Consider the following 461,373-nt stretch of genomic DNA (forward strand, 5'->3'; position numbering starts at 1 on the left):
GTGAGTTGCCTGTCTGTAAGAAGTATCATGTAACTACTCACCCAAGGAAATATTGGAAAGCACAGATAGGTGGTCCAATATCTCTTGATAAGAAAGTAGATGACTGCTTATAATTCAAGTCAGCTTGTAGATGATACGCATGAGCTCGTCGTAGTGTTTTTCTGGATTGTCGCCTTTTATACCAGCTGTGACACAGCTTTCTAGGTGGCGGCGAACGACAACTTCTCCGACTCCACGTAGGGAGGCTTGGAGTGCGGCGACCTGAGTGAGGATATCGACACAATATTTTTCATCATCAATCATTTTTTGCAATCCTGAGACCTGACCTTGAATAATCTTGAGTCGGCGCTGAGCTGATTTTTTTGTTTTTTCGTCTATCACTTGCTTTCTCCAGTTGGGTTTAATATCAATTGGAATATAGTTCATTAATGGAAAATATCATACCCCCTAGGGGTATAGGCTTGACAATGAGCTGGTGACGGACTAGCTTTACTTATAAGACAACAGGAATCAAAATGAAAAGAACACTCGGCATATTTATGGTAGGCTTATTAGCGATAGTATTCGCTTTAGGTGATATGCCCTTGTATGCCTGTGTAAAGCAGGGTTCACTGCACATTTTAAAATCCTGCTGTGACCAAAAAGTCGAGGTTGTAGTAAAAAAAGATTGTTGCGGTTCTGAAAAAGCAACAGAGAAAACTAAAGGTCCGGTACTCAAAGAAATTTGTTGTAACTCAATTGATCATCAGCTTACTATGCCTTATACGGCAAACGGTGATTTAAAACTTATAATCTCACAGGAAACAGATTCTGGCAGCTATATCGCTTTTTATGAATCCGCTCTGGTCAACCTGATTTCACCCGAACTTGGCGGCAATAAGAGTCCGCCTGGTTGGGCATGGACAAAGCGTCCTTCCACTACACCACTATTCATTCTACATAACAGCTACCTCTGTTAATAACTTCATGACGGCATGAAGCTCGCGGCGCTTAGACGCACCGAGCCTTCATGTCTTTTTTCGTGCCGTTAAGTCGGCTCTCTATTCATCAAATGAATTTGGAGAAGAATCATGAAGCTATTCTTTATCATTATCATACTTATGGTATTTTCGGCCTATTCTGCCGAAGTATCTAATGAGATTTGTCCAGTCATGACTGACGAACGGGTGGAATCTCATATCACAATGCAATATCAGGGAAAACCTGTAGCCTTTTGCTGTAAAGACTGTCGTCGCGATTTTGCTGAAAACCCCGAGAAGTTCAGCGAAAACCTGCGCTCTTACGCTCAGAGTTTCTTTACCCGTCAAATGGCTGAGAACGAAGCCGTGAATACTAGCGCTGAAACTCACGGTCATGAAACCAACGAGGATCATGATCACAAAGCAGATCACGGGAAGCCGCAGAAATCACTTCCGGAGTTTCTGGGCCGCTTTCATCCGATCGCGGTGCATCTACCCATAGGTTTACTGCTCGGAGCGTTCCTAGCTGAGCTTTGCTTTCTAATTTTCAAAAGACAATTTTTTGAGCACGCCTCAAGCTTTATGCTGATCACAGGCTCCATCGCCGCGCTTGGAGCTGCAGCACTGGGTTGGTTATCTGCAATGCAGGCAAATTATCCAGGTGAGTTGGCCGAAGTACTCGACTCGCATCGCTGGCTAGGAATCAGCACCACAGTCTTTGCATTGGCAGCAAGTATCTGCCGCATTTTCAATCTCAAAAAGGGCTCACGTAAACTTCGAATTTGCACTCGTGTCCTACTTATTCTAACGGTGTTGCTTTTGGCAGTCACTGGCCATTTTGGCGGAACTCTAATTTACGGAAAGGATTATTTCTCATGGTAAAAATATTATACACTCTGGCAAGGGCCACTTTTATCGCGACGTGTCTACCCCTAGCTGCACAGGAGCAAAGTACCTCAGTGGCTCTGCAAGCCGCGAGCAACAATGAACAGAAACCAGTCTTTGAGCGCGATGAGCAGCTACTGAAATTAAAAAAGGAAGCTCTAGCCAACAACTCGCAGATCCAAGCTGCTTATAACAACTGGCAGTCAGAGATTTTACAGGTTGATACTGCTGGTGATTTACCCGACCCATTCGTTAGTTTCACCCATTATTTTGAAGAAGTAGAAACTCGTACAGGTCCTCAAAAACAGGCTGTAAGTCTCATACAAAAACTGCCTTGGTTTGGCAGGCTTGATCTACAGTATTCAGCTCAATCTAAAAAAGCCCGTGCAGCACAAGCGGAGCTACAAGCCAAGACTTTAAAAGTTATTAAAGAATTGGAGCAGCTTTATTATGATTTTTATTACCTTCAAGAAGCCTTGCGTATTGCGAAGGATAACAAACGTTTATTACTGTCTTTTGAACCTATTGCCAGAAATATAATAAAGACAGGAAAGAGCTCTAAAGATTTGATTAAACTACAGGTTGAATTGGGCCGGATAGAAGACCGTATAGCTCATTTAAAGCTTCGTTTCACACCACTCAAATCCCGCATAAATGAATTACTCAACCTTGATCCTGGGACTGCGATTAATTTTACCGCAAAACCCGCTATTGTCAGCTCTTTGAAATCTAAAGATCAATTGCTTCATGATATCTATACGAATAATCCACAATTAAAAAGTTTTGAATTTAAACTTAGAGCTGCAGCCGACAAAATACGGCTCGCTCAAAAAGATCATTACCCTGATTTTTCAGTGGGCGTGAAATATATTCGCACCAGCGGAGGAGATACGACTCACCCTGATGATGGGAAAGACCCCATAATGCTAACTGTTGGCTTAACGCTTCCCCTCAACCAAAAAAGGTATAATGCTTTAGAGAAATCAGCGGTCAGTAGCCGGGAAAACCTCAAGAACTCTCGTGTCGGCAAGCAGCGAGAATTAGAGCGGCAGCTTACTACGACACTATTTGAACTGCAAGATAGTGAACGTAGTTACCGACTCTATACAGACACACTACTCCCCAAAAATGCTCAGTCATTACAAATAACTCTACAAGCTTACCGCAACGGTAAGTCAAGCTTTTTGGAGTTGATCGACATTCAGCGTCAACAGCTGGATTTTGAGCATATGCAAAAAAAAGCTGAAACACGAATTTACAAACAATATGCAACGCTGAAAGAACTCGCTGCAAATGAAAATATTTATGGAGATAAACAATGAATCGCAAACAAAATATCATCGTAGGGGTCGCTTGTGGGGCCATACTACTTAGCTCAGGAGTGTCATTTTTTGTCGGTCGTGCCACTCACAAAACAGTGATTAATAACTCTTCTGTCAAGGCTACCGGAACGAATAATTCAGCCACGAAAGAGGACATCACCTGGACCTGTTCAATGCACCCGCAGATAAAGCTCAAAGATAAAGTTCCATGCCCCATCTGCGGCATGGAACTTATTCCCCTGAAAAAGGGTGGCGAACAGTTAGGTGAGCGTGAGTTGCGTTTAAGCCCCTATGCGGAAAAACTAGCAGCAGTGACAGTTAGCCCAGTAGAAAAACGTAGAGTTTCTATGACGGTTAATATGCTTGGAAAAGTAAGCTTCGACGAAACTCGACTTAAGCAAGTTAGTGCCCGTTTTGGGGGGCGTTTGGATCGTCTCTTTGTTGATTATACTGGTGTTCAGGTTAAAAAGGGAGACCACCTCTTTGAAGTTTATTCGCCAGAACTTATTACCGCTCAGGAGGAATTACTACAGGCTCTCAAATCAGCTGAAGAAATGAAAGGGTCGGACATCGCAGTGGTGCGGGAAAGCTCAGAGATGGCTATTCAAGCTTCGCGCGACAAGCTTCGCTTATGGGGGCTCACTGCTACGCAAATTCAGCAAATTGAATCCAGTGGACGCACCTTTGAGCACTTGAGTAAATACTCCCCCATGGCAGGTATCGTCATTAAAAAACACCTGAAGGAAGGGGCTTATGTTAAAGAAGGCGTACCGGTGTATTCGATCGCCGACCTCAGTAAGCTTTGGATTGAACTGGAAGCCTATGAAAGTGATTTACCCTGGTTACATTTTGCTCAATCCGTCAGTTTTGAAACACAAGCCTACCCCGGAGAGTTATTTCAGGGACAGATCAGCTTTATTCATCCTGTCCTCAATCCAAAAACACGTACGATTAAAGTACGTTTAAATGTGGATAACCGTAACGGGCGTCTAAAGCCGGACATGTTTGTTAATGCCAGCGTACGAGTACAACTTGGCCAAAGTGGTCAAATGGTGGATAGTTCACTTGCAGGAAAATGGATCAGTCCCATGCATCCAGAAGTAATCAGTGACGAGCCAGGGCCCTGTACGGTCTGTGGCATGGATCTTGTACCTGCGGAGGAATTGGGCTTTACTCAAAAAGGCGACTCGAAAATCCCTCTTGTTATCCCGGCTTCATCAGTATTAATTACGGGTAAACGCGCTGTTGTTTATGTAAAAACTAAGAAGGGGATCTATCAGGGACGAGTAATTACTCTAGGCCCTCGTGCAGGTGAAGACTATATCGTCAAGCAAGGTTTAAGTGAAGGTGAATTAGTTGTCACGAATGGAGCCTTTAAAATTGATTCAGCTTTACAAATCATGGCTAAGCCCAGCATGATGAGTCAAGAAGATCTAGCGGAATTGAAATCCATTAAATTACCACAAGATATATTAGAACAGCTTTATCCTATACAAGAAGCTTACTTATCTCTGAGTCGGGATCTTAGTCAGGATAAGTTTACCCAGGTTAAAGAATATCGAATTGAGCTAACGCAAGCCATAGAAACTTTGCAAGTCTCAAATTTAAGTCCGGATGTAGCCACCTTATTAACAAAACGTCTGCATCAGATACAGCTAAAAATGAATCATATAAGCAATAGCGAAAGCCTGAAAATTGCGCGCTTACGTTTTGAGCCCTTATCAAAACAGATGATTCTTTTAACAAAGCAGTTTGGCAGTACTCAAGCCATTAGAATCGCTTTTTGTTCCATGGCATTGAACGATCAAGGTGCTCAATGGTTACAGCTAGCTCACAAAATCGAAAACCCCTACTTCGGGAGTGGTATGTATCGCTGTGGTGAGATTCAGCAGGTCATCGGAGAAGATGATAAGTCAAATTCCTTAAATGATGATCCGCAAATCAACTCAAACAGTGAAAAAACTGAAATGAAAACGGGGCACGAAGATCATACAGAAGCACTTCCCAAAAAGGATAGTGTTTCTTCTAAGATGACTCCAGCAGATCTCGTTTTACAATCCTACTTAAGTATACAGAAAGCCCTGAGTAAAGATTCGCTACCCGCAGGCCCAGATGTCGAGGCTATTATTGATAATTTACCAAAGTTGGGCGTACCATCGTCTGAGCTTAAGACTCTAGCTCATATGCACCATAAAAAACTGGCTGCTGCTCGTGCAGATTTTGCTCAGCTTTCGAAAATACTTATTGGCCTTGCTGAAAAAAATAGCTTCTCAAGCCCTGTAAAGCAGGCTTACTGTTCCATGGCTTTTGATGATCAGGGCGCCAGCTGGCTACAAACAGCCGAGCGCATTGAGAACCCTTATTTTGGAAGCGGCATGTACCGCTGCGGGAGTATAAAAAAGAACTATACGCCAAAGCTAAAAGAGAATGTTTCCTCTAAGTCTAGTGAAGAAAAGATGGAGCATAAACACCACCAGGTTGAAGAGAAACAAGCCGCAGAACAAAAGCCTAAAAGCACCACGGGAGCACCCGAAACATTACAGGCTTACCTGAATATCCAAAAATCACTGAGTAAAGATCAGCTGCCGTCTGCAAATGACGTCGAGACTCAAATAAAAACTCTGCGAGTCCTTTTGCCTAGCGAAGATAAAATTGATTCTTTGGCCCACATGCACCACAAAGACCTTCAAGCCGCCCGTGCGGATTTCCAGGTTTTGTCTGAAATCATGATACAGCTTGCGGAAAAAGGCCATTTCAAATCCACTGTGCGCAAAGCCTACTGCTCCATGGCTTTTAATGATCAGGGAGCCAGTTGGCTACAAACTGCGGAGCGCGTTGAAAACCCTTATTGGGGTTCACAGATGTACCGTTGCGGTAGCATTAAAAAAGTTTATCAGGAGAATGAAAAATGAGTGATCCAGATAAATTAGGCCTGATTGATCGGCTGATTCGTTTCTGCCTGCTCAATAAGTTGTTGGTTTTCCTGCTGGTTGTCGCCAGTCTAATTTGGGGTGTCATGGTGGCTCCTTTCGATTGGGAGATTGAGGCTTTACCTCGCGATCCGGTTCCAGTGGATGCGATTCCCGACATCGGCGAGAATCAGCAGATCGTCTTCACCCGTTGGCCAGGCCGCAGTCCACAGGATATGGAAGACCAAGTGACGTATCCGCTCACCACGGCACTTCTAGGAGTACCCGAAGTCAAAACCGTGCGTAGCTTCTCCATGTTCGGTTTCAGTTCGGTGTACGTTATTTTCAATGAAGACGCTGAGTTTTATTGGTCGCGAACCCGTGTACTCGAAAAGCTCAATGCTCTTCCAGCGGGTACGCTGCCCGACGGTGTTAAACCTATGCTCGGACCCGATGCCACCGCACTTGGCCAAGTTTATTGGTACACACTAGAAGGTTTAGACAAAGAAGGGAATCCTACTGGTGGTTGGGATCTACATGAACTACGATCCATTCAGGATTGGTATGTACGCTACGGTCTGCTCGGTGCTGAAGGTATTAGTGAAGTAGCTTCAGTGGGTGGTCATGTTCAAGAGTATCAAATTGATGTCAACCCTGACGCGCTACGGGCTCATGGTGTGACTCTGGATCAGATATTTAAGTCCGTCAAAATGTCCAATATTGATGTCGGAGCCCGGACGATAGAGATCAATAAGGCGGAATATGTCATTCGCGGCCTGGGTTTTATAAAAAGCCTGAGCGATATCGAAAAAACCGTCGTCAAAGTCAATGAAAACATCCCCATTCTGATCAAAGATGTAGCAACGGTAAGTCTGGGTCCTGCCCTCCGCCGCGGCATACTCGATAAAGAAGGCGCCGAAGCTGTCGGCGGCGTGGCTGTGGTGCGCTACGGCGATAATCCACTCGCCGCGATTAAAGCCATTAAGGCAAAAGTTAAAGAGATCTCACCCGGACTGCCTTCCAAGGCGGTTATTGACTTCACTAAAACTGACAGTAAAACTGTTAGAACCTTTGCGGCTGAAAATGGCTTCGATGCCTATGGTGAAGACGGGAAGCTCAATCAGGACTCCTGGAAAAACTTTCTTAGCAGCGGCCAGGATCCTCCGGAGTGGCTCAAACTCAGCCAGGTTAATATTGTACCTTTTTATGACCGTTCCGGACTTATTTATGAGACCCTAGGAACACTTGAAACCGCGCTTACCGAGGAAATTCTGATCACTATTATCGTCATTTTGGTGATGATGATGCATCTACGTAGCTCTGGTATTATCTCCATCACGCTGCCATTTGCAGTGGTGCTTTGCTTCATTGCCATGAAAGTTTTCGGTGTTGATGCTAACATCGTGGCGCTCTCAGGTATCGCTATCGCCATCGGAACGATTGTGGACATGGGAGTTATCATCTGCGAAAATATTTTGAGCAACCTCGAAAAGGGTGAGAGAAAACGATCCATGTATGAAGTCGTTTTTGAGTCTACGAGTGAAGTCGGGGGAGCGGTACTAACCGCTGTGTTGACCACTGTAGTCAGTTTCTTACCAGTCTTTACCATGGAGGGTGCAGAAGGAAAGCTCTTTAAGCCGCTAGCCTACACCAAAACCTTCGCACTTATCGCCGCAGTGATTGTCGCTCTGACCATCACACCAGTGCTGGCTCAATTACTTTATCGAGCTCCATTGAAGGTCAAAAACATCCTACTCGGACGTGCTTGGAAGTGTAGCACCTGGATCCTCAACCTCTCTATTGCTGTAGGCGTTTGTTGGATCCTTTCACAGCACTGGCTGCCATTAGGACCTTCCGCAGGTGAAATGAAAAACTTTGCAGCGGTCGGCCTGCCCATTGCGGCTTTGCTTAGCTTTTTCCTGCTATGGCAATATTGCTATAAATGGACTCTACGTTTTGTTCTAACCTTCAAGACCTTCTTCCTGATATTGATCGGAATTATTCTGATTAGCGGTTACTCCGCCTGGCTCGGCTTCGACACGACTTTCGGCTGGATGCCCGAAAACTGGAAAAAATCCGAACTGTACGTCGACTTGAAACACCAAGTTCCCGGATTGCAAAAAGAGTTTATGCCCCCGCTTGATGAAGGATCTTACCTCTACATGCCAACCACTATGGTGCATGCTTCTATAGGTGAAGCACTCGATGCCATGAGCAAACAGGATATTGGTTTTAAAGCTATCCCTGAGATTGACCAAGTCGTCGGTAAATTAGGTCGTGCTGAAACTCCACTTGATCCTGCCCCCATCTCCATGTTCGAAACAGTAATCAATTACAAAGGCGAATATCTGGTCGATGACGGAGGTCATAGACTGCGCTTTAAATTCGATGCCTCCGAAAGCGACTTCATGCGCGATATCGACGGTAACGCCGTGCCCGCCGTCGACGGCAAAAAATATGTCGTTCAGGGAAAATTCATGCGGGATGAAAAGGGTAAGCTCATTCCTGATGAAGATGGTATGCCCTTCCGCAACTGGCGTCTGCCGCTCGATCCCACCCTTGACGGTAATGAAGAACGTGAAGCCTGGGGCGGTATTAACTCGCCCGAAGATATCTGGGATGAAATTATCAAAGCAGGCGAAATCCCCGGTACTACCTCTGCGCCTAAGCTTCAGCCCATTGCCGCCCGTATCGTTATGCTGCAAAGCGGTATGCGTGCCCCCATGGGCATAAAAGTCAACGGCCCGGACCTGGAGACCATCGAAGCCTTCGGAATCGAACTGGAAAAACACATGAAAAATGTGCACGGGGTCAACCCCGCAGCAGTGATTGCCGACCGAATAGTAGGCAAGCCTTATCTGGAAATCGAAATTGACCGCGATGCCATTGCACGTTACGGCCTGCATATCAGCTCTGTTCAGCAGGTGATCGAAGTTGCCATCGGCGGCAAGCCCTTAACGCGTACAGTAGAAGGCCGCGAACGCTACCCAGTTAGAGTTCGTTATCAGCGTGAACTTCGCGATAGCATAGAAGAAATTGATAATATTTTAGTTGCCGGAGCCGGTGGTCAGCAGATCCCGCTTAAGCAGCTCGCTAAAATGAATTACGTGCGCGGTCCGCAGGTGATCAAAAACGAAGATACCTTCCTTACCGGCTATGTACTCTTCGACAAGCTCAAGGGATATGCCGAAGTGGATGTGGTTGAGAATGCTAATGAGTATCTCAACAGTCTCATAAGCTCGGGTGAGCTGACTCTTCCCGACGGAGTGAAGTATCACTTCGCCGGCTCCTATGAAAATCAGATACGCGCCGAAAAGAAACTGCGTGTTGTGTTGCCATTGGCGATGTTTGTCATCTTCATCCTGCTCTTCCTGCACTTCAAAAATATTCCTAATACCATGATGGTCTTCAGCGGTATCGCGGTAGCCTGGGCCGGGGGCTTTATCCTTATCTGGCTCTATGGTCAAAACTGGTTTTTGGATGGAGAGCTCTGGGGTATTAACTTCCGCGACCTCTTCAGTATCAAGTCGATTAATCTTTCCGTCGCCGTCTGGGTCGGCTTTTTGGCTCTCTTCGGTATCGCGACTGATGATGGCGTAGTCATGGGAACCTACCTCAAGGATCAGTTTAGCAAAGAAAAACACGACGATATTCACTCCTTGCGCACTGCGGTCATTCACGGGGCTCAGCGCCGTATTCGTCCTTGCCTGATGACGACAGCCACAACGCTGCTAGCCTTGCTGCCGGTACTCAGTTCCACCGGTCGCGGCTCGGACGTTATGGTGCCCATGGCTATCCCCAGCTTTGGCGGCATGCTGGTGGTACAGCTCTCGGTATTCCTTGTTCCCTGTCTGTTCTCCATGGTGAAAGAAGTGCAGCATTATACCAAATTATCCGATGCGGCAATGGATAGGATTTTTATAGGATTTTTAGCTCTGGGTCTCGGCGGCGGCCTCTACGCTGCAGGTACTATGGATTTAACTGCAGATCCCATGTTTATCGTCATTGCCGGTCTTCTTGCATCCCTTGCAATACTCTGTTCGCTGATCGCCCTCATCGTGCTGCCCATGGACTTCGTCTACGCCGGACGACGCCTGCGTGACTGGCTGCGCGAAGATGATCCTCAGGACCCTGACGGCGGTAATGACAGTACGGAAAGCTCTTCAGATCCCGCACAAACATTGCCGTACCCGGCAGATCACCCCAACCGCGAATTGCCAACCAAGACACAGGTTATTCCCGAATTGGCAGACCAGGTAGTTCCTGATCGCCCCAGTGATTTTTCAGGCAAAATAGATAAGACTCCGACAGAAGAGGATAAAAAGGAAGTATAAAATGAAACAGAAGATTTTCAGCCTCCTGATGCAAAGCCCCGGTTACCGGCGCTTTTCCTCCCTGATGATTCTCATCTACGTCACCGGGCTGATACTCTTTTCCATTCCCGCAATTCGGGAGCAGATGCAGTGGATCAAGTCCCTGCTGCTCACCGGAATCGGTATATTCTTCACCATCGAATATATGCTCAGGGTGTATTCCTGTAATGCCGATGGAAGCCAAACCCGTCGTCAATGGATGAAAAAACCTTATTCTATCATTGACCTGCTGGCAATCGGCTCCTTCCTGCTCGGATCTTTTATGCACTTCGACCTTCTATTTTTACGTACACTGCATCTGGTGAGCGCCATGCCAGTCAAAGGAAGTAACTCCTCGACAACGGCCCTTGATAACCTGCTGGCTGCACTGCGAAGTAAAATTCATGATCTTTTCGCCTGCCTGGGACTGCTCATCAACCTGATGATTATAGCCTCTTGCGCACTCTACTGCTTTGAACACGAAGTTCAGCCGGACAAATTCAGCTCCATCCCGGCTTCACTGTGGTGGGCGGTCTCGACTGTCTCGACTGTGGGTTATGGAGACATCTACCCCGTAACCATTGGCGGTAAAATTGTTGCCGGCATTTTCGCCATTATCGGCTTTGGCTTTATTGCGCTGCCTGCAGGGATCATGACCGCCGCTTACATCGAAGCTGCGAAAAAAAGTCCACCAAGCTGTCCTCACTGTGGTCACGACCTAAAAAAATAAACACTGGAGATCCATCTACTCAAATTATTCATCAACAAAATCATGATTCACATAAACCAATTGAATGTGAATTAACTAACCAAACTAATGAAACCAAAAGGAATTAAAATATGAAAAAACTTCTACTAATTAGCTCTCTCGCCATGAGCGCATTTTTGTTTGTATCTTGCGATAAAGATAAAGAACATGCTGAACATCCCAAAGCCGAAACAACAGTCAATACACAAATTGTGGATGCAGGTTGTGGTATGTGTACCTACGACATTGACGGCGTAGAGGGGTGTGAAACTTGGGTCAATATCGATAACAAAAAACTTAAGGTTACGGGCATCGACCATAACACGCACAAATCAGGCCTGTGCAAATCTGGCAAACATAGCGCTAAAGTTAGCGGTGAAATCAAGGGCTCGGACTTTGTGGCAACAAGCCTAGAAGTCGTTAAACAACCCACTGGTGCTGATACTCATTCAGGTCATGACCAGGAAGGACACCAACACTAATATTTATGCTTAGGCTATATCTGTAGCCTAAGCATATTGATAAGGTAATAAAAGGTATCTCAAATGAAAAAATTCATTTTCGCATTATTGATTACACTAATCGCCACTTCATGCGCTTTTAACGATAGAGAGGTGAAAAAATCTAGTCCAAGAGCTTCTCAAACTCACTGCCCCATAAGCGGTGACAAGGTTGATGAGTGGGCCTATACAGATTATAAACAACATCGGATTTATTTTTGTTGTTTAGATTGTGAAACAAAATTCCTAGGAACCCCAGAGAAATATTTGATGGATATGAAGGGTAAAGGCATTGCTCCAGCTAAAATTCAAACTCAGTGTCCTGTAAGTGATGAAGCAGTCACAACAGGTAATGATTTTTATAAAAGCACTGAGGGTGAAGTGGCTGTTTGTTGTAAAAAATGCCTCAAAAAAATCACTAAAAATCCTATTCCATATCTAATGAAATTAAAACGAAATGGTGTCACGATTGGTGCAATTAAACACGAAACAACTGCACCACATGCCTGTAAAGCACACAGTCAGGATGATCACTCAGGTCACGATCACTAAATTAAAATCACAAATCTAACAAAAACAAAGGAAAACTAAAATGAAAAAACTAATACTCACACTGTTCTTAACTCTACTTGTTACTTCTTGCACAGCAGCTGAAGGTTCGGGAAAAGAAGAGAAGCCAATGCAAGCTCAAACCAATTGCCCCATACGTGGTGGTGAAATCGATAAAGAAGTTTTTACCGACTATCAGGGACAACGTATTTATTACTGCTGCCCCGGTTGCGATAAAAAATTCCTTCAGGCACCAGATAAATACCTGAACGATATGAAAGCCAAGGGTATCACGCCTGCGAAGATTCAGACGTCCTGTCCGGTGTCAGATGAGCCTGTCACCACTGGCGACGTCATTTACAAAAGTTCAGAAGGGCCTGTGGCTCTCTGTTGTAAAAAATGTCTGCGCAAAATGCAAGCTAAGCCGGTTCCTTATCTGCTCAAGCTCAAAAAACAAGGTATCACTATCGGTGCTATAGCACAGCCTGAGGCCGACAATGGTTCTGCAAAAAAATCACACTCAGATCATTCTGATCACGATCATAGCGGGCATAAGCACTAAAGCCTAAACGGCCTCACTTATCTGGGGCTATTTAGATTCAACATAAAAACAATATGAAAAACAATATAAAAAACATTCTCATTGTATTTGTGCTATTAGGAATGGTTCCTATTTATGCAGGCGGGAATGATAGCTACAAAGATTTATCCCTTGAAAATTTCACTGAAGGTTGGTTCGATGATTGGGAACATAATCATTACAGTAAAAGCCAAGCCCCTTTTGTACATTTATTTCATCTAGAGCCAGCTTTCTTAGATAGAGACCTTTTTTTAGATTATAAAATAAATAATGGACAAGAAGAGAAGGAAATTGAATATGAGTTTGAGTTAGAATGGGCTCTTACAAGCCGTATTGGTCTTGTTCTTGAAGGGCCTTATAGGATTCTTGAAGAACAAGGAGAAGATCGAGTTCGTGGCTTTGGTGATTTAGGTTTGGCTACACGCTTCTTATTACTGAGAGATTCGGATTCAATGTTGTCACTTAACGTGGGTATGGAATTCCCGACCGGAAGTAAGAGCAAAGGTTTAAGCGAAGACGAATTGGTTGTCAACACATCTTTTTCTTATTGGCAATCCTTTGGGAAGAAAGTCACTTGGAATGCTCAATTAGGCATGGAACAGGGCTTAGAAACAGAAGAAAAAACAATCACCTATGGGACAGCATTAACCTACTCTTTAAACAGCGCAGTTACGCATGACCATACAGGAAATGCTCATAATCACCAAGGTGTACATTTCCCACAAGGAATGACTAACTTTATGCTCGAGTATTCCGGAAGGAACTCATGAAGTGGTAAAGAGCACAGCTCTGAGCTGCTTTTTGGTGTGAGTTACCTACTGACAAGCTCTTGGGAAGCTAGAGCTGCCTATGAAATACCTTTGCAAACTTCCAACGAATTAGAGGACTCCACTATTCTTAGTTTAGTCTATCACTTTTAATTTAAATACGAGATTTAAATCATGAAAAAAATACTTTTAACATTGCTACTTGTCCTGCTCTTAGCTTCATGCGGAACTGTAAATAACACAGGCCAAAATAAGCACAACCACAGTTCTTGTAAACACTAAGGTTTAAACGGCCTTAGGAAACTAAGGCCGTTTAAACTACAACAGGAAATACTAATCATGAAGCATGAGACGTACTCAATACGTCAAAATTAAGCACTATAGTTAATTGCTAGGGCGAACTTGAACTTGAGGAGTAATTGCAACACGGGTACGAATTTCTTCGTAAATTGGAAGTTCTACACCTTCTGCAACTTCGAGAGATACTATTAATGCGTAAATAACAGCTTCCGTGAATTTTGCGGCATCTTTACGACAATTAACTTTTATTTCAAGTGTATCACCATCAGAAATAGCAATTGCCCTTTGACCTTCAAAAATTTCATGTTGAATAGTACCGTTTCTAACTGCTCTCCAGTCAGCTTCTTGTCTTTGTGTAGCAAGCTCTTCTCCAACCTCAAACCAAAGTTGAGCACTTCGATATCGTTGAGTAGAAGGTGCAACTGGACAAATTGAGCTCAATGTGACAGTGCATTTTCTCCATTCTACCTTTGCTCCTAATGAGGGCGGTAACGGGAGTTTAAAAACATGTGCATCTCCATCGGAGAGTGAGCCACTCCCTATTAAGGTAGCCCGTTGAGGCGTACAATCTAGGACTTTAGATATTTCTGGGAGACCGTATCCCATCCACCTTGCGACTAATTTTTTAATAACAGAAGCATCACCAGCTTCCTGAAGAATATATTTAAGGCTCTCGCCATGTCCACCCCATGAGCATCCATGTACCAGCATCGCTTTCAATAGCGGGACTGAGAGCTTTTCAAAGTCAACATCTGGAGAGTTTTCTTCAAAAAGATTCGCCGCAGAATCATAGCAAATAGCTGCAAGCCTACTGATAAGAGCGGCAGAGTTACTGGATCCACTGCAAAATTTGGTTTTAGAAAGTTCACCAAGAATACTGCTTGGTGTCGCCACTTTATTACCTGGACCACCACCTCTACCTTCGAGTGAAATTTGAGTATTCCCTGTGCCCATTGGTGCTGAGTAGAGTACTTTTCCGCCTGGATAAACTAAATCTGGTTTGATAGATCTTCGGTAACCACTTCCAAATGCAGAGACCGGACTAGGTAAATCAGAAGTAAATACATTTAATGAATAACCTAGATGATAAGTTTCACATTGATCATGATGTGATGAGCCCACGGTAAGGGCGTTAATACTTTCGGAAGGTGAAAGTATCTTACGGTGCCGAGTATCTTCATAGAGTGTTTTTACCACTAAAGATTCCAGCTCTTCGGGAGATAAGTTTCTTATTTCATTTTCTGTAAGTCCCGTATCTATCGGGTCCGTATGGTTCCCGGAACTAATTACAAATAAAATATTGTATTTTAGGCTAAGCCAATCAAGTAGTCTTGCTAATGGACTTATTGATTGGGCAAAATGTCTACTTGTGTCGCCTATCGATAAGTTGACAATCCTAATAGTGGGATATAAGGCACCCTCACCTCCTTCACCTTCCATTATTCTTTTTACCGCTCGATGAATGTAATCCACAAAAAGGATGTCGTCTGGGATATGCTCCATACGACTACCAGAATAGACCGGTTGCATGATTGGGCGAACGTATATAGGTCTGTTGAGAGGATGAGAATTTTCTGAGAGGTCGCCATGTACGATTAATGAAGCCATCGCGGTTCCATGTTGTCGATCTATTGCCTGATATAGTGACTCCCAGTTTTCGGGGTCATCTATAATCACTCTATCTTGAAGGAGAGTATGATTTCCTAATGGCAGGCCATCAAGAATAGCTATGAGCGGGTTGCCTACAGGTAAGGTGTGATTTCCATTTGTAAAATCTTGGACGACATCTTCTTCAACACTTTTTTTATCCGTGGTAATTTGACCTGTAGGTCGAAAAAACATTACACTTTCACACTTTAAAAGATCAACATCTGGATGGGCCATGATTTTCTTGGCTTCAATCGCCGGAATTTCACCCAGAATAGAATGATAGCCAATGGAGGCGATTGTGCTTTGAGAAAGAATACTGCCCCCCAAACGGTTAATTAATTGGGAGAGGGTAGACTCGCTTTCTTGGCGTTTTTGCTCATCCTTCCTAAACCAGAGTTCTGCTTCGAAACGGACTGCGCGCTCTGGTGTATATTCTAAATCTTCGCTCCAAGCTTCAAAAACTTCTTTTTCAGCTAAACGATCCGTTATATCCCAACGACGGATGTCTTTAAGATGTAGAAAGACATCACGAAATTTAGTGAGCCCACGCTCAAAGGTCATGTCAGGATTTGCCTGGTATTGCTGCCACAATGACAACATCTGTGATAAAGCCACACTGTTTGTCATTACAAGATAAAGGCGACCACTTAATGAGGCGCTGGGCTTTTCCGTTTTATAAAAATCTTCGTCAGGTATAATATCTTCGAGTTCTATTTCCCCCATCCATTCCAGCCCTGAAACCTTTCTAACGGCATTAGAAAAGTCGGTGATATTCCCAACTGTTTCAATAACAAGAACCTGTTCTGGATCAATTCCTGAAGCGGTTTGTTGAATTTCGACACTTCTCGCGTCAAATGAAGCTTGTAGTTGTTGAAGTATAGGAGTTAGCCTTTGACTTTGACGGCCTAAAGAAGGGCGATGAGGTCCCCTCATGGATATTTTTCGTTTTGTACGATCTGCTGTTTCCGGTCTAGGAAACAGTAGTAGTGGGCGCTCTGCCATTTTCTCTTCCTCCCTTCCTAAATGTTAGTTTGCTTTCACTGAACGTGCCGCCCAGGTTTTAAATGTTCTATTGATAATTTCTTTGATGTTTGAAGATGGCTGATCAAGCACATGATTTCGTAAAACCGTTGTTCCGAACTCCTCAATTTCAGCAAAATTTAAACCATGTAATTTTTTAGCGAGAGTGGATGGTGCATACTCCAGCCTGAGATCAGTCCTCTGCTGAAACCTCTCTATCCATTCAGCTATTCTCTGATGAGTAGGTTGGGGAAGATCCAGTCTAACTTGAAATCTTCGCCAAACTGCTCTATCAAGTAGTTCAGGATGATTCGTTGCACCGATGACCACCACATGACTAGGAAGTGAATCTATTTGCATTAAAAGTGAGCTTACGACACGTTTGATTTCTCCCGTTTCATGTGTGTCACCCCGTTCTTTGCCTAGGGTTTCAAATTCATCAAAAAATAAGACACATCGTCTTGTGCATGCATGATCGATTAATTTTTTGAGTCTATTAGCAGTTTCTCCTAGATAAGTCCCGACTACGCCTTCATAACGTACAACAAAAAGAGGTACCATTAAGGATTCTGCAATAGCTTCCGCTAAGGAGGTCTTCCCATTCCCCGGAGGCCCCGTAAGTAACAACCTATTCCTAGGTTCAAGACTATATGATCTTAGCAAGTCAGCTCGATGATGCTCTTGAACGACTTCTCTGCATATTTGCTTTAAATCATTACTGAGTATTAAATCATCGAGGCGTTTTTCTGGGATGATTTCTTGTAATAAATTATCTATTCGATGAGTTGATGTACTGGTGATAGCACTTTGTGTTGGTGGGATTTCAGCTCGTGTGTTTTTTAAAACTTCATCAATTTTATTGGCCAATACAGTATGCCGCTTAGCTCTTTCTTCAGCAATAATGGTTTCGGCCACTTTTTTAAGTCGTGTTTTATCACCGCTTAGGCCAAGTTTAATGAGGCTGACTAATAAATCTCCTCTAGCCATTATTGACCTCCAGAAAAATTTAGCCGCCCTTGGGACCGCATTTTTTTACACAGATTATCAAATTGATTACGCGCTAATTTTGACGGAGTAGTTTTGCCGTTCTCCCAGCGGTTGATTGTTGCAAAGCTAACACCTAATTGATGAGCAAGATCTTCTTGGCTTAAGTTAAGCTGCCTCCTTACTTCCTTTACAATCTTGGAGAATTCACTGGACTTTGAACTCATTTACACCTCTATAATACGGCACCTTAGTACAATGCACTGTTTCTGTTAACACTTTCCAAGAAACATAACATATGTTATATCAGGTGCAAGACACTCCCGCAATCTAATGTTGTTCATTTCATGACGGTCGTATGAAATCAGATATATATCACCTACATGTACAAAGCATTTAGCTTTTTAAATTCAGCCTCTCACGCCAATAAAGCGTGAGGGGCTTTTTACTTTTTAAACCAAAACAAGGAGAAATTCCATGATTAAGATCAGCGTATCATTTAACAAAAAGATCCCAGGTGAAGAACAGTATTCGTCACTCTGCTTTCATACAGCAATGGAACGAGAGCTCAGTGACGGATTATCAGGCTCAGATATCCAAGCTGAGATTCATCGTAGCTATCAGCTTTTGGAGAAAACTGTAGAAGCTGAAATTACTAGCTATAAGCAACGTCCGCAACTTAGTGCTCCAAACGTGCCTATGGCTACGCAAAGCCAAGCTCAGATTCCAGCTCAAACGACAAGTGTGGGCAATCCTCTAGGGCCCGGTTCTGGAGCCATTTCACAGAAGCAAATAAGCTTGATCTGTTCCCTTGCTTCTCAACTTAAAATTGATCAACATCAACTCTGTGATGAAGCGCTTCGTCATTTCGGTAAGGCGAGTTATCACGAACTCGATAAGAAACAAGGTTCAGCATTTATCGATATGCTTCAGCAGCGGAAACAATCAGCATGAAGGTCGATGTACAAACCGCTTGTGCTTTTGCTCAAATGGGAGCGTTAGCTGAAGCTCGTATTCCATGTGGTCAAGGTGGCTGGAGTGAAGAACTCGATATTTACGCTCACATGGCTCGTGACTTTGAATCTCACATGAAAGCCAAAGGCTCGGCGTACTATCCCGACTATTACCAAGCCATCGATGATTGGTATGAAGAACTCAACAAGTTTTGGGAGGTTAACAAGCACAAATACCTGGTGTTCCCCGACGGCTCTGCCAAGCGGGCGGACACTAAAACCATCGCATAAATAAAGGAAACTCAATTATGATAAAAGAATTAGAAAGCCTCAAATCAACTCAGCTCGATGCTGGCTTGATATTCTCAGGTACAAAATCAAACAAAACAATTACTGGCTACGATAAAGCAAACTCATTTACACCTAAAGAAGATCCTTACTACGTCTTTCATGAGAGTAGTCGTGATGTGATCGTTTGGTTCATGAGTACATCAGATCCAATGTATTTATTTGGTCCTTGTGGCTCTGGTAAAACCAGCCTCATTAAACAAGTGGCTTCAAAGCTCAACTATCCGGTATTTGAAATCACGGGTCACTCACGTCTCGAAACTCCAGATCTCGTTGGTCATTTGTCAGTTGAAAATGGTAGTATGGAATTCAAGTATGGGCCATTAGCACTTGCGATGAAATACGGAGGTCTTTTTCTACTTAATGAAATAGATCTGCTTGATCCCAGTACGGCTGCTGGTTTGAACACCATTCTCGATGGAGCGCCGCTCTGTATTCCTGAAAAGAACGGAGAAATTATTACTCCGCATCCTAACTTTCGTTTTGCTGCTACAGCCAATACCAATGGCGGTAGTGATGAGAGTGGATTGTATCAGGGAACGCTAAGACAAAATCTAGCGTTTATGGATCGTTTCATTTTGTGTGAAGTCGATTATCCAGAGGAGAAAACTGAAGTTCATCTTCTAGAGAAAAGTTACCCTGCATTACCTGAAACCATTAGAACTAAAATGGTTGAGTATGCGACTGAAGTAAGGAAGCTCTTTATGGGATCAAATGAAGGTTCTCAGCTCAATAGAATCGAGGTGACATTTTCAACTCGGACTTTATTGCGCTGGGCTGACCTCACACTTCGATTTCAACCATTAGCTGCTCAAAATATTAAGCCCGTTCATTATGCATTAGATCGTGCCTTAGGGTTTCGTGCTAATAGCTCAAGTCGAGCGACCTTACATGAACTCGTGCAAAGGATCTTTCCGACTGAAAAGAACTAAAACAAATAACCCTAGTCAAATTCATCACGCACAGCGGTCTCTTCCTTTACAGGAGAGGCCATTTTTCTTGCTTAAGATGAATCCCCCCTCAACACTTAAAATGAAGGTAAATATTATGAATCTCAAAACTAAACCTAAAGTATTAGAATGCCTATTAGCAGTGAATCTCGATGTACATATCTGGAGTGCTAGACGCAAACTCAGCCCTGATGACTTTACTCATGCTGAGCTCCCCCCGGAAGGCTTAGCCTCACTTGGAAGTAAAAAGATCTGTGACCCCAAGGAACTCAAGATCTTTGGCACTCTCAAGAGCCGTGCAGTGAGCTTGCTATCCAAGAGTGGAGTACGCTTCCTCGGTGGCTGGGCAATCCCTGAAGGGAAAGCACCTGACATGATCCATCAGTTAGAAATAATCGCTAAAGAATTCATTAAAGCTAAGAATGATTTTATCAGTCGTTACGATAAAACTGTTGCTGAATGGATCAAAGGGAACCCTGGTTGGGAAAGCATTATCGCGAGCTCAACTGTGTCTGCTGACTACGTGGCTAAGCGGATCGATTTTAACTGGCAGGTCTTCAAAGTTGTGAACCCTCCAGAAATCAAAGACTCCAAAGTCAATAAAGGTCTTTCAGGTGAAGTAGCTAAGCTCGGTAACACATTATTTGATGAAGTGGCTAAGCAAGCTCAAGATACCTGGAAAAGATCATATCTTGGTAAAACTGAGATTACCCGTAAAGCATTGAGTCCTCTGAAGCAGCTTCATAGCAAACTTACAGACCTCAGCTTTATCGAACCAAAGGTTGCGCCAGTCGCATTGCTTATTGCAACGGCTGTTACCAGCTTGCCTAAGCGTGGAGCTATTACTGGTAACTCATTATTGAGATTAAAGGGACTCGTGAGCCTGTTGTCGGACACTGAAGCTTTGCTGAATTACGCAAAGGAAATGATGGATGGTCGAGATCAAGAAAATGTTCTTGATAGCCTAATGAGCTCAGCACCTTCCCGTAAAACTAAACCAAAAACAAAAGAACCAGTGACCGACAAGCCGAAGCTCGTCAGTCTTGGGCTCTGGTAGGAGATCGATATGAACATGCAAAATATAATGCGCTCGCTTCCTTTGATTGCGGGCGTTTTAGGTCAAAAGTATGGAGTCAAAGTGGAAGTCGGTGGAAGCTCTGCTTATACGGATGGTGAGACTATTCATTTACCATCCTTACCTGCTGAGGCGACTGATATTCAGCTGAACTTAGTGAGGTCGTACCTCGATCACGAGTCTGCTCATATTCGCCATACGGATTTTGAGGTTCTTAAGCAGAAGAACATCACTCCATTGAAGAAACATATTTGGAATATATTGGAGGACTGGCGAGTTGAAAATGAGCTTGCTAAGCGTTACCCCGGTTGCCGCCAAAACTTCAACTGGCTTATTCATCATACTTTCGCTAAGAAGAAGTATAAGATCGATCCAGATCCCGGCATTCAAATAGTTAATTACATATTGCTCTCGGTTCGAGCCTGGGATGTGGCTGCAGTTGAGTCAAACAAAGCATTGGTGGGAGATAGTCTAGCTAAGCAATATTTGAACTTATTATGGGATATTAATACTGTCCTTAATGATGCTAAAACGCATTGTTTAAGCTCAGCTGACTGCCTGGCTTATACTGAAGAAATCGTGAAAGTGATCGAGAATCATGCTAAATGCCAAGAGCCATCAAAGAAAGAATCCAATGGTCAAGCTACAACTATATCAAGTGAGGCTGATACCGATGGTGAATCAGAGCCGAATGGTATCCCCGAAAATATATTAGAGGAGTTGCTGAGCTATGGAGAGAGTATGCTTCCAAGTGATATGGGTGAGGATGTTGCCAAACAACTCAAGGATATAAGTAGTAAAAAGACTGCAATGATTGTTGCTACTGAATCTATGAGTCAAGCAAATCATTTGTCTCCGTCTTCCTTAAGTGAAATTCAACAGGCTTCAAACGCATTGAGCTCAAGGCTGCAAGGTCTATTGCAGAGTCGTAAACTCAAGCGCAGTATGCCAGGACGTAGCGGTAAGCTTGATCCTCACAGACTGAATAAGGTTTGGTACTCAAGTAAAGTGTTTCTTCGTCATGAAGAGAATCAAGGGCTCAATACCCATGTTCATATCCTTTTGGATTGTTCCGGGTCGATGCAAGGGAAACGTATAAAGCTGGCTTCCCAAGCTTGTTATACTGTGGCGAAAGCTCTTTCCCGTATCGATGGAGTAAAGAAGTCAGTTACAGCTTTTCCTGCAAAGAGCAATGGAAATTTACCAGGGGTGTTTCCCTTGCTAAAACCAAATCAAGGTATGCATACCATGTTTGAACTAACTGCCTCTGGAGGAACGCCTCTAGGTGAATCTCTGTGGTATGTGCTGCAACAGGACTGTATGCGCTTGGAGAGTCGTAAGCTTATCCTCATCTTGAGTGATGGGGAACCTGACTTAGCTACAAGTGTGGTGGCTTCTATTAAGCAAGGTAAGCAACTTGGTTTTGAGTTTTATGGCCTCGGAATTCAACACGGTGCTTTGAAGCAATATCTGCCAGATGAGTATGAAGTCATAAATGATTTAAATGAGCTCGTTCCTGCGATGTTCAACTTGCTTCAGGGGAAGTTACTCCAGATATAAAAGACGGAGCCATCAACCAGCTAGGAGGGGAGGTATGGAGGGAAGATAGCTGATGACCCCGAGGAACATAATCATATTCAAGATCTCAACAATAACAACTCAAATAATATTAAAAAAAGGAAAATAAGATGGGTGCAAACTTTAATTATTATACTTACCGGGGAGGTAAAACAGAACTGCCTTCTCATCATAAAGAATTACAAGAAGAGGAATGTGAAACCCATGGGAATGACACCTATGCTGGCCATATAGGCATTATGCCAAGTGGTATCGATTTCGTAGAACATAAAGCTTTTGAAAACGAAGATCAAGCTCGTGAGCACTTAGAAGATAATCATAGAAAATGGGATCGAGCCATGGCCGTGCCCTTTAAAGGAACTGGAGTCGTTTACGATAAAGCCTCCCAGCTTCTAAGAGATCAAAGAAATAAAGTCACAGCTGAGTTAACAACACTTGAAGCTGATACACTTCTTAGTATTCGTTCGACCAAGTCAAAAACTATAGGTTGCAAGAAATGTGGTTCCTCGGTAAGCAGACTCTATATCACCTGTGCTGATTGTCCCGTGTGTGGTAAGCGAGAAACTTTCTACAGCAAAACGCAAGCTGAGCGTATAAAGCGCAAGCGAGACAAGCTTCGTCAACTTAACTCAAAATCATTAAAGCAAACTCAAACCATAACGACTTGCTATGTCGTTGGTGGCTGGTGTGTGGAATAGGGATTGTAAATACCTAACTCAAAAAAAAGGAAAATATCATGAGTACAAAAATCAAATGCCCGAAATGTGGTAAAGACATGTTGCAGTCAAATCTTTATCAAGTGAGTGGCACAGTCTGTGGTGGGGCCATCTTTGGTCTAGCCGGGTTTATGGCAAGAAATATCGCTACTAAAACTATAGTGACCGCAGGTGCTTCAGTAGTTGCTGGTCCTGTTGGTGGGATAGCAGGTGCAGTAGCTGGTTGTGCTGCGGGAGCTGCAGTCGGCAATCGTGTGGGTAAACATATCGACGAAGAAGTTGTTATGAAATACAAATGCATAGGCTGTGATGCTGAACTTAAGCTCTAGCTAGGCGTTGACAGTTAAGATCAAACACATATTTTAAAGAACATAATTTTAAAATTCTTGCTCCGCTCAAAATCGCCAGTTTTACTAAGAAGCAAGAACAACGGTAAGTCGTCCCCCTTTCAATTTTTGAGAGGGGGGTGGTTTACTGTGTTGTATCCTTTGAGGGGTATGATTTTGTTCTTAACGTATCTGGCGATACGCGAGCGGGCTTTGTCATATCCCTCTTTTCGTTTTGGAGGGTTGTGGCGTTAAAACCAAACACCAAAAGGACGCAAAATGAAAGATATAAAATATACATCCATCAGCAGTCTTGAATCAGAGATTAAGGATCTCATCAAAAACAAACAGGGGTTTCGAGTCCTTGACGTTGGAGGGGCCATGTCAGATAGTGTTCGTTCGATCGAGCGTGAAATCGAATCACAAAACTTTAAGTGCCGTATTTATACCGCTGGCCGAATTGCTGCGGCGGGCGGTTCGGTATTCACTGGTGTATTAGGGGTTGTGGGAGCAGCTTCAGCCATAGGTATAGCCGCCCATAACCTAGCAACTTACGATCCCGATTTTGAAATCAAGAAGCATAAAATTGACAAAGCGATTACCGTGGCTTACATGCGCTGATTTTTCAAAGAAAGAATAATAAAAGAGTCTTTCGTTAATTAGTTGTTGGGCTCTTTTTTTTGTCAAAGCTCTATTTTAAGACGTGCCAGCAATGGAGTTTAAGTGCTGTATCAAACAATGACGATACCTAGGAAGTATTCCCTTATACACCCAAAACTTTAAAGCTGTGAGCTAATGATTTTATTAGCAAACCATAAAAGAATGAAACAGATAAAACTGTAGTGATCACGATAAGATCTGCCTTGATAATGGCGCAGCTGTTTTTAAGATCCATAACTTGTCCTTTGGTTCTTTTTAAAATAGTATTTATTGTTATTTTTTAGTGTGGTGAAGTAGTTAGACCTAATGCTTCATTAAGTTCATAGCCAACGGTATTGTATTGTCGGTTTTACTGATGAAAGTACTTTGAAGTTATTGCTTATTATGAGGGAGAGTTGGTTCGAGGTCTGTCTTATAATATGTTTTTAAATTGGTAGATATATGAACTCAGTTTCGTGTTGCTATGTATTAAGATGTAAATTTAAGTTTAGGGTCCGCTAATCGTGTAACCTAATAATAGTCTTCGCCATAGAAAGGGTTTTGTTGTATTAGTCGTTTATATTTGTCCATACTCACAATAGCATTTTTTTAATAGCTCTTATTTCTTTGCTATCGATTTCCAGTTTTGAGATATAATCCAGAACTTTGTCAATTTTCTCCTGAGGGGATTTTTTTTGATCCTTATGCTTAGTCACCGCGTCAATCGCCAGTGATTGGGCATCCTCACCAATGTGGACGTAGTATTGATCGAGAATATCACTTGCCGCACCAAGTATGCTCTGGGTGACGGCTTTGGGGACTCCGGCTTCCGCACAGTGAGAAGCAAAGCTGTGACGCAGAGAGTGAAAACCATAAACAGATACAGCGCGTTTGCGACCAGGGATTTTCTGATTGGGCTCAAGACCGATCCATTTGATGACGCGCATGACGTCGTTATTGATGAGGGTAGCACCAGTATTCTTACCGTTATCATCCTCTTGTCGGTAACGAGCTGAGATGTTGGGTAAGACGTAGTTGTTAATTTTCCATTGTTTGGCTTCTTGCAGAGCGGTGTAGAGCTTCTCTGATATAGGGACTGATACATTGACGCCAGTTTTGAATTGTTTAACGCTGATGCGTCTACGATCGAAATTAACAGTGTCCCACTGAAGAAGAGCGCAGTCTTTCATACGCTGACCGCTAAACATGCCGATATAATAAAGTACCTTGATTTCAGGTTTATTAATAACCTCATATTTCTTGTCGTCTAAAACCTTTAGGAGGTTCAGTTCTTGCTCTCTGGTGAAGCATAAACGGCGAACATGATTATCTTGTTCTTCACGTCGTTTACGATGTAGTGCTGGGCTTTTGAAAGGATTCGCTCCAGGGTAATAATTATTTAGAGTTTCGAAAATGCGTTTAATGCGTCTTATCTTGCGATTGTGGGTGTCGACCGCCTGTTTCTGTTTGCGAAGCTTGTCGGCAAATTTTATAGCATCTGCTGTAGTGATATCTTGAAGCTTTGGATCGCCTTTCATAAATTTAGTGAACTCGACCCAGGTTCGTTGATAAGACTGCTGTTCGGATACTGTGGCTGGAGTTGCTTTGTCTGGATGGAGATCATAAGTATCCCAGGCTTCAGATAGTTTAAGTTGTTTACTCTCGATTCCAAAGCTGGCATGTTTGACATGAGCTGCAACAATATCAAGAGTGGGGGCGTTAATGACGGGAACCATTTCTTCGGCGCGTTCGATTGCTTCTCTAAAGTTTTTAGTCTTTAGGCTGACTGCCTTGCGTTTGCCTTTGAGCTGATAACGAAAATAAAAGGTGCCGTTATCTACCATTTGGTAAACGGTGCCAGTGCTAATCTTTTTCTTTTGAATTGCCATGTGCTTGCTCCCCTATCGTATTTTACTGTATTTATCTCAATCTATACGATCTTGGGGTACTTTCATAGTAAAAGTGGTAGTAAAATGGCAACGATTTAATAAAAAGTAAGGATATGAGATGTGTCAGGAATCTCATAAGTGGCTTGTATGAAGCTGTTTATAAATAAAAAAGCCACTTCCGAAGAAGTGGCTTTCAAGTGGAGCATAAGGGACTCGAACCCTTGACCTCATCACTGCCAGCGACGCGCTCTAGCCAACTGAGCTAATGCCCCTTTTTGAATGAGCTCACTCTAGAGAGTTATAGCTGTTTTGCAAGAGAGAAATAAAGTGAAAAGCAAAAAAAAAAGCTACTGAAAAAGTAGCTAGGGTGAAATTGTATATGAAGCTTTGTCGCTTTAGAGGTTTTCTAAGCGCTTTTTAAGAAAAAAGACTTTATCTTTAAAGCTCTGGTCGAGTTCCATCTGCTCATTGACGGCATTGCATGAGTGCAAAACGGTGGCATGAGTTCTGCGGAATTGCTCGGCAATTGTCGGGAAGGATTCTTCGGTGAGGTTGCGGCTTAAATACATAGCAACTTGACGAGGAGTCACAATTGATTGAGTACGCTTTTTACCCAGGATATCTTTGATGCCAACATCGAAGTACTCAGCCACTTGGCGAAGGATTACAGTGATGTCAAGATTGCGGTCAGAGGTGTTTTCCAATTGACCACCAAGAACTTCTCGAGCGAGAGATACGTTAACTTCGTAGCCCATTGTAGAAGCATAAGTAACTAAGCGAACGAGGGCACCTTCGAGTTTTCTAATGTGCGACTTAATATTTGACGCAATAAAATCGAGTACTTCGTTGGGGATATGCACATTCATTGAGCTACGTTTTTGACGGAGTATAGCAACGCGAGTTTCAAATTCTGGCTTTAAGACATCGACAATTTGTCCATGCTCAAAGCGAGATACAAGGCGTTTCTCTAAGCCATCTAACTCATGAGGTTGACAATCCGAAGTTAGGACAATTTGCTTGTTGAGTGAATAAAGTGCATTGAAAGTATGAAAGAATTCTTCTTGAGTTTTTGTTTTGTTTTTCAAAAACTGAACATCATCCAACAATAGAATGTCAACATTACGAAATCTTTTTCTGAAGTTACGCTGATCATTGTGTTGAATAGAGTCAATAAAGATATTGGAGAATTCTTCAGCACTTAGGTACTCTATTCTATGGTAGGGGTTGTGGCTAATGGTTTCTTGAGCAATTGCGTGAAGCAAATGACTCTTGCCTAGTCCAGAACTGCCATAGATGAAAAGGGGGTTGAAACTAAAGCCGGGTGATTCTGAGACGGCTTTTGAAGTAGCAAAGGCTAAGCGGTTAGAGTCGCCAACGACAAAGTTTTTAAATGAGTAGCGATCAGAGCTTGGGAAGTTGCTTGGAGACTTTAGTTCTTTAGTTTCTTCGGTGCTACGACGTCTACTTTTGTCAATGATTGGTTTTAGAGAAATTTTTTCTTCTTTTTGGCCCTCTACAGTGTAAAGTGCTTCGCCAAGTCCAAGAGCGTCAATGGAAATATCCGTAATTTGATCTGGTAAGTCTTGTTTGCACTCTTTTAAGCTTTCGCGGAGGAGGTTTAAGTAGTTATCGCGGATATGATCGATGAAGACATTGTAGCCTTTGTTGAGGCTGATTTTGAAAGTCCCTGATTCATCGATAGATGCGAAAGATTCTTGGAAGAATTTATTGAAGCCAGGACTGCTGATTCGAGCGCTGATTACAGGATATAAAATATCCCAAACCGCTTGGCATTCAATAGTTTCCATAAATTTTCCGTGCTCACTCACTAGTTTTTAAAAAGTCTTAGGCCATCAAAGGCTAGGCTTTTACACTAGGGTCGTGAGAAGCGCTCTTCAAGTGAAAAAAATAAGAAAAATCGAAGTAAATTTTCGACCTTTTTATCTATTCAGCTCTTGACACGCAAGAGCTTTCCAAAAATGTAATTTTCAAATAACCATTTTATTTTTATTTTACTTCTTTTTTGATGGATTTATGAACACTTTTATCAAAGTGAGCCATGAAAAAAAGCTCGTAACAGCGTAAATTATTTCAGAGTGAAAAAATTGAGAGAAAATGATGATTGAAACAGATAATTTATTAATTAATGTAGACTACGGTCTCACTAATGGACGAGTGATTCACAACTGTTCTATATTATGTAGAGACAAGAGCATATATGCTATTGGTGGCGCATCATCATTTAGAGAGGCGGTGTATAAGCATTGTCTTGATTTAAAGGATTGTTACGCGGTTCCCGGTTTTGTCGATGGCCACATCTATGGTTTTGGAAAGATTTCTTTATTAGATACGACACATATAAATGCTTTAGGCGTTATGGCGAGGGAATTGCCAGCACATGGAGTGAGTAGTTTTGTCGCAACCCTGCAGTCGACTAATCGCCCTAAATTAATTGAAGCCCTTAAACGGACAAGTGAACACATCCTTAATCAAGATGGAGGAGCTGAGGCCGTTGGTATTCATTTAGTGGGGCCATTCATTAATCCAGAGCTCAATGGACTCGTTAGAGAAGAAGGAATCCGTGCTTATTCTAAGGAGGAGTTAGAAGAGATTATTGAAGCCGCACAAGGAACTTTAAAGGTAATGACTTTGGCACCAGAAGTTGAGGGGGCTGAAGAGATTATTGAGATTCTCACAAAACACGGTATTCAAGCTTCGATGGGGCATAGTAGTGCAGATGAAAAACAAGTGCGTCGAGCGATGGAATCAGGCGCGCGCAATGTCACTCACTTATATAACTGTATGAAACCATTACACCAACGCGAAATGGGTTTGTCTTCAACAGCCTTGATTCACGAAGATTTAACCTGTGAATTGATTTTTGATGGTTATCACATTCATCCACAGATGTTGGATCTGGCTTGTCGTGCAAAAGGAGGAGATCGTATCGCCGCAGTTTCCTCTGCCAACCAAGGTACGGGATTGCCGGATGGTCAATATAAATTTGACCAAAATGAATACATCATTGAAAATCAGCATCTGCTATTACCTGATGGAACGATTGCCGGTTCAATGTTGACCCTGGAACAAGCATGGCAGAATGTGATTAATTTTACTCATATGAATCCAAAGGAAGCAATTGCTTGTTTTACGTCAACACCGAGTACATCTTTAGGATTAAGTGATCGCGGGCAACTGTCGCCAGGAATGAAAGCTGACATAGCCATATTTAACAAAGACCATGAATTACAAGCCACACTAATAGACGGCAATATTGCCTACATTAAAAATCAAAATAATTTGAGGAAGATCAATGAATAATTGGACGCCCGACTCGTGGAGATCTAAAGAAATCTTCCAACAGCCCAAATGGCCTCTAAATAAATTAGAAGAAACCTGTGCGAAGCTCGCAAAGTTACCACCTCTGGTTTTTGCGGGCGAAATTGAATCTTTGAAAGAGCAATTGGCGGCAGCATCGCGCGGCGAAGCTTTTTTGCTTCAAGGTGGCGATTGTGCAGAAGATTTCAGTTCTTGTAATGCCACCTATATAAGAGAGACAATGAAAGTTCTCTTGCAAATGGCCGTTGTGTTGACCTTTGGCGCCAATAAAAATGTTGTAAAAATTGGACGTATTGCCGGTCAATATGCCAAACCTCGATCTTCAGATACTGAAATGGTTAATGGTTTAGAGTTGCCTTCATATAGAGGTGATTGCGTGAATAGCCCTGAGCCAACTTTAGAAGCAAGAACTCCTAATCCAGATCGACTCTTACAGGCGTACTTTCATTCGACAGCAACATTAAACTTATTACGTGCCTATGTTCAAGGTGGTTATGCAGATTTACATAAAGTTCATGTATGGAATAAGGAATTTGTGGCTAATTCTTCTGAAGGTCAGCGTTATGAATCCATAGCGGCAAAAATTGATTCTGCGATTTCTTTCATGGAAGCGTGTGGTGTAACTTCAACGCAAGTTCCTCAATTAAAAAGAACCAATATTTATACTTCCCATGAAGCCTTGATTCTACCTTTTGAACAAGCGATGACAAGACAAGATACTCTTTCAGGACGTTGGTATGACTGCTCGGCTCACATGGTATGGATTGGTGATAGAACTCGACAAATTGATGCGGCTCATATGGAATTTTTCCGCGGGATTAATAACCCTGTAGGCATGAAAGTTGGCCCGACGATGGATCCTGATGAACTCATCAAGATTTTGGATATACTTAATCCGAATAATGAGGCTGGTAGAATCAACCTAATCAGTCGCTTTGGTCATGGCAAAATTGCTTCAATGTTGCCACCATTAGTTAAGCGAGTACGAGACGAAGGTCGAAATGTCTTGTGGAGTTGTGATCCGATGCACGGTAATACCTTTACTGCTGACTCAGGTTTCAAAACAAGAGATTTCCAATTTATCACCGATGAAATCAAAGGTTTCTTCGATACTCATGGAGAAGCTGGCACAGTGCCAGGGGGCTTACACTTTGAACTAACTGGAGCTAATGTCACGGAGATTTGTGGCGGAGCACAGAAAATTTCCGATTTAGATTTGGGCAATAATTATCAAACTAATTGTGACCCACGTTTAAATTGTCAGCAAAGTTTGGAACTGGCTTACGATATCGCAGAAATGCTGCAAAAATGAACTTAGCGAAGCTCAATACCTTTGTTGAATTAAGCTCCGCTGAGCTAGCTAAACAAATAAAGCCTATTGAGCTTCAGCTATCTAAACTTCAAAGGCAAATTGCCGATGAAGGAGTCCCTGTCTTTATTTTAATAGATGGTTTATCTACCGCTGGTAAGAGTGCCTGTATCAGTCATTTGGTACAAGCATTTGATCCGCGATATTATCGTGTGGCTTCAGGTATTAAGAGAAAAAATCAGATTTCTTGGTTACAGCCTTTTTGGGATGCGGGTCCCGCAAAGGGGAGTATAAGTTTTTTTGATAGGTCTTGGTACCGCATTCCCTTTCGTAAAGAAATTGCCAAAAAAGGTGAAGGTCGTGCTTATTTTGATGAAGCTCTGGAGTTCGAAAAGAAGCATTTGCTCAATGGCGCGCTCGTCATAAAAATATTTTTAAATATTTCGCAGGAAACGCAATCCGAGCGTTTAGCAATGCTTAAAGCTGATAAAAAGCTTGCATGGCGAGTCGATAAGCATGACCTCGAGCAAAATGAGGACTTTAGTCGCTTTCAAAAAGCTGCGGATGAGATGATTGAACGCTCAGATTTTTCTGAGGCGCCTTGGCATGTGATCCCTGCTGATAATCCACAATACGCTTTTTTGAAAGCTTCTGAATGCTTAGTTGATTCAATAAGTCAGTTCCTAAATGATCATAAGAAAAACCTGCCCATATCATCCTCTCTAGAAAGTTGTGATATCCCAAAACGACCGAGTTTAAAAAACTTGGATGTCAGTAAGAAAGAATATGAAAAGCAATTGCCTAAGCTGCAGAAGCGTTTACAGGAACTGAGTTATAAACTTTATAAGAAAAAACGTTCAGCCATTATTTTGTTTGAAGGCTGGGATGCCGCAGGTAAGGGTGGAGCGATTAAGCGTTTATTGCGTTACGTGGATCCACGCAATTATCGTGTGTGCCCCATAGCAGCCCCCAGTTCAGAAGATAAGTCCCATCATTATATGTGGCGTTTTTGGACACAGTTTCCCGAATTAGGAAATATACTTGTCTTTGACCGTACCTGGTATGGCCGTGTCCTCGTGGAGCGAGTGGAGGGCTTTTGTGCTGATCAAGAGTGGCAACGAGCATATGATGAGATTGCTCTAACTGAAAAACACCTCAGTAATGAAGGTGTGATTATAGTGAAATTCTGGATCGATATTGATAAAGAAACACAGAAAGAGCGCTTTGATTTACGTTTGAAGACGGAGCATAAAACTTGGAAAATCACTGAAGAAGACTGGAGGAATCGCGAGAAGTGGGACCTCTATGATGATGCGGTGAACGAGATGGTTTTTAGAACTTCACGAGAAAATGCTAAATGGAATGTAATTGAAGGCAACAACAAAAAGTATGCTCGCCTCCAAGTTTTACAGCAAACTATCAAGGCCTTCGAAGAGGCCTTGAAACGTTCTTAGCCTTGTTCCAATAAGAATTCGATTGCACCTGTTACACTAGCTGCGACCCTTTGCGGTGAACTTTGATAAATAAGTTCCCAGGCTTGGGCCTTGCGCTCTTGATAGTTCTGAGCTTGCGCCGGGTATTTGTGTAGCCAGTTAAGTCGTACCGCATGACCAATGATGACATCCATGACTAAGTAGTCATCAAATTTAAGGTTTGGGTTAGCGAGGGTGAATGAACCGATAGCACTTAAAGATTCAATGCATAAATGGCGATAATCGGGAGCAGGAATATCATTGAGCAAGTTTTCAGTCAAGAATGCAAAAGCGGGTTCACCTGTGGTCATAGAGCTGAGGACGAGCGAAGAATCTATGCAATTTGAGCTGTTAAATTTATCACCGAGGATAATTCCTTTACAGCTTTTTAAAATGGTTCTGATTTTTGGATAGAAGTTCTTCGGAAGTTGGCAGATTGCGCCATTCTGTATTCTCCACTTCTGCCAATTGGCCACTCGCGTTTGATATTCTTCGTCAATTTTAACTTGCGTGAAATCAGCTTCTTGTCCCTCACAAGTGTAGTTGATTAATTCTAAACTCTGCATGTTGCTCTTCATCTCTTTGTAAGTCGAGAGGACAAGTTGGAGACGAGTTTGAATCGCTTGTGGTGCCATGGCGACGAGGAGGTCAAAAGCTTGGCCTTGCGAGATCTCTAATTCAGAAGAGATTTGCGCCACAATTAAATGAATGAATTCACTTGTGCGAATGGAAATCATATTCTCAAATAATTCAGGATCTTGTTTAAGAGCATAGCTTAAAAAGATAATCAGTTCTTGGTGGATGAGCTCTTCTCGGCTATCGTCCCCACAAGATTGTTTGATTTTTTGAATGATTTGCTGATTATTAGTCGAGTGGGTAATAATCCCATCTTTGTTATACGAGCGACCAACAATGACCACTTTCTGTCTAACAATAAGCTCAGTAACGGCGTCATCTAAGCCGAAATGAGATTTATTTAATAAGCCTGCAATACTGCGGACAATTGACCATTTGCGAAGTTCGCAAGCATCTTGGTAGGCTTCTTCTAATAAAACTTCTAAAGGTACAGCCTTTTGCTTAGTGCTTAAATAACAGGAGTAGTTTAAGGTGTGTTTTTTAGCTAAGTGAACTAGGATTTTAGCTTGTCTGTAAAGATTTCTAGTCGTGCACAACTCATCTAAAAGCTCATCTTCATGGGGATCTTGGGCAAGGCGCTCCATGATATTTTGTGATAACTCAACTGTCTCTTCAGGGCTGTTGTCGATGTAAAAAGTCGGTTTAGATTTTGAGTTTAAAATGGGGCAATAGGAAGGTAGAGAAGGGACGTTTACAATTGCTTTTATGCTAGTGTTTTGAACAGCGTCATCAAAGTTGGCGAGCTTAGCATATTCGATTTTTGAGGTTTTTAGATCCTCTAGGAATTCGAATAAATCAAGTGAGTCATCACCTTCAATCATACTTTGCTTAATGAGGATAGCTTGAATGGCTTGTCCTTCGTCAGTCCAGTGGCGACTGATGTAGGAAAATTCAGCTTTTATTTCTTCAATCAGAATTCTATTATCAAGTTCGAGATAAAAATCTTGATGGTTTTGATATTGAGGTAAGAATAAAGCAGGTTGATCATTTATGTGATAAAGGCGTGAAGTTGCCATGGCACGCAGTCGACGTTTGGGGCGTCCACTTAATCCGAGCTTTTCGTTTGCACCCATTTTATTGAGGATTTTTGCGAGCTCATTGGGATACATGATTTTTGTGGGTTCAATCTCATCTAAAGTTTGGCTCGGGATCGATTTTTCAGCTAATTGTTGCTTCACAGAGTCCGAAACAGCAATGAGGCAAACTTGAACATCTTTTGGTTTTTCTTGTTCGCACTTTTCATGTCTTTTAAGCGGGTCTAAATCACTGAGATCCAATACTTGGGCTTCAATCATGCGTCCAAGTAAGAATAGACTCTGTGCCCATATGAGTGGTAAGTTATTATTGGCTTTGCGATCTTGCGAGTGCGGTTCTGCTTTCTCAGCTTCTACGGCATCAAAAGGAACAAAATAGAGCTCAGGTAAAAGTAATAAGCCATCTTTTTCAACGAGTAGTTGATTGAGTTTTTCTTTATATTCACGTGCTTCCTCAGCATCGTTTCTGAAGAGGGCATCAAGCATGAGATAAGTGAAAAATAGGGGCCACTCGGATTCGATGTCTTTGAAGTTTTTGAGTTCACTTGTTTCATAATGGAGTCGGTGCTCATCTTCCATGACAGTTTGGTGACCATCTAGCAGGAAGCGTTTACAGCCATAGCGTCCACCTAGTTTAGTAATGATTTCGGACCGAGTTCGTTCGCGGAGCTCGCGATCTTCTATGGCAAAGGCAGGGTAGCCAATGATACTCAAGACGGCTGCATCAACTTCTTTGGAATAAGATTCTCTTGGGAGTAAGGCCTGGAGTGTGCTACGAGAACGAGCAATCTCATCACCCATTACGTGAATTAATGAAGATTGATCCCCGTCATCGCCAAATAGATTCAATTCATCCATGGCTTCTAGGGCTGCTTTGGCCATGCCAACAGAACTGGCATTGACTTCAGCCATACCATTATTGATTTTGTGGCCACGTTCCCAGATACCAAAGTCTGGAGTTCGGTAGGCACGCCCAATGTAGTGAACAAGATTTTGGACAAAATCGACTTCGTCGTGACTGAAAATAATGCGTAAGCCAGATTTGGTCATTTGAGCGATCATTAATAAGAATATAGAGCTTGCATCCAACTGTAAATGCCCCCACTGATCATCTCCTACAACTGTTTGTCCACTCTGGGTGTCGTATTTGGCATGGAGGGCATCGAGAGGGTTTTGGCTATACTTAAATTTTTCAACTTTATGAGACTGACGAATCATCGCCTGGAGCAAGCCGCGCATGAGCTTTACCACAGATTGTTCGAGAGAGTAGGCGCGCGATTTGTTGATGCCGGACTTGCGGTATGCCATTGCGAGTCCCCATACAGCTTGAATGGTGTACACATTATCGCGTACCCAAGCATCGGTATAATCACCATGCTCATTGATGTCTGTACTAGCGGGAAAAAGCCCGGTGAGTGGATCCTGTCGAACTAAAATGGTTTTGTAGACTTCTTGGTAAAATTGATCAAGGCTTTGTGCGGTGTTTTCTGTACTCATGATTAATAATGGCTTTGTTTAGGCTAAAGTTGATTTGCTAAATCATAGATGATCTTTGTTGTTTGGGTATAAAGATTTTATAAAAATAAAACATTTTTTTAAACTCCCTGTTCAAGTATTCTTGGCATAAATAAAAATGACGAACTTCATTACAAAATTCGTCATGCGCTAAAAGGAAATGATTGAAAATTAATCGTAGAGATCAGGGAAGAATTTTCTCATGAAATTTTCTAGAGAAACAATAGTGGGCCCATAGCCATCTTTGTAGATGAAGTACTCAAGCGCCGTACACATCTCATCGGCGGTTTGAAAACGGTCACAAGGTTCAACTTGAATGGAGCGGAAGAGAATGTTTTCGAGCTCCGCAGGGAGGTCATCAGGCAAGGCATCCATATTTACGGCACCAGCACAGGCTAATTCGAAGAGTTCGGATTCATTTTCCGCATCGCGACTGAAGTTTCCTGATAAAAGTTCAAAAAGCACCATGCCTAAGGCATAGACATCAACGCGTTTATCGACCTGCTCCTTACGTGCTTGTTCCGGTGCCATATAAACAAGCTTACCCATAAGGCACTGATCATTGCTAGTAATGGAGTTAGAAAGGGCTTTAGCTATACCGAAATCAGTCAGTTTTGGTAAGCCTTCTTTTGTAACTAAAATATTGTTCGGGCAGATGTCGCGGTGGACAATGCCGAGATTATTTTTTTCACTATCACAGCGGTTGTGTGCATAAGCAAGTCCACGAGCAATTCTACTGGCAATAAATACGGCTAAGGGATAGGGGAGGGCTAGGTTGTCTTCGCGAAGACGATCAATCATATCGTGTAAGCCGATGCCATCGACGAGCTCCATAACGATAAAGTGACCGAAGGGCGCGCGCTCCAGCTGGTAAATTTGGACAATATTTTCATGGACTAAGTTGGAGACAAGTTTGGCCTCTGAGATAAACATGTCAATGAAGCGTTGATCAGCATCCATTTCTGCCAAGAGTGTTTTTATAGCAACTTTTTTACTGAATCCTTCAGCACCAAGGATTTCAGCCTCATAGACTTCTCCCATTCCACCAGCCGCAATTAGGTTTAGAACCTTGTAGTTGGTACTCGATTTTAAGACTTTTGGCATTTTTTTGTTCATTACTCGTTCCCTTATTACCCACTTTATTTAGATCAAGTGTAATTAAAAGTTATACGCTCTATAAGTGATTGATGATATTAAATGGAAGAAAACTCACACTATTTACAAAATTTTAATAATTATTCTTAGTTTTTTAGTAGGGGCAAACATTTTTATAAAAATTAGCTAGGTGTAGTATTTCTTAAAGAAACTTAAGGACCTATAAAACTATGGATATAAATGCGCTTAAAGATAAATTAAATCACGCCAATCAGCTCTATCGAACGGGAGGTGAAAGCCCTTTAAGTGATGCGGAATACGATTTTCTTTTAGAGCAGGTTAACGATGAAAAATTCAAAGGGAAAGTCGGTTACGAAATCGAGAAAAATAAAGTCGAATTAGCCGTTCCCATGGGTAGCTTAAATAAGATCAAGACTCAGGGTGAGGTTTTTGACTGGAGTAAGTCTAAGAGTATTCCTTTAGATACAGAAATATGCGTCACTCCTAAGTACGATGGTTTATCGCTTTTGGTTTATTTTTCAGATGGTGAATACAAGGGCGCTTACACGAGAGGAGATGGCATTTTTGGCCAAGATGTGAGTGAGCATTTTACTGTGAACCCACTATGTGATTTGCGATTACCGCAAGATTTTACGGGTTACTTGATTGGCGAATGCATTATGGATGAAGCAAAATTTCAGAGTAAATATAGCGAGAAATTTAAGAACCCCCGCAATATGGTGGCAGGACTTTTGAGTCGTAAAACACTAAGTCGTGAGTTGGCGGATGTTTGTTATGTTGCCTATGGTGTGCGAAGTTCGCAAATGAAGCATAAATTTGATCAAGTTGAGTTTTGTAACAAGTACATCAATGCGCAATGGAAATATAAAGTTCTCTGCCCCCTTTATAAACTTGAAGATTTAAAAGATGCCGAGTTGCAGCGAGTTTATGATTCTGAGCAGCGTTTTCAGTGTGATGGCCTGGTTTTAGAAGTGAATGATAGCGACTTATTTCATCAAATTGGCAAGGAAACAAATTCACTGAATCCCGGTGGAGCTCGTGCTTGGAAACCAGAAAGCGATGATTCGCTTCCTTCCTTGGTCAAGGAAGTCGTTTGGCAAATTTCCAAGAGCGGAGCTGCAAAACCAGTGATTCGAATTGAACCCATTGACTTGGCTGGTGTGACCATTTCTAATGTAACTGGCATTAATGCGCGTTTTATCGAAGATAGTGGAATTGGAAAAGGCGCCACCGTAACGGTTATTCGTTCGGGAGATGTGATCCCCAAAATTATCGGAGTCCCCAATGAGGTCGAAAATGTAGATCTACCTCAACAATGTCCAAGCTGTGATTCTGTTTTAGAATGGAATGAAAATCGTGTTGATTTAACTTGTCTTAACAAATCATGCCCAGCGACAAACAAGGCGGCTCTGATTGATTTTTTCGCCTTGCTTAAAGCCGATGAATTGGGAGAAGGGATTATTTCAGCATTGTGGGAAGCTGGTTATCAATCTGTTAAAGATTTATTGCAATTGACGATGGAGGATCTGTTAAAACTCGAAGGTTTTAAACAGAAAAAGGCAAAAAAAGTTTTGGATTCGATTAAAGCTTCGGTTGTTGATGTTCCTCTTCCACGTTTACAGCATGCGAGCAATCTCTTTAAAGGCTTAGGAGAAAAGAAACTCGAGCTTCTGCAAAAATATGATAAAGCGGGGCTTAAGCCAAGTTTTGAAGAACTACTAGAAGTGGATGGTTACTCCGAGATTAGTGCAAAATCTTACTTGAATTCAATTGATGCTTATTGGGAATTCGCAGCGGAATTACCTAGCTTAAAATATAAAAAGATTGCGGTGAATACGGACGGCATTTTTGCTGGTCAAACGCTCGTTTTTACCGGCTTTCGTGCTCCTGAATTAGAAGAACAAGTAAAGTCTGAAGGTGGTAAGATAGGCAGTTCAGTCAGCAAAAAAACTTCTATCTTAGTTGTGAAAGCCAAAGGCTCCGGTTCATCAAAAGAAAAGAAAGCCTTGGACCTAGGTGTGGAAGTTTGGAGTCGAGATGATTTGGAAAATAAACTCCAAGCCACAGACGAAAACGAAGTTGAAGCACCTTTAGAGCAAGTTGAATCTCAGGCTGACTTAATACAGCCCGACTTGTTTTAGGATCCACTAATCCTCTAGGGCTTCTTCATTTGGAGTGAAATAATTCTGCGTATGATAAAACGGCGTTGGGGCCGCTATTTTTTGCTATGTCGAGTTTGATTTGATTGTTTTTTATATGTGTTGATTTGATGTAAAGATCTTTGATGATGAGCTGGTTTTTAGGTAGATCAAAGTGGTGTTCTAGGGTGTTGTTATTAATTAACAAATTGATATTTCGATCGGATCCTGGAGAAAGGAGATGGAGTGTGAGTTTATAATCTTTGCTCTCATCAATTTTATTGTAGTTGATGCTTAGCGTTTCGGGATCAAATGCCATTAACAAGTCACGGCCTTGAATTTTAGGGTCTTTGACAAGGTGCTTTGGGTAGGTGTAGTTTTTAAAGCTACTAGTGATGAGCTTGTTGGCTTCTTTGCTACCAAAATTATCTTTCCTGACTAAAGACCAATTAGTTTTTATGGTTTCATTTTTAATGAGTTTTTGCGGCTTTTTTTCTACGGAGACATCAAGTGTTTTTGGCGCTTTAAGTCGTGGAAGCGTCATGTAATTAATATTTAAATTAGGCTTATTCTTTTTTAATGTTTTAATTTGTTCAGCGCTTATTTTTGTACTGGAAAGGTTAATAGTTTTTAAAGCGGGTAAATCAACAAAGGTTTTTGTGTCATTGATCTGTGTGTTATACAAATTTATCTTTTCAAGGTTCTCTAAATGACTAATGGATTCAAGACTTAGATTAGAAATATTTGATGAAGATAAGTTGAGTTCAGTAAGGTTTTTTGCCTCGTTTAAGAAATTTAAATCTTTGATTTCAGATTTAATATTACTTAAGTCAAGATCTGAAATATAGGGAGCCGTTTTCTTTAGGCTGATTTCGAGCTCTTTGGTGATGACTTTGCTTCTTAAGTTGATTCGTAATAGAGCACCCTGATCACTCACTCGAGTAATAATAGCACCAAGATTTTGTAGCTCTTGCAGTAGTTCTTCTGGAGCGGGTTTGGCTTTGTCTACTAAAATAGCGTAACGAGACTGTTCTTTAGGGACGTAGACAAAGTTTGCGAAGTCCGCACCTTGCTCAATCCATTTAAAAATAAGTTGAGCTTCAGATGTACTGAGATGGCGCCCTTTAGGGGGCATGATTTCATCTTCATCGTCACTTACAGTTAGAGTGTAGAGCAAACTATCTTTGGGCTTTCCTGCAGTGAATGATTCCTTCACAGAATCAATTTTAGTGAGATCGAGACCACCTTTTTTCATAATTCTCCCTTTGCGACGCGGGTCAGGGCCACCATGGCATTTGATGCAGTTTTGTTCAAAAAGTGGGATGAGGTCATCGCCATAAGTAAGTTTGCGATTGGAGTGTTCGCTACTTCCAAGTATTGTACTTGATATACCAAGTAGAATTGAGCTAAAAATTAATTTCTTCATACTTATGCCAAAATTTTATGGATTACGCGGCCGTAGATATCGGTGAGACGGAAATCTCGTCCTTGAAAGGGGTAAGTGAGTCGTTCATGATCAAAACCCATGAGGTGCAGGATGGTGGCTTGAAGATCGAAGACTTCAACGGGGTCAGTTCCAGTGTTGTAACCCGTATCATCACTTTCGCCATAATTAAAACCTTTTTTAACGCCAGCGCCAGCCATCCACATAGTGAAAGCGTTCGGACTATGGTCACGGCCGATCCATTGACCATATTTACCACCGCGATTCTCTCGGAAAGGAGTACGTCCGAACTCTCCACCCCAAACCACGAGGGTGTCTTCCAAAAGACCACGGGATTTGAGATCATTGAGTAGGGCAAAAATGGGGCGATCTATGTCACGGCATTTATCCACAAAGCCATTGTGGAGGTCAGTTTGTTTAGCGTTGCCATGTGTATCCCAACCCCAATCATAAAGTTGAACAAAGCGAACATCATTTTCGATGAGGCGTCTTGCCAGTAGGCAGTTGTTGGCAAAAGAAGCTTGGCCGGGGACGGCACCATAGAGGTCGCGAATGTACTGTGGTTCTTGTTTGAGGTCCATGACTTGAGGGGCCACTCGTTGCATACGGTTGGCCATTTCGTATTGAGCAATACGAGTTAAAGTTTCAGGATCATTATGCTTACTATGTTGAAATCTGTTTAAATCATTGATTGTACCAATAGTCTTCTTACGAAGGACTTCATCAATACCATTTGGGTTCTTAGAGAAGAGCACGGGTTCACCCGTACTACGGCATTTGACGCCTTGATAGACACTGGGGAGGAAACCACTTCCCCAGACACTTTTTCCTGCGGAAGGGTCTTTACCTCCAGAAGTGAGGACCACAAAGCCAGGCATATTATTATTTTCTGAACCTAAGCCATAGGAGAGCCATGAGCCTAGACTGGGACGACCAAGGAGTTGATACCCTGAATGCATGAGGATCTGTGCAGGAGCATGATTAAATTGGCTGGTGGTCATCGATTTAATCATGGTGACTTCGTCAACTATTTTTGAAAAATAGGGGAGGCGTTCGGAAACCCAAGTACCATCTTGACCATATTGTTTAAATTCGGCTTGTGGTCCGAGCATATTCGGAGTGCCTTTAGCAAAGGCTAATTTTTTCCCTTCAAGAAGTTCTTTAGGGCAAGGTTTCCCATCAAATTTTTTGAGTACGGGTTTATAATCAAACATTTCCAAATGAGAGGGGCCACCAGCCATGTGTAGGAAAATAACTCGTTTAGCTTTTGGCTGGAAATGGGGTGCTCTTGTACCACCAGGATTATTAGTACTGCGTGTGCCATCTCCAATTGACTTGGCCATGGTGCCACCCGATGCGAGAAGGCTTGCGGAAGCTCCAAGAAAGGAGCGGCGATTAAAAGTGGATTTCTTGTTCATCAATAACTCCTTAAATTTTGTTTACTGTTTCGTCTAAGTTGAGAAGGATATTGCCGATAACTGACCAGCATTCCGCTTCCTTTTTTCCAGACTTTTTCATATCGTCAAATGACTTTTCTAAAATTGCAATTTCATGATCTTCAGCATTTCGTACGAGGAGCAGGTTAAAAGCTACATTGACCTTATTTTTAAAGTCGCCCGCGTTTGCACTCATCTTTTTGCCAAGAGCTGTAGCCATTTCCATGTAAGCAGGATCATTGAGACTGACTAAAGCTTGCAGTGGTGTATTGGTTCGAATTCGGCGAGTTGTACAATTTTCACGTGGCGTCATATCAAAGGTTTCCATTGCTGGGTAGGGACTCGTGCGTTTCCAGTAGGTGTAGAGTGCTCGGCGGTATTGGTCACCGTTTGTTGGTGTATTCCAACGTGAGCCACTATAAACTGTTTGCCATACGCCATCGGGTTGGTAGGGCATGACTGATGGGCCATACATTTTTTCACTTAGTAGACCTGAAGCACGTAGGGCTTGGTCGCGAATTTGTTCAGGGCTAAGGCGAACTCGAGGGAAGCGAGCGAGGTACATGTTTCGTGGATCTTTGTTAAGTTCTGCGAGGATTACATTGGAACTTCTTTTGTATGTATCTGTGCTGACAATTTCCTTAATAAGTGATTTCATAGACCACTTGTGTTTATGCATGAAATTGTAGGCGAGATAATCTAAGAGCTCAGGATGGCTGGGGTTTTTTCCTTGAGATCCGAAATCTTCGAGAGTTTCCACTAAACCATAGCCAAAGACTTGCTCCCAAACGCGGTTAACTGCTACGCGACTGACAAGGGGGTTTTCTGGCGCGATCATCCACTTACTTAAGCCGAGTCTATTTTTAGGTGTATGTTCAGGGAATGGGTTCATTATTTTGGGCACACCAGGAGAAACTTTTTCACCATGATCTTCCCAATTACCACGAATAAAGACATGTGTATCACGTGGTTTATCGAGTTCTTTCATGATAGGAACTTGATTTCTTTTGGCATGATTGATGCGGTTCTGAGTTTGTTTAGTCTTTTTCTTAAGTTCTGCGAGTTCTTTTTTGAAATCTTTAAGTTCATTCGATGATTTATCAGCTTTTGCTAATTCAGTTTTTTCTTTGTCAACTTTATTTTGCTGAGCTTCGAGTGCTTTGATTTTCTTGTCGAGTTCTTGCTCTTTTTTACGCGACTGTTTAAGCTCAGCTTGGAGTTTAGCTACGAGTTCTTTTTCAGCTTGTGTTTGAATTAAAAGAGTGGGAAAATCATCCTGTCTATCATTATCAGCAGTATTATTAAAGAAACTCATAAATTGGAAGTATTCTTTGTGATCGATAGGGTCATAGGGGTGACTATGGCATTGAACACAGCCAAAAGACGTACCCATCATCGCTTCCCAGGTATTAACGGTACGATCCATGACGGCTGCCGTTCTAAATTCTTCGTCACTCGTGCCACCTTCAGTGTTTGTCTGAGTGTTGCGGTGGTAGGCTGTTGCGATGAGTTGATCGTTACTGGGATTTGGAAGTAGATCACCAGCGAGTTGCTCAGTTATAAACTGATCGTATGGCAGGTCGCGATTAAAGGCTTTGATTAACCAAGTACGGTACTCATGAATATTGCGATGCGGGTCTTTTTCGTAACCCATGGTATCGGCGAAGCGAGCTAAGTCGAGCCACATAGAACTCCATTTTTCGCCATATTTTGGAGAAGCTAAAAGAAAATCTACCATGTCATTATGTGTACTCTTCTGGAATCGTGCATATTCTTCTTCAGTGGGAGGCATACCAATGATATCTAGAAAAGTCCTACGAATTAGAGTGTTTTTATCTGCAGGCTCATTAGTACTCAAATTCTGTTTAGCTATTTCATGGTTAATGAATTTGTCGATATCTTGTGCGGCTTTATTGCTAGGAGGCATTTGCTCTTTAATGGGTATGTAGGCCCAGTGCTCATCCCATTGAGCGCCATCGTTGATCCAGTCTCTAATGAGTGTGATTTCCTTTTCGGTGAGAGGAGTTTTCTCAAAGGGCATTCTCTTTGAGGGATCAGCATGAGTGATCAGTTTATAGACCATGCTCTCAGTAGCTTTGCCTGGAACAATGCCAATGCCATGTTCAGTTTTACCGTAAGCTTCCTCTTTTGTAATGAGGCTGAGGCCACCAGCTTTTTTGACACCACCGTGACAGCCCGTGCAAGAACGGTTAAAGATAGGGCGTATGTCGCGATTAAAATCAATTTCGGCATAAGCACTTATACAAAGGCTTGTAGTTATTAAAATGTGATTGAAGAATTTATTCATAAGGTCAGGATTTGTTGATAAGTTAAGCTTATTATTACGGATTTGAGGAGAATGTTACATCTCTACTGCGATTAGATTGTTAATTCCTAACAATTTAATTGTTGAAATGCTACATTTTTTCATTGATTGAAGTTTTGAGTTTTTATAAATTTCATGTTTGTGAGTTTTTTAATTCCAGTTGTTGTTTAAGCGTCGGACTTCGGAGACTAATTGATCACGAACTCGTTTTGAGTAGACGTAAACTGAGCTCTCGGATAGGTTGAGTTGTTTTGCGATATCTGCAACGGGGATGCCTTCGTTCATCATGTCAAAACAGCTCATGGCGTCGGTTTTGAATTCGTTCTTTATATTATCCCATGCGGCTGTGCTGACGTGTGCCTTCCATTCTTCTTCAGCAAGGGCTTCGATTTGCGGTTGAGTGATGAGCTCAGCATCTTCATGATTTTTGATGACTTTATTCGTATCAGTCTTTTTTTTGCGGACAAAATCAATCACGCGGTTTCGACAGATTCTTGATAACCAAGTTCGGAAACGAGCGTGATTAGGATTGTATTCGTAATTGGGAATATTTTTCCAGACCTTGAGCAAAACGTCTTGAGTTAGATCCTCGGCATCGTGGTGATTGATCTTCATCGCACGAATGATCAGGTAGATATAGCGTTCGTAAATAGACGTGAACTCATCCCACGAATCCATATTATTTTGGACACGAAATAGCAGAGTTTCTTGCGTGTTGAATGCTTTTTCCATTATCGCCATAGTTAGTGTTTTTCTATAATTTACATCATGATTGTCATCTAATCTAAAAAATGAATAAAATCAAGATCTTCTAATCTTACCAACGGGGGCGCTTACTCGGATCTTACATTAAATGATAAAAAAATTAAAATTAATTTTTTGAGTACTATTTTTTAAATAGTTCATATTCTTCAAAGATTAACCCTTATTGGAGAAAATCTTAGTCAAAAATGACTTTAATGGACTTAGGTAGATCTTTTAATAAGTGTTTATCAGTCGTTTTTTCCGGGAGGTGGACGTCGGTTAAAGTTTTACAGCTTGCCAAGTAAGGGATGTGTTTGTTAGGTTCATGTCTTGGCATGATGATTACAAATCGACGAGCCTATTGATGAGCGGGACTGATTTTTGCGAGCCGTTGGCTCTATCCATAACGATCCGCTAAAGGCGAGTTGATGCGATAGTACAAGTTATTGACGTTCTTATGGGTGTGTTGATAAGTAAAAACTACTTTTGACTGGCCTTATGTAGACCACGATTTAGGTTATATATTTACTATGGAGACGGAAGTACCTTTAGTTCAAGGTTTTTCAGTTCAAGTTTACCCATTCTAGCCTTACTTGTACTTAACCCTCCAATTGTGATTCGTGAGGAGTGATTTGTTGGATGTGAGACACTAGATTTTGTGATCACTTGTTTACCATTAACAAACACCGATACTTTTCCACCATCAGCAGGGGTCCAAAGCACTCGGTAGTTGACAAAACTACTAGTCTTAATTTGGTGGCCTCTAGACTTTTTAGCCTCATAATCCCAGAAACTGATATTTTGCTTATTCTGATAATTACTAAGCATTAAAACTAAACGAAAACCATTTACGACATTTATTTCAATCCCGGTACCACTTGGATGGGCTTCACTTATTCGCGATGTAAAAGTGAGTTCAAGACCGTCTTTGAGGATCTTCTTAAGCATGCTTTTAGGGAGTTCCTGATACAGTGATATGCTGTCATAATCGCTTTGATCGTCGAGAATAATGACATCTTTATCTTGGGAGACATTTAAACCACCACTTGTTTTCCAGTGTTGTTTTGCCAAGTCCTTAGAGCCTGATAAAGTCACCTGTGCGGAGACGCTTGCAAGTAGTGTGCACATTAACAGTATTGTTGTCATACGAATATTCATATTTCTATCCTTTTTGTTTTATTGAGATGTTTTTGTTTGAGTACAGAGAACTACTTTTTAAAGCACCAGTTGTTTGGTATAGGCTGTAATTCTAATCCCGGACCGGAAACTTTAAGTTTAGGAAATAAACCATCCCAAATAGTGCTAAGCCTTAAACCTGGGTGATTCAGGCGTTCAACCGCATCTTGTCGGTAGTCGACATAATTGATCTTGAATGGATGTAGGCCTTTTTTAAGGTTCTTCACGGTTTTCCGGGAAAGGCGTCCCTAATTTTCAAGAAAAAGTATGTACTATCTCTGTAACCGTATGCCATTCTTTTGATTACTTTGATTTTATTATTCATACCTTCAAGAACACTTGTGTTTAATGGAAACTTAGAGGATGCTAAAATGCCTCGTACGTAGGGTCTTAATTTTCTCGCAAAATTTTCAAGAGGTTTTATTCCCGATTCTTTCACTTGCTTAAACCAATACCTCCAGTTATTAAAGGCTTCTTTAACTGTAGGACAAAACCATATATTTTTTAAGGCCTGCTTCATCATGTAAACAACAGCGAGAGGCTTATTGGCTTGTAGTAATTCTTGAAGTTTAATTTCTTGAGAACCGCGAAGATTAGAGTTATTTTTCAGTAATAACCAGCGTCCTTGCTTGACTACTTTTCTCGCTTTGTTGTCCTCTTTCAACTCATTAGCTCGATCTACACGAACTCGATCAATAACTTCACGCCCATATTTTGCTATTACATGAAAAAGATCATAAACGACCTCGGCGTGTGGACAGTGTTCTTTCACTTCCAAATCAAAAGATGTATTCATATCCATTGCGACTGCTTCAATATTCTGACAGTACTCACCGAGTTCTTCAAAGAAAGGTCGAATATTTTTCCTGGACCTCCCTTCTCCAATCCATAGAACCTGCTGTGTATTTGCATCAGCAATCACAGTTGCGTAACGATGACCTTTGTGTAGAGCGAATTCATCCATTACAAGCTGCCTGATTCTACTATAATCTGGCTCTGTAACTTCACGAATTAAACGGCCCTTATCAATATCCTTTACCGTTGTCCAATGTAATCCTAAAAGGTTCGAGACATGACTTATGGGAAGAATGCGGCACAAAGCTTCAGTATAATTCTTCAATCGTTTTGTCACCCTAGAATAAGGTGCTAGCCACGGTATGTGCTCAGTTCTTACTCCACATACTAAGCAGTTAACTCTACGTACTTGTATTATTAGATATGTTTTATATTCGAAACATGATAAATCACGTACCTTACGTTCGCTTATATCATGAATAGAATTGCCCATGAGGCCACAACGTCCGCAGCAAGCCGTTTTATGAGGGATAAGCTTAACTCTAAGTTTATCTCTATCTATATAAAAATCTTCAACTGCGAAACCTTGCCAAAAATTTGAAAGGAAGTTATCTGTTAACATAAGTCGTTCTCTTTATTTTGTTTAATTGTGGTAAATCAAACTTAATCATGAGAACGACTTTTTTACTAATTATTGCAAATCACGCAAATCCGTGAAGAACCAAAAAAAAGGGGGAGTGCGGATTTGTCCGCACTCCCCGATCGTTCTTAAAGATGACGTTGCTTACTGCTTGGCAGGGGACTCCACTAGGTCTCCGATGAGCTGAATTCCACCTACATACCAGTTGGTCCCCTCGTACTTTTTTGGGTTCTTCTTCATATCCGGAACCTTGTTGGGGAAGAGAATGGTCTCTTTCTTCAGCGGTTCGGGGTGAACCTGAACCGTTACGGTATGAACCGTGTCTTTAAGGTTCTCGGCAACCACCAGTCGTGCGAGGCGGTGATAGGAGCAGTACTTATCCATTCGTCTGACAACTCTGGTCTTACCGTCAATGGTAACGCTGAGTTGACCGCAGTCAGGACCAACCAGGTCATAGAAAGCGACTTGTTGCCCCTTGAAGGAGAAGGTAATGGACTCGGTTGGGCTGGACGCTTTATAAAGCTGGTCCATGCGACTAGAAAAGCGCTTGCCGATTCCACGGGTCATGTCAAGCTTCTCAAAATTCCCGGTCATGGTTGCTACTGAGAGGGGGAGGGTCTTTGCTGCTCCCCAGTGGTCCTTACTGAGTGGATCGGGCAGGGAGTGAGGGCCCACCTGGCCAGCGGCAGAAATAGCTGGCCATGAACGGGCAATTGACGCCTGGTAGAGGCCGTGGCCGCTATCGGTGTAGGGGTGAACACCATCTCCTGAGAAGATGATCTTGTCGGCGACAGCCTTAACCTCGCTTGAATCCTTGTTGAGCTCTTTCCCGGCTACCTGGCTCATTTTCCCCTTCTTCGCCTTGAAGACAACCTTGCCCTGGGCGGTTAGACGTGCCACCTCAAGCCCCATGTGGATTGAGGGGATACCGTAGTGGTCAGCAACATCTTCCATGGCACTGGCTGACCGCTGGAACTTCCCAGCTTGAAGGTTTTTAAGATCACGGCCAGCCAGGGTGTAGACAAATAAAATATCGGTCTTGGGGTCTGCCTTCCAGACTTGACGAAGGATACCATCAAAGGTTTGATGAATATTCGTGGGTGATTTATGAGTATCGTTCACTGCAAATTCAATCACTATCAGGTCGGGCTTGTGGCGAAGTACGTCGCGCTGGACGCGGAAGGCACCAAGGTCAGAGCCTGTTCCACCAATCGCTGCATGGATGCCTTTAATCTTCGCCTCTGGGTAGAGTTTTTCCAGGAACTTCTGACTTAGAACCCGGTAACCTAGCTGGGCGGTGATGGATCCACCAAAGTAGGCGATGGCGACGGATTTCCCGCTTTTAAGTTTTTCAACCACATTGGGTAGACCGTTCCGAGGGGTAGACTCAACAGCATCCCGTAACGGGTAGGCTTTTTTCGGTGCCCCCATGACGGAGATCTGAATCAGTAATGTGAAAACGATAGCTGCCTTTAACCTGTTCATCCAATTTCCTTTCATTATCAGTGGTTTTACCTAACCCGATACCCCGCCTTCCCAATTAACCCAAGCCACAGCTCCCACCACTGTCTGGTCTCAAACTGGCCACCGTCGTGTTTTTGCTGCGTGGTGGAGACGGCGATCTCTGCATTGTGTTCAGGAGCAGGGTTTACTGTCAGCGGGAGTTTAACAACAGTGCCATCGGCACGATGAAAGGTTTCGCCGCCATCGTCACTCCAGGCGTAGACGGAAGTGGGGCGCACATAGCCCTTGCCGTCGAGTCCGGAAATAACCATTCTCACATGCATACGGCCGGTTTTGTCGAAGCGTACCCCCCAACTATCGCGGCAGAAGTTGTAGAAGGGTGGCTGCCAGGCCCAGGCTAAGCGACGAATATCGCTTGGCTTGGTCGGCAGTGAACCGCGTATGGGATCGTGCAGGTAGTGTAACCACTGCGGATCGTGTTTGCGGGCCGACTGGATGAGGTCGTAGACATCGCCCCCTATGGCTTTCCACTTCTTGGTCGCAGCAGTGTAACGGTACATTCCCCAACACTGCCAGCCAAAAGCTACACTGCGACCATACAGGTAGGTCTCGTTGGTGGGGCTTTGGACAAAGCAGAAGTAGTTGAGGTAGCTTGCGGGAATGGCCTGGGGGTTGTTACGTTGGCCCACAAACCTGAATGAGTCGATGCTCTCGGGAGCGGTGGACACCCAGTACATCTGCATCGGGTAGGTGTCACTCTTTTTGTCTCGCGATACTCCCATTTTTTCCCAACTTCCGGGAATGTACTGGGTGGGATTGGGAGCGTTGTGCTGCCCCCCCATGAGGTGCACATAGCCCTGTTCGTCGACAAATAACGACCAGGCACGACATTTGGCATCGGTCCCATCGAGAATAAAATCGTTGCCCTCCAAGTAGACCTTCTGCGTTACACCGTCGGCTCCTATCTTGGTAAGGGGGACACGGTAGAGGTGTTCGTAGTCGGGCTTGTGCCAATTGGCGGCACTCGGGTATTTTTTAGCCAATTTTGCCACGATTGTCTTGTACTCTTCCACAGGCACCTTTTCCACTCCTTGCCAAGCAACGCCGGTTCCCACCTTGTAGGTGGCGCCGTTATAGTGGGCCGTGGCGGTGTAGTCGCTATCCTTGGGATCTTTGTGGCTAAAATAGTATTCATGCATCGATTGAGGTAATTTGGAGTACAGCGCCAAGGCCTGCTGATACGCCCCCTTTTCGATGAGGGAGCGCAGTTTGTGCTGCTCGCCTCCTTTCTCTGCATTTGTAACAAGCTGGGGGCCTTGTAGGTCGAGCGCCTTCATCAGTGGCTGGGCAAAGGTTCTTTCGAGGGCGTGGTTGGTGTGGGATTTTTCGGGGTCTATATCGAACAAAGCCTTGGTAAGGGCGTTGCGTAACAGTTCATCGACCCGTGGGGGATGCACCTCTCCACGGGGAACGATGTTGTCGAGCGCTTCGGTGAGAGCCGGAATGGCCTGGGCTGCACGAGATCCCATTGCAGCCAGAGCCAGTGCAGCATCGGCCCTTTCGCGTTTTGATAGCACCCTATCTGCAGTAACTACGGTTCTCAACAGTGGCACAACCTTGTCCAGCTCCGCTCCTTTATTGAGCTTGAGCAGCAGCTCGGTGGCAACCAGCCTGCAATGAGGCTCGTTTAGTGCTTTTTTCAGTTCTGGCACCAGTTGATCACTCAACGGCTGCAGCGCATCTGCACTTTTTGCACCAAACAACAACAGGGCCGTTCTGCGGGTAGAGGGACTCAGTGAGGCAATGTCGTGCACCGCTATGGCTCGACCATCCAGCACCACAACACTATCACCATGCACCTCTGGTTGCTTAGTGGGTTGAGTAATGGTGTGCAGACGGGCCACCTCTTCACCCGTTATCGCCCTATCAAACCACACCATATCGCGTACCGCCCCATCCAGCGAACCAGACTTTGCTGCCATCTGATGCCACCAAGCGGCGTCATTGCCGATCTGCAGACTTTTATTTACGGGGGTATAGGGGATACCGGCTTTTGAGGCGATCTTTTTACCATTGAGGTAGAGAGTCCCGGTGCCGGTAAAGGACTTTTTGAGGCGGGGATTCATGACCACCCCCTCCTCCTGGTAGATAGTGATATCTTTTTCGTGGTACACTTCAAACTCTTTCAAGCCCGGTCGTGCACTACGGGTCTTGGGAGCGTCGAAACGAACCCATGACACCTTTTTTGTGGAAAACATCCCATCCCACTCATCGTGAAACGTTGCCACCTCAATGCTACTGCCATCGCTAAAATGCAGCATTCCTCCCATAAAGATATCGGGTTTGTTGCGATTTACCAGTCGAATGCGGTTGAGGGCAACCTCTTTGCCGAAATCGAGCTGAATCCACTTCTCCGCATCGGGTTTTGGGCCAGCTCCCGGCCAAATAATCCAGCTGGTAGTATCGTTGCCGTCAATGGCTTTTTTTGGCTCGTAGGTTTTATTGCTCCCCGAATTGGAGGCGCTAACCGTTGCTTCAAGAGCAATGTTCGTTGTAGATGGTGAAGTGCCAAGACGTTTCTCGGCTTCAGAGAGAGTTTTGGGTTGATAGGTGTACAACAAATGGTGCCACGTGCCGATTGGCAGGTTGGGGCTACCATAGCCGTGCTCCACTCGCTTGCCATCTTTGACGCTTTTATACGACCACGTCCCCAGCTGGTCCCCTTTGCCACCGCTGACCACGTCGATAAGCTCCTGCTTGCGGATACAGAGTTGGGTTCCCACTGTGTGGACCCAACTCTCATTGCCAATGAGCCTAAACCCCATCTTATTGACCCAGCCGCTGCCGATCACCTTGGAGCGCATAAAGACCCAGCCCCCCATGGAAAACGAAGGGGTCTGGTATGCTTTGTGCGCTGGAATTTCCAGCCACTGATAGGCACCCGTGAAATTGAGTAGCCCTTTTTTTTCATCCCAGGGCACGTGGTTATTGGTGGCGTGGTTGGCGGTGGCGCTCAGGTCGCGCACCTTCGAGCCACTGATTAATTCATCGGCGGCCCAGTATCCGACCGGCTTCATAGAGAGGACCGTCTTATGCCGCTCTGCAGCCGACACTGTTTCCTTGGGGGGGGCGCAGGGGATGGTGGGGTCCAGGCCACATGGTACGGTGTTCTGGCAGCCACATAGTACAAGGACGATAAGCAGCAAGCTGGCCACCGCAGGCATGGTACTTGAGCTGCTTCCCCCCACCCAAGTGCTCGGATTTCCCTTTTGGCGAGCTTTTACGTTGTTCTTCTTCATGTGCTATCTCCTCGGTAGTGGGTTGTATTATATTCAGAAATGTAGTGAGTCAACCGGTTAATCATTAGGTTCTTTCGTCCAGTAGCCCTTGGCGGATTGTTCGCCGTTTGAACTGAATGGGTCAAAGGTGCCGGTGCCGACGGTGTCTTCGATATTGCGCCGCCGCCGGGCGTGTTGGCGACGGTATGCCATGCGTATGGATTCTCGGGATGTGGATCGGATTTCACCCCGTACCAGTACGGGGTAGTCGTCCCGGCGCGGCAGGCGTACTCCCATTCCCACTCGGTCGGCAACCGGTAGCCGTCGGCATCGGCCTTGACGCAGTCGTCGGTCAAATCCAGTTCGCCTTGACGATATACTGCATCCTTCTTTCCGGACGTGTGGTAGACCGGGTCGCGTCCGGTCAGTTCACTGGCGGCGTTGCAGAATTTGACGGCGTCGTACCAGGAGATGGTCGAAGCGGGATAGTCCGGTCCCTGGGCGTTGCCCGGGCTCAGGTCATATCCATGCTTGAGCGCCCAGGAGCGGACGGTATCGTATTCGCGGCAGGTTAGCTCCCGGTCAGCCAAGCGGAAGGCCTTGACGGTCTCGGACTGCTGTTTCTCCCGTTGCAATGTACCCGACGGGATCTCGATCATCTCCGTTTCCGCGCCCTGAACAAGTGTTCCGGTAGCCGTCAATACTGACAGCGCCACAAGTGTTTTAGCTTTTTTTTTGATTGTCTTTAGCATGTTTTGCACCTTGTTATTAAATGGTTCATATTTTTATTATTTGGCAACTTTTTCCAGCCCTGTTCGGCAAAACCTTTGCTACGGTCAGCGAGACCTGTGCCGATGCGGCTAAGGTGAATAGTAATGATATTGATATGGTAAAAAGTACTTTTGATCTCGACATTTTTAGAAATATGCTTTTGGGGTAAACAGTTTCTTGTCCTTCTTTGGTTTTCGTAAATTTCAACAAGGGGTGCAACTGGGCGGAAACCTGTGCATCTTCAATCACCGCTGCCCATGGTCCACATGCCGCGGGGATTATCCATGTTGCCGGTGCCGATGGTGGCTTCGCCGCGCATCGCCCGGACGCTGCCGTCGCAAAACAGGTAGTTCCACTGCCCGCCCTTGTGTAGGCGGAAATACTTGCCATAAGCCAAACCGTTTTGACGATTCGGGCCGTCCAGATCCGCGGAAGCTCCTTGCGGTTCGCCTAATCTTCTTCGGGCTTCTTCGCCACCGGACCATTCCGCATAAGCTTTCTCGCCCATGGCAATGGTACCCGACGGTTCCTCGATCTCGGTTACTTGACGGGATACGCCGTAGGCGCCGGCAATACCATTCGGGGAGTAACCCACGGATGATGCATTTTGCTCCCAGGAATACATCGCAGCGTAGAGACCCCGCCCGCCCCGGTTTATTAAGTAGGTGCGCCGAATCTCTATGTTGCCCCCAGGCGGGGCTTCGCGCATGTCACTGGGGCAACGCCAGATTGCCGTCGAGCCTTTGACCGGGGCTGCATGGCCCGCCATTTCAGCTTCACTCAAATTGCGACCATCGTAGGGACTGAGCAAATCATCATACGTAATCCCGTTAGAACGAGCAAAAGAATAAGGGTAATAACCATTGTTGTCGCTGGTATATTGCATCATACACAAACCGAGTTGTTTCAGGTTGCCCGCACAAGCAGTACGTTTGCTGGCGTCACGGGCGTTTTTCAATGCCGGCAGCAGCAAACTGGCGAGTATCGAAATGATGGCGATGATTACCAGTAATTCTACTAGTGAAAATTTTTTCATTTAAGCAATCTCCAAAGTATTTATTTTAACGATCTTATTTATTATATTATCACTTTATTATTCCACAATATCTCTTCGTTTTAATCCATGAATACATTAACATAAAATACTTTAATTCATGTGTTTATGATTTTTTAATTTGTTTAAAATTGTCGAATAAAGGGCAGGTCCTTACTTATGTTTTTAACGAGATGACTTAGAAATAAAGCATCTTCGATAAACTGCTCTGGGCAATCGCCCTTAACAAACTCTATCAAGATGGGGATTTCTTTTCCTTCATTTAATAAGCATTTTAAATATAAAGCTAGATCGGACTCTCCTTGCGATAAGGGATGACGATGATATTCATCTGGGTAAATTAATTCTCTCAAAGTTCCATTGACCGTATTTTTATCTTTTGAGCCGACTGTCCAGTGGTAGATATGGACTGTGTATAAACGTGGGAGTAATTCTTTTAAACCCTGCAGGGCATATGAAGTTTTGTAGCCATGAGGTGGTTGCCACGAGAAAAAGACATTGGGGTGGACTACTAAGTTGGAGAATTTGAGTGCCGAATAATTATTATTTGTCAGAGTCCCATCATGGAATTCGAAGCAAATTGCGATTTTTTTTTCGGCAGCCATTTCAGCAATTTTGAGTGTGTCTTCAACTATAGAACTTATCTCCTCTTGTGAAGAATCTTCATAGTTTTTTGTACCTGCCCAAACTCGTATGCTTTTAGCTTCTAAAGCTTCCGCAGTCAAGAGTACTTTTGAAAAACATGTTTGATTAACATCTGTAGAACCCACTCTGTAATAGCTTCCATAAGAAACGATCTCTAAACCAGTTTCATTACTAATCTTTTTTTAGTCCTTTCAGAAAAATGAATATAAAAACAAAAAAACAACGACAGGAGGCCATCACACAAATACAAAAAATAGAAAATAAACTTCTGAGTGAATTAAAAAATCACTCAGATAAAAAAGTGAAAAACACTGTAAAAAGAAAAGCCATTGAAACCTTTTTGGAAAATAATGGTTATATTAGTACCTATCAACAGGAGCAACTGTCAACCCTTTTATGAGCCGATTAATGGACACTCACGCTTGGTAGCACAATCGTTAAAGCCGTATTCTGATGTAAAAATAACCAGATTTTTTGTAGATTTAATTTTTTTGAGTTGGGTGGCGTTGATATGATTACTGGCAAGTAATGATGTACCTAATCCATTGATGAATGTTCTTCTGTTCATGTTAAGTACCTTGCATTTGTTAAATTTCATCAAGCCATGTATTAGATGACAGACAGCTTAATTAGAAATTGTTATAGCATTTTTTGTTTTTTAATAAATTTTTATAACCTTGTTAAATCGAGGATTTTTATTAAGGTGTAAAAATACAATAATCTTTTGAAATTCTGAACTGTGATCTCAGGTGTTGAAATGATTATATTAATCAGCCAAACGCTTTATTGATGCAGATATTTTTTATGTGTAAATCCATAGGTAAAGCTTACTTGTAAAGTTCAATGATTAAGCCGCAAAAATCTTCGATTCCTTTTACAGATAAAATTTTATCTTGAATAGAGACCATTATTTTGTCTTGCTTGAAACATTCCCCCAATACCCAATCTTCTTTTAAATCAAATCTTATTTCTGATGAATGATTTTCAAAAGTATGAATAACTAAGAAGGCTTTTTCTTTATTGTTGGCATATCGGATAAATATTTGGTAACCTTCAGGGTATAAGTAGCTGTCAATTCCTTTGCGTATGCACTTGGAATGTCCATCAGCAATTAAGTCTTTTATTTTGAGATAGAATTCCTGTCCTTTCTGCATAATGGCCTTTTGCTGGTCATTTAAAAGGAATAGATCTCCACTTAAGCACATTCTTCCCATAAAGGTGGCTGCCATAGAGTAATGGACTCGTGTTTCTGAGTCATCTTCGCGTAGAACTGCCCATATTTGGTTTTTACGCATGGGTATTTGCATAGCAGTGTTTGCTGCAATAATGGGAATATCCAGCCCTTCGTGGGAATCGGAAAAGCCACCCATGCTAGCTAATTCCATAAAACTTGGCTCCAAGCGGTGCCCACCAGAACTACAGACTTCTATAACGAGCTCAGGTATTTCTTCTCGCATATGTTTATAAAAGTTTTGCACACCTTCTAAATGTTGACGGAGGCCTTCACCCAAAGATTCAGAGCTGTCACAGCCCAAGCCTATGCTGTCATTGTAATCTATCTTGATGTAAGAAATTCCATTATCCTTTAGAGTCTTGACGACTTTCTGGTTAAGGTAATCATGAACTTCTTGTTTGCGGAAGTCTAAAAAGCGTCGTGAGCCTCGTTGCAGGACATGTCCGTCTACATGAATCATTAAATCTTTACGTTCAAATAGTTCTGAGCCTTCCGTGCAGTTTTCAAATTCAAACCAAATCCCTGGAATGAAGCCTTTTTCTTTTAAAGTATCACAAAGGTGCTTAAAACCATTTGGGTAGATCGTTTTACTGACATTCCAATCACCCAGGCCTTGCTGGCAGCCTGGTGTGTCGTTAAACCAGCCGTCATCCATGACTAAATATTTTACGTGAGAACTTTTTAGAGTGTCGGCAATTTTTAAAATATTTTCTTCTGAGGGGTGTCCCCACGTTGTACACCAGTCATTAAATATAATGGGCAGCTCTTTTTCTGTTTTAGGCAAAGAAGCAATGTTCTTTGTTTGAGCTTTTAATAGTCTTTGCTGAAGGTCTTCTATATTTCCTTTACAGCAGGAAATGAAAGCTTTTGGAGATGTGAATTTTTGCTGTGGTTTTAGGGTCTTTAACCAATGAGCATGTTCGCGGTCTCCTTGGCCTCCGCTGATTGATAGGAAGTCACCTAGCCTATAGAGTTCCATTTGCCAGGAGCCAGGACAGGCTAGTTGTGCTCCCCACATGACGCCGTAGTGGCGATCTTCTACTCCAATAAAGGGGAAGAAATCTTTGACAGGCATAGAGCCGACTTGTCCGAAACGCAGTGAACGTACGCCATGTCCAGCCCAGGAACGTTCAAAATTAAGGTCTTCAATGGATCTAACTTCGTGTTTGCCTTCGGCTGACCATGTACTTAGAAAACGGTGGAGATAATAAGTTCCTTTGCCGTCTTCAGTTTGGAAGGGAGAAATGTTGTCTAAACAAAAAGATGATAAGTGTTCAATTTGTATGTCCTGACTGGATTGATTGATGACTTTTGTTTGTACTTCGCAGAAATCATCAGAAAGAGAAAAACTGAGCTGGTGTTCAACTGACAAATTGAATTTTGAGTGGTTTAAAAATGTTTTTACTTTAACCTGGTGATCTTGCTTTTCAGTTATTTGATCTTTGAAAACTAGATTACTTTCGGTTGAGCGCAGAGAACTACCCGCACTGAATGAACTCGGGGCATTTTCACCTACACATTTAATCTGAACTAAGTCATGTAGTTTATACGCCGGCCATGAGCCACCAAATGCTTTTAAAATTGATTTGCTGGTTATTAAGTCGTCAATGTTTTCTCTGTGAGCAGGTATGTTCATGCCTTTAGGGTAAATACGTAAAGCAATTTGCTCTGTATCATTTTTAAAATAGACAAATTCACAGTCATGAGATTGAAATCGCGACAGTTCTGAAAAGGTTAAATTCATAGAATTCCTCTGGTATTTTGGAAATACTTTAATTAATGAAATAAGGTAGTTAATATAAAGATAATGCTTTTTATGGTAATGTTATGCTAAATTTAATTCGAGAAATTGAACTTAAAAATAATCAATACATCAGTATTGCGGTCTAAAAAACGCTGGTAGCGTTCCTCGTGATCGGCAGAAAGAGGTGCTTTTGAATAGATGTCATCAGGCTTTAGACCGAGCAGGACTAGTAGTTTGCTTGTGTCGATTTGTGCGGCAAAACCATTTTGTTCACGCCATTGATGGTTGCCTAAGAGGACAGCTATGCATGAACGATTGAAAATAGGGCGTATATCGCGATTAAAATCTATCTTATCTGCGAGGAGGTTTGTAGAAAATAATGTTCCCAGCAAGGCTATGGGGAGAAAGTGTTTGGAAGAATTAATCATATATAAATACGGCCTCTACTACGATGAGATTGGAATTGTTGGTTTAATGTTTTGTTGAGTCTTTTTATCTTTAGGGTAATTAGCATTATTTTCCTTGAGATAAGATATGAGCTTTTGAGCTAGACTTTTAGCTTTTTCCGGATGTTGATGGAGCAAATTTTTACTTTCTCCCAGGTCCTCGTTGAGATTGTACAGTTCCCAGGTGTTGGAATCGTAGAAATACATAAGCTTCCAGCCATTTTCACGAATAGCTGACTCAGGTCCACTATGTAGCCAGAAGTTGGGTTCATGCCAAATAAATAAGTCCGGACGTATGTCTCCCTTTTTATCACTGAGAAGATTGGTTATATCATAACCATCAAGCAAAGACGGATTAGGGTGTGTAGTACCTGCTATTTTTAGGAGGGTGGGCAACCAATCCTGGTGAATGTAGGGACGATTATCGATGCGACCGGGTACTAGGGGAAGATTTTTTTGGTGAATCAATGAGAGGTCTTGTTTTCCCCATGCGACAAAGTTTGGTGATCGATGACCTCCCTCTAAAGCATCATTTTTTAAGCCTTTGAGAGGTTTGTTATCCCAGAGGCCACCATTGTCAGCTGTCCAAATGATGAATGTGTTTTCGGCTATTCCGCGCTTTTTGAGATGGTTCATGATATCTCCAAGACTTTTGTCAGCTCCCTCAATAAGAGTAGCGTAAGCCAAATCCTGGCCGCTGAGGTTTGGGTAGTTTTTAGCAAAGCGTGGATCAGTCAGAATTGGGGTATGAATTGCGTAATGTGAGACATATAGAAAGAAGGGGGTTTTGTTGTTTACCGCCGTATCAATTTCAGATTTGGCTGCACGTGTAATAGCCTCGGAATAATGAACTTGTTCGCCATTTTTATTGATGTGGTAAGCATCTCTACCACCATGATTTTTGCCTCTGGGAGTACCGTTGTGATCCGCATAGTACTTGTGTTGAAAACCTAAATTCAATGGGTCGGCTCCAAATGAGCCCTTGCTGCCGAAGTGGGCTTTGCCAATGCACGTGGTTCTGTAACCAGCTTTTTGTAAGAGGGATGGAAGTAAGACGTCTTCTTTTTGAATTCCCTCATTATCCTGTTCGGCGGACAACATGGTTTCACTGTTTTTGCCATTAGTCCCAGTTATAAAAGTAGTGCCGTGATTAACTGGGTCCTGACCAGTTAAAATACTTATTCGTGAAGCGGAGCAGACACAGGAAGCCGAATAAGCATTGGGGAATGTTACCCCCATGTCCGCAAGCTTTTCCATATTGGGGGTTTTAAAACGATCGTTAAGTTTCGTGCGCTTGGTCCACATAGCTTCAGAGCTGTCTTGCCAACCGTAATCATCGGTTATGAAGAAAATAATATTTGGTTTATTTTCATTATCCTGTGCCGATATAAATGAGGGCAAGAAAAGGACTAAGAGTGCGATTGCGTATTTTAGGTTCATGGACTGTTCTCTTGTTAGTGTTTGCTTATTAATTGATTTAATACTTTATGCTTGGAAATAATTGTTAATTCTAAATAGAAAAATTGCGTAGATACTACAATTATTTCAATGAATGAAATTTATTTTTCAGTGAGTGTATTTTTAAGTGATCATTATTAATTCCAGGAATTGTTTAAGCGGCGAACTTCAGCGATGAGCTGACCTCGAACTCTTTTTGAGTAGACCTAGACTGAGCTCTCTGAAAGGTTGACATGCTTTTGCTATAGGTACCAATGGTGTGGATGGCGCCATTCACTGTTTGTTGGTGATGGGAGAGAACAGCCAGTGGGCACTGCAGCGAGTAGGCCCCATTTCTGGATACAGCGTACTTCATGACGATAGCGCCTCTAGACAACTTACCATTATCGTTTCCATAACTTTTCCAGTAAAGATAGGCATTTTCACTGCTGAGCTGGTACTTGGCAAACAGCTGGTGCCTTTTTGGGGCGTTTCGCTCTTCCAGCGTGAAAAGCATATTTGAACAGTTTAGGTGGAGAAGAGTATCTTTTGACAGCATTTTACCGTAGTCAAGCCCCTCTTTTTTGCTGTAGTGCTGAAAATAGTTGGGAGCAACGAAGTAACTCCAGGACGGTTCTTGGGTATTGACCGAACCAGTATGGCTATGACCGCATGTTTCCAAATCCACGTTTAGCATGAAATCAGTCATCCGGCTGGGTTCTCCAGCACATAACGATTGCGCCGAAATACAAAACAGTAGTATTAGCGACTTCGATAGAAATGACCGTAATACAAGTCCGTGTTTTAGATTTTCTTGTTTCATATAAAGCATCTCCTAAATTGAGTCTCTACAAGGCTATGGTTAAACTGTTGTGAACGTCGTGTCGTAAGGCAGTTCACTGCCGGGTGTTCAAAATTTGGTTTCGGCACCGCCGTTTTGAGCGTTACGGACGGGTGCGCTTGCTGTCAAGAATGTCGTTAAGCATCTTTGTCATTGACACAACGCGCTCACGCTCTTTATTTATAATATTATGATAAAACTATGCATGACAGAGTTTTTTTGGTAACCAAGGTTCAGTTTTGATACTTTGTTTTGCAAGTTCAACAAAAAGTTCGTTGACCAAAGAATTATACTTAGGGTCATAAAACAAATTTTGTTTTTGGTCTGGGTCTTTATCCATGTCAAATAAAAATCCATACTTACATGTAAACATATAAGAAAAATAGTATTTGTCTGTACGCAAAAACCTTACACGTTCATTGTAAATACTTTCGTCATATTCTGCATAACAATTTTCTCGTATAGACTTTTTTTGTTGATTTAGTACATCTTTTTGACTAACTCCTTGGATGTCATTTGGTACCTCTATTTCTAAGAGATCTAAAATGGTAGGTAATAAATCGACTGTTGAGTGGAGTGCATCTGTCACTTGTTGAGATATACCAGGGCCACACCACAAGGTCGGTATACGGTAAACTCCTTCATAGGGAAGTGCAGCCTTTCTCATTAAACCATGATCCCCCATATAGTCACCATGATCAGAAAAAAATAAGATGATTGTGTCGTCATAAATATTTTCATTTTTCAGTTCAGTGATTACTCTTCCAATATTGTGATCGACCATGGAGATCATGCCATAGTTTTTTGCGATCATTTCTTTTAGAGTACCGTCTTTTAAACCATGTGATTCGTAGAATTTTTTGAAAAACAAAGGCTCGTTTTTATTAATAGTTCTGCTAATTGCTTTAACGCATAATTTTTCAGCCAGATACATAGAATACCAAGGTTCTGGTGGACTAAATGGATGATGTGGATCTGGGAATGAACACCATGAAAAAAAAGCTTTACTTTTGTCTCTGTCTTTAATGAACTTGATGGTTTCGTTAGCGATCTCTGTGTTGTAATGTTTGCTTTCGTTAATATTTGTACACCAAACCTCTTCATTTATACCAGAGTCTTTTAATGCATTAATTCTCAAATAAGAATCTGCATCTTTTTCACTTAATGAATTACGGTGATCTCCAAAATTATAATGGCCATGTCCCCCCACAAAAAATATTTTATCTAATCCATGGTTAGGTGATTCAGTAACAAAACGCAGTTCGCAACCGGCAGACTCTTGCGATACGAGCCTTCCTAGCTGGCACAAACTGTCCCGCACCGCTTTGGGATAACGACGTATAGCCAACCCTCCTCCTGATGCAGGTTCAAGTTCTACATTATTATGAAATTCTATGTTTTCGTAAATCATTTTATATAGTAATCTTTCCTTCGGCACCTTGAACTGTGAGTGCGGTGGCCATTGCTGCAATTGCGATTGCTTTCTTCACTTTCTCGAGATGTCGAGAAAACGCTATTTCTGCCCAGATGGGTTTATGGTCGGATAAAGGCTTCTTCAGTTCGATGATGCCACCGTCTGTTGCCTTGGCTCCAGCCGAGATGTTGTACAAGATGTGATCGATAACCCCGAGGTTTCTTTTCGTCGGATTCTTAGCATGGTAAGTAAACTCCTTGGAGACATCGATCTTCAGATCGTTCCACGTTGCTCTAAAGCCTGCTTCCAAGATTGTTTTCATGGCCGCATCGCCGATGTTGTTGTAATCCCCAACAACTATAACCCTCTTTATTTTCTCTTTCGGCAGAACCTTAGTTGCAAGGCTATAGGCATGACCATTCGTTGCGCCCGACTCACAGATATGTAGCGAGTAAAATGCGAATGAAACTCCATCAATCTTAGTCACAGCTCTGACAACCGACGCGGGATTCCACCCACGACCCGTGAGTTTGTGTTCTTCAGTACCTTCTAAAGGAGTCCTGCTGAGAATCGTCTTGTACTTATTTTTGTGATTTGCCGAAGATACTGTGCCCACAAAACAATACTGCATCCCCAGCACCTTGCCGACACGAGCAGTCCAATCACCATCTGGCGCTTCGATAAAACCAATGATATTCAGCTTGTATGGCTTTAACATCTCACCAATCTGTTCTGGGGTCGCGCTTTTGCTGGACTCAATGTTGTAGGCAGCAACACGAATAGTAATGGGTCTATAAGGCGCAGAAGCGGCAAGACAGAGTGTCGCTCCGCACAAACATAAAACAACAATGAATGCTTTTTTCATATCAATTGATTCCGTTTCTTATTTAATACTCATTACTTTCCTTCCTCTCACCTTTTGCATGTCGGCTCCAAACCGGCTTCGCCTTCCTGCCAGGAAAATTCCTTTGGCGTGGTTATGTCGGCAGTCCGCCTCATCTCGCCACCGTCAATTTCAAAAGCGTAACCGTCGTTGTCGGAGACGGCCAGTCCCTCGGTCTTGCCTTTGATGGTCATCTCCAGAAGCGCCTTCGCCTTGGCTTTTTGCTTGCCGATCGTCAACTCCGTCGGTTGCGTAGCGGCGACGTATTCCACTTCCGTGCCGTTCACGAAGGTCAGGTTTATTCTGGTTTGACCGTCCTTGAACTCCTTGGTGAAGCCGGTGACGCGTTGGTTAAAAGTCTCGCCTTGGGGGATGGGCACGAGAACGGTGACGACGGGCGTGTCGCCCGAAAAAGTGGCGTACAGATCCACGGCGGGGGTATAGCCGCTGACCATGCTGGGCGCGGCGTTGGCCCAACCACGCCAGGGATATTTGTCGCCGAAATACGTGTTATACCTGACTTTGCCGGGGACAGCGTGCAGGAAGGCCAGGTTGACGTTTTCGGGGTTGGCCGTCAGGACCCTTTGGGCCTGGTCGTCTACCTTCATGTGCTCTCTGCGAAATCCGGGGCGCAACGGATGTTGCTTCTTGTCCTTGTCCGCGAAAAAGCGGTTGGGGGTTAGGTCGGGCGCCGGAAAGTGCCAAAGCTGGTTCAGTTCCCGAGGTGTTTGGCCGTCTTTGCGTTTAACCCAATCGGTGACGATCCAGACGTTGACACCCCGCAGGTAGATGACCTGACGGGTGTGGGTGGCCTCGAATTGCTTATGCGGAACGTCGTTGTGTTTCTTGGCGGCGGCGAGTTGGACGGCGATCTCCTCGTCGGTGGCGCCGTATTTTTTGGCGTGCTCGCGGACTTCATCGGCGTCCATGGGTTTGGCGTTCTCGAAGGTCCGGGTCCAGTGCCCCTGGACGAAATCGAAGCTGCCCGAGGTGTGCCAGGGCTGATTGGGGATCGTGGTTTTATAGCCGGTGTTATGGTATCCGGGCAGTTGCCCGCAACCATCGATCATCAGACTGTTGGCGGTCCATGGATTGTGTTCGCCTTTGTACTCCCAGACCCACAGGCAGTCTTTTTTCTGATCGTCGGGAAGATGACCGACCTGATACGGCCCCGACTGGCGGTCAACCAGCAGGTGACGGCCGTAGGCGGCAAGCTCGATGCCGTTGTTGTCGGGATGGTTATGACCTGCTCCCGGGCGGCTGCTTTTGAAGAACAGGGTCGAACTGTCAGGCTTCCAGCCATCGCGCATCATGTAGTACCCGCTGTAGGGAAACGCAATGGAGGTGTAGGTGGGTGCGCCGAGTTTTTTCTGGTTCTCATACAGCATGGTGTCCAGGATTTGGGCGGTGAGCGGGTCATAGAAGGTGTCGCCTGGCTTGTTGGTCTCGCGCATGTCGCGGCCGTAGCTGTTGTTGCCGACCGACGGCATGGTGCCGGAAGCCATCCGCAAGCTGTTGAACAGGCGCTTGCGCCGAATACCCGCTTGGTGAAGTTGTTTAACCCAATCGGGTTTGTCATGCCCTTCGAAAATTTCGGCGATGCTTTCGTAGTTATGGAACAACCCGGCGTTGTAGTTAAACGATTGCTCCAAGTCGCCGCCGTCGGGAAGGATAAAACGGGCGATGGCGCCGTTCTTCAAGCGGTCGATTCCCAAAGCCTCCCAGGCGTCGGCTTCCCGGAGGGACGACATTAACTTGCCCAAGCGCGCCAGGCTTTTTGCCATATGAATCTGCTGATTGCCGACGAAATTGCGGGGATCCTTCAACTGCTTTGCGATGTCGTCGGTGACGGCGAAGATCACCATGTTGGCCAAGGTGCGGGAGGGGATGGTCTCATTGAGGTTGGCGCCTTCAGGTAGCTTGGCGGAGATCTGACGGATCACATCGAGCCAGCCTTCGCTGTAAAGGCAGAAACCCATACCGAAATCCCAGGTGGTGGGGGCGTGATAGCTGTTTGGCGCGGCGCGGCCGGCGTTGTCGAGATTGTCGAATTCGGTCTTGGCGTTGGCGGCGAATTTCTCCTTCTCGGCAAACCATTCGGCGATGGCCTGGGTATCCTTCGGCGCTTTGGGTGGACGGAACTTGACGCCCGGCAGCTTCCGCAGGCGTTTGACGAGAATGTCCCGAAATGTCTTAAGCGCTTCGTCCGGCTTGCCGGCACGTTGCAGCTCGATCACGGCCTTGACGGCGGGATCATTCGGGGCGAGCAACGCCACCAACTCGGCGGCGACCGCCGCCAAATCAGTGTGGTCGTACCGCGGCTTGACAGGTTCTCTTTCCTTTGGCGGCGCCAGTTCTTTCTCAGCGATTACAGTCGCCAACGGCGGACAATCGAAGGCGGACGACGCCAGGCGCAGGCCAACATCGTAAATACGGTAGGCCGGCGGCACCGGGCTACGGAAGTCGGCGGTGACGTCGTTGTCCAACGCCACCGAACCGCCGCGCTGCACGCGCCAGTCGGCCTTTTCCCAGTAACGGTTCCAAGTCCATTCCGCCACATTGCCGTGCGTGTCGTAAAGGCCGAATGGATTGGCTTTCTTCAAGCCGACCGGGTGCGGGCTGACGTCATCGCCGCGGGCGTCGGCGATGGTGTGCCATGCGTATGGATTCTCGGGATGCGGATCGGATTTCACCCCGTACCAGTACGGGGTCGTCGTCCCGGCGCGGCAGGCGTACTCCCATTCCCACTCGGTCGGCAACCGGTAGCCGTCGGCATCGGCCTTGACGCAGTCGTCGGTCAAATCCAGTTCGCCTTGACGATATACTGCATCCTTCTTTCCGGACGTGTGGTAGACCGGGTCGCGTCCGGCCAGTTCACTGGCGGCGTTGCAGAATTTGACGGCGTCGTACCAGGAGATGGTCGAAGCGGGATAGTCCGGTCCCTGGGCGTTGCCCGGGCTCAGGTCATATCCATGCTTGAGCGCCCAGGAGCGGACGGTATCGTATTCGCGGCAGGTTAGCTCCCGGTCAGCCAAGCGGAAGGCCTTGACGGTCTCGGACTGCTGTTTCTCCCGTTGCAGTGTACCCGACGGGATCTCGATCATCTTCGTTTCCGCGCCCTGAACAAGTGCTCCGGAAGCCGTCAGTACTGACAGCGCCACAAGTGTTTTAGCTTTTTTTTTGATTGTCATTAGAATGTTTTGCTCTTTGTTAGTAAATGGTTTATATTTTATTATTTGGCAACTTTTTCCAGCCCTGTTCGGCAAAACCTTTGCTACGGTCAGCGAGACCTGTGCCGATGCGGCTAAGGTGAATAGTAATGATATTGATATGGTAAAAAGTACTTTTGATCTCGACATTTTTAGAAATATGCTTTTGGGGTAAACAGTTTCTTGTCCTTCTTTGGTTTTCGTAAATTTCAACAAGGGGTGCAACTGGGCGGAAACCTGTGCATCTTCAATCACCGCTGCCCTTGGTCCACATGCCGCGGGGATTATCCATGTTGCCGGTGCCGATGGTGGCTTCGCCGCGCATCGCCCGGACGCTGCCGTCGCAAAACAGGTAGTTCCACTGCCCGCCCTTGTGTAGGCGGAAATACTTGCCATAAGCCAAACCGTTTTGACGATTCGGGCCGTCCAGATCCGCGGAAGCTCCTTGCGGTTCGCCTAATCTTCTTCGGGCTTCTTTGCCATCGGACCATTCCGTATAAGGTTTCTCGCCCATGGCAATGGTACCCGACGGTTCCTCGATCTCGGTTACTTGGCGGGATACGCCGTAGGGGCCGGCAATACCATTCGGGGAGTAACCCACGGATAATGCATTTTGCTCCCAGGAATACATCGCAGCGTAGAGACCCCGCCCGCCCCGGTTTATTAAGTAGGTGCGCCGAATCTCTATGTTGCCCCCAGGCGGGGCTTCGCGCATGTCACTGGGGCAACGCCAGATTGCCGTCGAGCCTTTGACCGGGGCTGCATGGCCCGCCATTTCAGCTTCACTCAAATTGCGACCATCGTAGGGACTGAGCAAATCATCATACGTAATCCCGTTAGAACGAGCATAAGCATAAGGGTAATAACCATTGTTGTCGCTGGTATATTGCATCATACACAAACCGAGTTGTTTCAGGTTGCCCGCACAAGCAGTACGTTTGCTGGCGTCACGGGCGTTTTTCAATGCCGGCAGCAGCAAACTGGCGAGTATCGAAATGATGGCGATGATTACCAGTAATTCTATTAGTGTAAATTTTTTCATTTAAGCAATCTCCAAAGTATTTATTTTAACGATCTTATTTATTATATTATCACTTTATTATTCCACAATATCTCTTCGTTTTAATTCATAAATACATTAACATAAAATACTTTAATTCATATGTTTATGATTTTTTAATTTGTTTAAAATTGTCGAATAAAGGGCAGGTCCTTACTTATGTTTTTAACGAGATGACTTAGAAATAAAGCATCTTCGATAAACTGCTCTGGGCAATCGCCCTTAACAAACTCTATCAAGATGGGGATTTCTTTTCCTTCATTTAATAAGCATTTTAAATATAAAGCTAGATCGGACTCTCCTTGCGATAAGGGATGACGATGATAATCATCTGGGTAAATTAATTCTCTCACAGTTCCATTAACCTTATTTTTATCTTTTGAGCCGACTGTCCAGTGGTAGATATGGACTGTGTATAAACGTGGGAGTAATTCTTTTAAACCCTGCAGGGCATATGAAGTTTTGTAGCCATGAGGTGGTTGCCACGAGAAAAAGACATTGGGGTGGACTACTAAGTTGGAGAATTTGAGTGCCGAATAATTATTATTTGTCAGAGTCCCATCATGGAATTCGAAGCAAATTGCGATGTTTTTTTCGGCAGCCATTTCAGCAATTTTGAGTGTGTCTTCAACTATAGATGCTATCTCCTCTTGTGAAGAATCTTCATAGTTTTTTGTACCTGCCCAAACTCGTATGCTTTTAGCTTCTAAAGCTTCCGCAGTCAAGAGTACTTTTGAAAAACATGTTTGATTAACATCTGTAGAACCCACTCTGTAATAGCTTCCATAAGAAACGATCTCTAAACCAGCTTCCTTACTAAGCTTTTTTACATATACGGCTTGATTGAAATCACCAGGTTTAACATGGCATTTAGCATTCCACTCGACACAGGCTAGCTCTGTTTTTTTAGCAAGAGAGATGACTTCCTCCACGCTATGTTTGGCGAGTGCTATTGAACATAATCCAGTATTAATCATTAGGCTCTCCAGGCTAAAGAAGCTGGCTCAACTGAGTAAAGTAGGGCTTCTTCACGTGACCAGCGCTGAAAATCGGCTATAACAAAATCGGCCAAACGTTTAACTTCATCATTAGCACTACCTGCTATATGACTCGTCATGTGTATATTTTCTAAGGCATAGAGTGGATTGCCAAGAGCGGGCGGTTCGGGATATTGGACATCGAGTAATGCGGTTAAATCTTTTCTTGTTTCAAAAACGTCTACCATATCGTCTTCATTTACTTGAGCACCTCTGCCTGTATTGATAAAAGTCGCTCCTTGACGCATGGAATTAAAAAGAAATTTACCTATAATTTTTTTGTTATTTTCTTTATCAGCTAAGTGATTGCTTACGACATAAGCCCTGCTAAATGCTTGCTCTAAAGTCACAAACTCATCTATACCAAGTTTTTTTGCCTCTTCAGCAGTATTATCGTGATAGTCACAACAAGCGATAATCTTGAGGTTAAAAGGCTTCAATAATTCAATTAATTTTTTACTTACAGCACCAAGCCCTATAAGGGCAATGGTTTCTCCATAAACGCCATTTCCTACGGTTATTTGACTTTGTTGCCACGGACCTTTTTCGCACTGACGACTATTTTGGTAGAAATTTTTACATGATAATAGGATTTGAGCCAAGCAAAACTCAGCTACAGGAATGGCATTGGCCTCGACAGCATTGACTATTGATATTCCTTTTTTGAAGAATTCTTTGGCAAAGTAATTAACCGAGCCTGACGCACAGAACACAGCTTTGAGCTTCGGCATCTGTTCGATTTGTTGACTCGTAAGTTTAAGCATACCCCAAGTTGTGAAGATAACTTCGATTTCAGATAAATTCTGCAATTCCTCAGCTATATTTGCTGAGTTAATTCTAATGGGATACATATCCGTTATAGCTCTTAAATGGGCTAGCCTCTTATCACCATAAACATAATCAACGATGTTTGAATCATAAAAATTGACATTATCAGCCATGATGACAGCTTTTCTTAAAGCCTTCATGCTATTAGACCTCATCTTTTGTTGATTTTAAATATTTTCTATAGAGCATAAGCCCAATTGAAAAAATGACTCCACCCACAAATAAGAAGCATAAGCGACCACTCAATTCATTGGGGATCAACATGCCTAATAAAATAAAACCACCAAAGACCAAGCACATGAAACCAAGCATTTTATATTGCATGCCATCTTGGTGTTTTACATCTTCTAAATCATGGTCAATCGGGCGCGCCATATCTTCAAAAAAGACATCGACTTGTTGAATAAATTCAGGGCTTGATTTCTTGTAAAATATTGAGGTCATAAAAAACCAACTCACACTTACCACAAAAACTATTATGGTGATGAAAATATATTGAATATCGGCTTGTTCGGCAGCATTTAGTGGCGCCGTTTCTGAAAGTATTTTTAAGGCGAGCTCATCAGAATAAAGCATTTTAGCGAAGGCTCCCGTTATAAGACCAACTAAAACAGTACTCCACGCTGACCAAGAGGGAGTCTTTTTGTACAAAATACCTAGAATAACAGGTATCATAAGTGGCATTAGGATCATGCCATTCAAGACTTGAAAAATATCAAATAAATTCATTTCGCGAAGTTTATTAAACGCGATGGCAATAAGGATAATAATCAAACCAAAAACGACGGTAAATATCCGACCAACTAATAGTTGTTGCTCGCCAGAAGAATCTTTATTAATATATTTTAGATAGACATTCCTTACGAAGTATCCAGCATTTCTATTAACGGCGGTATCCATCGATGACATGGCGGCGGCAAAGATGCCACAAATCAATAAGCCCATCATACCTTGGGGAAGTGTTTTAAACGCCATGGCTAAAAAAGCGCCCTCAGCAGGAACTTTCATATCCGGAAAAACTGCGGTCATATCTGGGTAGACCACTGCGGCACATATTGCAGGTAACTGCATAATCGATTTAAGCGGAATGATAACAATGATCACCGCCATCATGATAACCATTTTACGCACTTGCTTACCATCCTTAGCCACTAGGTACTTAAAGCCTTCACCATTGAGATCAATCGATATTAAGGTTAAGGTTAGAAGTGTCACCGCCACCCAGAGTAGTAATACCACTGGACGAGTATTTACTGTGAAGTCAAAATGACGATCAGGTAAAACATTGTGTAAGTTTGAGACACCACCTATTTCAGGTAGGTTCACACTAAAATACACAACGACTAAGACAGTTAAAAACATCAGTAAGCCTTGCACAAAATCACTTGCAGCCACGGCCCACTGCCCCCCAAACAAAGACATTACAGTCACAATTGTGGTCATTCCAATAATAGTCGTGTTTGTATCAATAGATAAGGCACTGGCGAAAAATACCGCCACGGCATTTAGACCGACTCCCCCCCAAAACAAAGACATGGGCATAACGAGGTAGACATACATTTGTTCAGACGCTAAACCAAATCTTTTATATACCGCTTCAAGAGATGTAATAACCCGCATTTGGCGAAAGCGAGGTGCTATGAACCAAAGCACGGGAACGGCTATGCCACCTGCAATCCACCAAATACCTGGGAGCAAGAATCCCGTCTGGTAAACTTTGGCGGCAGCCGCAGTAAAGCTCCATGCACTTATACTTGCCACAATAGCAGACATACCAGCTATCCACCATAACATATTACCCCCACCTCGAAAGAAATCGCTAGCATCACTATTGATGTTTTTAAATACTTGACCTATACCCATTATAAATACAAGGTATAAAGCAATCACTACCCAATCCCAGCCGGCTAATGTGAATTCTATCATAATTCTCCAGTATATTAATATTTATTATAAAGAGTATAATAATCATCACGATTAGATCAATAAACAGATTTATTTAAATATGAATACTTGTATGTAAATACATAATATTAAGTTATTTATGTAAGTACAAATAAAGAAAAATTATAATAATAAACTAGCCTTATGGAAAGTTAGCCCCATCTGAAATGACAGGAGTCAAGTACAATTGTCTAATAGGGTCTTGCGGGTTTTTCATGCGGAGAAAGAGTCTCTCAATGGCTTTGTTCGCAATCGATTCAACTTGGATATCGACAGACAAGGGCCTGGGGTGTAAATTATCCAAGATATAATCATTGTTCACTCCAATAATGCATAGTTTTTTGATATCCATTATTGGATGCGCTAACAAAATTTGGTGTAAGCCGATTGCTACAGTGTCTGAAGTTGTGAATATGGCCGTAGGTAAAACTTCTTGCTTGCTTAATTTTTCAACAGCATTGTAGATCTCGATGAAATTTGGCTTATGCCCCCTTGGAGATTCGTCTTCCACAGAAAAACCACTATCTGTGTAAGTCACTAAGCCTGCAGATCTACATCGCTTCAGGAATGACTGTTTCCTTACGCCAATTTCTTCACCTAAACATGCCACCGTTTTATGGCCGTGTTTAATAAAATAGTCCGCCGCTAAATCTCCAATCACACACTCATAAGTTACATGATCAAAGTAATCAAATTTTTCCGTGGACCCCATCACTCTAACACAGGGGAGTGACCTCAATTTTTGCAGTAATTTCAAATCACTGAGATCAAGATTAAATAAAATGGCGCCATCAAGTTTATTTGGGATACTCTCCCATGACTGGTTTTTTGGCAGGTTTTTTATGATCAAATTAAAGTCTTCTTGATTTAAAGCCTGTTCGATTCTTTGCAAGAGTCTGTGGTAGACTGGCGCATGTAATAAGTAGGGTTCCAGCTGAGTAAGAACCGCTATTTGTTTTTGTAGGTAACGCTTCGGTCTTCGTCTGGGTGCTCTATGTCCCTTTCTTTTATGAACAGGCTGTATTTCATAAGCCAATTTTTCTATGGCTTCTTTAACCTTTTTTACCGTCAGGGGTTTTACGCTACTATCGTTATTAATAACTCTTGAAACAGTTGGCTGAGATACCCCAGCAAGCACAGCAACATCTTTTAATGTTACTATATGGTTTTTCTTCTTATTTTCTTCTTTATCCATTGTATACCATCTTCACATAGCTAAGAGTCAAGACATATTATAAAAGAAGATCTATTTTTTAACAAGCCCTAAGTCATTCAAAACTGAGCTTTGACTCTGGATAATCGTACATATAGACGTATATTTTCTCGCTTCAGTATTACGGCCTCATATGCGTCATAATACTGCTTCAATGTTACCAACGGGAGCGTTAGTTCCATTCTTACACTAAATGATGAAAAAATGAAAATTAATTTTTCTGAAGGCTATTTTTTGAAATAGTTCATATTCTTTAAAGAAGAACTTCTTCATGGCGTAACTTCTTAGTAAAAGATGACTTTGATTGACTTTGGTAGATCTTTTAATAAGTCTTTGTCAGTCGTTTTCTCCGGTAGATAAACACGTTCAAGTGTTTTACAGGTTTTTAGATAAGGAATTTGACGATTGGGTTCGTGTTCAGGTAGAGTGATTGTCTTTAAAGGCAAACCTCTTATAGAAGCAATGTTACGAGGTAGCTCTGCGTGACGAAGGTCGAGTTCAGTGATATTAGTTCTGTAAAGACCATTGATCTCTACTATTTTACTGGAATCCATTTTTATTAAATGACCTTCGAAAGAAACTTCTTTTAGATTATGATTTTGAAGTTTAAGAACTTCAAGAGCATACAGACGTCTTTGATCGAGTGTCAAGAAATGCAGTTTAGGACTAAAAGTGAATTCATTTATCATGTTGTGAAGTCTATATTTATCGAATGTTCTGACGATCCAGATGATTTCTTCAAAGCTTAGGTCTTTACGACCTTTGAACTTATTGAGGCAGTCCTGACTTGCTAAAATATGTCTATCTTTATCTCCCATTCCTCCCTGTTGGTATGATTGAATAGATGCTTCAAACTCAAATAGGCTAGCCTGTAAGTAGCCTAAATCGCGATGAGCTATTTGGAGGCTTTGATCAAGCTCGACTGCAACTTTTGCTAAATCGATTCCTTTCTGGACTTCATAATTTTCAACGGCATTTCGAGTTAATGAAATGAGCTGTGGCATAGATTCGCTGGCGATAAGCCTCTTTAATTCGTTAGTTCTTTGCCATTTTGTTAAATTGTCCTTTGCTTCTAACTCGGCATCACGAGCTTGTTTAGCCGCAATTTTAGCTTCTGATTCACTTTTTTTAATTGAGATTAGAAAAATACTTGTCGCAGAAATGAGTAAGATACCACTAATGATCATTACGAATGACAGAAGTTTATTGCGCTTTACTAATAACTTGACCTGAATTAGAAAACTCGATTTCTCCACACTTGTAACAAAGCCTCTTAGGTAAGAAAGGAGGTCAGACTTAAGTTGAGCTACGCTTGTGTAGCGTTCATTGGGATTAAGTTCCATAGCTTTGCACGATATGGCTTCAAGAACTGCAGGGATTTCTCTTTTTGGACTGACTTGAGATGGACTTGGAAAATCTCCTTTTACTGTTTGAGCGAGGACTTCTTTAACAGAGCCCTTACCAGGTCTTTCTAGGCTAAGTATTGTGTAGAGTATGGCTCCTAGGGAATAGATATCTGACTGGAAGCTACTTTCAGAAATGGAACCGCGAGCTTGTTCAGGTGACATGTAGCCCGGGGTTCCTCTAATCACACCATCCTGAGTTACAAAGCTTTCACTTATAATGAGTTCTTCAGTGTGATTGTCTTGTTGATTTATATCTCTAGCTAAGCCCCAGTCACACACCATGACTTCCCCGAAATGACTGATTTGGATATTTTCAGGTTTGAGATCTAAATGAATAATGCCTTGTGAATGTGCATAAGAAACGGCATCGCAGATTTTTACAAATATGTCCAAGAGCTCACTTAAACTTAAATCAGATTGGTTTATCTTGATCTCTTCAATGAGTTCCTGGAAACTAATACCTTCCACGAGTTTCATAGTGAAGTAAACCTCATCATTTTCGTCTATGCCAAGATCGTGTAAAGGTACAATATTGGGATGCTCAAGTCTTGCACAAATTCGCGCTTCTCGCAAAAAACGTTCACTTGTCTCACGTCCAGTATCACCTTTCAGGGTGGCTTTAGCAACTAAACGACCAGTGAGTTTATCTTTGACCAAAGAGACCGTTTTCATAGCACCTTGACCTAGTTCAGTCTGATGTGCATAACGATCAGTCGTTATTTTTAATTGTTGATAGAGCTCACCAGAACTTTGCTCATTACAGACTGCATCGTCAAAAATGTTTTCTAAATTGCGTTTCACCTGAAATTTATCAGACATAGCTGGCTATCCAATTCAAAGTTTTCGTATACTCCACTTGTGGAAGTTAATTATAATCGCCTATTGCTTTGATAACAAAGTTTATACTAGCTATTATAATTCAATTCTAAACAGGTCTTTACTCTTTATAAGCACAAAAAAGCCTTGGCAAAACCAAGGCTTTTTTATTACAGAATTTTTACTAATTTATTTCTGAAGAATAAATTTTCTTAAGCGACCAGTAGAATTCCAATCTTGAACATAAAGATTGAGGTCTTTGTCTAGTGCACAGCCATGTGGAGCGGTGAAAATAGATGGTTTCCAATCTTTTGGTTTTACGCCATAATTATGGTGTTGCTTTTTGTCGGGGTTATCACCTAGAATTGAGATAACTTTAAAGTCTTTATCAAGAATGACGCAGCGACCAGAGAGTTCAGCGACGGCCACGTAGTCCCCCATGATTGAAACAGCGCAAGGACGACGGAGATCAGTGGTGGGTGTGTCGACATATTCACCTTCGAGAGTCATACGCTGAAGTTTGCGATTTTCGCGATCAACAACAATAATGAGTGGTTTTTCTCCGCGTGTATCAATAGTGAGGCCGTGGTTAGTGACAAATTTGCCACCTTCTTTTCTTCCAACACCACCAAAACTTTTGATATATTTGCGATCAGCAGAATAAACGTTAATTAGGTTTGTTGCATAACCATCTGCAACGTAAATACGGCCATCGGGCGCGACATCAACTGCAGTGGGTTTGTAACGTACTTTTTCACCTTGGTAGGCTTTATGAGCAGGAGGTCCTTGGATAGTCCAAATGATATTGCCTTCAAGATCAATTTTACAGACTTTTTGATGATTGTTAAAAGCTGCATATATAAACTCTTGCCCATTTTCTTCTTTTAATGAAAGATTATGGCTCATCATTGTGGGCTTACCAAAAGTTTTAATAACATGACCATCGCCACAGAATTTTATGATACCATCACCAGTTTGAGTACTAACGTAAATATTTCCAGCTTTGTCAATAGCAACACCACCATGAGTGGCTCCAAGAGCAGGTTTACCTTTGGGAGTTTCGCCCCAATTAAGGTCGACCTTATAAGTGAATTTACCTTGTCCCGTGACGTAATCAGCATCGACAAAAGGAGCCTTCTGTAGTGCTTCGGGATTAATTAAGTGACTGTGTCCTTCATGAGCAAAGGAAGTGAAAGCTGCCGTAAGCAGACCTAAAGCTAGGAGTTTTTTCATAATGAACCCTTTTTAATTTATTCAATGATTGAAATTATATAGGCTGTAAATCTTTTTAAAAGTTGATTTTGAGAGTTTAGACTAAAATTTCGTCCACAACACGGGCACCTTCGACACCAGTAAGTTTAAAGTCTAAGCCTTGGAATTTGTAGGTGAAGCGGTTGTGATCAATGCCCAATTGATTGAGGATGGTGGCATTTAAATCATTGATATGAATGCCGCCGTCAACAATGTTATAGCCAAATTCACAGGTGTTACCGTGAACAATACCGGGTTTAATTCCTCCTCCTGCTGCCCACATAGTGAAGCAGCGTGGGTGGTGATCGCGGCCATAATTTTCTCTTGTCAGTTTTCCTTGCGAGTAATTTGTACGCCCAAATTCTCCACCCCAGACAACGAGGGTATCTTCAAGTAAGCCACGTTGTTTGAGGTCTTGAATGAGGCCGTAGCAAGCTTGGTCAATATCCATACACTGTTTCGGTAAGTCTCCAGCAATATTAAAATGTTGATCCCAACCACGGTGGAAGATTTGTACCATGCGCACATCGCGTTCAACCATCCGTCTAGCTAGTAGGCATGAAGCTGCAAAAGTTCCTTTCTTTTCTACTTCTGGCCCGTACATTTCCAGCGTGCTTTTCTTTTCTTTACTTATGTCAGTTAACTCTGGAACAGAAGTCTGCATTCTAAAGGCCATTTCGTATTGTGAAATTCGAGCATTGATTTCCGGATCATTGACATCTTTAAAATGTTTTTTATTCATCGATGCTAAGCTATTGAGCATGCGTCGACGAGTTGCAGGGTTAACGCCTTTGGGGTCTGATAAGTAGAGTACGGGGTCTCCTTGAGAACGGAAACTGATGCCTTGGTGTTCCGAGGGTAAGAAGCCTGAACCCCAGAGTCTTTGATAAAGTGCTTGCGCATCTTTACGACCTGTCCAAGAAGGTGTCATGGCAACATAACTAGGAAGGTTGTCATTCATACTACCTAGACCATAGGATAACCAAGAACCCATTGAAGGTCGTCCAGGAATTTGATTGCCCGTCTGAAGGTAAGTGATCGCAGGGTCGTGATTGATCTGTTCAGTATGCATACCCCGCATAATACAGAGGTCGTCAACCATTTTTGCAGTGTGGGGGAGTAGCTCACTCACCCAAGCACCAGATTTGCCGTATTGCTGGAATTTAAATTTTGAAGGAGCCAAAGGGAAGCGTGATTGGTTGGCAGTCATGCCTGTGAGACGTTGACCATCGCGAACTGACTCTGGGAGGTCTTGATCAAACATTTTCTCTAGAGTTGGCTTGTAATCAAGCATATCTAGATGTGAAGGAGCACCGGCCATGCAGAGCCAAATGACGCGTTTGGCTTTTGGAGCAAAATGTGGGAGCCCCATCGAGTTTTGAGCAATGTTACTGGGGGCAGCATGGCTGTCTTTGGCGTTCAAATCCATTAGACTAAAAGCGCCTAGACCGAGAGCTGAATTGCTGAGGAACTGACGGCGATTTTGGAGCTTGTTGAACTGATTAGCTAAATTCATGGTTTTACTCCTTTGTTATGGCTTCGTCTAGGTTATAAAGTTGGCTGCAGAGCATGGTCCAAGCAGCCAGTTCATCGATTTCTATATCTTCTGGGACTTTAGAATCGCCATGCTGGATAAGTTCTTTCGCTTCTTTCTCGTTAGCTTTGAAATGCTGTTTATGTTCTGTTAGAACTTGAGACATGATGGAGATCTCATCGGAGTTTGGGAAGCGCGAAGTTACTTTTCGGAAAGTAGTTTTTAATTTATTTGAATCATCACCAGTGCTTTTTAGAGCTTTGTAAGCAAGGTGTCGAGATGCTTCTAGATATTGCACATCATTCATGAGTTGAAGGGCTTGTAGTGGCGTATTAGTACGCTCGCGACTTACAGTACAATTTTCCCTGTTAGGAGCATCGAAATTGCTCATCATAGGTGCGGGAGCGGTGCGCTTTAAGAAGGTGTAGAGGCTGCGTCGGTAAAGATCTTCTCCTGAGTCTTGCTTAAAATGACGAGTATTACTGCCAGAATACGCGACGGCATTCCATATCCCTTCGGGTTGATAGGGCTTAACTGATTTACCGCCGATTTTCTCCACGAGAAGACCAGATGATTTTAAGGCATTATCACGGATCATCTCTGAGTCGAGACGGAAACGAGGACCACGTGAGATGAGACGGTTATAGGGGTCGGCTTTTAGTTTTTTGTCATTTACGTAGCTAGATTGACGATAGCTCGCGGACATAAGCATATACTTCATTAAAGCTTTCATATCCCAAGCATCGTGCATGAATTTATATGATAGGTGATCAAGTAGTTTGGGGTGTGAGGGGAACTCGCTCTGAGAACCAAAATCACCTGCGGTTTTCGTTAAACCAGTACCAAAAACTTGCTGCCATAAGCGATTGACCGTGACTCGAGAAGTTAGGGGGTGCTCAGGCAAAAAGAGCCACTTTGCAAAAGTAAGGCGATTGGCAGGGCCATCGGGAAGTTTTGGGAGAAAAGCCGGCACTCCAGGTTCAACCTTTTCCTTGCGAAGATCGTATTGACCACGATCGAGGACATAAGCGCCGCGCGGAGTAGGTCGTTCTTGCATGATCATCGTTGTTGGGACACTTTTCAAGAATTGTGTCCGTTTGTTTTCTGCTGCACGAAGATTTTTGTCCGCAATCAATGCTTTCTGATCAACGTGTTCACGATAATAAGTGTACAGCTCATTAATTCGCTTATCTTCCTGAGCTTTGTCTTTTTTAGCTTCGAGTAAATGTTTGATCGGATATTCACCATAAACACTAGTGACCTGTATAGGATTGAGTTCTTGATTGTAGAAGCGTAAGTCACTGATCTTACCTTTGATGCCCGGCTGAGTTTCACGACCACCTATGAAGAGAGGCTTTTTGTTTTTAATAGTTTTGTTCAAATTATTATTGCTCGGCCGGCCCATCGCTTGCGAGCGACCATTGAGGTAAATTTTGATGCCATTGGCTTTTCCGCTCCCATCAGACGTTACGAAAACATGATTCCAGCGATTAGCTTTTAAAACATTCTTTTTCGTTCCAACCTTTAAAGCATTACCCGGCCATTCGTTAATTGCATGGATGGTGATGTTTGACCCGACAAGCCATAGATCCCAGCCGCGTAGGTATTGAGCATTGTCCATCGTTGAGATAGCGGATCCACTGAATTCATTTCCATAAATCCATAAACCAAAAGAAAAGGGTTTATTAAACTCGAATTCAGGATTAGTCGAGCTTTCAAAAACCGTGGTTTTGTCAAGCACAAGAGCTTTTTTCTGCTTATCTATAATAAAGTTTGGATTTCCTTTCACAGGGAAAGTTTCTTTGGTAAATTCAATATTCTTGCTTGCCGCGGGCGCGGGTGCAGGTTTAAGATTTTTTGCATTTTTCGACCAAGCCAAAAACTTGCTATCCTGTTTGTTGTGAGGGGCGACTTTTTTGAGTGTTGTAATTTTATTTAAAAGCTCTTGGTCCTTTTTCTGTTGAGAATCATTCATAACGTGAATAATGGGGGGTGTATCTTTGCGATTACCATCCATAGCACTTTCTGTGATATTGTTGAAAAAGGCGGTCATTTCATAAAATTCTTTTTGCGAAAGGGGATCAAATTTGTGGTCGTGACATGCGGCACAGCCCGTTGTAAGACCAAGCCAAACGGCTGAAGTCGTCGAGGTTCTATCGACCGCGTAACGAACGTAATATTCTTCAGCGATGGAGCCACCTTCACTAGTGGTTACGTTACAGCGGTTGAATCCAGACGCAATTTTTTGATTGAGTGTGACATCAGGTAGAAGGTCCCCAGCGAGCTGTTCAATAGAGAATTGATCAAAGGGCATGTTTTGGTTAAAGGCATTGATGACCCAATCGCGGTAAGGCCACATTTCACGGTAGTTATCTAAGTGAAGGCCATGAGTGTCGCCATAGCGAGCAGCATCTAACCAAAAGCGTCCCATATGCTCGCCATAAGCTTTTTTCGCAAGGAATTTATCGACTTGCTTTTCGTAGGCATCAGTTGAATCATCCTTTAAAAAGGCATCGAGTTCTTCTAGACTTGGAGGTAAACCAGTCGTATCAAAACTGAGGCGACGCAAGAGCTTTTCTTTTGGAGCTTGAGGATTGGGTTTTAGCTTCTTTTTTTCGAGTTTACTCAGGACGAAATTATCAATGGGGTTAATGATCCACTCTTCATTATCGACTTCTGGTGCTTTGGGGTCCTTAATTTGGGTGAAGGACCAATGCTCTTGATATTCGGCACCTTGCTCAATCCATTTGTTGAGGAGGTCTTTCTCGTATTGGCTAAGAGTCTTGTGGGATTCGGGAGGGGGCATGATCTCATCTTCGTCATTAGTGTTAATGCGTTCGATGAGAGATGATTGATCTGGGTGATTGGGGACAATAGCAAATTTTTCACGACGTTTACTAAGGTTCTTTGTTGCAGCTTCAAAGCTATTGAGAAGTAAACCTGCTTCGGCAGTTTCTGGATCATTACCGTGGCAATGAAAACATTTATCTGAAAGGATGGGGCGAATGTGAGCATTAAACTCTACGACATCGGGTAGGGTTTTGTCCTTGTTCGATTCTAATAGGGCACAGCTACTAGCCAAAATGACTGCTGCGATGAAGCTAATGGACTTAATGTTTTTCATATAGATATCGATCCTTTGAAATTGGTTTACAAACTTTTTATCTTTTATCGTCTAATAAAGGTGTGATCTGCCTAGTTAAATTTATTTTAATGTATTAAACCTAGGCTTTACCTAAGTGATACGTCAATGATTGAAATTATGTTACACATAAACCATAAAATTGATATTTGTCTAGTTAAGATTCATTGATTGAATTATATGGTGCTGTTTTTTATGTATTTTCTTCATTTATTGTGATGTTTTCGGATTTATGTACTTGATTGTGTTCATTCTTTGAATTTATAATATCTCAAACGCTATGAGTAGTGGTCTTATTGAAAAAAATATGGGGAGAAGTAAAGTTCAAGCATGAATGATTCACAGAAAAGTCTCAACCAACAAAGTGCTGCGTATTACAACAGGCAACAAGTTTTAAAGTTGTTACGTTTACATCATGGCTTAAGCCGTGTGCGTTTATCTGAGCTCACACAATTACAGAATTCGACTATGTCATATATAATCCGTGATTTTATAAATCGTGGGGTTGTTGTAGAGGGAGCGAAACTGGAAGGCGGAGCAGGGTATAAAAAACAAACATCGCTCAGAGTTAATCCGGAGCTTGGTTGGGTGATCGGTATTGTTGTTCAGAATGTATATGCTGAATTAGTTAAAGTTGACTATGCGGGGGAAATAATTGATTCCTGTAATTTTGAAGTCGACCCCGATATAACAACCTTGCCGATGTATTTGAAAAACCGCCTCGAAAATTGGTTTAAAGAAAAAGGTTGTCCGCCGGGCCCTTTAAAAGGTATTTGTTTGGGTTTGCCTGCAATTGTGGATCACAATGAGGGTTTGATCAAGAGCTCGTCTTTCTTTAATGTGCAAAACTACCCCTTGGCTGCAGAGATGCAGAGCTTATTTCCTGGTACAGAAATCATGATTGATAATGATGCGAGACAAGCTGCGATGGCTGAGTTGGTGCACAAGGATACTGTGTCGGGTGATTTTCTTTTCTACTATATGAATTATCAAAAAGTTAGTAAAGGGGTTAAACCTTGTAGCTTTAGTTCAGTGATGTTTGTCAATGGACAAATGATTAATGGTATGAATTCTTCGGCGGGAGAACTGAGTGGAGTATTGAAGCCCCATGATCCTCCATTTTTATCAGATCAAGATTGGGTAGATCTCCAGAATCCAGAAGGTGAACTCAGTCCCGCCATGATGAATCTCGGCTTATGGGTTTTGCCTTGGTTAGAAGCTCTAACCTGTTACTCGGACCCAGAATGTGTTGTTATGGGTGGTGCATTGAATTGGCAGAATAAGAAGTTATTTGCCATGATCAATGAATATTTAAGCAATAGGCTACAAGCGGTTGGTAAGGCAAGTGTTAGTGTGTGCCGAGCTAATTCGCCCGTTCAAAGCGTGGCCTATGGTGCGTCGAGTTCCCTTTTAGAGCATTTAGCCAAAGAATTGATTAATTAAATACACCTGATTTAGGGATGGACTGCGAAGTATTGTCCGTAATTATAAAGACCCTACAAATAAAAAAGGCCACTTTAAAAAAGCGGCCTTTTTCAAATTCTAAAGTTTAACTTAGAATTGTGCAATCACGTTGTTGATTTGTCCAACGAGCTTGTCAGAAGCTTTCTGCTCAAGAAGGTTGTCTTCACCGAAACGGATGTTCTTTTTGAAAACTGTAGTGATTTGATCACCATCAAACTTCTGGACAAAAAGTCTCCAAAGTTTTCTGCTTTCTGTTTCGCCATTATTACGAAGGCTTTTTTTAGCACGACGATTCACGTAGTTGAGCGTGATAGAAAGATCGCCAGTAGCGAATTTTTCTGTAATTTCAGCCCAAGTTAGTCCTGAGGGAAGTTGTTCCATCATTCTCTCCAACTTTTTTAGTTAATAATATTTGGGAGTGGCTAGTATAAAGATCTTTTCTTTATTGGCAAGTCTAATCAAGTTCTTTTTTAGTGTTAGTCAATAATTTGTGGATATTATAGGCGCTGGCAAAGTTGGGCTCCAAGGTGGTGTCGTCTTTGCGTATGGCATTGAGGAAGCTGCGCCAAATGTTGGGTACTTGAGGACATTCGATTTCGGACCATAGGCCATTTTGTCGATCTGGGCCAGTGCATATTCGTAGGGTGGCTTCACCATCTTTAATCTTAAGGGAGAGTCCTCCTTTGTCACCGTAAACTCTGAGGCGTAAAGAATTGACTTCCCCCGTGGCCCAGCGGCTCAAGTGGAAAGAGCCAAGGGCGCCGCCTTTCATTTCAGCCATAATAAGAGCTGAGTCACTGGCGTCGAGTTGAGTGTCTCCTAATCGGTTTCCAGGTACATCCTTGCGGAAGGATCTTTTACAGGCTTCAATTTTGTTGATATCTCCGGCAATAAAAGAAACGCAATCTAAAAGAGTTAAGCCAAGGTCATCAATGACGCCATGTCCACCAAATTTTTGAGTCATACGCCAAAGTAGTGATTCAGAGGTTTTCCAATTACCTAAAGTTTGCGTGCTTAACCAAGATTGCAGATAGCTGGCTTCGATATGCATCACTTTTCCTAAGCGTCCCGCTTTTACGAGGTTAGCAGCTTTGTGAACCTCTGGAATCCCACGTGTTTCATAGGAAACTAAATTAATGAGTTCCGATTCGCTGGCGAGGCGCGCAAGTTTGGCGGCGTCACGTGAGTTGTTTGTCAGGGGGCGTTCACACAAGATATGGACTTTGTGTTCAATCGCGAGTAAGCATGCGTTTAGTTGGGCATGGGGAGGCACGGCAATAATAATGGCGTCAGGTTTTTCCCGATCAAGCATATCTTCCGCATTTAAGTAAAAATTCTTTATCTTATGACGAAGGGCAAAATCTCGTGCTTTTGAGTTTGATACATCACAGCATGCACAAAGTTCAACACCTCGAATTTTTTCCAATTCATCAGCATGTAAATCGGCAATGGCTCCAGTGCCAGTTATTGCTATACGAAGGCTCATACATGAGCCTTCTTAGTCTTGACAAAGGGGGTGGTCCAGTTAAATTGAGCGAGTTTTAAAATCATAATTTATAATTGGGATCAATTTGATGAAAATTTTAAGGAAGCTTTTCCTAGTGTTTATAATGTCAGTAAGCTTTTTCGAGCTTCAGGCACAAGTTCAGTATGGTTTATCATTTGATCGTGAAAGATACCTTCAATATGAGAAAATCCAAGTAACCTTCACAGTGGTTAATAATTCGGGTACGCGTTTAACTTTTGGTGCTAATGAAAGAAGTGGTAAGTTAAAAATCCTCGTGGTTGACCCCGAAAACCGCTTAGTTCCAGCTTACGATGGCAAATTTAATCCAATGAATGGTTTGGTTTTGGCTGCTGGTGAAACGAAATCCTTAGTGATTAATATAAATGAACATTTCTCGATGACGAGATTAGGGCGCTTTAATGTATCGGCATCAATGACGCATCCGACTTTAACGGGCTTAGCATTCGAAACTCCCCAAAAATCAATATCTGTTGAGGCGGGGACGGTATTAAAGAAAAAAACATTCGGTGTGGTCGATTTAGAAGACAGTAAGCTCATTCATCCTAGGAGTTATGAAATAATTTCATTCAAGGAAAAAGAAGGCGATATAGTCTGTCTAAAAGTTTACGATAAGCAGTGGGTTTATGCTTTACTGCGCTTAGGTCCTTATGTAACTGGTGTGAAAGTTAATCATGATGTTGATACTTTTTCTAATATTCATACGATGATTCAAGTTAAACCTCGAGTCTTTATTCATATGGTTTTTTCAGATACAGGATCAATTAAGCAGTTTATTGTTTATCGAGCTACTTTTGAAAATGTTCCTATTATGGTGCGAGACTCAAAGCTAGGGACAGTGCGGATTTTTGGTGGTGAGAAGCTTACTGAGGGTGAAGATTATATCCGTATTGGGAATACTCTTGAGCTTCGTAACGTGGATCCAGATCTTAACTAAATATGGATCATGATACAATTGCCGCATTGGCAACTGCACCAGGTGGAAGTATTGCCATCATCAGAGTCTCGGGATCTGAGGCTCTTGATATAGCCTCTGAAGTATGGCAAGGAAAAACTAATTTAGAAGAAAATGAGCGCCGCTTAGTTTTGGGGCAAATGAAAGATCCCGAAACTCAAGAAATGGGTGACCAAGCCATGGCTGTGTACATGAAAGGCCCTCAGACTTATACGGGTGAAGATGTCGTTGAGTTTCAGTGCCATGGCGGTAATTTTACGGCTAAGCATACTTTGATGTGTACTCTCAAAGCGGGCGCCAGAGCCGCAGAAGCCGGTGAATTTACAAAACGTGCATTTGTCAATGGTAAGTTAGATCTTACCCAAGCAGAAGCAGTGATGGATGTTATTACTGCTGGCTCAGAGAAAGCTATGCAAGTGGCTGTTAATCAATTGAATGGTCGTTTTGGTAATGAAATCCGTGCTATGTATGATCGCCTATCAGATTTACTGGCGGAATGTGAAGTTAGGATGGATTTTGTTGAAGAAGACTTGAATTGGACTCCGCCTGAAATGATGACGCAAACTTTAAATGATGCGAGTTCATTAATGCAGACTCTTTTGGCTGGTCGTAAAGACGGAGAAGTGCTTCGCGATGGTGTGAAAGTCATTATTGGCGGTCCACCAAATGCGGGTAAGTCCAGTTTGATGAATCACATTTTGGGTAGGGAGCGTGCCATTGTTACTGATATTGCTGGAACAACTCGCGATACTTTAGAGGAGTACACCCGGATTAGAGGGATTCCTTTAAAAATAACGGATACAGCAGGTATTCGAGAGGCTGAAGACTTGGTTGAAAGAACTGGTGTCGAAAGGAGTAAGCAAGCTTTAAATGAGGCGCAGCTCATTTTGTGGTTAATGGATTTGTCTCGTCCCTTGAATGAACAGCTGCCTCCAGAAGGTTTTGAATCCGATGCACCACTCATTGTCATTTTGAATAAGAATGATATTGCCATAGAACAAGAATTACCCGACTACTTTGAAAAATTTCAGGCTTCATCTGTCAGAGTTTCAGTTAAGTCTGTAGATAATCTCGACCGTCTATATGATCTGATAGAAGAGGCGGTCTGGCAAGAAGATCATCACCATATCCCCGATGTGGCGGTGAATGCACGTCATGGTGTACTTTTAGAGCAAGCTGTTCAACAGATTGATGACTGTCAAGCTTGTTTAGATAGTGAAGCTTGGGAGTTGGTTTCCGTGCACCTTCGCGGGGCTTTAGACCCCTTAGGTGAAATTTTAGGTTTGACTCTGATGCCGGATATTTTACACACTATATTTGGGCGTTACTGCATCGGTAAATAGATTGTAGACCACAAGTATTTCACATTAAGTTAGTTACAAATGACACCCTAAGCAATTCCTCATGTTTTGAGGGGGTAGGAACCATCGGGGTGTTTTGTTTTTGCCTTAAGCCTCCTATCTAGGTTCAGATAAGCTCAGCTGCGAATTATTGAAAAATCGGCCGCAATCAGGTAATACTGTAAGGATACCGGGTATCCAGGTGAAGAACGATACTTCAGACTGGTTTGAGCCCGGCCCGGTCCGTGATCTGACAATACGTGGCAATGTTTTCGAGTCATCGAAACCAGAAGTATCGAGTATCGACACACGAAAACAAGATTCATAGCCACTAGTGGCTGTTAAGGAAAGCGATAAATTCATCGTTTGTCTTACATTTCAGAAATTTGTTTGTAATCTCTTGATTCCTAAAAATAGTCGCAACTTGTGCAATAATTTCCAGCTGGGCCTGAGGGTCATCCGCTGGTGTCAAAATCAAAAATATCACTTTTGACAATGATTGATCAAGTGAGAAGAAATCGACCCCATCATGACAGATTCCCAAAACAACTTTCGCCTCTTTAAGTCCCTTCACGCGGCAGTGGGGTATAGCAACTCCATTATCCAGTCCGGTACTGTCAAGCTGCTCCCGTGCAAGTACAAGTTCAATAATATCTTCCTTGCTGTAGGGGAGTGTTAAAACTGCTTTAGAAGACAAGAAGCGAATAAGCTCATCTCTTTCTCCGGCGGGTACTGCAGCTTCTATCATATCGCGCCGCAGCAGTTTTTTTAATTGCAGCGGGGAGCGACGCTTAAGGATTTTTTGTACCAGGGCGCCACTTGTCATTGAAGTCAACAGTGCCAACACTACCAGAGCCACGAACAGGCTCTCATTAATTAATCCTGTCTGATAGGCTATCAAACCTAAAATGATTTCCATTACCCCTCGCGCATTCATCGCACAACCGATGGCCAGGCTCTCGCGGTTGCCCATGCCCGCCAATTTACCTCCGGCCCAACTACCGGCAATTTTTCCGACTGTTCCAATAGCAAGGACAATCAACACCACACCGAAATCGAAACTGTTAATGAAATTGACCTCGAGTCCGATTGATGCAAAAAAGATCGGTGTGATGATAAAGGAAATAAAGGATTCCAGCGTATACAGAGTTTTTTTGCGTATATGCGGACATTGTCCTACTGTAACACCGAAAATAAAGGTTCCGAAGATTGCGTGTATGCCAAGCCATTCTGTAAAAGCGGCACAGAGTAACCCACCCACGATGATAAAATTCAATGTTCCTGCAGGCCAGGAAAGGTGCGCCTGGATCCAGGAAAAAATTTTCTCGATTAATTTAGTGCCTACGGTGAACATGAAGGCCATAAACAACACAGTAATAAGCAGAATAAAGCCTATCCCATGGTTTGACCCTGAGGCTCCGATCATCCCCAGAACGATGGCAAAAATCAACCAGCCTATTAAGTCATTGACAATCGCACCAGTGAGTACGGTTACTCCCAGATGTGATTTAATCAGTTTCAAATCCATCAGAATCCGGGCAATCACCGGCAAGGCAGAAATGGACAGTGCAGTAGCAAAAAAAAGGGCAAAAGCCATTTTGTGTGATACCTGGCTATGGCCAATTAAGTGTGGTGCCCCAAAAGCTACCGCAAGTCCAAGGCAAAAAGGCAATAACATCCCGCCAAGGCTGATTGAGAGGGCTGTTTTTCCCTGTTTCCATACTGAGCGCAAATCAATCTCCATGCCTGCCAAAAGAAGAAAGAGTGCAATCGCCAGCGAAGAGATGAACTGTAGACCTGTATGTACTGGTCCGTCAGTTGGAAACAAAGTTTGTTGAAGTGCTGGTGAAATCTGGCCAAAAACACTCGGTCCTAAAACTATACCTGCCAATATTTCTCCAATAATTGGCGGCTGTTTAAATTTTTCCGCCAATTCCCCCAGAGCTCTGGCCATGCCAATCAAGATGGCAAGCGACAGAAAGAAAATGATCATGTCCCCGTGTTTAAAAGTACTTGATACAATTAAAGCTATCATTATCTATCTCCCGGGCAGGCAAGTTGCTATACTTGAATGTCTCACCGTTTATCCATGGCTGGCCGTCAATGATAGTTTGCGGATAGCCTCCTTAATTAAGGGGATCAAAGGTGTCGCGACACTAAGGCTGGTGATGCCGCATTGTAAAACTCTGGCGATTTGTTCTGGTCGGCCTGCCAATTCGCCGCAGAGTGACAAGGGCATGTGGGGCAGGTCTTCATGAGTCATTTTCAGCAGTCTGAATATAGCGTCAGCACTATCGTCAAAATACTGATCTACCATTACATTTTCACGATCGGCGGCAAAAACATATTGCGTCAGATCATTGGTGCCAAAACTCATAAAATCGACGTATTCAGAAATTGATACCGCCTGTAAAGCCGCGGCGGGTGTTTCTATCATTGCACCAAGCTTGGGTATCTTAAGGACTTGTAATTCCGCGGCTAATTTATGCAAAGTCTCCTTTACTCTAAGAGCGTCATCAGCCACTGTTACCATGGGTATAAGAATGCGAACATCAAACTCCAGAGACAGCAAAAGTAAAGCTCGCAGCTGTGTTTCAAGAAGTTTTGGATAGCGTAGCAGATAACGAATACCCCGTTGTCCGAGAGCTGGATTGATTTCAACCAGGAAGTCCATGAAGGGGATTTGTTTGTCGGCACCGACATCCAGAAGACGGATGTACACATGCTTGTTATTAAATACTTTGATAATATCTTTTATTTGCTGGAAGAGTTCCTGACTGTCCGGGGCTGTTTTACGTGCCATGTAGAGCATCTCCATACGGAATAGGCCGATGCCATCGGCACCGTTGCGTATAGCTTGTCTGCTGTCTGTTAAACAACTGGTGTTGGCATGGACGTTGATTCTTACACCATCTTTAGTTAGGGCAGGGCCTCTGGCCTCTTCACGAGCCCGACTAAGAGATTGTTCTTTGATTCTCACTTTCTTGCGGAAGGCGACTTTGTCTTCTTCCGCGGGGCAAAAAGTTACATTGCCGCAATCACTGTCGACCAAAGCCCAAGAGGTTGATTTTACTGATTTTAACAGGTCAGGAATTCCTGCAATGCAAGGCAAAGCCATTTCGCGGGCAAATAGTGCGGCATGTGAAGCACTACTGCCATGCTCAAGGAGGATTGCCAAGGAGGAACGTTCGGCGAGAAATATCGTGTCAGAGGGCATCAGACGAGAGGTGACCAGAATACAGTTCCGCGGCACCTCTTCCAGAGGATGGAGAGTTATGCCGGCGAGGGCATTCTGCAGGCGATTGGAAAGCTCGTGAATATCATCGCCTTTATCTCTGGCAATCTGGGATTCCATCAACAGGAAACGCTGCTCCCAGCGCAGCATGACAACCTTAACGGCACTGCTGGCGTTGATCAGGTTAAGGGATATTTCCTTCCTCAATTCCTTTCTCAGGTAGGAGTCGTTGATGATCATTTGATGAGCGACAAACACTTCGGCGAGTTTTGAGTCAATTTCCTCTTCGACTTTAGCGGCTAAAAGCTCCAGATCATCTGAAATTTTCAAAGTCGCTTTATCAAGATTAAAGTATTCTTCGTCTATCTGTTTTGTCTCTATGTTGACGGGTAAATCAGTCAGTCCGCTTAAGTGTTTGTAAAGATATACGGGGCCCTCGGCCAAACCGGGGGAGAGACTTGTTCCATGAAGAACTCTTCGTTGCTCAGTAGACATTAGAGTTCTCCGTACTGATTATGTGCGGCAAGCCCTTTCATGGCGTCTGCAATTAATTGTTGCCACTCATACGGTGAGCACACATTAAGTTTAACAGCAGCCTCGGCTAAAGTAATATCTGCCGCCAAAGCGGCCTTGACGATTTCTGCGGCCTGGTCATAACCGATTTTCGGCGCCAGCAAGGTGATCGCTGATAAATTCATTTTCACATTTTTAGCAATTTGACTTTCATTCAAGCTTAGACCTCTGACGCAATGAGTGGCAAAAGAATCCATTGCATCAGTTAAAAGGGCGATTGATTCCAGTAGATTATGGATGATAAGGGGCCGATATGTATTGAGCTGAAGCTGGCCTTGAGAAGCACCGAGAGAAATACTTAAGTCATTACCGAAAACCTGAAGGCAAACCATACTTAAAGCTTCGCATTGGGTTGGATTGACTTTGCCCGGCATTATAGAGCTTCCCGCTTCATTGGCCGATAAACGCCATTCATTGAAACCGCAGCGCGGGCCACTGCCCAAAAGTCGAAAATCATTGGCCATTTTCAATAAAGCAGCGGCAAGTTGTTTGACGGCTCCGCTATGGCGTAGAAGTACATCCTCTCCACAAACCGCGGCGAATAAATTATCCTGAAGCTTAAAGGGCAGCGTATAAGACTCGGACAGGCGGCGGCAAACCATTGTACCGAAACCGGCTGGAGCATTAGCTCCATTGCCGACGGCTGTACCGCCTATTGCTAGGAAATAAACCTCTTTGAGGCTGTCATTGAGTGCCTTTTGGGCATAGCTCAATTGAGCGCGATGGGCCGAAATGATATCGCCCATCGTTAAGGGCAGGGCATCCATCAAATGGGTGCGTCCGACCGTGAGAATCTCTTTAAAATCTTCTTGCTTAGCGGCCAGTTCTTGATCAAGATGAGTGAGGTTTTTGAATAATTTCTGCTGCGTCATTTCTGCTACGCTGATATGCATGGCAGTAGGGAAAACATCATTGGATGACTGGCTCATATTGACATGGTCATTGGCGTGAATCAACAAGTCACAATGCTTAGCGAGCAGCATATTATTAGCCAGAGTACAGATGACCTCGTTGACATTCATATTTGTCTGAGTGCCGGAACCGGTTTGCCAGACGCTTAGAGGGAACTGCTCTGAGTATGCCCCCTCCAGAATATCATTACAGCTATTCACGATTGCTTCAGCACACTCGCTATCGAGCAACTGACAAGACTCGTTTACTTCAGCGCAGGCACGTTTGATGCTCACCAGGGCTTTAATGAAGCAAGCGGGAAAAACCTGAGGTCCAATGCGGAAATGCTCTAAACAAAGCTGGGTTTGTGTACCCCACAGCTTATCGGGGTTTTGGCGAAAGCTTTCCTCTTTATGCGGATTCTTTTTTTTCACTGCTTTTCTCCTTTAGAGAGCGACATGAACTGCCCAGCGACATAGGCCAGGACACCGCCGGCATTGAAGTACTCTAATTCGCGACTGTTGTCTATCCTTGCGGTGACCGCGATTTTTTTGATTAGGGTTGTTCCCTGTGCAAGAGTAAGCTCCAATTGCTGTGCTGGCTGCAATTGATCCCAGTTAATAGACACAGTTTCGCTTCCGCAAAGTTGTAGATCCTTCAGGCAAAGAGAGTTTAATTCCAGTGGTAAAATCCCCATGCCTACCAGGTTGCTGCGATGAATACGCTCGAACGATTCAGCTATGACTGCTTTTACATTCAATAATAGCGGCCCCTTAGCGGCCCAATCCCGGCTTGAGCCGGTGCCATATTCTTTGCCCGCAAAGATAACAAGAGCAGTGTTTTCCTGTAAGTATTTTTTACTCGCTTCATAAATGGGCATGACAGATGAACAGCCTTTCTGATCGTAAAAACAGGTCAATCCTCCTTCCCGCGGAGAGGCGATTAAATTTTTAATGCGTTTGTTGTCGAAAGTGCCGCGCTTCATGACCTGATGATTACCGCGGCGGGCTCCGTAACTATTAAAATCCAGCCACTCAACTCCCTTGTCGAGCAAATAGCGCCCAGCCGGGCTTTGAGTACTGATTCTTCCTGCCGGCGAAATATGGTCCGTAGTGATGGAGTGTCCAAGTACTGCGAGAATTCTAGCGCCTTCAAGTGGGCCTTGAGGTGGCGCTCTATCAAAAAATGGTGGTCTCTGAATGTAGGTTGAAGAGTCCTTCCACTTGTAAAGTAAAGAGCTGTCTAGCTGCATAGCTTCCCAGGCTTCGTCACCCTTGAAAATATTTTGGTAAGACAGTTGATAATTTTTTTGTGTGACATGCAAGAGAGCCTCCTCTACCATCTCGGCTGAGGGCCAGAGATCCTTTAAAAAAACCTCTCGGCCGTTCAGGTCTTTGCTAAGTGGATCTTTGTTCAAGTCGATACGGGTGTGTCCTGCTAAAGCGAAGGCCACCACCAGCGGCGGCGATGCCAGCCAATTGAGTCGAACCGATGAATGTATGCGGCCTTCAAAATTCCGGTTACCCGACAGCACTGCGGAAACACATAGTGTCCTGTCAAGAATCTGCTCTTCAAGGTCACCGTTCAAGGGCCCTGAATTACCGATGCAGGTGGTACAGCCAAAGCCTATGCGCTGAAACCCCAGTTGATCCAAATAGTCCTGCAGCCCCGAATTGTCTAGGTATCGCGCCACCGCCTGGGATCCTGGTGCCAGAGAAGTCTTGACATGAGCTTTAACCCTTAAACCTCTTTCAACCGCAGCTTTGGCGAGTAAGCCGGCCATTAACATGACATTGGGATTAGAGGTGTTGGTGCATGACGTGATGGCGGCAATAACCACGTCTCCATCAAGGATTTCTGATTTAGAAGACTGCTCATCTAGTGAGCAATGTGGATTTTGTTCTTTTATTTCTGCAATAGTTTTACTTTTAATGGCACTCAGTGCGAGGCGGTCCTGGGGACGCTTGGGCCCCGCAACGGAAGGCTCTATTTGCGCCAGATCAACTTGAAGTGTTTCAGGGTAATCCGGAACCTGTGAGTTGGAGTCATAAAACAATTCTTGTGCCTTGCAATAGATTGAGACCCGTTCAATCAGCTCTGCCGGCCGGTCGGTTAATTTTAAATACTCCAAAACTTTATCATCAATCGGGAAGAGACCACAGGTCGCTCCATATTCGGGGGCCATATTAGCTATAGTGGCCCGGTCAGCAACACTAAGGGAGGATATTCCGGAACCGTAAAATTCTACATACTTGCCAACCACGCCGTAATACCTCAGCCGTTCTGTAATGGTCAAAACGAGATCAGTGGCCGTTGTGCCCGGAGGCAATTTATTTTGCAGTTCAACACCAATGATTTCGGGTAAGTTTAAACTCAGTGGCTGGCCGAGCATCGCGGCTTCCGCTTCTATGCCACCCACACCCCAGCCGAGCACTCCCAGTCCATTGACCATTGTTGTATGGCTATCTGTTCCAACCAGTGTATCCGGAACGAGGACGCCGTCGAGTTCGCTCACCACTTGAGAAAAATATTCAAGATTAAGTTGGTGGCAAATGCCTTTGCCCGGCGGGACAATCGTGAGATTTTTAAAAGATTTCTGAGCCCATTTCAAGAACTGATAACGCTCATTATTGCGGCTCATTTCAATTCGGCGATTATAAGCCGAGGCTGAGGAGGCCCCGGCCCTTTCAACAATTACTGAGTGATCGATCACCAGGTCAACAGGACAACACGGATTTATTACCTGTGGGTCGCCTCCCGCTTCAGCAATGGTGTCGCGCATCGCCGCTAAATCCGCTATCGCCGGTACACCTGTATAATCCTGCAAGAGAACCCGGGCAGGGTAATAAGGGAAGGCGGTTATATTATGAGACTTACTCTTTGAGCTCAGGGCCTTGATGATTTTCGGGGCCTCAGCGTCATAGTTCCTGAGTACATTTTCCAGAAAGATACGTAACACGAGGGGTTGTGCAGCAAGGTGAAACTGGAAGTCAGCAGCGAGCTTTTTAAGCGAAAAATAACTAAACGTCCCTTGATCAATTGTAAGTTTATCGCAGTATCGTCTATTCCAGGCTTTGGCAGTTACAGGGTATTTCATCTTTCAATCCTCCAGGGATTGAAGAAGCAATAGAAACGGCGAGTATATACCGGAGAATACCGAAGATGCTGCCTTTTTGCCCAGCCTATAAAAATTGAGATATCTATAAGGCCAAGCGTTAGTCTCTTATTAAGTCTTGTTAACCATAATATACACCGTGGTTATTTGAAAGATAGGGTAGCTCTCTAATCATTTGCTCATGGGCGTTCGACCCTTCATGGAAAAACTTGCACAGGAAATAATGAAGGACACTCTTCAGGCTGTCCCATACAGGCTTATTTGCCCTGATAGACCGAAATGATTTTAAGCTGTACAGGCTTTGTGCCGATAGCTACCTAAAAGTGGTGATCACTCTCAAAAACGTATACAGCCACCCGAAATTTGATCAATTCCTTTTACCTCTCGGTAAAAATACTGAAGCCTTTGAAGCTCTTAAAATATTCAAAAGGTCAATATTAAACACAGGTGGGGAAATGAATAGTAAGTAGCCTGCCCAAGTAGTAAAGTACCCCAAAAAGTGTATCAATATCAGGAAGGTTGCTGGGGTACTTTGGTATGATATCATGCGGTGATATCCGGTGCTTTCTGAGCTCAAAAAGGAGTGCAAGCACGAAAAAATCATCTTCGCCCGCTACTGCATCGGCAAGTAATTAAGAGTAGAGTGCGTTAATCTCGTCGGCGATAATTTTGATGCCCGCTTCAACTTGGGTGCTTTCACTCGAATAAGTCATTCGAATACATTCATGCTGATGTGGCCAATCCTTCTCGTCTAAGCCTGGGAAAAAATGATGGCCAGAGACAACTAAAACATTCTTGTCTTTTAGACGTTCATAGAGTTCTTGTGAAGTTATGGGCAGGTTTTCGAACCATAGCCACAGGAACATAGCTCCCTCAGCTTTGTGTATATGCCAAGAGATATCCTCTTTGAGGTGTTGGTGAAGAAGCTTGATCGCTCTGCGTGCCTTTTCGTAGTAATAGGGCTGGATAACTTCTTGGCTCAGTTTAATGATGTTTTGGCTTTCAACTAGATCTAGGGCTAATTCGGCGCCAAAACTTCCTGGCGCGAGGCTCATGACAGAATTCATTGAGGCAAGTGTGGAGATGACTTTTTCATTGGCAATGACAATGCCAGTTCTAGTTCCTGGCATACCAAGTTTTGATAAGCTGAGGCACATGATTAATGAATCATTCCAGCGAGATTCTATATCAGTGAAAATGATGCCTGGGAAAGGGGCGCCATAGGCATTATCAATAATCAGAGGGATGTCGTTTTTGCGAGCAATTTCCTCGAGCTGAATGATTTCATCGTCAGTAATGACATTGCCAGTGGGGTTAGTTGGGCGTGAAACACAAATGGCGGCAATGCTATCATCAATATCCAAGGCATCGAAATCTACATGGTATTTAAAGGTGTGCTGATCAATATGTTCAATTTTTGCTTTTCGCGATGTGAATACATCATCTTCAATAGAAGAGTCGCCGTAGCCAATGTACTCTGGAGTTAAGGGAAAAAGGATTTTTTTGACTTTGCCATTTTCATCGCTACCACCAAAGATATTGAAGAGTGAGAAGAAGGCACTTTGGCTTCCGGATGTTAAAGCAATATTGTTTTCGTTTATGCCCCAATCATAGCTGTCGTTGAGAAGTTTGGCGAGAGCTTTACGAAATCGCAAGTTTCCCTTTGGGCCATCGTAATCTCCGAGCATGGTTTCAAATTCGCGATCTGAGTCTAGAAGTGATTGCATACTTTGACGTAAATATTTTTGCACTTCGGGTATGTGGCTCGGATTTCCGCCGCCCATCATGATCATATCTTTATTTTCGCTGAGTGCTTTACCTAATTCATTCATCAGCTCAACGATGCCAATATTTGATGAGAATTTGTTGCCTATGCGGGAGAATTTCATACTTTGTTTATTCTTGAGAAGTTAAAAACTATAAAGTAGGACACTTAATTGAGTGATCAAATAAGTGTCATAAGTTTAATCAACAAAAAAGGCCGATCAATGATCGGCCTTTAAAGTCTTAGGACACTTGCTTACTTTTTGTTAAAAGTCCAAGTTACAGTACTAATTTTACCTTGACCTAATTGGTTCATGCTACCGATGTGAGAAATCTCGAGGTAATCGATGCTTTCCTCAGGTGAGGTAACTTGGAAGTTAGTATTTTGTTCACAAACTTCTTCGCCAGGTGTGACAAGGGCGTTTGCTGTGATGCTGTAAGTTGGGTAGTCCATGTGGAGCTCAGCAGTGTGTGAGCCGATTTTCCAGCTGTCATCACTTGGTCCTGGAACAGTGAATGTGAATGATTCTTCTTGTTCTACAGGCTCAGCTAGTTCACCATTGAAAAGGACATAACCAGTAGGGTGCATGTCAGCAAAGATACTTTTACCAAGTGTTACTGTAGTAGGACGAGCAAATTCAGTGAAAGTAGCTGGACCAACGCTAAAGTTGTGGTTCACTTTGCCTTCTTGGGGAAGGAGTTTAGAAGCAACAATGAGTTGGTTGTTTTTAACTTCAAAAGTTCTTTCAATTGCACATCCAAATTCTGCGCTAGAGCGACTAGTGAGGATAACTTTACCTAAAGAGGCTGTAAGTTCTGCAGCAGGAGCGCCATCAAATTCATATGCCGGTGGGAATTCTCTTTTGAGAAGCATGTGATTGAGTTCTACTGGAGCAACCCATACGCGAGATCCGCCTACGTCGTTCCATTGCTTGACTGCATCTACACGTGAGAAGCTTTGGCCTGCGAGGTCTTCGTCGAGCCAAAGAGTGTTCTCTTTACCGCCAGGAGCACCCATGTAAACAACTCTGCCGACATCAGGTGAGATGATGATTTCTAGTTCTTTACTCGCCATACGGATGCAGTTTTTCCATCCCATGTATTCAGTGAAGTCGATTTTGGCATGACCTTTATCGAGCATGTCTGGAGCTTCAGTGTGAGTAAGAGCAATTTTGTCGTGTTCTTGGATCTGTTCTTTAAGAGGAGCTACATCTAAAACATTACGTTCAGCTGGGCTGTTGTAGGTTGTGCCAGGGATATTGTTCTTAGCTTTTTGGTGTGAGTAGTACTCATTTTTAGACTCAGAGATTACTTCGCCTTCATTACTTTTGATCGTAAGAGTATTAGGCTTAGGATTGAAGTCTGCGATAACTGTTTTTGGTTTATCAGCAATTATATCAACTTCGCTATCTTCGACATTAGCAGTTTGTATATCACCAGCCCAGAAGAAGCTTTCACCATCTTTGACTGGGACTGAAATGTTGTCGACGGAATCGCCTTTGTTTAACCAGTAAGTGCCAAGAAGTTCTTGGCCATTAGTAGATTTTTTAATGACTTTCACCAGGACTTGCTCTACCCAGTTAACTGTAACTTCTTTGTCAGAGTCAACAGTTAGTGTGCCAGTAGCAGGTACGGCAATGAAGCGAGTGCCTTTAATGTCTTCAGTAGGTGAGCTTACAGACCATGTAACTTCTGATCCACGGGCATGTAAGCCAGCGCCAGTAATTTCACCATGATCACTAGTGATAGCGAGGTTAAATTCTTTCTTAAGGAAAATAGCTTTAGCATTCACTGTTCCATCAACACTGATAGTTACAGGGTTAGTTTGAGCTAGTTCTTCAGTGATGCCTTCCCATTTGACGAATTCATATTGGTCATCTTTAGGAGTCGCCATGAGAGTGATTTCTTCGCCGTGTTTTAACCAACCAGCGGGTGATTCAACACTACCGTTACCATTTGAAGTACTCTGAACGAGGAATTCATGCTCCCATTCGAGCTTAATGTTGTGGTTGTCGTTAAGAACAGCAGAACCATTCTTTTCACGTGCGACCATACGCTCGCTTTCGCTGAGGGCTACAGGTGAATCAACTGACCATGCAACTTTCGATCCGCGTTCATAAGTACCAGAACCTACTGGTTTACCAAATTTACTATCGATCTGGAACTGTACGTTATTAGAAAGGAATGCTGCGGCAATATTTCTAGGGCGGTCCATTTTTACTGTAATCGTGTCGCCAGTTAATTCTGCGCCTTCGATGTCGCCGACCCATTCATGGAAAGTGGCGTTGTCATCGTTGTTGGCTTTGATTGTAACTGTGTCGCCAACTTTTACCCATTTATTCTTGATTGAAACAGAACCAAAACCCTCGGGGTTTTCGGCTTTGACATGAAGGGCAAATTGCTTTTCGTATTGAAGATTGATCTCTCTACTATTAGTCATGTCCATTTCTACTGCGACATCTGGCTTAATGTGTCTAACGATAGCAGGGTTCTTTTCCCATCCTTCGCCGTAGCGAGCTGTTCTTTGCTCAGGAGTCAAGAAATTGACATCTCTCACATCATAGACTTTAGTTTTTGGTATAGCCGCGTTTTCAGCTTCTTTATCTTTTTCAGCATTATTACTTTGGCAGGCACTTAGAGCTACAGCCACTAAAGCAGAAGTAAATGTACGTTTTATCATCGAGTTACTACTCCACAGAGTTCATTGTTGACACGTTTATTTGATACAAATTGTATTTCATATGACTAAAAATTTACCTGTGTGAGTATAAAATGCTATCTCTTTGTAAAAAAATCCCTAGCAGTATTGTCATTTTTTTCACTTAGATGTATGATTTTGCATGAATAGTTCCCTTCCACGCAAAATTAGACAAGAGTTTACGAAATTAAAAACTCGTGGAGGTCGACGTAAGTCTGAGTATTTTTTATGCGAAGGAAAACGTTGCTGTGAAGAAGCTTTAAAGTATTCCCCTGAATTGATCGCATATTGTGTAGTCGATTGTGAGAGTCACCTCACTGATAGTATTGAACATGAGTATGTTTTAACAAGTAGTGAATTAGCGGAACTCAGTCTGACAGAAAATCCTCAAGGGATTTTGATGCTGATGAAACGCCCTCCCAAATTAGAATCAGTTGATGAGCTCAAGCCTTTTGTCCTAGTGTTGGATGGAGTAGCAGAGCCGGGTAATATGGGAACAATACTGCGAACTGCATTGGCAGTAGGTCTAAAAAAAGTCGTTTTAACCGCAGGTACAGTAGATCCCTACAATGCAAAAGCGGTTAGATCGGGAATGGGAGCGCAGTTTCGCCTGCAGTTTATTTACATTAATAGTTTAGCGGATTTAGCAAGTGATTATCCAGAAAATAACTTTTGGTTAACAAGTCCACGCGCCGAAACTTCTATATATAGTAAAGAATTTGATCTCGCAGAAAGTTTTTTAGTTTTTGGCGAAGAAGGTGATGGGATTCAAGATTTTTCTGTTGGTGATCGAGTAAATATCCCGATGCCAGGAGATACGGAATCTCTGAATGTTGCGCAAGCAGCAACACTCTTTTTGTTTGAAGGTGTTCGTCGTAACTTAGTGTAAGTTATTTTTTGTCTTCGCGTTTAGCTTCTTCGAGGAGTTTGACAACTTCATCATCTTTTACTTGAGCAGAGATTTTTAATGTCATTGAATCCTGTTCAAACTTAATGCTTTTTCTCATTTCATTTGGCAGGCTCGTGAAGCCCAAGAGTGTTCGTAGCATGTTTTCAGAGCTCTTAAGAGCTTGGAGGTTGAGAAATTGTCCTTCTACATTGAGTCCTAGAGAGTCTGTATATGAAGCCTTGCCCGAAAGCTGTTTAATGTCTTTGAGTTGTGGAGGAAGTAAGTCGCTTTGTTGGATGAGTAATGATAAAGGTAGGGAGAAATCTACCATTTTAGTTATGGGCGCAGGGGTGGTAGTTTTAATACTCAGCGCACTTAATAGTTCGTGCTGTTGACCAATTACCAGTATTTTTGGACTTACTTGTGCACAGAAGCGGCTTTCGTCTTTGCGGGATAATCGGTAAACATTATTGTTTTCAAAGAGCAATCTTTCGCCATTGTATTTTGGTGATTTGTCTTTTAGAAAGGTGTTGAAATTTTGCTCAAATTCACAAGCTTCTTTAAGGGTGATTATGTAAAGTTCATTACTGTTGAGACAGACAGTGATATTTGCGAATTGCGCAAAGGAGAGTTTGAGTTCGTTCAGAATTTTGAATTCTTTGTTTTTTCCTAGTTTTTCATGGAGGAAATCTTTGATTCCCTTGGTGTATTCAATGCTCTCTAGATTGAAGTTGATGATGCCAAAAGTATCTGTCGAGATGAAATCTGTGGGTTCAATATTTTTTGCTGTCGTTTGTGTGTCGCTTGGTTTACACGAAAAGAAGAGCAGGGATGCAATGATAAAGAGTGATAGTTTTTTCATAGTATTAATATATTTTTTAAAATCCTTGCCAAGCTAACCTATGTTTCAACTAGCTACAAGAGATTTCGCCTTTACTTTGTGTGGAATTATAAAAGTGAGTAAATTTTTGTGTTAAGTGATCGAGATTACATAAAGAATAGGGGTGGAGGGACTTGGCCGCTATTAAAGATTATTCTTGGCATATCTGTCCTTGTGAATGTGGCCGTCTTTTTGTCTCAAGGCCGATTGTGGGATACTTTTTCTCTAAATTTAAATGAGTTTAAATCTGGTGCGATATGGCAACTCTTCACGAGTGTCTTTTTGGGCTCATCGAGCCAGCTGTTTTCATTTGTCTTTGACTTGCTTATTTTCTATTTTGCAGCGCTTCGATTAGAAGAGGCGGTCGGTGAATCGCGCCTAAGGATATTTTATAAAAAGATTTTTGGTGCGATTATGTTATCTATGCCTATTTTGTTAGTGTTCTTTTCGCATCAATCATTTGCTTTTTTATCGGCCTTAATGTTAGGGACGGTTTCTGCTTATGCATGGTCTTATTATTCTGTTAAAGCGAGGTTTTATATTTTCTTTGTCTTGCCCTTGGACTTAAGTGGTAAGAATATCTTATCTTTAATTATGGTCTATGCGATTTTAATTGCGTGGACACATCAATGGTCAATTTTAATCGTTTATGCACTAGTCTCTTGGGTGGCATATGACTTTTGTAAAAAGAGGTCTAAAAGAAAGCCTAAGAAAGAAAAAGTTCAGAAAAATGAAAAAAAAGCGATAAAACGCAATGAAATACAAAAAGGCTTTAAGCGTATCGTTAAGGAAGATCTTGCCGACCCGGAAATAGATGCGATCTTAGATAAGATTTTATCACAGGGAATTGAAAGTTTGACAGCTAAAGAAAAAGAGACTTTGGAATCAAGGAGTTCGACGAATGAAGATCAATAAGTTTATAAGTTTCATTATACTGGCGTGTTTAGTAGCTTGTGCAGATTTGCAGGACGCAATGCCGGGAATGAGTTATAGCGACAGGACTTTATTGAAGGGGGTTCAGGCTTGTGCCACATACTCCATGCAGAAGGCAGTTGTTGATTTAGATAAGCAAGCAATCGGTGAAGAATTTTGGCTTTCCAATAAACGCGAGTTTCAAGACTTTGAAATGATTTTAAAAAAATTGAAAAAAGAAGACGAATTAACTGAATTGGTGGCTCTGTTGAATCAAACGACCGAGGAAGTCTTGAAGTTAGAGGCGCAATCGTTTAATGCGCAAATTTCAACTTTGCACGTTAGTGAAGATCCAGAATACTTGATGGAGTCGGGCTTTAGGGCCATTACTGATTATTATATGGGGAACTTAAAGATCCAAGGTCACGTAGGTGATACGATGCTCAAGGTTATGCAAGAGAATGGGGCGCAAGAAAAATTTACTAATTTATTGAAGCTTTATAATGATATACCCTATCAGGAAAGCCCAATCGAATTTGTTTTACATAGTAAATTAAGTTCGTTTTTATTGAATGAGCTTTCAGATCGTATGGCATTTCATGAGAAGGAGCTGAGGACAAATCCACAGCTGCGAAATACGCAAATACTTAAAAAGACATTTGCGGATTACGACTATATGTAATTTGACTGAATTTTATAGAGAGCGTGTTCTTTGCTTTCTTTATTCGTCTTCTACATCTAAATTTATTTTTACATCGGGCCAAAGGATTTTTGTGTCTCCTGGAGGCTGGAAATCAGGTGGCGTGTCCAAAGTTATTTTTCCAAATTTCCCGTCGGTATATGCACGTAAGATAAATTCTTCGGTTTTGCGGATGTCGGGTTCGTCACCAGGGAGTTTATAGCCCATTTTTGCGGCTATGGTCTTTAGGATGTCGTCATAATCAGTAACAGGAAAGGCGACTCCAAGACTTTTGAGGTACTTAAAGTTTTCGTGCTTAAATAACTGTGAAATCAAATAGGTGACCAAAAGGCTTTTACCAATTAGGTCTTGTTTAACCGCATTGATGAGACCTAGGCGAAGACCACATTCGACCAAGGGGTTTCCGGGTGGCATAATTCCAGGTGTGTCGAGGAGTTCCATGTCGTCGGCTAAAGTGATCCATTGTTGTGAACGAGTGACGCCTGGGCGAGGCCCTGTGCGAGCGGATTTTTTTCGATTCAGCGCATTGATTAAAGATGATTTTCCCACGTTGGGTACACCTGCAATCATGAGTCGAATAGGGCGGAAAAGTGGGCGGGTAGCACCTTTCTTTTTGCGATCTTCTTTAATGAGTTTACGAGCTGTTTCGGTGATTTGTTTTAAGCCGCGACGGTTGATGGTCTCGGTAATGACGTAATCACAATTTTCATATTTGGATTTTAGGTATTCAGCCCAATCTAAAGTTTTTTCATCTTCTGCTAAATCGGCCTTGTTAAGTACGATGAGAGTAGGTTTAGTTGAGGTGATTTTAATAAGTCCTTCATTGAGGGCTGATACAGGGGTTCGGGCATCAGTTAAAATCATCACAACATCTACGAGCTTAAGCTGTTTGCGGATTTCGCGAGTCGCTTTGAGCATGTGTCCAGGATACCATCCTACACCCTTAACAAAAGAGAAATCAAAATTTATCATTTGAAGAATCCTTCCAAACTAGGTAGAGCTAAGCGTTCTTCTTCGTTTGGATTAAGGTAGATCTTAAATTTATCCTTGCAGTGATTGTCAAGCCAACTCAGGAAGTCAAAAATGGGGTTGATGTCCCAGTGGACTAAACCCATGACGTTTTTTCTTTCAATATGTGAGGGGTGATAACAGATCCCTGGCTGGACGCCTTCAAGAATGAGGCCTTCGAAGCCTTCGACTTCAGAGAGTCGTCGACAAATCTTTTTCAATCGACGGCTGATGATGGGGGATTGCCAACAAAGTTCTTCGCTCACTAAGCCACAGCAATAGGCTGGGGAACTTGGCACACTTAAGGCGTGGTCGGGCCAACTGAGTCCGCGATGAATGTTGAAATAAAGGTAGATGTTTTCGTCTGCAGCCTCCGCAATCATTCTATTTAAACGTTCAAAATCGACTTCTTGGCCAGCATTCTTGAAAGGGATATAGAGTTTTTTGTGTTGCGGGATATTTAGTTTTTTCTTGTCGTTATTCCAGGCAATGTGCCAAGTGAAGCGGTAGTTTCTTTGTTCTGGAAGAAAGTCTTCGCAACAAGCAAGGGGTTCGCGAATAAACTCGAGGCCAGTTTCTTTGAGGTGAATTTTGTATGAGCCACTCTCTGGGTGGTAGCCGAGGTTGTCTTCCCAGCGCCAAAGATCAAAACCAGTGCCAACTTCAATATCGATGCCGTCTTTGCGATGAAAGATGATGGCGAGTGGCGGGCGATGCCAATGGCCGACCATGATTTCTTTGCCTTTCCATTGGGGGATCTCGCGCGTGTAGGCTTCGCTTCCTTCACATTGATGCTGTGCAGGTGGAATAACGGTGAAGGCTTCGTATTTGCCTTTGAGTTTTAATGAGCCGACTGAAAAATGTCGATTAACCGTCGTGCCTTGACGTAAGTTGATGTCTTGAGTAATGCGTAATAGGTTTTTGTGATAACGCGAGGTTTGTTTAAATTCACTTTCGCCACCAAAAGGGAGGTAGCCTTCGCTCTCTACAACAGATTGACCTGCACGATGATACTCTTTAACTTTACGAGTGATGCACTGGGTGTCTTCTATGCCGCTGATGGAGCTTCGGATATCAGTAATAATTGATTTATTTTCAATTTTAATTTCAGCAGGGCCACCACAGCTTTCTGTAGGGTGAAGAGCTTGCCAGTTATTTTCGATGACGTGAATGTTTTTGTCTTCGTCTTTTTCGATCATATATATTTCCGTTGCAACTAGATGAGTTGACTTTGATTAAGCATTTTTTATTTGACGAATCTAAACCTTATTACTTATAGATGAAACTGCTTTTACGATTTTTTCTTTATTTAGGTCTATAAATGAAAAATACATAAGAAAATGGCATCATTATTCCGCTTGTGCTTGTTTAGGTGGGGCAAGAAGTTAATTTAAGTAGATAAAGGGAATGTTATATGAGAATAATACTGATTTTTTTGATGGCTTTGCTAAAGCTTTCTGCCCAAGAAATTGAGTCTATCGAGACAAAAGTGGACAAGAGCTTGGAGCGCTCAAAGCTTTTTGTTGACCTTAAGAACAAGGGACCAGAAGCACGTGTTTTACATATTCTTCTCGATGGGGAATCCAATCAAGAAATGACTGGCCGTTTAGGTAGAGCACTAGAGAGAGCAGATGACGAATTTGTCGACGCCTTGATATTGGACTTACGAAATTTAGAAACGGACATTTCTCGGAGCATTCTACAAAATGAGAGCTTATTAAAATTCTCCGGCCCCATTTTTGTGTATGTGGAAGGTGAGTTAGGAGCTTCGGCACATCTATTTTTACTTGCTGCGGATAAAATTGTTCTTCATGATCAAGCAGTCTTACGTTATTCTGAACCGAAAATGTTTAATGATAAAGAAGCGGATCTAGAGCAGAAAAAAGAACTCAGGTCAATGCGTTTAAAAGCCTTTGTGGATAATGCTCAAGCCAGGAATCATAATGTTGACCTCGCTAGGACTTTATCGGATTGGCGAATTCCGCTTAAGCGTGCGGGGATCGATCACCAAGGTAATGAAGGCGGTTTTGCGATTACCGCACAGCAGGGACGCTTAGAAGAGGGGGGGCAAGTCCTGCTTAGTAAAGATATTGTTGGGTCATTTGATGAATTCACACGATTGTTTATGGGGGATGCAGAAATTATTTCCTTTAAAGAAAGCACTTCCTATCTACTTGCTAAAAAGCTCATGCCTTTTTTGCCAGCTATTTGGATTGCGGTTATGATTGCTCTCTTTATGGAGATGAATACGCCTGGCTTCGGGGTGGGAGGGAGTCTGGGTTCGGTTGGCTTGATATTTTGTTTATTTCTTCAATATCAATTGGGGACAGCGGGGGTGTTAGATATCAGTCTGATTTTTATTGGCTTGGCTCTCTTAGCCGTAGAAGTTGTGGTTCTGCCGGGTTTTGGCATAGCAGGGATTTTGGGTATTCCAGCATTTGGCGCGGGAGTGGTAATGAGTTTTATAAATTTTGAAGCAATACCTGAAAATGAAGTGATTCGCAGTTCTTATCTCATGGATTCGTCGATGTTTGCCATGTTTAATTTATCAACGATAATCATCGGGACTTTTATAGGGACTTTGGCTGTAATGTATTACTTACCTAAAATGCGAATGAGCAATAGTGTGGTGTTACTCGATGGAGACAGGCAGGATGATATGGGAGTTGCTGAGCATATTGAGCCAGAGCTCGTGCAAGGACAAATAAGTGCAAGTGTTTTGCTTCATAGTAAAGGTGTTGCTTTGACTGATTTGCGACCTGTGGGGTCAGCTAAAATTTGTAACGTTCATTTGGATGTGTTAACTCATGGTGAAATGTTAGATCAAGGGACTGAGATTATTGTGCTTGAGGTCGAGGGTAATCGCGTTGTGGTAGAGGAAGTTAATGACTAAAGAAAAATGGTTTTTATGGCAGGATGAGCAACATTCAGCATCCGTTAATATGGCAATTGATGAAGCTTTGATGGAAAGATCCGTAGATTTACCTGGACCACTTCTGCGTTTGTATGAATGGCAAGATAAGTCGATTTCTTTCGGTTATACACAAAAATTTGAAAAGGTGCCTCAGGATGGTTGCACTTTGGTGCGTCGACCAACGGGTGGGGGGATTGTTTATCATAAACATCACTTTACCTACACGGTGATCTTACCTCCGAGTCATTGGATCGTAAAAGACACTAAGCCAGTTGAGAGTTATGCGTGGCTTAATCGATGTGTGCAAGAGGCTTTAAAGCAATTGAGTTTGGCTTCATCGCTGGCCGAGGAAGATATTCCCAAGTCAGTTGATAGAGCGGGAATGGTTTGTTTTGTGACTCCAACTCGTTATGATCTTTTGTCTGAGGATAAGAAAATTGCGGGGTCTGCGCAGCGACGAACGAAGTTAGGGATGCTTCATCAAGGTTCAATAGAGTGTGAAGACTATGAGTTTTTGACGCCGGATTCATTACGTGCTGTTTTACCGAAGGGCTTCGAGCAAGTGATTCCTTGCGAGTTCGTCGCTTATAAACCTTATGATATGATTAAATCACGTGTCAATGAGCTCGTTAAGGAAAAGTATAATAATGAATCATGGAATCAGAAGCGATGAAGAAGATACTTTTTGTTTGCTTAGGTAATATCTGTCGTTCACCTGCAGCGGAGGGCGTTTTTTTAGCAAAACTAGGAGAGAGAAACCTTAGTTCGAAATTCATAGTAGATTCTGTGGGTACGAGTGCTTGGCATATGGGAGAGCGAGCAGATGAACGTATGCTTCATCACGCTTCTAAGCGTTCTTATGACCTGCAATCACGCGCTCGTAAAGTGAAGGAATCAGACTTTGATGACTTTGATTTAATTATCGCTATGGATCAAAGTAATGTGCGCAATATGCAAAAGATTTGCGGAGGTCGCAAACATCATGCAAAGTATTTTTTGATGACTGACTTCTGCCGTGAGTACCAAGGCGAGAAAGAAATTCCCGACCCTTACTATGGCGGCGAGGAGGGCTTTGAAAAGGTGTTGGATCTATTAGAGGACTCTTGTGAAGAGTTGGTAAGGCAGCTAGAAGCTGGTGAAGTCTAATTTTTAGTGAATGATCTTCTTAGTTTTCCAAATACCCGTTCTGAATCTTCGATAATATAAGATCCCAATTAAAATGATTAAGACGGTGAAAGTCGACCAAACATCTATGGGATGCATTCCGAGGATGTTGATTTCGATATAAGCAAGTACACAAGCTCCCCAGAAAATAACAAAAGTTAAGCAAGTGGGGTAAATGAGGTCACCCGCGCCTTTGAGAACTCCAGCGTAAACGAGATGGATGGCATCAAAAGTCATGTATATACAGGCAATTCGTAGCATCGTGCTAGCCATTTGACTAGTTTCGTTGATTTCGCCATTGGTGAATATCTTGGCGAGTTCAGGGGCGAAAGTAAAGAATATAATAGCGAGTGTTCCCGAGTAAAGCATTGCGATCTTGAGTGCGTTATAACTGGTTCTTTCTGCTAGTTTGGTTTTTCCCATACCAATATATTTAGCACTCAGTGCAATTACGGCAATTTGTATCCCTGTCATGGGTAAATAGGATAAAAGTTCCCAACTAAAGGTGATGGTGATGGCGGCAGCCGCGACAGGGCCCGCCGAGGCAAAAATAAGGATGAAAAAGTTGAAGCCCGAGAGTTGAAGAGTGAATTCGATACCCGCAGGGAGTCCCAGCTTTAGGAGAGCTTTCATTATGTTTCGATTGTATCGAATGCTGAGGTGAGTTTTATGACTATCTCTATATGTATGGCTGAAGTAATAATAGATGAGTATGCACAAAACGATAAAAGATGAGATGACTGTGGCCCACGCCGCTCCGACAATGCCAAGTTCAGGAAGATTCCATTTACCAAAAATCAGGGCGTAGGTTAATGGGATGTTGATCAAGACCCCAATGAGAGCGCTTTTCATGATGATCATGGGTTTTCCGATACCAGAGAAAAAACTGGCAAGCACACATCTTAATAAAGTGATTATATGAGCAGAAACTAAGATTTGGTAGTATTGGGTCTCAAGTTTGAGTAGCCGCCCGCTGTGTCCGCAGAAGGCAAAGAAATCTCGAGCAAAAGGCAGAGTGAGAAAAAGGAATGGTGCGAAAAAACAGGCGAGTAGAATTCCTTGACCGGCTGCTAAGCCAGCTTCTGTATGAGATTTCTTTCCAGTGAATTGACCGCATAAAGCGTTGACTTGAGATAATAAGCCAAAGAATAAAGTAACTGATAGAAAAGAGGTTAGGCCTCCGGACAAAGCGGCAGCCATGTCTATGGGAGATTTACCAGCAAGTAAATAGCGATCCGTAAACATCAAGATTGTGTCACTAGATTGCGTTATGATAATTGGAGTTGCTTGGATTAATAGAGCTTTAATCCCCCCAGGTCCACGCCATGATCTTTTTTGAGCTTCTATAAAATTTTGGAAATACATGGAGGTAAAGATGCTTGAGCTTTATTAAAATAAAAAGCATGTGAATGAATTAGAGCTAAAGTTTTGATGTTTGTATGATTACTCTTGTCCTTTATGGAGGAGTTTAATCTTTGAGTTCCTTAAGCTTTTCAGCAGATTCAATACCTTTCCTGTGAATATAAATACTTTGTAAAATTCCTATGCAAATCATGGCTGATACAATGGATGAACCGCCATAGCTGATAAAGGGGAGCGGTATGCCGATTAGAGGGGCAACTCCCATGGCCATACCGACGTTTATATAAGTATGGTAAAGAAAGAGCACGGCAATAGAAATGGCCATGTATTTCCCGAAGGTGTTTTGGGCGTAGCAGGCAATGCGAAGTGCGCTAATAAATAAGCCTAGTTCTAGGAGGATTACTAGGGTGCCCATAGCAAAGCCACCTTCCTCAGCAATTACGGCATAAAGTGAGTCAGTTGTTGACACTGTTTGGGGAAGGAAGCCAAGGCGAACTTGTGTGCTGTTGCCGATTCCTTTGCCTTTTAATCCCCCACTGCCAATGCTGAGTAGAGATTGGCGCGCATGCCATCCCTCGGCTAGATAAAATTGTTTTAATGTTGTGAAAACTTGTGGTTTTTCCCGATATGTATCTTTTTCAATCTTGATCTCTCGTTTGTCAAAAGCTTGTAGTAGGACCCGGTCGGGACGTTTTGAGCTTAGGATGTTCGAGATTTCTTTGTGTTCAATTTGTTTTTGTAGAGCAAGTTTTTTAATCACTATAAGCTCTTTGATATATTGATAAGGGCTTCGCATGAGCTCCATACGTTCAAGGCATTTGATGGGGAGCTCATGTTTTTCTCCTAGTTTTTGTCCTCTTGCAATGGCTAAGGGATGGGAAATGGGGTGGACGAAAACATCAATGCGTTTTTTCTGGTGATCCTGTAGGAGGAAATATAAAATGGGGGTCATTATTGCAATGGCTAGGATGGGGTAGATTATATAGCGTTTGCGAATTCCTGCTACGAATAAAACGGCAACTGTGATGGGGATGAAGGTGCTTGCAGAACCAAAATCTGGTTGAAGACCAACGAGAAATGCGGGGAGGAAACCGATGAAAATAATTGGTATTACGTGCCAAAATTCACTGAGTTTCCGATGCGCTTGTGAAGCAAACCAACTCAAGGCAACAATTGTACAGGGTTTTGCGATTTCCGCAGTTTGTAAAGTGATGGGGCCGAGCTTAATCCAGCTTTTAGCGCCATTGATGGTTTGGCCAAATAAGAGCACGCCTACAAGCATTAATAAACCAAAGACATAAATTTGCCACCAAAAATGTCCATAATAATTGTAGTCGATTACGGCAATGATTGAGCAGGCTAAGGTGCCAATTATAATCCAGCGTAATTGCTTGCTTCCATAGTCAGCTAAAAAACCTTGTACCTGCTCGCCAATACCACTTATATAGGTGACGCTTATACAGAGTAATAAGACAGTGCATATTGTAAGACTTAAATCAAATCGACTCAAGCGTTTAACCCAATCGGGTAGGGACTGGAATTTTTGTCCTCTCATTTACCCGAGACTTTGAAGCTGTTCAATCACCATTTGAGGGGATGCTGAGCTTAGACAGTGGTATTGGTTCTCTGTTAAAGGACATACTTTTTTAAGGCACGGTGAGCATTCAGGTTTGGTCCAAATGATTTTCCAGTGACCACCTAGTGGGCCTGTGGCAAATGGATCAGTAGATCCAAAGATGGCAACACCTTGTGCACGAACACTAGCAGCTAAATGCATGGCGCCGCTATCATTAACAACACAAAATTTTGAGCCAGCTAATATGTGCATCAGTTCGGGGATGGAGGTTTTTCCTACTAAGTTTAGAGATTCGGGGCTCAGTTTATTGACTTCTTCGCCAACCTGTTCTTCGCCGGGGGCGCCTAAGATGGCAACTTTGCCGCCTTCTGAGATCCACCAGTTCGCTAGTTCTGCGTAATGACTTATGGGCCACTGTTTTGCGGGGCCAAAAGCAGCTCCAGGGGCGATGTTGAGCCAAGTGTCTTTTTTGTCTATATACCCGAGTGTGGCTAGTTTATCAGAATCGACTTTTGGCTTTGCGGCTTCAAAGTTATCATCCCAGCCTTGACCACCAGCCATGTAGGAGAGTTCTAGGTATTCCCTGAGTTGGTGGTTGGAGTCCTGTCCAGGTGTACGGTAAAAGCCAGGTAAAGTTCGATTGAGCATAAAACCACGACCTCGGCCAGAGCGACCTATTTTCAATGGAATGCCTTTCAAGTAGAGGTCCATCGCAGAGCCAAAGGAATTGGGGAAAATGACTGCGAAACCAGGTTTTGCTTTGCGGATCAATTCAGTTTCGCGACGCTTTGTGTGCTTACCATCCAAGGCAATAACTTGGCTCACCCAAGTGAAACTATGCCAAAATGAGGCAAGATTCTTTTTGCAAAGAATAATGAAAGGTGCGTCTTCGGGGAGGCTTTGTTTGATTTTATATACTGCAGGTAAAGTCATTACGGCATCACCAAGCCAATTTACAGAACGTATGATCGCGCCGCGTTTTTGTAAATCCTTTGGAATCGCTATGTTTTTAAGGTTTTCTGGCTCAGAACCTATCACGGCTTGGTAAAATGTTAATTTCATAAAATCCTGTATAATTTTGTCGAAATATAGCGGGGCAGTACTATTTAACTACAGAAAAGCATAAAAATCTGTTTAATTTGGACAATATTTTTTTTGAACTCTTGAACAGCTCAATAGAATGTTTTACTTTCAAGAAGAGAGTTAAATAAATTTGCAATAGGTTATGAGAAAAGTATTAGGAACATATGAGAAGCCACTGGCTTTTAAACTACAAGATGGGTTTGCAAGATACCTGTTTAGTATAGCATCCGCAGTGATTGCTGTGTTCTTAATTTATGTTCTCGTGAATAACACAGTTGACATGTTGAACTTTATTGACGTTAATTCCGCAGGTGAAGGTGGTTTGACTCATGACGATGAGGCTGTAGTTTGGCTTCGCAGAGGACTGTCGATCATTGCAGCAATATATTGTTTTAAAAGAACCAGCTAGGAGAAACCATGGCCACACTATTAGTACTCTACCTTATTTTCGGCTCAGGCATGATATGGGGATACACAAAATCTAAGAAAGATCCTCGTAAAGCAGTACCCAAACTAATGTCTATCATTTGCGCTGTTGCTATTGTAATGGTGGCAATACTATCTCCTCTAATTAATGCGGGTCCAGATAGGGTTGCGATTGAAGATCAGTACCGTAACTCAAGATTACAAAAGCTAGCAGCAGACTTAGCTACTAAAGTTACAGGACCTGGTAAAGTTTTAGTGATTCATAGCTATGACGTTAATAACGAAAGAAGTAATCAACATTTGCAAAGATCTTTAGCTTATTTACAGGAAGGGTTTGCTGGTAAAGCAAATGTTCATAAGCTCATTAACCCTGCACCACCATCAAAAAACCAAGATGAAATGGAGATGATGGAAGAAGTTACAGGAGAGCAGTTACAAGCTGTTTTAGAAGGTAATGCCGATTGTGATGTGGTTGTTTTTCTTTCATCATTACCTTATGGTAGAGAGCAGTTGAAGGCTATGGAAGTTTTTTACACACCGCCTAAGGCAGAAGACAAAGGTTATGTAGAAGAAACTTTCCCTGATTTCGATGAATCAAAACTCCCTGTCATTGGCTTGTCAGTTAGCTCTAGCGTTCGTGAATTGAAAGACTTTATTTCAATGGGAAGAATTGATTCAGCAATTGCATGGAATCCATCTAAGGACTTTACACAAGTAACGAATCCACCTGAATCAGAAGATTTAAATGAATGGTTTGATCAGCGTTATTTACTCATTAATGCTTCCAATGTCGATTCACTTGATGCAGCTCATGGTAATTTATTTGTAGCTCCTAAGCCAGTAAAAAAGAAGAAGTAAAGAGTAAAATTTTCATAAAACCGCAGGCTTAGGTCTGCGGTTTTTTTATTATAGGGATGTGAGATGAAAAAGTTTTTTTATTTAATGACGGCAACGCTGAGTAGTTCACTATATGGGACAGTGGCTTTGTCTACAGGTACTAACCAAGCGGCCTTGGCAGGGGGTGGCGTTGCTGCACCTCAGGATTCAACGTGGGTTAAATTAAACCCGGCAGCTATTGTAGGGATGGGAAATCGCGTTGATTTGAGTTTAGAATATTTAAGACCACAGAATGAAATTGAAATGGGTGGAGCTGGATTGCCGAATGCCTTTGAAAATAGTGTAGACGATACCGGGAATTTATTTTTTCCTCATTTTTCAATGGTTGAGCAATTAGATAGTAAATCGGCCTATGGGGTTGCATTATTTGTGAATAGTGGATATTCATCTGATTTTTCCGGTGCTCGTTCTACTCCTGGTCACTTGGGTAATTATGATAGGCGCTTAGAATATAATTCATATAAGCTTTCCCTTGTGTATGCACATGAATTCAATAATGGGTGGCGTGTCGGCTTTGGTCCTAATTTAAGTTATGCACGTGTTAAGACAGATATGTTAACCTTGACGACTGGGCAGCAAACTAGAGGTGATAATGAATGGGATGATAGTTTTGGTGCTGGTTTCCAGTTAGCGATCCATCGTGAATGGGATCGTTTTGCTTTTGGTATGTCCTACACATCTCGTACTTGGTTTTCTGGTTTTGATAAATATGATGATGTGACGACTCACCCACTTGATATGCCTAATATCCTTCAGACGGGTGTGGCTTATAAGATCAAAGATAATCTAACTTGGACTTTTGATTGGCAGTACCTCAATTGGAGTTCGGTTCAAGCTTCGGGTAATGATGTTACTGATGGAGGGTTTGGGTGGGATAATCACAATATCTTTAAAACGGGTTTGATTTGGCAAGCTGATGATAAATGGACTTTCAGAGGTGGTTACTCTTGGGGTGAAGCGCCGATTGATAGTGAAGCCATGTTTGCTAATGCTTTTGCACCCATTATTATTGAGCACTATCTATCTGCTGGTTTCTCATATAGGATTGATGAAAAATGGGAGATTGCAGGAGCGTATATCCATGGCTTTGAAAATAGTGTAACAGACAATGGCGGTCAGATTCCTGCAGCTGAAGGGACAGAAGTTACCTCGTCAGTAGATATTGTGAATATCGGTGTGACTTATTATTTTTAAGACTTTTAAATTATGTTCCGAGCTTTGTAGATTTTCTAATCATTCAGGCTAAGTTCCCAAAACGTTTTAATTAATAAGGAAATACGATGTCTAAAGATAGATATGAAAATCCCTTAGTAGCCCGTTATGCTAGTAAGGAAATGAGTTTTATTTGGTCTCCACAAAAGAAGTTTTCTACATGGCGTAAATTATGGTTAGCCTTGGCAAAAGCTGAGCAGGAATTAGATCTTCCAATCTCAGATGAGCAATTAAAGGCAATGGAAGAAAATTTAGACAATATTGATTTTGATTTAGCTGCAAAATACGAACGCGATTTACGTCACGATGTTATGGCTCATGTGCATGCATGGGGTGACCAGATCCCTAGTGCTAAGCCTATTATTCATTTAGGTGCAACTAGTTGCTATGTAGGTGATAATACAGATTTGATTCAAATTCGTGAATCTCTAGATCTTGTTGAAAAGAAAGTTGTGAAACTAATTCAAGTTTTGGCAAAGCAAGCTAAAAACTACAAAGACCTAGCAACTTTAGGTTTTACTCACTTCCAGCCAGCGCAGCTCACAACAGTTGGCAAGCGTTGCACATTATGGCTCCAAGATTTCTTGATTGATTTAGAGGATCTTCGTCATCGTATAGATACGCTACCTTTCCGCGGTGTGAAGGGTACGACTGGGACACAAGCTAGTTTCTTGGAATTATTTGAAGGTGATCACGAGAAAGTAAAAACTCTCAACCTCCGTGTAGCTGAATTGATGGATTTTGAAAAAGTCATTCCAGTTTCTGGTCAAACTTACACACGTAAAATTGATTTTCTTGTATTGAGTCAGTTGTCTGCAATTGCTCAGTCTACTGCAAAGATGGCGGGCGACATTCGCTTGCTTTCTAATCTTCAAGAAATTGAAGAGCCATTTGAGTCTAAGCAAATTGGTTCAAGTGCGATGCCGTACAAGCGTAACCCCATGCGCTCAGAGCGTATTTGCTCTATTGCTCGTTATGTAATGAGTTTGACTGACAATGGTGCTCATACTCATGCTAATCAATGGTTCGAAAGAACTTTGGATGATTCTGCAAACCGCAGACTGTCGCTTCCCGAAGCTTTCCTAGGTGTTGATGTTATTTTAACTTTAGCTACCAATGTTATTGATGGAATGGCTGTTTGGCCACATGTCATTAATAAGCGTGTCATGACATATTTGCCATTTATGGCGACAGAAAATATTATCATGGCCTGTGTTAAAGCTGGTGGTGACCGTCAGGACTTGCATGAAGCTGTTAGAATTCATTCAGTTGCAGCTGCAAAAGTCATGAAAGAGGGCGGTGAAAATGACCTCTTGGATCGCATAGCAAATGATGAGATTTTTGCCGCGGTTAAAGATAAGCTCGACACCTTAACAAACCCAACAGATTATATTGGGCGTTCGTCACAGCAAGTGGATGAATTTATTGATGAAATAGTGCTTGATCAACTGGGTGATGTTGAAGAAGTAGAGATGGACGACATCATCAATTAAATTATTAATCAGCTGATTTGCGATAAGTGCAAATCAGCTGTGGAGTTCTTTTGTTAAGCTTAGTATTACTTTCCTTACTGGTTGTTTGTTTTTCTGCTCTGTCATCTATGTCGGAGGCAGCTTTCTTGTCGATTTCAGAGGTCGAAGTTGAAAAATGCCAGCTTGATCAGAAGAGCAGTCCGGCCGCGGTAGCCTTGAAAGCTCTTCACGAAAATCTGACTCATACCATTTCGGTATTGGTTATTTTGAATAACATCGCAAATATAGCCGGATCCTTGGCTGTTGGTGCTGTAGCAGCTAAAGTGCTAAATGATGTGTGGCAGGGCTTTTTCTCAGCGATTTTAACACTTGTGATTATCATTTGGGCTGAAATCATTCCCAAAACTATTGGTGAACGTTACGAAGTTAAGGTCTGTCTTTTGGTGGCCAAGCCACTTTATTTCACCTCAAAACTCATTGGTTGGTTAGCTAATATTTTAAATTTTGTGGCTAAGTTTTTTGTGCCGGCACATGAGCTTTCTCATACAACTGATGAAGCTGAAATTTTAATGTTAGCGAAAATTGGTGGTGAAGAGGGGGTGATCGATGAAGACGAATCAGCTATGATTGCCAATGTTTTTAAGTTGGATGATACGAAAGCGGTCGATATCATGACTCCACGTGTTAAAATGTTTTATTACTCTACAGAGCAAACTTTAAAAGATATTAAAGATAGTTTGATAGACTGTTCTTACAGTCGAATAGTATTAGTAGGGGAAGGTCCAGATGACATTAAGGGTGTGCTTCATAAAAATGAGTTATTAATTGCTATAATTAATTCTGAAGAAGATCAGAAATTAGAGAACTACCTACATAAAGTGCGGTTCGTTCCAGAGCAAGCACCTGCAGATAAACTTCTTAAAGATTTTCAGGAACATCGTCGTCACCTAGCTATTGTTGTTGATGAGTTTGGTGGCGTTGAGGGTGTTGTGACATTAGAAGATGTTTTAGAGGTTTTGACTGGTGAAATTGTTGATGAATACGATTCCGTAGTTGATTTACAGCAATCGGCTAGGTTAGATAAAGTTGATAAATAAAATCGAATTTTAGATGCATCAATTCACGTGATTAAGTGTATGGCTATGATGCTTTTGAAGTGAAAACCCTGTAGAGAAACGAAAATTCCAATAAAAATGACAAAAGTGACACTCCTGTAGCTTGCGCTGTGAGAAATGTGCTATTAGTTTATTATAAATTAAACGTAAACTAATGAGGTCATTATGTCTGATCAAGAAATGCCGGAAGATCCGTTTGGAATCTTGAGCCCGGAAGAATTGATGGAGATTCAAGAGAAATACCGTAAACAAAAACTCAAAGAGTCTTTGATTGGACCGGTTATTTCTACTGCTATGCATGTCCTACTTATTTTTGCAGCTTCCTTCTTTAAAGGAGAAACAAAAGAAGCCAATGCTCAAGTAGAGATTACACAACAAATTGAAGAAGTTGTCGAAGAACCACCGCCGCCCCCACCGCCGCCCCCACCGCCCGAGGAGCCAGACTTAGAGACTGAAGTTGATACGGTCAACCCTGAGGTTACAGAGACTGTTGATGTCGAAGACGTAGCTACAGAAGTTGAAGAAGTTAGTGATGAGCCGCCAGCGGCAGAGATCATGGATGATGTTGAAATGATGTCTGATGTGAAACCATCTACTTCACCAATGCAATCAGCTAAAATGTTTAGTGCTCGTTCTCCCAATGCTAAATCTGCAGCACTACGTAAGTATGGTGGATCTAAAGCAGCTCAACAAAGCCTTTTAAAAGCTTTGGATTGGCTCGCTAAGAATCAACGTCCAGATGGATCATGGGGTAATAGTGGTACTACTGGTTTAGCTTTGTTAGCCTACTTAGCACACGGTGAAACACCAAAATCTCAGCGTTATGGTAAGACCGTAGGTAAAGCGATCCAATGGTTAGCTAGCTCTAGTCCAGGTGCCAACCTAGTTTACTCACCAAATCTTGAAGTCGAAGAACGCATTGCAGGTATTAAAAACGTTACTCAAGAAGACTTAGGTTTCTTTGCCGCAGGTCCAGCTCAAGGAACAGGTGATGTAAGGGTTGCCCATGGTTACCCACATGCGATTAAAGTTTATGCACTAGCAGAAGCTTACACAATGACAGGTAATTACAGTATCGAGCGCCCGCTTAAAGCCTTTGCAAATATTTTGATCAAAGGTCAAAAGAACGAAGGTGACTTTGATTATAACTATAAAAAGGGTCCACGTTGGGATAACTCTATTTCTTTTTGGAATTATCAGGCGATTAAAGCTCTTAAAGCAACTGGCTTAGATTTTGAAGGTTTAGATGCAGCGGTTGAAAAATCTATACCTCGAATGAAGCTGATGGCAAAATATCATTTCCCTTACTCGGGTACTTCAAAACCCACGAAAGGACGAGGTAATGCAGGTCTTGCCGCAGCAGGAGCTTTATGTCTTCAGTTATTAGGTGCAGCCAAAGGTGATAGTAATGTTGATAACATTATGGATCGAATTCACAAAGAGTCTATCCCGCAAATGGATTGGGCTAACTCACCTAAGAAATGGACAATGTACGCTTGGTATTACCAAACTTTTGCTATGTTCCAGCACGGTGGTAAACACTGGAGAGACTGGAATAACGCCTTCCAGAAAGTCTTGATGAAAAATCAACACCCCGAAGGTTATTGGTCACATGAACTCGCATGGGGAGCAGGTAAAAATATCGAAAGTAAAGCTTACCAAACATCTTTAGCAGCATTGATGTTGACTGTATACTATCGTTACCTACCTTCGACTTCAGTTAAGAAGACGAAGCCAAAATCAGATGCGCAGAAAAAGAAAGAAAAAGAAGCTGCAGCTGGCGAAGAGGCGATAGATATTTTCTAATTAATAGCCTTAGATTTACAAAAAGCCTTTGCGATTATCGCAAAGGCTTTTTTGTGTCAATATAACAAAAATGAAAAAAGTGACAAAAATGACACTTTTAAACTTGCTTTGCTCAAAAAGTTCCCTTAGAGTTAGATATTACTAAATAAACTTGTGAGGAATTTATGTCGAAAAAAGATTATGATGAAAATTTATTTGAATTCTTAAATCCTGAAGAATTAATAGTAATACAGCAGGAGTACCGCAAGAAAAAGCTCAAAGAAACTCTTGTGGGACCTCTGGTCTCCACAGCTTTTCATTTAGTGTTGATCCTTGTAGCAAGTCTTTTTAAAGCTGAAGTGAAAAAGCCGAGTCCTCAGATTGAATTGACTCAGGCGGTAGATAATAAGCCAGAGCTTCCCATACCTAAGCCATTGCCCAGACCAGAACCGAAAGAACCTGACTTAGATACTCCAATTGAAACCGATCTACCAATTGTCGAGAACATGAACAAAATGGATATCAAGTTTGATAGTGAAGAAAATATTGATGGTCCACCGGCAGTAGAGTTGCTTAAAAATGTAACAATGCCAAAAGACTTAAAGCCATCAACATCAAATTTCCTTTCGGATAGTAGTTGCATCTTAAGATCACCTGAGGGTAAAAGTAGGGCGCGAAACATTCACCGTGTCTCGGAAGCAAGTACTCAGAGTCTACTACGGGCATTAGATTGGTTGGCTCAAAATCAGCGATCTGATGGTTCTTGGGGTAATAGCGGAGTGACTGGTTTGGCTTTATTGGCATATTTAGCAAATGGTGATACACCAAAATCACAGCGTTATGGTAAAACGGTTGCGAAAGCAATTCAGTGGTTGGCAAGTTCAAGTCCTGGTGCAGAACTCGTTTATACACCAGGACTAGGTGGTGAGAAGCGTATTGTAGGTATAAAAACAACAACACAAGAGGATTTGGCTTATTATGCTTCTGGACCCTTAGCAGTGAGAGCGACAGGCGATGTTAATGTAGCTCATGGCTACCCGCATGCGATCAAAGTCTATGCCTTGGCGGAGGCGTATATGATGACAAAGAACTACAGTTTAGAGCGTCCTTTAAAACATTTTGCAAGATTATTGATCAAGGGACAGAAGCCGGAAGGGGACTTTGATTATAATTATAAGAAGGGACCACGTTGGGATAACTCAATCTCCTTTTGGAATTATCAGGCACTAAAGGCGCTCTCTGTTTCGGGTTTAGAAATTGATGGTTTGGGTGAAGCGATTGAAAAGGCTATCCCAAGAATGAAACTTATGGCGAAATTTCATTTTCCTTATTCTGGGACATCAAAGCCAAGTAGCGGACGCGGAAATACAGGTCTTGCTGCTGCGGGAGCTTTGTGTTTACAGTTACTTGGGGCGGGTCAGAACGACAAGAATGTTGACAAGATAATGGATCGTTTATATAAGGAATCTCTTCCGCAGTTGGATTGGGATAAATCTCCTAAAAAATGGGTAATGTACGCTTGGTATTATCAAACCTTTGCCATGTTTCAGCACGGTGGAAAGTATTGGAAAGAATGGAATTCAGCTTTTCAAAAAGTATTGATAAAAAATCAGCATCCCGAAGGTTATTGGGCACACGAACTCGCTTGGGGAGCAGGAAAAAATATTGAGGCTAAAGCTTATCAAACCGCCATGGGAGCTTTAATGTTTACAGTTTATTTTCGCTATGGTATTCAATCACAAAGGTTTTCTTTAAAGGATGAAAAGCAAATTAAAAAACAAACTATTAATGAAGATGAGTTAATAGAGATTTTCTAATAAAAAAAGGGTCTTTGCGATAATCGCAAAGACCCTTTGTTTTTAATGGATAAATCTTAGTGGCTGTGCTCGAGGTGTACGTGGTAATAAGGAACGATGGCCATGATAGCTTTTTTAAGTTCCTCTGAATATTTACCGTCGGCATTTTGTTTTACTTTCATAGCCGCAACCATAATGGCATGGTGCTTCGCAAGACGATCAGCATAATCTTTTTGTGACGCTTTGATGCGTTGAGTCATGAAGTAATGGCTTATTGTCTCGATGACATTTTGAGCATGAGTTTCTTTGTTAGTTACCCAGCGACTGAGTTGGTTGGCTGATTGCGCATCAGTTTTACCCGCTAGTTCAGCAATCATTTTACTTGCTTTAGCAGTTGTTTTTGTGTCTTCCAACATTTGTACTACGCGGGCACCATCATCATAGATGCCACAAGGTACCTCGCAGTGAGCTTGAGCAGTTTGATTTGTGATGATGGCAGTGAAGCAAATGACTCCAGCAGTAAGAACTTTTTTCAGTAACATCGCAAGTCTCCTATATTATTGCGTTAGACTTAATAAAGGCCAGTTTTTCGATTTATAAACTTTATTTAATTACGACGTTCTTTAGAAATCTATTAATTAAGTCGTTTTTGGACGCTTTTATGATTTAGGGCTTTCGGAGCTTGGAGCTTTTGCCCTAGTTTTTGTCCATGTTTGTATAAGCCTTGGTCAAGTTTAACCTTATAAGAGACTGATCGTGTGCGTGGATTAAGTTCTTGGAAAAAAGATTGCAGTGCGGGATTTCTTAAATGAATCAGGGCATTTTTACAGGCTACATCATTACTCTTTAAACTCATTTCAAAGCCTTCATATAATCCGAGCAAAAATTGATCTCGTCTTTGACCATGACTTTTGTGTTCTTGCCATAATTTTTCACCTCTTGAGTAGAGGAAGTTGTAAATATATTCAGCGGTGTCCAAGTTTTGTAACTCGCCGTAAAATTCAAAGAAGTATTTACTCTCAATTGATGAATGGTTTTTTAGGGCTTTTACATAAAAATATCGACTACAAATATTGATGATCTGGCTATGCCAAACGGGGCAGCGTTTGAAAGCTTTGCCAATTGAGCGAAATGAAAAGCTATGCTCGTGAGGAATGTGGTTGTATTTGGAGCTTAATTCTTGAGCTTTAATGGCGGCACTTTGAGCTTCATTTGGGTTGTTGGATTTTGCTAAAGCTAAGAGCTTATTAATTTTATCGTTTAGTGAGGATTGTTTTTGCGGACTCCGCAAACTGGCTTTGGCAGATATGCCCAATTCAGTACAAGCACGTTGAAAAGACTTTCCATGCGAACTTTCATTAAGTCCTTGATAGATTTTGTCTGCGATCATATGAGCAAGCTCATGTTTGAAAACTAAGATGACTTGTTCCCAAGGGTAATTAAAAAAAATATGTTCCGCTAAAGAGATTTCATTCTTCGCGTGAATCCACTTGCCTGCACATGCCGTCAGTTCATTGGAAATACTTAAAGTAGGGCATTCAAGTTTATATCTATGTAGAGTGTCTTGAGCACATTGATTTAAGCGTAAATACCAAGCGCGGTAAAGATTTTGCGGATCATCTGAATTTGGCATAAAGAAAAAGTTTTTTTGTGATTGTTCAAAATTAAAGATCCGCTAATTTAGGCGCAATTAAAAAATATCAATAGGAAGAGACAATGTTAAAGAAAGTTGAAAATGCGTTTGAGCAGTTTTTATTTGCCAGTCGTTGGTTATTGGCACCATTTTATCTAGGTTTAGTGGTTGGTTTAGCCTTGTTGTTAGTGAAGTTTTCCAAGGAAGTCTTTCATTTGGTTACAGTCATTGGCACAATTACTAAGCCAGATCTTATTATTTCTGTTTTGACTTTAATTGATATATCTCTGATTGCTAACCTCTTAGTTATTATCACATTTAGTGCCTACGAAAGTTTTGTCTCAAAGATTGAAGTAGCTATTGATGAAGATAAGCCTGGTTGGATGGGTAAAGTGGGTTTTGGGCAATTAAAAATTAAACTCATTGGCTCAATTGTTGCCATCTCTTCTATTGAGTTACTTAAAGTCTTTATGCGTGAGGGGGCCTTAAATTCTGAAGAAGTTAAATTAAAAATAGCGATGCATATAACTTTTGTTTTTTCAGGTTTGCTCATGGCCTTGATGGATTGGCTTTCAAATAAAAAGTAGGTAGAATCATGATTCAGACTTTAGATAAATTTATTAAAGATATTAATGATCCTGCGATCACCAAGACATTCGAGCAAGCTCCTTTTACGAAGCGCTTAGCTTTGAGCCCAGCCAAGGATGTGGTCGTTAAAAAAGCTCAAGAGCTTATGAAGGAATCATCAAAGTTGAAGGCTTTGAATGGAGTGCAGAAAGAAATGCTTGAATCTGCGTTTTATTTAGCGTGGGACTGCTTGGATGAAGGGCATGAGATTATTAGTAATATTGGCGATTTAGAAGCGAGTTATTTACATTGTGTGATGCATCGCGTCGAAGGCGACCTTCCTAATGCAGGCTATTGGTATCGTCGTTCTAGTGCTTGTGATTTACATGATGACTTAGCCGACTTAGTGGCAAACTTAGTGCCTAATTCGGCAGTTTTTAGTGATCCCGTTGAGTACGGTAAAATGGAAGGCAAGATGGGGGCAGAGTATAAAAAAGTTCGTCAATACGAGTTTGCTTTGTACGTTAAGGAGATCTTGAAATAATGGATTGCTCAAGATTCATCGTCGTAGAAGGTAGTGAAGGTGCAGGTAAGAGCACCGCGATAAAACTCATTCAAAAGGTACTCGAAGATAAAGGTCAAGAAGTGGTTCTTGCAAGAGAACCAGGTGGAACTCCCATGGCGGAGGATTTACGAACAGTGATTAAATCAGCTGCAGTTGATGAAAAGGTTGATCCTCGAACAGAGTTATTGATCATGTATGCTGCAAGAGTACAATTAGTTGAGAATGTGATTCGCCCCGCTTTAGAGCGCGGAGCTTGGCTTGTATGTGATCGCTTTTTCTATTCTACATGGGCTTACCAAGGTGGCGGTAGAGAGTTAGGTTTGGATTTGATTAAACCTATTCACGATATTTGCTTGTCTGATATGATTCCTGGTTTGACGATCTTTATGGATTTGGATCCAGAGCTGGGCTTAGAACGTGCGCGCGGTCGTGGTGCCTTAGATCGTTTTGAGCTTGAACAAATTGACTTTTTTCACCGCACGCGTCAAATGTATAATCAACTTTGCGAAGACCGCAAAGAAATGCAAAAAATTGATGCCTCAAAAACCATGGAAGAGGTGCATTTAGACCTCATGAGTTTGATCCACGCTTATGTGGATTAAGTAAATAGTAGTTCTCAAAAATGATGGACGTGTTTGTTTATGGCACATTGCAGAGTGCGATGCCTTATCATCATTTATGTGGGCGAATAAACAAAGTGAAAAAAGCTCAGACTTGGGGTCGGCTTTATGCTTTGTCTGAAGGCTACCCCGCCTTGGAGTTACCAAGTCAAATGATTATGGCACTAGGAACTTGTGATTATCAGAACGATGCGAATTTATGTCAAACTCTATTAGATTCAGTAGTCAAGCCGAGTGGTGATTGGGATTGTATTCATGGTGAGCTATTAAACTTGAATAATCCTAATCAAATTGAGCAGATGGATGAATTTGAAGACTTCTCACCTTATAATGAGAATAGTCTTTACTTACGACAATTAGTTCCAGTTTTAGTTGGGGATGAGTGGGCTTACGTGTGGGCCTACCATTACAATCAGGTTCATACTGGACGGCGGATTAGAAGTGGTCGCTGGAAAAATTAAATTTTTATGACACAAATAACCAAGTTCTCTATGAAAAGAATTTGCATTTAATTTAGATGAGTGAAGAATCATTTTAAGTTAAATTAATTCCTCGGAGAATAAAGTGAAAATATCGATTGCATCAGATCATGCAGGTTTTGAATTCAATAATAAATTAAAGCAATACTTGGAGTCTAAGGGACACGTAGTTACAAGTTTTGGCTGTTCAGGTTTGGATAGTTGCGATTATCCCGATTTCGGTATTCCTGCAGCAAAATCGGTTTCGGAAGGTGAGGTTGATCGAGCTATTTTAGTTTGTAACAATGGCATTGGTATGAGTATGCTTGCCAATAAATTAAATGGTGTATTAGCGGCATTAGTCTATTCTGAAGAAACAGCTCGTATGACTCGCCAACATCACGGCTCTAATGTTTTGTGTTTAGGTGCGGCTCAGTTTAGTGAAGAAGAATTGATGACATTCATAAAAACATGGATGGAAACAGAGTTTGAAGGTGGTCGTCACGATCGTCGCATTGGAAAAGTGAGAGATTTAGATTCTTAATGTTTTTCATTAAAAAAGTCGTTGTCTTTTTTATTAATCCCCTAGTGTTATTTTGTATAGCACTTGGGGTTTCTTTTTACTTGTGGAAAAAGAAAGATCAAAAAGAACGAGCGTATAAGATAGCAATGATTGCTTCTGCAGTATTGCTTTTACTCTGTTTTCCTCCAATTAGTCATTTGATTGCGCGTCCATTAGAGGCTCAGTATACTCCAGTATCTAATCATTTGGATGCGAAATATATTGCTGTTTTGGGCTCAGGGCACAGCTCTCAGAAGCATTGGCCTGATAGTCTGAAACTCAGTCGAACGGCTCGCTCTCGCTTGATGGAGGGTTTGAGGCAAAAGCAGTTAAATCCACAAGCTAAATTTATATTTTTTGGTTTTGCGGTTGGTGGCAATGAAGCTCACGGCGAAATAATGACTCAAGCGGCCATTAGTTTAGGTATAGACGCAAGTGAGATAAGTTTTTCAACTCAACCAAAAGATACCAATGAAGAAGCGCGTTTTGCTAAAGAAATTTGTGGTGATGAAAAAGTACTTCTAGTGACAGATGCAACGCATACGCCCCGAGCGATGAATTTGTTTAAGAGCCATGGTTTGAATGTTTTTGCGGCTCCCGCAAATTATGAATCCTATGGAGACGCTTGGTTTGTACCCATGCCAAGTGCAGAAGCTTTAGAATTGAGCAGAAAATCAATTTATGAGTATGTGGGTTTGATTTGGGTCAAGTTAAAGACTAAATGAGTTTTTTGAGTTTGATTCTAGTAATTATGGCATAAGTTTGGCTTGATTAAATTTCAGGAGTAAAGATGAATAGCAAATTTTGGCAGGAAATTCTGAATCAAGCCGAAGTCGTTAAAACGAAAGAGCAGAGTTTAGCGAGGCTTATTGATGAAGCCATTTTATCTAAAGCTAGTGTGGCAGAAGTTTTAACCTCACGCTTAGCTGAAAGTTTAGGTGAAAAATATGTCACTGCGAGTGATCTAGAACAGATCTTTACTAAACTCTACTTAGAAGATGCGTCTTTAGCGAAAGCCGCAAAAAAAGATTTAAAAGCCATCTGTGATCGTGATCCGGCCTGCAATTGCTATGTCATACCCATGCTTTACTATAAAGGCTTCCAAGCTTTGCAGGCATCGCGTTTAGCTCATGTTTTATGGAAGAACGGTAGAGCTCATTTAGCTTGCCACATTCAATCTCGAAATGCCGAAGTTTTTGGTGTTGATATCCATCCAGGCGCACGTTTCGGTACGGGGATACTCTTGGATCACGCGTCTTCTTTTGTTGCAGGAGAAACGGCAGTGGTCGGCAATGATGTATCTATTTTACATGAGGTTACCTTAGGTGGTTCTGGAAAAGATTGTGGTGACCGACACCCTAAAGTAGGTGATGGCGTGCTGATTGGAGCAGGAGCAAAACTCTTGGGAAATATTAGTATTGGAGCAGGTGCCAAAATCGGCGCGGGCAGTGTGGTTCTCGATGATGTTCAGTCACATACGACAGTAGTTGGAGTCCCTGCGCGACCAGTTGGAAAGCCTTTGCATCAGAACCCATCCAAGTACATGGATCATCATGTAAAGTAATTTGAGTCATAAAGATGGGCAAAAAAAGATTTGCGCATATAGTACGGACTCAAAAAAATTTCTAAACAAAAACAAAACAAACTAAGGATAATACACATGGCAATTAAAGTCGGTATTAATGGTTTCGGTCGTATCGGTAGAAACGTTTTTCGCGCAGCTGCAAAACGTAACGATATTCAAATTGTAGGTATTAACGATCTTCTTGACGTAGATTACCTCGCTTACATGCTTAAATATGATTCAGTACACGGTCGTTTCGACGGTGATGTTCAGGTTGTTGACGGTAAACTCGTTGTTGACGGTTCTGAAGTTCGCGTTTCTGCAGAGCGTAACCCTGCGGATCTTAAATGGGACGAAGTTTCAGCTGACGTTGTAGTTGAATCAACTGGTTTCTTTCTTACAGACGAAACTGCTCGTGGTCACATCACTGCAGGCGCTAAGAAAGTTGTTCTTTCAGCTCCTTCTAAAGATGCTACTCCAATGTTCGTATACGGTGTTAACACTGACAAATACGCTGGTCAAGATATCGTTTCTAACGCTTCTTGCACAACTAACTGTCTTGCTCCTATTTCTAAAGTTCTTAACGACAAGTTCGGTATCAAGCGTGGTCTTATGACTACTGTTCACGCTGCAACTGCTACACAAAAAACTGTTGACGGTCCTTCTGCGAAAGACTGGAGAGGTGGTCGTGGTATTCTTGAGAATATCATCCCTTCATCAACTGGTGCTGCTAAAGCTGTAGGTAAAGTACTTCCTGAGCTTAACGGTAAACTTACTGGTATGGCTTTCCGTGTACCTACTTCAGACGTTTCTTGTGTTGACTTAACAGTTGAGCTCGAAAAAGATGCTTCATACGAAGATATCTGTGCTGAAATGAAGCGTGCTTCTGAAAACGAGCTTGCTGGTGTTCTCGGTTACACTGAAGATGCAGTAGTTGCTACTGACTTCCGTGGTTGTGAACTTACTTCAATTTTTGATGCGAAAGCAGGTATTGCACTTGATGGCACATTCGTTAAGCTCGTATCTTGGTACGACAACGAAATGGGTTACTCAAACAAAGTACTCGACCTTATTACGGTTATCACTGCTTAAGCTTAAGCTTTAGCATTGAAATTTCGAACGCAGCTCATATTTTGAGCTGCGTTTTTTATTTAATTCAGGATACACAATGAAAACTTTCGAAGAACTCTTTGAGGAACTCAGCAAAAAGGCTGCAGCAGGGGATCCCAATTCAGGAACTGTAAAAGAACTCAATAAGGGTACTCATTTTATCGGTAAAAAAATAGTTGAAGAAGCTGCAGAAGTTTGGATGGCAGCCAAGTTTGAGACTGATGATGATACGGCCTTAGAAATATCTCAATTACTTTACCATCTTCAAGTCATGATGATTGATCAAAAATTGACTCTAGAAGATATTTATAAAAAGCTCTAATTTTTAGCCGGTTACTACCGGCTTTTTTTATGCGTAGACAAGATAGCAAAATACCAATTACCATTTTAACGGGATTTCTAGGCGCGGGAAAAACAACGCTTCTAAATAATTTGATTGAATCGTCTCAGAAGAAATTGGCTTTGATCATAAATGAATTTGGTGAGTTAGGGATTGATGGAGAGTTAGTTCTCGATGCTGAAGATCAAGTTTTGGAGCTCAATAATGGCTGTTTGTGTTGTACGGTTCAGGGTGATTTAACAAAAATACTTTTAAAGCTTCATAATGATGAACGAACTTTTGATCAAATCGTTATTGAAACTACTGGTTTAGCAAATCCAGCTCCGGTTGCAGAGCTTATCTATTTTGATCCTTTAATCAACTCGAAATTCTATGTAGATGGTGTGCTTACTGTATTTGACGCGGTCAATTCAGGTCGCGTATTGGCAAGTCCTGAGGGGCTTAAACAGGTAGTTTATGCCGATAAGATCTTAGTCAGTAAATTAGATTTATATGATGATTTCGAACTTGCAAAGCTATCTGAGATTAACCCCTTAGCTACGGTGGTAGCTTGTGAGTATGGTAAGCTTTCAGACTTAGAGAGTTTACTGGATTTGGGAGGATTCAATGTGGATGTATTGAGTTTAGGTAGTGAGAAGCATTCTCACAGTCATATGACATCACTATCGCTGTCAAAAAATGGTGTAGTTAATAATGCTCGTTTTCGCCAATGGGTTGGTTCTGTTTTGTTTGATATGAGTGATGTGGTCTACAGGATGAAGGGAATAGTGAATTTATCTGGTGTTGAGGGCAGTACAATTTTTCAGTCAGTACATCGCTTATTTGAAGATGAATTATCAGGGAGAAGCTATGGAGATCTCAATCGGCTTGTTATTATAGGTGAGGGTTTGCAGGATAGCGTCCTTAAAGAAGGTTTTTTTGCGTGTTTTGAAGAATAAGATCTAGTGAAAAATCTATTGGGTTTTATTGTTCTACATATATATTTTTTTACTAAGATTTTTTAATTTCATTGGAGAGAAAAAATGACTAAGGTTACAGAAAGTTTAAGCACCATGGAGAAAGCTCTCGAAGTTAATCTTGATAGTCGAATTTATGGTACATTCGCAGAGATTGGCGCAGGTCAAGAAGTAGTTCGTTGGTTCTTTCAGGCAGGTGGCTCGGCTGGCACTATAGCAAAGAGTATCTCGGCATACGATATGATTGTAAGTGATTCGATTTACGGAAAGTGCCAGAGATATGTAGGTCAGCAGCGTTTGCAAGATATGCTCGACTATGAATATGATTTAAATATCAAACGTCTAGAATATGGTAGAGGGGATAGTACCTGTTTTTTCTCTTTTGCGGATACTGTTTCAGCTAGAAATTTTTCTGGCACTAATAAATGTCATGGTTGGCTGGGCGTGAAATTTCAGTCTCGCCCAGGAGATGATTTTAGTCAGATTATCATTCACGTTAATTTAAAAGATAAGACCAATGGTTTACAGCAAGAGGCACTAGGGATTGTTGGGGTTAACCTCATTCATGCCGCTTTTAATCTAGCTCATAGACCTGAGAATTTACTTGAATCGTTGTTGGATAATTTAAGTCGCGATCGTATTGAAATTGATATGGTTGAATTTAAAGGTATTGAATTTCGTAGAGTTGATAACCGTTTAATGCTTTTGAATTTAGTTAAGTTAGGGTTGAGTGATGCTGCAATGTTTGGCCCAGATAAATCAGTATTACTCCCATCGTCAGTGTTTTATAAAAAATCGGTAGTTGTAGAGCGCGGAAGTTTTCGCCCCGTCTGTAATGTGAACATAGATATTATGGAAACAGCACTAGAGCAATTCTCTGAAGATATTGGTGTAGATAAAGATGAAATTGTTCCGATCATGGAGATTACCATGAATAACTTGATGCAAGGGTCTGGTAGTATAGACCTTCACGACTTCTTAGCTCGTGCTGACATGTTGGCTGCCTCGGGGTATAAAGTACTTATTTCCGATTACAAAGAATACTATAAGCTAGGCCATTATTTACGTATGAACACGAATCGTCCCGTAGCAGTTGCTATGGGGGCCGCAAGTTTAATGGAATTATTTAATGTAGATTATTACAATGACTTAGAAGGTGGCATTCTAGAAGCTATGGGACGCTTGTTTAAGAATCAAGTCGGACTCTATGTTTACCCCTGGCAGTATAAAGATGAGCTCATTACAGTTGAGAATTTCAAGGTAGATTCTGATCTGCAGATGCTTTTTGATTATGTTAAGGTGCATGGTAAAGTAAAAGATATAAAGAGCTATAACCCAGATTACTTGAGGATTTATTCTCGTAAGGTTTTGAAAAAAATTGCCACAGGACAAGAAGGTTGGGAGAATGATGTACCCGAGGCAGTTGCGGAAGTTATTAAAGAAAGAAAATACTTTATTAATTAATTTTTATTTATTTATTGACCTCGATGTGCTTGTGAGGTTGGGAATAAACCTAGTTTGAGCATAGGTTTATGGAATTGGAAATAGGAACTCTTATGAAAAAATACATATACACAGCTTTATTTTGTTTTGCCTTAAGTTCATGCAGCTCATGGGATGCATTGGAGAAAGAGGAAATGCCCGATGCGCCAGTGGATGAAAATGTGCAAGCGCGTTGGCTTGGTGAGAATAAGGAGCAAACTGAAATAGGCGAAGATTGGTGGAGAGCTTTTGGCGACCCTGAGCTAGAGCGCTTGATTGAAAAAGCAGCAAAAGATAGTTTTGATTTAACACTAGCCCGTAATCGGGTTTTATTGGCACAAAAAGAACTCTCACTAGCCCAATCTGAAGGACAGCTTTCGGGAGAGTTAAATTTATCTCAAGACTTCAATCGTGTTAATCGTGATAGTAGTACCAATAAAGAAGCAATTGCGGGCGGTTCGCTGAGTTGGCAAGCAGATATTTGGGGTCGTATTTCTAGTCTTTCAGCTGGAGCGCTAGCAGAGTACCAAGCTACTCAAGCCGATTACGACGCAGTTACACTTCAGATAGTTTATCAAGTAGGCGTAGCGTACTTCTCATTACGTGAATATGATGAACTAATTGTTTTGCATAATGATGCTTTGGCTATTTCGGATAAGCTTTATGAATATTATAAAGTACGTTATGAAAATGGTCTAGAAAGTGATGAACTGTTTTTAGCACAGGAAGCAGAAAATCTTCGTTTAAAAGCCAATGTGAAAGATTTAGAACGTCTTCGTCATTTACAGCAAAATACTTTAGCAACTTTAATGGGAGAAATCCCAGGGCAATTTAGATTGAAGCCAAAAACATTATCGGATTCAGTTTCCTTCGTGGATAAACCCGACGTACTCAACGCTAATTTACTTGAACGCCGTCCCGATTTAGTGGCGGCAGAATTACGGATAAAGAGTGCCTGGAATTATAAGGAAGCAGCTCGTGCGGCACATTTACCTGATGTTTCAGTGACTTTGACAGGTGCAACTGATTCAAGTTCAATTTCTGGTTTATTTAGTGATTGGGTTGTGGGAATTATGCCAAGTATTAATTTTCCAATTTTGGACCCTACACTTGACGCACAAGAAGAAATTGCCCGAGTTAAGCTTAAAAATGCAGAGGATGTCTACCGAAAAACAGTTTCTACGGCTATTGGCGAGGTGGAAAATGCCATCATAAATTTACAGAAGTATGAAGAACGTCGCTTACTTGAACTACAAAGGTTAGAGCGTCTTTTGAAAGCCCAAGAGAAATCTCAAGTTCGCTTAGAAAACGGCTTAATTACTCAGTTGGAACTTTTACAGTACCAAAGAGAAGTCTTGGCCTCACGCGAAGATGTTCTTAATTTAAAAATGTTATTACTTAGCGAAACTATAACCTTATATAATGCCCTCGGAGGACCATGGAAACCAAGCACAGAACCAAAATAGTAATTTTACTAGGCCTATTGTTGTTAATTTCTTCTTGTAAGGAGAAACAAGTTGCCAGAGAAGCTCCTGTTCCTCAAGTTGTGTATGAGGAAGCATTGATGATGTCAGTGCAACCAACAACTGAATTAGTAGGGCGCGTTCGTTCGTTCTCTTCTGTAGACTTACGAGCTCGTGTTGAAGGGATTCTCGAACAGAGGCATTTTCAAACAGGAACCTTGGTTAACAAGAATGACTTGCTATACACAATTGAAAAAGATCAGTATGAAATCAATTACAAACGTGCACAAGCTGAGCTAGATAGTGCCAAAGCACGTTTGACTTTAGCACAGAGTATTTTTGAACGGATGAAAACACTTGATGAGAAAAAAGCCATTGCTAAACAGGACTTCGATAAAGCTATTGGGGATCGTGATGAATCTGAAGCAGCTTATAATTTAGCACAGGCAAAAAGAGATGAAGCTAAACTACATTTGGAGTGGTGTGAAATTCGTTCACCCATTACTGGAATTCCGGGTGCTAGAAAGTATGATACTGGGAATTTAATATCTCCTTCATCAGGTGTACTTGTGAACGTAACCTCTACCGAAAAAATGGAAGTTGATTTTGATATTCCTGAACGACAGTTAGTAGATTTTCAAAGAAAATTTGTGACTAAAGAGTTAAGACAAACCATTACGGATAGAATTCAATGTAAATTATCCTTACCAGATGGCACTAGATATGAACACGAAGGCAAAATAGCCTTTTTTGATAATCGAATTAATAAATCTACTGGTACAGTTAAGGCAACCACTCATTTTGATAACCCAGAGGGCTTACTAAGAGATGGTATGTTTGTTAAAGTACTTTTGACTTACATTCCTCCTACAGCAGAAGAAAGAGGTGAAAATGAAGAAGTTCAAAAACCTAAAATAGTTGTTCAACAATCGGCAGTTATGCAAGATCAAGCAGGTCATTATGTTATTGTTGTTAATAAAGAAAGTAAAGCTGAAATTAAACGAGTAAAGTTTAAAGAAAGCTTTGAAGAATATTTCGTTATTGAAAGTGGTCTAGAAGAGGGTGATAAAGTCATTACTTTAGGACTTCAGACAGTGATTCCAGGACGTCAAGTTAAAGGAATTCCTGCTAAAGTTGAGGTTGATGAAACTGATCATATAAAAGATTCTCCTGAGAAATCTAAGGAATAAACTTATGTCTTCAGAAAACTTTTTTATAAGGCGCCCGCGATTCGCCTTTGTGATATCCATTATCATTCTTATTGCGGGTACCATTGCCATGATGAACCTCCCTGTGGCGCAGTATCCAGAAATTACGCCACCGCAGGTATCTGTTACTGCGTCATACCCTGGTGCTGACTCGAAAACTCTAATTGATACGGTTATTACTCCTCTTGAATCTGAGATTAATGGTGTGGAGGATATGTTATATGTTTCTTCAAAGGCCAGTAATGATGGTAAAGTAACTATTACCGTTACATTTGATGTCTCATCTGATCCCGATATTAATACTGTGAATGTGCAAAACCGAGTTTCTGCGGCGAGTGCAAAACTTCCGGCCGAAGTGACTCGACAAGGTGTGATTGTTCGCCAGAAAAGCACTTCTATGCTCTTGGTAGTGAATCTTATTTCACCTAAAAAAACTTATGACGGTCTCTTTTTATCAAACTATGCGACTATCAATATTAAAGACCGTTTATTGCGTTTGCCTGGTGTAGGAGATATCACACTTTTCGGTGGACAGGATTACTCTATGCGCGTGTGGTTAGATCCCGATAAAATGACTGCACTCAATCTGTCGCCACAAGAAGTTGTCTCTTCAATTGAAGAGCAAAATGTTCAGGTTGCGGCAGGGATTGTTGGTGGTGCACCAAGTAAAAAGAGCCAAAAGTTTCAGTACACAGTGCAGACGCAAGGACGTTTGAGTGAACCTGAAGAGTTTGAGAGAATTATTGTTCGTGCGAATCAAGATGGGTCCTTTGTAAGAGTGAAGGATGTTGCATCTGTAGAGTTGGGAGCAGTGAATTATGATTCCACTTCAAAGCTAAACGGTCAGCCAGGTTTAGTTATGCCGATTTATCAGCTCCCTTCAGCTAATGGTATTGCCGTAGGAGATGCAGTCCGTGCAGAGATGGATAAGATTGGAGAGAATTTTCCTGATGATATGGAGTACACCATCCTTTATGATACGACTAAATTTATTAAAGCTTCCATTGATGAAGTTATCGAGACTTTATTTGTAGCCGTCCTTCTAGTGATTCTTGTTGTGTACATTTTTCTCCAGGACGTGCGTTCTACAATTATTCCATCACTCACTATTCCCGTATCACTGATTGGTACTTTTGCATTTCTTTTAGCACTTGGGTATACGCTAAATACGGTGACTCTTTTTGGTTTGATCTTAGCAATTGGAGTAGTTGTCGATGATGCCATTGTAGTACTAGAAAATGTGCAGCGACTCATGGATGAGGAGAATTTAAGTCCACGAGAAGCGACTCAAAAGGCCATGACGGAAGTGTCTGGTCCTATTGTAGCGACGACTTTGGTTCTTTTGGCAGTGTTTGTCCCGGTGGCGTTCTTGCCAGGTATAACGGGTACTTTGTATCGTCAGTTTGCAGTCACAATTTCTGTTGCTGTTTGTATTTCGTCACTTAATGCATTGACGCTGAGCCCAGCTTTATGTTCTTGTTTTTTGAGACCTACAGATAAGACGAAGAAAAAGTTTTTCTTATTTGAAAAATTTAATGATTTAGTCTCTTGGAGTACGGACAAATACACAGGCTTTGTTAAGCTTTCCATCAGAAAAGTAATCATTACAATGTTGTGCTTTGCTGGCATGCTGTTTTTAATATATCAATTTTATAACTCAACTCCGACCGGTTTTCTTCCCGATGAAGACCAAGGTAACTTCCTAGTTGATGTGCAACTGCCTCCTGGCGCATCTTTAGAGCGAACAGGTGCTGTTATTGATGAAATGGAACACATGATTTCTCAAATACCAGGTGTTTCAGCTGTGATGACAGTTAATGGCTATGGTATGATTAACGGTGCTAATTCATCTAATTCAGGTTTTATGATTGTGCCTCTTGATGATTGGTCGCAGCGTACGGAAGTCGAAAAACAAGTTAAGGCAATTATTGCTCAAGCTTATAAGAAGATGCTTGGGATGCCTGAAGCACGCTCCTTTCCCTTTGAATTACCAGCGATACCAGGTTTGGGTGCCAGTAATGGCTTTGAGTTTATATTGCAAGATACTCTTGGTCGTGACCCAAAGGATATGGCAGAAATATCGCGAGCACTTATTATGGCAGCTAATCAACGGCCAGAGGTTTCACGTGTTAATACTTTTTTCACTGCGAATACGCCACAGATTTTTGTTGACCTAGATCGCGAAAAAGCTCATGACCTCAATGTTCCGATGAATGAGATCTTTAGTGCTTTACAGGTTTACCTTGGTGGTGCTTATGTTAATGACTTTAATAAGTTTGGTAAAAGTTATCAAGTTAAAGTTCAGGCTCAAACTGAATTTAGATCCGAGCCCGAAGATATAGATAAGATATATGTGAAATCTAGATCGGGGGATATGGTTCCTTTAGGTGTTTTAGTCAATGTAGATTCGATGGTTGGTGCAGATATTATCAATCGCTATAATTTGTTTAATTCAATTACTTTTAATGGTGGAGCAGCACCAGGCTATAGCTCTGGTCAAGCAATGGATGCAATGGAAGAAGTTGCTAAAGAAGTGCTTCCCCCTGGTTACGCATATGACTGGACTGGGATGTCTTATCAAGAAAAAATTTCATCTGGCAATGTTGGTTTGATTTTTGCATTAGCGATCGTCTTTATTTTCCTTTTCTTAGTAGCTCAGTACGAGAGTTGGTTCACGCCAATTGCAGTTCTCATGTCAGTTCCGGTGGCGATGTTCGGTGCTCTTGGTTTAAACTGGCTTATGAAGATGGATCTTAACATTTATTCTCAAGTAGGGATAGTCCTACTCTTTGGTTTGGCCTCGAAGACAGCTATTCTAATTGTAGAATTTGCCAAAGAAAAGCGTGAAGCTGGTGAAACAATTCTCGATGCGGCCTTGATTGCGGCGCGTCTAAGGTTCAGAGCTGTTTTGATGACGGCAATTTCTTTTATTCTTGGTGTTATCCCCTTAGTAATAGCTACTGGAGCAGGTTCATCGAGTCGTCGTTCACTAGGTATAATTGTATTTGGTGGGATGATGGTAGCAGCTATTTTAGGCACGCTCTTGATACCCGGCTTCTATTTTGTTGTACAAAGTACAAGAGAATGGCTTAAATCGAAGATCTCATCTAAATAATTTATAGGTGAGGTATAAAAAAGCTCGAGTTTAAAACTCGAGCTTTTTTCGTGCTATCTTGCTAGTGTTTCTTAAAATTGAAGGCCAGCACTTTTAGCAGATGCATATAAGGTGGTACGTGCGTCATCACTAATAGGACAGAGTGGGAGGCGGAATGTTTCGGTGCCATAGCCAAGTTGTACCATCATGGTTTTTACTGGGATGGGATTGGACTCGACAAACATATCATTCATGAGTTGATAGTATTTACGATGCAATTTGAGCGCCTCCGAGAAATTACCATCATTAGCTAATTTACATAGCTCAGTCATTTCTGCGGGTAAAACATTAGAGAGAACACTAATAACGCCAGTAGCCCCAACCGAAATCATCGGTAGAGTAAGTGAGTCATCTCCAGAAACAATTTGAATGTCACAGGCTTGTTGTATTTGACTAATGCGATCTACGCAACCACCAGCTTCTTTAACGGCAACAACTTGTGGAATTGTGTTCATGCGAGCAATTGTGTCAATATCAAGAGAGATAGAAGAGCGTCCAGGCACGTTATACAGAATAATTGGCATGTCTGCGCTGTCTGCAATTGCCTTCATGTGTTGGTAGAGGCCTTCTTGAGTGGGCTTGTTGTAGTATGGTGTTACTTGCAAGCTGGCATCTGCACCATCTTTATGTGCCTGTTTTGTAAGCTCAATAGCTTCTTTTGTACAGTTGGCGCCTGTTCCGGCAATAACTTTACAGCGACCAGCTGCCGTTTTGACAGCAAAACGAATGACTTCGCTGTGGTCTTTCATTCCTAAAGTGGGAGATTCCCCTGTCGTACCAACGGCAACAATACCATCGATACCCGCTGAAATTTGATCATTAATAATGCGTTCAAAAGCTTCGTAATCAACATTACCATCTGAATCAAAGGGGGTTATGAGTGCTGTGTAGCAACCTTTGATAATCATATTTGGACTCCGTAGTGGATTTATTAAATTTAATGCCTAAAAGTTTCTCTTAATCATGAAATGTGCAAGCTCTTTTAGGCGTTCTTTTGCAGGAGAATTGGGTAGTTCTGCTAAATGTATCTCCGCTTGTTGAACGTAATGGGCCATCATGTTCTGAATTTTTTCTAGTGCACCGCTCGATTTAATGATTTCTGCGGCCTGAGAAAGTTGCTCTATCGAGATGCTATTACTTCCCAATAAATCCAAGATAAAAGACTTGTCGTCTTGTGATGCCATTTTTAAAGTTTCGACAATAAGTAATGTTACTTTTCGAGCGGCGATGTCACTTCCAACTGGTTTGCCGAGCTCTTTTTCATCGGCAAAGACACCTAAAATATCATCCTGTAGTTGGAAGGCTAAACCTGCATTGTAAGCGAATTGACCTGCATGATGAACGAGCTCGTGATCAAAATTATCGAGTTTTAAGCCAACCACAACTCCTGCTTGAGCTGAAAACTCTAAGAGACAAGCTGTCTTCATTTCTAGCATTTTAAGAATTTCTTCGGGGCTGATGGAGTCTATCTCGCGATGCTCAAATTCAACATCTATGGCCTCTCCACCAAGTAGGATAGGGTAGACATGAGATAAGAGACGGTCCATCACTGCAAGTGCCGTAGTGCTAGTGAGGTCCTTGTTAGCTTGTTCGCTAATGAGACGAAGTGCCCAAGCTTGTTGGAGGTCGCCAGTTAGGATGGCCATAGAGAGACCAAAATGATCAGCTTCATTTCCTTTTGTACCATGTTCTTCTCTTGCGAAGTTCGCAAGAGCCGTATGGCTAGTTGGCAAACCTCTACGAGTGGCATCACGATCAATTATATCGTCATGGACTAGGGTCCAGGTGTGAAAGATTTCAGCAGCAGAGGCAACAGATTGTGCGAGTTCAGGTTGATCTGATACGAGCGCTGCTGACCAAAGACAGAGGGCGGGGCGTAAACGCTTGCCGCCACTTTTAGTATAAGAAGACATTTCATTGCCAAGCCAAGAAGGGTTGACAGTGCTTGGGAATGGGTGATCTAATAAATAAGAATCAATCTGACTTGCTATTTCAGACAAGTCAGACTTAAAATCTTTGTATTGCATTAATTTGACCTAGATTGTTAGTACGGTAGTTTTCGTATCCTTACTAACACGGGAGTGATTTTTTTCAATTACAGTTAACCAAGTTCCTTCTTCTTCGCATAGGTCGACAACATGGAAACGACTTTCATCAGCTTGGCGGTCATAGCCAATAACAGTTCCAGGAGGAAGGATTACGTGCTTATCAATAATCGCATTTTTGATTTTGCAGTTTTCGAAAATTTCTACCGAGTTCAAAATGATGGAGCTCTCAACACTGGAGAATGAATGAACATGTACTTCTGATGAGAGGATTGATTCTTTAACCGAGCTACCAGAGACAATACATCCATCACAAACAATGGAATTAGTGGCGTGACCAACGCGCGTTCTTCCGTCTGGGTGATGCTCATCATGAACAAATTTAGCTGGAGGTAGTGGTGAGTTGTAGGTATGAATTGGCCAACCTGCGCCGTATAGGTCGAGTTGTGGATCGGCTTCTTTAAGATCCATGTTAGAGTCGTAGTAGGATTTGAGCGTACCCACATCTCTCCAATAGTTGTCTTTGCTTACATCAGAACCTGGGATTTTGTTCTCAAAGAAATTATATGCATAGAGGCGACCACTATCTACAGCTGGAGGCAAAATATCGTGACCAAAGTCATGATGAGAATCTGGGTTCTGTGAATCAGCTTTTAAGGTTTTGTAAAGCCATTTTGAATCAAATACATAGTTGCCCATGGAGGCTAAGCAGTAGCCGGGCATGCCGGGGATTTCGCTAGGGTGTTCAGGCTTTTCTTGGAAGCCGGTGATTCGCCAGTCTTCATCAATCTGTATGATACCAAAACGAGAGCCTTCTTCTAATGGAATCGGTAGAGCGGCAATTGTAGCTAGGGCTTCGCGCTTCGCGTGGAATTTAGCCATTTGAGAGATGTCCATCTTATAGATGTGATCTCCACCAAAAACGGCGACTAAATCAGGGGTGAAATCTTGTAGTAAATGAATATTCTGCCAAATCGCATCGGCTGTCCCTTCGTACCAACGTTTGTCGCCACCTTGCATTTGTGCAGGAACAGGAACAACAAACTGTCCTTTCATTAAGGATGACATATTCCAACCATTAATAATATGTTCACTCATACTCTGAGAACGAAATTGTGTGAGTACAAATAGTGAGTGAATGCCACTATTCACAAAGTTAGATAAAACAAAGTCGATGATGCGATATTTGCCACCAAATGGTACGGCTGGTTTAGCTCGCTTGGTTGTTAAAGGTGAGAGGCGAGACCCTTCACCGCCGGCTAAAATCATTCCTAAAATTGACTTACGCATTATGACTCCCATTATTTCTTATAAAATTGTTTATGTAAATATACTATCGTCGCAATAAAATTATAAAATCTTAATTGTGGGTCTAAATACCCACAAACAGGTCATAAAACCTAGTATTAAAAAGAATTTAACAGGGAATTGAAGTCCTTTAATTTAGTTAATCAAAACTTTGATGACTAACTTTGTTAATTCTTCGTCTGCAATTAAGGGGGCGTGAGCGTCTTCTGGAAAGAAAATGGCCGCTTTGTCGCCGTAAACCTGTATATATTGTACAGAATCGTCCATAAAAAACATTATGTCCTGCTCTTCCTTATAATCCTGTAGAATAGTCTGGCATTCATTTTGAGCTTTCCATTTTATGTTGTCGGTACCTTTGAGACTGATTTGTATGTCAATATATTTCTTGTGGGCTTCTAGATTGGCCTTGTCAGCTTTTCGCCCCGGAAGTGTTTCTTTAATAGCAAATATTTCCTCTCCATCAATAATAGTTTTACCATGGGGAAGTTTCTGGAGGTCATTGCTCAATAGCCATTTGGCGGCTGTCGCAAAACGAGGGTTTAGGCAACTGTAGTTTTTGATTTGATTAAAGGTGCAAAGAATCATAAAATTTATCCATTTAGTTTTTAAGAATTTAGAGAGTCTTTGGACATAATCAATCGAGACTCGTTTTATAGTGTATCTATGAATGGTTTTTACTGTAAATTTATCTTAGTTCTCAACTTAGAAAAAAATATGGAAATCCTTGGCACTGATAAAATTATATTTCTAGAACTTTCCTTTGCTGCACACTTGGTTTTTTTATGTTTAGGCTTTGTTTGTAAAAAGTAAAAATTCTTTTACTTTCCACCGGTTAAATTTTTAACAGCTAGAGTTTTTTGACAAAATCATGCGCCAGTTTGAAATCATTCTTTTTACAATTTTTATCGCCCTTCTATTTGCGGCGAATGCTTTTCTTAAATCAAGAAGTGACGAGAGTAAAGCAAAAATTTTCAAAACCTTATTGTGGACCTTTTTAGTCTCTACAGTTGGGCTTATTTATATGGGGGCAATGACTGTCTCGACTCGTTCAGGGATGGCTTTTCCGGATTGGCCTACTTCTGACGGGGTTTTATGGCCATCATGGAATTACTTCACGGCTCAACAAGATCGTTTTTATGAACATGGTCATAGATTGATGGGGCAGTTTGTGGGCTATCTAGCAATCTTAGTCTTGATTTTTTCACGCTACTTCCATCGTGAAAGGAATTTTCGCTTGGCTTTAATCATATTTAGCATGGTAGTTATCCAGGGTTGTTTGGGTGGTTTGACGGTTGCCAAGAATACGCTCTGGTTGACCACTGTATTACATGGTGTATTTGCGCAGTTATGTTTGGCAGCCATGTGTTTCCTATTGCTAAAGAATACTAAGCTCTATAATGAAAAAATTCCTGAGGAAGGTTTCGCGCCAAAATTAAAAGGTTTGGCTAAGTTTACTTTAATAGCAGTTGTTATTCAGCTCTTATTGGGGGCCATTTTTAGAAATAAGGCCAAAGTATTTGAGTATAGCGAAACAGGCAAAGTCATATATAAAGAAATTGTCGAGGGTAATGCTGGTTGGCTTTTTTCTCACATGACCTTTGCTTTGCCAGTGGCCATATTGCTGTTTACCTTGGGGGTAGTGATAATGAAATTTAAAAAACTCAGTAAAGCTTATAAGTTTTTTGGCATGTCATTTCACTTGATGGTGACGATGCAGATTCTCTTGGGGGTAGTAGCATTTCTTACAGTATACAATAGAGAACAAGGTAAGTTTGGTTTTGCTGAAACAGTACTAACATCGGCGCATGTAGTTAATGGAGCTTTGATTTTAGCCTTAACGTTCACGGCGTTTAAACTCTTGTCAGTTAAATTGAAAAAGGATGAAAATCATGGGTAGAGTAAAATCCTTTATTGAGTTGACCAAGCCACGCTTGAGCGCAATGGCAGTGTTTTCAGGTAGCGCGGGTTATGTGATGGCACGTGACCCAAACCTTAGTTTTACAATGAAAAATTACTTGGAGTTGTTTTGGTTGACTCTGGGTTTGAGTTTTGTGGGAGCCGCTTCAAATATTGTGAATCAAGCTGTTGAGCATAAGCTCGATAAAATGATGGATAGGACTGCTGATCGTCCCATTCCTTCAGGAAGAGTCAAAATGGGTGAGGCACTTGTGTTTGGTCACATTTGTCTAGCCATAGGTTTGGCGGTACTGTTTTACTTTTTTAGGCAGGAGGTAGCTTATCTCGCCTTGTTTACTTACATAACATACGTGTTCATATATACCCCGATGAAAACGAGGACTGCACTTAATACTATTGCAGGTGCTTTTCCGGGAGCCTTCCCCATTTTAACTGGTTGGGTGGCGCATAGTAACAATGATTTTCATGTGTTGCCACAGACTGAGTGGTGGGGTTTCTTCCCGTTTGCGATTGTTTTTATTTGGCAATTACCGCACTTCTTTTCTATAGCCTGGATCTACAAAGAAGATTATCAGAGAGCTGGTTACAAAATGATGTCTCTTTATGATAAAACAGGTAAGCAGGCAGTTGTGTTGATTTTTGTTGGGACGCTGGGTTTGATGGCAGTGTCTTTAATGCCATATATGTATAAAATGAGTAATGGCTGGTACTTTATTTCTGTATGCATTTTAAACGCCGGCTTATTATGTTCGTCAGTTTTGTTACTGATCAATCGTAATCGCTTTATGAAGCAGTATTTTTATGCCTCAATCATTTATTTGCCATTAATTGTTTTGGCACTTATCTTTTTTCCTCAAACTACGGCCCCTTGAACTGGAGATTATTTTGGAATTACCTTTAATTAACGCGTGTTTAAATTTTCTAAGTGCAACCTTGTTGGTCTGCGGTTATGTAGCGATTAAAAAGAAAAACAAAGAAGTCCACAAAAACTTTATGATTGCTGCTTTTTGTACCTCGGCACTTTTTTTGACTTCTTATCTTTATTATCACTTTACCGCTGGGCACCTCTTGTTTCAGGGGCAGGGCTCAATTAAAATAATTTATTTCATTATTTTGATCCCTCATATTTTGTTGGCAATGGTGATGTTGCCGATGATTTTAATGACTTTCTTTTTCATTTTTCGTGGTCAAGTGGTGGCACACCGTAAAATCGCAAGATGGACTTTCCCCATATGGTTATATGTCTCAATTACTGGGGTTATTCTCTATGTTTATATGTATCAACTCTACCCACAGCACTTGAAGAAGTCGGATAAAAAAGCAGTGGCAGTAGTGGAGTCCGTAAGCCAGTGAGTGAAATTACTTTATTAGGGCGTGGCAGTAGTCATCAAGTTAAAGTCGGGCCAAAGCAAAAAGTAAAAGTTCATGCCTTGCGCTACGTGCGCCCAGGTGAACGCGATTTTTTGAAAATTTTGCCTTCTGAGCTTCCCAAGAAAACACTTTTTCTCTACGGAGCAGATTCCCCACTCATGCCTGCGGTTTTGCGTGCTTTGTCACCTGAGATGAAAATCGATATTTTTACCAATGAATTACATGATAAGCGTATAGCCGAGAAGAAGTTCTCGTCGGAGCATCAGATCAATGTCTTTACAGGATCTGATCTTCAGCTTGAAGATGATCATGATATGCTCGTTTTTGCACCGACTAAGTACTTTGATCGCATGTTGTTTTTTGATACTTTGGAACGAGTGAATCTAATCTACCCTAAGGGTACTGACTTCTACATTGTTGTGCCCCAAGAAAGGCTCAAGGATTTTCGTAAAAAGATAGATCAAGAGCTTCGCGGAGTGAAGATACTTTCAAGTACACGTTCAAATACTTTGTTTAAATGTATTACTCGTGGTGATGATGTAAAAAAGAAGTGGTCGGAGCGTGTTGCTGATGTGGCTGTTTCAACCATGAATGCTGAATTTACGATGCAGACTCGTCCGGGTGTTTTCAGCCATGGGCGTGCTGATGTCGGCGGTGTAGCTTTGTCTGAAGCTATTGAGGTGATTCCTGGAGAGAATATTTTAGATTTGGGTTGTGGTGCCGGCTTGATTGGTTTAGCGCTTGCAAGACGCCAGCTTAATGAATCGCCAGATCATGGCGGTTCGGTAGTTATGGTGGATTCTAATATCCGTTCGATTGAATGCTGTAAAAATAATATTGAGATTAACGGCTTTCAAAATTGTGAAGCCATAGCAAGTGATCTTTATGAAACTGAAAAAACATTTGATTTGATTGTTGGTAACCCTCCATATTTTGCGGGGCAAAGAATCGGCGAATACTTTATTGAAACGGCAATGAAATACCTAAACGCTACAGGTCGTTTAGCTATAGTCTCTAAACATGGCGAGCAGCTTGCGGAAGTCGCAAAAGACTTTGGCTTTAAGACGACGACTACCAAACGTAAAGGGTATGATATTAGTCTTTGTCGGCGCTAGTTAATATGATCTAGGTCTTTTTTAATGGGATTTCTAGGTCTAGTGTGGCTCCTAGTAAAAGTTCTATCTTTCCTTTTTCAGAGAAATCCCGTGGGGTGAATTCATTTGAAAGTTTTCCGCCAGCTTCGTCGCCAAGTAATAAGCCCATTCTTTGGTAGGCTTCGGCAATGAGCTCGCTACAAAAGAGGCTCGATAAATCTTCTTCTTGATTTGAACCGAAGGGGCCGTCGTAAGCGGCGAGGATAATTTCCCATTTACTTTCTTCAAAAGGTCGGCCTTGGATCTCTTTGCGGAATGCGCTAAGGCCATCAAGGAATTCTTGAGTTCTTTCTACATTTAGCTTACGGAGTGATATGTCGCCAGGATACGTTTCAATCACATGGCTTAAAACATTGATTTGTACTCCGGGGTTTTCTTTTTTTAGAAAAAAATCTTTGACGGCAGTAGATGGAGTCGCTTGATAGATGAGTGCTATATCTGGGTTTTGTACGCGCACTACCATGCCAACGTGAGACCATTTACAGAGGCTGCCAAGTTTGATTCCCGCACTTAGGATCCCGGGGCCAGAAAATAGAATGATATCTCCAGTTTCTAGTGAATTTCGATGTTTATCGTATTCCGTCATGAGTTATTTAAATCGAGTTTTTTATTTTTAACTTGGATTACTCTAAGATTTACTCCGATTAAGTTCAATTTAATTAATAAGGTTTTTTCGCATTAAAAGGTGAGGCTTAATGGGGCTTGTTGGTATAAGTTCAAGACTCCCAAAGAGATGTGTTGTTAGTTTTGAAGGCTTCGTTTTGACTTTAAAAAATGCTTTTTTAGGTAAAATAAAAAAAATCGTTTTTTATTTAAAAAACTAGTTGCAGAAGGTCGCTGGGGCTGTATTATCAATGCCATACAAAACGGCGAGATAGCTCAGTTGGTAGAGCAGGGGACTGAAAATCCCTGTGTCCCGGGTTCGACCCCCGGTCTTGCCACTCAAAAAGGATTCAGTGTAAACTGAATCCTTTTTTTTGTGCCTAGTAATGCTTAGGTGCCCGTATAGTTGAAAACAGCTGTTCTCACTTTGCTCAAGAGGAGGAAAGTTCGTTAGTATACATGTATTGTTCGTTGTAGAGTTTCGAACTGCTCTGTAAAGGTTCTGAGGTTTAAGGCTCTTGTATGTGCTGTAAGCGAGTAGATCCTAGTCTTCTTAATCAAATTAGCTGAGTATGGGTATATTAGGCCACAAAAAAGCCCTGTGATAAACAGGGCTTAAGATTTAGATGTCAGCAGTGTGATTGGCTTGTTTACATAAGTCCGACCAGTAACTTATTATTTTTTGGTCGTAGCCAGTGATGTGGCTCATCAAGGCGGCTCTTGCCCACATGCCATTGCGTTCTTGGCGCCAGTATTTGGCGCGAGGGTCATTATCAATTGCGCTGTCGAGTTCTTCTCTCCTAGGGAGTGGGTGCATGATGGCGCAGTGTTCTTTTAGGATGGATAAATGCTCAGCTCTGAGGGAGAATTCAGGGAATGATTTTTCGCTTTTGTCAGACTCTGTGTCGTGTTCGTCTTGAACGCGTGTCATGTAAATAGCATCGGCAGAGGGGAGGTGTTTAATGAACTCATGGCTGATTTCGTAATCAACATTTTTATTGTCGAGATATGCAATGATATCATCTCCCATTTTGAATTTTTCAGGAGAGGATAAAATAAGTTTAGTGCCAGGGAAAAAGCTGATGAGTTTGCTGAGTGAGCGTACTGTACGCCCGCGTAAAAGGTCGCCTGCTAATAAGATGGTTTTTCCTTCTAATCCGCCGTGGTGTTCAAAAGATCGGCGCAAGGTATAGATATCCAAAATGGCCTGGGTTGGGTGTTGGTCTTTTCCTGAGCCGGCGTTGAGGATGGGTATGGGGCGTTCGGAGTTGTTGAGGCAATAAGCGGCTTGTTCAGCATAACCTTCTTTGGGATGACGCATAATGATGAAGTTGAAGTAAGAGGAGAAGGTGCGGATGGTATCTTCAAAAGTTTCACCTTTTACTTCAGAGCTAATGCTGGCATCGCGTACGTCGCTCGTTTGAATTCCGAGTATTTGGCAGGCGGTTCTAAAGCTTAAATAAGTACGTGTAGAAGGCTGCATGAAGTAGAGCATGGCCTTGTAGTGAGGCATGAGTCCTTGGAGGAATAAAGCACCCTTTTTTGATTTGCTTATTGAACGAATTACGTTGGTTAGCTTGTAGATGTGATCAATGAATTCACGATCGAATTGTTGAGAATGGAGGCAGTGAAAGAGTTTCCCTTTTTCACTGAAATAAGGTTTTTTTTCTTCTGGGCTTAAAGCCTGAAAATCAGACCAAGTAATATTTTTGGTTTCGCTGAGCACGTGTCATCCTCGTTAAAAAAATTAAGATTGCTCGAATGATAGCTTCGGCTATAAATAAAGTCAAGTTTTTGACTCTTTTAAGTTGAGAATTACGGTCAGTGAATTGTCAGCCGAATTTAGTCGTACTAGATTAGCTGACTATTATAAATAACCAATGAATTTGGAGACAGAATGCAGCCCAAAACTGTTAAAGAAGTTGATGAGCGTACGAAAGAGCTTTACACCAGAGCTGATGAAGCGCTACAACAAAAAAATTATGATTACGCCATCGATTTATTTCAAAATTGCCTAAAGCTAGTACCTGCTTTTCAAGAAGCGAGAGCCTCCTTGCGTCAGGCCGCTTTGTTGAAATTTGGTGGTAAGCCTAGTTCAGCTAAGCAGGCGATGGTAGCGATGAAGTTTTCAGTCACTTTAACAGTTAAGATTCCTGGTTTGATTCGTAAGGGAGAAAATTTAAAAGCTATGCGCCTCTGCGAAGAAGTGTTAGCTAATGATCCGAGTAATTTGTCCGCGAGTCGCTTATTAGCAGAAGCTGCCACCGAGGCCGAAATGAACTGGATTGCGGTAGATGTGATGGAGTTAGCAAGTCGCTATAACCCTACGGATCCAGATGTCAATTTATACCTTGCTCAAATATATATCGAGAATGGCTTGGGCGGTAAGGCGGTAGAACTTTGTGAGAAACTAAGAAAGTATCATCCCAACGACGAAAGAATTTTCAAGATGTATAGTTCGTCTCAGGCAAGAATGGCAATGGATGATGGTGGGCTAGATAAAAAAGAAGGTGATGAGAAAGTTGCAGATGATAAACCTGTAGATATTTATGAAACTCAAACAATGCAAAGTACTAGAAATACGACGATCATTACAAAAGGTTCTGATCACTATGTGCAGGAATTGATGAGTGGTAATGATACTATTGATATTCGTAAGCGTTTAGCGCGTGAATTCATCCGTGAAGGCGAGTATGATCAGGCCGTAGAGATTTTACAAGAAGCGCTTGATATGGAGCATGCTGTGGACGTGCAGTTGCAGAAGTTAGTCTTTACAGCAGTAGAAGGCCGAATTGATAATGCTTTGGATTCATGGAAATCGCATTTAGAAGACGCGACATGTGATTTGGAAAAAGAAGAAGCTATTGCGGAAATCGCAAATCTTGAGCAAACGAAGAAAGATATTCTTCTAGATCGTGCTCGTGAGCAAGTGGCTCACTTCCCGAATGATCCGAAAACAAACATGGCTTTTGCCGAGATCTTGGTGGAGCGTGGTATGTTTGAAGAGGCTCTAGATCCACTCACGAAAGCGGCGACGAGTCCACGTTTCACTACCCGTGCCTACATGCTACGTGGGAAATGCCGAATTGGCTTAGAGATTTTTGATAAGGCAAAAATTGACCTGAGTAAAGCCTTAGAATCCTTGAGATCTAGGGATAGAAATGAAGCAGAATTGAATCATTTATTGGGTGTTGCTTTAAAGTCTTTGGGTGAAAATGATGAAGCTGAAGCGCATCTTAGCAAAGCCAAAGATTTAGGTTTTAACGCTGAAGCTCAAGAGGAAGCGTAAGGTTAATTTATGTCATCTGAAAACAAACCTTCTTTTCCCAAGAGGTTGTTATCGTTGCTTGGAGCACCTTTTTCAAAAACTAAAGACTCCAACGAGACCATTCTCTTTGATTTAGATAAACCAAAGATGGGCTCAACTCAGCTTCCAAAGCATTTGCAAGACCGTTATAAAATCATGCGTACGCTTGGGCAGGGTGGCTATGGAGTGGTTTACCTTGTGCAGGATATGATGATTGGTCGTTTGGCTGCAATGAAACTTTTGAAGAAAGCTTCTTCAGAGGGAGACGCAGTCTTTGATCACTTTAAGCAAGAAGCGAGAATTGCCGGTCAGTTAGATCACGAAAATATTGTGGTGATCTTTAATGCAGAGTATGAGGATAATCACGCTTTCATTGTTATGGAGTACTTATCAGAAGGTAACTTAGCCTCTTTAATAAATGAAAAAGGCTTGTTTCCGGCTCATGAAGCTATGGTGATCACCAAGGGGATTTTAGATGGTTTATCAGCAGCTCATCGCATGAGAGTTGTTCATAGAGATATTAAACCGGAAAATATACTTTTTGATCCAAAAGGTCGCCCTAAAATTAGTGATTTTGGTGTGGCTCATCTTCCTAAGGAAGAGGGGGGTGTACTAAGTAAAGAAGAATTTATGCCTGTGGGCACACCTTGTTATATGTCGCCAGAGCAATTGGCTGGTAAAGAAGATATCGATAGTCGAGCGGACCTCTATTCTTGTGGAGCTATTTTGTATGAAATGCTCACGGGACAGAAGTTGTATGATATTCCGCGCGATACTCGTTTGGATGATATTTTAAAAATTGTCCAAGCCTGCGATTATAAAAAGTTAGGGACTTTTAAGCATGATTATGCTCAAGATCTCATTGATTTTGTAGAAAAACTTTTGGCTGTTAATCGTGAAGGTCGTTATCAGTCATCTATGGCTGCACTGAAAGATTTAAATGAGTTGCTGGCTAAGCGAGAGAAGGAAAAAGAAACCACAGCCTTCCCTGATCGTATAGTAACTAGTCCAACATATTTGCTTGAGGACGTTATGCGTATTTTATTACAGGACGGGATTATGGCTCCTGCAGAAAGACGTGAAATAGATAAACGCGCTGAACGTTTAAGGGTGTCTAAGGAGCAGACTCGTGAGATTGAAGAGAAAATACGTGAAGAAATGGGCTTGCCTTCTTTAGATTCTTTAGAGGCCTATGAATCAACCTATCAGTTGATGGGTGGGGACTGGGACTCGATGAGTCATCAAGAAAAAGAATTTTTGAAAAAAACTTCAGAGAGTTTAGGTTTGCAAGATATTGAACGTCAGATGATAGAAAAGGATTCGACAGAAAGTAGAGACTCATGAAATTTGCCTGTAAACACTGTGGGGTTGAACATGATGTTCGCCCATCTGCAATTGATCAACAGATGAATTGTAATAGTTGTGGGCGTTTAAATATCATTCCATCTCATAGTCCTAAAGTTACGATTAAGACACGCACCAAAACCTTAGTTTATTTTGAGCCAGGCTTGCTGTTTACGAGTTTGATAATTTTTGGTCATGGAGTTCATCCTACCTTGGGTTTATCTTCAACTCTATTGTGTACAGCTGTACTTTTATTTCTCATCCGTAATCCAGTTAATACACTTCCTTTTTTTGCTCAATATACGGCTCTACAGTTGCGTAAATTCTGTTCTGATCAGTACTTGATCCCGCTATGGGGCTTATTACTATTAAGCAAGTTTCCCGAGACGGATTTCTTTTTTTATTTGATCGCCGCTATATCTATTATGTATGCAGGGATATCATCTATTGCCCTGCATTATAATGTCGATAACATGGTAGGTCATACCGAGTGTAAGCCTAAGCCCAAGTTACGAGAAATCCTTCAGCCGTTTTATCGCCGCGAATTGATAAATATTGACGAAGAGAAAGATGAGGTTGTTCTACCTCAATCTCATACACAATTGAAGATTAAAAATAAACGCATGAAAAAAATGGATGTTCAAATCCAGGTTGATAAGCGCTTTAATGAATGGTTAGAGGATGAAGTCGAACGCTTCACGGACATGCCATCTGACTAATTTGAATCTTGTACTGCAGCAAAGTGAAACGCTTGCTCATGCCTTTGTTGGCAATGCATTGGGCAATTGCTTGGCGACTTGAGCATAAAATTAATAAGCTCTTGGCTCGAGTTATGGCAGTGTAAAGAAGGTTTTTCTTCAGCATGATATAATGACTTGTGTTCATGGGGATAATGACTGCGGGAAATTCAGAGCCTTGCGATTTATGGATTGTAATGGCATAAGCCAATCGGATTTGTTCTGCTTCTTCAAAGTCATAGCTTATTTGTAAGCCATCGAAATCAATGATAAAGCTTTTTTCTTCATTGAGAATATCAACGATGTAACCCATGTCACCGTTGAAGACTTTTTTTGTATAGTTATTGACAGTTTGAATAATGCGATCACCAAGGATGAAGCGGTTCTTGCCAAAGTTAAATTGTTTTTTGTGGATGTCGTTGAGGTATTCCTGTAAATAAAGATTGAGAGCTTCACAGCCACACTTACCGCGTTTCATGGGCATCAATACTTGAATGTTTTTTGCGTTGATATCAAACTTTTTAGGGATGCGCTCTTTTATCATGGTAGCGATCATGGGGAATAATTTTTCGGGATCGCTTTGGTTGATGAAATAAAAATCATCCAAGTTTGGCTCTGATCCTTGTGTTAGATCGGGCTCCTGTCCAACATTAATACGGTGAGCATTAGTAATGATGCGACTAGATGACGCTTGACGGAAGACTTGATGTAAGGCTGTGATCGGAATGAGTTGAGACTGAATGAGGTCGTTTAAGACAAAGCCAGGTCCCACGGAGGGGAGTTGATCGGGATCGCCAACTAAAACTAGGTGGGTTTCATTGTGTTCGACTGCCGCAAAGAGTTTTCGAGCTAAGCTTATATCGAGCATGGAAACTTCATCAACTACAAGAATGTCACATTTGAGTTTTTTGTACTCATTGTAAACAAATTCGCCCTCGCTTTCACTATCACTCATGAGTAAGCGGTGAATCGTCAGAGCAGAGGCTCCAGAGGCTTCTCCGAGTCTTTGAGCTGCACGTCCTGTCGGTGCTGCTAGGCGGATTTTTTTACCGTGTTTACGAGCTTGCTGAACAATTTCTTTAACAGTTGTCGTCTTACCTACGCCAGGGCCACCGGTGATAATACTAAGTCGTTTGTTGAAGCTAGTATTAACAGCTTGCTGTTGTTCTGTATTGAGTTCGTGATTAATGAATTCCACTTGAGATTGAGCGTGTGGGTACTTCTTGTCCAACTGAATGAAATCAATAATGTGATTGAGTAATGCTTCTTCGTCTTTGTGAAGGTGGCGTTCATAGAGGTAGGACATCTCTTGGTGAATTTCTTCAATGATAGATCCGTCTTGTATTGCGCGTTCAAGCCCCTCAAGGATGTGTTTCGTGTCTACCTTGAGGATTTCGCTCGCTTTGTGGAGTAATAACTCTTTGGGGACGCAAGTATGGCCATCTAGGCTTTGGAGCTTAACTGTGTATATAATGCCGGATGCAGTTCTGAAGGGGCTGGTTTCTTCGATCCCTAGGTTTTGTGCCAGTTGATCTGCTTGTATGAAGCCAATGCCTCGAATGCTTTCGGCAAGAAGGTAGGGGTTCTCTTTAATGATGCTTGCACTGCGGTCACCATATTGTTCCATAATGAGCGAGCACTGACGGGCACTTAAACCTAAGCCCTGTAAAAAGACTTTTAAGTTGCGTTCTTGGTTGCCGAATTCCCAAGTTCTCGCAATCTCATCAATTCTTTTTTTGCCAATTCCAGGAACTTCTTTGAGGCGCGCGGTATAATTGTCAAGAACATCAAAAGTTTTGGAGCCGAAGTGTTTTACAATGCTTTCGGCAGTTTTTTTACCTATTCCAGGTAGGTTCTCCGATAGGTAGCGAATCATACCGACTTCTGAGCTAGGAAGCTTGATTGTGAATGAATCGATTTTGAATTGACGACCGTATTGCTTGTGCTTAATCCAGTTGCCAGAGGCTTCGATTTCCTGTCCAGGGCTAGCGCTAGAAAGCATTTCTCCAACTGCGGTCACTTCGCCTAATTCGTCGGCAAAGATTTTTGTGACGCAATAAGAGTTATCATCAGAGACATAAAGGTGACGTAGAATGGAGGCAAAAAGAGTTTGTTTACCTAAAGGAATATCCTCAGGCTCATCATCGTTTTGGTAGGAAAAGAGTTCACTCATTGCTGACGTTGACGAACTGCCTCGTAGAGTAGGAGAGTTGTAGCTGTAGCTACATTTAATGAGTCGGCTTTTCCAAGCATGGGAATTTTTACATTGATGCTAGATTGCTCCATCCATTCATCGCTTAGTCCGTATTGTTCAGCGCCGACGATAACTGCGATGGGGCCAGTCATGTCGACATCAGTATAAAGCTTGTCCGCATGTGGAGTGGCTGAAAGGATGGTGATTTTATTATCTTTTAGATAATTGATAGTGTCTTGGCTTGCGGCTTCCGCAATAGGTAAGGAAAAGCACATACCTGTGGAGGCGGTAATGACATTGGGGTTGAATAGGTCAGTACATTTGTCACAAAGAATTAAACCATCGGCTCCAGTGCCATCTGCGGAGCGAATAATGGTTCCCAGATTACCAGGTTTTTCGATTGATTGAGCAACGACAAGCAGTGGGGGGTCGCTTAGTTTTAGATCTTCAACTTGTTTGCGGAAATAGCCTGTTAAAGCAAGTAGGCCTTCAGGACGGTCACGGTAAGAGATTTTTTTGAAAACATTTTTTTCTGTTTCAAAAATTTGGGTTCCGCCTTCTGTTTCGAGTTTCTGAATGAGCTCATCTTCATTTTTCCCTAGGAAAAAATCGCGACAAATGTAAAGCTCTTTTGGGTACACGCCATTATCTGCAGCACGATATATACTACGGAAGCCCTCGATAATCATAGTTTGTTCTTTGTCGCGATAGCGGCGTTCGCGAAGTTTGACTATGTGCTTGATGCGAGGGTTGCTAAGGCTGGAGATGAGCATTGATTTTACTTGTCCTATTGATTCATTATTTTTTCAAATGTATCGCCTAAAACTTCTTTTCGCCAACCTTGGATATTTAAGTTTTCTGCCTTTTTGTCGGCATTAAGGATAAGCTTTTTGATGTGGCTACGAGCGTAAATGAGTCCTGGGTCAAGATCATGGCTTTCAGCAACTTTGTCCATGGCGGCGGCGCATTCTTTAATGAGTGCTTTCTCGCTTCCAGTAGGTTCTTTGCCAAGCATGTCTTTGGGGAGGTCTTCATCCTTGATTTCCACAGCTTCCTTAGCGAGTTTTTGCAGGTTCTTGTAGTGTTTTTGGAGTTGCTTTTCGTTGAAGCCATTGCGCGTAAATTGCCCGTAATCAGTGGACAAATACATGGCAGCTTTAAATAAGAGGCTTTGATGAAAAATAAAATTTGGAGTGATGTTGCGCTTTATGGCAATGTCATGTCTATAAGCGGCGAGTTTTTGCAGATAAACTAAGGAGCGTAAGGGAAGGCGACCAAACTGCTTAACCTTTTTGTAGGCTGTGCTAGCTTGAGCTTCTTCGTATAAGCTTGGGTTTTCTGTTATGCTTTTATTTTCTTCTAGGAACCACTCGTAGCGTTGTTTATCTTTGAGTTGCTGACGAAGGCTGTGGGTAATTTCTATGAGATAGCGAACGTCTTCTGCAGCGTAAATCAATTGAGATTCTTTGAGGGGACGTTTAGTCCAATCAGAGACTTGTTGAGTTTTGGAGATTTCTACATCCATGAGCTCGAGGCAGAGTTTTGCTAAACTTACTTGCTTTGGAGCCCCAGTAAAAGCGTAGGCTAATTGGGTGTCAAAAATGTTTTTTGCTTCTGCATCACAAAAGATTTTAAAGAGTTTTAAATCCTGATCAGGAGAATGTAAAATTTTACATACCTCAGTGCTTTCGAGTAGTTCTTTAAGAACTTGCTTCGGGAAATCTTCGATTAATAAATCTATGAGGTGGATGTCTCCTGCAGATTTTATTTGCAGCAGTCCTGGGATGGGGTAGAAAGTCTTTGTCCACACAAATTCAGTGTCGAGAGCAATGTCACTTTCGTTTAGAGCTTGGCTGAGAACAGAATGGATTTCACTGGCTTGATCTATAAATTTCATCGTAGGCTCCTGGGTAAAAAAAAACCGCCCGTAGGCGGTTTAGAAAATTTTGTGCTTAGGCTTATGCCTCAATCTGTTCGAAGGTTACTTTACCTTCGGCGATTTCGATAAGGGCAATTTCCAATGTGGAGAGAACTAAGGGACGATTGTGAGCGTCGCGTGGTGTGTCAATTAGTGGACGGTCACCCTTGTTGATTTGACTTGCGCGTTTAGCAGCTAAGTTAACAAGAACGTTTTTGTCGCCGATGACTTCTAGCGCATTTGCAATGTAACTATTTTCCAATTTTAATCTCCAGCGATTTGTTTGTTCATAACAGTGACGTAAGTGGTGAGTTGTCTGGGGCTCGAACCCAGGACCCACGCCTTAAAAGGGCGTTGCTCTACCAACTGAGCTAACAACTCACGTCTGTCAGTGACGGCTTTGAAAATATCCATGTTCGGGTGTTCTTCAAGCCATAAAAAGCATTTTTTTAATATTTTTATTATACTTTTTCAAAGCGTATAAAATTAAGTAGATTTTTGAGCTTATCTCTGTGTGAGTTTAGCTTTCAAAAAGTCTTTGATTTTGATGGGTTTAGAATGATGCGCAAGCTTCGATTGCAGTGATTTGTACTTTGTCAGAAATTTTGATCGCAGAGCGAGCACTGACGTTAACAAAGATTTCACTGTCGGGTGTTTGTACTGTTATTTCCTTGCGAGCACCTAAGAAACGAATGTCTTTAACGATGAGTTGGCTCTCTGATGAGGGGGCTAGGCGCATATTTTCTGGTCGAAGTAGTATTTGGCAAGGCCCGTCGGAATTCTTTTGAAGAGGAACTTCGCCAATGTTTGTTGTAGCATATTCACCTTGAGCATGACCAGAAATGATTTGGCAGTGGCCAAAAAATGACGCTACTTGTGCGCTTTTGGGTTTTTGATAAAGCTCTTCAGGAGTGCCGATTTGAAGGATCTTGCCTTGTTCCATGACCGCCATGCGGTCAGCAAAATCAAAGGCTTCTTCCTGATTGTGGGTCACTAGAATAGAACTGACGCCTTCTGATTTGAAGATTTGGCGAATTTCATTGCGCAAGCGACGTGCGAGCTTCGCATCGAGATTCGAAAAGGGTTCATCCATGAGTACGAGTGAGGGTTTGATCGCTAAGGTTCTTGCAATGGCAACGCGTTGAAGTTGGCCACCAGAAACTTGGTGAGGCATTTTTTTTGCGTGTTCTTCAAGTCCTAAAAGTGTAAGTAGTCGTTTTAGTGTACTTTGCTTTTGGCTCTTATCTTTAAGGCCAAAAGTAATATTCTCCTCAATAGACAAATGTGGGAAGATAGCGTAATCCTGAAAGATAAAACCGGTATTTCGCAGGTTAGGGGCGAGGTCGGTTTGATGATCAAAAAAAGTCTGGTCGAGGTGAAGGATATGGCCTTGACTTGGTTTTTCTAAGCCTGCGATCGCGCGCAGTGCCGTTGTTTTGCCACAACCACTGGAGCCGAGAAGTGCAAAGCACTCTCCAGGCATGAGGTCGAAAGAAATATTATCGACAGCACAGAAAGAACCAAAATGGCAACTGAGTTCTTTGATGGTGAGTAAGGCTTTAGTCATTGCTTTTAGTCAATTTTTGATTGAGGATAAAGTATAGAGATATACTACTAATTCCCAATAATAAAAGTGCGGGAGCCGCAACTAGCGAGTATTCGGCTTCATCAATGAGGTTCCATATATTTTGAGTGAGATAAAATTTTCCTGGTTGGGCTAGAAGTAGAGTTATGGGTAGTTCTTTGAGGGTGGAAATAAAAACAAGAGCAAAACCAGCGAGTAAGCCAGGGCGAAGCAGTGGGGCAGTGATGCGAAGCTTAGTGGAGACTGAATCATGGCCTAGCATAAGTGAAGCCTCTTCGAGGCGAGGATTGATTTGGGCGAGTGAGGTTTTTACCGAGCTAACCGCTTGGGGGAGGAAGCGAATAGCACAGCCAAGCACTGGAAGCCAGAGAGTTTGATAGAAGGAATAACCGAAGAGTTTAAAGCTAACAAAGAAGCTGATAAAGGCTAAGCCAATCACGAGGCCCGGGAACATATTCCCCAAGAAGCTGATGCGATCTGCGAAAGTCGCAAAGAGACCTTTTTTGCGAAGGGCGCACCAAGCACATGGTACGGCAAATAGAATAGAGATGATGGCAGCCAAAAAGGCTAGGGTGGCAGAGTTAAAGGATGAATCAAAAAGATTCTTTGGGAAAACGAGTTCACTATTGCGACCTTTGGAAAACCAGTAAAGGATAGTAAGTAGGGGGAGCAGGCAAGCCATGAAAATTGTCGATGAGTAAAAAATGATAATTAGTAGAAGTTTACTCGGCTTTGCTTTTTTGATGATTTGTCGAGCCTTGTTGTCAGTGATCCGTCCTTGAGAACGGTTTATCCAGGATTCCAGTTGGAGGAAAATAAAAGCAATGATTATAAGTAGAAGTGAAAAAAATGAGGCCTTGTCAAAACTGCCTCTATCAAGATGGCGAAAGATATAGTAGGTCATGGTTTTGTAACGCAGAATCGCAGGGGTTCCAAAGTCACTTAAGGTGTAGAGGGCTACTAATAACATTCCTGAGGCAATGGGTATCTTAAGGGCAGGTAGTGATATCTTGAAAAAAACTTGTGTGGGATTAAAACCAAGTAGGCGCGCACTTTCTTCTTGGGAAGGTGATTGCCTTTGTAGAGCGGCGTAAGTCATGAGGAAGATGAGTGGGCTATTGACGAGCGTCATGCTCATCCACGTACCAAAGAGTCCGTTGCGAATGGGGATGGGGAATGCCATGCCAGTTAGGTTTTGATAAAAGCCCATGTGATCAAAAGCAGCTAAGTAGCTATAAGCAGAGATATAAGAGGGGAAAACTAAGGGGAGTATACAAAGAATGAGGATTATTTTTTTCCCAGGGATATGGTAGCGGGCTAAAAACCAAGCTTGTGGTACGGCAATCAAGGCGCCGCCAATGGCCGTCAAAGAGGCGAGTAATAAGCTGCGACCAATAGTTGGCCATAAATCACGGGTAGCAAAGAGTAAATTGAGTTCATTTTTTGAATCCAATACATCTTTGACTGAAACGTATAAAGGCAGCAACATAAAAAATGCTACTGCCAGAATAGTAATTTTCAGAAATAAATCTGAACTTTTAAGCGTCAATTAGAGTGCGCCGTTCTCTTCGAGTACTTGAATAGTCTCTTCGATTTTATCGAGATCACCGAGGTCGATTTTGATTGGGTCGATTTGATCGAGGGGCTTAAGCTCAGAGAAAGCACTCACACCAGCCGCAAGTGGATACTCAAAGTTGGAGTCTTTAAAGAATGATTGCGCTTTTTCACTTAGAATCCAGTCGATGAATTTTTGTGCAGCCGCTTTGTTTTTAGAACTCTTTAGAAGAGCAATTCCAGAAACATTAATGAACATACCAGCATCTCCATCAGCAAAAAAATGATTTTCAGCATCGAGTGCTTCTTTCATATCCAAGCGGACTTTGTAGAGGTAATAGTGATTCACTAAGCCGGCTGCAACTTTACCTTCAGCAACAGCTTTAACGATGGGAGTGTTTTTAGGGAAATCTTGAATCTCGTTGGCTTTGAGTGCTTTGATCCATGCAGCAGTTTTTTCCTTGCCGAGAACTTTAATCATTGCCGTGACGTGTGATTGGAAAGAACCATTGCCGGGTGCCCAGCCAAGACGACCTTTCCACTTTGGATCAGCTAAGTCTTCAATACTTTTTGGGAGTTCTTCAGCTTTGACCATCTTTTTGTTGTAAACAAGGACACGAGCACGGCCAGAAGTTCCCACCCAGTCGCCTTTGGGGCCAGTATAACGAGCATCAACTTTTTTTACTGTTTCAGCAGGGAGTACTTCAAGAACATTTGCTGAAGATAAAGCGCCGAGGTTTGATGAGTCTTGTGCGAAGAAAAGATCTGCAGGAGAGTTGTCGCCCTCGCGTAGAATCGTATTGGCAAGTTGAGCAGTTTTACCTTCTTTCACAGTGATTTTAATGCCAGTTTCTTTGGTGAATAAATCAAAGAGGGGCTGAGCATACATGGTTTTTCGTCCCGTGTAAATGAGAAGGGCTTGTTCAGCTTCAGAGTTTTGTTTTACAACTGGTGCATATTCTTTTGCAGTTTCAGCACTAGGAGTCTGAGTTTTGTTATCGCAAGAGGCAAAGAAAATTGCTAAAGCAGCGATGAGTAGTTTTTTCATTTGGGGTTCATTCCTAAGTTAATGAGATAAAGTCTCAGTAGAGTACATAGAGATAAACTTTATTCAAGAACAAATAGGTGTGAGTCGATAATTTATCATGTAAAATACAAGAGCCCCTCAAAGATAAAATTTGAGAGGCTCCTAAGAATGTTTACTATCGACGCGTTTTATTTAAATAAATCGCCGATTTTTGACCCGATTGCATAGTCCAGACGAAGCCAAACGTTCATGTCGTCATTGGCATAGCCATCACCACGGTCGTCATTGCCGACGAAGTAGGCAGCTTTAACTGATGCGGTTAAGTTGTCTGTTAATTTACGTGCGACCAAGGCATTGTATTCCATACCGTAATCATCATTGCCAGCAACATCATCGAAGTAGTGGTAGGCAAGAACAACTTTATTACCCATGAAAGAACCTTTAAGGTCAATATAGTAATCTTGGAGACCATCAGCTAAGTTACCACCATTAGTTCCAAGGAATCGGTCAGACCATCCGTTGAATTTGTGAGCGGTAGAAAAGAGTGTGTCAAAAGCAAAATTTTCATCTCTTTCATCGATGAACATGTAACCGAGGCCTGGAGTCCAATCACCCATTTTGTAACCACCGTAGAGGTGTGTGAACATGGTTTCGTTATCATCGGAATCAGCATAGTCAGTTTGATAAGCAAAAGTTGCATCGTAGATAAAGTCATCAAATTTACCATCTACACGAACACCATAAGTAGCAGAATCGTTTGTAGTTGCACCCTTGTGAGCAGTTCCACCTTTGGCTTTTAAGTCTTCGTCACCGTCTACAAAGTAAGAAAAACCAGTTAGAGTGTGAGTTTCAGCTAATTTGTATTTAGCATTAAACATGAGGATATGATCGTATTCTACGCTGTTACCAAAAATGGTATTGACTTTATCGGCATAAGCTGCAAAGAGCTCGAGTTTATCAATAGATTTGTTGGTGATGCTAACTGCATCAAAAGTTTGCTCGGTTTGTCTCCAACCAATATTACCAATGAAACGAACATCGTTTTGAAGAATTACTTGACGACCAACACGAACTTTAGTGTCTGGTATGAGAGTGAAATCAGCGTAAACTTGTTGCCAACGAGTTACATCGGGATCAGCTACAACCTCATATTCACCAGCGCCATGGCCCTCAGTATCATTATAATCGGATACGACTCGTTGATTCGAATGATATTGTGCATAAAAACTTAAACCGCCAATTTCAGCAGTTCGAAAGCCAACATAGTTAGATAGAGTTAAGGCATTGGCATCATCATTAGCACTTCCCTGTACAGAAGCATGCTCATAGCCGAGTCTTGCTTTTAGGTCTAGTTCACCTTTCGTAAATATTTCGCCAAAGTCATTGGCTTTTTCTGCTGCTGTAGCTGCAAGTGCAGACATTAAGAAGCATGTTGCGAATTTTTTCATTTTTTCATTCCTTGTTTGACTTAGGGTTATCATTCAACATGACTGCGAATAATAGGGATTATTGTATAAAAGCTTAGAGCTTAATGCAAAGGTTTTTATCAAAATTTCATTTGATTAAATTATTTATCTTAGCTTTAAAAATTTAATCTGATTTATTATAATTAAGTTTAAGGGAAGGTCAATCCCTTTTTTATACAAAATACCAAAAAAGTAATATATAACACAAAAGTTACAGTTATCGTATGTTTTTTTACTTGCCTTAAAAAACCCTCAGTAAATCTTTACTGAGGGTTAAAGGAAGAGTAACTTAAGTTTAAGCGGGAAGAGCAGCTTTTAGAGCAGCGGCTTCTTCTTGAGCTTTTTTGGTAGCGACAGCAGCAACTTCTTCATCTTTCGCAGAGAAGCGAACAAAAGCAGTAGCAATACCTGAGAGTATAATTAACCCACCAAGGATTAAAAAGCTACTTGATATACCAGCTGCTTCAGCAGCTTTTGTAGTGACTTCAGAAACCTGTGTAGGATCAATAGCTGAATGAGTATTTTTACATTTTTCCCTGATGAGCCAAGCGGCTAAAACAGCACCTGCATTACCACCAGCACCAACGATGCCAGATACAGAACCGACGCATTTTTTATTGATGAAGGGAACCACTGTAAAGGTTGCTCCTTCGGCCATTTGAACGCTGAGAGAGAAAAGGATTAGAACAACGACGGCGAGTGGGAAGTAAGTAATTTGTGAGAAAGAAGCTAAAATAATACCTTCGATAACCATGATTAACATGAGGAACTGAACTCGACCTTTAAGACCTTTTTTAATACCGAATTTATCTCCCAAGAACCCACCAGTAGTACGGGCAAATATGTTCATGAGTGCGAAGCATGCTACGAGTGTTCCTGCTTGACCACGACTTAAAGCAAACTGTGCTTGTAAGTAATCATCCATTTTGCCATAAACAGTGAGTTCGATACCGAAGCAACCTGCATAAACGAGGAAGAGGATCCAGCTACGGTAGTCTTTTGCAGCCTCAGTGAAACTACCTGATTTTTTAGCGTCAAGCATTTTACCTGCGGCACGTAGATCTTTGAAGTTACCTTCAGGAGTATCTTGGGTGAATTTGTAGTAGACGAGACCCATGATGAAGCAACTCACACCAGCAAAAGCCATAGACCACCTCCATGCTTCTGCTTCAGCAACTCCACACGCAACCACACCTAGTGCAATAATTGGCATTATAATTCGATTAGCACCACCACCGAGGTTACCCCAGCCAGCAGAAGTAGCGTTTGCTGTGCCTACACAGTTAGGAGCAAACATGAGAGAAGTGTGAACTTGTGTAATAACAAAAGAGGCACCAATAAAACCAATGAGAATACGACAAAAAAGGAACTGTTCAAAATTTTGAACAAAAGCTATTCCGATAACTGGAAGTGAACCGAGTATAAGCATCCAAGTGTAGCATATTCTTGGACCATATTTGTCGCATAGTTTACCTAAAAGAAGGCGAGCAAAGATAGTGCCGGAAACGGCAGCAATTACTGAAAGGTTTGCTTGATCACCAGTCATTCCTAAAGATTTTTTTACCGCAGGCATAAATGGAACTATACCGAACCATGAGAAAAAGCACATAAAGAATGCGATTGCGGTTATCCAGAATGTGCGAATTTGAGGACTCTTAAGATCCGTCAACTTTAATTTTGTGGCTTTGCCAGCTATTTCCATCGTAAACTTCCTTTTTACATCATCGTAGTATATATACATAAAACGACGATTTTTCGTCTGCGTCAGTAGATTACTTAAATGCTGTGGAATATCAAACAGGAAAAATAACAAATTTACAAAAAATCTACAAAAAAGTAAAAATATATACCAAAATTACAATTACGTAAAAATATTCAGGGTGATTGTGTAGGTGCTGATAATAATTTTAAACTTTATTACTTATCCAAGCACATTGGTAAGGGGCCAGTTCAATAACTGCACTTAAATCATCATAAGATTGGTCACTGAGCAAGTCATGCCAAGTTTCTGTAGCTATTAGGTTAAGTTCGACTAAGGGGATTTTTTGAACTTGGTCACTAATATTATGAATCGCAAAAATATTTTGATGGCGATCTAGGCTCTCTCTCCAAAAAGCAAAGAGGGTGCTACCTAAGTGTAAAGTATATTGAGTGGCATTTGGATGAAAAGCTGCTTGTTTGCGGCGAATTTTAATTAGTTGCTTGAGTCTATTAAAAACCGTCATGTGGTGACTTGAGGGGTCTTGTAGTTTTTCATTTAGTTCATTAATATCCCATTGGCTACGATTGATCGAACGCGCGCGACCCGTTTTCTCAGCAAATTCGTGATCATTTTGTGTGCCAAGTAAGCTGTGGATATATATAGCAGGGATACCCTCGAGAGCTAACATAATAGTGTGGGCGCATATAAATCGATCTAGATGCCACTGATCCGACTCAGAAGAATTGGCCTTAACGGTAGATTTAAGTGCATCAAAAAGTGAAATGTTGACTTCATAAGGTTTGTTTTGACCATCGGGAGTCTGTCTCATAGAGATATGACCGCCAAAATTACTTAAGGTCGAAAGCATATTACTCAACTCTGTATCATTTAATAAACCTTCAGCAGGGCGCACACCTATGCCGTCATGGGAGGCTATAAAGTTAAGATAAGTACGACCTCGTTTGGCAGGAGGCATGGACATCATCCAAGTTTTGAGGTGTGAGCAATCCCCAGTCAGTAAACTATTAATTAGTAAGGGGGGTAAAGAAAAGTTATAGATCATATGAGCTTCATTATCATTGCCAAAGTAACTTAAATTCTCGCGATTTGGGACATTAGTTTCAGTGATGATTAAAGCGGATGGCTCGATGTTTTCGAGAACCAAACGGATGAGTTTTATGATTTCATGTGTTTGATGAAGGTGCACGCATTCAGTGCCGCTTTCTTTCCACAAAAAGGCAATGGCATCGAGTCTGAAGAGCCTTACGCCATGTTTAAGGTAATCAGCCAAAATACGAATCACTTCAAATAGGACTTCAGGATTAGCATAATTGAGGTCGACTTGGTCAGCACTAAAGGTACACCAAACAGATTTTTCCCCTTTTTCAGTTTTGAATTCTGTTAGCAAGGGGGTCGCTCGAGGTCTTACGACTTTACTGAGATCAATCGAATCTTCAGGGATAATAAAATAGGATTTTCCAGGGGATTTATCCTCGAGGAAATTCTTAAACCATTTTGATTGACTTGAACAGTGGTTAATAACAAGGTCGGCCATGAGTTTGAACTCACTGGCAATGGCTTCGACCTCTTGCCAAGTACCGAGGTCAGGATTAATGGCATCATAATCAATAACTGAAAAACCGTCATCAGAACTGAAGGGTGAAAAGGGTAAGATGTGAACCGAGTTAACTGTTTTGTTTAGTTCTCTATGCAGGAAACGGTGAAGGGTTCGAAGAGGAGGTTCACTTTGGTCAGATTTTTTTATGCTGTCCCCATAGGTGATAAGGACCACATCATCTTCTGACCACTTATCCTGTTTAGTGTTTGTCAAAGGGCTAGCAGAAAGATTTAATTGCTCCATGAGTTTATCTGTTAGAGTATTAGTACAAATATCTTTATCTAATGACCCATAGATTTCTCTTAAATGTAGAGAAATACGCTCTTTTAAGCGTTGTGTAGAAGGAGAAAGTACCGGCGTTTGTAGTGCGGAAGTGGAAAAATCACGATGATCTTTTTCAACGGCATCCACAAGTCGTTCAAAAATATCTGGTACGGCAGCGCTAACGCGTTTCCAGCTAGGCATAAAGGGACTTTCCATAGCTTTTTCAAGAAAGTCTTGTCCTGCGTGAAGAATGTTTTCGGCAAATAGTTCGACCGCTTGACCTTCTTTATGGCGATCATAGGATAGACCATTAATGAGGGCGTCATTGTTATAACTATCGATGAGGTCTAGTGCCATACGGTAGTAGGTTGCTTTGATAGTTCGTATTGTCCCGGTAGAAAATACGGTGCCTTGTGTCGCCATCTTGCGAAAGAGTGATTTCGCGATGTCCGCACTCATTTTAGAAAGACCTTTGGAGCGATCACTTTCAGATAAGATCTGATGTTTATGGTCATAATTGTCAGCAATATCAACTTGGCAGATTTGGTTGCTAGAATAATTGCGTTGCAATTCTGAGAGTACGCCCATTTCAAGTCCCCAATCCGCAGGGATTCGTATATCTTCCAAAACATCACTTTTCATAGAGAATTCCCCTGCTAAAGCATAGCGAAAACTATCGAGATAATCCAGGTACTCATTGGGTCCACAAACCTGTTTCATAGCGCGTATAAGAGGAGTGACCAGAAGCCTGCAGGCGCGGCCATTTAATTTCTGACTCGCAATGCGCGAGTAAAACCCCTTACAAAATTTATAGCTAAAGTTGGGATGCACAACAGGGTAAATGAGTCGAGCAAGTAAATCGCGCTTATAGGTGAGGATATCACAGTCGTGAAGGGCGACAGCTTTAGCTTTTTCAGTAGCTAAAATATAACCGAACATGTACCAAACATTTCTTCCTTTTCCCGGGTGTGGAGGGGCTAGATCATAGGACTGGAGCAAGGCATCGATGGCGCGGAGTCGAGGTCCATCATGCCACATGACTTGAGGTTTTTGCGGGAGGCAATTAAAAAATTGTAGGGCATTGCGGTATTGGTCTTCATCGGCACGGTCCAGTCCGACAACAATTTGCTTTAAGTAATCCACATCTCTAAGTTCTTCGACAATATTAGCTAATGCGGGACCTTCTAATTCAGAGTAAAGGGAAGGCAATAATAATGCCATTGGTTTTTTTTTACTAAAAGTCCTTAGCTCATCTTCTAATTCGTTGATCGGTCGTTGGTTAAGGCTGTGAAGAGTTGTTACAATACCGTGCTGATGAAAATCACCCATGGTGTTCTCCTTGTTTTAGACATCATTTGTCTTTGTTAAAATTGTATTCCATAGAGGGATAGAAAAAGTTCTTTTATGGCTTGCTGCCAAGCGGTGGGCCCGCTTTCGGTACATTTGATTGTATGAGGGGCAGATATTTCAAATGCAGCATGTTTTTTGTTAGGGATCAAAGCGCCTATGTCAGCTTTATTGAGCATTGTTTGATCATTAGGGCTATCTCCAAGGGCAACGACTAGCCAATGATCTGAAGTCTGTGTTTTAATATAATGGGATCGTAAGCTTTCAAGGGCGTCGGCTTTGTCGGCTTGTCCCATGAGGTGGATAAATTGACCGCCACGAATGACTCTGACGCCATGATCTTCGAGGCTCGCTTTGAACTCGGTGAAATTCTCAAAACTATCATACCATAAGATAGGTTCAGTGGAATTGCGTTGTTTTGCTAAGTTCGCAGACTGTGGCTTAAGTCCAGTGGCAGAGCTTATTTCTTCCGCAGTCATATCACTAAAACCAGTAAATTTATAATTGTGTTTCTGACGTAAGTTATGCGCTAGCTCTAAGATTGATTTTAAATCAATTGAACTTACAGAAATCTTGTAGTTTTCATGGTCGGGGTAAGCAATGATTCCACCGTTTTCAGCGACGATGGGTGTTGGTGGTGTTTTGAATTGTTGCTGAATTTGTTCAGCTAAAGGGATCATTTCCACAAGAGTTTTACTTGAATTGAAAATGACAGGGAAAGAAACTTTAGACAATTGTTCTAGGCTTTGATTGGCAGCTGCCCAACTATAGTTTTCATCTAGTAAGCTAGCGTCGAGGTCAGTAACCACTATGAGTTTAGACTTACTAATGTAGGGCGGCCAGTTTGATTCCTTATAAGATTGAGTATCGATCCCATGATTTTCGTTGAGATAAAAGGTGAGATCGCTTTTTTGAGGCATATCTTCAAGCATCCATCGAGTCAGCCTTTCATAGTGCATAATAAAGCGTTTCAACTGAGAGCTATTCATAATTTGAGAACTAGCACTCGGGTCAGTCTGTTGCTTTAATAATCGTTCTTCTTGTTGACTTCGCCATAGGTGAATACGTTCGAAATTGGGTGCTTTCAGCATAGCTAAATAGTCGAGTTTGCTGAAAAGGGCTTGGTAATCTTCCGTGAGTTGCTCGTTGATGTAGTGGCGCCAATGACCTTCTGGGTCCTCTAGCTGCTCTAGTTCATTAACATGTTTTTCTAGATGTTCGATGGCTTGTGGCTCGGCGCCAATACACCAACCTTCAAGAATAATGACATCAATAAATTGATCTGGTAAATCGTCTCCATCGGGGAAGCGGTCATCTATGGCTTTATTGAATCTTGGGATTTGTATGTTTGAAATCTTTTCATCATCGGGTAGTGCCGTCAAACTGTCTAAGATTTGCTTAGCGAGTTGAAGGTCATGCGTGCCTGGGACCCCTCGCGTTTTTAAAAGTGGATGAATCGAATCGGCTAATTCGTCTCTTTCTTTTTTCGTCAAATAGAAATCATCAATGGAAAGAGTGATGACATTAAGGCCGTATTCCTGCAATAATTCTTTGAGTAAATCTGCGAGGGTTGATTTGCCAGTTCCTTGCGCACCATTGATGCCAAGAACAAAACTTTTCTTTTGCTGAGTTTTCTTTTCTTGTGACCATTGAAGTAAATTTAGGGACAATGGGAGGTAATACTGCCAAGCGGTACTTAAAAAAGAAGAAGGCAGTTCGTTCTTTTTGATGAATTTTTTTATAAAAGCTAAATGTGAGGAGGCTTTTTTACGCTCTGAGTCAAGCTTTGATTGGTCTTTCATACTTTCCCTTCATTTAGTTTTAGATACGATATAGAAGTTCTTGTGTCATCAATTAATACCTATATATCTATTTAAAAAGCGGGCCGAAGCCCGCTTTATGTCATATCTTAGTTCATTGGAATACGTATAACAACTCCGCCCATGACTTCGCCCATAGCAAAGTCAGTTCTAGGACTATCTTTGTGATCGTTGTGGCAGTCGATGCATGCATCAGAAACTGCGACGTCCGGATAAACTGCAGTATAGAACTTTTTGCCACCGAGATCTTCAGTACCATAAAAGTTTTTACCTGGATTAGCACCAATGTATTTCAAGCCTTCTTTCTCCATGGGAGTCTTTGGAGCATTTTGCTTGTTAATAGGCCACTCTGACTGTAAAGAGTATGTGAAACCAGGGTTTTGTTCCATGGCTAGGTCACGTGCATAGCGGAACATTTGAGCTGGTAGCATGACACCATTTTCTTTGTCTTCCCATTTTTCGTGGGGTTTAATGATCTTCTTTTCTTTACCTAAGTTTTTAATAACGTGTTTCGTGTAGGCTGTACGAGTACCTTTCATAACGGCAAATAATGCATCGGCCATTTTTTCTGGTTTTACACTTTCTTCTGCAGCTGCAGGAGCAGCGGCGGGTTCGGCAGGTTTGTTGCAAGAAGTTAAAAAGCTAGCTCCAAAAGCTAGAGTTAAACATGTTGTTGTGATGAATTTCATGATGGTTATTCCTTGAATTGACTATGGTGGTTATGCCTGCAAAATTGTTTTTCTTGTTGAGGTCGATAAATGTAATGTTTCTATATATGCCTCCTTATTCTCGTTCTTTCGCCCATTTGAGCGAGGGGATCTCTTTACTTGGAGATCGATTAAAATTGTGCTGAATGAGCTCCTCATCAGCAAGAGCGTTAATGGAAAATTCTAAACCGTGGCACTTCATGCACGCACTACGAATCATTTTTTCGTTGGGACGCAGATTATTATTTTGATTATGATCGACGATGACCTTGCCATGTTTCTTTATTCGTGGCATGTGACAAGTTGCACAAGAGACACCTTTATTAAATTCGCCCATTTCGCTATCTATTCGCCAGTATGTGTAGTGCGGCGATTTTTTGTAGTTGAGTGAATGGCTATCATTATGGCATTTTAGGCAGGCATCCATGGCGGCAGTTCTTAAGCTAAAACGGTGGTCATTGTGGCAACTAATGCAGTTAACTTCGCGGTGTGCAGCAGAGGCTTTCATTTCTAAACGTGCATCAGCAACTTTCATTGCAGGTAGGCCAACACTTAAACGCATGCCATGGCGACCTTCTTGGAAAGATTTGCTCTCATCTTTATGGCATTTCTGGCAGGTTTGCCAAGGGACTTTATTGTTCCAAGTTTTGTCCTCTTCATTTTCATGGCATGCACGACAATTCACCCCAGCCGCCGCGTGAGCCGTGGAACTCCAGTCATGAAGGATTTGAGGATTAGGTAATTCGGGTGAATCGTGTTCTATGAGGGCTTTTTTCTTATCAATTTTTTTGTGGAGCGCCAACTCGCTAGCTGCGTGTAAGTGGTCATCTTCTCCGTAGTGATCGACTAAGAAGTCTTCGTATAAGGCACGGTTGTCGTGATAGTTGTGACAGCCTGCAGTTGCACAAGTCTGAAAATCTAAACCCTTATGGGATTCACGTTCTTCGCCAATTTCGCTGTGGCACTCGAGGCAATAATTTTCAGGTAGAGTGACGCCCATTTTCCCTGTAGAGTGAGGTACATGCTCGCTGTGGCAAGTGACGCACTTTCGTCCATCTAATTTTTGAACCATTTCAAAATTACGAGGATCATTAAATTTATTAGCAGGGTGAGAATCCTGAGAGTCCTTTAAATCTTGTTGGTGACAATCGATGCAGGCATTTTCTTTAATACCCATATTGGGAGTATGGCAAGCATCGCATTTTAATTCGATTTGATAGTGACCATGGCTCGTTTCATTAGGTAGAAAGTTGGGCTTCAGTTCTTCATTGAGCAACTCATTTCCAAAGAAAATAGAAGCGAGGGTGCTGAGGATGATCCAAGCAAGTATGGGGATGAGTGTTTTCATAATGAGAAATAGTAGGCTTGTAAGATGTGAAAAGTAATGAGCACGGGAATGGGCCAAAAGACGAGAAAATGAATAAAGGTGATTTGTCGACGCCAACGACGACAGAAAGCGGCAACTCTATTCGTTCCATAAAATTCAAAACTAGTGGTGAAACCCGTAATAACTCCAAATAAATTCATGGTAGTAAAAGTCCAGAATAAGTAGGCGTTGATATTTTTTCCTGGGTTGAACCCAGTATGAAGCATAAGGATGATAAGACTAATCAAAGCGAATACAGCATGAGAAACACGCCATAAGTTGTAGTTGCCAAAGCGGAAAAATTTAAAGCGCTTTCTTAGACTAATAGCAGCGGCAAATAAAGTGAATGCGAGGATTGAGAAACCAGTAATTTGTCTCCATAGGCCCGAGCGTAAAGTTTGACTGATTTTGTAAGAAGTAGAGTTGTAGGAATCTATATTCCAGTACACAGGAGAGAAATAGATTACAGCAAGAGCGACTACGCAAAGACTTGAGAAGATTAGTAAGCCGCGGTTGGGTTTGTTTCGTAATTCAACTTCTTTGCCTGCGAGTTGGGCAATAAGGCCTTCGCAAGATCCACAAGCTGTACAGGCACCAGTTTCTTTTTTGAGCGTATCAATATTGTTGTTACAGGTTTTGAAGCACTGAACAATTTCACCTTTAGAAACTTTGAGGCAGTTACAGATGATTGTTTCGTCAGGCCATTTTTCAACTGAATCACTTATATTCCAAAAGCTACCCGTTTCTAAAAAGCTATTGATTTCTTCATCTGTTACTAGCATGCGGTTTTCGATAGCACTTTGAATACGACCAAGATCGGACCATTCACCGATGCCTATAGCGCCAACTAAATGCTTTTTGTCAAAGTTGAGCATGCGATAGCTAGTTTTATCTTTGTAGACTAAAGATTTAAATGGTTGAAGTGCAGCACCTAAGCTGACGACATTTTCTCCTAAAAGTTTGAGGCGGGTGGAGGTGTCGGCTCCTTCGAAAGTTTTTTCTTGACCAGAGAAGTTAGCCGCAAGAACTTCGGCCATTTTATAACCTGGAGCAACGAGGCCATAGACCGTGTTTTGGTGGCGAACGCACTCACCCATAGCATAAACATTAGCTTCAGAAGTTTTTAGCTGGTCATCACAAATGATGCCTCCGCCAAGAGATACATCAATTTTAGCTTTTTCTGCTACTTGATGATTGGGACGAATACCTGCCGAAACAACGATGAGGTCACAGTTTATGCTTTCTCCATTTTTAAAGTGAATTTTTAGGCCAGTTTCTCCTCCGGAAATTTCTTTACTGGCAGTCCCCGTGTGGACAGTGAAGCCTTTTTGTTCGATGCTTTCTTTTAAGCGTTCAGAGGCTTCGGGGGTTAATTGGCGCGGCATTAAAAAATCGGCCATTTCTACGATGTGAGTTTCTAAGCCCTGAGCTTGGAGGAAGTCAGCAGCTTCGATGCCTAATAAGCCACCACCAACGACGACGGCGGTCTTTTTATTTTCGGAAAAAGTGCGGATGGCATCCACGTCTTCGATAGTTCTATAAGTAAAAACACCTTTTTTTTCAACTCCAGGTATGGGAGGGAGAAAGGCGGATGAACCTGTTGCAAAAATTAGTTCATCATAGGGATACATTTGCCCAGAATCAGTTTTTACTATTTTGCTTTTGGGTTCAATTTGGGCAATGCTCTCACCTAAGCGTAATTCAATGTCATTATCCTTAAACCATTTTTCATCACTGAGTTGGATACTTTTGAAATCCTTGTTACGTGCATAAGTTGTCAGTTGCACGCGATCGTAGGCTAGATGCTTTTCTTTACTGAAAATGATCAATTCATATTTGTTCATGAGACCAAGTTTTACAAATTGGTCACAGAAGTGCTTGGCAACCATGCCAAAGCCGATGATGATCATTTTTTCTTTCATTATATAGATAAATTCAATTTAAAGTTTATTATAAAGAAGTCCCCGGGCCACCTCAGTGGAAGTTTGCAGGCGAAAACCAAGGCAGCCCGGGAGATTGTTTTATGCGTGCTTTTTCTTTAATTCTTCTTGTTCTTCTAAGAATGAAATCAAGTGCTCGCGGTAAGGGTAATAATCTGGATGATTTAGCAGTGTTTGACGGTCTCTAGGGCGAGGGAGGTCATTAATTAAAATATCTCCTAAAGTTGCCTTCGGACCATTAGTCATCATAATGACACGGTCTGATAAATAGAGGGCCTCATCAACATCATGTGTCACCATAAGTGTAGTGAGTTTGTGTTCAGCATGAAGTTTAACGATAAGATCTTGTAGTTCGTACTTTGTGAGTGCATCGAGCATGCCTAAAGGCTCATCGAGTAACATGATTTTTGGCTTGAGGGCAAAAGCTCGGGCAATACCAACGCGTTGACGCATGCCACTGGAAAGCTCTTTTGGTTTTTTCTCGATAGCTCCACCTAAACCCACGGCGTGAAGGTAATGCATAACAATTTCTTCTTTTTCTTTAGCTGATGCATGTGGGTAAACTTTTTTTACACCGAGCATGACATTGTCATAAGCACTGAGCCAAGGAAGGAGGCTTGGAGCTTGGAAAACGACGCCACGATCAGGGCCAGGGCCATTGATTTCTTTATCGGCAACTGCAACAGAACCTTTGGTAATGTCGTTGAGCCCTGCGGCCATAGAGAGGATAGTTGACTTGCCACAGCCTGAGTGTCCGATGAGGCAAACAAATTCTGATTCTGGTATCTGTAAACTAAAGTCTTCTAAAACGACAAAAGGGCCTTTTTTAGTTTCGTAAACTTTACTTAAATTTGATAGGTCTAAATAACGGTTTTTATCCATGGTTTAACCTTAAATTGCTGCTGGAGCGATGTCAGGTAGCGGGTAACTGTTGCTATCTGTCGTCTCGTTTAATTTTTCTTTGCGCTTTTCTTCGTTTAAGAAGCTAATAACTTCTGCACGTAAGCGACGGAATTCTTCGTTTTTATTGAGAGTTTTACGATCTCTGGGGCGAGGAATATTGATTTCAAATGATGGGCCTAAAGTGGCATTTGGACCGATGCTTATAGGTATGATTCTGTCGGCCATGTAGAGGCCTTCATCCACATCATTAGTGATGAGAACAATAGTCTTGCCAGTGGATTTCCAAATATCGAGGATTTGATCTTGAAGAACCGAACGAGTTAGGGCATCTAGAGCACTTAAAGGCTCGTCCATGAGCAAGATATCCGGATCCATAGAGAGGGCGCGTGCCACAGATACGCGTTGGCGCATCCCTCCTGATAACTCTTTAGGTTTTTTGTGAATCGCTGGGCTTAAGCTTACCATATCGACATACTTTTCAATGATGGCTTGTCGTTCAGTCTTTGATTTGTCTTTGTATATTTGGTTGACTGCTAAGCCCACATTGCCCTCAACTGATAACCAAGGAAGTAGGGAGTAGTTTTGAAAAATAACACCACGGTCTGGTGCAGGACCAGTGACAGGTTCACCTTTACTTCTCACTTCACCTTCACTTGGCTCGAGTAAGCCACCCATGAGGTTGATGAGTGTGGATTTGCCCATTCCAGAAAAACCTACGATGGCAACAAATTCCCCCTTTTTAATTTGAAGGTTAATATCTTTAAGGATTTCGGCGCGATTTTCCTTTTCGCCAAAATGTCTTGAGACATTATTGAGTTCTAAAATATAATCCATTTTCAAATCCAGGTTAGGCTGCTACGTCGTCGTTAAAACTCACGAGTTTTTGGAAGACTGACATGATGCGGTCGAGCACGGCTCCAATGAGGCCAATGATAAAGATACATACGATAATATTAGCGAGAGACTCAACTTTATTGTTTTGGTATTCTTGGTCAATAAACCAACCGAGTCCGCGTGAAGTTGCCATCATTTCTGCAACAATGAGTACCATCCAGCCCACACCGAGTGTAATGCGAAGTCCTGTGAAGATGTAAGGGATTGCAGATGGGATGACAATTTTGAAAATGCGATCAAACCAGTTGAGCTTAAGAACTTTTGCTACGTTCATGTGATCTGGATCCACAGAGCTTACACCAAGTGCAGTGTTAGAGAGTGTCGCCCACATAGAGCAGAGCGCTACCGTGATACCAGCGTGAAGGAAGGTGTTCTTTAAAATTTCTCCAGTTAGAGCATTGTCACCCACAAAAATACCGTCGATAATTTGGATTGTGATTAATACCCAAGCAAGAGGGGAAACAGGACGGAAAGTTTGGATCAGTGGGTTTAAAGCAGTCATGATAGAAGGACTCAGCCCACATAGGATACCCATGGGGATAGCAATACCTGCGGCTAGACAGAAGCCAAAGATTACAGTCGTGATACTGAGCTTAATATAGTCAACAATACTACCATTAGAGTTGTATTCCTTTCCTTTGAAAATTTGCTTTTCAAAAGCGTCGAGTTTCTTCTTGTTAGAGATGATTTTCTTCTCGAGTTCATCTTTATTGAGTGCGGCTTGGTAGGCGATGTCCTGTTGGTAGTAGGTATCAATTTTTTCGATTTTCTTAATCAGGCTTTTTGCCGTGTTTTCACTGCTTTTGTAAATGCGAACCAAGTTGCCTTCGAATACAGCTACGCGACGGTTATTTATATTAGCTAGTTTAGATAGACTTTCATCAGAGAGTTTAGGTTTTCCATCAGGGCCTAAAACAGCTTTGTTATTTTCGTCAAAGACAAATTTTTTGAGAGAGTTTAGCTGAGTTGTCATAGCTGTGACTTGCGCTTTTTTATCCGCTTCAGCTTTGTCTACTATTGCCTGATTAACCTTGATCTCGTTTTCGAGTTGACTTAAGTGTTTAAGTATTACGGCCTTAATAGAGTTGATTTTAGAAGTTAAACTCTTTTTTGTTTCTAAAGAAGTCGTTTTTTGTCTTTGCTCAATGAGTTCAGCGACACTGATTCGCAATTCTTCGTTAGTTTTAAATTCTTCTTTATTAAATTTTTCGCTCTTGTGGGTGGCCCACATAGCTTTGGCCTGACTTAATACGTATGAGGGTCCAGGAAGTTGGCCAACAGATGTTTTGATTTTTGTTGAGCAGTAGCTCCAAATCATAAAAAAGCTTACCATTGCGGCAAGGGGTAGGGCTATTTGACGAGAAAGATCGCCGATTTGTTCTTTTGGGTCGTCCCCCGTGCATAGTCGCACAATAGGGATGAACCATGTAAGTCCAGTTAATTCGAAAAAGTTAATGAGCTTTTGTTTCATAGTGATTTATTCCTGCAAGTTTCCGCTTAGTGTGTCCCTCCCGCAGGAGGGACTGGTTTTATTATTTAAGGTGCTTTGATTTCGAAACTATCGATGTAGTCGTTGGGTTTAGTGCCATCATAGGCTTTGCCGTCAATGAAAATGTCTTCTGCAGTTACAGGTTTGAAACCAGTTTCGTCATCTCCAGGAATTTCGCTTTCTTCAATATTGCCTTCTTCAACGAGGAGCTTGGCCGCTTCCATGTAGAGGTCTGGTTTGTAGATTTTTTCAGCTGTCTTCTTGTACCATTCGTCAGATTGATCTTCTTTGAGCTGCCCCCATCTGCGCATTTGAGTGAGGAACCAAACACAATCAGAGTAGAAGGGGTAAGTGGCGTTATATCGGAAGAATACGTTAAAGTCAGGCATTTCTCTGCGATCACCGCGTTCGTAAACAAAAGAACCAGTCATTGAGTTACGAAGAATTTTAGCTTCTGCACCTACATAGTGTGATCTAGAAAGGATTTGAACAGCTTCTTCACGATTTTCCATAGAAGCATCTAACCATTTACCAGCACGAATGAGCGCTTTCAGAACTGCAGTGTGAGTTTTTGGGTGTTTTTTAGCCCATTCTTCAGTGACACCAAATACTTTTTCAGGATTGTTTTTCCAGATTTCATAGTTAGTTACGACAGGTACACCGAGTTGCTTACCATCTTTTTCAGCAAATACAGCTTTCTGGTTCCATGGTTCACCTACGCAGTAACCGAGGATGGCGCGACTGTTGAGGTAAGAAGGCATGAGTGGTGGCGCATTAGGAGAAATAATAACTTCTGCATCGGTATGGCCTTTAGAATCAGATTCAGTATAGAAGCCTGGGTGAATTCCTGCAGCCGCTAGCCAATAACGCAGTTCATAGTTGTGAGTAGATACGGGGAATACCATGCCCATGTTGAAAGGTCCATCCCATTCTTCAAGAACTGGCTTGAGGGCATCGGCTTTAATAGGGTGAATTGGCTTGCCATCGGCATCCTTGGGAACGTGCTCTTTCATTTGTTCCCACACATCAGTTGCCATTGTGATACCATTACCATTCAGGTCCATGCTGAAAGCTGTAATAACATTAGCTTTTTGGCTTACACCTACTGTAGCACCAATAGGTTGACCAGCGAGCATGTGAGCGCCATCCAAAGCGCCTTTAATAACGTTGTCCAAAAGAATAACCCAGTTTTTTTGAGCCGTTAATTTTACATTGAGGCCTTCTGCTTCAAAGAAGCCTTTCTCTTTAGCAATAACAAGTGAAGCACAGTCAGTGAGCTTAATGAAGCCAAAGTGAAGGTTAGTTTTTTCAACATCCAAAGGGATGGTGTTTTCGTCGACGCTCTCCGCCATTGTAGGGATGGTGCAAAATAGGAAAAAGCTTAAAAAGGCTTTTCTGATTTTATGTTTCATTCTTTATTCTCTCTTTTTACGATTATGTAATTAATAGTTAATTACTTACTATTTTGTAACTAAGCATAAACTATTAACCTATTTTTGAAATTCAAGTTAAGATCCAGAGGAAAGTCATAAAAATAAAAAATATTTATCTAAATCATTGTATTTGAATAATTTATAAAATAATATATGGGAGTCTAGCTTGTTTTTAACCTTATTATTATAGTCAAGTATAATTATCGGAGGCTAAATAACTTACAAAAATAAAAGCTCAGCTTTGTGTGATTCGGACACAAAAAAACCTCATGTAAGGCGTAGCTTAAATGAGGTTTTTTAGGTGAGTTCTATTTGAATTAGGGGCAGTACTTTTGGTAGAAGTGACGGAATTGGTTGTAGGTCATTTGTAACTGTCGTGCTGCCTCGCTCTGATTGCCTGCGCAATCTTCGTAGGCTTTTAAAATTAGTTTGCGTTTAAAGTTCTCTACTCGTTCGTCATAGCTTAAACCCAAGTAATCAGCACCCGAAATAATAGCGGGGAGTTCATGTTCTTCTATATATGGCGTATCACCAAAGAGGTAGAGTCGTTCAACAATATTTTTGAGCTCTCGAATATTACCTGGCCAATAATAGTCCATGAGAATCTCTATTGTATTACTACGGAATTTACGTTCCTGCAAAGAAGGCATTTCTTCGTGAAGTAATTTTACGAAATGAACAATGAGCGCCGGAATATCATCCTTTCTTTGACGTAGAGAAGGGAGTTCGATTTCAGCAAAAGTGAGACGGTCATATAAGTCGCGACGAAAAAGCTTTTCCTCCATGAGTTCTTCGAGATTTGCGTTTGTCGCAGAAATGAGGCGAACGTCAACTTGGATGGCTTTGGAGCTACCGACACGTTCAAAAGTTTGGTACTCAACCGCACGTAAGATTTGTTCTTGGAAATTCATCGGCATAATACCGACCTCATCCATAAAGAGACTTCCTTTATCAGCCTGCTCCATACGACCAATTCGTCTTTCATTCGCTCCCGTGAAAGCGCCTTTTTCATGACCAAACATTTCCGAAGCAATAAGCTTTTCGGTAAAAGCTGCACAGTTTATGGTGACAAAATTTTCTTGAGCACGTGAACTAGCGCGGTGAATATAATTCGCCATCAGTTCTTTACCTGTTCCCCGTTCACCTCTAATTAAAATAGGGCGAGGGACCTTAGCGATTTTTGCGACTTTCGCAAGTAATTTTTGCATCACTTTTGATTGTGCGATTCCAGTATATTCCATAATTGTAGCTCCCATTAATCTCTTTATGGCTATACAAATAGAGCCGATTTACAGACTTTCAAGAATGTGGGGTTTTTCAATAAGTCATCTATTGAGAAACCATAATTTATTTGCGCTTGATTAATTATTCAAAATAAATTAATTAATGTAAGTGTTTATTTATAAATATTTTATGTATTTTGATTGGTGGTTTGGCACGGGTTTCGTTCTATGTTCACCATCTCAACAAAAATAAACGAGGAAACAAAAAATGAATATCTTCAAAAGAGTAAGCAATATTATTAGTAGCAAGATTGATGACTTAATCGCTGGTTATGAAGATCCTGAAATGGCATTGGATTCTCTTATTCAAGATATGGAGAAGGGGATAGCTGAACTAAGAACTAATGCCGCTAGTTGCATCAGTCAGAAAAAAATGACTGAGAAAAAATTAGCAAGCGCCGAAGCTGAAGTGAAGAAATGGCAGAACAATGCCATTGCTGCTTTAGAGAAAAGTAATGAGGACTTAGCTCGCAAGGCTTTGGAGCGTAAGAAAAGTTCTGAAGAAGAGCGTTTGGCATTAACGGCTCAATTAGCTGAAGAAACAGCACTTGTTGATAAGATTAAGACCCAACTTCATCAAGTTGAAGATAAGATTCAAGAAGCTCGCAAGAAGCGCGATACGCTCATAATTAAAAAGCGTGCCGCAGATGCTCGTAAGAAAATGGCTGAAACTTCTCAAGCGCTTGATACGGGTATTAGCTCGAGTACAGATTCAGTATTGAATGGCTTCGCGGAATTCAATAAGTACGAAGAGAAAATTGAGCGCGATGTCGCTATGTCTGAGGCGATGATGGAAGTCAATAAAGTTTCTGTCGATGACTTAGAAGAGCAATTCAAAGAATTACAGGCAGATGATGAAATCTCTGCTGAGCTTGAAGCACTAAAAGCTCAAGTTAAGAAGAAGTAAGTTCAGAGAAGGTATGAATCCACAGATTTCTCAGATTTTCACAGAGCTGAGAATGATGTGGTTTGATGAAGGAGAAGGGGTGAATTATTCAAAACAGGATGATCCAGAAACTTATGAAGTGATTGGAGCAGCTTATAAAGTGCATGGAGAGTTAGGTCATGGTTTTTTAGAGGCCGTTTATCAAGATGCTTTAGAGGTGGAGTTATTAAAACAAGAGATTCCGTATCAAAGGGAATTGAAGTTGGATATTTATTATTCAGGAGAAAAGTTAAATTCTTTTTACAAAGCGGACTTTATTTGTTATGGAACTTTGCTAGTAGAATTGAAGGCATTAACGAAGTTGAGTGGAGCCGAAGAATCTCAAGTTTTAAATTATCTAAAAGCTACTGGTCTTAAAAAAGCTCTATTAATCAACTTTGGATCAAGCTCAATCCAAATAAAACGTTTTGTTCTGTGAGAATCTGAGGAATCTGTGGATGAATTTTAAAAAATTCTTGCGAGGGACAAAAACAAGACACTTTAGCAAAATTAGTCATCCACCAAGATAAAGTTGCAGGTTTTTGGCTGCAGTGACAGGAATCTTGAAACATGTTCAAAAACTCAGTGTTGATTTAGATCGAGAACAAGTCATAGTTAATTATTATTTATTAGGAGTGAGTAATGTCTGAAATATTAGATTATGCCATGCGGCTACATATCTTTCCATTTAGTGCTTTGTTGGTGCTAATGATACTGTTTTGGTTAACAGTCATTATTGGAGCTGCCGATGTGTCTCTCTTTGACTTTGATTTGGACGTCGATGTAGATGCTGACCTTGATATAGATGCGAGCTCCGAATCGAGCCCGAGTTTCTTTCGATCACTTGCAGATTTTCTCAATTTGGCTGAGGTCCCCTTTATGGTGGTACTTACTTTCTTTGTGCTCTTTTCATGGGCGGGCTTAGTCTATGCTGAGTCATTAGTCAATGTGTCAGGCGAGGGCTTTATTCAATGGATCAGTTACGTACCAATTTTATTAGGGGCTTTGATTATCTCAAAATATATTTCATCACCTTTTGGTAAAGTTGTTAAAGTTTTAAACAACAACCCAGAAGACCAGGATACTGCGGTGGGAAACATGGGAGTACTTTTACAAGATGTGAATGAAGAGCACGGACGTGCAAGTATTGAAACAAAATCCGCACCCATAGAAATTCTTTGTTATACAGAAAATGAAAAAATAAAAAAGGGGGAGAAGGTTTTAGTTTTAAGCTGGAATGAGGGAAGGCGAAAATTTTTAGTTACAAAATATTCATAAATTTATATAAAAGAAAAAAATAGGAGTGATTATGGAATCATTATTAAACGTATTTGTTGCCGCAGGTAACGTAGTGGGTCTCGTTGTAGTCGGGGTCATATTATTATTATTGGTAGGCTTTTTCTTTATGCTTGCCAGTTGGTTCAAAAAAGTGCCGCAGGGTAAAGCTATTATTAGAACGGGTCTAGGTAAAACCAAAGTATCATTTACTGGTATTTATATTGTACCAGTCGCTCACAGACTCGAGCTCATGGATATCGCCGTGAAAAGAATTGAAATAAATCGTCGTGCATCAGATGGTCTGATCTGTAAAGACAATATGCGAGCAGATATTACAGTAGCATTTTTCGTACGTGTGAATAAAACAGAGCACGACGTACTTTCTGTAGCGAGTATGATTGGTGTTGAACGTGCATCTGATCAGTCTGCCTTAGTAGAACTTTTTGATGCCAAATTCTCTGAGGCCTTAAAAACTGCGGGTAAAATGTTCGATTTTGAAGATCTTTACACACAACGCCAGCAATTCAAAGATGAGATTATCCAGATTATTGGTACTGACCTTAATGGATATAGTCTTGAGGATGCCGCGATTGACTACCTTGAGCAAACGCCAAAAGAGATGCTGAGTTCAGATAATATTCTCGATGTTGTTGGTCTAGAAAAGATTGCGACTATTACTCGTGAGAAAAAAGTTAATATTAATGAACAAGAACGCGAAGAAGAAAAAGCGATTACTCGTCAGAATGTTGATGCACGTGAAAAAATCCTCGACATGGAAAAAGAGTTAGCTGAAGCAGAAGAAAAACAAAAACTCGAAATTGCAAACATCGAAGCGAGAACCAAAGCCGAAGCTGAAGTCGTTTCTCAGCAGGAACTCAAGCGTTCAGAAGAAGCGCGTATTCGTACGCAAGAAGACGTTCAAGTTGCTGAAGAGAACAAAGATCGTCAGATCATTGTCGCTCAGAAAAATAAAGAACGTACTGAAGCAGTTGAACAAGAACGTGTCATTCGTGATCGCGATTTAGAAGCTACAGAGCGTGAGCGCGTGGTAACTCTTGCGGATATCGCAAAAGAAAAAGCGGTGGAAGTTGAAAAGAAAAATATTCAAGAAGTCATCCGTGAGCGTGTTACTGTAGAACGCAGTGTTGTGGAAGAAGAAGAGAAAATTAAAGATACCAAAGAATTTGCTGAAGCAGAACGTCACAAAGGCGTTGAAATCACTAAGGCAGAGGAAGAGGGTAAAAGTACTCTGATTCGTGAAGAACAAATTGCCGCCGCACATAAACGTGCAGCAGAACTCAAGGCCGAAGAAGAAAAAATTGTTGAAGTTACGGCTGCAGAAGCTCGCAAACGTTCGGCAGAACTTTGGGCTGAACAAGAAGTTATTGAAGCGGAAGCGCGTTTTGAAGCCAGCACGAAAGATGCTGAAGCCAAGAAAAAACTTGCTGAAGGTGTAACTGCGGAAGAAGCTGCAGTTGGTTATGCAGAAGCGAATGTAAAAACTGCCATGGCAGATGCACTCGAGAAAGAGGGTACTGCAGAGGCTAAAGTCATTGGTATGAAAGGCTCTGAAGAAGCTAAAGTTATCGGCCTTAAGGGTGAAGAAGAAGCGAAAGCTACTGGCGCGATGTACACTGTAGAAGCAGAAGGTACACATGCTAAAGCCGAAGCAATGAAAGCCCTTGATGGTGTGGGTAAAGAACACGAAGAGTTCAAACTCCGACTCAATAAAGAGAAAGAAGTGGAACTCGCGGAAATTCGTATCCAGGCAGAAATTGCCGATGCACAAGCAAGTGTGCTTAAATCAGGTCTCGAAAATAGTAAGATCGAGATTGTCGGTGGCGAAAGTATGTTCTTTGACAGCATGCTTCAGTCAATCACCAAAGCTCGTCAGACTGATCAGCTCATTGGTAAATCAGAAGTTCTTACAGATGTTAAAGAAACTTTCTTCAATGACGATAAGAGCTTTAAAGAAAGCTTAGCTGACTTTGTCGATAAATTTGGTGTGAGTTCTGAGGATCTCAAGAATTTATCTGCAGCAGCGCTTTTAACTAAGCTTTCAGGTCAGGCTTCAGGCGGAGATAAAAGCCTAATTGATGGCTTGCTCAGTAAAGTTGAAGCACTGGGCTTAGGTAGCCAGAACGCTGGCAAGTTCCTTAAATAGAAAGCTTTAGAGGAAGAGTTTAGGCTCTTCCTCAAGCTTCATAACTTGTTCGAATAGCCTCTGATTCGAAAGGATTTGGATTAGAGGCATTATTGAATAACAAAGTTAATAAAATTTAGGGATAAATTAGAGAGGAGAGTCTATGTCAGAAGAAGAAAAAACAGAGCAACTTGGGGGTGGAACCTACGAGCTACTAAAAGGTCGTATCGATACTCAGGTTAAAGATTTACAGGGCCGCATGGAGGGGCTCAATGAGCAGCGAAAAGAAGTCTTTGGCTCTATTGCGACATCACTTATTGGAAGTGATAAAATTACGACGCCAAACAATTGCATTGCACAAGATTTTTGTACGATAGGTCAGAACTTTATTTTTGGTTACAATGTAACTTTAGGGCTTAAGAGCCACACGAGTTTAGAGGACGTCTTTGCGATTTATTTATACGAAGATGGACGTTTTCACGAACAAAATTTAGAGCTTATACAAAGCGACGAATTTCTAGACAAATTTGCCGACCTCTACAAATACTATAAAAAAGCGCAGTTTGTGCGTTTTTCGACTCGTGGGCACAAGCTTTACATGGTCTTTCGCATTGGCGAAGATATTGATGATCTCAAGGTTTTTAAGTGGACGATTAATGAAGGTTCATTGACTTATGTTGATGACCGTAGTGTGCACGAATACAGTTATCCCCCACAGCATGAATTTGAATGGCAGCGTACGACCCGCGACATGCACGTAGAAGGCGATCACCCGCACGTTTCCATTGATGATCGCGTTTTTGTAGAGACAGTTGGTGGTGACTTGACGATCAAAGTAGAAAATAATACTGGTGATGGCAGTGGTATCTACGAAGAAGATGTGGAAAACAAAGACCAAACTTTAGACGATGGCGATATTAATTACGCAGTATTAGATAATCTAATTATGCTAAAAATACGTCCTTATCAAGAGAAAGAGGACCGTTATATTGTCTATAATGACAAGTTGAAAGAAGCGGTTAGGATTGATCGAATCCGCAATTCATGCGTGCTTTTGCCAGAAGGACACGGGATTATATTTTCCAATGGTTACTACCTGCAAAATGGTGAGTATAAGCTCTTTGATCTCGATGTAAATAATTTAAAATTTGACCGTAAGCAAGCTTCTCCAAATGGCGAAGATATGCTTTACGTTTTTTATAATCGTGAACAGGGCGTGTATGTTCTGCAGTTTTATAATCTAATTGATCAGCGTGTGTCGACTCCGATTATTTGTCATGGTTTTTCACTATTCCCCGATGGTAAGATGGTTTACTTCAAGTCAGAGGATGAACCACGTAAGCACCATACGATTCAAGTTTGGCAAACCCCATTTACTGCTGCTGATTTTATACCAGAAGTGAGTGAAGAACAGGCACAGAGTCAGATTTATAAAATTGGCAATAAAGAAGTTGTCAGTTGCATGGCGGAATGTCAGGAAGTTATCAATTTACTTTCCCGTGGCGAGAGTTACGCCGACCTCTATGTCGATGTCGTCAAAAAATCGACAGATATTCTCGATGGTTACTTTTGGTTGAAAGAAGAGGGCGTGGGTAATTTAGCTGACCCACTTGATGGCATTCGCTTGGCTTCGACCACGGCAATTGACGAATACGAGAAAGTCAAAAAACTTCGTAAAGAAACGGATAAAATGACCAAAGAGGTTGCGGCTGAGGCTGAAGAATTATTCCGCCAAATTCCCTATACCGCCTTTGATCATATAGATAAATTTGTTGGGAAACTTAGTGAGTTACGTCAGTTGCGTTCACATGTGATTGAACTCAAAGAACGCGCTTATGCAGATATTAACTTTTGTGATGAAATCGAAAAAGAAATCTTAGAGAACTCGGACAAAATTTCTGGACGTTGCATCGATTTCCTTGCCGATGAAAAATCACTCGATCCCTATCGTGAGCAAATTTCAGCTCACGAAGAGCAACTTGCGGTTTTTGCAAAAGTGATGGAAGGCAAAGAACTCGAGGAAAAGCTTGCGGAGACCGCAAGTCAGCTTGAGATGTTAATTGAAACAGTTTCGAATTTAAAAATCGATGACCCGACGCGGACCACGCAAGTCATTGATTCCATCTCTAGTGTTTTTACTATACTGAACCAAACGAAAGGCAAGCTCAAAAACCGTATCAAAGACTTGATGTCTGTGGAAGGGAAAGCCGAGTTTAATGCACAGCTCAAATTACTCAATCAAGGTGTGGTCAATTACTTAGATGTGGCGAATGAACCAGCTGTGGTAGAAGAATATTTGACTAAGGCGATGGTGCAGTTAGAGGAACTTGAGAGTCGTTTTTCTGAGTTTGATGAATTCATCCCCGTCTTAGCTGAAAAACGCGATGAAATTCAAAATGCGTTTGAGCAACGCCGTATTTTCCTTAGTGAAGAGCGTGCAAGAAAAGCAGAAGCCTACATGGCCGCTGCCGACCGAATTTTAAAATCCATTAGCAATCGCTTAAAGAACTTTAAAGAAGTTAAGGAGATTTCTTCTTATTTCGCCGCGGATATGATGGTGGATAAACTACGTGATTTAGTTGGTAAACTACGTGATGCGGGTGATTCAGTTCGCGCAGATGACTTGGAAAGTCGTTTGAAAAGTCTTAAAGAAGAAGCGATTCGTCAGCTCAAGGATAAGACTGAACTCTATGTTGAAGGAGAAGATGCAGTACGTTTTGGTAAGCATGTTTTCTCGGTCAATAAACAGGATCTCAAACTCACCTTAGTTTCGCGTGAAGGCGACTTTTATTACCATTTAACAGGAACTCGCTTTTTCGAGAAAGTTGAATCAGAAGAACTAGAAGAGACACGTGAAGTCTGGAGCATGGAATGTGTTTCGGAGAATAGCGAAGTCTATCGAGCAGAGTTTTTGGTTAAAGCCATAATTGATGACTTAGAAGAGAAAGACTTAGCTGAACTTATTGCTAAAAGTGATGAAGAATTAGTAGAGTACGTTCGCCAATTTATGGCACCGCGTTACGAGGAGAATTATACCAAGGGTATTCATGACCATGATGCCGCTTTAATTCTCCGACAAGTGCTCATCCTCATGCGCGATATGGATTTACTTAACTTCTCGCCAATGGTTAGATCTGCAGCACAGCTCTTTTGGTTGAGTTTGGAAGAAGGTGAAGACAAAGAAAAACTCCTGAGCCGCATTAAGAATTTTGGCATTATGTATCAGTTATTCCCCGGTCGTAAGCCAGGTCAAGATTTAGTTGATGATTTGAGGGAGTCTTTTGATGTGTCTTTAGCGAGTGAACTATGTTCCGAACTCGAGAGAGGCGAAGCGGTGGACTACCTCATACGCGAATTGGGACGTCATGATCACTTCATTATTTCTCATGCGGCGAGTCAATTGCATCACGCATTTGAAGCCCATTTGAAGTCGGCGCGTTTTAAGCTCAAATTAGACGAATCCTTGGATGCTCAATTTGCGGGCAATATTTCTCAACGTTTTGAAATTGTCAGCGAATGGATGAAGGCGTTTATCGAAATGAAAGGGGATGAATTTAATTCTGCTTACCTCAATGAAGCCGCTTTAATTTTTGCTGCCCAGAGTTTTAATCCTCTGCACGTGATTCAGGCCGAGATGGAAAAAGAAATCGCAGATATGGTCGGTTCACATTCACTTCTTAAAGAAGGTGGAATTTATAGCTTAGATTTCCAAGACTTTTCAAAGCGCTTAGATAGTTTCGTACATATAACGGCACCAAAATATCGTCGCTATGTGGATCTAAAGCACGAATTAAGTGAACAGCAAAAAAGCTTCATGCGCCTAGATGAATTTAAGCCACGTGTTTTGAGCTCATTTGTTCGTAACCGTTTAATTAACGAAGTTTATCTCCCCATGGTTGGCGATAACCTAGCGAAACAAATGGGGACCCTAGGTGAGAATAAGCGTACTGACCTTATGGGGATGTTGCTTTTGATTTCACCTCCAGGTTACGGTAAGACGACTCTGATGGAATACATTTCCTCATGCTTAGGCTTAGTCTTTATGAAGATTAACGCTCCAGCCATTGGTCATGCCGTCACTTCTCTAGATCCTGCGGAGGCACCCAATGCGTCTGCAGCGGAAGAACTCAAGAAATTGAATTTGGCTTTCGAGATGGGAGATAATGTGATGATTTATCTTGATGATATTCAGCACTCCAATCCCGAGCTCTTACAGAAATTCATTTCCCTCTGTGATGGTCAAAGAAAAATTGAAGGTGTCTACAAAGGGCAGCCAAAGACTTATGACCTACGTGGACGTAAAGTTTGTGTGATTATGGCGGGTAACCCCTATAATGAATCGGGTGAAAAATTCCAGATTCCAGATATGCTTTCCAACCGTGCAGATACCTATAATTTGGGTGACATTATCGGCGATACCAAAGAGGCCTTCTATTCGTCTTACTTAGAAAACTCATTAACATCTAATCCTGCACTTGCGAAACTCGCAACCGCAGGTCGAAAAGATGTGGAATCCTTTATTGCCGCGGCTGAAAAAGGAAGTAGTCAGGGGGTTAGTATTGAGGGTGATTTCTCAACGGCTGAAATGAACGATATTATTGAAGTTTTAAAGAAATTACTCGTCGTCCGCGATGCTATTGCGGCAGTCAACTTAGAATATATTCGTTCAGCTTCTATTCAGGATGATTACCGTACAGAACCTTCCTTCAAACTACAGGGTTCATACCGTAATATGAATAAGATTACTGAGAAGGTATTGCCCATTATGAATGATGAAGAATTGGATACACTGATTCAAAGTCATTATAATAATGAATCGCAGACGCTAACGGGTGATGCTGAATTTAACTTACTCAAATTCCGTGAACTCACCGATCATTTGAGTGATGAAGATATTCAGAGAATTGGCGATATTCGCAATACTTTTGGTCGTAATCAACTCTTTGCGAATGCAGATGAGAATGATCCAGTGTCGCAAGTTGTGGTTCAGCTCGGTCAATTTTCTGAAAAACTTAGTCAGATTAGCGAAGTTATTGCTGCGGCCTCCGCAAGTAATTCCAAAAAGTCTGGTTTTAGTTTAGATGAAGATACCATGGCTAAGTTGACGAAATTATTCTATCCAGATGAAAAGGATAAACGTGATCGTCATGTTGTTGTTCCTGGTAAGGTAGAGATCGTCAATAATGTTCCAGACTTTTTCTCTCACATCCTCAAGGATCAATTTGAGGTCATGAAGAATTGGATTAAGCCCTTGATGGCAGACAACATGATCGAACGCGATGATATTGCCGACCTCAAGAATTCAATGCTCGACCTTTCAGCTAATTACCAACAGCTACTCGAGCGCATGGGCCAAGACGAATAGTCGCAGTTCAATCATAATAATAAAAAGACTCTAATTACAGAGCAATAATAAAATTAACAGGAGAGGAGATATATGTTTATATTTGTATTGGGATTAATGGTACTAGCTCTAGGAGCGGTTATACCCATTCTTTTAGGCGATAAAATGGATGGGGTGATTAAAGTATTCTTCCGTGTTTCGGCAGGAGTGATTGCTTTGGTGTTAATTGTAGCTTCGACTGCAATTTATGTAGAAGATGATCAAGCGGGAATTGTGATTGTTAAATTTGGTAAAGATTTACCTGTGGGGCAAATTATTGCCACCAAGGGAGAAAAAGGACCACAAGCCCAAGTATTGCCTCCAGGCTGGCACTTTTTATACTGGCCTTGGTTATATGATCTAAAAACAGTCGATAACATGACGATCCCCCAAGGAAATGTAGGTGTTGTAGAAGCGATGGACGGAGCCAATTCTTTGCCTAAAGGAGAAATATTTGCTCAAGAATGGGAGAACCCCGTTGATATGCTCAATGCTCAGATGTTCATGGAGAAAGGAAATAAAGGACCTCAATTAACTGTATTAACGCCAGGTCAATACCGCTACAACCCACGCCTTTTTAAGATTACGGTGAAAAAAGCCTTAGAGGTGCCCATTGGTACCGTTGCCGTTATTAAAGCGAATGCGGGTAAACCTTATGAAATCACAGAGAAAGTGGAGATGGTTAATGGCGTGCCAATTGTACCCAAAGGTTTTAGAGGGATTTGGAATAAAGCACTTTCACCTAATGCGTATTACCTGCATCCTGATGCCTTTGTTGTGACTTTAGTTCAGACAACCAATCGAGTTTATAATTACGTTCAAAAGAATAGCATTACGGTTAAAACGAGTGATTCATTTGAGTTCCCAGTGGATGTTCGTGTATCAGTGAAAATATCAGCTGAAGACGCTCCCTATGTCGTTGCAATGTTGGCAAATCCTGACGCCGACTTGGACCGTAATGGTTTTGTCGTACTTGAAGACCGCGTCATTCTCCCCACTATTCGTGCTATTTTTAGAAATAATGCTGAATCGCGTGGAGCAATTCAGTATGTTCAGGAACGTTCTCAGATCGAAGAAAGTGCGACGGCCACGTTTGCAGAAAAGTTAGCGACATACCGAGTGACTACGGATGGAGTCTATGTGGCAGATATTGGTATTCGTGATACTGAAGAAGGCAAGAAGCTCTTGTCGACTCAAACTGATAAAGAAGTTGCTAAGCAAGAAGTAGATACTTTTAAAGTACAGCAAACAGCTGAAATTGAGCGTGCACAAGTAGTAAAAGCTAAAGAAGATGCGGAACAAGAGCAGTTAAAAGCTAAAGCAAGAGCCAAAGTGGATATTGCTGAGCAGGAGGCTCAGGCTGAGATTAAATTGGCGGAAGGGCGAGCTCAAGCTTACATGAAAAAAATGGAAGCACTTGGAGGTGTTGATAATTTTGTTAAACTAGAAATGCTTCGCTTAGCGATGGAGCAGTGGGACGGTAAAGTCCCAGAAATTCTTCTCATGGGTGGAGGTGATTCAAGTAGTGCAGAAGCAGTGAACTCATTGATAATGAAAAAGCTTCAAGCAGATAAGAAATAATTCAAATTTATCGGTGCTAGAGTTTTTTAGCACTGACGAGTTTTGGGAGGGATATGAAATATATAATGAAGGATAAGTTTTTTTCTCTTGGTGATAATTACGAGATTAAAACCGAGGATGAAAAATTAGCTTATACAGTGAAAGGCAAATTTCTGAGTTTTGGAAATAAGCTCGATGTTTTTGATCACTCAGGTAAAAATGTTGCCTTTATTGAACAAAAGTTATTATCAATGATGCCCTGTTATCGTTTGTACAAAGGAGGGCTTATGTTTGCCGAAGTCATGCAAAAATTTGCTTGGTTTAAAAAGAATTTTCTTTTGGATGTTCCAGGACCAAACGATTACACTATAAAAGGTGATTTTTGGGGACATAAATACAAATTTTATCGTTCGGGAAAAGTTGTGGCAAGAGTTGATAAGAAAATGTTTACTTGGGCCGATAGCTATGGAGTTGATATCGTCGAAGGAGAAGATGATCTTTCAATTATCTCAACAGTCATCATTATTGATCTAGTGAGTAATAATAATAGTGGTTCAGAGTTCTAATACAACAATAGCATTTTGATGAATGTAGGCCATGGAAGTGGGCTTATGAACAACTAGTAATTAGCCATAGATGATAGTAAAAAAAGACGAACTTGTGAAAGTTCGTCTTTAGTTTTTAGGGACCTACAAGCTTAAAACAGAGTTGTTTGGTTAAGGTGTCTTGGGGCCCAGAATCTTTTCGAGATAGCAAAGTTTCTCCATTGTGATTATAGTAGTTGAGCTGGTTGAGCTTACAGAAGTCAATAAAGGCTTCGCAATGAAAATCTTGATCACAATTAATGACGGCCCAGAAATTTTTGAGTGAGTGTTCAACTTTTTTGAAATTTTTTCCCAGATAATTAAATGAATACTTTTTGGCGATGTTTTTGAGCTGAGGTGCTGCACCTACAATGCTCACATCCATACCTTGTTTAAATGCTTTTTTAAGAATTGCTTTACCACGTTTTGTTACGCTGCCAAGTATAAGTATCTTTTTCATTTAGACTATTCCTCTTTAGGTTTAGATCTTATAAAATAATGCCAAAACTTACTTGAAAGCAAACTTTTTTACTTGCTAATTGTGAGTATGATTAATTAAATTTACTCATGGGCTCTGAAAATGAATACATGACGACAATGAGTGCCAATTTTATGGGAGTTTAGCTATTAGTAAATTCTAATATTGAGAGGTCAAAGTGATTATTTGAAGTCTTTTTTATGAAAACTTTGTATGGCTTGAGAGATTTCTTCTGAACTGGCATAGAGAACACCTTCGTGGTTCATGAAAGTGGAATCTGTGCGGTTGAGATCAAGCTTATTGCCATGAATATTTGAAGCTGGTTTCTGAGCTTCTTGGAATAGGTTGGCACTTGCAGCAAAATCCCATAAACTCCCGCCACCTAAACTTACTTTAGGTAACTTGAAATAGCAGGCGTGTTTATGACTTAGCGTCAAAACTGCATTCATGGCTCCGCCACCTTGGTGTAGGATTTTTAGTTTATTACAGCCCAATTTTTCACTTAAACTGTGGATGAATTTTTTGGCAGTGGCAAAATTTTTGTTTTCATAAAAGCTACGATCACACATGAAGTAGAATGTGCTCTCTGAAGATTCATTCGTGAGTTTCCACGGGAGTTGATTTTTAAAGATACCTTGCTCTTTAATAGCGTGATATAGATCGTCTTTTACGGGGTCGTAAATGACTCCAATCAAAGGGCTGCCATCTTTTGCGACGAGAGCAATGCTGACCGAATAACCATGAATACCTTCAGTGAAGGGTAGCGTTCCATCCAGGGGATCTATGCACCAAAAAGCATCTTTGATATGTCGTTGTCCATCATCAGTACTTTCTTCGGCGAGCAATGCGAGGTCGAATTTTTCTAAGCTTGGTTTGAGGGTTTCTATAATGATTTTTTCGGCTTTGAGGTCAACTTCAGTGAAAATTTCTGAAGCTTTGGAACTCGCACCAAGTTTAAATTCATGTGTGAGTGCTTTGCCAGTATAAGATTGAATGAGCTGGCCAGCTTCTTTAGCTGCTTGAATAGCTAATTTGCTGAGTTCGCAAAGTTGATCTTGATTGAGTCTCATGAGTTCAGCTCTTGAATGACTTGTCGGCAAATGCGTTCACTATATGAATTTATTTTCCAATGTCCTGGACTCCATCCTTTGAGGAAGCGATGGAAATCTGCCCAAGCGTAGTGATAAAGCTCTCGCCAGTTATTTTTGAGTTCATTTAAATCGACATCTTTTTGATAGAGAGTGCAAGCTTTGCGGAGTTCGTAAAAATAAAAATTGAGAATTTCTTTTTCCATTGATTCACAATCTTCTTCATTAAGACAACTACCGACAAAATAGGCGAGGTCTTTCATTCCACAGCCGTGGCCGACGTATTGAAAGTCTACCGCAGCGACACGGCTAGCATCTGGACTAAAGCAGAAATTCGCGAGTTTAGCATCGCCGTGAATAATAGTTTGATATGGTGATGATTTGAGCTTGTGATCAATGGCTTTAGCAGCTTTTTTGAGGGGAAGATCATCGAGAACTTCTAATTCATCGGGACGAGTTTCTAGATGCCAGTATGAACCGCTTTCCCAGAGACCAGTTGAGTTATTTTGAAGGAATTTAGCATGGAAATGTGCTAGCCAAGTTAAGCAGACTTCGAGTGAAGTTTGATTAATAGTATTCAAACGTTTTGGGAAGCCAATGGCATCCATATCTTCTAAGATAATTAAAAAGTCATCATCGTTTTGCTCACAGGCAATGAGTTTTGGAACGGGAGCCATTTTAGGGCATAGTTCACTAAAGTTCTTGTACCAAGAAGACTCAACGCGGTAGGATTTTAGTTTGCGTTGGTGGGAAATATCACTATTCCAACCTCGCGGATGATTTTTGTTGTTGGGTGGATTGACGTGCTTAACAATCAGTGATTCATACTCAGAAGATTTGAGCTTGATTCTAAGTATCTGGCCGTACCCACTCCACAATGACTGAACGAGTTCTGTAGATGTAATTTCAACAGGGCCAATCAGTCTTAGGAGTCGAGCTTTTAAATCTTTATCTAGCATAGAGTTTATCCTCTAAGCATAGTCGTTTTTATTGCTTAGTGATGAGTACGGAGCCACTTTTGTCTGGCATAGGTACAGGAAGTTCGGGCTTATCGGCAAAAAAGTCATCGACCGCTTTACGGGCACCAATCCAAGCATTGTAATCATGGACGAGAATAATACCCTTTTTGGACATGCGTTCATAGAAGTATTTTAGACCTTCGAAAGTTGGCTCATAGAGGTCGGCATCTAGGTGTACAAAGGCGAATTTTTGTTCTGGGAAGTCATCAGGAAGACTATCTGGGAAGTAGCCTTTATGAAAGTGAACGTTGTCATTTTGTGGAGCAATATGAGCGCGGACTTTTCCCATTGAGGTATCGGAGAACTTACTGCCTTTAGTTTGGAATTCAGTATGACCTTTTTCAGCCGTTACACTGCGATCGGTAAAACCTTCAAAAGTATCGAAAAGGTGAAAAGGTCGCTCCGGCATATAGTTGTGAATAAGCTTCGAAGTGTTGCCTTTGTAGACGCCAAGCTCGGCCATGCTGCCTTCAATTTTTTTATCAATGAGGGTGCGGAGCATGAGTGTGATCATGTCGCGGCGAGTGTTATCCCATGCCTCGAGGTTATTGATACAGCGTTTCACCGATGTTTCTTTTGGGTAAAAGCCACCAGTCTCTTTTTGAAGATCGGGATTAGTCCAACGCGATTTCGGGTTTATATCCATTTGCCCCTGCATAAAAAAGGAGGTATTTTGGAAAATTGGGGTAAATTTCTTTAAAATTGACTTAGCGAGTTTCATCCGAATCCTAATAATTAAAACTTTTTTTCTATTTTAGCAGTGAGACAAGTTTTAGGCAAATCTCTTTTGCTTATTGCGCTCGGTTTTGACTCTAAAAAGAGATAAATAAAACCTGAAGTTATCCATCTTAAGTCCAAGCTTAAAAGATCCTTAGTTCGTACAGCTTAAGGATCTTGAGATTAAGTTTTTAAGTCGATTTATAGCTACCAACTTCCTGATGAACCACCACCAGAGAAACCGCCACCGCCGCCTCCCCAGCAACCACCGCCGCCAGAGAAACCACCACCATGTCCACTGCCCATGATGAAGATGCCACCGCCACGTCTGCCTCTAGAAGTGAAATTGAGGATGAAGACAATGATAATGATAACTAAAAAGATGAAATCACCAGCAGTTTTTTTCTTCTTTCTAGCGGGCTTGACTTTAGTATTAATCTTCCCACCAGAAGCTTCTGCGCAACTCGCAATAATCATTACGGTGCCACCAAAAAAGTCTCCTGTTTTGAAGTAGGGAGGTAGTGCACGTAAGAAATCGCCAGCTTTTGCGTCTGGAATATCACCTTCTAAATTTCGTCCGACTTCTAAGCGAGTTTTACGGTCGTTTTTTGAGATGATGAATAAGAGGTCAGATTTATAAGGCGTTTTAAAGGTTTTATCTTTTTCCCATTCGTCAACGGTTCTAATAGAAAAACTCTCGATAGCTTCCCCTTCAAGACTTTTGATGGTGAGGATAGTCATCGTAATATTGGCTGACTGATGATATTGCTTTAGAAAAGTAGAGAGTTGCTTTTCTTCTTTATCTGAAAATAATTGCGCTTGGTCAATTATATGAGAATCTAAAGCGGGTCTTTTAGGGATTGCGATTTCAGCAAAAGTTACATTTGCTAGCACGAACAGAATAAGAGAGAAAAGTTTAATCTTCATGAATGATCTCGTTAGATAGTTCATTGACATCATCAGATTGATAAGGGAAATGAACTTTAAGCTTCTCTCCAATCATTTGTATACCTTCACTTAGGCCATCTGTATAAGCACCATCTTTGAATTGAGTAATCATATGACTGATGACATCGTCCCAAAAACAGTCTTCAACGACTTTGTTAATACCTTCATCTCCTAAGACGGCGAGTTTATGGTCTTGGTAACAGAGGGCAATTAGTACGCCATTTCTTTGTTCAGTTTGATAGAGTTCTTTCTTGTTAAAAACTTCTTGTGCATGCTCATAAATATCGCCTTTGCACTTCTTGCAGAGGTAGAGGACAACTTCACCTGAAGTGTTTAATTCAGCAGCACTGATGGCCTCTCCAATCTGAGCTTGTTGCTCTTTGCTGAGAAAATTCATGATTCGAAATCGACTTTAGGAACTTCTTTATCCTCAGGGTTTTCAATTTCGAAGAAATCTCGTTTCTCGTAGCCTTGCATGTTAGCGACAATAGATTTAAAGAATTGCCTAATGGCTGTGTTGTATGCTTTGACGGTTTCGTTATAGCGTGTTCTAGCAACCGCAATACGGTTTTCTGTGCCAGTGAGTTCATCTTGTAGGCGAATGAAGTTTTGATTGGCTTTTAGGTCGGGATATTTTTCTACGACTACAAGTAGGCGACTTAAAGCACTATCCATCATGGATGATGCAATAGATTTTTGTTTGACAGTTTTTGCTGAACCGATTTTTGCACGAGCTTCGGCAACGGCGGTGAAAATTTCTTTTTCGTGTTTAGCGTAACCTTTTACTGTATTGACCAAATTTGGAAGTAGATCAGCACGACGTTTTAGCATGTTGTCAATTTCTGATAGTTGCGTGTCACAAGCGACGTCGAGTTTTACAAGTTTGTTGTGTGACATCCAGAAAGTTAAGCCAAGAATGCCAAGAATTGCTAATGGAGCAATAAAGCAGATTGCAATAATAATTTTTTTCATTTAATTTCCCTCGTTTAGTTTTGAGGATTTTACTGCTTCAACAAAACTTTTCTATATTAGATAAGTAGATAAATGTGAGGATTTTAAAAAGTTAGTCCTAAACGTAGGAAATATTTGGTGTCATCTTTTGATCTCGTGCCATTTGGGTGGCTGACGTACTCTTGATCCATTCCCATATTTAAACTGAGTTTTAGGGTGTCATCCATGGTGAAAGGAATCTCATAACCACTTTCCTGATTGATTATGTAATGATTGAAATCATCTATGGCCGGATTGTAGCGTACTTTGCTATAAATGGCGCCCCAAATTTTGGTTTGCCTTTTGAAGCTGACTTCCATTTCTAGACCGTGGCCAGTGTTATTTCGTTCACTTTCCTTTTGGTAATCTTCGTGGCGCATTGCTAATCCCAGTCGGCTTCGCAGAATATGGCGTTCATCATCTAAAAAATAATAGCCCATACCACCCGCTAAATCATAGCGGTTTTGTATGTCTTCAAAACGGTCTTTTTCCCAGCGTGAACGAAGATAGATGGAACTCGGGTCATTTAGGGCTTTCGGATGCTCATAGTCTGATCCGAGAACGTATTCCTCTTCGTTATTTACTTTATTGTTTTCACCAAGAATGAATGAACCATAATTGAGTAATTTGACACCGTCTCGCTCCCAGCCAATTGATCCACCGCCACGATAATTTTCTTTATCGGAGTTGCCGGTTTGTTTCGCCAAGTTTAAATAGAGCTTATACTCCCAAGGACTGACAGGTTTTAAGTAAGAAGGGTGGTTAGCACCGAGTTCCCACAAAGAGAGAATTGATTGAGTTTGTATATTATCTAAGTCATTAGGCACAAAGACAGATTCTTGCTCCAGTAATTCGTCTTTGGATGGGAGGATTAAAGTGTTTTCAATAGTGTATTTTATATTGCCTTGAGTGGTTTCGTGCTCATCGTATTCAATGTTTTTCGGAGAGTCAGTTTCGTAAGAGTCAACATGAACCACAGGCACAATAATAAGCCCACTAAATGCCGTTTCTATACTGAGCTGATCTTTATAAACTTTTTTGATAGTACCAAAAATTCTTGAACCATCAGTTAATCGAATTATATCAGCATTTATTTGCGAGCTTACGCATAAGAAAAATAATAATTGAAAAAACTTTCCAAGCATTAGAAATTAAGCAAAAGTTTTAGATAGAATTCGTTATCAGCTTTTTCACTTTCGTCAGAAGGCATGCTGGTATATTCACGGTTGTAGCCGACTTTTAAACTGAGTGTCATTGTCTCCGACAATTTGAACGGCAATTCATGGCTGATATCTAAATAATAAATATAATCTTCATTGGGATCTTCAAAAACAGGTGCATATAAGGCTTCTGTCCTAAATTTCCCCCATTGTCCAAAGTTTTTAATAAAGAGTGCCTGGAAATCACCAGCGAGTTTTTCATTGTCGGCACTATCGTTTTCACGGTAGCGTTCGACCCTTTCAGCTATACCTGCACGAGTTCTAAGTGTTATATCTTTTTCATCACGTAAAAAATAATGACTGTAACCACCAGCTAATGTATGTCGGGCTTCTAGATCATCAAAACGGTCTTTTTCCCAGCGATAACGTGCATACCATGCTTGCATGTGGTCTAGGCTGATTGGTGTTTTGTAGTCAAAACCGCCAGTATACTCTTCGTCGGTATTGGCACCATTTTTATTGCCTAAATCGAAGGCGGCAAAGAGTTCGAATACTGTTCCATCTTTTTCATATTTGGCTTTAAATCCCCCTTCGTATTCATCTTCATCGGTATTGCCAGTTTCTTTGAGTATATTAAGGTCAATTGTGTAATTCCATAATTTCAGAGGTTTGACGTAATCTGGGTGTTTACTGCCTATAGGCCACAAGTTTTTAAAATCTTCAGTGGAAAGGATAGGCTCAAGTGCATCAACTTTTGTTGTTTCGTTTTCTTTCTTTGGGGCGGTGTCGGATTTCTTGAAATCTTTCTCGTTAACTTGTTTTTTTGGAGTGATCAGGGCTTGGCCATCATGATATTTCACTAAGCCAACAGCAGTTTGTCTGTTGTCGAATTCTAGGTTGGCTTCTTTTTCAGTTTTAAAAGATTCAACTTTGCTAAGTTGAATGATGATTTCACCAGCAAAATCAGTTTGAAAGGTAATTGAGCCTTTGGTGATTTTTGTGATGGTTCCTGGAAGAGTTGCACCATTTTTCAGGGTAACTTCGTCGGCATTTAGTGTGCAAAAACTTAGTATAAGTAATAAACTTATTAATTTGAAATACATATTCTATCCATGGAATGATTTTTAATTTTTTGCAACTGTACTTGCAGTCTAAGCTTTAGGCAAGAATAAAATATTTTTTTTATGATTGTAGCACAATGAGGGTGGGCCAAATCAAAGCGAGATCGTATTGGAAATGAGACGCATGGATTTTTTTTGCAAATAAAATATGAATGAGTGCTAAAGCAAAGCCCCATTCGTTTAAATAAACGCAGAGAATGACATAAATAGAGCATAATAAATAAATGTAAGCGTTCGCTTGTTCAGAAGTGTTGGCAAGTGTTTTTATCTTGTTCTTGGAGTCGCCTTTTTGGTCTAATTGATCACAGGCAATGACGTTGATGAAGGCCAAAATAAAACAAAGGATAAAAAGTTTGAAGTTAAGTTCTGGATAAGGTAAAACGGCCGTGATTAATGCCCATGAAAAGGCAATACTAAATTCTTTAGCTAGAAAAATCTCTTTCAGTCTTTTTTTTGAGAAATAGAGTTTTGGGGAAAGATAGAGAAATGTGGGGATGCTGGCAATGATCAAAGCTAATATTTGAAATTTTGATAGGAAGAAAACAAAATATGAGCAAGCTAATATAGATAGGAAACAGGTATATCGAATAGTCGTTTGATTCTTTTGTAAATAAATACGACGTTGAGGATGGTTGATTATATCTTCTGGGGATTTTTGATAAACACGCTCAATATTGTAGGTGAAAAAACAAGCGAAGTAAATGAAAAACATTAAGTACCATTGCGTAGGCTCTCTATTGTATGCATAAAGGCTTGTTACAATACAGGTGATTTGGCTAGTGTGGATAAAAGTAGCTTTTGCTTTGCTAAACCACATTTAGTTAATTTGTTTTAGTATTTCTTCTTTGCTAAAGCCTTCGATTTGAAGGATTGCGGAGCGATCTAAAATATGGCGAAATTCAGGGCTAGGTTTTATATTCATTTTATGAAGGTCACCTCCATTAATTAGCGGCTTGTTTATAGCCTCATAAATTTGATCGAGTTTTTCTAGTGTTTGATCAAGGGTAGGGGTCGCTTGTGAATGTTGAATCACATTTTGAAGATAATTGATCAGGCGTGGGGCGTTATCACCACATGCTTTTAATATTTGATATGAATTCTCAAGAGAAAACTCTTCATGCATAAAATAGGGGGCATGTTGTACTAGTTGGCAGGAGAAACGAATGATTGATCGACTAAGTTTGTATTCGCGACAAACTTCTTCAACGCGATCTCTATTAGCAATTGGGCGAAAGAGGGACGCGAAATAACTTTCTACGTCAAACTGAGCTGCACGGCCAACTTCTTCCCACCAAAGTTCATTTGCATGGTGATCGCTAGTTCGTTTAAAGAGGTTTTCTAAAATATTCATCGAATAGAGAACTTTTAGAAATTCTTTTGCGTGTGCTTGAGCTTTTTTAAATTCATCACTAATACGTTCAACTGAAACATGTTCGATGATTTTTGGAGCAAGGTGTTTAGCTGCGATCAAGAGTTCAGTATCAATGGACATGTTAAGTCGGGAGGCAAAGCGGGCAGCTCGAATAATGCGTAAATAGTCTTCTGAGAAACGTTCTTCAGCTAGGCCGACTGTTTTGAGGATTTTATTTTCTAAATCTTGCTGTCCCTGAAAAGGGTCGATAATTTCATTTCGGAGTAGGGCAATTGCATTGATAGTGAAATCTCGGCGAGAGAGATCTTCTTCAATTGTTTTTGAAAAGCTGACATTCGCATTGCGACCATCGCAAGAAACATCAGTTCTGAAAGTGGTGTGTTCGTAGGCTTTACCATCAATTAAAACTGTGACAGTGCCATGCTCAATACCCGTGTCAAAAGTTTTGTGCCCAAGACTCTTACAAAGTTTCTTGAAGTCGTGAGGGTGAATTGCAGAAGCAATATCTACATCACAAACATCAATCCCTAAAAGCTGGTCACGAACGGCGCCACCGACAATATAGATATCCTGATCAAAAATTTTACAAAAATCAGGGAACATTCAGAGACTCTCCAAAGTGAAGACAGAGAATTCCGAGAATAAATTTTTATTGAAGGACCTTAGGAAGTGTTCACCGCCTGGGCAGACATTGGTAATACGAAAGTCTTCTTTTTCACACATGGAGTAAAAGTCGCGTATGGAACCTAAATGGATGTTGGGTGTGTTATACCACTCGTAGGGGAGGTGCTTGGTGTTGGGCATCATACCTCTTAGCATGATTTGAAGTCTTGATTTCCAATAAGCTAAATTATGCACTGAGACAATGACTTTTTTACCAACTCGTAATGCTTCACGAATAAGTTTATCGGGATTATGTACTTGTTGCATAGTTTGGCTAATGACGACAAAATCAAAACTCTTGTCTTGGAAAAAACTCATACCTTCTTCTAGATCCAGCTGTAGGACAGGCACGGCATTGGCAATACAGTCAATCACTTCTTGCTGACTTACATCAATTCCTTGGACTTCACATTTTTTTTCGAGTTTGAGGTGCTTAAGAAGTTTGCCTTTTCCGCAACCAAGATCAAGGACACGTGATTTTTTATCAATGAGTGACGTGATGATGGAGAAGTTGGCGTCTAGTAACTGTTTATGCATCAGCGAAACTCTCTTGTTGTTGAGCGAGGAAGTTACTGATGATGGGAGCTAAAATATCAACCTCAAGTAAAAAAGCGTCGTGGCCTGCATCACTTTTAATATTACAGTATGTTGCAGTGCGATGATTCTCGGCGAGTGCATTGACGATTTCGACTGATTGATAAGGGGGGAATAGCCAATCGCTTGAAAAAGAGACAATACAAAACTGACAGAGACTCTTAGCTAAAGCGTGAGCAAGAGTCTTTTTCTCTCCTTCTTCAGCCAGATTGAAGTAATCCATAGCACGGGTGATGTAGAGGTAGGCATTGGCGTCAAAGCGATTGACGAACTGTCGACCTTGATAGTTAAGGTAGCTTTCTACTTGGAAATTATGGCTAAATTCGTAATTGACGTCGTCCATTTCTTGAAGTTTACGTCCAAATTTATTTTGCATTGAGGCATCAGATAAGTAAGTCATGTGTGCAATCATCCGTGCAATAGACAAGCCTTTCTCGGGTTGACTGCCACTTGGGTAATTGCCTTCTTGGAAGTTTTCATCTTTTCTGATTGATTCACGCCCGACCCAGTTAAAGCCGATACTTAATGGCGAGCATTGTGCGGCCGTGGCAATGGGAATGCATGAGTGAACTTTGTCAGGGTAAGATACAGCCCATTGCAATGCTTGCATGCCCCCCAAGGAACCACCAGCAACGGCGAGCCATTTATCAATCTCAAGGTGTTTCATGAGTTCGTGCTGAACATTGACCATGTCGTGTATTGTGGTCATGGGAAAATCGAGATTATAAGCTTCGCCAGTTTCGGGGCAGATAGACTGTGGGCCTGTAGTGCCATAGCATGAGCTCAAGATGTTGCTGCAGACAATGAAATATTTATTCGTGTCAAAGCTTTTGCCAGGACCAATCATTTCATCCCACCAGCCGGGTTTGCGGTCATCCTCTGAATGACGTCCTGCGGCATGGGCGGAACCAGTTAGGGCATGGCAAATGAGAACAGCATTATTTTTTTCGGCATTGAGTTGGCCGTAACTTTCAAAGCACACGTCAACTTTACTGAGGCTTTTGCCGCAGCGAAGTTGAAAGGCTTGCTCTTTTGAAGCAAAGCTAAAAAACTGTTCTTTAACAAGCATTAACCGCAAGTGCTTGGGGCACAACCTTCAGCTTTAGTAGTTTTTGGGTTGAGAATAGAAGGGTTGTCATCAATAGAGAATTTTTGTGATGAAGCTTCATCATCTTCAATATTAAAAGCTTCTTCATTTTCAATCTCAAAGCCAGCATCTTTAATGAGGCGGAAAACTTTGTTTTTACGGTCGCCACGAGTCACTAAGTAACCTTCGACAAAAACTGAGTTAGCAGCATAGAGTGCGAGACTTTGAAGTCCGCGTAAATGACCTTCACGACCACCGCCCATACGTATTTCGGCTTTTGGGTTGAGGAATCTGAAGAGACATAAGATGCGAACGCAACGGATAGGATCTAATTGATCAAAGTCAAAAATACGATTGCCTTCAACAGGGACTAGGAAATTGACTGGGATAGAGGGGACGCCGAGACGACGAACTTCTAGAGCTACATCAACGACATCATTATCACTTTCGCCCATGCCAGCAATCATACCAGAGCAGTTTTCCAAGCCAGCTTTACGTGAATTACGCAAAGTTTCTAGGCGGTCTTCGTATGTGTGAGTTGTGACAATCTCTGGAGTGTGAGACTCTGAGGTGTTGAGATTGTGATTGAGGCGATCAAGTCCAGCTTCTTTAAGCTTTTTAGCTTGCTCATATTCAACAAATCCAGCCGATAGGCAAGTCTTGATGCCAACTTCGTCTTGGATGCGTTTAATGATGTTGGCAAATTGGTCGGTACGTTTTTCGTTTAAGCCAGTTCCAGATGATACCATGCAGTAACGGTAAACGCCACGTTCTTTAGCTTGACGTGCTTCTTCAACAATTTCATCTTCTGGTTTAAGAGCGTACTTATTGACTGGTAGGTCAGAATCTTTTGATTGACCACAATAACCACAGTCTTCAGGACAAAGGCCATTTTGTACATTGTTGATTTGATGGATTTTCACTTTTTTACCAAAAGTTTTTGTGCGGACATCACCTGCTGCCGAAGCGAGCTTGAGAAGGTCAAGTTCCGGAGATGCGAGGATTTCTAAGCATTCTTCACGAGTGAAGTCCTCATTAGCGAGAGCTTTACTAGTCCATAATTGATATTTGCTTGACTCTGAAGTCATTGTTACTTCCTAATGATTTTATATTTATCCATATGGAAAACTGGGCGCGACCAACCTTCCTTACGTTTTTTTATTCCAGTCATGGCGATCTCCTGCTCATATAAAGTATGCAGGTTTTCTACCTTGCCGATTACATAGCACAGAGGATAATACTCTTTGTCAATTTTTACAGCCAAAGCGAAATCAACTATTTGTCTATCTTCACTTCTGACGGGCATGATAATACCTTTGACCGCCGTTTGTCCTTGTCTAATAGTGAGTGTTACTTCGTCTATGCTACCTAACTCTGCCGTGATCTCTTCCACGGCTTGGCTTTCGAATTCATCGCGGCTTATATCGTTTTTAGCATTATTAATGACTTCTATTATTTCTTTACCTCTAAGTATGTCTTCATTTTTATCGTAAATTTCTTTTTCAGCTTGATTGATTTCACTGATTTTACTTTCATTATTTTTTTGTAGTTCAGTCAATTTTTTTTCTAGGGCATCCCGCTCTTTTTCAGCAGCGGCAATTTCGTCTCGAAATTCTTGTTTAACTTTTTTGAGCTCGGCTCGACGCTCCTCGAAATCATAACTTTTTTTAATGGCTGTATTAACTTCTTGGCTCACCTCGTTGTCTGCTGTAGGGTTTGTTGATCTTATAGGTATGGGCCTAATGTCTTTTGCAGATTTATCTTCAACTTGAGCAATGGATTCTTGCTTCTTTTCAAGTTTGACAAACTGTTTACTAACCCAAGCATGCATCCAGTTTTGTGCTTTGATTTTAAGCCAAGTGTTATCTTTGCGATAGAGGATCTCGACTCGGGTATTGATAGGAGCTGTACCAAGAGGCGAGAACTCAATGCCAGCGCCAGCATAGGCCTGTACATTACTTTTGGTGATTTTTCCTTCTTCGTCTACGTTGCTAGCGGCAATCCACGCAGCACTATGTTCAGGAGCGACAATTTGTAGCCATGATTCTGTTTCTTTGATGACTTCTACCTTGCTGTCGCGTTTGATTCGGTCAATGATTTCAAAACGAACGGAAGGGCGAGCGCGAACATTTAGGCGATTTGTACTTACGATTCCTTCAATTTTCTCTAATTTGATTTCGGGTATTTCTGAGTTGGCTGGTTTGGCTTCTTTTTCAGCCGAAACTTCTTTTTGAGTTTCAGTAGCAGTTTTGGGTGCTTCTATCCCCTCGATAGCGGGTTGTTCATAAGGAAAACTTGTGAAGTGGAATATGAGGAAAAGGCTTGTGAATAGATGTTTCATTTAAAAATCCTATTTGAGAATAATGAGTGCCAAGCATAATGAGGTTAGCTCTAAGTATTCTCTATGACTATTGATTTGATCTTCAAAATCAAGTTTTTGAAGCTTGGAACTTATATAGGGAGATGCGAAATAGATAGCGGCAAAGCAAAGAGCGACTGGGATTATCTCTTGAGTGAAAAAGCAGGGTATAACTGCGAGACCAATAGTTACATAAAGGCACATGTTTTGTAGGTTGGAATCTTTGTTCTGCAGTTCAGTTAAAAACCTAGTACTTAGAGTATAAGCGGGGAATAGTGGGATGAGGATGAGCCACCAAGTAAGGCCACTGTGAAGTAGGTAGGCAACAGCTACGAGGCGAAAAAGTATGACAACTTGAGTGATGGCAGTTGGCGCTTGAGCGAGTTTTAAGTTATGAGCCTTGTTAATCGCGTCGCCAAATTTTAGGATATGAAAATTATTAGACCAAGAGAGTAAAGCATTAATTAGAAAACTACCGACAATAATGGCGCCGGCATTGGATTGTTGTTGGAAAAACAGAATGAACTGAGCACAAAACCACAAAGCGAGCCCATTGAGAAAGCCAGCAAGCGGTAAGTAAACACAATCCCCGCAATTGAATTCACTGACTTGGTCACGTTTATGGCCAGAGAAAATTGCCCAAGAGCGCTGAAGTGATTCTAAGTGCGTTTTATTTTCGAAAGTTTTCAAGATTGGCTATCTCCATAATGTTTTCGCTAAAGTAGCATAAGGACTTTGTTTATCACCTAAAGAAATTCTCGCTTTCTTGAAAAAAGCTTAGAAAGTAAGCTCTCTCGTCCAGCGAATGAAGCTTTTTAATCTTTACCGTGGCTTTTTGCACTTGAGAATTGATATATTCAGCCAGTCTTCCATATTTAGGCTAATTAAATTAAAGGACTTCAAATGGAAGATATTTTTATTAAAGGAGCTCGTCATCACAATCTGAAAAATGTTGATGTGCGCATTCCGCGAAATAAACTAGTAGTTGTAACGGGGTTGAGTGGCTCAGGGAAATCTTCCCTGGCGTTTGATACTCTATATGCAGAAGGGCAAAGACGTTATGTCGAGAGTCTTTCATCCTATGCGCGTCAGTTTATGGATCAAATGGAAAAACCCGAAGTGGAGCAGATTACAGGTCTTTCACCTGCCATTGCCATTGAGCAGCGAGGGGGCGTTGGTAGTCCTCGTTCCATAGTAGCAACTAGTACGGAAATTTATGATTATTTGCGTCTCATGTACGCTCACGTCGGAAAGCGTCATTGTCCCCAATGTGGTGAACGAGTGCAGAGCCAGAGTGCCGAAGCGATTGTGCGCAAAGCGCAAAGTTTTCCAGATGGAAAAAAAATGATGATCTTGGCGCCTTTAATAGAAGGGCGCAAAGGCAAGCATAAGGAAGTTTTTGAAAAAGCCGTTCGAGATGGTTTTGCACGAGTTCGCGTTGACGGAGAAATGTGCCGTCTCGAAGATGTTCCTGATTTAGATAAGAATTTTAAACACAGCATTGATTTAGTAGTCGATCGTATTAAAACAGGTTCTAAAAGTAGTCGATTGACAGACTCTGTTGAAACAGCACTTACCTATGGTGGTGGATCAATAATTTTTCAGGTCGAAAATGAAGGTAGCGATTGGGATGAGCATAAATTATCGGAGCACCTCGCCTGTGATGCTTGTAGTATTAGTTTTTCAGAGCTTCAACCTAGAGATTTCTCTTTTAATAGTCCCTATGGTGCTTGTGGTGAATGTCATGGTTTAGGATCTGTTCAAACACTTGATATAGACATGATTGTCCCCGACAAGCATAAGGCAGTAAAAGATGCTTTCCCCTTTTGGAAAAAAGGGCCTCGTCGCTTGGTCTTTTACTATAAAAACCTTTTAGAATCAGTCGGGAAAGCTTATGATTTTGAATTGACCACACGCTTCGAAGACTTGTCGGAGAAGCAACGAGATGTCTTGTTGTACGGCACCGGGAAAGCCATTCGCATGGTTTACAAAAATGCCGGGCGTTGGTATGACGTCAATAAACCCTTTGAAGGAGTCGCAAGAAATATTACTCGTCGTATGAATGAGACTGGGTCAGAGCGACAACGTGAAAAAATTCTTAGTCTTATGGTGCGTCGCGAATGTAATTCTTGTCATGGCGATCGCCTGAAACCGGAATCCTTAGCCGTTACCGTAAAGGATATGCCAATTAATCATTTTTTACGCATGTCTATTGCAGAGGCTGCCGATTTTATTAAGAATTTGGATTTTAATGAAACTGAAAAAGTTATTGCTGGGGAAGTGAGTCGTGAAATAGATTCGCGCTTGGGCTTTCTCAATTCAGTTGGACTCAATTATCTTAACTTAAATCGCGAATCTTCATCCTTGTCGGGTGGTGAAGCACAGCGAATTCGTTTGGCGACGCAATTAGGAGCTGGATTGGTAGGGGTACTGTACATCTTGGATGAACCGAGTATTGGCCTTCACCAAAGGGATAATGATCGTCTGTTAGCGACTTTGGAACATTTACGTGCCCTTGGAAATACCGTGGTAGTCGTGGAGCATGATACAGATACAATTTTGCGTGCAGACTACTTAATTGACATGGGCCCCATGGCGGGGCGTCTAGGCGGTGAGATTGTTTTTGCGGGACCTCCAAAAGATATCATGAAAGCAGATACATTGACGGCTCAATACATGAGTGGTCGCAAAGAGATTGCGGTTCCCGCAAAAAGAGAAAAAGGCAATGGCAAAAGTATCAAAATTAAAGCAGCTGAGTCTAACAACTTACAAAAAGTGAATGTCAGTGTTCCCTTAGGACGTTTTGTCTGTGTTACAGGTGTCTCGGGTTCAGGGAAATCGACTCTAGTGCATGAGATCTTAAAGAAGAGTATAAATAAACATTTGGGTATTGGTAGAGAACGCCCAGGAAAAGTACGCTCTGTTGAGGGCCTTGAAGAGATAGATAAACAAATTGTGATTACTCAGTCTCCCATAGGCAAAACTCCACGTTCGAATCCGGCGACATATACGGGTGCCTTTGATCACATTCGAACTCTTTATGCTTCCACACCAGATGCAAAAGCACGCGCCTATAAGCCTGGACGTTTCAGTTTTAATGTTAAGGGTGGGCGTTGCGAAGAATGCAAAGGTGATGGTTATCGCAAAATTGAAATGAATTTCCTCCCAGATGTTTTTGTTGAATGTGAAGTTTGTCGTGGACGACGTTATAATACCGAGACCTTGAGTGTGCTTTATAAAGGACGTAGTATTGCTGATGTTCTAGAAATGACCATAGACGAAGCTTATGAGTTTTTTGACAAAGTACCCAAACTCAAAAAGATTTTAGGGACATTGGAAGAAGTCGGCTTGGGGTATCTGCACATGGGGCAGGCTGCGACTACTTTGTCCGGTGGAGAAGCTCAGCGAGTGAAATTAGCTTCGGAGTTATGTCGTATTCCTCGTGGTCACACTATGTATATTCTCGATGAACCGACAACGGGTTTACATATCGCTGATATTGACCGTCTTTTACAGGTACTTCACCGTTTGCGTGATGCAGGCAATAGTTTAATTGTCATTGAGCACAACCTTGACGTAATAAAAACGGCAGACTGGATCATAGATATGGGTCCAGAGGGTGGTGCTGGCGGAGGTCAAGTGATGGTCAGTGGGACTCCAGAAAAAGTTGCAAAATGCGCAGGATCTCATACGGGGCATTACTTAAAAGAGATCCTCTAGGAAAATGTATCAGCTTCTTTTTTTTCTAGAATTTATCTAGGGATTATGTAAATAAAAAGCCTTCAATGATTACTCATTGAAGGCTTTTTTGTGATAATTATAAATCTTAGGGGCGTTGAGGTTCAATACCTTCAGGCTTTACATCATTATTTGCTTTAGGCCCTTTTTTCCCATCTTTCCCTTTTTCACCATTCTCTCCTCGTTTCTTTTTCATTTCTTCAAAGAAAGCCTTTTTCTCTTCGTCACTCATGCCTTCGAGTTTTTTCTTTATTTCTTCTTTGCCTTTCCCATCCATGCCGCCTTTTCCGCCACGCTTCTCTCGCATTTCTTTGATGAACGCTTGCTTCTCTTCGGCGCTCATATTTTTCATCTTCTCTTGTATTTCTGCGCGACGTTTTTGCATTTTTTCTTTGAAGGCAGCTTTTTCTTCATCACTCATGCCCTGCATGCGTTTTTCCATGGCAGCTTTGCGATCACCGCCTTTTTTTCCTTTGCCTTTTTTCTTTTCTTCTTCAGCAAAAATATTGAAACTAAGGAGAAGTGATATGGTAAGGATAATTATTTTATTCATGATGGCGTTCCTTTTAATTAAATTGTTTAAAGCTATATCGCAGTAAAAAACTCTAATCTTTCAGCAAAATTGAAAAAATCCTATTTACATTAATATGTCTGTTGCAACATCGCCATATACATCGGTAGGACGAAAGTCCCGTCCAGCGTATTTATAAGTTAATTTTTCATGATTTAAGCCCATTAAATGAAGTATCGTGGCATGCCAATCATGAATTGATAAACGACCGCTTACGGCCTCGTAGCCAAATTCATCGGTAGCACCATAGCGAAAACCACCCTTGACTCCGCCACCAGCCATCCAAGTTGTAAAACCTTTAGGGTTATGATCGCGACCATCCATATTTGGTGATTCAGGAGTGCGACCAAATTCCGTGCACCAAACAATGAGGGTGTCTTTTAATAGTCCCCTTTGTTTCAGATCTGTGAGTAGGCCTGCAATAGGTTTATCAATTTCGCTACATCTTGCAGTTAGATCATTTTTAAGGTTTGAGTGATGATCCCAACCGCCATGGCCAAGTTCAATATAGCGGGCTCCCGCTTCAGCAAAGCGACGAGCTAAAAGGCATTGACGCCCGACCTTTGAACTATTCTCATTATCGATTCCATAGAGTGATAACATCTTCTTTGATTCTTTACTGATGTCAAGTATTGCTGGCATCGAACTTTGCATACGAAAAGCCATTTCGTAGGAATCTTGGATAGCGCTGACTCCAGGGTTATACCTGTCTTTCTGAAGTTTTTTCTTGTTTAGATTGGAGATAAAGTTGAGCTGTTTACTCTGAAGCTTTGTTGAGAAAGACTCATTTTTAATGTTTGGAAATGAGCTTGGGTCGCCTGAAGCTCGGTTGCCACGAATCGGACTGCCGACTGCAGTCCCCTGATACTTTGAGGGTAAGAAGGCGCTGCTGAAATGAGCCCCATCACCAGCCCCAGGGTTTAAGGAAATGAAGCCCGGTATGGATTTATTTTCACTTCCGAGACCATACATTACCCAAGCTCCTAATGAAGGACGTGCAAACTGTACATTGCCAGTATGTATTTTTGTTTGTGCTTGAGGATGATTTGGTTGATCTGTTGAGTGACCGTGGAGTAAGCAGAGTTCATCGGCATGTTTTCCTAGCTCAGGAAAAAGAGTGGAGATGGGCAGGCCGCTTTTGCCGAAGCGCTTAAACTCCTTTATGGGTGGCATGAGCTTGCGCCCATATTTTCCGCGCTCACCAGCTTTTTTAATTAAATTTACTTTGTAATCAAATGTATCTACATGAGAAGTGGCTCCTCCCATATTAATAACTATGATGCGTTTAGCTCGAGCGTTGAAGTGCGGTTTTTGTGAGCTTTGCCCATTGGCGAAAATATTTAAATTGAGGCCAGTGAGTGCGGCTGTGGAACCTAGGTTTATAAATTGTCTGCGATTAAAATTCATGGGTCTCTCCTAATTGAGGTAGCGGAATTCTGAGCTGGCAAAAAGTGCTTGAACGACAGCGGCGAGTGATTTAGCTTTTCTTTCATTTGTGGTCTTTTGACGCATCTCTGAGCTTTGATAAAAATTTTGATAGAGTTGTCGGGCTCCAATGAGTTCACCAGAGTCAGCTTGTCGTGCGAGACAAATGATAAAAGCGGTTTGGATCTGTTTGTCCAGATCGGAATTATGTTTGATGAGCCTTTGTGCCGTGAGTTCGCTACTTGTAATAACAAAGTCATTATTGAGCATATATAGAGCTTGAGCTGCATTATTGTTGATTTCTCTTTTACTTGCGGTGGTCATTGATTCGGGAAAATCGAAAGTTTTGAGAAAATCAGGTAGGAAATCTCGAACCACAGGTAGATAGATGGAGCGATAAGGGGCACTAATATCTATGGTGAGTTGACCTGCTCGACCAATGGTGGTCTGGCCTTTCTCAGCAACTTGAGAACCAATGGGTTGAGAAATAATAATTTCACCTGAGATTTGTAGAATGGCATCGCGGATGGATTCCGCTTCTATTCGTCGTTTATCGATTCTCCAAAACTGCTCATTATCAGGGTCAATTTTGAAGTTATTGGCATTGTATTCAGAACTACTGCGGTAGGCTCTACTAAGTACGATGTTTTTAATAATACCTTTAAGTGACCAATTATTTGTCATGAATTTAAGAGCTAAAAAGTCGAGGAGTTCTTGATTGGTAGGAGCGGTCCCGGTGAGGCCAAAGTTGTCCGTGCTACGAACGATGGCTTGACCCATGAGTTTCATCCAAATGCGATTTACCATAACACGTGCGGTTAGAGGGTTGTCTTTTGAGGTGATCCATTGAGCTAGTTCTAAACGGCCATTTGAACTTTGATTAATCGTCATGTCATATGGAGCAACAAGCTTAATAAATCCACGTGCAACTTCCTGGCCAGGACGATGAACTTCGCCACGTTCAAGGATTTTTGCATTTTGCAGTTCCCCAGGTTGAGTACCCATGCAGTAGGCGATAGGACGTCCGTTACTGTCCACGGAATTAATCTTTTCTTGTATGGCAAAATATTGATTTTGTGAACGAGCAATGTCGCGTTGGATTTGGTTGTTGTCAACGTTTTGCATATTGCGAGAATTTCTGCGAGCCATGCGAGCTACTTGCATATCCTCCTGGGCTTTTGTGAGTTGTTCTTTGATTTGACTTATATCACTGGGGCTCATGGGGGCTGTGATATTCCTTTCCATATACACGGGAAGTTTTATGTGCGTACTGGGGTGTTTATTTTGAGCATTAGGTGTTGTGCCATAGAAGGTTTTTGTACTTTGAAAAATGCCTGCAAGAGCATAATAATCACTTTGAGGTATGGCGTCGAATTTGTGGTCATGGCAGCGTGCACAGGCAACGGAAATCCCCATGATCCCACGTGTCACCAAATCAATTTGTTCATCTACCATTTCAGCATTGAATTTGCGTTGGTCATCTTCGGGTAAAGCTTTAGAGCCCATGGCCAAAAAAGAAGTGGCGATTAAATTCTCGGCCCATTTTTGATCGCTCGTGGTTTTGATTAAATCCCCTGCAATTTGCTCACGAATAAATTGATCATAGGGCTTGTCTTGATTAAAAGATTCAATCACATAATCCCGATAACGCCAAGCATGGGGGTAGGTCATATTTCTACCTTGTCCAGTGGATTCCGCATAGCGTGCAATGTCGAGCCAGTGGCGTCCCCATTTTTCCCCAAAATGAGGGCTTTTTAAGAGTTCATCAACTGTATTATAAATAGTGGACTCAGCGTTCTTTTCATAGTTAGTGTTGAATTTGTTGATTTCACCAGGTGAAGGGGGGAGGCCTATTAAATCAAAATAAAGTCTTCTAACAAGTGTCTGGGAGCTCGCTTCAGGTGTGATTTGTAGATTGTTTTCTTGGAGATGGAAGTAAACATATCTATCAATTTCAAGTTGATTCCATTGTGAATTATTATTGCTAGGAGAAGGTGAATATTTTGGTTTCTGCATAGACCAAAATTCTCGTCCTTCTCGAATATCATTTCTCGTCACGGTGCTTTTTACAACAATTTTTTCTTGCTCACGGGGGTCCGGTGCTCCCATGAGAATCCATTTTTTGAAGTCCGCAATCACACTATCCGGCATCGGCTCTTTGGGAGGCATTTCGGATACTTCATAGGTGATCGCTAGCCAAAGTTCACTATCATCTAATTTGCCTGGTACAATGGCTGGACCAGAATCTCCTCCGACTAAAAGGCCATGTTTAGAATCGAGAACTAAGCCACCTTTAACTTTATTCTCTTTATCGGAGTGACAGCGATAGCAGTATTTTTCTAAAGCTGGGCGGATTTTCTTTTCAAAAAACACTATGCCTTCATTTGCTCGTAGCAAAGGAGAAGAAATTAGCATCGCAGTGATAAGGGATATGTATTTCATTGTAACCTTGAGTTTATATGTCTTTATATTCTCAATCGTGTCAATGAAAGGAAATCTTTCATGAAAAACAATATATTTTATGAGATATAACTTTACTAGGTTTTTATAAACTGGCTGGAAAATTTTTTTCAAACTCAAAATACTATTGAGATTAGTTTGAGAATGACTGTTTGGTTTAAAGAAATCGTTAGTTTGGAGTAGTCTATCAAGACTGAGCCGGGCATGTTTTGTGTATTCTTAATTATAAAATGTAGTTTAAATATTTTGACGTATTTGATTAATGAAAATGTGCCAAGCTTTATAAGAGAGTAGGGTATACTCGATAATAGGCTTGGCATAATTTTTTAACAGCTCTTGAATATGAACTGTTCTGATGAGTTACTTGTATTGTAGCTAGAGATTTTTACTTAATGCTAGCAGTGGCTGTTTCTACGGGGGCTGAAAAGTGTATGGAGCAATCTTGAGCTATTTTTCCGCCGCTAGCTGTAACAGTGAGCTCAAATTTTTTCAAGTTAGTTAAGTCGATACCTGGGTTGAGGACTAGTTTGCCAGACTTTATTGAACATAGGCTTGCATCTGGGCCACTAAGTTTAAATTCGGTGTCGAAACCAAAGTTGAGAGAACTGAGTTTGATCTCGGCAATTTGAATTTCTTTCTCAATTAAACGAGCAGGTAGGCTAAGGCTTTTAGACTTAAAGCTAATAAGTGGGCTGTCCCAATATTCAATATTATCAATAAGCCCTTTGAAGTTGGCTGTGCCTACGGTACTTGATCCGATACTAAGTTTGGATTTTGCTGCTTTGTATTCAGTATATGTATCCACTTTTAGTTCACCATTTTGCCAGATTTGTAAACGACCTTGATCAAGGTTTTCTGGGTTCACATCATCGGCATTATATGAAATGAGAAACTGTTCCCATTGATTTTCTACTACCGGGGCAATCTGGTTTTTTGTCCAAGTCATCCCACCGCCTTTTGTCCAAAGCTCCCAGTTTCCACGAGGGCTCATGTAGAGTGCAAATCCATCCCTTTCTCTAGCGTAGAAAATAGCACGATATTTTCCGTCCTTTTTAATAACCGGCTTTGCGTGAGCTAACAAGCTAAAGGATGGAGTATTAAAATCTTCATGAGCAGTAATGAGCATCATGCTATCTTCGACACCACTAAATTCAGCAGCAAACTTAGTTCTTGCATCAAAACCCTTTTTGCCAAATTTAGCAGCAGGGCCAATCATTTTAATATGATGGCCTCTAGAGTTAGAGTCATCTAGCTTTTTTTTACTACTGTCAAATTTCCAGCTGGAAATTTGACCAGCAAAAATTTGAGTACTTAAGCCAATTAGGCATAAAATAAATTTATTTGATTTCATAATATTTAATTCTTATGTTTTGACGTTATATAAAATGTTATTCATTTCTTAATACGGTTGGTAAACAACAAATCTTTCCTGTGGCAACAAGAAATATTAAATTTTTCTTAAAAAAATTATAAAACCTTCATCTTTACACCTCTCTTTTCTCCATTTCCCACCCAAAAAATTCTTTTACAGATAAGTATAGTTTTATGTGTGGTGGAGTCAAAAATTCTTTTGTAAGAAAAGTGTAAAGTTTGTATTAAGGGATGAAGTCGTTGTGAAATGCTCAAAAAAAAATCCCCTCATTTAAAATGAGAGGAGATGAAAAAACAAGCTGACTTAATGTGTAGTAGGCAAAGCTTATACAATGAGCATGCAGTCGCCATAACTAAAAAAGCGCATTTGTTCTTTAACTGCTTGTTCATAGGCTTCTAGTACTTGTTCCCTTGGGAAGAAGGTCGAGACGAGCATTAGCAAAGTTGACTTAGGTAGGTGAAAATTGGTTAAAAGACAATCAGTTACTTGTGGTACTTTGGGAGGGTAAAGAAATATTTGTGTTTTGCCTTTTCCAGGATTAATGAAATTTACGGGGTCAGCACATGTTTCAAGTGTACGAACTGAAGTCGTTCCAATGGCAAAAATACGCCCACCATTTTTTTTAGTTTGACGAATTTTTTCTGCAGTAGAATTGTTGAGTTCATAAAACTCACTATGCATTTGGTGTTCGGATAAATCCTCACATGAAACGGGTTGAAAGGTTCCAATTCCCGTATGAAGAGTGACATCAGCAAAATCAGCACCGTTCTCGGCACATTGAGAAAAAATATCTTCTGTGAAATGTAAGCCCGCAGTGGGAGCTGCGACGGCACCTGGTTGATCTGCAAAAACAGTTTGATAGCGTTTGCGATCTTGGGCATCATCTTCCCGATTCATATAAGGGGGGAGGGGGATGTGGCCAAATTTATCAAGTATGTCAAGTACGTCGGGATTTGAGAATTGTATCAGATAAGTTCCGTCATCAAGTTTTTCTTTGACGGTAAAATATTCTTCATGTGAATTTTCAATGAGGATTTGAGTTCCTGCCCGTAGACGTCGACCAGGTTTGAGCATTGCTTGCCATAAACCTGTGTTGCGCTCTTCGCAAAGAAGAGCTTGGACTTTGCCTCCAGAATCCTTTTTGGTACCAAAAAGACGCGCAGGAATAACTTTGGTATTATTTCGAATGATTAAGTCACCTTGTCTTAAGAAACTAGGGAAGTTTTCAAAGGGCATGATTTCTCTACGAGATTTTTGCCTATCGATTACCATCATTCGCGATTGTTGGCGCTCTGCGGGAGGGCGCTGAGCAATGAGTTCTTCGGGTAAATGAAAGTTGTAGTCACTAAGGTGAGTACTCATGATCTAATCAGTCCCAAACCATTCGTTTTTGTATTTTTTCTCATAAATATCAATGAGCTCAGGTACTGGTGTTTCTTCTAGTGTGTTGGTGTCAATGAGGCGTGTATGCTTTAGACAGTCGATGATAGCCTCGCTAGCCTCGTACCTGCGTTCTTGGTCTTCTAGGAGTCTAGGGTTACCGTTGGTTGCAGGTTTGCCTGGGGCAAAAGTCGTACAAGAATCGGCACATTGAATATTGGAGACCTCAAAAGTACCGGCTTTTTCGGCAATCGTAATAACTTCATTTTTATCCATGCAAACTAGGGGGCGTAGAACTAAGGTGTTTGTGGCGCGATTAATGGTATCCATATTGGCAAGAGTTTGTGATGCAACTTGACCAACGGCTTCTCCTGTTAAAAGTGCTTTGGTCTTTAGATGATCGGCAAGAACAGTTGAAACGCGCATCATAATTCTACGATAAAGAATGGTTCTAAAACGCTCTGAGCAATTATCGCGAATCATCTTTTGGGATTCGGCCATGTTACAGGCATAGAATTTTGCTGGATGGTCTTGGAATTTATCTAAGATGTTTTGTAGGTTTGCCACTTTATCAATTAATTCGGGTTGTGTGTAGGGGAAACTTTCAAAAGTGATAGAATTGACATGGCTACCACGTTGCATAGCTTTGAATGCGGCAACTGGGGAATCAATACCTCCTGATAAAAGACATAATACGGGGTCGCTAGAGCCTACTGGTAAACCACCTAAGCCTTTGTGGTCTTGGAAATGGACAAAGGCAATATCTGGGCGAACTTCAACGCCAATTGTTAAATGAGCTTTCTTGAGGTTGACTTTTAAGTCCTCATATTTGGGGAGGACTCGATCAGCAATGGCGATTTCCATTTCTTTAGAAGTATACGGAAATTTTTTCCAGCTGCGACGGCAACGAACACGACAAGTATAATCTTGCATAGGTAAGAGTTGGTTTTTACCGATCTGGTAAGCAGTGTCGAAATGTTTTTCTATGAGCTCAAAAATAGTGTCAGCATCAGGATCAGTGAAAATGCCTGGTGCATATGATTCGAGGCCAAAGGTTCTATCGAGTGCTTCTGTCGCAATTTTAATTTCTTTGGCGGAGAAAAAACTATTATCGCGTTTTTTGAGTGCAAAACGACCTTGGTCGCGATAGTAATTAAATTCACTTCTTTTGGTGAGTTGGCGAGAGATGTTATTCAGTAATTTTTGTTCAAATTGCCAACGATTTTTACCTTTAGTTCCAATTTCGTTGTAGCGAAGTAGGAAGCAGTTCACTGGAATGTCTGACATAGATAATATCCTTAAGGGTTCTTTAATTGCGCGGAATATAGTCGCATCTATTTAAAAGAACAGTAGGGAATTAGAGTCAATGAATTAGGTGGTAGGACTCGAGCTTTTAGAGAAATCTGGTGAGCTGTCTATGGAAGGGGAGGCGGAGTCTTTGTTAGAAAAGAAACTTTTATAAATTCTAGGAGATAGGTATTTGATAATAGAAGCTGCGGGTACACCGAAAATCGCGCCGCCAATTCCAGCTGTGATTCCCCCAAGTAAAACAACGATAATGGTTTCGAGTAAGGTTAAGCCCAAAGAAGCGCCTACGAGTTTGGGGTAGAGGAAAAAGCCTTCGAGTAGGGTGACAATTAAAAAGTATGCAAGAGCTAGACCTAAGTAAAACGCTGGGTCAGTGATACCGTTAAATAAGCATGTCCCAAAAGTTAAAGCAATGGCAATGATAGGGCCAAGGAAGGGGAGTAAGACCTGTAAACTAGAGATGATGGCAAGAGGGATTGCATAAGGGACACCCATGACACTAAAAATGATTAGGAATATGGGGAGTTCAATGAGAATGATGAACATACATCCACGAACCCAACGCTGCATTTTGTCGATAACGACATCTAGGATTGAAATAGCTTCTTGTTTAGTTTCTGAATTAAGACTTGGGGTCCAGGTACTATTAAATATGCCATCAATTATGTACTGGCCAGTGGATTGACCACCTGATACGAGTTGAAATAAAGCCATTTTCTTGAGGAAAAAGATGAAGAAGAAGAGGCCCATAAAAATATCTAAAACTATATTGATGAAAGTCCCTGCCATAACTTGAAGTGTCCCTAATAAGCCACCAGAAGCTTTGGTGATTTTGGCAGCAATGGCATTGAGGTTTTGCTTGTCTTCGAGAGCCAAGGATAATTGAGTCGTAAAAGCAGACAATATGGGAAATTCCTGAAGTTTAACTTCGAGTTCTTTGACTTCTTGACGGATCCAGTTTACATAAGTTTGAGATACTTGCGTGGTTTGACCATCTGTAGCTGTGTTAGAATCGGAGATTTCTCCTTCTAATGGAAGGGAAGTATTACTTGAGTTAGTTTGTTCAGTAAGCTCTCCTTCGTCTTGTTGCTCAATGGTCTTTTGGTCAATGTTTTTATCTTGTTGCTGGTGATGCTCTAAACGTTCTTGTTTAATGGTGACTATTTTTTTCTGGGTGTCCTTAAGGAAAGTGTAACTAGCCGTAGTAAAAAGAGATATAACTAAAATGAAACCCAAAAAAACAGAAGCAATAGTTAGGTTACAGGCGATGTTCATTTTCTTGTTTGCGCGTTTTTCTAAGATTTTACAATCATCTAAACTACGGCGCTGTGGTTTTAGCTCCATGATTCGTTGAACAGCTTTATTATTCATGAACTTTTTAAGGTAGAACTGCTGCAGAGGTAGGAAAAAATAAGCTAAAGCAACGCCAATGAGAACCGATTTAAGATAAATAGCTGTGATAATAAAAAGGATTGAAACGAGAAGGATAGCTAGTACACCGGCTAATGATAGGGCGCGTTTTTTCTTTTTGTCTTCACTTTCAAAAACTTCTTCTTCAATGGCTTTGTGTTTGTTTTTTGATATTTTTAAATGTTGAGCGAGCCGTTTGATGAATAACTTTTCTTCTTCTGGATACTCTCCTTCAGAATAGGCAATTTTAATGAATGACTTGAGTAAATTAGTCCTGTCTTGTGTAGAAAAAAGTAAGAGTGCTTTGCAAGTAATGTTCCAGTCAAGTTCATGTTCGCGAGTAATTTCTTGAGAGAATTTTTGTAAGGCAGCGTCGCCAAAACTTTCATGTAAGTAATTGCGGACGGATTTTATTTGGCTGAGGCGGCTTCTTTTTGATTGTTTCATCAATTCAGCGGCTAAAATAATGACTGAGTCAATCGCTTCGCTATGTTCTTTGTCACCTACAGAGTGAAAAGCTAGTGAATCAAAACTAGCTTCAATGGCATGAGTTAGTGGTGATGTAAATTTGTTGAGTAAGTCGTGTTTGTTTTTCATGATCTCAGTGGGATAGTGAGCCCTTCTCGTGCCCAGATGACCTGCATTGCTGGAGTTAATGATTCATATTGTTGCATGTACTTATGCGACAAGTCTTCTAAAATACTATCAGTATGCATTGGGTCATGGTGATATATAACTAAATTTTTTACACCAGCGGCGTAGGCAACTTTGTGTATTAAGCTTAATGAGGTGTGGCCCCAGCCGACTTTATCGAGGTATTCTTCATCAGTGTATTGGCCGTCGGCAATAAGGTAATCGACAGCTGAGATGAAGTTGAAGTAGCGTTGGCCCATTTTATTTTTTGGAGTTCCATCACTATTAAATTGTAAATCTAGTTCATTGTCTGTGGCGTAAACAAAAGTACGGTCTTTGTCTAAAATGGTTTTGAAAGCAGTTGAGCCTCCTGGGTGATCTTGGTCCGTTGAAGAAATTTTCACTCCATGAATATCGATAGCATGAAGATCAACATGAACATTTAAGTCCGCGTTTAATTGGGACATTGGCACGGGGAAATAGACGGAATTCATTTGCCCTGACAAAGTTTTTTCTAGCATTTCATCTTGGTTTTCAGATCCGTAGATATTAAGCTTAAATCGCGAGTCGTAGGCAGGTTGAAAAAAAGGTAGTCCTTGAATGTGATCCCAGTGTGTATGGCTGAGGAATATATTGAGTTCAATTGGCTCGCCATCATAATGATCCTCGACGAAGTCCATGAGCTCAACACCTAAGCCACGAATGCCTGTGCCAGCGTCAAAAATGTAGTATGCGTTATCATATTTTAAACAGATACAGGAAGTGTTGCCCCCATAACGCTCCGTAGATCGACCAGGAGTCGCAATGGAGCCGCGACAACCCCAAAAAGTAATAAAGGCGTTTTTCATTTAGGAAATAAGCTCTTCGCGTTCATAGTAAAAAATATGGGTTTCTCCAATTTCTATAACATCATTTGGGTGTAATACGCATTTTGCAATACTAATTCCATTCACGAATGTGCCATTGGTCGACTCTAGATCTTCAATTAGGTAGGAGTCATTGGAGAAAGAGATCTTAGAGTGGTGACGTGAGATATTGGGAAAAGAAAGTTGTATCGGATTGTCGCTAGTACGTCCGATAATGACATCTGTTTCTTGAAGTTTGTAAGTTTGAACTTGTTCGTTGACACGTTTGATATCAAGGAATGAGACGCGACGTTTTTTCATTCCACGCATGACACTAGATCGTGATATAGCTAAAGTCCGTACATCCCCTTCTAGATGGTTTACATCAGTCATTTATTATTCCAAGTTTATTGAATGGCTCTTTCGTTTAACTATACACAGGCACTGTTTTAAAATCAATAATATAGTTTGAAGCTCTTGTGAAAAATAGAGAAATATTGTGTCTCTAAAGCTTCAAAAGTTGATAAAGTAATAAGCAAAAATAATTTTTGTTGACTTATGCTTGAAAGAAAAAGCGTTTCCAGTGAGACAATAGAGCTTTTCGATTTAACTTGAAAAGAAAAAAATGTATAGCAAGGAAATGTAATTTAGTGGATAAAGAACAGAACGTAGAGCGCCTTAATTTTGGAGATCGAGAAGTTATTCTTATCGGTACGGCTCATGTATCGAAGGCGAGTGCGGAGCAGGTGATACGGGTTATTGAAGAAGAGCAGCCTGACGCGGTATGTGTAGAGTTGTGTGACGCACGCTACCAGAAGATCAAAGATCCTGATTCATGGAAAAATATGGATTTAGTGAAAATTCTTAAAGAGGGTAAATTAATACTCTTTATAATTAATTTGGTACTTGCTTCACATCAGAAAAAAATTGCTGAAAAAATGGGAATTAATCCAGGGCAAGAAATGTTGAATGCTATTACTTCAGCCGAAGAGTATGATATGAGTTTGGAATTAATTGATCGCGATGTGAAAATAACTCTAAATCGTACTTGGGGGCTGATGTCTTTAAGTAACAAGGCCAAGTTACTGGCTTCCATGTTAGGGACTCTGACGATTGTGGCGTGGAGTGCGTCCTTGGTGCTTTTTCTTGTTCATCAAATGAGTGATGTTTTTATAGGTTATGATAAAATTATAAATATCGTGACTGTTGCCCTGTTCCTCGTGCCCTTTTTTCTCCCTGAAAATGGAGCGAAAGAAGATGAGGTTACAGAGGAAAGTTTAGAGAAGCTAAAAGAACAAGATATGCTTGAGAATTTACTGGCTGAAATGGGAGACAATTTACCTGATGTTAAGAAACGTTTGATTGATGAACGTGACCTATATATGGTGAAAAAATTGCAAAATTGTGAAGCAAAAAAAATGGTTGCAGTTGTAGGGGCGGGGCACGTGCCTGGTATGCTTCGTCACTGGAATGATGAAATTGACTTAGCCTCTTTGGAAGAATTGCCTAAGCCTGGTCTCGTATCAAAGTTTTTCAAATATGCTTTTCCTGCGGCCTTAATTGCAGTGGGAGTTGCGGGGATGTTTTTTCTTGATTTAGATAAAATTAAAGATTTGATTGTCTCGTACATTTTGATTACAGGTGGAGGCGCTGCAATTGGTGCGGTAGCCGTGTTGAGTCATCCATGGTCAATTTTTCTTGCATTCATTTCAGCTCCTATCACTATATTGCATCCTGCTTTAGGTGTGGGAATGATAACAGGTGTGAGTGAGGCCGTAAAAAGAAAACCAACTGCAGGTGATTTTGAAAGCTTGCTGGATGATTTTGGCTCGGTAAAGGGCTGGATTAAAAACCGTGTAACTAGGGTCTTATTGACTTCAGTGGCAAGTTCAATCGGCGCGATTTTAGGTTTACTTTATTTTTGCCATAAGCATGATGTGACGGGCTTTTTTAAATCTTAGACGGCATTTGTACAAATAGCGATGAACTTGTCGTAGGCATCGGCTAGTTCATCTCTTATCGGATCGGCAATTTTCTTTAGACGATGTTGTTCACTGACATATTTTTCTCTTCCTGAAGTAGTATCAACAGGGATGGGTTCCATGTTAAACTCTCCTAAATCATATGGAGAAGCTTGCATATCTAAGTAGCGACATTGTATAGCAAGTTCAAAACAACGTAAAAGTAAGTCTCCTGACATGAAGGGGTAGAGTTTGTAGGCCCATTTGTAAAGATCCATATTTGCGTGTAGGCATCCACTTTGTTCATAAACTTCCTGGTTCTCGCGACTCAAAGGATGTTGGATTAGTGGAGATGCTTCCTCAGTAAAAAAGCGATAAGCATCAAAGTGAGTGCATTGACATGAAGTTTTTTCAACAAAATTATTTAATGTTTGGGAGGATACTCGTAAAGGGAGTTGTTCATGTCGTTTGGAGTCAGATTTATAAATCATACACCATTCATGTACACCATAGCAGTTGAAAACAGGGGTTTTGCTCTTTGTTTCTCGCAGTAAATGAGCGATCCATTTAAAGTTATTTAATCTCTGCCTCGGATATCGTTCAGGGTCGAGATGAAAGCTATTTTCTTTGGAGGTATAATATCCAAAAAGAAGTTCTCCATTATGCTTCCCCGAAAGCGAAACATCAGGCCCAGGACTCCAGAGTCGTAAACGATTTATTTTTAGGTTGTAGTAGGAGAATAGAAAATCTAGAGTGGGGTGTTTTTTGCCCAAGGCTTTATGTTCTCGCCACTCGCTAGTGAGTTGATCAACTTTATTTTGGTGGAGTTGAGCTTTTGACTGCCATTCAGACTCATTTATTAACACTGTTTTGATTCCGGTTCTTGATAATACTACGTGCAATTTGGGCGCAATCATTAGGTTTGATTGCATAACTTCCAGAAGGTGTTGCATGATCTAAGGTTATACCTGCAAATTTCCCATTGATTAGGCATATGGGCCCTCCGTACTGTCCTTCTTTTAAAGGGATGTCGTGTTGAAAAACCATTCTTTTGGGTAAGGAGTGGTATTGTTTCGATCTTTGAGGTTTATAGGTGGTTTTGAATATTTTTCCGCCGCGAATAACATCTAGCAAAACTTTTTCATTTATTCTTAAAGAGCGCATTTTCTCTAGAGTTTCTCTGCCGTTGTACATGAGAGTGTCGTTTATCGAGTGGATAATATCTCCAATCTTTAATCCGGCTTCTTCTTCAGGTGAGCCAGCTTTTACAAAGAGGATTTTTGGGCGTGCATCCAAAGGGAATCTTAGGGTTTGGTAAAAGTTACTTTGTATCGCTTCGTATGGGGCTAAAGAAACGATGCCAAAAGAGAAGGCTTCCTTTGAGTTTACAGACGTAAGTAGAGTTCCCGTGTTGATGGCTAATTTCCCATAACTCGGAGGGCTTAATTTAAAAGGGGAGCGAATGACCGTGATGTGACTTTTTGGATCAGTGCCAATAAGGTCAACGGGGTAGAGACCTCCTATTTCATCTTTGATTAGAGTTCCTTCTTCAAAATTTTTGAGGGAAGTAATTAAGTAGCCGTCTTTTGTGAAAGCAGATGCAAGGGCGATTTGTTTACCTTTGTGGTGGAGGCTATAAACTGCTTTTTGGATACTTAAAGTTTTAGAGCTTAGAACAGGTAGAGTGTCTTTGTCGTTTAATGGTTTAATTTCAGCAACGACTTGATTTATAAGGAAAGTAAAAAGAATTAAATAACGGAAAGTCATGAAGCTCTCACGGGGCGAAATTGTTTTCGGAGTTCGCCTTGGTAGGGGCTCGCTTTGATTTTTATAGAGCCTGTACCAAAAATATCATTTATCTGATTGATGAAGTCCCAAGTAGGTAAGAAGTTTTTGGTTTTTGAGGGTTCAAGCCAAACTTCTTTTTGGTCGGCAGTTAAGACTCGAATGTAAAGTCTATGAGTGGAACGGATTTCTTTGAAGAACTGGAGTAGTTTTCTTTTCTGGTCTTCTTGTAATAAAGTGTTTTGATTAAATGTGGCAAAGTCCTTTTGAATCAACAGGTTTTCGAGTTGTGACCTATTCGAATTCTGATGAAAAGTGTCTCTAAGGTATTTTTCGAACTTTGGAATCAAGTCTTTTTGGTTTTTGTGAACCATAGCCAAAGCTGTTTGAGTTAGAAGGCGTTGCTCGTAATCGTTGACGATTTCTATGTTCTCGGAACAAATTTCTTTAAAGCGCTCTTCTTTCTCCGGGTTTAAACTTTCTTCATTTAGAATAATTAAAGTCTGTTCAGTATGCGCCGATACCGATTCATTAATGGGGATGGCGTTACGCACCACTAATTGAGTTCGAGGTTCACGAGAAAATTCCGCCTCAATAAGAATAGTGGAGTTGTCTTTTAACGCTTCGCTATTTTGATCGTAATCCCAACAGATACATTCTATACCGTCGCTTAAATCCTCGGCATTAAATGAAGCAAAGGTTTTGCCCTTTTTAGTCTTGCGCAAATTTAAGTTGCTGATCATAACTCCTAGTCGAGCTACAGCACGACCTTCACTCTGATTTTTTAAGCCAGCAATTGAATTTGAACTGAATTTTTTTATGAGTTGTTTATGTTCGCCAACGGGATGGCCTGTAGCGTAAAAGCCGAGTAGATTCTTTTCCATATCAAGTTTGTAGCGCAAGTCCCACTCGGGCATGGAGTCGTCTGGAGATATGGTGTTGACTTCTTCGACTTCAGCAAAAAGACTCATTTGTCCCATAGCAAGGTCGTTGGCTTTTGAACTTGAGTGCTCAAGAGCACGATCAATGAATTTTGTTAGGGCGGAGCGCTTGTTGTTGAATTCATCCATGCCGCCAGAGGCAATGATTCCCTCGAGGACTTTACGGCTGACATTGGTATGTCCTACGCGTTCACAGAGATTCATGAAGTTTTCGTACTCGCCTTCCTCTCGTATTTTTACAATGGTTTCTGAAGCCGAGGTTCCCACGCCTTTTATGGCCCCTAATGCAAAGCGGATGGCACCATTCTCTACAGAGAAGCAGACTTTACTTTTATTGATGCTAGGAGGGAGGACTTTTAGTCCTAAATTTCGACATTCTTCGAGGAAAAAGCTTACTTTATCTGCATTGCCAAGTTCCGAAGTCATTACGGCTGCCATGAACTCGGCGGGGTAATGAGATTTTAAATAAGCGGTTTGGTAAGCAACCCAAGCGTAGCAAGTTGAGTGAGATTTGTTAAATGCGTATGATGCGAAAGCTTCCCATTTTTCCCAGGTTTCTTCGAGTTTTTTACGATCGTGACCATTGCTTTCGCCTTGGTCGAGGAATTTAGGTTTGAGTTGAGCTAAAAGGTCCATTTTCTTTTTGCCCATGGCTTTTCGAAGTGTATCCGCTTCACCTTTGGTGAAGTTGCCAAGTTTTTGGGATAAAAGCATCACTTGTTCTTGGTAAACTGTAATACCGTATGTTTCTTGAAGGTACTCATCCATTCCTTCGCAGTCGTATGTGATCTCTTCTCGTCCGTGTTTACGTTCAATGAATGAAGGGATATAGGCGATAGGACCAGGACGATAAAGGGCGTTCATCGCAATAAGGTCAGGGAAAACGGTAGGCTGGAGTTCTTTCATGTATTTCTGCATACCAGCAGATTCGTATTGGAAAACAGCGGTCGTTTTACCTTCTTGGAAAAGTTTGTAGGTTTTTCTATCGTCTATGGGGATAGCTTCAATATCAATTTCAATTCCATGGTTTTCTTTGATGAGGCCAAGGGTGTCCTTGATGAGTGTCAGAGTTCTTAAGCCAAGGAAGTCCATCTTTAGTAGACCTAAATCTTCACAAGGGCCCGCAGAGAACTGAGTTACAACTTCCCCATTGGCACCTGAAATGAGGGGGATGAGGTTAGTGAGTTCTTGATCGCCGATAATTACCCCACAGGCGTGAATACCCATATTTCGATTTAGGCCTTCCAAAGGCATGGCATTATCAATGATTTGTTTAACCCATTCTTCGCTATCGTTGAGCGCGATGAGTTCTTCGCTCTTTATTTTTGGATCAAATAAAGCTTTGTGTAGCGTTATTTTGAGGTCTTCGGGGATGAGCTTTGTTATTTGATCCGCTCGAGTATGTTCGTAACCAAGAGCACGAGTGACGTCTTTAATTACTGCTTTGGCTTTCATGGTGCCATAAGTGCCGATTTGAGCAACTTTTTCACTGCCGTATTTTTTTCTTACGTAATCAATAACTTCTGGTCTGCGACGTTCGCAAAAGTCAATATCAAAGTCCGGAGGAGAAATACGTTCTGGATTCAAGAAACGTTCGAAAAGTAAATTATATTCAATTGGGTCAATATTGGTGATCCCCGTCAGGTATGCGACAATGGAGCCGGCTCCGGAACCACGACCTGGACCAACGGGTATATCATTTGTCTTTGACCAATTAATGAAATCCCATACAACTAAAAAGTACGAGTCATAACCTGATCTATGGATAACGCCAAGCTCAAAGTCTGTACGCTCAATGATTTCTTTTTCGCGAGGGCTTTTTGGGTTCTGGTAATCGAGTGAATATCGTTCTTGAAGACCTTCAACACATATTTCTCTAAGGTATTCTTCCTGGCTGCGATTATCAGTCATTGGATAGACAGGGTAGTGTTCAGAAGTGTCGAATTCGACGTCACATTGAGCAGCAATTTTACGGGTGTTTTCTAATGCTTCAGGGACGTCAGAAAAAAGCTGTTCCATTTCTTCTGGGAGATGAAGATAATAATTCTTCTCAGGGTAGCGCAGTTTTTGGGGGTCATGAACAGTTTTTTCGCCTACGCAACAAACAATATCGTGGGGAATTGCCATGCTGGCTTCTGGGTAAAAAACAGTCTGCGATGCGACAAGTTCAATGTCGTTATCTTTAGCCAACTGTAGAATGGCGGGATATTTCGCATCATCCCCTTGTCGATTGTGTTTTTGGATTTCCAGATAGAAGTTTTCTTTTCCAAAGACATCGATATAAAAGTTAAGAGAGTTTTCGGGGCTAATGTTTTTGCTGATATCGGACGCAATGTCGCTATCGTGAAAAGGAGCAATGGCAATGACGCCCTCGGAGTGTTGGCGTAAAAAGGCGCGTTCAATACGAGGTTTAATGTGAAAACCTTCTAAGTGAGAATGTGCATTGATTTTACACAGGTTTTGATAGCCTAGATTGTTCTTGGCAATGAGTATTAAGCCATTGAATGAGCTCATGTTGCTAGGGTTTTGAGTCCTAGGATTGTTGAGGTATATAAAACAGCCTAAGATCGGTTTGATCTTAGCTTTCTTTAAGTCATTTGTGAAGGCAATAGAGCCACACATGTTGGCGAAGTCAGTCAAGGCTGCGGCTTCAAAACCACCTTCTTCTAATCTTTTAATAAGGGCAGGCATGGTACAGGCAGACTGCAACATACTGAAATCTGTATGAATATGAAGAGGGACGTAGGGGGCTTGGCTCATGACAAAAACTAATTCAACTCCTGGTTCGACTTAAGAATAGAGTAAGTTATGATTTTGCTTAGTATTTACCAATCCATTCGCACGGGAATATCTGCATTATTGAGGTCTTCTTTAATGCTCGAGCAAGAGTGTGTGCCGTAGTGAACCATACTGGCAACTAATGCGGCTTCCGCATGAGTTTTTGAGAGTACTTCAACGAGGTGAGAAGATTGTCCTGCTCCGCCACTAGCAATGACGGGGATTTGAACGCCATTTGAGATTAAACTTGTTAATTCCGTGTCGTAGCCTGATTTCATTCCATCAGCATCTATTGAGTTTAAGCAAATTTCGCCTGCACCGCGTTTTTGAGCTTCGATCGCCCAAGCAAGTGCGTCTTTGTCTGTTTCAGTTCGGCCACCATGAATCACAACTTGGTAACCGCTGGGGAACTCGGCTGACTTGTCGACTTTTTGGGCATCCATGCCGAGTACAATGCATTGTTTACCAAAGAGCTCTGCACCTTGGTTTATTATTTGCGGATCTCGCACAGCTAATGAGTTAACACTTACTTTTTCAGCTCCAGCTAAAAGTACGTCGCGCATGTCTTCGACATTGCGAATACCTCCGCCTACTGAGAAAGGGATGAAAACATTCTTTGCTACATCTCTAACCATATCGAGATCAATGGGGCGTTTTTCTGCTGAGGCAGTAATGTCGTAAAATACGAGTTCATCGACGCCATCGTTGACGTATTGACAGGCCATTTCTACGGGGTCTCCGATGTCGACATTGCCTTTGAACTTAATGCCTTTGGTTACTTTTTTGTTACGTACATCGAGGCAGACTATTAGGCGTTTGTTAAGCATTGTAAGTTCCATCCCATGTTGAAAAGTTTTTGAGGAGTTGTAGGCCGTGGCGTCCGCTCTTTTCAGGGTGGAATTGAGTTGCTACAAGATTGTTTTTACTTATGGCACAGGTGAAGTTAATTGACCCATATTGAGTGGTGGCCATTTCCATTTCTGACACCTCAGGACAAGGGTAGAATGAGTGTACAAAATAAAAATTTGAGGCTTCGTCAATATCTTTAAAAATGGGGTGTTGTTTTGTGAAGTTGACTTGATTCCACCCCATGTGTGGGACGGATTTTTTTTCATCCTCGGGGAAATTAAAGTGTACGACTTTGCCAGGAATTAATCCTAGGCATTCGGTGCCATTATCTTCTTCAGAGAAATCAAAGATGATTTGTGTTCCAAGGCAGATGCCTAAAAATGGTTTTCCTGAAGATATGAAATCTGCGATGGATTTCTCTAAGCCTTTTTCCTTAAGTACTTTGACTGCTGATGCGGCCGCTCCAACTCCAGGGAAGATGACTCTTTCTGCGTTGAGGATTTCTTCTGGATTTGAACTGATAGTCCAGGGGACATTTATACTTTCAAGTGCTAGGCAAACAGAGCGTAAATTACCTGCGCCGTAGTCGATAACAGTGATCATAAATTTTCCTTGTGAATTTTTTGCTAATATGTGCCCACGTGAAAATATGTCATTAGCAATTTGCCGATAATTAGTCTAAAAGAGCTTTTAGACAGCTTTTTATATACTTTTATTTACTTTCCTTTCATTTTTTTTCTCTTAATGTGTTGACCCATAGTGTATTTTTTGTTTAAATTAATAATGTCAACAATCGAAAAAGGTATTATTCCCGTTTTGTGACGGGGAATGGAATTATGGTAGGATTGTCTAAAATATTACGAATAGGATTTTTGTTTCTGTTAGTGCTACAATTTAGTAGTGCTTGGGGCCAAGAGCTTGAGCCGCGAAAAGAGAGTGAGGTTAAGGCCGCCTATTTGTTTACCTTCCTGAAGTATTTAGAGTTCGGGGAGGATCGTACGGGGCCTATCATAATCACAGTTGTAGGCAAGGAGCCTTTCTCAGGAGCATTAGATAAATATGCTGGTAGAGAGATTAAGGGACGAAAAGTGAAAATTATCTACCTAGATCATAACTCAACTGAAATCAAGACTGCAAATAAATGTGACCTCCTGTATATCGATGATAGTGCCATTCTTCTACAGAAAAAATTGTTGCAGATGTATAATCCATATCGACCGTTAACCATAGCTGATAATGAATGGTTTTTAGAATCAGGAGGGATGATCAACCTAGTAGCTGTCTCTAGGAAAATTCGCTGGGAAGTGAATCACAAGGTCATTAAAGATAGCGAAATTCCTTTGTCGTCGAAAGTTCTGCGCTTGGCAGTTAATAAAGAGAAGAAGTGATGTTTAATAAAAGTTTACAGGCACGCTTTTTTATAGTCATCACCATGATTGTCTTTTTGGCAACGGTTGTTTCTGTGGCACTTATTACTTTGAATGGTTATCAATATAGAAAAAGTAGCTTAGAAAAGCAGACTTATATTCTCGCAGGTATAATGGGTGAAAATGCGAGTGCTGCGATTGAATTTGGGAATCAGGCTGATGCGACCACAATACTCAATTCTTTAGGCGAGGTTCCTTCCATAGATTCTATTGCTATTTATGTGAATGGTGAAAAATTCGCCCATTATGCCGCTACGGTAAAAATGATTCCTGAGTTCAAGCAATTAGATCTGCCTGGGGAGTTTACTTACAGAGATAATAAACTTTATGTTCAGAGAGATGTGGTTTACGCTGAAGAGGTGTTAGGCAAAATTCTTATAGTGGACAACTTGGGTAGTTTGATGGTTCCTTTTTATAAAAGTTTAAACTTTGTGATTACCGTCTTAATAATTGTCTTGTTGCTTTCGAGTTTTATTAGTTTTAAAATTTTGAAGAAACTAATTTCTCCATTGATTCATTTGTCTGATACAGCCCGTAAAGTATCACAGTACCACACCTATAATATAAGGGCAGAATATAAGGGTAAGGATGAGATTGGGGATTTGACCTCTTCTTTTAATGAAATGTTGACTGAGATTCAGGCACGTGAAGATACCATAAATCGTGAGAGACATAATGCCGAGCAACGTGCGGTGGAAGCTGAAGAGGCTAATAAAAGAGCAAAAATTGAATTTGATCAGAGGTTAGTTGCTGAGTCCGCAAATAAAATGAAGAGTGAGTTTTTGGCAAATGTGAGTCATGAGATAAGGACACCCATGAATGCTATTCTGGGTTTTAGTGAACTGTTAGAAAAAGAGAATATTGACAAGAAATCTATGGAGTATGTAGAGGCTATTAATAGTAGTGGTCGATCTTTGTTGCATTTGATTAACGATATTTTGGATTTATCAAAAGTTGAAGCAGGGAAATTGGAATTAACTTATACTAAGGTCGATTTACGATCTTTAATCAATGAGTTTCATGCAGTCTTCTCAAGAGATTTTGCCAAAAAAGATCTAGAGCTCTTATTGGAAATAGATGATGTGGTACCGGATTTAGTTTCTTTAGATGAAGTTCGTATCCGTCAGATCTTATTTAATCTTATAGGTAATGCGGTTAAATTTACAGATCATGGTTACGTAAAAGTCGAATTGAAAGCTGACTTGAGGAGAAATGGGATTGTTGATCTTGATTTCATTGTTTCAGATACTGGTGTAGGTATAGGAGAGGAAGCTAATCGTAGGATTTTTGGAGCTTTTAATCAAGCGTCTGCTGAGATTAGTAAAGAGTATGGTGGAACTGGCTTAGGTTTGAGTATTTGTAAAGAGCTTTCTCAATTGATGGGTGGATCGATTAATTTGGAATCCGAGCAGGGTAAAGGTTCCTCTTTTACTGTGAGTCTTAAATCTGTGAAAGTCGAATTGAATACCAAGCTTGAGCTGAGTCCTGAAAAGTCAGAGAATAAATATAAGTTTGAGAAATCAAAAATTTTGATTGTTGATGATACGCTTCTCAATAGGATTCTCCTTAAAGAATTCTTAAAGGAATTTCCGTTTGAGTTGGAGGAGGCTGAGAATGGGCAGTTAGCTTTGGATGCTCTGGAGAGTTTTGACGCTGATTTGATTTTGATGGATATGAAAATGCCCGTGATGGATGGTAGACAAGCGACAGAGCGTATGAAATCTAATCCCAAATTGAAAGCTAAGCCTGTGGTGGCTGTAACAGCGTCTGCAATGAAAGCTAGTGAAGATGAATTGAGTAAGTTATGTGATGACTTCTTAAGAAAGCCATTTAAAATGGATGATCTTTTAAGTTTATTGCTGAAGTACTTAAAGCATTCATAAATCGAAATCCCCGCCATTTATAGTTGTTTACTTAGGGATTTAGAATATTCCAGATGTGAAATAGCGAAATTCTTTTCGTTTTTGTAATTTTAACAGTTTTATTTTTCGAAATCCGATCAGTTTTGCTTACTTTTGGTGGGGATTTTAAATAAAAACCCCGTTTTTTAGTCTCTTTGCAGCTTTTGGGTTCTTAATTTTTTTGATTTTGGATCTTGTGGTGCTTTAGTACACACAAAATAAAACAAAAACTGGAGTTTCCTCTTGAAAATTAAGAAATTTAAAAAGCTTTTAGTGGCGAATAGAAGTGAAATTGCTATTCGTGTATTTCGTGCGGCTACAGAATTAGGTATTCGTACTGTTGCTATTTACTCACATGAAGACCGTTTTGCTCTGCACAGATTTAAAGCAGATGAGGCTTATCAAGTTGGTACGCCTGGGGAACCAGTAAAAGCCTATTTAGATATTGAAGGTATTATTGCTTTAGCTGTAGAGAAAGAAGTGGATGCTATTCACCCTGGTTACGGCTTCTTATCAGAGAATGCGGAGTTCGCCAAAGCTTGTGCAAAAGCAGGCATTGCTTTTATAGGCCCAGCAGTCAGCTTACTTGAAGGTCTTGGAGACAAGATGGAAGCTAAGAAAGTAGCTAAAAAAGCTGAAGTGCCTATCTTGAGTGGTGGCTTAGAGCCATTGAGAGATATTAAAGCCGCAAGAGCAGTTGCAGACGACTTGGGTTTCCCGGTGATCGTAAAGGCTGCTCATGGTGGTGGTGGCCGTGGTATGCGCGTAGTCAATAGCGCTGATGAGTTGCAGCAGAAATTAGAAGAAGCGCAGCGTGAGTCTTTGACGGCATTTGGATCTGATGAGTGTTTTATTGAGAAGTTTATTGTTAAAGCAAAGCATATTGAAGTGCAGATTTTGGGTGACTTACACGGTAATCTCGTGCATTTATATGACCGTGACTGTTCACTTCAGCGTCGTCACCAAAAGATTATTGAAGTGGCGCCTTCAGTTGGTTTATCAGATGAATTAAGAGAAGATATTTGTCAGGCAGCCGTTAAAATTTGTAAATCAGTGGATTATCAGAATGCTGGTACAGTGGAATTTTTACTCGACACGGACACCAATAAATTTTTCTTTATAGAGATTAACCCACGTATCCAAGTGGAGCATACTGTTACTGAGACAGTCACAGGTCTAGATATTGTTAAGCGTCAGATTTTAGTTGCACAGGGTCACCCATTAGATTCTTCTGAAATTGGTATTACTGAACAAAGTGATATAAAAGTTCATGCCTATGCTTTCCAGTGCCGTATTACAACTGAAGATCCAGCCAACAATTTTATTCCTGACTATGGTAAAATTGAACACTACCGTTCTTCGGGTGGTATGGGTATTCGTCTAGATGCGGGGACGGCTTTTTCCGGGGCATTAGTAACTCCTTATTACGATTCGATGTTGGTGAAAGTTACATCGGCGGGTTCCTCATTCGAAGATGCTGTACAGCGTATGAACCGTGCTTTACAGGAATTTCGAATTCGTGGCGTTAAAACAAATATTCCTTTTGTAACCAACTTGGTGAATGAACCTGATTTTGTAGCTGGTAAATGCACTACTCGTTTTATTGATGAAAAGCCTGAGTTATTCCACTTTCCTAAAAAGCGCGACCGTGCAACTAAGTTGTTAAGGTTCTTAGGTGAAGTGTCAGTAAATGGTAATCCACTTCTGAAAGGAAAGGATCAGCCTAAGGAAATCGTTCGTCGTGTAGCTCCAATCCCTACAATGGATTTATCTAAGGAGCGTCCGGAAGGCACAAGAGATCGTTTATTAAAATTAGGTCCAGAGGCATTCACACAAGAGATCTTGAAAGAGAAAAAGCTTTTCATTACTGATACTACTATGCGTGACGCTCACCAATCCTTATTTGCGACGCGTATGAGAACTCATGATATGCTCAATGTTGCGGAGCGTTATTCTCGTGAGCATAGTGACTTATTTTCAATGGAAATGTGGGGTGGAGCAACCTTTGATACTTCAATGCGTTTCTTAAAGGAATCTCCTTGGGATCGTTTAAGAAAGTTGCGTAAAGCTTGTCCAAATATTCTATTCCAGATGCTTTTTCGTGGCTCAAACGGTGTTGGTTATACTAACTATCCAGATAATGTGGTTCGTGAATTTATCCAACGATGTGCTGCAGAAGGTATGGATGTATTCAGGATTTTTGACTCACTCAACTGGGTAGAGAATATGAAAGTGGCTATTGAGGAAACTCTCAAGACGGGAGCTATCTGTGAAGCTACAGTTTGTTACACGGGTGACATTTTAGATGTTAAACGTACCAAATATACTCTTGAATACTATGTAAAAATGGCTAAAGAGCTCGAGTCCTTGGGCGCACATATGATTGCACTTAAAGACATGGCAGGTCTATTGAAGCCTTATGCTGCTTCAGAACTTATTTCTGCTTTAAAAGCCGAAGTGAATATTCCGATTCATTTGCATACACATGATACGAGTTCGGGTCAGCTTGCGACTTTAGTCAAAGCTGCAGAAGCTGGTGTGGATGTGGTCGACTGTGCTTTTGGTCCACTTTCTGGTTTAACCTCACAAGCGAACTTAAATACTCTTGTCGAAATGATGAGATACACAGATCGCGAGACTGGCATGGAGTACGAACCATTAGAACGTACTGCTGAATATTGGGGTGTTGTTCGTCAGTACTACTCTGCCTTTGAGACTTCACAGCGTTATGGCGCGGCAGATGTTTACCGTCATGAAATGCCAGGTGGACAATACACGAATTTATTCCAGCAAGCAGCGAGTTTAGGCTTAGCGGAGCGCTGGTTTGAAGTTTGTGATCGCTACCGTCAAGTTAACGAAGCTTTTGGAGATATCGTAAAAGTAACTCCATCTTCTAAAGTAGTGGGTGATATGGCTTTAATGCTTGTGGCTAATAACCTGCAGGCAAGTGACCTTACTGTAGGAGATAAAGATGTGGCATTCCCGCAATCAGTTGTAGATATGATGCAGGGATGGTTAGGTCAGCCTGAAGGTGGTTTCCCGACTGATATCCGCGAAAAAGTTTTAAAAGGCAAAGAGCACTTTACTGACCGTCCAGGTCTTCATAAGGATGCGATGGATTTAGCAGAAGTCCGCGCTGAAGTTGAAAAGAAATTAGAGCGTAAAATTACTGATTGTGAACTGATGGCTTACGTCATGTATCCAGATGTATTTGTTGACTTTGCCAACCATAAGCGTGTTTATGGCGAAGTTATGAATATCCCGACACCAGTTTATTTCTATGGTTTGCCTATGCACGAAGAAGTTCAAATTGAGCTCGATGAAGGTAAGACACTCTTTATTAAATTGGTGGCAATTGGTGCTGAAAATCAAGATGGCGAATGCACAGTCTATTTTGAACTTAATGGTCAGCCAAGATCTATTAATATTATCACTGAAAGTGCAGCGGCGAATTCTACAGCCCGTCGCCAAGCTGAGCTTGGTAATGAGGATCAGGTTGGAGCCCCAATGCCAGGTTTACTTGTAAACGTTCATGTTAAAGTTGGAGATGAGATTCGTAAGAATACTCCTATAGCTGTAATGGAAGCGATGAAAATGGAAACAACTATCATGGCTGAACGCGATGGTGTGATTGCTGAAGTTTTAGTTGTTGCTGGCGATAACGTTAAAGCTAAGGACTTACTCGTAGTTTATAAGTAAAATCACGAGCTAAAAGTTACGGCTCTTTATACATAAGCTTCACTTATTAAAGTGGGGCTTTTTTGTGGGTAGCTAATAAGATTTGCGATAATAGCAAGGCAAAAAAAAGGTCCCTTCATTTCTGAAAGAACCTTTTAAGAAGTGGTGAGTTAATTAAGCTCTACTTGTGTGTTCAAGGTAAGAGCCGTATAGGGCATGTTGCGTAGCGCGATCAATTTTTATATTGACAAGGTCGCCGACTTTTACATCGTCTTGAGGATCGAAAATCACAATTTTATAATTAGTGGTTCTACCAGTCCATTTTTCATCGTTGCGTTTACTGACGCCTTCAACCATAATTTCTTCGATGGTCCCAACACGCGCTTCGTTTTTCTTAGTTAGCCTTTCTTCGAGGTCTTTAAGTAAAATTTGATTACGCTCAATTTTGGTTTCTTCATCTAATTGGTTTGGCATTTGTGCTGCAGGAGTATTTTTTCGAGTCGAATAACGGAAGATGAATTGTTGATCAAAATCAATTTCATTACAGATATCACGAGTGGCTTTGAAGTCTTCGTCTGTTTCTCCAGGGAAGCCTACAATTAGGTCAGTCGTAAAGGTAATCCCTTCAACTCTTTCTTTCATTTTATTGATCCATGAGAGAAATTCGGCAGCGGTATGACGGCGGCGCATAACTTTCAGTAGGCGATCTGAACCAGATTGTAATGGAAAATGAATGGCACGGCAGATTTTTGGTTCTGCTGCAATAGTATCAATAAGATCATCATTGAAGTAGCGTGCGTGTGGTGAGGTGAAACGGATTCTTTTGATGCCGTCGATTTTTGCAGTTTCGCGTAATAGGGCAGCAAATGGTGAGACTTCTTTGTTGAAAGTGCGATCACGTCTAGCTTCAATTAAACCATAGGCAGTGATATTTTGGCCGAGGTACATGATTTCTCTTACGCCTTTGTCTGCAAGAGCTTTTACTTCGGCAATGATAGAAGCAATAGTGCGGCTCTTTTCTTGGCCTCGAGTGAAAGGAACAATGCAGTAAGTGCAATATTCATTACAGCCGCGCATGATAGCAACGGATGCATTCATTTGGCCTTCGGGGTGGTTGTCGAGGCGCTCCATGATATCTCTAGATAATCCCGTTTCGATGAGGGCTTCTTCGCTAGATTTAGATTTTTGAATGAGCTCGGGAATTTTGTGTAGTTGGTCAGTGCCTGCTACGAAATTAACATGCGCATTTTTGTCGACTATATCATCTGCACGGCTTTGGGCCATGCAACCAATGACGCCCACTTGGAGGTTTGGTTTTTTGCGACGGAGTTTCTTGAGGTTTCCAACTTTACCAAGGGCTTTGCGTTCAGCTTGGTCGCGAACAGAGCAGGTGTTTAAAATAATTACGTCGGCTTCGCTTTCTTCGGCAGTGATTTCGAATCCACTTTTTACGAGATCCATTTCAACGGCTTCGGAATCACGGTCATTCATTTGACAACCGTAAGTTTTGATAAGAACTTTTTCTTTTGACATGTGTGTGTTGAGCTTGTGGGGTTACTTATTTAGAGACGGCAATAATTTCGAATTGTGCTCTTCTGTTTTTGGCATGATCTGTGATGGAATCGCCTAGACTTGCAGGCTGTTCTTCACCCATACCAATAGTGTGGACCTTTGCTTTAATATCATAAAATGATAGAACTGTTTCTTTTACTGCAAGGGCTCTTTTTTCACTTAAGATTCTGTTGTATTGCTCTGATCCTTTTTCGTCGGTGTGACCTGAGATGACGAGGTGAAAGTCTTTGTTGTCAGCAATATATTTTGCTAAGATTTTTAAGGGTCTAAGATTACTTTTTTCAATGGAGGCAGAATTGAAAGAGAAGTAAACAGGGGAGAAATCGTGATGGATCTTCTCGCCATCTAAATCAAAAGGGTTTTTGCCTCCTTTGCTGAACGATCCATCACTAATGTTTGTTGAGGGATTGAGTTCAGGAGATTTGTCATCTGGAGAGAAAACTTTACTTGTGGGGTCCGCTTCAGTAGCTTGGACTGCTTGATTACTATCTTGAGAGCCGGTTTTGCCGTCATCAGTTGATTGACATGCAGTCATCATCAAGATGATGGCAATTGAGAATCCAAAATGTAAAGTTTTCATCTGCATGTTTATTGAGCTTCGTAAACTTCGAATTCAGCGCGGCGGTTTTTAGCGTAGGACTGGCTGTCTGCACCGATAACTGCAGGTTTCTCTTCGCCATAGGCAACTGTTTCGATACGCATCTCTAAATCTGGAGAAGCACTAAGAAGTGATTCTTTTACTGAGAGGGCACGCTTTTCAGAAAGTGTGCGGTTGTATTCGTCGCTTCCGCGTTCATCGCAATGACCGCCAATTACAAGAGTGAAACTAGGGTTAGCAGTAAGGAATTCTGCGATTGCTTGGATTTTTGCGTCTTCAGCACTGCGTACTGCGGCACTATCAAAAGCGAAGTATACGGGTTCAATGTCGTGTGCAACAGGTGTGCCGTGGATGTTTGCTGTTAGTACAGAGCCGATTTCGCCTTCATTGACAAACTCGCCTTGATTGTCATCAGGGAATCCGCCAAAGTTTTCTTCACCTTCTCCAGGTATGGGGGCGCCACCTCTTGGGATGTTGATGCCTGGTTCACGAGTTTGTGAACGAGTATAGGTGTTATCATCACTTGCACAGCTAGCGAGAAGAGCGAGAAGAGAGGAGTAAGTGAGGTACTTAAAAAATTTCATGGACAGCCTTGTTTGAATGAGGATTATATTATAAAGATGGGAGAATATAGGAGGTCAAGACAAAAAATCTCCCAGGATTTTTAATTGATTTGAAAAAATCGTATTTTTTTTAATGAACTGTCTTGATAAAAGGCAAATACTTTTTATACTGATGGCGCTTAACAGGCACCCATAGCTCAGCTGGATAGAGCGTCTGGCTACGAACCAGAAGGTCTCAAGTTCGAATCTTGATGGGTGTACCACAAAGCAAAATGCACCCATAGCTCAGCTGGATAGAGCGTCTGGCTACGAACCAGAAGGTCTCAAGTTCGAATCTTGATGGGTGTACTTGAGGGCTTATTCCTTAACCGGATGAGCCCTTTTTTTATTTAGTAATAGGCGTGCTGATTTTTGACTTATGATCTTGGCACATTAGTTTGGTAAAGAGTTCTAAAGTATAGGATCGAGAAAATTGGAAATAATTGAAACTGCAGTATTGGGCGGAACTTTTGACCCAGTCCATAAAGGTCATTTAGCTTTAGCGTATGATATTCTTGAAAGAGAATTGGCGCAAGAAGTGATGTTTGTTCCCTGTGCTCGTCCCCCCCATAAGAGTGGCCAGAAAATCAGTTCGTCTGAAGATCGTTTAGCTATGCTAGATTTGGCAATCAAAGATGAAGAAAGATTTTTGATCTCCGATTACGAGATCGAAAATAACTATCGTGAATCGTATACCATTCATACTTTAACTGCACTCAAATCTGCTATGCCATCAAGACGATTCAAACTCGTTATTGGTATGGATAATTTAGAGATCTTACACACTTGGTATAAATACGCCGATATTATTAGAGATTATCCAGTGATCACTTATGGTCGACCTGGTGTTAAAAAGCAATTCCAATTTAACTTGATCGAGCGTTTTGCTGGGCGACAAGTCGAGAATTTAATGCGTGGGATCATTGATGATGGGCCACAGAATAAAATTTCGTCCACAGAAATTCGTGCGGGAATTGCCAAGGGAAATTTAAACGAAAGTCTAGTAATTCCAGAAGTTATGGAATACATAAAAGACAAGGGATTATATAATGAGTAAAATTAGTTCAGAAGATAAAGCAAAACTCATTGCTGATCTATGTGAAGAATTAAAAGCTGTAGATATTAAAACAATTGATGTTAGAGAGAGTTCCACAATTACAGATTTTTATATTGTATGTACGGGTAATTCAGAGCCACATTTAAAGGCCATTGCTACTAAAGTCCACATGGAATTGAAGCATCAGGATATGGATTATAATACCGTGGATGCAGATGAGCAGAGCCACTGGGTAGTGCAAGATTATGGAAATGTTATCTTGCATATTTTTCATCCGGATGCTCGTCGTCATTACAATATTGAAGAGTTTTGGTTGCGAAATACGCAAGATAACCCTTGGGATTGTCCCGAGAATCAAATTCTCCGTGATGAGTTGATGCGTCGTAATACTTATTGATTAATGAATGCAGGTTTTTTTAAGCTTTTGCTCTTAATAACAACTGTGTTTATGCCAGTTGTAAAAGGGCAAATAAAGCTTAAGCCTGAATCGGTTAAAGTTCTTTCTTATAACCTATATAATTACAACCCCTCTCACTCATCTTATCAACTTAAGAGTTCCGTTTCCCGAAAAGCGACAGCAAGCGTTATTGCAAAAATTAATGCAGACATTGTTTTGTTGTCAGAGTTGGGGCATGGCAATTCTTTGGATGAATTACTAGTTGATTTAGGTGAGAGAAATGTTTCTTATCCTTTTACATCTATAGTTGATGGCCCCGATTCTTTAAGAAGGTTATGTGTTTTGGCCAAGTCTGCACCAGTGAAAGTTGATCACCGTACAAAGGTGAAGTTTAAACTAAAGGGCGAAGAAGTCTCGGTATCTCGTGGTTTTGCCTATTGTGTTTTTGAATGGCAAAACTCTTATCGCTTACATTTTATTGGAGCTCATTTAAAGTCGAAAATCCCTAGTCCCTTAGGGCAGACTGATATGAGACGTTATGAGGCAAGGCAATTGCATTACTTAGTAGCTAGTATCCTTAAACAAGAACCTGAAGCCAATATTATTGTGGCAGGTGATATGAACGATACTTTTGATAGTTCTCCTATTAAAGAGATTCAATATCGTCGATATAAAGACGAAAAACGTCTGTATGATCTTCGTCCTTATGATAAAAGTCATGCTTCTTGGACACATTACTATGACAAAAGTGATGAATATTCTCGTATTGATTATTTTTTTGCTTCCTATGCAATGCTTAACGAAATAAATTACGAAGGCTTAATGATTCCTCATTCGCCTCATTGGTTTATAGCCTCTGACCATCGCCCCTTAGTTTTAAAATTTACGCCAGAGAATAAAGATCCTCGTCCTGCTATGAAACTATTTGAAAATGCGACACGGAAAAACATACGACCACAGTATGAGAGCAAGGAGCATTTTGAGGGGCCAAGAAAAGCGAGTAAAGAAAAAAAATGAAGTTTGAGAATAAAGACGCTAAGTATGAATGTCTTCTTTTACATGGTCTTTGCGAGCATGAAGGACGAATGTATGACTTAGCTAAGTTTTTACAAAAGAATGGCTGTCAGGTTCATGTGCCAACTCATTTAGGCCATGGAGAAAGGGGCTTGAAGATTGATTCTTTTGAGGATATCCAGAACTTTTATCTCAACAACTCTGAAGATCTAGATTTACTCCGTCATAATCATGTGAGTTCGGAACTCGAAAAAGAATATCAGCAGAGTCGTGAAACGGTGAGTATGTTTTGTCACTTAGAGGAACTTGAAGCTGACCTTAAAGAGATAGAAGCTCAATCGAATAAGCCTATTATTATTGTCGGCTTTAGTATGGGGGGCTTGTTGGCTCTAGCGTTAGCTGAGCGCTATATCTCTGATCGGGTGAGTAAAGTTTTATTGATAAGCCCCGCGTTAAGGGTGAATATACCCAAAAGTAGAGGTGTACTTAAACCCTTTAGTTTGTTAGCTAATGGAGCCTTACAAATTTTTCATGAGATGCGTTATAAGCGTTTTCCTGGGACGAGAGCTTTGGGAAGATACTTGAGTCAAACTAAAATAAGCATTCCTTGCAATGAAGTTACGCCAAATGTATGTGAGTTGCGAAGAGAGCAATTTATTTTTCAGAATGATCCATTGATTGCGAAGAGAGTGCCACTTGCTTACTTGAATGCCATTCAAGAGCTGATGATTGATTTACGCTCTAAAGATATGACGGAGTTAAATGAGCGTGTGGATTTTGGCGTAGCTTGGTCATCTGGCGATAGTATTGTTAACCCTAAAGAGATAAAACGTTTTAGCAAGCAATATAAGAACAAACATATTTGTATAGATGATTATGCCTGTCACGATTTACTTCGCGCACAATGTAGTGAAAGAGTTTATAAATTTATTGAGGATTTTGTACAGTCATGAGTGGTCCACAGCACGTTAAGTTTTTATATGAAGATGAGTACCTAGTTGTTGCGAAAAAAGTGGCTAAGCTCAGTGTTCACCGCTCGGAAATGTGTCGTGATCGACGGACTCTGCAAAGCATGGTTCGAAATAAATTGGGTGGACAGTACGTTTACGCAGTTCATCGTTTAGATCGTCCCGTTTCTGGTCCAGTCTTATTTGCGAAAAGTCCAGAGATGTGTCGTGACTTACAAGTCCAATTCACTGAAAAGACAGTTGAGAAAAAATATATTGCTTTAGTTCGCGGTTGGTTAGAAGGTGAAGGGGAAGTAGACAAGCAACTTGTCAAGAAAAGTAATGGCGCGATTCAAGATTGTTTAACGCGCTATCGTGGGCTTGCTACAGCTGAAATAGATGAACCATTAGGTAAATTTGATACAGTTCGATATGGCCTTGTGGAACTGGAGCCAGTAACGGGGCGCTTTCATCAATTACGTCGCCATATGAGAGATTTAGCTTATCCGATAATTGGAGATAGCACGGATGGTGACTCGCACCAGAATCGTTTTTTTCGTGAGAGATTTGACTTGCGTCGCCTAATGTTACATTGCTTTTACTTGGCTTTTCGACACCCTGTTAATAATAACTTGATCAAGGTATACCTTGAGCCCGATAAAGAATTGAGGTACATCTATAATGAGTTAGGTATGTACGATCAATATAAACACTTAGAGAAAGAGTATAGTTGTGAAGTATAAACTTTTGATTTTTGACTTAGATGGAACTCTGATTGACACGAGAGAAGATTTAGCTGCTGCGGTTAATGAAATGAGACGTTCTTACAATTTGCCAACGTTACCTTTAGAAAAAGTAGTTTCTTATGTGGGAGATGGTGCTCAGAAATTAGTCGAACGATCTTTACAGGGACATGAACTAGACTTAGATGAGGCATTAGAAACAATGCTTGCAGCGTATAAAAAGAATATTTGCGTTTTTAGTGAATTGTACAGAGATTGTCATGAATTTCTGACGCTGATGAAATCGCAAGGGATTGCAATGGCTGTATTGACAAATAAGCCTCAGGCAATGACGGATGTAATTTTGAAAGAGTTGGACTTGGATCATTTCTTTGACCCCATTTTGGGCCCTGAGGGGGCGGGTTGTCATAAGCCAGAGCCAGGAGGGGTTTTTAAATGTCTTGAGATCAATATGGTTCAGGCTAATGAAACTTTGATGATTGGTGATCACCATACCGATTTGCGAGTAGCGCAAAATGCTTCTGTGGATAATGCATTTTTCACGAGAGGTATGGGTAATGATGGGGGGATTAAACCCACCATTACCTTTGATACTTATAAGTCTTTGGAAGCTATTTTATTAGATTAATTTTCTAGCACGATTCTATAGCGAGCTTTTCCAGATTCTAGGTGGGCGATAGCTTCATTGACTTTGCTCATTGGGAAGATTTCCACTTGAGCTTCGATTTTATGGAGTTTGGCAAACTCGAGCATTTTTGCGATACTCGCAGGACTACCAACCGGTGAACCCGAAATAGATCGTTGGCTCATGATTAATGAAAAAGCTTGAAGTTCAATGGGTTCAAGAGTGGCGCCGACAAAATGGAGTCTTCCTTTGGCTTTCAGTGTGTTGATATAGAGTTCCCAATCAAGTTTAACATTCACGGTTGAAATAATTAAATCAAAACTTCCCGCCGCAGCTTCAATTTCTTTAGGATCTCGTGAATTTAAAGTATGATGAGCTCCAAGTCTGAGGGCTTCTTCTTTTTTACTTTCGCTTGAAGTAAATGCTGTGACTTCGCAGCCCCATGCATTGAGGAATTGTAGGGCAAGGTGTCCAAGCCCGCCAATGCCAATCACGGCTACTTTTGCAGTTGAAGGTATCTCGAATTGAAGAAGAGGGTTAAAGACGGTGATGCCACCACAGAATAAAGGTCCTACTTTCGATAGCTCTAAGCCCTCTGGGATGGGAACGACACTATGTGATTTGGCGCGTACCTTTTCAGCAAAGCCACCGTGATGAGATACAATAGTTCCCTCTGCACTTCCGCATAAATTATGATCGCCTTCTGTGCAGTGATTACAGGAGCCACAAAAGCCTGAATGCCAACCTAGTCCAACGGCTTGTCCAATTTTTAGATGAGTGACAGATTTTCCTACTTGAGAAATGACCCCAGTGACTTCATGTCCTGGAATCAAGGGGTATTGACTGATTCCCCAGTCATTGTTAATCATGCTAATATCACTATGACAAATGCCACAATACTTCACATCAATTTCAACTTCATTAGATTCTAAGCTATCGGTTTCATATGATATTTCTTTTAGAGGGCTGCCAGCTTCTTCAGCAGCATAGGCTTTGATCATTTTTCTTTCCTTGTGGTTTCTTCTATAATAATGAAAAAGCCAAACCTATTAGGTTTGGCTTAAAATATGAGTCTCTATAGCTTTTTCATAATCAGTCACCCATTCATCCTTTGCACTTAATGAACTGGAGAAAATAAGTGCTAGGGCGATTAGGCTGAGGGATTTAAATATTTTATTCATTTACTTACTCCTATTTAAGTGTAGATAATTATACTCCAGCACTTACGAGAAAACAAAAAAATAAGATTTTTTAGAGGTCCCCAAAGTAATCGTCTTCGAAAAGCTCGGAATTTTCAGAAATGAGATCACTGACTTGGTAGATAGGGATTTGGTAGCGAGTTGAAATAACTATAGCTTGCTGAGGATTCATCGCTTTTCCTTCGGCATCAATTAGGCTTTGGCAGATGGCTGCGTGAGGCAATTTAGTTTTAAAGCACAACGCTACAGCTGCTTCTGGGAGACCTGGTGTAGATGAAGAATTGGCACCATAGATTTGTAGAGGGTTGATGTTGCCAGGAGTCATCCAGTTATCAATACTTAGTTCTTCAGAGCAAAAGAGCTCTATGGATTTTTTCATTGCAGCCGTTGAGTAATCGTGAAGAGAATTTTCTTTATGGTTTACCGGTAGTAAAAAACGGCGTTCTTCTGCTTTTGTATTAATTACTGGTGCAGGAATAAAGAGTTTTTCTGCTAAACCTTCAGTTACGGCGACCGTGCAGGGAGTGCGGGAAAGTGAGAGAGCAAAACTCAAGTTGCGATCTGTGATTTTGTCTGCTGAGGAGCAAAGTGCAAATGACTCATTGTCTTGAATAAGGATGAGTCCACCTTTTTGATAGGTGTCGCAGGCGGCTTCAAGAGAATTCATTTTTTCAGAAATTGTAGTAGCGTCATTGGCAAGGTTAATCATTCCTGATTCATCTTGAAGGGCACGGCTCGTGAAGTCGACTTCGATGTTGACTTTGTCGCCTTCTTTAAGTTCACCTAAATGAGTTAGTCGCAAAGTCTCTGGAATGAGTGAGACTGCAAAGTTATAATCGCGGCGTCCAGTTATGGTGAGGCTTACGCCGTCAACTGCAATGGATCCGCGAGCAGGAATGAGGCTGGAAAATTGCTCTGGTAAGTCAATCCATATCTTTAATTGACTAGCGTCATCTACCTGACTCATAGATAGGATTGAGCCTGTATAATCAACATGGCCTAATACGGGATGGCCACCTATGAAGTCTTGTGCTTGAAGAGGTAAGTCGACATGGACTTTTTGAGATGTTTTTAAATCGACAAGGGTGGTTCGTTGAAGAGATTCTGGCCAGATATCAAATTTAAGAATAGTGTTTGAAACAATTTCAGTTACTGTTAAACAAACGCCGTCAACCCCAACAGAATCTCCGATTTGTACTTTATCTACAATGGAAGTTTCTAGTTCTAGTACGAGACCATCAGTTTTATTGCCCTGAATTGAATGGACTGAACCACTGTATTTTATTATACCACCAAACATTATTTTGCCTCTTTAGTTGACTTGAATGCGCGTTCGTTCTGTTTTCGTTTAGCGCGTTTTTTAATGACTTTATTTTTAGTCCAAAAATAAGCGAAGCTCCCTAGGATTACTCCTAGTATGGCTCCACCAGTTACAAACATTAGGACGGTACTCCCCCCGAGCTTCCACCAATCTAAGTTGATCCAAAAGGACAACTCAAAAAAATGTTTTTGACAATCAGCTAGAAATTGCTCGTTGCCAGAAATGAAAAATGAACCAATGAATAAGGCGCTAAACCAAAAAATGGGGTATGTCAGTGGATTAGAGACAAATGTTGCTAATGAAGCAATGGTTTTGTTGGCTTTGAAGATCCATGCAATAAGTATGGCGACAGGTATTTGTAATAGAGGGACTGTTAAGCCGGCAAAGACACCACAGAAAACAGAGCGAGCAATATACTCTGGAGTACCTCCCGAACGGAGGATTTTAAAAAATTGTATGCGATAGAATCGCGGGCTCAAGATGCTCATGTTTTTTTGTAGATATCGGTGGCTTTATATGTGGGTTGCTGTGGGGGCTTAGAATATAATCGGAAAGTACTTTTGTTAAAGTGGAAAACCAAAGTTTCTCATTGAAGATCATTGACTAAGAGTTAGTGTCATTCCTAATAGATGAAATAATGCGTTTTATAGGGATTAAATTGTGCAACTTAAATCAAATTTGTTAGACCTCCTCGATTGTCCAGTTTGTAAATCTGGAGAGGGCCTTGTGCAGAAAGAGACAAAATTGTCTTGTGGGAAATGTGGGCAAGAATTTAAGCTCAAGGCTTTAAATGGTCCAAGTGGTCAAGGTGTTTTGATGCCGGACTTTCTTGAGTTTGAGGAGTAATAATGCGTTGTCCAGAATGTTCGTCGACATCAAATAAAGTTTTAGAAACGCGCTTATCTAAAGATCGCAATCTTTTGCGTCGTCGCCGTCAGTGCAACTCTTGTGAAACACGCTTTTCAACTCAAGAAGAATTGGTGCGTGGCGATTTGATGGTGACTAAGTCGAGTGGGAGAAAAGAAGATTTTAACATTCAAAAAGTACGTGAAGGTTTACAATTAGCTCTTAGAAAGAGGCCTGTCAGTGATGGTGCCATTAATGAGGCGGTAGAGAATATTAAGTCTATTGTTTCGGATCGTTTAGATAGGGAAGTATTTTCTCATGAGATTGGCGAGATGGTGATGATGGAGCTCAAGCGCTTAGATGAGGTCGCCTATGTGCGTTTTGCCTCTGTCTATAGAGAATTTAAAGATGCGTCTGAGTTTATTGAGACAATTCAGTCAATGCAAGATCCAGAATATGATTCAGATCAACAATAAGCTTATACCTGTTGGTGAAAACGGTCATATAGTCAGTGCCGACCTCGGCGATTATCAGGCGGTCTTGGAATCCAGTTTTAAGAAATGTGGTTTTCACGATGCATTTATTATAGACGACATTTTGGTGGCTATGAGTTTTTTTGCGAAAAAGAAACTCGTAGAGAGGAGTGATTTAGACGATTTGCTCTACAGAGTACTTGTCGATAATGGCCTAACAGACGTGGCTGCGCATTTCAGGGTTTCCAGTAATAAGAATGTTCCTGTATTATCGGAAAGGATAAAGAGTAAAATGCAGGAATTAGATAATGTTTTTGATCCAAAAATTATCGATAAAATTGAGCAAAGACTCGAGGCTGCATCCTATGTAAAAGAAGATGTTAGCGATGCCTTTATTAATGCCGTTTGTTTGGAAGAATTACGCCTTAGTAAGATTAAACAACGACCCTATAAGTTGGGAGAGGGGTTGTTAATTCCCAATCAGAGTTTTCGCACAGTTTTAAACCTAAGTGCCGATCAGGTTGATTGGCCGCTGGGGCATTTGCAGATTGATTCTGGGGGCTATTTATTTCAATCGATTCACTTAGAGATTTTTTTAGATAACATTTTATCTGATTTGCTAATGCCACCTTTGGTGGATTTAGCATTTTATGAGTATATGGAAGACTTATGTGAGAAATCGTCTACATACCTAAAAAAAGCTCTTGAGGATTATTTGAATTCGGGTGGTGAATACGATTATTTATCGATAAAAGTACGAGTAATTCGTGATAAAAAGCTACGAAAAGAATACAAAAAGGCATTTGCTAAAGGTTTTGAACGTATTTTGAAGAAAAAATACCATGCTTTTTCAGACTTGGGTCAACTCATCTTTCATTTAGATTAATTCTAGTTCTATATTAAGCTGAATCTAAGAATTAAAAGGAGTTTCAGTGAGTCATACTGAAGTTATGTTGCATTTCATTGCAGGTCCATCTGCAGGAAAGAGTGTTTCTATCAAAGAAAGTACGACAATCGGAAGGGCGCTAGAGTCCACAATTCCTGTGGCAGATCGACGTATGTCGAGAACCCACGTAAAGATTTTTTCCAAAGATAAAATGTGGTGGATTGAGGATTTAAATAGTTCTAATGGAACATGGTTGGGAAGCGAGCGAATTACTGGTACTCATGAGCTTAAAAATCTCCAACATATTCGTATAGGTTCTTCAGTACTGGAAGTGGATTTCCCCGATAATGATCCCAGATCAAATTTGCGAATATTACATAGTATAGACCCTCTGCATTTACGTAACTTATCAATGGCAGAAGATGAGATGATGTACCCATCTGAGCACCGCCGCCTTGCTGCAATTTATGGTTTGACCGATATTATCAAGGGTGTCCAAGATGAGGAAGAATTATTTTCTATAGTCTCACGTTATTTAGTTCAATCTATTCCGCATGCTGAAAAAGCCTGTTTGTATCTGCTGAATGATAGTGATGAGTACTTATCTCCGACAATGGGGATTGATGACCAGTATCAACGTTTAGATAAATCTGAATTTCCCGTTAGTCGTAAAATCTTAAATTATGTTTCCATGAATTTAAAGGCTGTTTTGTGCGTTTATAATATTCGTGAAATTAAAGATGCAACTCAATCTGTGGTGATGGGGCGTAACCAGCAGTTTTTAGTGGCGCCATTGATTCATGAAAGAGAATTGTTGGGAATAGTATGCATGAGTTCGTCTTTCGTCGGAGATGAACTGAGTTTTACTGAAGCGGATTTACAGTTTTTAACTGGTGTGGTATTTACGACTGCTAGTCATTTGTTCAGTCTTCGCTTAAATCAACGTACAGTCGAGTCTGAGCGTCTAGCTGCCTTAGGGAGTACCGCTGCAAGTTTATCACATTATATAAAAAATATTTTAACAGGAGTCGATGGTTGTCTTTATCTCATGAGGATGGGTATAGATGAAGAAGATTCGAGTCTGATGAATGATGCCTGGGGAGTTCTTTCTCGGAATCATAAACGTCTGTCGGGCTTGATGTTGGATTTGTTAAATTTAGCCAAGGAATCAAGTTTGAATATCCAGCCACATTCATTGACTGAATTGATTGTAGAGGTGGTTGATTTACTTCAGCAGGGTTTTGAAAATCGAGGTATTGAACTGAAGGTAAGCGACCAAGTTAAGTTTAAGAGTTTGGTAGTAGATATAGATTCTATGGCGATGCACCGTGTCTTTTTGAATTTGTTGAATAATGCGGCAGATGCAATTGTGGGCAAATATAAAGGAGAAAAAGGTGGACGCATGGACCTGCGCGTTAATTTATCACAGTCTGAACAGTTACTTGAAGTCGATATAATTGATAATGGAGAAGGGATTCCAGAGGAAATGAAGTCTCGAGTCTTCGAGGTTTTCTTTACTGGTAAAGGTGACGCAGGAACAGGTTTGGGTTTAGCCGTTTCTAAAAAAATTATCGAAAGTCACAAGGGTAATATAAGTTTTTCGTCTGACGCCAATGGTACAGTTTTCTCAATTAGGCTGCCTGTACACCAAAGACAAAACAACACACGTTTGATTGATTTGCCGGAGGATTTTCTTAATCATTTAAATGATGTAGAAAAAAGAGGGAATAAGACAAAGTTGGAATGATTTTGTTACTTCATGAAACTGTCGATCAGTTTTTGGTAGAGTTCGTAGAGAGATTTGTACTGTAAAAGTTCAATTTTTTCCTCTCTATTTTTAGGTGAACTGAAGCACAGGTAATGTAGGAATTTCGCAATTGAAAAAGCTTCCATGAGTTCACTGTAAAAGTGAGGAGGCATATTTGGGAAATTCTTTTTAAGTTTGATTTGTAAGGCATTTTTTATATTCATTTCTTCTTCGGTAGAGATAAATTCTTCATCAACATATTCAATAATCGAATAAGCATTTGTATGTTCGTCGAATTTACTTTGATTCAAAGTTTCTAGCTGTACTCGCTCTCGAGCTTTGATGAGTAGTTCCCAAACACCAGAGTTTTGTTTGTTAAAATCTTCTATAGTTACAAGACTAGCGATTTTATGGATGGATTCGTTATTGTCATCTCTAGTGTAAGCAAGTATGAAATCGCCAGGAGAATCTAATAAGCTATTTATAGTCGTTTCATATTTTTCCGGGATATAGATTCGTGTTTTGACCCCTGGGAAAACTATGGCTGATTGAGACGCAATAATGTTTAATAAAGGCTTCAATATTACAATTGCCTTTACTCTTTAGCGTATTCTTGAGCGAGAAATTGGTCTTTGTAGTTTTGGATGATGTTAAAGATTTCTTCAAGGTTGTGTTCGTAGACATCAATCTTTAGGTGGCTAGATTCTTGATAAAAGCGCTCCCTTGACTTCATCATGGTAGAAATTTCTTCTAAGCTCTTATCGCCTTTAAGTAGAGGGCGATTACTGCGTTTCGCAGTGAATTTTTGAACGTTCTCTGGAGAAGTGTTGAGCCATACGACGAGGCCAGCTTCTTTGAGGGCTTTGCGATTCTCTGCGCGAAGTACGCAACCACCACCAGTGGCAATAATAGTATTATGATAGTTTTTACAAAGCTTAGTGACATAGCTTTCTAGATCACGGAAGGCCTTTTCCCCTACAGTTTCAAAAATTTTTGGAATAGTCATTTGAGCTCTTTGCTCTATTTCGTGATCAAGGTCAATGACTTCTCTTTTTGTACGTGTGGCCATGTATCTGCCAAGGGAGCTTTTTCCACTGGCCATAAAGCCAATTAAAATAATATTCATGTCAATAGTCTATGGAGATTTTCTCTCTTTTGTAAAAAGCTTTTACTAAATCAATGACTTCTTGTTGTGTCGTACATTTTAAAGCTTTGTCTGCTAATTTCGCACATTTCTTCGAGTCTAGTTGAGAGGTGAGGTGTTTGATTTTGCTGATTTGCATGGGGGTCATGGAAAAGTCAATAAGGCCGATGCCAATCAAAATGGGAGTTGCTAAAGGGTTGCTGGCGATTTCACCGCAGATAGAGACATCTTTGTTCTTACTGTCACATGTATCAATAATTTTCTTTAAAACACGTAAGATTAAGGGGTGCATTGGGCAAAAATAGCGAGAAACTTTTTTGTTGCCACGATCTACAGCAAAGAAATATTGCACGAGATCGTTCGTACCAATGCTCACGAAATCAAAATAATCTAACATTTCATTGAGTTGGCAGATAGCTGAAGGCATTTCAATCATCGCCCCTAAAGGTGGCACGGTGAATTTACGACCATAAATTTTACGAAGTTCTGCCATTTGCTCTTTGATAATCTTTTTAAGGGCAATCACATCTTCATAATGAGCGATCATTGGGAAAAGAATTTTCATATTTCCTCGTTGAGAGGCGCGCAACATAGCTCGTAAATGAGGTATAAAAATATCGGGATGCTCGAGTAGTATTCTAATGGAGCGATAGCCCAACATGGGGTCATCTTCGGACCCATGGTCGAAATAGGCGAGAGGTTTATCTCCGCCGATATCTAAGGCTCGGATGATGACAGAGTTGGGTTCACCTAGTTTGGCAACTTGACGAAAAATTCTGTATTGCTCATTTTCAACTGGAAAATTTTCGTGCATCATAAACATGAATTCAGTGCGATATAAGCCGACGCCGTCATTTTGTACTTTGTCTAGAAGCTTAAAATCACTAACCATACAGATGTTGCCACGCATTTTAATGGAGAGTTCATCTTTAGTCAGGGTAGGTAGGTTAACTGTGGGGTGTTCAATATTAATAACGCCAGCAGATAAACGTTCTTCATACATTTTAAGTATTTCATCGCCCGGGTTGATAACGATAGATCCATCGTCGCCATTAACTAAGAAGTTGTCGCCTGCTTGGCAGAGTTCGTCAATGTCATTGACTCCCATGACTGCAGGAATTTGCAATGAACGAGAAAGAATTGCTGTGTGAGAAGTTGTGCCGCCATGAGAGCATACAATGGCTAAAATGTTTTCGTTTGGAATACGCACTAAGTCCGAGGGCATGATTTCTGGAGCAACTAGAATAACTTTTTGCTGGCTGATTTCTTGTTCAAGTCCTAGGCCCTGGAGTTGTAAAATGAGGCGGATTCCAACGTCGAGTAAATCTAAGGCGCGTTCACGCAGTTGAGGTAGACGTGCTTCTTGGAATTTTTTGATGTACTTTTCAACAGTATTTTTTACAGATGCTTCCGCAGTGTAGCTGTAGAAGTCGATGCCAAAGTACATATCTTTGATAAAGTTTTCGTCTTCAAGTAAAAGTAGTTGAGCAAAGAAGATTGAAGCATCAGCTTCAATGAAAACTTTTTGAGCACGTTCTTGGATATGAATAGTTTCTTCACAAGCAAGTTTGAGGGCTTCTTCTAAGCGGCCAGTCTCTATTTGCCTGTTTTCGCCCGTCTCTAAGATGATTCGATCCCAGATTTCTCTTGAATTAAGCATGCGAATGGGGCCATAGCTCACGCCAGGTGAGACAGCGGAACCTTCGAGTTTTAGGTCGCTGTGGCTGTCGACTTCATCATTTTCTAGCGCTTGTGCAATATCATCTTGTTCTTGTATGGTGTGGTCAGAAAGTACTCTTTGGAGGCCTTCTTGAGAGACTAGTATGGCCATTTGTGATGCGAGGGTGTTAGCTAAATCAACAATCTTTTCATCAATTAGATCACCTGAGAGAGTTTGTATTACTAAACAACCTAAAGTCAAGCCGCTACTATCAATCATAGGAACACCTAGGTACGATTGAAATTTCTCTTCGCCAATCGAATTAACCAAAGTGAACATTGGGTGTTTCATTGGTTGAGTTAAGTTGATAGTATTCTGCTCTCTAAAAACGAGGCCAGTAAGTCCTTCTTCAGTTGAAAAAGATACTTTAGCTTTTTTAACAAAGCCGGTGTTAGCGCGGAGGTTTAGGGTGTTTTTCTTATTATCAACAGTGTAAATACTGCAAACATCAATGAGCAATTTTTCACACACGAGTTCCGTAACCTTTTGCAAAATATTTGCAGCTGGCTCGTGTTTCAATATGGAGTTGGTCACCTGCTTTAGTATGTCAACAATATCACTCAAATGATTCTCTTATCCTTTTTATAAAAAATACTCTGCTAATTATAGCATTTCTTTCCTTAGAAAAAAGAAGAGCACATAGGCTTATGCCTCATAAAACTTTAGATTTTCTTCGTAATCGAGCCTAAAACTAAGTGGAAGCTAACCCTTAAAGGCGTTTTATGTGTGATTTTGGCTATACGAAAATGTATAAATTCTTTATTTCCATTCGAGATTTATGAAAAATAGAGCTCGGAATTGTTTCTTAGAGGCTGTTCTAGAGTAGTCAAATAATACAGGACGGTCAAAAATTCTTGGTAGAATAGATAGATAATAATGTTTGTCGCTGGAAGATTGGTTCAACAAAAGACTCCATAGCAGTGAGGTTGAGGAGTAATCATCTTTCCGAAAACCTTTTATTATTGCCAATAAAAAGGAGTGTTCCGAGGCATTTTTATCTTTGTATAGATAGGCTAATAAAGGGATGTAAAATTGACGACTTTCTTGTTTTTGTCTTGGGTGAAAGTCAATGGCGGTAAGCCATTGGTCGCGCGAGGACTTTATAAAGCCTTTGGAAATTAATTCACGCTCTATATCAGCAGAGTGCGCTGCTCCCCAAGGAATAAAAATTCTATTTATATCCCCCCTATTTAGTTCTTCGTTTAATACTTCAAATAATTTTTTGTTTCTAGAGGAGAGTATACCTGGTAAAATTGCATGATCTTTTTCTTCAACGCTACGCATGTGACCAAATAGTAATTTACGATTTCTACTTAATTCATCAAATTTTAAGCTGTTGACGATACTTGCGCCACTCAGCTGATATTTCGTGTACAAAGCTAAGTTGTTGATTTCGCCTCCAACTATAATGAAGGGTAGCGAAATGAGTTGCATAAGCGAGGTGAAAATATTACCTTCTTTGGAGAATTCTCTTAAACTTAAGTCAGCATTTCGTTCTTTGCCTCCTTGACGAAGGTAGAGGTTTTGTGGGACTAAATCATTGTAATAGTTTATTCGAGAATAGTATGAACTTATATACTGAACTAGAAAGTGATGTGGTGAGACGCTGGCCTTGCCATGGACGCCTTCTGTGAGGCTTAGGTCATGTTTGAGGCCAATATGATGTACTTGGTCATAAAAGCTACCGTCCGCCATATGTACCATTCCTAAGATTGATACACTTTTTTTAGTTTCGGGATGGTGGAAGCGAGCCAGCTTACAGGATAATGCTTCAGGAGAACCTTTTTCACCTATGGCGTATATATAAGACTGCTCAGGTATATCTTCGAGCTCTTTGGCATAAATTGTATTTTTCGTCTGGCAAGATGAGCATAGTGATACGACTATGCCCAATAATGCGACTAATTTACTCATGAAGGCTTAGAGACCACCGCTTACTTCTAGGGTTGTTCCCGTGATGTAGCTAGCTTGTTCCGAAGCGAGGAAGCTGACGCAGTTCGCAACTTCTTCAACAGTGCCAAATCGTTTCATGGGTATCTGTTGTTTGTATTCATCAACCAATTTTTCTGGAAGGTCTGCAATGAGGTCAGTGCCAATGAAGCCTGGCGAAATACAGTTCACTGTTATTTTTCTTTTAGCAACTTCTTTAGAGAGCGAGCGAGTTAAACCAATTTGACCTGCTTTTGAGGCGGCGTAATTGGCTTGTCCAGCAAAGCCAAAGTGTGAGCAAGGTGATGTGATGTTGATGATGCGACCATAGCGCTGGCGAGACATTTTCATTACGGCAGCTTTACACATGTTAAAGGTGCCTGTTAAGTTGATGTCCAAGACATTCTGCCAGTCATCTGTAGGCATCATGGCGACGATGTTGTCTTTTCTAATCCCAGCATTGTTAACTAAGACATGAACTTTTTCAAATGGAAGACGTGCAAAAAAGTCTTCGCAAGCCTTGGAGTCGGCAACATTGAAGCAGTCCGTGAAGATTTGCTCTTTGTACTCTGCGTTGGCTGAAATGAATTCCTCTGCAGCTACTTTGTTTCCACTATATGTGACGAGTACATTAGCGCCTTTTTTAAGAAAGTTTTCGGCAATTCCTTTGCCTATTCCACGAGTGCCACCAGTAACGATGACATTTTGTTCCTTAAATTCCATTTTTTAGTCCTGTTGTTCAGATTTTAGGATGAGCTGCATGAGGGTTGGTGGGTTTAGGAGGGAAGGCCCGTCCAAGTCCTTTGGTGTAATACCATGTGATTTTAATGAAGAACGTAATATTCTATTTTTAATAGACTGATCTAAAGAGCAAATTTCATTGATCTCACTTAGCTCTATAGATGTTTGTGCAATACTTTGTTTTGGGGCTTTTGAATAGAGTTGCAGTATAAGATCACTGATGGAGGCGGGGTTCGTTTTCGAGTCAGTTGTCAAGGTGATTATGCTGTTGGCTAATTGCTTTTCTTTTTGTGCGATTGTTTTACCACGACTAAGTTGATGGTAGTAGATTTCGGCACCACTTTTACTTTCGAGTTGTAGTCTAGCATTGAGTTGATCGATTTGTAAAAGGGTAATCATTCTTAGGCGTGCAATATTTTCATTTGCTTTTTGAACGAGAGACCTTTTTTGGGTATTAAACCACTGCTTCATTTCATAAGTCTTTACACCAGTGTTTTTGGGGAAAGCTTTTAGCATTTCCTTCTCTGCTACAAGCAATTCTTTATGGCTCAGAGTTCCTGTGTGAACTTGCTGCTTGGTTTTTTGGAAATTTTCTAAAGCAATTATAGTTTTTCTAGTATCCTCTAATGATTCCGATATACCAAATTTTTTAATATGTTCAGAGATGAGTTCGCTTGCTTCGTGGAATTTCTTTCCTTCGAGCAGTTGTTTGCAGTTTTCTAGGAGTGCAACTTCGTTATGGCGTTGTTGGATTTTTTGAAGATGGAAGTTCTCCTCTGCATTCATTTCGTCCAGTTTTTTGCTGAGTGCTTCTGAATTGTTTTGTTCTACATGATCGAGCAATTCAGAATAGTTTTCTATGGTCTGTGCGTAGTCACTTTTCGTGTGCTTTTCATCTTTACATGAGTTTAAGCCTAGTAATAAAAAGCTAAAAAAGAAGATGGTTTTTGTTGTAGTCATAGAAGATGGGGGAATCGATAGAAGAAAGTTGGAGTTTCACGTTTTTTTATTTACCTCGCAACTTAACTTGAGGGACTTAAAAGTCAACTTAAAAGGAATTCTAAAATGAGAGTAGATGGACGTCACAATAATCAACTAAGAGAGATAAAATTTGAACTTGGATTTGTTAAAAATTCATTGGGTTCAGCATTGTCAGTATGTGGCTTAACAGAAGTTATTTGTACCGTGAATATAAAGGATGGATTACCTTCGTGGAAAAAATTGGGTACAGGCGGCTGGTTGACGGCGGAATACCGTATGCTTCCAGGAGCAACGCACACACGTTCAAAACGTGAGGGCGCGGTAGGAGGAAGGTCATCAGAGATTCAAAGGTTAATTGGTAGGACTCTACGTGCGGCTGTGGATTTGGACAAACTTGGAGATAGAACTATTCAAATAGATTGTGATGTCTTGAATGCAGATGGTGGAACTCGTTGTGCTTCAATCAATGGAGCGATGCTTGCTTTAATGCATGCTTTGAGCCAAATGGAGCAAGATGGTGTGAACGTGGATGGTGTTATTAAGTCACCTTTAGCAGCAATTAGTGTTGGTGTTGTCAAAGGCGAAGCTTTGCTCGATTTGTGTTACAAAGAAGACTCGGCTGCGGATGTGGATATGAATGTAATCATGACTGCCACAGGAGATTTTGTTGAAGTCCAAGGCACGGGTGAAGAGGCTGTCTTTAGTAGGCAAGAACTCAATGAGCTCTTGGATGCTGGGGAAAAAGGAACTCGCGAAATTAGTGCAGAATTTGCAAAGATTTACCCAAAGTTCTTTTAGAAATTTAAGCGTGATAGTTTTTAATCACTTCCCGAATCGCATTGCGACTAGGGAAGGGGCCGGATATTTCTTCTAAGCCTTCAAGGTTGTACATGAACCACTTTCCACGTTTACGATACACATAAACTTGTTCGGGAACGTCGAAAGCACCTTCGCGATAAGTTATGTATATGGCGGGAGATTTCTGTACTTGGTGCATTTTGCCTTGAGTGTATTTTTTTTGCAAGACTTTATGGTCGAGAGAAAAAGATTCGAAGCCATTGCCTTCGTAGGGGAAAAATTCAAAAAAGCCAAGTTGTGCAATGTCTTCTTGTAAACTCTTGGATTTGATTGCAGCCTTTGCAGCTTTACGGTGTTCCATTAGTTGCATGCTTTTGGGCTCTAAATCCTCTAGCTTTGAAACAGGGCTCAAGCGTATGACAGGTTGTAAAAGAAGAGCTAGGATATCCAAGATAGCGGCGGGTTCACTTTGGAACTTTTCATAAGTTTCTTCATACCCAATATAAGACCAATCAGTGTAAAGATTTGAAAGTTCTTTAGGTGACCATTGTTCCACGACTTCATATTCGCTAGCAGCAATAGCGTATAAGGAAATTCCTTCACTTAAATCCATAGTTAAACTTAAGCAGGGTTCAAGGCTCCAATATTCGGGGTCGTTGACCTGAAGTTGCCTTGGGTTAGTTTCATTGTGCCATGGATTGACTCCCCATACCCAAAATTTGACTTGAGGACGTCCCAGTACATCGTCGGAAACACGCGCAAAAGAGAGTTGGTCATTTAAGCGAAAAAAGCCTGATATGTAAAAATTTCCGAGCATAATAGTGAGAGTTTTTTGTCTTTACTTGTGTTTTTAGGGTAGGAATTAAGGAGCGAGGATTAATTTTGCGGCATCCGCAATAGTTTGAGCCTCAGATATTTCATAAAAAGTTTTTATGCCTGCCGCCTCAGAGGCTAAGCGATCGCTTTCTTGGTCACCTAACATAATGCTTTGGCTGAGTTCAATATCGCCAAAATCTTTTGCTGCTTGAAGGAGCATACCTGGTTGAGGTTTGCGACATCCGCAGTTTTCATCGCGATCATGTGGGCAGTGGTAGATTTTGTCAAAAAAACCGCCCTCATTTTTCAAGGATGATTGCATTTGTTCATGCAGTTCGTCGAGTTTATCTTCACTAAACTTACCTAAGTTGATACAGCGCTGATTGGTAACTAAAATAAGGCGGTAGCCTGCTTTTTTGAGAGCGGCAATCCCAGAGATAGCACCAGGCATGAATTCAAAGTCATTCCAATTCATTACCCAATTGCCCACTAAACGAACATTGACGCAACCATCGCGATCAATAAAAATGGTTTTCATTCTAAGGGGCATCTCCAATGGAGCCAGTTTGACTTGGGCACTGAGCTCTCCAGCGTAAGAGGTGGTCGGCAATAACGATGGCACACATGGATTCTGCAATAGGGACAAAACGTGGTAATAGGCATGGATCATGACGACCGCCAGTGGAAATATCTACAGCTTCACCTTTTTGATTAACTGATTTTTGCGTACGTGGCAACGAAGAAGTCGGTTTTACTGCGGCACGCATAATGATTGTTTCGCCACTAGAAATACCACCAAGCATACCACCGTGATTATTTGTGCAAGTATGCACGCCATCTTCTGTGGGTTCAAAAAGGTCATTGTTTTGCGATCCACGCATTTCAACGACAGAGAAGCCGGCACCATATTCAAAAGCCGTGACAGCAGGAATAGACATAATAGCTTTGGCTAATTCGGCTTTTAACTTATCAAAAACAGGTTCACCTAGTCCGGCCGGGACACCAGTGATAACCATCTCAGATAAACCACCAATTGAGTCTTGGTCCTTACGAACTTCTTTAATGAGTGTGATCATTTTTTCAGCTGCTTCCGGATCGGGGCAACGAACAATGTTGGCTTCTACTTGCTCTAAAGTGATTTTTGCGGGGTCCGCAATTTGGGCAGCAACGTGGCCGACTTGTTTGACATAGGCAAGGGTATTAATACCGTGTTCAGCAATGATTTTTTTGGCTAGTGTGCCTGCGGCTACACGACTAATGGTTTCGCGAGCAGAAGAGCGTCCACCACCACGGTAGTCGCGGAGGCCATATTTTTTATCAAAAGTATAATCGGCATGGCCTGGGCGGTATTTATCAAAAATATTTGAGTAATCGCGACTTCTTTGGTCTTCGTTTGGTACAAAGATTGCAATACTCGTACCAGTAGTTTTTCCTTCAAATACACCAGACAAGATTGTCGCTGTATCAGATTCTTTACGCTGAGTAGTTACGGAACTTTGTCCAGGTTTACGACGGTCGAGATCAGGTTGTATGTCCTCTTCAGAGAATTGAATCCCTGGAGGGCAACCATCAATAATCACCACGTTACCTTTGCCGTGAGATTCTCCGGCGGTGGTGATTTTAAAAGCTTGTCCAAATGAATTGCCAGCCATAATTGTTTCCATAAGTAGGTTAAAAAATTGCGCCTACTATAAGGCTGACTTTCTAAGCATCAAGGAGCCTTGTAAATAGAGTGTGAATTCTACTTAAATATAGAAGATTAGTAGGTTGTAGATTTACTTAAGGATGGGTTTGATAATGGTGGCTAATTCCCTTGCGAGATGAGAAGCACCATACATTCCTAAATGGACGGGGTCACTAGAGTCGGGACGTAGGTCTTTGGAAGAGGTAATGCTGTCACCGGCAACGAAGAAGAGATTTTTATCGCCTTCTTGTCTTTTTTGCTGGATCAATTGCTCGAGAGCAACGCGATATTCGTCAGGGCTTACTTTAGTTTTTGGAGACTCTTGTGTTTTAGTGTAGAGCAAGCTTATGCAGACGATTTTTGTGTGGGGCTGAGCTTCGCGTGTTTGATTAAGGAAATTATCATAGGCTTCAATATATTGATTGACGGTTTTGCCCTGAAACTTGAGGTCATTGTAGCCGATCAAAATAGTAATAAGCTTAACATTGTTAAAATTTTTCATAGTGGTCGCAAGCGCAGGTGAAATTTTTCCACCTCCGACTGCTTGGTTGTAGAGCTGTAAATCAAGTTTTTTAGACAAAAGGAAAGGGTAGGTTTTGTAGGATTTTGAATCTTGTCCAACACCATGAGAGATAGAATCACCAATAGCTAAGTATTTCTTTTTTTGTTTGGAGTTATCGGCTTTTATATAGGCTTTGTCATCAATGACAAAGTTTTCTAAAATAGGATTAGAAAAACTAGGTAAGACTAGTGCATAACTTGTTTCATTACCGGGGTTGGGATTAGTGAACTCAATTTTGATTACGTCTTTTTTTTGAAAAGAAAATTCTTCGATTAATTTTCCTTCAACATACAAGGCAAAATCAGAGCCACGGTTTTCTGAATCCTTCAAAGTATTAAAATTTATGACTATCTTCTGGCTATTGGATTTAAATAAAATACTTGCTCCAGAAGTCGTTTCAGCCTTCTTTATATTGAAGCCAAGTTTTTGAGAGGTTAGCTTTTGAAATTCAATTGGAAAGCGCCTGAATTCCATGCCACTTTCTATTGCACGGCTGTATTGGGCGCCACGAATCGTGTAAGTCATTTTGTCAGCGTTAATAGTTTTGTCCGCTAGAAGAAGGGAGCTAAACGTAAGTATAAGTATTAAGAATTTTTTCATATGGACACCTATATTTTGATTTCAATGATGCGATTTTTATTTAATTGAACAGTGCGTGTAATTTCTTTGCCTTTGTACTGGAAGGTGATTTTATATCGTCCCTTGAAGACTCTTGACTTAACTAGTCCTTGTTGATTACTTTTGGCTTCAATGTCACTTGTCCATAAGTGTTTGAATAAGTACTTCCATACTAAACCGTTGGCCTGTAAGCTGCCGTCCTCATTTATCATGTAAGAAGAATAACCCCAGCTAGGCTTGCCATTCACCATGGCTTCATGGGATGATTTGAAAATGGTCCATACATAGAGTCCTTTTACTAAGCGATGACTGAAATAGGTGCTTGCCACTTGAAAGGTTATTTTGGCTCGCTCTTGCTCGGATAATTTTCTTTTTAAGTCGACAACTTCAAATTCGGTACCTTTTATAGGTAAATTAAATTTACTTAAACGTTCTAGGTTTTTATAAATTTGCTCAGGGCTGATATCGAATTTGAAGCGACTTTGGATACCTAAACCATTTAAGGGAGCTCCCTGGTCTAATAGGCTTTGAACATTGGCTTCATAAATGTCTTTAAATGAATCTTTAATTCCAGAAACAATCTGATACTCATTGAGGTAGAGTTGAACATTAGGGTCCTTTGAGGCCCTTTTTGCTAATTTAAACCATTTTACCTCTTCTTCTTTACCAAGAGTGTCCTGTACCATGTGGTTAGTTCGAGGCTCGTTAATGACATCCCACTCGCTTAATTGCCATTTTTCGACCCATGAACGAATCATTGAATTACAGGCTTGACGTAATTTAGATTTACTTGATTGGACTTTGAGAACCTCCTTGGGTAAATGTTTTTCTCCTGGCCAAATCAAGGCATGACCACGCAAAGGGATTTGGTGTCTTTTTGTCCATTCAATGGCTTTGGGAAGATGTTCCGCATGGCCGTTTTTCAATTTTGGTTTAAAAGCATTATTAAAACCAGAGGCATTAAAGAGCTCTAGGAATCTTGATTGGTAAAGTTGAGGCTTTACGTAGGGTTTAGAGCTTTTGCGGATTCCGCTAAATTGCCATATGCTCATGACACCTCCGTGATGGAAGCCATGGCTTTCGAGTTCAATATCCACTTTTGTATTGGATATGCTATTCCCTTCTTCGTCTTTGAGGACTAAAACTAAATCAGCTTTACGGTGATTTTCGACTCTTTTTTTTACTTTTTGAAACCATGGTGCTTTTTCTTGCCTCTTAATTAGACCAGCTACAGAATTATATTCTTTTGGCAAAAGTTCTTTCTTACTAATGCTTTCACTATAAGGGAGCTCTGAAATTATTAGCTTGCTGACATCTATCTTTTGTGTACTGTCCCATAAGAGATAGGTTATGATGAATGCAATTAAAGCAAGAACTATAGTGAATTTAAAGACTGAGTTGATACTGGAGCTTTTGCAAGGCTTCTGTTTTCGAGAAGAAACTGTATGGCGTGTCTTAGGCATTTTATTTGACTTTAAACATGAGTTTGCAGCCATCGCCATCTTTGCGAAGTTCTTGTTTAAGCTCTGTGATTAACTCAGCGTATTCGGGATTGTTAGCGAGATTTACCTTTTCTTCCGGATCATTTTGATAATCGTAGAGTTCGATGGCTTCTACTTGATTGGATTTAATCCATTCTATATAGCGGTACTGAGTGGTTCTGTATGAATAACCTTTAGCACCTTTACTTTTGAAGAAACTGATGGCGCCATTTTGATGTTGTTTTTCTTTGCCTTGAATGACTGCTAATAGACTACTGCCTTGTAAAACTTTAGGTACTTCAAGTCCTGCTGCATCAGATAAAGTAGGAAAAATATCCATGAGCTCTGCAGGCGTATTACTTTGCTTAGCTTTTTGTCCTGGAATTGAAATGATAAGAGGTGAACGTGTAGCTTGCTCTAAATTAGTATGCTTCCCCCACATGTTATGGTCACCTAAATGAAAGCCGTGATCACCCCATAGTACAACAATAGTATTGTTTTTTAAATCCCGCTTTTCTAGATCTTGAAGTAAGCGTCCTACTAAAGCATCGATATAAGAAACACATGCGAGATAACCATGATAAGCTTCTTTTTGTAATTCCATTGGAATTGGCCTTTGTTTTGGTATGCCATCATAGCTTCGTAGTTCGTTGCTATCGTGCCAACCATATTCACTGGCATTCTCTGCTTTCTCTCTAAACTGAGGTAGAATTAAACTTTCACGATCATAAAGGTCCCAGTATTTTTTCGGGGCGACAAAAGCTAAGTGTGGTTTTTTAAATCCAACCGCTACAAAAAACGGCTTTTCTTGTTTTTGTGCTTGGTCTAGGAGCTCAAGGCCGTTTAGAAGGATTTGTCCATCGGTCAAATCTTCATCGGCGATTTCAGGTGCTAAGGCAAAACGTTTGCCATCCTTTAATTTAATCTTGCCATAATCAAGAGTTTTGTATGGGATACTCCAAGATGCTTCATCATCTTTAACGCGGCCATCGACACAACGGGGGTCATATATTTTTCCTGTAGCCGCAGTGAAATAGCCAGAGTTTTTAAAGTGTTGGGGCAAAGTGAGTACATCTGGATTTACTGAACGCATCGATGTTTTTAAATCCATAACACCAGTACTTTCAGGGTAGAGGCCAGTCATTAAGCTAGCGCGAGAAGGGCCGCATACAGCCCATTGACAATGTGCATTAGTAAAAACAGTTGAATATTGAGCTAATTTATCAATAGATGGACTCTTAACTTGTGTATTACCATATGCCCCTAGTTCGGGCTTTAAGTCGTCAACAGCAATAAAGAGTATGTTTGGTTTGTTTGCTGAGAAAAGTGTGGTGCACATTAGCGTGCAGCTGAGTAAAAGTTTTTTCATCTTGAGTCATCCGAAAGTTGCGTTTGTTTTTAAATATCTGACATCAAGTATTATTTGACATGAATTTTGAATAAAAATGTATTTTTATTATTATGAAAAATCTATTTTTTACTGTCAACATACTTACTTGTCTTACTATTGATCTTTCATAAGAATTATAAAACTATACAGGATGACGCATAGCTCATGAAAATTTTAAGCCTATTATTTGTTACTTTAGCTGTTTTCGCCACAGAAAAACCCAATATTATTTTATTCTACGTCGATGATTTTGGAGTCAATGACCTATCCTGTAATGGAAGTGAGTTTTATGAAACACCGAGTATGGATCGTCTTGCTGCTGAAGGCATGAAGTTCTCTAATGCTTATACAGCATTTCCGCGATGTTTACCTGCTAGGCAAGCCTTGCTTACAGGGAAATACCCAAGTCGTTTTGATGTACAGCCTTACCCCAAGCAACATCTGCCCTTTAAGGAAGTGACTTTTGGTGAAGCTTTAAAAGAAGCTGGGTACGCAACCTCTTATATAGGCAAATGGCACTTAGGTCACAAAGGACAGGATCCGGGTAAACAAGGATTTGATCATATAGTGCATACGGGGCATGCGGGAGCAACGAAAAGTTTCTTTTACCCATTTCCAGTAGAGAAGGGACATAGTGTCGAGAATCCAGTAAAGGGCAAAGAGGGTGATTATTTGACTGATGTGTTACGTGATGAAGCTTGTGATTTTATTCGTTCAAAATCTGAAGAGCCCTTTTTGCTCGTTATGGCACATTACGCTGTACATACTCCTTTGGAAGGAAGACCTGATTTAGTCGAGAAATATCGTAAAAAACTTAAGGTGATGGGGCTTGAGGAAGGCGGTAAAAGTGATGATGCTGATTTACGTACAGATAAAACTGGGGTTTATAAAACAGTTCAAAATAACCCGCATTATGCAGCCTTAATTGAATCTGTTGATACGAGCCTTGGAAAAATAATGCAGACTCTCGAAGACCTGAAAATTGATGATAAGACAGTTATTATTCTTTCAGCCGATCACGGTGGTTTATCCTCACGTGGCCTCAATAACAAACGTACCTTAGCAACTACGAATGCACCTTATCGCCAAGGGAAAGGTTGGGTGTATGAAGGTGGTATTCGCGTTCCTCATATAGTTAAATGGCCAGGGAAAGTGAAGGCAGGTTCACTTACTAAAGTGCAGACTGTTGGTACAGATCATTATCCTACTATGCTAGAAATGGCAGGTCTTGAATTGAAACCCGAGCAACACGTGGATGGTAGAAGTTATTTAAAGGCTTTAAATGGAGAGCAGTACCAACGCAATGGAATGTTTTGGTACTCGCACACTGCACGCCCTGATAGTACAGGAGACACAAGAGGAATGGCTTACACTGAGGGCAAATATAAAATCATTGAATGGTTTGATGAAGAATCAATAGAACTCTATGATTTAGAAAGTGACATCGGTGAAAAAAATGATTTAAGTCAATCTCTACCAGAAAAAACAAAAGAACTCCACGCCAAAATGCTTACGATGGAAAATTCTATCGGTAACTATAGAAAGCAGGGTTTGCGTTCTACGCAAAAGCGTTTGGAGAAAAAGGCTAAGCCAAAAAATAAATCTCAAAAAAAACATTAATTTGATTATTGCTGGCTATCAAACCATGAGCCTCGAAAGTTACTGAGGGTATTGCTAATGGGAGTTCCTTCAAGAACTTGGTAAGAGTTCATCTTTTTTGCACTCCCATCAGCAAAGCTAAAGTTACTGATGCCTTTACCAAAATGGTTAGAGACTTTATCTGCGGCTACAGTACCTGGGTTGAATATGTACTCTCTGTAAAAATAGCCCGTTGTTCCATGCGATTGATCCCCACCACTTCCTGCTAAGTTCCATTTATTCCAATGTTCTCCTAGAACAATAGTGCGACTGGGATTGCTGATACTAGTTGTTTTGATCGATTCAGCTATTCTATCTTGAGCAGGATTATTACTGCCTGTCTTTTCACGCCCACTTATTCCTACGTTCCAATTGCCCGATGATTTATAATCATTAATAACGTAAGATTTACGAAATTTGTTAGCGGATTCAGAAGCGACAGTATCCGAGGGACATAGGAGTCTACTGTAATTATAATTAGTACTGCTCATCCCATTGGCAGATTTTTCTTGATCTGTCCAAGCTAAACCGTAGTAGGAGGCTATGAGGTCATCCCAACCATAATTTGCGTAGGCGGCAGGATAGTAGCGATCATTGTCATCCGCATACATATGTGTGGATATAGTCATTTGACGAACAGTGCTAAGGCATTGTGTCAATTTAGCTGTCTTTCTTGCTTTGCTAAGTGAAGGTAACAGTAATGAAGATAAGATAGCTATGATGGCAACGACAACTAACAGTTCAATTAAGGAAAACTTTTTCATTGTAGACTCATGGTTAAAATTGATGATTTTCATCTTCAGTACGTAAGCTCTATAATTAATATATCATTAGATTGAAATTTTCAGTTATAATTGTTTTGGAATGATGGATATGCCATTGCCGTGCCAGCGTGATTGTAAGTAGTCATGCGTCCAATAAACTCTACCTTTGTCAGGGTCCCAAATTTCATAGTGATGTTCGTGTTTATTCGCAATGACTAGGGCGTGTTTTTCTTTGCCTAGAGGCGCGTCTACAAAAAGTATAGATGGGAAAACTAAATCTTTAATATCTTGTCGATGTATGATTTGAGCATAGAAACCCAAGGCCTTAGCGCCCATGACAATTTGTGCAGGAGAACTTCCCTGTACACTGGTGCGAATAGCGCGAGCACAATCTTGTTCACTTAGATTACCCTGAAAATAATGACTTATGTTAGCTAATGAAGCTGCTGCGCAACTCATGGGGTCGCTTTGTAAAATGATCCCATCTCGTTTGAGGTCCTTAATGACAGGACTTCTCGTGTGATACAAGTAAATAGTATTTAGGCTTAGATAGATGAATAGAATGGCGAGAATTGTACTTAGGCGATCACGTTTCTCTGCTAATGTAATAAAAAGTAGCAAACTTGAAGAAAAAACGACTAAGCTATTTAAACCAAAGAGAAAGAACTCAATTGCAAAAGCTTGTGGGATGATAGGTAGTTGATAGGCATAGGAGTAATTTAAAGAGAGAACTCGTAATGTAAATCCAAGTACAGCGATGCAGATGAAGAGAGTAAAAAGAGTTATGTTTTTGTGGAAGGCATTTTGTCTTGTTAGTTGAGACTTTTTTTTAGAATAAGTTCCTCTTGCTAAACAATAAGCAATTAAGCTTGACGAAATGATGGTAATTAGGCTCATGACTTAATATGTTGTTTATATATCCCAATAAAAAATTTTAAAAGATTTTCTACATAACATTTTAAAAAACGTTCAAAACGTTCATATTGAGTTGTTGTATTAAAAGTGAGTTTCAGAAAAATGAAAATATTGATTACCGGAGCAAGTGGTTACATAGGAGGGCAATTATTAATGTCTCTCTATAAAGAGCATGAAATCACTTGCTTACTTAGGTCGAAACGAGACTACTTAGAGAGCCAATACTCAAATGTAAACTTTACATATGGTGATGCGGCAAATTCAGAAGATGTGGTGAGGGCATGTGAGGGGATAGATGTCATTTTCTATTTGATTCATGCCATGGGAAGTGATGGGGACTTCGAAAAAGAAGATAAAATCAATGCTTTAAATTTTTCAAAAGCGGCAAATAAATGCGGTGTGAAGAGAATTATTTATTTGGGAGGGTTGGTTGAGGCAGATTCGAAAATGTCTAAACATATGAAAAGCCGAGCAGAAGTGGGGCGCTTGTTAAAATCAGATGGTGTTCAAGTTTTTGAATTTCGTGCTTCTGTAGTTCTTGGAGCAGGAAGCTTATCATTTGAAATGATACGAGCCTTGGTCGAACATCTACCTATCATGGTATGTCCGGCTTGGGTGAGAAAGCATTGTCAGGCTATTTATATAGGTGACCTAATAAAGTATTTAAAATCTGCTGTCGACTTAAACTTATCTGGGAGCCATATATTTGAAATTGGAGGAAGAGATATTACGACTTACGGCGATCTTATGAAAAGTTATGCCAAGCTTAGGTCTTTGAAACGCTACATGATTCCAGTGCCAATTTTGACTCCACGCTTATCTAGCTTGTGGTTGGGGCTAGTTACACCTCTTTATTCTCGTGTAGGACGTAAAATTATTGATAGTGTTAAACATGATAGTATGGTGGCTGAGCCGGTCTCCAAAGATTTATTTCCATTTAATTGTATAGGAGTAGATGAAGCGCTCTCATTAATTCAGAAAAATGAAGATGAGGGTTATGTACACACTCGTTGGAATGATGCCATGGCAGCCGCAGGAATAAAAAAGATTGATTGGAAAGGGGTTCACTTTGGTAACCGCTTGGTAGATTCTAGAACACTCAAAGTAAATTGCTCTGCGAAACAAGCGTTTTATCCCATTCAAACAATTGGCGGAGATAGTGGATGGTACTGTGGGAATTGGCTTTGGTCTTTGCGTGGTTTCATTGATTTACTATTTGGAGGGCCAGGGGTTCGTAGAGGTCGACGAGATCCACAAAAACTTCATGAGGGAGATGTCTTAGACTTTTGGAGAGTGGATCTTTACAAGGAGAATGAGGTTTTGTTATTAGAGGCAGAAATGAAATTGCCAGGAAGAGCTTGGTTAAAATTTGAAGTTAATCCTATAGACGAAAATAGTTGTGAGATAAGACAAACAGCAATTTTTGATCCTTTAGGTTTTTTTGGAGTTTTGTACTGGCACGTAGTTGTACCACTTCATGCCTATGTTTTTGGCGGAATGATTAAAGAAATTAAAAAGAGGGCTTTAGTAAATGCAAGAGAAAATTAAAATTGGCTTATCCGCTTGTTTATCAGGTGATGAGGTACGCTATAACGGTCAGGGTTGTCGAGATAAGTTAGTGATGGATCAGCTCAATGAGTTTTTTGATTATGTAAAAGTTTGTCCGGAGATGGCAATAGGTCTAGGTACACCAAGACCGACGATTAGATTGGTGCAACACGAAAAAATCCGTCTACAAGAAACTAAAGGCGATGGTGATTATACCGAAAAAATGGAAGCTTTTGCCAAGCAGGATATGGAAAGGCTAAAAAACTTAAACCTTTGTGGTTTCATCTTTAAGAAGGGCTCACCTTCTTGTGGCGCGTATCGAGTAAAAATTTACAGTGATGAAGGTCACCCGCTCATAGAGAAAACTTCTGGTATGTACGCGAAGCAAGTTCAAGAAAACTTTCCTTGGCTTCCGATAGAAGAAGATGGTCGTTTGAATGACGCACCACTTTTTGAGAATTTTATTTTTCGTGCCTTTGCACTCAATGACTGGCAAGAAATGCTCAAAAAAGGTCTATCGCATGGAGGTTTACACAAATTCCACCGTCGTCACAAGTATGCCCTAATGGCTCATAGTCACGAAGCCGTTACTGAGTTAGGCAATTATATCGCACACAAAGGCGACTTGAGTATAGAAGTAATGGCAGAGCACTATTTGACAACATTTATGGAGTACATGTCTAAACCGCCCAAACGTTTGCAGCATGCCAATGTGTTATATCACCTGCTCGGCTACTTTAAAAAGAACCTTGATTCATTTGATAAAGAAGAAACCGTGAAAATGATTGAACAGTACCGCTTGGGTTATATACCTTTAGTTGTTCCCATTACTAGGATATCTCATTACACTAGGAAATATGAACAAGAGTATTTACTTGAACAATCTTACTTAGAAAGGCCTGAGAAATTGGGTCTTCTAAATAAATTATGAGTTCGGAATGATTTTAGATTTAGAACATATAGAAAAAATGGACAAGCGTCAAAGAACTTGTTTAGTCAATTGCTTGTCGGGTTACAAGAGTCCCATGTTAATCGGGACTCAAAGTAAATCAGGACAAGATAATTTAGCGCTTTTTAGTTCAATATTTCACTTGGGAGCGAACCCACCATTAATCGGAATGATAAGTCGACCCCATACGGTGGTCCGTGACACGCTAGAAAATATTATTGAGACAGGTGAATATACCATAAACTTGGTAGATGAATCATTTTACAAATCAGCTCATCAATGTTCAGCCCGCTACCCTCAAGACGAGTCAGAGTTCTTAGGTGCGGGAATTGAAGCGGAATATAAGCCAGGTTTTCTAGCGCCTTTTGTTCTTCAAAGTAGTTTGAAAATAGCTATGGAAATGAAAGAAATTCAACATCTAGAGATCAATAAAACGGAACTCATTATAGGTCAAGTAAAATTTGTTGAAATAGATGATGAGATCTTTGGGGATGATGGTTTTGTAGATATCGCTAAAGCAGGAGCAATGGCGAGTTTAGGCTTAGATTCATATCATCCAGTTGACTTAGGTGAGCGTCAAGCCTATGCAAAATATAAGTAGTTATTACTTTATTTAACTAATTCTAATAGACCACTGAGGGTGAAATGAGCCGGAGCTAATTCAGTTTCTGGAAAGTATTTCTTGAAGAATTTAGCATCGCCTCCAGTGAAAACGATTGTGATATCAGGGTAGTTTTTACTGTTGTGTTCAATGAGTTTTTCAATGGCACCGATTAATCCCATGTCCACACCACTCTGAATAGCTTCCATTGTGTGGCGTCCAGGGCTTTTAGCTAAAGTAGAACTCAAGGGAGCTAAGGGTAACTGGCCTGTTGCAGAAGTTAAGATCTTTCTTTGTAGAAGGCGGCCAGGAAGGATGTTGCCACCTTGGAATTGATTACTTTTATCAATCAACTCAGTGGTCACGCAAGTCCCACAATCTACCACCATTACCGGTGTGCTGTAGTGTTTCTTTGCTGCTAGAGCATTAGCAATGCGATCCGCACCAATAGAAAAATGATCCACATCGGCAAATTTAATAGATTTTGCGAGCTCCGCATTTAGGAGGATGAGTTTCTGTCCGAAACGCACACACAATTGACCTGTAACTTTGGGGACAACAGAGGCAACTACTAAGCGGTCAACATCATTTTCACGTTCACCCAGTTCTTTCATGATGTCAGCTGTTTTGACAATTTCAACATTTACAAGATTATCCCAAGCGAGCTCAGAGTGAGTATTTCCAATATTGACAAATAAGGTTTTCATTAGATCCATTTGTGTTTGTAATAGCGTCTTGATAAAGCAGGCTTTATCTCAGGATATAACCCTGACCAAAAGTTTTCAAGGTTTTTAGTTACCTGAATAGGGCGATGATTGGGTGCTAATATCTCAAAAGTCAGTGGAATGCGTGCAGGGCCGATCAATGGAGTCTTTTTTAAGTCAAAAAGCTGTTGAATGAACGCGCGTGTATAAATTTCTTTTCCAGGTTCATAAAAAATACGTAATTTTTTGCCATCACTGAGCTGGATGGACTCGGGCATGGCTTCATCAACAAAGCATTGTTCATCCCAGGAAAGTAAATTTTTTAGATAGCTTAAACAATCCAAATCTCGTATTTCACAGGCTTTAGTTAAGCCAGAACACATTTCCATATAAACGATCTCTAAATCTTGCTCAGAATAAGTAATGAGTTCTTTTTCAGGGTAAAGTTCGGCACATTTCCTGACGCGCGCCAACCAGAGGTCAACTTTTTCATTCCATTTATTGAGACGGAGACTACCATCGACTATTTTTGCCGCTAAGACTTGTTCTGTTTCTGCCGAAGCTTCACATACGCTGATTTTTTCTTCAATGATAAGTTCACGGAATTTAACTTGCTCTGCTTTGCGTACAGATTTTGAACTAGGATCCCAGACGACTTTTTGCTGCTTTTGTAGTTCACCAGGAAAAGTGTGCTCTAGTAATTCCAGACTTATTTCAGTCAGTTGCGAAAGCTTAGTTTTAGCTCCGAGTCCGCTTGCGATGTCCGCAACATTAGTGGCTAGGATTAAGTCGGCTTTTTTTTGCGAACTTAGTCGATCAATTTCGCCTTTTTGTTTATTGCCAAGGGTGACCTGAAGTGAACTAGTATCACGCCGTTTTGCTAGGTGATCGGGGAAGGCTCGAAGCAGGCAACAATGGGGGTGCATATCATTAAAATCTTTGAGTCTGGGAAGTCTTTCACATAGGCGAAGGAATTGCATGCGAGCTAAATCAACAGATCGACAATTATTGGCGTTTAGTGAATATTTGTCGCAATCTTGAGGCGCAAATTTCAATGATTTGGCGGTATAGAGGAGCTCATTCATGAGGTCAAGATCAGAAGTAAAATTGACTCCTTGTCCAGGAACTAAGTCGATCAATTTCTTTTTGTTGCGATTTAGGATAATGGACGGTTCAGAAATGAGGGCCGCATAAGTGCAGGCTTTATCCATTTGATCAGCTTGTGTGCCATAGTAAAGTAAGGCAGCTAAACGAGGAGAGCAGGGCATTTTAGCCGCGTGAAGTCCTGCAGCACTAAGTCTTCTTTGATTATTGATAAAACCTAATTCACCCAAGAGTGTCCAAGCTTCTTCAATATCTTGTGGTGTATCAATTAAATTTAATTGACTTAAGTCGTGGTAACCTTGGGCTAAGCATTGCAAGAGTAGCTCGGAGGGATCACAGCGCAATATTTCAGGTTCAAAGTGTTCAGGTTTACGGCTTTGTTCGGATTTTGACCAAAGGCGTAAACAAGTTCCCGCAGAAGTACGACCGGCACGACCACTGCGTTGATCCGCACTGGATTGTGAAATGCCCTTTGTGTAAAGTGTATTGATTTGACGCTGAGGATCATAAGCACTCTGGCGAACGAGTCCAGAGTCAATAACCGCAGTGATATTTGGGATCGTGAGTGAGGTTTCGGCAATATTTGTTGAAACAATGATTTTTTGTTGCCCCGTATTTTCTATTATACGATCTTGTTCTTTGGGGTTTAGTTGTCCATGGAGGGCAAAAACTGGAGCTTTTAATTTTTTATTGAGTTCATTGACTGTTTTGGTGATCTCGTATTTACCTGGCATGAAAATCAGTAAGCTCCCATCAGTTTGACTCATTATTTTTTTTGCGGCATGCGCAGCGACTTCCCAAATTTTCTTTTGGCGATCGGGTATGAGGTAATCGATATCTACAGGGAAATGACGCACATCAGTGGTGATGAGAGGGCAATTCAGTTTCTTTTGTAACTTGTCCACATCGAGTGTAGCACTCATGAGCATGAGGTGCAGTTGTTTTTGCTGTGATTGAATTTTTTGGCACATGGCAAAAGCCAAATCCATTTGCCACCGACGTTCATGGAATTCATCAAAGAGTACGGCGGCAATACCATTGAGTTGTGGATTGTTCTTCAGTTGCTGTAAAAAGAGTCCATCCGTCATGAAAATAATTTGCGTATGCGCTCCCACTTTGGTATCGTGACGAATACTATAGCCGACTTCTTCTCCAAGTATTTCAGAGCGTAAGTGTGCAGTATGATGTGCGAGGAATTTGGCAGCGGCACGACGTGGCTGTAGGACAATGATTTTACCCTGCATTTTTCCTGAGTCGAGTAAGATGCCTGGGACACAAGTCGATTTACCCGAACCAGTAGGCGCGGATAGAAGCATGAGCTTATCTTTGACGAGAGTGTTAATCAAGTCATTGGCAACGGCATGTATGGGGAGTTGAGTCATCAGATGAAGGCAAAAAGAAACCCGACTATGCAGTCGGGTTTAAGAAGCGCTAACTTAGTCTAAGTAAGAACAGCAGTAATCGAAACCTTCTTCGATTTTGAGTTTGAAGCTCGAGTTTGCAGGTACATTAAATGAGCTGCCAGCTTCAAAAGTTTGCCAATCGTCAGAACCAGGAAGTAAAACGACAGCTTTACCGCCAAGTGCTTCCATGATTTCAGCTTTTTCAGTGCCAAATTCGTAATCACCAGCATTCATGTAACCAAGAGTTTTCTTTGTGCCATCAGCGAAGATTACGGCGCGGCTTGTAACTTTTCCATCGAAGTAGACATTTGCAGCTTTCACTACAGTAACATTATTAAATTCAGACATGTGAATCCATCCTTTTATTTTAAGAGCTCACAAAATACCCGTTGAGATGAATTTTTAAAGGATGGAAAACAACTAATTTTTCTTGAGGTATTCAAGGATTAAATTAGCCGATTTTTCACCTAAACCTGGGACGGCTTCGGCAATGTCCTGAGGGGCAGCTTTGCGGATCTCGCGAACAGAGCCAAAGTGATTGAGCAAGGTCATTTTTCTTTTCTTGCCAATGCCGGGTATATCGTCCAGCAAAGAATTGGCCACTTGTTTCCTTCTGAGTTGGCGGTGAAAGCTTATGGCGAAGCGGTGAGATTCATCGCGTAAGTGCTGCAGCATTTTTAAACCAGCAGAAGTACGGGGTAGAATTTTCCCTTCGGAATCATTACGAGTATAAAGTATTTCATGTTTTTTGGCTAAGCCATAAGTTGGGATATGATCAATCCCCAATTCATCAATAGATTGTAATGCTGAGCTGAGTTGACCCTTTCCGCCATCAATCAAAATGAGGTCTGGAAGGGGACGCTTTTCTTTAAGTAAACGACTATAACGGCGGTAAACAATCTCTTTCATCGAGGCAAAGTCATCGGGGCCTTCAACCGTTTTGATTTTAAAGTGCCGGTAGCTTTTATTGTCGGGTTTTCCATTAACAAAGCGCACCATTGAGGCTACCGCGTGAGTTCCTTGAAAGTTAGAGTTATCAAAACATTCTATGACATGAGGTGCTGAATCGAGCTCTAAGCGTTTTTGTAGGTCAACTACCGGGTCTTCTTTGTGTTCGGGGTTAATCGAGGCATTGACGAAACTGCGTCGTTGTTTGAGAGCTGATTTAAGGTTGGTGATAATATCTCGGTAAGTGGCGGCTTTCTCAAACTGTAATTTCTCACCAAAGGCTAGCATGGATTCATTTAGGTCATCGACAATCTCAGCAATTTGCCCTTCTAGAACTTTTATCATTTCATTTACGCTTTCACGATATTTTTCTTGGCTTACACTTTGGTCACAGGGTGCTGAGCAATTGCGTAAGATTTGCTCTTTACAGTGTTTGCGATCACTTAAATCGGGAATGCGACTCGTGCAAGTACGCAGTTTAAAGTAACGGATTAGGAACTCTACAGTGGAGCGAATCGCGTTGGAGCAGGGGTAGGGACCAAAATAGGCTGCGCCATCATCTTTTCTTACTCGTGTGAGGAGGATCTTCGGGTAGGGTTCATTTAAAGTGACTTTGACGAGGTAGAAATTTTTGTCATCTCGCATGAGAATATTATAGTGGGGTGAATATTCTTTGATGAAACGAGATTCGAGTAAGAGGGCTTCAGACTCACTCTTAACTTCATAAGTTTCATAGAAAGCGATGCTATTAATTAATGAACGTAGCTTGGGGTCGGCAGATGCCAGTCGTGAAGCTTGAAAATAAGTTGAAAGGCGTTTGCGAAGGGATTTGGCTTTTCCAACGTAAATCACTTTAGCGAAGCGATCACGAAAAACGTAAACTCCGGACTGGGAGCTTATTTTCCTAGGGCTAAAGTCATCGCGTTCATTCATACATAGTTTTCCTTATAAGTGAAAATTATGCTCGCTCTATTAAAAGACAAGTTTCCTTGTCGTATAAGAGTTCATGAATATAGGCACAAAAAAAGAGACTCAAAAATGAGTCTCTTTAAAAATCTTAAGTCAAAAAACTTATGCTGCGTATTGAGCTGCTGTCTTTTGTGGTGACTTGAGGTGATCGCGAAGTTGCTTTGTATTCATTTGTGCAACTTTTGCTTCAGGAACACCAAGAGCCATTACGCGCTTTTTGTGTTCGAGGATACGACGTTTCTTTCTAGCGCCTGATTTTCTAGGGCGACTAGTATTTTTATTCTTTTTACCAAAAACTCTTTTCATGTCAAAGTCCTAATAATATTGTGCCCAGATAAAGGCAATTTTTCAAAAAAATGGGGCCGAAGCCAAATATGGTTGCGTAAAATTCACTAAAAAGTTAATAATTCAAGTTGTCTAGTGAAAAAAGTAAGTTGATAGAGTTGTAAGTGTTGCCGTCCCCATTATTATCCCTCAAAATAATTTAATTTAACAAGGAAATATTGAGCATGAAATCACTTCTCGCCCAATTGAGAGACCAGGTAAGCTTAGCCGTGAATGCCGTGGCTGGAGATATAGAAATTAAAGGTGCTATTTTGGTGCCTTCACAAAACCCCAAATTTGGTGATTATCAGTGCAATGTTTCCATGGAACTTGCGGGTAAATTAGCAAAAGCTCGTGGTGAGAAAGTGAACCCCAGAGAGGTTGCAAGTGCTATTATGGAGAAACTCGAAGTCTCCAGTCTTAGCGAAGAGCCTGAAATTGCGGGGCCTGGTTTTATTAACTTTAAGCTCAAAAATGATGTTCTTGCGGACTACGCAATCAATATTTTACGTGACCAACGTTTAGGGATTGCGAAAGTCGCAAAGCCCGAACGTGTATTGGTCGACTTTTCTGGTCCTAACTTAGCGAAAGAAATGCATGTGGGGCACTTGCGTTCCACTATAATTGGTGATTCTGTCGCTCGCTTTATGGAATTTGATGGTCACGAAGTGTTGAGAATGAACCATGTGGGGGATTGGGGGACTCAGTTCGGTATGCTCATTCAGTTTATTCGCGAAACAAGTCCTGAGGCCTTGGAAAATCCCGAGAGTTTTGAGATTGCAGATTTAGAAGAGTTCTATCGCGAAGCGAAAAAACGATTTGATGACTCAGATGATTTTAAGGATGCGGCTCGCCGTGCGGTTGTCGATCTTCAATCAGGTGATGAAGCTACTTTAGCTGTGTGGAAAGTTTTCTGTGACGAAAGTCTAAAGCATTGTCACGAAATTTATGGCCAACTCGATATCAAAATCACCGATCGTGGAGAATCCGCTTATAATGATATGCTAAAAGATGTTGTGGAAGACCTGAAATCTGCAGGTAAAGCGGTACAGACAGAGGGTGCTTGGGGGGTTTTTCTCGATGGGTATAAGAACAAAGATGACGAGCCACTTCCTACAATTGTTCAAAAATCTGATGGTGGCTTTATTTATGCGACGACTGATTTAGCGGCTATTCGTTATCGTTTTGCCGAACAAAAAGCAGATAAAGTTATTTATGTAACTGATGCGCGTCAGAAAACTCATTTTGATCAAGTTTTTGCCATTTCAGAATTAATGGAATGGGCACCGAAAGACTCTATGCGTCACATCGGCTTTGGTATGATGCTTGGTGCAGATGGTAAACCTTTCAAAACGAGAACAGGCGGTACTGTAAAGTTAAAAGATCTTTTAGTTGAAGCAGAGAGTCGTGCAGGTGACCTAGCTAAAGAGTTGACGCCGGACCTGAGCGAAGCAGAATACAAAGAAATCGCATTTGCTGCGGGCCTCGGAGGAGTTAAGTATTCTGATCTAAGTCATGGTGTAGCGACAGATTATAAATTTGATTGGAATAAAATGTTGGCGACAGATGGGAATACAGCAATTTATATACTGATGACTTATGCTCGTACTCGTGGCCTTTCTCGCAAAGCAGGCGTAGATGTAGATAGTTTAGTTGATAGTACTGATCTCGCTAGACTCACCGAAGAGCAAGAAATTAAATTGATCAAGAAAATTGCCTCAACACCTGATGTGTGGCAGGGCGTGGTACGTGATTTAGCTCCACATCTTCTCCTCAATCACCTCTACGAATTGGCACGTGACTTTGGTTCATTCTGGAACTCATGTCCAATTATGAAGCTCGAAGATGAAGAGCTTAAGCAATCACGCCTGGCACTCGCTGGTGGTGTTGGTCGCGTATTGAAATGGGGTCTATCAATGGTAGGGATTCAAACTCTCGATAAGTTGTAGTCCACAATTGCTTTATGTTAAATAAGGATCAACTTTTTTTATATCAAACGTAACTGAGGGAAAATGAGAAATAGAGTTTTATCTAAAAAGGTTTTAGCAAGCTTTATACCCATGGGTGCGATTATTGGTGTTTTTGTTTTTAAACCATTAGTCGGCTTATTCATTTGGCTAGAGTTTGAACTTCCCGCCAACCCAGACGTTCCCTTGCCCACTTATCTTACGAAAGTGATGCTGAGATCTTTTAATCCAGATACGATTTTAGTGACGATATCGTTTGCTATTGTGGGTATGTGCATTGGCTTTATGTTTTGGTTTTACCTTAAAGAAATTGCTAGGCGCGAGCAGCTGATTGACTTCCTTAGTAATCAGCCTGGACAAGACTTAGAAGCACTTATCAAAGGTGGCGAGAATGATGTTTTAGAATTTAAGTCTTCTATGCGTTGGGACTACAAGAATGAAAAACTCAACAAAGCTTTAGAATTGGTTATTATAAAGACCCTTGCAGGTTTTATGAATACTCGTGGTGGTACGCTATTGATTGGTGTCGATGATGATGGTTTAGTCTTAGGTTTAGAGAAAGATTATTCGACAATTAAAAAACAGAACTCAGATGGTTATGAGCAGTATATAAATGGTCTGATCGCTTCATATTTAGGCACAGATCTCTGTGCCAAAGTCAATATCATGTTTCACAAAATAGAGGATAAAGAAATTTGTCGTATTTTGGTACTGCCAGCCAAGTTCCCCGTCTATTGCCAAAATGGCAATAAAACTCAATTCTTCATGCGTGCGGGTGGTGGCACCCGTGAGCTCAATATCAAAGAAGCGATGAAATACATTTCTAACCGTTGGGAACGAGAATAGTTTTTTTATTACTCACTCTTTGTAAGTTATTTAATAACTGAAAAGCCTATTTCTTTCTGGCTAGACTTATAAGCAGTAACTTTTTGAGTATAAAACCGAGAATATAAAAATATTTTTATAATTTCTTTTACTTGTGTGCTACCTTAGTCTGAGCTTTTAATTATGGGACAATTATTTAGCGCAGATAAATGAGGGATGATTTATGGTACAAAAAACGATTGTTGCGGATGATGAGTTTGAATCAAATGAACAAGATCAAATAAAGTCTAAGTTTAATAGCCGCTTTAATACTATTGTTTCTAATACAGAGTATTTAGATCGTCATGATGATGGAGGGCTCGATTTCTACGATGAGCTTGAGTCGTTATTCGAAGAGATTGAGAAGTTCAGTGAAGGCGGTCAGGGCGAAATCAAAACGGCCAAAGATAAAAAACTTCATCGATACGTTGCTTTAAAATCTTTAAAAAAAGACTTTCTAACTAATCCTGCGATAGTAAATAACTTTATTATGGAAGCGCGTATTACTGCGCAACTAGATCACCCATCTATTATACCCATGTATGGTATTATTCGCGAGAAAAACTCTTACGTCCATATGGCGATGAAGTTGGTCCAAGGTTTAACTTTACAAGAAATTATTGACGACCACCTTTTGGAGTGTAAAAAACGTCAAGGCAAAGATTTAGTTAGTTTTGAGCAAAAGGCTTTAAGTGAACGACTTTCTTACTTTATCAAAATATGTGAAGCAATTTCTTATGCTCACAATAAACGAGTTATTCATAGAGACCTAAAACCCGAGAATATTATGGTGGGTTCTTTTAGAGAAGTTTACTTAATGGATTGGGGGATAGCTAAAATCATTTCAGAAGACCATGACTTTAATAAACAAAATGAAGGAAAAAAATCTTCAATATCTGGGACACCTGGCTTCGTTGCACCAGAATACATTCTTTCTGGTAATGTGGAGTTTGCCTCCGATCAGTATGCTCTAGGGGCGATTCTCTATCAACTTATCTCCTTAAATGGTCATATTAAAGGGAGTGGCGAAAAGGAACTCTTAGAAAAAACCATTAAGGGACAACTGGAACCACTGAGGCATCTTAAAAAGGAAATTAAGCTGCCTATGGCTCTTAGGGCGATTGTTGCTAAAGCCTTGTCTCATGACCCCAAGGATCGCTATGATGATGTGAGTTTATTGGCAGAAGATATTAATAACTATCTTCAAGATAGAGAAACGATTGCTTACAAAGATAATTTTTCGCGCGCAATGGCGAGGTCTTTGTATAAGCATAAGATGGCAACAACTTTAACTGTTTTAAGTTTGTTACTGATTTTTGCTGCGATTACCATCAGTTCACTGTTAGGTCAACAAAGAGCGTCTGAACTAGCGCAAAAACGAGAGTTGACTTTGATTAATTTCCAGAGCTCTTTAGAGCAAAGAGCGAACCAAATTGATGGGCATTTTTCTAAGTTGTCAAACATTCTTCAACGCTACGCTGATAAAGTTACTTATCTAATAGAAAACCCATCCATAAATAAAGAGCAAGAAATTCGCTTTTTCGATTATAAAGATTTTAAAAATGAATCCGAGAATGTAGTCGGTTTAAGGCCTTCAAAATTATATGGTCATAAAGTGAGTGTAAAATCAGGGAACTATAAATTAGCTCCTGGCTTACAGCTAAAAGATACGCAAAAAGAACTATTGGCTTTGTCACCGATTATAGAAGATACCTTAACTTATATGTCCGAAAGTAGTGCTTTAGCTAGTGATGGATTGGAGCAAACTGAATTGGAAGATCTTGCATTAAATAAAGGCTTTGCAATTCGTTGGGTTTATTCTGGTTTAGCTAATGGCTTGTTAATCAATTACCCAGGGATGGGGAAATTAACAGAAGACTACGACGTTCGAACTCGTTTTTGGTTTAAACATTCTAAAACTCAAAAGAATTTATTTTGGAGTTCGCCATACATCGACCTGTTTGGTCAAGGCTTGGTGGTTTCTGCAGTTCAACCATTGTACTCAAAAACGGATGATTTTCTTGGGGTTTCTGCAATCGATATAACATTTGATTATGCGTATAATACGATTATGGCCGCATCCGAAGATAAGCGGACGGGGATAATAAAAAACCGTTTCCTTATTAATGACCAGGGCAAGGTTATTTTAAGTAATTTAAAAGCTATGTCGAATTTTGAAGAAGCAGAAAAAAATAAGTCGGAGATTCAATTTAAAGAATTTCCTTACCCTCAGTTGATAAAAACAATTCGGGATCAAAAGTCTGGTCAAGTCAAGCTAGAGAAAGATGGACAAACTCGACTCATAGGCTTTAGCCCGATACCGACTTTATCTTGGTATTATGTAGAAGAATTAAACTTTGATAGCTTGATAAAACCTTAGTACCCACATTTTTAAAATCATATTAATAATAATTAAGAATTGAAGAGAGAAGATGAATAACGAGAATGTTCCTTTAAATAAAAAATCGATGATGGATTTGATGATCCGCATGACCCTTATTTTATATTTATCTTATTTATGCTTAAAGGTATTTGCGCCTTTTGCCTTGCTAATGTTGTGGGCTCTGATTATTGCGATTGTGCTTTTTCCCCTTCATCAGAAACTCTCTAAAAAGCTGGGAGATAAGCAGGGGCGTTCAGCGACTCTAATAGTTTTAGTTGGGTGTCTGATTATTGGAACTCCTGTAGTTGTTTTGGGCCTATCACTAGTGGATTATGTTCAGGATGTTTATTCAGTTTATGAATCGGGTAAGATGCAAATTAAAGCGCCTGCTGAAAATGTTAAAGAATGGCCTATAATTGGTCGTAAGTTATATGCATTATGGACCGAGGCATCTGTTGATGTTTCAGCATTTATGCTCGATCATAAAGAGGCCATTACTGGGTTTTTTAAGAAAATCTTGGCTAGTGCGGGGAGTGCTATGGGATCTGTAGCAATGTTTATGGGAGCTTTAGTTATTTCTGGCTTTATGATGGCTTTCGGTGACAAGGGAAGTGCAGCAATGTTACGGATTGCCAATAGGATTACAGGTGAAGAGCGAGGTGAAAAGTTGACAAAGCTTTCTGTCATGACAATTCGCTCGGTAACAACGGGTGTTATAGGAGTGGCTTTTATACAAGCTTTAATTATTGGCATAGGCTTGGTTTTAGCAAAGATCCCGGCCGCAGCTGTCCTCGCATTGCTTGTCATGTTTTTAGGTATTTTACAACTGCCCGCAGCGATTGTTATTATCCCTGTTCTTGTCTACATGTGGAGTAGCTCAGGATCTTCATTAGCAGCAAATATTTTCTTTACTATTTATTTTTTAGTCGGCGCTTTGTCAGATAATGTGTTGAAGCCTATCTTGCTTGGTCGTGGTGTGGACGCTCCCATGCCTGTTGTACTTATCGGCGCATTGGGAGGGATGATGGCTAGTGGTCTCATCGGACTGTTTTTAGGAGCTACACTATTAGCTGTAGCCTATAGAATCTTTATGGATTGGGTAGATGATACCGAAGGTATTGAAGAACTTTAATGTTTAATAACCAATTCTTTGATTTTCCATTGAGCATTCTCGATCAAAGGACGAATTTGTTTGTTGTGAACTAAGGCCCAGCTTTGATCTAAGTCCATTTTTATAGGAACTTGTTGTTTGCCTTCTTGGCTCCATATAGCTAGTACTTCTTGAGTGTTGAAGATTTCTAAACCACTTGGACGCAAGGATTCGTCAGGACATTGTTGTAAGCAGGCTAATAAACCACTGCTCAAATCATCAAATTGCCAAGCAGAAAGTTGGTTGCCATGATACCAAGGTGACTCTTCTTGTACACGTTCATTCAAAGCCATGAAATGAGTGCTCATTGCAGTTGCTTGAGCCCACCTTTCCATAGGTGTCGTACTAGCGACAAATTCATAGGTACAGCTATAATGAACAGGAAAGCGTAAAGGAGTGGTCCAGCCATCATGAAGCGTGATTTCAGTTTTGTAATCTTCTAAAGCTTTGAGGATTTCATTAAAGTGGTCGGGACGGTAGTGGATTTTATCGACCCAACCCCAGTCTTTTTTATAATACATCAGACCTTTACTTATGTGCTTCTTTTTATATTGAAACAGCATTTCATGGGTGACGGGTTTATAGTTGAGTAGAGTAAGTGATATAGTAGAGGCTATATAAATTAGGAAAATTAACGAGTCGCTAAAAAAGTATGACCAATAACTCTTATTGTCCTTAAAGCAAGTTTTTTGTCGCCAATATGAAGTCGCTAAAAAAATTAGAAATGCGGGCCCAGTCCATATCCAAATTAAACTTCTTCGCCAGGGGCTATAATCTTTTTTCTTAAGAAGCAATCTATGAAAAAAGTAGGTGGCCAAAAAACTTGTAATGAGCAAGGCAAAAAGTCGAGGGAAGCTCACCATGTATGCGGTCGGTTGCCATAAGTGTTCGATACACAAGGAAAATAGTAGGCATGCAGGTAAGTATATTAATGCACTGAGTATAATGGGGAATGTTTTTTTCATAGGGCTCCGTTTTTCAGAGCCTCACATTAGCATAAGCTTTTCGAGCGTAAAGTCACGTATGCACTCAAGTTTTTAGAATCAGAGCAAGAAAAAGCGACTCTAGATTTAGAGTCGCTTAACTGAAGGCGATTAAGTAATTATTAAATAACTACTTAGCTCTACCATTATTCTTTTTTTCGTCATCAGTGATAACGCCTTCTTCATTTGCAGTGTCTTCACCTTGTTTAGATTTACCTTTGTTTGAAGAATCAACACCGTCAACATTATTGCCGTGACCATTGTTGTTCTTAACTTTACCGTCGTTGCCATCGGGATCGGGATCGGGATCATCAAGTTCATATGTGCCTGGGAGTAAAGTAGTAGCAATCCCTGCTTTATTACTTCCAGAACCATTGAGATAAACAATATTTAGATAGCCTTTATGACTATTTGCATTCCTATCGTAAATGACGAGGAATAGGTCCTCAAGCTTTACAACAGGATTGTCAATGTCTGAAGCAGCTAAATCATAGTTTATGGATGTTCGTAACAAACTGGCTTCCAAGTTCATACTCTCGACATCTTCTTCGCTTGGAATATAGCTGTAAGAGGTGTTACCATCTAAGTCCGCATGACTTGCGACATTAGCACCTTCGTCACCTGGGCAAACAAATGATACTAAATCTTCTTCCGTTACATAATCACTTGCAAAGGTAAAATCTCCAAATTCTTCACGGCTGACAGCGTCCTCGTTGAATGGTGTTTTTCGGTGATCTTTTCGATAAACTTCATAGATTGTTTGGACTTGTTTTAGGTTGTTGTGGCAAGTCGTTAGTTTAGCACGCTCTCGAGCGACGCCACTGGCATGAAAGATTAGTCCAGATAGAATGCCAATCACTGCGACAATGACTAGAAGTTCTATTAAAGAAAAGTGTTTTTTTAAGCTCATGATATTTCTCCTTCAGTTTCTTGTTACTTAACTAAACGAGTAAAAACATGGTCACACAAGCCTTATATTAAATTCCTTATGGAATCTTAATAATTGGAATAAATTTGAGCTCAAAACTATGTTTGGCTATAGCGAAAAAATGGGTTGAGATACGATTGAGTATGGAAAATAGTTATTTTTTTCTATAAACACGAGGGTCTTGATCCTCGAAGCTCGACAGGATTTTAATTTGAGATGGGTTTTGTACTTGGATTTCAAAGGCGACTTGGCCGCTGCGTCCATAAAGATAATAGGTGTTGTGATTGATTTTGCGATAGTCTAAGTAATTATTCAGAGTCTCACAGACACCATTTGAGTAAAAAGTAATAGGATGATATGCACGCTTTTCATTAACCCATTGTCCTACAAGAGCTTCCTCTTCATAGAGTGTGTTGTCCACGATTTCTTCTTGGGTGCCAAAAGAAACAACGGCAAACTTAAGTAAAGATAAAAAAAGTAAGGTAATCAGTAAAGAAAAGCGACGTATGTGCTTTTTTGTGGGAACTAAACTTATCTGTGTTTTACTTCGTAGATTTTTCATCCGTCCAACCTTAACAGTTTGTTTAAGTACAATTAATACTCAGTATATAAACGTTACAAGTGTTTAATTATTGTTCTATCTTTAAAAGAAAATTATTTATATTTAAATTTATGCGGAAAAACTTTGCTTTTAAGTTAACTTATTAAGCTTTACTCAATTGCGCAATCGAAGTACTTTGCAGGCATCTTTTTATTCCTAAACCTCCTTAAAATCTATGTCTTTCAAGAACGCTGCATTTTTCTTAAAATATTTATTGCTCTACATAAGTATCTTGATGAATGCCTATGCTGTAGAAATGAAAAGTGGAGTAGATGAAAAGGGGATTACTCATGTGCGAGTTTGGGGCTTGGCTCAAGGTCCGGGAAATACATCTTCTGAAAGAGCCGAATGGCGTGTGCTTAAGGCTTTTGAAAAGCAATATCCCAACATTCGTCTGCACAATGCAGCGGGTTTAAATCTACCAGGAGTGGGGAACGAAAATGATGTAGGTCCTTTGTTGGCCATTTCGGGGGGTATTGCCCCAGATATTCTCTACGTAAATTTTCGAAAATCAGCCTCTTATATAGATAATGAATTTCTCTATCCATTAGATAAATATATTACGGAGTTCGCAAAAAATAATGGTGAAGAAAGTGTACGGCACCTGATTCATCCCGCTTTAGAAAAAGTTGTTAGAAGGCTTGGGCCTGTTGAAGGACAAAAAGAGAAAAAGACCTGGATGATTCCTGCCGATCCCTTAGTGATGACAATGATTTACCGCAAAGACTTATTTGCACGCAGTGGTTTAGATCCCAATGAAGCTCCCAAGAATTGGGTGGAAATGTACGAGGTTTGTGAAAAGGTTGTGGAAGCTGAACCGAGCAATTATGGAGTCTTCGCTACAGCTAGAGATGGGACATCGTGGAACTTTATGCCTTACCTCAGTAGTAGTGGGACTCAAGTGCTAGAGGAAGATGAAGAAGGTCAATGGAAAGCGAGTTTTGCCAAGGAGGAAGCGGTCGCCGCTTTAGAGTTTTATGCCAAACTTCATGCTGGATTGAGAAAAGATGGTAAAACTCGTGGTTTCGCAAGTTCAAACAAAAGCCATTTGAACGAAGGCAAAGTAGCCATAGCAATGACTTATCTCGGTGGTGATGAAATGGCGAAAGTTGATACCTCAGGAGCCCAATGGGGCTTTGCTCCCGTGCCAGAAGGGCCAAGTGGGATTAGCAGTGCAGAAATCAATGCTCGTATGTGGGGGATATTTCGCGGTCAAAAAGATAAACGTGTCCGCGATGCCGCATTTCAATGGTTGGCATTTCGCAAATCTCGAGAAGCGGTGAAAATCCGAGTTGATACTTTTATTGAAGCTAATGAAATTTCAGCAATTAATCCCAATTTGTTAGATCGTTTAGGGAGTGAATATGAAAAATATAATGTATTCATCAATCAAGACTTAAAAAAGCTTTATAAGAACCTGATTGAATCAGCCAATCCAGAACCCTATGGGACAAACTGTGATCTAGTTTATGATTACTTAGATAAACCTGTGCAACGCGCCATTTTGTGGGCACGTGAAGGTAATTTAGAAAGTAAATCTCCAGAGGTGATTAAGTCGACGCTCTTATCTTTTTTGCGAGAAGGGCAAAAGGACCTAGAGCGTGAGATGCTAGATGAATTACCCATAGAGGAGAGAAAGCAGCGTCGAATTGTGGCGACAATCGTCACTTTGCTTTTATTTTCTTTGTTTATTTTTACTTTTTATCGAGTCTTTAAAATTTTATCGCCTCAATCAATGAAGGGACGAGCTTGGAGTTTTAAGAAATATTGGCAGGCTTATTGCCTCCTCTTACCGGCCGTCCTTATTGTTGCGCTTTGGCAATACTACCCCTTATTGCGCGGCTCATTAATGGCTTTTCAAAACTATAAAATTGCGATTCCCATTATTGAATGGGTTGGTTTTGATAATTTTGCCGATGTCCTCTACGACGGCAATTTTTGGCATTCAATTTGGTTGACTTTTTATTACTCTTTTTTAGTTATTCTTCTCACCTGGTTACCTCCCTTGTTTCTAGCGGTTATGTTGGATGAAATTCCTCGACTTTCGGTTTTCTTTAGGGTGCTCTATTATTTGCCAGCTTTGATCTCGGGCTTGGTTGTGATCTTTCTCTGGAAGCAGTTTTTTGATCCCAGTCCTCAGGGGCTTTTTAATCAAATATTTGCATTCATGGGTGGTAGTCAGCAATTCTGGTTCGAAGATCCGCATTTGGCGATGTTATGCTTAATACTGCCTTTGGCATGGGCAAGTTTAGGCCCCGGTTGCTTGATTTATTTAGCGGCTTTAAAAGGAGTGGCACCCGATTTGTATGAAGCTGCGGAGATTGATGGCGCTAATTACTGGCAAAAAATTCGCCATGTGGTGATCCCAAAGCTTTGGCCTTTGTTAATTATCACTTTGATTGGTCAAGTGATTTTGAGCTTTAATGCGGCTGAAAATGTTTTAGCAATGACGGGTGGTGGCCCCAATGGGGCGACCAATGTAACGGGCTTGCTCATTTTCAAAAAAGCCTTTGTTTACACGGACTTTGGCCCAGCGACTGCCATGGCGTGGATTATGAGTTTGTTTTTGATTGGTTTTACAATTTATCAACTCAAAATCCTCTCGCGCCTAGAGTTTAAAACTACGGGGGATGACTAATGCCCATCCTCAACGAAGTTTCTCGAAAGTCATTTAAGGGAAGGGGACTGATTTTTAGTTTTTATCTACTTTTATCTATTGGCGCAATCAGCATGGTGTTTCCCTTTTTGTTGATGTTTTCGGGGGCAATGAAAGGTCAGTACAACTCTGGTCGACTTAATGTGATTCCTCGTTATCTCCATGATGATGTTGAACTCTACCGAGCTTGGTGCGAGAGCAAATACACAAAAGTTGACGATTTTAATGCTTCAAATCCATTGGCAATAATGGATTTTACTGATTTGCAGGCAGTTGATTTAGTTTCTGAAAAAATGATTTTGAAGTACTATCAAGAGTTTCGAGAAAATGAAAAAGCGCATCCTCTTAATTCTAAGCTTGGGCACGTGAATGCGAGTAATCAAAATTTACCCGAATTTGGTTTGGCATTTATTCAACATTTAGATAGTAAGTTTGGGGGGCTTAAGAACACCAATGAGGCCCTAAACTTGAATATGCCCAATTGGCAATCGATGGCGAGTGCCCTGATTCAACAGAATTTTTTCAATAAGAGTTTTACACAGAATGATTCACGTCTCATGCAGGAACTGCTTTCATATAAGCAAAGTATGAAAGAAGAAAACCTTTATTACCCCAGCATAGATGGTCAATTTCGTAGTCGCATGATTTTGCCTTTTACTGGAAATGACATTAAAAAAGTCAATCAGATGACAGGCTTAAGCATTAAGAAAATTAGTGAGCTTCACTTATTTCATAATCAGGGTAATGATTGGTATGTGAAACAAAGAGATAGTTTTGTTCGTCAGTTTTTGAATCCGCGTTACATCAATATGAAAAGCGGACAAGATCAAAACTTTCGTGAGTTTATTAAAAGTAATTTTCACAATAATCTTGAAGCTGCTAAAAAGGTTTATCCTAAGCTGAAATCTTTTGATAAACTTAGCTTAAGTCAAGAAATGCCCGAAGATGTTCAAGAAGCGGCACTATATGGTGCTTACATTGAGCGTGCTGCGAATTACCAGCAGATCATTTTGCGAGGTCCGCAAATCGAGTTTCAAAATTATTTATTAAAGAAGTTTGGTGATATAAAAGCGATTAATCATCATTTAGGAAAAAACTTTAGTTCAATTCACGATATCTCTATTCCTCAGTCTGCAATAGACTATGATTATGTGATTAAAAATACGAATCGTTTACGTTGGCAATTGGCGAGTATAAATGTTCGTTTTGTATTTAATTATTTAACTCAGCAGGGCCGGGCAGCTTGGGTCACGCTAGTGTTTTGCTTACTCAGTATCATAAGTGCGCTAATTGTTAACCCCTTAGCAGCGTATGCATTGAGTCGTTATGACTTGCCGAGTACTTATAAAGTTCTGATGTTTTTTATGTGCACCATGGCCTTTCCAATTGCGGTTACCCAGATTCCTTCTTTTTTACTTCTTAAGGAGTTGGGGATGTTGAATACCTTCTGGGCTTTGGTTCTTCCGACGATGGCGAATGGCTATTCAATTTTTATTTTGAAAGGTTTTTTTGACTCATTGCCTAAAGAACTCTATGAAGCAGCAGCTATTGATGGTGCAGGTGAATTTAGGATGTTTTGGCAAATAACTCTGAATTTGTCCAAACCTGTTTTAGCGCTTATTGCTCTGAATAGTTTTACGGCGGCATACGGTAATTTTATGTATGCTTTATTGATTTGCCAGGATGAATCAATGTGGACGATTATGGTTTACCTCTTTAAACTTCAAACGGAAGCTTCCCAAGCAGTGATTTTTGCCAGTTTAGTGGTGGCGGCAGTTCCAACTCTAGTGATCTTTTTAGCCTGCCAAAAAGTTATTATGAAGGGTATTGTAATTCCTTCCGAAAAATAATTGATTTGCACATATTCCCCCAATTGTATGATGGTGAACAAGCTTCCGCATAGACCTATTTAATAAGTAAAGCGGAAGAATTTTGGTAGATCACCGTGCAAGCAATAGATTTGCGCTTATTTTGTGCGAATTAAATTTATATGGAATGCAAACATGGACATAAAGAACGAAATTACTCGTCGCCGAACTTTCGCAATTATTTCTCACCCGGATGCTGGTAAGACAACTCTCACAGAAAAGCTTCTCCTTTACTCAGGAATGATTCGTACAGCTGGTATGGTGGGCTCACGTAAAGGTCAAAAAGCTGCGTCATCAGACTGGATGAGCATGGAACAAGAACGTGGTATCTCTATTACAGCTTCAGCGATGCAGTTCGAATATAAAGACTGCAAGATCAATATCTTGGATACGCCTGGTCACCAAGATTTCTCCGAAGATACTTATAGAACTTTGACGGCGGCGGACTCTGTAATCATGGTCATTGACTGTGCCAAGGGTGTGGAAGCTCAAACTCGTAAATTATTTGAGGCTTGTCGCCTACGTGGTATTCCCGTTATTACCTTTGTGAATAAGATGGATGCTTATGGTAAAGGCCCAATTGAACTGATGGAAGAAGTAGAAAGCGTTTTAGGTATTCCTGCTTCAGCACAAAACTGGCCAGTAGGTGCGGGTAAAGAATTCAAGGGTATAGCCGATCGAGTAAAGAATGAATTAAACCTTTACACAAAATCAGAAGCAGGTGGGGCAGCAAAACCTCATGTTGATTACATTGATGTTGCGACGGGTATAGGTAATGACAAAATTTCCGATCAAGAGTTTGATACTCTCAGGGAAGATCTGGAGTTGTTGGAAATGGCAGGTAATGAATTTTCAAGAGAATTGTACTTAGACTGTAAAGTGACACCGGTCTTTTTTGGTTCTGCGATTTATAACTACGGTGTGGAGCCTTTATTTGACGCACTTATCGAATTAGCACCTTCTCCTGCTCCTCGACCAGCCGACACAAATGCTGGTGAAGAAATAGAAATCGACCCAAATGAAGACTTTTCTGCCTACGTATTTAAACTTCAGGCGAACATGAACCCTAAACACCGTGACTGTATTGCCTTTATGCGTGTTAATTCGGGTGTGTATGAAAAAGATATGTCAGTTCTCCATCATAGGACAAAGAAAAAAGTCCGTTTGGCGGCCCCACAAGTTTTGATGGCGGCGAGTCGTGAAACTTTGGAAAATGCCTACCCCGGAGATGTAATTGGCATTGTCAATACTGCAGGTTTAGCGATTGGCGATACAGTATCGCATAAAGGTGGTTTCGAATTTAAAAAACTTCCTTACTTCCAGCCAGAGCTTTTTGCACGTGTCGTGCCCAAAGATTTAGGGAAACGTAAGGCAATTGATAAGGGACTTGCGCAGTTATCGGCAGAGGGAACAATTCAGCTCATGTATGAATTTAACGATACTTATTCTTACCCATTTTTGGCTGCAGTTGGACGTCTTCAGTTCGAAGTACTTCAACACCGCCTGCGCGATGAATATAAAGTTGATACACGCTTGGATATGCTTCCGTATACTTGTTCAGCATGGATTAAAGGCGATGCGAGTAAGTTTCAGGTGCCGTTTAATTCAAAATTAGTTCAAGATTGTTTTGACCGCCCCATGGTGCTTTTCTCTAATCCTTGGGAAAAAGATTACGCTCGTAAAGAAAATCCCGATCACGAACTTTTAGATTATGCCTAATATCTTAGAACTCGAGTTAAGGCAAGCGCTAGACGAAATCGCGCGTTTAGAAGTCCCAGAGCTCAAAGCAATTGTGTTATCGGCTTCTCAAGAGGCGATAGAACTCAATGAATCACAAACTAATCCTGAACGACTAAATTTTCTTCTCGAAGTTTTGGTTCAAAGTCTCCTGTACTATGGTGAGGCACTCTTAGATAAAATTAATGTTCTCGAGGGTGATGACCGACAGATTCTCTTCAACGAATGGAATAACAAGACTAAGAGTTTTGTTAAATATATTCGTATGCCTCATGACTTCCAAGATAAACTTGTGGAAGCCAATGAATCATTACTTTGGGATTGGGCTATTATTGCCGCGCAATCATTTGTGGGGGCAAATCCCTCTATAGAAATGAACCCTGAGTATGCCGAAGAACGCAGGGTAGAGGCCTTTGATTTGATGATGAGGATTGTAGCGAGAATACTAAATTTGCGAGCGTCGCAATAATCTTTTTGAGCTCCTTAAAGTTTGTCATAAATAATTGACTTTATGGAGCTCGGAGAACTTTCTTTTTGGCGTGCCTTTGCTAGCTTATAGAAAATATAATTTAGCAAAGAGATATCATGGATTACCTACCTCAAGCTCGTCAAGTTTTAGATATAGAATCTAAAGGGATTCAAAGCATTGCGGATCAACTCGATGAGCGCTTTAACCAATTTGTCAGTATTTGTTTAAAGGCTTTAAAAAATAAAAATAAATTGGTCTTGTCTGGTATAGGTAAAAGTGGTCAGATCGCACAGAAAATGGCCTCCACTTTATCGAGTACGGGTTCACGAGCCGTTTTCATCCATCCAGTAGAAGCAATGCACGGTGACCTAGGGATGATGTATGATGACGATGTTTTCATTGGTTTAAGCTATAGTGGAGAAACCGATGAACTTCTTAAAGTAATTCCCGCGGTTAAACGCCTCGGTTTAGAAGTCCTGTCTTTAACTGGCAATGTCGATTCAAGCTTAGGCCAAAGTTCATCTATTTCTTTACCCTGTAAAATTGATTCAGAAGCTTGCCCCTTCAACTTAGCTCCTACGACGACGACAACCGCGATGTTGGCATTGGGCGATGCACTTGCCATGGTGTTAATGGAAGTTCACGATTTTAAGATCAACGACTATGGAAAATTACACCCATCAGGTGCGATTGGGCGTGCCATTACTTTGACTGTCGAAGACTTGATGAGAACAGGTGATCGCGTTGCTGTAATTGAAGAAGATACTTTGGTTCAAGAAGCTGTTTTAGCCATGTGTAAAAGTAAAGGAGGTATGTCAATTGTCTCCAATGAAAGTAATGATTTACTAGGGATTTTTACTACGGGAGATTTGAAACGTGGGATCGCTAAAGACGTCGATTTTTTGAAACGCAAAGTCTCAGAAGTTATGGTAAAAAGTCCTACCAAGCTCTACAAAAGCCAAATGGCAGTAGATATTTTAGATATTTTACGAGAAAAAAATATTAATGCGATACCCGTTGTCGATCAAGATGATAAAGTATCTGGAGTGATAGATATACAAGATCTACCGAAATTTAAAGTTATGTAAATAAAGCAAGGGTGCGTCGATGGGCTTGATGGGCATGTTAGGGTTGGGAGATGATGAAAAATCAAATATCGCTAAATTTGAAAAAGGCTATTTACCCTGCGGCAAATGTCATAAAAAGATAGTCCTCGACGAACATGAACCACTCAATATGGTTCATTGCCCAAAGTGTAAAGACTTAAACTTAATTCCCTTAAAATTAGATCAGTGGTGGGTTTATAAGCCCATTGGTGGCGGTGGCATGGGAGCCGTATACCAAGCTCGTCATGTCGAAGACCCCGAGGTAAAAGGCGCAGTAAAAGTTCTTCAAGCGAATGAGACACGCCAAAATATTATTGACCTTCTTTTAGCAGAAGCGAAAATTGGCCACCAATTTGGTGAACATCCCAACCTTGCACAAGTTTTTGCTTATGGTCGCGATAATGGCAATGTTTACATGGTGATGGAGATGGTGGAAGGCATTCGCCTCGATCAACTTATAGGTATTCCTGGCGGTTTTAACGTTGAGTTAGCCATGTATTACGCCTTAGATATTCTAATTGCTTTACAACACATGTATACAACAGGCTACTTATACCGTGACTTGAAACCCGAAAACATCATTGTTTCACCTGACAATCAAATTGTCTTGGTAGATTATGGGCTTTGTATGGAGCTTATAGAAGCTTGGCAATATGATGGAGATGAAATTTTAGGTTCGCCGCTCTACATGCCCCCAGAAAGGATTAAGGGGCAGGGTGAAGATATACGTGCGGATATGTATTCTCTGGGCATGGTTCTTTATCACTTAATCAAAGGTGAAGCGTACTTTAGTGCGAAAGATATTATGAATATCGTCAAGAGCCAGATCAAGAATATGCGTTTGCAGACTGCTAGTAAAATGTCTGGAATTCCCGAAGATGTTCAAGTATTTGTCGATACACTCATTCGCATTGAAAGAGATGAGCGTTATGATTATTATACAACAGCTATGCAACAGGCCGTTGAGATTTTAAGTAATATGAAAGAGAAAAAATCTACCGATCCACGTGTCTTACAAAGACGCAAAACACTTTCACAATTAAATATTAATTAGGTAAAAAATGTACTGTACAAAAGTCAAAGAATTTTCTGATGCCTGTAATGAGGCTAATCCCGCAAAACCAATTGAAATGACGAAAGATGCTATCGCTTTTATTCGCAGCATGGTCAATGACGAATTAGATGAATTGGAAGAAGCAACTAATATTACTGAGCAATCCGACGCACTAGTTGATGCGATTTATTATATTTGTGATACGGCAGTTCGTCACGGGATGAACTTAGATCCACTCTTCGATATTGTGCACAGAGCTAATATGCAAAAAGTTGTCGATGGTAAAGTTATTCGTCGTGAAGATGGCAAAATTATGAAGCCTGATTGCTGGCAAGACCCTGCACCATTTCTTGATACAGAGGTTGATCGTCAGCAAACTGATGGTAGCTGGTAACACTACTGTAGTTTAGTCCAATTTGAGAAGGTAGGTCTGTTTTTAGCATTCCTATCTTCTTTTTTATTTTCAGGAGCTGGAGGACAAGTGGCAAGAAAGGCTTTGAGCTTTTTATAGGCAGTCATCATCTCTTCTGAATTAATGTTTTTTGAAAGATCGTTTTTCTCAAGTAAAACCTTAGCAGGTTGATAGAAACGGCCATCTCGATAAAGTTTATATTTTGCGGTTCTCGCAAACTGACCCGGTTTTTTATTCCAGTAGGGCTGATAATGACAGAGCACAAATTCTCGATCATCTCGCTCTTTTCCGAGTAAAGTCGGAAGAAAGCTTACACCATCAATTGGGTCGCTATTATTTAAAGTGATGCCTACTATGGCAGCTAAGGTAGGGTAGAAGTCGGTAAAATCGACTAAAGCATCAGTCTTAATACCTTTTAAAATCTTGTTTGGCCATGAAACGATAAGTGGGACATGAGTTCCGGCATCAAGCATCGATCCCTTAGCGCCTTTTACTTTTTGTCCATTCCAATTGGAAGTGATCTTGGGGTGCGTGCCATTATCTGCGGTAAAAATAATAATGGTATTCTCAAGTTGGCCAATACTTTTAAGTTTTGTTTGGATGCGCCCAACTAATTTGTCGGTATATTCGACCATCGCTACAAAGTTTTGTTTCTTAGCCTGCATATCTTTAGGTTCTTTGTTTCTTTCATGGCCTCGACTAGCGGAAGCAACTGTATCAGGAGATGGGATAAAAGGATCGTGGACTAGAACCATTGGGTAGTAAACAAAAAAGGACTGCTCTTGATTTTTATCGATAAAATCACAAATGAAATCAACAAATAAATCAGGTCCAAAAAGATTTTTATTAGTTTCTTTGCTTATAACTTCTCCATTTTTTTCAATCATGGGACTCCAAAAGCGTTCGCCAGCAGACTTTTTTTGCTGAGTTAACTGCCACAGGCAATATTCATCAAACCCAGCTTTATGGGGTCTGCTCTTGTCGTCATGGCCAGGAAGCGAATTATATAAGCCATTGAGTTGCCATTTTCCAGCTATGGCAGTTTTATAGCCATTTTCTTGCATGAGGTGGCCAAAAGTTTTGTCCTTTGGGTTCAAATATCCAAAGTGGGTGTAATTGCGGAAATTGTATTGGCCAGTCATTATCATAACACGCGAAGTGGTACAAATGGGTGTGGAATAGCAATGTTGAAATTGAACACCTTCATCGGCCATCTTATCTAAAACAGGTGTTTTATAGTCTTCTGCACCATAAGAGCCAAATGCTTCCCAGCTGACATCATCGGCCATGATGAGGATTATATTTGGTTTTTCCTTAGCTGAAACGATACAGATAAATGCAAATATGATAATTGTAAATTTTTTCAATAGCCGCCCTTTTTTTATTTTTACTACACTGTGAATGAGCAGGAGATTACTTGTGTTTTAAATAAATATTGTATAAAAATGATTTTTCGTGTAATTATTCCCAATGTAGCTTTGTACTAAATATGAACAAATATTTAATGACTCAAGTGGAGAACTAAATGACTAAATTGATAAATGCTTTAATATTTTTAATGATGCTAAGCCCTATTTATGCGGAAGCAAAGAGGCCTAATATCCTGTGGCTCTTTTCAGATGACCACGCTTTTCAGGCAATAGGAGCTTATGGTGGGCGTTTCGAGAATTTAAACTTAACACCAAATTTAGATAGCATTGCAAAAGAAGGCTTAGTTTTTGATAGAGCTTATGTTGGAAACTCAATTTGTGCACCAAGTCGTGCTACTTTGTTAACAGGTAAGCATAGCCACATAAATGGAAAAATAGATAACCGTGGTCCCTTTAACCATGACCAGCAACAGTTTCAAAAGATATTACAGAAAAATGGTTATGAAACGGCCATGATTGGTAAGATTCATTTGAGTGGTAAAATGCAGGGTTTTGATTACTGGGAAGTTTTACCTGGGCAAGGGAAGTACTGGGATCCCAGTTTTGTGACTGAAGAGGGAAAAACAGTTTATAAAGGTGAACATTCTACGGACGTCATCACAAAGAGAGCTTTGAACTGGTTGGAAAATGATCGTAGTGCTGATAAACCCTTTATGCTTATGGTGCATTATAAAGCACCTCATAGAGCTTGGCAGCCTACCACTCGTTGGAAAGAAAAATTTAGTGCGATGACATTCCCAGAACCCGATACGCTATTTGATGATTATAAAGGGCGTGGTACAGCTGCTAATGAACAAGATATGAGTATTGATATTACAATGCGTATGAAGCAGGATGTCAAGGCAGAGCAGCCCGAACGTCAAAAGGAACTAGCTGCACTTGATCCTAATGATAAAAAAGCTCTCATCCGTTTGAAGTACCAATGGTACATGCGTGATTATTTGGCCTGTATTGCTGGTGTTGATGAAAATATTGGTTTTATTTTAGATCATCTTAAAGCCAGTGGTCTTGATAAAAATACTATCGTTATGTATTCGGCTGACCAAGGTTTTTATCTTGGTGAGCATGGTTGGTTTGATAAGCGTTTGATGTATGAAGAAAGTTATCGTACACCTCTCATAGCTAAATGGCCCGGAGTCACAAAGCCTAGTACACGCAACTCTGACCTTGTACAAAATATCGACTTTGCAGAAACCTTTTTAGATATTGCAGGAATTGAAGCTCCAGAAGATATGCAGGGTGAGAGCTTGGTGCCAATTCTCAAAGGAGAGAGTCCTAGTAATTGGAGAAAGCATTTATATTACCACTATTATGAATACCCAGGAGCGCATAGCGTACGTCGTCATGAAGGCGTAAGTGGAAAACGTTTTAAATTGATTCGTTTTTATGGAAAAGATGTACCTAATGGGGAAGAATGGGAATTCTTTGATTTGAAAAATGACCCTAAAGAAATGACGAGTCAGTATAAGAACCCTGAGTATGCTGCGGAAATCGCAAAGCTAAAAAAAGAGCTTGCGAATTTGAGAGATAAATATGAAGTGGCGGAGCTTCCACAAAAAACCTCTTCAAAGAAAAAGAAGAAAAAGTGATTTCACAAATGCCGACATTTGGCGGCATTTTTCATTTAATAAGCTAAAGCACATTCAAGTTTTATAGGTTTTACATGAATTCTTTAATGAATTTTTCCAAGAACCTTGAGATAAAAGTAACTTTTCCTAAATGGACTGTGTATCTTCAGTGATGAATATTATATAAGCCTTAAGGAGTGTTAAATGCCCAAGTTACTTAGTCAGTTAATCTTATTACTGTTTGCTAGTCCCATACTGGCTCAATCTACTAGACCCAATATTATCTGGATCTTCTCAGATGACCATACTCAGAAAGCTATTGGAGCTTATGGGGGTATTTTAAAAACTGTTAATCCCACGCCCCATTTAGATCGTTTGGCTAATGAGGGGATGCTTTTTGAACGTAGTTATGTGGCTAACTCGATTTGTGCACCTAGTCGTGCCACACTCTTGACTGGTAAGCATAGTCATATCAATGGCAAAGTTGATAATATGGGCGGCTTTAATCACGACCAAGAACAGTTCCAAAAAATCCTTCAAAGAAACGGTTATCAAACGGCTATGATTGGGAAGATTCACCTCAATGGTAAAATGCAGGGTTTTGATTACTGGGAAGTGCTACCAGGGCAAGGAAGTTACTACAATCCAGACTTTATTACTGAGCAGGGAAAAACGAGTTACACGGGTTATGTGGCAGATATTGTAACAGAAAAATCACTAGATTGGTTAGAAAATAAAAGAGATAAAGATAAGCCTTTCATGTTAATGGTGCACCACAAGGGGACTCACCGCACTTGGATGGGAGCTCCGCGTCATGTGGGACTCTATGATGACGTGACTTTACCTGAGCCTGATAATCTTTTTGATGATTATGAGGGACGTGGTACAGCCGCACATAAGCAGGATATGTCTTTGAAAATCACCATGCGCCATGCAGGAGATTTAAAAATCCGTGATGAAGCTGAAAAGAAGCAGATGACGGAGCAGTTTAAAAAGATGAAGGGCAAACCTCGGGGCGAGCACGGTGCTTATTACCGTATGAATGCCGAGCAGAGAAAAATCTGGGACGCAGCTTATGATCCTCGCAATGATGAGTTCTATGCTAAGAACATTGAGAAAGGCACAGATGAGTGGGTTCGTTGGGCTTATCAGCGTTACGTGAAAGACTATCTTAGAACGGCTAAAAGTATCGATGATTGTGTAGGTCAAGTAATGGATTATTTGGAAAAATCTGATCTAGAAGAAAATACTATTGTTATTTATGGTTCTGATCAAGGCTTCTACTTAGGTGAACATGGCTGGTTTGACAAGCGCTTCATGTATGAAGAATCATTTAGTACACCCCTCATTGCCAAATGGCCTGGTAAAACAAAGCCCGGGTCTCGCAATTCTGACCTTGTACAAAATATTGATTATGCCGAAACCTTTTTAGATATGGCGGGCATTGAAGCTCCAGAAGATATGCAGGGAGAAAGCTTAGTTCCCTTACTAAAAGGTGAAACTCCCAGTGATTGGAGAAAACATCTTTACTATCATTACTATGAATACCCTCATGGTTCACATAGTGTTCGCCGCCACGAAGGTGTGTCAGGTAAGCGCTTTAAGCTCATTCGCTTTTATGGCATAGATGTTCCCAATGGAGAAGAATGGGAGTTTTTTGACCTTAAAAATGATCCTGATGAAATGCAGAGTCAGTATAATAACCCTGAGTATGCTGCGGAAGTCGCAAAATTGAAAAAAGAACTCGCAAACCTTCGTAAGAAATATGAAGTGACTGAAGTTCCTCAAGTAGATAAGAGGAAGAAGGAATAGCTTTTTGAATGCCGGTTTTTATACCGGCATTTTTTTTGTCTAGGATGATTTATTTTGTTTGGCTTCTCTAAGTTTATCTTTCTTACTCTTGCGTTTACCTTTTATCGGTCCCTTGGCTTTGGGAGCTTCGATAGGAGTAATTTCTTCAAAACCATCCACACGTTTTTTCGTCAATTTGATGCCGGCCTGTTTTTCAATCGTTTTGAACTGAGCTTCTGTAGCTGGGTTAATAAATGAAATGGCAACACCTTTTTTGCCTGCACGTCCCGTGCGTCCAATGCGGTGAACATAATCCATGGGTGAGCGTGGCAAGTCATAGTTAATGACGTGACTCAATTTACTGATGTCAATTCCTCTAGCGGCAATATCGGTCGCAATGAGAATCGGGAAATCTTTGTTTTGAAAGCGTTTCAGAACCTTGATGCGTTCTTCCTGGCTTAAGTCGCCATGAAAGTCTTCGGCCTGAATTCCTGCTTTTTTAAGTTTATTGGCTAGGTTAAATGCAGAGCGTTTACTGGAAACAAAAATGATCGTATGTTTCCAGTTCTCTTCTTTAAATAATTTTTGCAAAACTTGGCGACGTAAATTCGCATCAACTTCAATAAGGCGTTGCTCAATATTATCGCCCGTGATGTGGTCGCGACTAATGCGAAGTTCTTCCGCCTCATTTAGAAAATCTTCAGCTAGGGCCTGAACTTTTTTTGGCATAGTTGCAGAGAAGAGCAGATTTTGGCGTTTTTTGGGGAGTGCACTTAGCAAATCCTTTAGTTCATCTGCAAAGCCAAGATCGAGCATCTTGTCAGCTTCATCTAGGATCAACATTTCTAATTCAAAGAGCCGTACTTCTCCAAGTTTAATTAACTCAATGATACGACCAGGAGTGGCGATTAAAACGTCAAGCCCCATGCGTAATTGACGGATTTGACCATCAATATCTTCACCGCCAATGAGTGTGGTAGACTTGATATTTCGTAGAGAGAATTCAGCATAGCTATCAAAGGCATTTTTAACCTGAATAGCCAGTTCGCGAGTGGGGACTAATATGAGTCCTAGAATCGATATTTTTTTCTTTTTTGGTGGAAGGCTGTTGATTCGTTCTATCAGAGGAAATGAAAATGCCAGAGTCTTGCCTGTACCAGTTTGCGATTCAGCTAAGAGGTCTTTTCCCTCTTTGATAAGTGGAATCGCTTTGCTCTGAATGTCAGTAGCGTCAGTAAAGCCGAGTTTACTCAGTGCTTGATTGAGGTAATCAGGAAAATTTAGTTCATCGAATGGCATGTAAAACTCTTTGTCTATGATTTAATTAGAAAGATTAATAATACTTTTTCACCAATTTACAAAAAGCTTAGCTATAATAACAAATAACAATACTTTGAAGCTTAGTTTTAGGTCTTGGCATTTGACTTGGGTGGAGTTACTAAAGTACCAAAAGGATTGATTTGAGCACAAAAAAAGGAGCTCAATTTGAGCCCCTGTTGAATCTTAGTGAAGATTAATTATATCGTGCGCTGCAGTGCAACGACTTTTCCTTGAATATAGACTTCAGAAGGCTCATAAAATTGAGTCTGAAACTCTTCGTTGCAAGGACGAAGTTCGATTTTTCCATTAGTGAAATAAAGTTGTTTTACCGTGGTATCACCATTAACCATGGCGACAACAATATCTCCAGCATTGGCATTATCCTGTTGTTTGACAATGATAGAATCTCCATCGAGAATTCCCGCTTCGCGCATGCTTTCACCATTGACGAGAAGAGCAAAAAGTCGACCATCAGCACGTAGACCTTGGAAGGAGGCAGGGTCAATTTGAATTTCTCTTTCCACATTTTCTTCAGCCATGAGTGGCATGCCAGCAGATATGCGACCGAGTAGGGGAATGCTGAGCATGAAAGATAAATTGCGTGGTCTTGTTGTCGTATTAGTTACAGTCATACTGCGAGCCTTGCTGCTACGCGTTAAATAACCCTTTCTTTGTAATGCACGAACATGAGCAAAACTTGTAGCTGATTTGATATTGAAGCGCTCGGCAATTTCATAAATCGTGGGAGCCATGCCTTCTCGAGCCGTAAAGTCCTCGATGAAGTCAAGGGTTTCTTGTTGACGATCAGTTAAACCTTTCATAAATAAGTACCTTATATTAATTAGTTACTTTAAATTATTGACTAAAAATATAAATTGCAAATATTAAATAGCTTATTTTGTAAAGAAAGGCTTATTTTTATTAGCTATTGACTAATAAGAGCTAAAATACGCAACTTATAAGAATGTATGAGCAGGATATACTTAAGCTCTTGTCATGTAAGTAAGTAAATCACTTGAGTCGATTTTTAGATCTCTGGTGGAAAATATATCATCAAAATTATTGAAAGATTTTTTACTCTTTATCGCTGAAATATATTTGAATTCACGTTCATAGGTGGCATAGTTCAACTCGTTTTTCGGGCTCTTAGCTCAGTTGGTTAGAGCATCCGACTCATAATCGGACGGTCGCGGGTTCAAGTCCCTCAGGGCCCACTTGAAAGACAGGCACTTACAGAGATGTAAGTGCCAGACTGTTGATAAACCCCCGTTTTTGTAACGGGGGTTTTCTTTTTGTACAGAAAAGCAAATATTTTATAATTTCAACAAAAGGTTCTTACAGTATGTAGAAATGTCTTGCAGGAGCTTGTTGGTGTTTTCTTGAGTGAAATTCTGCGTTCATCAAGAAATGCAGTGCTCCTTTACGAAGCGATAGCAATTTTCTTCATATTTTGGCATGCGGCGGCTAAAAGACACTGCTCTTGAACCTTTTTAATTCCACGCAATTTCGCATAACGGTGACCGTGTAATTGCTTTGAGTCAGCGAAACTCCTCTCCACGGTTTCCTGCCTTCGTTTATATAGGATTTTACCTTCTGGTGTGAGTCGGTTTTTCTTGATGCACTCTTTTTGATCCTCCCAGATATGTCGTGTGACGATCTTTGTGTGATTCGCACTTTTTGTACACTGGCTTCGCAATGAGCAGTTGGTGCAGGTTTTAGGGTTTGAAGCATATTCGCGGAAGCCTTCGCGAGTGGTTGTTCGATAAGGAAGTACCTGCTCTGCCGGGCAGGTATAGCTATTGTCTGTAGAGTTGTAAATGAACTGACTTTTCCGGAAATAACCTTTAATATGGTTCGGGCGTCGATAGCTTATCACACCGAAAATATCTCGATCCACAAGTCCTTTGCAGATTCCCGCGGTGAAATAACCGGCATCTAAACCAACAGCTTCGACATTAAAATTAAACCGTTCAAGTTGGTGATCCAAGCGCTTGAGATACGGGATACTGTCGTGAACATTTCCCGCGGTGACAAAACTGTCAGTGATAATATTAAACTTCCCATCGACAGTCCTGTGATCTAGATAGAAAAAGCCTTTGGGTTTACCATCCCTGACCATATAACCACTGTCTGGATCAGTGGTGCTGATCTTCGTTTCTTTAATCACCGGGCTACTATCTTTTTTTTTGAGAGGCTTCTTATCATTTTGAGCTCGATCTTTCGCGATATCTTTATTGAGAACATCTAAATAATCTCGAGTCGACTTCTCAACGTCTTGCTTATCAAATTTATTCTTATTGGCATTAGCCTTTAAGTGAGTAGAGTCGGTATAAAGGTGCTTTCCATCGACAAGCTTACGCTCCATAGCTAAGAGAACGATCTCATCGAATATTTCTTGATAAACATTGCTCTCTTGAAAACGACGGCGACGGTTTTGGCTGATGGTTGAGTGGTGCGGAATTTTATCCTGTAAGTTATAACCAAGAAACCAGCGATAAGCCATATTCATTTCTATCTCACGAATGAGTTGACGCTCGCTGCGAATACCAAATAGATATCCAATAAAAAGCATCTTAAAAAGAACGACTGGATCAACGCCGGGACGACCATTTGTTGGGCAATAGAGGTGTGCCACCTTGTGGTGAATGAATTCAAAATCGACAATGGAGTCGATCTTCCGCAAAAGGTGGTCTTGCGGAACTAATTGCTCAAGGCAAACGAATTCAAACTCGGACTGTTTTGACTGTTTTTTAATCATTAGTCAATATAATTTAACCAATAAAAAAGTCCTCCACACGGGAGGACTTTGTCAACAGTCTGGCACTTACAGAGATGTAAGTGCTTTTTTTGTACCTAATTATCTGCATATCCGCCTTTTATGATGGTTCGTGTCTAAAGATCTGATGGGCGTCAATATTAAGCGGGTATAGTTCTAGGCAATGATTCGTAAATAATTGATATCTAAAAGAATATAATCCTTTGGAGTGTTAAGCTTATAGAGGAGCATAACACTTAGGTAATTATTCGTGGGTAATAATTTCTGACTTTGTAGATTATTTGACAGAGAAGGACCAAGTTGGTCCAGAGCTGATTCCATCAGGGTAGATAGCGTCGACGCGCCAAAAATACTTCTGTCCTGCTTGTAGTAAGGGGCTAGGACAAATATTACTAGCACTGAGTTCTCGAATGAGTTTAAGCTTTGTGGGGCTCGTGCCAAAGTAGACTTTATGACTACTGGCTTGGTAAGCTTCGAGAAACATTAGATCAACTTTGAGACTGGTGACTTCTCCTTGGTCTAAGGGGATAGCTTGAGAGCTTTTTAAGCTTTTGTATCCAGGTATCCAGTACTTGGTACTTTGACTCTGATAGGCGCCAATATCCATAGTTTTTTGAAGTTCTTTGAAAGTATTGAGTGAAGTGTATTTACTAGGGTTTTCCTGTGCTAGGATATTTTTGCCTACAGCAATAAGGGGGCTCTTTAATTGTGGACGAAAATCTAGATTTTGGGGATCTCGCAAATATTTATAAGCCGCACCAGCTTCTTTCATATTATGGTCATGGACTCCTGGTAAGACATTATAGTTTAAGTCTTTGAATAGGCGAACTCCATTTTTATAGTTCTCCGTTCTCCTCTCAATTATGCGAAGGTCCCAACTACGGTGACTAATATTTGCCAGGTTATTACGAATGATTGAGTGTTCATTACCCATTATACCATGCATGGCTTTGAAGCCTTGAATACTAAAATTGAAGGGTTCATTACTGGGGTCAGGGAAATAGTTACAGCTAACAATAGTATTATTAAAAATGAGGTGACGGTCACCTTTAACTTGACTGGGCTGAGTATTCCATATGACGTTAAATGCATAGAGGCCATCGCCATAGACAGAGCCATCTTTTTGGAAAACGTTCATACCATGATAATCAAACCTGACACCTTGACGATTGCAGTCGTGGACCCAGTTGTGACTAACGATGGCACCTTTTTGAACTTTGGTACCAACATTGATACCCGAGCCATCATGTTGAAGGTTCCCAGCATCAAAAACGCGATTATACTGGATTGTGCACGAATCTTCAAGAGCTCGTATTCCTTCTGAGTTCCCGGTTTTAGACAGAGTGCAATGACGTATAGTGCTACCTTTGCCAATCATCACCGATCCTGAGCCACCATTAGTGTTGACATCCCATTCAATATCTTCAAATAAACAGTTTTCGACTAAGGTATTTTCACTTCTAAAAATAATGGGTGCATTGCAACGAGAGAAAATACAATTAATAATTTGATTGTTTTTGCCACCGAAAAAAGAGGACATTTGATTGTTTGTATTTCCATTAAAAGCAGTAAACCAATCAAACTTACCTAGCACATATTTATTGTCACTTAAGTAGTCAAAACGACAGTTTTTAAACTGAATATTCTCGCAGGACTTTACGTTGTAGCCAGCTGCAAAAAAATCGATATTTTCAAAACTGATGTTTTTTACATTGCTTAATTCCAGCATGAAATCAACTTTACGGGTTGTGAACTTGAGTTGGTCTAGGCTTTGTTTGTCCTTAGCTTTGTAATAAAGGAATTTCTTATCCTTGTCATACCACCATTCATTATTTTGGTCGAGAGCGGCTAGACCATAAATATAATAAGCAGTGTGCTGATGGAGTTCAGGAAGACTAATTCCCTGACTGTTGTAAGAGAAATGATCTGAACCTACTTTGTGCTTTGTAATAGGTCGCGCCCATGTTAACCAATGGCCGATATTGAGTACGGCAATGGAATTAGTGAAATCTAAACCTGAATCCGCGAGGCTTAAAGTACTGTCGCTCTCTGAGTAACGACTATCGCCTTCATTAAATCCATTTTTATCATGTGATTTAAAAGAGTCGTCGTAGGCTAGGCCCAGGCGACTTTTTCCAGTGGCTTGGCCTGATTTATAACCTCCATTTAAACTGCGCATTCCTTGAGTCATGCGCCATATTTTTCCATTTTCAAAAGTGGCATTTGGCCAACGTGCTAAGTATGAGTATTGCTCATTAACAAAGAGTTGCCATACGGGGCTTTCAACTGGAGTTCGATAGATATTGTTTTTATAGTGTTTCCACTGTGGCGAAAGTTCCTTTGTGCCGTCAATAATAACCTTTTCGCCAGGGTAGGCTGCAATGGTGATTTTTTTATCGGAATTCTTGACTTGGATAAGCTCTTGGTATTTACCCTCGCGTAAATAAATTGTCGAGCCTTCTGGGGATTTCTCGATTGCAGTGGCAATTGACGAATAAGGTTTTTCAATAGAGCCATCACCATTCGCATCAGTATGGAGCTTAACATAAATGGCTTGCTCAGTTAATTTAGGGAGAGGCTTATATGTTGTGGGACTAGGTGCGTAAGTCTCTTTATTTTTGGGGCTTTGATGGCATGAACAAAAAAGAGCTATGAGTAAAGGAAAGAATTTTATCATTTATGAATCCTAATGAATGGGACGAAGACGAATAGATTTTAATTTAAATAGTGACTTATGATTTGCAGAAGTTTTTCTTAAAGAAATGCTATAATTTCCAATTTGGTCAAGCTCAACTTCTCCTAAAGATATTTCTTCAAACTTAGCCCACTTACCAGTGTTTGATGACTTAGCCTTCAAAACTATATCATTTAATTTGACTTCAAAATCATTTTCGGGCCCATTAAGAGAACTACTTAGCAATACTTCGTATTTTCCTGGAATAACAATTTCTTGATTCCACCTTACGCTATCCTTGTTAGAGTTGAAAGAGCGTAGAGTTTGAGAGTCTTTTTCATAAACGATACTTTTTCCTTGAATTCTTGCTGAAGTTAAAGCTAGGTTGATGTCATTGCTGAATGACTTTTCATTCTTTGCTACCTTCGCAAAAGAAAGACTATTGGGCTCAAATTCGAGTACTACGACTGAAGAATTGTGATCATAAGCTTCTTTAGGGACGGTGATATTGAAACTTTGTGATTCTTTTTCAAAAACAAGAGCTTCCTCAGGCTTATTAAAAACGTAAGCTTTGTGAATCGTGCCTTCTAGGCCTTCAATTGTGAGTTTCTGATTTTTAGGCCAATCAAAAACATGCAGAAAGAGTGAGTTGTCTTTTTTAAGCACGCGGCCCCAAGAAGGTGTTTTAACCGGAGCGTATTCAGTTTCATAGAGGGTCTTAGCATGAACCTGTGTCCATGCACCCATTTGCGCTAAGCGATCAATGCATCCGTCAGGAAAAGTCCCTTCAGGTGTGGGACCCACATTAAGTAAGAGATTTCCTCCCTTTGAATTTATATCGATGAGCTTTTGAATCAGAGTTTTAGAACTTTTCCACTTTGTATCGTGAGCTTTATAACCCCATGAGTGATTGATCGTCCAACAGGCTTCCCAGTAGTAATCGAGTTTTTCTCCCGGCGTTTGGTTTTCAGGAGTACCAAAATCATACTTAAATTCTTTTCTCTTAGCGACGCGATTATTGATGATCGCATTGGGTTGGATTTTACGTAAGAAATCATAGAGGTCTTTGCCATCTTCCATAGTCCAAAAGTCATTCCAGTCGCCATCAAACCAAAAGATTTGTGTGTCGTAGCGATCCACGAGTTCTTGAAGCTGATTTTTCATGTACTGGACATATTCTTTCTTTTTCTGTGGTGATACCATCTCGATTTTAGCCCATTTATTCCAGTGTCCTGTGACGCCTTCAACCGGCTTTTGAGAATCGTGATGCCAATCAATTGTCGAATAATAAGTTCCAAATTTAAGGCCGTATTTTTTGCAGGCCTCACTAAGCTCTCCCAATAAATCGCGATCAATTCCTGCCGTGTCTTTAATATCGTACTTTGTGTATTGGCTATCCCAGAGACAAAAACCTTCGTGGTGTTTGGTCGTAATGACCATGTATTTCATGCCGGCGTCATATGCAGCTTTGGCCCAAGCATCGGCATCAAATTGATCTGGATTAAATTGCTCGGCTACTTTCACATATTGTTCTTTGGGAATGTCTGCCTTTGCTTGGATCCATTCTGCATAAAATTCCATTTTTTTACCTTGCCAAGATCCCTTCAAAACGGAATAGGCTCCCCAGTGAATGAACATGCCAAATTTGGCATCGTTAAACCATGCCATTCTTTGATCAAGGTCTTTTGTAGCCATGTTATGTTCTAAGGCGTAGGTGCTAACTGTCATTAAGCATGTGATAGCTATAAGGAATTGCTTCATGTTCTTCTCTTACTTTGTTTAATAATTGATCTTGCTTAGAGAAGCGATATAAAAATTAACTTGTTACTGGATATATAATTTTTTTTTATTGTGCATAAAAAAAGGCGCCCCATTTGGGACGCCTTTTTTATCAATCAGTTAAAACTGATTACATCATGCCGGGCATTCCGCCCATGCCGCCAGGCATTCCGCCGCCGTGGTGATCACCACCGCCGCCAGCAGGAGCTTCTTCTTTGATGTCAGTAATCAGACATTCAGTAGTAAGAAGAAGACCAGAGATAGAACCAGCGTGCTGTAAAGCAGAGCGAGTTACTTTCTTAGGATCAATTACACCAGCTGCAAGCATGTCAACATACTCATCAGTAGCTACGTTGAAACCGAAGTTACCTTCGCCTTCGCGTACTTTAGCAATGACAATTGACGCTTCGCCAGCTGCATTGTTAACGAGTTGACGGAGAGGAGCTTCACAAGCACGTGCAATGATAGATGCACCAACGGCTTCGTCGCCAGAAAGTTCGATACCAGCTACTGCAGCTTGTGCACGGATGTATGCAACACCGCCACCAGCAACAATACCTTCGTCAACAGCTGCACGAGTTGCGTGAAGCGCATCGTCAACGCGGTCTTTCTTCTCTTTCATTTCAGTTTCAGTTGCAGCACCAACGTTGATAACAGCAACACCACCAGCGAGCTTCGCAAGACGCTCTTGGAGCTTTTCTTTGTCGTACTCAGAAGTTGACTCGTCGATTTGAGCTTTGATAAGCTTAACGCGACCCATGATTTCAGCTTGTGCGCCTTTACCATCAACAACAACAGTGTTGTCTTTGTCAACGATAACGCGCTTAGCAGAACCAAGATCATCAATAGTTACGTTCTCAAGCTTCATACCGAGGTCTTCAGTGATGCACTTACCACCAGTGAGGATAGCAATGTCTTCGAGCATAGCTTTACGACGATCGCCAAAACCAGGAGCTTTAACAGCACAAACATTAAGAGTGCCACGGAGCTTGTTGATGACGAGAGTAGAAAGAGCTTCGCCCTCTACGTCTTCAGCAATGATAAGGAAAGGCTTGCCAGTCTTGCTTACTTCTTGGAGAAGTGGGAGCATGTCTTGGAGGTTGCTGATTTTCTTTTCGAAAATGAGGATGTAAGGATCTTCGAGGATCGCTTCACGTGACTCAAGGTTAGTTGAGAAGTAAGGCGAGAGGTAACCTTTGTCGAATTGCATACCATCTACAACGTCGAGAGTTGTTTCGATAGTTTTTGACTCTTCAACAGCGATTGTGCCGTCTTTACCAACTTTATCCATAGCTTCAGCAATGATGCTACCGATTTCGTCGTCGCCGTTAGCAGAGATCGTAGCGATCTGCTTAACTTGATCATTAGTTTCAACAGGAGTGCTGATGCTTTCGAGTTCTGCAACCATTGCAGCAACAGCTTTGTCAATACCACGCTTGAGGCTCATTGGATTTGCGCCTGCAGTTACGTTCTTCAGGCCTTCACGGTAGATTGCTTCAGCAAGAACTGTAGCAGTAGTTGTGCCATCACCAGCGAGGTCAGCAGTTTTTGAAGCAACTTCGCGAACCATTTGAGCACCCATGTTTTCGTAAGGGCATTCGAGTTCGATTTCTTTAGCTACAGAAACACCATCTTTTGTGATGTGAGGAGTGCCAAAGCTCTTGTCGAGAACGACATTACGGCCTTTTGGACCAAGAGTAACTTTTACTGCTTTAGAGAGCTTCTCAACACCAGCGAGGAGCTTACGACGAGCATTCTCGTCAAAAATTAATTGTTTAGCCATTTGTAACTTTTCCTAAAATTATTTTACTACTGCGAGGATGTCGTTCTGGTTAAGAATTTTGTATTCTTGACCATCAGCTTTAACTTCCGTGCCACCGTATTTAGAGACAATCACTGTGTCGCCTTCGGCAACGTGGAAAGTGATTTCTTTACCATTAGCGTCAATGCCACCAGTACCGAGGGCAATAACTTTGGCTTCTTGTGGTTTTTCTTTAGCAGAATCAGGTAGGATAATTCCACCCACGCTTACTTCTTTTACTTCGATCTCTTGAACGAGAACGCGATCACCTAGAGGCTGAATGCTCATAGTTGGTTTTCTCCGTATTTAGGTTTTGGTTAGTGTATAAGGAAAGCTGACTCCCACAGAGGAGTCAGCAGATTTGTAGCTTAAACGAAGTCGGCGTCGATGATGTCGTCGTCTTCTTTTTTCTTTTCAGAACCAGCTGCGCCAGCGGCTCCGGCAGCACCTGCCGCTCCGGCTGCGCCAGCGGCATCAGCACCTGGAGCACCCATGTACTGACCGAGTTCTTGGAGGCGAGCTTCAAACTTCTCTGTGAGTTCTTTGATCTCAGCATAGTTGTTTGCTTCACAAGCTTCTTTGATTTTTGCGATGTCCGCATCGAAAGACTCTTTAACGTCCGCAGGGATTTTGTCGCCGAGTTCACCGAGTTGTTTTTCGACTTGGAAAACTAGACCTTCTGCTTTGTTTTTAGTTTCGATGTTTTCACGTAACTCTTTGTCTGCAGCTTCGTTATCTTTTGCATCGTTAACCATGCGTTCGATTTCTTCTTCGCTTAGACCTGAGTCAGGCTTAATAGTGATGTGCTGTTCTTTGCCAGTTTCTTTATCTTTCGCAGAAACTTTTAGGATACCATTGGCATCGATATCGAAAGTTACTTCGATTTGTGGGACGCCACGAGGAGCTGCTTTGATTTCGTCGAGACGGAAATCACCAGTTTTCTTGTTTTGATTAGCCATTGGACGCTCACCTTGGTAAACGACGATGTCTACTGCAGTTTGGTTGTCAGCAGCCGTTGAGAAAGTCTCAGACTTCTTAGTAGGGATAGTTGTGTTACGCTCGATAAGTGCAGTAAAAACACCACCCATAGTCTCGATACCAAGTGAAAGGGGCGTTACGTCGAGAAGAAGAACGTCGTTCACGTCACCAGTGAGTACACCACCTTGGATTGCTGCACCAAGTGCCACACATTCGTCAGGGTTTACACCGCGGTGAAGATCTTTACCGAAGCGCTCTTTTACGGCTTCAATAACTTTAGGCATACGAGTCTGACCACCAACCATGATGATTTCGTCGATGTCGCCAACATTAGCACCCGCATCTTTCAAGCAAGCATCTACAGGGAGGATTGAACGAGTTACGAGGCTATCAGTGACTTCTTCAAGTTTCGCACGTGAAAGTGTGAACTGTAAGTGCTTAGGACCAGTTGCATCAGCAGTGATGAATGGGAGGTTGATGTCAGTTGACTGAGCAGTAGAGAGTTCGCATTTTGCTTTCTCGCCTTCTTCTTTAAGACGTTGAAGGGCGAAAGCATCTTGACGAAGGTCAATGCCGTTTTCTTTTTTGAATTCTTCTACGAGCAGGTTGATGATTGATTCGTCAAAGTCATCGCCACCGAGGTGAGTGTCACCATTAGTTGCTTCTACTTCGAAAACACCATCACCTAGTTCGAGTACAGTTACGTCGAAAGTACCGCCACCAAGGTCATACACACAAATTCTTTGATCGTTGTCTTTTTCAAGACCGTAAGAAAGTGCCGCAGCAGTTGGTTCGTTAATGATACGCTTTACATCAACACCGGCAATTTTACCAGCATCTTTTGTGGCTTGACGCTGAGCATCATTAAAGTAAGCTGGAACAGTGATTACCGCTTCAGTGAGAGTTTCACCGAGGTAAGCTTCTGCATCGCGCTTGAGTTTAGCAATAATTTTTGCAGAGATTTCTGGTGGTGAGTAAACTGTGTCGCCAACTTTAATATGAGCATCACCATTTTTTGCTTCCACAACTTCGTAAGGAACAAGCTCGATTTCGTGCTTAACTTCAGCAAATTTACGACCCATGAAACGCTTCGCAGAGAAGATTGTGTTCGTTGGGTTAGTTACTGCCTGACGTTTTGCAGTTTGACCTACAAGTTCTTCGCCATTTTTTGTGAATGCAACAACAGAAGGAGTTGTTCTGTGACCTTCTGCGTTAGGGATTACTGTGGCTTCGCCATTTTCCATGACGGCCATACATGAGTTTGTTGTACCGAGGTCGATACCGAGGATCTTAGCCATTTTTATTTCTCCGTTAGTTTTAAATTAATTGGAACTGTGCCCATTAGAGGAGAACTTATGCCAAGATTGTTGATCAGTCTTTAATCTATTGTTTTACATATATTTATAAAAATAATAAAAATCCATTTTGGTTTCGCCTTAGCGTATGCGTGTCAGCTTGGCGCACTGTGCCAAGCTCATGTCCTAGCATTTTGCTACAGTGAGTGGCTCGTGTTTACTCTCTTAGCTCAGGGAAGCTAGTGTATAGAGCAGGGAGACTTTCTCTAGTTTGTTTAATAAGGTGCTTATGTAAAACTAAGTTTTGACTGTTCACACATTCTCCTAGATCAGTTAAGACTTCGCCCCAAGGATTAATAGCTAGAGAATGACCATAGGCAGTAATGCCGCTTAATGCATTCTGACCACATTGCGCTGAGCCTATGACATAAGACTGGTTTTCTATGGCTCGGGCACGCATCAAGACTTCCCAATGAGCTTCGCCAGTCTTTTTTGTGAAAGCAGCTGAATTAATCATCAGGTCACAGCCCGCATAATTCCTCAGAAATTCAGGGAAGCGAAGATCATAGCAAATACTAATGCCAATAGACCAACCTTTGATTTTGACAATGCAAGGTCCTGAATCGCCATGTTCATAGATCTCTGTTTCATCGATGGCTTTCTTACCGGGTGTGAAAATTTGAAAAAGATGAGTTTTTCGATATACCTCGAGCAATAAGCCCTCATCATCAAAAATGAATGAACTATTGAAGATTCTATCTCCATCCCTTTCCGCGAGACCACCCCAAATGACGGCGATCTTATTATCTTTTGATAGAGCTCCGAGTAAATTAATCCACTCTATGCGAGTTTTCGCTTCAGCATGAGTAATATCTTTTTTTGCCCAAAGCAGGGCACATTCAGGGAAAATAATCACATCATTTTGTTCTTGAGCGGCATCTTTAATGAATTTACTTGCTTGTATTAAATTCTCCTCTAGTACTGGAGTCGAGGACATCTGCACGAGACAAACTCGCAATTCTTCATTATTAACTTGGTGCATTTGGTTAAGGCTTATTATTTATTTGCTCAAAGGTGTTTTCTAAAGTGGTCTGAATTTCGACACACACTTGTTTCAAGCTTAAATCATTAGGCTCAATGTTATTTTTTCTAATAAATGCTTTCCACTGAGTTTGCTTAGTTTTATTGCCGTAAAAGTATTCAGTTAATGATTTGATACCTTCAGGGAACTTTGTTTCACGTCTTTTGAAGGTGGCTGTTATCGCTTCAATAAGAATTTTTTCATCATAAGCAAATTTCGTAGTGATCATCCATACATCATAGAAATCTTTCATTCTGCTATTGGTAATATCAAGACTAACCATCGCCTGTAGTTTTTCTGGATAGAGTCCCGTTGTTTCTGTAAATTGGTGTTGACCAATTTTAGTTAAACAGACAGATAAACTCTTTTTGTAGCTATCCAGGTTTCATCTAATTCCATAAGAATAGCGGACGCTAATCTAAGCAGTGAAGCTTCATTTGGGAAAATAGACACGGTTCTAGTTCGCCTTAGAATTTCTCGATTCTGTCTTTCAATCATATTGGTGGTTCTCAGTTTTGTCCAACAAGAACGATCTAAATCAAATACAGAAAAGCCTTCAGGAAGTGCGGATTCCATCCATTCAGATAATTGAGAAGCACTGTTTTCATACTTTAAGCAAGTAAGCTTTAAAAGTCTTTCGGCGTCCTGTTTTGAAGGGGTATTAAAGATATCTCGAATGTCTTGTGCAACTTCTGAACGCATCGCTTTCTTAGGCACATAAGCCCCCGCATTCTGCTGTAAATGAAATTGACACCTCTGCCATGGGATTGACCCAAAGACAGTTGTTAAAGCGGCTTTCAGTCCCGAATGACTGTCGCTCGTGATCATCTTAAGACCATGAAGTCCTCGAGCATTCAATGATAGGAAAAAGTTTCTCCAATGAACCTCAGCTTCACTTAAAGAGACACTTGTACCTAAAACTGAGCGTTTTCCTGATTCATCTATCCCATAAGCAATTAACAAAGCACAATCTCGAACAGTCTTATCTACTCTAACTTTTTCGTATCTCGCATCCACCAAAAGGTAATGATATTTCCCTAAAGGACGGTTACGCCACTTTTCTAAGCTTTCATCTAGCTCAGATACAACTCGTGACACCTGTGATTTACTCACGGAAAGACCACACATTTTCTCTAGAAGTTTCGTGACTTTTCTTGTCGAAGTTCCCTGAATATAACTCTCGGCCATAGCTGTCATCAAAGCTCGCTCACTTCGTAAGCCTTTTTCTAAAGAACTTGGATAAAAATCGATTTCACCTCTGACTTGAGGAATGTTGAGCTTCATTGCTCCAAGTCGAGTGTTTACGGTTTTGTTTTTATAGCCATTAGCATAACCTAAGCGATTTTCATTGCGTTCATATGGAGCAGCATCAAGAGAATTACTTCTCTCTACTTTCATCGCTTCATTTAGTAATACTCTCATAGCTTCAAGCATTCCGCTTTCGCCGTTTTCTGTGACTTGGTGGATCATTTCTAATAAGACACTACTGTTCTCGTGTGTAGAGTGGTGCATAATAATTCCTTGTGGGTTGTTTTGGTGCAACACCACTCTGCATCTTCTTTACCCCGAGTTACAAACAACTTCCTCAATTTCGCTCCGACGAGAAAGTTCCCATTCTCGCGAAGTCTCGGAAGCTATTCATAACTCTTAAAGTAGAGCTATAGCAGAATTTACAGAAAATTTGGGACACTACCTTTTTCTGCAATAACGGTTTCTTTGTTATAGACTTTTAAGTTTGGCGCAGGGAGTTCATCTATTAGAATTGTGTAGTTAGTTTCGATTGCATAAGGAGTAACCACATCACCAGTGCCAATATCTATTTGAATCGGTATGGGGATATTTCCAAGATTTGATTTTAATGTGATACGTATACCTTGGTATTCTTCCACTTCTTTAATCGTGAATGCTCTAATCGTACTGGAATCAAATTCCATGGCGTCATCTACAGGGACATTAACATCACAAATTTCTGCAATTGCCCGTTTGATGCTCTCTTCATCTTTATCACCGCTGATAAGAAAGTCAGCGTCTTTAGTAGGACGGAACGTATCGTTGCACCACATGAAGAATAGTAAACCACCTTTGAGTGTGATCCTATTTTTATGTTCTGTTAAACTCAGTCTGTATAAGAATCTTTCCAGTGCATATCGAGTGTGGATAGCATTGGGGTTAATGCCAATATCTCGAGCAATATTTCTTAATCGCCTTTTTACTGATTCTACACGATTGTTTTCAGATAATGGCATTAAATAGACTCCATGTATGGCATCATAATATTCATCATTTTACACTTTATCGCATATTCAGCAATTTCTTTACGAGTAGTTTTTTTAAGACGAATAGATTCCTTTAGTGCTTCCAGTGCTACATCAAGACCAATTTTATTTCTATGTTTGAAACAGTCCACTACTGTTTTGCTAAGGCTGTAAACTTTGATACCAATGTTATTAACCATATGATTTTCTATTCCCAAATTATAGATTTCTTTTGTTGGGTGAATGACTTTGATGTTATAATCGCAATTGTTGTTTCGCTTTATCCCTCTAGGTAGACTTACCCATTGAGAGTAGGGTATTTGTGTTCCAATTCCATGAAAGTCTAGGGAAGAAATAAGGCAGAAGACAGCTTTAGGGTTTCTTTTTGTTAGTTCAATGTAGCTGGTGTATTGATCCTCGATTACTTCAGAATATTGATACATTCCACGAGAAAGTTGATTGATTACGCCTTCATCTCTAAATTGGTACATCATACGCTTAGATATTCCTGCTTTCAGAATATCTTTTGTAAAGTGAATTCCATGTTGTGTCTTAAGGAATTTGATGGCTTTAGAACGTTCCATAATTACCTCTCGTAATAGTTTTACTACATTTGTTATTATTTGTAGTTAATTTATCTCGTTTGTGATAAATTAACTACATTTATTATTATTTGTAGTTGTTTTGTTACGTTATTTGCTGGTTTTTATATATTTACGCGCGTGATTATATCCATTTATCACATAAGAGTTATGCAAAACCCGGCATAGATGCAAGCATATTGGCTAAGTAATCTAATGGGAATCTCTATTTTGATCTACTGAAGCGTGTTCTTTTATAAGGATTTCATTAATTTTGATGGCCATCAAAGATGTAATTTAGTTTTGCAAGCTTTTTTGCTGTTTTCCATAAATCATATACCTCTACTCAATGCTCTCTTAGAAGCTTGAATTGTTGATACTTTTTATAATTTTTTTTGAAATGTCTTTTTGGAGTTTTAGTGGACGTATAAGTATGGAGACGATAAAAAATCAAATGTGGATCATTAATGGTCTCATTTGTTGCGTCATTTGAAATTGATTTTTAAAAATTAAAGGTTTATCAACAATGAAAAAAATATTATTTTCAGCTGTCCTGATGTTTGCGGGAAGCGTATTTGCATCAACGCTTGCGGATAAAGATACTGATAAAGACGGTAAGCTCTCTGTAGAAGAGTTTGCAGGTGATAAGAAAAAGTTAAAGAAAAAGTTTACTAAATTGGATGCTGACAAAGATGGCTTCCTCAATGAAAAGGAATTTGCCAAAAGTATGAAGAAGAAAGGGAAAAAAGAGAAGTAGAAATTTGTTTTTTTAGTTTTCATATTTGTTTTGACAGAGGCCACTCCGATTTGGGTGGCTTTTTTTGTCCTCAAAAGAAAAAAGAATGATTCTGAGCCAGATGACTATTTATTCTTGTCTGGGAATACGACTTACACTATGTCACGAGCCATTTACAATGAAGTGGAAGGTAAGCTTGAACGGAACCTTACGATTGAATGCAAGTTCGTGCGGGGTGATCGCATAGTAGCGATCAGGAAAATGTACTAAGTTATCAATTATGATCTAATATAAGTTCATTGTGAAGTCTGACTGTAGTTTTTAGCAGTCAGGCTTTTTCATTTTGTTAATGAACAAAAGATTTTTATGCAACTGTCTTTTTGAGTTGAACTCTCACGTATAGGCCTAATAAAGAAAATAATATATCTCAAATTGGAGCATCAAATTTTATGGTTAAGCAATTCAATAAGACAAGGAACAAAGCTCATCGCGTGTTCAGTTACCTTTTAAAGAAGACCTGTATATCAACTCTTGTAATTGGCACGCTAAGTAGTGCTCAGGCAGATTCTCCTGAATATTGGGAAACTCATAAAATTAGTCAAGAAAACCGTGAGCCTATGCGTGCTTACGCACACCAATATAAATCGGAGAATGATGCTTTAACGGGTGATTTTGAGAATGCCGATTTAAAACTTCTCAATGGCACTTGGAAGTTCAAATGGAATAAATTTTGGGAAGAGAGCCCTAAAGGTTTTTATAAGGACAATTTTGATGTTTCATCTTGGGATGATATTGAGGTTCCTTCAAATTGGCAGATGAAAGGTTATGGCAAGCCTCTTTATGCACGAGTGGGCTACAATGATTTCGATAAAGATAAATTTCCGACTGTTGATACACCTCACGGTCGTCCTTGTGGAGCTTACAAACGATCATTTACATTCAATTCAGCGTGGAATGGCAAACAAGTTTTTGTACATTTCGATGGTGTTGAATCAGCCTTTCAGTTGTGGGTCAATGGAAAATATGTGGGCTATTCAGAAGACTCCAAAAGTCCCGCAGAGTTTAATCTAACTAAGTTTCTTAAGAACGGTGAGAATACTATTGCTTTGAGAGTTTTTCGTTTTTGCGACGGAAGTTGGTTGGAGGATACCGATGGTTTTAATATGAGCGGTATTTTTCGCGATGTATGGTTGTTTGCAACACCCAATGTTGCGATACGCGATTTCTTTGCAAAATCTGACTTAGATAAAGAATATAAGAATGCAGATTTTACTGTAGATGTCAAAGTGAAAAATTATGGTGATACTGAGTCAACTGAGAGAGAGATTAGTTGTAATATTGCTGGTCAAAATTTAAGTGCTAAAATACCTGTACTTAAAGCGGGTGAAGAGAAAAAAGTGACTCTGAAAACTGTTGTCAAAAGCCCAAAAAAGTGGTCAGCTGAGGCACCTAATCTCTATTCAATACTTCTTACTTTAAAAGAAGATGGTAAAACAAGACAAATCACTTCAACTGAATTTGGTTTTAGAAAACTCGAGATCAATGATCGTACCTTGATGCTCAATGGTCAGCCATACCTTCAGAAAGGTGTAAATCGCGTCGAACACGACCCGGTAAATGGTCATTACATTACAAAAGAGCGTTTGGAAAAAGAACTGGTACTCATGAAAAAAGCCAACATCAATGCCATTCGTACGGCTCACTTCCCCAATAACTCTGAGTTCTACATTTTGTGTAACCGCTATGGTTTTTATGTTCAAGATGAGGCCAATATGGAGAGCTCCGAAAAACGTACTCAAGATCCATCATGGAGAGCGGTTCACGAAGAGCGCATTGCTCGTATGATTGAACGTGATAAGAATCACCCATGTGTGATTACCTGGTCGATGGGTAACGAAGCTCACCCGCACGAAAACATGGCAGCGATGCACCGCGTATCCAAAAGAATGGATGACACTCGTCCCACAGCTTATCACTATCAGCAGGAGCCAGCTCCTTATGATATTATTGCCGGTGGTTCACACAAAGGTGGCAAGGGTCGTTACTTCGACCACAAAACATGGGTAGAGCTTGGTAAGCAGGGCGTAAAGAAGCCATATGTTCGTACAGAGGGCATGCATGCTGGCGGCAACTCACTAGGTAACTTTAAAGAAACTGTGGAAGTAATGGAGAAGTCCCCTTTCATCAGTGGCCTCCATATTTGGGACTGGGTCAATCAGGGGATTCTCATTAAAGATGAAAAGGGGGAATACATAGGCTATGGCGGAGATTTCGGAGAAATCAATAGTGGTCTAACAGGTTGTTTTGACGGTATCATGCTTTCGGATCTTTCTGATTATGGCGAATGGACTGAGCTTGCTTACTGTTATCAGAATGCTGATTTTGAATGGAGTGATTTCAGCAAAAAATCAATTAAACTCATCAACAAAAACTATTTTGTATCACTCGATACATTCGCAGGTTCTTGGGAACTGTTAAAAGATGGAGTTGTCGTGAAAAGCGGAGAATTCAACGTTCCGGATGTAGCTCCAATGACTTCGGCTGTTATTCCCAATCCCGTAGATCTATCCAAGTGTTCAGATGAAAATGAATGGCTTTTCAATATCTACCTCAATAATAAATCAGATCTTATTTGGGCTAAGTCAGGTTACCCTGTTGCTAAGGAGCAATTACGCATAACAGGATTTAACTTTCCTGCTAAAAAGGCAACTCATTCAAATGGCGTCAAAGCCGTAAAGAATGGTAATAAAACAATTTTTAGTGGTGATTCATTTAGTGTTTCACTCGACCATAAAACAGGTCTATTAGAAGAGTATAAGTTCAAAGGGAAAACAGTTCTTGAAAAAGGACCTAAATTAAATTTCTGGCGCCCACCAACCTGTAATGATGCAGGGAGTCGCGAAAAGTTGAATGCCAATAAGTATGAAGGTATATGGAAGTTACGTGCCGGTCTTGATAAGTTGAAACATAAGTTAATTTCCCTTGAAGTGAAAGGCTCTAAAATCACGACCAAGCATGAAATTTCCGGCAGTAATAACGGAAAGTTCATCACAACAAGTGTTATGATGATTGCTAAAGATGGGAGAATTTCTTTTGATTATGATATCAAACCCGAGGGTAATAAAAAGTTTATGAATATGCCATCTCTCCCAAAAATTGGAACACAATGTGTGCTGCCCAAGTCTATTGATAATATGACTTGGTATGGGAAAGGTCCTTATCACAATTATAGCGATCGTTCACGTAGTTCTTTTATTGGCACTTTTAGGAAAAGTGTTGACGAAATGTATATCAATTACCCTTATCCTCAGGAGTATGGCAACCGTACTGAAATCCGCTGGGTAAGTATGACGGATAAAGGTGGTTTTGGTATAAAGGTTAATGGTTCTATTCCGCTTGAGACGAGTGTACGTAATTATTCGGATGAAAATATCGAGAAAGCCAAGCACACCTATGAACTTAAAAAAGCTAATGTGAATTACTTCAATATCGATTACACTCAGTGTGGCGTGGGTAACGATAGCTGTGGATCTAATCCTCCACTACAGGAGTACCGATTGAAGAATGAGCCAACTAAATTTTCTTTCACCATTAGCCCTACACAATAACAATATATATGACTTCAACGAAGTTCATCAGTTTTACCTTTGTCTTCTTTTTACTTTTAGCTTACAAGCTCAGAAGAAGGCAAAGAAAGACAAGATTAATCCAGTAGTGGAAAAGCGCTATGAGAAATTGAGTTTTGAGTCCATGCCTTATCGTTTGATGAGACCAGTTGATTTTCAGGCTGGGAAAAAGTACCCCGTTATTATATCACTGCATGGTGCAGGACAAAGAGGCAACGATAATAGCAAACAACTTAAGGCCTGGCCTCAGCAATTAGCCAATGATGACATACGTAAAAAGTTTCCAGCTTATGTGCTTGCGCCTCAATCCAACTCCCATTGGGAAATTGAACGCTTTGAAAAAGTTAAGGGAATCATCAAGAATCTCCCCGTTGTAGACATGCAAAGAATTTATATAATGGGACATTCCATGGGGGGGCATGGCACCTTTTTGTGGACTCAGTACACGCCAGAGTACTTTGCGGCAGCTGCCCCTGTGCAGGCAGTGGACGCAAGGGGCGTGAATTTGTTAAGCCCGAACTCATAAAAGATTTGCCTCTTTGGGTTTTACATGGTGATAAAGTTGTTCCTTAGGAGATGTCTAAAAAATCACTCAATCGAATGAAAAAATTGAAGGGTAATATGAAACTCACTACCTAGAATGGAGCTGGTCATAGCGTGTCATGGAAAATAATTCCAGGTGATAAGGCTGCAATTACAGAATTAGCTTCTGATCGTTGTGATCCTGAATCCGATTTCTTGACTTGGATATTTAAACAGTCACGATAATGACTTAAGTTTTTTGTACTGAATGATTGATAAATAAGCATGAAATTATGGTCTTACTGTCTCAGTAAGTAAAAAGCTTTCGTACTAGTCATAAATACAAAATAATCATGAGAGTGAATCTATAGATATCGCTTTAGCTCATGGTTTTTAAATGACTTTTTATGTTGATATTCAAAGGTTTTGATAATGAGAATAATAAGTAAAATAAACATAGTTTTTTTATGGCTTGCCATGAGCGTAGCAGCCCAAGGGGCACATTTAATTGCCTCAGAAAATGGGGTTAAAGCTGATGGTGTAAGCAATAATGCAGCGATTCTTCAGGAAATGATTGATCGTTGTGCATCGGAGGGTGGGGGAACTGTCCTTATAGACAAAGGTGTAGTTGTATCGGGAGCAATTACATTAAAGAGCAATGTGACTTTGGAAATTGCCAAGAGTGCAATTCTGCAAAATACCGGCAATAGGGAGGATTACCCCTATGTGCCGGTGGACTTTCCCTCTTATTACACTGAGCGCAGAGCGATGGTTTACGCTCAAAATCAAAAAAATGTTTCGGTCATTGGAGAAGGTATTATCGATGGTCAATCGAGTAAATTCAGAGCCCGTTCTTCTGAATCGGCACGAGTTTCTCTCATTCGTTTTGATGGCTGTGAAAATGTTAAAGTAAAAGACATTACCTTACAAAATGCCTCAATGTGGACACAGCATTTTTATCGCTGTGATAAAGTTAATGTTACTGGTATTACAGTTAAGAACTACATGAAAAATGACGATGGCCTCAACGTCGATGGTTGCCATGATGTAGTTATCGACAATTGTGATATTACTTCACATGATGATGCCATAACTTTAAAGACCTGTTCCCGACGAGCAAACAAAAATATTCTCGTGACCAACTGCCGACTCAAGTCAGTGAAATCGGCCTTTAAATTTGGAACTGAATCACATGCCGGTTTTATCAATGTAACAGCGAGGGATTTGAAAATTACTGGTGGGCGTGACGCCATAGCTTTGTTCAGCGTGGATGGCGCAAACATAGAAAATATTCTAATTGAAGATGTAGAGGTAGTCGATGCCAAGTGCCCAATAATTGTGTACTTAGGTGAGCGCCTACGTGAAATAAAGGGGGATAATCAGGAAAGAGTCGTGGGTTCAGTTAAAGGCGTGACAATTCGAAATATCAAAGCCAGCGGAGCTGAGAGACCCATCATTCTATCTGGAATCGAAGGACATATCATCGAAGGCATTAATCTGGAAAACTTAGATTTTAGTTTCAAGAAATCCGAAGCAAGCAAAAAAACTAAGAAAAGAAAAGCAAAAAAATCTAGTGACAAACCACTTTCAGAATATGTGGTAAAAATAGATACTAAGGGCTATCCATCCAGCAGCTTGTTTGGTACGCTTAATTCCTGGGGTGCAAGTATTCGTTACGCGAAAAATGTTCAGTTAAACAATGTTCAACTGAGTCGTGACGAAGCAAGTACAGCGCATGTGATGTTTCTGGAAGAAGTCCAAAGTCTTTTAGTCAATAATAATAAAATTGATTCCGCTAAATCATCTATCCCCTGGGTTAAATTGAATGGGTCCAACTCGGTTAAATTACAATTGAACTGGCCCAGTGATGTCAAGTGGTTAGAACTGCAGAATAAAGCCAATCAAGGTTTAAATTTAGTTACTGATTTAGAGTCACAGCAAGCTCAAAGTAAAATCCTTGGCGATGCTCAAAAAGTCAGTTTTTCCAAAAATTAAATCATCAGTTCAACTCATTAAAAGGTCCTCGTTGAGCATCATAAGCTTGCGGGGCTTCAGGAATATTAAATGAAAAAAAATCAATCTTATTTTGTTGCTGGCTTGCTCATTGGAGCTCTATTGGCCAGCAGTGGCTTTGCCATGTTTTTGCGCATGCAAAAGCAGCAGGCAATGGATAATGCACTCAGCGGTGGCAATCAAAAAATCACCCTTAAGCTTGGGCATAGTATGGATGTAAATCATCCCGTTCATAGGGCTATGGAGCATATGAAAGAACGATTAGCTGAATTGTCTGGCGGTTCCGTTCATGTGGATATTTACCCGAGTAGTGTTTTGGGGAATGAAACCCAATGCCTGGAGCAGTTACAAAACGGTTCATTAGCCATGACGAAAACAGCGGCAGCTGCCATTGAAAACTTCATTCCCGAGATGCAGGTCTTTAGTTTGCCCTATGTTTTTAAGAGTCGTGACCATTACTGGAATGTATTAAATGGTGAAGTGGGGCAGGAGCTTTTGCAAAAGGGCGAAAGTAAGTATTTGCGCGGGCTTTGTTATTACGATGGAGGTAGTCGCAATTTTTACACGAAGGATAAGCCCATTCAAAGTCCAGAAGATTTAAGAGGGGTAAAGATTCGAGTTCAAAATAATGCCACTGCCATTGCGATGGTTAAAGCAATGGGTGGTTCTCCCACTCCTATTGCCTGGGGTGAATTGTATTCTGCACTGGCACAGGGAACAGTTGATGGCGCAGAGAATAATTTGCCCAGTTTTACCACTAATAAACACTATGAAATTTGTAAGCATTTTTCACTGGATGGCCATACGCGCGTACCGGATATTCTTTTAATGAGTACCAAAGTCTGGGAAAAGCTCCCCAAACACGTTCAGAAATGGGTTCAGCAGGCCGCCGATGAGTCTCGTGAGTTTCAAAAAGATCTATGGACCAAAAAGACTTTGGAGGCTCTTGAGGAAGCTAAGAAGCAGGGCGTTAAAGTTTATGATGTCGATGTCCAGGCCTTTGCCGATAAAGTGGCACCCATGCTCCAGCAGGTTGAGAATTCAAAGGTTCAGAGCCTACTGCAAAGAATTAATGAGGTGAACTAAATGGTGAGCTTCATTCTAAAAAGTAAATCATTTTTGGTAAAGATATTGGAAGTGATGCTCATACTCTCGGTAGGTTCCTTAGTGATAGATGTGGTTTGGGGGGTGTTTACCCGCTATGTCATGGGTGAGCAGGCCAAGTGGACTGAGGAGTTGGCGCGTTTCCTTTTGGTTTGGGTTTCTTTGCTCGGTGGCGCTTTGGCTTTTGGAACAAAGGGGCATTTGGGTGTTGATTATTTTGTTGGTAAACTTCATTGCGATGCCCGCAAATTAATGACGATTTTCTCTCATTTTGTCGTACTGCTCTTTTCGATTTCTATTTTTCTCTATGGTGGAACCTATATCGTTGCTGAATCCTTAAAGCTGGAGCAGATGACTCCGGCTTTAGGCTGGAAGATGGGCTATGTTTACTTGGCATTGCCTATATCGGGTTTCTTTATGCTTTTGTTTACTCTGGAGAATTTGTACGAAGCCATTGTTACTCCGGCGGATCAACTGCATGAGCCTGAAGGGGAGGAGATTAACTAATGGAAATGACAGCCTTCATTTTGGTAACGGTCTTTGCCTTGCTTCTGATCATGAATGTCCCAATAGCCGTTTCAATTGCTCTGGCAAGTTTTGCCGCTATCCTGGTGGAGGGCTCTGACCCGTCTGTGGTATTGGCAGGTAAAATGGTTAGTGGCGTCAATTCTTTTGCCTTACTCGCCATCCCCTTCTTTGTCTTTTCCGGCCATCTCATGGGCAAGGGGGGAATGGCACGGCGCCTGATTGATTTTGCCGGAACCTTGGTGGGCTTTTTGCCTGGAGGTCTGGCATATGTGAACACCTTAACCTGTATGCTCTTTGGCTCTATTTCCGGCTCAGCCTCAGCTGCCGTATCATCTGTCGGTGGCTTCATGATTCCCGAGATGAATCGCAAGGGCTACAACCGTGAATTTAATGTGGCGGTAACCACAACTGCAGCAACTACAGGGCTGATGATTCCTCCCAGTAATATCATGATTGTCTATTCTGTTGCGGCGGGTTCAGTATCGATTGCGGCTATGTTTATGGCGGGCATTCTCCCAGGAGTACTAACAGGGTTATTTATCATGTTGGTGTGCGGCTATTTTGCTTTGAAAAAGAAATATAAAGCCGAGCCACGTTCTTCCATAAAAGAAATTTTGATTGCCTTTAAACAGGCCTTTTTGAGTTTGTTTTTAATTGTTATTGTCATTGGCGGTATTCTCAAAGGTATTTTTACTGCAACTGAGGCAGCGGCATTTGCGGTTGTCTACGCCTTAGTACTTTCGGTGATTATTTATCGTGAAATTAAGCTGAGTCAGATGCCGCAAATCATGCTGGAAACGGGTGTGACCACCGCCATTGTCATGCTGCTTATTGGCGCCAGTACGGGCATGAGCTGGATCATGACTATGGCAAATATTCCTCAGACGGTAAGTACGGCGCTCATAGCTCTTTCCGATAATCCCATTGTCATTTTGCTGACTATTAATTTACTACTGCTCATTGTGGGGACTTTCATGGACATGACTCCTGCAGTGTTGATTTTTACGCCGATCTTTTTACCTGTCGTCACGGCTTTGGGTATGCATGAGGTTCAGTTTGGTATCATGCTCATTGTTAATTTATGTATAGGCTTATGTACGCCTCCCGTTGGAACCTGTTTGTTTATTGGTTGCGGAGTTGGTAAAACTTCAATCGCCAAAGTGTCGCCCATTATGATTCCCTTTTTTATAGCGATGATCGCAGCTTTGCTTTGCGTTACTTACATCGAGTCTATCACGCTCTGGCTACCTAAAATTTTGAATTTAATCGATTAAAAATTGAGAAATCTTTTACAAGGAAAAGAAATGAACCCCTTCATACACGAAAATTTTTGCTTAGAAACTGAGACGGCTCAGGAACTCTATCACAATTATGCGGCCAATCAGCCGATAATTGATTATCACTGTCATTTATCGCCTCAGGAAATTGCCGAGGATAAACGCTGGAATAATATCACTCAGGTGTGGCTCTATGGTGATCACTACAAATGGCGAGCGATGCGCAGTAATGGCGTCTCTGAGAGACTTTGTACAGGAAAGGCCTCAGATCGCGAAAAATTCAGTGCCTGGGCAGCTACCGTTCCAGCCACCTTGCGCAACCCCCTTTATCACTGGACTCACCTCGAACTAAAGAAGTACTTCAACTGTGATGATCTTCTTTCTGCTCAAACCGAGCAACAAGTATGGGATATGAGTTCGGAGCGTATGTCTGAACAAAGCTTTTCAGCGCGTGGCCTGATGGAATCCAGTAAGGTAAAATTAGTTTGTACGACCGATGATCCAATAGATTCTTTGGAGCATCATATAGCCATTAAAAATGACGAGAACTTTGATATACAGGTTCTTCCAACCTGGAGACCGGATAAGGGCATGACGGTTGAAAGTTCCAGTGAGTTTAATCAGTGGCTCGACGCACTTTCTCAACGCGCAGATATTCATATAGACAATTTTGACTCCTACATGCGGGCCCTCAATAAGCAGCATGACTTCTTTCACGAAGTGGGGTGCCGTCTTTCTGATCATGGAATTGAAACGGCATATGCGCTGGATTACAGCGATCAGGAAATCAAAATGATCTTCGATGAAATTCGCAGCGGTAAAGAACTATCGGAGCTCAAAGTATTAAAATTTAAATCGGCAATGCTCTATCACTTTGGAGTTATGGATGCGAATAAGAACTGGACTCAACAGTATCATTTAGGCGCTATTCGCAATAATAATTCCAGACTCTTTAAAAGTTTGGGGCCGGACACCGGTTTTGATTCTATTGGGGACTTTGAGCTTGCAAGACCGCTGGCTAAGTTATTAGACCGCTTGGATTCAGGTAACAACTTGGCTAAAACCATACTCTACAATTTGAATCCACGAGACAATGAAGTTCTTGCTACCATGATCGGGAATTTTCAGGATGGTAGTGTCGCAGGTAAAATGCAATTGGGTTCAGGCTGGTGGTTTTTGGATCAAATGGATGGCATGACTCGTCAGATTGAGGCTCTTTCACAGTTGGGTTTACTCTCCCGCTTTGTAGGCATGCTTACGGATTCGCGCTCTTTCCTAAGCTATACGCGTCACGACTACTTCCGTCGTATTCTTTGCAATATACTTGGCAATGATGTGAAGGGAGGACTTCTGCCTAATGATACCGAGTTATTAGGTTCTATGGTAAAGGATATCAGCTACAATAATGCTGAAAACTATTTTGGTTTTGATCTGTAGTTGAGGATGACCTTGTAATTCATATCTTAATTTTTTTCATACTAATCCATAAAAATAACATAATAATAAATTTTAGCTGTCTTATATTAGTTTAATGTTACGAATCAGTACATAAGCCGGGGGAGGCATTTTTGAAACTTAATTAAGTGAGTACTGATGAAATATTTTATGATCATAATTGTATTTTTGACAAATTTCGTGATCGCCACCGAGTTGGAATTTATAGATAGTAATGGATCGAAAGTTGATAAAGATTTAATTCCTGACCTTCTCGTAACTGAATATGTAAAAGATAAATGTAAGCTTGTCTCTGAAGGGCGTGTACAGAGAAGTTGGTCATCTTATGGTAGGTGTCAGGAAGTATGGCAGACTGAAGACTACACGATTGTATGTGGATCTTTGGGTATTTGGAAATACGACAGTAGCAATACGAGAAAAATCTTTTTTGAGCCTAAGATGCGCCCATTGGAAATTCATTCCTGTCAGCCTCTGGATGACGGGGGATTACTTGTGGCGGCAAACAAAACTCTTTTGGAATTAAGTTCAGAAGGCAAGATACGTAAATTGATTAAGATTCCTTATTTAAGGAGTCAGAAAAGACTTCAAATGAAGACTGCGCGGAAGTTAGATGATGGTGGTTATATCATTTCTGGGGCTGCCCAAAATAAAGTTTATATACTAAATAAAAAAGGCATGGTGACTCGAATAATTGATTTATATAAACTACTAACTCCCGGTAAGGTCCGAAAAATTCATGCTGTTAAACTACTGTCAAATGGTCATATTCTAATGAGTACAGCCAACAGTGGAAGCTTAATTGAAATTGATCAAAATGATAAAATAGTTTGGTCATTGAGCAGTGATGATGTACCTGCTTTGGGCTTGAAGTTTGTGGGAGGTTTTGAAATTAAAGATAACGGCAATGTCATTGTGGCAGCCTACAACAGCGCTTATCCGATTTTTGAAATTGACAGAGATAAAAATGTTATTTGGAAGTTGAGAAGAAATAAAGATCAGGGAATAGATCGACCTACTAGTTTGTCTCTAATTGATGAAAATATGAGTCAAGGATTAGTGTCGAACTAAGTATGAGCTTCAAGAATTTTGTCATTCACTAAAAATTTTATGAAAATTTTTAGTGAACTGTCTTTTTATGCCTTTTTCTATCGCATAGGTTTATAAACAGTACAGGAGAAGCTAATGAAAAGACCTCGTTTCAGTTTGATTGAGTTACTTGTGGTGATTGCTATAATTGCGATTCTCGCAAGTTTACTTCTTCCTATGCTAAAAAATGCTCGGCGCATAGCGAGAAATGCTGTTTGCGTTAATAATATATCTCAAATAGTACGTGGAGCGCTCATTTCTACAGACGATAATGATGGCGATTTTTGGGAGCGAGGTAAAAATATCAAGCCAACACATATCGGTCGAGATGGTAATGGTGGTCAACATGAGTTCAATCTTTTTAATACATATGTTAATAGAGAGCTTTATTCTTGTCCTTTAGCACCGGAACCCATGGATTTTGAATTTGTTGAAGATTTAGATCCCTTAAAAACTGAGGCTCAGTACCAGCTACTATGGGGGCAGGACAGCGATCCAGCTTATGAATCACGATCATTCTCAAATGTTAATGAAGGGTCTTTTACTCACATAGTGGACGGCACTACATCTAAAGAGTTTAGAGTTTTAGCCATGGACTATATTTCAGAGAAGCAAGGAGGCTTTTATCAAGCATCTCATGAAAACGGTCAGCCAAATGATTTTAATGATGGTGGACAATATTGGCGTCGTCGAGGAGGGCGTGGCGGTCGAGATCCACTATGGCGAACTAATTTTGGATTTGTAGATGGTGCAGTCCTAACATACAAAAACCTTTACTGGCAGGACCCGCGTTTTGATTGGGTCAATGTAACGTCATCAGCTAATGGTTATAAAGCGCCTATGCCCGCAAACTAATTTTATTAAACATGACTTAGAAAGTTTGAAAATTAAATCACTTTATAAGTCTAACTTATTATGTAATGACCTATTGCTTTTTAGTAAGTTTTAATCTTGTTTTTAGCTAATTCTAAAACATTTTAGAATTGGTGTATATTTGTGTGTAAGTGTCTTTTTATTAATATTTTAAAAAAAATGATATTTTATATATACAAGTGTCTTTTTCTCGATTTTTACTGCGCATAAGTGTGTAAATAATTTCAGGAGAAAAAATGAAAAAAAAGCCTTTAAGTTTAATTGAAATCATGGTGGCGCTTGCCATCATTGCTATATTGCTAAGCTTACTACTTCCCGCTTTAGCTCGAGCTCGTAAAACTGCCCGTAATACATCTTGTGTGAATAATCTCTCGCAGATCACTAAGGGTGCGATTGCTTATACAATGGATAACGATAACAAGTTTTGGAAGCGTGGTCAGGACCGTAAGCCAACTCATATTGGCAAAAGTGGCAACGGAGATAAGTATGAGTTCAATATTTTCGAAACTTATGTGACTAGAGAGCTTTATTCTTGCCCTCTTGCACCGGAACCCATTGATTTTGAGTTTGTGGAAGATTTAGATCCAACATATACAGAGGCTCAGTACCATTTGTTATGGGGCCAGGATAGTGATCCAGCTTATGAATCACGATCATTTTCAAAGCTGACACAGAACTCTTTTACGAACATTGTAGACACGACAACGCCCAAGCAGTTCCAAGTTCTAGCAATGGATTACATATCCGAAAAACAAGGTGGTAAATTTCAATCATCACACGAAAATGGCCAGCCCGATGATTTCAACGATGGGCGCCAGTATTATCGTCGCCGTGGAGGTCGCGGTGGTCGCAATGCCATTCATAGAACCAATTATGCTTTTGTAGATGGTGCAGTTCTCATTTACAAAAATATTTCCTGGTTGGATCCGCGTTTTGATTGGGTCAATGTCACTACTGCAGTGAATGGTTATAAAGCGCCTATGCCATCAATGAATTAAAATTTCTAATAACTGGATTGATCATGCGATATTATTTATTAATTATATTTATTTGTACTCAGGCTTTTGCTGATTTTACAGTAGGTGAAATGCCAAAAGAACTACATGCTCAAACAAAATGCTTGAATCATAAATTTTTGATTTCAAAATCAAAAAATACTAAACCACAGGCTCTTTTTATTTTTCTTCATGGTATTGGAAAGAGAGGGAAGGAAATCAATAATCTAAAGAGTATGGCTAAACTTATCCATAAAAATACTAGCAAGTACAATATGCTAACGGTATTACCACAGTGTTCATGGGCTGATAAAGGTAAAGGTTGGTGGGATAGTAATGATCTGGATCTTCTTCTAAAGCATATAAAAAATTCGTATAAAGTGGACTCCAATCGAATTTACTTGTCAGGTTTTAGTATGGGGGGCTTTGGTGTTTGGGATTGGGCCATGGCCAGTCCAGATACCTTTGCGGCTATAGCTCCCATATCCGGTGGCAGTAAAAATCCCCAAGTATCCAAAATTAAAGACCTTAATATATGGGCTTTTCATGGAGAAAAAGACAAAACTGTAAAGTTTGAAAAGAGTAAAGTTTTAGTAGATGAGCTCTTAAAACTCAAAGCTGAGAACGTAATATTTACGACTTATCCAGATAAAGCTCATGACATAGTTATGCCGGTTATGAAAAGTGCCGAATTATATAAATGGTTTTCTGAGCAGAGTAAGATCATTAATATTTAAGTTTATATTAACCTGAGAACAAAAAAGGATGGTTTATGCATAAATCATATAGAATATTGCCCATGCTTCTTACAGCTGCTTTTATGTCGACGCCTGTATTGGCTGATTCTTCAAATACGGATAATGGCTTAAAAGAAGAAGTCGCCGATTTTAATAAAAAATCCAGTACTGATGATGAGTCAACGCAGCCGTCCGGCTCTCAAGTTAGTCTTAGTTATGCGCCCAAGGATTTGGGTGATGGCATTCCAGTTGGCAAATTAGGCCTTGATGGTGGTGATCAAGCGTTGATCGCGAAGCTCGCAAAAGAAATGGCTAGTGAATCCAAGAAGAAATTTGACAGTCTGCTCATTGCTCACAAGGGAAAGCTGGTTTTTGAATCCTATTTCAATAAAGGCAGAGTCGATCACCCGCATATCGTCATGTCGATTACAAAATCTCTAACGGCCTTGGCTCTTGGACGTGCGATGGAAATGGGGCATGTTTCAATGACGGACCTAGATAAGCCCGTTCTGGATATTTTGACAAAAGTAGACAAAAGCAAAGCTTGTGATGGCGCTGATCAAGTCACTCTTGCGGAAGTGCTCAATCTCCAGTCGGGTATTAGAAAGGACAACGCTCTTTATAAAAAAGTCAGTAAAGGCCAGAAACTCAAGGGGCAAAAGATGGTCGAAGTCATGTTTGCCAGTAGTAAGCCGATCAAAAAAGAATGGCAGTACGGCGGGACAGATCCAACGATTGCTATGACAGTGTTAGATACTCTTGTTCCCAACTCTTCGTTTGAGTTTATTAAAAATGATTTTTTCGGAAAAATGGGAATTACTAACTACAAATGGCCCAAAGATAAAAATAGCTTGCCTCGAGCTGCCGCAGGGGTGGAAATGACTTCTCGCGATATGTTGAAGATTGGTTTGATGATGCAGCAAAAAGGCAAGTGGCAGGGGGAACAATTAATTCCGACTGAATATATGGAAAAGGCCATGTCTGCCCTTTGGCCCGGCAAGCATAATGGAGCCTATGGTTACTTCATTTGGAACAAGGATGTAGAAATTGGAGGTAAACGTTCAGGTGGCAAAAAAGTGAGCTGTATTTCCTGTCGTGGTGCAGCCGGACAATTTATTTTGATTTATCCTGAAATGGATTTAGTCGTGGTTTCCACTGCTAAAATAAAAGGTGGCGGGCCCATGCTGGACTTGGCACCTGAGAGAATTCTTCCTGCCTTTAATAAATAAACAAAAGTTTTATCAATGAAATTAAAATTCACTAAACTCTCACACAGTAGAAGTATGCTGGGCCTTTTTATAAGCACTTTTGCAGTGATCAGTTTTTCAAATTCAGTAATGGCGGAGAAGACTCAGCCCAATATAATTTACATCAATACTGATGATTGGGGGATCGGAAAAGTTCCCTGCTATGAAATGGACGAAGTCAGCCAAAAAATAATAAAAACCCCCAACTTGGATCGCTTGCGAAAAGAGGGAATGAAATTCACTCGTGCTTATGCAGGCAATGCGGTTTGCGGCCCTTCGCGCTGTAGCCTCATGTCGGGGAAACACCCTGGCAATGCTGCTTGGCGAGCCAATAGCAAAGAACCGCCTGTTGAACTTTGGCCGCCCAAGCATCCCATGCTCGGTAGTGTGGCGCGCGATGCCGGTTATGCTACTGCCGGATTTGGAAAATTGAGCGCCGGTGGATCAGAAAAACCCAAAACAATTACGGGCTATGGTTTTGATTACTGGCTTGGTTTTTTAAGTCATTTTGACTGCCGTGATTATTACCCCCATCACATTTATGAAAATGGTCAGCAAATCGAACTCCCCAAAAATAGGCCTGACTTACTTGAAGGGACAATTATCCCCTCGAATAAAAACACTTCGGGTGGTGTTGTGCCACCAGGCGTTGGAACTTTTACAGAAAATCTCTATGCTGACAAAGCTATTGAGTTTATTAAAAAGAATACCGAAATTAAGAAACCTTTCTTTATTTATCTGGCGTCAACCGTTCCTCATGGGGGCATGCCTGGTGGTATGCGCGTACCGGACATGGCTGGCTATGATAAATATGAAGAGCTGACACTACGTGAAAAAGTGTATTGTGCACTCATGACTCATCACGATCGTAATGTAGGTAGAATTATTGATGCCGTAGAGCAATTAGGCATACAGAATAATACCATAATCATGTGGACGAGTGATAATGGCGACGAAGACAGTTATTACTTAAAAACCGATACCTTTAAAGGAAATGGTTCTTTGCGAATGTATAAACGCTATCTCTATGAGGGCGGTATTCGCGTGCCACTCATCGCCTGGTGGCCGGGTACTATTGAGGCGGGCAGTGTGTGTGATTTACCTACAGCTCAGTACGATTTAATGCCAACTCTTGCCGATGCCGGAGCTAAAGCCATTACCGAAGAAATGGATGGTATATCCATCATGCCCACACTTCGAGGTGAAGGTGAGAAGCAAACGAAGCGTGAATACCTTTATTGGGAGTTTTATGAGCGAGGTAAGCAGCAGGCCGTTCACATGGGTAAATGGAAGGCTTACCGTAAGAATGGCCTCAAGGGTAAGACCGAACTCTTCGATTTAACAACTGATATAAGCGAAGAAAAAAACCTTGCTGGTAAGTATCCGGAAATCGTTAAGCGGATGGAAGAAATCATGGAGAAAGAGCATACGACTCACCCTCGCTGGAGGCTTCCTGGGATTGATCCAGAGTTAAAAGATGTGCCTCAAAAACGTAAACGCGCTAAAAAGAAGAAAAAAGCATGAGCTCTTTCCTTAGCCTTAAAAAAAGCCTTTCCTTAATACTTGTTAGTTCTCTATGTTTAATCTCATTGAGTACTCAGGCTGAACGCAAAAATCGTCAAAGCAAAAAAGAGCACAGTTATTTCAAAATCCGCAATAATGATACAAGAGCGCAAGCTATTTTTGATTCAAAATCTAAAGTTCTTGGTAAAGTAGAAGCACCTAATAATGATTTGACTCTCTGGTACCGTCAGCCTGCAAGCCAGTGGGTTGAGGCTTTGCCAGTTGGCAATGGTCGGCTTGGTGCGATGGTTTATGGAGGCATCAATAAGGAATGGCTGCAATTAAATGAAGATACGATCTGGTCAGGTGAGCCTGTTGACCGAGATAAGCCAAACGTTCGTGCTGGAGTTGATGAAGCTCGAAAATTGCTCTTTGAAGAAAAGTATGTGGAAGCTCAAAAAGTTGTTGAAGATAAAGTCTTGGGCACCAGTTTGGGCAGGGGAACGCATAATTATCAGATGATGGCTGATTTGGAACTCACTTTTCCAAATCGCAAAGAAGTAAACAACTATCGTCGGGATTTAGATCTCAACACGGCAATCACTCGAGTTCAATATGAATTTGAGGGGGCGACTTACACTCGTGAAGTTTTTTCATCGGCAGTTGATCAAGCCATTTATGTCCGATTTACTTGTAGTGAAAAAGGTAAAATTAATTTTTCTGCCAGTCTTAGTCGACCCCAAGTCAGCCAAGTAAGGTTACTCGAAAATGGAAGCTTAGTTTTAAAGTCTCAGGCTCGCACAAGCCGACGAAAAGTTATTGAGCAGTTTCCAAGCGCAGATAGGGGTGTGAGTTTTGAAACCCATGTACGAGTTCTACATCAAGGCGGTCAGCTTATTCAAAGTGAAGACTCAATACGCATCGAAAACGCCGATGTAGCGACCTTGATTTTGACTGCGGCAAGTGATTATTATGGTGATACAGCTTTGGCATCAACTTGTCAAAGTCAGCTTGATAAGGTCATTAAAAAAGGTTTTAATCAAGCTCGAGTTGAGCATGTTCAGGATTATCAAAAACTGTTTAAACGTGTGGACCTGAATTTAGGTGCCAGTTCAGTAGCCAATAAACCCACAGACGAACGCCTCATTAATTTGATCAAAGGTCAGTATGATCCTCAGCTCTTTGAGCAGTATTTTCAATATGGTCGTTACCTCTTGATTAGCAGTTCTCGCCCTGGAACTCTGCCGGCAAACCTTCAGGGAATCTGGACCGATGGCCTAAGACCCGCCTGGAATTCAGACTTTCATATTAATATCAACTTCCAAATGAATTATTGGCATGCGGAAACAACTAACCTGGGCGAATGCCACGAGCCAGCTTTTTACTTATTGGAGAGGCTTAAGGAGCGTGGAGCTGAAGTCGCTCAAAAGAATTTTGGATGTCGCGGTTGGACCGCGGGTCACACAACTGATGCCTGGTTTTTTGCCAGTCTCATTGGCAAGCCGCAGTACGGCATGTGGCCAGTGGGTGGTGCCTGGTGTTCCCGTCACCTCTGGGAGCACTATACCTTTAATGGTGATGAAGAATTTCTTAAGGAAAAGGCTTATCCGATCATGAAATCCGCAGCTTTGTTTTGCATGGACTGGTTAGTGGAAAACCCCAAAACTGGCTTACTCGTTTCGGGGCCGTCGACTTCTCCTGAGAATAAGTTTAAAACTTCTGACGGTAAAACCGCTAACCTGACCATGGGACCAACTATGGATCATCAGATCATGCGCGATTTGTTTCAGAATGTCATTGAGAGTGCTAAGATTTTGGATATCGACACAGACTTCCGCAAAGAAGTCGAGCAGGTACTTAAAAAGCTGACACCAACACAAATCGCCAAGGATGGTCGTGTTATGGAATGGGCCCAGGAACTAGAGGAAGTTGACGCAGGTCACCGTCATATCTCTCATCTTTATGGATTATATCCGGCTAATGAAATCAGCACTGCCCGAACTCCGGAACTGGCTGCGGCAGCGCGAAAAACCTTGGATACGCGTTTGGCTTCCGGTGGTGGCCATACGGGCTGGAGTCGTGCCTGGATTATCAATTTCTTTGCACGCTTGAATAATGGTGAGAAATCCCATGAAAACCTTTTGGCTTTACTTACAAAATCAACATTGCCCAACTTGTTTGATAATCATCCACCTTTTCAAATTGACGGCAATTTTGGCGGGACTGCGGGGATCGCAGAAATGCTTTTGCAGTCTCACGCGGGAGCCATAGAGTTTTTGCCTGCCTTACCAGCTGTTTGGAAGAATGGTTCGGTGAAAGGCTTGCGTGCTCGCGGTGCTTTTGAAGTAGATGTAGACTGGCAAAACGGGAACTTGCATAAAGCTCAAATCAAATCTTTAAAAGGGAATACCTGTTTCATTCACTCGAAATCAGAGTTGAGACTTTCGATCAATGGGACTGAACTCACACCACAAAAGGTCAGTTTGGGGTTATACATTTTCCCAACGCAGACTGGCGATGTCATTAGTGTAGATCTTAAATAAAGTCGTAGACAGTCTCATTAAACAGATATTGGAATGAATTAACTTCATACTTTTCCCCAAACTTCTGTCTTTTTTACATGACTCTCAACGCATAGGTATTTAAGAATCAGGGTTTTGGCTTCTGTAGCCTTAAACTCCCAACTATGAACTAATTTAACAGTGAGTCATGAAATGAAGAAATTAGGAATTCTTTTGTCGATTGCAGCTTCTTTAAGTGCGACGGCCGATGTACAAATGTCCAAGATGTTTGGGAAAGGTATGGTCCTGCAACGCGAACTTCCAGTTCCAGTATGGGGCAAAGCTGACCCAGGAGAGCAGGTGATTGTGAGTTTTGCCGATCAGGAAAAATCGACAGTTACCGGTGAGAATGGAAAATGGCAAGTTGTTCTCGATCCACTCCAAACTTCAAAAGAGGGTCAAACTCTTACCGTTAAAGGCAAAAACGAACTGAGTTTTAACAATGTTCTCGTTGGCGAAGTTTGGCTTTGTGCCGGTCAGTCTAATATGGCGGGTCGCTTTGGAGACAAAAGCCCTTTTCCTGCAAAATATGATAAAAAGACAATCAGCGAGATACGCTTCAATGGTAAAGGTAACAAAGGCTGGGATACCATTGATCAAAAATCAGCAAAAAGTCTCTCTCGTGTTGCTTTCTACTTTGGGATTAACCTCTATGAGGAATTAAATGTACCTATTGGGCTTATCACGCGCCATAATGGGGGGACTCCGATGCAGGCCTGGATGAATCCCGAAGATGCAGAAGTGGCGCGAAAAGCTTTGAATATTCCGGAAGGCTGGCGAGAAGAAGCCAAGAAACAGCGTAAAGCAGGCTATCAATATAATGATAAATTAAAAGAAGTTATTCCTTACGCTATTCGTGGCGCCGTATGGTATCAGGGCGAACGAAATGCCAAATCTAATACGGCTCTGGAGTATGATCAGCTAACAGTTCATTTTCTTGATAGCTGGCGCAAGGACTGGGGTGAACGCGCGGGAATTGAAACGCGTAAATTCCCTTTCTACTATGTTCAAATTCCTACAGATATTCACTTGCGTAACTATGAATTCCCATGGGTTCGCGATCGTCAACGCCGTGCACTTGAGATTACCGAGAATACCGGGATGGCGATATTTTGGGAGCAGGGACCGGGGCTACACCCTGCAGATAAGAAATTAGCTGGTGATCGCCTGGCGGGAATTGCACTTGCCAAGAACTATCCTGACACAAAGCTCAAGTCAGGTGAGCTAGCCAAAGATCTAGTTTACTCTGGACCACTCTTAGACAAAGTGACTTACTCAACTAACACGGCTCGCCTCAGTTTTAAATATGTGGGCTCAGGTCTAAAAGAACGCAATGGCGAAACAGAGCTCAAGTATTTCGAGCTCGCCGGTGAAGATGTGAAGTACCACAAGGCTAAAGCTGTCATTAATGGGGATGAAGTTGTGGTGACTTGTGAAGCCGTCAACAATCCCAAATATGTGCGCTACCTCTTTAATGCTAATCCACCTGTCCAAGAGAGTAAAGAAGGCGCAGCAGAGGACAAAGGCGGATCCAATTTTAGCTTAATGAATAAAGATGGGATTCCTGCATCAGCTTTTATCACTGATAATGAAATCCCCGGACCAAGATCCAATATTCGTATAAAATCAAGTAAAGAGGATAAAGCGGCACGGAAAGCAAAACAGCAGGCTCAAAAGGGGGAGAAAGATTTGCGAGAAACACAAAAAGATAAAGCTCAGCAAGAGGGAGCGGAAAGTGAAAAACCCGGAAAACATTCCTAATTTAAGGAACTACTGAATTTCCATGAAGAAGTCAAAGCACCAGCCCCCCGTGAACTTGATGCAATGAAATCTGATAAACAGTCTTCGAATAAACGTTCAAAAAAAAACGACAAGCAATAAAAGAGTGGTGACCATATGAAAAACTTAGTGATCTTTATGTTGATTTTTGCTGCATTTTCAATCCATGCAGAAGATAAGCACAAAAAAGCTGCTGAAGAAAGACAAAAGAAAAAAGCTAGTCTTTCTCCTAAGGAGTGGAAAGAGTATCTTAAAGAAGAGAAGGCCAAACGCGACGCAGTTAAAGCTAAACGCGAAACTAAGAAAAAAGAGCAGGAGTCCAAGCAGGAATTACTTGCATCAAAGAATGCAAAGAAACAGGAAGTCACTCCTGTAATTCAGGAAGAAAAGCAAACTCAAGTTGTTACAGAAGACGAGATCGTAGCACCTGAAATTGAGAAAGAAACTAATAAAAACCCAGGCGTTATTAAACCTAAAAAAGTTGAGAAAAAGATCTTCATATAGATCATAAAAAGCCCGTATATATGTTTCGATACTATTTTCTGATTTTCGCATTATTCATGAGTGTTGGCTTAAATGCCGATACTTTTAAAAAGCTCAATTTAGATAATTTGCACTCACTCAAGCCGTCCAAATTACAATCTATTCCCTCAAAATGGAAAGGTACAATTGGGACTTCGCTGGCGGCTCCCAAATACCATTTTACGAATAAGCCAATTTTTATTGAAGGTGTTCAAAAAACGCAAAAACTCGGATACTCAATAATCAAGATTTTTGTTCCTGAGTCTAAAATTGACCAAGATGGAAACGCATTGAGCTATTTTTATAACTCTGACTGGCAGCTCAAAAATAAAATGACTCTAAAGGAAGTCCTTTCACACGAGTACTTTCAAAAATCCTTTTCGTCCGGTCTAAAAGTTTTTGCCCTTAACTGTGTTCATTCCTGGGAGGTCTTTAAACATGGTGGTCCTGCAGTAACTGAACAAAGCATAGAAAATGAAATGTATGAATTTGATACAAGACTTTTCCTTTGGTCAGGGTTTGTGTTTCCAATGCACTCAGTGAACTACAAAGAAAAATGAAAGCTAAAGAAAATCGAGACATGAAAAATACCTGAAGATGAATGGTTAATAATGCTTACTTTTTCGAAGCCATATGTAAAAAATGGACAGTAGGGCTAAAATTGCTCCAGTACAGTAAGAGAATGTGGTGCTAAGTTGATTGCCAAATTTTGATTAATGGCTACAATTTCTCCATCATTATTAACTGTTGGAGAACGATCCTCGGGGAAACTTCCTTTGAATATTATACGCTTGAATTTTCGCTTCTTTTCGGAATCTCCCTTTAAATAAAGCTTTATACTCTTTGGCTTGTCGTCTTTGTTCATTAGAAAAATATTTAGTCGGTTACCGGACTCAGAGGCACTGGCATAAGTGCGTACATTTCCCACTTGGCGTTGAGTGAGAACCATTCGGTCGAGCAGGGCTCGGTTGACTAATGTATTAATGTGACCTGTTGGTTTAGGGCTATTTTTTCGAGTCAATAGGGTTCCTACGTCAACTTCAGGTTCTTCTTTTCCGTACCAAGCGGTGTGGGCTCCCCAAAAGTACGTGTAACTGACATTTGGTATACAGATCTCGTTCATTAGAACCTCGAACCACCAAAGCGCTTTGTAGGTATTGTTGATCTTGCCCAAATCCTCGTTAGCAGGAGTTACTCCAGTTTCGGTGATGAGGATTTTTAGATTGGGTTTAGGGGATTTTGAAATAGCTCTTTGCATAGCCTCAACGGTGGGGATGTAACTTGCCGTATCTTCTTTCCATTTATCATAAGTACCACATGTATCTTTACGACCAAACATGTATTGATGAACCGAGACAAAATCAACTTGCTCGGGTGCAATACTCATGAGCTGCCAGAAGTATTTGAGGTGCCCAATCAGTCCGGGACCTGTTTTTATAGCGGGATCCGCAGCTTTCATTGCAAGAGTTATATCCCGGTAACGTGCTGCGTAAGTTTCTGGAGTGAAAAACTTTCGTTTTGAATGATGGTCGACTTCATTGCCAATTTGCCAGTAGGCGACTTTGTAATCTTTCTTCTTGGCATATCTCACCCACTCTACGGCGCTTTGTTTGAGTTCTTCATAAGTCAGACTATCGCGAAATTTATCTGATAAAACATTAACCACTACCAGAGGCTTAACATTGTTCTTTTTACAAAGATCCATGTATTCATCAAAGTCCATGGCATCTTTGAAACTGCCATCGGGGTTCACCGCCCAGTTCCATTTCCCGGGAGTACGATTCATCGTTGCAACTCGTGGTCTTAAACCCTTTGCGGTGTTCGCAAAGGGAGGGCTATGCCAGAGGTAGTTGTCAGCCAGTGCCCCATAGGGGAATCGCAGTGAACCGCAGCCCATTTTTTGAAGCGCTGATTGCAGTGAAATTTCCGGCTCATGCTTTTTTTCTGAAGCTAGTAACCAGCAGAGATTAGCGCCAGCCGCTCCGGCTTTGAGATCAGACTTAATTGTTTTACTTAAATCAACAGTGATTTGTGTACAAAATGCTGATTTTAAAATTAGGAATTGAATTAGTAAAACGTTTATTCTTCTTGTCATTTTTTAGCCTTTGACAATTTTTCGTACTTAAGTTCATTTCTAATTAGCGTCGGGCGAATGACGGAGTTCCAGGCTTTATATCCTTGTTCATTGAGGTGCAGCATGTCTTCAATAAACATTTCCTTTTTGATGGAACCATCTTCATTAAGAAGTACACTGGCAATATCCAGATAGAAAAGTTTTGCATCTGTCTCGCAAAAAGTTTCTAGCTTTTTATTTAATGCTCGTTGCTTTGGCCATAAGGCTTCTCGCTTTATGCTTGGTTTGACCGAGATGATATAGATGCGGCAATCGGGTAGCTCAGTGTGAACTTTTGAAACAAAGCTTTCAAAGGCCTTGAGTATATTCTGTTCATCAATTCCTTTGCTAATATCATTATCTCCTTCGTAGAGGAGTATAGCTCTGGGCTTACAGGGAATAACAATGCTGTCAGAGTAATGCAGAACTTCATTCATCATACTTCCTCCAAAGCCTCGTTTAATAAGACTTAATGGGTGCAGGTCACGATCAATAGTTTCGTGCCACATCCTAATACTGGAGCTGCCGATACAAAGTATTTGTCCCTTTTGGGGAGGATTCTTTGTATCCGCTTCAGTAAACTTTTTGATTTGTTTTTTAAACTTTGGTTTAGGATAATCATTGCTGTAAGCAAAAAAACTTAGACCAATAATTAAAAACATGATGATTTTATTCACTTACTAAAAGTCCTATTCTACTTTTGATTTCTTAAAATATATCTATGACTTCTTCACCAGAATTGACTTTTTGTGCCTTAGCAGTCGATGCTTTGCCAGAAGATTTTTTAATGACTGATGACGGAAGGTAACGGTAATAAACGGTTAGTTGCAGAGCGCAAAGAGTCGTTGAATAAACTTTATCATCAATGTCAGCCATGGAAAAGCGATCTGTTTCTACACCCTTTGCAGGACTGTTCCAATAGCCATCGGGATGCTGGTTTTCAAGCAAGTGTTTTTGAAAAAGGTTATTCCAACTCTTCCAGTCACTGCCACCTCTTTGAAACATGGCCTGAGTCATGTAATACATCCAGTAAAGATAAAATGCCGCAGGCTTTGTTACGCTGCCATGATGATTCCACCCAAGAAGTTTTAGGTCTTCTTTAATCATAATGTCACCAAGTCTTCTGCATATGGGGTCATCTTGAGCGCCTAATAACTGCATACAGAGTACACCTACAGCACGCATAGAAGGGTCACGTTTATCTTTTGATTGTAACCTGTAGTAGAAACCAGTAGATGTAGCAAATTTTTTCATGTGTGCAATTGACTTTTCGATAGCTCCTGGAAGCTCTTCAACATCACAGCCGGCAACTTTTGCAGCTTTCATGGCCTGCCAGTTCCAACAGGCATTTGAAAAGTTTGAGTCACCTTTAGTGGCATAGCCATACATGTAACCTCCATTTTCATGCTGTTTATCACAAATGAATTTAATTGTCTTATTCATTGCCGGCTTAATTGAATAACTACCAGTCATTGCAAAAGCTTCTGATAAGGCATACGCAACTAGAGCATGTTCATAAACATTTCTAGTCTTGTTTCTACCAATGGGGAAATTTCCCGAATTACCCCATTTAACAAGATTGGCAATACCGCTGCTAACGACTTTACCGTAATTTTTTGATTTACCTGTTTCCCCATGGGCAAGAAAGGTTAAGATTGCCAAGCTAGTCATTGCTTCAGGGTGTCCTTGTCCCCAAGTCCCATCGGGGTTCTGATTTTTAGCGAGCCAGTTTAATGCATTCCCCAAGGCTTTTTGGGCACCAGAAGAACCACCGTACTTTCTTACCGCGTTCGCTTTGGCATTGGGAGATCGTGAGCTGAACATCTTTGCAGACGTTAAGGGGGACGTAGAAGGCTTTACATCTGACATGAGCTCGACTTCGTCAAAGACTTCAGCTGCAGGAGGCTCATCGGTAATTTCGTCGACTTCTGTGGCAGTATCTTCTGTTACATCGACAACTTCAGTAATTTCAGGATTGATGGTTTCTGCCTGCTCATTCATCTCCGGCTCTGGAGGCGGAGGTGGAGGTGGAGGCGGGGGAGGTGGTTCTTCTACCACTTCTTCCATTTTTTGCGTAACTTCGACATTGGCATTGGGTGGCTTGGTCTCACCTTTGAAAAATGAGGCACCGATAATAAGTAAAACGTGGATGAAGGTCGAAATAATTGGACCCGTTAAAGTTTCTTTTAACTTTTGTTTCCTGTATTCCTCCTGAATATTTTTCATTTCTTCCGGGCTTAAAATCCCAAAAGAATCATCATCAAATTCTTCGCTCATGAAATGCTTAGCTCTTTCTCATTTTTAAGTGATTTTTTCAAAGTCTTATTAAAGGTTGATTTGTCTGCTAAAACTGATTGAGAATCAGCAGTTCGGATTTTAAAAAATCCTTTGCCACACCTATACGTATGCCAAGTCTGAAGAGAGACAGCAGGTTGAGAAAATGTTATAACATTTAGCTCGAAAGTTCTTAACGAATTGCCGGGCTTTGAAATACTGCTGCTATGGTATCGACGATTCGGTACTTTTGAGCTTTGGAAACTTTTACCAGGCGCTCGATTTCAGGTTTTCCTTAATAGCGTGAGCAAAAAAAAAATGACCTCATTTTTCATATCAATCATCAAGTCTTTACGATGGAAATAGTGATATAAATCTGGGTCAGGTGGCATGGAACGCAGCGCGTTGAGCTCAAACCAGGCATTTCATCCGCTTTGAGGTCTAGTTTTGTTAAAAGTATAAGTTTAGAACTTTCCGAATGATTTGTGGTTTTAATGGAAAAAAGGTTATCGGAGAAATGGTGAACAGCTTTATCGAATTCTTTTGTCTTTTTAAGAGTCCAGAATTTATCTTTTAATTTAAATTCTCGATCATTAGAATATCCTCAGCACATAATGTAAAGCAGGTGAGTACTAGAAGCGATATTTACTTTTTCATGGCTATCTCAGTAGGTTGTTATTAATTGCTGTATTTTAGTTATCTCATTTTCTAGTTCGTTTACTCGTGTTTTAAGCCATTTTACGGCGTTTAGTCTAAAGTTTTCTGAGCCAATATTTTTTTGCTGAGAAGCCCAGTGATTATATTCGGAGAATTCATACCACAGGCGAGTTTTATGGGCAGTAGCTTGATCAATGAGACCAAAACCTTTGAATTTATGATCATCATATTTTTTAAGAGGATTTTCTTCGTTGTGGTGAATGCCCCACCAGAGCCAAAAGGGAGTGCCCCATTCCAGGTTAACTTGCGCTGAAAGCAATGCGAGACGAGCCTGAATGAGTTCAGCTTCAGCCTCTTTGACTTTGTAGGAATTCATGACGTAGACTAGAGGGTAACCAATTTCACCAATGCCAACTCGGCGACCCTTAATGTCGGGGCGCGGAAGTAATAGGTTTTCTACATAGTCAAGATCCGTGTAAAGGTCTGCTTTAAGTGATTCTTCACTATGAGGGCTACTCCAAGCAGAGATGCCCTGAGTCTCATAACTTGAGATGGAAACATAATCCAGGTGCTTACAAAGAGGAAGAACGCCGTTGGTCATGCGTTTGAGTCCAGTTGTACGTGAAAAACGAACGAGATTGACTTCCGCATAAAAATACACTTTCACATTCTTATGAGCCACAGCCTTTTTGGCATCTTCAATTGCCTTACCTCGAATATTCATCCAGTTGGCCATTTTTTGAATGAGTTCAGGACTCATGTCTTCATTTTTATCAACGTTTTTAGCTCCCATAAGCCAGTCACCTTCCCAATTGCCAATCATGAAGGTTTTACCTGAATTATTATAGTTTTTCAGTAGAAAGACGGTGAAGTCGTAAAACTCTTGGTAGAGCTCCTCGTCTTTGCTGGGCTTATAGTATTTAAAGAGGTTTTTGCCGTGTGCCCAGAAAAAAGCTAAACGATAGGGAAGATCGAGACTTTTCTTATAAATAGGGTGTTTGGCGATTTCCGTTAAGGTGATGTTTTTATTAACATCAAAACCCTGTGTTTGTAAAGTTTTTCTACTCAACCCCAACTTAATAATATCGGAACCGAGGTCTTTAGTGGCGTGTTTGGATGTCCAGAGTAGGGAAGCTGTGTTACCGTGCAGTTCTGGGTTGCGTTCCCCCATTGGTAATGCGTGAGGCTGCTGAGGAGCAATCATGAAGCTTTGAAGTGAGTTATAAACTTCTTCTTCCTTAGGGGGGGCTTCTACTGTGACTTTTTGAGTCGATTTGGCTTTTACTTTAGGCGCCGTGTAAAACATGCCAGCTTGGTCACAGGAGCACAAAGTAAAAAGAATGATAAAAATGAAACGCATGAAAACCTTAGTATTTTTTTTTATATTGATTCGTTATGATAATGAACAATAGGACAGTTATTTAGAGTTTTTTTGTGAAGGGCGTTGCCAATTAACCTGATTAGCTTGAACTAGGTATTTATCCATAATTTTGCGCATCTCGCTAAATTTCTCTGGAAATTTTTTACTTAAATCCATTTTTTCAGTGGGGTCATTAGCTAGGTTGAAGAGCTCATACTTGGGCTTTTTAGTGTTCTTTACAAGCTTAAAATTGTCAATTCTCAGAGCATATTTTTTGAAACCTTGAAGCCAAGTGTAAAATTGCTGGCGTTTTAAAGGTTTTTGGTTCATTGATTGAAGCTCAGTGAAAATACTTTGCCCATCGAGACCCTGAGGGACCTTAAGGCCTACAGCGTCAAGAAGAGTTGGCATAAAATCCATAGTCATGGCATTAAAATTAGAAGTACTATTTGTTGGGATTTTTTCAGGCCAGGTAAAGGAAGTGCAAACGCGCAGTCCTCCTTCATACATGTTTGTTTTATCTGCACGGAGTTCACCATTATCTGCACCATATTTGATTTTTCCGCCATTGTCAGAAGTGAAAACTATGAGGGTGTTATTCGTGATGCCAAGTTCCTCAAGGCAGTCCAAAACGCGGCCAATGGAATAATCCATATGTTCAATGAGACCACCTAGCTTAGCACGTTTCTCTGTAGCATTTGGGTTGCGCTTTTGAAAGTATTTAAAGTATTCTTCTGGGGGATGGATGGGGTCGTGAGGGGCATTATAAGACAGAAATTGGAAGAAAGGACGTGAGTCTTTGTGTGCCTGACGAATTTCTTCGATTGACCAATTAGTGAATATATCTGTTGCGTGAGTTCCTTTTGTTTCAACGCGTTGATCATTTTTGTACATGTAGGCAATATTATGACGAGTATGCTCCCAGTAGTCATCCATCATATCTCCTAAAAAACCGTGGAATACCTCGAAGCCCCTTTCGTTTGGTGTATTTGGAGAAGTGAGGCCTAGATGCCATTTGCCTATGAGGCTGGTTCTGTAGCCATTTGCCTGAAAGGCATCAGCAATAGTTTTTGCTTCGGGGTCAAGATAACCCCAAGAATTGTGATCGTGAGTACGCACAACTCCAGGGACGCCAACCATGTCCTGGTTTTTACCTGTGAGAAAAGCTGCACGCGAAGGTGAACATACGCAACTGTTTGCAGTGAATTCGGTAAAGAGCATGCCGTCTTTCATTAGCTGGTCAATACGTGGAGTTTGAATATCCGGAGAGCCATAGGCTGAAAGATCGCGATACCCAAGGTCATCTACCATGATGAAGAGAATATTCGGGAGATCGGCTGAGCTAAGAGAATGAGTGACTAAAATAACAAGTAGATAAGTAAGTTTTTTGAACATGTAAAAGCCTTGGTGTTTTTATACTCATTCGCCTTAACATTCTCAATAAGGACAGGCAGACTTAAATAATTTCAACATTGATGGATTCTTTGATCTTTTTAATCTGTTTTTGTGGAAATTGCCCCTTGTGGATAATGAGCTTTTTTAAGCTTCTTATTTTATAAAGTTTATCTAAATTAATAATGTCACTGTAGCTAATGTCCAGTATAGAAATTTTAAGACCATCAAGCTCGGATATATCTTTTATTGATGTGCCTGTAATTTTCAACGATACGATATTCAGGAATGAAACTGGTGTTTTTCCCGAGGCATAATATTCGGGGCTTTTTAGAAATTCAATACTTTTTGAACTGATCACAAGTCTTTGTTCTCTGTAGGAGTAATTGAAGCCTTTTTTATCCCAACTTGGGTTAATCATTTTTAAAATCTCAACAACGGCCTGACTATAATAATTTGCGTTGCCACGCACTTTGTTGTCATAGGCAATTAGGCGTAAAGCCACAGAGTAATCGTATTTAAACTTGTTTCTTAAATCGGCAATTAAATTGGCTAGTGAATTAACCTTGATTAAACCAATAGGATCTCGCGGTGCGTCGACGTATTTTTTACTGAGTTCGCGAAGAACCTTGTACTCCTGAAAAGGTAATGCATTTAATTCATCAAAACGTTGCATGAGAAAGAGCGAAAATATGAGATGGTGTCTAGCATTGGTATTTTCCGGATCAATTTTCAGCAGCTCTCTGGCATTGTTTAGAGTTTTATTGAGAGATTTAAGCGGATATTCATAAATGAACGTTTTTGAATTCAGTTCTGATTCAGATAAAAAGTTTTGAGTGAGGCGTTTGAGTAGGTCCTGACTCTCTTGTAAAAGTTGATCTGATTTATCTTTTTCGATTTGGAGATTGTGTGCAGCTTCTTCTGCTTTTGTTGTTTCATTTTTGGCAACATCAACCTGTGCTTTTAGAGCTCCAATAAAGTAAAAACAAAGTGAAAAAATAATGATTAAAGCGGCCATGCAGGTAAGTGCTTCAGCTTTATTCCTCTTTATCAAAAGGTGGAGTTCTTTCATTAAACTGGCTTCTTCTGCTTCAGTAGAAAAGCCGGAAAGGTATTTTTGGACATCTAGTTTTATTTGACCTACAGAACTATATCGTTGATTTTTATCACTTTTCATGGCACGATTGACAACGGCTATAAGGCTTTCGGGTATAAGTCTTCCAAGGTCGTTGTCAGGCTTGATTATTTCTCCTTTTCGGGTTTTCTCCAGAACTTCTTCAGTTGAACCAGAAAAAGGCGCTTTTAAACAGAGTAATGAATAGAGAATACACCCCAATGCAAAGATATCTGAGCTATCGTCCAGGCTATGACCTTTTTCGGTTTGTTCAGGAGCCATGTAGCCGGGTGTACCCATAACGCTATTGCGCTGAGTTACATGGTTGAGTAGATCTGTATTGAGAAGGATTTCTTCAAAGTCCTGAGTTTCATGCTGGTTGAGGATTTTTCCCAAGCCCCAATCGCAGACTAAAACCTCACCAAATCGACCCACCTGAATATTGGCAGGTTTAAGGTCTAAATGAATAATGCCTCTCGAGTGAGCAAAGGAAACGGCATCACAGACTTTTAAAAAAATACTGAGTAACTCGTGAAGCGGGTAGGCGTTTACGTAATGTTGATCCTGCTGTTTAAGTCTTCGTAAAATATCCTGAAGTGAGTTGCCTTCTTTGAGATCCATAGTGAAAAAAGGACGTGCATCTTCATTAACGCCAATGTCATGAATAGAAATGATATTGGGGTGTTCTAGGAGAGCGGTGAGACGAGCTTCTTTGAGAAAAAGTTCATTAAAGGTTGAATCAATATCTGGTAGTAACTCAGCCATGGCAACATGTCGAGATGTAGACTGATCAAATACTTTAGTGATTGTTTTCATCCCGCCCGTAGCAACTGTCTCAACGAAATGATAGCGTTGAGTTATATGCTGAAGCTCAGAATATATGGGAGTTTCTTCACTGGGTGCTTCGTGGAAAAGGCCAGCGAATTTACGGGCAAAATCTTTATTATTGTCACTCATTGAAGAGATGCATTTCCTGTTTAATCTGCTGAATTTCCTTGAGCAAGCGGTCTTTGACACGGTTCTTTAATTTATTAACAGAAGTTCGCTGTAAGTGAAGCTTTTCAGCTATGACATCTGAAGGCATGTTGTCCATGCTGAGTTTAAAGACCTCCATGGCTTTCCCCGAAAAGATTGGACTAACACGATCCATAGCAGTTTGAACAACGTAGACCTCCCATTCAGACTGGATTAGCTTTTCTATTTCGGGTTGAGAAATAGATTCACTAAGCTCTTCTTCACTGCGAAATTTTTCAATTTTGTTGGAGCGTCGATGAACCTTGCGGTAATGATCTATAACGCGACGGTGAATTATGGAACTCATCCAGGTACGGAAGCGCGCGCGTGAGCTATCGAAATCAAGCTTAGGTAATGATTTCCAAAGTGAAAGCAGGACTTCTTGAGCGAGATCGTTTTTGTCATTTTCATTCACCCCCATTTGGTGAAGGATGACCATCACAAATTTGTGATAGTAACGGGTGAAATCTTCCCAAGCCTGATCGTCATCAGGGTCTTGAGCTCTTTGTAACAGAGTGAGTCGAGTATTCCAGTCGCCAGCGCTCATGAAAGTCCTTTTACTTGATTCCTATTGCATCATAGTTTATTACATCTAAACGTAAAAAACAATTAAAGGTTTGCGGGTGACGCAAAGAGTTCGGTATTTTTCCCAGTGCCACCAACACGATTTTTATGCCTTTTCCATTGAATAACTTCGGCTCTTTGAATAGATTCCTTATCCTGTTGTTGCATAAATTGTGCGAGCTTCTTAGGTGATTCACGGTTCTTCATCGCTTCAAGTGCATAATCATTTATTTTTGTCATGTGCTGAGTCAGCTTAGCGCGCATTTGCTTGAGCTGAGCAAGGTATTCAGGATTCTTAACCAAATTGTTGAGGCAGTGAGGGTCTTTCTCAAGATCATAGAGTTCTTCAATATCACGGTAAACGAGATGATTGAAGCGTTTGGCGACTTCCTGATCAGTTTTAGAGAGTTCTTTTATAACTTTGTATGATTTGTGAGAAGATGATGCACTGGAAAAAGTTCTTTTGCCATCAGCCCAGGGGTTGAAAACGTAACAAAACTTTTTGTTGTGGACAGCGCGAGTAGGAAATACGAGACCAATGGCATTTTCATTGAATTCAGCAAAAACGTAGTCACGATATTTTTGTTCTTCACCTTTTAAGACTGAGAAGAAAGATCTTCCTTCGAGTCCTTTGGGTTTGTTGATTCCGCAAACATCGAGAATTGTCGGCATGAAATCAACTGCGGAAATCATGTGTTGAGTATCTTTGGATTGTGGCTTGAGTTTGTTTGGCCACTTCATGATCCAAGGAGTGCGAATGCCATTACCATATAGAGAGGATTTTGCAAAGGGGAGGGGCATGCCGTGATCTGAAACAAAGATAACTAAAGTGTTGTCTTCATAGGAACTTTCTTTTAAACTTTTGAGTATGGCGCCAATACAATCATCTGCACGCTTAACTGAGTTGTAGTAATTGCGCATTTCAATACGAACACCAGGGTGCTTGGGAAGAAAATCTGGGACGGTAATTTCTGATATCTTATAAACTCGACTTGGGCCAAATTCGTCTAAGCCAGATTCTTTTGATTTTGGGTCGTTAAAAAATGGCTTATGTGGATCGGCAATGTTGACCACACAGTAGAAAGGTTCGTTTTTATCTTTGATAAGTTCAAAGAAATCACTCATACCTTTTGCATATGTCTGAGCGCCACGTTTTTCCGCACCTTTGAGAATAATTGAGTGATCCCAAAGTTCATCGTATTTATCGTTAAAGCTCGTGTCGCGGGGTTTGTTGATTACAGATGTAAAATAACCGTTTTGGCGAAGTAGTTCAGGAAGCATGGGGTAATTAGCATCTACCATGTAAAATCCGCGCATACCGCTGCTACTAGGGTAGCGACCGCTTTGGAAAACCACGCGAGAAGGGGAACAGTTAGAAGCCTGTACATAAGCTCTTTCAAAGAGCAAACCTTCGTTGGCTAGGCTATCTATGTGAGGAGTGATTTCGGGGATTTTACATCCATAAGCTCCAACTGAATCCCAGTTCATGTCATCAACTGTGATGAAAAGGATATTGGGTTTTACTGACTCCGCAAATAATGAAAATGAGAGTGTTAAGAGGGCGAGTATTTTATAAATCATATTGGATTCCAGTGCGCTATTATTGAATGACTTCGGCTTTGTGATTGGTGATATACTTTTTGCTGGGATTGGAGACATCTTTGATCTTGTTTTTAGGGACTTTATGCTGAATTCTCAACTTGTTGAGTTCTTGTTTCATACGCTTAAGAACTGAGGCATATTCAGGGTTTTTGAACTGATTTGTCATTTCCTTTGGGTCAGTTTTCAGGTCATAAAGTTCCCATTCATTAATATCGTAGAAATACATGAGTTTATAACGGCCATCGTAAGCACCTTCATGGCGTTGAACCATGTGCCAACCTGGGAACTCGTAGTAGTGGTAATAATGAGTTTTACGCCAGTCCTTAGGGTTTTGTCCTTTTAGAATAGGAACAAGAGAGGCACCCTGCATGTCTTCAGGAATAGCTTGACCAGCTACTTCTAAAAAGGTCTCTGCAAAATCGAGGTTGGAAACGAGGTGGCTATTAATTGAACCAGGCTTTGTGTGTCCTGGCCAGCGGATAATAAGAGGAGTACGGTATGATTCGTCATACATGAAACGTTTGTCGAACCAGCCATGTTCACCGAGGTAGAAGCCCTGATCTGAAGAATAAATAACGATAGTGTTTTTTGCGAGCCCGGATTCGTCTAGGTATTTGAGCAATTGACCGATGGATTCATCGACAGATTTAATACAGCGTAGGTAATCTTTGATGTAGCGTTGGTACTTCCAGCGAACGAGGTCTTTACCTTTTGGTTTTGCTTTAAGCAAGGCTTGGTTTTTGGGTTCGTAGGCGGCGTTCCAGGCTTTGAGCTGTTCAGGATTCATGCGCTTGTGAATGCGTTTCGCTAGTTGGTCTTTTTTATCAAACTCTTTTATTTTGAGGTCTTTACCCAGCTCCATTGAAACTTCGATAGACATATCCTGGTTTCGAGCAGCATGGCCACGTCCTTCATAGTCATCGAAAAGAGAATCCGGTTCCGGCATGGTAACATCATCAAAAGCATTGAGGTATTTGAGAGCAGGAGACCATTCGCGGTGTGGAGCCTTTTGCTGAACCATGAGCATGAAAGGTTTGGAATTATCACGCTCGTTTTTGAGCCAGTTAAGAGCTTTGTCAGTGACTACCTCAGTACAATACCCTTCGACCTGATAGCGGCCTTTAGCATTGTCAAAATCAGGGTTGTAGTACATGCCCTGACCAGGAAGGATGTCCCAGTGATCAAATCCCGTCGGAGTCGAGCCTAAGTGCCACTTGCCAATGATGGATGTTTCGTAGCCAGCTTTTTGTAGAAGTTTAGGGAAAGTTTGTTGACTACCGTCAAATTTGGTTTTTTCGTTAACCATAAAGCCATTAAGGTGACTGTACTTGCCAGTTAGAATTGTAGCCCGACTGGGACCGCAAATGGAGTTAGTAACCATGCATCTTTTGAAGAGCATTCCTTCATCGGCGAGCCGGTCGAGGTTTGGCGTTGGTGCGACCTTCGCAAAACGACCACCATAGGCACTGATAGCCTGTGTTGCATGATCATCAGTAAAAATAAAGAGGATATTAGTTTTTTCTGAGGCGAAGACAGCGCCGAAGGAACATGCTAAAAGAGCAAGTTTTTTTATCATAAGTATTTGTCCAGTATGTTGAGTTTAGGGAATCCAGAATTCGGTAGTGTTAGCCTCACTACCAATGATGAGCAGTTGGCTACCTGTTAATGTGCTGACGTGGCCATCAATGTAAGCAATATTGGCTTTGCCTTCATGGCGAGCTATAGCTTGCTGATCATTTGAATCGTAAATTTTGGCTTCTTTAAGGTTGTATTTAAAAAGTGTATTCTGTACTTTCCAGGAATCCATGTAAAAAGCTGTTTGACTGGCATGATTACTAGTTAGTTGATAAGGAGTGTAAACGGTGCCATTGGCATCTATTTGGCCTAAGCGGTAGTTTTGGGAATAATTGTTAGTGTAATAAGTATCGAGATTTACCCCATTAGGGCATTTGTAGGGGCTTCCATTTTCATTGCTGTTAGCTGCGTTAATTTCTGGTAGGTATGAGTTTTGCGACATTCGCTTGGACCAATATTCGCTGTTGTCGGCGTCATTGAGAGGGGCAAAATCATCATTGTCTTCAGCATACATAAAGGAAGCCGTGGAGATTTGCTTGAGCTTATTTTGGCATACTGAACTTTGAGCTTTTTTACGTGCTTTACCGAGTGTGGGGAGAAGTAAGCTGGAAAGAATTCCTATAATTGCGATAACAACAAGGAGTTCAATGAGACTGAATTTCTGTTTTTTCATAATGTGACCTCAATTTTGATTATATATACCCATTCGGTAGCACTTTTAATATAAGGACAGTTGATTAATTTTTTTTTATAAAATAATGCTTTTTTAATCTCAATGAAAATTTTTATCGAACTTCCTCTTATGGCTTAGACCACTTACTCATGTCTTTTTCTCTTTTGGGAATATTACCCACAAAGACGCCGCTGGCCTGAACTTTCTCGTAAGCTACACGCATTTTTTTAGGATCTTTTGTTTCCTGGTAGGTATTGAATACTGGACTAACAAAATCATTTGTTTTTTCCATGTTAGCCTCCATGGCTTTACGGAATTTATCCATGACTTCTCTGTATTCGGGATTATTGGCCAAATTATTAAAGCCATAGGGGTCTTTCTCAAGGTCATAGAGCTCTTCTGGAGCACGTCTTAAAATGAATTCAGCTCGTTTATTCCAGTGGGGATCAGTCTTGCCTTGTTGCACCATGGACGTAAAAAAGTTACCGCCAAGAGAAGAGGTGGCGTAGAGCCTTTTTCCTGTATAAAAACTATTGAAAGTATAGGAATACTTATGGTCAAGAGCGGTGCGCATATTGTAGTGACCATTGCCGTTTTTTGCGTAGAAATAAGTAAAAAACAATTCATCACGATCTTTTAGTTTGCCACCATTAAATACGCTCTTTAGACTTTGGCCATCAAAACCTCCGGGAGATTCTATGCCAGCTAAATCAAGCATAGTCGGGAAAAGGTCTAGGACAGAACTGAATTCTTTGTGAACAGAGCCCGCTTTGATGAGAGGAGGGTATTTTATGATCATTGGCGTTTTTGTGCTATTTACATAGGCATTGGCTTTTGCGGAGGGCGCACCCATTCCGTGATCGGAAAGAAAAACAATCATAGTGTTTTCCTGCAATCTTTTCTCTTGAACCATATCCATTAGACGACCAACTAAATCATCACATCGACGAACAGAGCAGTAGTAATTGGCCAGTTCATGACGGATCTCCTTTGTGTCTGGAAGGAAAGCAGGAATAATCATGTCTTGAGGTTTAAAGACTTTACTGGGGTGAGAATTTGGTGCTTTGCCTTTGTGGCTTCTCTGCTCTTTACCCTCATTTTTCCAGTTATAGTAGGGGCGGTGAGGATCGTGGGAATTGACGATTAGATAGAAGGCTTTGTTTTCTTGAATTGCGGAGTCCGCAAATTTTGCTGCTTTTTGAGTGATGACTTCCGTATTTCGTCCCACTTCCTCGGCATGATCCCAATGCGTGTTTTTGTATGGCGTGCTGTGACCAACTTTACCAAGAATGCCGACCTTGTATCCATTCTTACTCAAAACAGATGGGATCGTAGGGACATTGGGGATGGTGAAGTGGTGAAAGCCTTCTCCACCACTTCTGTGAGGTAGTCTGCCGGAATTAATCGCATTGCGAGATGGCATGCAAACTGTTGTGGCCACATGAGCATTGGCAAAGCGCATTCCCTCTTTTGCAAGTTGGTCAATATGGGGAGTCGTTTCTTTGATCTCTGAACCAAAGCAGCCAACGCTATTCCAGTTCATATCATCAGCCGTTATAAAAAGAAAATTCACTCTTTCTGTTGAGTGTAAAATATTGATGAAAACCAAAAATAAAAAAATATATAATCTCATAAACTTTTCCTTAGAAGTATTTATAAATTATACGTGATCACTAGAACATTAGAGACAGCTGACAAAACTTTTCATCACATGTCAGTTCTTTTATTTTAACGAATTAGTCCTTTCGCTTTATTTTTACAAAAACGACAAGGAGTTTGCAAAAAGTATGAGAGTTCGCAAGTTTTTTATACTTTTTATAAGGTTTAGGAGCCTCCTTCTGTCTCACTGCAGCTTATCTCTTCGTAAAAGTATTAACTAAGAATGAAGGTTTTGTATGAACAGAAGGGATTTTTTACAGGGTTCTGGTGCTTTTTTAGCTCTGCCTACACTGGAAACTTTTGCTAGAGAAAAAAGAAGTACTCCACCACTAAGGCTTATGTTCATTGGTTTTCCCTGGGGTGTAACGGGTAAAAATAATTGGTTCCCAAGTTCTACGGGTAAAAATTTCGATATTACAAAAGGTCTGAAGCCTCTAGCGAAACATAAAAATGATCTGACCATCTTTAAGAATATTTCCCCACTTCACAATGCCCATCACCCCCATAATACATTGGCATATTATTTGACATGTATGAATTTTAGAAAGTCCAATGGTGGGATTTATGATTTAATTTCCTGTGATCAACTCGCGGCAGAAAAACTTGGGGTCAATACCCGTTACTCATCATTGCAGTTGTCGTCTTTAGGGAATGAAGGTGCAGGAGCTGGTTTGTCTCTAGCATGGGACAAACTGGGGAAACCTGTACCCGGTTATACTGATCCGGTGGCTCTTTTCAATGAGTTGTTTGGCGATGGCAAAGTGACCGTTGAGCAGCGACGAGAGATGATCAAAAAAGAAAGGAGCATTATGGATGCTTTCCGTTATCAAAGTCGTATCCTGGAAAGAAATGTATCCAAGTCTGATAAAGATAAATTGGATGAGTACTTCACTTCTATTAGGCACATAGAAAAAGGTCTTACTAAATCTGAGCAGTGGATCGATACACCTAAGCCGAAGGCGGATATGACCAAGCCTAAAAAAGGACTGCAGGGTAAAGCTCAGATTAAAGTCATGTACGACCTCATGGTTGCAGCACTTCAAACTGATCTGACGCGAGTTATATCTTACCGTCAACCGCTCAACGCCTTGTTAAAAGAGTTATCATTAAGTAATGCTCATCCCATTAATCATCATGGTGGGAAGCAGGAATTAATTGAGCAATCAATCATCAAAGACCAAGCCCAAAGTGAACTGTTTTCCTATCTCATTGAGCGCCTTAAGTCGATTAAGGAATTTGATAATTCCAGCCTGTTTGATAATACAATTTTGACTTACGGCAGCGGGGTGCGTAGCGGACATATGAATATTAAGTTACCTATCATTGTAACAGGTAAGGGAAAAGGTAAAATTAAGCCAGCCGGTTATGTGGAGCTCAAAGAGGATAAAAATCGCTTGAGTAATTTATGGCTCACAATTTTGCAAAGTGCCGGTCTGGAGATCGATAGCTTTTCCCACAGTAATGGACTGATAGACGAAATACGAGTATGAAGTACCTGACCCTCATATTTCTTACGATTTCATCAATCTATTGCGATGATTTCTCTCGAAAGCTTAAACCATTTTTGGAGAAGCATTGTATTTCCTGTCATGGCCCTGATAAGCAGAAAGGTAAGCTGCGACTCGATGATATTTCGATGAATTTTTCCAGTTTAGATACCGCTGAGCAATGGCAGTTTATTTTAGATGAACTTAATGGGGCAACTATGCCGCCTGAAGATGAACCCCAGCCTAGTAATCAGGAGCTGACTGAGGTTTTGGAGACTTTGACTTACCAAATTGAAAATGCTAAGAAAATTCATAAGGGGAAAAATCGTGAAGTGATTATGCGCCGCCTCAATAAGCGTGAATATATCAATACTATGTACGAACTGACGGGTGTGCGCTTAAATACTGCAGATGTGATAGATGACCAAAATACTGCAGATTACGATAACCATGGAGAGGGTCTCTATGTCTCATCTTTTTTATTGGGTAAATACCGTGAATATGCTTTTACCGCCTTAGACAAAGTATTTTCCAAAAAGCCACTAAAAGCTATACGTTTTGAAGAACGAAGTTTAGCACAAGTAAAAAATGACTGGGCTAAAAAGCAAATAGCAGAAATTAAAAAGAAGAATTTTCAGAGCAATAAAAGTTCAGGGAGAAAGAATAATCGTGAAGACCTCAGAGCAAAGCATGATCATCTTCAAAGTTATTTAGCGCAGCCCTTTGTCGATGAAGGGCAGGTCTTGGATCATAATGAGGAGATTCATATAAATACAAAAAAAGGCAAGCAAGGGCTTTTTAATGGCTGGGGTGATTACAAAATTGCCATTGAGGCACAAGTCAAAAATTTAAAAGCCGGCACCAAAGTCTACCTGGTTATTGGCGACCGTCATTTAGATATCTCTAAACTCAAGGATAAAAAGCAGGTGCTTGTTTTTAATGTTTACTGTCAAATAAAGACAAATTTAAAAATAAAATTTTACCTTGATCAGGGGCAAGGCAACAAGGGCAAGCGCAAGAAAAGGTCAAAAGGTGAATTTCCACTTATCGACCCCCATGCCCCGAAGCTAATTTTAAAATCTTTAGCTATTGAATATAACGATAAAAGTATTGCCCCTGATGCCTATAAAAAGATTTTTCCCGTAGCTAAAAAAAATACTGAATCCTATGAACGTTATGCAGGCAATGTTATTAAATATTTCGCAAATAGAGCTTATCGCGGGCGGAAGATCTCTTTTGAATTTTATAAGTTTTTGATGGGGATTTATAAAGATAGCATCAAAAAGGGCATTGATGAGATTGAGGCTTTTAAGGAACCGTTGGCAATTATTTTATCATCTCCCAAGTTTGTCTATCTCACTGAAGTATCGACTACTAACAATAAGTATATTTCAGACTTAGAGCTGGCCATTCGACTCTCTTATTTTCTTTGGAGCGCACCGCCAGATAAAGAGTTGCATAAGCTCGCTTTTTCCAAAAAGTTAAGAAATCCATCGGTGCTTAAACAGCAGCTTATTCGCATGCTCAGGGACAATCGCTCACGCGCCTTTAGCGAAGGTTTTTTCAACAAATGGTTGCAGATGGGAAATCTCAATCTGATCGAAGTCAAAAACTCTCATGACTCAGGTCCCTTGAAATACAGTGTTCAATTGGAGAAGCTTTTAAAACAGGAACCATTGGAGTTTTTTAGGAAATTACTCATTAGTAATCTGAGTATCGTAAATATGATCGATTCTGATTTTTTGGTTCTCAACCAAACTTTGGCTTCCTATTACAAACTGCCAGTTCAGATCTCAGAGAATAAATTTCAAGCAGTCAAATTACCAGAGAATTCTCCAAGAGGTGGTTTGATGGGTATGGGTGCTATTCTTGCCATGCTTGGAAATGGTGACAGAAGTTCACCGGTTCTTCGCGGTAATTTTGTTTTAACTAAAATGATGGGACTTCATTCCCCTGAGCCACCCCCAAATGTACCTGATCTGGAAGTTCAAACTCATGGTAATATAAAAGAAAAGCTTTTAGCTCATCAAGCGAAGCCTCAATGTGCGTCCTGCCATAAAACAATTGACCCGGCTGGTTTCGGTCTTGAGTCTTTTGATCAATCGGGTCAATGGGTAGGAATCAATCGACAGAATAATACTGTTGTTAAGGGAAAACTTCCCGGATTAGGAGAGTATAAAAATTATTTTGAGCAGCGGAACCTATTGCTTAAAAATAAAGACAATTTCGCCAAGGCATTTATCGAAAACTTATCTTCCTACGCATTTGCCAGGAAAGTAGGTTTTGCGGACTCCGCATTAATCAGTCGTCTTTCAGCTAAAGCTAAAAAGAATAATTACCTGCTGAGGGACATTGTCTGTGACATTGTCCTCAGTAATGAATTTAAAATGAAGTAGGGAGTGAGAAATGAATTTAAAAAACACAGGATCTATTCTATGTTTGTTAGCGTCCAGCTTTGCTTGGTCAAATAATGTCTCTGGATTAGAGGGGGAATGGTCTCATTACTCACCAAGTAATTTTGAGCAGGAATGGGAGGTAAAGGAAAATGGTTTTAACAGTCGCCGTTTGAGTAAGAAGTCACAGAAAGTTTTTTCAGTTAAAGAAGATGTATTTACAGTCGAATCAGAATATCAAAGTATAGGAAAGTTTCTTTGCACAAAGAAGTCTTATACGGATTTTATTTTCGAAGCAGAAGTAATGACCAATAACCTCAGGAGCGGTGCTTTTGTAGCTTATCATGCTCAGTTTTTGGATAAAAAATGGAAAGGCAAAGGACGTACATATAAAAGCTTGTATGGCTTTACTTATGGCTTTGGTAATTGGCCACAAACAACTGGTGAGGCAGAAATTCGCTACACGGGAAGTAAAAGCCTTATTGCTGACCATAAGGAAGTAGAGTTTCAAACAAATAAATGGCACAAAGTTAAAATTGTAGTCAAGGACAACACAATTCAGCATTGGTTTGATAGTGTGTTAGTTGCTGAATTGAACGATGTTCGAGAAACTCTCAAGAGTCAAAAATTGGATAAGAGTGAAGATCCCATGAAGGGACCAATTGTCCTTGGTATGCCGGGGCACCCTAAAGGTCAAAAGGACCTTATTACTGTGAAATGGAAAAATGTTCGAGTTAAGGAGCTATGATAAAGTATTTATGTCTAGTATGTCTGATTCAGGTAGTTTATTCTGAGCAGTATTTTTACCTATCCAAAAAGGCTGACAATGTTATTGAACAGTATTTGCTCACAAGTAATGGAAATCTGCAATTTCTCAGCCAATTAAAATTACCTGGAGGTCCTGGTGGATTGACTCTGTCGAGTGACTCTAAGCATATTTATTTTTCCATTAGTAACGATGAGACTATTGAACTGGGAACGGCTGTAATAAATCAAAAAGGAAAGCTTTCATTTTTGGGTAAATCAAAAATAGAGAGTGGTGGTAGCGGAACTATTTCTAAATGCGGCCACTTTTATCTTAAGTACAATTACCGGGCTAACACAGTATCAGTTTTGGAAATGGAAGAGCATCTTCATACGGGGCGACAAATTCAGGAAATAAGAACTACTAAAAACCCACATGATATTGGCGTTTCCAATGACGGGTCATTAGTATTTATACCTCACAATGGGCAGAATCGACTTTATCAATTTAGCCTTAATTCAGACTCTGGTGAACTGGAACCTTTAAATCCGCCTTATCTCGAAGGAGCAAAATTTGAAGAGCAGGGTTTCTCAGCCTTTCGCAGTCTGGCTTTTCATCCTCAAAAAAATGTAGTTTACTGCACATATGAAAAGGGTGGGGGACTAGCTTCTCTGAGATATGATGAAAATGGTTTAAAGTTGTGGCAGGAGTTCTCAACTGTTGATAAAGGTGTTCATGTCTTGCCCACGACAGTAGCCTTATCTCCCAATAAGCAATTCTTATTTGTTCCCAATAGAGGTGTTAGAAAGTCTCCCACATCAATTACCACTTTTCGCCTGGATCCAAAGAGTGGAAGGGTTCTATCTCGAGTAGGTGTATTCGAAACTTCCGCTAGTGGTCCACGGTCGATTACCGTTGATGAGACTGGTGATTTTTTGTTTACTTCATCAGTAAAAACGAATAAGACCTATCAGTTTAAAATTAATAAAGACGGATCCTTAAAATTATTTAAGGAACACAAAATGGGTTCAGGTTCAATGTTAATTATTGGAACTAAATCAAAGTAATTAAGTAAGAAACAATTAATCTAGGAGCAGATAATATACATTTTTTAAAACTGTGACTCAGTTAGGAATGACTTTGAGTTGTGTATGTGCTTTAAACGGATTATTATATTTTATTAATTCATTGAAACATTGTCAATCAAAGGTATAAATTCATGGCAGGTAATGACTGGAACACTCGCTTATCTCTTTTACAAAGAGCTAAAAATCCTGATGATCACCATGCCTGGGACGAATTTACCTTTTATTACTCGAATTTCGTTAAAGTCGTTTTGAGTGAGATGGGGGTTAACCAGAATGACAAGGATGATCTTAGCCAAATTGTTTTGATTTCTCTTTGGAAAGCCCTTCCAAAATTTGAGCTGGATAAAAATAAAGCCCGTTTTCGTACCTGGATGAGTACAGTTATTCATAACAAAGTGATTGATTATTACCGAAAAGTTAATAGTCAAAACAATAAGAATTCTAAATTTTGGGATGATAATCAAAATCAACTCACGGTGGTGCAACCTGAGATTGAGAAGATTATTCAGAATGAATGGGAAGTTTATGTAGTTCAAACTGCACTCGAACGTATACGCGAAAACTTCTCAGGTAAAGCCATGCAGGTTTTTGAAATGAGCATGGATAATGTTCCCACTAATGAGATTGCGGAAAAGCTGGATGTTGCCTATAGCTCAGTAAGTAAACTTAAAAATCGAGTTAAAGAAAGACTTGTTGTTGAGATCACGAATTTAAAATCAGAAATGTATTTATTCGAAGAATGAAATGAATGAAGATAGGGCACTTGCTAAAAAATTAAAAAGTTTCTTTCATGAGGAACCATCAGCTTTTCGCGAGTCTCCTATTTATTCCGAGCTCAGCGAGATTTCCGAGCGTTACACGAACCTGGAGCAGATTGATTCGGGGGGGATGAAATCCATTAAACGAGCCTTTGATCTCTCCACGTCCCGAAATGTGGCCTTTGCTGAGTTACGTAATCCGCAAGATGAAAAGCTCTACGAAGTTTTTCTCAGAGAAGCAAGACTTACGGCTCTTCTTGAGCACCCCAATATCATTTCTATTCATGATGTGGGGCTCAATGATGAAGGTCAGCCTTATTTTACGATGGATCTCAAAGAGGGGGATTCATTATCAGATATATTTAAAAAACTGAGTTCTGCCGATGAAAGTTATTTAAAGAGCTATTCATTACATGAACTACTGATGATTTTTGTTAAGATTTGCGAAGCAGTGGCTTTTGCGCATTCAAAGAATGTTATTCACTTAGACCTCAAACCCGATAATATACAAGTTGGTGATTTTGGTGAGGTTCTTGTCTGTGATTGGGGACTAGGAAAAATACTAAACAACACCGATAAAGAAGGTGTATATGAAACTCTTCTTGATGTGGATTTACTCAACCATATAAGCTCCAACAATAAAGTTGTCGGTACGCCTGGTTTTATGTCCCCTGAACAAATCGAAAAAGCTAGAGAGCCTGATAAGCGCTCGGATATCTACTCTTTAGGAGGAATTCTATTTTCTATTTTAACTTACAAGAGGCCACTAGAAGGTGAAATTGAATACATGCTTAAATGTACTGTACGAGGGATTTTAAAAGACCCTCAAGATCTGGTGGACTATACTTTACCTAATAGTCTTGTTGCCGTAGTAAAAAGAGCTATGGCTCTGAAACCTGAAGAACGTTACTCAAGTGTTTTGGAATTAAGATCAGATGTTCAAAAATATCTATCAGGATACTCAACAGCTGCTGAAGATAGCAACCTGTATAAAGAGTTTAAATTATTTATAAAGCGAAATAAAGCGGCTTCATTGATTACCTTAATTGCTCTGATATTCATCACTTGTCTAAGTTTCTTTTTTATTGATGCACTAAAAGAGGAAATTAGTGAAACTAAAAAGGCTAGCAAAAGAGCTGAAGTTGCCGCAGAGCAATTTAAAAATGAACGTAACAAAGCCAATAATTTACTCGATGAGCTTACCGAAACTTTTTTGCAGGAAGCTCAGTTGGCCTCAGAAACTTTTGTATATCAGTACCCATCGGAGTCATTAAAAAGTACTTTAAGCAAATCCGAAAAGATCCTGGAAACAATCCCAGACCATCCCATTGCTCGAGAGCGTTATATTTTATCATTGTTTATTATGCAGCGTTTCGATAAATTATTAGAGTCACCATACAAAAATCCCTCACCTTTATTGGTCGAGCTTGCCAAAAAATATGAGCCTTTGATTAACAAAAAAACAAATAAATTAGATATACTAAATTTATCTCAACTCTTTGATGATATCAGCGGAAATGTAGAAAATGATTTTTCTATATGTGAAAGAATGCTAGCATATGCATCTGAGAAATCTAAATACACCGCGAGTTTTGGCTTTGCTGTAAAATCACTTATAAAAATACTCAATCCAGAATGGGATGGTGAGGGATATGAATATTCCAATAACCGTAACAAGTTAGAGTTGAAATCTCCTCAAATAAAATACCTCAAAGGTCCGGATAATAAGAGCTCCGGGCAATCAGTTCTTCGCTTTATGAGAATTGATCGATTAAACCTGAGAGGTTCAGCTATCGATGATTTATCACAACTGCAGTCAATTAAAATTGAATCACTCGATATAAGAGATACTCCGATTGATCAACTTGAAAACCTTTACAAATTAAAGAAGCTTTCGGAATTGATCGTTTATGAAGAGCAATTTCGTGGGGGACAATTAGCTAATTTGCCGCGATCAATTAGAGCCAGAGTTTTTGATAAAGAAAAAGAGTAAGGATTTGTATAATTATTGTGTGGGTGAATTTAATGGTGTCTAACTGTCTTTTTGTATGACAAGCCTACGTAAAAGCTATTTAAAGAAACTTTAACGTCAATATAAAATTGCTTTCAATAGCTGGAGACAAACCACAATGAATTTTAAATATTTACTGATTTCTATGATGATTGGTCTATTGAGCTTAAGTGCGCAACAGAATAAGCTTCATGATGCCCTAAAATATGCTGACCCTTTTTATGGCAATGCCGGCACAGACATTCCTCCTGCAAAAGGTGTAGCTGCAACCTGGAATTGGGAAAAAGCTCAACAGGGGAACACGCATCCTGGGCCGCAAATGCCATTTGGGATGGTATCAATTATTCCGTACACTGGCTCATATCCCACTGGTTACGGGGCAAATAAGAAGACATTTACAGGTGAAGCCCAGTACTTTGATAAGTACAAAGATGCTGCTTATGGCTTTACTCACATGCAGCAATCTGGTACCGGAACAATAGGTATTTATTATAATTTTCTTCGAGTAAGTCCCACCACAAACTATAACAAAGAGAACCGTAAAGCTCGCTTCAAAATGAAAGAGCAAAATGCTCATCCCGGTTATTTCAACTGTACTATAGCTGAAAATGATGTGAAGGTGGAATTAACGGCTTCGCAAAAAGTTGGCTTTCATCGTTATCATATCCCTGCGAATATGGAGAGCGCACAAATTTCAATTGACTTTTCAGAAGGTGGTCTGGATATTCGTGAGGATAATGTTCGCAATGTAAAAGCACAGAAAGAAAGTAAGACACTTTTAAGCGGTGAATTCAATCATGTGGGTTTCAATTATTATTTTGCGCTTGAATCCAGTGTGCCTTTTAAAAATGGTTCCTTCTATCACGTCATTGGAGATAGACCCGAACGTAGTAAAAATAATAAGAAGAAGAGCAAAGTTGAGATCCCAAATCCTGATCCCGATAAGTCTTTAGATCAGGCAGAAATTAAAATTAATAAACTCACAAGAAAGAACTGTCGCATGTTTTACCTGGATTATGTATTTGATGTAGAATCAGGGTCTAATGTTGAATTGAAAATTGCCTTTTCATTCAGATCTGTTGAGCAGGCAAAATCCAATCTTAAGAAGGCTCCTTCATCATTTAATGAAGCCAGGTCTCAAGCAGAATTAACTTGGCAGAAATGCCTTACGCGATTTGACTATAAAGGTAAGGATGAACGTGATAAAAGGCTCTTTTATTCCAATCTCTACCACTCATTAGTAAAACCCTCCATTTGCGATAATGAGAGCCCATTTTGGGAAGATGAAGTTTTTGTCACAGACTTTTCTACTCTGTGGGATGTATACAAAACACAAATTCCTCTACTCGTAAAATATTATCCGGAATACGCTTCAAAAGTAATCAAGGGTATGATCAATGCCATGGATGCCCACGGTTATTTCCCTTGTGGTTACCAGAAGTGTGATCCTAAAAATATGAAGAAATTTGACGGACAGTGCACAGGAATGGAGTGGGTGGCACTCGCGTACGCCTACAGACACAAAGACAAACTTGGAGATATTGACTGGAAACGTTCGCTGAAGAATGCTGAAAAGTTTGCTCAGATGGATCGCGTTCAGGAAATACTTAAAAATGGTCATGCTGAGGGGCTATCAAATACCCATACTCTCGATGTGTCGTCAGCATTTGCAGCCATCTGTTTTATTGCCAAAGGTGAGGGTATGAATGCTGTTTATAATAAATATGCAGATCACCGCAATATCTGGAAGAAGGTTTACAATTCAGACAGTGGTTTACTCAAAGAGGGCGAGTACTACGAAGGGACTCATTGGAATTATTCATTCCGTCCGCATTTCAATATGGAGGAGCGCGTTAAACTTGCAGGTGGGAAAGAAAAGTTCACAGAGCTTTTGGATACCTTCTTTGGTTTCAAAGATATTGAAGATGGTACGGTTTCTCCTGAGGGTGTAGAAGGCTTCCCTCGTCAACTGCGTAAATTCCGCTTCGAGGGTCTTAATAACGAGTGCGATATGGAAGCACCTTTTGCCTATCAATGGTCAAGTAAGCCAGAAAGAACTCAGGAAGTTATTGATGCCGTTATGAAGTATCAATTTCAGCCTGGACCTCATGGCATTCCTGGAAATAATGATAGTGGCGGAACTAGTTCCTGGTGGGTGCTTAATGCCATTGGTGATTTTCCTTTAGTGGAAAACTTCGAGGACTAATTAGCTAAGAAATCCACATGCTTTGGCAAGTGGATGTATACCTTATATTCACTTTTTACTTTGCGAATAACGCAAAGCAGTGTGCTCAATAAGCACTCTGATATTTAATATTATTTTACATATGGGAGATTAATTAAATGAATGAAAATGTATCTACGGCAGATGTAGAATTTACTGATGAAAGTCCTGAAAGTTTTCAATCAAGGGAGCCCGTCGTACCTAAAAAAATGCTATTGCCTTTTGTATTGATTACCAGTTGTTTTGCGCTTTGGGGCATCGCCAACAATATGACCGATGTCCTGGTTTCGACCTTTAAGCAGGTTATGAGTTTTAGCACTATGCAAGCTTCGTTAATTCAATTTGCCTTTTATATCGCGTATTTTTGCATGGCTATTCCTGCAGCCTTAGTTATTCAAAAGTTTAGCTATAAAACGGGTGTCATTGCGGGGCTTTTTATCTATGCCAGCGGAGCCTTTTTATGTTATCCGGCAGCACAATCACTCGATTTTAATTTTTTCTTAATCGCCTTTTTCGTCTTTGCGGCAGGCTGTGCCTTTCTGGAAACATCATGTGCACCATACATTCTTTCCATGGGCTCTGCGGAAACCGCAACTCGACGCATTAATCTCGCACAGGCATTTAATCCCATAGGCTGTATCTCAGGTATTTTACTGGGGAAGTATGTCATTCTCGCTAATCTCGATAAAACAACCGAAGCTGAAAAGGCGATAATGACTCTCGAGCAGCTTAAACAGATAAAAATCAATGATCTTTCTTATGTTGTCATGGCCTACGTAATTGTAGGAATTGTTGGCTTTGCAGTGGGAGCAACTATACTACTTAAGAAATTCCCCAAACATCACGCGGAAGAGAGCTTTGGTAAATTTTCTGAGGCTATTAGTCGACTCAGTAAAAACAAAAACTACATGGCCTCAGTTGCGATCATGTTTATTTATGTTGGAGCCCAGGTGAGTACCTGGACTTATATAATTGATTATGTCATGAGTGCAGGGATAGGAGTTAGTGATAAGTCTACAGCCTCTAACTTCATGATTTATTCAATGATTTTATTTACGGTTTCTCGCTTTATCACCACTGCTTTGATGAAAGCCTTTAGTCCAGCAACAATTATGAAAGCTCTTGCTTTTATGGCAGTAGTCTTTGCCTCTATTGCGGTCTTCGCAGGAGGGATGGCAGGTTGCATTGCCGTGGTGGGTATTTCAGGGTGTATGTTACTGATGTTTCCAACAATCTATGGACTTGGACTTACCGACGTAGGCCAAGATACTAAACTAGGAGGTTCCGGTATTATCATGGGCATTGCTGGCGGAGCCGTATTCCCATTTATTCAGGCCGCAATAATCGACACCTTCAAAAGCTCCGATACCTATAACCAGCAAGGAAACCAAGCCGGCTACACGGTTCAGATCATTTGCTTCACCCTAATCGCCATCTACTCCGTCTACGCTCGTAAAGTTGAAAAAAACTTAGTGAAATTTTAAATCTATTAACTTCATGGTAAATGAATTAGACAATTAAAATAATTATGGTGATCCACCTTCTTATATACATAATTGGATTACCTATGTAGTTTTGCATGCTTTTTTTTGAGCCAAAAAAAGCACTTACATTGCTGTAAGTGCTTGATTTGCAAAGTCGGAACGACAGGATTTGAACCTGCGACACCATGCCCCCCAGACAATCATCTAAGCATAAAACTGATCCCTTTATGGGTAGTTTTGCAACCTTTTTTTGTCTTACTGTACCAATTTAAAGTTTGATACTAGAAGTACAGAATCTAGAATTATGTTTTGGTAATGAAGGGACTGTTTTGAGTGATTTCTCCAGAAGGTAATTTGTAGTAAATTTTTCCATCTTTAGAGAATACAGATGCAATATTTTTCTTTACGTTATTTTGTATAGCTTCTTTTACAGCTTCATTACCAATTTTTTGAAATAAGAATGCTTCTTGGTATAGCTCTAGATCATTTATTTTATTCATAATTATAACTCCACGTCTTTCATAAAATCGTTAAAAATTGAGTTGTCGTTGATTGTGTAATTATCTTTAGATCCTATACAAAATTCTTTAAATATTAATTCAGAATTATAAATTAGGAACCACCTGTCAGAAACATTTTTATATATGTTCCAAAAGTTGTTTTTACTTCGATAAAACCTTCTTATTACAGCTTGATCAGGAACGTGATGTCCTCCATTAAGAACTCGTTCCTTAATTCGTTCTATGCAAACTGTCGGGTTTTCTAAAAAAATGTAAATTAATTCAATTGAATAACCATTCTCTTTTGCTTTAGAGATGATTTTTTCTAGGTATTTACCAGATAGTGTAGATTCTAAAACAAAAGACTCATTTCCTTTAAGCAGTTTTTGTAGTCTTTTAAAAAATATTTTACCTGCCGCTACTTCCCCACCAGTAGTATTGTGGGGGTCAATTTCTTTCGCTATTTCGTCTGCATTTAAAAAATAGATATTTAACTCTTGTGTTAGCTTTTTTGAAAAAGTAGTTTTTCCAGAACCGTTAGCACCCGAAACAATATATAATTTACTCATTATTAAATTCTATTTTAGATTTTTTTGTTTACATTACACTAAGTTTAAAGAAAATATAGATCGGCTTATTTTTTAGTCTAAGCCTTGATCTGTGTGGTTTTATAGGCAAGGGAGCGAAGCGACACTCCAAGTCAATCCACCTAATCAATCTGAAGCTATGTAGCTAAAGCGTGTCTAATTGTGTGTAAATATATATAAGTTTATTAGCAAATGAAGTAGACTCTAACTGTGATTAAATAATCATATTTAGTTTTGCAAGCTTTTTGGCTATTTTGTCCATCACCTGACTAATGTTGAATGACCTCATTATTTGAAGAGGGGAAGTCGTCGATGTTTAATCATACTTTTGTGGAGTAAGCAAGTTTTAGAATTGTTCTAGTAGTGCAGTTAAGCTCGTTTCAAAAATATTATCTGACTGATGAATTTTTTGCTTTTAAATTAAGAAACATCAGAAGGAAGCTGTTTTATTTAAGTTAATCAAGATACGTTACTGCAAATAAATTTCTTCGGTATTTAGCGATGAAATTTTTTTCATACTGTCAGTTGGATGGTCAGGTCATAAGCCATATGAATTTGCCGATTTTTTTGAGGGACACTTTCATGAACGGGGAATGGAGGTTGTTCATAGTCGAACTTTAGATTTTTTCGGCGATTTAAATTACCTTAAAAGGTTTGATCTAATTATGCCAAATGGGACTATGGGCGAGATCACGGAGGAACAGGAAAACAATCTTATTGAGGTAGTGAGATTAGGTGTAAACTTAGTGCGTGTTCATGTAGGCGCGGGAGATGCTTTTCGTTCCAGTCTAAATTATCAGTGGATGATTGGAGGTCAATTTCTTGGTCACCCTTACGTAGGTGAATACGAAGTAAGGCTTACTCAAAAAGATCATGCTACTTGTTCGGGAATTCCTACAAAGTTTATCGTCAATACTGAGCAGTATTATATGTTAGTCGATCCGTCTATAGAGGCTGAGACTGCTTATATTTATGAAAATCAGGAGGTTGAAATGCCGGTTGCGTGGGTAAAAAGATGGGGGAAAGGGAGAGTCTTTTATTCAAGCTTGGGACATGATCCCATCGAGTATAAAAAATTCCCTGAAATGCGGTTACTATTAACTAATGCGATAAAGTTTTTAGTTGAATAAAAGTTTAGGCGCTTTCGAGTATGATATTTGAGTAAGAAGCTGTGCCACCAGTACGAATTAAGCCAATAGCTCGCGGTACGCGTTTTTTAAACTCATCATGATCTTCGAACTCCCTTGATATGTCTTTGAGGACTTCATTAAAAGAATTTTTAATGTCTTCTTCATTCCATGAATTAAATTGTTCGGCCATCCAGCATTTGCCTACAGTAAAGTGGGGTAAGATGACTTTGAGAACATGCAGTACAGAGGGCTGATCGTCTGCTAAAGAGATATCAATAGTTTCGATCGCCGGCCAGAAAGGAAAGCCTTTGTCGGAGATGATGATTGTGTTGGTGTGGCGAACACGCATGAGTAGTTCATGAAGTGCAGGGTTGAGTAGGTCGTGATTAAACATTTTCGGTCCTAATTGAAATTATAAAGCAATGTTAGTAGCCACTAGGTCTGGATTAACCATACTAACTATAGAGCGATCATCATGGGCACGAGTTGAAATGTCTTTGTAGCTAAAGCTGTGAAAGAGAGCTGAGTTTGCGGATTTCGCACCATTTGAACTTGCGTAGAGGGCTGTGTAGACGCCCGTAAAACCACCTGCTACTTCTGTAGCTATATGGCGGACTTCAGCTTGACCAAGTTCGTAAGTTTTGCCCTGAATTTCCGCGGAGAATATGTACCAAATATCATTGCTAATGATTTTTAGCTTTACTTCTCCACCTGCAGGGATTTGTACTGAATTAACTTCAAGACGTATAGATCCGAGAGCGCGTTTCAAAGTTATGAATCGTTTGCCATCTATTGCGTGTATTGCAATTGCGTGCCAATGATTTTCATTCATACCTACGCTTAAGCCGGCTTCCTCTAAGTTTTTAGGGTCAAAGCTCATATTGATTTCAGTTTGACTATCAAAATGCTGTTGACGGCGCCCAATCCAACTGAGTTGATGGTTTGAATCAAGCGCAGGCTTTAAACATTTGAGGCGCAGGCCCTGACTTTCAAGTGACCAGCTCCCTGGGATTGGGTTACGTCTAAAGTTCCAGCCGAGATCGAGTTCGTGATCAGCAAAGTTGTCGGTGTATTCAAACTTATTTTGTTTGGCGACTGGAGCGGGCAGGAGTTGTGGGACATCCATACAAAGCTGAAGGAAATCCCCTTGGATTTGTGGCCATTCACCATCCCAATTCACTGGAGCGAGATAAGTTTCGCGGCCAAGGTGGTGGATAAATGGGTATTGGGAGTGACGGACGCCGAGGCAGACCATCCACCATTGACCATTTTGGTCTTCAAAAAGCTCAGCATGCCCCGTTGACTGAATGGGAAGAGAGCTTCCTCTATGGCTTAAAATTGGATTGTGCGGACAGGGTTCATAAGGGCCAGTTATTTCTTTAGCACGAGCCATGGTGACAGCGTGAGTGAACTCGGTGCCACCTTCTGCTATTATGAGGTAATACCAATTGTTTTTCTTGTAGGTATGTGGCGCTTCTGGGTATTTTCCACCTGTGCCACCCCACATGAAGGTCGGTTCATCTCCAAGTAACTCACCAGTCTTAGGGTTCATTTCCCTTAAGTATACGCCTTGTCGATTGTTCCAGTGTAGGTAATTAGATGCAAAGTAACATTTACCATCATCATCCCAGAAGAGAGATGGATCGATTCCACCTTGAGGAACTTTTATGGGGTCGGACCAATCTCCAGCAGGATCCTCTGCAGTGACGTAAAAATTGCCGATGCCAGTTGTATCCGTAGTCACCATGTAGAAAAGTCCTTCATGGTAACGAATAGTCGGGGCATAGATACCACCCGATGCTTTACAGTTAATTAGATCGAGCTGACTTTGACGGGTGAGGCAATGGCCGACTTGTTCCCAATCAATAAGGTTTTTACTTTTAAAAATAGGTACACCAGGAAAGTATTCGAAAGTGCTTGTTACCATGTAAAAGGTATCGCCAACTCGGCAAACACTTGGGTCGGGGTAGAAACCTGGGAGGATAGGGTTTTTATATTTTGTAATCATGGGATTGATGAGCTTTTGGTTTTATCTATTGAAGAACTGCTTTTTATTATTTTAATAAAATACATCAAAATACATTGTCAAATCATTTTGTATGTTATATAGTATTCTATATTTATTATTATAGATTTTAAAGTAGACTTAATTGATGATGCATAAGTCAAGTTAAAAAGGAATTATTACTATGTTTAAAACTCGAAATTCGTTTATCGACCTTAATGGAACTTGGAAGTTTAATCCAGATCCTTACCAACGTTGCAGACAGCAATCCTGGTGGAAACAAGAAGGGGATAATTCAGGTTTTTTCCCTTGCTTCAATATGGATGGCATGTGGGATACGCAGGTACCGTCAACTTGGAAAAAGGAATTTGAGGAGCTTAAATGGTACGATGGCCATGCTAACTATGCACGTGACTTCGACGTCAACGAAATCCCCGTTGGCCATGAGGCTTTTTTGTGCATTGATAGTGCGACCTATCGCTCAGAGGTTTATTTAAATGGTGAACATGTGGGGAATCACGAATGGGCTTATTCTCCTTTTCAATTTAAGGTGACAGATTTACTTCAAGAAGGCAATAACCGTATATTTGTGCTGATCGATAATTTCATGCAGGAGGATCGCGTACCTGGCATTCGCACCGATTGGAATAATGACGGTGGTCTCACGGGTTCGGTTAGAATTATTTTTGTGCCAAAGAGCTATATAGAGAATTTTAGAACTCAGACAGTTTTAGAAGATGATAAGGTTAAAATTCAGGTTGAGATATTTGCGCAGTCAACTGAAGGTGAAACGACTTTGGATTACGAGTTTAAAATTGATGAATTGGCTTTGAGTCATAAGGCTTCTGCAAAAGTCGGCGAAAAAGAAAAATTTGAATTTGTTTTAGAGCCTTCACAGATTGAACTTTGGGACCAAGAAAATCCGAAGCTCTATAATACGAGTATTGTGACTGCCACAGAAGAACTAAACGATGAGATTGGCTATCGCGAAATCAAAACTGAGGGTGAGAAAATTCTTCTCAATGGAGAAGAAATTCGACTCTATGGCGTGGCTGTGCATTCCGAATTCCCTGATACAGGTCGCGTTCCCACAGCTGAGGGTATTGAACTTATGCTTGAAAAAGCACGTGAATTGGGTTGTAACTTTTTGCGATGCGCTCATTACCCTTATGCGGAAGAGTTTGGCAAGGCGATGGATCGCGCCGGCATGCTTTGGTGGGAAGAAGTTCCTGTATATTGGTTACCTAATGTACATCAAGAGCCTCAATTGAGTATAGCACTTGGGATGATGAGGGAGACTGTATTACGCGACTGGAATAGAGCATCTTTGATTTTTTGGTCAGTTTCCAATGAATGTGCTGGAGATGGAACTGCGGCGGGTTCAAATAGCGACTTAACGACAGGCAATTATCCCTACTGGACGAAAGCATGTACACAAATTCGCGAACTCGATCCAAGTCGCCTAATCAGTTCAGCTGACTCAGGTCACAGGAAAACTGAAGCCAATAAGGACTGGACTCCAGATGCAGGAGATCACTTTGACACGGAAATTGCCAAAGAAAGTTGGCATCCAGGCCATCCTGACGAGTTTTATGAATTGATGGATGTTTTGGGGGCGAATCTCTATGTTTCCAATCCAGGAGATAACCCCATTGCGACACAGAAATTTGTAGATATGCTCAAGCGCTTTAATAAGCCACTTATGATTACGGAGTTTGGTTCCATGTCAACTACAGAGGAAACTGATAGGCCGGAGACTGATCTTGGTCACCCAGTACGTCACGAAAAAATCTTGCGAGAGGCCTATGCTACCTACCATGACCATGAGGAAATAGTGGGTTATGTACCTTGGGCTTTGATGGATTGTCGTGTGCCTATGCATTGGCGTTGGTATAATCGTGGATCGGGAACCTTTGCCTATGGCATGTTGGACAATAATTACCAAAAGAAATATGTTTTTGGCGTCGTTCAACAAGAAATCGCTAAGCTGCGCAAAAGGTTTAATGATTAGTGAAGAAAATTAAATTAGCTCTTTGGGGAGATAATGGTCATCAGATTTATAAAGATCTAGAATTACATCCAGAATTTGAGCTTGTGGTAATTGGTTCTATTGCGGAGTCCGCAGAAAGAGATCTTTTGAAAAAGTACTCTGAAGCCAAGCTTGAAAATGATTATGAAAAAATAATCCACGACTATGGTGTGGAGATGATTAGTTTATGTTCAGAATATCGTTCAGAACAGGCTGATTTAGCTGTGCGCGCTTTAGATAAAGGCATACATGTCTATGCAGAAAAACCCTGTGCTCTAAGTGAAAAAGATTTAGATAGAATTATTGCGAGTGCTGCAAAGTCAAAGGGACTCTTCCACGAGATGGCGGGTACGCTTTGGGAAGAACCTTACTGGTCCATGCGCAAGATTGTGCAAAGTGGCCAGATTGGAGAAGTGGTTCAGGTTCTAGCTCAGAAATCCTATCCCTATGCAGATTGGCGACCTCGGAACGAAAAAGTGGATGGAGGTCTAGTAGCTCAAGTTGGTGTCCATGCCGTACGTTTTGTGGAGCATGTGGCTGAGCAAAAGATCAAAGATATTCATTGCCAAACAAGTACACTTGGCGAAGTACGCAAAAACTCAGAGCTAAAAATGGCAGCTAATTTCAGCGGTAGGCTTGAGAATGGAGGACTTTATTCCTGTATAGCTAATTACCTTCATAACCCTGGAATGGGTAACTGGGGAAATGAAATGCTAAGGATCTTTGGAACAAAGGGAATGATTGAAAGTTGTGATGCGGGGAGACGGACACGCATGATTATCGGCGATAAGGATTTTGGTGACTTGGATTTGTCGGATGAAAAGCCAGACTTTTTGGATGAGTTTATCAAAGAGATTTGCGAAGGTCGTAAAATGCTTCTCTCACTAGAAGAAGAACTCAGCCCGACGCGCTGGATGATCAGAGCTAATTTTTTTCAATGAAATCACTTAATCTTTGTCCTTAGTTATTGACTAATGGCACTAGCAGATTAATGTATGATAATATGTATTTTTAATAAAACTTAAAGCTTTTTGTATAGCCATTTTTTTCTTTTTTAGCTACGGGGGCTTATACAAGGTATAATGATTAATTGATAGGGTAAATATATGAGTAAATTTTATAAACAACTAAGCTTCTTGCTTTGTCTAATTTGTTTTGTTCCGCTAAATGCGGCAGAGCAACATTTAATTATTGAGCGATCTAATTTTAGTTTTAATTCACTCAGTAAAAACTCCCTAATATATCAGCTTGGCGAAAAGCCAGTTCTTATAGATCCTGAAAATAACACAATCTCTTATAAAAAAAATAATACCTGGCAAGACCAAAGTTTCACGGAATTGCCCAAATTTGCAGCCTATGCCGAGGGTGTGGATAAGATCTATATTGTAGGTGGTGTTATCGCAGGCCAGCAGAGTAAAAAAGTTTTTGACTTGAGTCTAGTGGGAGATAAGCTGCAACTAAATTCTCTGCCAGACATGCCCCATGGGGTTTTGAATGCAGGTGCGGGTGTTTTCAAAGGAGCGCTTTATGTCTGTGGTGGACTAGAATCTGTTTACGCTAATGAAGCCTCGAAGAAAGCGATTCGTTATAATTTCTCTGCAGAAATTCCCAGCTGGGAAAAACTAGAGGATCTACCTGAGGCAGTGTATTCCCCCAGTGTCATCGAAGGTTTTGAAGAACTATTGCTCATTGGAGGTAAAGTTTTTAATCAAGCAGGTGTGGGCCTAAGTACTAATAATGTTATGGGATTTCGTCTTGCTCCGATTGATGGGCAGACCAAGAAAGGCTGGCGGAAATTAGCGCCAATTCCTCAAACTTTATCAAATAACTGTGTAGCTAAATTGGGGCAATCTCATATTTTATTACTTGGTGGAGAGAGCATTAAATCAAATGACAAGAGTGAGCTATCAAAGAAGGTTTACTTTTATCACAATATGAGTAATACATGGATGACTGAGTCTGTTGACATGGAGCCTAGAAGTCATGCTTTTTTAATTAAGCAGAAGGATAACTACCTATTGTGTGGAGGTCGCAATCCTAAAGGGGAATTACAAAATAAGGCAGTGCACATAAAAGTTCAGAGGGTTGTCAAAAGTCTAGAGTTTTTAGATTACGCAGTAATTGTTGTTTACTTTATCATTATGGCGGGTATCGGTGTCTTTTTTGCCAAGAAACAGGATACAGCAGAGGAATACGCACTTGGTAACCGTGGAGTAAAATGGTGGGCGGCGGGAATATCGATGTTTGCCACTGCGGCGAGTTCAATAAGTTTTATGGCGATTCCAGCCTTGGTCGCGGCCACTAGTTTGGTTCACGTAAGTGGTGTGCTGTTGATTATTCCCGCTTTCTTTGTTTCAGCTTATCTGACCTATCCCTTACTCAGACGTTTGAAAATCACCTCTACCTTTGAATACATGGAACTGCGCTTTGGAAAGAGTTTACGCATAGTTGGTAGTATTCAGAACATCACATATCAGTTGGCAGGAAGAATGAGCGTAGTTATGCTTTTGCCTGCTTTGGCAATTAGTGCTGTAACAGGCCTAGATATAATGTTGAGTATTTTGTTAATGGGGGGCTTAACGACTTTGTATACTTGTTTTGGTGGTTTTGAAGCGGTTATTTGGTCAGACGTTATGCAGGGGGGCATGATGCTCCTTGGTTTATTAATTATTGCCATCTTTGGGATATGGGCTTTGCCAGAGGGCTTTACGACTTTCTATGAAGTTAATCATGCAAACCACAAGCTCAATGCATTTTTATTTAGCAGTGATATGTCCTTGCCCTTATTTATATTTTTTGCTTTAAATACGATCATCGTGCAAATGAATTTTGTCTCAGATCAGTCCTTGGCGCAGCGTATTCTCTGTACCCCAGAAAAAGATGTGCCAAAGTTGGCTGGAGCAATGACGGCGTGCAGTATTGTTGTTGCCGTTCTTGCGGGGTTTGCCGGCTTGAGTTTATTTGCTTACTTTGCGACTTTCCCTGAAAAGATGGATGTGATGATGAAGAACGATAGCATGGTTCCGCTCTTTATTGTTCAACAATTACCTGTGGGGTTAGTGGGCTTAATTATTGCAGCGCTTTTTGCGGCATCCATGTCAACACTATCTAGTAGCATGAATAGCTGTGCGGTACTCATATCTGAAGATTTTTATAAGCGCTTTAGTAAAAATCCTGATGAAAAGAAAGCTTTAACTCTTATGAAATTATCGACTTTTGTGTTAGGTGCCATAGGGACCAGTTCAGCTTTAATTTTGTCTAAAATCGATACACCGGCACTAATGCAAGTTTGGGCCGAAATTTGTGCGGTTTTATCGGGAGGTTTTATCGGTGTAGCCATCCTAGGTATATTCACTCGGCGCACCAATTGTGGTGGTGCAGTTGTTGGCGTTGCGGCGAGTATTATAGTTTCGCTCTTGCTGAAGAATTACAGTACGATTCACTGGTGTTCATTTGCGGTATTCTCAACTCTAAGCTGTCTGTTTTTTGGTTATTTTAGTAGTTTTATTATTCCCGGAAAGAAGAGAGATTTAACGGGCTTAACGCTTTGGGATATGTACCCTGCGGAGGAAGAAGAAGCTAAAGATTTGGATCTTGAGCAGAAGGCCGTGGAAGCCTAATTTTCCAGACTTTTACTAGCTAATTATATTTTCAGATTAATAAATATTTGGAGTGAATTTTGGATCTTAATTTAAAAGATAAAGTGGTGATCATCACTGGTGGTGCCAAAGGTATAGGAGCTGCGATTTCGGAATCTTTTGCAGCAGAAGGAGCTAAACTTGTCATAGCGAGCCGCCCTTCGGTAATGGCGTCTGAGTTTGTGGATAAAATAAAAGAAACAAGTGAAGTTCTCTACATCCAAGGAGATCTAACGACGCCAGGTTTTTGTGAAAAAATTATTGATCAAACCGTCCAGAAATTTGGTCAAATTGATGTGCTTGTAAATAATGCAGGTGTAAATGATGCTTGTAATATCGATGATTCATTGGATAAGTTTCAGCAGTCATTAAATACCAATTTAATTCAGGTTTTTGAATTGGTTCATTACGCTTTTCCGCATCTTGAAAAAACTAATGGTAATATCGTTAATATTGGTTCGAAAGTAGCTGAGACGGGGCAGGGCAATGCAACAGGCTACGCGGCGGCAAAAGGTGCGGTCAATGCTCTTACTAGGGAGTGGGCACTGGAGTTTAGAATGAAGGGAATTAGAGTTAACTCAATTATTCCTGCAGAATGCATGACACCACTTTACCGCAGCTGCCTAGATAGACTTCCTAAGCCAGAAGAAGAGGAACGACGCATTACTAGTATGATTCCTCTCGGTGAAAGAATGACTAGGGCAGAGGAATTAGCAGACCTTACTGTATTTATTGCATCCAGTCGCTCGTCTCATACCACAGGGCAGATTATCTATGCAGATGGTGGATACACTCACTTAGATCGCAAGTGTACTGTAAAAGAATGAAGTTGTTCGCGTAGCTCACAGAAAGACCGTTCGCGTAGCTCACAGAAAGACCGTTCGCTTACTGAAAAGACTCTAAGAAATTAATTATCGTTCCAGTTCCATTTAGTTCCTGTGGGAACAATGTTGTTTAAGCCGTTATGAATGAGATTGCCAATTTCATTTGTTTCCCAGATACCGCTGGTTGAAAGCTGATATTCCGATGAACCGATTAGGGTATTTGTTTTAATGGAACTTACCGAGCCATCAATAATAGCAGCGTTTAAACCACGGTTTTCATGGTAGCCGGTAGAGATCATATTGAAGGTGAAAGTAGAGAAGCAAGAATGCCAATGATTGCCACGACAACGAGAATTTCAATTAATGTTACGTGCTTCTTTTTCATAAATCATTTCTTAATTATGATTACAAGCTGCATCACCTTAGATTTCAATTTACGCTAAGTACTTGTGGCTCGCAAGGGTATTGTAAATCTATCTAAACAACAAAGGTATGTTAATTTTTCTATTAGTATTTCAATTATTTAAGGAGCCTTCATAGTGAATTATAAGTGTTTTTTACGGAGGGTTGAAATAATTTCACTCATTAGAGAAGAGTCGTAAATGCGGACATCGCGAACTTCGCCTTGTAAGGTAGTTTTGAAAAATCTTCTCACGTCTAAAGTCATTTTGTAGTGCTTGTTGGATTTGTCTTAGCGCGATTGTCTGGGACTCCTGCTTTGTTTAAAACTTAATCACCGGTGGGGGGAACCGCGAAGTGGGACTTCCTTGGAGTGAGTCAGGCCAAGAGAATAAATGCTAAGTGGCAGCAAGTATTTTCATGTAAGCCTCAAACAAAAGTATATTAATGATTTGTCTTTTAGCTTAACTTTTTTGAATGTTTGATTAATGGTAGCTCTTAATACTACGAGCCCATGAGCATTATCTAATGCCTCTCCTTGATTGAGATTGAAATCAATCAAGAACTTAGGCTTTTATCCCCTGTAAGTATTAGATTAGCTGCTGTTGAGAAATTGTTTATTTTCTGCTCCGTAAAATAAAAAATCCTACCATGAATAATGCAGATATTGTACCAATGCCTTTAAGGATTTCTTGTTCGTCCATATTCATCAGTCTATGTTGAATAGATAAGTTCTTGTTATCCGCAGTTTTTTTTTGGATGATTTCACTGTCCTGAGGTTGTGCAATCTCATGATCTACACCATTAAGTCTATTAGGCTTGAGAAGTTTATGTCCTCTGGCTTTAGAATTTTCTGTGAACGAATCTTTTTGATCACCAATAGTAATAGTGAATGAACTTGCGGATTCAGTAATTTTGGGTAGTGGGTCGCCATCTTTAAAGGGGTAGATAATTACTCGAAAAGAGGCCTTAGCTGTTTTGTTTTTAAATTTTAGGTTATGTGGCATTTGTTCAGTTGTCAGATTCATTTTGGCGCGATCCACATCCTGAGTCGGCAAAATATGTTCAACAACAAATTCGCCCTTGCCTTTATAGCCAAACATTTTGACCATGAGATGTTTTTTTTGATCTTTAGGGTCAGTTAAGATAGCAGTGTCGCCATTGATTTTATGGAGAGTCATATTTTCTTTTAGGTCATCGGGTAGTGCGGCATGCCAGATGTACTCGCGTTCTTTATTATCCTTCTTAAAATCATCGGCAATGATGATGTAAGGGTGATCACCACGGGCAAAAAGGGCAGTTCTGTAGGCGTATTCAAATTCTTGTTTCCCTTTATAATTGACAGGATCAAATTGATCGTAGTCATGATAAACTGGAGCATAGGGACGATCTCCAAGGTACCAATGAGTGAGGTATTGCTTAGGCATATCAAACCATGGGCGTGGATCGGGCTTAAGGCGAGTATAGTTGAGGTTTGGCCATTTGTTGTTGATTTGGCGATAGGACCCCGTAAGCTCACTACTGAGTATATCAAAGTTTGCCCCTTTTTTTTCTGCTGCGCCATTGTAGTAGAGTGAGCGAGCCATAGTTCCATCTTGACCTTCACCGTCAACGGTGACACAAGAGTTGGTACGGCTGTGCTGATTAGCCCTGCTGCGAAATTCAAACCACTGACGTTCGAGGGCATTGACAACAAAGTAGCCCTTGGTTGGTGCTGAATGACCGCCTTTGATAACACGGGGAACAAAATTGAGTTGCAGGGCATCTTTTTCCCAGCTACTGCGACTGATCATTTGACCGCGAAAGTCACTAAAGTAGCCTAGAGGTTCACCCGCTTCTTTGACGGCTTGTTTAAGGTGTTCTTGTAGATTGTCTGGACCTTTCCAGTCCTGAGTATAAACAGAAGAAATCATCCATGATTCCTGACCAAAAGTACTGGGGCGCTTTTGTGTATAAGAGCTTGCTCCGTCATCTATTGTGTGTTTGAGGTAGTTGATTATGGGATCGTTTGGGTAAGCGTAGTGTAAGACATTGATTGGAGCGCTGGGTATACCGGCATTACCACCATTTTTTTGATCATACATGACCGTTTTGTGGGTCCAAGGTAGGCCAATATGGAGATGAAATTTAGTCACATTATTATACAGGGCTTTACTTGAAATGATTTTCTCTCCTTTAGGCTGCATGCGTGAAAGAACGGACATTTGAGTTGAGTTGATATTACTTTTCCCCATACCCTCATAGTGGGCGCCTGATTCAGGGTCGTTCATGATTTCAGCACAATTATTCACTGCTCGTGCGGCTTGATCATAAGTGAATTGGCAGAAACCATCCTCACCATAAATGGATTGCAGAGCAATGAGCATATCGCCGGTGATCCATGCCTGCCAGTTTGAGCGATTGGCGTAAAGAGCAGGCATAGCGTACATACCTATGCTCCAATTTCCTGCTGTAGCAGTGGCAATGACTTTACGAATTGTCTTTTTCTCACCTTCAGTCATCCAGTTATAGAGGTAATCATACATGATTTGAGTTGAACGTCGTCCAAGAATATCGTGATAAGCATGTTGCCAACCGTTATTATTTTGACTACGCCAATAATCAATAGTTTGTTGTTGCAGATTTGCGGAAATGATCATTTTCTCTATAAGCTTACGAGCTAATTTAGTATCAGCTTTAAGTAAGGCTTCAAGAGCTAAGGCAATTCGTCCGCTTGAGCTTTGGCTGTGTTCATCAAAAACATATTTACCATCAATTTTAAAGGCACCTTTGGGTGCGTATGGCGGTTTTTTATCCGTTAGTTTGGAGTTGGGAGTATAATTGCTAAGGTCATGACCAAATTGAGTTCGAGTGTAAAGATACATAAATGAGTGATTATTATTTCCGTGACGACTCTTCAAGAATGACTCTCGAATACGGGGTAAATCATTCATCGTCATATTTAGGCGTGGGTGGGTGTATGGGGAGAGCTCCTTGCCATCGAACCTATCTTCGGAAAAGTGTTCGGATTGATAACTCGCTGTAGGTTTCGGAAAGTTTTTTGCGATAAAGTCGTCTCTATAAACGCGAGAAGTGTAGGGGTCATAAGCAATGCGCTTATCAATAGCTAAAGGTCCTTGTTTACTTTTATAAATAGCTGCGACTTCTTCGTTATTTAAGGTTGTATCGTAGAGGGCATAGTCGTCGATAATGGCACCCTTAAGGTTGCATAGTAAAGAGGCTTTTCCCGAGGCTTCTTTTTCAAATGGGGCAAGGCTGTAGACTGCCAAGCGCCCGTCAACATAGAGCTTTTTAACATTGCCAGTTTTGGCATAGGTAAAAACGTAATGAGTCCAACGATTATTAGCTTTTACAGTTGTTGCACCCTCATACCATTTGACGATGATGTCAACAAGTCCAGTCCCTTGTGGATCTAGACGATATTTTCGATAGTGATTTCTCCAGTATTGCTTTCCATTCTCTCCTTGAACGTTAAGTAAGTCACCAGTAATTTTACCCTTTTCGTGATAAACCCAGAAGGAGGCGGAAAATTCATTTTTTAGTTCATCGAATTGACCTAGTGATAAGGGACCATTAAGAAGTTTAACTGCTTGGCCAAATTTACCTTTTTCAACCTGTTCAATATTTTTTGCGTCAAAGGCCAAGGTCTGGCCTTTAGAACCAAAAGTCGAGAACTTATTATTTTCTAGTTTATCAAAGGACCAGTATGAGATGGGCTTGAGCTTTTTATTTTTTATAGCGGCGGCTCTTCTTGGGTGGTAAGAGACCATATGTCCTTCAATACGATCAGCGGGAAGAGTGTAAAGCTTCGCATTTTTTGGTCCCTTATCTTTGGCAAAAACGACTCCATTAACCAGCTTTTCGTCTTGGCCAGCTTCATTTGAAGTCGTTAATTTAAATTTGTAGTCACCGATTTTATTAGTCGAGAAAATTGTTTTGGGGTCACTAGGATCAGCAAACTTTCCTTTCGCACCTTTGGGTTGTTGGACAATACTCCACTCAAACTTTGTTTCTCCAGCATTGTTTCCTTTTATGAGTTCAGTGCCCTGCATCATAAATTGTGCTTTTGATGAGTTGAACCATGAGCCTTCTTTCAAGAAAGTTGTGTAACCCATACCAGGGTCTGCAATGGGGATAGTTTTTTCATTTACATAAAAATCTTTGGCACTCAACTGTTTGATTTGATCAGCATTTAGTGCACGACCATAGAGTCTAAATTCATCGAAGTTACCTTCTGCGCGATTGTGTGGAGAGCCATTGGCACCAGACATTGATAATTTAAACTTTGTGGATGGGTCCCAAGGACTAGAATGTTTTACAGTTTGTGCTTTACCATTGAGATAAAATGTGACTTGATCCCTTTTATAAACCAAAACTAAGTGATTCCACTGCTTAGAACTCATTTGGTCTTTAAAGAAGCCTAGGGTCTGCTTTGTGCCTTTATTGTCTAAATTGATGCGAAAGCTGTGGTGTTGACCTAGAGAAAATATGTTGCTTTTTGAATCTTCAGTCTTATGAAAAATGATCATGTTATCAAAACGATTTTTATCATCTAAGGGCTTAAATAAGAAAGACATGGTCCAATTCTGAGGAAGAGTCAAAGCTTTTTCACTTGATAAGGTACCTCTTACTCCTCTAGGTAAATGAGCTGAACCATTTAAAAAGCCCTCTTTGCTCTGCCAATGAAGTCCACCGTGGCTACCAATTCGATCCCAGCGTACCACGCCATCATTACCGCGACCGGAAGCGTCTGCTTCAAAAGCTCCGAATTCGTAGGGTGAGTCAAATTTCCAATGGAGAATTAATGATTGATCCGCTGAAAAAGCACTTGGTAGAGCAAGATATAAGGCTGCAAAAAGGAGTTTATTTATTATTTTCATGAATGACCTCTAGGCTTTAATTAAAATGCTTTTCACAGCTCTGCAAGTTTTTTGTTATTTCGACTAATAGATATTTTATTACGCCCGTTATTTTGCATCGTAAAAGTAATGACATCCACCTGTTTGCCAATAGTCACTGTGACCTGATTACGGGATTCATTCCATTCATACTTTGGCAATTTGGCACCCTTATAATGAGGGTAGAGCAAGACTTTGAAGTTAGGTTCTACCGCACGACTGGGAATCACTAAACGTTTCTGAAGTTGAAAGCCGCGACCCTGTGGCCAACTACGAGCGTCTTTTAACTCAAATGTCTCTAGGCGGATCTGTGGATTGGTGTAAATATCTTCTGGAATGGTGCGATCGAGAACACTGACTAGGCACATGGGCACTTTAGCGCCGATTTTGCGATTGAGGCCTGGCTTCATTTCCACATTGGGGTGACTCTCGTCAAAAAGCATGATCTCGTGTGTGTTAATTGAGGCGATTTCGGTATTTGGAGTGAGCATCATCAACCATTCATAAAGACGCTCTTGATCATCTTTCTTGATATCATCAGTAATGAGGACGTAGGGGTGTTCGCCACGAACGAGCATTGCACTGCGAAAAGCCTTTTCCACGGGATTATGCTCAATACGCAAAGGGCGAGAATATTCATCCCAAATTCGGGGGTCACCCTTTTCAAAACCTTTATAAAATTTTTCTAACTTAGGGTGACGGTCTACATGATCCTGCCATTTAAAGTCGAGATTTTTTGCTAGGAAGGCATCGGCTTTTTCGGTGAAGTTTGCGTAGCGCGCAAATTTTCTGCGAGGATCATTGAGATCGACATAACCACAGAGCTCACCAGGCCAGCGCCAGGCGTGGGAATAGGCGGTATCGACTGCGGCAATAGTTACATCTTCATTGTCTTGCATGCCAAGCCAAGTGGAAGGCGGTGTGAAGTAACCCTGTCCCTTACCGTCGATAATGACCAAGCTATGATGGCGACCTTCAACGGAGCGAAAGCGCTCATCAGCCCAAACACGTCCTGCACCTGTGAGTGTGAAAGCCCCCTTGTCGGCGTGTTGGTGATTGGGGGCATGACCATCGTCACGTGCTTCGAATTGCAACTGCAATTGATCGAGCCCCCATTTATCACGTGTTATGAGGGAGTTTCGATCGGGATCAAAAAAGGTGTTTTTTAAGCCTAGGTTTTTTCCATCATTGTATTGTTTTTTAGAACTATCCGCCGCAATAATTAGGTCCATATGAGGGTAGGTATTGTAGAAAGTTTTTTTATTAGGTGGAGGGAAATTACCATTTTCATCCAGTTCTACCTGGTTGGTTCTTTGCAGAACATAATCTACAACTGAGTCATTTGGATAGAAACGTTTAAAAGCCTGCATGGTCATGGTGGAAGGACCACCCTGACCACCATCGCCATGACTGATAAAACGCTGGCCTGAGTCATTACCTTTACCAAAGGCATTGGGTTGCGATGATTGAGCATACCAATTGACGGAGTTTTTCCAACGATTGAGATTCCAGATGTTATCGCCACGACGTGCCATAGCAATGAAACCTGGGATAGCCCAGCGCAAGCCAAATTGTGAATAACCTATGGCCTCATCTGAAGACCCCATATCTGACCAACCATATTTCACAAAGTCGCTAAGAATTTCTCTGGCATGATCAATGACGCGCTGATCGTTGCCGGGTTCGCCTTCAGTGGCTAATGCAGTGAGATAAAGACCTCCAGAGCCAATGGCAATCCAGTTCCAGTTGCGGAAGTGGTGGGGCATGTGCGAACCCATAGTCGTTTTACCAAAATGATATTTATTAAGAGTTTTCCGGCAATTAGCGCGTTGTTCTTCGCTCATCCATTTGTAGGCGTAGTCGTACATGAAGGCAAACCAGGGTTCCCCATCGATTGCCGAACGCCTATTACTGCGCCAGACATCGCCATTGAGCTGAATGGACTGTTCATTTAAACGAAAACCGTGGAAACGATCAGGCGTATTATGTTTATCGGTGGTGATTTTTCCCGATTTGAAACTTTCATCCATTGCTATAAGGCGCTTGTGGTAGATCTTTGATAGGGTGGAGATTGCCGCGGCAACTTCCTTTCCCATTTTTTCATCTTCGCGAATTAATGAATCCAGTGCTTCAGTCATGAGCACATAAGCAAAGCCGTAACGATGACTGTATTTTTGCTTACGGGGAAATTTCCTTTCCTTTTTCATAATTTTCATCGCTAAATCTTCATCGCCAGCAGCAAGTGCTTTTAGAAGTTCATAGGATTCAGAGCCTTTGTTGCGAATGGATTCTTTTTGATTGACCGTGATTTGGTGGTAAGCGTAAGCGCCGGCCAGGGTATTCTTTATACCTGCGCGAATGCGAGGTAAGTCTTCAGGGGAAATGAGAATGCGCGGGTGAATGCCTGGGGCAGGGACTTTGCCAAAGGCATAGGGATCGAAATTTTTATCATCAACTTTACTCAAGTCAACTTTTGGAGAATCCGGCCACATGTATTCTCCGTTGAGGATTTGATCAGCACTGAGTTCGCCCGGGAGTTGCGCCATAGGTTTTTCAGCACTCAATGTGATTGAGCTCAAGAAAGCTAAACTTGCTTTGAGTAAAGTTTTTTGCATGTGTACACATCCTTAATCAGTATTTATAATATCAAATGACTATAACTCGAGTAATATAGTATTACAATATGTATTTTATATTATTTTTATAGAGCTTTTATAATAAGTTGTTTAAAGCTATAATACGTTTGACTGCCGAATTTTACTCATACTTATATTCATTCCTACTCATCGCTGAGTGGAGAAAGCCTAAGGCATATTTTATCTGTGGTGATTTTCACGTCAGGAATGGTCAATAGGCCACGGCTGTCAGACAAAATTATACCCCTATGATGAAGCTTGTCCCCATATTTTAGTTGATATTCATACTTCTTTGTTGGATCGATTTTGAATTTTTGTAATCGACGAAAAGTTATTGATGTTCTTGTAGAGGACTTGAAGTTCTTATCCATAAAATCGGACTTAGCTTGTTCAATCCAGAGTTGCATAGAAAATTCTTCTAATGTGTCTACTCTATTTTTCCAGCGAAAATAGGCGTTCATCTGCCCGGGCGCATCGCGATTTTTGACCTTAGGACTAATCCATGGAGGAGGATCATTCGTGTCGACTTCAGTAAAGACAGGGTAAGCTTCATTTTTATGAATTTCCATCCACGGAAATGCAAGTGCAGCCGCCAATTGGGGACGTTTATATGCTAATATGGTAGGCTCTGATTTATGACCTGTTTTCCCCCATCCTGCAAGCACAGGGAACTTGGCGGCATCTGTTGCGTGTAAAAATGCGGCTTGAGTTTGTGACCAAGCATCGGTGGTACCAGAGAAAGTTAAAATATACGGTGGATCAGCAAGTCTGTATTTGCCGACCTCCTTCTTCCATTCTTCAAAAAGTGGTGCTAATTCAGCATCAAATCCAGCAGGAGAGCTAGTTGCTTTTGTTCCTTTACCTGCATCATCAGCTAGTACTTCAGCCTTTGTCTTTTTAATTTTCAGCTTGGGAGATTTGGGCGCATCGGGAAGTCCAAGGGAACGTATAAAGTATTCGGTGCCCGCTGGAACAAAGGCAGCAATCGCTGCAAATACATCGCCGTTTGGACCTCCAATTCCAAGTGTACCACAACCTCCCATGGAAGAACCTGTTAGATAGATACGATTTTCATCAATGGGAAACATTTTCGTCACCCATTTTACAGAATCAAGTATACGAAGACTTGTGGGATTATTGTTTTTACCTTTTTGAGGTTTCTGACCTGAGTATCGCGCCCACCCCCACCATTCACCAATTCCACAGTTGAGGTAAAGACCAAAGCAATCGTCTGGAGGGGAAAAAACTCGAGTAATGGGGTTCAAGTTTTCTCCATACTTTTTGTTTATTTTTACCTTATCAATAAAATGATTTTTTAGAAATTGACATCCCGAACCACCTGCTCCGTGAAGGATAACAAGCAAAGGTGCTTTGTTTCCGCTTGTAGGGGGTGATTTTGGCTCAACAAGAAAAAAAGAGGAGGAGTTTTGGGTTTTGTTTGCTGCTCCTAACTCCTGATCTGCTTTAGGTACAGCTGCGAGAAATTTCAAAGATTTGAGTTCGGGGAAGTTTTGATACCCCCATTCTTGACGCTCACCATGCTTGAAGCGTACTATTTTTCGACCATCACGAGTCTGGCTTACCGTACTCTGGGAATCCAATATAGGTGGCCAACTGAGAGCATCATCGCATTGTGCTATTCTAGTCAACATAATGACTGCTATGATTAGACTTATACTTACTCTATAACTCGATTCGAGTTTATAATGTTTCATGTTATATATCTTTTAATATAATTATTTATTTGATATCATTCAGAATTCATCAAGTACATTGTAACAATACTTTTTCATTTCGTCAGTTATTTCCTCTTGATGGTCATTTGTTGTTTGATGTTCAGTTCATCATGCTGATCTCCAATGGTGATGGTGAAGTTGCCATCCGAACCGTGGAAGTACGGTGTAGGATCACCTTTTTTTCTGGGGTAGATGAGCGCCTTAAACTCAGCTCGGTCGCTTACAGCGGTATAGGTCAGATTCAGCATGTCCGTAAGATCGCCCTTTTTACTACTGTGCACCGGGGTGATTCCCCAGCTACCATTGCTACCCAAGATCTGGATCATCAATTCATTGCTTGTGTCTTTGGGATTACTTATGATCGCGCTATTCCCCTTAAAGACCCAGCTTTTAGCAGCCATAATGTCTTCAGCCAAGGGAGCATTCCATACGTAGCTGCGCTGCTTGCTGTCTTTCTTTATGTCGTCGACGATCAGTACGTAGGGGTATTTCCCCCGAGCAAGAACTGCGGTACGATGCGCATGTTCAAAAGGCACGGTGCTCTGAACGCTATCGAGTTCGATATCCTTAAGATTTTCGAGGTTGATCGGCTGTCTTACCCTGTAGTTAGACAGGGGAGATGGAATAGCCTTCACCGGAAGATCCATCCATGGTCGCTTGTTGTTTTTATGAAGCTTTGTGTGATTGAGCGAAGGCCAGTTATTATCAATTTGGCGATAGCAGGCGGTGAGGTCGGAACTAAGAATATCGAAGGTGGCGCCCTTGTGCTCGGACGCTCCACTGTAGAATAATAATTTTGCCGCAGACGTATCGCCAGCCTTGCCATCGACGGTGATGACCGAGTTCTTGGCCGGAATGCTGCCATGGCCGTCGTTGTGATCATAAGTGCGACCAATAACCCATTGTCGACCCAAGGCATTGATGGCAAACATTCCACGAATCGCTTGAGAGTGGCCAACTCTTTGGTTGCGCGGGACAAAAAATAGCTGCAGGGCATCACGGCTCCAATCGCTGTAGCTGGTCATTTGGCCACGGAAATCAGAAAAATAACCAAGTGGCAAATCCAGCTTCTTGATTACTTGCTGTCGATGGGCGGTAATATTGTCTGGTCCGGTCCAATCCTGAGGCATGGTCAAAGCAACGGCCCAAGATTCCTGAGCGTAGGTACGAGGGTTCAAGCGGCTTTTACCCGTATCGCCACCCTCATAACTATGCTTGAGATAATTCAGCATCGGATCATCGGGGTAGGCATAATGGATCACACGTAGTGAGCGATCGAGGCCACCATTAAGAAAACCACCATGATGACCGAATTCGTAGAGTCCCTTATTGGTCCAGGGAAAACCGTTATAAAACATAAACTTGGTGAACATGTTGTAATAGGCCTTGCTGGCCACAATTTTGCTCTCTAGTGGCAGAGAACGACTAACAACCGCCGACTGAGTCGCACCGAGATTGCTTTTACCCATGGGTTCGCTATGGGCTCCTGATTCGGGATCATTCATGTGAATAACTGAAAGGCTTTGGGCACGTTTAGCGGCGGCATGACTAACATAATCATAACCTTCTTCTCCAGAAATAGCCTCCAACGCCATATTCAAATCACCGGTCAGCCATGGTTCCCAGTTGGAAGTATGATTTGCAGGTGCCCCATACATTCCGATGGAAAATTTCTGGGCGGTGGCATCGGCGATCAATTTACGGATGAACCTTCGTTCATTAATCGTCATCCAGTTATATAAATAATCATAGATTAAGGGGGTTGCCCGGCGTCCTAGACTATCGTGATAGTACATTTGCCAACTATCGCTGACCTTCAAAACTGCATCAATCTTCTCGCGCTGAAGCTTGGCTGCGGTCATCATACTATCTATTATTTTACGGGCACCCTTGGAGTCGGCTGTCATCAGAACACGATAAGCAGCTAATATCTGGCCACCAGCTTGACTACTTGTATCAACTTTGATATGTGAACCTGGAACATCGATCCCCTTTTTGTTGGAGGGCTCTCTACGACTAGCGATGGGTTTGAGCTTAGATAGATCATCTCCGAAGGCGGTATTGGTAAATAGGTGAACAGTGGTGAAGTTGCTCACCCCCTCGCGCTGTAGACGGGCAGCCTTTCTCAGGCGAGGCAAGTCTTCCATGGTGAAAATAACTCTTGGGTGTGTGTAGGGTGGGGTTTTGCTTCCATCGAAACGTTCAGCAGCAAAACCATTAAGCTGCGTTTTCAAATCTTCCTCTGGGTAATAGCGCTTAATCACACCATTGCGGAAGGCAGCTTGTTGATAGGGATCCTGAGCCACACGCTTTGTGACGGTTGATGCATCACCATTGGCTTTGAATAGAGCCCAGGCTTCTTCATGATTCAAGGTTTTATTGTATATGGCTAAATCATCGATTATACAGCGGCTACCGAAGACTAGGCGTGGTGATCCGCTAGCTTTGATATTGACAGCTTCTCGTTCCCATACATGCTGCTCTCCGTCAATATACATTTTACGTATGCCTCCTTCAGCATTAAAACTGACGATGCAGTGAACCCAACGCTTGGCCAGATGAACCTTGCTTGAGCCTTGATGCCACTTGTAGAGTAGGTGAGAATGGATACCGTCACCTTTGCGGAATTTAACTTCCCAGTAATTTGCTTGTTCTCCCTTAGCTGCCACGAGGAAACCTTTTTTAGGAGCTAGGTCATGATACATCCAGAAAGAGACCGAAACATCGTCGATCATCTCGGGAAAGGTTCCCAAGTCTAGACTCGGTTTTTTTATGTGCCTTAAATCCAAAGCACTTCCGTGCCGACCCTCGGCAAAACGTACATTTGTGTTGAGTGTAAGCTTAGACCCTCTGGGGCCTGTAGCGTTCACTGATTGCCCCGCACCTTCATCGAATGACCAGTGGGCTATCAGAGGCATGGATTTTCCCGCTAGAGCCTCTGCTCGTTTGGGGTTTGGAGCTTCAAAGCCAAAAGACCGCAATTGTTCGTGATCATTGCGTTCATAGAGCTTGGAACGTTTGCTAGTCCTGTCGCGGATAAAAAAGGCCCCTTTAGCTATTGCGCTATCGCTACCTGCTGCATTACTTACCGTCAGCTGAAATTCATAATCACCGGCCTTATTGGCGCTGAATGTGGTGTCAGCCTGATGTACATTGGCGAAACGACCTTTCGCCCCCTTAGGCTGATTGAGTAATTCCCATTTGTAGTGGGTAGCACCGGCGTTCTGGCTCGAATGCATTTCTCGTCCCTGCATTTTTATTGTTGCCATGCCATCTTCTAGAAAAGTTGTGTAACCCATACCTGGATCTGCAATGGGAATAGATTTTTCTTTTTGATAAAAATCTTTCGATGCCAATTGATTGATTTCCTCAGTATCAAGTGCGCGTCCATAGATTCTGAATTCATCGAAGTCACCTTCCGAACGATGGTGTGGGCTGCCATTGCGACCTGAGAGTGATAATTTAAATTTTGTGGAAGGGTTCCAAGGACTAGAATGTTTTACAGTTTGTGATTTACCATTTAGATAAAAAGTCACTTGTTCAGTTTCATAAACTATTAGCAAATGATTCCATTGCATAGAACTCATTTTATCTTTAAAAAAGTAAAGAGTCTGCTGTTGACTATAAGTGTCTAAATTAATCCGAAATCTATGATTTTGTCCAAAAGATAAAATATTCTTCTTGGTGTCATCAGAACAATGAAAGCTAATCATATTATCAAAGCGAGTTTTATCATTCAAGGGCTTAAATAATAATGAAATAGTCCAATTATTAGGAAGAGAAAGAGTTTTTTGAGTAGATATAGTACCCCGTACACCTCGAGGTAAGTAAGCTGATCCTTTAAAAAATCCATCTACTGGTTTCCAGCGTAAGCCTCCATTGCTTCCTAATCGTTCCCAGCGAATGATTCCATTGTTACTATGCCCGGAGACATCGTATTCTATATCCCCATAGCTATGTGGATTATCGAAGCGCCATTGCAATACTGAGCTGCCTAAGTCTAGGGCCATCATCTCTAAACTACCGACAAAAATTATTAGTATTCTAAGCGTTGTGTTAAACATAATTTAGGCTTTAATAGAGAGTTTTTTCATTGGCGCTCTTAAAATGTTACTTTCTATTTTTATTATATTTTGTTAATGTTCTTTCCCTTAATTATTAAATCAGGGAATAGTTTAATCATTAATTACTATTGACAATGGCAGTGATATCTAAGCCATTATCCCCCCACGGGGCCTCAGTATTCGCCGTGCTAATACCAAGTAGATAGCTTATTGGTGCAACGTGTCCATCTAAGTACAGGACATTAGACTTATCCTCATGACGGGAATCAAAATTATCTGAATTAATCCCTGCATCTTGGTTATTTTGCTCACTGTAATGAAGAAAGCTAGAGGGGGAGCTGATCATTTGATATGAGATGCCTCTAAAACCGAGACTGTTACCACTGCCACCTCCGATCATATTATGTCCATAAACTAGATCTCCTCTGATGCCATTTGTCGTATCTGCGGTTCTAGCAACTGCTTCATGACAGGACGCATTGACTTGGAAATTATTTTGATCTTGGCGGAAGTAAGGGTAATATTCCTTGAATTCGCTATTTTTATACCACCAATTTCCATTGTTATCTCTATAAGGCACAGGGTAATTATCCCAATTATCTCCATAAATAAAATTAGCCATGCCAAGAGTTTTTAAATTGTTTTTACACAAGACGGTTTTAGCTGTTCGTCGAGCTTTCCCTAAGACAGGTAAGAGCATAGAAGCTAAAATACCTATAATTGCAATTGCAACTAAAACTTCAATCAGAGTGAATTTTTTTAACTTTATCATTGCTTACTATCCTGATTTTTGAGTTTAAGGTGAGTGTAGTTCAGTGAGTATTTTTACTTTAAATACTCTGTATGCCTGATTGTTTATTGATGACTTTGTCATAGATTTTTAGTTCATCTATAAGACCTTCATAATGCTGTTCAGTGACCGATTTATCGCCATCATAGTAAGCGGCTCCAATAAGAATGTCTTGATGGTTATATTGCTCTTTCTCGGGGCATGGAGCTGTATCAATTAAGACATTATCGATGTAGAGTTTAACTTCCTTCTTATCGCGTGTCACTAGTATGTGAATCCACTTTCTATTGTATTTTTGATCTTTGAGAGAGTGCATAATTCTATGGTGATTTCCCGCCCCGATACTTAAGGTGTACTCCTGTTTAAAACGGATAGAAATCCCCTTGTGGCTACCAATACTGATAAGGTTCTCGTACGATTTTTTAATATCTGATTTTTTGGGCTTGATAAAAAAAGACACAGAAACCCCTGAATGACCCTCCTTTTTGAAGGGATTAGTCAAATTAATCAGACTTGATGAACCATTGAAAGAGGCCGCTTTTCCCTCTTTGCCTCTTGTGAGTTCGATGTTTTTAAAAGTTTTCTTATTTAACTTATCAAAGTCTTCTTCGATAAGTGCTTTATCAGCTAAAAGGCTGATGTTAAAAAAGATAATTACGAATATGAATCTCATTGTATATCCTTGGTTTTAATTAGGGTGTGTAGTGACGTTTGGAAATTTTATTGATGAGTTTGTGCAGGGACTGAACCTTTTCGGGATGTTGAGTCGCCAGGTTTTTCATTTCCCCTTCATCTTTTTCTAAATTATAGAGTTCAAAGCGTTCAGCGGGACTTAAATCTTTTTTGCGATTGGCAATGAGCTTCCATTCTTTGACGCGAACGGATGACCAAGATTTCCAGGCATTAAATATATAAGGACGTTGCGCCTGCTGATGGCGGTTCCCCAAAAGGCTAGGAAGGTAGCTCACGCCGTCACTATGCTCAGGAGTTTTGATGCCCGCCACATCACATGCGGTGGCCATGAAGTCACAATAGGCACTTATATGATCCGTGACTTGACCTGCTTGAATAGTTTTAGGCCAGTAAGCAATAAAAGGTGTGCGGGTTCCTGCTTCATAAATACTGCGCTTATCACCTCGGAGTTTGCCAGAACTCTGAAAGAACTCCAGCGTTTGACCGCCTTCGGGAGAAGCTCCGTTATCGCTACCAAAGAGTACGAGGGTGTTTTCTTCTATTTTGAGTTTTTTGAGTAGATCGAGGATACGACCCACATCTCGATCCATGCGACTGATCATTCCGGCGTAGGCGGCGTGGGGGTATTTTTGTCCGCAGTAACCTTTGACGTACTGACTGCCATAGCCGGGGTCTTTTGAACCACCGCCACCGATGATTTTTGGAGTTTCAGGCCAATTGAGTTTTAGATAGGGTTCAACAGAATCATGGGGTACAGTGATCTCTGCATGGGGAATGGTGTAGGGCAGGTAGAGGAAAAAAGGAGTGTCTTTATTTTCTTCGATAAACCCTAATGCGTCTTTGGTAAATTCATCATGACTGTAAACCCCATGGTGTTTTTCTTTAATGTAGCCCTCATCTGTAAGTAAGTTCTTGTTGGTGGGGTAATGGACTTTTTCGCCATTACGCCACATGAATTCGGGATAATAAAAGTGTGCGAAGCCCTGATTATCGTAAGTGAAGACATGATCGAAACCATGTTCGCCTGGGCTATTGTCGTGGCCTGGACGGCCCATCATGCCCCATTTGCCGATCATCGCTGTTTTGTATCCGGCATTCTTAAGCAGCCCAGCAATTGTGATTGAAGGGATTTTATCACCCATGGGAAGATTGGCGATATGTTTTCCAGTCATGAGAACTTTGCGTGACATGGTACAGGTGGTGTAACCAGAGTAGTGATTAGTAAAGCGAATGCCAGCATCAGCCATTTTATCTAATTCAGGAGTTTGGATCTTTTCTTGACCATAAGAGCCGAGTTCACCATAACCGAGATCATCTGCTAAGATAAAAATGATGTTGGTTTTTGTATCTGAAGCTAAAGCGCTTAAAGAAATTAAAATCAAGAGATATTTTAAAATGGATAACATGAACTTAGTCCTTGGAGGCAGTTAGTATTATAATATGTATTATATATTGCAATTATTTTACTTTCAAGTAGGTTTTACGAAATAAATATTCAATTAATCTTGCAGGTGATAATTGTACGCCTTACGAGCAATATGGACTTAGTGAGTGATCGATCTCTTTTATAAATCAGTAATGATAAGGACTCGACTAGCCTACCTTTGACAGTTTCCTTATTTGCAAATCAGGATAAATACAGGAGATTTTGTATATTCATGAGAGACTTTTAAATCCTTTTTTGACTTTCTTGACATAAGAAGTTTCAAAAGTAAAAATGGATCCAGGTGAAAAAATAATGGAGATAAGAATTTCATGAAGAATGTACTCATTGTTTCAGGTGGTTGGTTGGGGCACAAGCCCTATGAATTTGCAGATTTTTTTGATCAGCTCTATAAAGAACAAGGTTTTGAAGTGATCCACAGTCATACCTTGGATAGTTTTAATGATTTGAATTTTTTAAAAAGTTTTGATATTCTTATGCCCAATTGGACCATGGGGGAAATAAGTGATGAGCAAGAGAATAATATTTCCGAGGCAATAAAATCTGGTGTTAATTTATTGGGTATCCACGGTGGTGCCGGCGATGCTTTCCGTTCCTGCTTAACTTATCAATGGATGCTTGGCGGTCAGTTTCTTGCTCATCCTTATGTAGGTGAATATGAAGTGCGGATTACGCAAAAAAATCACCCCATATGCCTTGGAATAAGCGCTAGTTTCACGGTGGATACAGAACAGTATTATATGCTTACAGAGCCTTCAATAGAAGTTTTGGCAGAAACAAGATATATCTACGAAGATCAGACAATGATTATGCCTGTCGCTTGGGTGAAAAACTGGGGGCAGGGCAAAGTATTTTACTCAACTTTGGGGCATGAACCGTCCGAATATGATAAGTACCCAGAAATGAAGCAATTATTGACCCAGGCCATTAGGTTTTTGACTTAGTCTTAAAGATAGCTCAAGAATTGAAATCAGAGCTTAGGTGACTTGTGATCGCTTGTAATAATGAGTGCTGTTTTCATTTCTCGTCATCCACATATCCAAATCGTAGTCAGGCTGATCACTTATATAGCGCCAAAACTTAATGCGATTGAAGAGCTCACGACGGTGACTTTGGCCATGCCATAGATAAGTTTGATTAAGAAGTTTGGATATTTCAGGATCATTAAGATCTGAAGTATCAAAAAGTCTTTGCTGTTTCTCCATGGGGTTAAGGCGCAATTTAAACATATAACGAATTTTATTTTCGCTGATATTTGGCTGAGCCGCATGCCAGAGGCCAGTATGCCAAACCAGAACGGTGCCGGCTTTGCAAACCATCTGCTGCATACCGCGAATATGCTGGTAGCGCCCGATGGTAGCTTCATTCACTTTTCTAAAATGGCTTGAAGGTAAAAAGCGCGTGCCTCCCATCTCCAAGCTGGTATCTTGAGGGTAAAGAGAGATTTGAATATCGAATTGATGATCTCTCCTGTCGTACTCAGCATCTTGGTGCAGGTGTTGCAGGCCTTTTCCGGGGTGAGTCTTATGGGGAAAGTGATGATCATAGCGAGGCTTTTTTCCTACGAGGCTATGAATGATTTTTATCATGTCAGGATGATGAATGATTTTTCCTATGGAACTTTTTTTATCCCAAACATCCCACAATAACTGACCCTGTGGCTGATACTGTTTTGACTCGGGGTTTTCCATATAGCTAAAAAATTCTTTACATAGATCTGTATCAATCATTTCATCAAAGCGTAAAAAGCCTTGCTTTGTGAATAATGCCATTTCTTTTGAATTGAGTAAATTATTCATGGGGTTTTTCCACAATTTTTTCTAAGACAAATTCAAATTCAAGATAATCAGTTTCAAGCTCATTGCCTTTTTGCCTTCCCAGTGACGGGAATTGGATGACTCGCCAGCCGTCGCGCATGGCATCTAGAACTGTGTCGTAGGGCATGGGCGTATCCACTTCATGAGGAGACATAACATCGGAACTGCCATCGTACATTGAATAGCCTATTGTGGAAGAATCGGGTGAGCTATTTGAACTGTAGAGTATGAGTAATTGCTGACGTAATTCGGACATGTTTTTTTCCTAGCTAGTTTTTATCTAAAAAGATTATATATTATAAAAATTGATATATAAAAGGTATTTAATTGATGAATTACTGTGATTTTTTGATATGATAGAAATGATTAATTATTCAGATAAGCTTCGTTTACAGCTTGATTTCATTAAATATTACAAGAGTTCTCAGTGGTCTTATCAAGGTATTAAACAAAGCTCAACGATCTTTTATTTAATACTCGATGGACAAGGGACAATTGACTTTTGTGGGCAAGAATTTGATTTGAATCCAGGCAATATGTATGTTCTACCAGCCGGCTTAGAAATGAATTTAAATACAGCTATGTATATAGAGAAAGTGTGGGGTTCCTTTCGCTTTATTATTCCGCCGGGTTTTGATCTTGTGCATAAGCTAGAAAAAGTCTATGAAATTAAAAAAGTTTTTGATCCAAAAGTTCTAAAAGACTGCGAATATAAAGCCGCTCATGCGCGATCTTGTCTGTGGCAGTTTATTCCTCATATACAAGACTTATTATGCGAGTATGACTTAAGTATACCTAGTCCAAGAGATCAAAAATTGATAAATTACATTAATAAAAATTTGGATGCCCAGTTACGCGTTCAGGATATAGCTCGACATGTGGGAATGAGTCATGAAGCACTATCGAGAGATTTTAAAAAGAAGTACAAGCTTAATCTCAAGCAATATATCAATCAGCGACTCAATCAGGAGATCTGTACCTTTATTAAAAATGAAAATCGTAAATATCACCACATAGCGAAAGAGTTTAACTTTGCGGACGAAGCTTATTTTTATCAGTTCTTCAAGCGCATGAATCAATGCACACCAACAGAGTACCTTGCTAATTATCCTTACTAAATGATTAGAACTGAATTGAATAAGTGAATGCAGTTCACGTATTCAGTTTCACAATTACCAGTTAACGATGTTGATAAGTTTTTGTGATAGTTCTTGGCTCGCTATGGTTAAGCCATAGTACTTTGATTAGCCTGGGATGAAATCCTAGGTCTATGATCGACAAAAAACAGCCCATGCCTTCTCATGGAAGGCACTAGTATTTTTTGTTATCTATGTACCCACATTTCATGTGGGCCTATTTAAAGTTCCATCGCTTTGCGATGGTGAACTCAAGTGTGCACCGTTAACTGGATAATCGTGTTCATTTTTTATTATTAACTAAGTCGTTAGAACCTTTGTATTGGGTGGCTGACGGAAGGCAAAAAAGCCATAAATACTGATGAGTAACATAAACCCAGCCATTATCGCGAGTAGAGCTTCGTAGTGATTGAATTCTAAATTCATCAATAAGTAAGTTCGGCCTTGGTATATCTCTAAAAACTTCATACAGAGAATGGAGCTGACGCTAGTGCCCAAGGCCATTTGCATGAAGCTCAGGGAGATGCCAAAGGATTTGTCTCTTTCGTCAACGACATGCATGGCCTCGCCACTGATGCCAATATGCATGGCAGATATCCAGGTATTAATTAAAAACGCAATCAGAGCCGTACTGAGCATGTAACTTACAGGGAAGTGACGGGTGAAAGTAAAGCAAATGAGGAAGAAGGTGATGACTAGGGTAGATATCTTAAAGAGGCGATCGTGAGAGTATTTATCGCTGATCCAACCCCCTAGCCAAAAGCCAGCAGTGGCGCCGGTCATATTGATATAAGAAATGGTGAGGACATTGCTTTCGCTAAAGTTTAAGGCACCAATTTGGTAGAGGTTGAGAGTGGTGGCTAGGCTTGATCCTAAGAAGGCAATGAGAAAACAAAAGATGCAAAAATAGATATACTTTTTATTATGGAGAAGGTGTTTGCAAGCATCGCTAAATTTATTAGCTTTTTCTCTACTGGTTTGGACTTCGGGAATACGCCCATAGAAAATGGCTCTTATTAAGCAGAAGATTGCCAAAATTATAATGATACTACGGTAAATATTGCTGTCATCTGAAAGAGAAAAAGCCCATGAAGAGAGCATCGTGGCAATAAGAGCAATGACTTGCCAAGATGTTCTTAAAACGGCGAGAAAGCGTCCGCGTTTCCCTTTTTCAATCAAGGGTTCCATGAGTGCGAACCAATTAGAAACGGTAAAGATATGGCCCAATTGATAGACGATTAAGCCAGTGCTTACGATAAGTAAAAAATTTTCCTTGAAATAGGAAGCAGACAAGATGATTAAATAGGCTATGGGGCAAAGAATATTGGTGAGATTTCCTAGTTTCTTTTTGCCAAATTTATCTGAAAGATTAGCCACTGGTAGGATGAGTAGGACCATCAAGATGTTGGGTAATACAGTGAGTGAAAGCATGACGTCAGAATCACTAAGTCCAAACTTTTTACAATAATTGAGCATGAATCCATTGATGAGAAACATCAGGGGAAGCATGCCCGTGCACTGACACCAGATAATATTTTTTCTGGCCGCAGTGTAATTAATTGAGCCCTTAAGTGATTTATTCATGCAGGCAAGAAACTTCGTCGTCCTTGTAATTCAAGGCCAGTATAATTTTATGGTTTATCAATATTATAAACTTTTTTAATCTCTTCGGCATTGAGAGCTCGATCAAAAAGGCGGACTTCATCTACTGCCGTCGGCTTATTATTACAGTGCATAAATTTACCGCCTTGGAAAAAACCGTTGCCCTTACGACTGGAGTAATTTAGTACCTGCTTTTGAGCAATTTTTTCTCCATTAAAATAGATAGTTACATTTTTACCATAAGTGGCGGCAATATGAAACCATTTATCTGCAGTAATCTTCTTTTTATCAAGGCTCACATCAACATTGCCAATATTTCTATTCCAATTGGCAATGAAACGATTAGCGCGGCAGCGAAGAGTCAGATTGCCATAGGCTTCTCCCCATAGAACAATATCCTGAGGCTTATCTTTATATTTGATCCAAGCTGAAATAGTGAATTCATCTTCACGCTGACGTAGACCGCTAAAGCTTATGAGGCCAGCCTCGCCATAAATACCAAGAGCTTTGCCTCTGATTCCATCATTGATAATTTGTCCACCGGATATCACTGTAGAAGCACCCTTGCTATCAAGAACTGGGCTTGATCCCAAATCTAATTTATCACAGGGCATATAAGCAATTAAACCTGCTGGTAAGTCTTTGTTTTTTCCGGCGGTTATTTTTGGGAGTTTGTAATGGGAATCATAGGCGAGGGCTACGGGAATTAAGGTTTGGAAGTCACTTTCACTCTCATGTTTCATTCTTATCAGGGATGAGCCCATGGCAATTTGGAAACGGAAAGCATGAAGACCTTTACTAAGAGCAATTTTGCCATTGACTTTTTCAGCATTCACTCGACGACGAACAATGACTTTGTTGGCAATGATAAGTTGAGAAGCATTTTCAATACCCTTAGCCAAATCAAATTCGTAAACGCCGTCTTTACCAATGCGAATGTAGCCTTCGTACTCTAGCAGTTTTCGTGGTGAGTTACTGCTTATCATTAGGTCCGCAATTTTTACTGAGTAGGGTTTTGCTGAACTCACATCGAAATACTCTAATGGTAAGCCGGAGGCAGCTATGAGTTTAGCTTCAGATCTACCTTGAGCTTGTTTAGCTTCATCAGTCAAGATGATGTCGAGACGATCATATCTTTTTTGAATGAGTCCGGGAAGAACCTGAAGCCTTTCTACGGCAATATTCTTTTGGCTAAATTTTGAAGGGCTCAAAGCCTCAAGTTTGTCGGCATTGCGACTGAGGGCTGAATCAGCAAGAGCTATATATTTACTAGATCCTGGCCTTTTAAAAGCTAGATTTATTTTATAGTCTTCTTCCATATCACCTTTCCAGAAAACTGGGTCACATACAGTAAGGTCAAACTTGTGCGTACCTTTAGAAAGCGCGATATCGCCATAGCGTTTTTTGTAGGAAAGTCCATATTGCTTATCAACAAGAATGAGGCTTTGGGCGGACACTTTAAAGTCAATGGGACCTGCTGATTCGAGCTCGAAAGAGTAAACACCGCTTTCAGGTACTTGGATGTATCCACTGAAATTGTAGAAAGCTTTAGTCATCCATTTGCTGTCTACCGTATTGTTCATTTTTGGGATGTAAAAACCTTTGACCGCATGGGTCATGAGCGCTGTGTATTGTTGAATGTTTGGAAGTGAATTTTTATCTCCCTGGAAAAAGCCTTTCTCATCAAACTTTGTGGTTTTTATCTCATAGCCTTTGAGTAAGAGTCCCTGTGATTGAGGTTTTGTCGCCAAAGCTTTTTTAGGCGCTTGTTTTTTAAAATCTATACTTACTGTTTCGCTCCAGTGTTCTTTGCCGTAGCGCCAGTCTGCCTGGTAGGTTTTTGCCTTCAGGGTACAGCTTTTATTGATAGCTAAAGTACCATCATAAATTGCGGACTGCGCATTTGGTTCACTACCGTCAAGGGTGTAATAGACTTGAGCTCCTGGTTTAATGTTTTTAAATTTAACTGGATAAGTATCGACCAAAATTTGCGGAGCGCGCCAATTTGGACGGTTTTGATCCACGGTGAATTTACTACTGGAGTCAAAGATCGGTTTTGGTGGACGTGCGTTGGAGTCAATAATAGATTTCCCATTGCGTTTCATTGAGTAAACTGTTCTTTCGCGATCAGTTTGGCTAAAGTCATATGTATCAATATTTTCGCCAATTTGGACTGTTAGGCGGGTCCTGTCATCAGACCACTCAGTTGTAGGCAGGTTCTCACCATATTTGTAGGGGTAAACCATAACGCGGTATTCCGGGCTTTTGCCAAAGGCGGGGACCGAAACCATGTTCCAGGAATATGAGCGCTGGACATTGGGTACCGGGAAAGCGTAATTGGTATTTCTCCACAGAATTCGGACAAGTAACATGGGGTCGCCTTTCTTGGGTTTAGGCTTCATTTCAATGTAGCGCAAGCCCCATGCGTTACCGCCATGTCTATTTATGTTTTTGTCAGCCATGCAAAAAATAAGATCTGTTCCAATTACACCATCGGTACTCTTGCTTGTGTGTCGACCTTTTGCTTTGGGATTTGAGCTATAAATAGCGGCATCACCAGTAATCATCATGCGCCAATCAAATTGGTGATTTTGGTCATCTGCTTTTCGTAAATCATCAAAAATAAGTAAGTAAGGTCTTTTACCACGTGCAAAGTGAGTTGTACGGAAGACGTGATCCATGGGATCATTCCATTTATAGTAGTACTCGGGGCCACGAGTTTCACCATGCCAAGGGCCGTAATCTAGGTGGGCAAAGCCATCGTAGTGTTCGCGGATTTTTGGCAGGTAGGCAAGCTCGGAAAAGCGATCCAGACTATAGGCTTCCTTGGCAAATGGCTGCATTTGAGAGGGCATGGATTCAAGGCCAGGGTGATCGAGGTAGCGCAGACCATTAAGACTTTTACGCCATTGATAAGCGGAAGTCATTTCAGATACAGAATTAGAGGCAATTTCGGTATTTTTTGCGGTCATCCAATCACCGGAGATAGGTGCGTAAACACCTGCGAGGCCATCTACCGTTACCATATTTCTAAAACTTGTGTCGATGTAGCCACCGCCATTGCTTACCCAAGGGATACCATCGGCCCAAACTTGAAAGTCGCCATGCTGAGGTGACTCATGTCCCATGTAATACTGATCAATTCTATTCTCTAGGTGAAAGAGCATGGAGTCCGCTGACCAGTCGTTGCGAGCAGAAGTGATGCCACGTTCATCATCAAACCAAAACTTTTCTACATCTTTAAACTCTTCCAAGTTGTCTAATTTATTATAATCAGTCATTTGTGTAGCCGTGAGCAAGTTTATAGCTTTAAGTGAAAACCAATTATGATGGATTTTTCCTGACCAATTATCTTTGGGAGTTCCCTCGAAATAGCTTAAACTTCCTGGAAGTTTAGCATTCCAGACAAAATCCACTAACTTGTCTTCTGGGTAAAAATGCTTCATTACTGACCAGAATTCAAGATGACCACCTGAGCCGGATGCGCCTGACGCCATCCAATAGCGTGCTTCATCTAAACCAGTGAGGATTTTATCAAGACTCTTGCCATCGGGGCGACGACGTGATTCGGTAGAAAAACGATAGTAGATTTTTCTAGCGTGTTGGAGGTTGGAATTGGCTCTTGCTAGAAGATGACTATGCTTGAGTAAATTTTCCGGATGATTGGGCCCCTGTCGTTTAGCAATGGCAAGAACGGGAAGCATCGGGATAAATCCTTTGGTGTTCTCATAGGTGATACCATCAGACGATAAGTCATAACTAAGTTTGTTTTTTAAACTCCATTCAGCCATTTTTGCGACGCGGGGGTCATAGCCCTTTTCGCCTTCAATAGCTAGGGCAAGGTAGATTTGGTTGGCGGCCCCAGACATGTGGTTATTGATGTACATTTGACCGGGAATTTGCATACCAGTGGTGTATTTACCAAGAGTGCATTTGGAGATCACGCGACGGACAACCGTGCGCTCTTGCTCGCTCATAAAAGGATAAGCATAGTCATATTCAAAGGCTAAAGATAAATGGGTTCCACTGAAGTCATATCCTTTTAAAGTAGCTCCATGTTTTTTATACAATTGTTCTACTCTTGTTTTACCTCCTTGATAATAGGCGTCGTGATAGCTTATTTGCCCAAAAACGACTTCTCTACGAAGGAAATCATAAGCCACATCTTTTATGGGGGCTGCAATAGGATCTGTGTTGAGAATGTCGACTCGACCCTCAAGATAGAGAGCGTGCTCAACAGTAGCTTTTGCGGCTTTTTCACCCAATTCCTGATCTTCAGTGATCAAAGCATATAAGCCCCAACCAGCGATTTTACTGTCTTCACCCCACGGGCTTGTTCTGTAATTGAAATTTGCCGGAACTTTCCACTTTTCTGCATCGCGACGCATCTGCTCCATTTGAAGTTTAAAAATACGTGGTGCCTTTGACCCCATTTTATGAATTTTTTTGAAGCGCTCGATATCCTCGGGACCAATAACTATTCTAGGGTGAATACCCACTTTGGGTACTGGAGTCAGCTTAGATACATCAAAACCTGGAGCTTTGTAATGCACAGGGACTTCAATGGGAGGAGGCAGGTCTTTAATTAATTCGCCATTGAGGATGTAATCACCAGGAGCACCGTAACTTCCCTTATAAAATTTTTCTTCACCCTTATGGACTTTTGAAATATCTTCAGCTTGGCTTGCGAAGGTCGCAAAATAAAGAGAAGCAAAAAAGGTTTTTCGTACTAAGTTCATGCAGAGTCCTTGTTAAAAGAGTTTTGATTTTAGTTAATAAATTTTTCTCAATATCTTATGTCACGATTTTAATTATTTTTCTGTGATCCGATTCTTTAAAGAATTAATAATTGGGATTCCAGTAAAACCTCGTGCCCGGTGGTTGAATACTTGATTGAAAAATGCCAAAATTCCCTACATTTTCATACCACTGACTAGTCGTATTGGTGACTTTGTATTCGTCATGAAACATCCAAGTATTGGTTTTGATAAAACTTGCTGAGCCATCAATATGTAGTGAATTTGCACCTTCATTTAGGTGATTGCCCATGCTGACTCCACGTCCATCGCTTGCATCGCCTATTTCTTCTGCGGTGGATTGAGTTGTACTCCAGTTTCTGACGTAATCATGCATGGCAATAGTTCCTGGATTTACATTGGTGATTTTCGTGTAGTAATTTTGTTTGAAGAGGCCGACGGAAACTCTGCCAGCATTAGCGCTAGTAGTCGGATTGTCCTCAAATCGAAAAGCATTTTCATGATAAGTTTTTAACGCTGTGATCTGTGTACCATCATCCAGTGTTCAAGAACCTACTGAATCAATGCCAAACTTTCCCTCGTAAACTCCTGGGCATTCATAGCCTTTATGACTAGTTCCCATATATACCGCTATTTCCTTTAAAAAAGTAGTACTTTGAGTGTTAGGAAGACTTACATTAGCACCTGTAAAATTTGATGGTAGATGGCTATTGTTGTCGCCTGAGTAGAGGTTAATGGCAATATGATGCTGCTTTAAAGTACTTAGGCATAAGACTCTTCTTGCTGATTCGCGCGATTTTTTAAGTGCAGGCATGAGTAAAGAAGCTAAGATGCCAATAATAGCAACGACAACAAGAACTTCGATCAGGCTAAATGTTTTATTTTTCATAAGTGCTCAATGTATTATAATATGTATTATATATATCACAATGTAAAAAATCAAGTTGCTATTTTTATTTTCTTCTTAAAGCTTTCTTTGGATTTCTTGAAAGCGTTGATAAACAATCTCCGGGAGTTCCCCGTTGGGCCTTGGACTGACATTGAGCAAGAGCTTGGCGCCACGATCACGTAGATATTTGTAAGTGTCCAACATCCATTCAACCGATTTATATCTTTTAAATAGCTCTAGACATCCATATTATTGCCATTTTATACTCTAATCATCAATATGACTTAAGATCAATTGGTGAACTTTATCGGCCCAGCCTGGAAGACGCTCGTGAGCAGAGTCTGGGTAATAAACGATGTCCTTTTCTGCAGTTATTTTATTGTAAGCAGCATGCTGACTGGAAGGGGGGCAGATTTGATCCATGAGACCACAGGCCATGAAGGTTTTTGCCTTGATGCGCTTGCTGATATTTTGGATATCAATATAGCCCAGTGTATTAAATACTTGTTCTTTTCTTTGATGGAGTGGATCGTGATAGCGAAAGTAATTACGCAGTTCTTCATAAGCATTTTGATCGAGGTCCATATCCCAAACGCGCTGATAATCACAAAGAAAAGGATAATGGGGCGCACAGAGTTTTATTTTCGGTTCTATAGCTGCGCAAGCGAGGGCTAAAGCACCGCCTTGTGATCCTCCGATGGCGGCCAAATGAGTTTCATCGACTTCGTCTGAGGCACAAGCGTTTTTCCTTAAATAAAGGAGCTAATTTAAAACTTATGGCTTATCACTCCGGTGATGAAAAATACATTTATGCTGAACAAGTGATCAGAGTCGCACTCCCAAAATAAATAAAGAAGGAAAAGAACAAAAGATACTTTTTGATGATATTCCCGATCAGCTTTACGGTGTCAAAGCGATTGACCTAAAGGCCGTGAGTGACTCGAATCTGGCCGTTCGCTTTTGTGTCATCGAAGGTCCAGCAATGATCAAGGGAGACAAACTCATCTTCACGAAAATCCCAGTGAAAGCTAAATGGCCAATTAAGATCACGGTGGCAGCCTATCAATGGGGTAGATCTAGCGAGCCGCAGTTTCAGAGGGCACCAAGTATAAAAAAATCATTTGTCATTAAGCAGCCTTAGAAATCATTGTTCTATTTCATAAGTTCCTTTTTAGAAAATTTAAAATTGGATATTAAAGTACTGCGGCCTGACATGAGGCGAAGTCCAATTCGTCCTTGTTTTAACTCGGCAAAATCATCGAGTTCCCAGGAAAATTCCTTTTCAAGTTCAGGCCCACTTACTTTCATAATAAATATAGTTTCTCATTTGTACTCCAAAACCTTCATTAGTTCACCTGGTCGCCCCGGTATAAAGCGCCCGAGTGCCTAGGCACTCGGGCGCGGGAAATAGCGTTTATTGGATCAAGTCTGACCCTTACTTTTTAAGATCGAAATCATAGATCGATTTTATCTCTTCAGCTGTGAGAGCACGATCGTACATACGATACTCGTCAAAGGCGGTTGGTTTGTTGCCGGCGAGAATCGCACCATGATCGGCGAAGTAGCCGTTGCCGATGCGCTTCTTCCAATGCAGGGCCTGGGCAGACGATACCTTTTTGCCATTGAAATATACGGCGGTCTCTTTGCCATAGGTAGCGGCAACATGGAACCATTTTCCAGGGACCGTCATCTCTTGTGGTGCAGTCCATGTTGAGTGGCCAATACCGCGACCCCATTCGGCCTTTATGTGAGAGGCCCGGGTTCCACGTACCTGGAAGCTAATGGGACCATAAGCCTCACCAAAGACAGTGAGGTCCTCGGTTTTGTCTCTGAACTTGATCCACATAGAGACTGTAAAGGCATCCTCGCGTTGTTTCAGACCACGTATCATCATAGTAGCTACATCGCCGTAGAGGGCGAGGGCATTGCCTTTGACACCGTCGGGGATGATGGTAGCTCCCTCAACTAGGGCCACTGCACCATTTCCATTCGTGATCGGTGTGCTCTCACCAACAAGTTTTTCACATGATAGATGTCCTAATAGACCAGGTATATCATTGCTGGATACAGCTTTGGATTTTGGAGCCTTATACGCTGCATCACGGGCAAAAGCGGCAGAGCTTAAAAATTGAAATCCTGCGTCTTTTTCATGTTTTACCGAGACTAATGCCTGCCCTATTGCAACCTGTAACTTGAAGGGATGCAGTCCCGCTTCAAGGCCGATAACACCATCAGTTTTAGGTGCATCGACTTGGCGTCGAACCACCACCTGATTGTCGATAATAAGTAGTGCTGAATCACTTCGGCTTTCGGGCATACTAAAGGTATACAGTCCATCGCGACTAATGCGCAAGTATCCACTGTACTCAACTAGTTTTCTAGGCGAATCATTGCGCTCCATAAGATCCACGGACCGACTCAAATAAGGTTTTGCACCTTCGACATCAAAATAGGCTGGCTTGAATCCACTTGTTGGAACAAATCCTGCCTGATCCCGGAAGTTCGGAACCGTTTTGTAGTCGGCCAGTAGGATATCGAGCCGATCGTAACGACGTTCAATTAGGCCTGGCACCACTTTTATGCCCTTTGACGCCGGTATAAGAGTTGATACTTTTTCAGCAACATTTTCTAACTTAAGACCATCTTTATTGCGCATAAAACGCTCAGGTGCAATTGTTTCATAGTCAGCGCCACTTGGAGCAAGAGCTTTCAGGCTAATGCCGTACTGTTCCTCTGCGTCACCTTTCCAGAAGACAGGGTCGCAAACTGTGATATGCAGGGTATGCCATCCCTTTTGAAGAACTACTTCGCCGTAGCGTGGCTTGTAGGAGAGACCAAACTGTTTATCGACCAGAATAATCTGTTGGCCACCCACCTTGAAGTCTATTGGACCATTTGAGGTAAGCTCAAAGGAGTAGGCTCCCGTTTCAGGCACTTCAAGATAGCCTTCAAATGCATAGAAGGCTTTCATCATATGTTTGCCATCCAGCTTACCGTCCATCACTGGAATTGTCAGGTCAGCAAAAGCTTTGGTTACAAGCGGCTTATACAGACCAAGCTTAGGCAGTGAATTCTTCCCACCTTGAAAGAATCCCTTTTCATCAAATTCCGTGGTCTTGATTTCAAATCCCTGCACCTTTAGTCCCGGAGTTTTACCCTCAATAGCAATGGCTTTTTGCGGTTTCTGCAGTTCATAGGTAAAGCTTACTGTATCACTCCAGTTGTCCTTCCCGAAGCGCCAATCTGCGCGGTAAGTGCGAGCCTTTAGTACGCAGCTCTTATCAATGGTAATAGGTCCATTTACAAGAGAAGAAGAAAGGCCTGGAACGGATCCGTCTAAGGTGTAGCGAATCTCGGAGCCAAGCTTACCTGCAGTAAAGAGCACCTCAGTTGGACCGCTGATTACGCGTGGTGCGCGCCACTCAGGACGATTTTGGTCGACTGTGAATTTAGCACGCTGGGCAAGTTCTGGCTTTGCAGGTTTAGCGCCAGAATCAGTCACCTTCTTACCGTTGCGAGACATACTGAAAACGGTGCGTTCTTTGTCGGTCTGGTCAAGGTCATAGACATCGATATTGCTCCCTACCTTCACTGTCAAGCGTGTCCGGTCATCCGACCACTCGGTGCTAGGAAGTTTATCACCAAAATGATGAGGAAAGATCATGATGCGGTACTCGGGACTTTTACCGAAGGCCGGCACAGAGACCATGTTGAAAAGACCGGTGCGCTGCACATTAGGTACGGGAAAAGGGAAGTTGGTATTTCGCCAAAGTACACGAACCAAAAGCATGGGATCACCCTTTTTAGGTTTTGGTTGAAGACCCACGTAGTAGGCCCCGCTATATTGACGATTGTAGCTGTCATCTTTCATAGTGAATATCATGTCAGTACCAATTTTGCCGTCAGTATTCATATCTGTATGGCGGTTACCAACAGCGGTGGTGACCTTGTAGAGAACCGCATCGCCAGTGACCAGCATGCGCCAGTCAAACTGGTGATCTTTATTATCAGCCTTGCGAAGGTCATCCATAATAAGCATATAAGGCTTATCACCCCGGGCGAAATGTAGGGTGCGAAAAACATGGTCCATGGGGTCGTTCCATTTTACATAGTATTCTGGGCCACGGGTTTCGCCGTGCCAGGGTCCGTAGTCAAGATGAGCGAATCCGTCATAATGCTCTTTGATAGCGGGTAAGTAGGCAAATTCACTAAAACGATTGATCTGATAGGCTGCTTTCGCATAGCCTTTCATCTGGTACGGCGCAGTCGTCAGTCCAGGATGATCAAGGTAACGAAGACCATTCCAGCTTTTACGCCACTGGTAAGCTGTCGTCATTTCAGAAACAGTTGTAGCAGTCTGCTCGGTACCAACAGCGGTCATAGTGTCGCCGGAAACAGGAGCGAAGATACTAGCCAGACCGTCCACTGTTACCATATTGCGAAAACTGGTATCTAAATATCCACCGCCGTTAGGAACCCACGAAATGCCGTCAGCCCATAGCTGAAAGTCACCGTGCTGTGGACTTTCGTGTCCCATATAAAACTGGTCTATACGATTTTCAAGGTGAACTAGCATGGAGTTGGCAGACCAGTCATTTCGAGCTGACATAATGCCTCGTTCTTTATCAAACCAGTGTTTTTGTACCGCATCAAATTGTTTTAGATTGTCCTGCTTATTGTAATCGGTCATCTTTGTTGCGGTGAGCAGGTTAAGCGCCTTCATATCAAAATACATATAATGGATTTTCCCACCCCAGTTTTCCTTCTCCGTGCCTTCATAGTACTCAAGGGCGCCGGGTAGTTTGCAGTTCCACACAAAGTCAACTTTGGGATCTTCATGATAAAAATGTTTTAATACCGACCAGAACTCAAGGTGACCCCCCGTTCCAGAACCACCAGAGGCGCGCCAGTAGCGCGGCTGATCCTGACCCGTAATAATTTTATCAAGAGGGGTATTATCAGGGCGACGACGGGATCCACCAAAATAGCGATAATAGAGTTTACGCGCGTGGGCTACATTTGAATTGGCGCGAGCAAGAAGGTGACTATGCTTTAATAAATTCTCTGGATGATCAGGACCCTGGCGCTTAGCAATGGCGAGTATTGGCAACATTGGAATAAAACCCTTGTTGTTTTCATAGGTAATGCCATCAGACGATAAGTCGTAGCTCAGTTTATTTTTAAGACTCCATTCCGCCATCTTTGCTACGCGCGGGTCGTACCCTTTCTCTCCTTCAATAGCCAGTGCCAGATAAATTTGATTTGCTGCGCCGGACATGTGATTGTTAATATACATATGGCCAGGAATTTGCATGCCCGTGGTGTATTTACCATAAGTACTCTTAGAGATTGTTCGGCGTACAATGGTACGTTCCTTCTCAGTCATAAAAGGGTAGGCGTAGTCATACTCGAAGGCAAGGCTTAGATAGGAGCCGCTGATGTCTTTCTTGACTACAGCTGCCCCATGTTTCTTCATGAGTTCATTAACTCGCTTCAAGCCTCCCTGATGATAAGCGGTATGATAATCAACAAGGCCGAATTTAATTCCAGTACGAAGAAAATCATAGCCCACATCTTTAATGGCTTCCACTTCTTTCATTTTGTTGAGAATATCAAGCCTTCCTTCCATATAGAGGGCGTGATCAACAGTTGCTTTTGCGGCCCTGCGACCTAGTTCATTATCCTCGGTAATGAGTGCATAGAGCGCCCAACCGGCGATCTTACTGTCCCCGCCCCAGGGGCTTGAACGATAGTCGAAGTTTTGTGGAACCTTCCAATTTTTAGCATCGCGACGCATATCCTCCATCTGAACACGAAAAATCCGAGGAGCGTCTTTACCGGAGGCATAAACCTCTTTGAAGCGTTCGATATCATCCGGTCCGATGATAATACGCGGATGAATTCCTACTGCAGGGGGCGGGGTGAGTTTGCTTGCATCAAAACCCGGCGCTTTGTAATCCACGGGGACTTCAATGGGAGGAGGGAGGTCTTTAATTAATTCCCCATTTAGGATGTAATCACCAGGAGCGCCGTAACTTCCCTTATGAAATTTTTCTTCGCCCTTATGGGCTTTTGAAATATCCCCAGCCTGACTTGCGAAGGTCGCAAAATAAAGAGAAGCAAAAATGATTTTTCGTACAGAGTTCATGTAGAGTCCTTGTTAAAAGAGTTTTGATTTTAGTTAATAAATTTTTCTCAATATCTTATGTCAAGATTTTGATTGGGTTTTCCGTAAGCCGAAGCTTGAAAGAATTAATAATTGGGATTCCAGTAAAACCTCGTACCAGCTGGCTCCATGTTAGCTTGGAAAACGCCAAAGTTACCTATATATTCCCGCCACCAGGTGGTATGAATTGTGACTTTATATTCGTCATGAAACATCCAAGTATTTGTTTTTACAAATCTTGCTGAGCCATCAATATGTAGTGAATTTGCACCTTCATTTAGGTGATTGCCCATACTGACTCCTCGACCATCACTATACGAGCTTATTGATTCTGCGGTGGATTGAGTTGCACTCCAGTTTCTGACGTAATCATGCATGGCAATGGTAGAGGAGTCAACTGCCGTAATTTTATTATGATCTTTGTATTTGAAAAGTCCCATTGCTTCACGATGGGCGTGGCCGCCACTACCGGGGAGATCAAGGAAGCGGAAAGAATTTTCATAATAAGTCTTAAGGGCAGTTAACTCTCTACCGTCAGCAAGAGTTACGGTTTCAACTGAATCAATACCAAACTTTCCTTCGTAGACGCCAGGGCATTCATAGCCTTCACGACTTGTTCCCATGTAAATTGCAATTTGCTTTAAAAAAGCATTATTGGGATCACTGAAATTTGAGGGGAGGTATTGATCGTTATCTTCTGTATAGAGGTAAATAGCAAGGTGATGTTGCTTTAGATTACTTAGGCAGATCGCTCTTCGAGCTGATTCACGAGATTTCTTTAATGAGGGCATGAGTAAAGAAGCCAAAATGCCAATAATAGCTACGACAACAAGAACTTCGATCAGGGTAAATGTTTTATTTTTCATAAGGCCTCCATGTATTTTAATATGTATTATATATATAATTTTATAAAAAGTCAAGCGGTGTAAGTGATTTTATGTAATTTCTTGAAAGCGCTAGTAGACAGTCTCCGGGAGTTCTCCATTGGGTCTTGGACTGACATTGATTAGAAGATTAGCACCGCGATCACGAAGGTATTTGTAAGTGTCCACATCCATTCAGCAGATTTATATTTTTCTTCTCTCAAATCGCTGTAGTCATTCACATTATTATCAATTTATACTCTAAGGATTAATATTGCTTAAGATGAATTGGTGAACTCGGTCAGCCCAACTGGGGAGGCGTTCATGGGCGAAATCTGGGTAATAAACGATATCTTTTTCTGCAGTTATTTTATTGTAAGCTGCATGCTGGCTCGAAGGCGGACAAATTTGGTCCATGAGGCCGCAGGCCATGAAGGTTTTTGCCTTGATGCGCTTGGTGATATTTTGGATATCAATATAGCCCAGAGTATTAAATACTTGTTCTTTCCTTTCATGGAGTGGGTCATGGTAGCGGAAGTAATTGCGCAGTTCTTCATAAGCATTTTGGTCGAGGTCCATGTCCCAGACGCGCTGATAGTCACTCAGGAAAGGGTAGTGCGGTGCACAGAGTTTTATTTTCGGTTCTAGAGCTGCGCATGCGAGGGCTAAAGCACCGCCCTGTGAACCACCAATAGCGGCCAAACGAGTTTCATCGACTTCGTCTAATGACATGAGTATATTGGCGAGCTGAGCTGTGTCCAGAAAAATCTTTTTAAAGAGCAGGGCGTCGGGCCCTGAATCGATGCCACGAATAATGTGCCCTTTGAGAGTGTTACCCAAAACAGCGCTGGTGTCCTGTGAATTACCTCCTTGCCCACGACAGTCCATAGAAGCAATGGCAAAGCCAGAGTTAAGCCATGAGAGTTTTTCCGACCATTCACCTGAGTGGTAGCCATAGCCGTGAAACTCGATGACACTTGGAATGGGCTTGGAGATATTTTTAGGTCTTAGGTATTTGGCGTGAACACGAGCGCCATCAACACCAGTGAAGTAGAGTTCAAAGGCCTCGGCATTTGGGAACTGAAATTTTGAAGGGATAAGTTCGACTTGGAAATCAAGCGCCTTCATTTCGGTGATATTGCGGTCCCAGAATTGATCTATGTCATCAGGGCAGGGGCTTGAGCCCGTATATGTTTGGAGTTTTTCAATTGAAAAGTCAAAGGCAGGCATGATGGCTCTCTCTATTTAAGGATTTGGAAATTGTATCATAAAAATATTTAAATCTTTTTACTCACTTTAAAATTGGATATTAAAGCACTGCGACCTGACATAAGGCGAAGGCCTATTCGCCCTTGTTTTAGCTCGGCAAAATTGTTTAGTTTCCAAGAAAATTCCTTATTGATTTCAGGTCCACGAACTTTCATACTGAGATTTTTTCCGGTCTTCTCAAAAATGAGCTTATATTTTACTCCAGGTTTGAATAAGCCTGTATTCCAATAGCTTCCTGGTATTTCTGTACTTTTATTAAACTTCTCATCAGATATTGACGGGTAGCGGCGCGCTCTTAGGTATTCTCCCTCAAGGTCATAACGGTTGACTGCATATGATATGTGGTAAAGTTTCATATTGAGGAAATAAAGAGGCATACGAGGTTTTGTCCTAAGGTGATTCCATTTGGAAATATCTTCTTTGTAAGGACCAATACCGATACCACGAGCGTGAAAGTAAAGGATGTTTACATTCCTATCTAAATTATCGAGTCTCGTAAATTCATATTCAATTTTAATATCTCCTTCAAATTCTTGCTTTGTCCATAAGACCATTGACTGGGCATTATCATCTGGATCGGGACCTGCAGTTAATATCATCCCTTTGGCGGTATTTTTTACAGATGAATCAACTGAGTCCAAGAACCAATTTTCTTGCCAATCTTTTTTGCAGTCATCATCTAGGAGTGTTTTTGAGTTCATAATGTTTTTTTTATTTATTGTTTTTGTCTTAATTGTTGCTGATTCTAGGTATGAAAAGGAGTGTAAAAGACAATAACAAATAAGTACATAGAAGAATTTCATAGTTAATCCAATATTTATATTGTAATACACAATATAATACTGTATATATTTTACAATGTGATTTTTTTAATTTAACAAATGAGTGATTTATGAAACTTCAGAAAAAAATTCCCTTCTTATTTTTACTTAGTATAAATGTAATCAGCCTATGCCAACTAATTGGGCAAGAATCACGTGGTGTACTTCCAGAAGAATTAACGGCAGAAGAAATACTCAGTGGCAATTACATTTGGCCGGATTCGCCTAAGATAGATATTCAGCGAGTTGGTAAAGAAAAGGGCTTTAAGCCAAATGCTTTTGGCAAGATGCCAGAAGTAGGTATTCATCCTCGGCTTTTGTTTTCAGAGGAAGATATTCCAAAAATCCAAAAGCGTATAAAAAACACTCGAATGGGCACTAAGTCCTATGCCAATATGAAAAGGCGTGTGGCTGTACAGAGTGCCGATGGAACGGCTTACTCCAATACTTTAGAGGCATTAGAGTCTGGAGATGTTGAGAGAGCAGCCAACTTAATAAGTGATTATAAAAATGCAGGTAAGGGACCGATCACGGCTTATCATCACCGTCATTCATTTGTCTATCCATTGTTATTTGATAGCTTCATCTGCTTAATTGAAAACGATGAAGAACGCGGTGAAAAACTTGCAAAAGCCACTGCGACCCTCGCAAAGATTTATCAGGCTCGTTTTGATGCCATGGATGCCGATGCGAAAGCCGCAAAAATAGAAAGTACTAATCAAGTTAATGGCGATGGCAATCAGATGCATCCAAATGGTCAGTTGAACTCAGATGTTTGGCGAAGCGGTAGAAGAAAGGCCTTTGATGGAGATCCCTTTTACGTTTACGCTTATGATTTTAACTTCAAATGGATGAATGAGCTTGATCGCAGTACTTGTCGTCAGACGATTAACTCATTTATCAATGGCAAGACGACTATGGGCTCACATATGCCTCATCATTTCCGTAACTGGAATTGGGTGGCCATTGCTTCCGGTGGTTTACTTAGTTCTGCAGCTGCAACACTTGGAGAAGAGGGTAATGATGCACGAGTTTATCAGCATGCGCGCGAACTCATCAATGACTACCTGACTTATGGTTGGTCGGAAAAAGGAGCCTCGCGCGAGGCTATTGCCTACACGCAATTTGGTTTACGTTGGTTGATGCCTGCCATGGTAACACTCGCTCGCAATGGCGATAACCTATGGAATACAGATAACTGGTATAAGTCATTGGAATGGTATGCCCAGTCAGTACAAAATGAAGATGGCCGTTTTCTTAGTCATGGAGATGGTGGAAATGATGGCGTGCTGGATTTGACTGCAATAATGTTTAAAAATGCATATCCCGAAAGTGAATTAGCTGACTATGTATTGGCTGAAACTCTAGCAGGTTCAGATGATCCCGAAACTGATAAGGGGCTGATGCTCTTAAGAACAATTTTTGCAGTAGATCCCGATAAGGACCTTGAGGAATATAAAAAAGGATCAGAACTTGAACTAGCAATAACTCATTTTGACCCTGAACGCAATCAACTTATCACCCGTAATAAATGGGGCAGAGATCAACTCAAGCTTAACTTTGAATGTCGAGCTGATTCTTTTGCGCCCAATCACCAACATGCTGACCGAGGTATATTTTCTATCACTGGAGCCGGTAAAACATGGGGCACAGAACATTTTCGTGGTGTAGAAAGCAGGCATCATAGTGTGGTGACAATTGATTATAAAGGTCAGGGTTACTTTGCGCCTCCGGGCAAGTGGCTAAGTTTAGTTGATAATGAGCACGCGACCTTTGGTGTATGCGACAGTAAGTACGCCTATGATTGGTATTTTCATCCAACTTTATCAGGTTTTGCCGACAAGAATAAGTCGCGTAGAAAATATGCGAGATGGTCAAGGTTTGTAGAGGATACAGATTTGTGGTTAAAAGATCATCCCGATTTTGATTGGAAAGCCAATATCGATCGCAGTCCGCAAATTGAAAAATATTGGCGTGGTTTCGAAAAGGGTGATCCGAGAATGTGGGATGAATATTCACGTCCGGTGCGCGTGCCCTTTAATCCAGTGGAGAAAGCTTTTAGAACGGCAGGTCTTATTCGGGGAGAAAACCCCTATGTGCTAATTATGGATGATATTAAAAAGGATGATAAAGCGCATACTTATGATTGGAATATGATGTTTGATCCTGACACAGAGCTCATTTCAATTGATACAGATGAAATTTTATTGGGCTCAAATACAGACTTAATAAAAGGGGGATTTACTTATACTTTTAAGCGCAAGGGGCCAAAGAAAGCTTCACAACTCTACATTAAAGTACTTGAGAGAAGTATTCCGAAAGATGTTCAGCACAATCCTGAAATACGACTCGAAACAGCGGATTTTAAAGAAGCGAGAAAGTGGCCAGAGGGACGGAGTTATGGTCTGACCAAACGTTTGGTAATCCCGAGTTTTAGCCGCGAACCTAAATTCAAAGTTTTGCTTTTTCCTCATTATCAAGGTGACGAACTGCCAAAAATAGAGTGGAATAATGACAAGACTGAAGTCAAAATTCAATGGAAAAATCAAATTGATATACTGTCGTTTAGCCAAGCAGATGGTGGCCGTACACGAGTGGTAATTGAACGTAATGGAAAGATAATTAGCGAGGTAGATTAATTATGATAAGTAGAATATTCAGCATTGGTTTTATTACTTTATTTTGTTGTGCATGCGAAAACTCAACAAAACAATCGCAAAATGAGGAAGTGAAGAGTTTTGAATTAAGTCCAAATACTTCTTTGTTTGATATCGATATTCCAATGGTACAAGGCGAGGTATTGGAAGTAGAAGAGCATTTGGATTTAAAAATGCTCGAAGATCAGAATAATTTCGCTTATTCACCTAAAGAAATTCAGCAGCATTTTTCCAAACCCTACACACTGAAATATGATTTCACCGGATTTGATCCCGACAGTGTTCGTCGAGTACCTAAGCCGGGGATTCATCCTCGTGTTTTTTTTGGACCGGATGAACTTCCTGACTTAAGAAATCGTCTTAAAACGACTCTGCCTGGGCAGAAGATCATGACTGCAATCAATAAAGAGCTGAACAATAATATTCGCAAAGAAGGCAGCCCTACAAGTGCAGGGTATCAAGCGCTAGTAAATGGCGACGAAACTGTGGAGATCCATAAAAATATTTCCATAGCTTACGGGGCTTTATACGAAGCCTTCCGTTGCCTTATTGAACAGGATGAAGAAGGTGGTAAGCAAGTGGCTAAGGCCATTGTGACCATAGCAAAAATCGATCAGAAAAAAATTGCCGCTGAGATTAAGAAATTTAAAGAAAAGAACCCCCAGGCGAAACGCATTGATTTCCGAGTTACGGCAAAGAATCCATCACAGAACGGTGCTCTAGGTTTAATGTACGACTGGGCTTATCATTTTATGAATGAAGAGCAAAGAGATATAGTTCGCGAGGCGATTGTTATGGCGTCGAATAAGATGACTTTGCAGGGTGCGCAAAACCTGCGTACAATTCGAACAAATTCCAGTAATTGGATTTCATGGACATCACGTCTCGTGTGTTTGCTCGCAGCAATAGAAGGAGAAGAGGGATACGACCCGGTGGCTTATCAGCATTCAGTACAGGCAATGAAGTGGTTCTTTTCTTTGAGTATTTTTCCTGATGGAGAAAGTCATGAAGGCTGGGGAAAACAATTTCTCATGGCTGAATTAGTTTACATTATGGCGAGAAGAGGAGAGTATTTTTTTGCGAACCAAAATGTTCGCAATACTTTTAATAGATATTGGCTTCATGCGCTCAATCCATGGGGACGTAAAGATGAAGAGTTTGGTGGGGTTTCAGGGCCATTTACATTCTATGATTCCCAGGGAGGAACAAAGACTCGTATCCCTTCCTTGCCAGATATATTGGTTTACAAAAAACTTTATCCCAAAGATCCGGCCATAGATTTTATTTATCGTAGTGCGATGGGAGAAGACTACGGCAGTTTTTCTGAACGCATTAATTTACGGCATCATTTCTCAACTTATGACGGTTTCTGCAAAGCCATTTTTGCGATGAATTTTGACCATAGTAAGACTTGGGAAGAAGCTCATGCTGATTTAACAAAAGATAAGGATTTAACGTACTTTAGCGTAGATACGGGGAATATGATTACGCGATCAGACTGGAGTCCTGATGCCCTTTACTTTCACTATAATAATCGTTCCATGCCGGGTGGACACAAGTACTCGGACCGCGGGCACTTTAATGTATATGCCGATGGTCGCTATTGGGGGATTTACGAAAAAATGCGTCAGGTGAGGGAAGCCTTTTTGCCGATGAACCGAAGCACAGTGATGATTGACGGGCGGGGCGTGTCTATTGCTCCAGGTAAATGTGTGGATCATGTGAGTAATGACTTAACGAGTTTCACAGTTAGTGACTTGAAGATAACTTATGATTATTCCCACAACTACCTCTTTCCTTTGAAGGGAGAAGATAGAAAGAAAAAAGTTATGTTGCCACATTCATATAATGAATTTCGCTTAGAGCCGTCGGAATACCCTTATTATAATTTAACTCAGGATATGAGGCCTCATTGGTACGACAGCCTCAAAAAGCCCTATGATCAACGCATGGGGGGAAGTAATTCAGCAGCTTGGAGAAAGCATGATATCCCCATGAAAAAAGCTTTTCGTACGGCAGGTATGGTACGTGGGAAGCATCCGTATATTCTCATTGTAGATGACATACAAAAAGATGATCAAAAAAGGCATTACGAATGGGGAATGACTTTGGCGAGTGATGTGAATTTAAATAAGGCGTCAAAAGATTTGGCTATTTTAGGAGACGACAAAAACCGTCAATTAGTGGTACAAATGCTCAGTGCGGATGGACTTGAAGATGCCCCCAAAATAAAAGAAGTACGTAGTAAGAATCCACCTCAGCCGGATAAAGTCATCCCTAAGTTAGTATTCAATTCACATGCTAAAGCCCCAAACTTCAAAGCGCTTATCTATCCTCCACGGGGTGAGCAAGCACAAGTTAGCTGGAATGAAGACAGAACTCAGCTCACACTTACTTGGTCTGACCAAGTGGATTTGATTACTTTCCGTGAGGCAGAAGATGGAAGGACTCGTATACAAATTCAGCGACAAGCTAAGTGTATAGTTGAAATAAAATGATAAACAACAAGATATTTAATCTATGTTATCTTAGTATTTTAAATGCAATAATATTTAATCTAAATGCTGCAGATTTGTCGCCAGAGGCTATGCGTTCGCCGGTGAATCAGGTTTTTCAGTTTAAAGTAGAAGTGAAAGAGACGGGCTGGAAGCAGGGGCCGGACACTAAAACGCTTAGCTATCTTTGGATTCCTGAAAAAACAAAAAAAGTCAAAGGCGTTTTAATTCTCTGCAGTAATGCACCCGAGCATATACTCGTAGGACATGAAAAATTACGCGATGTTTGCCGTAAACATGACTTAGCCATCTTTTGGGGTGTGCGGTCCTTCTATAATTTTGCCTCTAAAGAAAATGAAAAAATTGTTGCCTTAGCAGAAAAGATTCTTGTTCGCTTAGCGGAGGTTTCTGCTTATAAGGAACTTGCTACGGTTCCCTGGATTCCCCTTGGTGAATCGGGACATCTTTTGATGGTTCAGGCTCTATTAAACCATCGGCCTGAACGCTCAATTGCGGGGGTCGCACTCAAGGATCCCGCGATGGCCAACAGAGCCTGGGAAGTTCCTCTTCTCTCTATCCACGGAACCTCACATGAGTGGAGTCAGACCAAAAAAGATTATCCGAATATATGGAATGGTAAAGATAATAAAGAGGGTTTGAGGTCTTATCAGAAGTATTCAGAAACCGCCAAAGCCAGAAGAGATTGGCCGGCCAGCCTGGTGCTCGATCCCGAGAGTGGACACTTCGAAATTTCCGAGCGTTTGGTTGAGTATGTGGCGGAATTTATCGATGCCATTGTACCGCTTCGTTTAAATCCTGGAGGTGAATTAAAGCCAATAGATTTTTCGTCTACTTATCGTGCGGATCTTGCATACAGAAAAGAACAGGTCCCGACGCCTTTTGCCGCTGATCAGGATGGCGTAGGTTTTTGGTACCCCACAAAAGAACTAGCAAACAAAGCTCAGGAAATAAGTGATTATAATTGGGACGCCGAATCCCAGTTAGTCGGCGTAGCTAATACGGATGGAGAAGTTTTTAAATTCAGCTTTGGGGGTATTTCCTATATCGATGTGAATTATCCTACAGAGAAGCATCCTAATGCTCCAGTGGTAAAAATGCTGGATGACGGCATCACTTTTGAATTGAAATCTGTCGTAATGGATAAACTTCCTGCCGAATTTAAGCAGGCGGGTCTTTCCCTTTCAAAAGTGCCAGGTACACCAACTGTGGAATGGGTTTGCGGTGCCTTTGAACCTTTAGGTAATAATCGCTTTCGAATGGCTATTGATAGAACCTGGCCGTCACCATTGTACTTTGCCGTTCGCCATACAGGTACGAATAAAGTACGCGGGGTTTGTCAACCCATTCAGATGAGCCGCTGGGGTGAGCCAAAAACTAATGTGGGTCAGTCCATTAAATTTGATCATATCGAGGATGTGAAAGTGGGAAGGAAAGAGCTGCACTTGAAGGCAGAGAGCAATAGTGATTTACCCGTGCGTTTCTATGTGGATTCAGGTCCTGCGATCATTCAGGGGAATAAACTCATTTTCACCGAGATCCCCCCAAAAGCTAAATTTCCAATTGTTGTAGAAGTCGTGGCCTGGCAATGGGGCACAAGTAAGGGAGAGGGCGTTCGCCGAGCAAAAAACGTACACAATACTTTTCGCATATTAAACTCCGAGTAATTGAAGAATTGTTCTCAGGTAATGAATGTGGATAAAAGTAGCGAGATATTTGACAAGGCTCTACTATGGATTAGTGCTGGAGAGAAAGTAACTGTCTTTGAGGAGAAATTGATTCAATGGCAGGGCAAAAAAGATGTTAAATTATTAGCAAGCGGTAATGTCACATGGTCGGGAAAATAGTTTTTATCCGCCCGTATGGCAATACCTTGCGCATGTGAGTCCGGCATAGAGTGTCGGACCCAAGTTTGGGACCTCGTGATCTCCTCCTAGTCATGCTCCTCACGGAGCACGCTACATCCTAGCGGACTCACAGGTGAGCCCTGGATCAATTTCGACCCCTTTTGTGCCCCTGGAGCCTTAGTCCGGCAAAAAATATGCGTGTTGGACCCACCCAATTAAACCATTCACTTAGAGTCATTTATTCAATCTATATCCTTGCCAGATTAATAGATTAAGTGGATTTGATTACTTTCCATGACGCACAAGAATGATAATTGAATGCGATGGCAAAGTTATGCGTAAGCTCATATGAGTCTCTAAAAAGATAAGAAATTTTTAGAAAAAAAAATGGCTATGATTCGTGGCTGAATTTAGATGACTCAATGTAATTTATGAGATCAAATTAATCATTGAGCAAAATAAATGTATAGATGCTAAATTCTCTCTAGTGTCGGTACTGATAGGTTGCGTTATTGAATGTGCTGGCGTCTACGCCACCTGTTATATAGAGCTTAGTATTTAAGTTAAAGCCTGTACCCCAAATAATTCCGTGTGGCAGTTGGGGCCCCTTGCGAAAAGTGTTTTTCCCTGGTGAAAATATATACACATCGCGATCAGAAGTTTTGTTGCGACCACTCATGATCCAAATTTCCCCTTTATAGTGAGCTACAGCGGCAGAGCGAGGTGAATTGGGGACAGCAATAGTTGTCCAGCTCATAGTTCCAAGATCTAAAATAGCTAGGTATTTATGATCGACAATGTGGTAAAATTTATCTTTGAGCTTAGCTCCATAGGAAGAACCCTTGCCTAGAGGTCCCTTGTTTTCTACTTGCCATTGTGAATCACCATCTGCCAAGCTAAATAAGTGAATTTTATGATCTTCTTTTTCTTGTCCATACCCCATGAGGTAATAACGGTTTTGGTGGTTGAATGAGAGGGCACTGGGAAGTGCAAGAGGGAGCTCGGGAAGAGAACTGATTTTTTTACTTTCGATATCAAAGGATTGGGCAATCGGGGGATAAGTTTTTTGACCTTCTGCATCACGAGATTCGCCACCGGCAGTGATAATGTTGTTTCCTAGGTAGGAGACGCCACAGTATGCCCGTGCCATGCCATAATGGGCTTCTATTTTCCATTTTTCACCATCAAAACTTAGGAGCTCTTCGTGACATTTTCCCTGATTGGGGAAGTCATACATGCCTGTTAAGGCCCATTCCATATAGAATTTCCCGTCGAGGACATCACCGCCTAAGTCATGAGTTCCACTGGGCATTCTAGCCACGAGTTTCCAATCGCGTTGCCAGGCGTCCTTGGAGGATTCTTTCACGTAGTGATCCTTTCCGGATCTAAACCAAATACTCCCCAAGTCGTCAACAAAAATTTTATCGATTTTAAACTTAGTTTGATACACAGTGATGTGATCTTTCTTTTTGAGGTCGATGATTTTATTGTTATCACAAGAGATCAGCATACCTCCACTGGGAGCAATGGTAAGATCGGTGATTTTGGCTCCTTGGATCAAGCTAGAATAATCTTTCCAGCCCTGATTGACTTTGGAAGGATTCAATCTGAAAATTTGTGTATCATCTGCAATGACCAGCTTGCCAGTTTCATCATTAATCAGGTGTTGCCATTTCCCTTTTGGCACATTATCCACCTTTCGCCATTGTTTTGAGCTGGCTTTGAGGAGCCATACTTCATTATCCACTAAAGTCCAATAATTACCATAAACATCAAAGCTTCTTTGACTTGATGATTGGGGCCATTGACTTGCAGGCTTAGGGATATTGATTGGAAATTCCGGAAAGTTGTTTTGCTTTGATAAAACAAAATCTTCCGCCATGAGGTAAAGACTAAAGCACAGTAAAAAGAGTATTTTCATGGTGATACCTAGGTTCTTATTTTTTTTCTTAAAATCTCAGATTGATTAGAAGGGGGAATTATAGAATTTCAGATCTTTGATCTCGGCTTTTAAGCCTTTGCCAATAATCAGTGTGTTTGAAATGAATCCTAGGGGAAGATTTTTTTCATATTCTAGTGTTTGGCCGTTCAAAGTAATGACAACTTTATCTTTAAAAACGGCTAATTGGTAGTCATTCCATTGCTTTGCAATGAGCTTAAAATCATTGTTTCTTTGACGGAATCGGCAGCTGGATAAGTCGTGCCCATTATTATGTACGTTGTGATTAAGCCCAAAGCTACCTGCGAGTTGCAAGAGACTACCATTAAATTTCTTTTCGGGTTTAATTTTTAGGCTTAAGGTAAATTGCCCAGGAAAGTCAGCCACTTGTGTAAACTCCTGTCCTGCTTTGACTTGTTTTGATTCTAAAATAATTCTTTTATCAGAGTTAGAATAATTTGGCATCTTTATAGTCGCAGGACCCTTTAAAAATTTGTGTTTTACCGCAAATGCATCAATATCTAAAAGGCATTGAGTAGTTTCTTCTAAAGTTGCACTATAGTTGTACACGATAAAGGCGTGACGAGCTCCTTTATAGAGTTTGAATTCTGACGAATATCCTTTGCTATACAAGGCATTATGGAATTCTCTTGCCATTTTTTCAACAACAATAAAGTCTTGGTCGCCGTGAAGAATGAGAGCGGGTATGGGCTGCGTCGGGATGTTGAAGACGGGAGAAGCTTGTTTAGCCTTGCTAATCGGATCATTACAGGGTTTTACATTACTGATCCAGGGTTCATAAGTTAAGTCAGTAATGCCATTGCAATCAACAAGTGCATTGGCTCGAGCTTCTGCTTTGACAATTGTAGCCATACATGAAGCTAGGTGACCTCCGGCCGAATCGCCAATGACAATGAGACCTTTGGGGTCAATTCCATAAGAACTGGCGTTTTTGCGAATATGAAGCATAGCTTTTTCACAATCGGAAATCAGCTCAGTTAATGAGGGACCAGCAATATATTCTTGGAGCTTTTTCTGCTCATTAATTTTATTTTCGTCATCACTTAATTTTTTATTCCAACGGTAATTTTTTGTCTTTAGCAAGCGGTAATTGATGCTGAAACAGACTGCACCCCTAGATGAAAAATAGCGCATGTGGGGGATGAAATTTTCTGGTTCTCCCGCTACCCAACCACCACCATGAATAAATACAAATGCGGACCGTTTGTCAGATTCTTGCCAATTGTCAGGCAAGCTGGAAATTAAGCGTAATTGATGTTGTGAATCAATGATTTCACTTTTAATTTCGCGTTTATCATGTTCCGCAAAATAGCGTAAATCATTAGCTTGTAATACTGTTCCAAACATAATTAGAAGTGAAATTATTTTCATGCTTTACCTTTTACTACTGTTTCTTATAATGAGTTCAGATTGAACTTTATGGTATTCTTTCTCTTCAAGTTCTCCGTTAATGTCACGAAGTAATAATTCTATGGCCAAACGACCGAGAGTTCAACTTTGTATTGGTAAACCTGATTCACTGGAGAAAGCATTTCCTCTGGAAAGGTGACAAATTAGGCTGAATGGAATAAGTAAAAGCAAAAAATAGTTCATTTTGATAAAACTCCTCTATGTATGATAAAATGTATTCTATAAAATCAATAAGTCAAATGCAATCCACATATCTTCAAAATCCACACTTGGCACTACGCCATAACTATGATACTTTTTTTGAATCAGTAAAAAGCTATAGCCATTTTATATTCCCTGTCGGAATTGGTTTCATCCGCACCCCCTCCATTCACATAGATGGGGAGGGTGAAGTACATAGCATGAGCTCTCGCATTATTAGCATCACCTGCTTTATACCACGGGAGATACCCCCGCAAATCATTTCCATACATGGCCACTGCAAGACCAAGCTGCTTATGATTACTCATACTCCCGACCTGCTCAGCCTTGGCTTTTTTAAGGCTAGGCAAAAGCATGGTTGCGAGAATAGAGATGATAGCAATAACCACCAATAAGGCTGCAAGGATAAAAACTTATGATGGTATTTTATTTTCGACTAAGCTCACTTCTATCTCCTGGTGAATTACCCAGACGCAATTCATCAACCTGGTCTCCAATAGTAATGGTGTAACGACCATTGCCACCAGTTATCTTCGGTAGTTCATCCCCTTGCTTGTGGGCGTAGATGAGGGTTCTGAATTTCGCGGTCTTGGCGGCATTCTTAAACTTAAGATTATAGGGCATCTTCTTAGTATTAAGATCCATCTTCGCACGATCAACATCTTGTGTCGGTAGCGAATGCTCTATAACAAAGGAACCCTCTCCCTCATTGCCAAACATATGAACGAAGAGACGTTGGCTTGGATCTTTGGGGTCCACCAGAATGGCGGTATTAGCCGTGATCGTGTGATCTCCCAAATTCTGTTTGAAGTCATCAGGGAGCGCACCATTCCAGACATATTCCCGCTGCTTATCATCCTTTTTGACATCATCAAGAATAAGGATGTAGGGATGTTTCCCTCGCGCAAATTTGGCAGTGCGGTAAGCATAATCAAATTCTTTTTTCCCACTGTAGTTCTTTGGGTCAAAGGGAACTTCATTGGGTTCGAGAATTTGGTGCTGGGGGCGATCGCCAAAATACCAATTAACGAGATACTTAAAGGGCATATTAAACCAGGGGCGTGCATCTGGTTTCAATCGCGTGTAGTTAAGGTTGGGCCAGGGGTTATTTGCCTGACGATACGCCGCGGTGAGGTCACTACCCATACTATCAAAGGTAGCATTCTTGTCTTTGGCTACCCCACTATAGTGAAGTGTACGTACAGCAGAGTTATCCTGTCCTTCACCATCTACGGTTACTAAAGAGTTGGCCCGACTGTGGTGATTTGCACGGCTACGAAAGGTAAGCCATTGCCGTCCCAGGCCGTTCACCTGAAAATAACCCCGAATGGGCGCCTGGTGTCCCGCGGTGACCACCCGTGCTACGTAGTAGAGCTGTAGCGCATCGGCTCCCCAACTCGAACGACTGACCATATGACCTCGGGCATCACTAAAATATCCCAGGGGCTCGCCGGTTTCTTTCACTACTTGTTTCAGATGATCCTGCAGATCTGCAGGTCCTTTCCAATCTTGGGTATAGATCGCAGATATCATCCATGATTCTTGAGAAAAAGTTCTCGGCCGCAATGAAATATATTTCTTAGGACCCGAATCAATGACGTGCTTCATAAAATTGAGAATAGGATCATCCGGATAGGCATAATGTAATACATTTATCGCTGCGATAGGCAAGGGATGATTACCGCCATTTTTCTGGTCATACATCACCGTACCTGGATCCCAGGGCAGGGTATTGTGGAAACGGAACTTGGCTATATTATTGTACATTGCCTTACTGGAGATTATTTTCTTTCCCTTGGGCTGCATCATAGATATGACCGACATTTGTGTAGAGGCTATGTTACTCTTACCCATACCTTCGCGATGAACACCCGACTCGGGGTCATTCATCACCTCTGCGCAGAGTTCAACCGCCCGCACCGCCTCTTTATAGGTGGAGGGATCAAAACCATTCTCCCCGTAGATAGATTGAAGTGTAATCACCATGTCCCCGGTAATCCATGGTTGCCAATTTGAGCTATTACATTGCCCGGCAGGCATGGTAAACATGCCTATGGAATAGGAGCCAGCGGTAGCGGTTGCCAACACCTTGCGAATAATCGCCCGTTCTTCAGTTGTCATGAAATTGTAGAGGTAGTCATAGAGAATCGGGGTCATGCGCCGCCCGAGAATACCCTGTGTTTCTTGCCAACTACTAATCTTGCGCGAAATATACCAATCGAAATGCTGTTGTTGCAACGTAGCCGACTCCAACATCCCGTCAATTAGAATACGGGCCATGTCTGTATCGGCCGTTAATAGGGCCTCTAAGGCCAAGGCAATACGGGCCGTTGCAGCCCAATCAACATCGTGCTGGGGGTAGCTTCCATTTTTTAATTGGAAGGGATTTTGACCCGCTGGCGGTTTATCACTTGATGTGGAATTTGGACTATAGTTCTCAAGCTCATGACCAAACATAGTGCGGGCATATATATACATAAATGAACGATTGTTGTTGCCATGCCGGGTTTTACTAAGGGCCTGTCTAATTCGAGGGAGGTCCTCGAGGGTCATATTAAGTCGTGGATGGGTATAGGCGGGTAGGTCTTCGCCGTTAAAGCGCTCTTCTGCAAAGCCCTGCAATTGATATTGAGGGGTTGGCTCTGGGAACCATTTTTTTACAAATGAGTTGGGGTAGGCACGGGTGCTGTAAGGATCCTCCGGCACGCGCATGGTTAAGGAAGGAACGCCGTTCTTATAAATCTGGAGCACCTCTTCATTATTAAGCATCTTATCATAAAGGGCTACTTCATCGATAATGCCCTCGAAGGCGTAGTTATCTCCCGGAATATTAAAAATAAGTTGGGGAACCCCAGTCGCTTCATTCGATAGAGGCTCATAGGCTTTGGTGCCCGCCAGCCAACCATTAACCCAGAGCTTTCGCATCTGACCGGTTGGACCATAACTAATCACAATATGATTCCAGTTACCTTCCAGCTGTATGGGATAGCGAAGGCTCCCAAACATCAAGGTACTGCGATTGGCGATCTTAGAAGTATTATGGCTATTGTCCATGGCCCAATAAGGCTTGCCATTCTCACCCTTCGCTTGAAAGAAAGACGCCCTACGACTATCTCTTTCGGAGGTCGCCCAAAAAGAGATGGTAAATTCATCCGCGAGGGCTTTGAAGGATCCAAAGTCAATAACCCCGCTTTTGTGTTTATCTGGCCTGATGGCCAACCCATTGCCTAGCTTGCCTTCGGGAACAATGGATGCGGCTTCGGACATGGTGACAGAACTTGCCTCAGGCATGGCATCAAAATTCCAGTAGGCTATGGGGTCAATGGACTTCCCCGCTATTTTTGCGATTCGTTCAGAGTGGGAGCCAATCACAAGCCCGTCAAAACGATCGGCGGGCATCTCGTAGAGCTTTGTCGTTTTCGGCCCCTTGTCTGGGGTAAAGACCACGGCATTCACCAGGGCGGTGTCGCTTCCTGAATTATTGGATGTCTTTAAGCGTAACTTGTAAGCCCCCGCCTTATTGGTGGAAAAGCTTGTTAGAGGATCACTCGCATTAGCAAAGCTAGGTTTTGCTCCCGCCGGCTTTTTCACGACCTCCCAGAGGTAAGCTGTCTTTCCTGCAGTTGAGCCTTTTTCTTGATCTGTGTACATTTCCCCACCGGCCATGGTAAAGCGCGCCTTACCATTTTTTAGCCATGCTGTATACCCCATCCCACCATCGGCGATGGGACTTCGCTTCTCAGTAGCATAGTAGCTTAGTTGGCTTAATTCTTTGACCTTCTCAGAAGAAAGCGCGCTGCCGTATATTCGTAACTCATCAAATAAGCCGAAAGATCGGTGGTGATGAGGTCCACCAGAAAAAATCATGGATAATTGTACCGCTGGATTCCAGGTTGATTTTAAGGGTAGAGTTTTGGATTCACCCTGGTAATAACAGCTTATTTCCTTAGCCCCCCATACCACCACTACGTTATTCCATTGGTCTTTTTTCATTGTGGGAAAGACAAAGGGATATAGGTGGGTTGTATCCCCAACTAGGTGGGAGAGAGAAAATCCTCCTTTATTGTGGCCACTCACATCAAGTACACTTTTATCGTCTGAGGTGAATTGTAAAAGCTTATCAATACGGCCCTTGCTTGCATTTGGCTTAATCCATAAGGAGAAAGACCATTGAGTTGGAAGTGATAGTTTTCCTTGGGTTCGTATGTAACCACGTACACCTTCTTTCATGTTGGCCGCACCGCCAAACACACCTCTACCGGGTGCCCATTGCATACCACCCGTACTACCTATCCTTTCCCAAACGACTTCACCGTCATGATTATTGCCCGATGAATCGTATTCTTTTGAACCAAACTCAAAGGGTGAATCAAAGCCCCAGTGGAGAATAGGTTTTACCGGGGCTGTTTCTGCCTGGGCAAATGTTGAACAGTTCAAAGCCATAAAAGTAAGTATGGATAGGCTAGAGGGAATAAATTTCATGTTTCTCCTTTGTAGGTGTTGTACCTAAATTTTCATTTTTATAGTTGATCAGTATTCTATTTCTCTATTTACCAGCTAGAACCTTGATAGCTGTATCGGGCAGGGCAGTGTCGAAGTAGCGCACATCGGCGGCAGCGCCGCTATAGCAATTACCCAACAGGTCTTTAAGCCCTTCAAAATTTAGTCCACCCGTGGTTAGGGTTTCGGTTTTTTCCCGGTTAACCTGGCCAAAAAATTCCATGTAGGTGACAGGAATATCGAGGCCCTTGCCGTAAAGATCGCTGTAAATGCGCTGGCCATCAAGCCAGACCTCGACCTGAGTCTTATTGCCGGGTTTGGCGTCAATAGTCATAGCTAGGTGTTGCCAAATCTCTGCCTTAATCTTGCCCACGGTTATTGGTTGACGGTTTTGGCCGTGATAGTGTACACCAAGCTGGTCGTTCTTGAGATTGAGGGCAATGCCACCGCGTTGGGTATAGACCCAACCAACGTTCTGGCGGTTCCATAACCACTGCATGCCTTTGAGCTCGTTGGGTTTGATCCACATACTTATGGTGCAACTCTTGCTCGTTGGTTTTGCATCGCGCACTAATATCATACTCTTATCACCTGAGAACTGATGGGCTCCTGGACGTTCACCAACTAATGCTTTGGCTCCGAATATTTCACTGGTCAAGCGGGTGTCGACTTTAGTCTGTTTATCAGATACTAACCAAGCCCCCATGGCAAATGATGCTGGCTTACCGGTGACATCGGCCGTAAATGGTTTCTGCTCAAGTTGGGTATCATAGAAAAAATCATTTACCTGAAGCTGAGTGGGTTTTGTGGCCCGTGGAGCCTTAACGAACAATTGAGGCTTGGCGGCAACAAACATTACCGTCAGTTCATGCCAACCTTGTTCTAGCATGACCTTACCCTCGGTGCGACCATTTTTGTTATTGTTACTGGCCACATGCAGGCCGCCGATTTCGAGTTTACTACAACCCTCATAGTTCATGGAGAATTCATAGACACCGTTTTCAGGTGCACGCCACATACCGGTGTAGGTACGTACGATGCCGCCAACCTTGTCGTTGATCATCTCGCTAACCGCCAGCACCTCTTGAGGCTTGGTTTGTTTGAGCATGGCGAAATTATCGACAGTCGAATCGGTGGGGTAGCTAATGATCTGTTTGCCCTGGTTGGATGAACTGAAACCAAGTGCCATCGGAACATTGTGAAGATAGCTACGCCGAATCATGCCGGCCTTGAGTACTGGCAGGAATTCTAAGGCCTTGAGTTTGGCAATCACATGCAGGGGCTTGTCGATAACGGGGCCATTGGCACCACGACGCACCTTCAGGTCGACATTAATGGTCTCATCAAAGACTAGGGGCTTTAAGTAGGTCTGATAGCTCTTGCCGCCATCGAGGCTTACCTGAATCTCTCCATCCCCTTGGTTTTCGATAACAAGTGGCTGACCCAATTCGACATAATTACTGCTTATATTGAAGGCTAGGTCCTTGTCCCGGAAAAGATGAGTCTCATCTAGGCTGACAAAATCAACTTTACCTGGCGCCTTCATCTTGAGATCGAAATCTACCACTGGAACAGTTGCGCTGGTGAAGAAGATTGGGTCGGCAGCGATAGCCTCGAAGCGGTGCAAACCCGCTTTAAGAATAACTCTACCTTCTCGTTCGGTTAGGCGGGTATGGTATGGGCCAGGGATATCGACTAGAACCTTGCCTGCAACCGTGAGTTTAGTTGGGCCACAGGATAACATGCGAAAATCATAGGTACCTGCCACCGGTGCATTCACATAAGCACTGATCACGTAGAGGCCCTGATACATCTTAGACTGCTCGACGGTTTGGGGGATACGTGGTAAGGTCAAATTCTGCTGGTAGCTACGGTAAATGGGTACCAACTTATCAAGATCCTCCGGCATCAGGGGTGATTTGAGATCTATTTTTGAACCGCGCCACATGGTGATTGGCAATTCATAGAGGGCCAGTTCAATACCAGAAGAAACGGTATCTGCTGTAGCAACGGGAGCTGCGGCTGGCACCTTGGTATAGCGGATGCTCAGCGGAGTCGAAGCCTTAGGATCTATTTTGCTAAGCTTCTGTTTGTAGGTTGGCGCTGTGTTCTCGATGAAACCGGTGTTTACCAGTTCCCGATAATTAGCGCTATTAGCATCGCCGAAGGCCCACTCGGGGGCAACGGTGATCGCGCGCACCTCGGTGCTGCGATCTATGGTGATGGGGCCGCTGTAAACAGGTGATTTTGAACTTGGCTCGCTACCGTCAGTGGTGTAATGAATAAGCTGGCCATGGTTAGGAGATTCGAAGGCCACCTCCATGCTGTCGATAAAATCTTTCGCCGGGCTTATGGGGCGGGGCAGGGACGGGGGACCGCCAACGGTTATTATGGTAGAGTCATCGCGAGTAATCGTATAATAGGTTTCTTCACCATGACCACCCATAGGTCGGCGGTCAACATACGCAGATGCAAAATCAATACGATCAGACTGACCAGCTATATCGACACTTAGACTGGTCTTAGTAGCGTTCCATTTGGTGATAGGCAAGGGATCACCATGGCGATGCGGATAGAGCAGGACCTTAAAATCTGGAGCTACACTCATACTTGGGACAACGATGCGTTGGTTGTTTCCGCCCTCACCTTGATCGATATCGAGGCGGATAGTTGGGAAGCCGGCAAAATTACGCTGCAGCACTCGGACTAATATAAGAGGCTCACCCTTCTGTAATTTGGCTCCATCCTTGGATGCGCGACGCAGAATGATCTGCGGGAAGTCCTTATGCAGGTCTTTGGTCTTAGAGACAACCTCGTTCTGTCCGGTCAAAGTCATCAACCAGGTGTAGAGTTGCTTCTGATCATCAACTTGAATGTCATCGACGGTGAGAACATAGGGATGATCACCTCGCACCATGGTCACGCTGCGAAAAGCGCGCTCAACGGGTAGGTTTTCAATACGACGGGTGGGGTGGCGATCTTCACCGTTCCACAGGCCGTAGTTGGTGCTGGCCATACTCCAGAACTCCCGCGAAAAGGGCGTGGCATCGGGCTCAGAGCCGCGCAATCTGCGCGCGTTGTTGCGGGCCCAGGTGTTGAGATAGTTATAGGGGTCTTCCTCGAACATCGGTGAATAGAGAACGTTGTAACGGCCATTCTGTATCCTCCAAGAAAAGGCGTAACTCTGATCGCTACGGGCGCTGGTGGCCATTTTTTTATCAACCGTGGGTAGCCATAGGCCGGGGGCTGTTCCGTACTTCATGCCGCCGCCATTAATGGCAATATAATTTCGCCAGGCTGATTCTTTGTGATATTTATCACCTATGCGGGTCCAGTTTTCACCTTGTCCTGCAAGAGAGAAGGTTCCAGCGTCGGGACCGTCATGACCCGTATCACGCATTTTAGTATAAGATGCATAGGTGAGATGAATGTCGTTTTTGGCATCCCAACCCGAGCGGGTGGCCATGTAACCACGGGTGGGCGATTCGAATGTCAGTGGTCCGTTGTTTTTATTCCAGAGTGCATCGGGATCAATATTTTGATCAACAGCAAAAAGCAACATTGGTAAACCAAGGCTGTTGCGTAGAAGATGGTAGGATTTCTTATTAATTTTGCCTTCTGATAATAATTTCACACCGAATGAATTGACCCATTGAATCTGCCAACGCTGATCATTGGGATAAGCCGCGCGCATCAAATGTGTGAACTCCTGTTGTGGTGGGCCACCTGCGGAATCACCGCGACCATACCAGGTGCCGGTGGGTGTGGCTTGCTGGGCGACAAGTGCCGCGATTTTGGCCTGCAAGTGAGGGTAGGTAAGGAGACTTGGGGAGGTTCGACGTGCGATGGCGTGTAATGATTGTACACCGCCTCCGCCATAGGCCAGGCCGTTGTAGCCAGTGGACTCAAAGTCCCATCCTTTGGGGCCAATCTTATAAGTCTGGAAATCCGTAACAGCCTCGCGGCAGACCTCTAAAATACGTGGGTCGTAACCTTCTTCACCTTCGATAGCCAACACATCGTTGACCATTTTCTGTGAAAACTGTGGCCAGTTCCAGGTGCGCCACGAACGAGGCAGTTCCATGCCATGATTATAACGACCAGCGGTAGCCTGGGCGATCACCGCGCGCACGGCATTCCTTTGTTTATCAGTCATAAAATTGTAAGCAAAGTCATAGGCTTGGGCGACCTTGCTCACCTTGTCTCGGGTTCCGCTTATCCACCAGTTATCCCAGTAGGGTTTGGTGGCATCGTTTTCTTTAAAAAGCTCACTGACCTTGTGGGCGTGTTTAAGCAATTCTGCCGCCACCATTTTACCGTATTCGGCATCATCTTTAACCAAGGCGTAGAGAGCGGCGGCATCAATGCGTGCCTTGGAGATAGGTTTCATCTCACCCTTCTTGGTGTCCATAACCATTGGCAGAATGTATTGCTCCCAAAATATTTTACTGAAAGCATTCTTTTCGATATTTTCACGAATGCGAGGAACGTCTTCAGGGCTCATTAACACACGTGGGTGTATGCCTACCTTTGGCACCTTACTCAAGACATCTATTTGATAACCCTTATTCTTATAAACCAACTGTGGCTCAGGCTGGAGGTGGGGCACAGACCTTTTATTTAATACCGATTCCCCATCGGGGAAGCCTTGTACGGGTGGGATATCCTGCGCCGCCGAACAGGAAGTAAGTGAAGACAGCATCAGGCTTAGCATAGATATGGTGGTGATGAGTTTCATGAGTCTCCAGTCTAATTTATTATTTTTTTATCTACAGCAAAAAAGATTCCAGTAGTAGCCCGAAACATTAATGTATTCTATATAGTATTCTATAAGTAAAAAAAGTCAAATGACTTATTTTTTTATCTACAGCAAAAAAGATTCCAGTAGTAGCCCGAAATATTTATGTATTCTATAGTCCAGAAAAGTCAAATGACTTATTTGTCTCCGTCATTAGCTATTACTTTGGCAATGAATGAGATTTACTTGAATAACTGAGTTCTTAAGAAACGGATCAAAGCCCTAATCCATGCTTACAGCATTCATAATATATTCATGCTTACAGCATTATTAGCTAATACTTTTTTACTCTATATTGTCGCCGGATTAATAGTGACTCCTCGCCGGATTAATAGGCGCGCCATGGTAGCTTAGGGTCTTGAATCTCTTTTAGATATTGCTTCGGCTTCGAGACGCTGGTATTTATTTTGTGCCCAGTTGGAATCATAGGGAAGTCCGTTGTTTTTGAAAATGAGTGAGCGCATGTCTTGTTCATAATGACAGTCTGTATCCTTTGCTTTGAGTTCATCAATAAATTGCTTGCCAATTTTGAGCCAGTCTATGGCGTTGAGTAGAGTAAGACGAGCATAACTTTTCTGATCAAAGAGGGTTCGCAAGCATGGATAGGCTTCTTCGCTATGGCCATTTTTTATGAGCGCGTAATCCGCAAAAATGCGCACCTCGTGAGACTCGTCGGAAAGGCAGTGTTTAAGTTTGCTTATGGATGGCTTACTTAAGTTGTTTAAACGGCAGAAAGCCGTAGCCGCCCAATAGCGAATCCCTAGATCTTGGGAGTTTAACATATTACAGAGCTGTACTTGATCTGAGTTTTTTGCGCTGATCGCAAAATCGGCAGCATCTAGCAGTGCGGGCAAATTATAAAGCTCCGGTTTACGGATGAGTTCATAAATCGTCATTTTATATTTTTGCGCTAAACGCAAACGTTCACTTTCGGGAAGTAAGCCTGAATCAAAGATTTCTAGCTGATACTCACGCATGGCTTGCTTGAGCTCTTTAAGTTTTTGACTATAAGGTTCGTCCTTGGCAAGGTTATTAATATTGTCGTAATCCTTGTTGGAGTCATAGAGCTCGTCACTATCTTTGGCGCCAAAGATACGGCCTGTAATGCTATCTGTAAGTCCTTGTTGATGTTGTTCACGCCATTCCTGAGTCGCTTTCATAATATTGGGATACATCAGGTTCTGCCCGGTGGGAACAAAAGGCAGGTAGTTTTTGATGTAAATAAATTCTTTATCTCTAATCATCCTAGCATTATCTATGCGTTCATCAGCACGTTCGCGAAAGGAGAAGTGAAATGAGGCTTCTGGTTCAATTTCTGAGCCTAAAAATATACGCCCCTGAAAATTTGCGGGAATCGCAGATTGACTAATGCTGAGCCAGGTTTTGGGCATATCCACAAAACTTACCAGGCGGTGAATAACGCTCCCGGGCATTTGAGTCGGCCAAAGTTCTTTATATTTTGGCGGAATGCGCAAAATGAGCGGGCAGTGAGTTCCCGAATTATAGATAAAACGTTTGCTGCGGAACATCACACCGCCGTGATCAGAACTATAGATTACAATGGTATTATTCTCCAGGCCATCCTTTTTAAGCTCTTTAAGGATGTTTCCAACCTGGCGATCCATGTCCTCAATGTTATCTAAATAACGAGCATAGTTCTGGCGCATGACTTTAGTATTTGGGTGATATTTGAAGGGAGTGATTTGTTTGGGGTCATGACGGGTTTGATCAATTAAGCCAAAGGCTTGGCTCTCGTGGGAATCGTGAATATTTATTTGGCAAAAGAAAGCTTTACCTTTTGGAGCCTTCTTCCACCCATAGATCTTTTGGGAATCATTTTTGTCATTATCCCAGCAATCAAAATCGTCGCGTCCGCCAATATTGTAATCTGTTTTGAAGTGATTGGAGACGTAATAGCCATTTTTTTTCAAGTGATCGGGGAAATAGCTGATTTGATCGTGTGGGATAGGGTAGTGGCTACGCATGGGCTGAGTTCCCATAGCAACCGCATGAATGCCTGTAATCCATGTAGAGCGTGAAGGGGCACATACCGCCGCATTTGAATAACATTGAGTATAGGTAAAGCCCTCGCCGGCAAGTTTATCTAAATTGGGGGTTGTGGCATTTTTGTTGCCGTAAACTCCTAACCAGTTGGCACTATTATCTTCGCTGACAATCCACAGGATATTAGGCTTTTGTAGAGCCATAGAATTGAATGATAAGCTAAGAAGGATGATGAGCTTGTGCAATTTCATTTTAATTCCCACACTTTAAATTTTATGAAGATGGCATGACTTGGGGACATCTGATGCCTGTTTTAAGCCATTGACTTATAGGCTTCGGGATGATGATTGAAGATACTGGACAGTTCTTTTGCTTTGATAAAACAAAATCGTCTGCCAGAAAGCTAAAGCACAGTGTGATCATGGCCTTTTCACAATCGGAAATTAGCTCAGTTAATGAGGGACCAGCAACAAATTCTTGGAGCTTTTTCTGCTCATTAATTTTATTCTCTTCATCACTTAGTTTTTTATTCCAACGGTAATTTTTTGGCTTGAGTAAACGGTAATTTACACTAAAGCATACGGCACCACGAGATGCAAAGTAACGCATTTGGGGGATGAAATTCTCGGGTTCTCCAGCGACCCAACCACCGCCGTGAATGAAGACAAATGCGGGCCGTTTATCAGATTCTTGCCAATTGTCAGGCAAGCTGGAAATTAAGCGCAATTGATGTTTTGAGTCAATGATTTCATTTTTGATCTCGCGTTTATCATGTTCCGCAAAATAGCGTAAATCATTAGCTTGTACGATGGTTCCAAACATAATTAGAAGCGAAAAAAGGTTCATGTTTTACCGTTTACTACTATTTCTTATAATGAGTTCAGACTGAACTGTATGGTGTTCTTTCTCTTTGAGTTCTCCGTTAATATCACGAAGTAAGACATCGATGGCTAAACGACCGAGATTTCCAAAGTGTTGCTCGATGCTAGTGATATCTAGCTTATGAGCAATTTTGGTGTTGTCGTAGCCCACTAAGGCAATATCACCAGGGATACTCACGCCCTTTTGTAAGCATATTTTTACAAGTTCAATTGCGCACTCATCGGTATCGCAAAAGACGGCATCAATACCATCGAAAACTTTTCTTTTTTTGGCTAATTCTTTGCAGTTCATCATTGGGTAGCTTTTTAGATTGGCTAAGCCCAAAGATTTTTTGTACTGTTCATAACGCTTTTCTGTAAAACTAGGAGTATTAGCAGTACTTTTTGTGACAAAGAGGATGTTTTTATATGAAGATCCTAAGAGGTGAGTCATGACTTCAGAACTACCAGTGTCATTGCGATTAGTCACTAAATTACAGTTTCTATATTGCTGTTTAAAGTCATCTGGAACAACAACAAAGGGGATCTCTTCATCAATCAGGTATTGAACGCCCGGAGATACTTTGCCATCGTTCCAACTTGGCCAAATCACGAAACCGTCGACTTTTTGCTTCTCCAAGAGTTGCTTGATTTGCGTGACTTCTTTTTTTACATTACCGAGTGTTCCTGCTGATACAGCGACAACTTCATTGAATTTTTCGGCTTCGTGATACATGCCTTCAATTAATTGTTCGTGAAGTGGTGAGCCATATTTTGTATGCAAGACAGCGCCTAAAACATGCGAGCGAGGACGCTTGAGGCGAGTTACACTAATGCCTCGTTTTGGTGAAGTGTTGACGACTTCACGCTTTTTCAGTACGCCAATGGCGCGCTGCATGGTAACTCTAGAGACTTTATAAATATCACACAATCCATCAATTGTGGGGAGGCGCTCTTCATATTTACCTGCTTTTATCTCTTCTTCCATTGTTTGGGCAACTTCTTTATAACCGGGCATAATACGTTATCCTGTTTAATTAAAATACTTATTGTATGTTAATTTATATATTATAGATATTATTTCCACTTGTGAGATCTCGTATTAATTACTTCTAGTAAATGAAAAATCATAAATAATTAGCCGGTTACACTTAAGTCGCGATTTAAGCCGCATTTATGGCTGGAAGTGCAGGTATCTAAGACCACGGAAGCGCGAGCTATATTTTTTAATACAGAGTTTAAAATATTAAATAGTTGCTTGTTTTGTTTTCTTACAAACAGACCAATACCTGGGCAGGGCGTATCTATAATGAACTCTCCCTTTTTCATTTCTTGCCCACTCCATGCATCAATGAACTCGTCGTTGGGAATAATGACCTTGCGCTGATTGATCCCTGGGTCTAAAACTGGGCAGATCATTAGGTCGGGACCCAAAAGGTATTGATTACAAATATTTTTCATACCTGAATTTGGGAAGGCAAATTCCATAGGCTGGATAAGTGGTGCAGAATTATCTTTAGCCATATTAGCAATGTAGTTCTGAAGAGCTTTATGGACCTTGGCGAAGCCCTTAATTGTATTCTCTGTTTCTTTACAGTAATTCCACGGGAAATAACTAAATTGTACAAAGGGCATAAAACAGCTTAATTCGGTCCAGCGAATCATGAGCTCATCTTTAACCAGTGGGTCATCTGAATTCATGGTTTGTACTCGTCCCGGGATCATGTCGGGTATTAGAGCGTCATAGCCACAGAGGGAGAGGTGGAGACTTAAGTTAAGCAGTGCCTTAAGGCCATTATCTTCTCCCCAGTGAGAGTCCTTGCCTCCTAAGCGCCAAATAATATTGCGATTTTGACTCATCCATGCAGCTCTAGATTCACAATTTCCCGGTACAATTTCCTCAAAAATCTCCAGTAATAAATCTGAGTATACAGAAGGATCCATATCCCATTTTGTGATCTCATCTGAGGGCATATACTTGGCGTCACCACCATCTATTTTAAAGCCATCAACACCGAGATCTTTTAATTTATTTAGTTTTGATTTGTACCAACTTTTACCCGAGTATTGAGTTAAATCGACTAAGCCTGCCTTGCCGCCCCACCAGCGAAATTTTGCGGCTTCCTTGCCATTTTTATGGGGTACGAGGGAGAGGCTTTTTTCCAATTCAGAGAAATATTTAGATTCGCAATTTACAAATGGAGTTACCCACAACCAAACTTTGAAACCCATATCATGTAATTGTGTGATCATTGATTTTGGGTCGGGGAAATCATTGCCGAATTCGAGTTCACCAAAGCAGGATTCCCAGCGATCATCTATGATGATGGTTGAGCAGGGGTAATCGTATTTTTGAATGTCCCTGGCCATATTGATAATGCGTTCCTGGTTAATAGCCCGAGGGTATTGAGTCCAGGTGCAAAATAGTGAGTCGCCCCACATATCGTCTTTTATTTTCGGTTTTTGCCAATGGAGAATTGAGGCGAGCTTCTTCCAAAGTTCAGAAAGGTTTTGAGCTTTGAAATAACGAAGTCTGAAGTTTTTTTTACAGGATATATTGAGCGAACGTTCTGCAAGGAAATCGACTTGAATAGCTTGGCAGGTATCTGCTAAAAAAGCTTCTCCATTAGAATTCATCCACAGGGGTGATTGAATATTGTTAACCGCAAAAAAATCATTTTGTATTTCTTTTAATGGCCAGCTTTGCTGATGGTTAAAGCCATGACCATACCACGAATGATTACCTGTGGGTATGGTAATTAACTGACCAGCTTTTATGGATAGGCTATCCTTAAAAGCTGTGTTTATGCCATCTACCTTTATCATGGCATGCAAACCGAATTGCTTATTTTAGCACTACCATTGCCTTGGTCAGCAATAGACATCGCTGCAATTATTTTGAGTCCTGAAACTATGTCCTTAGGTGTTATTTCGTCGGTAAGTTTTTCTTTGCGAATGGCTTTGGCAAAGTTTTTCCATTGATATTGACCACTGCACACGGGGATGAATTCTTCTTCAACTATGGTTCGTCCTTTATCAAAATCCCCCATAATTAAGCCCAGTTCGGCATTCTCCATTCCCTGACTTTGTTTAATCCCAACATTGCGGTATACAGTGCCATTCTCGAAGTTTAAAGACATGCTATTTTTGTAGGCATCACCATCGTTAATGCAGAAGGAAGCAAAAATATTGGCAATAGCACCATTTTTGAACAGGATAGTCAAATTTGCGTTGTCTGCAGTGGGTCTTTTGGTGAATATTTTACTTGATGTCACACTCACACTATCGGCTTCACCAAAAATTTGCACCAAGTCATTGATGAGATAAATTCCCAGCCTGAAAATTGGTGGTACAGGGCATTTCGAGGGATCGTCGTACCACGAACCATCAGCGACTTCACGGTAAGAACACCACACACTCATATTACAGCTGATAGCCCTTCCAAGAGTATGTTTTATTTGCCATTTTTTAATTAAATTTAAATCATGAGGAAGGCATGGAGCCGGTGAATTTAAATGAATGATTCTTCCCATTTCTTGGGCTTTCTCCAAGACTTCCAAAGCAGCTTCACAATCCACTTCAAAGGGTTTTGTGGTCATTACATCTTTGCCTGAGGAAATAATTTTTTTCAAAAAATCAGCACGTCCGCTTGGTCCAGTAAAAAGTCCCACTGCATCTATTTCGGGATCATTAAGAATCTCATTAAAATCGGTGGTCCCAGAAATAATATATTGTTCTTCGACTTGTTTTAAATTATTTGTATCTAAATCACAGACTTTAACTAATTCAAAGTCAGCCGTGCTTTCATCAGTCATTAATTGATCTACAATTTTTTTGCCGAAATTGAGGCCGATAATGGCAATTTTAATTTTGTTCATACTCAACCTTAGATTGTATTTTCACATGTATTACAATTAGTATACTAATGTTTTTCATTAAAATCAAATCCAATCGATTTATTTTTTGTATTTAGCGAAGGACAGCGATTTTTAAAACAACTGCATAAAGAGTAGTACTCAGACTTTTTTAAAGATGATAAATCCATAAAAAGTAAATAGAAACATTAGCCCACTCATGGTACTCAATAAAATTTCATAGTGCTTGAAATTGAAATTATAAAACTGAAAACTAATCGTTTTATATATATCAAGTAATTTCATGCACAGAAAAGAGCTGACGCTGGTACCCATGGCTATTTGTATAGAACAGAATGAAATACCAAAAGACTTATCCCTTTTATCTACGACATGCATAGCTTCGCCTTAATGCCGATTTCTCTCATTGGTGTTTTGTTCATGAATCTATGCTTCACGATCAGCGGGAGCTCGTGGAACTCGCTATGGAACGCTGTGATTACATTCATGCCAGATTCGGGCACGAGCAGGGGCCTCGGATCAATGATCCTCGTTGCCCCTGGAATGAGAGTGAAATTGCCAGACATTTCTATTGGTGGGATCATATTTTAGAACTGAATAAAAGCCGAGGAGTGAAAAAAATATATATGTCCAGAGTTTGGACCGGAACCTTATATGTCAACTTTACCACTAAGTAATATGGCCATTACGAACCTATGGGATGTTAAAACTTACATATGATGGAGCTTCTGAAAGATAAGTATGGTCATTAATTATCTAAAACAGCTATATCCCCATTACTTTTTCAAGAACCTTCCAGGTAAAATGTTTAGAGACGTGATTTTATTGGTTCCAACAAAAACCTTTTTCAATTGTTCAATTATTACTTTGACTGTTACGCACTTTTGTACAAAAATGGTTCAACTTGGTCATGCTCTGTATTAAGTTTATTTGTGAGCTTTTATTAATTAAAGTAAAGCTTTGAAATTTAAATATCTTTGTGTTTCTAAATAACGAATTCCACCATCTCCACCATTGCCCAGGGTTTAACATTGACTTTCACCACAGATTACCTTCTATAAAATTTGGAATTTTAGTCTTTGATGGATATTGAACTCTTCTTCACTTTTGAAAAGACAAATGTGTATTTTGTTTATAACGATTTTGTTAATCTTATGATCATCAAAGATGACATAGAGTTTTGCAAGCTTTTTTTGAGTAAATCGAGTACAGTAAGTCAGATCGAATTGATCTGACTTATCCCTCTCACAGAACCGTACGTACGGTTCACGTATACGGCTCCTGCAGTGCTTATTGCCATAAAGGCACAGAAATCCCTGTTTCAACTTTGCCCATATCGAATAATTTCAATTCATCAAACAGACTATTAGGCATAGAATAATGAGCATGCTGTGAGCACGCATTACGCCAAGAGCTCATCTTGATGGCTTTAAACTCACCTTGATAGCCTCTTTGCCTTATTACTCGCTGGAGTTTTGCTGGTTTCTTCCAAAGCTTCATCTGTTTTGAGCGAAGCCTACGGCGAATCCAAGTCATCCACTGCTTGAAGAGAGTCTTACAATTTGCGATTCGGAAGTAGTTGGCAAAGCCCCTCATCTTTGGGCGAAGTTCATCAATGACTCTTTGCAGATTCACTGGTGAATTCCGTTTAGTGATGCGCTTTACTTTTTCTTTGAAGGCTTTGATCTTTTTGTCCTGTATTTTTGTATAAGAACTAAAGATCTCCACTCCAAGAAACTTGACCCCCGTTTTAGCATGAGCAAGATGAGTTTTCTCCTTGTTCACGCTAAGCTTGAGATCTCCTTCCAGAATCTCTGTTGCTTTGATAAGAGCATTCTCAGCAGCACTTCTTGAATTGCAGAAAATCAAGATATCATCGGCGTAGCGCACTATTCGGTGTCCACGCTTCATCATTTCCTGATCAAATTCATTGAGATACACATTGGCAATCAAAGGGCTAATAACCCCACCCTGTGGACTACCAAGTTCACTCGACTCGAATTCTTCTTTATTCATGACTCCACTTTTGAGAAATAACTCTATTAAATTTAGAATGCTTCCATCTCGTATTCGCTTGCGAAAACAATTGATAATGAATTTATGATCAAGTGTATCAAAGCACTTGGACAGGTCCATATCCACAACATGCTTCTTTTCATACTTACGTATAAAGAGTTGAGCTTTTGTGATCGCTTGATGGCAACTGCGCTTAGGCCGATAGCCATAACTCGACGGATGAAAGTCCTCTTCAAAGATGTCTTGTAATATATTCAACAAAGCCTGTTGAACCACACGGTCGCGAACTGCCGGGATTCCGAGCTTACGTACACCTCCATCGTCTTTAGGTATTTCTACCCTCAGAACAGGAAGTGGACGGTAAGTCTTATCCTTGAGTTCGTGAACTAATAGACGCACTTGCTCCATCAAGTCATTCGCAAAGTCCGCCGTTGACTCACTGTCTATTCCAGCAGATCCATCAGCTTTCTTCACTTTTGAAAAGGCCTGCATCAAGCCATACTCTGAGAGTAGCCTTGAGTACAAACTGTAGTAAACACGTGTATCTTTCATTTCTGCTGATCCTTATTTCACGACTCTTAAGCATGAATGAGGTACTTCGTTTGAGATCAAAAGCTTTCTAGCTCAAGGCAATTTACTTTTGGCTTCTCAAACTACTCTCATGGACGGGCTCAAGCCGAGATTGCATTTCACTGCTTTCTATCCTTGAGACACCACATATATCTATGTCTTCGTGTCCTCCCTGCTTAATCACACGTGCTTTTCTTATCATTTCACACATACTTCATCCCTTCGCAATCAATCACGCTTTTGGCTGTCATTGACTCCTGCCAACTCAGTGGCAAGTCATCTCGGTTTTATCCTCCGCACTGTTACCAGCTTTCATAGGCCGAGACTTAATCACTACTATGGAATCATCTGACTCCCTACACCACTTCAGCTAATCTTGAGTCACCTCTTGATTTTGCCTTACCTTATAGATGGGCAGGATATCCCCAGTTAATACACTAGTTCCCTGTAAGATTTACCGACCTCAATCACGTATTAGGTCTGATCAAGTATTGGGATTTCGTCCTATTTTGCAGACTCGCCCTCCTAACACGCCGAAGCAGGTTCACTTGCGTTTCGGCCATCTTACTTCCTATCGCTTCCTTCACACCTCACAGTTGCCCATGACGCACTTGCGAGTCGGATTGACTTCCCCTTGATCGGGGCGACCTCAGTCTCTTTCAACCGAGCGGGTTTTCCAGCTTTGCTGGGCAAACAAAAAAGCACTTACATTTCTGTAAGTGCTTGATTTGCAAAGTCGGAACGACAGGATTTGAACCTGCGACACCATGTCCCCCAGACATGTGCGCTACCAGACTGCGCTACGTTCCGTTTTATTGAGGCGTATATATACTCCCTTCTTGAGTTCATACAAGTCGTTTTTTCGAGCTTAATTCAACTTTTCTATGAACTTGTTTTATAAGGTAAAATAAGAGTGCTTTTGACGAATTGATGCAAAATGCGAAATCATGGAATTATTGATGTACTGTCCCCCATATCACCCCCATTTTCATGTTGTGCGCAACTTTTGAGAGTGTGCCCCCAATTAAGGGTGAATTGTAAAACTTGAGAATTATAGAAGTTTTTAGTCGAGGGCTGGCTTTATAAATGTAAGAAAATGATTTTCTAATCAATATAAAAGAAGACCATGGTGTTTATTTTGTTTAGCGTTACGATCTTGCTATATGAGTGCTTGATTTTTAAATGCTTATACATTAGGTTTTTGTAATCGTAGGTGCAATTTTGAGTCGTTTTCATGGCTTAAATAATTGGCTTGGTTTTTCGGCCAAAATATGCTCACACGGATCAAGTAGAGTCAGGTATGTAAGTCATTTGTAACACATAGAATAGGAGTAGGTAGAGTTATGTCATTAGATTATAATAAAATGGAAAATGCTAGGAAGCGTGTTGAGAATTCTTTGATTAGAGATGCCAAAAAGCAGGGGGTCTCTGCCTATCTCATGTACAAGGCAATTAAAGAGAGAATTGTCGTAGTGAATCCATCAATAATGGATTGGATGGATAGCGGTTTCTGTGATGGTGGTTTTTTTATAACATGGAAAGAAGGCTGGTCAAGAGCTGACTTATTTACTTCAGTTCGACTTAAAGATAAAGACAAGTATTTACGTTATCGGGAACTAGTAGCTTGATAGATTGGGGAGAAATAAGATTAAAATCAAGATTTGGAATTGTCCAAATACAATTGCTTCGTAGAGAAGCAAATGAAATCGCCGATTTTAGTTATTATAAAATGACTAAACATAGGAGAGAATGTATTTCTATCGCCTTGGCTCGCTTAGATCGTCTAAATGAATTTGGAGTCAAAAGTGACCTTGAGTTAATGGTGGTACTCAGAAATAATAAAGTTGAACTACGCCCAGATCTTTATGAAAAGTATAACTCTCTATCTGATACAGAACTTATAATGACTGTTATTGATTACCCTAAGCAAGATTTTTCCATCCTAATGAGTGCGTCATAGTTCTTGATGAATTTTTAGCGTATAAAAATATTTTTATGGAGTGGAGAAGGTCTGATTCCTTTGTGTTTTTAGAAGGTTGATGACTTAGAATAACTATTACTCACTTTAAGCAACTTTGTACTAAAAAGATGTGGATAGCATTGTAGAGGGGGATTGTGCTTAGATAAATTAACAAACTTCAAGATGAAGAGCTCCTTGTTTAAACTCAAACATTGCAATGTTTTCAATTTATATCATGTTATGATTTATTATGATCTAAATGGAATGTCAACTTGGGAGTAGACTCTTGGAAGACCGTTGGTTATCAGTCAAAGAAATTGCAAAATACTTGGATGTAAGAACAGAGACAGTTTATCGTTGGCTTGGTTCTGAAGATAAGTCTATGCCAGGGCACAAGGTTGGGCGTCACTGGAAGTTCAAAAAAGACGAAGTGGATCAGTGGGTAAAAGCTGGTGGTGCGGCTGAGGGAGTGAAATGAAGGTTTTACTTACATGGTTAGGCATGACTGATATCCGAGCTTCACAAGGAGAAGAAAGGTCAGGTCTAGGCCCTATAGCTCAAGCTTGTAAGTCATTGGAGTTTGATAAAGTATTTTTATTGTCTAATTCCAAGAAGGAAGATAATGAAGCGTATTGCAAATGGCTGCATGAGCAAGCTTCTGTGAAATGCCAAGTTAAAGAAGTTAAACTCAGCAGTCCGACGAACTATGAAGAGATCTTTCTTCAAGCTAAATTAATGGTAGAGGAGTTGGGTAAATTATCATCTTCATTGCAGTTCACATACCATTTAAGCCCTGGTACTCCAGCAATGACTTCAGTCTGGCTCTTGATGGCTAAGACCAATTGGCCGGCCAAGTTAATCGGCTCATCTATAGAGCAGGGGGTTGAGGAAGTGGACATTCCTTTTGATATTGCTTTGGACTATTTGCCTTCTGTGGACAAGTTGGATAAAAACCTCTCTTTGATGGCCCAAGCCTTACCCCCCGAAGAGCCTGAGTGGAAAGATATAATTCACCGCTCAGAAAAAATGAAATCTATCGTATTACGAGCACGTAAAATTGCACAGCATGATATTCCTGTGATTGTACAGGGAGATTCAGGTACAGGTAAAGAGTTGTTTGCTAGAGCCATTCATTTTTCCAGTAAACGTAGAAATGGCCCTTTGATTTCAGTTAACTGTGGGGCGCTTCCCAAAGATATGGTCGAAGGACAGCTCTTCGGCTATGAGAAAGGAGCTTTCACTGGAGCTGTTAAAGCGCACAAAGGTTATTTGGAGCAAGCTGACAAAGGAACAATATTTCTCGATGAATTAGGTGAGTTGCCTCTAGATGCCCAAGTTAAACTTCTCAGAGTTCTACAAGATCAAAAACTTCAGCGTTTAGGTAATGAGTACGAAACGCAAATTAACGTTAGAGTGATTGCAGCGACAAATCGCAATCTAATCGAAGAAGTTTCCATAGGGAACTTTCGAGAGGATTTATTTCACCGCCTAGCCGTTGGTTTACTCTATCTACCACCATTGAGAGAGCGATCGGAGGACATTTTACCTCTAGCAGATTTTATTCTAGAGAGTATTTCAAAAGCTGAAAGAAGTATAAAACATAAGAAAATTTCTGTTTCTGCAAAAAAAATTATACAGTCGCACTCCTGGTCAGGAAATGTTCGAGAATTGTGGAATACTCTTTTTAGAGCGGTTATTTGGTCCACTTCAGATACACTTAAATCTAAGGACATAGAAGAATCAATTCTCCAAATAAAAGCTAAAGATTTCGACGGTGATAATTTTCTTAAGTCATTTATCGACAATGATTTTAGTCTAGATTATGAGGTGGCGAACCTGGAGAGGTATTATCTTGAGTTAGCCCTGAAAGAAACGGGTAGAAATAAGTCTAAAGCATCTGAGCTTCTAGGCTTAAAAAATTACCAAACTTTAATAAATCGATGTAAAAAATATGGAGTGGAGACATGATTTGGCACGGAGCTTTCTCTAAGCTCTGGCATGAATTATGAAATTGACATTATGGACTCGAAAAACTTTGAATTTATTCGATCGTCTCGCCAAGAGCTCGCTGACTTAGCAGGCTTTGCGGAATACTATACTTTTACGGATCCCGCAAGTAGCTTGGTGAAGCTTCGGTCATTTATAGAACTTGTGGTATTCGATATATATGATTTTAATGGCTTAGCCAAGCCCTTTCGAGCAAGTCTCAATGACCTTCTACATGAAAGTGCATTTATAAACGTAACAGACCGTGTCGTTTTGCTGAAGATTGACGCCATACGTAAATATGGTAATCAAGCAGCTCATGGAGAGACAAAAAAGATTACTCCGGGAGTCGCAAGTTGGCTCGTTAAAGAGAGTTTTGATATAGCTAAATATTATTTTCTAGCTTTAGCAAATGGAGCACAGGAAGATATACCCGTTTATAAAGCTCTGATTCCTTCAGACAACAAAGAAACAAAGTTGAGTCGTGAGCAGAAGCAACTCAAAGAAGAACTCAAAAAGAAAGAAGAGCTACTCAATAGCACACTTAAGGAATTAGAACGTGCTCGAGCTAAGGCAGTAGAATTAAATAAAACGGATGCTGAACTTAAAGAGATCAAGGAAAGTTCGCATAGAGTTAGTAATGAACTAGGTTTTAGTGAAGCCGAAACTCGTAAATATATCATTGATCAAGAGCTTATGGCTGCTGGTTGGGATGTTAACGATCCAGACCAAGTAGGAATAGAGGTTCCCGTACTTCATCAACCTACAGAGACTGGCGATGGTTACGTAGATTATGTTCTCTGGAATGATGACGGTACACCGCTCGCAGTAGTTGAAGCTAAACGTACATCAGTGAATGCGAAGAAAGGAAAAACACAAGCCTATCATTATGCTGAAGGCTTAGAGAAAATGACTGGTCATCGACCTATAATTTTCTTTACAAACGGCTACGACATATATTTTTGGGATGACGCAAAAGGAGAAGGTGAAAGACCGGTTTTTGGCTACTATTCTAAAGATTCACTCCAAAGAGTTTATCAACGTACAAAGCTTCAGAAAAATCTTAATGAACTTCTACCGAATAAGAATATTGCTGGGCGCATGTATCAGATAGAGGCAATTAAGCGTGTTTTTGAACGTTACCAAGATAACTTTCGTTCAGCGCTTATCGTACAAGCTACAGGGTCTGGGAAAACACGGGTTTCTATAGCTCTTTGCGAAATGTTAATACGAGCTGGACGAGCCAAACGCATTCTTTTTCTCTGCGATCGTAAAGAACTCCGTAAGCAAGCCCATGATAACTTTTCTGAGCATTTACCTGGTGAGCCACGAATACTCTTAAAAAAGAGTAGTTACGAAGATCTAGATAAACGGATTTATTTTTCAACCTACCCAGGGATGATGAACTGTTATACTAATTTTGACGTTGGCTTTTTTGATCTGATTATCTCAGACGAATCTCATCGTTCTATTTACAATACCTACCGTGAGTTGTTTGTGTATTTCGATGCGCTGCGTTTGGGGTTAACTGCGACACCTGTGAACTTTATCCAACGTAACACTTATAAACTTTTCGGTTGTGAAGAAAGCGATCCAACTTTCTCTTACTCCTATGAAGAAGCCGTAAATAATAAGCCTCCTTATCTCGTGCCCTACAAGGTTATGAAACACACGACCAAATTTCTTCGTGAAGGCATTAAATATAGTCAGTTAAGCCAGGAAGCAAAAGATCAACTCGACGAACAGGAAGTTGATTCAGAGGAGATCGATTACACGAAAGAACAAGTCAGTAAAAAAGTCTTCAACCGTGATACGGATGCAAAGATTCTTCGTAACCTAATGGAGAACGGAATTCGCAATGCCGACGGTACAAGCCTAGGGAAAACTATTATCTTTGCAAGAAATACAGCACATGCAGATTTTCTTAATGAAATATTTTTGGAAGAATACCCTCAATACGGAGGCCTGTTTTGTGATGTGATTTCTAATAAAAATCCTCGCTCAGAAAGTCTTATCAATGCTTTCAAAGACCCACAAAGCGAGATGAAGATCGCTATTTCCATTGATATGATGGATACGGGTATTGATGTTCCCGAAGTCGTAAATTTAGTTTTTGCTAAACCCGTTAAATCCTATGCAAAGTTCTGGCAGATGATTGGCCGAGGAACCAGGTTGTGTCCCGAGCTTTTTGGTCCGGGCCAAGATAAAACTCACTTCCAAATCTTTGATCACTGGGGTAATTTTGAGTACTTCGAAAGCGAATACGAAGAAAAAGAACCCGCTCAAAGCAAGCCTTTACTGCAGCGTTTATTTGAAGCTCGTGTAGAACTTGCGCAAACAGCGCTTAAAAAACAAGACCCTACATGTTTCCGTCTCATGCGTGAACTCATTGAACTGGACTTAGCCGATTTACCGGAGAAGACCATACCCGTTCGCGAAAAATGGGCAGAGAAAAAACATTTACAGAAAGAAGGTGTTCTTCAGGATTTTACTCCTGCAACTCAGTCACTCCTCTTAGGTGATATGGCTCCACTTATGCAATGGCGTAAAATTAGCCTCAAAGAAACTGCTTACCGCTTAGATCTACTCATAGCAGAATTACAAAAGGAGCTCTTGTTAAAATCAGCCAGTTTCGAAGACTTGAAGCAGAAGCTCATTGAGTCAGTAAGCTTACTCAAGGTGAACTTGAGTCAGGTTGAAGAGAGAATTGAGACCATTAACAAAGTTAAAGACACAGCTTTTTGGGATTCAGTGACCATAACTCAACTCGAAGAAGTGCGTAAAGATTTAAGAGCTATTATGCATCTTTCTGCAAAAGCTCGTAGAACGCCTGATCCAAATAAGTTTATAAACGTTCGAGACAGTGAAGTCGAGATAGAAGAACACTTTCCAAAACTCGAAGGCTTAGAAGAAGCCGCTTATAGGAATCGAGTTAAATCAGTTCTAGATGATTTATTCGATAATTCACCTGCGCTCAAAAAGATTAGAAATGGCCAGGCTGTAGACATGGAAGAACTCATTGCTTTAACTCAGAAGGTACAATCTCGTGATCCTAGTTTGAGATTAGACCGTCTATTGATTCAATTTCCAAATGATGCCCATCGCCTCGATTTGGCTATTCGTCAGGTCATTGGTGTTAATCGCGAAAAAGTAGAAGAGCTCTTTTCTAACTTTATCGAAAAATACCCAAGTTTAAACGCCCACCAAGTTCGCTTCTTGGATATGCTTCAGCAATACATTGCCGAGCATGGAGCGATAAAAATTAACAAACTATGGGAAAAACCCTTTACTGTCCTCAATAACGAAGGAATTGACGGCATTTTCAAAAGAGAAGAGCAGATTGACGATTTGCTTGAGCTCATACAAAACTCAGAATTTAAAGCTGCGGATGCAGGCTGATGAATAAAAAATTAGCCATGCCCCAACATAAGCACAGGCAGCAATACACAAATTTTAAAAGGATAACAAAATGATTACAGGTCAATTAAAAAATAAAATCGACAACCTCTGGGAAAAATTCTGGACCGGCGGTATTGCCAATCCCATGACGGTGATTGAGCAAATTTCTTACCTTATGTTCGCTCGATTACTGGACATGAAGGAAAGCTCTCAGGAGCGTAAGCATCGAAGGCTCGGGACAGAGTTTAAAAACCGTATTTTTGATGAAAACCAGCAAGGTTTGCGTTGGTCGCAATTCAAACACCTTGGTGGCGAGGCCATGCTCAAAGTCGTACGTGACGAAGTTTTTCCTTTCTTCCAAGAAGAACTTGCGAACAAAACTTCTTTGGGAGCAACTTTAAAAGATGCACAATTTTCTATTCCAAAGGCAACTCTCTTGGCAGAAGCTGTGGAGGCTATAGATAAGTTGCCACTGGATCAGGACGATACAAAGGGGAATCTATACGAACACCTTTTATCTAAGCTGACGACGGCAGGTATTAATGGCCAGTTTCGTACACCACGTCACATTATTCAAACGATGGTTAAATTAGTAGATCCCAAGCCCTACGAAACGATTTGTGATCCAGCTTGCGGCACATCAGGATTTCTGGCGTCTTCTATGGAGTACCTCACAGAAAAATATACATCTCCAGAGCAGGTGATAGAAGAAGTCGATGAGGAAGGCAATAAATACAAAGTCTATACTGGCGACCAACTTGAACCTTATCGTGAGCATATAAATAACGATATGTTCCGTGGTTTTGATTTTGACTCCACTATGTTGCGCATTGCTTCAATGAATTTGATGTTGCACGGTATTGAACCAGCGAATGATAAATCTTGTATCAATTATCAGGATAGTCTTGCTCAAAGCTTTACTGACCGTTATCCACTTGAAGCCAGTGAGCACTTCCAGGTGATTTTAGCCAATCCACCATTCAAAGGCAGCCTCGATGATGAAAGTATTCACTCAAGTTTAAAAACAAAAGTAAAGACTAAGAAGACCGAATTACTCTTTCTCTTACTTATCCTACGGATGCTCGAAACGGGTGGACGTGCTGCCGTGGTCGTGCCCTCTGGTGTTTCTTTTGGTTCTTCACGAGCTCATGTAGGGGTTCGTCAGGCACTCATTGATGAGAATCAGCTCGAAGCTGTGATTTCTCTCCCCTCAGGTGTCTTTAAGCCTTACGCTGGGGTAAATACGGATATTCTCATTTTCTCCAAGGGTGGTCGTACTGACAAGGTCTGGTTCTACAATGTCGAAGCGGATGGCTTATCCTTAGATGATAAAAGAACTGAGGTTGACGACAACGATCTTCCTGATTTACTCGAGCAATGGGCCAAGCGCGATCCTAAAGCTGAGTCTGATCGTCAAGCTAAATACTTTTATGTTGCTGCAGAGGAAATCCGTAAAAAGAAATACGATTTATCTTTTTCTCAGTACCAGGCAGTTGAGTACGAAGAAATTGAATATGGTGACCCTCGTAAAATTTTAAACGAGCTAAAAACTTTACAAAGTGAAATTGTTTCTGAACTCAATGAGCTCGAAGGTATGTTGGGATGAATTTAAAAAAAATAGGATCTCTAGTAAAACCGGTTCAGAAGTGGGATCCACGTAAATGTGAGACAAACAAACTTATCGATTATATAGATATTGCATCTGTAGATAGAGTTAGCAAAACAATTACTGCCCCGACTAAAGTTTTAGCTCATCAAGCTCCAAGTCGAGCTAAACAATTAATCAATTATGATGACGTTATAGTCTCAACTGTCAGACCAAATTTGAATGGAGTAGCACATAATATTAACTTTGATGGAGCTACAGCTTCCACTGGCTATTCTGTTCTACGGCCGAATAGTGACTTGGATGCTAAATATTTATATTATTGGGTTAGAAGTACAAGTTTTGTTAATGATATGTGCAGAAATACATCAGGAGCTAATTATCCAGCAGTGTCAGATAAAATTGTGAAGAATTCATTTATTCCACTTCCTTCAACTTTAGATGAGCAGAAGCGCATCGCCGCAATTCTTGACAAGGCAGATGCTTTGCGACGTAAGCAAAAAAAGGCCCTCGACCTCTGCGACGACTTCCTCAAAGCCACCTTCATCGACATGTTCGGCGACCCCGTCACCAACCCGAAAGGTTGGGAAGTAAAACAAGTAAAAGACTGGATGAAAAAAGGTTACATCTTAGAAGTACAAGATGGAAATCATGGTAATCGTCACCCAAAAGTTGTCGACTTTACAATTGAAGGCCTACCCTTTATTGCAGCAAATGTTATTAAGGATGGAAAAATAGACTATGAAAAATGTTACTACCTCGATGAATCGTGGCTAACCAGATTAAGAATTGGTTTTGCTAAACCCTACGACGTTTTACTTTCACATAAAGGTACTGTTGGTTTATCTGCCATTCTCGATGAAACATACGATACATACATATTTAGCCCTCAAACAACTTATTACAGGTTGAATAATAGTAAGATTAAAGAGCATTATCTGAAAGCTTATTTTGAATCAAATTACTTTCAACAATTATTACACAAAGTTGGTAAGCAATCTACTAGAGTTTATGTGGGCATAACCAAACAAAAAGACTTGCCCTTAATGCTACCTTCCTTTGCTCTCCAAACTAAATTTGCAGAAATAGCAACAAAAATCGAAGAGCAAAAAATCAAACTACAGCAAAGCCTCGATAAGCTCAATGAAAGCTTCAATGCCCTAAGCCAAAGAGCCTTCAAAGGAGAGTTATAAAGGAGATGAACGAGAGTGAGTACAGTATCATTATTCAAAAAGAGAAAGAGCGCCTAGGTAATTTAGCTGCAGTTTCTAATATCAAATACTTGGAGAAGATCAGTTTTCAAATATTTGAGGAATATCGTGGCGTGATTAAAAGCGATGATTATGTATCTTTACTCATATATTTACTTGCTATGCGTAAGTTTTATGAAGATTCTATCTGGAACGACAGGTTGTGTACAAATGTGATTTTTGGAGAACTTGATGAACGTGATATACGCGATCTTGCTGCTGTATGGAGTAGGGATAGTGATGTCGATTTAGATATAGAATATCTGTTTAAAACAAATCATATTTATCGTCATACTATTTATATGTTGGATACTGTGAGCATAAGCAGTATCCCCCGAGAAGAATTATATAAATTTTTTATAAAACTGGTAGAGAATCAGCGCACGAGTTCACAATTTTGGAACAGCATTTCTCCTCCTTTAGTAGTTGAACTAGCTGTAAAGATATTAGACCCAAAGAGTAGAGAGAGGCTATTTAACCCAGCTTCAGGGTTGGCCAGTTTCTATATTCAATCACAGATCAAACATAATGCTGATATCTATTTAGATGCTACAGAAATAAATGTAGCCACGGCGAATGTCTCTCGTGCGTTAATGAGTTTTTTGAGCCTCTATAAGTACGATATTCAAACAGAAGATGTAACCACTACCTGTTTGCCGAGTAATCATTATGATCTAGCTTTTTCAATACCACCTTTTTCCTTACGTTTAAATAATTTCCAACGTGAAACACTGGAATTTGGAGAAACTTTTTTTCCTTTTAGGCCTATTAATAAGCATTTAGAGTTTAGCATTTTAGATAAAATGCTTTCATCCACAAAAAGCCGTATGGCAATTGTTTTGAGACAGGGGACTATTAGGTCTATTCCTGACCGCAAATACATAAACTACCTTTTAGAAATGGATCTATTGGAAGCAATGATTACTTTGCCACCGAAAATTTTTCCCAATACATCTATTCCGACAGTAATGTTGATAATTAACAAGAATAAGCCCTCTGTGAAAGAGGATTTGGTACAGGTGACTAACTGTCATACAGTGGCAGATTTTCAGCAGACGGTGGTCGACTATAACACCTCCTGTGGCAGTTTGTGTACAATGTATTTAAACAGGTTTGAATTACTAGAATCTGGTTTGGATAAAGCTTTAGATTTATCGATTTATAAACTCCATTCTAATCTAAGAGAAAAAGAGTACAGAACATTAGCATCAATTTTGGGCGAAATACCGACGAAACCAACTAGTGGTTTTAAGCTTAACCCATCTGAGTATATAGTGAACTCCAAAGATATTAGAGATTTAAAATCACTTGATTTAAGTCTAGATTTACATGGAATTCCTTTGTCAGATGTCAGAGAAAGGCGTCGGTACATGAAGCTCCCCAAACATTGCGTACTCACAGATATTCAAATGAAGCATTGTGTATGGGTAGACGAGCTTTATAAGGAGACTGTGTACTGTAGCGATACAGTTCACTGTCTTAAAGTCAACCCAGAAGTCATGAATGCTCGTTATTTAGCGTATTTACTTGAAAATGATAAAGATGTAAAGAAGCAGATAGGGAGTCTGTTTACGGGCGCAGGAATGCCGCGTATCCACAAGAGTCAATTTGATAGTATTTTGATACCTGTACCCAATTTAGCAACTCAGAGTCAAGAGTTAGCTGAGTTTCATGATTTACTTATAGAGAAAGAACAGATTAAACATGAAGCTAGAATTGAACAACTGACATCAAAAAAGAAACAAGAAGAACATGAGTTCAAGATTGTTAGTACAATTCGTCATAATTTAAGTAATAAAGTAGCTCCTATTCGTGCAGATCTTAAATTAATTGAACGCTTTATAAAAGCAGAAGGTTTAGAGCAAGAACCTATAAGGCCAAAACTCAGAGAGGCAGATGAAGTTCCTCTTGCCACAGAAATCATCATGCGTATGCACAAGAATATGAATTTGATGAACAATGTGCTTGACTCTACCCGTAAAGTTTTAGAACTTAGATTTGATGAATCTGATTTTAAAGTTGAAAAAACTAGAAGTTTTTTAAAGAAGCGACTTCCGCAGACCAATAGTGGGGACTCGTACCAACTATTAATAAATGAAGAAGATCCTAAATTATTGATCCACCCAGAATCTTTTTTAGAAGTTTTCGATCAGCTGATTAAAAATGCACGTACACATGCTTTTACAGAAGGTGGTGAAAATCTGATAGAGATCAACATCGAAGATCAAGGAAAGGATGTCCAGATAACTTGTTTTAATACGGGTAAACCTTTTCCAAAAGACTTTACCGCAGAAGACTTTTTGAGCATTAATGTTAAATCACAAAGTAGCGAAGGTACTGGTATTGGAGGCTATTATATTGCTCGAACTCTTCAGGCTCATAAGGCTAAACTTGAAATAAAACCAAGTGTCAATGGAACGGAATTTATAATGATTTTCCCTAAAAAGGAGGAAGGATAATGCCAAGTACCCCAAGACCTAAAATTCTTAATATTTTAGCGATAGATGATAATTTAGATTTTTTAGCCTCTCTAAAAGATTTAGCAGCATCTGAATCTTTATATTTATACACATGTCGTAGTTTAGAGTCAGCTGAAGCATTATTAAATGAGCATGGCAGAGAGTCATTTTTTCATGGGGTTATTTTGGATTATCTCTGTTTAAAAACGGAAGATCAGGAAATTGAGCGAGCTGATTTTCTGCCTGAGGCGATAGCCTTTTTAAACAATAATTTAGAGGGAGTCCCAAGAGTCGTTTTATCTGGCGAGTCGGGCCATATTCTAGGCGCTATGGATATATTCCCTAAGGAAAAATTTTATGATAAGGGCGACGAGTTTCACGATGAGCTATTTGGATATCTAAGAACAGAAGGTGAACGTTTAGAAGACCTTAAATTAATTAGTAAATACCGTGACGTTTTCAATGTTTTCGACAGTGGTAAATTGGATGGTCAAATTCGAGAAAAACTCTTTTCTCTTCTAAAAGGTATGAACAAAACCAGCTCAGCAAATATTCAATCTAATTTAAGCAAAGTTCGCGTTCTGCAGGATGCAATTCTAAAAAGTTTAAGTGTTCAACGGCCAGATCTAATCACATTAACAGGACGAGATTTTTATCCTAAGAAAGTTTTTCAAACTTTAAGCGAAGCAGGAGAGATTAAGCAAAACATTAAAGATCTTGGCATGACTACATATTCAATCACTTCAGAATTTGGTAATCATGAACCGGACCCAGGCTGCTTTCCTCCGACTAAATACACAGTTCAAGCATTAGTTAACCACCTACTTGATCTCATTCTTTGGGCAAATTCTGAGTGGGAAGGCTAAAACATGAAGCATGGAGGGCAGCAGAAAAAAGCCGTTATTGTTTGTGGTGAGCACTTTGTAGGTAAAACTCATACAATTAATTTTTTCTTGAAGCCTTTACTGGGAATAAAGGCAGGTGCATGGACCTTTACGATAGAACACTGGCATGATGGTGGGGTGTATGCACAAAGTTCTGAGGAATCTCCGAGAGATGTCGACTATCGTATTTCGAAACTTCTCAAGTACACCTATGTGGTAACTGCCTGTCGCCCTAAAGATGAAGAGGGGAGTCATTTCACAGAAATTTACTTGCAGTTACGTCAACGTGGTTATGATGTTGTCGTTTTTGAGATTTCTAGAGAAAACGATGAGGATGATAAAAAAATGATTGCCTCTCAAGCTTATAATCACTTAAAAAGTAATGGTGAACAAACCTACCTGTCTTTTGCAGATGAAGTAACGCAAATTGAAGGGCGTTGGCATATTAGTTTTGATTCTATTTTAGAGAAAGATTTCCTTAATTTTGATTTCAATAGAACAGAGCAAAATATACAGAGGCTGATTTTAGAGCTTTCAACAAGACAAATTGAGCTTGTTTGGTCAGAGGAACAATATCGTGACTTTTTTAGTACAAATGAAATATATGGTGAGTGGTTTCGTATTCGGTTGAATGATTCAATTAGTGAAAATCGAGTCGAATTATATACACTTGAATCTCCAGAACAGGAGCCTGAGTTTTTATCGGCTCTAAGTATCGAAGGTTTAAGGGAACGTAGTTTAGGTGGGCTATTAAAAAGGACCTTTTCTTTAAGTTACTTTGCTGAGGCTTCCCACGAAGATATTAGTGAAGCATTAGGAAAGGTAGACTTTTGTTCAAAGTATTGCCTATGGGTACGTGATGTTGGACAAGGTAGTTGTGCTACAATAGGAGGAGATTCTGTTGATGTGTTTTTTGATATCGGAGGCGGCATAACTACAAATAAACGTACTTACCGCACTCCTAAAAATTTTAGCATTAACGAAGAAGGTCTCGTTATTTTATCTCATTGGGATAAAGATCATTGGGTTTCAGCTCTTTATAATCCACAGTCTTATAAAATGACTTGGGTTGTGCCCGATCAGAAAAAGCTGGGAGTTAGTCATGCCAAATTAGCAATAAACATAGCAAGTAAAGGTCGACTGATTAAGTGGTCATCTTCTACAGTAACCTGTGTCAACAAGCCTGGGGTTTTTCTATATAAACTGCCTGACTCTTCAGATAGAAATAAATCGGGGATTGTAGCTGTTCTTCAACCTGAGGAAAGTCAAGGTGTTTTGATTCCAGGAGATGCGCCATATGATGTAATGCCTTTTCTCAACAAGTATACTTTACAAGTAATAATTGTCCCACATCATGGAGCCCGTTTTAAAAACAACCCACATCCTCCTGTTGCACAAGCTAAACACCAGCTTGTTTACTCATATGGTTTAAATAATAGTTATAAGCACCCCCACCCAGATACTGAGAATGTACATAAAAGCCAAGGCTGGCTCAACGAGTATAACACGGCTAGGGACGGTGATATTTTAATTTGTATACATGGGAATTGCACGGGTAATAAGCCAAGATGCCCATATTGTACTCTGTGTTATTTATAAAATAATTTGTGATTATATAACAAACCTTATCTATTGATTTGTCAGTGATTGACCTCTTTGTTTTTGTAAGTAACTCATTGTTAAGTTTTTATATAATCACACGCATATCCTTGGCACGGTTTACGCTTTAAGTCTCAGTATCTTTTAACAAAAATATACTGGAGATACATATGGAACCTTATAGAGTTCTTTGTTTGGACGGCGGTGGTATGCGTGGTCTGTATACAAATCTTGTTTTACAAAAAAAAGATTGTCAATCTTGACTTATGTTGTGTTTTTTAGTATAAATTATCTGTTGAAATTGAGGAGGAATGGAAGTGTACCTTAGTGAATTAATTAAGGTAATTTATTTTTTCTGAGATTAGTTTTTTGATGTTTTAATTTTAAGGAGGAAGATCAATGTTTGATCCCAAAAAGTTTACAACCCCATCTGCAAAGCCGCTTCCCGTCGTACTTCTTTTGGATGTTAGCTACAGTATGTCTGGTGATAAAATCGATAACCTTAACAAGGCTGTCGCGGATATGCTGGATACCTTTGCACAGGAAGAGAAGATGGAAACAGAGATCCTAGTTTCTATCATTAAGTTTGGTCCTGTTGAATTACATTTACCTTTTACCAAAGCATCTCAAATACAATGGGCAGATCTTGAAGTGACAGGCGCTACCCCCATTGGTGGTGCATTGGAAATGGCCAAAGCCATGATCGAATGTAAGGAGACGACTCCGTCCCGTGCCTATCGTCCGACAATCGTTCTTGTTTCAGATGGTCAACCTACTGACAGTTGGGAAAAGCATTTGGACTCCTTTGTCAACGAAGGGCGTTCTTCAAAATGTGACCGTATGGCAATGGCTATCGGAAGTGATGCGGATGAGACGGTTCTGAAGCGTTTTATTGATGGTACGCCTCATGATCTTTTTTATGCAGAAAACGCTGGACAACTACATGAGTTTTTTCAGCGAGTGACCATGTCGGTTACCATGCGTACACAATCTAAGAATCCGAACGTGGTACCCGTTCCTTCGGAGATTAGATTGGATGGCGAAAGCTTAAAGTCTCCAACAGTGGGAACTTCAACAACTTCATCCGATGATGAAGGTTACTGGTAAATAAAAAAATGGAGGTAAATAATGCCACAGGCAATTGGTGATCCAGATGAATTAGATCGTTTTGCGCAGTCCCTAACGCAGTTCATCGACACATTAAATGAAGCAGTCAATGGTTTGAATCATAGCTTTGGTGCCCTCGGGGATACCTGGCAGGATGAAAAACGTGCGAGTTTTGAAGAGGATTATAACGCGCTGGTACAGCAACTTTCTCATTTTGAAACTAATGCATCTGAACAGGTTCCTTATCTTCACGCTCTGGCTTCACGGTTGAGAGATTATTTACAGAGTTGAGGTAAGTAATGGCGCACGTATACGTTGGACAAGTTGAGAACCTTGAGGAGGCAATTACGGATCTTCAGTCTGCCTATGATTCTATGGAGAGCGGTTGTCAGACTCAGATTACTTTAGTTGAAGACAAATTGGCTGAAACACAGCAGGAGGCTTATAATAGTGCTCAACTATTTGAGACTGCTATGGAGTCCGAGGTTGAGGCTGGTCAGTATTTAGCAAAGTCTAACGAACGACTCGCCGCAGTTCATGATCAGCTTAGTTCAGCTTACTCGTCTCTATCTACTTGTGAAGCAAGCGGGAGTTATGATATTGATGGGAACTATGAACCGCCCAACTGTTCATTTGAAGAAGCTTCTGTAGCCACCGCAGAATCTGCGGTCGCAGACGCTGAGTGTGCTGTTACAGCTGCTGAGGAAGTTTTGGAAGCAGCAAAAGACTATCGTATGCAGGTGGATAAGAGAAATGATATGGCTCGGCAGTGTTTTGATATGGCGGTGCAATTGACGGAAACAGTTCAGGTGGAGTGTGCAGTCCGTCTTGCCAGTGCTGCGACTCAACTTGAAACAGGAAAAGTCCGTCTGAACAGTGCAAAGACAGCGCTCAAGGCCTACTTCGATACACACCCGCCAGCAGCAGAATTCTATTCATGGTTGAAATGGGCTCCGAATACGAATAAACCGGTTACAATCAAAGAACTGCATTCAAGGCTGAATCTATCTGTTGAACAGCAGCGTTACTATTTTGAGTACCTCGCTGATCGCGACCCGGCATTTAGAGCCAGGGTTAGAGATTATAGAAGTCAGCTCGAAGCCGCCAATGGTGCAGCTGAGAGGCATGCCGTTCAACTTAAAATTCGTAAAAACTTAAGTGGATACTGTGGTGAAAAAATTGTAGAACAGGCACTTAGTCCACTCGGATATAAAGTTGATACGCAATCTAGAACTACCTTTGATGACGGGAGGTTTACTAAAACAGATTTGATTATCGAAGATCTCAAAGTGCCAGTTATTCTTGGCCGTGGAGAAGGAATGAGTGCACCAGTCGGAGGGGCTATCGCGATTGAAGTGAAATGCGGGCGTGCGTCGTACCTTTATTCTCAGAAAGATCACATGGTTTTCCAATCTGGTGGACATCAGGAAGCCAATGCGGCAATGACGATCTGTTCACGCGATGTTAAAGATTTAACACCAGAGCAGGAAGAAGAGTTGCGTGAGGCCCTTCGGCGTGCTGGGTCGCCATTAATAGGAATGCTCCCAACAAAGGATGAAATTGACAAAGCCTGCTGGGACATTGTGACCGGCTCTAATACAAATAAGGGAGGAAAACATGAAAATTAAAATCGCTTTGATACCAAGTAAATATATCAGTAAGGCTCAAGATCTTTCCACCAAGCTTCAGAACGCTGTGGAGCTAGGTGAGATGAGTACCGTTGATCAGTTCACAGAAGAGCTATTTACACTAATAGATAGCGATTTCTCCCTGTCCTTGTCGGAAGACGATTGGCATCAACTGAGTGAAGAGTTCATAAGAGCTGATGGTGATTTTAAGTCTAACTACATTATGACCAAGTCTCAACTTGAGATGATTATTGCATTCGGTATGTCTGGAACATTTACCGATGTTTCAGGACTTATAGTGGAGGCATTAAAAACTGATGGTGTCGTCCTCCAGTTACCATATGAAGAGGAGGTTGTCGATGTTTGATGATCTATTTAATAGGACGGCACAGCAGATGAGTAAATTTTCTTCCACAGTCAGAGACGAGTTTGGTCAATCTATTGTATCAGACGTTTATGAGCCTTTCTTACAGGATATCTCGGGTCTTCAGCAAATGACAGAGCTTTTTCAGGCTCGAATCGCTGAGATTGATCAATTAACTGAAGAATTACAATCGATAGGATGAGTTGGGTATGAGTAGTAGCCAAAACAAAAACGAGCTTATGACAAAACGCTTGTTCGATGCGATTGGAGCATTAAATAAAACGATTTTAAAGAAAGAGGGTGTCTATAGTCAGCTTCAAACTGAATTGAAGCAATCGGAGCAGGATTGCGACAAAACTGTGGGGACTCTCAGATCTGTCAGCGACTCTGCGGAAAGAGGCGAGTTGGTTACGTTGCGTGATAAAGAGATCGGTTTGCAGAAAGATCTGCAATCAGTACACAATGAGATCCGTAGCATAGAGGATCACTTAAAGCAGATTGAAAAAGCGATATCCGACCTTGCAACTGATAAGGACCGTATTGACCGTGAGATCAAGGAGCGCTCTATTTTAATTTCAATAGTAAAATATGTATTCGGTGATGCTGAACGTGAGGAATCAGGAAGGATTCAGAGAGAGATTCAAAAGAATGAGATTGGCAAAGATGATTTAGTCAAAACAAGAGCTAAACTCAGCTCTCGACATAATGATTTGCAGAATCGCCAAAATAACCTAAAAGTTGAGCTTTCCAGTATCCAGACTAAAATTAAACGATTGGATGATTCAAAACTCTTGGGAGCCAGAAAAAGAAACGCTGCGTTAAATGCTCACAAGTCAAAAAAAGAGCAGATAAGAGAGAGAAAACATCGGGTACACGAGGAGTTTGAGAAGGAATGGGTTTCGGCCCTGAAGAACCTTGATAATCTATGTAAAAAGATCCGCCGGCGCCAACCACACCTTAATGAGTTGATAAGCGATAATATCAACACTGGAATCCACTTTCCTGATGCTATGGCATTCGGGCGTATGTCTCTTAGCTATCAGAACTGGAAAGGTTATATCCCACGACTAATCCCTTTTCCTTTTAAGAAATCGCTATGGCTTCCTGATCTGATCACAGGACAAGGGTTGATTCACCAGCTAATACTTCGACTGTTGCACTGCATGCCGGTCGGTAATGTTGAAATTACCGCTGCAGATCCGCTGAGACTGGGTACGTCTCTGGCCCCGTTTCGTTCTCTATTGAAAGTAAAACAGCTCTTTCCTGAGCAACGATTGCTGACTCGGTCGGATGAACTGGAAAATACTTTGGCTCGATTGACGGATTATGTTGAGGATCTACTTCAGAATAAATTCAAGGGAGAAATCAAGAGTTGGTCCGCCTACAACGAAGCAAACAGTAGTAATCCCATACCATATAAACTGCTACTCATTTTTGGAGTGCCAGAGCAGTTGACAGACAAAAGCATCTGGTACCTTGGTCGTCTTTTGGAACACGGACCTATCTGTGGGGTACTTCCTGTCTTGACCTTTGATGAAAGTCGATTGGTGGACCGTAAATTCATAGGGCTGCGCACCGCGATAGACAAACATTCCAAGAGAATGGATTCCATTGTTCCAGCAGAGGTATTGGCCAAGTATGTCACTGAAATTAATGTTGTGGAGGAACAGGAGTTCTGGCCTGGAGATTTTGAACTGACGGAATTTCTGGCATCCATATCGGAGCGATATGAACAGAGCACAAAATTTAGTAAGAGTCTAACAGACCTCTGGAGTGATTCAGATTACTTAGGGGACGACACTGTTCAAGGAATACAGGTGCCGATCGGCTGGACTGAGGGTGGTGAGTTAGTTCCTTTCTCTATCGGTGGTGTGAATACTGAACATCATGTACTTTTAGCCGGACGTTCAGGCTCCGGAAAATCGAATTTACTTCATGTAATGATTCATAGCCTTTGCCATAGCTATTCACCTTCGGAGTTGAATATCTACATGCTGGATTATAAAGAAGGAGTAGAGTTTAATACGTATGCTTCCCCACCGCTTCTCCAAGCAAAACTAGTTGCTACAGAGAGTGACCCCGAATATGGAGTTACTGTTTTGGCACATTTGACCGATGAGCTTGAAAAACGGGCACAGGAATTTAAAGACCGGTCTGTCCGCGACTTTTATGAATATAGGGAATCTTCTGCAGCTGAATTACCGCGTATTCTGCTAATTATCGATGAATTTCAGATCCTCTTTTCCGAGGGGCGGCAAGTGGCCGAACCCGCAGAGAAAATGTTGACCCAATTACTGAGACAAGGTCGGTCTCATGGCATACATGTAATGCTGGCGACTCAAACACTGAAAGGGATCCAGTCTCTTTCAATGGGGCAACTGATAAGCCAGATTGGTTGCCGGATAGCTCTAACCTGTAGTGAAGAAGATTCCGCGATGATTCTAGGCAACAGTAACTGGGAAGCGGCGAAACTATCATTGCCAAACAAAGAGGAAGGCTTTGGAGAAGCAATTATCAACAATTCTAATGGAGCAAAATCGGCAAACATAAGGTTTCTAATACCGTTTGCTAATCGAGAATTATGTAAAGACCATATCACTAAGATCACTCAGATCGCAGACCAACGTGGTTATTGTAACTCAACAAGAGTTTTCAATGGCTCACGTTTACCTGAAATGCCCGGAGCTGAATGGTTTAAATTGAGAAACAACGAAACAGTAGAACTTTACTTGGGGGAAAGCTTGAGTTATGAGGCTGAACCGCTCTCGCTGAATCTTGTTAACCGACATGCTTCAAATTTACTGATATCCGGCTTTAACGATACAATTCATGATGGAATTTTTGCCTCTATTCTTCAAAGTTTGAAAGCTGAGAATGGCATCGATGAAATCATCTATTTTAACGGGCGTTCAGTTGTACCAGTGGGGGCATCGAAATACTTTGATGGTTCCGGAGAAAAGTCCTTGTCCAATTATGAGAGTATTTCTGAGCTAAATTTGGCAGAGATATCTAGAGAATTACAAGGGACCAAAAGAATCGTGATTATTGACGGACTGGAGTCGATTAAGGAATTTCACTCTGGACCAACGAGTTTTAGGTCAGTGAAGAAGGATGAACCTCCTTCATATCAAGAGAGTCTGAAGCAAATCCTGGAAGACGGGCCACTTCAAGGCACATTCGTCATTGCTTTTGTAGAAAATTGGAAACGCTGTAATTCATCTTGTAAGGATCTACTTGGGCTCTTTGAGATGCGCATAGGTTTCTGTATGAATGAAGATGATGCGGGCTCATTTGTTAGTGGATCAATAGGAAAACTTAAAGGTCTTGAAAAAGACAACCGTGCTATATTTAGCAACCGCTTGACAAATCAATTGAATTGGTTTAGACCATATATAAATAGAGGGATCTCATGAAAAAATATTTAATGACTTGGTATGGAATGACGGATTTTAGATCGTCGCTTAATTTTGAAGAAAGTGAAGGCCCTGTTCTCGGAGCCTTACGGGCTGAAGATTATACAGATGTACTTGTATTGGCATATACGGACAAAGAGAAAACTTCTTTAAATTCAAGTGTCTTTCAAGAGAAATCTAATTCTCTAAATACAGAATCTTTAGAAGAACAAAGAGAGTTTGTCAATTCAAATTGTAATACACCCGCTGCTCATGAACACTTTAAAAATTGGGTTGAAGAAAAACTTGCTGAAGCTGGGAAGCATACAAAGGTTCATTTTCACCCCATAGCATTAAAAGAGCTTAATGATACAGAGCGAATCTATGAGGCAGCAACAAGAGCACTTAATGCTGTTGCAAAATCAGCAGGAGATAAGCAAGTAAGCCTTTATTTAAGTCCCGGCACTCCTGTTATGGCTTTTGTATGGGCTTTCGCAGCCCTTCGATATCCGACATTAAAAAAGCGGCTGATAGCATCGTCTCAGCCAGGAAAACCTCCGCAAAGAATTGTCCTGCCAAACGAATGGCTCGAATGGCACGGGAGACAGATTAGTTCAAATAATTCGGACTCTGATCAATATGATGTTATTTTTCATCTCTTCGGTGAACAACGAATGCCGAGTCTGCTTGGAATAATACAGTTTTCAAGTAGAAAACATATATTTGTGAACTCTGAACATTTTCCGGCAGATGTTATGAAACAATTTATTGGTGAAGCAGAATTCGGTGAAGTGGAGGTCGATCCATATGACCCAGAAAATGTTCGAACCTCAATTTTGAATCAAATTTCAAAAATGCCTTCTAATAAAAAGATAGGATTCAACTTAACAGGCGGGACTAAATTAATGTATGCGGGATCCCTTGCCGCATGTCGGAAGGTCAATGCAACGCCATTTTATTTTAACAGTCGTAATAACCAAGTAGTTTATCTGGATGACTTTAAAACTGTAAACACAAAATTGATTTCATCGGTGGAGACATTTGTCCAGTTAAATGGGAATAATTTATTTATTTCTAAAGCGGGTCATTGGGAAGATATTAAAGGTATAGATAATCCAACGAGACTATCAATGACAAAACAACTGTGGAATCATCGTTCAACTATTGCAAGCTTATATAGGAAGTTAGTGCCTTTTAACGATGATCCAGGACGTAATTTTCAATTTAATAATAAGAATATTTTTGTTTCATTAAAAGAGGGTCACAAAGCAGAAATAACTATTAAGAATAGAGCAGGGAAAGAGAGCACGTTCCGTTTTAAAGAATGGCCAGATTTCGCTAGGTACCTTACTGGTGGCTGGTTTGAAGAGTATACCTACATGAAGCTAAAACCTCTCGCCGATGCCGGTTTGATTAGGGATATGCGAATAGGGATGGAAATATCATTTAAAGAAGAAAACAAGCAAAACAATTCATCAAGTTTAAATATGCAATTAAGTAATTTACTAGGGGATACTTATCAAGAGCTAGATATTAGCTTTACGGATGGGAAACGGCTTTATGTGATAGAATGTAAAGCAGGCTCAGTAAAGGGTGAATTCGTTCGCAAACTGGAATCAATTACACGATATTTTGGAGGTATAGAAGGGCGTGGAGTTCTCGCATGTTGTTTTCCTCCTAAAAGTTCTGTTGTTAAGCAGAAAGCAGCAGAAGCTAGGAATGTAAAACTTATGTCGGGGGCAAATTTGTTTGATGAATTGGAGGCATTCGTTTATAAGTTAGTAGACCAGCCATGAAGCATACTCTTTATATCGTTGTGGATACTTCTGGCAGTATGCATGAGATGGGTAAAATTCATCTTCAGAAGAATTTGTGCCGAACTGTGACTCAGCTGAAGTTGATTGATAAAGATAAGTACTTAGACTCAGATTTTCATTTTTATCAATGGTCACAGAATGTTACCGAAATAACTTTGCAAAATAACGGGGATATACCTGCGTTAAATGCTAAAGGTTCCTCGAGGCTGTGTGTTCTCTCGGATTTTCTTTCCCAGCATCTGAATGATACGGGGAGATCGATGGTTCTAATTCTATCTGACGGCAATTTTGCCAATTCAGACATCGTAAACTTTCAAAAACAATTGAGTATGTTTACTGATCTACTCATCCGGACTGTTGCAGTTGGAGCTGATGCAGACCTGTTGAAATTGAAAAAAATTTCCTCTAACCATACGGTTTACCTTTCTGAGAATATCACATCAGCGATTGACGATATAAGTTTTGCTTCCGATGAACCCTTAGATGCGCCAGTATCCATATCCCAAATCCTACAATCCGCACCATCTGAAACAGAAGAATCAGAGGAGGATTGGGATGCTTGATCAACTCTGGAGTAGCTGGGGTGCCTCAGTAATCGGTCCCCTACATGTAAAAAGCGGGGTTGCCAACCAAGACTCTTGGATGGCACGCAGATATAAATGGGGAAATGTTGTTGTTGTATCGGACGGGCTGGGCAGCAAGAAACATTCAGATCACGGTTCAAAAGCTGCTTGTCTTGCTGTGTTTGAGGCTGCTAAAAGTTACCAGAATACCCCAGATGCCAATATTACTGATATTTTAAGGATGATTCATGCAAATTGGCTTGTGAAAATAGCGCCGTATTCGTCCTCAGATTGTTCGGCTACTTGTCTTTTCTGCATACAAATCGAAAACATGATAACTTTAGGTCGCCTTGGTGATGGGATGATTGCAGCACTTGGAGAAACTGACGGAAGCTACCTTATCCTGAGTGATAACAAACAGGATTCCTTCTCAAATTTTACAAACAGCCTTCAGCAGGAGTTTAAGCCCGAGCAGTGGGAAATCGAGACGATAGAAAGCGCGGCATGTAATGCAGTTGTGTTATGCACAGACGGTATATCCGATGATCTATTACCTGAAAAGCAAATGAGTTTTGCTCAGGAGCTTTACTCCTCTTATGCAGATCTGAAGTCGGCGGAAAGAATGAAGGATCTTAAACGCTGGCTCAAGGCATGGCCAGTTCCGGGGCATTCTGATGATAAGACGATTGCCTGTCTGTGTAAGAAAAGAGTGAATATATGAAATACGATATTAAGCCCAAATATACGGATCAATACTTAAATGAGCACCTAAGTGGGGAGAAACTTGGAGATGGCGGCCAAGGAGTCGTTTTTAGAACAAAAGATCCGGATTTAGCGATAAAGTTATCGGCCAATGATGGTCAATTGATTGAAGATAAAGATCAAATTGAGAAATTGCAGAGCAGTTTTAAGAGGCTAAGGATTTTCCCTTTAGATGGAGTGAAAATAGCAACTCCATTGGTGGTATTGAAGGATGCCCCCGGTTATGTAATGCAAGTCATGAGTGATA

At 41.0% G+C, this 461,373-nt stretch carries 355 protein-coding genes, 7 tRNA genes and 1 pseudogene (1 of these 363 only partly in view); 162 read left to right on the forward strand and 201 right to left on the reverse strand.

Annotated elements, in window-relative coordinates:
• Positions 1 to 114: 114 nt before the first annotated feature.
• Positions 115 to 426, reverse strand: a complete 312-nt coding sequence (locus tag PQO01_RS05285) for a metal-sensitive transcriptional regulator (protein WP_274312990.1) — start codon at positions 424 to 426, stop codon at positions 115 to 117.
• Positions 427 to 515: 89 nt separating this feature from the next.
• Between PQO01_RS05285 and PQO01_RS05290 the strand changes: the two genes are divergently transcribed.
• The 11 genes from PQO01_RS05290 to PQO01_RS21615 all read left to right on the forward strand — a co-directional run bounded on the left by PQO01_RS05290 (position 516) and on the right by PQO01_RS21615 (position 13,853).
• Positions 516 to 959, forward strand: a complete 444-nt coding sequence (locus tag PQO01_RS05290) for a hypothetical protein (protein ID WP_274312991.1) — start codon at positions 516 to 518, stop codon at positions 957 to 959.
• Between the two features lie 111 nt (positions 960 to 1,070).
• The gene (locus tag PQO01_RS05295; protein WP_274312992.1) at positions 1,071 to 1,841 is read left to right on the forward strand and encodes a DUF2231 domain-containing protein; all 771 of its coding nucleotides are present in this window, start codon (positions 1,071 to 1,073) and stop codon (positions 1,839 to 1,841) included.
• Positions 1,835 to 3,166, forward strand: coding sequence for a TolC family protein (locus PQO01_RS05300; protein WP_274312993.1), 1,332 nt, complete (start codon positions 1,835 to 1,837; stop codon positions 3,164 to 3,166). The genes PQO01_RS05295 and PQO01_RS05300 overlap by 7 nt, the downstream gene beginning before the upstream one ends.
• A complete protein-coding gene (locus tag PQO01_RS05305; RefSeq protein WP_274312994.1) occupies positions 3,163 to 6,078 on the forward strand; it encodes a heavy metal-binding domain-containing protein in 2,916 nt (971 codons plus the stop codon). Before PQO01_RS05300 ends, PQO01_RS05305 begins: the two co-directional genes overlap by 4 nt.
• Entirely contained in the window at positions 6,075 to 10,409 is a 4,335-nt protein-coding gene (locus tag PQO01_RS05310) for an efflux RND transporter permease subunit (RefSeq protein ID WP_274312995.1), read from the forward strand. Before PQO01_RS05305 ends, PQO01_RS05310 begins: the two co-directional genes overlap by 4 nt.
• A 1-nt stretch (position 10,410) precedes the next feature.
• Positions 10,411 to 11,157, forward strand: coding sequence for an ion transporter (locus tag PQO01_RS05315; protein WP_274312996.1), 747 nt, complete (start codon positions 10,411 to 10,413; stop codon positions 11,155 to 11,157).
• A gap of 110 nt (positions 11,158 to 11,267) precedes the next feature.
• A complete protein-coding gene (locus tag PQO01_RS05320; protein WP_274312997.1) occupies positions 11,268 to 11,657 on the forward strand; it encodes a DUF6370 family protein in 390 nt (129 codons plus the stop codon).
• 63 nt (positions 11,658 to 11,720) lie between these two features.
• A complete protein-coding gene (locus PQO01_RS05325; RefSeq protein WP_274312998.1) occupies positions 11,721 to 12,227 on the forward strand; it encodes a hypothetical protein in 507 nt (168 codons plus the stop codon).
• Positions 12,228 to 12,267: 40 nt separating this feature from the next.
• The gene (locus PQO01_RS05330) at positions 12,268 to 12,786 is read left to right on the forward strand and encodes a YHS domain-containing protein (RefSeq protein WP_274312999.1); all 519 of its coding nucleotides are present in this window, start codon (positions 12,268 to 12,270) and stop codon (positions 12,784 to 12,786) included.
• 53 nt (positions 12,787 to 12,839) lie between these two features.
• Complete coding sequence (locus tag PQO01_RS05335) at positions 12,840 to 13,574, forward strand: hypothetical protein (RefSeq protein WP_274313000.1); 735 nt, start codon at positions 12,840 to 12,842, stop codon at positions 13,572 to 13,574.
• A gap of 171 nt (positions 13,575 to 13,745) precedes the next feature.
• Positions 13,746 to 13,853 carry a lipoprotein gene (locus PQO01_RS21615; protein WP_420792901.1) on the forward strand — a complete coding sequence of 36 codons (108 nt, stop codon included), beginning with the start codon at positions 13,746 to 13,748 and terminating at the stop codon, positions 13,851 to 13,853.
• Positions 13,854 to 13,955: 102 nt separating this feature from the next.
• Here the strand turns inward: PQO01_RS21615 and PQO01_RS05340 are convergent, their stop codons facing one another.
• The 3 genes from PQO01_RS05340 to PQO01_RS21620 form a co-directional block, all read right to left on the reverse strand.
• Positions 13,956 to 16,454: a S8 family peptidase gene (locus tag PQO01_RS05340; RefSeq protein WP_274313001.1), complete on the reverse strand. Its 2,499-nt coding sequence runs from the start codon at positions 16,452 to 16,454 to the stop codon at positions 13,956 to 13,958.
• 93 nt (positions 16,455 to 16,547) lie between these two features.
• Positions 16,548 to 17,528, reverse strand: a complete 981-nt coding sequence (locus tag PQO01_RS05345) for an AAA family ATPase (RefSeq protein ID WP_274313002.1) — start codon at positions 17,526 to 17,528, stop codon at positions 16,548 to 16,550.
• Positions 17,528 to 17,752 (reverse strand): helix-turn-helix domain-containing protein, encoded by a 225-nt coding sequence (locus PQO01_RS21620; RefSeq protein ID WP_420792902.1) that lies wholly within the window; start codon positions 17,750 to 17,752, stop codon positions 17,528 to 17,530. Before PQO01_RS21620 ends, PQO01_RS05345 begins: the two co-directional genes overlap by 1 nt.
• Positions 17,753 to 18,002: 250 nt before the next feature.
• Between PQO01_RS21620 and PQO01_RS05350 the strand changes: the two genes are divergently transcribed.
• From PQO01_RS05350 to PQO01_RS05385, 8 genes are all read left to right on the forward strand, one after another.
• A complete protein-coding gene (locus tag PQO01_RS05350; RefSeq protein ID WP_274313003.1) occupies positions 18,003 to 18,479 on the forward strand; it encodes a hypothetical protein in 477 nt (158 codons plus the stop codon).
• Complete coding sequence (locus PQO01_RS05355) at positions 18,476 to 18,769, forward strand: hypothetical protein (RefSeq protein WP_274313004.1); 294 nt, start codon at positions 18,476 to 18,478, stop codon at positions 18,767 to 18,769. The genes PQO01_RS05350 and PQO01_RS05355 overlap by 4 nt, the downstream gene beginning before the upstream one ends.
• A 17-nt stretch (positions 18,770 to 18,786) precedes the next feature.
• Positions 18,787 to 19,758: an AAA family ATPase gene (locus tag PQO01_RS05360; protein ID WP_274313005.1), complete on the forward strand. Its 972-nt coding sequence runs from the start codon at positions 18,787 to 18,789 to the stop codon at positions 19,756 to 19,758.
• A gap of 115 nt (positions 19,759 to 19,873) precedes the next feature.
• Positions 19,874 to 20,833 carry a DUF3150 domain-containing protein gene (locus PQO01_RS05365; protein ID WP_274313006.1) on the forward strand — a complete coding sequence of 320 codons (960 nt, stop codon included), beginning with the start codon at positions 19,874 to 19,876 and terminating at the stop codon, positions 20,831 to 20,833.
• Between the two features lie 9 nt (positions 20,834 to 20,842).
• Positions 20,843 to 22,411 carry a cobaltochelatase CobT-related protein gene (locus PQO01_RS05370; RefSeq protein WP_274313007.1) on the forward strand — a complete coding sequence of 523 codons (1,569 nt, stop codon included), beginning with the start codon at positions 20,843 to 20,845 and terminating at the stop codon, positions 22,409 to 22,411.
• Positions 22,412 to 22,539: 128 nt separating this feature from the next.
• Positions 22,540 to 23,127 (forward strand): hypothetical protein, encoded by a 588-nt coding sequence (locus PQO01_RS05375; protein ID WP_274313008.1) that lies wholly within the window; start codon positions 22,540 to 22,542, stop codon positions 23,125 to 23,127.
• 38 nt (positions 23,128 to 23,165) lie between these two features.
• Positions 23,166 to 23,474: a hypothetical protein gene (locus PQO01_RS05380; RefSeq protein ID WP_274313009.1), complete on the forward strand. Its 309-nt coding sequence runs from the start codon at positions 23,166 to 23,168 to the stop codon at positions 23,472 to 23,474.
• Positions 23,475 to 23,852: 378 nt separating this feature from the next.
• Positions 23,853 to 24,092 (forward strand): hypothetical protein, encoded by a 240-nt coding sequence (locus PQO01_RS05385; protein ID WP_274313010.1) that lies wholly within the window; start codon positions 23,853 to 23,855, stop codon positions 24,090 to 24,092.
• A 611-nt stretch (positions 24,093 to 24,703) separates the two neighbouring features.
• Here the strand turns inward: PQO01_RS05385 and PQO01_RS05390 are convergent.
• The 3 genes from PQO01_RS05390 to dnaA form a co-directional block, all read right to left on the reverse strand.
• Positions 24,704 to 25,999, reverse strand: coding sequence for a tyrosine-type recombinase/integrase (locus tag PQO01_RS05390; RefSeq protein WP_274313011.1), 1,296 nt, complete (start codon positions 25,997 to 25,999; stop codon positions 24,704 to 24,706).
• 198 nt (positions 26,000 to 26,197) lie between these two features.
• Positions 26,198 to 26,271 (reverse strand) — tRNA-Ala (locus PQO01_RS05395).
• 123 nt (positions 26,272 to 26,394) lie between these two features.
• Positions 26,395 to 27,807 carry a chromosomal replication initiator protein DnaA gene (gene dnaA, locus PQO01_RS05400; RefSeq protein ID WP_274313012.1) on the reverse strand — a complete coding sequence of 471 codons (1,413 nt, stop codon included), beginning with the start codon at positions 27,805 to 27,807 and terminating at the stop codon, positions 26,395 to 26,397.
• Between the two features lie 310 nt (positions 27,808 to 28,117).
• On the opposite strand from dnaA, the gene nagA reads away from it, so the two are divergent.
• From nagA to PQO01_RS05415, 3 genes are read left to right on the forward strand one after another with little or no spacing between them, the layout of a single operon-like run.
• A complete protein-coding gene (nagA, locus tag PQO01_RS05405) occupies positions 28,118 to 29,320 on the forward strand; it encodes an N-acetylglucosamine-6-phosphate deacetylase (RefSeq protein WP_274313013.1) in 1,203 nt (400 codons plus the stop codon).
• Positions 29,313 to 30,650 (forward strand): class II 3-deoxy-7-phosphoheptulonate synthase, encoded by a 1,338-nt coding sequence (locus PQO01_RS05410; RefSeq protein WP_274313014.1) that lies wholly within the window; start codon positions 29,313 to 29,315, stop codon positions 30,648 to 30,650. The genes nagA and PQO01_RS05410 overlap by 8 nt, the downstream gene beginning before the upstream one ends.
• Positions 30,647 to 32,101 (forward strand): hypothetical protein, encoded by a 1,455-nt coding sequence (locus PQO01_RS05415; protein ID WP_274313015.1) that lies wholly within the window; start codon positions 30,647 to 30,649, stop codon positions 32,099 to 32,101. The genes PQO01_RS05410 and PQO01_RS05415 overlap by 4 nt, the downstream gene beginning before the upstream one ends.
• On the opposite strand, the gene PQO01_RS05420 is transcribed toward PQO01_RS05415, so the two are convergent.
• Positions 32,098 to 35,286 (reverse strand): phosphorylase b kinase regulatory subunit alpha/beta, encoded by a 3,189-nt coding sequence (locus PQO01_RS05420; RefSeq protein ID WP_274313016.1) that lies wholly within the window; start codon positions 35,284 to 35,286, stop codon positions 32,098 to 32,100. The two genes, PQO01_RS05415 and PQO01_RS05420, sit on opposite strands and share 4 nt — an antisense overlap.
• Positions 35,287 to 35,475: 189 nt before the next feature.
• Positions 35,476 to 36,420: a serine/threonine protein kinase gene (locus PQO01_RS05425; RefSeq protein WP_274313017.1), complete on the reverse strand. Its 945-nt coding sequence runs from the start codon at positions 36,418 to 36,420 to the stop codon at positions 35,476 to 35,478.
• Between the two features lie 209 nt (positions 36,421 to 36,629).
• Here PQO01_RS05425 and PQO01_RS05430 point away from each other — a divergent pair, with 209 nt between their 5' ends.
• Positions 36,630 to 38,561: a BRCT domain-containing protein gene (locus PQO01_RS05430; RefSeq protein ID WP_274313018.1), complete on the forward strand. Its 1,932-nt coding sequence runs from the start codon at positions 36,630 to 36,632 to the stop codon at positions 38,559 to 38,561.
• Between the two features lie 25 nt (positions 38,562 to 38,586).
• Here PQO01_RS05430 and PQO01_RS05435 read toward each other — a convergent pair whose 3' ends face one another.
• From PQO01_RS05435 to PQO01_RS05575, 29 genes are all read right to left on the reverse strand, one after another.
• Positions 38,587 to 39,984 carry a c-type cytochrome domain-containing protein gene (locus PQO01_RS05435; protein ID WP_274313019.1) on the reverse strand — a complete coding sequence of 466 codons (1,398 nt, stop codon included), beginning with the start codon at positions 39,982 to 39,984 and terminating at the stop codon, positions 38,587 to 38,589.
• Positions 39,985 to 39,986: 2 nt separating this feature from the next.
• Positions 39,987 to 41,420 (reverse strand): DUF1501 domain-containing protein, encoded by a 1,434-nt coding sequence (locus PQO01_RS05440; protein ID WP_274313020.1) that lies wholly within the window; start codon positions 41,418 to 41,420, stop codon positions 39,987 to 39,989.
• A 10-nt stretch (positions 41,421 to 41,430) separates the two neighbouring features.
• Positions 41,431 to 43,746, reverse strand: coding sequence for a PSD1 and planctomycete cytochrome C domain-containing protein (locus PQO01_RS05445; RefSeq protein WP_274313021.1), 2,316 nt, complete (start codon positions 43,744 to 43,746; stop codon positions 41,431 to 41,433).
• A 168-nt stretch (positions 43,747 to 43,914) separates the two neighbouring features.
• Entirely contained in the window at positions 43,915 to 44,496 is a 582-nt protein-coding gene (locus PQO01_RS05450) for an RNA polymerase sigma factor (RefSeq protein WP_274313022.1), read from the reverse strand.
• 540 nt (positions 44,497 to 45,036) lie between these two features.
• Positions 45,037 to 45,666: a hypothetical protein gene (locus PQO01_RS05455; protein ID WP_274313023.1), complete on the reverse strand. Its 630-nt coding sequence runs from the start codon at positions 45,664 to 45,666 to the stop codon at positions 45,037 to 45,039.
• A gap of 50 nt (positions 45,667 to 45,716) precedes the next feature.
• Positions 45,717 to 45,911, reverse strand: coding sequence for a hypothetical protein (locus PQO01_RS05460; protein WP_274313024.1), 195 nt, complete (start codon positions 45,909 to 45,911; stop codon positions 45,717 to 45,719).
• Positions 45,908 to 47,101, reverse strand: coding sequence for an ISL3 family transposase (locus tag PQO01_RS05465; RefSeq protein WP_274313025.1), 1,194 nt, complete (start codon positions 47,099 to 47,101; stop codon positions 45,908 to 45,910). Before PQO01_RS05465 ends, PQO01_RS05460 begins: the two co-directional genes overlap by 4 nt.
• A 162-nt stretch (positions 47,102 to 47,263) precedes the next feature.
• A complete protein-coding gene (locus PQO01_RS05470; RefSeq protein WP_274313026.1) occupies positions 47,264 to 48,604 on the reverse strand; it encodes an SGNH/GDSL hydrolase family protein in 1,341 nt (446 codons plus the stop codon).
• Positions 48,605 to 48,630: 26 nt separating this feature from the next.
• The gene (locus PQO01_RS05475) at positions 48,631 to 51,882 is read right to left on the reverse strand and encodes a DUF7402 domain-containing protein (RefSeq protein WP_274313027.1); all 3,252 of its coding nucleotides are present in this window, start codon (positions 51,880 to 51,882) and stop codon (positions 48,631 to 48,633) included.
• On the reverse strand, positions 51,879 to 52,613 hold the full coding sequence (locus tag PQO01_RS05480; RefSeq protein ID WP_274313028.1) for a formylglycine-generating enzyme family protein: 735 nt from the start codon (positions 52,611 to 52,613) through the stop codon (positions 51,879 to 51,881). Before PQO01_RS05480 ends, PQO01_RS05475 begins: the two co-directional genes overlap by 4 nt.
• 260 nt (positions 52,614 to 52,873) lie before the next feature.
• Positions 52,874 to 53,668: a DUF1559 family PulG-like putative transporter gene (locus tag PQO01_RS05485; protein WP_274313029.1), complete on the reverse strand. Its 795-nt coding sequence runs from the start codon at positions 53,666 to 53,668 to the stop codon at positions 52,874 to 52,876.
• Between the two features lie 143 nt (positions 53,669 to 53,811).
• Positions 53,812 to 54,507 (reverse strand): sugar phosphate isomerase/epimerase family protein, encoded by a 696-nt coding sequence (locus PQO01_RS05490; protein ID WP_274314061.1) that lies wholly within the window; start codon positions 54,505 to 54,507, stop codon positions 53,812 to 53,814.
• Between the two features lie 218 nt (positions 54,508 to 54,725).
• Positions 54,726 to 54,899 (reverse strand): hypothetical protein, encoded by a 174-nt coding sequence (locus PQO01_RS05495; protein ID WP_274313030.1) that lies wholly within the window; start codon positions 54,897 to 54,899, stop codon positions 54,726 to 54,728.
• 259 nt (positions 54,900 to 55,158) lie between these two features.
• Complete coding sequence (locus tag PQO01_RS05500; RefSeq protein ID WP_274313031.1) at positions 55,159 to 57,309, reverse strand: glycoside hydrolase family 36 protein; 2,151 nt, start codon at positions 57,307 to 57,309, stop codon at positions 55,159 to 55,161.
• Positions 57,310 to 57,401: 92 nt separating this feature from the next.
• Positions 57,402 to 57,737 carry a hypothetical protein gene (locus PQO01_RS05505; protein ID WP_274313032.1) on the reverse strand — a complete coding sequence of 112 codons (336 nt, stop codon included), beginning with the start codon at positions 57,735 to 57,737 and terminating at the stop codon, positions 57,402 to 57,404.
• An 18-nt stretch (positions 57,738 to 57,755) separates the two neighbouring features.
• A complete protein-coding gene (locus PQO01_RS05510; RefSeq protein ID WP_274313033.1) occupies positions 57,756 to 59,195 on the reverse strand; it encodes a sulfatase-like hydrolase/transferase in 1,440 nt (479 codons plus the stop codon).
• A gap of 172 nt (positions 59,196 to 59,367) precedes the next feature.
• Positions 59,368 to 60,015 (reverse strand): hypothetical protein, encoded by a 648-nt coding sequence (locus PQO01_RS05515; RefSeq protein WP_274313034.1) that lies wholly within the window; start codon positions 60,013 to 60,015, stop codon positions 59,368 to 59,370.
• A 217-nt stretch (positions 60,016 to 60,232) separates the two neighbouring features.
• Entirely contained in the window at positions 60,233 to 61,444 is a 1,212-nt protein-coding gene (locus PQO01_RS05520; RefSeq protein WP_274313035.1) for a sulfatase family protein, read from the reverse strand.
• A gap of 1 nt (position 61,445) precedes the next feature.
• Positions 61,446 to 62,312, reverse strand: coding sequence for an endonuclease/exonuclease/phosphatase family protein (locus PQO01_RS05525; protein WP_274313036.1), 867 nt, complete (start codon positions 62,310 to 62,312; stop codon positions 61,446 to 61,448).
• Positions 62,313 to 62,359: 47 nt separating this feature from the next.
• Positions 62,360 to 65,521, reverse strand: a complete 3,162-nt coding sequence (locus tag PQO01_RS05530) for an SUMF1/EgtB/PvdO family nonheme iron enzyme (RefSeq protein WP_274313037.1) — start codon at positions 65,519 to 65,521, stop codon at positions 62,360 to 62,362.
• A 265-nt stretch (positions 65,522 to 65,786) separates the two neighbouring features.
• Positions 65,787 to 66,581, reverse strand: coding sequence for a DUF1559 family PulG-like putative transporter (locus tag PQO01_RS05535; protein ID WP_274313038.1), 795 nt, complete (start codon positions 66,579 to 66,581; stop codon positions 65,787 to 65,789).
• Positions 66,582 to 66,724: 143 nt separating this feature from the next.
• Complete coding sequence (locus PQO01_RS05540; protein ID WP_274313039.1) at positions 66,725 to 67,576, reverse strand: sugar phosphate isomerase/epimerase family protein; 852 nt, start codon at positions 67,574 to 67,576, stop codon at positions 66,725 to 66,727.
• A complete protein-coding gene (locus tag PQO01_RS05545) occupies positions 67,576 to 68,604 on the reverse strand; it encodes a hydroxyacid dehydrogenase (RefSeq protein ID WP_274313040.1) in 1,029 nt (342 codons plus the stop codon). Before PQO01_RS05545 ends, PQO01_RS05540 begins: the two co-directional genes overlap by 1 nt.
• A gap of 4 nt (positions 68,605 to 68,608) precedes the next feature.
• On the reverse strand, positions 68,609 to 70,390 hold the full coding sequence (locus PQO01_RS05550) for a sodium:solute symporter family transporter (protein WP_274313041.1): 1,782 nt from the start codon (positions 70,388 to 70,390) through the stop codon (positions 68,609 to 68,611).
• Positions 70,391 to 70,550: 160 nt separating this feature from the next.
• Positions 70,551 to 71,603, reverse strand: coding sequence for a LacI family DNA-binding transcriptional regulator (locus tag PQO01_RS05555; protein ID WP_274313042.1), 1,053 nt, complete (start codon positions 71,601 to 71,603; stop codon positions 70,551 to 70,553).
• A gap of 302 nt (positions 71,604 to 71,905) precedes the next feature.
• Positions 71,906 to 73,846, reverse strand: coding sequence for a serine/threonine protein kinase (locus tag PQO01_RS05560; RefSeq protein ID WP_274313043.1), 1,941 nt, complete (start codon positions 73,844 to 73,846; stop codon positions 71,906 to 71,908).
• Positions 73,847 to 74,032: 186 nt separating this feature from the next.
• A complete protein-coding gene (locus PQO01_RS05565) occupies positions 74,033 to 75,076 on the reverse strand; it encodes an NHL repeat-containing protein (protein ID WP_274313044.1) in 1,044 nt (347 codons plus the stop codon).
• Positions 75,077 to 75,152: 76 nt separating this feature from the next.
• Positions 75,153 to 76,610: a DUF1501 domain-containing protein gene (locus tag PQO01_RS05570; protein ID WP_274313045.1), complete on the reverse strand. Its 1,458-nt coding sequence runs from the start codon at positions 76,608 to 76,610 to the stop codon at positions 75,153 to 75,155.
• Between the two features lie 4 nt (positions 76,611 to 76,614).
• Positions 76,615 to 79,752 (reverse strand): DUF1553 domain-containing protein, encoded by a 3,138-nt coding sequence (locus PQO01_RS05575; RefSeq protein ID WP_274313046.1) that lies wholly within the window; start codon positions 79,750 to 79,752, stop codon positions 76,615 to 76,617.
• Between the two features lie 348 nt (positions 79,753 to 80,100).
• On the opposite strand from PQO01_RS05575, the gene PQO01_RS05580 reads away from it, so the two are divergent.
• Positions 80,101 to 81,213, forward strand: a complete 1,113-nt coding sequence (locus PQO01_RS05580) for an ROK family protein (protein ID WP_274313047.1) — start codon at positions 80,101 to 80,103, stop codon at positions 81,211 to 81,213.
• Positions 81,214 to 81,324: 111 nt separating this feature from the next.
• Here the strand turns inward: PQO01_RS05580 and PQO01_RS05585 are convergent, their stop codons facing one another.
• Both PQO01_RS05585 and PQO01_RS05590 read right to left on the reverse strand, forming a co-directional pair.
• A complete protein-coding gene (locus tag PQO01_RS05585) occupies positions 81,325 to 81,618 on the reverse strand; it encodes a hypothetical protein (RefSeq protein WP_274313048.1) in 294 nt (97 codons plus the stop codon).
• Between the two features lie 70 nt (positions 81,619 to 81,688).
• Complete coding sequence (locus tag PQO01_RS05590) at positions 81,689 to 82,720, reverse strand: Gfo/Idh/MocA family protein (protein WP_274313049.1); 1,032 nt, start codon at positions 82,718 to 82,720, stop codon at positions 81,689 to 81,691.
• Between the two features lie 124 nt (positions 82,721 to 82,844).
• Here PQO01_RS05590 and PQO01_RS05595 point away from each other — a divergent pair, with 124 nt between their 5' ends.
• Both PQO01_RS05595 and mnmE read left to right on the forward strand, forming a co-directional pair.
• A complete protein-coding gene (locus PQO01_RS05595; RefSeq protein ID WP_274313050.1) occupies positions 82,845 to 83,696 on the forward strand; it encodes a hypothetical protein in 852 nt (283 codons plus the stop codon).
• 2 nt (positions 83,697 to 83,698) lie between these two features.
• A complete protein-coding gene (gene mnmE / locus PQO01_RS05600) occupies positions 83,699 to 85,057 on the forward strand; it encodes a tRNA uridine-5-carboxymethylaminomethyl(34) synthesis GTPase MnmE (protein ID WP_274313051.1) in 1,359 nt (452 codons plus the stop codon).
• Between the two features lie 328 nt (positions 85,058 to 85,385).
• Here mnmE and PQO01_RS05605 read toward each other — a convergent pair whose 3' ends face one another.
• From PQO01_RS05605 to PQO01_RS05630, 6 genes are all read right to left on the reverse strand, one after another.
• Entirely contained in the window at positions 85,386 to 87,089 is a 1,704-nt protein-coding gene (locus PQO01_RS05605) for a cation:proton antiporter domain-containing protein (protein ID WP_274313052.1), read from the reverse strand.
• A 48-nt stretch (positions 87,090 to 87,137) separates the two neighbouring features.
• Positions 87,138 to 88,784, reverse strand: coding sequence for a phosphoenolpyruvate--protein phosphotransferase (ptsP, locus tag PQO01_RS05610; RefSeq protein ID WP_274313053.1), 1,647 nt, complete (start codon positions 88,782 to 88,784; stop codon positions 87,138 to 87,140).
• The gene (locus PQO01_RS05615) at positions 88,784 to 90,187 is read right to left on the reverse strand and encodes a class II fumarate hydratase (protein ID WP_274313054.1); all 1,404 of its coding nucleotides are present in this window, start codon (positions 90,185 to 90,187) and stop codon (positions 88,784 to 88,786) included. Before PQO01_RS05615 ends, ptsP (PQO01_RS05610) begins: the two co-directional genes overlap by 1 nt.
• Positions 90,184 to 92,850, reverse strand: coding sequence for an aconitate hydratase AcnA (acnA, locus tag PQO01_RS05620; protein ID WP_274313055.1), 2,667 nt, complete (start codon positions 92,848 to 92,850; stop codon positions 90,184 to 90,186). The genes PQO01_RS05615 and acnA overlap by 4 nt, the downstream gene beginning before the upstream one ends.
• Positions 92,851 to 93,500: 650 nt before the next feature.
• Positions 93,501 to 94,757, reverse strand: a complete 1,257-nt coding sequence (locus tag PQO01_RS05625) for a valine--pyruvate transaminase (RefSeq protein ID WP_274313056.1) — start codon at positions 94,755 to 94,757, stop codon at positions 93,501 to 93,503.
• Positions 94,758 to 94,888: 131 nt separating this feature from the next.
• Complete coding sequence (locus PQO01_RS05630; RefSeq protein ID WP_274313057.1) at positions 94,889 to 97,312, reverse strand: InlB B-repeat-containing protein; 2,424 nt, start codon at positions 97,310 to 97,312, stop codon at positions 94,889 to 94,891.
• 160 nt (positions 97,313 to 97,472) lie between these two features.
• Between PQO01_RS05630 and PQO01_RS05635 the strand changes: the two genes are divergently transcribed.
• Positions 97,473 to 98,219 carry a TrmH family RNA methyltransferase gene (locus PQO01_RS05635; protein ID WP_274313058.1) on the forward strand — a complete coding sequence of 249 codons (747 nt, stop codon included), beginning with the start codon at positions 97,473 to 97,475 and terminating at the stop codon, positions 98,217 to 98,219.
• 1 nt (position 98,220) lies between these two features.
• Here PQO01_RS05635 and PQO01_RS05640 read toward each other — a convergent pair whose 3' ends face one another.
• On the reverse strand, positions 98,221 to 99,081 hold the full coding sequence (locus PQO01_RS05640) for a hypothetical protein (protein WP_274313059.1): 861 nt from the start codon (positions 99,079 to 99,081) through the stop codon (positions 98,221 to 98,223).
• Between the two features lie 108 nt (positions 99,082 to 99,189).
• Here PQO01_RS05640 and PQO01_RS05645 point away from each other — a divergent pair, with 108 nt between their 5' ends.
• The gene (locus PQO01_RS05645) at positions 99,190 to 100,014 is read left to right on the forward strand and encodes a DUF6576 domain-containing protein (protein WP_274313060.1); all 825 of its coding nucleotides are present in this window, start codon (positions 99,190 to 99,192) and stop codon (positions 100,012 to 100,014) included.
• Positions 100,001 to 100,693 carry a DUF4197 family protein gene (locus PQO01_RS05650; protein WP_274313061.1) on the forward strand — a complete coding sequence of 231 codons (693 nt, stop codon included), beginning with the start codon at positions 100,001 to 100,003 and terminating at the stop codon, positions 100,691 to 100,693. The genes PQO01_RS05645 and PQO01_RS05650 overlap by 14 nt, the downstream gene beginning before the upstream one ends.
• 39 nt (positions 100,694 to 100,732) lie before the next feature.
• Here PQO01_RS05650 and ylqF read toward each other — a convergent pair whose 3' ends face one another.
• Together ylqF and PQO01_RS05660 are read right to left on the reverse strand one after the other, a co-directional pair.
• A complete protein-coding gene (ylqF, locus tag PQO01_RS05655) occupies positions 100,733 to 101,683 on the reverse strand; it encodes a ribosome biogenesis GTPase YlqF (protein WP_274313062.1) in 951 nt (316 codons plus the stop codon).
• On the reverse strand, positions 101,680 to 102,918 hold the full coding sequence (locus PQO01_RS05660; RefSeq protein WP_274313063.1) for a hypothetical protein: 1,239 nt from the start codon (positions 102,916 to 102,918) through the stop codon (positions 101,680 to 101,682). Before PQO01_RS05660 ends, ylqF begins: the two co-directional genes overlap by 4 nt.
• 215 nt (positions 102,919 to 103,133) lie before the next feature.
• Here PQO01_RS05660 and PQO01_RS05665 point away from each other — a divergent pair, with 215 nt between their 5' ends.
• From PQO01_RS05665 to PQO01_RS05675, 3 genes are read left to right on the forward strand one after another with little or no spacing between them, the layout of a single operon-like run.
• Positions 103,134 to 104,612: an NfeD family protein gene (locus tag PQO01_RS05665; protein WP_274313064.1), complete on the forward strand. Its 1,479-nt coding sequence runs from the start codon at positions 103,134 to 103,136 to the stop codon at positions 104,610 to 104,612.
• The gene (locus PQO01_RS05670; RefSeq protein WP_274313065.1) at positions 104,605 to 105,306 is read left to right on the forward strand and encodes a lipoate--protein ligase family protein; all 702 of its coding nucleotides are present in this window, start codon (positions 104,605 to 104,607) and stop codon (positions 105,304 to 105,306) included. Before PQO01_RS05665 ends, PQO01_RS05670 begins: the two co-directional genes overlap by 8 nt.
• Positions 105,303 to 105,779, forward strand: coding sequence for a low molecular weight protein-tyrosine-phosphatase (locus PQO01_RS05675; RefSeq protein ID WP_274313066.1), 477 nt, complete (start codon positions 105,303 to 105,305; stop codon positions 105,777 to 105,779). The genes PQO01_RS05670 and PQO01_RS05675 overlap by 4 nt, the downstream gene beginning before the upstream one ends.
• Before the next feature lie 3 nt (positions 105,780 to 105,782).
• Here the strand turns inward: PQO01_RS05675 and PQO01_RS05680 are convergent, their stop codons facing one another.
• The 3 genes from PQO01_RS05680 to waaF all read right to left on the reverse strand — a co-directional run bounded on the left by PQO01_RS05680 (position 105,783) and on the right by waaF (position 109,797).
• The gene (locus PQO01_RS05680; protein WP_274313067.1) at positions 105,783 to 107,162 is read right to left on the reverse strand and encodes an MATE family efflux transporter; all 1,380 of its coding nucleotides are present in this window, start codon (positions 107,160 to 107,162) and stop codon (positions 105,783 to 105,785) included.
• Between the two features lie 103 nt (positions 107,163 to 107,265).
• Positions 107,266 to 108,714: an FtsW/RodA/SpoVE family cell cycle protein gene (locus PQO01_RS05685; protein WP_274313068.1), complete on the reverse strand. Its 1,449-nt coding sequence runs from the start codon at positions 108,712 to 108,714 to the stop codon at positions 107,266 to 107,268.
• The gene (gene waaF, locus PQO01_RS05690; protein ID WP_274313069.1) at positions 108,715 to 109,797 is read right to left on the reverse strand and encodes a lipopolysaccharide heptosyltransferase II; all 1,083 of its coding nucleotides are present in this window, start codon (positions 109,795 to 109,797) and stop codon (positions 108,715 to 108,717) included.
• A 163-nt stretch (positions 109,798 to 109,960) separates the two neighbouring features.
• On the opposite strand from waaF, the gene PQO01_RS05695 reads away from it, so the two are divergent.
• The 7 genes from PQO01_RS05695 (at position 109,961) to PQO01_RS05725 (ending at position 118,542) form a co-directional block, all read left to right on the forward strand.
• Positions 109,961 to 110,227, forward strand: a complete 267-nt coding sequence (locus PQO01_RS05695; RefSeq protein ID WP_274313070.1) for a hypothetical protein — start codon at positions 109,961 to 109,963, stop codon at positions 110,225 to 110,227.
• 8 nt (positions 110,228 to 110,235) lie between these two features.
• Positions 110,236 to 111,102 carry a hypothetical protein gene (locus tag PQO01_RS05700; protein ID WP_274313071.1) on the forward strand — a complete coding sequence of 289 codons (867 nt, stop codon included), beginning with the start codon at positions 110,236 to 110,238 and terminating at the stop codon, positions 111,100 to 111,102.
• A gap of 63 nt (positions 111,103 to 111,165) precedes the next feature.
• A complete protein-coding gene (locus PQO01_RS05705; protein ID WP_274313072.1) occupies positions 111,166 to 112,335 on the forward strand; it encodes an OmpP1/FadL family transporter in 1,170 nt (389 codons plus the stop codon).
• Positions 112,336 to 112,421: 86 nt separating this feature from the next.
• Positions 112,422 to 113,846, forward strand: a complete 1,425-nt coding sequence (gene purB, locus PQO01_RS05710; RefSeq protein ID WP_274313073.1) for an adenylosuccinate lyase — start codon at positions 112,422 to 112,424, stop codon at positions 113,844 to 113,846.
• A 50-nt stretch (positions 113,847 to 113,896) separates the two neighbouring features.
• Positions 113,897 to 114,922, forward strand: coding sequence for a hemolysin family protein (locus tag PQO01_RS05715; RefSeq protein WP_274313074.1), 1,026 nt, complete (start codon positions 113,897 to 113,899; stop codon positions 114,920 to 114,922).
• A 183-nt stretch (positions 114,923 to 115,105) separates the two neighbouring features.
• Positions 115,106 to 116,746: a hypothetical protein gene (locus PQO01_RS05720; protein WP_274313075.1), complete on the forward strand. Its 1,641-nt coding sequence runs from the start codon at positions 115,106 to 115,108 to the stop codon at positions 116,744 to 116,746.
• Positions 116,747 to 116,910: 164 nt separating this feature from the next.
• The gene (locus PQO01_RS05725) at positions 116,911 to 118,542 is read left to right on the forward strand and encodes a hypothetical protein (protein WP_274313076.1); all 1,632 of its coding nucleotides are present in this window, start codon (positions 116,911 to 116,913) and stop codon (positions 118,540 to 118,542) included.
• A 56-nt stretch (positions 118,543 to 118,598) separates the two neighbouring features.
• Here the strand turns inward: PQO01_RS05725 and PQO01_RS05730 are convergent, their stop codons facing one another.
• The gene (locus PQO01_RS05730; RefSeq protein ID WP_274313077.1) at positions 118,599 to 119,063 is read right to left on the reverse strand and encodes a superoxide dismutase [Ni]; all 465 of its coding nucleotides are present in this window, start codon (positions 119,061 to 119,063) and stop codon (positions 118,599 to 118,601) included.
• Positions 119,064 to 119,155: 92 nt separating this feature from the next.
• On the reverse strand, positions 119,156 to 120,154 hold the full coding sequence (locus PQO01_RS05735) for a DUF2786 domain-containing protein (RefSeq protein ID WP_274313078.1): 999 nt from the start codon (positions 120,152 to 120,154) through the stop codon (positions 119,156 to 119,158).
• 83 nt (positions 120,155 to 120,237) lie between these two features.
• Between PQO01_RS05735 and PQO01_RS05740 the strand changes: the two genes are divergently transcribed.
• The 14 genes from PQO01_RS05740 to PQO01_RS05805 all read left to right on the forward strand — a co-directional run bounded on the left by PQO01_RS05740 (position 120,238) and on the right by PQO01_RS05805 (position 134,164).
• The gene (locus PQO01_RS05740) at positions 120,238 to 120,741 is read left to right on the forward strand and encodes a TIGR00645 family protein (protein WP_274313079.1); all 504 of its coding nucleotides are present in this window, start codon (positions 120,238 to 120,240) and stop codon (positions 120,739 to 120,741) included.
• 8 nt (positions 120,742 to 120,749) lie between these two features.
• The gene (locus PQO01_RS05745) at positions 120,750 to 121,265 is read left to right on the forward strand and encodes a hypothetical protein (protein ID WP_274313080.1); all 516 of its coding nucleotides are present in this window, start codon (positions 120,750 to 120,752) and stop codon (positions 121,263 to 121,265) included.
• Positions 121,265 to 121,888 carry a dTMP kinase gene (gene tmk / locus PQO01_RS05750; RefSeq protein WP_274313081.1) on the forward strand — a complete coding sequence of 208 codons (624 nt, stop codon included), beginning with the start codon at positions 121,265 to 121,267 and terminating at the stop codon, positions 121,886 to 121,888. The genes PQO01_RS05745 and tmk overlap by 1 nt, the downstream gene beginning before the upstream one ends.
• Before the next feature lie 20 nt (positions 121,889 to 121,908).
• Positions 121,909 to 122,367, forward strand: a complete 459-nt coding sequence (locus PQO01_RS05755) for a gamma-glutamylcyclotransferase family protein (RefSeq protein ID WP_274313082.1) — start codon at positions 121,909 to 121,911, stop codon at positions 122,365 to 122,367.
• Positions 122,368 to 122,470: 103 nt separating this feature from the next.
• Positions 122,471 to 122,908, forward strand: a complete 438-nt coding sequence (locus PQO01_RS05760; protein ID WP_274313083.1) for an RpiB/LacA/LacB family sugar-phosphate isomerase — start codon at positions 122,471 to 122,473, stop codon at positions 122,906 to 122,908.
• Positions 122,908 to 123,651 carry an ElyC/SanA/YdcF family protein gene (locus PQO01_RS05765; protein ID WP_274313084.1) on the forward strand — a complete coding sequence of 248 codons (744 nt, stop codon included), beginning with the start codon at positions 122,908 to 122,910 and terminating at the stop codon, positions 123,649 to 123,651. Before PQO01_RS05760 ends, PQO01_RS05765 begins: the two co-directional genes overlap by 1 nt.
• A 65-nt stretch (positions 123,652 to 123,716) precedes the next feature.
• On the forward strand, positions 123,717 to 124,490 hold the full coding sequence (gene cysE, locus PQO01_RS05770) for a serine O-acetyltransferase (RefSeq protein WP_274313085.1): 774 nt from the start codon (positions 123,717 to 123,719) through the stop codon (positions 124,488 to 124,490).
• A gap of 96 nt (positions 124,491 to 124,586) precedes the next feature.
• Positions 124,587 to 125,582, forward strand: a complete 996-nt coding sequence (gene gap, locus PQO01_RS05775) for a type I glyceraldehyde-3-phosphate dehydrogenase (protein WP_274313086.1) — start codon at positions 124,587 to 124,589, stop codon at positions 125,580 to 125,582.
• A 76-nt stretch (positions 125,583 to 125,658) separates the two neighbouring features.
• Positions 125,659 to 125,922 (forward strand): phosphoribosyl-ATP diphosphatase, encoded by a 264-nt coding sequence (locus PQO01_RS05780; protein ID WP_007278550.1) that lies wholly within the window; start codon positions 125,659 to 125,661, stop codon positions 125,920 to 125,922.
• 29 nt (positions 125,923 to 125,951) lie between these two features.
• Positions 125,952 to 126,878 carry a CobW family GTP-binding protein gene (locus tag PQO01_RS05785; RefSeq protein ID WP_274313087.1) on the forward strand — a complete coding sequence of 309 codons (927 nt, stop codon included), beginning with the start codon at positions 125,952 to 125,954 and terminating at the stop codon, positions 126,876 to 126,878.
• Positions 126,879 to 126,962: 84 nt separating this feature from the next.
• Entirely contained in the window at positions 126,963 to 128,360 is a 1,398-nt protein-coding gene (locus PQO01_RS05790; protein WP_274313088.1) for a nucleotidyl transferase family protein, read from the forward strand.
• 92 nt (positions 128,361 to 128,452) lie between these two features.
• The gene (locus PQO01_RS05795; protein ID WP_274313089.1) at positions 128,453 to 129,844 is read left to right on the forward strand and encodes an efflux transporter outer membrane subunit; all 1,392 of its coding nucleotides are present in this window, start codon (positions 128,453 to 128,455) and stop codon (positions 129,842 to 129,844) included.
• On the forward strand, positions 129,817 to 131,031 hold the full coding sequence (locus tag PQO01_RS05800) for an efflux RND transporter periplasmic adaptor subunit (RefSeq protein ID WP_274313090.1): 1,215 nt from the start codon (positions 129,817 to 129,819) through the stop codon (positions 131,029 to 131,031). The genes PQO01_RS05795 and PQO01_RS05800 overlap by 28 nt, the downstream gene beginning before the upstream one ends.
• Positions 131,032 to 131,035: 4 nt before the next feature.
• On the forward strand, positions 131,036 to 134,164 hold the full coding sequence (locus PQO01_RS05805; RefSeq protein WP_274313091.1) for an efflux RND transporter permease subunit: 3,129 nt from the start codon (positions 131,036 to 131,038) through the stop codon (positions 134,162 to 134,164).
• Between the two features lie 71 nt (positions 134,165 to 134,235).
• On the opposite strand, the gene dapA is transcribed toward PQO01_RS05805, so the two are convergent.
• The 4 genes from dapA to PQO01_RS05825 form a co-directional block, all read right to left on the reverse strand.
• Complete coding sequence (gene dapA / locus PQO01_RS05810; protein WP_274313092.1) at positions 134,236 to 135,111, reverse strand: 4-hydroxy-tetrahydrodipicolinate synthase; 876 nt, start codon at positions 135,109 to 135,111, stop codon at positions 134,236 to 134,238.
• Positions 135,112 to 135,147: 36 nt separating this feature from the next.
• Positions 135,148 to 136,230: a polyprenyl synthetase family protein gene (locus PQO01_RS05815; protein WP_274313093.1), complete on the reverse strand. Its 1,083-nt coding sequence runs from the start codon at positions 136,228 to 136,230 to the stop codon at positions 135,148 to 135,150.
• A gap of 9 nt (positions 136,231 to 136,239) precedes the next feature.
• Positions 136,240 to 137,541 carry a glucose-1-phosphate adenylyltransferase gene (gene glgC / locus PQO01_RS05820; protein WP_420792910.1) on the reverse strand — a complete coding sequence of 434 codons (1,302 nt, stop codon included), beginning with the start codon at positions 137,539 to 137,541 and terminating at the stop codon, positions 136,240 to 136,242.
• Between the two features lie 150 nt (positions 137,542 to 137,691).
• Positions 137,692 to 138,141: a NanQ anomerase/TabA/YiaL family protein gene (locus PQO01_RS05825; protein WP_274313095.1), complete on the reverse strand. Its 450-nt coding sequence runs from the start codon at positions 138,139 to 138,141 to the stop codon at positions 137,692 to 137,694.
• 283 nt (positions 138,142 to 138,424) lie between these two features.
• Here PQO01_RS05825 and PQO01_RS05830 point away from each other — a divergent pair, with 283 nt between their 5' ends.
• Genes PQO01_RS05830 through PQO01_RS05845 form a run of 4 tightly spaced genes read left to right on the forward strand, consistent with a single transcriptional unit; the run spans position 138,425 to position 141,959 of the window.
• A complete protein-coding gene (locus PQO01_RS05830; RefSeq protein WP_274313096.1) occupies positions 138,425 to 139,453 on the forward strand; it encodes a COX15/CtaA family protein in 1,029 nt (342 codons plus the stop codon).
• Positions 139,446 to 140,345: a heme o synthase gene (gene cyoE / locus PQO01_RS05835; protein ID WP_274313097.1), complete on the forward strand. Its 900-nt coding sequence runs from the start codon at positions 139,446 to 139,448 to the stop codon at positions 140,343 to 140,345. The genes PQO01_RS05830 and cyoE overlap by 8 nt, the downstream gene beginning before the upstream one ends.
• A 13-nt stretch (positions 140,346 to 140,358) precedes the next feature.
• Positions 140,359 to 140,826: a DUF420 domain-containing protein gene (locus tag PQO01_RS05840; RefSeq protein WP_274313098.1), complete on the forward strand. Its 468-nt coding sequence runs from the start codon at positions 140,359 to 140,361 to the stop codon at positions 140,824 to 140,826.
• Positions 140,823 to 141,959: a class I SAM-dependent methyltransferase gene (locus tag PQO01_RS05845; protein ID WP_274313099.1), complete on the forward strand. Its 1,137-nt coding sequence runs from the start codon at positions 140,823 to 140,825 to the stop codon at positions 141,957 to 141,959. The genes PQO01_RS05840 and PQO01_RS05845 overlap by 4 nt, the downstream gene beginning before the upstream one ends.
• A 10-nt stretch (positions 141,960 to 141,969) precedes the next feature.
• On the opposite strand, the gene PQO01_RS05850 is transcribed toward PQO01_RS05845, so the two are convergent.
• The gene (locus tag PQO01_RS05850; protein ID WP_274313100.1) at positions 141,970 to 142,584 is read right to left on the reverse strand and encodes a C40 family peptidase; all 615 of its coding nucleotides are present in this window, start codon (positions 142,582 to 142,584) and stop codon (positions 141,970 to 141,972) included.
• Between the two features lie 282 nt (positions 142,585 to 142,866).
• On the opposite strand from PQO01_RS05850, the gene PQO01_RS05855 reads away from it, so the two are divergent.
• A tRNA-Phe gene (locus PQO01_RS05855) sits at positions 142,867 to 142,939 on the forward strand.
• Between the two features lie 284 nt (positions 142,940 to 143,223).
• Here the strand turns inward: PQO01_RS05855 and PQO01_RS05860 are convergent.
• Positions 143,224 to 144,327 (reverse strand): aspartate/ornithine carbamoyltransferase family protein, encoded by a 1,104-nt coding sequence (locus PQO01_RS05860; protein ID WP_274313101.1) that lies wholly within the window; start codon positions 144,325 to 144,327, stop codon positions 143,224 to 143,226.
• A gap of 171 nt (positions 144,328 to 144,498) precedes the next feature.
• Here PQO01_RS05860 and PQO01_RS05865 point away from each other — a divergent pair, with 171 nt between their 5' ends.
• Genes PQO01_RS05865 through PQO01_RS05875 form a run of 3 tightly spaced genes read left to right on the forward strand, consistent with a single transcriptional unit; the run spans position 144,499 to position 147,971 of the window.
• On the forward strand, positions 144,499 to 145,890 hold the full coding sequence (locus PQO01_RS05865; protein ID WP_274313102.1) for a tetratricopeptide repeat protein: 1,392 nt from the start codon (positions 144,499 to 144,501) through the stop codon (positions 145,888 to 145,890).
• 9 nt (positions 145,891 to 145,899) lie between these two features.
• Positions 145,900 to 147,252, forward strand: a complete 1,353-nt coding sequence (locus tag PQO01_RS05870) for a serine/threonine protein kinase (protein WP_274313103.1) — start codon at positions 145,900 to 145,902, stop codon at positions 147,250 to 147,252.
• Positions 147,249 to 147,971, forward strand: coding sequence for a hypothetical protein (locus PQO01_RS05875; protein ID WP_274313104.1), 723 nt, complete (start codon positions 147,249 to 147,251; stop codon positions 147,969 to 147,971). The genes PQO01_RS05870 and PQO01_RS05875 overlap by 4 nt, the downstream gene beginning before the upstream one ends.
• Here the strand turns inward: PQO01_RS05875 and recD2 are convergent.
• The 20 genes from recD2 to PQO01_RS05975 all read right to left on the reverse strand — a co-directional run bounded on the left by recD2 (position 147,949) and on the right by PQO01_RS05975 (position 174,457).
• Entirely contained in the window at positions 147,949 to 150,162 is a 2,214-nt protein-coding gene (gene recD2, locus PQO01_RS05880) for an SF1B family DNA helicase RecD2 (protein WP_274313105.1), read from the reverse strand. The two genes, PQO01_RS05875 and recD2, sit on opposite strands and share 23 nt — an antisense overlap.
• Entirely contained in the window at positions 150,159 to 150,956 is a 798-nt protein-coding gene (locus PQO01_RS05885) for a TrmH family RNA methyltransferase (RefSeq protein WP_274313106.1), read from the reverse strand. Before PQO01_RS05885 ends, recD2 begins: the two co-directional genes overlap by 4 nt.
• A 14-nt stretch (positions 150,957 to 150,970) precedes the next feature.
• Positions 150,971 to 152,080: a ribonuclease D gene (locus PQO01_RS05890; RefSeq protein ID WP_274313107.1), complete on the reverse strand. Its 1,110-nt coding sequence runs from the start codon at positions 152,078 to 152,080 to the stop codon at positions 150,971 to 150,973.
• Between the two features lie 61 nt (positions 152,081 to 152,141).
• Complete coding sequence (gene rpoZ / locus PQO01_RS05895) at positions 152,142 to 152,363, reverse strand: DNA-directed RNA polymerase subunit omega (protein WP_274313108.1); 222 nt, start codon at positions 152,361 to 152,363, stop codon at positions 152,142 to 152,144.
• 43 nt (positions 152,364 to 152,406) lie between these two features.
• Positions 152,407 to 152,482: transfer RNA gene (locus tag PQO01_RS05900), tRNA-Lys, on the reverse strand.
• 172 nt (positions 152,483 to 152,654) lie between these two features.
• Positions 152,655 to 153,668 carry an ABC transporter ATP-binding protein gene (locus PQO01_RS05905; RefSeq protein ID WP_274313109.1) on the reverse strand — a complete coding sequence of 338 codons (1,014 nt, stop codon included), beginning with the start codon at positions 153,666 to 153,668 and terminating at the stop codon, positions 152,655 to 152,657.
• Positions 153,661 to 155,175, reverse strand: a complete 1,515-nt coding sequence (locus tag PQO01_RS05910; protein ID WP_274313110.1) for an ABC transporter permease — start codon at positions 155,173 to 155,175, stop codon at positions 153,661 to 153,663. Before PQO01_RS05910 ends, PQO01_RS05905 begins: the two co-directional genes overlap by 8 nt.
• A gap of 60 nt (positions 155,176 to 155,235) precedes the next feature.
• Positions 155,236 to 156,288, reverse strand: a complete 1,053-nt coding sequence (locus tag PQO01_RS05915; RefSeq protein WP_274313111.1) for an iron ABC transporter substrate-binding protein — start codon at positions 156,286 to 156,288, stop codon at positions 155,236 to 155,238.
• Between the two features lie 167 nt (positions 156,289 to 156,455).
• Positions 156,456 to 157,715 (reverse strand): alginate export family protein, encoded by a 1,260-nt coding sequence (locus tag PQO01_RS05920; RefSeq protein ID WP_274313112.1) that lies wholly within the window; start codon positions 157,713 to 157,715, stop codon positions 156,456 to 156,458.
• A 313-nt stretch (positions 157,716 to 158,028) separates the two neighbouring features.
• A complete protein-coding gene (locus PQO01_RS05925) occupies positions 158,029 to 159,435 on the reverse strand; it encodes an MFS transporter (RefSeq protein ID WP_274313113.1) in 1,407 nt (468 codons plus the stop codon).
• 205 nt (positions 159,436 to 159,640) lie between these two features.
• Positions 159,641 to 161,371 (reverse strand): sugar phosphorylase, encoded by a 1,731-nt coding sequence (locus PQO01_RS21625; protein WP_420792911.1) that lies wholly within the window; start codon positions 161,369 to 161,371, stop codon positions 159,641 to 159,643.
• 1,310 nt (positions 161,372 to 162,681) lie between these two features.
• On the reverse strand, positions 162,682 to 164,466 hold the full coding sequence (locus tag PQO01_RS05935; protein WP_274313115.1) for an HAD-IIB family hydrolase: 1,785 nt from the start codon (positions 164,464 to 164,466) through the stop codon (positions 162,682 to 162,684).
• 107 nt (positions 164,467 to 164,573) lie between these two features.
• Entirely contained in the window at positions 164,574 to 165,173 is a 600-nt protein-coding gene (locus tag PQO01_RS05940) for a Tll0287-like domain-containing protein (RefSeq protein ID WP_274313116.1), read from the reverse strand.
• Positions 165,174 to 165,267: 94 nt separating this feature from the next.
• Positions 165,268 to 166,539: an ammonia-forming cytochrome c nitrite reductase subunit c552 gene (locus PQO01_RS05945; protein WP_274313117.1), complete on the reverse strand. Its 1,272-nt coding sequence runs from the start codon at positions 166,537 to 166,539 to the stop codon at positions 165,268 to 165,270.
• On the reverse strand, positions 166,536 to 168,467 hold the full coding sequence (locus tag PQO01_RS05950; protein WP_274313118.1) for an FAD-dependent oxidoreductase: 1,932 nt from the start codon (positions 168,465 to 168,467) through the stop codon (positions 166,536 to 166,538). The genes PQO01_RS05945 and PQO01_RS05950 overlap by 4 nt, the downstream gene beginning before the upstream one ends.
• 111 nt (positions 168,468 to 168,578) lie before the next feature.
• Positions 168,579 to 169,379, reverse strand: coding sequence for an ABC transporter ATP-binding protein (locus PQO01_RS05955; protein WP_274313119.1), 801 nt, complete (start codon positions 169,377 to 169,379; stop codon positions 168,579 to 168,581).
• A 9-nt stretch (positions 169,380 to 169,388) separates the two neighbouring features.
• The gene (locus PQO01_RS05960; RefSeq protein ID WP_274313120.1) at positions 169,389 to 170,234 is read right to left on the reverse strand and encodes an ABC transporter ATP-binding protein; all 846 of its coding nucleotides are present in this window, start codon (positions 170,232 to 170,234) and stop codon (positions 169,389 to 169,391) included.
• 13 nt (positions 170,235 to 170,247) lie between these two features.
• Positions 170,248 to 171,765, reverse strand: a complete 1,518-nt coding sequence (locus tag PQO01_RS05965) for an ABC transporter permease (RefSeq protein ID WP_274313121.1) — start codon at positions 171,763 to 171,765, stop codon at positions 170,248 to 170,250.
• A gap of 65 nt (positions 171,766 to 171,830) precedes the next feature.
• A complete protein-coding gene (locus tag PQO01_RS05970; protein ID WP_420792912.1) occupies positions 171,831 to 173,135 on the reverse strand; it encodes a CmpA/NrtA family ABC transporter substrate-binding protein in 1,305 nt (434 codons plus the stop codon).
• 398 nt (positions 173,136 to 173,533) lie between these two features.
• Positions 173,534 to 174,457, reverse strand: coding sequence for a sigma 54-interacting transcriptional regulator (locus PQO01_RS05975; protein WP_274313123.1), 924 nt, complete (start codon positions 174,455 to 174,457; stop codon positions 173,534 to 173,536).
• Positions 174,458 to 174,707: 250 nt separating this feature from the next.
• Between PQO01_RS05975 and PQO01_RS05980 the strand changes: the two genes are divergently transcribed.
• The 7 genes from PQO01_RS05980 to PQO01_RS06010 all read left to right on the forward strand — a co-directional run bounded on the left by PQO01_RS05980 (position 174,708) and on the right by PQO01_RS06010 (position 186,354).
• Positions 174,708 to 175,406, forward strand: a complete 699-nt coding sequence (locus tag PQO01_RS05980; protein WP_274313124.1) for a PspA/IM30 family protein — start codon at positions 174,708 to 174,710, stop codon at positions 175,404 to 175,406.
• Positions 175,407 to 175,419: 13 nt separating this feature from the next.
• Positions 175,420 to 175,863, forward strand: coding sequence for a GxxExxY protein (locus PQO01_RS05985; RefSeq protein ID WP_274313125.1), 444 nt, complete (start codon positions 175,420 to 175,422; stop codon positions 175,861 to 175,863).
• 203 nt (positions 175,864 to 176,066) lie between these two features.
• Positions 176,067 to 176,702 carry an OB-fold-containig protein gene (locus PQO01_RS05990; RefSeq protein ID WP_274313126.1) on the forward strand — a complete coding sequence of 212 codons (636 nt, stop codon included), beginning with the start codon at positions 176,067 to 176,069 and terminating at the stop codon, positions 176,700 to 176,702.
• 31 nt (positions 176,703 to 176,733) lie between these two features.
• Positions 176,734 to 178,866 (forward strand): flotillin family protein, encoded by a 2,133-nt coding sequence (locus PQO01_RS05995; protein WP_274313127.1) that lies wholly within the window; start codon positions 176,734 to 176,736, stop codon positions 178,864 to 178,866.
• A 142-nt stretch (positions 178,867 to 179,008) separates the two neighbouring features.
• The gene (locus tag PQO01_RS06000) at positions 179,009 to 184,210 is read left to right on the forward strand and encodes a DNA repair ATPase (protein ID WP_274313128.1); all 5,202 of its coding nucleotides are present in this window, start codon (positions 179,009 to 179,011) and stop codon (positions 184,208 to 184,210) included.
• A 72-nt stretch (positions 184,211 to 184,282) separates the two neighbouring features.
• Positions 184,283 to 185,809: an SPFH domain-containing protein gene (locus tag PQO01_RS06005; RefSeq protein ID WP_274313129.1), complete on the forward strand. Its 1,527-nt coding sequence runs from the start codon at positions 184,283 to 184,285 to the stop codon at positions 185,807 to 185,809.
• A 53-nt stretch (positions 185,810 to 185,862) separates the two neighbouring features.
• Positions 185,863 to 186,354: an LURP-one-related/scramblase family protein gene (locus tag PQO01_RS06010; RefSeq protein WP_274313130.1), complete on the forward strand. Its 492-nt coding sequence runs from the start codon at positions 185,863 to 185,865 to the stop codon at positions 186,352 to 186,354.
• Between the two features lie 115 nt (positions 186,355 to 186,469).
• Here the strand turns inward: PQO01_RS06010 and PQO01_RS06015 are convergent, their stop codons facing one another.
• From PQO01_RS06015 to PQO01_RS06090, 16 genes are all read right to left on the reverse strand, one after another.
• Positions 186,470 to 186,832, reverse strand: a complete 363-nt coding sequence (locus PQO01_RS06015; RefSeq protein WP_274313131.1) for a hypothetical protein — start codon at positions 186,830 to 186,832, stop codon at positions 186,470 to 186,472.
• 200 nt (positions 186,833 to 187,032) lie between these two features.
• On the reverse strand, positions 187,033 to 187,920 hold the full coding sequence (locus PQO01_RS06020; RefSeq protein WP_274313132.1) for an inositol monophosphatase family protein: 888 nt from the start codon (positions 187,918 to 187,920) through the stop codon (positions 187,033 to 187,035).
• The gene (locus PQO01_RS06025; protein ID WP_274313133.1) at positions 187,917 to 188,897 is read right to left on the reverse strand and encodes a phosphotransferase; all 981 of its coding nucleotides are present in this window, start codon (positions 188,895 to 188,897) and stop codon (positions 187,917 to 187,919) included. Before PQO01_RS06025 ends, PQO01_RS06020 begins: the two co-directional genes overlap by 4 nt.
• A 28-nt stretch (positions 188,898 to 188,925) precedes the next feature.
• Positions 188,926 to 189,678: a TylF/MycF/NovP-related O-methyltransferase gene (locus PQO01_RS06030; RefSeq protein WP_274313134.1), complete on the reverse strand. Its 753-nt coding sequence runs from the start codon at positions 189,676 to 189,678 to the stop codon at positions 188,926 to 188,928.
• A gap of 203 nt (positions 189,679 to 189,881) precedes the next feature.
• Entirely contained in the window at positions 189,882 to 190,601 is a 720-nt protein-coding gene (locus PQO01_RS06035; protein ID WP_274313135.1) for a TPM domain-containing protein, read from the reverse strand.
• Entirely contained in the window at positions 190,591 to 191,019 is a 429-nt protein-coding gene (locus tag PQO01_RS06040) for a TPM domain-containing protein (protein WP_274313136.1), read from the reverse strand. The genes PQO01_RS06035 and PQO01_RS06040 overlap by 11 nt, the downstream gene beginning before the upstream one ends.
• Positions 191,016 to 191,594: a LemA family protein gene (locus tag PQO01_RS06045; protein ID WP_274313137.1), complete on the reverse strand. Its 579-nt coding sequence runs from the start codon at positions 191,592 to 191,594 to the stop codon at positions 191,016 to 191,018. The genes PQO01_RS06040 and PQO01_RS06045 overlap by 4 nt, the downstream gene beginning before the upstream one ends.
• 83 nt (positions 191,595 to 191,677) lie before the next feature.
• Positions 191,678 to 192,757, reverse strand: coding sequence for a DUF481 domain-containing protein (locus tag PQO01_RS06050; RefSeq protein ID WP_274313138.1), 1,080 nt, complete (start codon positions 192,755 to 192,757; stop codon positions 191,678 to 191,680).
• Positions 192,757 to 193,875, reverse strand: coding sequence for a DUF481 domain-containing protein (locus PQO01_RS06055; protein ID WP_274313139.1), 1,119 nt, complete (start codon positions 193,873 to 193,875; stop codon positions 192,757 to 192,759). The genes PQO01_RS06050 and PQO01_RS06055 overlap by 1 nt, the downstream gene beginning before the upstream one ends.
• 79 nt (positions 193,876 to 193,954) lie before the next feature.
• Positions 193,955 to 194,605, reverse strand: coding sequence for a UbiA family prenyltransferase (locus PQO01_RS06060; RefSeq protein ID WP_337994435.1), 651 nt, complete (start codon positions 194,603 to 194,605; stop codon positions 193,955 to 193,957).
• 105 nt (positions 194,606 to 194,710) lie between these two features.
• Positions 194,711 to 195,868 carry a CCA tRNA nucleotidyltransferase gene (locus PQO01_RS06065; RefSeq protein ID WP_274313141.1) on the reverse strand — a complete coding sequence of 386 codons (1,158 nt, stop codon included), beginning with the start codon at positions 195,866 to 195,868 and terminating at the stop codon, positions 194,711 to 194,713.
• Positions 195,869 to 196,465: a methionine biosynthesis protein MetW gene (gene metW / locus PQO01_RS06070; RefSeq protein WP_274313142.1), complete on the reverse strand. Its 597-nt coding sequence runs from the start codon at positions 196,463 to 196,465 to the stop codon at positions 195,869 to 195,871. It lies immediately after the preceding gene.
• Positions 196,458 to 197,591, reverse strand: a complete 1,134-nt coding sequence (gene metX, locus PQO01_RS06075) for a homoserine O-acetyltransferase MetX (RefSeq protein ID WP_274313143.1) — start codon at positions 197,589 to 197,591, stop codon at positions 196,458 to 196,460. The genes metW and metX overlap by 8 nt, the downstream gene beginning before the upstream one ends.
• On the reverse strand, positions 197,591 to 198,697 hold the full coding sequence (gene bioB / locus PQO01_RS06080) for a biotin synthase BioB (RefSeq protein WP_274313144.1): 1,107 nt from the start codon (positions 198,695 to 198,697) through the stop codon (positions 197,591 to 197,593). The genes metX and bioB overlap by 1 nt, the downstream gene beginning before the upstream one ends.
• A gap of 2 nt (positions 198,698 to 198,699) precedes the next feature.
• Positions 198,700 to 199,950, reverse strand: coding sequence for an SH3 domain-containing protein (locus PQO01_RS06085; protein ID WP_274313145.1), 1,251 nt, complete (start codon positions 199,948 to 199,950; stop codon positions 198,700 to 198,702).
• 9 nt (positions 199,951 to 199,959) lie between these two features.
• Entirely contained in the window at positions 199,960 to 200,658 is a 699-nt protein-coding gene (locus PQO01_RS06090) for a hypothetical protein (protein ID WP_274313146.1), read from the reverse strand.
• 213 nt (positions 200,659 to 200,871) lie between these two features.
• Here PQO01_RS06090 and uvrA point away from each other — a divergent pair, with 213 nt between their 5' ends.
• Positions 200,872 to 203,688, forward strand: a complete 2,817-nt coding sequence (gene uvrA / locus PQO01_RS06095; protein ID WP_274313147.1) for an excinuclease ABC subunit UvrA — start codon at positions 200,872 to 200,874, stop codon at positions 203,686 to 203,688.
• Positions 203,689 to 203,794: 106 nt separating this feature from the next.
• On the opposite strand, the gene PQO01_RS06100 is transcribed toward uvrA, so the two are convergent.
• The 9 genes from PQO01_RS06100 to PQO01_RS06140 all read right to left on the reverse strand — a co-directional run bounded on the left by PQO01_RS06100 (position 203,795) and on the right by PQO01_RS06140 (position 215,503).
• On the reverse strand, positions 203,795 to 204,259 hold the full coding sequence (locus tag PQO01_RS06100) for a hypothetical protein (RefSeq protein ID WP_274313148.1): 465 nt from the start codon (positions 204,257 to 204,259) through the stop codon (positions 203,795 to 203,797).
• Positions 204,260 to 204,343: 84 nt separating this feature from the next.
• Positions 204,344 to 205,684 (reverse strand): DUF1501 domain-containing protein, encoded by a 1,341-nt coding sequence (locus PQO01_RS06105; protein WP_274313149.1) that lies wholly within the window; start codon positions 205,682 to 205,684, stop codon positions 204,344 to 204,346.
• Between the two features lie 9 nt (positions 205,685 to 205,693).
• Positions 205,694 to 208,144, reverse strand: a complete 2,451-nt coding sequence (locus PQO01_RS06110) for a PSD1 and planctomycete cytochrome C domain-containing protein (RefSeq protein ID WP_274313150.1) — start codon at positions 208,142 to 208,144, stop codon at positions 205,694 to 205,696.
• 403 nt (positions 208,145 to 208,547) lie between these two features.
• Positions 208,548 to 209,513, reverse strand: a complete 966-nt coding sequence (locus tag PQO01_RS06115; RefSeq protein ID WP_274313151.1) for a LamG-like jellyroll fold domain-containing protein — start codon at positions 209,511 to 209,513, stop codon at positions 208,548 to 208,550.
• Between the two features lie 345 nt (positions 209,514 to 209,858).
• Positions 209,859 to 210,896 carry a tRNA preQ1(34) S-adenosylmethionine ribosyltransferase-isomerase QueA gene (gene queA / locus PQO01_RS06120; RefSeq protein ID WP_274313152.1) on the reverse strand — a complete coding sequence of 346 codons (1,038 nt, stop codon included), beginning with the start codon at positions 210,894 to 210,896 and terminating at the stop codon, positions 209,859 to 209,861.
• 3 nt (positions 210,897 to 210,899) lie between these two features.
• The gene (gene thiI, locus PQO01_RS06125) at positions 210,900 to 212,201 is read right to left on the reverse strand and encodes a tRNA uracil 4-sulfurtransferase ThiI (protein WP_274313153.1); all 1,302 of its coding nucleotides are present in this window, start codon (positions 212,199 to 212,201) and stop codon (positions 210,900 to 210,902) included.
• An 84-nt stretch (positions 212,202 to 212,285) separates the two neighbouring features.
• Positions 212,286 to 214,229 (reverse strand): AI-2E family transporter, encoded by a 1,944-nt coding sequence (locus tag PQO01_RS06130; RefSeq protein WP_274313154.1) that lies wholly within the window; start codon positions 214,227 to 214,229, stop codon positions 212,286 to 212,288.
• Complete coding sequence (locus PQO01_RS06135) at positions 214,226 to 215,113, reverse strand: MBL fold metallo-hydrolase (RefSeq protein ID WP_274313155.1); 888 nt, start codon at positions 215,111 to 215,113, stop codon at positions 214,226 to 214,228. Before PQO01_RS06135 ends, PQO01_RS06130 begins: the two co-directional genes overlap by 4 nt.
• The gene (locus PQO01_RS06140) at positions 215,114 to 215,503 is read right to left on the reverse strand and encodes an FHA domain-containing protein (RefSeq protein ID WP_274313156.1); all 390 of its coding nucleotides are present in this window, start codon (positions 215,501 to 215,503) and stop codon (positions 215,114 to 215,116) included.
• A 218-nt stretch (positions 215,504 to 215,721) separates the two neighbouring features.
• On the opposite strand from PQO01_RS06140, the gene PQO01_RS06145 reads away from it, so the two are divergent.
• The gene (locus PQO01_RS06145) at positions 215,722 to 217,071 is read left to right on the forward strand and encodes a TraB/GumN family protein (protein WP_274313157.1); all 1,350 of its coding nucleotides are present in this window, start codon (positions 215,722 to 215,724) and stop codon (positions 217,069 to 217,071) included.
• Here PQO01_RS06145 and PQO01_RS06150 read toward each other — a convergent pair.
• The 5 genes from PQO01_RS06150 to hisH all read right to left on the reverse strand — a co-directional run bounded on the left by PQO01_RS06150 (position 217,068) and on the right by hisH (position 224,027).
• Complete coding sequence (locus PQO01_RS06150) at positions 217,068 to 217,937, reverse strand: hypothetical protein (protein WP_274313158.1); 870 nt, start codon at positions 217,935 to 217,937, stop codon at positions 217,068 to 217,070. The two genes, PQO01_RS06145 and PQO01_RS06150, sit on opposite strands and share 4 nt — an antisense overlap.
• A complete protein-coding gene (locus PQO01_RS06155; RefSeq protein ID WP_274313159.1) occupies positions 217,924 to 218,838 on the reverse strand; it encodes a PDZ domain-containing protein in 915 nt (304 codons plus the stop codon). The genes PQO01_RS06150 and PQO01_RS06155 overlap by 14 nt, the downstream gene beginning before the upstream one ends.
• Positions 218,835 to 222,557 carry a DNA polymerase III subunit alpha gene (gene dnaE, locus PQO01_RS06160; protein WP_274313160.1) on the reverse strand — a complete coding sequence of 1,241 codons (3,723 nt, stop codon included), beginning with the start codon at positions 222,555 to 222,557 and terminating at the stop codon, positions 218,835 to 218,837. The genes PQO01_RS06155 and dnaE overlap by 4 nt, the downstream gene beginning before the upstream one ends.
• A gap of 65 nt (positions 222,558 to 222,622) precedes the next feature.
• Positions 222,623 to 223,402: an imidazole glycerol phosphate synthase subunit HisF gene (hisF, locus tag PQO01_RS06165; RefSeq protein ID WP_274313161.1), complete on the reverse strand. Its 780-nt coding sequence runs from the start codon at positions 223,400 to 223,402 to the stop codon at positions 222,623 to 222,625.
• Positions 223,395 to 224,027 (reverse strand): imidazole glycerol phosphate synthase subunit HisH, encoded by a 633-nt coding sequence (gene hisH / locus PQO01_RS06170; protein ID WP_274313162.1) that lies wholly within the window; start codon positions 224,025 to 224,027, stop codon positions 223,395 to 223,397. The genes hisF and hisH overlap by 8 nt, the downstream gene beginning before the upstream one ends.
• A 281-nt stretch (positions 224,028 to 224,308) precedes the next feature.
• Here hisH and PQO01_RS06175 point away from each other — a divergent pair, with 281 nt between their 5' ends.
• From PQO01_RS06175 to PQO01_RS06185, 3 genes are all read left to right on the forward strand, one after another.
• Positions 224,309 to 224,812: a YfiR family protein gene (locus tag PQO01_RS06175; RefSeq protein ID WP_274313163.1), complete on the forward strand. Its 504-nt coding sequence runs from the start codon at positions 224,309 to 224,311 to the stop codon at positions 224,810 to 224,812.
• Complete coding sequence (locus PQO01_RS06180; RefSeq protein ID WP_274313164.1) at positions 224,812 to 226,734, forward strand: ATP-binding protein; 1,923 nt, start codon at positions 224,812 to 224,814, stop codon at positions 226,732 to 226,734. Before PQO01_RS06175 ends, PQO01_RS06180 begins: the two co-directional genes overlap by 1 nt.
• Positions 226,735 to 226,995: 261 nt before the next feature.
• Positions 226,996 to 230,451, forward strand: coding sequence for a pyruvate carboxylase (locus tag PQO01_RS06185; RefSeq protein ID WP_274313165.1), 3,456 nt, complete (start codon positions 226,996 to 226,998; stop codon positions 230,449 to 230,451).
• Between the two features lie 153 nt (positions 230,452 to 230,604).
• Here the strand turns inward: PQO01_RS06185 and miaB are convergent, their stop codons facing one another.
• From miaB to PQO01_RS06200, 3 genes are read right to left on the reverse strand one after another with little or no spacing between them, the layout of a single operon-like run.
• Positions 230,605 to 231,963 carry a tRNA (N6-isopentenyl adenosine(37)-C2)-methylthiotransferase MiaB gene (gene miaB, locus PQO01_RS06190; protein WP_274313166.1) on the reverse strand — a complete coding sequence of 453 codons (1,359 nt, stop codon included), beginning with the start codon at positions 231,961 to 231,963 and terminating at the stop codon, positions 230,605 to 230,607.
• Between the two features lie 25 nt (positions 231,964 to 231,988).
• Positions 231,989 to 232,582 carry an OmpA family protein gene (locus PQO01_RS06195; protein ID WP_274313167.1) on the reverse strand — a complete coding sequence of 198 codons (594 nt, stop codon included), beginning with the start codon at positions 232,580 to 232,582 and terminating at the stop codon, positions 231,989 to 231,991.
• Between the two features lie 8 nt (positions 232,583 to 232,590).
• Entirely contained in the window at positions 232,591 to 233,184 is a 594-nt protein-coding gene (locus PQO01_RS06200) for an OmpA family protein (protein ID WP_274313168.1), read from the reverse strand.
• Between the two features lie 165 nt (positions 233,185 to 233,349).
• On the opposite strand from PQO01_RS06200, the gene PQO01_RS06205 reads away from it, so the two are divergent.
• From PQO01_RS06205 to PQO01_RS06240, 8 genes are all read left to right on the forward strand, one after another.
• A tRNA-Arg gene (locus tag PQO01_RS06205) sits at positions 233,350 to 233,426 on the forward strand.
• An 11-nt stretch (positions 233,427 to 233,437) separates the two neighbouring features.
• Positions 233,438 to 233,511, forward strand: a tRNA-Arg gene (locus PQO01_RS06210).
• Between the two features lie 124 nt (positions 233,512 to 233,635).
• Entirely contained in the window at positions 233,636 to 234,259 is a 624-nt protein-coding gene (gene nadD / locus PQO01_RS06215) for a nicotinate (nicotinamide) nucleotide adenylyltransferase (protein ID WP_274313169.1), read from the forward strand.
• Complete coding sequence (gene rsfS / locus PQO01_RS06220) at positions 234,252 to 234,656, forward strand: ribosome silencing factor (RefSeq protein ID WP_274313170.1); 405 nt, start codon at positions 234,252 to 234,254, stop codon at positions 234,654 to 234,656. The genes nadD and rsfS overlap by 8 nt, the downstream gene beginning before the upstream one ends.
• Before the next feature lie 51 nt (positions 234,657 to 234,707).
• On the forward strand, positions 234,708 to 235,673 hold the full coding sequence (locus PQO01_RS06225; RefSeq protein ID WP_274313171.1) for an endonuclease/exonuclease/phosphatase family protein: 966 nt from the start codon (positions 234,708 to 234,710) through the stop codon (positions 235,671 to 235,673).
• Positions 235,670 to 236,623, forward strand: coding sequence for an alpha/beta hydrolase (locus PQO01_RS06230; RefSeq protein WP_274313172.1), 954 nt, complete (start codon positions 235,670 to 235,672; stop codon positions 236,621 to 236,623). Before PQO01_RS06225 ends, PQO01_RS06230 begins: the two co-directional genes overlap by 4 nt.
• Positions 236,620 to 237,360: a pseudouridine synthase gene (locus PQO01_RS06235; RefSeq protein WP_274313173.1), complete on the forward strand. Its 741-nt coding sequence runs from the start codon at positions 236,620 to 236,622 to the stop codon at positions 237,358 to 237,360. Before PQO01_RS06230 ends, PQO01_RS06235 begins: the two co-directional genes overlap by 4 nt.
• Complete coding sequence (locus PQO01_RS06240; RefSeq protein WP_274313174.1) at positions 237,350 to 237,988, forward strand: HAD family hydrolase; 639 nt, start codon at positions 237,350 to 237,352, stop codon at positions 237,986 to 237,988. The genes PQO01_RS06235 and PQO01_RS06240 overlap by 11 nt, the downstream gene beginning before the upstream one ends.
• Here PQO01_RS06240 and ahr read toward each other — a convergent pair.
• The 4 genes from ahr to PQO01_RS06260 all read right to left on the reverse strand — a co-directional run bounded on the left by ahr (position 237,985) and on the right by PQO01_RS06260 (position 240,993).
• Entirely contained in the window at positions 237,985 to 238,986 is a 1,002-nt protein-coding gene (ahr, locus tag PQO01_RS06245) for an NADPH-dependent aldehyde reductase Ahr (RefSeq protein ID WP_274313175.1), read from the reverse strand. The genes PQO01_RS06240 and ahr overlap by 4 nt on opposite strands.
• Before the next feature lie 48 nt (positions 238,987 to 239,034).
• Positions 239,035 to 239,166, reverse strand: coding sequence for a hypothetical protein (locus tag PQO01_RS06250; protein ID WP_274313176.1), 132 nt, complete (start codon positions 239,164 to 239,166; stop codon positions 239,035 to 239,037).
• A gap of 70 nt (positions 239,167 to 239,236) precedes the next feature.
• Positions 239,237 to 240,484, reverse strand: a complete 1,248-nt coding sequence (locus tag PQO01_RS06255) for a riboflavin synthase (protein WP_274313177.1) — start codon at positions 240,482 to 240,484, stop codon at positions 239,237 to 239,239.
• The gene (locus tag PQO01_RS06260) at positions 240,484 to 240,993 is read right to left on the reverse strand and encodes a DUF2062 domain-containing protein (RefSeq protein WP_274313178.1); all 510 of its coding nucleotides are present in this window, start codon (positions 240,991 to 240,993) and stop codon (positions 240,484 to 240,486) included. The genes PQO01_RS06255 and PQO01_RS06260 overlap by 1 nt, the downstream gene beginning before the upstream one ends.
• 172 nt (positions 240,994 to 241,165) lie before the next feature.
• Here PQO01_RS06260 and PQO01_RS06265 point away from each other — a divergent pair, with 172 nt between their 5' ends.
• Genes PQO01_RS06265 through PQO01_RS06280 form a run of 4 tightly spaced genes read left to right on the forward strand, consistent with a single transcriptional unit; the run spans position 241,166 to position 244,457 of the window.
• Positions 241,166 to 241,351 carry a Trm112 family protein gene (locus tag PQO01_RS06265; protein WP_274313179.1) on the forward strand — a complete coding sequence of 62 codons (186 nt, stop codon included), beginning with the start codon at positions 241,166 to 241,168 and terminating at the stop codon, positions 241,349 to 241,351.
• Between the two features lie 2 nt (positions 241,352 to 241,353).
• Complete coding sequence (gene nrdR, locus PQO01_RS06270) at positions 241,354 to 241,827, forward strand: transcriptional regulator NrdR (RefSeq protein ID WP_274313180.1); 474 nt, start codon at positions 241,354 to 241,356, stop codon at positions 241,825 to 241,827.
• The gene (locus PQO01_RS06275; RefSeq protein ID WP_274313181.1) at positions 241,808 to 242,710 is read left to right on the forward strand and encodes a hypothetical protein; all 903 of its coding nucleotides are present in this window, start codon (positions 241,808 to 241,810) and stop codon (positions 242,708 to 242,710) included. The genes nrdR and PQO01_RS06275 overlap by 20 nt, the downstream gene beginning before the upstream one ends.
• A gap of 46 nt (positions 242,711 to 242,756) precedes the next feature.
• Positions 242,757 to 244,457 carry an ATP-binding protein gene (locus PQO01_RS06280; protein ID WP_274313182.1) on the forward strand — a complete coding sequence of 567 codons (1,701 nt, stop codon included), beginning with the start codon at positions 242,757 to 242,759 and terminating at the stop codon, positions 244,455 to 244,457.
• Between the two features lie 5 nt (positions 244,458 to 244,462).
• Here PQO01_RS06280 and PQO01_RS06285 read toward each other — a convergent pair whose 3' ends face one another.
• The 6 genes from PQO01_RS06285 to PQO01_RS06310 all read right to left on the reverse strand — a co-directional run bounded on the left by PQO01_RS06285 (position 244,463) and on the right by PQO01_RS06310 (position 250,951).
• On the reverse strand, positions 244,463 to 245,038 hold the full coding sequence (locus PQO01_RS06285; RefSeq protein WP_274313183.1) for an LON peptidase substrate-binding domain-containing protein: 576 nt from the start codon (positions 245,036 to 245,038) through the stop codon (positions 244,463 to 244,465).
• A gap of 14 nt (positions 245,039 to 245,052) precedes the next feature.
• Positions 245,053 to 245,583: a shikimate kinase gene (locus PQO01_RS06290; protein WP_274313184.1), complete on the reverse strand. Its 531-nt coding sequence runs from the start codon at positions 245,581 to 245,583 to the stop codon at positions 245,053 to 245,055.
• 1 nt (position 245,584) lies between these two features.
• The gene (gene ptsP, locus PQO01_RS06295) at positions 245,585 to 247,885 is read right to left on the reverse strand and encodes a phosphoenolpyruvate--protein phosphotransferase (RefSeq protein ID WP_274313185.1); all 2,301 of its coding nucleotides are present in this window, start codon (positions 247,883 to 247,885) and stop codon (positions 245,585 to 245,587) included.
• Positions 247,886 to 248,080: 195 nt separating this feature from the next.
• Complete coding sequence (locus PQO01_RS06300) at positions 248,081 to 249,235, reverse strand: hypothetical protein (RefSeq protein WP_274313186.1); 1,155 nt, start codon at positions 249,233 to 249,235, stop codon at positions 248,081 to 248,083.
• Between the two features lie 6 nt (positions 249,236 to 249,241).
• Positions 249,242 to 249,973: a 3-oxoacyl-ACP reductase FabG gene (gene fabG, locus PQO01_RS06305; protein ID WP_274313187.1), complete on the reverse strand. Its 732-nt coding sequence runs from the start codon at positions 249,971 to 249,973 to the stop codon at positions 249,242 to 249,244.
• A gap of 3 nt (positions 249,974 to 249,976) precedes the next feature.
• Positions 249,977 to 250,951 (reverse strand): hypothetical protein, encoded by a 975-nt coding sequence (locus PQO01_RS06310; protein WP_274313188.1) that lies wholly within the window; start codon positions 250,949 to 250,951, stop codon positions 249,977 to 249,979.
• 105 nt (positions 250,952 to 251,056) lie between these two features.
• Here PQO01_RS06310 and rph point away from each other — a divergent pair, with 105 nt between their 5' ends.
• Positions 251,057 to 251,770 carry a ribonuclease PH gene (gene rph / locus PQO01_RS06315; protein WP_274313189.1) on the forward strand — a complete coding sequence of 238 codons (714 nt, stop codon included), beginning with the start codon at positions 251,057 to 251,059 and terminating at the stop codon, positions 251,768 to 251,770.
• Positions 251,771 to 251,774: 4 nt separating this feature from the next.
• On the opposite strand, the gene PQO01_RS06320 is transcribed toward rph, so the two are convergent.
• The 6 genes from PQO01_RS06320 to PQO01_RS06345 form a co-directional block, all read right to left on the reverse strand.
• Positions 251,775 to 252,587: a hypothetical protein gene (locus PQO01_RS06320; RefSeq protein WP_274313190.1), complete on the reverse strand. Its 813-nt coding sequence runs from the start codon at positions 252,585 to 252,587 to the stop codon at positions 251,775 to 251,777.
• Positions 252,588 to 252,632: 45 nt separating this feature from the next.
• Positions 252,633 to 253,124, reverse strand: coding sequence for a D-glycero-alpha-D-manno-heptose-1,7-bisphosphate 7-phosphatase (locus tag PQO01_RS06325; RefSeq protein ID WP_274313191.1), 492 nt, complete (start codon positions 253,122 to 253,124; stop codon positions 252,633 to 252,635).
• Between the two features lies 1 nt (position 253,125).
• Positions 253,126 to 254,238 (reverse strand): chorismate synthase, encoded by a 1,113-nt coding sequence (aroC, locus tag PQO01_RS06330; RefSeq protein WP_274313192.1) that lies wholly within the window; start codon positions 254,236 to 254,238, stop codon positions 253,126 to 253,128.
• A 123-nt stretch (positions 254,239 to 254,361) separates the two neighbouring features.
• The gene (locus PQO01_RS06335; protein WP_274313193.1) at positions 254,362 to 255,432 is read right to left on the reverse strand and encodes an SGNH/GDSL hydrolase family protein; all 1,071 of its coding nucleotides are present in this window, start codon (positions 255,430 to 255,432) and stop codon (positions 254,362 to 254,364) included.
• An 8-nt stretch (positions 255,433 to 255,440) separates the two neighbouring features.
• Positions 255,441 to 256,913, reverse strand: a complete 1,473-nt coding sequence (locus PQO01_RS06340) for an endo-1,4-beta-xylanase (protein WP_274313194.1) — start codon at positions 256,911 to 256,913, stop codon at positions 255,441 to 255,443.
• A gap of 1 nt (position 256,914) precedes the next feature.
• A complete protein-coding gene (locus PQO01_RS06345; protein ID WP_274313195.1) occupies positions 256,915 to 258,300 on the reverse strand; it encodes a sulfatase in 1,386 nt (461 codons plus the stop codon).
• 186 nt (positions 258,301 to 258,486) lie between these two features.
• Here PQO01_RS06345 and PQO01_RS06350 point away from each other — a divergent pair, with 186 nt between their 5' ends.
• Positions 258,487 to 259,941 carry a sulfatase gene (locus tag PQO01_RS06350; protein ID WP_274313196.1) on the forward strand — a complete coding sequence of 485 codons (1,455 nt, stop codon included), beginning with the start codon at positions 258,487 to 258,489 and terminating at the stop codon, positions 259,939 to 259,941.
• 5 nt (positions 259,942 to 259,946) lie between these two features.
• On the opposite strand, the gene PQO01_RS06355 is transcribed toward PQO01_RS06350, so the two are convergent.
• Together PQO01_RS06355 and PQO01_RS06360 are read right to left on the reverse strand one after the other, a co-directional pair.
• Complete coding sequence (locus PQO01_RS06355; protein WP_274313197.1) at positions 259,947 to 260,723, reverse strand: prepilin-type N-terminal cleavage/methylation domain-containing protein; 777 nt, start codon at positions 260,721 to 260,723, stop codon at positions 259,947 to 259,949.
• An 84-nt stretch (positions 260,724 to 260,807) separates the two neighbouring features.
• Positions 260,808 to 261,620, reverse strand: a complete 813-nt coding sequence (locus tag PQO01_RS06360) for a cysteine peptidase family C39 domain-containing protein (RefSeq protein WP_274313198.1) — start codon at positions 261,618 to 261,620, stop codon at positions 260,808 to 260,810.
• 120 nt (positions 261,621 to 261,740) lie between these two features.
• Here PQO01_RS06360 and PQO01_RS06365 point away from each other — a divergent pair, with 120 nt between their 5' ends.
• Genes PQO01_RS06365 through PQO01_RS06375 form a run of 3 tightly spaced genes read left to right on the forward strand, consistent with a single transcriptional unit; the run spans position 261,741 to position 264,736 of the window.
• On the forward strand, positions 261,741 to 263,186 hold the full coding sequence (locus PQO01_RS06365; RefSeq protein WP_274313199.1) for an SDR family oxidoreductase: 1,446 nt from the start codon (positions 261,741 to 261,743) through the stop codon (positions 263,184 to 263,186).
• A complete protein-coding gene (locus tag PQO01_RS06370; protein WP_274313200.1) occupies positions 263,170 to 264,117 on the forward strand; it encodes a YbgA family protein in 948 nt (315 codons plus the stop codon). The genes PQO01_RS06365 and PQO01_RS06370 overlap by 17 nt, the downstream gene beginning before the upstream one ends.
• 7 nt (positions 264,118 to 264,124) lie before the next feature.
• Positions 264,125 to 264,736: a flavin reductase family protein gene (locus PQO01_RS06375; protein ID WP_274313201.1), complete on the forward strand. Its 612-nt coding sequence runs from the start codon at positions 264,125 to 264,127 to the stop codon at positions 264,734 to 264,736.
• Positions 264,737 to 264,744: 8 nt separating this feature from the next.
• On the opposite strand, the gene PQO01_RS06380 is transcribed toward PQO01_RS06375, so the two are convergent.
• The 5 genes from PQO01_RS06380 to PQO01_RS06400 all read right to left on the reverse strand — a co-directional run bounded on the left by PQO01_RS06380 (position 264,745) and on the right by PQO01_RS06400 (position 270,170).
• Positions 264,745 to 265,443, reverse strand: a complete 699-nt coding sequence (locus PQO01_RS06380; RefSeq protein ID WP_274313202.1) for a type III pantothenate kinase — start codon at positions 265,441 to 265,443, stop codon at positions 264,745 to 264,747.
• Entirely contained in the window at positions 265,443 to 267,926 is a 2,484-nt protein-coding gene (hrpB, locus tag PQO01_RS06385; RefSeq protein WP_274313203.1) for an ATP-dependent helicase HrpB, read from the reverse strand. Before hrpB ends, PQO01_RS06380 begins: the two co-directional genes overlap by 1 nt.
• A gap of 54 nt (positions 267,927 to 267,980) precedes the next feature.
• On the reverse strand, positions 267,981 to 268,295 hold the full coding sequence (gene ppnP, locus PQO01_RS06390; RefSeq protein WP_007279035.1) for a pyrimidine/purine nucleoside phosphorylase: 315 nt from the start codon (positions 268,293 to 268,295) through the stop codon (positions 267,981 to 267,983).
• A 72-nt stretch (positions 268,296 to 268,367) separates the two neighbouring features.
• On the reverse strand, positions 268,368 to 269,828 hold the full coding sequence (locus tag PQO01_RS06395; protein ID WP_274313204.1) for an excinuclease ABC subunit UvrC: 1,461 nt from the start codon (positions 269,826 to 269,828) through the stop codon (positions 268,368 to 268,370).
• Positions 269,829 to 269,966: 138 nt separating this feature from the next.
• Positions 269,967 to 270,170, reverse strand: a complete 204-nt coding sequence (locus PQO01_RS06400) for a hypothetical protein (protein ID WP_274313205.1) — start codon at positions 270,168 to 270,170, stop codon at positions 269,967 to 269,969.
• Positions 270,171 to 270,373: 203 nt separating this feature from the next.
• On the opposite strand from PQO01_RS06400, the gene argS reads away from it, so the two are divergent.
• The 4 genes from argS (at position 270,374) to PQO01_RS06420 (ending at position 276,534) form a co-directional block, all read left to right on the forward strand.
• Complete coding sequence (argS, locus tag PQO01_RS06405) at positions 270,374 to 272,137, forward strand: arginine--tRNA ligase (RefSeq protein ID WP_274313206.1); 1,764 nt, start codon at positions 270,374 to 270,376, stop codon at positions 272,135 to 272,137.
• A 63-nt stretch (positions 272,138 to 272,200) separates the two neighbouring features.
• Entirely contained in the window at positions 272,201 to 273,001 is an 801-nt protein-coding gene (locus PQO01_RS06410; RefSeq protein WP_274313207.1) for an AlbA family DNA-binding domain-containing protein, read from the forward strand.
• A gap of 202 nt (positions 273,002 to 273,203) precedes the next feature.
• Entirely contained in the window at positions 273,204 to 275,399 is a 2,196-nt protein-coding gene (locus PQO01_RS06415; protein WP_274313208.1) for a protein kinase domain-containing protein, read from the forward strand.
• A 52-nt stretch (positions 275,400 to 275,451) separates the two neighbouring features.
• Positions 275,452 to 276,534: an AI-2E family transporter gene (locus PQO01_RS06420; protein WP_274313209.1), complete on the forward strand. Its 1,083-nt coding sequence runs from the start codon at positions 275,452 to 275,454 to the stop codon at positions 276,532 to 276,534.
• Here the strand turns inward: PQO01_RS06420 and PQO01_RS06425 are convergent.
• The 3 genes from PQO01_RS06425 to PQO01_RS06435 form a co-directional block, all read right to left on the reverse strand.
• The gene (locus PQO01_RS06425; protein ID WP_274313210.1) at positions 276,531 to 277,517 is read right to left on the reverse strand and encodes a hypothetical protein; all 987 of its coding nucleotides are present in this window, start codon (positions 277,515 to 277,517) and stop codon (positions 276,531 to 276,533) included. The genes PQO01_RS06420 and PQO01_RS06425 overlap by 4 nt on opposite strands.
• Before the next feature lie 148 nt (positions 277,518 to 277,665).
• Positions 277,666 to 278,445 carry a type II secretion system protein gene (locus PQO01_RS06430; protein ID WP_274313211.1) on the reverse strand — a complete coding sequence of 260 codons (780 nt, stop codon included), beginning with the start codon at positions 278,443 to 278,445 and terminating at the stop codon, positions 277,666 to 277,668.
• Positions 278,446 to 278,617: 172 nt separating this feature from the next.
• Entirely contained in the window at positions 278,618 to 279,025 is a 408-nt protein-coding gene (locus PQO01_RS06435; RefSeq protein WP_274313212.1) for a hypothetical protein, read from the reverse strand.
• 214 nt (positions 279,026 to 279,239) lie between these two features.
• Between PQO01_RS06435 and PQO01_RS06440 the strand changes: the two genes are divergently transcribed.
• From PQO01_RS06440 to PQO01_RS06470, 7 genes are all read left to right on the forward strand, one after another.
• The gene (locus PQO01_RS06440) at positions 279,240 to 281,702 is read left to right on the forward strand and encodes an extracellular solute-binding protein (RefSeq protein ID WP_274313213.1); all 2,463 of its coding nucleotides are present in this window, start codon (positions 279,240 to 279,242) and stop codon (positions 281,700 to 281,702) included.
• Positions 281,702 to 283,570, forward strand: a complete 1,869-nt coding sequence (locus PQO01_RS06445) for a carbohydrate ABC transporter permease (RefSeq protein WP_274313214.1) — start codon at positions 281,702 to 281,704, stop codon at positions 283,568 to 283,570. The genes PQO01_RS06440 and PQO01_RS06445 overlap by 1 nt, the downstream gene beginning before the upstream one ends.
• 153 nt (positions 283,571 to 283,723) lie before the next feature.
• The gene (locus PQO01_RS06450; RefSeq protein WP_274313215.1) at positions 283,724 to 285,307 is read left to right on the forward strand and encodes a peptide chain release factor 3; all 1,584 of its coding nucleotides are present in this window, start codon (positions 283,724 to 283,726) and stop codon (positions 285,305 to 285,307) included.
• On the forward strand, positions 285,300 to 285,794 hold the full coding sequence (locus PQO01_RS06455; RefSeq protein WP_274313216.1) for a hypothetical protein: 495 nt from the start codon (positions 285,300 to 285,302) through the stop codon (positions 285,792 to 285,794). The genes PQO01_RS06450 and PQO01_RS06455 overlap by 8 nt, the downstream gene beginning before the upstream one ends.
• A gap of 116 nt (positions 285,795 to 285,910) precedes the next feature.
• Positions 285,911 to 286,882 (forward strand): KpsF/GutQ family sugar-phosphate isomerase, encoded by a 972-nt coding sequence (locus PQO01_RS06460; protein WP_274313217.1) that lies wholly within the window; start codon positions 285,911 to 285,913, stop codon positions 286,880 to 286,882.
• A 34-nt stretch (positions 286,883 to 286,916) separates the two neighbouring features.
• Entirely contained in the window at positions 286,917 to 287,954 is a 1,038-nt protein-coding gene (locus PQO01_RS06465; RefSeq protein ID WP_274313218.1) for a serine/threonine protein kinase, read from the forward strand.
• 7 nt (positions 287,955 to 287,961) lie between these two features.
• Positions 287,962 to 288,348: a nucleoside triphosphate pyrophosphohydrolase family protein gene (locus tag PQO01_RS06470; RefSeq protein WP_274313219.1), complete on the forward strand. Its 387-nt coding sequence runs from the start codon at positions 287,962 to 287,964 to the stop codon at positions 288,346 to 288,348.
• A 2-nt stretch (positions 288,349 to 288,350) separates the two neighbouring features.
• Here PQO01_RS06470 and PQO01_RS06475 read toward each other — a convergent pair whose 3' ends face one another.
• Positions 288,351 to 289,733, reverse strand: coding sequence for a sulfatase family protein (locus PQO01_RS06475; RefSeq protein WP_274313220.1), 1,383 nt, complete (start codon positions 289,731 to 289,733; stop codon positions 288,351 to 288,353).
• Between the two features lie 158 nt (positions 289,734 to 289,891).
• Here PQO01_RS06475 and PQO01_RS06480 point away from each other — a divergent pair, with 158 nt between their 5' ends.
• A complete protein-coding gene (locus PQO01_RS06480; RefSeq protein ID WP_274313221.1) occupies positions 289,892 to 291,385 on the forward strand; it encodes a sulfatase family protein in 1,494 nt (497 codons plus the stop codon).
• 183 nt (positions 291,386 to 291,568) lie between these two features.
• Entirely contained in the window at positions 291,569 to 293,176 is a 1,608-nt protein-coding gene (locus tag PQO01_RS06485; protein ID WP_274313222.1) for a sulfatase family protein, read from the forward strand.
• A 39-nt stretch (positions 293,177 to 293,215) separates the two neighbouring features.
• Here PQO01_RS06485 and PQO01_RS06490 read toward each other — a convergent pair whose 3' ends face one another.
• The gene (locus PQO01_RS06490; RefSeq protein WP_274313223.1) at positions 293,216 to 294,454 is read right to left on the reverse strand and encodes a DEAD/DEAH box helicase; all 1,239 of its coding nucleotides are present in this window, start codon (positions 294,452 to 294,454) and stop codon (positions 293,216 to 293,218) included.
• Between the two features lie 218 nt (positions 294,455 to 294,672).
• A complete protein-coding gene (gene lexA / locus PQO01_RS06495) occupies positions 294,673 to 295,296 on the reverse strand; it encodes a transcriptional repressor LexA (RefSeq protein WP_274313224.1) in 624 nt (207 codons plus the stop codon).
• A 319-nt stretch (positions 295,297 to 295,615) separates the two neighbouring features.
• Here lexA and PQO01_RS06500 point away from each other — a divergent pair.
• Positions 295,616 to 295,689 (forward strand) — tRNA-Ile (locus PQO01_RS06500).
• Positions 295,690 to 295,895: 206 nt separating this feature from the next.
• Here the strand turns inward: PQO01_RS06500 and PQO01_RS06505 are convergent.
• From PQO01_RS06505 to PQO01_RS06555, 11 genes are all read right to left on the reverse strand, one after another.
• Positions 295,896 to 297,233 carry an IS1182 family transposase gene (locus tag PQO01_RS06505; protein WP_274312506.1) on the reverse strand — a complete coding sequence of 446 codons (1,338 nt, stop codon included), beginning with the start codon at positions 297,231 to 297,233 and terminating at the stop codon, positions 295,896 to 295,898.
• Between the two features lie 295 nt (positions 297,234 to 297,528).
• The gene (locus PQO01_RS06510; protein WP_274313225.1) at positions 297,529 to 299,928 is read right to left on the reverse strand and encodes a right-handed parallel beta-helix repeat-containing protein; all 2,400 of its coding nucleotides are present in this window, start codon (positions 299,926 to 299,928) and stop codon (positions 297,529 to 297,531) included.
• 9 nt (positions 299,929 to 299,937) lie between these two features.
• Positions 299,938 to 301,686 (reverse strand): alpha-L-fucosidase, encoded by a 1,749-nt coding sequence (locus PQO01_RS06515; RefSeq protein ID WP_274313226.1) that lies wholly within the window; start codon positions 301,684 to 301,686, stop codon positions 299,938 to 299,940.
• A gap of 148 nt (positions 301,687 to 301,834) precedes the next feature.
• Complete coding sequence (groL, locus tag PQO01_RS06520; protein ID WP_274313227.1) at positions 301,835 to 303,487, reverse strand: chaperonin GroEL; 1,653 nt, start codon at positions 303,485 to 303,487, stop codon at positions 301,835 to 301,837.
• A gap of 18 nt (positions 303,488 to 303,505) precedes the next feature.
• A complete protein-coding gene (gene groES / locus PQO01_RS06525) occupies positions 303,506 to 303,793 on the reverse strand; it encodes a co-chaperone GroES (protein WP_274313228.1) in 288 nt (95 codons plus the stop codon).
• A gap of 80 nt (positions 303,794 to 303,873) precedes the next feature.
• Positions 303,874 to 305,781 (reverse strand): molecular chaperone DnaK, encoded by a 1,908-nt coding sequence (gene dnaK, locus PQO01_RS06530; protein ID WP_274313229.1) that lies wholly within the window; start codon positions 305,779 to 305,781, stop codon positions 303,874 to 303,876.
• Positions 305,782 to 305,995: 214 nt separating this feature from the next.
• On the reverse strand, positions 305,996 to 306,820 hold the full coding sequence (locus PQO01_RS06535) for a nitrilase-related carbon-nitrogen hydrolase (protein ID WP_274313230.1): 825 nt from the start codon (positions 306,818 to 306,820) through the stop codon (positions 305,996 to 305,998).
• Positions 306,821 to 306,824: 4 nt separating this feature from the next.
• Positions 306,825 to 307,241, reverse strand: a complete 417-nt coding sequence (locus tag PQO01_RS06540; RefSeq protein WP_337994447.1) for a nucleotidyl transferase AbiEii/AbiGii toxin family protein — start codon at positions 307,239 to 307,241, stop codon at positions 306,825 to 306,827.
• Positions 307,205 to 308,371 (reverse strand): IS256 family transposase, encoded by a 1,167-nt coding sequence (locus PQO01_RS06545; RefSeq protein WP_274312071.1) that lies wholly within the window; start codon positions 308,369 to 308,371, stop codon positions 307,205 to 307,207. The genes PQO01_RS06540 and PQO01_RS06545 overlap by 37 nt, the downstream gene beginning before the upstream one ends.
• Positions 308,372 to 308,529: 158 nt before the next feature.
• On the reverse strand, positions 308,530 to 309,105 hold the full coding sequence (locus tag PQO01_RS06550) for a nucleotidyl transferase AbiEii/AbiGii toxin family protein (RefSeq protein WP_274313231.1): 576 nt from the start codon (positions 309,103 to 309,105) through the stop codon (positions 308,530 to 308,532).
• Positions 309,105 to 309,698 carry a type IV toxin-antitoxin system AbiEi family antitoxin domain-containing protein gene (locus tag PQO01_RS06555; RefSeq protein ID WP_274313232.1) on the reverse strand — a complete coding sequence of 198 codons (594 nt, stop codon included), beginning with the start codon at positions 309,696 to 309,698 and terminating at the stop codon, positions 309,105 to 309,107. Before PQO01_RS06555 ends, PQO01_RS06550 begins: the two co-directional genes overlap by 1 nt.
• 523 nt (positions 309,699 to 310,221) lie before the next feature.
• Between PQO01_RS06555 and PQO01_RS06560 the strand changes: the two genes are divergently transcribed.
• From PQO01_RS06560 to PQO01_RS06645, 18 genes are all read left to right on the forward strand, one after another.
• Positions 310,222 to 310,452: an EF-hand domain-containing protein gene (locus PQO01_RS06560; protein WP_274313233.1), complete on the forward strand. Its 231-nt coding sequence runs from the start codon at positions 310,222 to 310,224 to the stop codon at positions 310,450 to 310,452.
• A gap of 470 nt (positions 310,453 to 310,922) precedes the next feature.
• Positions 310,923 to 314,039, forward strand: coding sequence for a beta-galactosidase small subunit-related protein (locus PQO01_RS06565; protein ID WP_274313234.1), 3,117 nt, complete (start codon positions 310,923 to 310,925; stop codon positions 314,037 to 314,039).
• Positions 313,996 to 314,583: a carboxylesterase family protein gene (locus PQO01_RS06570; protein WP_274313235.1), complete on the forward strand. Its 588-nt coding sequence runs from the start codon at positions 313,996 to 313,998 to the stop codon at positions 314,581 to 314,583. Before PQO01_RS06565 ends, PQO01_RS06570 begins: the two co-directional genes overlap by 44 nt.
• Positions 314,584 to 315,056: 473 nt before the next feature.
• Positions 315,057 to 316,574, forward strand: a complete 1,518-nt coding sequence (locus tag PQO01_RS06575; RefSeq protein WP_274313236.1) for a glycoside hydrolase family 28 protein — start codon at positions 315,057 to 315,059, stop codon at positions 316,572 to 316,574.
• 69 nt (positions 316,575 to 316,643) lie between these two features.
• On the forward strand, positions 316,644 to 317,678 hold the full coding sequence (locus tag PQO01_RS06580; RefSeq protein ID WP_274313237.1) for a TRAP transporter substrate-binding protein: 1,035 nt from the start codon (positions 316,644 to 316,646) through the stop codon (positions 317,676 to 317,678).
• Complete coding sequence (locus tag PQO01_RS06585; RefSeq protein ID WP_274313238.1) at positions 317,679 to 318,203, forward strand: TRAP transporter small permease; 525 nt, start codon at positions 317,679 to 317,681, stop codon at positions 318,201 to 318,203. It begins immediately after the preceding gene.
• Positions 318,203 to 319,498 (forward strand): TRAP transporter large permease, encoded by a 1,296-nt coding sequence (locus PQO01_RS06590; RefSeq protein WP_274313239.1) that lies wholly within the window; start codon positions 318,203 to 318,205, stop codon positions 319,496 to 319,498. The genes PQO01_RS06585 and PQO01_RS06590 overlap by 1 nt, the downstream gene beginning before the upstream one ends.
• Before the next feature lie 30 nt (positions 319,499 to 319,528).
• Positions 319,529 to 320,938, forward strand: coding sequence for a glucuronate isomerase (gene uxaC, locus PQO01_RS06595; RefSeq protein WP_274313240.1), 1,410 nt, complete (start codon positions 319,529 to 319,531; stop codon positions 320,936 to 320,938).
• Positions 320,939 to 321,094: 156 nt separating this feature from the next.
• On the forward strand, positions 321,095 to 322,024 hold the full coding sequence (locus PQO01_RS06600) for a hypothetical protein (protein WP_274313241.1): 930 nt from the start codon (positions 321,095 to 321,097) through the stop codon (positions 322,022 to 322,024).
• A 114-nt stretch (positions 322,025 to 322,138) separates the two neighbouring features.
• Complete coding sequence (locus PQO01_RS06605; protein WP_274313242.1) at positions 322,139 to 322,897, forward strand: type II secretion system protein; 759 nt, start codon at positions 322,139 to 322,141, stop codon at positions 322,895 to 322,897.
• 254 nt (positions 322,898 to 323,151) lie between these two features.
• A complete protein-coding gene (locus PQO01_RS06610) occupies positions 323,152 to 323,913 on the forward strand; it encodes a type II secretion system protein (protein WP_274313243.1) in 762 nt (253 codons plus the stop codon).
• A 23-nt stretch (positions 323,914 to 323,936) separates the two neighbouring features.
• Entirely contained in the window at positions 323,937 to 324,647 is a 711-nt protein-coding gene (locus PQO01_RS06615) for a carboxylesterase family protein (protein ID WP_274313244.1), read from the forward strand.
• A 35-nt stretch (positions 324,648 to 324,682) separates the two neighbouring features.
• Positions 324,683 to 325,876, forward strand: a complete 1,194-nt coding sequence (locus PQO01_RS06620; RefSeq protein ID WP_274313245.1) for a serine hydrolase domain-containing protein — start codon at positions 324,683 to 324,685, stop codon at positions 325,874 to 325,876.
• Between the two features lie 15 nt (positions 325,877 to 325,891).
• Positions 325,892 to 327,418, forward strand: a complete 1,527-nt coding sequence (locus PQO01_RS06625) for an arylsulfatase (protein WP_274313246.1) — start codon at positions 325,892 to 325,894, stop codon at positions 327,416 to 327,418.
• A complete protein-coding gene (locus tag PQO01_RS06630; protein WP_274313247.1) occupies positions 327,415 to 329,940 on the forward strand; it encodes a glycoside hydrolase family 95 protein in 2,526 nt (841 codons plus the stop codon). The genes PQO01_RS06625 and PQO01_RS06630 overlap by 4 nt, the downstream gene beginning before the upstream one ends.
• 171 nt (positions 329,941 to 330,111) lie before the next feature.
• Positions 330,112 to 331,719, forward strand: coding sequence for a sialate O-acetylesterase (locus PQO01_RS06635; protein ID WP_274313248.1), 1,608 nt, complete (start codon positions 330,112 to 330,114; stop codon positions 331,717 to 331,719).
• 135 nt (positions 331,720 to 331,854) lie between these two features.
• Positions 331,855 to 332,241 (forward strand): hypothetical protein, encoded by a 387-nt coding sequence (locus tag PQO01_RS06640; RefSeq protein ID WP_274313249.1) that lies wholly within the window; start codon positions 331,855 to 331,857, stop codon positions 332,239 to 332,241.
• Positions 332,242 to 332,297: 56 nt separating this feature from the next.
• On the forward strand, positions 332,298 to 332,819 hold the full coding sequence (locus PQO01_RS06645) for a hypothetical protein (RefSeq protein ID WP_274313250.1): 522 nt from the start codon (positions 332,298 to 332,300) through the stop codon (positions 332,817 to 332,819).
• Between the two features lie 95 nt (positions 332,820 to 332,914).
• Here the strand turns inward: PQO01_RS06645 and PQO01_RS06650 are convergent, their stop codons facing one another.
• From PQO01_RS06650 to PQO01_RS06700, 11 genes are all read right to left on the reverse strand, one after another.
• A complete protein-coding gene (locus tag PQO01_RS06650) occupies positions 332,915 to 334,354 on the reverse strand; it encodes a hypothetical protein (RefSeq protein ID WP_274313251.1) in 1,440 nt (479 codons plus the stop codon).
• On the reverse strand, positions 334,351 to 335,049 hold the full coding sequence (locus tag PQO01_RS06655; RefSeq protein ID WP_274313252.1) for a GDSL-type esterase/lipase family protein: 699 nt from the start codon (positions 335,047 to 335,049) through the stop codon (positions 334,351 to 334,353). The genes PQO01_RS06650 and PQO01_RS06655 overlap by 4 nt, the downstream gene beginning before the upstream one ends.
• 31 nt (positions 335,050 to 335,080) lie before the next feature.
• The gene (locus tag PQO01_RS06660) at positions 335,081 to 336,649 is read right to left on the reverse strand and encodes a prenyltransferase/squalene oxidase repeat-containing protein (protein ID WP_274313253.1); all 1,569 of its coding nucleotides are present in this window, start codon (positions 336,647 to 336,649) and stop codon (positions 335,081 to 335,083) included.
• A 661-nt stretch (positions 336,650 to 337,310) separates the two neighbouring features.
• On the reverse strand, positions 337,311 to 338,663 hold the full coding sequence (locus PQO01_RS06665) for a hypothetical protein (protein WP_274313254.1): 1,353 nt from the start codon (positions 338,661 to 338,663) through the stop codon (positions 337,311 to 337,313).
• 57 nt (positions 338,664 to 338,720) lie between these two features.
• Positions 338,721 to 340,058, reverse strand: coding sequence for a sulfatase family protein (locus PQO01_RS06670; RefSeq protein WP_274313255.1), 1,338 nt, complete (start codon positions 340,056 to 340,058; stop codon positions 338,721 to 338,723).
• A 61-nt stretch (positions 340,059 to 340,119) separates the two neighbouring features.
• A complete protein-coding gene (locus tag PQO01_RS06675; RefSeq protein WP_274313256.1) occupies positions 340,120 to 342,126 on the reverse strand; it encodes a serine/threonine-protein kinase in 2,007 nt (668 codons plus the stop codon).
• Complete coding sequence (locus PQO01_RS06680; protein ID WP_274313257.1) at positions 342,119 to 342,730, reverse strand: RNA polymerase sigma factor; 612 nt, start codon at positions 342,728 to 342,730, stop codon at positions 342,119 to 342,121. The genes PQO01_RS06675 and PQO01_RS06680 overlap by 8 nt, the downstream gene beginning before the upstream one ends.
• A gap of 62 nt (positions 342,731 to 342,792) precedes the next feature.
• The gene (locus PQO01_RS06685; RefSeq protein WP_274313258.1) at positions 342,793 to 344,328 is read right to left on the reverse strand and encodes a sulfatase family protein; all 1,536 of its coding nucleotides are present in this window, start codon (positions 344,326 to 344,328) and stop codon (positions 342,793 to 342,795) included.
• A gap of 19 nt (positions 344,329 to 344,347) precedes the next feature.
• Positions 344,348 to 345,925: a sulfatase family protein gene (locus tag PQO01_RS06690; RefSeq protein WP_274313259.1), complete on the reverse strand. Its 1,578-nt coding sequence runs from the start codon at positions 345,923 to 345,925 to the stop codon at positions 344,348 to 344,350.
• Between the two features lie 24 nt (positions 345,926 to 345,949).
• On the reverse strand, positions 345,950 to 346,597 hold the full coding sequence (locus PQO01_RS06695) for a prepilin-type N-terminal cleavage/methylation domain-containing protein (protein ID WP_274313260.1): 648 nt from the start codon (positions 346,595 to 346,597) through the stop codon (positions 345,950 to 345,952).
• 127 nt (positions 346,598 to 346,724) lie between these two features.
• Positions 346,725 to 348,230 carry a sulfatase family protein gene (locus PQO01_RS06700; RefSeq protein ID WP_274313261.1) on the reverse strand — a complete coding sequence of 502 codons (1,506 nt, stop codon included), beginning with the start codon at positions 348,228 to 348,230 and terminating at the stop codon, positions 346,725 to 346,727.
• A 262-nt stretch (positions 348,231 to 348,492) separates the two neighbouring features.
• Between PQO01_RS06700 and PQO01_RS06705 the strand changes: the two genes are divergently transcribed.
• From PQO01_RS06705 to fucP, 8 genes are all read left to right on the forward strand, one after another.
• Positions 348,493 to 349,746, forward strand: coding sequence for a DUF1552 domain-containing protein (locus tag PQO01_RS06705; protein ID WP_274313262.1), 1,254 nt, complete (start codon positions 348,493 to 348,495; stop codon positions 349,744 to 349,746).
• On the forward strand, positions 349,743 to 352,139 hold the full coding sequence (locus PQO01_RS06710; RefSeq protein WP_274313263.1) for a DUF1592 domain-containing protein: 2,397 nt from the start codon (positions 349,743 to 349,745) through the stop codon (positions 352,137 to 352,139). Before PQO01_RS06705 ends, PQO01_RS06710 begins: the two co-directional genes overlap by 4 nt.
• 10 nt (positions 352,140 to 352,149) lie before the next feature.
• On the forward strand, positions 352,150 to 352,884 hold the full coding sequence (locus PQO01_RS06715) for a 3-keto-disaccharide hydrolase (protein WP_274313264.1): 735 nt from the start codon (positions 352,150 to 352,152) through the stop codon (positions 352,882 to 352,884).
• Positions 352,881 to 353,948 carry a lactonase family protein gene (locus tag PQO01_RS06720; RefSeq protein WP_274313265.1) on the forward strand — a complete coding sequence of 356 codons (1,068 nt, stop codon included), beginning with the start codon at positions 352,881 to 352,883 and terminating at the stop codon, positions 353,946 to 353,948. Before PQO01_RS06715 ends, PQO01_RS06720 begins: the two co-directional genes overlap by 4 nt.
• Positions 353,949 to 354,100: 152 nt before the next feature.
• Positions 354,101 to 354,712 carry a sigma-70 family RNA polymerase sigma factor gene (locus PQO01_RS06725; RefSeq protein ID WP_274313266.1) on the forward strand — a complete coding sequence of 204 codons (612 nt, stop codon included), beginning with the start codon at positions 354,101 to 354,103 and terminating at the stop codon, positions 354,710 to 354,712.
• Between the two features lies 1 nt (position 354,713).
• Positions 354,714 to 356,720, forward strand: coding sequence for a serine/threonine-protein kinase (locus tag PQO01_RS06730; RefSeq protein WP_274313267.1), 2,007 nt, complete (start codon positions 354,714 to 354,716; stop codon positions 356,718 to 356,720).
• A 136-nt stretch (positions 356,721 to 356,856) separates the two neighbouring features.
• On the forward strand, positions 356,857 to 358,944 hold the full coding sequence (locus PQO01_RS06735; RefSeq protein WP_274313268.1) for a glycoside hydrolase domain-containing protein: 2,088 nt from the start codon (positions 356,857 to 356,859) through the stop codon (positions 358,942 to 358,944).
• A 137-nt stretch (positions 358,945 to 359,081) separates the two neighbouring features.
• Positions 359,082 to 360,446 carry an L-fucose:H+ symporter permease gene (gene fucP, locus PQO01_RS06740; protein WP_274313269.1) on the forward strand — a complete coding sequence of 455 codons (1,365 nt, stop codon included), beginning with the start codon at positions 359,082 to 359,084 and terminating at the stop codon, positions 360,444 to 360,446.
• 302 nt (positions 360,447 to 360,748) lie between these two features.
• Here fucP and PQO01_RS06745 read toward each other — a convergent pair whose 3' ends face one another.
• A complete protein-coding gene (locus tag PQO01_RS06745) occupies positions 360,749 to 360,946 on the reverse strand; it encodes a hypothetical protein (RefSeq protein WP_274148590.1) in 198 nt (65 codons plus the stop codon).
• A 2-nt stretch (positions 360,947 to 360,948) separates the two neighbouring features.
• Positions 360,949 to 361,515: an ATPase gene (locus tag PQO01_RS06750; RefSeq protein WP_274313270.1), complete on the reverse strand. Its 567-nt coding sequence runs from the start codon at positions 361,513 to 361,515 to the stop codon at positions 360,949 to 360,951.
• A gap of 536 nt (positions 361,516 to 362,051) precedes the next feature.
• Between PQO01_RS06750 and PQO01_RS06755 the strand changes: the two genes are divergently transcribed.
• Positions 362,052 to 362,663, forward strand: a complete 612-nt coding sequence (locus PQO01_RS06755; RefSeq protein WP_274314063.1) for a ThuA domain-containing protein — start codon at positions 362,052 to 362,054, stop codon at positions 362,661 to 362,663.
• Positions 362,664 to 362,667: 4 nt separating this feature from the next.
• On the opposite strand, the gene PQO01_RS06760 is transcribed toward PQO01_RS06755, so the two are convergent.
• Both PQO01_RS06760 and PQO01_RS06765 read right to left on the reverse strand, forming a co-directional pair.
• Positions 362,668 to 363,057, reverse strand: a complete 390-nt coding sequence (locus tag PQO01_RS06760) for an RbsD/FucU domain-containing protein (protein ID WP_274148595.1) — start codon at positions 363,055 to 363,057, stop codon at positions 362,668 to 362,670.
• A gap of 18 nt (positions 363,058 to 363,075) precedes the next feature.
• Positions 363,076 to 364,671 (reverse strand): glycoside hydrolase family 43 protein, encoded by a 1,596-nt coding sequence (locus PQO01_RS06765; protein WP_274148597.1) that lies wholly within the window; start codon positions 364,669 to 364,671, stop codon positions 363,076 to 363,078.
• Between the two features lie 181 nt (positions 364,672 to 364,852).
• Here PQO01_RS06765 and PQO01_RS06770 point away from each other — a divergent pair, with 181 nt between their 5' ends.
• From PQO01_RS06770 to PQO01_RS06785, 4 genes are all read left to right on the forward strand, one after another.
• The gene (locus PQO01_RS06770) at positions 364,853 to 366,679 is read left to right on the forward strand and encodes a glycoside hydrolase family 2 TIM barrel-domain containing protein (protein ID WP_274313271.1); all 1,827 of its coding nucleotides are present in this window, start codon (positions 364,853 to 364,855) and stop codon (positions 366,677 to 366,679) included.
• Entirely contained in the window at positions 366,679 to 367,638 is a 960-nt protein-coding gene (locus tag PQO01_RS06775) for a Gfo/Idh/MocA family protein (protein WP_274313272.1), read from the forward strand. Before PQO01_RS06770 ends, PQO01_RS06775 begins: the two co-directional genes overlap by 1 nt.
• 165 nt (positions 367,639 to 367,803) lie before the next feature.
• On the forward strand, positions 367,804 to 370,317 hold the full coding sequence (locus PQO01_RS06780) for a sodium:solute symporter (protein WP_274313273.1): 2,514 nt from the start codon (positions 367,804 to 367,806) through the stop codon (positions 370,315 to 370,317).
• A gap of 59 nt (positions 370,318 to 370,376) precedes the next feature.
• Positions 370,377 to 371,162: an L-fucose dehydrogenase gene (locus tag PQO01_RS06785; RefSeq protein WP_274313274.1), complete on the forward strand. Its 786-nt coding sequence runs from the start codon at positions 370,377 to 370,379 to the stop codon at positions 371,160 to 371,162.
• An 80-nt stretch (positions 371,163 to 371,242) separates the two neighbouring features.
• Here PQO01_RS06785 and PQO01_RS06790 read toward each other — a convergent pair whose 3' ends face one another.
• The 9 genes from PQO01_RS06790 to PQO01_RS06830 all read right to left on the reverse strand — a co-directional run bounded on the left by PQO01_RS06790 (position 371,243) and on the right by PQO01_RS06830 (position 387,781).
• Positions 371,243 to 371,458, reverse strand: a complete 216-nt coding sequence (locus PQO01_RS06790; protein ID WP_274313275.1) for a hypothetical protein — start codon at positions 371,456 to 371,458, stop codon at positions 371,243 to 371,245.
• Positions 371,455 to 371,544 carry a prepilin-type N-terminal cleavage/methylation domain-containing protein gene (locus PQO01_RS06795; protein ID WP_274313276.1) on the reverse strand — a complete coding sequence of 30 codons (90 nt, stop codon included), beginning with the start codon at positions 371,542 to 371,544 and terminating at the stop codon, positions 371,455 to 371,457. Before PQO01_RS06795 ends, PQO01_RS06790 begins: the two co-directional genes overlap by 4 nt.
• A 631-nt stretch (positions 371,545 to 372,175) precedes the next feature.
• The gene (locus tag PQO01_RS06800; protein WP_274313277.1) at positions 372,176 to 376,438 is read right to left on the reverse strand and encodes a LamG domain-containing protein; all 4,263 of its coding nucleotides are present in this window, start codon (positions 376,436 to 376,438) and stop codon (positions 372,176 to 372,178) included.
• A gap of 32 nt (positions 376,439 to 376,470) precedes the next feature.
• A complete protein-coding gene (locus PQO01_RS06805) occupies positions 376,471 to 379,071 on the reverse strand; it encodes a hypothetical protein (RefSeq protein WP_274313278.1) in 2,601 nt (866 codons plus the stop codon).
• 164 nt (positions 379,072 to 379,235) lie between these two features.
• Entirely contained in the window at positions 379,236 to 380,744 is a 1,509-nt protein-coding gene (locus PQO01_RS06810) for an alpha/beta hydrolase-fold protein (protein WP_274313279.1), read from the reverse strand.
• Positions 380,745 to 380,893: 149 nt separating this feature from the next.
• On the reverse strand, positions 380,894 to 384,892 hold the full coding sequence (locus PQO01_RS06815) for a LamG-like jellyroll fold domain-containing protein (RefSeq protein WP_274313280.1): 3,999 nt from the start codon (positions 384,890 to 384,892) through the stop codon (positions 380,894 to 380,896).
• Between the two features lie 118 nt (positions 384,893 to 385,010).
• Entirely contained in the window at positions 385,011 to 385,664 is a 654-nt protein-coding gene (locus tag PQO01_RS06820; protein ID WP_274313281.1) for a prepilin-type N-terminal cleavage/methylation domain-containing protein, read from the reverse strand.
• Between the two features lie 58 nt (positions 385,665 to 385,722).
• A complete protein-coding gene (locus PQO01_RS06825) occupies positions 385,723 to 386,355 on the reverse strand; it encodes a LamG-like jellyroll fold domain-containing protein (protein WP_274313282.1) in 633 nt (210 codons plus the stop codon).
• Between the two features lie 19 nt (positions 386,356 to 386,374).
• Entirely contained in the window at positions 386,375 to 387,781 is a 1,407-nt protein-coding gene (locus tag PQO01_RS06830; protein WP_274313283.1) for an arylsulfatase, read from the reverse strand.
• A gap of 349 nt (positions 387,782 to 388,130) precedes the next feature.
• On the opposite strand from PQO01_RS06830, the gene PQO01_RS06835 reads away from it, so the two are divergent.
• A complete protein-coding gene (locus PQO01_RS06835) occupies positions 388,131 to 388,763 on the forward strand; it encodes a ThuA domain-containing protein (protein ID WP_274313284.1) in 633 nt (210 codons plus the stop codon).
• Between the two features lie 33 nt (positions 388,764 to 388,796).
• Here the strand turns inward: PQO01_RS06835 and PQO01_RS06840 are convergent, their stop codons facing one another.
• Both PQO01_RS06840 and PQO01_RS06845 read right to left on the reverse strand, forming a co-directional pair.
• Positions 388,797 to 389,618, reverse strand: coding sequence for a phytanoyl-CoA dioxygenase family protein (locus PQO01_RS06840; RefSeq protein ID WP_274313285.1), 822 nt, complete (start codon positions 389,616 to 389,618; stop codon positions 388,797 to 388,799).
• A complete protein-coding gene (locus PQO01_RS06845) occupies positions 389,611 to 389,892 on the reverse strand; it encodes a hypothetical protein (protein ID WP_274313286.1) in 282 nt (93 codons plus the stop codon). Before PQO01_RS06845 ends, PQO01_RS06840 begins: the two co-directional genes overlap by 8 nt.
• Before the next feature lie 106 nt (positions 389,893 to 389,998).
• On the opposite strand from PQO01_RS06845, the gene PQO01_RS06850 reads away from it, so the two are divergent.
• Complete coding sequence (locus tag PQO01_RS06850) at positions 389,999 to 390,754, forward strand: AraC family transcriptional regulator (protein WP_274313287.1); 756 nt, start codon at positions 389,999 to 390,001, stop codon at positions 390,752 to 390,754.
• Between the two features lie 318 nt (positions 390,755 to 391,072).
• Here PQO01_RS06850 and PQO01_RS06855 read toward each other — a convergent pair whose 3' ends face one another.
• The 6 genes and pseudogenes from PQO01_RS06855 to PQO01_RS06880 all read right to left on the reverse strand — a co-directional run.
• The gene (locus tag PQO01_RS06855; RefSeq protein WP_274313288.1) at positions 391,073 to 392,356 is read right to left on the reverse strand and encodes an MFS transporter; all 1,284 of its coding nucleotides are present in this window, start codon (positions 392,354 to 392,356) and stop codon (positions 391,073 to 391,075) included.
• 47 nt (positions 392,357 to 392,403) lie between these two features.
• On the reverse strand, positions 392,404 to 397,113 hold the full coding sequence (locus PQO01_RS06860; protein WP_274313289.1) for a LamG-like jellyroll fold domain-containing protein: 4,710 nt from the start codon (positions 397,111 to 397,113) through the stop codon (positions 392,404 to 392,406).
• Positions 397,114 to 397,216: 103 nt separating this feature from the next.
• Complete coding sequence (locus PQO01_RS06865) at positions 397,217 to 397,507, reverse strand: hypothetical protein (protein WP_274313290.1); 291 nt, start codon at positions 397,505 to 397,507, stop codon at positions 397,217 to 397,219.
• Positions 397,508 to 397,675: 168 nt separating this feature from the next.
• Positions 397,676 to 398,020: a type II secretion system protein gene (locus PQO01_RS06870; RefSeq protein WP_274313291.1), complete on the reverse strand. Its 345-nt coding sequence runs from the start codon at positions 398,018 to 398,020 to the stop codon at positions 397,676 to 397,678.
• 75 nt (positions 398,021 to 398,095) lie between these two features.
• Positions 398,096 to 398,224, reverse strand: coding sequence for a hypothetical protein (locus tag PQO01_RS06875; RefSeq protein ID WP_274148629.1), 129 nt, complete (start codon positions 398,222 to 398,224; stop codon positions 398,096 to 398,098).
• A gap of 63 nt (positions 398,225 to 398,287) precedes the next feature.
• Positions 398,288 to 398,743 (reverse strand): annotated as a pseudogene (locus PQO01_RS06880) (acetylxylan esterase); the annotation flags it as partial.
• 208 nt (positions 398,744 to 398,951) lie between these two features.
• Between PQO01_RS06880 and PQO01_RS06885 the strand changes: the two are divergent.
• Positions 398,952 to 399,161: a hypothetical protein gene (locus PQO01_RS06885; RefSeq protein WP_274313292.1), complete on the forward strand. Its 210-nt coding sequence runs from the start codon at positions 398,952 to 398,954 to the stop codon at positions 399,159 to 399,161.
• A 294-nt stretch (positions 399,162 to 399,455) separates the two neighbouring features.
• Here PQO01_RS06885 and PQO01_RS06890 read toward each other — a convergent pair whose 3' ends face one another.
• The 4 genes from PQO01_RS06890 to PQO01_RS06905 form a co-directional block, all read right to left on the reverse strand.
• Entirely contained in the window at positions 399,456 to 404,168 is a 4,713-nt protein-coding gene (locus tag PQO01_RS06890) for a LamG-like jellyroll fold domain-containing protein (protein WP_274313293.1), read from the reverse strand.
• Between the two features lie 104 nt (positions 404,169 to 404,272).
• The gene (locus PQO01_RS06895) at positions 404,273 to 405,052 is read right to left on the reverse strand and encodes a type II secretion system protein (RefSeq protein ID WP_274313294.1); all 780 of its coding nucleotides are present in this window, start codon (positions 405,050 to 405,052) and stop codon (positions 404,273 to 404,275) included.
• 258 nt (positions 405,053 to 405,310) lie between these two features.
• Positions 405,311 to 406,279, reverse strand: coding sequence for an alpha/beta fold hydrolase (locus PQO01_RS06900; RefSeq protein WP_274313295.1), 969 nt, complete (start codon positions 406,277 to 406,279; stop codon positions 405,311 to 405,313).
• 47 nt (positions 406,280 to 406,326) lie between these two features.
• On the reverse strand, positions 406,327 to 407,121 hold the full coding sequence (locus PQO01_RS06905) for a hypothetical protein (protein ID WP_274313296.1): 795 nt from the start codon (positions 407,119 to 407,121) through the stop codon (positions 406,327 to 406,329).
• 89 nt (positions 407,122 to 407,210) lie between these two features.
• On the opposite strand from PQO01_RS06905, the gene PQO01_RS06910 reads away from it, so the two are divergent.
• The 4 genes from PQO01_RS06910 (at position 407,211) to PQO01_RS06925 (ending at position 414,156) form a co-directional block, all read left to right on the forward strand.
• Positions 407,211 to 409,778: a hypothetical protein gene (locus tag PQO01_RS06910; RefSeq protein ID WP_274313297.1), complete on the forward strand. Its 2,568-nt coding sequence runs from the start codon at positions 407,211 to 407,213 to the stop codon at positions 409,776 to 409,778.
• Between the two features lie 2 nt (positions 409,779 to 409,780).
• Positions 409,781 to 412,294: a hypothetical protein gene (locus PQO01_RS06915; protein ID WP_274313298.1), complete on the forward strand. Its 2,514-nt coding sequence runs from the start codon at positions 409,781 to 409,783 to the stop codon at positions 412,292 to 412,294.
• A 101-nt stretch (positions 412,295 to 412,395) separates the two neighbouring features.
• The gene (locus PQO01_RS06920) at positions 412,396 to 413,976 is read left to right on the forward strand and encodes a hypothetical protein (RefSeq protein ID WP_274313299.1); all 1,581 of its coding nucleotides are present in this window, start codon (positions 412,396 to 412,398) and stop codon (positions 413,974 to 413,976) included.
• Between the two features lie 27 nt (positions 413,977 to 414,003).
• Complete coding sequence (locus tag PQO01_RS06925) at positions 414,004 to 414,156, forward strand: hypothetical protein (RefSeq protein WP_274148648.1); 153 nt, start codon at positions 414,004 to 414,006, stop codon at positions 414,154 to 414,156.
• A 484-nt stretch (positions 414,157 to 414,640) separates the two neighbouring features.
• On the opposite strand, the gene PQO01_RS06930 is transcribed toward PQO01_RS06925, so the two are convergent.
• The 12 genes from PQO01_RS06930 to PQO01_RS06985 all read right to left on the reverse strand — a co-directional run bounded on the left by PQO01_RS06930 (position 414,641) and on the right by PQO01_RS06985 (position 437,160).
• Positions 414,641 to 416,077, reverse strand: coding sequence for a Kelch repeat-containing protein (locus PQO01_RS06930; protein ID WP_274313300.1), 1,437 nt, complete (start codon positions 416,075 to 416,077; stop codon positions 414,641 to 414,643).
• A 45-nt stretch (positions 416,078 to 416,122) separates the two neighbouring features.
• Complete coding sequence (locus PQO01_RS06935) at positions 416,123 to 417,487, reverse strand: alpha/beta hydrolase (protein ID WP_274313301.1); 1,365 nt, start codon at positions 417,485 to 417,487, stop codon at positions 416,123 to 416,125.
• A 344-nt stretch (positions 417,488 to 417,831) separates the two neighbouring features.
• Entirely contained in the window at positions 417,832 to 418,119 is a 288-nt protein-coding gene (locus PQO01_RS06940; RefSeq protein ID WP_274313302.1) for a type II secretion system protein, read from the reverse strand.
• 34 nt (positions 418,120 to 418,153) lie between these two features.
• Positions 418,154 to 422,209: a LamG domain-containing protein gene (locus PQO01_RS06945; RefSeq protein ID WP_274313303.1), complete on the reverse strand. Its 4,056-nt coding sequence runs from the start codon at positions 422,207 to 422,209 to the stop codon at positions 418,154 to 418,156.
• Positions 422,210 to 422,273: 64 nt separating this feature from the next.
• Positions 422,274 to 426,965, reverse strand: a complete 4,692-nt coding sequence (locus PQO01_RS06950; RefSeq protein WP_274313304.1) for a chitobiase/beta-hexosaminidase C-terminal domain-containing protein — start codon at positions 426,963 to 426,965, stop codon at positions 422,274 to 422,276.
• Between the two features lie 410 nt (positions 426,966 to 427,375).
• Positions 427,376 to 429,280, reverse strand: coding sequence for a sulfatase-like hydrolase/transferase (locus tag PQO01_RS06955; RefSeq protein WP_274313305.1), 1,905 nt, complete (start codon positions 429,278 to 429,280; stop codon positions 427,376 to 427,378).
• Positions 429,281 to 429,302: 22 nt separating this feature from the next.
• Entirely contained in the window at positions 429,303 to 429,875 is a 573-nt protein-coding gene (locus tag PQO01_RS06960; protein ID WP_274313306.1) for an alpha/beta hydrolase, read from the reverse strand.
• Between the two features lie 3 nt (positions 429,876 to 429,878).
• Entirely contained in the window at positions 429,879 to 430,907 is a 1,029-nt protein-coding gene (locus tag PQO01_RS06965; RefSeq protein WP_274313307.1) for a substrate-binding domain-containing protein, read from the reverse strand.
• A 119-nt stretch (positions 430,908 to 431,026) separates the two neighbouring features.
• Positions 431,027 to 432,715: a glycoside hydrolase family 31 protein gene (locus PQO01_RS06970; RefSeq protein ID WP_274313308.1), complete on the reverse strand. Its 1,689-nt coding sequence runs from the start codon at positions 432,713 to 432,715 to the stop codon at positions 431,027 to 431,029.
• Complete coding sequence (locus PQO01_RS06975; RefSeq protein WP_274313309.1) at positions 432,712 to 433,767, reverse strand: Gfo/Idh/MocA family protein; 1,056 nt, start codon at positions 433,765 to 433,767, stop codon at positions 432,712 to 432,714. Before PQO01_RS06975 ends, PQO01_RS06970 begins: the two co-directional genes overlap by 4 nt.
• A gap of 1,287 nt (positions 433,768 to 435,054) precedes the next feature.
• Positions 435,055 to 436,332 carry a group II intron reverse transcriptase/maturase gene (gene ltrA / locus PQO01_RS06980; RefSeq protein WP_274313310.1) on the reverse strand — a complete coding sequence of 426 codons (1,278 nt, stop codon included), beginning with the start codon at positions 436,330 to 436,332 and terminating at the stop codon, positions 435,055 to 435,057.
• A gap of 754 nt (positions 436,333 to 437,086) precedes the next feature.
• Positions 437,087 to 437,160, reverse strand: a tRNA-Pro gene (locus PQO01_RS06985).
• A 533-nt stretch (positions 437,161 to 437,693) separates the two neighbouring features.
• Here PQO01_RS06985 and PQO01_RS06990 point away from each other — a divergent pair.
• The 20 genes from PQO01_RS06990 to PQO01_RS07085 all read left to right on the forward strand — a co-directional run.
• Positions 437,694 to 437,978, forward strand: coding sequence for a hypothetical protein (locus tag PQO01_RS06990; RefSeq protein WP_274313311.1), 285 nt, complete (start codon positions 437,694 to 437,696; stop codon positions 437,976 to 437,978).
• Positions 437,975 to 438,310, forward strand: coding sequence for a hypothetical protein (locus tag PQO01_RS06995; RefSeq protein ID WP_274313312.1), 336 nt, complete (start codon positions 437,975 to 437,977; stop codon positions 438,308 to 438,310). Before PQO01_RS06990 ends, PQO01_RS06995 begins: the two co-directional genes overlap by 4 nt.
• Before the next feature lie 259 nt (positions 438,311 to 438,569).
• Complete coding sequence (locus tag PQO01_RS07000; protein WP_274313313.1) at positions 438,570 to 438,788, forward strand: helix-turn-helix domain-containing protein; 219 nt, start codon at positions 438,570 to 438,572, stop codon at positions 438,786 to 438,788.
• Positions 438,785 to 440,278 (forward strand): sigma-54 interaction domain-containing protein, encoded by a 1,494-nt coding sequence (locus PQO01_RS07005; RefSeq protein WP_274313314.1) that lies wholly within the window; start codon positions 438,785 to 438,787, stop codon positions 440,276 to 440,278. Before PQO01_RS07000 ends, PQO01_RS07005 begins: the two co-directional genes overlap by 4 nt.
• Before the next feature lie 30 nt (positions 440,279 to 440,308).
• The gene (locus tag PQO01_RS07010; RefSeq protein ID WP_274313315.1) at positions 440,309 to 443,695 is read left to right on the forward strand and encodes a DEAD/DEAH box helicase family protein; all 3,387 of its coding nucleotides are present in this window, start codon (positions 440,309 to 440,311) and stop codon (positions 443,693 to 443,695) included.
• A gap of 70 nt (positions 443,696 to 443,765) precedes the next feature.
• Positions 443,766 to 445,301: a type I restriction-modification system subunit M gene (locus PQO01_RS07015; RefSeq protein ID WP_274313316.1), complete on the forward strand. Its 1,536-nt coding sequence runs from the start codon at positions 443,766 to 443,768 to the stop codon at positions 445,299 to 445,301.
• Positions 445,298 to 446,494, forward strand: a complete 1,197-nt coding sequence (locus PQO01_RS07020; RefSeq protein ID WP_274313317.1) for a restriction endonuclease subunit S — start codon at positions 445,298 to 445,300, stop codon at positions 446,492 to 446,494. Before PQO01_RS07015 ends, PQO01_RS07020 begins: the two co-directional genes overlap by 4 nt.
• Positions 446,495 to 446,499: 5 nt before the next feature.
• On the forward strand, positions 446,500 to 449,010 hold the full coding sequence (locus tag PQO01_RS07025; RefSeq protein ID WP_274313318.1) for an N-6 DNA methylase: 2,511 nt from the start codon (positions 446,500 to 446,502) through the stop codon (positions 449,008 to 449,010).
• The gene (locus PQO01_RS07030; protein WP_274313319.1) at positions 449,010 to 449,876 is read left to right on the forward strand and encodes a hypothetical protein; all 867 of its coding nucleotides are present in this window, start codon (positions 449,010 to 449,012) and stop codon (positions 449,874 to 449,876) included. The genes PQO01_RS07025 and PQO01_RS07030 overlap by 1 nt, the downstream gene beginning before the upstream one ends.
• A 3-nt stretch (positions 449,877 to 449,879) precedes the next feature.
• Positions 449,880 to 451,493, forward strand: coding sequence for a ComEC/Rec2 family competence protein (locus PQO01_RS07035; protein ID WP_274313320.1), 1,614 nt, complete (start codon positions 449,880 to 449,882; stop codon positions 451,491 to 451,493).
• Between the two features lie 399 nt (positions 451,494 to 451,892).
• The gene (locus PQO01_RS07040) at positions 451,893 to 452,600 is read left to right on the forward strand and encodes a vWA domain-containing protein (protein WP_274313321.1); all 708 of its coding nucleotides are present in this window, start codon (positions 451,893 to 451,895) and stop codon (positions 452,598 to 452,600) included.
• A 21-nt stretch (positions 452,601 to 452,621) separates the two neighbouring features.
• Entirely contained in the window at positions 452,622 to 452,891 is a 270-nt protein-coding gene (locus tag PQO01_RS07045) for a WXG100 family type VII secretion target (RefSeq protein ID WP_274313322.1), read from the forward strand.
• Positions 452,892 to 452,899: 8 nt separating this feature from the next.
• Positions 452,900 to 454,228, forward strand: coding sequence for a hypothetical protein (locus PQO01_RS07050; RefSeq protein ID WP_274313323.1), 1,329 nt, complete (start codon positions 452,900 to 452,902; stop codon positions 454,226 to 454,228).
• Positions 454,218 to 454,595 (forward strand): hypothetical protein, encoded by a 378-nt coding sequence (locus tag PQO01_RS07055; protein ID WP_274313324.1) that lies wholly within the window; start codon positions 454,218 to 454,220, stop codon positions 454,593 to 454,595. The genes PQO01_RS07050 and PQO01_RS07055 overlap by 11 nt, the downstream gene beginning before the upstream one ends.
• Complete coding sequence (locus PQO01_RS07060) at positions 454,588 to 454,794, forward strand: hypothetical protein (RefSeq protein ID WP_274313325.1); 207 nt, start codon at positions 454,588 to 454,590, stop codon at positions 454,792 to 454,794. The genes PQO01_RS07055 and PQO01_RS07060 overlap by 8 nt, the downstream gene beginning before the upstream one ends.
• A 7-nt stretch (positions 454,795 to 454,801) precedes the next feature.
• Positions 454,802 to 458,005: an FtsK/SpoIIIE domain-containing protein gene (locus PQO01_RS07065; RefSeq protein WP_274313326.1), complete on the forward strand. Its 3,204-nt coding sequence runs from the start codon at positions 454,802 to 454,804 to the stop codon at positions 458,003 to 458,005.
• Positions 458,002 to 459,780 carry a Card1-like endonuclease domain-containing protein gene (locus tag PQO01_RS07070; RefSeq protein ID WP_274313327.1) on the forward strand — a complete coding sequence of 593 codons (1,779 nt, stop codon included), beginning with the start codon at positions 458,002 to 458,004 and terminating at the stop codon, positions 459,778 to 459,780. The genes PQO01_RS07065 and PQO01_RS07070 overlap by 4 nt, the downstream gene beginning before the upstream one ends.
• A gap of 281 nt (positions 459,781 to 460,061) precedes the next feature.
• Positions 460,062 to 460,364 carry a hypothetical protein gene (locus tag PQO01_RS07075; protein WP_274313328.1) on the forward strand — a complete coding sequence of 101 codons (303 nt, stop codon included), beginning with the start codon at positions 460,062 to 460,064 and terminating at the stop codon, positions 460,362 to 460,364.
• Complete coding sequence (locus PQO01_RS07080; RefSeq protein WP_274313329.1) at positions 460,357 to 461,085, forward strand: PP2C family serine/threonine-protein phosphatase; 729 nt, start codon at positions 460,357 to 460,359, stop codon at positions 461,083 to 461,085. Before PQO01_RS07075 ends, PQO01_RS07080 begins: the two co-directional genes overlap by 8 nt.
• A protein-coding gene (locus PQO01_RS07085; RefSeq protein WP_274313330.1) for a protein kinase family protein crosses the window boundary here: on the forward strand, positions 461,082 to 461,373 show its 5' end (the start). It continues 1,199 nt past the right edge of the window; only the first 292 of its 1,491 coding nucleotides appear in the window; the start codon lies at positions 461,082 to 461,084; its stop codon lies off the right edge, out of view. The genes PQO01_RS07080 and PQO01_RS07085 overlap by 4 nt, the downstream gene beginning before the upstream one ends.

The sequence above is a fragment of the Lentisphaera marina genome, from assembly GCF_028745505.1.
Taxonomy (GTDB): Bacteria; Verrucomicrobiota; Lentisphaeria; order Lentisphaerales; family Lentisphaeraceae; genus Lentisphaera; species Lentisphaera marina.

What these genes read in the sequence shown, in the direction of transcription:
- PQO01_RS06135 (WP_274313155.1), bottom strand. Translation starts at nt 215,113, where the DNA reads ATGAAAAACGCCTTTATTACTTTTTGGGGTTGTCGCGGCTCCATTGCG.
- PQO01_RS07060 (WP_274313325.1), top strand. Translation starts at nt 454,588, where the DNA reads ATGTTTGATGATCTATTTAATAGGACGGCACAGCAGATGAGTAAATTT.
- PQO01_RS05570 (WP_274313045.1), bottom strand. Translation starts at nt 76,610, where the DNA reads ATGAATTTAGCTAATCAGTTCAACAAGCTCCAAAATCGCCGTCAGTTC.
- PQO01_RS05475 (WP_274313027.1), bottom strand. Translation starts at nt 51,882, where the DNA reads ATGAAGAAGAACAACGTAAAAGCTCGCCAAAAGGGAAATCCGAGCACT.
- PQO01_RS05605 (WP_274313052.1), bottom strand. Translation starts at nt 87,089, where the DNA reads ATGATAGCTTTAATTGTATCAAGTACTTTTAAACACGGGGACATGATC.
- PQO01_RS05365 (WP_274313006.1), top strand. Translation starts at nt 19,874, where the DNA reads ATGAATCTCAAAACTAAACCTAAAGTATTAGAATGCCTATTAGCAGTG.
- PQO01_RS05530 (WP_274313037.1), bottom strand. Translation starts at nt 65,521, where the DNA reads ATGACAATCAAAAAAAAAGCTAAAACACTTGTGGCGCTGTCAGTACTG.
- PQO01_RS05515 (WP_274313034.1), bottom strand. Translation starts at nt 60,015, where the DNA reads ATGAAACAAGAAAATCTAAAACACGGACTTGTATTACGGTCATTTCTA.
- PQO01_RS06855 (WP_274313288.1), bottom strand. Translation starts at nt 392,356, where the DNA reads ATGAATAAATCACTTAAGGGCTCAATTAATTACACTGCGGCCAGAAAA.
- PQO01_RS05850 (WP_274313100.1), bottom strand. Translation starts at nt 142,584, where the DNA reads ATGACGGAATACGATAAACATCGAAATTCACTAGAAACTGGAGATATC.
- PQO01_RS06745 (WP_274148590.1), bottom strand. Translation starts at nt 360,946, where the DNA reads ATGAATAAAATAAATGATCTAGAGCTATACCAAGAAGCATTCTTATTT.
- PQO01_RS07005 (WP_274313314.1), top strand. Translation starts at nt 438,785, where the DNA reads ATGAAGGTTTTACTTACATGGTTAGGCATGACTGATATCCGAGCTTCA.
- PQO01_RS05285 (WP_274312990.1), bottom strand. Translation starts at nt 426, where the DNA reads ATGAACTATATTCCAATTGATATTAAACCCAACTGGAGAAAGCAAGTG.
- PQO01_RS06430 (WP_274313211.1), bottom strand. Translation starts at nt 278,445, where the DNA reads ATGAGCTTAAAAAAACACTTTTCTTTAATAGAACTTCTAGTCATTGTC.
- PQO01_RS05995 (WP_274313127.1), top strand. Translation starts at nt 176,734, where the DNA reads ATGGAATCATTATTAAACGTATTTGTTGCCGCAGGTAACGTAGTGGGT.
- PQO01_RS05360 (WP_274313005.1), top strand. Translation starts at nt 18,787, where the DNA reads ATGATAAAAGAATTAGAAAGCCTCAAATCAACTCAGCTCGATGCTGGC.
- PQO01_RS06640 (WP_274313249.1), top strand. Translation starts at nt 331,855, where the DNA reads ATGAAAAACTTAGTGATCTTTATGTTGATTTTTGCTGCATTTTCAATC.
- PQO01_RS06435 (WP_274313212.1), bottom strand. Translation starts at nt 279,025, where the DNA reads ATGAAAAATCTACGAAGTAAAACACAGATAAGTTTAGTTCCCACAAAA.
- PQO01_RS05500 (WP_274313031.1), bottom strand. Translation starts at nt 57,309, where the DNA reads ATGAATTTAACCTTTTCAGAACTGTCGCGATTTCAATCTCATGACTGT.
- PQO01_RS05305 (WP_274312994.1), top strand. Translation starts at nt 3,163, where the DNA reads ATGAATCGCAAACAAAATATCATCGTAGGGGTCGCTTGTGGGGCCATA.
- PQO01_RS05755 (WP_274313082.1), top strand. Translation starts at nt 121,909, where the DNA reads ATGATGGACGTGTTTGTTTATGGCACATTGCAGAGTGCGATGCCTTAT.
- PQO01_RS06665 (WP_274313254.1), bottom strand. Translation starts at nt 338,663, where the DNA reads ATGCGTTTCATTTTTATCATTCTTTTTACTTTGTGCTCCTGTGACCAA.
- PQO01_RS05440 (WP_274313020.1), bottom strand. Translation starts at nt 41,420, where the DNA reads ATGAACAAGAAATCCACTTTTAATCGCCGCTCCTTTCTTGGAGCTTCC.
- PQO01_RS05590 (WP_274313049.1), bottom strand. Translation starts at nt 82,720, where the DNA reads ATGAGCCTTCGTATAGCAATAACTGGCACTGGAGCCATTGCCGATTTA.
- PQO01_RS05650 (WP_274313061.1), top strand. Translation starts at nt 100,001, where the DNA reads ATGAAGATCAATAAGTTTATAAGTTTCATTATACTGGCGTGTTTAGTA.
- PQO01_RS06195 (WP_274313167.1), bottom strand. Translation starts at nt 232,582, where the DNA reads ATGAAAACTTTACATTTTGGATTCTCAATTGCCATCATCTTGATGATG.
- PQO01_RS06045 (WP_274313137.1), bottom strand. Translation starts at nt 191,594, where the DNA reads ATGAAAAAAATTATTATTGCAATCTGCTTTATTGCTCCATTAGCAATT.
- PQO01_RS05575 (WP_274313046.1), bottom strand. Translation starts at nt 79,752, where the DNA reads ATGAAAAACATTAAGTCCATTAGCTTCATCGCAGCAGTCATTTTGGCT.
- PQO01_RS06670 (WP_274313255.1), bottom strand. Translation starts at nt 340,058, where the DNA reads ATGTTCAAAAAACTTACTTATCTACTTGTTATTTTAGTCACTCATTCT.
- PQO01_RS06335 (WP_274313193.1), bottom strand. Translation starts at nt 255,432, where the DNA reads ATGAAAAAATTCTTAATACTTATACTTACGTTTAGCTCCCTTCTTCTA.
- PQO01_RS06000 (WP_274313128.1), top strand. Translation starts at nt 179,009, where the DNA reads ATGTCAGAAGAAGAAAAAACAGAGCAACTTGGGGGTGGAACCTACGAG.
- PQO01_RS05800 (WP_274313090.1), top strand. Translation starts at nt 129,817, where the DNA reads ATGGAAACCAAGCACAGAACCAAAATAGTAATTTTACTAGGCCTATTG.
- PQO01_RS06620 (WP_274313245.1), top strand. Translation starts at nt 324,683, where the DNA reads ATGCATAAATCATATAGAATATTGCCCATGCTTCTTACAGCTGCTTTT.
- PQO01_RS06085 (WP_274313145.1), bottom strand. Translation starts at nt 199,950, where the DNA reads ATGAAACATCTATTCACAAGCCTTTTCCTCATATTCCACTTCACAAGT.
- PQO01_RS06425 (WP_274313210.1), bottom strand. Translation starts at nt 277,517, where the DNA reads ATGAAAAAAACATTCCCCATTATACTCAGTGCATTAATATACTTACCT.
- PQO01_RS05670 (WP_274313065.1), top strand. Translation starts at nt 104,605, where the DNA reads ATGACTAAAGAAAAATGGTTTTTATGGCAGGATGAGCAACATTCAGCA.
- PQO01_RS06250 (WP_274313176.1), bottom strand. Translation starts at nt 239,166, where the DNA reads ATGAATAAAATATTTAAATCCCTCAGCCTAATCGCCCTAGCACTTATT.
- PQO01_RS05950 (WP_274313118.1), bottom strand. Translation starts at nt 168,467, where the DNA reads ATGATCATCATCGGCTTTGGCATGGTTGCCAAGCACTTCTGTGACCAA.
- cysE (WP_274313085.1), top strand. Translation starts at nt 123,717, where the DNA reads ATGAATAGCAAATTTTGGCAGGAAATTCTGAATCAAGCCGAAGTCGTT.
- PQO01_RS05695 (WP_274313070.1), top strand. Translation starts at nt 109,961, where the DNA reads ATGAGAAAAGTATTAGGAACATATGAGAAGCCACTGGCTTTTAAACTA.
- PQO01_RS05325 (WP_274312998.1), top strand. Translation starts at nt 11,721, where the DNA reads ATGAAAAAATTCATTTTCGCATTATTGATTACACTAATCGCCACTTCA.
- PQO01_RS06505 (WP_274312506.1), bottom strand. Translation starts at nt 297,233, where the DNA reads ATGATTAAAAAACAGTCAAAACAGTCCGAGTTTGAATTCGTTTGCCTT.
- PQO01_RS05310 (WP_274312995.1), top strand. Translation starts at nt 6,075, where the DNA reads ATGAGTGATCCAGATAAATTAGGCCTGATTGATCGGCTGATTCGTTTC.
- ylqF (WP_274313062.1), bottom strand. Translation starts at nt 101,683, where the DNA reads ATGATAAATTTTGATTTCTCTTTTGTTAAGGGTGTAGGATGGTATCCT.
- PQO01_RS06455 (WP_274313216.1), top strand. Translation starts at nt 285,300, where the DNA reads ATGCCTAATATCTTAGAACTCGAGTTAAGGCAAGCGCTAGACGAAATC.
- dapA (WP_274313092.1), bottom strand. Translation starts at nt 135,111, where the DNA reads ATGATTATCAAAGGTTGCTACACAGCACTCATAACCCCCTTTGATTCA.
- PQO01_RS05885 (WP_274313106.1), bottom strand. Translation starts at nt 150,956, where the DNA reads ATGCTCATCTCCAGCCTTAGCAACCCTCGCATCAAGCACATAGTCAAA.
- PQO01_RS06470 (WP_274313219.1), top strand. Translation starts at nt 287,962, where the DNA reads ATGTACTGTACAAAAGTCAAAGAATTTTCTGATGCCTGTAATGAGGCT.
- PQO01_RS06555 (WP_274313232.1), bottom strand. Translation starts at nt 309,698, where the DNA reads ATGGAACGTTCTAAAGCCATCAAATTCCTTAAGACACAACATGGAATT.
- PQO01_RS05585 (WP_274313048.1), bottom strand. Translation starts at nt 81,618, where the DNA reads ATGATGGAACAACTTCCCTCAGGACTAACTTGGGCTGAAATTACAGAA.
- PQO01_RS07000 (WP_274313313.1), top strand. Translation starts at nt 438,570, where the DNA reads ATGGAATGTCAACTTGGGAGTAGACTCTTGGAAGACCGTTGGTTATCA.
- PQO01_RS06450 (WP_274313215.1), top strand. Translation starts at nt 283,724, where the DNA reads ATGGACATAAAGAACGAAATTACTCGTCGCCGAACTTTCGCAATTATT.
- lexA (WP_274313224.1), bottom strand. Translation starts at nt 295,296, where the DNA reads ATGAAAGGTTTAACTGATCGTCAACAAGAAACCCTTGACTTCATCGAG.
- PQO01_RS05520 (WP_274313035.1), bottom strand. Translation starts at nt 61,444, where the DNA reads ATGATTTACGAAAACATAGAATTTCATAATAATGTAGAACTTGAACCT.
- groL (WP_274313227.1), bottom strand. Translation starts at nt 303,487, where the DNA reads ATGGCTAAACAATTAATTTTTGACGAGAATGCTCGTCGTAAGCTCCTC.
- PQO01_RS06905 (WP_274313296.1), bottom strand. Translation starts at nt 407,121, where the DNA reads ATGAAATTCTTCTATGTACTTATTTGTTATTGTCTTTTACACTCCTTT.
- PQO01_RS05430 (WP_274313018.1), top strand. Translation starts at nt 36,630, where the DNA reads ATGGATATAAATGCGCTTAAAGATAAATTAAATCACGCCAATCAGCTC.
- PQO01_RS05945 (WP_274313117.1), bottom strand. Translation starts at nt 166,539, where the DNA reads ATGAAAACACTCATCCCCATACTTGCTTGGATCATCCTCAGCACCCTC.
- PQO01_RS06050 (WP_274313138.1), bottom strand. Translation starts at nt 192,757, where the DNA reads ATGCTTGGAAAGTTTTTTCAATTATTATTTTTCTTATGCGTAAGCTCG.
- PQO01_RS06800 (WP_274313277.1), bottom strand. Translation starts at nt 376,438, where the DNA reads ATGAAAATAATAAATAAACTCCTTTTTGCAGCCTTATATCTTGCTCTA.
- PQO01_RS07030 (WP_274313319.1), top strand. Translation starts at nt 449,010, where the DNA reads ATGCCAAGTACCCCAAGACCTAAAATTCTTAATATTTTAGCGATAGAT.
- PQO01_RS06535 (WP_274313230.1), bottom strand. Translation starts at nt 306,820, where the DNA reads ATGCACCAAGTTAATAATGAAGAATTGCGAGTTTGTCTCGTGCAGATG.
- PQO01_RS06605 (WP_274313242.1), top strand. Translation starts at nt 322,139, where the DNA reads ATGAAAAGACCTCGTTTCAGTTTGATTGAGTTACTTGTGGTGATTGCT.
- miaB (WP_274313166.1), bottom strand. Translation starts at nt 231,963, where the DNA reads ATGTCAAAAGAAAAAGTTCTTATCAAAACTTACGGTTGTCAAATGAAT.
- PQO01_RS05450 (WP_274313022.1), bottom strand. Translation starts at nt 44,496, where the DNA reads ATGGAAAAAGCATTCAACACGCAAGAAACTCTGCTATTTCGTGTCCAA.
- PQO01_RS06200 (WP_274313168.1), bottom strand. Translation starts at nt 233,184, where the DNA reads ATGAAATTTTTTAAGTACCTCACTTACTCCTCTCTTCTCGCTCTTCTC.
- dnaK (WP_274313229.1), bottom strand. Translation starts at nt 305,781, where the DNA reads ATGGCTAAGATCCTCGGTATCGACCTCGGTACAACAAACTCATGTATG.
- PQO01_RS06945 (WP_274313303.1), bottom strand. Translation starts at nt 422,209, where the DNA reads ATGAAATTTATTCCCTCTAGCCTATCCATACTTACTTTTATGGCTTTG.
- PQO01_RS06875 (WP_274148629.1), bottom strand. Translation starts at nt 398,224, where the DNA reads ATGTTGGACACTTACAAATATCTACGTGATCGTGGCGCCAAGCTCTTG.
- PQO01_RS06380 (WP_274313202.1), bottom strand. Translation starts at nt 265,443, where the DNA reads ATGAAAACCTTATTTGTCAATATTGGAAATACTCACTCTGAGCTCGCT.
- PQO01_RS07070 (WP_274313327.1), top strand. Translation starts at nt 458,002, where the DNA reads ATGAAAAAATATTTAATGACTTGGTATGGAATGACGGATTTTAGATCG.
- PQO01_RS06020 (WP_274313132.1), bottom strand. Translation starts at nt 187,920, where the DNA reads ATGAGACTCAATCAAGATCAACTTTGCGAACTCAGCAAATTAGCTATT.
- PQO01_RS05380 (WP_274313009.1), top strand. Translation starts at nt 23,166, where the DNA reads ATGAGTACAAAAATCAAATGCCCGAAATGTGGTAAAGACATGTTGCAG.
- PQO01_RS06340 (WP_274313194.1), bottom strand. Translation starts at nt 256,913, where the DNA reads ATGCCTAAGACACGCCATACAGTTTCTTCTCGAAAACAGAAGCCTTGC.
- PQO01_RS06720 (WP_274313265.1), top strand. Translation starts at nt 352,881, where the DNA reads ATGATAAAGTATTTATGTCTAGTATGTCTGATTCAGGTAGTTTATTCT.
- groES (WP_274313228.1), bottom strand. Translation starts at nt 303,793, where the DNA reads ATGAGCATTCAGCCTCTAGGTGATCGCGTTCTCGTTCAAGAGATCGAA.
- PQO01_RS05625 (WP_274313056.1), bottom strand. Translation starts at nt 94,757, where the DNA reads ATGAAATTCTCCCGCATAGGCAACAAATTCTCATCAAATATTGGCATC.
- PQO01_RS06030 (WP_274313134.1), bottom strand. Translation starts at nt 189,678, where the DNA reads ATGAAACTCGCTAAGTCAATTTTAAAGAAATTTACCCCAATTTTCCAA.
- PQO01_RS06375 (WP_274313201.1), top strand. Translation starts at nt 264,125, where the DNA reads ATGATTTTAGATTTAGAACATATAGAAAAAATGGACAAGCGTCAAAGA.
- PQO01_RS21615 (WP_420792901.1), top strand. Translation starts at nt 13,746, where the DNA reads ATGAAAAAAATACTTTTAACATTGCTACTTGTCCTGCTCTTAGCTTCA.
- PQO01_RS05545 (WP_274313040.1), bottom strand. Translation starts at nt 68,604, where the DNA reads ATGAAGGCTTTAAGAAAAGCTGTCATCATGGCTGATAATGTCAATTTT.
- PQO01_RS06355 (WP_274313197.1), bottom strand. Translation starts at nt 260,723, where the DNA reads ATGAAAAAGTTTTCCTTAATTGAACTGTTAGTTGTCGTTGCCATCATA.
- PQO01_RS06860 (WP_274313289.1), bottom strand. Translation starts at nt 397,113, where the DNA reads ATGAACTTAGTACGAAAAACCTTTTTTGCTTCTCTTTATTTTGCGACC.
- PQO01_RS06815 (WP_274313280.1), bottom strand. Translation starts at nt 384,892, where the DNA reads ATGTTTAACACAACGCTTAGAATACTAATAATTTTTGTCGGTAGTTTA.
- PQO01_RS06255 (WP_274313177.1), bottom strand. Translation starts at nt 240,484, where the DNA reads ATGTTTGGTGGTATAATAAAATACAGTGGTTCAGTCCATTCAATTCAG.
- uxaC (WP_274313240.1), top strand. Translation starts at nt 319,529, where the DNA reads ATGAACCCCTTCATACACGAAAATTTTTGCTTAGAAACTGAGACGGCT.
- fucP (WP_274313269.1), top strand. Translation starts at nt 359,082, where the DNA reads ATGAATGAAAATGTATCTACGGCAGATGTAGAATTTACTGATGAAAGT.
- PQO01_RS06935 (WP_274313301.1), bottom strand. Translation starts at nt 417,487, where the DNA reads ATGAAAATAATTTCACTTCTAATTATGTTTGGAACAGTATTACAAGCT.
- PQO01_RS05455 (WP_274313023.1), bottom strand. Translation starts at nt 45,666, where the DNA reads ATGAATATTCGTATGACAACAATACTGTTAATGTGCACACTACTTGCA.
- PQO01_RS05665 (WP_274313064.1), top strand. Translation starts at nt 103,134, where the DNA reads ATGAGAATAATACTGATTTTTTTGATGGCTTTGCTAAAGCTTTCTGCC.
- PQO01_RS05540 (WP_274313039.1), bottom strand. Translation starts at nt 67,576, where the DNA reads ATGATTAATACTGGATTATGTTCAATAGCACTCGCCAAACATAGCGTG.
- PQO01_RS05630 (WP_274313057.1), bottom strand. Translation starts at nt 97,312, where the DNA reads ATGATAAAACGTACATTTACTTCTGCTTTAGTGGCTGTAGCTCTAAGT.
- PQO01_RS05290 (WP_274312991.1), top strand. Translation starts at nt 516, where the DNA reads ATGAAAAGAACACTCGGCATATTTATGGTAGGCTTATTAGCGATAGTA.
- PQO01_RS05925 (WP_274313113.1), bottom strand. Translation starts at nt 159,435, where the DNA reads ATGGAAATAGCTGGCAAAGCCACAAAATTAAAGTTGACGGATCTTAAG.
- PQO01_RS06400 (WP_274313205.1), bottom strand. Translation starts at nt 270,170, where the DNA reads ATGAAAAGAGTTTTTGGTAAAAAGAATAAAAATACTAGTCGCCCTAGA.
- PQO01_RS05975 (WP_274313123.1), bottom strand. Translation starts at nt 174,457, where the DNA reads ATGGAATATACTGGAATCGCACAATCAAAAGTGATGCAAAAATTACTT.
- PQO01_RS06600 (WP_274313241.1), top strand. Translation starts at nt 321,095, where the DNA reads ATGAAATATTTTATGATCATAATTGTATTTTTGACAAATTTCGTGATC.
- PQO01_RS05385 (WP_274313010.1), top strand. Translation starts at nt 23,853, where the DNA reads ATGTCAGATAGTGTTCGTTCGATCGAGCGTGAAATCGAATCACAAAAC.
- ltrA (WP_274313310.1), bottom strand. Translation starts at nt 436,332, where the DNA reads ATGAAAGATACACGTGTTTACTACAGTTTGTACTCAAGGCTACTCTCA.
- PQO01_RS05330 (WP_274312999.1), top strand. Translation starts at nt 12,268, where the DNA reads ATGAAAAAACTAATACTCACACTGTTCTTAACTCTACTTGTTACTTCT.
- aroC (WP_274313192.1), bottom strand. Translation starts at nt 254,238, where the DNA reads ATGGCTGGCAATTCATTTGGACAAGCTTTTAAAATCACCACCGCCGGA.
- PQO01_RS05970 (WP_420792912.1), bottom strand. Translation starts at nt 173,135, where the DNA reads ATGGCGGAGAGCGTCGACGAAAACACCATCCCTTTGGATGTTGAAAAA.
- PQO01_RS06735 (WP_274313268.1), top strand. Translation starts at nt 356,857, where the DNA reads ATGAATTTTAAATATTTACTGATTTCTATGATGATTGGTCTATTGAGC.
- PQO01_RS05420 (WP_274313016.1), bottom strand. Translation starts at nt 35,286, where the DNA reads ATGAGTACAGAAAACACCGCACAAAGCCTTGATCAATTTTACCAAGAA.
- PQO01_RS05295 (WP_274312992.1), top strand. Translation starts at nt 1,071, where the DNA reads ATGAAGCTATTCTTTATCATTATCATACTTATGGTATTTTCGGCCTAT.
- PQO01_RS06685 (WP_274313258.1), bottom strand. Translation starts at nt 344,328, where the DNA reads ATGATTTATAAAATACTCGCCCTCTTAACACTCTCATTTTCATTATTT.
- PQO01_RS05705 (WP_274313072.1), top strand. Translation starts at nt 111,166, where the DNA reads ATGAAAAAGTTTTTTTATTTAATGACGGCAACGCTGAGTAGTTCACTA.
- PQO01_RS07025 (WP_274313318.1), top strand. Translation starts at nt 446,500, where the DNA reads ATGAACGAGAGTGAGTACAGTATCATTATTCAAAAAGAGAAAGAGCGC.
- PQO01_RS05910 (WP_274313110.1), bottom strand. Translation starts at nt 155,175, where the DNA reads ATGTTGCTGCCTTTATACGTTTCAGTCAAAGATGTATTGGATTCAAAA.
- PQO01_RS06465 (WP_274313218.1), top strand. Translation starts at nt 286,917, where the DNA reads ATGTTAGGGTTGGGAGATGATGAAAAATCAAATATCGCTAAATTTGAA.
- PQO01_RS06580 (WP_274313237.1), top strand. Translation starts at nt 316,644, where the DNA reads ATGAAAAAAAATCAATCTTATTTTGTTGCTGGCTTGCTCATTGGAGCT.
- PQO01_RS05315 (WP_274312996.1), top strand. Translation starts at nt 10,411, where the DNA reads ATGAAACAGAAGATTTTCAGCCTCCTGATGCAAAGCCCCGGTTACCGG.
- PQO01_RS05940 (WP_274313116.1), bottom strand. Translation starts at nt 165,173, where the DNA reads ATGAAATTCATCACAACAACATGTTTAACTCTAGCTTTTGGAGCTAGC.
- PQO01_RS06790 (WP_274313275.1), bottom strand. Translation starts at nt 371,458, where the DNA reads ATGATCTCTACCGGCTACCATGAAAACCGTGGTTTAAACGCTGCTATT.
- PQO01_RS05795 (WP_274313089.1), top strand. Translation starts at nt 128,453, where the DNA reads ATGAAAAAATACATATACACAGCTTTATTTTGTTTTGCCTTAAGTTCA.
- PQO01_RS05495 (WP_274313030.1), bottom strand. Translation starts at nt 54,899, where the DNA reads ATGAACAGAAGAACATTCATCAATGGATTAGGTACATCATTACTTGCC.
- PQO01_RS06805 (WP_274313278.1), bottom strand. Translation starts at nt 379,071, where the DNA reads ATGCAAAAAACTTTACTCAAAGCAAGTTTAGCTTTCTTGAGCTCAATC.
- PQO01_RS05815 (WP_274313093.1), bottom strand. Translation starts at nt 136,230, where the DNA reads ATGCAATACAAAGATTTTAAGTCTGACTTGTCTGAAATAGCAAGTCAG.
- PQO01_RS06460 (WP_274313217.1), top strand. Translation starts at nt 285,911, where the DNA reads ATGGATTACCTACCTCAAGCTCGTCAAGTTTTAGATATAGAATCTAAA.
- PQO01_RS06485 (WP_274313222.1), top strand. Translation starts at nt 291,569, where the DNA reads ATGCCCAAGTTACTTAGTCAGTTAATCTTATTACTGTTTGCTAGTCCC.
- PQO01_RS07050 (WP_274313323.1), top strand. Translation starts at nt 452,900, where the DNA reads ATGGCGCACGTATACGTTGGACAAGTTGAGAACCTTGAGGAGGCAATT.
- PQO01_RS05735 (WP_274313078.1), bottom strand. Translation starts at nt 120,154, where the DNA reads ATGCCAAATTCAGATGATCCGCAAAATCTTTACCGCGCTTGGTATTTA.
- PQO01_RS05745 (WP_274313080.1), top strand. Translation starts at nt 120,750, where the DNA reads ATGATTCAGACTTTAGATAAATTTATTAAAGATATTAATGATCCTGCG.
- PQO01_RS05965 (WP_274313121.1), bottom strand. Translation starts at nt 171,765, where the DNA reads ATGAAACAAAAGCTCATTAACTTTTTCGAATTAACTGGACTTACATGG.
- PQO01_RS21620 (WP_420792902.1), bottom strand. Translation starts at nt 17,752, where the DNA reads ATGAGTTCAAAGTCCAGTGAATTCTCCAAGATTGTAAAGGAAGTAAGG.
- PQO01_RS06725 (WP_274313266.1), top strand. Translation starts at nt 354,101, where the DNA reads ATGGCAGGTAATGACTGGAACACTCGCTTATCTCTTTTACAAAGAGCT.
- PQO01_RS06965 (WP_274313307.1), bottom strand. Translation starts at nt 430,907, where the DNA reads ATGCCCGGTTATAAAGAAGTTGCCCAAACAATGGAAGAAGAGATAAAA.
- PQO01_RS05485 (WP_274313029.1), bottom strand. Translation starts at nt 53,668, where the DNA reads ATGAAAAAATTTTCACTAGTAGAATTACTGGTAATCATCGCCATCATT.
- metX (WP_274313143.1), bottom strand. Translation starts at nt 197,591, where the DNA reads ATGCTTGTTAAAGAACAGTTTTTTAGCTTTGCTTCAAAAGAGCAAGCC.
- PQO01_RS05680 (WP_274313067.1), bottom strand. Translation starts at nt 107,162, where the DNA reads ATGTATTTCCAAAATTTTATAGAAGCTCAAAAAAGATCATGGCGTGGA.
- tmk (WP_274313081.1), top strand. Translation starts at nt 121,265, where the DNA reads ATGGATTGCTCAAGATTCATCGTCGTAGAAGGTAGTGAAGGTGCAGGT.
- PQO01_RS05785 (WP_274313087.1), top strand. Translation starts at nt 125,952, where the DNA reads ATGCGTAGACAAGATAGCAAAATACCAATTACCATTTTAACGGGATTT.
- ahr (WP_274313175.1), bottom strand. Translation starts at nt 238,986, where the DNA reads ATGATCAAAGCCTATGCTGCTGAAGAAGCTGGCAGCCCTCTAAAAGAA.
- PQO01_RS05920 (WP_274313112.1), bottom strand. Translation starts at nt 157,715, where the DNA reads ATGAAAAAATTCGCAACATGCTTCTTAATGTCTGCACTTGCAGCTACA.
- PQO01_RS06810 (WP_274313279.1), bottom strand. Translation starts at nt 380,744, where the DNA reads ATGTTGACTAGAATAGCACAATGCGATGATGCTCTCAGTTGGCCACCT.
- PQO01_RS06690 (WP_274313259.1), bottom strand. Translation starts at nt 345,925, where the DNA reads ATGATAAAAAAACTTGCTCTTTTAGCATGTTCCTTCGGCGCTGTCTTC.
- bioB (WP_274313144.1), bottom strand. Translation starts at nt 198,697, where the DNA reads ATGACTTCAGAGTCAAGCAAATATCAATTATGGACTAGTAAAGCTCTC.
- PQO01_RS05990 (WP_274313126.1), top strand. Translation starts at nt 176,067, where the DNA reads ATGTCTGAAATATTAGATTATGCCATGCGGCTACATATCTTTCCATTT.
- PQO01_RS06865 (WP_274313290.1), bottom strand. Translation starts at nt 397,507, where the DNA reads ATGCATGATTACGTCAGAAACTGGAGTACAACTCAATCCACCGCAGAA.
- PQO01_RS06480 (WP_274313221.1), top strand. Translation starts at nt 289,892, where the DNA reads ATGACTAAATTGATAAATGCTTTAATATTTTTAATGATGCTAAGCCCT.
- PQO01_RS05725 (WP_274313076.1), top strand. Translation starts at nt 116,911, where the DNA reads ATGTCGAAAAAAGATTATGATGAAAATTTATTTGAATTCTTAAATCCT.
- rph (WP_274313189.1), top strand. Translation starts at nt 251,057, where the DNA reads ATGAGAGTAGATGGACGTCACAATAATCAACTAAGAGAGATAAAATTT.
- PQO01_RS06275 (WP_274313181.1), top strand. Translation starts at nt 241,808, where the DNA reads ATGATTCAGATCAACAATAAGCTTATACCTGTTGGTGAAAACGGTCAT.
- PQO01_RS05535 (WP_274313038.1), bottom strand. Translation starts at nt 66,581, where the DNA reads ATGAAAAAATTTACACTAATAGAATTACTGGTAATCATCGCCATCATT.
- PQO01_RS05335 (WP_274313000.1), top strand. Translation starts at nt 12,840, where the DNA reads ATGAAAAACAATATAAAAAACATTCTCATTGTATTTGTGCTATTAGGA.
- PQO01_RS06760 (WP_274148595.1), bottom strand. Translation starts at nt 363,057, where the DNA reads ATGTTTAATCACGACCTACTCAACCCTGCACTTCATGAACTACTCATG.
- PQO01_RS06830 (WP_274313283.1), bottom strand. Translation starts at nt 387,781, where the DNA reads ATGTTATCCATTTTAAAATATCTCTTGATTTTAATTTCTTTAAGCGCT.
- PQO01_RS06015 (WP_274313131.1), bottom strand. Translation starts at nt 186,832, where the DNA reads ATGAAAAAGATACTTATACTTGGCAGCGTAACAAAACGTGGTAAAGCA.
- fabG (WP_274313187.1), bottom strand. Translation starts at nt 249,973, where the DNA reads ATGGAATTTAAGGAACAAAATGTCATCGTTACTGGTGGCACTCGTGGA.
- PQO01_RS05830 (WP_274313096.1), top strand. Translation starts at nt 138,425, where the DNA reads ATGCGCCAGTTTGAAATCATTCTTTTTACAATTTTTATCGCCCTTCTA.
- PQO01_RS05350 (WP_274313003.1), top strand. Translation starts at nt 18,003, where the DNA reads ATGATTAAGATCAGCGTATCATTTAACAAAAAGATCCCAGGTGAAGAA.
- PQO01_RS06705 (WP_274313262.1), top strand. Translation starts at nt 348,493, where the DNA reads ATGAACAGAAGGGATTTTTTACAGGGTTCTGGTGCTTTTTTAGCTCTG.
- PQO01_RS05410 (WP_274313014.1), top strand. Translation starts at nt 29,313, where the DNA reads ATGAATAATTGGACGCCCGACTCGTGGAGATCTAAAGAAATCTTCCAA.
- PQO01_RS06660 (WP_274313253.1), bottom strand. Translation starts at nt 336,649, where the DNA reads ATGAGCGAAGAATTTGATGATGATTCTTTTGGGATTTTAAGCCCGGAA.
- PQO01_RS06420 (WP_274313209.1), top strand. Translation starts at nt 275,452, where the DNA reads ATGAATAACGAGAATGTTCCTTTAAATAAAAAATCGATGATGGATTTG.
- PQO01_RS06990 (WP_274313311.1), top strand. Translation starts at nt 437,694, where the DNA reads ATGTCATTAGATTATAATAAAATGGAAAATGCTAGGAAGCGTGTTGAG.
- PQO01_RS05685 (WP_274313068.1), bottom strand. Translation starts at nt 108,714, where the DNA reads ATGAGAGGACAAAAATTCCAGTCCCTACCCGATTGGGTTAAACGCTTG.
- argS (WP_274313206.1), top strand. Translation starts at nt 270,374, where the DNA reads ATGAAATCACTTCTCGCCCAATTGAGAGACCAGGTAAGCTTAGCCGTG.
- PQO01_RS06625 (WP_274313246.1), top strand. Translation starts at nt 325,892, where the DNA reads ATGAAATTAAAATTCACTAAACTCTCACACAGTAGAAGTATGCTGGGC.
- PQO01_RS05730 (WP_274313077.1), bottom strand. Translation starts at nt 119,063, where the DNA reads ATGTTACTGAAAAAAGTTCTTACTGCTGGAGTCATTTGCTTCACTGCC.
- PQO01_RS06115 (WP_274313151.1), bottom strand. Translation starts at nt 209,513, where the DNA reads ATGAAATCAAATAAATTTATTTTATGCCTAATTGGCTTAAGTACTCAA.
- PQO01_RS06230 (WP_274313172.1), top strand. Translation starts at nt 235,670, where the DNA reads ATGAAGTTTGAGAATAAAGACGCTAAGTATGAATGTCTTCTTTTACAT.
- PQO01_RS05505 (WP_274313032.1), bottom strand. Translation starts at nt 57,737, where the DNA reads ATGATTAATTCTTCCAAACACTTTCTCCCCATAGCCTTGCTGGGAACA.
- rsfS (WP_274313170.1), top strand. Translation starts at nt 234,252, where the DNA reads ATGAGTAAAATTAGTTCAGAAGATAAAGCAAAACTCATTGCTGATCTA.
- PQO01_RS06710 (WP_274313263.1), top strand. Translation starts at nt 349,743, where the DNA reads ATGAAGTACCTGACCCTCATATTTCTTACGATTTCATCAATCTATTGC.
- PQO01_RS05675 (WP_274313066.1), top strand. Translation starts at nt 105,303, where the DNA reads ATGAAGAAGATACTTTTTGTTTGCTTAGGTAATATCTGTCGTTCACCT.
- PQO01_RS05740 (WP_274313079.1), top strand. Translation starts at nt 120,238, where the DNA reads ATGTTAAAGAAAGTTGAAAATGCGTTTGAGCAGTTTTTATTTGCCAGT.
- PQO01_RS05345 (WP_274313002.1), bottom strand. Translation starts at nt 17,528, where the DNA reads ATGGCTAGAGGAGATTTATTAGTCAGCCTCATTAAACTTGGCCTAAGC.
- PQO01_RS06440 (WP_274313213.1), top strand. Translation starts at nt 279,240, where the DNA reads ATGTCTTTCAAGAACGCTGCATTTTTCTTAAAATATTTATTGCTCTAC.
- PQO01_RS05955 (WP_274313119.1), bottom strand. Translation starts at nt 169,379, where the DNA reads ATGGATAAAAACCGTTATTTAGACCTATCAAATTTAAGTAAAGTTTAC.
- waaF (WP_274313069.1), bottom strand. Translation starts at nt 109,797, where the DNA reads ATGAAATTAACATTTTACCAAGCCGTGATAGGTTCTGAGCCAGAAAAC.
- ptsP (WP_274313053.1), bottom strand. Translation starts at nt 88,784, where the DNA reads ATGTCTACTGAGCAACGAAGAGTTCTTCATGGAACAAGTCTCTCCCCC.
- PQO01_RS06715 (WP_274313264.1), top strand. Translation starts at nt 352,150, where the DNA reads ATGAATTTAAAAAACACAGGATCTATTCTATGTTTGTTAGCGTCCAGC.
- PQO01_RS06750 (WP_274313270.1), bottom strand. Translation starts at nt 361,515, where the DNA reads ATGAGTAAATTATATATTGTTTCGGGTGCTAACGGTTCTGGAAAAACT.
- PQO01_RS05875 (WP_274313104.1), top strand. Translation starts at nt 147,249, where the DNA reads ATGAAATTTGCCTGTAAACACTGTGGGGTTGAACATGATGTTCGCCCA.
- PQO01_RS06345 (WP_274313195.1), bottom strand. Translation starts at nt 258,300, where the DNA reads ATGAAAAAACTTTTACTCAGCTGCACGCTAATGTGCACCACACTTTTC.
- PQO01_RS05780 (WP_007278550.1), top strand. Translation starts at nt 125,659, where the DNA reads ATGAAAACTTTCGAAGAACTCTTTGAGGAACTCAGCAAAAAGGCTGCA.
- PQO01_RS05580 (WP_274313047.1), top strand. Translation starts at nt 80,101, where the DNA reads ATGAATGATTCACAGAAAAGTCTCAACCAACAAAGTGCTGCGTATTAC.
- mnmE (WP_274313051.1), top strand. Translation starts at nt 83,699, where the DNA reads ATGGATCATGATACAATTGCCGCATTGGCAACTGCACCAGGTGGAAGT.
- PQO01_RS05765 (WP_274313084.1), top strand. Translation starts at nt 122,908, where the DNA reads ATGTTTTTCATTAAAAAAGTCGTTGTCTTTTTTATTAATCCCCTAGTG.
- queA (WP_274313152.1), bottom strand. Translation starts at nt 210,896, where the DNA reads ATGAGTACTCACCTTAGTGACTACAACTTTCATTTACCCGAAGAACTC.
- PQO01_RS05320 (WP_274312997.1), top strand. Translation starts at nt 11,268, where the DNA reads ATGAAAAAACTTCTACTAATTAGCTCTCTCGCCATGAGCGCATTTTTG.
- PQO01_RS06645 (WP_274313250.1), top strand. Translation starts at nt 332,298, where the DNA reads ATGAGTGTTGGCTTAAATGCCGATACTTTTAAAAAGCTCAATTTAGAT.
- dnaE (WP_274313160.1), bottom strand. Translation starts at nt 222,557, where the DNA reads ATGAGCCAAGCCCCCTACGTCCCTCTTCATATTCATACAGATTTCAGT.
- PQO01_RS05595 (WP_274313050.1), top strand. Translation starts at nt 82,845, where the DNA reads ATGTCAGTAAGCTTTTTCGAGCTTCAGGCACAAGTTCAGTATGGTTTA.
- metW (WP_274313142.1), bottom strand. Translation starts at nt 196,465, where the DNA reads ATGCATAAACAGTTACTAGACGCCAACTTCTCCATCATCACGTCACTC.
- PQO01_RS06780 (WP_274313273.1), top strand. Translation starts at nt 367,804, where the DNA reads ATGAGTAAATTTTATAAACAACTAAGCTTCTTGCTTTGTCTAATTTGT.
- PQO01_RS05470 (WP_274313026.1), bottom strand. Translation starts at nt 48,604, where the DNA reads ATGAACAGGTTAAAGGCAGCTATCGTTTTCACATTACTGATTCAGATC.
- hrpB (WP_274313203.1), bottom strand. Translation starts at nt 267,926, where the DNA reads ATGACTCAACTCCCCATACATGCCGTTGCCAATGACTTGATTAACACT.
- PQO01_RS06970 (WP_274313308.1), bottom strand. Translation starts at nt 432,715, where the DNA reads ATGATAAAGGTAGATGGCATAAACACAGCTTTTAAGGATAGCCTATCC.
- PQO01_RS06820 (WP_274313281.1), bottom strand. Translation starts at nt 385,664, where the DNA reads ATGATAAAGTTAAAAAAATTCACTCTGATTGAAGTTTTAGTTGCAATT.
- PQO01_RS05805 (WP_274313091.1), top strand. Translation starts at nt 131,036, where the DNA reads ATGTCTTCAGAAAACTTTTTTATAAGGCGCCCGCGATTCGCCTTTGTG.
- PQO01_RS06110 (WP_274313150.1), bottom strand. Translation starts at nt 208,144, where the DNA reads ATGAAATACATATCCCTTATCACTGCGATGCTAATTTCTTCTCCTTTG.
- PQO01_RS06895 (WP_274313294.1), bottom strand. Translation starts at nt 405,052, where the DNA reads ATGAAAAATAAAACATTTACCCTGATCGAAGTTCTTGTTGTCGTAGCT.
- PQO01_RS06615 (WP_274313244.1), top strand. Translation starts at nt 323,937, where the DNA reads ATGCGATATTATTTATTAATTATATTTATTTGTACTCAGGCTTTTGCT.
- PQO01_RS05905 (WP_274313109.1), bottom strand. Translation starts at nt 153,668, where the DNA reads ATGACTAAAGCCTTACTCACCATCAAAGAACTCAGTTGCCATTTTGGT.
- PQO01_RS06055 (WP_274313139.1), bottom strand. Translation starts at nt 193,875, where the DNA reads ATGTATTTCAAATTAATAAGTTTATTACTTATACTAAGTTTTTGCACA.
- PQO01_RS07010 (WP_274313315.1), top strand. Translation starts at nt 440,309, where the DNA reads ATGAATTATGAAATTGACATTATGGACTCGAAAAACTTTGAATTTATT.
- PQO01_RS06225 (WP_274313171.1), top strand. Translation starts at nt 234,708, where the DNA reads ATGCCAGTTGTAAAAGGGCAAATAAAGCTTAAGCCTGAATCGGTTAAA.
- PQO01_RS06850 (WP_274313287.1), top strand. Translation starts at nt 389,999, where the DNA reads ATGATTAATTATTCAGATAAGCTTCGTTTACAGCTTGATTTCATTAAA.
- PQO01_RS05865 (WP_274313102.1), top strand. Translation starts at nt 144,499, where the DNA reads ATGCAGCCCAAAACTGTTAAAGAAGTTGATGAGCGTACGAAAGAGCTT.
- PQO01_RS06695 (WP_274313260.1), bottom strand. Translation starts at nt 346,597, where the DNA reads ATGAAAAAACAGAAATTCAGTCTCATTGAACTCCTTGTTGTTATCGCA.
- PQO01_RS06065 (WP_274313141.1), bottom strand. Translation starts at nt 195,868, where the DNA reads ATGTTCCCTGATTTTTGTAAAATTTTTGATCAGGATATCTATATTGTC.
- PQO01_RS06915 (WP_274313298.1), top strand. Translation starts at nt 409,781, where the DNA reads ATGATAAGTAGAATATTCAGCATTGGTTTTATTACTTTATTTTGTTGT.
- PQO01_RS06035 (WP_274313135.1), bottom strand. Translation starts at nt 190,601, where the DNA reads ATGAAGATTAAACTTTTCTCTCTTATTCTGTTCGTGCTAGCAAATGTA.
- PQO01_RS05660 (WP_274313063.1), bottom strand. Translation starts at nt 102,918, where the DNA reads ATGATCGAAAAAGACGAAGACAAAAACATTCACGTCATCGAAAATAAC.
- uvrA (WP_274313147.1), top strand. Translation starts at nt 200,872, where the DNA reads ATGGAAGATATTTTTATTAAAGGAGCTCGTCATCACAATCTGAAAAAT.
- PQO01_RS06140 (WP_274313156.1), bottom strand. Translation starts at nt 215,503, where the DNA reads ATGACTGATGTAAACCATCTAGAAGGGGATGTACGGACTTTAGCTATA.
- PQO01_RS06765 (WP_274148597.1), bottom strand. Translation starts at nt 364,671, where the DNA reads ATGATTACAAAATATAAAAACCCTATCCTCCCAGGTTTCTACCCCGAC.
- PQO01_RS05425 (WP_274313017.1), bottom strand. Translation starts at nt 36,420, where the DNA reads ATGAACAAAAAAATGCCAAAAGTCTTAAAATCGAGTACCAACTACAAG.
- PQO01_RS06550 (WP_274313231.1), bottom strand. Translation starts at nt 309,105, where the DNA reads ATGCCATTATCTGAAAACAATCGTGTAGAATCAGTAAAAAGGCGATTA.
- PQO01_RS06025 (WP_274313133.1), bottom strand. Translation starts at nt 188,897, where the DNA reads ATGCTAGATAAAGATTTAAAAGCTCGACTCCTAAGACTGATTGGCCCT.
- PQO01_RS06040 (WP_274313136.1), bottom strand. Translation starts at nt 191,019, where the DNA reads ATGAATTTTCTCAGCAAAGAGCAACAAGCTCAGATTGGAGAGGCCATC.
- PQO01_RS06490 (WP_274313223.1), bottom strand. Translation starts at nt 294,454, where the DNA reads ATGCCATTCGATGAACTAAATTTTCCTGATTACCTCAATCAAGCACTG.
- PQO01_RS05825 (WP_274313095.1), bottom strand. Translation starts at nt 138,141, where the DNA reads ATGATTCTTTGCACCTTTAATCAAATCAAAAACTACAGTTGCCTAAAC.
- PQO01_RS06310 (WP_274313188.1), bottom strand. Translation starts at nt 250,951, where the DNA reads ATGACTACAACAAAAACCATCTTCTTTTTTAGCTTTTTATTACTAGGC.
- PQO01_RS06515 (WP_274313226.1), bottom strand. Translation starts at nt 301,686, where the DNA reads ATGAAGCAATTCCTTATAGCTATCACATGCTTAATGACAGTTAGCACC.
- PQO01_RS06325 (WP_274313191.1), bottom strand. Translation starts at nt 253,124, where the DNA reads ATGAAAACCATTTTTATTGATCGCGATGGTTGCGTCAATGTTCGTTTA.
- PQO01_RS05565 (WP_274313044.1), bottom strand. Translation starts at nt 75,076, where the DNA reads ATGAAAAAACTCCTAGCTTTAGGTCTGCTTACGGCAGCTTTCACTTCC.
- PQO01_RS07020 (WP_274313317.1), top strand. Translation starts at nt 445,298, where the DNA reads ATGAATTTAAAAAAAATAGGATCTCTAGTAAAACCGGTTCAGAAGTGG.
- PQO01_RS06890 (WP_274313293.1), bottom strand. Translation starts at nt 404,168, where the DNA reads ATGAACTCTGTACGAAAAATCATTTTTGCTTCTCTTTATTTTGCGACC.
- PQO01_RS05550 (WP_274313041.1), bottom strand. Translation starts at nt 70,390, where the DNA reads ATGATAGAATTCACATTAGCCGGCTGGGATTGGGTAGTGATTGCTTTA.
- PQO01_RS06060 (WP_337994435.1), bottom strand. Translation starts at nt 194,605, where the DNA reads ATGTTTTTCATTTACTTCGCTTGTTTTTTCACCTACAATATTGAGCGT.
- PQO01_RS06840 (WP_274313285.1), bottom strand. Translation starts at nt 389,618, where the DNA reads ATGAATAATTTACTCAATTCAAAAGAAATGGCATTATTCACAAAGCAA.
- PQO01_RS06360 (WP_274313198.1), bottom strand. Translation starts at nt 261,620, where the DNA reads ATGAGCCTAATTACCATCATTTCGTCAAGCTTAATTGCTTATTGTTTA.
- PQO01_RS06510 (WP_274313225.1), bottom strand. Translation starts at nt 299,928, where the DNA reads ATGATAAAATTCTTTCCTTTACTCATAGCTCTTTTTTGTTCATGCCAT.
- PQO01_RS06130 (WP_274313154.1), bottom strand. Translation starts at nt 214,229, where the DNA reads ATGAAAAACAAACACGACTTACTCAACAAATTTACATCACCACTAACT.
- PQO01_RS06825 (WP_274313282.1), bottom strand. Translation starts at nt 386,355, where the DNA reads ATGAGATTCATATTCGTAATTATCTTTTTTAACATCAGCCTTTTAGCT.
- PQO01_RS05525 (WP_274313036.1), bottom strand. Translation starts at nt 62,312, where the DNA reads ATGAAAAAAGCATTCATTGTTGTTTTATGTTTGTGCGGAGCGACACTC.
- PQO01_RS05890 (WP_274313107.1), bottom strand. Translation starts at nt 152,080, where the DNA reads ATGAAATTTATAGATCAAGCCAGTGAAATCCATTCTGTTCTCAGCCAA.
- PQO01_RS06350 (WP_274313196.1), top strand. Translation starts at nt 258,487, where the DNA reads ATGAAAATTTTAAGCCTATTATTTGTTACTTTAGCTGTTTTCGCCACA.
- PQO01_RS06975 (WP_274313309.1), bottom strand. Translation starts at nt 433,767, where the DNA reads ATGAACAAAATTAAAATTGCCATTATCGGCCTCAATTTCGGCAAAAAA.
- PQO01_RS06795 (WP_274313276.1), bottom strand. Translation starts at nt 371,544, where the DNA reads ATGAAAAAGAAGCACGTAACATTAATTGAAATTCTCGTTGTCGTGGCA.
- PQO01_RS06950 (WP_274313304.1), bottom strand. Translation starts at nt 426,965, where the DNA reads ATGAAACTCATCACCACCATATCTATGCTAAGCCTGATGCTGTCTTCA.
- PQO01_RS05445 (WP_274313021.1), bottom strand. Translation starts at nt 43,746, where the DNA reads ATGAATAAATTCTTCAATCACATTTTAATAACTACAAGCCTTTGTATA.
- nrdR (WP_274313180.1), top strand. Translation starts at nt 241,354, where the DNA reads ATGCGTTGTCCAGAATGTTCGTCGACATCAAATAAAGTTTTAGAAACG.
- PQO01_RS05935 (WP_274313115.1), bottom strand. Translation starts at nt 164,466, where the DNA reads ATGAAAGACCAATCAAAGCTTGACTCAGAGCGTAAAAAAGCCTCCTCA.
- PQO01_RS05720 (WP_274313075.1), top strand. Translation starts at nt 115,106, where the DNA reads ATGTCTGATCAAGAAATGCCGGAAGATCCGTTTGGAATCTTGAGCCCG.
- PQO01_RS06610 (WP_274313243.1), top strand. Translation starts at nt 323,152, where the DNA reads ATGAAAAAAAAGCCTTTAAGTTTAATTGAAATCATGGTGGCGCTTGCC.
- PQO01_RS06630 (WP_274313247.1), top strand. Translation starts at nt 327,415, where the DNA reads ATGAGCTCTTTCCTTAGCCTTAAAAAAAGCCTTTCCTTAATACTTGTT.
- PQO01_RS06930 (WP_274313300.1), bottom strand. Translation starts at nt 416,077, where the DNA reads ATGAAAATACTCTTTTTACTGTGCTTTAGTCTTTACCTCATGGCGGAA.
- PQO01_RS06010 (WP_274313130.1), top strand. Translation starts at nt 185,863, where the DNA reads ATGAAATATATAATGAAGGATAAGTTTTTTTCTCTTGGTGATAATTAC.
- PQO01_RS05790 (WP_274313088.1), top strand. Translation starts at nt 126,963, where the DNA reads ATGACTAAGGTTACAGAAAGTTTAAGCACCATGGAGAAAGCTCTCGAA.
- PQO01_RS05415 (WP_274313015.1), top strand. Translation starts at nt 30,647, where the DNA reads ATGAACTTAGCGAAGCTCAATACCTTTGTTGAATTAAGCTCCGCTGAG.
- PQO01_RS07075 (WP_274313328.1), top strand. Translation starts at nt 460,062, where the DNA reads ATGGTTCTAATTCTATCTGACGGCAATTTTGCCAATTCAGACATCGTA.
- PQO01_RS05375 (WP_274313008.1), top strand. Translation starts at nt 22,540, where the DNA reads ATGGGTGCAAACTTTAATTATTATACTTACCGGGGAGGTAAAACAGAA.
- PQO01_RS05985 (WP_274313125.1), top strand. Translation starts at nt 175,420, where the DNA reads ATGAATCCACAGATTTCTCAGATTTTCACAGAGCTGAGAATGATGTGG.
- PQO01_RS06560 (WP_274313233.1), top strand. Translation starts at nt 310,222, where the DNA reads ATGAAAAAAATATTATTTTCAGCTGTCCTGATGTTTGCGGGAAGCGTA.
- PQO01_RS06365 (WP_274313199.1), top strand. Translation starts at nt 261,741, where the DNA reads ATGAAAATATTGATTACCGGAGCAAGTGGTTACATAGGAGGGCAATTA.
- nagA (WP_274313013.1), top strand. Translation starts at nt 28,118, where the DNA reads ATGATTGAAACAGATAATTTATTAATTAATGTAGACTACGGTCTCACT.
- PQO01_RS06575 (WP_274313236.1), top strand. Translation starts at nt 315,057, where the DNA reads ATGAGCGTAGCAGCCCAAGGGGCACATTTAATTGCCTCAGAAAATGGG.
- PQO01_RS05915 (WP_274313111.1), bottom strand. Translation starts at nt 156,288, where the DNA reads ATGAAAAAACTACTCATCGCTGCTTTAGCAATTTTCTTTGCCTCTTGC.
- gap (WP_274313086.1), top strand. Translation starts at nt 124,587, where the DNA reads ATGGCAATTAAAGTCGGTATTAATGGTTTCGGTCGTATCGGTAGAAAC.
- PQO01_RS05635 (WP_274313058.1), top strand. Translation starts at nt 97,473, where the DNA reads ATGAATAGTTCCCTTCCACGCAAAATTAGACAAGAGTTTACGAAATTA.
- acnA (WP_274313055.1), bottom strand. Translation starts at nt 92,850, where the DNA reads ATGAAATACCCTGTAACTGCCAAAGCCTGGAATAGACGATACTGCGAT.
- PQO01_RS07035 (WP_274313320.1), top strand. Translation starts at nt 449,880, where the DNA reads ATGAAGCATGGAGGGCAGCAGAAAAAAGCCGTTATTGTTTGTGGTGAG.
- PQO01_RS05340 (WP_274313001.1), bottom strand. Translation starts at nt 16,454, where the DNA reads ATGAGGGGACCTCATCGCCCTTCTTTAGGCCGTCAAAGTCAAAGGCTA.
- PQO01_RS06870 (WP_274313291.1), bottom strand. Translation starts at nt 398,020, where the DNA reads ATGAAAAATAAAACATTTAGCCTGATCGAAGTTCTTGTTGTCGTTGCT.
- PQO01_RS05870 (WP_274313103.1), top strand. Translation starts at nt 145,900, where the DNA reads ATGTCATCTGAAAACAAACCTTCTTTTCCCAAGAGGTTGTTATCGTTG.
- PQO01_RS06770 (WP_274313271.1), top strand. Translation starts at nt 364,853, where the DNA reads ATGTTTAAAACTCGAAATTCGTTTATCGACCTTAATGGAACTTGGAAG.
- PQO01_RS05960 (WP_274313120.1), bottom strand. Translation starts at nt 170,234, where the DNA reads ATGGATTATATTTTAGAACTCAATAATGTCTCAAGACATTTTGGCGAA.
- recD2 (WP_274313105.1), bottom strand. Translation starts at nt 150,162, where the DNA reads ATGAGTGAACTCTTTTCCTACCAAAACGATGATGAGCCTGAGGATATT.
- PQO01_RS06415 (WP_274313208.1), top strand. Translation starts at nt 273,204, where the DNA reads ATGGTACAAAAAACGATTGTTGCGGATGATGAGTTTGAATCAAATGAA.
- ppnP (WP_007279035.1), bottom strand. Translation starts at nt 268,295, where the DNA reads ATGTCTGAATTTAATAATGTTACTGTAGTGAAAGCTGCAAATGTCTAC.
- PQO01_RS05370 (WP_274313007.1), top strand. Translation starts at nt 20,843, where the DNA reads ATGAACATGCAAAATATAATGCGCTCGCTTCCTTTGATTGCGGGCGTT.
- PQO01_RS06260 (WP_274313178.1), bottom strand. Translation starts at nt 240,993, where the DNA reads ATGAGCATCTTGAGCCCGCGATTCTATCGCATACAATTTTTTAAAATC.
- PQO01_RS06570 (WP_274313235.1), top strand. Translation starts at nt 313,996, where the DNA reads ATGAGCCAACTAAATTTTCTTTCACCATTAGCCCTACACAATAACAAT.
- PQO01_RS05700 (WP_274313071.1), top strand. Translation starts at nt 110,236, where the DNA reads ATGGCCACACTATTAGTACTCTACCTTATTTTCGGCTCAGGCATGATA.
- PQO01_RS06900 (WP_274313295.1), bottom strand. Translation starts at nt 406,279, where the DNA reads ATGCCTGCCTTTGACTTTTCAATTGAAAAACTCCAAACATATACGGGC.
- PQO01_RS06395 (WP_274313204.1), bottom strand. Translation starts at nt 269,828, where the DNA reads ATGAATGAACGCGATGACTTTAGCCCTAGGAAAATAAGCTCCCAGTCC.
- PQO01_RS05390 (WP_274313011.1), bottom strand. Translation starts at nt 25,999, where the DNA reads ATGGCAATTCAAAAGAAAAAGATTAGCACTGGCACCGTTTACCAAATG.
- PQO01_RS06235 (WP_274313173.1), top strand. Translation starts at nt 236,620, where the DNA reads ATGAGTGGTCCACAGCACGTTAAGTTTTTATATGAAGATGAGTACCTA.
- PQO01_RS05510 (WP_274313033.1), bottom strand. Translation starts at nt 59,195, where the DNA reads ATGAACCTAAAATACGCAATCGCACTCTTAGTCCTTTTCTTGCCCTCA.
- PQO01_RS06300 (WP_274313186.1), bottom strand. Translation starts at nt 249,235, where the DNA reads ATGAGTAAATTAGTCGCATTATTGGGCATAGTCGTATCACTATGCTCA.
- PQO01_RS05480 (WP_274313028.1), bottom strand. Translation starts at nt 52,613, where the DNA reads ATGCTAAAGACAATCAAAAAAAAAGCTAAAACACTTGTGGCGCTGTCA.
- PQO01_RS06635 (WP_274313248.1), top strand. Translation starts at nt 330,112, where the DNA reads ATGAAGAAATTAGGAATTCTTTTGTCGATTGCAGCTTCTTTAAGTGCG.
- PQO01_RS05300 (WP_274312993.1), top strand. Translation starts at nt 1,835, where the DNA reads ATGGTAAAAATATTATACACTCTGGCAAGGGCCACTTTTATCGCGACG.
- PQO01_RS06650 (WP_274313251.1), bottom strand. Translation starts at nt 334,354, where the DNA reads ATGACAAGAAGAATAAACGTTTTACTAATTCAATTCCTAATTTTAAAA.
- PQO01_RS06410 (WP_274313207.1), top strand. Translation starts at nt 272,201, where the DNA reads ATGAGAAATAGAGTTTTATCTAAAAAGGTTTTAGCAAGCTTTATACCC.
- cyoE (WP_274313097.1), top strand. Translation starts at nt 139,446, where the DNA reads ATGGGTAGAGTAAAATCCTTTATTGAGTTGACCAAGCCACGCTTGAGC.
- PQO01_RS05435 (WP_274313019.1), bottom strand. Translation starts at nt 39,984, where the DNA reads ATGAAGAAATTAATTTTTAGCTCAATTCTACTTGGTATATCAAGTACA.
- PQO01_RS07080 (WP_274313329.1), top strand. Translation starts at nt 460,357, where the DNA reads ATGCTTGATCAACTCTGGAGTAGCTGGGGTGCCTCAGTAATCGGTCCC.
- PQO01_RS05355 (WP_274313004.1), top strand. Translation starts at nt 18,476, where the DNA reads ATGAAGGTCGATGTACAAACCGCTTGTGCTTTTGCTCAAATGGGAGCG.
- PQO01_RS06910 (WP_274313297.1), top strand. Translation starts at nt 407,211, where the DNA reads ATGAAACTTCAGAAAAAAATTCCCTTCTTATTTTTACTTAGTATAAAT.
- PQO01_RS06100 (WP_274313148.1), bottom strand. Translation starts at nt 204,259, where the DNA reads ATGAATAAAATAATTATCCTTACCATATCACTTCTCCTTAGTTTCAAT.
- PQO01_RS06545 (WP_274312071.1), bottom strand. Translation starts at nt 308,371, where the DNA reads ATGCACCACTCTACACACGAGAACAGTAGTGTCTTATTAGAAATGATC.
- PQO01_RS05640 (WP_274313059.1), bottom strand. Translation starts at nt 99,081, where the DNA reads ATGAAAAAACTATCACTCTTTATCATTGCATCCCTGCTCTTCTTTTCG.
- PQO01_RS06370 (WP_274313200.1), top strand. Translation starts at nt 263,170, where the DNA reads ATGCAAGAGAAAATTAAAATTGGCTTATCCGCTTGTTTATCAGGTGAT.
- PQO01_RS06700 (WP_274313261.1), bottom strand. Translation starts at nt 348,230, where the DNA reads ATGAGATTATATATTTTTTTATTTTTGGTTTTCATCAATATTTTACAC.
- PQO01_RS06445 (WP_274313214.1), top strand. Translation starts at nt 281,702, where the DNA reads ATGCCCATCCTCAACGAAGTTTCTCGAAAGTCATTTAAGGGAAGGGGA.
- PQO01_RS05560 (WP_274313043.1), bottom strand. Translation starts at nt 73,846, where the DNA reads ATGTCTGATAAATTTCAGGTGAAACGCAATTTAGAAAACATTTTTGAC.
- dnaA (WP_274313012.1), bottom strand. Translation starts at nt 27,807, where the DNA reads ATGGAAACTATTGAATGCCAAGCGGTTTGGGATATTTTATATCCTGTA.
- PQO01_RS06005 (WP_274313129.1), top strand. Translation starts at nt 184,283, where the DNA reads ATGTTTATATTTGTATTGGGATTAATGGTACTAGCTCTAGGAGCGGTT.
- PQO01_RS06730 (WP_274313267.1), top strand. Translation starts at nt 354,714, where the DNA reads ATGAATGAAGATAGGGCACTTGCTAAAAAATTAAAAAGTTTCTTTCAT.
- PQO01_RS07015 (WP_274313316.1), top strand. Translation starts at nt 443,766, where the DNA reads ATGATTACAGGTCAATTAAAAAATAAAATCGACAACCTCTGGGAAAAA.
- purB (WP_274313073.1), top strand. Translation starts at nt 112,422, where the DNA reads ATGTCTAAAGATAGATATGAAAATCCCTTAGTAGCCCGTTATGCTAGT.
- PQO01_RS05980 (WP_274313124.1), top strand. Translation starts at nt 174,708, where the DNA reads ATGAATATCTTCAAAAGAGTAAGCAATATTATTAGTAGCAAGATTGAT.
- PQO01_RS06955 (WP_274313305.1), bottom strand. Translation starts at nt 429,280, where the DNA reads ATGAAATTGCACAAGCTCATCATCCTTCTTAGCTTATCATTCAATTCT.
- PQO01_RS07045 (WP_274313322.1), top strand. Translation starts at nt 452,622, where the DNA reads ATGCCACAGGCAATTGGTGATCCAGATGAATTAGATCGTTTTGCGCAG.
- PQO01_RS06155 (WP_274313159.1), bottom strand. Translation starts at nt 218,838, where the DNA reads ATGACTTTCCGTTATTTAATTCTTTTTACTTTCCTTATAAATCAAGTC.
- PQO01_RS05465 (WP_274313025.1), bottom strand. Translation starts at nt 47,101, where the DNA reads ATGTTAACAGATAACTTCCTTTCAAATTTTTGGCAAGGTTTCGCAGTT.
- PQO01_RS05555 (WP_274313042.1), bottom strand. Translation starts at nt 71,603, where the DNA reads ATGGATAAAGAAGAAAATAAGAAGAAAAACCATATAGTAACATTAAAA.
- PQO01_RS07040 (WP_274313321.1), top strand. Translation starts at nt 451,893, where the DNA reads ATGTTTGATCCCAAAAAGTTTACAACCCCATCTGCAAAGCCGCTTCCC.
- thiI (WP_274313153.1), bottom strand. Translation starts at nt 212,201, where the DNA reads ATGTCAGACATTCCAGTGAACTGCTTCCTACTTCGCTACAACGAAATT.
- PQO01_RS06680 (WP_274313257.1), bottom strand. Translation starts at nt 342,730, where the DNA reads ATGAGCGCTGGCGACTGGAATACTCGACTCACTCTGTTACAAAGAGCT.
- PQO01_RS06180 (WP_274313164.1), top strand. Translation starts at nt 224,812, where the DNA reads ATGTTTAATAAAAGTTTACAGGCACGCTTTTTTATAGTCATCACCATG.
- PQO01_RS07055 (WP_274313324.1), top strand. Translation starts at nt 454,218, where the DNA reads ATGAAAATTAAAATCGCTTTGATACCAAGTAAATATATCAGTAAGGCT.
- PQO01_RS07065 (WP_274313326.1), top strand. Translation starts at nt 454,802, where the DNA reads ATGAGTAGTAGCCAAAACAAAAACGAGCTTATGACAAAACGCTTGTTC.
- PQO01_RS06290 (WP_274313184.1), bottom strand. Translation starts at nt 245,583, where the DNA reads ATGAATATTATTTTAATTGGCTTTATGGCCAGTGGAAAAAGCTCCCTT.
- hisF (WP_274313161.1), bottom strand. Translation starts at nt 223,402, where the DNA reads ATGCTTAACAAACGCCTAATAGTCTGCCTCGATGTACGTAACAAAAAA.
- hisH (WP_274313162.1), bottom strand. Translation starts at nt 224,027, where the DNA reads ATGATCACTGTTATCGACTACGGCGCAGGTAATTTACGCTCTGTTTGC.
- PQO01_RS06585 (WP_274313238.1), top strand. Translation starts at nt 317,679, where the DNA reads ATGGTGAGCTTCATTCTAAAAAGTAAATCATTTTTGGTAAAGATATTG.
- PQO01_RS06320 (WP_274313190.1), bottom strand. Translation starts at nt 252,587, where the DNA reads ATGCTCGGAAATTTTTACATATCAGGCTTTTTTCGCTTAAATGACCAA.
- PQO01_RS06105 (WP_274313149.1), bottom strand. Translation starts at nt 205,684, where the DNA reads ATGAATTTTAATCGCAGACAATTTATAAACCTAGGTTCCACAGCCGCA.
- PQO01_RS06590 (WP_274313239.1), top strand. Translation starts at nt 318,203, where the DNA reads ATGGAAATGACAGCCTTCATTTTGGTAACGGTCTTTGCCTTGCTTCTG.
- PQO01_RS06675 (WP_274313256.1), bottom strand. Translation starts at nt 342,126, where the DNA reads ATGAGTGACAATAATAAAGATTTTGCCCGTAAATTCGCTGGCCTTTTC.
- PQO01_RS06960 (WP_274313306.1), bottom strand. Translation starts at nt 429,875, where the DNA reads ATGAACCTTTTTTCGCTTCTAATTATGTTTGGAACCATCGTACAAGCT.
- PQO01_RS06845 (WP_274313286.1), bottom strand. Translation starts at nt 389,892, where the DNA reads ATGTCCGAATTACGTCAGCAATTACTCATACTCTACAGTTCAAATAGC.
- PQO01_RS06835 (WP_274313284.1), top strand. Translation starts at nt 388,131, where the DNA reads ATGAAGAATGTACTCATTGTTTCAGGTGGTTGGTTGGGGCACAAGCCC.